This window comes from Mesorhizobium maamorense (genome assembly GCF_044998965.1).
GTDB lineage: Bacteria > Pseudomonadota > Alphaproteobacteria > Rhizobiales > Rhizobiaceae > Mesorhizobium.
This window is the reverse complement of the sequence record NZ_CP173356.1, coordinates 2,270,113-2,723,220: the sequence shown is the minus strand read 5'-3', so window position 1 is coordinate 2,723,220 and position 453,108 is coordinate 2,270,113. Positions and strand designations below refer to the sequence as shown.

At 63.3% G+C, this 453,108-nt stretch carries 398 protein-coding genes, 5 tRNA genes, 24 pseudogenes and 2 riboswitches (1 of these 429 only partly in view); of the genes and pseudogenes, 251 read left to right on the top strand and 176 right to left on the bottom strand.

Going from position 1 to position 453,108, the window contains the following annotated elements; genetic code table 11:
- From nuoF to ACIU1A_RS13790, 18 genes are all read left to right on the top strand, one after another.
- Positions 1-1,205, top strand: partial view of an NADH-quinone oxidoreductase subunit NuoF gene (nuoF, locus tag ACIU1A_RS13875; protein WP_140521143.1) — the 3' portion only. 100 nt of this gene lie to the left of the window's left edge; 1,205 of the gene's 1,305 nt are visible here — the last part of the coding sequence; its start codon lies beyond the left edge, outside the window; the stop codon is at positions 1,203-1,205.
- 76 nt (positions 1,206-1,281) lie between these two features.
- Positions 1,282-1,977 carry an NADH-ubiquinone dehydrogenase gene (locus ACIU1A_RS13870; RefSeq protein WP_140495581.1) on the top strand — a complete coding sequence of 232 codons (696 nt, stop codon included), beginning with the start codon at positions 1,282-1,284 and terminating at the stop codon, positions 1,975-1,977.
- Between the two features lie 73 nt (positions 1,978-2,050).
- Positions 2,051-4,132: an NADH-quinone oxidoreductase subunit NuoG gene (nuoG, locus tag ACIU1A_RS13865; RefSeq protein ID WP_404927533.1), complete on the top strand. Its 2,082-nt coding sequence runs from the start codon at positions 2,051-2,053 to the stop codon at positions 4,130-4,132.
- 2 nt (positions 4,133-4,134) lie between these two features.
- Positions 4,135-5,178, top strand: a complete 1,044-nt coding sequence (gene nuoH, locus ACIU1A_RS13860) for an NADH-quinone oxidoreductase subunit NuoH (RefSeq protein WP_140495583.1) — start codon at positions 4,135-4,137, stop codon at positions 5,176-5,178.
- Entirely contained in the window at positions 5,178-5,669 is a 492-nt protein-coding gene (nuoI, locus tag ACIU1A_RS13855; protein WP_140495584.1) for an NADH-quinone oxidoreductase subunit NuoI, read from the top strand. Before nuoH ends, nuoI begins: the two co-directional genes overlap by 1 nt.
- A 224-nt stretch (positions 5,670-5,893) precedes the next feature.
- Positions 5,894-6,514 carry an NADH-quinone oxidoreductase subunit J gene (locus tag ACIU1A_RS13850; RefSeq protein WP_140495585.1) on the top strand — a complete coding sequence of 207 codons (621 nt, stop codon included), beginning with the start codon at positions 5,894-5,896 and terminating at the stop codon, positions 6,512-6,514.
- 1 nt (position 6,515) lies between these two features.
- A complete protein-coding gene (nuoK, locus tag ACIU1A_RS13845) occupies positions 6,516-6,824 on the top strand; it encodes an NADH-quinone oxidoreductase subunit NuoK (protein WP_019858930.1) in 309 nt (102 codons plus the stop codon).
- Positions 6,825-6,834: 10 nt separating this feature from the next.
- Entirely contained in the window at positions 6,835-8,808 is a 1,974-nt protein-coding gene (nuoL, locus tag ACIU1A_RS13840) for an NADH-quinone oxidoreductase subunit L (protein WP_404927532.1), read from the top strand.
- Positions 8,808-10,313, top strand: a complete 1,506-nt coding sequence (locus ACIU1A_RS13835) for an NADH-quinone oxidoreductase subunit M (protein ID WP_140521140.1) — start codon at positions 8,808-8,810, stop codon at positions 10,311-10,313. The genes nuoL and ACIU1A_RS13835 overlap by 1 nt, the downstream gene beginning before the upstream one ends.
- Positions 10,314-10,332: 19 nt before the next feature.
- Positions 10,333-11,769, top strand: a complete 1,437-nt coding sequence (nuoN, locus tag ACIU1A_RS13830) for an NADH-quinone oxidoreductase subunit NuoN (RefSeq protein WP_140495588.1) — start codon at positions 10,333-10,335, stop codon at positions 11,767-11,769.
- Positions 11,770-11,773: 4 nt separating this feature from the next.
- On the top strand, positions 11,774-12,595 hold the full coding sequence (locus tag ACIU1A_RS13825) for a biotin--[acetyl-CoA-carboxylase] ligase (RefSeq protein WP_140516406.1): 822 nt from the start codon (positions 11,774-11,776) through the stop codon (positions 12,593-12,595).
- 94 nt (positions 12,596-12,689) lie between these two features.
- Positions 12,690-14,360, top strand: coding sequence for a ribonuclease J (locus ACIU1A_RS13820; protein WP_404927531.1), 1,671 nt, complete (start codon positions 12,690-12,692; stop codon positions 14,358-14,360).
- A 102-nt stretch (positions 14,361-14,462) separates the two neighbouring features.
- A complete protein-coding gene (gene mce / locus ACIU1A_RS13815) occupies positions 14,463-14,867 on the top strand; it encodes a methylmalonyl-CoA epimerase (protein WP_140555002.1) in 405 nt (134 codons plus the stop codon).
- A complete protein-coding gene (locus ACIU1A_RS13810) occupies positions 14,864-15,148 on the top strand; it encodes a DUF1467 family protein (protein ID WP_140495592.1) in 285 nt (94 codons plus the stop codon). The genes mce and ACIU1A_RS13810 overlap by 4 nt, the downstream gene beginning before the upstream one ends.
- A gap of 631 nt (positions 15,149-15,779) precedes the next feature.
- Positions 15,780-17,108: a proline--tRNA ligase gene (gene proS / locus ACIU1A_RS13805; protein WP_404927530.1), complete on the top strand. Its 1,329-nt coding sequence runs from the start codon at positions 15,780-15,782 to the stop codon at positions 17,106-17,108.
- Positions 17,105-18,391 (top strand): lipoprotein-releasing ABC transporter permease subunit, encoded by a 1,287-nt coding sequence (locus ACIU1A_RS13800; protein WP_404927529.1) that lies wholly within the window; start codon positions 17,105-17,107, stop codon positions 18,389-18,391. The genes proS and ACIU1A_RS13800 overlap by 4 nt, the downstream gene beginning before the upstream one ends.
- Positions 18,391-19,071: an ABC transporter ATP-binding protein gene (locus ACIU1A_RS13795; protein WP_140495870.1), complete on the top strand. Its 681-nt coding sequence runs from the start codon at positions 18,391-18,393 to the stop codon at positions 19,069-19,071. Before ACIU1A_RS13800 ends, ACIU1A_RS13795 begins: the two co-directional genes overlap by 1 nt.
- A gap of 718 nt (positions 19,072-19,789) precedes the next feature.
- Positions 19,790-21,037, top strand: coding sequence for a site-2 protease family protein (locus tag ACIU1A_RS13790; RefSeq protein WP_404927528.1), 1,248 nt, complete (start codon positions 19,790-19,792; stop codon positions 21,035-21,037).
- A gap of 16 nt (positions 21,038-21,053) precedes the next feature.
- On the opposite strand, the gene lipB is transcribed toward ACIU1A_RS13790, so the two are convergent.
- Positions 21,054-21,797, bottom strand: a complete 744-nt coding sequence (gene lipB / locus ACIU1A_RS13785) for a lipoyl(octanoyl) transferase LipB (protein ID WP_404927527.1) — start codon at positions 21,795-21,797, stop codon at positions 21,054-21,056.
- A 180-nt stretch (positions 21,798-21,977) separates the two neighbouring features.
- On the opposite strand from lipB, the gene ACIU1A_RS13780 reads away from it, so the two are divergent.
- The 3 genes from ACIU1A_RS13780 (at position 21,978) to ACIU1A_RS13770 (ending at position 24,188) form a co-directional block, all read left to right on the top strand.
- Positions 21,978-22,062, top strand: a tRNA-Leu gene (locus ACIU1A_RS13780).
- A 195-nt stretch (positions 22,063-22,257) separates the two neighbouring features.
- Positions 22,258-23,676, top strand: coding sequence for a magnesium transporter (mgtE, locus tag ACIU1A_RS13775; protein WP_140495597.1), 1,419 nt, complete (start codon positions 22,258-22,260; stop codon positions 23,674-23,676).
- 125 nt (positions 23,677-23,801) lie between these two features.
- Complete coding sequence (locus ACIU1A_RS13770) at positions 23,802-24,188, top strand: MerR family DNA-binding transcriptional regulator (RefSeq protein ID WP_006203215.1); 387 nt, start codon at positions 23,802-23,804, stop codon at positions 24,186-24,188.
- Positions 24,189-24,487: 299 nt separating this feature from the next.
- Here ACIU1A_RS13770 and ACIU1A_RS13765 read toward each other — a convergent pair whose 3' ends face one another.
- Positions 24,488-24,964, bottom strand: a complete 477-nt coding sequence (locus ACIU1A_RS13765; protein WP_404927526.1) for a methyltransferase family protein — start codon at positions 24,962-24,964, stop codon at positions 24,488-24,490.
- The gene (locus ACIU1A_RS13760) at positions 24,961-25,965 is read right to left on the bottom strand and encodes a DUF1624 domain-containing protein (protein ID WP_140623218.1); all 1,005 of its coding nucleotides are present in this window, start codon (positions 25,963-25,965) and stop codon (positions 24,961-24,963) included. Before ACIU1A_RS13760 ends, ACIU1A_RS13765 begins: the two co-directional genes overlap by 4 nt.
- 232 nt (positions 25,966-26,197) lie before the next feature.
- Between ACIU1A_RS13760 and ACIU1A_RS13755 the strand changes: the two genes are divergently transcribed.
- Complete coding sequence (locus ACIU1A_RS13755) at positions 26,198-27,397, top strand: MFS transporter (protein WP_404927525.1); 1,200 nt, start codon at positions 26,198-26,200, stop codon at positions 27,395-27,397.
- 3 nt (positions 27,398-27,400) lie between these two features.
- Here ACIU1A_RS13755 and ACIU1A_RS13750 read toward each other — a convergent pair whose 3' ends face one another.
- Positions 27,401-28,570 carry an aromatic ring-hydroxylating dioxygenase subunit alpha gene (locus ACIU1A_RS13750; RefSeq protein WP_404927524.1) on the bottom strand — a complete coding sequence of 390 codons (1,170 nt, stop codon included), beginning with the start codon at positions 28,568-28,570 and terminating at the stop codon, positions 27,401-27,403.
- Positions 28,571-28,703: 133 nt separating this feature from the next.
- Positions 28,704-28,900, top strand: a riboswitch (cobalamin riboswitch).
- Between the two features lie 35 nt (positions 28,901-28,935).
- Here ACIU1A_RS13750 and ACIU1A_RS13745 point away from each other — a divergent pair.
- Genes ACIU1A_RS13745 through cobO form a run of 4 tightly spaced genes read left to right on the top strand, consistent with a single transcriptional unit; the run spans position 28,936 to position 31,052 of the window.
- Positions 28,936-29,115 (top strand): CbtB domain-containing protein, encoded by a 180-nt coding sequence (locus ACIU1A_RS13745; protein WP_140495602.1) that lies wholly within the window; start codon positions 28,936-28,938, stop codon positions 29,113-29,115.
- Between the two features lie 15 nt (positions 29,116-29,130).
- Complete coding sequence (locus ACIU1A_RS13740) at positions 29,131-29,928, top strand: CbtA family protein (RefSeq protein ID WP_140879893.1); 798 nt, start codon at positions 29,131-29,133, stop codon at positions 29,926-29,928.
- Positions 29,921-30,436: a bifunctional adenosylcobinamide kinase/adenosylcobinamide-phosphate guanylyltransferase gene (cobU, locus tag ACIU1A_RS13735; RefSeq protein ID WP_140623223.1), complete on the top strand. Its 516-nt coding sequence runs from the start codon at positions 29,921-29,923 to the stop codon at positions 30,434-30,436. The genes ACIU1A_RS13740 and cobU overlap by 8 nt, the downstream gene beginning before the upstream one ends.
- Before the next feature lies 1 nt (position 30,437).
- Positions 30,438-31,052 (top strand): cob(I)yrinic acid a,c-diamide adenosyltransferase, encoded by a 615-nt coding sequence (gene cobO, locus ACIU1A_RS13730; RefSeq protein ID WP_404927523.1) that lies wholly within the window; start codon positions 30,438-30,440, stop codon positions 31,050-31,052.
- A gap of 328 nt (positions 31,053-31,380) precedes the next feature.
- On the opposite strand, the gene cbiB is transcribed toward cobO, so the two are convergent.
- On the bottom strand, positions 31,381-32,349 hold the full coding sequence (gene cbiB, locus ACIU1A_RS13725) for an adenosylcobinamide-phosphate synthase CbiB (protein ID WP_140555013.1): 969 nt from the start codon (positions 32,347-32,349) through the stop codon (positions 31,381-31,383).
- Between cbiB and cobD the strand changes: the two genes are divergently transcribed.
- Both cobD and ACIU1A_RS13715 read left to right on the top strand, forming a co-directional pair.
- Positions 32,348-33,394, top strand: coding sequence for a threonine-phosphate decarboxylase CobD (gene cobD / locus ACIU1A_RS13720; RefSeq protein WP_404927522.1), 1,047 nt, complete (start codon positions 32,348-32,350; stop codon positions 33,392-33,394). The two genes, cbiB and cobD, sit on opposite strands and share 2 nt — an antisense overlap.
- A complete protein-coding gene (locus ACIU1A_RS13715) occupies positions 33,391-33,900 on the top strand; it encodes a tyrosine phosphatase family protein (RefSeq protein ID WP_140817418.1) in 510 nt (169 codons plus the stop codon). Before cobD ends, ACIU1A_RS13715 begins: the two co-directional genes overlap by 4 nt.
- Positions 33,901-33,902: 2 nt before the next feature.
- Here ACIU1A_RS13715 and ACIU1A_RS13710 read toward each other — a convergent pair whose 3' ends face one another.
- Positions 33,903-34,706, bottom strand: coding sequence for a creatininase family protein (locus tag ACIU1A_RS13710; RefSeq protein ID WP_404927521.1), 804 nt, complete (start codon positions 34,704-34,706; stop codon positions 33,903-33,905).
- A 54-nt stretch (positions 34,707-34,760) separates the two neighbouring features.
- Positions 34,761-35,144, bottom strand: coding sequence for a RidA family protein (locus ACIU1A_RS13705; protein ID WP_140555017.1), 384 nt, complete (start codon positions 35,142-35,144; stop codon positions 34,761-34,763).
- Positions 35,145-35,413: 269 nt separating this feature from the next.
- Here ACIU1A_RS13705 and ACIU1A_RS13700 point away from each other — a divergent pair, with 269 nt between their 5' ends.
- The 7 genes from ACIU1A_RS13700 to ACIU1A_RS13670 all read left to right on the top strand — a co-directional run bounded on the left by ACIU1A_RS13700 (position 35,414) and on the right by ACIU1A_RS13670 (position 42,256).
- Complete coding sequence (locus ACIU1A_RS13700) at positions 35,414-36,418, top strand: ABC transporter substrate-binding protein (RefSeq protein WP_140639073.1); 1,005 nt, start codon at positions 35,414-35,416, stop codon at positions 36,416-36,418.
- A gap of 11 nt (positions 36,419-36,429) precedes the next feature.
- Positions 36,430-37,260 carry an ABC transporter ATP-binding protein gene (locus ACIU1A_RS13695; RefSeq protein WP_404927520.1) on the top strand — a complete coding sequence of 277 codons (831 nt, stop codon included), beginning with the start codon at positions 36,430-36,432 and terminating at the stop codon, positions 37,258-37,260.
- The gene (locus ACIU1A_RS13690) at positions 37,247-38,095 is read left to right on the top strand and encodes an ABC transporter permease (protein ID WP_404927519.1); all 849 of its coding nucleotides are present in this window, start codon (positions 37,247-37,249) and stop codon (positions 38,093-38,095) included. The genes ACIU1A_RS13695 and ACIU1A_RS13690 overlap by 14 nt, the downstream gene beginning before the upstream one ends.
- Positions 38,096-38,099: 4 nt before the next feature.
- Positions 38,100-39,401 (top strand): cytosine deaminase, encoded by a 1,302-nt coding sequence (locus ACIU1A_RS13685; protein ID WP_404927518.1) that lies wholly within the window; start codon positions 38,100-38,102, stop codon positions 39,399-39,401.
- Positions 39,401-40,804 carry an FAD-binding oxidoreductase gene (locus ACIU1A_RS13680; protein ID WP_404927517.1) on the top strand — a complete coding sequence of 468 codons (1,404 nt, stop codon included), beginning with the start codon at positions 39,401-39,403 and terminating at the stop codon, positions 40,802-40,804. Before ACIU1A_RS13685 ends, ACIU1A_RS13680 begins: the two co-directional genes overlap by 1 nt.
- 283 nt (positions 40,805-41,087) lie before the next feature.
- The gene (locus ACIU1A_RS13675) at positions 41,088-41,669 is read left to right on the top strand and encodes an NAD(P)H-dependent oxidoreductase (protein WP_404927516.1); all 582 of its coding nucleotides are present in this window, start codon (positions 41,088-41,090) and stop codon (positions 41,667-41,669) included.
- A complete protein-coding gene (locus ACIU1A_RS13670) occupies positions 41,669-42,256 on the top strand; it encodes an NAD(P)H-dependent oxidoreductase (RefSeq protein ID WP_404927515.1) in 588 nt (195 codons plus the stop codon). The genes ACIU1A_RS13675 and ACIU1A_RS13670 overlap by 1 nt, the downstream gene beginning before the upstream one ends.
- A gap of 46 nt (positions 42,257-42,302) precedes the next feature.
- Here ACIU1A_RS13670 and ACIU1A_RS13665 read toward each other — a convergent pair whose 3' ends face one another.
- The 4 genes from ACIU1A_RS13665 to ACIU1A_RS13650 are packed head-to-tail and all read right to left on the bottom strand — an operon-like array spanning position 42,303 to position 48,966.
- Complete coding sequence (locus ACIU1A_RS13665; protein ID WP_404927514.1) at positions 42,303-44,762, bottom strand: FAD-dependent oxidoreductase; 2,460 nt, start codon at positions 44,760-44,762, stop codon at positions 42,303-42,305.
- Positions 44,759-45,940, bottom strand: a complete 1,182-nt coding sequence (locus ACIU1A_RS13660; RefSeq protein ID WP_140495619.1) for a pyridoxal phosphate-dependent aminotransferase — start codon at positions 45,938-45,940, stop codon at positions 44,759-44,761. Before ACIU1A_RS13660 ends, ACIU1A_RS13665 begins: the two co-directional genes overlap by 4 nt.
- A complete protein-coding gene (locus ACIU1A_RS13655; RefSeq protein ID WP_404927513.1) occupies positions 45,940-48,393 on the bottom strand; it encodes an FAD-dependent oxidoreductase in 2,454 nt (817 codons plus the stop codon). The genes ACIU1A_RS13660 and ACIU1A_RS13655 overlap by 1 nt, the downstream gene beginning before the upstream one ends.
- Before the next feature lie 30 nt (positions 48,394-48,423).
- The gene (locus ACIU1A_RS13650) at positions 48,424-48,966 is read right to left on the bottom strand and encodes a helix-turn-helix domain-containing protein (protein ID WP_404927512.1); all 543 of its coding nucleotides are present in this window, start codon (positions 48,964-48,966) and stop codon (positions 48,424-48,426) included.
- A gap of 223 nt (positions 48,967-49,189) precedes the next feature.
- Between ACIU1A_RS13650 and ACIU1A_RS13645 the strand changes: the two genes are divergently transcribed.
- Entirely contained in the window at positions 49,190-49,894 is a 705-nt protein-coding gene (locus tag ACIU1A_RS13645; RefSeq protein WP_140516370.1) for a nitroreductase, read from the top strand.
- 24 nt (positions 49,895-49,918) lie between these two features.
- Here the strand turns inward: ACIU1A_RS13645 and ACIU1A_RS13640 are convergent, their stop codons facing one another.
- From ACIU1A_RS13640 to ACIU1A_RS13620, 5 genes are all read right to left on the bottom strand, one after another.
- Positions 49,919-51,361, bottom strand: coding sequence for an MFS transporter (locus ACIU1A_RS13640; protein ID WP_404927511.1), 1,443 nt, complete (start codon positions 51,359-51,361; stop codon positions 49,919-49,921).
- A gap of 160 nt (positions 51,362-51,521) precedes the next feature.
- On the bottom strand, positions 51,522-52,109 hold the full coding sequence (soxG, locus tag ACIU1A_RS13635) for a sarcosine oxidase subunit gamma family protein (protein WP_404927510.1): 588 nt from the start codon (positions 52,107-52,109) through the stop codon (positions 51,522-51,524).
- Positions 52,102-55,095 (bottom strand): sarcosine oxidase subunit alpha, encoded by a 2,994-nt coding sequence (locus ACIU1A_RS13630; RefSeq protein ID WP_404927509.1) that lies wholly within the window; start codon positions 55,093-55,095, stop codon positions 52,102-52,104. The genes soxG and ACIU1A_RS13630 overlap by 8 nt, the downstream gene beginning before the upstream one ends.
- A complete protein-coding gene (locus tag ACIU1A_RS13625; RefSeq protein ID WP_140495626.1) occupies positions 55,092-55,388 on the bottom strand; it encodes a sarcosine oxidase subunit delta in 297 nt (98 codons plus the stop codon). The genes ACIU1A_RS13630 and ACIU1A_RS13625 overlap by 4 nt, the downstream gene beginning before the upstream one ends.
- Before the next feature lie 54 nt (positions 55,389-55,442).
- Positions 55,443-56,702, bottom strand: coding sequence for a sarcosine oxidase subunit beta (locus ACIU1A_RS13620; protein ID WP_404927508.1), 1,260 nt, complete (start codon positions 56,700-56,702; stop codon positions 55,443-55,445).
- A 452-nt stretch (positions 56,703-57,154) separates the two neighbouring features.
- Between ACIU1A_RS13620 and ACIU1A_RS13615 the strand changes: the two genes are divergently transcribed.
- The 15 genes and pseudogenes from ACIU1A_RS13615 to ACIU1A_RS13545 all read left to right on the top strand — a co-directional run bounded on the left by ACIU1A_RS13615 (position 57,155) and on the right by ACIU1A_RS13545 (position 75,084).
- Complete coding sequence (locus tag ACIU1A_RS13615; protein WP_404927507.1) at positions 57,155-59,644, top strand: mechanosensitive ion channel domain-containing protein; 2,490 nt, start codon at positions 57,155-57,157, stop codon at positions 59,642-59,644.
- A 154-nt stretch (positions 59,645-59,798) separates the two neighbouring features.
- Entirely contained in the window at positions 59,799-60,062 is a 264-nt protein-coding gene (locus ACIU1A_RS13610) for a hypothetical protein (protein WP_140521120.1), read from the top strand.
- Positions 60,063-60,268: 206 nt separating this feature from the next.
- Positions 60,269-61,702 (top strand): UbiA family prenyltransferase, encoded by a 1,434-nt coding sequence (locus tag ACIU1A_RS13605; RefSeq protein ID WP_140728959.1) that lies wholly within the window; start codon positions 60,269-60,271, stop codon positions 61,700-61,702.
- A gap of 2 nt (positions 61,703-61,704) precedes the next feature.
- Positions 61,705-63,057, top strand: a complete 1,353-nt coding sequence (locus ACIU1A_RS13600; RefSeq protein ID WP_404927506.1) for an FAD-dependent oxidoreductase — start codon at positions 61,705-61,707, stop codon at positions 63,055-63,057.
- A 123-nt stretch (positions 63,058-63,180) separates the two neighbouring features.
- On the top strand, positions 63,181-63,630 hold the full coding sequence (locus ACIU1A_RS13595; protein ID WP_140760762.1) for an EamA family transporter: 450 nt from the start codon (positions 63,181-63,183) through the stop codon (positions 63,628-63,630).
- On the top strand, positions 63,627-64,634 hold the full coding sequence (locus ACIU1A_RS13590; protein WP_404927505.1) for an NAD-dependent epimerase/dehydratase family protein: 1,008 nt from the start codon (positions 63,627-63,629) through the stop codon (positions 64,632-64,634). The genes ACIU1A_RS13595 and ACIU1A_RS13590 overlap by 4 nt, the downstream gene beginning before the upstream one ends.
- Positions 64,635-64,738: 104 nt before the next feature.
- Positions 64,739-66,168, top strand: a pseudogene (locus ACIU1A_RS13585) (aspartate aminotransferase family protein).
- Between the two features lie 11 nt (positions 66,169-66,179).
- The gene (locus ACIU1A_RS13580; RefSeq protein WP_404927504.1) at positions 66,180-67,412 is read left to right on the top strand and encodes a hypothetical protein; all 1,233 of its coding nucleotides are present in this window, start codon (positions 66,180-66,182) and stop codon (positions 67,410-67,412) included.
- Complete coding sequence (locus ACIU1A_RS13575; protein ID WP_404927503.1) at positions 67,409-68,167, top strand: FkbM family methyltransferase; 759 nt, start codon at positions 67,409-67,411, stop codon at positions 68,165-68,167. The genes ACIU1A_RS13580 and ACIU1A_RS13575 overlap by 4 nt, the downstream gene beginning before the upstream one ends.
- Positions 68,168-68,315: 148 nt before the next feature.
- Complete coding sequence (locus ACIU1A_RS13570) at positions 68,316-70,877, top strand: FAD-dependent oxidoreductase (protein WP_140521113.1); 2,562 nt, start codon at positions 68,316-68,318, stop codon at positions 70,875-70,877.
- A gap of 100 nt (positions 70,878-70,977) precedes the next feature.
- Positions 70,978-71,823: a DUF1194 domain-containing protein gene (locus ACIU1A_RS13565; protein WP_404927502.1), complete on the top strand. Its 846-nt coding sequence runs from the start codon at positions 70,978-70,980 to the stop codon at positions 71,821-71,823.
- A 210-nt stretch (positions 71,824-72,033) separates the two neighbouring features.
- The gene (locus tag ACIU1A_RS13560; protein ID WP_140495638.1) at positions 72,034-72,378 is read left to right on the top strand and encodes a peptidase inhibitor family I36 protein; all 345 of its coding nucleotides are present in this window, start codon (positions 72,034-72,036) and stop codon (positions 72,376-72,378) included.
- Positions 72,379-72,518: 140 nt separating this feature from the next.
- Complete coding sequence (locus ACIU1A_RS13555) at positions 72,519-73,463, top strand: ABC transporter substrate-binding protein (protein WP_404927501.1); 945 nt, start codon at positions 72,519-72,521, stop codon at positions 73,461-73,463.
- Positions 73,464-73,525: 62 nt separating this feature from the next.
- Entirely contained in the window at positions 73,526-74,302 is a 777-nt protein-coding gene (locus tag ACIU1A_RS13550; RefSeq protein ID WP_140495640.1) for an ABC transporter permease, read from the top strand.
- Positions 74,299-75,084, top strand: coding sequence for an ABC transporter ATP-binding protein (locus ACIU1A_RS13545; protein ID WP_404927500.1), 786 nt, complete (start codon positions 74,299-74,301; stop codon positions 75,082-75,084). The genes ACIU1A_RS13550 and ACIU1A_RS13545 overlap by 4 nt, the downstream gene beginning before the upstream one ends.
- Positions 75,085-75,093: 9 nt before the next feature.
- Here ACIU1A_RS13545 and ACIU1A_RS13540 read toward each other — a convergent pair whose 3' ends face one another.
- From ACIU1A_RS13540 to ACIU1A_RS13530, 3 genes are all read right to left on the bottom strand, one after another.
- Positions 75,094-76,032, bottom strand: a complete 939-nt coding sequence (locus tag ACIU1A_RS13540; protein ID WP_263482988.1) for a GlxA family transcriptional regulator — start codon at positions 76,030-76,032, stop codon at positions 75,094-75,096.
- A 334-nt stretch (positions 76,033-76,366) separates the two neighbouring features.
- Positions 76,367-76,501: a hypothetical protein gene (locus ACIU1A_RS13535; RefSeq protein ID WP_127853696.1), complete on the bottom strand. Its 135-nt coding sequence runs from the start codon at positions 76,499-76,501 to the stop codon at positions 76,367-76,369.
- A 358-nt stretch (positions 76,502-76,859) separates the two neighbouring features.
- On the bottom strand, positions 76,860-77,045 hold the full coding sequence (locus ACIU1A_RS13530; protein ID WP_140495643.1) for a hypothetical protein: 186 nt from the start codon (positions 77,043-77,045) through the stop codon (positions 76,860-76,862).
- A gap of 217 nt (positions 77,046-77,262) precedes the next feature.
- Here ACIU1A_RS13530 and ACIU1A_RS13525 point away from each other — a divergent pair, with 217 nt between their 5' ends.
- Positions 77,263-78,162 carry a LysR substrate-binding domain-containing protein gene (locus ACIU1A_RS13525; protein ID WP_140495644.1) on the top strand — a complete coding sequence of 300 codons (900 nt, stop codon included), beginning with the start codon at positions 77,263-77,265 and terminating at the stop codon, positions 78,160-78,162.
- Here the strand turns inward: ACIU1A_RS13525 and ACIU1A_RS13520 are convergent, their stop codons facing one another.
- From ACIU1A_RS13520 to ACIU1A_RS13470, 11 genes and pseudogenes are all read right to left on the bottom strand, one after another.
- Positions 78,163-79,143 (bottom strand): alpha/beta hydrolase, encoded by a 981-nt coding sequence (locus ACIU1A_RS13520; protein ID WP_404927499.1) that lies wholly within the window; start codon positions 79,141-79,143, stop codon positions 78,163-78,165.
- 246 nt (positions 79,144-79,389) lie between these two features.
- Positions 79,390-79,575 carry a hypothetical protein gene (locus ACIU1A_RS13515; RefSeq protein WP_140559670.1) on the bottom strand — a complete coding sequence of 62 codons (186 nt, stop codon included), beginning with the start codon at positions 79,573-79,575 and terminating at the stop codon, positions 79,390-79,392.
- Between the two features lie 222 nt (positions 79,576-79,797).
- Complete coding sequence (locus tag ACIU1A_RS13510; RefSeq protein WP_404927498.1) at positions 79,798-81,927, bottom strand: ASKHA domain-containing protein; 2,130 nt, start codon at positions 81,925-81,927, stop codon at positions 79,798-79,800.
- Positions 81,878-82,852, bottom strand: a complete 975-nt coding sequence (locus tag ACIU1A_RS13505; RefSeq protein ID WP_140495648.1) for a methyltetrahydrofolate cobalamin methyltransferase — start codon at positions 82,850-82,852, stop codon at positions 81,878-81,880. Before ACIU1A_RS13505 ends, ACIU1A_RS13510 begins: the two co-directional genes overlap by 50 nt.
- An 81-nt stretch (positions 82,853-82,933) precedes the next feature.
- Positions 82,934-84,025 carry a methylenetetrahydrofolate reductase gene (locus tag ACIU1A_RS13500; protein WP_140495649.1) on the bottom strand — a complete coding sequence of 364 codons (1,092 nt, stop codon included), beginning with the start codon at positions 84,023-84,025 and terminating at the stop codon, positions 82,934-82,936.
- On the bottom strand, positions 84,022-84,645 hold the full coding sequence (locus ACIU1A_RS13495) for a methylenetetrahydrofolate reductase C-terminal domain-containing protein (RefSeq protein ID WP_140555039.1): 624 nt from the start codon (positions 84,643-84,645) through the stop codon (positions 84,022-84,024). Before ACIU1A_RS13495 ends, ACIU1A_RS13500 begins: the two co-directional genes overlap by 4 nt.
- Positions 84,638-84,940 (bottom strand): virulence factor, encoded by a 303-nt coding sequence (locus ACIU1A_RS13490; protein ID WP_140516337.1) that lies wholly within the window; start codon positions 84,938-84,940, stop codon positions 84,638-84,640. Before ACIU1A_RS13490 ends, ACIU1A_RS13495 begins: the two co-directional genes overlap by 8 nt.
- 202 nt (positions 84,941-85,142) lie before the next feature.
- On the bottom strand, positions 85,143-85,925 hold the full coding sequence (locus ACIU1A_RS13485; RefSeq protein WP_404927497.1) for a formyl transferase: 783 nt from the start codon (positions 85,923-85,925) through the stop codon (positions 85,143-85,145).
- A gap of 93 nt (positions 85,926-86,018) precedes the next feature.
- Positions 86,019-86,594: a DUF4893 domain-containing protein gene (locus ACIU1A_RS13480; protein ID WP_140664535.1), complete on the bottom strand. Its 576-nt coding sequence runs from the start codon at positions 86,592-86,594 to the stop codon at positions 86,019-86,021.
- Between the two features lie 265 nt (positions 86,595-86,859).
- Positions 86,860-87,477: pseudogene (locus ACIU1A_RS13475) on the bottom strand (DUF1638 domain-containing protein); the annotation flags it as partial.
- Between the two features lie 285 nt (positions 87,478-87,762).
- A complete protein-coding gene (locus ACIU1A_RS13470; protein WP_140495658.1) occupies positions 87,763-88,461 on the bottom strand; it encodes a B12-binding domain-containing protein in 699 nt (232 codons plus the stop codon).
- A gap of 289 nt (positions 88,462-88,750) precedes the next feature.
- Between ACIU1A_RS13470 and ACIU1A_RS13465 the strand changes: the two genes are divergently transcribed.
- From ACIU1A_RS13465 to ACIU1A_RS13440, 6 genes and pseudogenes are all read left to right on the top strand, one after another.
- Positions 88,751-90,325, top strand: a complete 1,575-nt coding sequence (locus tag ACIU1A_RS13465; RefSeq protein ID WP_404927496.1) for a trimethylamine methyltransferase family protein — start codon at positions 88,751-88,753, stop codon at positions 90,323-90,325.
- A gap of 89 nt (positions 90,326-90,414) precedes the next feature.
- Positions 90,415-91,104, top strand: a complete 690-nt coding sequence (locus ACIU1A_RS13460) for a hypothetical protein (protein ID WP_404927495.1) — start codon at positions 90,415-90,417, stop codon at positions 91,102-91,104.
- A 105-nt stretch (positions 91,105-91,209) separates the two neighbouring features.
- On the top strand, positions 91,210-91,947 hold the full coding sequence (locus ACIU1A_RS13455; protein WP_404927494.1) for a dienelactone hydrolase family protein: 738 nt from the start codon (positions 91,210-91,212) through the stop codon (positions 91,945-91,947).
- 147 nt (positions 91,948-92,094) lie between these two features.
- A complete protein-coding gene (locus ACIU1A_RS13450) occupies positions 92,095-92,655 on the top strand; it encodes an RNA polymerase sigma factor (protein ID WP_140495662.1) in 561 nt (186 codons plus the stop codon).
- Positions 92,656-92,657: 2 nt separating this feature from the next.
- Positions 92,658-94,773 (top strand): annotated as a pseudogene (locus ACIU1A_RS13445) (vWA domain-containing protein).
- 206 nt (positions 94,774-94,979) lie between these two features.
- The gene (locus ACIU1A_RS13440) at positions 94,980-95,243 is read left to right on the top strand and encodes a hypothetical protein (protein WP_404927493.1); all 264 of its coding nucleotides are present in this window, start codon (positions 94,980-94,982) and stop codon (positions 95,241-95,243) included.
- A 16-nt stretch (positions 95,244-95,259) separates the two neighbouring features.
- On the opposite strand, the gene bmt is transcribed toward ACIU1A_RS13440, so the two are convergent.
- Together bmt and ACIU1A_RS13430 are read right to left on the bottom strand one after the other, a co-directional pair.
- The gene (gene bmt, locus ACIU1A_RS13435) at positions 95,260-96,282 is read right to left on the bottom strand and encodes a betaine--homocysteine S-methyltransferase (protein WP_181167334.1); all 1,023 of its coding nucleotides are present in this window, start codon (positions 96,280-96,282) and stop codon (positions 95,260-95,262) included.
- Positions 96,283-96,397: 115 nt separating this feature from the next.
- Entirely contained in the window at positions 96,398-97,255 is an 858-nt protein-coding gene (locus tag ACIU1A_RS13430) for a helix-turn-helix domain-containing protein (RefSeq protein WP_140495665.1), read from the bottom strand.
- Positions 97,256-97,484: 229 nt separating this feature from the next.
- On the opposite strand from ACIU1A_RS13430, the gene ACIU1A_RS13425 reads away from it, so the two are divergent.
- Positions 97,485-98,492 carry a fatty acid desaturase gene (locus ACIU1A_RS13425; protein ID WP_140631096.1) on the top strand — a complete coding sequence of 336 codons (1,008 nt, stop codon included), beginning with the start codon at positions 97,485-97,487 and terminating at the stop codon, positions 98,490-98,492.
- A gap of 91 nt (positions 98,493-98,583) precedes the next feature.
- Positions 98,584-99,414, top strand: coding sequence for a phosphate/phosphite/phosphonate ABC transporter substrate-binding protein (locus ACIU1A_RS13420; RefSeq protein ID WP_404927492.1), 831 nt, complete (start codon positions 98,584-98,586; stop codon positions 99,412-99,414).
- On the opposite strand, the gene ACIU1A_RS13415 is transcribed toward ACIU1A_RS13420, so the two are convergent.
- The 4 genes from ACIU1A_RS13415 to ACIU1A_RS13400 all read right to left on the bottom strand — a co-directional run bounded on the left by ACIU1A_RS13415 (position 99,379) and on the right by ACIU1A_RS13400 (position 105,546).
- Complete coding sequence (locus tag ACIU1A_RS13415; protein WP_404927491.1) at positions 99,379-100,686, bottom strand: M24 family metallopeptidase; 1,308 nt, start codon at positions 100,684-100,686, stop codon at positions 99,379-99,381. The genes ACIU1A_RS13420 and ACIU1A_RS13415 overlap by 36 nt on opposite strands.
- A 56-nt stretch (positions 100,687-100,742) precedes the next feature.
- Positions 100,743-103,325, bottom strand: coding sequence for an FAD-dependent oxidoreductase (locus ACIU1A_RS13410; protein ID WP_404927490.1), 2,583 nt, complete (start codon positions 103,323-103,325; stop codon positions 100,743-100,745).
- Positions 103,322-103,807 carry an endonuclease domain-containing protein gene (locus ACIU1A_RS13405; RefSeq protein ID WP_404927489.1) on the bottom strand — a complete coding sequence of 162 codons (486 nt, stop codon included), beginning with the start codon at positions 103,805-103,807 and terminating at the stop codon, positions 103,322-103,324. Before ACIU1A_RS13405 ends, ACIU1A_RS13410 begins: the two co-directional genes overlap by 4 nt.
- Positions 103,808-103,968: 161 nt before the next feature.
- Entirely contained in the window at positions 103,969-105,546 is a 1,578-nt protein-coding gene (locus ACIU1A_RS13400) for a trimethylamine methyltransferase family protein (protein ID WP_404927488.1), read from the bottom strand.
- A 216-nt stretch (positions 105,547-105,762) separates the two neighbouring features.
- Between ACIU1A_RS13400 and ACIU1A_RS13395 the strand changes: the two genes are divergently transcribed.
- From ACIU1A_RS13395 to ACIU1A_RS13365, 7 genes are all read left to right on the top strand, one after another.
- Positions 105,763-107,652 (top strand): phospholipase D-like domain-containing protein, encoded by a 1,890-nt coding sequence (locus ACIU1A_RS13395; RefSeq protein ID WP_404927487.1) that lies wholly within the window; start codon positions 105,763-105,765, stop codon positions 107,650-107,652.
- A gap of 165 nt (positions 107,653-107,817) precedes the next feature.
- On the top strand, positions 107,818-108,993 hold the full coding sequence (locus tag ACIU1A_RS13390; RefSeq protein ID WP_140495673.1) for an MFS transporter: 1,176 nt from the start codon (positions 107,818-107,820) through the stop codon (positions 108,991-108,993).
- A gap of 94 nt (positions 108,994-109,087) precedes the next feature.
- A complete protein-coding gene (locus tag ACIU1A_RS13385) occupies positions 109,088-110,248 on the top strand; it encodes an MFS transporter (RefSeq protein ID WP_404927486.1) in 1,161 nt (386 codons plus the stop codon).
- A gap of 104 nt (positions 110,249-110,352) precedes the next feature.
- On the top strand, positions 110,353-112,413 hold the full coding sequence (locus tag ACIU1A_RS13380; RefSeq protein ID WP_404927485.1) for a prolyl oligopeptidase family protein: 2,061 nt from the start codon (positions 110,353-110,355) through the stop codon (positions 112,411-112,413).
- Between the two features lie 67 nt (positions 112,414-112,480).
- Positions 112,481-112,621, top strand: a complete 141-nt coding sequence (locus ACIU1A_RS13375) for a capsid protein (RefSeq protein WP_140495676.1) — start codon at positions 112,481-112,483, stop codon at positions 112,619-112,621.
- Between the two features lie 49 nt (positions 112,622-112,670).
- A complete protein-coding gene (locus tag ACIU1A_RS13370) occupies positions 112,671-114,050 on the top strand; it encodes an aspartate aminotransferase family protein (protein ID WP_140555060.1) in 1,380 nt (459 codons plus the stop codon).
- 122 nt (positions 114,051-114,172) lie between these two features.
- On the top strand, positions 114,173-114,991 hold the full coding sequence (locus ACIU1A_RS13365) for a cytochrome c oxidase assembly factor Coa1 family protein (protein ID WP_404927484.1): 819 nt from the start codon (positions 114,173-114,175) through the stop codon (positions 114,989-114,991).
- A gap of 98 nt (positions 114,992-115,089) precedes the next feature.
- Here the strand turns inward: ACIU1A_RS13365 and mmsB are convergent, their stop codons facing one another.
- Complete coding sequence (mmsB, locus tag ACIU1A_RS13360; protein ID WP_140564136.1) at positions 115,090-115,974, bottom strand: 3-hydroxyisobutyrate dehydrogenase; 885 nt, start codon at positions 115,972-115,974, stop codon at positions 115,090-115,092.
- 26 nt (positions 115,975-116,000) lie between these two features.
- Positions 116,001-117,167: an isobutyryl-CoA dehydrogenase gene (locus tag ACIU1A_RS13355; protein ID WP_404927483.1), complete on the bottom strand. Its 1,167-nt coding sequence runs from the start codon at positions 117,165-117,167 to the stop codon at positions 116,001-116,003.
- A 144-nt stretch (positions 117,168-117,311) separates the two neighbouring features.
- On the opposite strand from ACIU1A_RS13355, the gene ACIU1A_RS13350 reads away from it, so the two are divergent.
- Together ACIU1A_RS13350 and ACIU1A_RS13345 are read left to right on the top strand one after the other, a co-directional pair.
- On the top strand, positions 117,312-117,926 hold the full coding sequence (locus ACIU1A_RS13350; RefSeq protein ID WP_140517255.1) for a dimethylsulfonioproprionate lyase family protein: 615 nt from the start codon (positions 117,312-117,314) through the stop codon (positions 117,924-117,926).
- 3 nt (positions 117,927-117,929) lie between these two features.
- Positions 117,930-119,406: pseudogene (locus tag ACIU1A_RS13345) on the top strand (cobyric acid synthase).
- Here ACIU1A_RS13345 and ACIU1A_RS13340 read toward each other — a convergent pair.
- The 4 genes from ACIU1A_RS13340 to ACIU1A_RS13325 all read right to left on the bottom strand — a co-directional run bounded on the left by ACIU1A_RS13340 (position 119,407) and on the right by ACIU1A_RS13325 (position 121,849).
- Positions 119,407-119,829 carry a VOC family protein gene (locus ACIU1A_RS13340; RefSeq protein ID WP_404927482.1) on the bottom strand — a complete coding sequence of 141 codons (423 nt, stop codon included), beginning with the start codon at positions 119,827-119,829 and terminating at the stop codon, positions 119,407-119,409.
- A gap of 85 nt (positions 119,830-119,914) precedes the next feature.
- Entirely contained in the window at positions 119,915-120,754 is an 840-nt protein-coding gene (locus tag ACIU1A_RS13335) for a helix-turn-helix domain-containing protein (RefSeq protein ID WP_404927481.1), read from the bottom strand.
- Between the two features lie 82 nt (positions 120,755-120,836).
- A complete protein-coding gene (locus ACIU1A_RS13330) occupies positions 120,837-121,007 on the bottom strand; it encodes a hypothetical protein (RefSeq protein ID WP_404927480.1) in 171 nt (56 codons plus the stop codon).
- Positions 121,008-121,063: 56 nt separating this feature from the next.
- The gene (locus ACIU1A_RS13325; protein ID WP_140555067.1) at positions 121,064-121,849 is read right to left on the bottom strand and encodes a TSUP family transporter; all 786 of its coding nucleotides are present in this window, start codon (positions 121,847-121,849) and stop codon (positions 121,064-121,066) included.
- A gap of 185 nt (positions 121,850-122,034) precedes the next feature.
- Between ACIU1A_RS13325 and ACIU1A_RS13320 the strand changes: the two genes are divergently transcribed.
- Positions 122,035-122,466, top strand: a complete 432-nt coding sequence (locus ACIU1A_RS13320) for a TerB family tellurite resistance protein (protein ID WP_140495687.1) — start codon at positions 122,035-122,037, stop codon at positions 122,464-122,466.
- Between the two features lie 95 nt (positions 122,467-122,561).
- Here ACIU1A_RS13320 and ACIU1A_RS13315 read toward each other — a convergent pair whose 3' ends face one another.
- The 5 genes from ACIU1A_RS13315 to ACIU1A_RS13295 form a co-directional block, all read right to left on the bottom strand.
- Positions 122,562-124,184: an ABC transporter ATP-binding protein gene (locus tag ACIU1A_RS13315; protein WP_140495688.1), complete on the bottom strand. Its 1,623-nt coding sequence runs from the start codon at positions 124,182-124,184 to the stop codon at positions 122,562-122,564.
- Positions 124,181-125,050, bottom strand: a complete 870-nt coding sequence (locus ACIU1A_RS13310) for an ABC transporter permease (protein ID WP_404927479.1) — start codon at positions 125,048-125,050, stop codon at positions 124,181-124,183. Before ACIU1A_RS13310 ends, ACIU1A_RS13315 begins: the two co-directional genes overlap by 4 nt.
- Positions 125,047-125,994 (bottom strand): ABC transporter permease, encoded by a 948-nt coding sequence (locus ACIU1A_RS13305; protein ID WP_140762737.1) that lies wholly within the window; start codon positions 125,992-125,994, stop codon positions 125,047-125,049. The genes ACIU1A_RS13310 and ACIU1A_RS13305 overlap by 4 nt, the downstream gene beginning before the upstream one ends.
- Before the next feature lie 300 nt (positions 125,995-126,294).
- Positions 126,295-127,773 (bottom strand): ABC transporter substrate-binding protein, encoded by a 1,479-nt coding sequence (locus tag ACIU1A_RS13300; protein WP_404927478.1) that lies wholly within the window; start codon positions 127,771-127,773, stop codon positions 126,295-126,297.
- Between the two features lie 158 nt (positions 127,774-127,931).
- Positions 127,932-129,206, bottom strand: a complete 1,275-nt coding sequence (locus tag ACIU1A_RS13295; RefSeq protein ID WP_224671508.1) for an acetylornithine deacetylase/succinyl-diaminopimelate desuccinylase family protein — start codon at positions 129,204-129,206, stop codon at positions 127,932-127,934.
- 217 nt (positions 129,207-129,423) lie between these two features.
- Here ACIU1A_RS13295 and ACIU1A_RS13290 point away from each other — a divergent pair, with 217 nt between their 5' ends.
- Positions 129,424-129,852, top strand: a complete 429-nt coding sequence (locus tag ACIU1A_RS13290; protein ID WP_140879922.1) for a L,D-transpeptidase — start codon at positions 129,424-129,426, stop codon at positions 129,850-129,852.
- A gap of 44 nt (positions 129,853-129,896) precedes the next feature.
- Here ACIU1A_RS13290 and ACIU1A_RS13285 read toward each other — a convergent pair whose 3' ends face one another.
- The 6 genes from ACIU1A_RS13285 to ACIU1A_RS13260 form a co-directional block, all read right to left on the bottom strand.
- A complete protein-coding gene (locus tag ACIU1A_RS13285) occupies positions 129,897-130,838 on the bottom strand; it encodes a lipid A biosynthesis lauroyl acyltransferase (RefSeq protein WP_181165334.1) in 942 nt (313 codons plus the stop codon).
- A gap of 39 nt (positions 130,839-130,877) precedes the next feature.
- Positions 130,878-131,906 (bottom strand): zinc-binding dehydrogenase, encoded by a 1,029-nt coding sequence (locus tag ACIU1A_RS13280; RefSeq protein ID WP_140521074.1) that lies wholly within the window; start codon positions 131,904-131,906, stop codon positions 130,878-130,880.
- Positions 131,907-131,943: 37 nt separating this feature from the next.
- Complete coding sequence (locus ACIU1A_RS13275; protein WP_140495696.1) at positions 131,944-133,215, bottom strand: beta-ketoacyl-ACP synthase; 1,272 nt, start codon at positions 133,213-133,215, stop codon at positions 131,944-131,946.
- Between the two features lie 41 nt (positions 133,216-133,256).
- Positions 133,257-134,444, bottom strand: coding sequence for a beta-ketoacyl-ACP synthase (locus ACIU1A_RS13270; protein WP_140555078.1), 1,188 nt, complete (start codon positions 134,442-134,444; stop codon positions 133,257-133,259).
- A gap of 17 nt (positions 134,445-134,461) precedes the next feature.
- The gene (locus ACIU1A_RS13265) at positions 134,462-134,743 is read right to left on the bottom strand and encodes an acyl carrier protein (protein WP_010909964.1); all 282 of its coding nucleotides are present in this window, start codon (positions 134,741-134,743) and stop codon (positions 134,462-134,464) included.
- A gap of 303 nt (positions 134,744-135,046) precedes the next feature.
- Entirely contained in the window at positions 135,047-135,595 is a 549-nt protein-coding gene (locus ACIU1A_RS13260; protein ID WP_140517227.1) for a histidine phosphatase family protein, read from the bottom strand.
- 263 nt (positions 135,596-135,858) lie between these two features.
- Here ACIU1A_RS13260 and ACIU1A_RS13255 point away from each other — a divergent pair, with 263 nt between their 5' ends.
- The 3 genes from ACIU1A_RS13255 (at position 135,859) to ACIU1A_RS13245 (ending at position 139,602) form a co-directional block, all read left to right on the top strand.
- Positions 135,859-136,809 carry an AEC family transporter gene (locus ACIU1A_RS13255; protein WP_404927477.1) on the top strand — a complete coding sequence of 317 codons (951 nt, stop codon included), beginning with the start codon at positions 135,859-135,861 and terminating at the stop codon, positions 136,807-136,809.
- 228 nt (positions 136,810-137,037) lie between these two features.
- Positions 137,038-138,495, top strand: a complete 1,458-nt coding sequence (locus ACIU1A_RS13250; protein ID WP_140517224.1) for an NAD-dependent succinate-semialdehyde dehydrogenase — start codon at positions 137,038-137,040, stop codon at positions 138,493-138,495.
- 84 nt (positions 138,496-138,579) lie between these two features.
- Positions 138,580-139,602 carry an aldose epimerase family protein gene (locus ACIU1A_RS13245; protein WP_404927476.1) on the top strand — a complete coding sequence of 341 codons (1,023 nt, stop codon included), beginning with the start codon at positions 138,580-138,582 and terminating at the stop codon, positions 139,600-139,602.
- A gap of 3 nt (positions 139,603-139,605) precedes the next feature.
- Here ACIU1A_RS13245 and ACIU1A_RS13240 read toward each other — a convergent pair whose 3' ends face one another.
- Positions 139,606-140,526, bottom strand: a complete 921-nt coding sequence (locus tag ACIU1A_RS13240; RefSeq protein ID WP_404927475.1) for a sugar kinase — start codon at positions 140,524-140,526, stop codon at positions 139,606-139,608.
- A 152-nt stretch (positions 140,527-140,678) separates the two neighbouring features.
- Between ACIU1A_RS13240 and ACIU1A_RS13235 the strand changes: the two genes are divergently transcribed.
- The gene (locus ACIU1A_RS13235) at positions 140,679-141,128 is read left to right on the top strand and encodes a FixH family protein (RefSeq protein WP_140495703.1); all 450 of its coding nucleotides are present in this window, start codon (positions 140,679-140,681) and stop codon (positions 141,126-141,128) included.
- 7 nt (positions 141,129-141,135) lie between these two features.
- Positions 141,136-142,335 carry a cytochrome-c peroxidase gene (locus ACIU1A_RS13230; protein WP_404927474.1) on the top strand — a complete coding sequence of 400 codons (1,200 nt, stop codon included), beginning with the start codon at positions 141,136-141,138 and terminating at the stop codon, positions 142,333-142,335.
- Between the two features lies 1 nt (position 142,336).
- Here ACIU1A_RS13230 and ACIU1A_RS13225 read toward each other — a convergent pair whose 3' ends face one another.
- A complete protein-coding gene (locus ACIU1A_RS13225; RefSeq protein ID WP_404927473.1) occupies positions 142,337-142,789 on the bottom strand; it encodes an Lrp/AsnC family transcriptional regulator in 453 nt (150 codons plus the stop codon).
- A 163-nt stretch (positions 142,790-142,952) separates the two neighbouring features.
- Between ACIU1A_RS13225 and putA the strand changes: the two genes are divergently transcribed.
- Positions 142,953-146,564: a bifunctional proline dehydrogenase/L-glutamate gamma-semialdehyde dehydrogenase PutA gene (gene putA, locus ACIU1A_RS13220; RefSeq protein WP_404927472.1), complete on the top strand. Its 3,612-nt coding sequence runs from the start codon at positions 142,953-142,955 to the stop codon at positions 146,562-146,564.
- 28 nt (positions 146,565-146,592) lie between these two features.
- Here putA and ACIU1A_RS13215 read toward each other — a convergent pair whose 3' ends face one another.
- From ACIU1A_RS13215 to ACIU1A_RS13205, 3 genes are all read right to left on the bottom strand, one after another.
- Positions 146,593-146,907, bottom strand: a complete 315-nt coding sequence (locus tag ACIU1A_RS13215) for an antibiotic biosynthesis monooxygenase (RefSeq protein WP_023763446.1) — start codon at positions 146,905-146,907, stop codon at positions 146,593-146,595.
- Positions 146,908-146,978: 71 nt separating this feature from the next.
- Positions 146,979-147,422, bottom strand: a complete 444-nt coding sequence (locus ACIU1A_RS13210) for a hypothetical protein (protein WP_140495707.1) — start codon at positions 147,420-147,422, stop codon at positions 146,979-146,981.
- A 2-nt stretch (positions 147,423-147,424) separates the two neighbouring features.
- Positions 147,425-149,614 carry a TonB-dependent hemoglobin/transferrin/lactoferrin family receptor gene (locus tag ACIU1A_RS13205; RefSeq protein ID WP_404927471.1) on the bottom strand — a complete coding sequence of 730 codons (2,190 nt, stop codon included), beginning with the start codon at positions 149,612-149,614 and terminating at the stop codon, positions 147,425-147,427.
- Between the two features lie 202 nt (positions 149,615-149,816).
- Between ACIU1A_RS13205 and hemP the strand changes: the two genes are divergently transcribed.
- The 5 genes and pseudogenes from hemP to ACIU1A_RS13180 all read left to right on the top strand — a co-directional run bounded on the left by hemP (position 149,817) and on the right by ACIU1A_RS13180 (position 153,925).
- A complete protein-coding gene (gene hemP, locus ACIU1A_RS13200) occupies positions 149,817-150,023 on the top strand; it encodes a hemin uptake protein HemP (protein WP_404927470.1) in 207 nt (68 codons plus the stop codon).
- Positions 150,024-150,041: 18 nt separating this feature from the next.
- A complete protein-coding gene (locus tag ACIU1A_RS13195) occupies positions 150,042-151,103 on the top strand; it encodes a hemin-degrading factor (RefSeq protein ID WP_404927469.1) in 1,062 nt (353 codons plus the stop codon).
- A 10-nt stretch (positions 151,104-151,113) separates the two neighbouring features.
- A pseudogene (locus ACIU1A_RS13190) lies at positions 151,114-152,021 on the top strand (hemin ABC transporter substrate-binding protein).
- A gap of 5 nt (positions 152,022-152,026) precedes the next feature.
- Complete coding sequence (locus ACIU1A_RS13185) at positions 152,027-153,127, top strand: FecCD family ABC transporter permease (RefSeq protein ID WP_404927468.1); 1,101 nt, start codon at positions 152,027-152,029, stop codon at positions 153,125-153,127.
- A gap of 9 nt (positions 153,128-153,136) precedes the next feature.
- Positions 153,137-153,925: a heme ABC transporter ATP-binding protein gene (locus ACIU1A_RS13180; RefSeq protein WP_404927913.1), complete on the top strand. Its 789-nt coding sequence runs from the start codon at positions 153,137-153,139 to the stop codon at positions 153,923-153,925.
- 60 nt (positions 153,926-153,985) lie between these two features.
- On the opposite strand, the gene rirA is transcribed toward ACIU1A_RS13180, so the two are convergent.
- The gene (gene rirA, locus ACIU1A_RS13175) at positions 153,986-154,447 is read right to left on the bottom strand and encodes an iron-responsive transcriptional regulator RirA (RefSeq protein ID WP_140495713.1); all 462 of its coding nucleotides are present in this window, start codon (positions 154,445-154,447) and stop codon (positions 153,986-153,988) included.
- Between the two features lie 399 nt (positions 154,448-154,846).
- On the opposite strand from rirA, the gene ACIU1A_RS13170 reads away from it, so the two are divergent.
- The 3 genes from ACIU1A_RS13170 to ACIU1A_RS13160 all read left to right on the top strand — a co-directional run bounded on the left by ACIU1A_RS13170 (position 154,847) and on the right by ACIU1A_RS13160 (position 157,387).
- Positions 154,847-156,142 (top strand): DUF445 domain-containing protein, encoded by a 1,296-nt coding sequence (locus ACIU1A_RS13170; protein WP_404927467.1) that lies wholly within the window; start codon positions 154,847-154,849, stop codon positions 156,140-156,142.
- Between the two features lie 70 nt (positions 156,143-156,212).
- Positions 156,213-156,641, top strand: a complete 429-nt coding sequence (locus ACIU1A_RS13165) for a phasin family protein (RefSeq protein ID WP_140495715.1) — start codon at positions 156,213-156,215, stop codon at positions 156,639-156,641.
- 248 nt (positions 156,642-156,889) lie between these two features.
- The gene (locus ACIU1A_RS13160; RefSeq protein ID WP_140495716.1) at positions 156,890-157,387 is read left to right on the top strand and encodes a MaoC family dehydratase; all 498 of its coding nucleotides are present in this window, start codon (positions 156,890-156,892) and stop codon (positions 157,385-157,387) included.
- 34 nt (positions 157,388-157,421) lie between these two features.
- Here the strand turns inward: ACIU1A_RS13160 and cml are convergent, their stop codons facing one another.
- Positions 157,422-158,624 (bottom strand): CmlA/FloR family chloramphenicol efflux MFS transporter, encoded by a 1,203-nt coding sequence (gene cml, locus ACIU1A_RS13155; RefSeq protein WP_404927466.1) that lies wholly within the window; start codon positions 158,622-158,624, stop codon positions 157,422-157,424.
- A gap of 238 nt (positions 158,625-158,862) precedes the next feature.
- Positions 158,863-160,322 (bottom strand): annotated as a pseudogene (locus tag ACIU1A_RS13150) (MFS transporter).
- A 136-nt stretch (positions 160,323-160,458) separates the two neighbouring features.
- Between ACIU1A_RS13150 and ACIU1A_RS13145 the strand changes: the two are divergent.
- Complete coding sequence (locus tag ACIU1A_RS13145; protein ID WP_404927465.1) at positions 160,459-161,340, top strand: LysR family transcriptional regulator; 882 nt, start codon at positions 160,459-160,461, stop codon at positions 161,338-161,340.
- Positions 161,341-161,371: 31 nt separating this feature from the next.
- Here the strand turns inward: ACIU1A_RS13145 and ACIU1A_RS13140 are convergent, their stop codons facing one another.
- Positions 161,372-162,772, bottom strand: a complete 1,401-nt coding sequence (locus ACIU1A_RS13140) for a PLP-dependent aminotransferase family protein (RefSeq protein WP_404927464.1) — start codon at positions 162,770-162,772, stop codon at positions 161,372-161,374.
- 108 nt (positions 162,773-162,880) lie between these two features.
- On the opposite strand from ACIU1A_RS13140, the gene ACIU1A_RS13135 reads away from it, so the two are divergent.
- Positions 162,881-163,780: a DMT family transporter gene (locus ACIU1A_RS13135; RefSeq protein ID WP_404927463.1), complete on the top strand. Its 900-nt coding sequence runs from the start codon at positions 162,881-162,883 to the stop codon at positions 163,778-163,780.
- Here the strand turns inward: ACIU1A_RS13135 and ACIU1A_RS13130 are convergent.
- From ACIU1A_RS13130 to ACIU1A_RS13120, 3 genes are all read right to left on the bottom strand, one after another.
- Positions 163,777-164,817 (bottom strand): zinc-dependent alcohol dehydrogenase family protein, encoded by a 1,041-nt coding sequence (locus tag ACIU1A_RS13130; RefSeq protein ID WP_140495721.1) that lies wholly within the window; start codon positions 164,815-164,817, stop codon positions 163,777-163,779. The genes ACIU1A_RS13135 and ACIU1A_RS13130 overlap by 4 nt on opposite strands.
- 135 nt (positions 164,818-164,952) lie before the next feature.
- Positions 164,953-165,603: a maleylacetoacetate isomerase gene (gene maiA, locus ACIU1A_RS13125; RefSeq protein ID WP_140495722.1), complete on the bottom strand. Its 651-nt coding sequence runs from the start codon at positions 165,601-165,603 to the stop codon at positions 164,953-164,955.
- 4 nt (positions 165,604-165,607) lie between these two features.
- The gene (locus tag ACIU1A_RS13120) at positions 165,608-166,306 is read right to left on the bottom strand and encodes a fumarylacetoacetate hydrolase family protein (protein ID WP_404927462.1); all 699 of its coding nucleotides are present in this window, start codon (positions 166,304-166,306) and stop codon (positions 165,608-165,610) included.
- A 224-nt stretch (positions 166,307-166,530) separates the two neighbouring features.
- Between ACIU1A_RS13120 and ACIU1A_RS13115 the strand changes: the two genes are divergently transcribed.
- Entirely contained in the window at positions 166,531-167,214 is a 684-nt protein-coding gene (locus ACIU1A_RS13115; protein WP_140495724.1) for a response regulator transcription factor, read from the top strand.
- Between the two features lie 9 nt (positions 167,215-167,223).
- Here ACIU1A_RS13115 and ACIU1A_RS13110 read toward each other — a convergent pair whose 3' ends face one another.
- Together ACIU1A_RS13110 and ACIU1A_RS13105 are read right to left on the bottom strand one after the other, a co-directional pair.
- Entirely contained in the window at positions 167,224-168,564 is a 1,341-nt protein-coding gene (locus ACIU1A_RS13110; protein ID WP_140495725.1) for a hybrid sensor histidine kinase/response regulator, read from the bottom strand.
- A gap of 8 nt (positions 168,565-168,572) precedes the next feature.
- A complete protein-coding gene (locus tag ACIU1A_RS13105; protein ID WP_140685886.1) occupies positions 168,573-169,709 on the bottom strand; it encodes an FIST signal transduction protein in 1,137 nt (378 codons plus the stop codon).
- 304 nt (positions 169,710-170,013) lie between these two features.
- On the opposite strand from ACIU1A_RS13105, the gene ACIU1A_RS13100 reads away from it, so the two are divergent.
- The 5 genes from ACIU1A_RS13100 (at position 170,014) to ACIU1A_RS13080 (ending at position 176,725) form a co-directional block, all read left to right on the top strand.
- Entirely contained in the window at positions 170,014-170,502 is a 489-nt protein-coding gene (locus ACIU1A_RS13100; RefSeq protein WP_404927461.1) for a (2Fe-2S)-binding protein, read from the top strand.
- An 84-nt stretch (positions 170,503-170,586) separates the two neighbouring features.
- Positions 170,587-172,938 (top strand): xanthine dehydrogenase family protein molybdopterin-binding subunit, encoded by a 2,352-nt coding sequence (locus tag ACIU1A_RS13095; RefSeq protein ID WP_404927460.1) that lies wholly within the window; start codon positions 170,587-170,589, stop codon positions 172,936-172,938.
- A gap of 155 nt (positions 172,939-173,093) precedes the next feature.
- Complete coding sequence (locus ACIU1A_RS13090; RefSeq protein WP_404927459.1) at positions 173,094-173,891, top strand: FAD binding domain-containing protein; 798 nt, start codon at positions 173,094-173,096, stop codon at positions 173,889-173,891.
- 192 nt (positions 173,892-174,083) lie between these two features.
- Positions 174,084-175,106 carry an acyltransferase family protein gene (locus ACIU1A_RS13085; protein ID WP_404927458.1) on the top strand — a complete coding sequence of 341 codons (1,023 nt, stop codon included), beginning with the start codon at positions 174,084-174,086 and terminating at the stop codon, positions 175,104-175,106.
- Positions 175,107-175,345: 239 nt separating this feature from the next.
- The gene (locus ACIU1A_RS13080; RefSeq protein WP_140495731.1) at positions 175,346-176,725 is read left to right on the top strand and encodes an OFA family MFS transporter; all 1,380 of its coding nucleotides are present in this window, start codon (positions 175,346-175,348) and stop codon (positions 176,723-176,725) included.
- Positions 176,726-176,880: 155 nt separating this feature from the next.
- Here the strand turns inward: ACIU1A_RS13080 and ACIU1A_RS13075 are convergent.
- Together ACIU1A_RS13075 and ACIU1A_RS13070 are read right to left on the bottom strand one after the other, a co-directional pair.
- Positions 176,881-177,377, bottom strand: a pseudogene (locus ACIU1A_RS13075) (GNAT family N-acetyltransferase).
- Positions 177,374-178,132 (bottom strand): copper homeostasis protein CutC, encoded by a 759-nt coding sequence (locus ACIU1A_RS13070; RefSeq protein ID WP_404927457.1) that lies wholly within the window; start codon positions 178,130-178,132, stop codon positions 177,374-177,376. Before ACIU1A_RS13070 ends, ACIU1A_RS13075 begins: the two are co-directional and overlap by 4 nt.
- Before the next feature lie 199 nt (positions 178,133-178,331).
- On the opposite strand from ACIU1A_RS13070, the gene ACIU1A_RS13065 reads away from it, so the two are divergent.
- Both ACIU1A_RS13065 and ACIU1A_RS13060 read left to right on the top strand, forming a co-directional pair.
- Positions 178,332-178,760 (top strand): SRPBCC domain-containing protein, encoded by a 429-nt coding sequence (locus ACIU1A_RS13065; RefSeq protein ID WP_140495735.1) that lies wholly within the window; start codon positions 178,332-178,334, stop codon positions 178,758-178,760.
- A gap of 122 nt (positions 178,761-178,882) precedes the next feature.
- Positions 178,883-179,338 carry a carboxymuconolactone decarboxylase family protein gene (locus tag ACIU1A_RS13060; RefSeq protein ID WP_140631160.1) on the top strand — a complete coding sequence of 152 codons (456 nt, stop codon included), beginning with the start codon at positions 178,883-178,885 and terminating at the stop codon, positions 179,336-179,338.
- Between the two features lie 69 nt (positions 179,339-179,407).
- On the opposite strand, the gene ACIU1A_RS13055 is transcribed toward ACIU1A_RS13060, so the two are convergent.
- The 4 genes from ACIU1A_RS13055 to ACIU1A_RS13040 all read right to left on the bottom strand — a co-directional run bounded on the left by ACIU1A_RS13055 (position 179,408) and on the right by ACIU1A_RS13040 (position 182,180).
- Complete coding sequence (locus ACIU1A_RS13055) at positions 179,408-179,854, bottom strand: hypothetical protein (RefSeq protein WP_140521047.1); 447 nt, start codon at positions 179,852-179,854, stop codon at positions 179,408-179,410.
- 229 nt (positions 179,855-180,083) lie between these two features.
- Positions 180,084-180,515, bottom strand: a complete 432-nt coding sequence (locus ACIU1A_RS13050) for a cupin domain-containing protein (protein ID WP_140495738.1) — start codon at positions 180,513-180,515, stop codon at positions 180,084-180,086.
- A 107-nt stretch (positions 180,516-180,622) separates the two neighbouring features.
- Positions 180,623-180,973: a RidA family protein gene (locus ACIU1A_RS13045; RefSeq protein WP_404927455.1), complete on the bottom strand. Its 351-nt coding sequence runs from the start codon at positions 180,971-180,973 to the stop codon at positions 180,623-180,625.
- Between the two features lie 70 nt (positions 180,974-181,043).
- A complete protein-coding gene (locus ACIU1A_RS13040; protein WP_404927454.1) occupies positions 181,044-182,180 on the bottom strand; it encodes an NAD(P)/FAD-dependent oxidoreductase in 1,137 nt (378 codons plus the stop codon).
- A 404-nt stretch (positions 182,181-182,584) separates the two neighbouring features.
- Between ACIU1A_RS13040 and ACIU1A_RS13035 the strand changes: the two genes are divergently transcribed.
- Together ACIU1A_RS13035 and ACIU1A_RS13030 are read left to right on the top strand one after the other, a co-directional pair.
- Positions 182,585-183,604, top strand: a complete 1,020-nt coding sequence (locus tag ACIU1A_RS13035; protein ID WP_404927453.1) for an ornithine cyclodeaminase family protein — start codon at positions 182,585-182,587, stop codon at positions 183,602-183,604.
- On the top strand, positions 183,546-184,751 hold the full coding sequence (locus ACIU1A_RS13030; protein ID WP_404927452.1) for an aminotransferase class V-fold PLP-dependent enzyme: 1,206 nt from the start codon (positions 183,546-183,548) through the stop codon (positions 184,749-184,751). The genes ACIU1A_RS13035 and ACIU1A_RS13030 overlap by 59 nt, the downstream gene beginning before the upstream one ends.
- Positions 184,752-184,757: 6 nt before the next feature.
- On the opposite strand, the gene ACIU1A_RS13025 is transcribed toward ACIU1A_RS13030, so the two are convergent.
- Positions 184,758-185,762 (bottom strand): LysR substrate-binding domain-containing protein, encoded by a 1,005-nt coding sequence (locus tag ACIU1A_RS13025; protein WP_140495740.1) that lies wholly within the window; start codon positions 185,760-185,762, stop codon positions 184,758-184,760.
- 153 nt (positions 185,763-185,915) lie between these two features.
- Positions 185,916-187,118: an amidase gene (locus ACIU1A_RS13020; protein ID WP_404927912.1), complete on the bottom strand. Its 1,203-nt coding sequence runs from the start codon at positions 187,116-187,118 to the stop codon at positions 185,916-185,918.
- 642 nt (positions 187,119-187,760) lie between these two features.
- On the opposite strand from ACIU1A_RS13020, the gene ACIU1A_RS13015 reads away from it, so the two are divergent.
- The 3 genes from ACIU1A_RS13015 (at position 187,761) to ACIU1A_RS13005 (ending at position 190,031) form a co-directional block, all read left to right on the top strand.
- The gene (locus tag ACIU1A_RS13015; protein WP_140495742.1) at positions 187,761-188,546 is read left to right on the top strand and encodes a transporter substrate-binding domain-containing protein; all 786 of its coding nucleotides are present in this window, start codon (positions 187,761-187,763) and stop codon (positions 188,544-188,546) included.
- Between the two features lie 74 nt (positions 188,547-188,620).
- The gene (locus tag ACIU1A_RS13010; RefSeq protein ID WP_140495743.1) at positions 188,621-189,343 is read left to right on the top strand and encodes an ABC transporter permease; all 723 of its coding nucleotides are present in this window, start codon (positions 188,621-188,623) and stop codon (positions 189,341-189,343) included.
- A 1-nt stretch (position 189,344) separates the two neighbouring features.
- Complete coding sequence (locus ACIU1A_RS13005) at positions 189,345-190,031, top strand: ABC transporter permease (protein ID WP_404927451.1); 687 nt, start codon at positions 189,345-189,347, stop codon at positions 190,029-190,031.
- 449 nt (positions 190,032-190,480) lie between these two features.
- On the opposite strand, the gene ACIU1A_RS13000 is transcribed toward ACIU1A_RS13005, so the two are convergent.
- A tRNA-Asn gene (locus ACIU1A_RS13000) sits at positions 190,481-190,555 on the bottom strand.
- A 221-nt stretch (positions 190,556-190,776) separates the two neighbouring features.
- Here ACIU1A_RS13000 and ACIU1A_RS12995 point away from each other — a divergent pair.
- Positions 190,777-191,037: a hypothetical protein gene (locus ACIU1A_RS12995; RefSeq protein WP_140495745.1), complete on the top strand. Its 261-nt coding sequence runs from the start codon at positions 190,777-190,779 to the stop codon at positions 191,035-191,037.
- A gap of 55 nt (positions 191,038-191,092) precedes the next feature.
- Here the strand turns inward: ACIU1A_RS12995 and ACIU1A_RS12990 are convergent, their stop codons facing one another.
- Positions 191,093-191,344, bottom strand: a complete 252-nt coding sequence (locus ACIU1A_RS12990; RefSeq protein WP_140495746.1) for a hypothetical protein — start codon at positions 191,342-191,344, stop codon at positions 191,093-191,095.
- A gap of 221 nt (positions 191,345-191,565) precedes the next feature.
- Between ACIU1A_RS12990 and ACIU1A_RS12985 the strand changes: the two genes are divergently transcribed.
- The 4 genes and pseudogenes from ACIU1A_RS12985 (at position 191,566) to ACIU1A_RS12970 (ending at position 195,047) form a co-directional block, all read left to right on the top strand.
- A tRNA-Cys gene (locus ACIU1A_RS12985) sits at positions 191,566-191,639 on the top strand.
- A 90-nt stretch (positions 191,640-191,729) separates the two neighbouring features.
- Positions 191,730-192,397 (top strand): annotated as a pseudogene (locus ACIU1A_RS12980) (protein-L-isoaspartate O-methyltransferase family protein).
- A 175-nt stretch (positions 192,398-192,572) separates the two neighbouring features.
- Positions 192,573-193,957 (top strand): annotated as a pseudogene (locus tag ACIU1A_RS12975) (TolC family outer membrane protein).
- A 259-nt stretch (positions 193,958-194,216) separates the two neighbouring features.
- On the top strand, positions 194,217-195,047 hold the full coding sequence (locus ACIU1A_RS12970; protein ID WP_404927450.1) for a DUF2497 domain-containing protein: 831 nt from the start codon (positions 194,217-194,219) through the stop codon (positions 195,045-195,047).
- A gap of 26 nt (positions 195,048-195,073) precedes the next feature.
- Here the strand turns inward: ACIU1A_RS12970 and ACIU1A_RS12965 are convergent, their stop codons facing one another.
- Both ACIU1A_RS12965 and ACIU1A_RS12960 read right to left on the bottom strand, forming a co-directional pair.
- Positions 195,074-195,268 carry a hypothetical protein gene (locus ACIU1A_RS12965; protein WP_404927449.1) on the bottom strand — a complete coding sequence of 65 codons (195 nt, stop codon included), beginning with the start codon at positions 195,266-195,268 and terminating at the stop codon, positions 195,074-195,076.
- Positions 195,265-196,784: pseudogene (locus tag ACIU1A_RS12960) on the bottom strand (FAD-dependent oxidoreductase). Before ACIU1A_RS12960 ends, ACIU1A_RS12965 begins: the two are co-directional and overlap by 4 nt.
- A gap of 43 nt (positions 196,785-196,827) precedes the next feature.
- Between ACIU1A_RS12960 and ACIU1A_RS12955 the strand changes: the two are divergent.
- From ACIU1A_RS12955 to ACIU1A_RS12930, 6 genes and pseudogenes are all read left to right on the top strand, one after another.
- Positions 196,828-197,325 (top strand): MarR family winged helix-turn-helix transcriptional regulator, encoded by a 498-nt coding sequence (locus ACIU1A_RS12955; protein ID WP_140495751.1) that lies wholly within the window; start codon positions 196,828-196,830, stop codon positions 197,323-197,325.
- 259 nt (positions 197,326-197,584) lie between these two features.
- Positions 197,585-198,292: pseudogene (locus tag ACIU1A_RS12950) on the top strand (class I tRNA ligase family protein); the annotation flags it as partial.
- Positions 198,271-200,367 carry a valine--tRNA ligase gene (locus ACIU1A_RS12945; protein ID WP_404927911.1) on the top strand — a complete coding sequence of 699 codons (2,097 nt, stop codon included), beginning with the start codon at positions 198,271-198,273 and terminating at the stop codon, positions 200,365-200,367. The pseudogene ACIU1A_RS12950 and the gene ACIU1A_RS12945, both read left to right, overlap by 22 nt.
- A 359-nt stretch (positions 200,368-200,726) precedes the next feature.
- On the top strand, positions 200,727-201,956 hold the full coding sequence (locus ACIU1A_RS12940) for an OmpP1/FadL family transporter (protein WP_140495753.1): 1,230 nt from the start codon (positions 200,727-200,729) through the stop codon (positions 201,954-201,956).
- Positions 201,957-202,252: 296 nt separating this feature from the next.
- Positions 202,253-203,977, top strand: a complete 1,725-nt coding sequence (gene ilvD, locus ACIU1A_RS12935) for a dihydroxy-acid dehydratase (RefSeq protein ID WP_140638959.1) — start codon at positions 202,253-202,255, stop codon at positions 203,975-203,977.
- A complete protein-coding gene (locus tag ACIU1A_RS12930; protein ID WP_140517142.1) occupies positions 203,964-204,791 on the top strand; it encodes a tetratricopeptide repeat protein in 828 nt (275 codons plus the stop codon). The genes ilvD and ACIU1A_RS12930 overlap by 14 nt, the downstream gene beginning before the upstream one ends.
- Positions 204,792-204,827: 36 nt before the next feature.
- Here ACIU1A_RS12930 and ACIU1A_RS12925 read toward each other — a convergent pair whose 3' ends face one another.
- Together ACIU1A_RS12925 and ACIU1A_RS12920 are read right to left on the bottom strand one after the other, a co-directional pair.
- Positions 204,828-205,145: a hypothetical protein gene (locus ACIU1A_RS12925; protein ID WP_140564102.1), complete on the bottom strand. Its 318-nt coding sequence runs from the start codon at positions 205,143-205,145 to the stop codon at positions 204,828-204,830.
- A gap of 64 nt (positions 205,146-205,209) precedes the next feature.
- Positions 205,210-205,743 carry an exodeoxyribonuclease III gene (locus tag ACIU1A_RS12920; RefSeq protein ID WP_404927448.1) on the bottom strand — a complete coding sequence of 178 codons (534 nt, stop codon included), beginning with the start codon at positions 205,741-205,743 and terminating at the stop codon, positions 205,210-205,212.
- Here ACIU1A_RS12920 and ACIU1A_RS12915 point away from each other — a divergent pair.
- Positions 205,742-205,954 (top strand): hypothetical protein, encoded by a 213-nt coding sequence (locus ACIU1A_RS12915; protein WP_404927447.1) that lies wholly within the window; start codon positions 205,742-205,744, stop codon positions 205,952-205,954. The genes ACIU1A_RS12920 and ACIU1A_RS12915 overlap by 2 nt on opposite strands.
- A 59-nt stretch (positions 205,955-206,013) precedes the next feature.
- Here the strand turns inward: ACIU1A_RS12915 and ACIU1A_RS12910 are convergent, their stop codons facing one another.
- Both ACIU1A_RS12910 and erpA read right to left on the bottom strand, forming a co-directional pair.
- Positions 206,014-206,406 (bottom strand): VOC family protein, encoded by a 393-nt coding sequence (locus ACIU1A_RS12910; protein ID WP_404927446.1) that lies wholly within the window; start codon positions 206,404-206,406, stop codon positions 206,014-206,016.
- Positions 206,407-206,413: 7 nt separating this feature from the next.
- Positions 206,414-206,761: an iron-sulfur cluster insertion protein ErpA gene (gene erpA, locus ACIU1A_RS12905; RefSeq protein ID WP_404927445.1), complete on the bottom strand. Its 348-nt coding sequence runs from the start codon at positions 206,759-206,761 to the stop codon at positions 206,414-206,416.
- Positions 206,762-206,888: 127 nt separating this feature from the next.
- Between erpA and ACIU1A_RS12900 the strand changes: the two genes are divergently transcribed.
- From ACIU1A_RS12900 to ACIU1A_RS12835, 14 genes and pseudogenes are all read left to right on the top strand, one after another.
- On the top strand, positions 206,889-208,103 hold the full coding sequence (locus tag ACIU1A_RS12900) for a deoxyguanosinetriphosphate triphosphohydrolase (RefSeq protein WP_404927444.1): 1,215 nt from the start codon (positions 206,889-206,891) through the stop codon (positions 208,101-208,103).
- 62 nt (positions 208,104-208,165) lie between these two features.
- Entirely contained in the window at positions 208,166-209,923 is a 1,758-nt protein-coding gene (gene argS, locus ACIU1A_RS12895; RefSeq protein ID WP_404927443.1) for an arginine--tRNA ligase, read from the top strand.
- 103 nt (positions 209,924-210,026) lie between these two features.
- Positions 210,027-213,395 (top strand): SPOR domain-containing protein, encoded by a 3,369-nt coding sequence (locus ACIU1A_RS12890; protein ID WP_404927442.1) that lies wholly within the window; start codon positions 210,027-210,029, stop codon positions 213,393-213,395.
- A 125-nt stretch (positions 213,396-213,520) separates the two neighbouring features.
- Positions 213,521-214,540, top strand: a complete 1,020-nt coding sequence (nagZ, locus tag ACIU1A_RS12885; RefSeq protein WP_404927441.1) for a beta-N-acetylhexosaminidase — start codon at positions 213,521-213,523, stop codon at positions 214,538-214,540.
- Positions 214,541-214,600: 60 nt separating this feature from the next.
- Positions 214,601-215,405, top strand: a pseudogene (locus ACIU1A_RS12880) (segregation and condensation protein A).
- Positions 215,402-216,181, top strand: a complete 780-nt coding sequence (gene scpB, locus ACIU1A_RS12875) for an SMC-Scp complex subunit ScpB (protein ID WP_404927440.1) — start codon at positions 215,402-215,404, stop codon at positions 216,179-216,181. The pseudogene ACIU1A_RS12880 and the gene scpB overlap by 4 nt, the downstream one beginning before the upstream one ends.
- Before the next feature lie 179 nt (positions 216,182-216,360).
- Positions 216,361-216,582 (top strand): twin-arginine translocase TatA/TatE family subunit, encoded by a 222-nt coding sequence (locus ACIU1A_RS12870; RefSeq protein ID WP_015317533.1) that lies wholly within the window; start codon positions 216,361-216,363, stop codon positions 216,580-216,582.
- An 85-nt stretch (positions 216,583-216,667) separates the two neighbouring features.
- Positions 216,668-217,402: a Sec-independent protein translocase protein TatB gene (gene tatB, locus ACIU1A_RS12865; protein WP_404927439.1), complete on the top strand. Its 735-nt coding sequence runs from the start codon at positions 216,668-216,670 to the stop codon at positions 217,400-217,402.
- Positions 217,399-218,262, top strand: coding sequence for a twin-arginine translocase subunit TatC (gene tatC, locus ACIU1A_RS12860; RefSeq protein WP_140495766.1), 864 nt, complete (start codon positions 217,399-217,401; stop codon positions 218,260-218,262). The genes tatB and tatC overlap by 4 nt, the downstream gene beginning before the upstream one ends.
- Before the next feature lie 375 nt (positions 218,263-218,637).
- Entirely contained in the window at positions 218,638-219,942 is a 1,305-nt protein-coding gene (gene serS, locus ACIU1A_RS12855; RefSeq protein WP_140517124.1) for a serine--tRNA ligase, read from the top strand.
- Positions 219,942-220,700, top strand: coding sequence for a 5'/3'-nucleotidase SurE (gene surE, locus ACIU1A_RS12850; RefSeq protein ID WP_404927438.1), 759 nt, complete (start codon positions 219,942-219,944; stop codon positions 220,698-220,700). The genes serS and surE overlap by 1 nt, the downstream gene beginning before the upstream one ends.
- A complete protein-coding gene (locus tag ACIU1A_RS12845; RefSeq protein ID WP_140495769.1) occupies positions 220,697-221,350 on the top strand; it encodes a protein-L-isoaspartate(D-aspartate) O-methyltransferase in 654 nt (217 codons plus the stop codon). Before surE ends, ACIU1A_RS12845 begins: the two co-directional genes overlap by 4 nt.
- A 177-nt stretch (positions 221,351-221,527) precedes the next feature.
- On the top strand, positions 221,528-223,057 hold the full coding sequence (locus tag ACIU1A_RS12840) for a peptidoglycan DD-metalloendopeptidase family protein (RefSeq protein ID WP_404927437.1): 1,530 nt from the start codon (positions 221,528-221,530) through the stop codon (positions 223,055-223,057).
- Positions 223,058-223,295: 238 nt separating this feature from the next.
- On the top strand, positions 223,296-223,601 hold the full coding sequence (locus ACIU1A_RS12835) for a hypothetical protein (protein ID WP_140495771.1): 306 nt from the start codon (positions 223,296-223,298) through the stop codon (positions 223,599-223,601).
- Positions 223,602-223,684: 83 nt separating this feature from the next.
- Here the strand turns inward: ACIU1A_RS12835 and ACIU1A_RS12830 are convergent, their stop codons facing one another.
- Complete coding sequence (locus ACIU1A_RS12830) at positions 223,685-224,560, bottom strand: ATP-binding protein (RefSeq protein WP_404927436.1); 876 nt, start codon at positions 224,558-224,560, stop codon at positions 223,685-223,687.
- A 287-nt stretch (positions 224,561-224,847) separates the two neighbouring features.
- Between ACIU1A_RS12830 and yajC the strand changes: the two genes are divergently transcribed.
- The 7 genes from yajC to ACIU1A_RS12795 all read left to right on the top strand — a co-directional run bounded on the left by yajC (position 224,848) and on the right by ACIU1A_RS12795 (position 231,669).
- Complete coding sequence (gene yajC, locus ACIU1A_RS12825; protein ID WP_140495773.1) at positions 224,848-225,186, top strand: preprotein translocase subunit YajC; 339 nt, start codon at positions 224,848-224,850, stop codon at positions 225,184-225,186.
- A gap of 52 nt (positions 225,187-225,238) precedes the next feature.
- On the top strand, positions 225,239-226,309 hold the full coding sequence (locus tag ACIU1A_RS12820) for a SecDF P1 head subdomain-containing protein (RefSeq protein ID WP_140623387.1): 1,071 nt from the start codon (positions 225,239-225,241) through the stop codon (positions 226,307-226,309).
- An 89-nt stretch (positions 226,310-226,398) separates the two neighbouring features.
- Positions 226,399-228,951, top strand: coding sequence for a protein translocase subunit SecDF (gene secDF / locus ACIU1A_RS12815; RefSeq protein ID WP_140495775.1), 2,553 nt, complete (start codon positions 226,399-226,401; stop codon positions 228,949-228,951).
- Between the two features lie 29 nt (positions 228,952-228,980).
- Entirely contained in the window at positions 228,981-229,370 is a 390-nt protein-coding gene (locus tag ACIU1A_RS12810; protein ID WP_140495776.1) for an Mth938-like domain-containing protein, read from the top strand.
- Between the two features lie 25 nt (positions 229,371-229,395).
- Entirely contained in the window at positions 229,396-230,211 is an 816-nt protein-coding gene (locus tag ACIU1A_RS12805) for a phytoene/squalene synthase family protein (RefSeq protein ID WP_404927435.1), read from the top strand.
- An 82-nt stretch (positions 230,212-230,293) separates the two neighbouring features.
- Positions 230,294-230,719, top strand: a complete 426-nt coding sequence (locus ACIU1A_RS12800; RefSeq protein WP_404927434.1) for a hypothetical protein — start codon at positions 230,294-230,296, stop codon at positions 230,717-230,719.
- Positions 230,719-231,669 (top strand): sterol desaturase family protein, encoded by a 951-nt coding sequence (locus tag ACIU1A_RS12795; protein WP_404927433.1) that lies wholly within the window; start codon positions 230,719-230,721, stop codon positions 231,667-231,669. The genes ACIU1A_RS12800 and ACIU1A_RS12795 overlap by 1 nt, the downstream gene beginning before the upstream one ends.
- Before the next feature lie 17 nt (positions 231,670-231,686).
- Here the strand turns inward: ACIU1A_RS12795 and ACIU1A_RS12790 are convergent, their stop codons facing one another.
- From ACIU1A_RS12790 to ACIU1A_RS12770, 5 genes are all read right to left on the bottom strand, one after another.
- A complete protein-coding gene (locus ACIU1A_RS12790) occupies positions 231,687-232,016 on the bottom strand; it encodes a type II toxin-antitoxin system RelE/ParE family toxin (protein WP_404927432.1) in 330 nt (109 codons plus the stop codon).
- The gene (locus ACIU1A_RS12785; protein ID WP_404927431.1) at positions 232,000-232,290 is read right to left on the bottom strand and encodes a type II toxin-antitoxin system ParD family antitoxin; all 291 of its coding nucleotides are present in this window, start codon (positions 232,288-232,290) and stop codon (positions 232,000-232,002) included. Before ACIU1A_RS12785 ends, ACIU1A_RS12790 begins: the two co-directional genes overlap by 17 nt.
- Before the next feature lie 66 nt (positions 232,291-232,356).
- Positions 232,357-233,766: a methylenetetrahydrofolate--tRNA-(uracil(54)-C(5))-methyltransferase (FADH(2)-oxidizing) TrmFO gene (trmFO, locus tag ACIU1A_RS12780; protein WP_404927430.1), complete on the bottom strand. Its 1,410-nt coding sequence runs from the start codon at positions 233,764-233,766 to the stop codon at positions 232,357-232,359.
- Between the two features lie 564 nt (positions 233,767-234,330).
- A complete protein-coding gene (locus tag ACIU1A_RS12775) occupies positions 234,331-234,471 on the bottom strand; it encodes a DUF1127 domain-containing protein (protein ID WP_013531314.1) in 141 nt (46 codons plus the stop codon).
- A gap of 48 nt (positions 234,472-234,519) precedes the next feature.
- Entirely contained in the window at positions 234,520-234,660 is a 141-nt protein-coding gene (locus ACIU1A_RS12770) for a DUF1127 domain-containing protein (protein ID WP_013531315.1), read from the bottom strand.
- A gap of 236 nt (positions 234,661-234,896) precedes the next feature.
- Between ACIU1A_RS12770 and ACIU1A_RS12765 the strand changes: the two genes are divergently transcribed.
- From ACIU1A_RS12765 to ACIU1A_RS12755, 3 genes are all read left to right on the top strand, one after another.
- The gene (locus tag ACIU1A_RS12765) at positions 234,897-236,015 is read left to right on the top strand and encodes a DUF2157 domain-containing protein (protein WP_140555293.1); all 1,119 of its coding nucleotides are present in this window, start codon (positions 234,897-234,899) and stop codon (positions 236,013-236,015) included.
- The gene (locus ACIU1A_RS12760; RefSeq protein WP_404927429.1) at positions 236,012-236,596 is read left to right on the top strand and encodes a GDYXXLXY domain-containing protein; all 585 of its coding nucleotides are present in this window, start codon (positions 236,012-236,014) and stop codon (positions 236,594-236,596) included. Before ACIU1A_RS12765 ends, ACIU1A_RS12760 begins: the two co-directional genes overlap by 4 nt.
- 195 nt (positions 236,597-236,791) lie before the next feature.
- A complete protein-coding gene (locus ACIU1A_RS12755; RefSeq protein WP_140495784.1) occupies positions 236,792-237,010 on the top strand; it encodes a hypothetical protein in 219 nt (72 codons plus the stop codon).
- A gap of 63 nt (positions 237,011-237,073) precedes the next feature.
- Here ACIU1A_RS12755 and ACIU1A_RS12750 read toward each other — a convergent pair.
- Positions 237,074-237,158, bottom strand: a tRNA-Leu gene (locus tag ACIU1A_RS12750).
- 475 nt (positions 237,159-237,633) lie between these two features.
- Here ACIU1A_RS12750 and tig point away from each other — a divergent pair.
- The 5 genes from tig to ACIU1A_RS12725 all read left to right on the top strand — a co-directional run bounded on the left by tig (position 237,634) and on the right by ACIU1A_RS12725 (position 242,586).
- The gene (gene tig / locus ACIU1A_RS12745) at positions 237,634-239,109 is read left to right on the top strand and encodes a trigger factor (RefSeq protein WP_140495785.1); all 1,476 of its coding nucleotides are present in this window, start codon (positions 237,634-237,636) and stop codon (positions 239,107-239,109) included.
- A 163-nt stretch (positions 239,110-239,272) separates the two neighbouring features.
- Entirely contained in the window at positions 239,273-239,791 is a 519-nt protein-coding gene (locus ACIU1A_RS12740; protein ID WP_140495786.1) for a hypothetical protein, read from the top strand.
- Between the two features lie 192 nt (positions 239,792-239,983).
- Positions 239,984-240,364, top strand: coding sequence for a cytochrome c family protein (locus ACIU1A_RS12735; protein ID WP_140495787.1), 381 nt, complete (start codon positions 239,984-239,986; stop codon positions 240,362-240,364).
- A gap of 152 nt (positions 240,365-240,516) precedes the next feature.
- Complete coding sequence (locus ACIU1A_RS12730) at positions 240,517-241,452, top strand: heme o synthase (RefSeq protein ID WP_140896042.1); 936 nt, start codon at positions 240,517-240,519, stop codon at positions 241,450-241,452.
- 312 nt (positions 241,453-241,764) lie between these two features.
- Positions 241,765-242,586 carry a DUF2189 domain-containing protein gene (locus ACIU1A_RS12725; RefSeq protein ID WP_140517100.1) on the top strand — a complete coding sequence of 274 codons (822 nt, stop codon included), beginning with the start codon at positions 241,765-241,767 and terminating at the stop codon, positions 242,584-242,586.
- Between the two features lie 59 nt (positions 242,587-242,645).
- Here the strand turns inward: ACIU1A_RS12725 and ACIU1A_RS12720 are convergent, their stop codons facing one another.
- The 7 genes and pseudogenes from ACIU1A_RS12720 to ACIU1A_RS12690 form a co-directional block, all read right to left on the bottom strand.
- Positions 242,646-243,119 carry an aminoacyl-tRNA deacylase gene (locus tag ACIU1A_RS12720; protein WP_140495790.1) on the bottom strand — a complete coding sequence of 158 codons (474 nt, stop codon included), beginning with the start codon at positions 243,117-243,119 and terminating at the stop codon, positions 242,646-242,648.
- A 189-nt stretch (positions 243,120-243,308) separates the two neighbouring features.
- Positions 243,309-243,706: pseudogene (locus ACIU1A_RS12715) on the bottom strand (cytochrome C oxidase subunit IV family protein).
- Positions 243,707-243,715: 9 nt separating this feature from the next.
- The gene (locus tag ACIU1A_RS12710) at positions 243,716-244,435 is read right to left on the bottom strand and encodes a heme-copper oxidase subunit III family protein (protein ID WP_140495792.1); all 720 of its coding nucleotides are present in this window, start codon (positions 244,433-244,435) and stop codon (positions 243,716-243,718) included.
- 13 nt (positions 244,436-244,448) lie between these two features.
- Positions 244,449-245,153 (bottom strand): cytochrome c oxidase subunit 3, encoded by a 705-nt coding sequence (locus tag ACIU1A_RS12705; RefSeq protein ID WP_140495793.1) that lies wholly within the window; start codon positions 245,151-245,153, stop codon positions 244,449-244,451.
- The gene (gene ctaD, locus ACIU1A_RS12700) at positions 245,150-246,919 is read right to left on the bottom strand and encodes a cytochrome c oxidase subunit I (RefSeq protein WP_140495794.1); all 1,770 of its coding nucleotides are present in this window, start codon (positions 246,917-246,919) and stop codon (positions 245,150-245,152) included. The genes ACIU1A_RS12705 and ctaD overlap by 4 nt, the downstream gene beginning before the upstream one ends.
- A gap of 21 nt (positions 246,920-246,940) precedes the next feature.
- Complete coding sequence (gene coxB / locus ACIU1A_RS12695; RefSeq protein ID WP_140521021.1) at positions 246,941-247,825, bottom strand: cytochrome c oxidase subunit II; 885 nt, start codon at positions 247,823-247,825, stop codon at positions 246,941-246,943.
- 284 nt (positions 247,826-248,109) lie between these two features.
- Complete coding sequence (locus ACIU1A_RS12690; protein ID WP_140495796.1) at positions 248,110-248,790, bottom strand: GntR family transcriptional regulator; 681 nt, start codon at positions 248,788-248,790, stop codon at positions 248,110-248,112.
- A 216-nt stretch (positions 248,791-249,006) separates the two neighbouring features.
- On the opposite strand from ACIU1A_RS12690, the gene ACIU1A_RS12685 reads away from it, so the two are divergent.
- From ACIU1A_RS12685 to ACIU1A_RS12655, 7 genes are all read left to right on the top strand, one after another.
- The gene (locus tag ACIU1A_RS12685) at positions 249,007-250,134 is read left to right on the top strand and encodes a sugar ABC transporter substrate-binding protein (RefSeq protein WP_140728907.1); all 1,128 of its coding nucleotides are present in this window, start codon (positions 249,007-249,009) and stop codon (positions 250,132-250,134) included.
- 75 nt (positions 250,135-250,209) lie between these two features.
- A complete protein-coding gene (locus tag ACIU1A_RS12680) occupies positions 250,210-251,751 on the top strand; it encodes a sugar ABC transporter ATP-binding protein (protein ID WP_404927910.1) in 1,542 nt (513 codons plus the stop codon).
- Entirely contained in the window at positions 251,748-253,814 is a 2,067-nt protein-coding gene (locus ACIU1A_RS12675) for an ABC transporter permease (protein WP_404927428.1), read from the top strand. The genes ACIU1A_RS12680 and ACIU1A_RS12675 overlap by 4 nt, the downstream gene beginning before the upstream one ends.
- A 13-nt stretch (positions 253,815-253,827) precedes the next feature.
- Positions 253,828-254,634 carry an SDR family oxidoreductase gene (locus tag ACIU1A_RS12670; RefSeq protein ID WP_140495799.1) on the top strand — a complete coding sequence of 269 codons (807 nt, stop codon included), beginning with the start codon at positions 253,828-253,830 and terminating at the stop codon, positions 254,632-254,634.
- 10 nt (positions 254,635-254,644) lie between these two features.
- Entirely contained in the window at positions 254,645-255,592 is a 948-nt protein-coding gene (locus tag ACIU1A_RS12665) for a 3-hydroxyacyl-CoA dehydrogenase (protein ID WP_140561497.1), read from the top strand.
- Positions 255,589-256,551, top strand: coding sequence for a 3-keto-5-aminohexanoate cleavage protein (locus tag ACIU1A_RS12660; protein WP_140517090.1), 963 nt, complete (start codon positions 255,589-255,591; stop codon positions 256,549-256,551). The genes ACIU1A_RS12665 and ACIU1A_RS12660 overlap by 4 nt, the downstream gene beginning before the upstream one ends.
- A gap of 37 nt (positions 256,552-256,588) precedes the next feature.
- On the top strand, positions 256,589-257,467 hold the full coding sequence (locus ACIU1A_RS12655; RefSeq protein WP_140517088.1) for an SMP-30/gluconolactonase/LRE family protein: 879 nt from the start codon (positions 256,589-256,591) through the stop codon (positions 257,465-257,467).
- A gap of 196 nt (positions 257,468-257,663) precedes the next feature.
- Here the strand turns inward: ACIU1A_RS12655 and ACIU1A_RS12650 are convergent, their stop codons facing one another.
- From ACIU1A_RS12650 to map, 9 genes are all read right to left on the bottom strand, one after another.
- Positions 257,664-258,980: a M20 family metallopeptidase gene (locus tag ACIU1A_RS12650; protein ID WP_404927427.1), complete on the bottom strand. Its 1,317-nt coding sequence runs from the start codon at positions 258,978-258,980 to the stop codon at positions 257,664-257,666.
- Between the two features lie 2 nt (positions 258,981-258,982).
- Positions 258,983-259,939 carry an ABC transporter permease gene (locus ACIU1A_RS12645; RefSeq protein ID WP_404927426.1) on the bottom strand — a complete coding sequence of 319 codons (957 nt, stop codon included), beginning with the start codon at positions 259,937-259,939 and terminating at the stop codon, positions 258,983-258,985.
- On the bottom strand, positions 259,936-260,883 hold the full coding sequence (locus tag ACIU1A_RS12640) for an ABC transporter permease (RefSeq protein WP_404927425.1): 948 nt from the start codon (positions 260,881-260,883) through the stop codon (positions 259,936-259,938). Before ACIU1A_RS12640 ends, ACIU1A_RS12645 begins: the two co-directional genes overlap by 4 nt.
- A 47-nt stretch (positions 260,884-260,930) precedes the next feature.
- Positions 260,931-261,917, bottom strand: coding sequence for an autoinducer 2 ABC transporter substrate-binding protein (locus ACIU1A_RS12635; RefSeq protein ID WP_140495805.1), 987 nt, complete (start codon positions 261,915-261,917; stop codon positions 260,931-260,933).
- 31 nt (positions 261,918-261,948) lie between these two features.
- Positions 261,949-262,719 (bottom strand): ATP-binding cassette domain-containing protein, encoded by a 771-nt coding sequence (locus ACIU1A_RS12630; RefSeq protein ID WP_140495806.1) that lies wholly within the window; start codon positions 262,717-262,719, stop codon positions 261,949-261,951.
- Positions 262,720-262,746: 27 nt separating this feature from the next.
- On the bottom strand, positions 262,747-263,523 hold the full coding sequence (locus tag ACIU1A_RS12625; protein ID WP_140495807.1) for a glutamine amidotransferase: 777 nt from the start codon (positions 263,521-263,523) through the stop codon (positions 262,747-262,749).
- A 36-nt stretch (positions 263,524-263,559) separates the two neighbouring features.
- Positions 263,560-264,741 carry a carbohydrate kinase family protein gene (locus ACIU1A_RS12620; protein WP_140521013.1) on the bottom strand — a complete coding sequence of 394 codons (1,182 nt, stop codon included), beginning with the start codon at positions 264,739-264,741 and terminating at the stop codon, positions 263,560-263,562.
- Between the two features lie 231 nt (positions 264,742-264,972).
- On the bottom strand, positions 264,973-265,698 hold the full coding sequence (gene radC / locus ACIU1A_RS12615; protein WP_404927909.1) for a DNA repair protein RadC: 726 nt from the start codon (positions 265,696-265,698) through the stop codon (positions 264,973-264,975).
- Positions 265,699-265,810: 112 nt separating this feature from the next.
- Complete coding sequence (gene map / locus ACIU1A_RS12610; RefSeq protein WP_404927424.1) at positions 265,811-266,638, bottom strand: type I methionyl aminopeptidase; 828 nt, start codon at positions 266,636-266,638, stop codon at positions 265,811-265,813.
- Between the two features lie 209 nt (positions 266,639-266,847).
- Between map and ACIU1A_RS12605 the strand changes: the two genes are divergently transcribed.
- The 4 genes from ACIU1A_RS12605 to ACIU1A_RS12590 all read left to right on the top strand — a co-directional run bounded on the left by ACIU1A_RS12605 (position 266,848) and on the right by ACIU1A_RS12590 (position 268,468).
- Entirely contained in the window at positions 266,848-267,246 is a 399-nt protein-coding gene (locus ACIU1A_RS12605) for a hypothetical protein (RefSeq protein ID WP_404927423.1), read from the top strand.
- Between the two features lie 108 nt (positions 267,247-267,354).
- The gene (locus ACIU1A_RS12600) at positions 267,355-267,591 is read left to right on the top strand and encodes a hypothetical protein (RefSeq protein ID WP_404927422.1); all 237 of its coding nucleotides are present in this window, start codon (positions 267,355-267,357) and stop codon (positions 267,589-267,591) included.
- A gap of 178 nt (positions 267,592-267,769) precedes the next feature.
- A complete protein-coding gene (locus ACIU1A_RS12595) occupies positions 267,770-268,066 on the top strand; it encodes a DUF982 domain-containing protein (protein ID WP_140517077.1) in 297 nt (98 codons plus the stop codon).
- 42 nt (positions 268,067-268,108) lie between these two features.
- Entirely contained in the window at positions 268,109-268,468 is a 360-nt protein-coding gene (locus ACIU1A_RS12590; protein WP_224618903.1) for a DUF6074 family protein, read from the top strand.
- Between the two features lie 40 nt (positions 268,469-268,508).
- On the opposite strand, the gene ACIU1A_RS12585 is transcribed toward ACIU1A_RS12590, so the two are convergent.
- The 6 genes from ACIU1A_RS12585 to phaC all read right to left on the bottom strand — a co-directional run bounded on the left by ACIU1A_RS12585 (position 268,509) and on the right by phaC (position 276,447).
- On the bottom strand, positions 268,509-269,651 hold the full coding sequence (locus ACIU1A_RS12585; RefSeq protein ID WP_404927421.1) for a hypothetical protein: 1,143 nt from the start codon (positions 269,649-269,651) through the stop codon (positions 268,509-268,511).
- A gap of 166 nt (positions 269,652-269,817) precedes the next feature.
- Positions 269,818-269,892, bottom strand: a tRNA-Glu gene (locus ACIU1A_RS12580).
- 98 nt (positions 269,893-269,990) lie between these two features.
- Positions 269,991-270,131, bottom strand: coding sequence for a hypothetical protein (locus ACIU1A_RS12575; protein ID WP_181175196.1), 141 nt, complete (start codon positions 270,129-270,131; stop codon positions 269,991-269,993).
- Complete coding sequence (locus ACIU1A_RS12570; RefSeq protein ID WP_404927420.1) at positions 270,121-272,853, bottom strand: formylglycine-generating enzyme family protein; 2,733 nt, start codon at positions 272,851-272,853, stop codon at positions 270,121-270,123. The genes ACIU1A_RS12575 and ACIU1A_RS12570 overlap by 11 nt, the downstream gene beginning before the upstream one ends.
- A 294-nt stretch (positions 272,854-273,147) precedes the next feature.
- Positions 273,148-274,395 carry a YcbK family protein gene (locus tag ACIU1A_RS12565; protein ID WP_140495817.1) on the bottom strand — a complete coding sequence of 416 codons (1,248 nt, stop codon included), beginning with the start codon at positions 274,393-274,395 and terminating at the stop codon, positions 273,148-273,150.
- Positions 274,396-274,611: 216 nt separating this feature from the next.
- Positions 274,612-276,447 carry a class I poly(R)-hydroxyalkanoic acid synthase gene (phaC, locus tag ACIU1A_RS12560; protein WP_404927419.1) on the bottom strand — a complete coding sequence of 612 codons (1,836 nt, stop codon included), beginning with the start codon at positions 276,445-276,447 and terminating at the stop codon, positions 274,612-274,614.
- A gap of 98 nt (positions 276,448-276,545) precedes the next feature.
- On the opposite strand from phaC, the gene ACIU1A_RS12555 reads away from it, so the two are divergent.
- The 7 genes and pseudogenes from ACIU1A_RS12555 (at position 276,546) to recJ (ending at position 283,319) form a co-directional block, all read left to right on the top strand.
- Entirely contained in the window at positions 276,546-276,938 is a 393-nt protein-coding gene (locus ACIU1A_RS12555; RefSeq protein WP_140495819.1) for a hypothetical protein, read from the top strand.
- Between the two features lie 74 nt (positions 276,939-277,012).
- Positions 277,013-278,230: an LL-diaminopimelate aminotransferase gene (locus tag ACIU1A_RS12550; protein ID WP_140495820.1), complete on the top strand. Its 1,218-nt coding sequence runs from the start codon at positions 277,013-277,015 to the stop codon at positions 278,228-278,230.
- A 48-nt stretch (positions 278,231-278,278) separates the two neighbouring features.
- Positions 278,279-279,592, top strand: coding sequence for a homoserine dehydrogenase (locus ACIU1A_RS12545; protein ID WP_140561487.1), 1,314 nt, complete (start codon positions 278,279-278,281; stop codon positions 279,590-279,592).
- 128 nt (positions 279,593-279,720) lie between these two features.
- Positions 279,721-280,077: a hypothetical protein gene (locus ACIU1A_RS12540; protein ID WP_140517065.1), complete on the top strand. Its 357-nt coding sequence runs from the start codon at positions 279,721-279,723 to the stop codon at positions 280,075-280,077.
- Between the two features lie 65 nt (positions 280,078-280,142).
- Positions 280,143-280,310 carry a Thivi_2564 family membrane protein gene (locus tag ACIU1A_RS12535; RefSeq protein ID WP_140495823.1) on the top strand — a complete coding sequence of 56 codons (168 nt, stop codon included), beginning with the start codon at positions 280,143-280,145 and terminating at the stop codon, positions 280,308-280,310.
- Positions 280,311-280,489: 179 nt separating this feature from the next.
- Positions 280,490-281,473, top strand: coding sequence for a class II fructose-bisphosphatase (glpX, locus tag ACIU1A_RS12530; protein WP_140495884.1), 984 nt, complete (start codon positions 280,490-280,492; stop codon positions 281,471-281,473).
- A gap of 60 nt (positions 281,474-281,533) precedes the next feature.
- A pseudogene (gene recJ, locus ACIU1A_RS12525) lies at positions 281,534-283,319 on the top strand (single-stranded-DNA-specific exonuclease RecJ).
- A gap of 11 nt (positions 283,320-283,330) precedes the next feature.
- On the opposite strand, the gene ACIU1A_RS12520 reads toward recJ, so the two are convergent.
- From ACIU1A_RS12520 to folE, 3 genes are all read right to left on the bottom strand, one after another.
- Complete coding sequence (locus ACIU1A_RS12520) at positions 283,331-284,302, bottom strand: patatin family protein (RefSeq protein WP_140517059.1); 972 nt, start codon at positions 284,300-284,302, stop codon at positions 283,331-283,333.
- 97 nt (positions 284,303-284,399) lie between these two features.
- The gene (gene hisI / locus ACIU1A_RS12515; RefSeq protein ID WP_404927908.1) at positions 284,400-284,858 is read right to left on the bottom strand and encodes a phosphoribosyl-AMP cyclohydrolase; all 459 of its coding nucleotides are present in this window, start codon (positions 284,856-284,858) and stop codon (positions 284,400-284,402) included.
- A gap of 92 nt (positions 284,859-284,950) precedes the next feature.
- Complete coding sequence (gene folE, locus ACIU1A_RS12510; protein WP_404927418.1) at positions 284,951-285,586, bottom strand: GTP cyclohydrolase I FolE; 636 nt, start codon at positions 285,584-285,586, stop codon at positions 284,951-284,953.
- A 242-nt stretch (positions 285,587-285,828) separates the two neighbouring features.
- Here folE and ACIU1A_RS12505 point away from each other — a divergent pair, with 242 nt between their 5' ends.
- Complete coding sequence (locus ACIU1A_RS12505) at positions 285,829-286,275, top strand: iron-sulfur cluster assembly scaffold protein (RefSeq protein WP_140495827.1); 447 nt, start codon at positions 285,829-285,831, stop codon at positions 286,273-286,275.
- A gap of 16 nt (positions 286,276-286,291) precedes the next feature.
- Here the strand turns inward: ACIU1A_RS12505 and ACIU1A_RS12500 are convergent, their stop codons facing one another.
- Positions 286,292-287,197: a LysR substrate-binding domain-containing protein gene (locus ACIU1A_RS12500; RefSeq protein WP_404927417.1), complete on the bottom strand. Its 906-nt coding sequence runs from the start codon at positions 287,195-287,197 to the stop codon at positions 286,292-286,294.
- Positions 287,198-287,288: 91 nt separating this feature from the next.
- Here ACIU1A_RS12500 and ACIU1A_RS12495 point away from each other — a divergent pair, with 91 nt between their 5' ends.
- From ACIU1A_RS12495 to ACIU1A_RS12475, 5 genes are all read left to right on the top strand, one after another.
- Complete coding sequence (locus ACIU1A_RS12495) at positions 287,289-287,447, top strand: hypothetical protein (RefSeq protein WP_140521002.1); 159 nt, start codon at positions 287,289-287,291, stop codon at positions 287,445-287,447.
- A gap of 76 nt (positions 287,448-287,523) precedes the next feature.
- Positions 287,524-287,898, top strand: a complete 375-nt coding sequence (gene yidD, locus ACIU1A_RS12490; protein ID WP_404927416.1) for a membrane protein insertion efficiency factor YidD — start codon at positions 287,524-287,526, stop codon at positions 287,896-287,898.
- A 142-nt stretch (positions 287,899-288,040) separates the two neighbouring features.
- Entirely contained in the window at positions 288,041-288,859 is an 819-nt protein-coding gene (gene blaOXA, locus ACIU1A_RS12485) for a class D beta-lactamase (protein WP_140564055.1), read from the top strand.
- A 147-nt stretch (positions 288,860-289,006) separates the two neighbouring features.
- Entirely contained in the window at positions 289,007-290,983 is a 1,977-nt protein-coding gene (gene thrS, locus ACIU1A_RS12480) for a threonine--tRNA ligase (protein ID WP_140520999.1), read from the top strand.
- 118 nt (positions 290,984-291,101) lie between these two features.
- Positions 291,102-292,040: a lysophospholipid acyltransferase family protein gene (locus ACIU1A_RS12475; protein ID WP_404927415.1), complete on the top strand. Its 939-nt coding sequence runs from the start codon at positions 291,102-291,104 to the stop codon at positions 292,038-292,040.
- 52 nt (positions 292,041-292,092) lie between these two features.
- Here ACIU1A_RS12475 and ACIU1A_RS12470 read toward each other — a convergent pair whose 3' ends face one another.
- Positions 292,093-293,055, bottom strand: a complete 963-nt coding sequence (locus tag ACIU1A_RS12470; protein ID WP_404927414.1) for a hypothetical protein — start codon at positions 293,053-293,055, stop codon at positions 292,093-292,095.
- Positions 293,056-293,209: 154 nt separating this feature from the next.
- On the opposite strand from ACIU1A_RS12470, the gene ACIU1A_RS12465 reads away from it, so the two are divergent.
- The 3 genes and pseudogenes from ACIU1A_RS12465 to ACIU1A_RS12455 all read left to right on the top strand — a co-directional run bounded on the left by ACIU1A_RS12465 (position 293,210) and on the right by ACIU1A_RS12455 (position 295,281).
- On the top strand, positions 293,210-293,794 hold the full coding sequence (locus ACIU1A_RS12465) for a nitroreductase (RefSeq protein ID WP_140495834.1): 585 nt from the start codon (positions 293,210-293,212) through the stop codon (positions 293,792-293,794).
- On the top strand, positions 293,795-294,403 hold the full coding sequence (locus tag ACIU1A_RS12460; RefSeq protein ID WP_140880529.1) for a flavin reductase family protein: 609 nt from the start codon (positions 293,795-293,797) through the stop codon (positions 294,401-294,403). It abuts the gene before it with no gap.
- A gap of 202 nt (positions 294,404-294,605) precedes the next feature.
- Positions 294,606-295,281, top strand: a pseudogene (locus tag ACIU1A_RS12455) (methyltransferase family protein).
- Here ACIU1A_RS12455 and ACIU1A_RS12450 read toward each other — a convergent pair.
- On the bottom strand, positions 295,254-296,165 hold the full coding sequence (locus ACIU1A_RS12450; protein WP_404927413.1) for an HpcH/HpaI aldolase/citrate lyase family protein: 912 nt from the start codon (positions 296,163-296,165) through the stop codon (positions 295,254-295,256). The pseudogene ACIU1A_RS12455 and the gene ACIU1A_RS12450 overlap by 28 nt on opposite strands.
- Positions 296,165-296,617, bottom strand: coding sequence for a MaoC family dehydratase (locus ACIU1A_RS12445; protein ID WP_140517043.1), 453 nt, complete (start codon positions 296,615-296,617; stop codon positions 296,165-296,167). The genes ACIU1A_RS12450 and ACIU1A_RS12445 overlap by 1 nt, the downstream gene beginning before the upstream one ends.
- A 151-nt stretch (positions 296,618-296,768) precedes the next feature.
- Here ACIU1A_RS12445 and ACIU1A_RS12440 point away from each other — a divergent pair, with 151 nt between their 5' ends.
- Positions 296,769-297,893, top strand: a complete 1,125-nt coding sequence (locus ACIU1A_RS12440) for a DUF2336 domain-containing protein (RefSeq protein ID WP_140517041.1) — start codon at positions 296,769-296,771, stop codon at positions 297,891-297,893.
- A 1-nt stretch (position 297,894) separates the two neighbouring features.
- Here the strand turns inward: ACIU1A_RS12440 and ACIU1A_RS12435 are convergent, their stop codons facing one another.
- Both ACIU1A_RS12435 and parE read right to left on the bottom strand, forming a co-directional pair.
- The gene (locus tag ACIU1A_RS12435; protein WP_404927412.1) at positions 297,895-299,961 is read right to left on the bottom strand and encodes an FUSC family protein; all 2,067 of its coding nucleotides are present in this window, start codon (positions 299,959-299,961) and stop codon (positions 297,895-297,897) included.
- Positions 299,962-299,999: 38 nt separating this feature from the next.
- Positions 300,000-302,060, bottom strand: a complete 2,061-nt coding sequence (gene parE / locus ACIU1A_RS12430) for a DNA topoisomerase IV subunit B (protein WP_404927411.1) — start codon at positions 302,058-302,060, stop codon at positions 300,000-300,002.
- A 235-nt stretch (positions 302,061-302,295) separates the two neighbouring features.
- Here parE and cpaB point away from each other — a divergent pair, with 235 nt between their 5' ends.
- From cpaB to ACIU1A_RS12380, 10 genes are all read left to right on the top strand, one after another.
- Entirely contained in the window at positions 302,296-303,222 is a 927-nt protein-coding gene (gene cpaB, locus ACIU1A_RS12425) for a Flp pilus assembly protein CpaB (protein WP_404927410.1), read from the top strand.
- 122 nt (positions 303,223-303,344) lie between these two features.
- Positions 303,345-304,724 (top strand): type II and III secretion system protein family protein, encoded by a 1,380-nt coding sequence (locus ACIU1A_RS12420; protein WP_404927907.1) that lies wholly within the window; start codon positions 303,345-303,347, stop codon positions 304,722-304,724.
- Positions 304,725-304,728: 4 nt separating this feature from the next.
- Positions 304,729-304,998 (top strand): hypothetical protein, encoded by a 270-nt coding sequence (locus ACIU1A_RS12415; protein WP_140517033.1) that lies wholly within the window; start codon positions 304,729-304,731, stop codon positions 304,996-304,998.
- Positions 304,999-305,022: 24 nt separating this feature from the next.
- Complete coding sequence (locus ACIU1A_RS12410) at positions 305,023-306,237, top strand: CpaE family protein (protein ID WP_140517031.1); 1,215 nt, start codon at positions 305,023-305,025, stop codon at positions 306,235-306,237.
- On the top strand, positions 306,234-307,655 hold the full coding sequence (locus ACIU1A_RS12405; protein WP_140495847.1) for a CpaF family protein: 1,422 nt from the start codon (positions 306,234-306,236) through the stop codon (positions 307,653-307,655). Before ACIU1A_RS12410 ends, ACIU1A_RS12405 begins: the two co-directional genes overlap by 4 nt.
- 4 nt (positions 307,656-307,659) lie before the next feature.
- On the top strand, positions 307,660-308,625 hold the full coding sequence (locus tag ACIU1A_RS12400; protein WP_404927409.1) for a type II secretion system F family protein: 966 nt from the start codon (positions 307,660-307,662) through the stop codon (positions 308,623-308,625).
- A gap of 1 nt (position 308,626) precedes the next feature.
- A complete protein-coding gene (locus ACIU1A_RS12395) occupies positions 308,627-309,589 on the top strand; it encodes a type II secretion system F family protein (protein WP_140648880.1) in 963 nt (320 codons plus the stop codon).
- Positions 309,590-309,640: 51 nt separating this feature from the next.
- The gene (locus tag ACIU1A_RS12390; protein WP_404927408.1) at positions 309,641-310,486 is read left to right on the top strand and encodes a hypothetical protein; all 846 of its coding nucleotides are present in this window, start codon (positions 309,641-309,643) and stop codon (positions 310,484-310,486) included.
- Positions 310,487-310,647: 161 nt separating this feature from the next.
- Positions 310,648-311,118: a tetratricopeptide repeat protein gene (locus ACIU1A_RS12385; RefSeq protein ID WP_404927407.1), complete on the top strand. Its 471-nt coding sequence runs from the start codon at positions 310,648-310,650 to the stop codon at positions 311,116-311,118.
- Between the two features lie 175 nt (positions 311,119-311,293).
- Complete coding sequence (locus ACIU1A_RS12380; protein WP_404927406.1) at positions 311,294-312,469, top strand: GGDEF domain-containing protein; 1,176 nt, start codon at positions 311,294-311,296, stop codon at positions 312,467-312,469.
- Between the two features lie 9 nt (positions 312,470-312,478).
- Here the strand turns inward: ACIU1A_RS12380 and gcvP are convergent, their stop codons facing one another.
- The 9 genes from gcvP to ACIU1A_RS12335 form a co-directional block, all read right to left on the bottom strand.
- Entirely contained in the window at positions 312,479-315,289 is a 2,811-nt protein-coding gene (gene gcvP / locus ACIU1A_RS12375; RefSeq protein ID WP_404927405.1) for an aminomethyl-transferring glycine dehydrogenase, read from the bottom strand.
- 17 nt (positions 315,290-315,306) lie between these two features.
- Positions 315,307-315,675, bottom strand: a complete 369-nt coding sequence (gene gcvH / locus ACIU1A_RS12370; RefSeq protein WP_140495853.1) for a glycine cleavage system protein GcvH — start codon at positions 315,673-315,675, stop codon at positions 315,307-315,309.
- 7 nt (positions 315,676-315,682) lie between these two features.
- Positions 315,683-316,780 carry a glycine cleavage system aminomethyltransferase GcvT gene (gene gcvT, locus ACIU1A_RS12365; RefSeq protein ID WP_140738554.1) on the bottom strand — a complete coding sequence of 366 codons (1,098 nt, stop codon included), beginning with the start codon at positions 316,778-316,780 and terminating at the stop codon, positions 315,683-315,685.
- Between the two features lie 148 nt (positions 316,781-316,928).
- A riboswitch (glycine riboswitch) is annotated at positions 316,929-317,015 on the bottom strand.
- A 221-nt stretch (positions 317,016-317,236) separates the two neighbouring features.
- Positions 317,237-318,028 (bottom strand): molybdopterin-binding protein, encoded by a 792-nt coding sequence (locus tag ACIU1A_RS12360; RefSeq protein WP_140685944.1) that lies wholly within the window; start codon positions 318,026-318,028, stop codon positions 317,237-317,239.
- 1 nt (position 318,029) lies between these two features.
- On the bottom strand, positions 318,030-318,914 hold the full coding sequence (locus ACIU1A_RS12355) for a cytochrome b/b6 domain-containing protein (protein WP_224705260.1): 885 nt from the start codon (positions 318,912-318,914) through the stop codon (positions 318,030-318,032).
- 116 nt (positions 318,915-319,030) lie between these two features.
- Complete coding sequence (locus ACIU1A_RS12350; RefSeq protein WP_404927404.1) at positions 319,031-319,708, bottom strand: DUF1345 domain-containing protein; 678 nt, start codon at positions 319,706-319,708, stop codon at positions 319,031-319,033.
- Positions 319,709-319,732: 24 nt separating this feature from the next.
- Positions 319,733-320,200 (bottom strand): YaiI/YqxD family protein, encoded by a 468-nt coding sequence (locus tag ACIU1A_RS12345; protein ID WP_140495857.1) that lies wholly within the window; start codon positions 320,198-320,200, stop codon positions 319,733-319,735.
- A gap of 64 nt (positions 320,201-320,264) precedes the next feature.
- Positions 320,265-320,834 (bottom strand): S-(hydroxymethyl)glutathione synthase, encoded by a 570-nt coding sequence (gene gfa, locus ACIU1A_RS12340; RefSeq protein WP_404927403.1) that lies wholly within the window; start codon positions 320,832-320,834, stop codon positions 320,265-320,267.
- A 65-nt stretch (positions 320,835-320,899) separates the two neighbouring features.
- On the bottom strand, positions 320,900-322,027 hold the full coding sequence (locus tag ACIU1A_RS12335) for an S-(hydroxymethyl)glutathione dehydrogenase/class III alcohol dehydrogenase (RefSeq protein WP_404927402.1): 1,128 nt from the start codon (positions 322,025-322,027) through the stop codon (positions 320,900-320,902).
- A gap of 201 nt (positions 322,028-322,228) precedes the next feature.
- On the opposite strand from ACIU1A_RS12335, the gene ACIU1A_RS12330 reads away from it, so the two are divergent.
- From ACIU1A_RS12330 to ACIU1A_RS12320, 3 genes are all read left to right on the top strand, one after another.
- Positions 322,229-324,241 (top strand): acetyl-CoA carboxylase biotin carboxylase subunit, encoded by a 2,013-nt coding sequence (locus ACIU1A_RS12330; RefSeq protein ID WP_404927401.1) that lies wholly within the window; start codon positions 322,229-322,231, stop codon positions 324,239-324,241.
- Between the two features lie 109 nt (positions 324,242-324,350).
- Positions 324,351-326,675, top strand: a complete 2,325-nt coding sequence (gene dnaE / locus ACIU1A_RS12325; protein WP_404927400.1) for a DNA polymerase III subunit alpha — start codon at positions 324,351-324,353, stop codon at positions 326,673-326,675.
- On the top strand, positions 326,564-328,747 hold the full coding sequence (locus tag ACIU1A_RS12320; RefSeq protein WP_404927399.1) for an ion channel: 2,184 nt from the start codon (positions 326,564-326,566) through the stop codon (positions 328,745-328,747). The genes dnaE and ACIU1A_RS12320 overlap by 112 nt, the downstream gene beginning before the upstream one ends.
- Before the next feature lie 17 nt (positions 328,748-328,764).
- Here ACIU1A_RS12320 and ACIU1A_RS12315 read toward each other — a convergent pair whose 3' ends face one another.
- Complete coding sequence (locus tag ACIU1A_RS12315) at positions 328,765-329,646, bottom strand: DMT family transporter (protein WP_404927398.1); 882 nt, start codon at positions 329,644-329,646, stop codon at positions 328,765-328,767.
- 179 nt (positions 329,647-329,825) lie between these two features.
- Between ACIU1A_RS12315 and ACIU1A_RS12310 the strand changes: the two genes are divergently transcribed.
- Positions 329,826-330,332 (top strand): hypothetical protein, encoded by a 507-nt coding sequence (locus ACIU1A_RS12310; protein WP_140501529.1) that lies wholly within the window; start codon positions 329,826-329,828, stop codon positions 330,330-330,332.
- Positions 330,333-330,355: 23 nt separating this feature from the next.
- Here the strand turns inward: ACIU1A_RS12310 and ACIU1A_RS12305 are convergent, their stop codons facing one another.
- Positions 330,356-331,684 (bottom strand): DNA polymerase IV, encoded by a 1,329-nt coding sequence (locus tag ACIU1A_RS12305; RefSeq protein WP_140818793.1) that lies wholly within the window; start codon positions 331,682-331,684, stop codon positions 330,356-330,358.
- Positions 331,685-331,749: 65 nt separating this feature from the next.
- Between ACIU1A_RS12305 and ACIU1A_RS12300 the strand changes: the two genes are divergently transcribed.
- Entirely contained in the window at positions 331,750-332,337 is a 588-nt protein-coding gene (locus tag ACIU1A_RS12300) for a GNAT family N-acetyltransferase (protein ID WP_404927397.1), read from the top strand.
- A 94-nt stretch (positions 332,338-332,431) separates the two neighbouring features.
- Complete coding sequence (locus ACIU1A_RS12295; protein ID WP_404927906.1) at positions 332,432-333,934, top strand: hypothetical protein; 1,503 nt, start codon at positions 332,432-332,434, stop codon at positions 333,932-333,934.
- A 146-nt stretch (positions 333,935-334,080) separates the two neighbouring features.
- Here ACIU1A_RS12295 and ACIU1A_RS12290 read toward each other — a convergent pair whose 3' ends face one another.
- Positions 334,081-334,380, bottom strand: a complete 300-nt coding sequence (locus ACIU1A_RS12290; protein WP_140501536.1) for a DUF3572 domain-containing protein — start codon at positions 334,378-334,380, stop codon at positions 334,081-334,083.
- A 236-nt stretch (positions 334,381-334,616) separates the two neighbouring features.
- Between ACIU1A_RS12290 and ACIU1A_RS12285 the strand changes: the two genes are divergently transcribed.
- The 10 genes and pseudogenes from ACIU1A_RS12285 to ACIU1A_RS12240 all read left to right on the top strand — a co-directional run bounded on the left by ACIU1A_RS12285 (position 334,617) and on the right by ACIU1A_RS12240 (position 346,532).
- On the top strand, positions 334,617-334,988 hold the full coding sequence (locus ACIU1A_RS12285) for a response regulator (protein ID WP_140501538.1): 372 nt from the start codon (positions 334,617-334,619) through the stop codon (positions 334,986-334,988).
- A gap of 33 nt (positions 334,989-335,021) precedes the next feature.
- Positions 335,022-336,396 (top strand): annotated as a pseudogene (locus ACIU1A_RS12280) (PleD family two-component system response regulator).
- A 528-nt stretch (positions 336,397-336,924) separates the two neighbouring features.
- Entirely contained in the window at positions 336,925-338,418 is a 1,494-nt protein-coding gene (locus ACIU1A_RS12275) for an FAD-dependent monooxygenase (protein WP_404927396.1), read from the top strand.
- Between the two features lie 150 nt (positions 338,419-338,568).
- Positions 338,569-339,303, top strand: a complete 735-nt coding sequence (locus tag ACIU1A_RS12270) for a FadR/GntR family transcriptional regulator (protein WP_140501544.1) — start codon at positions 338,569-338,571, stop codon at positions 339,301-339,303.
- Positions 339,300-340,487: a PLP-dependent transferase gene (locus ACIU1A_RS12265; protein ID WP_140672723.1), complete on the top strand. Its 1,188-nt coding sequence runs from the start codon at positions 339,300-339,302 to the stop codon at positions 340,485-340,487. The genes ACIU1A_RS12270 and ACIU1A_RS12265 overlap by 4 nt, the downstream gene beginning before the upstream one ends.
- 29 nt (positions 340,488-340,516) lie before the next feature.
- On the top strand, positions 340,517-341,794 hold the full coding sequence (locus ACIU1A_RS12260; RefSeq protein WP_140672724.1) for a sugar ABC transporter substrate-binding protein: 1,278 nt from the start codon (positions 340,517-340,519) through the stop codon (positions 341,792-341,794).
- 181 nt (positions 341,795-341,975) lie between these two features.
- Positions 341,976-342,899: a carbohydrate ABC transporter permease gene (locus ACIU1A_RS12255; protein WP_140623452.1), complete on the top strand. Its 924-nt coding sequence runs from the start codon at positions 341,976-341,978 to the stop codon at positions 342,897-342,899.
- Positions 342,899-343,747, top strand: coding sequence for a carbohydrate ABC transporter permease (locus ACIU1A_RS12250; protein ID WP_140501552.1), 849 nt, complete (start codon positions 342,899-342,901; stop codon positions 343,745-343,747). Before ACIU1A_RS12255 ends, ACIU1A_RS12250 begins: the two co-directional genes overlap by 1 nt.
- Before the next feature lie 3 nt (positions 343,748-343,750).
- On the top strand, positions 343,751-344,818 hold the full coding sequence (locus tag ACIU1A_RS12245; protein ID WP_404927395.1) for an ABC transporter ATP-binding protein: 1,068 nt from the start codon (positions 343,751-343,753) through the stop codon (positions 344,816-344,818).
- A gap of 574 nt (positions 344,819-345,392) precedes the next feature.
- Positions 345,393-346,532: a hypothetical protein gene (locus ACIU1A_RS12240; protein ID WP_404927394.1), complete on the top strand. Its 1,140-nt coding sequence runs from the start codon at positions 345,393-345,395 to the stop codon at positions 346,530-346,532.
- Between the two features lie 289 nt (positions 346,533-346,821).
- Here the strand turns inward: ACIU1A_RS12240 and rpmG are convergent, their stop codons facing one another.
- Positions 346,822-346,989, bottom strand: a complete 168-nt coding sequence (rpmG, locus tag ACIU1A_RS12235) for a 50S ribosomal protein L33 (protein WP_006201775.1) — start codon at positions 346,987-346,989, stop codon at positions 346,822-346,824.
- Positions 346,990-347,221: 232 nt separating this feature from the next.
- Between rpmG and ACIU1A_RS12230 the strand changes: the two genes are divergently transcribed.
- A complete protein-coding gene (locus ACIU1A_RS12230; protein WP_404926836.1) occupies positions 347,222-348,376 on the top strand; it encodes an ISNCY family transposase in 1,155 nt (384 codons plus the stop codon).
- A gap of 120 nt (positions 348,377-348,496) precedes the next feature.
- Here the strand turns inward: ACIU1A_RS12230 and ACIU1A_RS12225 are convergent, their stop codons facing one another.
- The 7 genes and pseudogenes from ACIU1A_RS12225 to ACIU1A_RS12195 form a co-directional block, all read right to left on the bottom strand.
- Positions 348,497-348,955 carry a hypothetical protein gene (locus ACIU1A_RS12225; protein WP_404927393.1) on the bottom strand — a complete coding sequence of 153 codons (459 nt, stop codon included), beginning with the start codon at positions 348,953-348,955 and terminating at the stop codon, positions 348,497-348,499.
- Positions 348,956-349,105: 150 nt separating this feature from the next.
- Positions 349,106-350,280, bottom strand: a pseudogene (locus tag ACIU1A_RS12220) (MFS transporter).
- A 23-nt stretch (positions 350,281-350,303) separates the two neighbouring features.
- Complete coding sequence (locus ACIU1A_RS12215; RefSeq protein WP_140501564.1) at positions 350,304-351,044, bottom strand: NUDIX domain-containing protein; 741 nt, start codon at positions 351,042-351,044, stop codon at positions 350,304-350,306.
- Positions 351,045-351,117: 73 nt separating this feature from the next.
- Positions 351,118-351,564 (bottom strand): DUF983 domain-containing protein, encoded by a 447-nt coding sequence (locus tag ACIU1A_RS12210; RefSeq protein ID WP_404927905.1) that lies wholly within the window; start codon positions 351,562-351,564, stop codon positions 351,118-351,120.
- On the bottom strand, positions 351,564-353,882 hold the full coding sequence (gene rnr / locus ACIU1A_RS12205; protein WP_404927392.1) for a ribonuclease R: 2,319 nt from the start codon (positions 353,880-353,882) through the stop codon (positions 351,564-351,566). The genes ACIU1A_RS12210 and rnr overlap by 1 nt, the downstream gene beginning before the upstream one ends.
- Positions 353,883-353,888: 6 nt before the next feature.
- Positions 353,889-356,510 (bottom strand): type I DNA topoisomerase, encoded by a 2,622-nt coding sequence (gene topA / locus ACIU1A_RS12200; RefSeq protein ID WP_404927391.1) that lies wholly within the window; start codon positions 356,508-356,510, stop codon positions 353,889-353,891.
- A 346-nt stretch (positions 356,511-356,856) separates the two neighbouring features.
- Entirely contained in the window at positions 356,857-357,234 is a 378-nt protein-coding gene (locus ACIU1A_RS12195) for a hypothetical protein (protein WP_140525400.1), read from the bottom strand.
- Between the two features lie 167 nt (positions 357,235-357,401).
- Here ACIU1A_RS12195 and ACIU1A_RS12190 point away from each other — a divergent pair, with 167 nt between their 5' ends.
- From ACIU1A_RS12190 to ACIU1A_RS12175, 4 genes and pseudogenes are all read left to right on the top strand, one after another.
- Positions 357,402-358,148, top strand: coding sequence for a cytochrome c biogenesis CcdA family protein (locus ACIU1A_RS12190; RefSeq protein WP_404927390.1), 747 nt, complete (start codon positions 357,402-357,404; stop codon positions 358,146-358,148).
- Between the two features lie 137 nt (positions 358,149-358,285).
- Positions 358,286-359,644, top strand: coding sequence for a bifunctional UDP-N-acetylglucosamine diphosphorylase/glucosamine-1-phosphate N-acetyltransferase GlmU (gene glmU / locus ACIU1A_RS12185; protein ID WP_404927389.1), 1,359 nt, complete (start codon positions 358,286-358,288; stop codon positions 359,642-359,644).
- Positions 359,645-359,818: 174 nt separating this feature from the next.
- The gene (gene glmS, locus ACIU1A_RS12180; RefSeq protein WP_404927388.1) at positions 359,819-361,642 is read left to right on the top strand and encodes a glutamine--fructose-6-phosphate transaminase (isomerizing); all 1,824 of its coding nucleotides are present in this window, start codon (positions 359,819-359,821) and stop codon (positions 361,640-361,642) included.
- 93 nt (positions 361,643-361,735) lie between these two features.
- Positions 361,736-362,487: pseudogene (locus ACIU1A_RS12175) on the top strand (DUF502 domain-containing protein).
- On the opposite strand, the pseudogene recG reads toward ACIU1A_RS12175, so the two are convergent.
- Positions 362,439-364,545: pseudogene (gene recG / locus ACIU1A_RS12170) on the bottom strand (ATP-dependent DNA helicase RecG). The pseudogenes ACIU1A_RS12175 and recG overlap by 49 nt on opposite strands.
- 92 nt (positions 364,546-364,637) lie before the next feature.
- Here recG and ACIU1A_RS12165 point away from each other — a divergent pair.
- From ACIU1A_RS12165 to ACIU1A_RS12155, 3 genes are all read left to right on the top strand, one after another.
- On the top strand, positions 364,638-364,925 hold the full coding sequence (locus ACIU1A_RS12165) for a succinate dehydrogenase assembly factor 2 (protein ID WP_140498959.1): 288 nt from the start codon (positions 364,638-364,640) through the stop codon (positions 364,923-364,925).
- An 11-nt stretch (positions 364,926-364,936) separates the two neighbouring features.
- A complete protein-coding gene (gene mfd, locus ACIU1A_RS12160; RefSeq protein WP_404927387.1) occupies positions 364,937-368,434 on the top strand; it encodes a transcription-repair coupling factor in 3,498 nt (1,165 codons plus the stop codon).
- A gap of 136 nt (positions 368,435-368,570) precedes the next feature.
- Entirely contained in the window at positions 368,571-369,944 is a 1,374-nt protein-coding gene (locus tag ACIU1A_RS12155) for a class II 3-deoxy-7-phosphoheptulonate synthase (protein ID WP_404927386.1), read from the top strand.
- Between the two features lie 46 nt (positions 369,945-369,990).
- On the opposite strand, the gene ACIU1A_RS12150 is transcribed toward ACIU1A_RS12155, so the two are convergent.
- A complete protein-coding gene (locus ACIU1A_RS12150) occupies positions 369,991-371,061 on the bottom strand; it encodes a GGDEF domain-containing protein (protein ID WP_140584333.1) in 1,071 nt (356 codons plus the stop codon).
- A 326-nt stretch (positions 371,062-371,387) separates the two neighbouring features.
- Between ACIU1A_RS12150 and ACIU1A_RS12145 the strand changes: the two genes are divergently transcribed.
- Together ACIU1A_RS12145 and ACIU1A_RS12140 are read left to right on the top strand one after the other, a co-directional pair.
- The gene (locus tag ACIU1A_RS12145; RefSeq protein ID WP_140515267.1) at positions 371,388-371,807 is read left to right on the top strand and encodes a GFA family protein; all 420 of its coding nucleotides are present in this window, start codon (positions 371,388-371,390) and stop codon (positions 371,805-371,807) included.
- A 77-nt stretch (positions 371,808-371,884) separates the two neighbouring features.
- The gene (locus ACIU1A_RS12140; protein WP_404927385.1) at positions 371,885-372,244 is read left to right on the top strand and encodes a diacylglycerol kinase; all 360 of its coding nucleotides are present in this window, start codon (positions 371,885-371,887) and stop codon (positions 372,242-372,244) included.
- Between the two features lie 22 nt (positions 372,245-372,266).
- Here the strand turns inward: ACIU1A_RS12140 and ACIU1A_RS12135 are convergent, their stop codons facing one another.
- Together ACIU1A_RS12135 and ACIU1A_RS12130 are read right to left on the bottom strand one after the other, a co-directional pair.
- Positions 372,267-372,854: a DedA family protein gene (locus ACIU1A_RS12135; RefSeq protein WP_140498949.1), complete on the bottom strand. Its 588-nt coding sequence runs from the start codon at positions 372,852-372,854 to the stop codon at positions 372,267-372,269.
- Positions 372,851-373,411, bottom strand: a complete 561-nt coding sequence (locus tag ACIU1A_RS12130; protein ID WP_404927384.1) for a DUF1003 domain-containing protein — start codon at positions 373,409-373,411, stop codon at positions 372,851-372,853. Before ACIU1A_RS12130 ends, ACIU1A_RS12135 begins: the two co-directional genes overlap by 4 nt.
- 89 nt (positions 373,412-373,500) lie before the next feature.
- Here ACIU1A_RS12130 and ACIU1A_RS12125 point away from each other — a divergent pair.
- The 5 genes and pseudogenes from ACIU1A_RS12125 to gltX all read left to right on the top strand — a co-directional run bounded on the left by ACIU1A_RS12125 (position 373,501) and on the right by gltX (position 380,173).
- Positions 373,501-374,216 (top strand): annotated as a pseudogene (locus ACIU1A_RS12125) (DNA-3-methyladenine glycosylase I).
- A gap of 62 nt (positions 374,217-374,278) precedes the next feature.
- Positions 374,279-375,955, top strand: a complete 1,677-nt coding sequence (locus ACIU1A_RS12120) for an NAD+ synthase (RefSeq protein WP_404927383.1) — start codon at positions 374,279-374,281, stop codon at positions 375,953-375,955.
- Positions 375,956-376,004: 49 nt separating this feature from the next.
- Positions 376,005-376,418 carry a GNAT family N-acetyltransferase gene (locus tag ACIU1A_RS12115; RefSeq protein ID WP_404927382.1) on the top strand — a complete coding sequence of 138 codons (414 nt, stop codon included), beginning with the start codon at positions 376,005-376,007 and terminating at the stop codon, positions 376,416-376,418.
- A 376-nt stretch (positions 376,419-376,794) separates the two neighbouring features.
- The gene (locus ACIU1A_RS12110) at positions 376,795-378,600 is read left to right on the top strand and encodes an ABC transporter ATP-binding protein (RefSeq protein WP_404927381.1); all 1,806 of its coding nucleotides are present in this window, start codon (positions 376,795-376,797) and stop codon (positions 378,598-378,600) included.
- Positions 378,601-378,799: 199 nt separating this feature from the next.
- A complete protein-coding gene (gltX, locus tag ACIU1A_RS12105) occupies positions 378,800-380,173 on the top strand; it encodes a glutamate--tRNA ligase (RefSeq protein ID WP_404927380.1) in 1,374 nt (457 codons plus the stop codon).
- On the opposite strand, the gene ACIU1A_RS12100 is transcribed toward gltX, so the two are convergent.
- The 3 genes from ACIU1A_RS12100 to ACIU1A_RS12090 form a co-directional block, all read right to left on the bottom strand.
- Positions 380,091-381,287, bottom strand: coding sequence for a DUF2865 domain-containing protein (locus ACIU1A_RS12100; protein WP_404927379.1), 1,197 nt, complete (start codon positions 381,285-381,287; stop codon positions 380,091-380,093). The two genes, gltX and ACIU1A_RS12100, sit on opposite strands and share 83 nt — an antisense overlap.
- 77 nt (positions 381,288-381,364) lie before the next feature.
- The gene (locus ACIU1A_RS12095) at positions 381,365-383,689 is read right to left on the bottom strand and encodes an NADP-dependent malic enzyme (RefSeq protein WP_404927378.1); all 2,325 of its coding nucleotides are present in this window, start codon (positions 383,687-383,689) and stop codon (positions 381,365-381,367) included.
- Positions 383,690-383,851: 162 nt separating this feature from the next.
- Positions 383,852-384,631, bottom strand: a complete 780-nt coding sequence (locus ACIU1A_RS12090) for an SDR family oxidoreductase (RefSeq protein ID WP_140560907.1) — start codon at positions 384,629-384,631, stop codon at positions 383,852-383,854.
- Between the two features lie 150 nt (positions 384,632-384,781).
- On the opposite strand from ACIU1A_RS12090, the gene ACIU1A_RS12085 reads away from it, so the two are divergent.
- Both ACIU1A_RS12085 and ACIU1A_RS12080 read left to right on the top strand, forming a co-directional pair.
- Positions 384,782-385,564 (top strand): UDP-2,3-diacylglucosamine diphosphatase, encoded by a 783-nt coding sequence (locus tag ACIU1A_RS12085; protein WP_181168637.1) that lies wholly within the window; start codon positions 384,782-384,784, stop codon positions 385,562-385,564.
- 129 nt (positions 385,565-385,693) lie between these two features.
- Positions 385,694-386,908 carry an MFS transporter gene (locus tag ACIU1A_RS12080; protein WP_404927377.1) on the top strand — a complete coding sequence of 405 codons (1,215 nt, stop codon included), beginning with the start codon at positions 385,694-385,696 and terminating at the stop codon, positions 386,906-386,908.
- Here the strand turns inward: ACIU1A_RS12080 and dgcA are convergent.
- Complete coding sequence (gene dgcA, locus ACIU1A_RS12075; RefSeq protein WP_404927376.1) at positions 386,879-387,862, bottom strand: N-acetyl-D-Glu racemase DgcA; 984 nt, start codon at positions 387,860-387,862, stop codon at positions 386,879-386,881. The two genes, ACIU1A_RS12080 and dgcA, sit on opposite strands and share 30 nt — an antisense overlap.
- A 77-nt stretch (positions 387,863-387,939) precedes the next feature.
- On the opposite strand from dgcA, the gene ACIU1A_RS12070 reads away from it, so the two are divergent.
- The 4 genes from ACIU1A_RS12070 (at position 387,940) to ACIU1A_RS12055 (ending at position 392,029) form a co-directional block, all read left to right on the top strand.
- Positions 387,940-389,127: an MlaE family lipid ABC transporter permease subunit gene (locus ACIU1A_RS12070; protein WP_404927375.1), complete on the top strand. Its 1,188-nt coding sequence runs from the start codon at positions 387,940-387,942 to the stop codon at positions 389,125-389,127.
- Between the two features lies 1 nt (position 389,128).
- Complete coding sequence (locus ACIU1A_RS12065; RefSeq protein ID WP_140498922.1) at positions 389,129-389,947, top strand: ABC transporter ATP-binding protein; 819 nt, start codon at positions 389,129-389,131, stop codon at positions 389,945-389,947.
- Between the two features lie 14 nt (positions 389,948-389,961).
- Complete coding sequence (locus ACIU1A_RS12060) at positions 389,962-391,335, top strand: MlaD family protein (RefSeq protein ID WP_140498920.1); 1,374 nt, start codon at positions 389,962-389,964, stop codon at positions 391,333-391,335.
- Between the two features lie 94 nt (positions 391,336-391,429).
- Positions 391,430-392,029: an ABC-type transport auxiliary lipoprotein family protein gene (locus ACIU1A_RS12055; protein WP_224518948.1), complete on the top strand. Its 600-nt coding sequence runs from the start codon at positions 391,430-391,432 to the stop codon at positions 392,027-392,029.
- Between the two features lie 27 nt (positions 392,030-392,056).
- Here ACIU1A_RS12055 and ACIU1A_RS12050 read toward each other — a convergent pair whose 3' ends face one another.
- Positions 392,057-392,671 carry a 3'-5' exonuclease gene (locus ACIU1A_RS12050; protein ID WP_404927374.1) on the bottom strand — a complete coding sequence of 205 codons (615 nt, stop codon included), beginning with the start codon at positions 392,669-392,671 and terminating at the stop codon, positions 392,057-392,059.
- 97 nt (positions 392,672-392,768) lie between these two features.
- Complete coding sequence (locus ACIU1A_RS12045) at positions 392,769-398,921, bottom strand: kinesin (protein ID WP_404927373.1); 6,153 nt, start codon at positions 398,919-398,921, stop codon at positions 392,769-392,771.
- 272 nt (positions 398,922-399,193) lie between these two features.
- Between ACIU1A_RS12045 and ACIU1A_RS12040 the strand changes: the two genes are divergently transcribed.
- From ACIU1A_RS12040 to ACIU1A_RS12030, 3 genes are all read left to right on the top strand, one after another.
- Positions 399,194-399,562: an Hpt domain-containing protein gene (locus tag ACIU1A_RS12040; RefSeq protein WP_140525377.1), complete on the top strand. Its 369-nt coding sequence runs from the start codon at positions 399,194-399,196 to the stop codon at positions 399,560-399,562.
- Between the two features lie 98 nt (positions 399,563-399,660).
- Complete coding sequence (locus tag ACIU1A_RS12035) at positions 399,661-399,981, top strand: 2Fe-2S iron-sulfur cluster-binding protein (protein ID WP_137931040.1); 321 nt, start codon at positions 399,661-399,663, stop codon at positions 399,979-399,981.
- A gap of 328 nt (positions 399,982-400,309) precedes the next feature.
- Positions 400,310-401,344 carry an NAD(P)/FAD-dependent oxidoreductase gene (locus tag ACIU1A_RS12030; RefSeq protein WP_140625072.1) on the top strand — a complete coding sequence of 345 codons (1,035 nt, stop codon included), beginning with the start codon at positions 400,310-400,312 and terminating at the stop codon, positions 401,342-401,344.
- Positions 401,345-401,355: 11 nt separating this feature from the next.
- Here the strand turns inward: ACIU1A_RS12030 and ACIU1A_RS12025 are convergent, their stop codons facing one another.
- Complete coding sequence (locus ACIU1A_RS12025) at positions 401,356-402,831, bottom strand: MDR family MFS transporter (protein WP_404927372.1); 1,476 nt, start codon at positions 402,829-402,831, stop codon at positions 401,356-401,358.
- 239 nt (positions 402,832-403,070) lie between these two features.
- On the bottom strand, positions 403,071-403,688 hold the full coding sequence (locus ACIU1A_RS12020; protein ID WP_404927371.1) for a DUF922 domain-containing Zn-dependent protease: 618 nt from the start codon (positions 403,686-403,688) through the stop codon (positions 403,071-403,073).
- A gap of 135 nt (positions 403,689-403,823) precedes the next feature.
- Between ACIU1A_RS12020 and folP the strand changes: the two genes are divergently transcribed.
- From folP to folK, 3 genes are read left to right on the top strand one after another with little or no spacing between them, the layout of a single operon-like run.
- The gene (gene folP / locus ACIU1A_RS12015) at positions 403,824-404,675 is read left to right on the top strand and encodes a dihydropteroate synthase (protein ID WP_404927370.1); all 852 of its coding nucleotides are present in this window, start codon (positions 403,824-403,826) and stop codon (positions 404,673-404,675) included.
- A 3-nt stretch (positions 404,676-404,678) separates the two neighbouring features.
- Positions 404,679-405,038 (top strand): dihydroneopterin aldolase, encoded by a 360-nt coding sequence (folB, locus tag ACIU1A_RS12010; protein WP_140498905.1) that lies wholly within the window; start codon positions 404,679-404,681, stop codon positions 405,036-405,038.
- Positions 405,022-405,549: a 2-amino-4-hydroxy-6-hydroxymethyldihydropteridine diphosphokinase gene (gene folK, locus ACIU1A_RS12005; RefSeq protein WP_140560912.1), complete on the top strand. Its 528-nt coding sequence runs from the start codon at positions 405,022-405,024 to the stop codon at positions 405,547-405,549. Before folB ends, folK begins: the two co-directional genes overlap by 17 nt.
- Here folK and ACIU1A_RS12000 read toward each other — a convergent pair.
- Both ACIU1A_RS12000 and ACIU1A_RS11995 read right to left on the bottom strand, forming a co-directional pair.
- Positions 405,541-406,086, bottom strand: coding sequence for a DUF924 family protein (locus ACIU1A_RS12000; RefSeq protein ID WP_404927369.1), 546 nt, complete (start codon positions 406,084-406,086; stop codon positions 405,541-405,543). The two genes, folK and ACIU1A_RS12000, sit on opposite strands and share 9 nt — an antisense overlap.
- A gap of 12 nt (positions 406,087-406,098) precedes the next feature.
- Complete coding sequence (locus ACIU1A_RS11995; RefSeq protein ID WP_404927368.1) at positions 406,099-407,934, bottom strand: monovalent cation:proton antiporter-2 (CPA2) family protein; 1,836 nt, start codon at positions 407,932-407,934, stop codon at positions 406,099-406,101.
- A 263-nt stretch (positions 407,935-408,197) separates the two neighbouring features.
- Here ACIU1A_RS11995 and ACIU1A_RS11990 point away from each other — a divergent pair, with 263 nt between their 5' ends.
- On the top strand, positions 408,198-408,464 hold the full coding sequence (locus ACIU1A_RS11990) for a hypothetical protein (protein WP_140547541.1): 267 nt from the start codon (positions 408,198-408,200) through the stop codon (positions 408,462-408,464).
- A gap of 88 nt (positions 408,465-408,552) precedes the next feature.
- On the opposite strand, the gene ACIU1A_RS11985 is transcribed toward ACIU1A_RS11990, so the two are convergent.
- The 4 genes and pseudogenes from ACIU1A_RS11985 to ACIU1A_RS11970 all read right to left on the bottom strand — a co-directional run bounded on the left by ACIU1A_RS11985 (position 408,553) and on the right by ACIU1A_RS11970 (position 412,358).
- The gene (locus ACIU1A_RS11985) at positions 408,553-409,104 is read right to left on the bottom strand and encodes a hypothetical protein (protein WP_140498896.1); all 552 of its coding nucleotides are present in this window, start codon (positions 409,102-409,104) and stop codon (positions 408,553-408,555) included.
- Positions 409,105-409,194: 90 nt separating this feature from the next.
- A complete protein-coding gene (locus tag ACIU1A_RS11980) occupies positions 409,195-410,316 on the bottom strand; it encodes a YcjF family protein (protein ID WP_404927367.1) in 1,122 nt (373 codons plus the stop codon).
- Positions 410,313-411,792, bottom strand: a pseudogene (locus ACIU1A_RS11975) (YcjX family protein). The gene ACIU1A_RS11980 and the pseudogene ACIU1A_RS11975 overlap by 4 nt, the downstream one beginning before the upstream one ends.
- A 62-nt stretch (positions 411,793-411,854) precedes the next feature.
- Positions 411,855-412,358: a histidine phosphatase family protein gene (locus ACIU1A_RS11970; protein ID WP_140498890.1), complete on the bottom strand. Its 504-nt coding sequence runs from the start codon at positions 412,356-412,358 to the stop codon at positions 411,855-411,857.
- 271 nt (positions 412,359-412,629) lie between these two features.
- Here ACIU1A_RS11970 and dksA point away from each other — a divergent pair, with 271 nt between their 5' ends.
- The gene (dksA, locus tag ACIU1A_RS11965; RefSeq protein ID WP_140498888.1) at positions 412,630-413,046 is read left to right on the top strand and encodes an RNA polymerase-binding protein DksA; all 417 of its coding nucleotides are present in this window, start codon (positions 412,630-412,632) and stop codon (positions 413,044-413,046) included.
- A gap of 73 nt (positions 413,047-413,119) precedes the next feature.
- On the opposite strand, the gene ACIU1A_RS11960 is transcribed toward dksA, so the two are convergent.
- Positions 413,120-413,920 (bottom strand): hypothetical protein, encoded by an 801-nt coding sequence (locus ACIU1A_RS11960; protein WP_404927366.1) that lies wholly within the window; start codon positions 413,918-413,920, stop codon positions 413,120-413,122.
- A 244-nt stretch (positions 413,921-414,164) separates the two neighbouring features.
- On the opposite strand from ACIU1A_RS11960, the gene cckA reads away from it, so the two are divergent.
- On the top strand, positions 414,165-416,741 hold the full coding sequence (cckA, locus tag ACIU1A_RS11955) for a cell cycle histidine kinase CckA (protein ID WP_404927365.1): 2,577 nt from the start codon (positions 414,165-414,167) through the stop codon (positions 416,739-416,741).
- A gap of 55 nt (positions 416,742-416,796) precedes the next feature.
- On the opposite strand, the gene ACIU1A_RS11950 is transcribed toward cckA, so the two are convergent.
- Complete coding sequence (locus ACIU1A_RS11950) at positions 416,797-417,423, bottom strand: TetR/AcrR family transcriptional regulator (RefSeq protein ID WP_404927364.1); 627 nt, start codon at positions 417,421-417,423, stop codon at positions 416,797-416,799.
- A gap of 49 nt (positions 417,424-417,472) precedes the next feature.
- Between ACIU1A_RS11950 and ACIU1A_RS11945 the strand changes: the two are divergent.
- The 3 genes and pseudogenes from ACIU1A_RS11945 (at position 417,473) to ACIU1A_RS11935 (ending at position 419,484) form a co-directional block, all read left to right on the top strand.
- Positions 417,473-418,316, top strand: a pseudogene (locus tag ACIU1A_RS11945) (oxidoreductase).
- A 126-nt stretch (positions 418,317-418,442) separates the two neighbouring features.
- Positions 418,443-418,601, top strand: a pseudogene (locus tag ACIU1A_RS11940) (transposase); the annotation flags it as partial.
- Positions 418,602-418,761: 160 nt separating this feature from the next.
- On the top strand, positions 418,762-419,484 hold the full coding sequence (locus ACIU1A_RS11935) for a DeoD-type purine-nucleoside phosphorylase (RefSeq protein WP_140525366.1): 723 nt from the start codon (positions 418,762-418,764) through the stop codon (positions 419,482-419,484).
- Between the two features lie 71 nt (positions 419,485-419,555).
- Here ACIU1A_RS11935 and ACIU1A_RS11930 read toward each other — a convergent pair whose 3' ends face one another.
- Positions 419,556-419,861: a ribbon-helix-helix domain-containing protein gene (locus ACIU1A_RS11930; RefSeq protein WP_140498878.1), complete on the bottom strand. Its 306-nt coding sequence runs from the start codon at positions 419,859-419,861 to the stop codon at positions 419,556-419,558.
- A gap of 246 nt (positions 419,862-420,107) precedes the next feature.
- On the opposite strand from ACIU1A_RS11930, the gene ACIU1A_RS11925 reads away from it, so the two are divergent.
- From ACIU1A_RS11925 to ACIU1A_RS11915, 3 genes and pseudogenes are all read left to right on the top strand, one after another.
- A complete protein-coding gene (locus ACIU1A_RS11925; RefSeq protein WP_140498876.1) occupies positions 420,108-420,503 on the top strand; it encodes a VOC family protein in 396 nt (131 codons plus the stop codon).
- A gap of 72 nt (positions 420,504-420,575) precedes the next feature.
- A complete protein-coding gene (locus ACIU1A_RS11920; protein ID WP_140818815.1) occupies positions 420,576-421,106 on the top strand; it encodes a gluconate 2-dehydrogenase subunit 3 family protein in 531 nt (176 codons plus the stop codon).
- 48 nt (positions 421,107-421,154) lie between these two features.
- Positions 421,155-422,725: pseudogene (locus tag ACIU1A_RS11915) on the top strand (GMC family oxidoreductase).
- Between the two features lie 66 nt (positions 422,726-422,791).
- Here the strand turns inward: ACIU1A_RS11915 and ACIU1A_RS11910 are convergent.
- Entirely contained in the window at positions 422,792-423,190 is a 399-nt protein-coding gene (locus tag ACIU1A_RS11910; RefSeq protein ID WP_404927363.1) for a hypothetical protein, read from the bottom strand.
- Between the two features lie 314 nt (positions 423,191-423,504).
- Between ACIU1A_RS11910 and urtA the strand changes: the two genes are divergently transcribed.
- From urtA to ACIU1A_RS11880, 6 genes are all read left to right on the top strand, one after another.
- Positions 423,505-424,815, top strand: a complete 1,311-nt coding sequence (gene urtA, locus ACIU1A_RS11905) for an urea ABC transporter substrate-binding protein (protein ID WP_404927362.1) — start codon at positions 423,505-423,507, stop codon at positions 424,813-424,815.
- 106 nt (positions 424,816-424,921) lie between these two features.
- Positions 424,922-426,538 (top strand): urea ABC transporter permease subunit UrtB, encoded by a 1,617-nt coding sequence (urtB, locus tag ACIU1A_RS11900; protein WP_404927361.1) that lies wholly within the window; start codon positions 424,922-424,924, stop codon positions 426,536-426,538.
- Positions 426,535-427,764, top strand: a complete 1,230-nt coding sequence (gene urtC, locus ACIU1A_RS11895) for an urea ABC transporter permease subunit UrtC (RefSeq protein WP_404927360.1) — start codon at positions 426,535-426,537, stop codon at positions 427,762-427,764. Before urtB ends, urtC begins: the two co-directional genes overlap by 4 nt.
- A gap of 6 nt (positions 427,765-427,770) precedes the next feature.
- Positions 427,771-428,517 carry an urea ABC transporter ATP-binding protein UrtD gene (gene urtD / locus ACIU1A_RS11890; protein ID WP_404927359.1) on the top strand — a complete coding sequence of 249 codons (747 nt, stop codon included), beginning with the start codon at positions 427,771-427,773 and terminating at the stop codon, positions 428,515-428,517.
- A 69-nt stretch (positions 428,518-428,586) separates the two neighbouring features.
- Positions 428,587-429,282 carry an urea ABC transporter ATP-binding subunit UrtE gene (urtE, locus tag ACIU1A_RS11885; RefSeq protein WP_140557767.1) on the top strand — a complete coding sequence of 232 codons (696 nt, stop codon included), beginning with the start codon at positions 428,587-428,589 and terminating at the stop codon, positions 429,280-429,282.
- A 230-nt stretch (positions 429,283-429,512) separates the two neighbouring features.
- The gene (locus ACIU1A_RS11880) at positions 429,513-429,689 is read left to right on the top strand and encodes a hypothetical protein (protein WP_140498860.1); all 177 of its coding nucleotides are present in this window, start codon (positions 429,513-429,515) and stop codon (positions 429,687-429,689) included.
- Positions 429,690-429,740: 51 nt separating this feature from the next.
- Here ACIU1A_RS11880 and ACIU1A_RS11875 read toward each other — a convergent pair whose 3' ends face one another.
- The 9 genes from ACIU1A_RS11875 to ACIU1A_RS11835 form a co-directional block, all read right to left on the bottom strand.
- Complete coding sequence (locus tag ACIU1A_RS11875) at positions 429,741-430,892, bottom strand: GGDEF domain-containing protein (protein ID WP_140664316.1); 1,152 nt, start codon at positions 430,890-430,892, stop codon at positions 429,741-429,743.
- A gap of 508 nt (positions 430,893-431,400) precedes the next feature.
- Positions 431,401-432,213, bottom strand: a complete 813-nt coding sequence (locus tag ACIU1A_RS11870; protein WP_140515303.1) for a DUF72 domain-containing protein — start codon at positions 432,211-432,213, stop codon at positions 431,401-431,403.
- A 42-nt stretch (positions 432,214-432,255) separates the two neighbouring features.
- The gene (locus ACIU1A_RS11865; protein ID WP_404927358.1) at positions 432,256-432,726 is read right to left on the bottom strand and encodes a GNAT family N-acetyltransferase; all 471 of its coding nucleotides are present in this window, start codon (positions 432,724-432,726) and stop codon (positions 432,256-432,258) included.
- Between the two features lie 28 nt (positions 432,727-432,754).
- Positions 432,755-435,676 (bottom strand): excinuclease ABC subunit UvrA, encoded by a 2,922-nt coding sequence (gene uvrA, locus ACIU1A_RS11860; protein WP_140498850.1) that lies wholly within the window; start codon positions 435,674-435,676, stop codon positions 432,755-432,757.
- Between the two features lie 708 nt (positions 435,677-436,384).
- Positions 436,385-436,666 carry a hypothetical protein gene (locus ACIU1A_RS11855; protein ID WP_140560963.1) on the bottom strand — a complete coding sequence of 94 codons (282 nt, stop codon included), beginning with the start codon at positions 436,664-436,666 and terminating at the stop codon, positions 436,385-436,387.
- Between the two features lie 96 nt (positions 436,667-436,762).
- Positions 436,763-437,368, bottom strand: a complete 606-nt coding sequence (locus ACIU1A_RS11850; RefSeq protein ID WP_140498846.1) for an ATP-dependent Clp protease proteolytic subunit — start codon at positions 437,366-437,368, stop codon at positions 436,763-436,765.
- Between the two features lie 31 nt (positions 437,369-437,399).
- On the bottom strand, positions 437,400-437,903 hold the full coding sequence (locus ACIU1A_RS11845) for an SRPBCC domain-containing protein (protein WP_140515306.1): 504 nt from the start codon (positions 437,901-437,903) through the stop codon (positions 437,400-437,402).
- On the bottom strand, positions 437,900-438,214 hold the full coding sequence (locus ACIU1A_RS11840) for a helix-turn-helix transcriptional regulator (RefSeq protein ID WP_140656346.1): 315 nt from the start codon (positions 438,212-438,214) through the stop codon (positions 437,900-437,902). Before ACIU1A_RS11840 ends, ACIU1A_RS11845 begins: the two co-directional genes overlap by 4 nt.
- A gap of 44 nt (positions 438,215-438,258) precedes the next feature.
- Entirely contained in the window at positions 438,259-438,648 is a 390-nt protein-coding gene (locus ACIU1A_RS11835) for a cupin domain-containing protein (protein WP_404927357.1), read from the bottom strand.
- Positions 438,649-438,860: 212 nt separating this feature from the next.
- Here ACIU1A_RS11835 and ACIU1A_RS11830 point away from each other — a divergent pair, with 212 nt between their 5' ends.
- From ACIU1A_RS11830 to ACIU1A_RS11820, 3 genes are read left to right on the top strand one after another with little or no spacing between them, the layout of a single operon-like run.
- Positions 438,861-439,373, top strand: coding sequence for a single-stranded DNA-binding protein (locus tag ACIU1A_RS11830; RefSeq protein WP_140498840.1), 513 nt, complete (start codon positions 438,861-438,863; stop codon positions 439,371-439,373).
- A gap of 40 nt (positions 439,374-439,413) precedes the next feature.
- Positions 439,414-439,827: a DUF2306 domain-containing protein gene (locus tag ACIU1A_RS11825; protein WP_404927356.1), complete on the top strand. Its 414-nt coding sequence runs from the start codon at positions 439,414-439,416 to the stop codon at positions 439,825-439,827.
- A 22-nt stretch (positions 439,828-439,849) separates the two neighbouring features.
- The gene (locus ACIU1A_RS11820) at positions 439,850-440,275 is read left to right on the top strand and encodes an OsmC family protein (protein WP_404927355.1); all 426 of its coding nucleotides are present in this window, start codon (positions 439,850-439,852) and stop codon (positions 440,273-440,275) included.
- A 5-nt stretch (positions 440,276-440,280) separates the two neighbouring features.
- On the opposite strand, the gene ACIU1A_RS11815 is transcribed toward ACIU1A_RS11820, so the two are convergent.
- Both ACIU1A_RS11815 and ACIU1A_RS11810 read right to left on the bottom strand, forming a co-directional pair.
- Complete coding sequence (locus tag ACIU1A_RS11815) at positions 440,281-440,910, bottom strand: MarC family protein (RefSeq protein ID WP_404927354.1); 630 nt, start codon at positions 440,908-440,910, stop codon at positions 440,281-440,283.
- Positions 440,911-441,082: 172 nt separating this feature from the next.
- Entirely contained in the window at positions 441,083-441,619 is a 537-nt protein-coding gene (locus ACIU1A_RS11810) for a hypothetical protein (protein WP_404927353.1), read from the bottom strand.
- An 87-nt stretch (positions 441,620-441,706) separates the two neighbouring features.
- Between ACIU1A_RS11810 and ACIU1A_RS11805 the strand changes: the two genes are divergently transcribed.
- Together ACIU1A_RS11805 and gyrA are read left to right on the top strand one after the other, a co-directional pair.
- Positions 441,707-442,537, top strand: coding sequence for a helix-turn-helix transcriptional regulator (locus ACIU1A_RS11805; RefSeq protein ID WP_404927904.1), 831 nt, complete (start codon positions 441,707-441,709; stop codon positions 442,535-442,537).
- 183 nt (positions 442,538-442,720) lie between these two features.
- A complete protein-coding gene (gyrA, locus tag ACIU1A_RS11800; RefSeq protein WP_140729210.1) occupies positions 442,721-445,519 on the top strand; it encodes a DNA gyrase subunit A in 2,799 nt (932 codons plus the stop codon).
- Positions 445,520-445,586: 67 nt separating this feature from the next.
- Here the strand turns inward: gyrA and ACIU1A_RS11795 are convergent, their stop codons facing one another.
- Positions 445,587-445,739, bottom strand: a complete 153-nt coding sequence (locus tag ACIU1A_RS11795; RefSeq protein ID WP_140498827.1) for a hypothetical protein — start codon at positions 445,737-445,739, stop codon at positions 445,587-445,589.
- 194 nt (positions 445,740-445,933) lie between these two features.
- On the opposite strand from ACIU1A_RS11795, the gene coaD reads away from it, so the two are divergent.
- The 7 genes from coaD to tgt all read left to right on the top strand — a co-directional run bounded on the left by coaD (position 445,934) and on the right by tgt (position 450,511).
- The gene (gene coaD, locus ACIU1A_RS11790; RefSeq protein WP_404927352.1) at positions 445,934-446,434 is read left to right on the top strand and encodes a pantetheine-phosphate adenylyltransferase; all 501 of its coding nucleotides are present in this window, start codon (positions 445,934-445,936) and stop codon (positions 446,432-446,434) included.
- A gap of 110 nt (positions 446,435-446,544) precedes the next feature.
- Positions 446,545-447,039: a peptidylprolyl isomerase gene (locus tag ACIU1A_RS11785; RefSeq protein WP_224518951.1), complete on the top strand. Its 495-nt coding sequence runs from the start codon at positions 446,545-446,547 to the stop codon at positions 447,037-447,039.
- A gap of 27 nt (positions 447,040-447,066) precedes the next feature.
- Positions 447,067-447,579, top strand: coding sequence for a peptidylprolyl isomerase (locus tag ACIU1A_RS11780; RefSeq protein ID WP_140525351.1), 513 nt, complete (start codon positions 447,067-447,069; stop codon positions 447,577-447,579).
- 12 nt (positions 447,580-447,591) lie between these two features.
- Positions 447,592-448,041, top strand: coding sequence for a DMT family transporter (locus tag ACIU1A_RS11775; RefSeq protein ID WP_140515312.1), 450 nt, complete (start codon positions 447,592-447,594; stop codon positions 448,039-448,041).
- Positions 448,041-449,129, top strand: coding sequence for a tRNA preQ1(34) S-adenosylmethionine ribosyltransferase-isomerase QueA (gene queA / locus ACIU1A_RS11770; protein WP_404927351.1), 1,089 nt, complete (start codon positions 448,041-448,043; stop codon positions 449,127-449,129). The genes ACIU1A_RS11775 and queA overlap by 1 nt, the downstream gene beginning before the upstream one ends.
- Complete coding sequence (locus tag ACIU1A_RS11765; RefSeq protein ID WP_404927350.1) at positions 449,119-449,388, top strand: hypothetical protein; 270 nt, start codon at positions 449,119-449,121, stop codon at positions 449,386-449,388. Before queA ends, ACIU1A_RS11765 begins: the two co-directional genes overlap by 11 nt.
- A complete protein-coding gene (gene tgt / locus ACIU1A_RS11760; protein ID WP_404927349.1) occupies positions 449,381-450,511 on the top strand; it encodes a tRNA guanosine(34) transglycosylase Tgt in 1,131 nt (376 codons plus the stop codon). The genes ACIU1A_RS11765 and tgt overlap by 8 nt, the downstream gene beginning before the upstream one ends.
- 4 nt (positions 450,512-450,515) lie before the next feature.
- Here tgt and ACIU1A_RS11755 read toward each other — a convergent pair whose 3' ends face one another.
- Positions 450,516-450,935, bottom strand: a complete 420-nt coding sequence (locus ACIU1A_RS11755; RefSeq protein ID WP_404927348.1) for a DUF4864 domain-containing protein — start codon at positions 450,933-450,935, stop codon at positions 450,516-450,518.
- Positions 450,936-451,199: 264 nt separating this feature from the next.
- Between ACIU1A_RS11755 and ACIU1A_RS11750 the strand changes: the two genes are divergently transcribed.
- Positions 451,200-451,436, top strand: coding sequence for an Lrp/AsnC family transcriptional regulator (locus ACIU1A_RS11750; RefSeq protein ID WP_010909609.1), 237 nt, complete (start codon positions 451,200-451,202; stop codon positions 451,434-451,436).
- Positions 451,437-451,606: 170 nt separating this feature from the next.
- Positions 451,607-453,019: a circularly permuted type 2 ATP-grasp protein gene (locus ACIU1A_RS11745; RefSeq protein ID WP_181165357.1), complete on the top strand. Its 1,413-nt coding sequence runs from the start codon at positions 451,607-451,609 to the stop codon at positions 453,017-453,019.
- Positions 453,020-453,108 lie beyond the last annotated feature (89 nt).

Sequence of the window (453,108 nt, the reverse complement as noted above, 5' to 3'; positions counted from 1 at the left end):
GCATCGTCGCCAAGGGGCGCGAGTGGATCGTCAACGAGATGAAGGCGTCGGGCCTGCGCGGCCGCGGCGGCGCCGGTTTCCCGACCGGCTTGAAATGGTCGTTCATGCCCAAGCAGAGTGACGGCCGGCCGAGCTATCTCGTCATCAATGCCGACGAATCCGAGCCCGGTACCTGCAAGGACCGCGACATTCTGCGCAACGATCCGCACACGCTGGTCGAAGGCGCCTTGCTCGCCGGCTTCGCCATGGGCGCGGTCGCGGCCTACATCTATGTGCGCGGCGAGTTCATCCGCGAGCGCGAGGCGCTGCAGCGTGCCATCGACGAGGCCTATGAGGCCAAGCTGATCGGCAAGGGCAACACTTCAGGCTACGATTTCGACGTCTATATGCACCATGGCGCCGGGGCTTATATCTGCGGCGAGGAGACGGCGCTGCTCGAAAGCCTCGAGGGAAAGAAGGGCCAGCCCAGGCTGAAGCCACCATTTCCGGCCAATGTCGGCCTTTATGGCTGCCCGACCACCGTCAACAACGTCGAATCGATCGCGGTGGCGCCGACGATCCTGCGCCGGGGCGCGGCCTGGTTCTCATCCTTCGGCCGGCCCAACAACGTCGGCACCAAGCTGTTCTGCGTCTCCGGCCACGTCAACAATCCGTGCACCGTCGAAGAGGCGATGTCGATCCCGTTCCGCGAGCTGATCGAGACGCATTGCGGCGGCATCCGTGGCGGCTGGGACAATCTTCTGGCGGTCATTCCTGGCGGCGCCTCGGTGCCGCTGGTGCCGGCCGAGCAGATCATCGATACGCCGATGGATTTCGACGCGCTGCGCGACCTCAAATCCGGCCTCGGCACGGCGGCCGTCATCGTCATGGACAAGTCGACCGATGTCGTAAAAGCCATCGCGCGGCTGTCCTACTTCTACAAGCATGAGAGCTGCGGCCAATGCACGCCGTGCCGTGAAGGCACCGGCTGGATGTGGCGGGTGATGGAACGGCTTGTGCGCGGCGAGGCGCAGAAGCGCGAGATCGACATGCTGCTCGACGTGACCAAGCAGGTCGAAGGCCACACGATCTGCGCGCTGGGCGACGCGGCCGCTTGGCCGATCCAGGGCCTGATGCGGCACTTCCGCGGCGAGGTGGAGCGGCGCATCGACGAGTTTTCGCGCAACGCGCACCGGGCCGAGCCGGTGTTGGTGGCGGCGGAATAGAGAAGCATTGAATGGGCGATAGCCCGGAGCGAGAAGAACGGGGCGGGGCGAACGAAGAAACGACCAGGAGAATTCTATGGCGCCGTATTCGACACCCCACCCGTTGATGCCCAATTTGGACCAGATCGAGAAGATGAACCAGGACCTGACCAGGATGATGCCGAAGGAGATGGCCGGCGCCGTCAACCTTCTGGCGCACCCTGTCGCGGGCGCGGCGGCGATGTCGGCTCTGGGACTTGGGCTCGCCAACCACGCTTTCGGCGTCTGGTTGGGCGCGCTGTCGGGCGCAGCCGAGGCGTCGCAACGCCTCATGCAGCCGCTCATCGAGGATTTCGAGGCGCGCGTCGAACAATTCGAGGATGCGAGCCTTTCATCCACCAGAGCGCGGGCGACGGCCAAGACCCTGATTGCGGAGGCGCAGTCCTTCGCGCAGGAAGTCACCGACATTGCCGCCAGGGAGGCCGCCACCACGGTGCCGGCGGCACAGGCGGGGCGGTCAGCGGACGAGCTTTCGGATGTGCTGCTGCCCGAGGATTTCCGGCAGCCCAAGGCTATCGAGAGGCCGGCGAAGCCTTCGGATCTCAAGAAGATATCGGGCATCGGCCCGAAGCTGGAGACGGTGCTCAACGGGCTCGGCATATGGACGTTCCGCCAGATCGCCGACTGGTCGCCCGAAGAGATCGCCTGGGTCGACGACTACCTGTCGTTCAACGGCCGTATCGTGCGCGACGACTGGATTGCCCAGGCGGCTGTGCTGGCCGCGAAGAAGTGAGTGAAATGCCGGGCGCCGCGTCTGTCGCGCCCGGGAAATGAGATTGCGGGAAATCCGCAGAGGTTTGAGGCGAATGGCAAAGCTCAAGGTCGACGGGAAAGAAATCACTGTACCCGACCATTACACGCTGCTGCAGGCGGCAGAGGACGCGGGCGCGGAAGTGCCGCGCTTCTGCTTCCACGAGCGGTTGTCGATCGCCGGCAATTGTCGCATGTGCCTGATCGAGGTGAAGGGCGGGCCGCCCAAGCCGCAAGCGTCCTGCGCCATGGGCGTGCGCGACCTGCGTCCCGGTCCGAACGGAGAAGCGCCGGAAATCTTCACCAACACGCCGATGGTCAAGAAGGCCAGGGAAGGCGTGATGGAATTCCTGCTGATCAACCATCCGCTGGATTGCCCGATCTGCGACCAGGGCGGCGAATGCGACCTGCAGGACCAGGCGATGGCCTTCGGCGTTGATTCCTCGCGCTATCACGAGAACAAGCGCGCGGTCGAAGACAAGTATATCGGCCCGCTGGTCAAGACGGTGATGAACCGCTGCATCCACTGCACGCGCTGCGTTCGCTTCACCACCGAGGTTGCCGGCATTTCCGAACTCGGCCTGATCGGCCGCGGCGAGGATGCCGAGATCACCACCTATCTCGAGCAGGCGATGACCTCGGAGCTGCAGGGCAATGTCATCGACCTGTGCCCCGTCGGCGCGCTGACCTCCAAGCCTTTCGCCTTCCAGGCACGGCCGTGGGAACTGACCAAGACCGAATCCATCGACGTCATGGATGCCGTCGGCTCGGCGATCCGCGTCGACAGCCGCGGCCGCGAGGTGATGCGCATCCTGCCGCGCGTCAACGAGGCGGTGAACGAGGAATGGATCTCCGACAAGACCCGGTTCATCTGGGACGGCCTGCGCACGCAGCGCCTCGACCGGCCCTATGTGCGCAAGGACGGTAAGCTGGCCCCGGCGAGCTGGGCCGAGGCCTTCGCGGCAATCAAGGACGCCGTGTCGAAGACTACGCCCGAGAAGATCGGCGCCATAGCGGGCGATCTTGCCGCGGTTGAGGAAATCTACGCGCTGAAGCTCCTGATGGCCGCACTCGGTTCGAGGAACATGGATTGCCGCCAGGACGGCGCCGCGCTCGACCCGTCGCTTGGCCGGGCAAGCTACATTTTCAACCCCACCATCGAAGGCATCGAACAGGCGGACGCGGTGCTGATCATCGGCGCCAATCCGCGCTTCGAAGCCTCGGTGCTCAACGCCCGCATCCGCAAGCGCTGGCGGGTCGGCAATCTGCCGGTCGGCGTCATCGGCGATGTCGGGGATACACGCTATGACTACGAACTGCTGGGCGCAGGACCGGAATCGCTCAAGGATCTGGCCGACGGCGATGGCAAGTTCTTCCAGGTGCTGAAGAAGGCCACGCATCCGCTCATCATCGTCGGCCAGGGCGCGCTGGCACGCCCCGATGGCGCGGCGGTGCTCGGCCAGGCAGCGAAGCTCGCCATGGCCGTGAACGCCGCGCGCGCGGACTGGAACGGCTTTGCCGTGCTGCACAATGCGGCTGGACGCGTCGGCGGCCTCGACCTTGGCTTCGTGCCGAGCGAGGGCGGCAGGAACGTCGCCGGCATGCTGGGCGAGACGGACGTGCTGTTCTTGCTGGGCGCCGACGAGATCGACATGGCAAAGACCGGCGGCGCTTTCGTGGTCTATGTCGGTACCCATGGCGACGCCGGCGCGCACCGCGCCAACGTCATCCTGCCGGGCGCTGCCTATACCGAGAAGTCGGGCACCTATGTCAACACGGAAGGGCGCGTGCAGCAGACCAACCGCGCCGGCTTCGCGCCGGGCGACGCGCGCGAGGATTGGGCCATCGTCAGGGCATTGTCGGATGTACTGGGCAAGAAGTTGCCGTTCGATTCGCTGCCGCAGCTGCGCGCTAAACTCTACGGCGAATACCCGCATCTTGCCCGCATCGACCAGGTTGCTGCGGGCAATGCCGAGGATATCGCCAATGTGGCGAAGCTTGGCGGACGGCTGAACAAGGGCACGTTCACGTCGCCGGTGCAGGACTTCTACCTGACCAACCCGATTGCGCGGGCCTCTGCCGTGATGGCGGAATGCTCGGCGCTTGCCAAGAGCGGCTTCAAGCAGGCGGCGGAATAAGCATGGACACCTTCTTCTCCTTTTACGTGCTGCCGGCGCTGATCATCGTGTTGAAGTCGGTCGTACTGATCGTCGTGCTTCTCATCGCCGTCGCCTACCTGCTCTATGCAGACCGCAAGATCTGGGCGGCGGTGCAACTGCGCCGCGGCCCGAACGTCGTCGGCCCCTGGGGGACGCTGCAGGCTTTCGCCGATCTGTTGAAGTTCGTCTTCAAGGAGCCGGTGATCCCGTCCGGCGCCAACAAGGGCGTGTTCCTTTTGGCGCCGTTGGTATCGGCGGTTCTGGCGATCTCGGCCTGGGCGGTCATTCCGGTCAGCCAGGGCTGGGCCGTCGCCAACGTCAATGTCGGTATCCTCTATGTCTTCGCCATCTCCTCGCTCGAGGTTTATGGCGTGATCATGGGCGGCTGGGCGTCCAATTCGAAATATCCGTTCCTCGGGGCGCTGCGTTCGGCCGCACAAATGGTGTCCTACGAGGTCTCGATCGGCTTCGTCATCGTCACCGTGCTGCTTTGCGTCGGCTCGCTCAACCTGTCCGACATCGTGCTGTCGCAGCAGGATGGGCTGGGCACCAGGCTCGGCCTGCCCAACACCTTCCTCGACTGGCACTGGCTGTCGCTGTTGCCGATGTTCGTCATCTTCTTCATCTCGGCGCTAGCCGAGACGAATCGCCCGCCTTTCGACCTCGTCGAAGCCGAATCGGAACTGGTCGCCGGCCACATGGTCGAATATTCGTCGACGCCGTTCCTGCTGTTCTTCCTCGGCGAATACGTCGCCGTCGTGCTGATGTGCGCGTTGGCCACCATCCTGTTCCTCGGCGGCTGGCTGCCGCCGTTCGACTTCGCGCCCTTCACCTGGGTGCCGGGGGTGATCTGGTTCGTGCTCAAGATCTGCCTGATGTTCTTCATGTTCTCCATGGTGAAAGCGTTCGTGCCGCGTTACCGCTACGACCAACTCATGCGGCTTGGCTGGAAGGTGTTCCTGCCGATCTCGCTGTTCATGGTGGTGCTGACCGCCGCCTTCCTCAAGATCACGGGGTTTGCGTGATGTCCGCTCTGTCCCAGGCCGCCAAATCGCTGCTGCTGAAGGATTTCGTCAGCGCCTTCTTCTTGTCGATGCGCCAGTTCTTCGCGCCGAAGGAGACGATCAATTATCCGCACGAGAAAGGGCCGGTGAGCCCGCGCTTCCGCGGCGAGCATGCCTTGCGCCGTTATCCCAATGGCGAGGAACGCTGCATAGCCTGCAAATTGTGCGAGGCGATCTGCCCGGCGCAGGCCATCACCATCGAGGCCGGCCCGCGCCGCAACGACGGCACGCGCCGCACGGTGCGCTACGACATCGACATGGTGAAATGCATCTATTGCGGCTTCTGCCAGGAAGCCTGCCCGGTCGACGCCATCGTCGAGGGGCCGAATTTCGAATTCGCGACCGAGACGCGCGAGGAACTCTACTACGACAAGGATAGGCTGCTGGCGAATGGCGACCGGTGGGAGCGCGAACTGGCGCGCAACATCTCGCTGGACGCACCGTACCGCTGATATCGCATGGACAGGGGCGAGGGCCCTGTCCGGGGATGACCCGAAGCATTTCAGGCAAGGTCATCCCTCAGGACTTCAGAGTTGCCCATGTTTCTTTGCGCCGGGTCTTTCAACCCGGTTGGAACATGGGCTAGGACAACGCGGCTTCGCACCGGAGGCGGAACGAAGCCACAGACAACAAACAGGACGAACGTCCTGTTTGGACAGGAACCCGGGGAACCCCAATGCTGAGTGGACTAGAGGCGGCCTTTTTCTACCTCTTCGCCTTTGTCGCCGTGGCGTCGGCGTTCATGGTCATTTCGTCGCGCAACCCCGTGCATTCGGTGCTGTTCCTGATCCTGACCTTCTTCAACGCCGCCGGCCTGTTCATGCTGACGGGCGCCGAGTTCCTGGCGATGATCCTGCTCGTCGTCTATGTCGGCGCTGTCATGGTGCTGTTCCTGTTCGTCGTCATGATGCTCGACGTCGACTTCGCCGAGATGAAGGAGGGCGCCCTGCAATATGCGCCGATCGGCGCGCTGGTCGGACTGATCCTGGCGGCGGAACTGATCGTGGTGCTCGGCGGCTATACATTCGCGCCGCAGCTCGCCTCGACGGTATCGAAGCCGATTCCCGATCTCGCGGCACGCTCGAATACGGCAGCGCTCGGCGACATCCTCTATACGGACTACCTCTACTACTTCCAGATCTCGGGCCTCGTGCTGCTGGTGGCCATGATCGGCGCCATCGTTTTGACGCTGCGCCACAAGGAAGGGGTCAAGCGGCAGTCGATCGCAGCCCAGGTCGCCCGCACGGCGGCGACGGGCATGGAAATCCGCAAGGTCAAGTCGGGCGAAGGAGTCTGAGATGGTCGTCGGCATCGCACATTATCTGACCGTATCGGCGATCCTTTTCACGCTCGGCGTGTTCGGCATCTTCCTGAACCGTAAGAACGTGATCGTCATCCTGATGTCGGTCGAGTTGATCCTGCTTGCGGTCAACATCAATTTCGTCGCCTTTTCGGCGGCTCTCGGCGACCTCGTCGGCCAGGTGTTCGCGCTGTTCGTGCTGACGGTCGCAGCGGCGGAGGCCGCCATCGGACTTGCCATTCTCGTCGTCTTCTTCCGCAACCGCGGCTCGATCGCGGTCGAAGACGTGAACATGATGAAGGGTTGACGGAACCACCATGTACCAGGCCATCGTCTTCCTTCCGCTGCTCGGCTTCCTGATCGTCGGCCTGTTCGGCACGTCGCTCGGCGCCAAGGCGTCCGAATACATCACCTCCGGCTTCCTGGTGATCGCGGCGGTGCTGTCGTGGGTTGCTTTCTTCACCGTCGGCTTCGGCCATGGCGAGGTGTTCACCGTGCCGGTGCTGCGCTGGATCCAGTCCGGCGGACTGGAGGCGTCCTGGGCGCTCAGGATCGACACTCTGACGGTGGTCATGCTGGTGGTGGTCAACACCGTGTCGGCGCTGGTCCATATCTACTCGATCGGCTACATGCACCACGATCCGAACCGGCCGCGTTTCTTCGCCTATCTGTCGCTGTTCACCTTCGCCATGCTGATGCTGGTGACGGCCGACAACCTCGTGCAGATGTTCTTCGGTTGGGAAGGGGTGGGCCTGGCGTCCTACCTGCTGATCGGCTTCTGGTACAAGAAGCCCTCGGCCAACGCCGCGGCCATCAAGGCCTTCGTCGTCAACCGCGTCGGCGATTTCGGCTTCGCGCTCGGCATCTTCGGCGTGTTCGTGCTGTTCGGCTCGGTCAATCTCGGCACCATCTTCGCCAATGCGGCGACGTTCATCCCGGCTGAAGGCGCCCCGCAAGGTGCTGCGGTGCTGACCTTCCTCGGCCATGCGCTGGACAAGCAGGCGGCGATGACGATCGTCTGCCTGCTGCTGTTCATGGGCGCCATGGGCAAGTCGGCGCAGGTGCCGCTGCACACCTGGCTGCCGGACGCCATGGAAGGTCCGACGCCGGTCTCGGCGCTCATCCATGCCGCCACCATGGTGACGGCCGGCGTGTTCATGCTGGCGCGGCTGTCGCCGCTGTTCGAGCTGTCGCATTCGGCGCTGACGGTGGTGACCTTCATCGGCGCCTTCACCGCTTTCTTCGCGGCGACCGTCGGCCTCGTCCAGAACGACATCAAGCGCGTCATCGCCTATTCGACCTGCTCGCAACTTGGCTACATGTTCGTGGCGCTTGGCGTGGGCGCCTATGGCGCGGCGATCTTCCACCTGTTCACGCATGCCTTCTTCAAGGCGCTGCTGTTCCTCGGCTCGGGCTCGGTCATCCATGCGGTTTCCGACGAGCAGGACATGCGCAAGATGGGCGGCCTGAGGACGCTGATCCCGACGACCTACTGGATGATGGTAATCGGCACCCTGGCGCTGACCGGCGTCGGCATTCCGGTCACCGTTATCGGCACCGCCGGGTTCTTCTCCAAGGATGCCATCATCGAGACGGCCTTTGCCGGGCATAATTCCGTGGCGGGCCTCGCCTTCCTGCTGCTGGTGATCGCCGCCGGCTTCACCTCCTTCTATTCCTGGCGGCTGATCTTCATGACCTTCCACGGCAGGCCGCGGGCGAGCCATGAGGTGATGCACCATGTCCATGAATCGCCGCCGGTGATGCTGGTGCCGCTGTTCGTGCTGGCGGCGGGCGCGCTGTTTGCCGGCATCATCTTCCACGGTGCCTTCATTGGCGAAGGCTATGCCGAATTCTGGAAGGCGTCGCTGTTCACACTGCCGGACAATCACATCCTGCACGACATTCACGAACTGCCGCTATGGGTCGAGCTGTCGCCGTTCATCGCCATGCTGATCGGCCTGGCGCTGGCGTGGAAGTTCTACATCCGCTCGCCGGAAATGCCGGTCAATCTGGCCGCCCAGCATCGCGGGCTCTATGCCTTCCTGCTCAACAAATGGTATTTCGACGAGCTCTATGACTTCCTCTTTGTGCGGCCGGCCAAACGCCTCGGTTCCTTCCTGTGGAAGACCGGCGACGGCACCGTCATCGATGGTCTCGGGCCTGACGGCATTTCGGCACGCGTCGTCGATGTCACCAACCGCGTCGTCAAGTTGCAGACCGGCTATCTCTATCACTATGCCTTCGCCATGCTGATCGGCGTTGCCGCATTCGTCACCTGGATGATGCTCTGATGACCGCCTGGCCAATTCTCTCGCTGGTCACCTTCCTGCCGCTGGTTGGTGTGCTGCTCATCCTGTTCATCAACGACGACAGCGAAAACGCACGCCGCAACATCCGCGCCATCGCGCTGCTGACGACGACGTTCACCTTCATCATCTCGCTGTTCATCTGGACCGGCTTCGACAATTCGCAAGCCGGCTTCCAGTTCGTCGAGAAGGTCGCCTGGCTCGATTCCGGCATCTCCTACCATATGGGCGTGGACGGCATTTCGATGCTGTTCGTCATCCTGACGACATTCCTGATGCCGCTCTGCATCCTGGCGTCGTGGGAAGCGATCGAAAAGCGCGTCAAGGCCTACATGATCGCCTTCCTGCTGCTCGAGACGCTGATGATCGGCGTGTTCTGCGCGCTCGACATCGTGCTGTTCTACGTCTTCTTCGAAGCCGGCCTGATCCCGATGTTCATCATCATTGGCGTCTGGGGCGGCAAGCGGCGCGTCTATGCCTCGTTCAAGTTCTTCCTCTACACGCTCGCCGGCTCGGTGCTGATGCTGCTCGCCATCATGGCGATGTTCTACCAGTCCGGCACGACCGATATCCCGACGCTGTTGACGCACAATTTCCCCGCCAACATGCAGACATGGCTGTGGCTCGCCTTCTTCGCTTCGTTCGCGGTGAAGATGCCGATGTGGCCGGTGCATACCTGGCTGCCGGATGCGCATGTCGAGGCGCCGACAGCCGGTTCGGTGATCCTGGCCGCCATTCTGCTGAAGATGGGCGGATACGGCTTCCTGCGGTTCTCCTTGCCGATGTTCCCGCTGGCGTCCGAGATGTTCGCGCCGCTGGTCTTCGCACTTTCGGTCGTCGCCATCATCTACACCTCGCTGGTGGCGCTGATGCAGGAGGATATGAAGAAGCTGATCGCCTATTCGTCGGTCGCCCATATGGGCTTCGTGACCATGGGCATCTTCGCCATGAACCAGGAAGGCGTGCAGGGCGCGATCTTCCAGATGCTCAGCCACGGCCTGGTCTCGGGCGCGCTGTTCCTGTGCGTCGGCGTCATCTATGACCGCATGCACACGCGTGAGATCGCCGCCTATGGCGGCCTGGTCAACAACATGCCGAAATACGCCACCGTGTTCCTGATCTTCACCATGGCCAATGTCGGCCTGCCGGGCACGTCAGGCTTCGTCGGCGAGTTCCTGACCATGCTCGGCGTGTTCCGGGTCAATACCTGGGTGGCGTTCTTCGCTGCCACCGGCGTCATCCTGTCGGCCGCCTACGCGCTTTGGCTCTACCGCCGGGTGATCTTCGGCGCGCTGACCAAGGACAGCCTCAAGGGCCTGCTCGACCTGTCGACACGCGAGAAGGCGATCATCTATCCGCTGGTTGTGCTGGTCATCTTCTTCGGCGTCTATCCCGCTCCCGTCTTCGACGCGACGGCCCAGTCGGTCAAGTCGCTCGTCACCAATGTCACCGCATCCATCGGCGCCGCGCAGACCGCGGCGGCGAACTGACCCAGGGGTTTTGCGAACCATGACGCCGGACCTTCTCTCCAGCCTGTCGCTCTCGACGCCCGAGCTGATCCTTGCCATCGGCGCGCTCGCGCTGCTGATGGTCGGGGCCTATTCGCGCGCCAACACCGCCAACACCGTAACCGGCCTTGCCGTCGCCGTGCTGGTGATATCGGGCGCCTGGCTGATCTTTTCCACCGGGCAGGGCAGTGCCTACGGCAATGCCTTCATCCAGGATTCCTTTGCCCGCTTCATGAAGCTGCTGGCGCTGGTGGGCTCGGCGGTGACGCTGATCATGTCGATGCGCTTCGCCAGGGCGGAGCGGTTCGACAAGTTCGAATATCCGGTGCTGATCCTTCTGTGCACGCTCGGCATGATGCTGATGATCTCCGCCAACGGCATGATCGGGCTCTATCTCGGCCTCGAGCTTCAGTCGCTGGCGATCTATGTCTTGTGCGCGATCAACCGCGAGAACCTGCGCTCGACCGAGGCGGGCCTGAAGTACTTCGTCCTCGGCGCGCTGTCGTCGGGCATGCTGCTCTATGGCATCAGCCTGGTCTATGGTTATACCGGCAACACCGGGTTCCAGGAGATCGCGACGGCGCTGGGCGGCGGAGAGCGCCAGCTTGGCCTCGTCTTCGGCCTGGTCTTCGTGCTGGCCGGCCTCGCCTTCAAGATCTCGGCGGTGCCGTTCCACATGTGGACGCCCGACGTCTATGAGGGTGCGCCGACACCGGTGACGGCTTTCCTGGCGGCGGCACCCAAAATGGCGGCTATGGCGCTGATCGTGCGCGTCACCATGGGCGCGTTCAAGCCGATCGCTTCCGACTGGCAGCAGATCATCGTCTTCATCTCCATCGCCTCGATGGCGCTCGGCTCTTTCGCGGCGATCGGCCAGACCAACATCAAGCGCCTGATGGCCTACTCCTCGATCGGCCACATGGGCTACGCGCTGGTTGGCCTTGCCGCCAACAGCCAGGCCGGCGTGCGCGGCGTCGCGATCTACATGCTGATCTATCTGGTGATGACGCTCGGCACCTTCGCCTTCATTCTCGCCATGCGGCGCAAGGAAGGCAATGTCGAGCAGATCAGCGACCTGGCAGGCCTGTCCTCGACCAACCCGATCATGGCGACGATCCTGACCATCCTGATGTTCTCGCTGGCCGGCATCCCGCCGCTCGCCGGCTTCTGGGGGAAGTGGTACGTCTTTCTCGCCGCCATCAATGCCAACCTCTACGCGCTGGCGATCATCGGCGTGCTGGCCTCGGTAGTGGGCGCCTATTATTACCTGCGCATCATCAAGATCATGTGGTTCGACGAACCGGTCGGCGGCTTCGTGCCGATGGCCAGTGAATTGCGCCTCGTACTCGGTGTCTCCGGCGCTTTCGTGCTGTTCTATGTGCTGATCGGCGGTCCGATCGGCACCTATGCCGAAGCCGCCGCCAAGACATTCTTCTGACGGGATGGCATTTCGGCTGGCTCCAACCTCGGCGTCGGAAGGATTCCGGCTGGAGGCGCATGACAGCGTCGGCTCCACCAATGCGCTGGCGCTGGATCACGCCCGGGCCGGCGACCCCGGCAGATTGTGGGTCGTTTCCAAGAAACAGGAAAGCGGGCGCGGGCGGCGCGGCCGCGTCTGGGCGACACCCGAGGGAAATCTGGCGGCGACGCTGCTCGTCCTCACCGGGGGCGAGCTTCGACTCGCCGCGACGCTCGGTTTCGTCGCCGGCCTGGCGCTGGCCGATGCGCTCGATGCCGTGGTGCCGGCGGGCCGGATCGCCATCGGCCTCGACGGCGGCAATGAAGGCAAGAACCGTTTCGAGCTGAAATGGCCGAACGACGTGCTCGCCTCCGGCGCCAAGCTTGCCGGCATTCTGCTGGAATCGGCCATGCTGGACGGCGGCCGTTTCGCGGTGGCGGTCGGCATCGGCGTCAATGTTGTGGCATACCCTGAGGATTTGCCGTATCCCGCGACGTCGCTTCACGCATTGGGTGCGGCATGCGATGCCGAAACGCTGTTCCTGGCTCTGTCGGATGCCTGGAGCGAGAATGCCCGCCTGTGGGACGACGGGCGCGGACTTGCCGCCGTCAGGCGGCGCTGGCTGGCACGCGCGGCAGGGCTTGGCGGCGAGGTTGCTGTCAGAATTGACGGTAATGTGGTGCGCGGGGTGTTCGAGACCATTGACGAGGACTGCCGTTTCGTGATCCGCGACGATGAGGGCTCGGTTTTGACGATCGCCGCCGGCGATGTGCATTTCGGCGCGGTCGCATCCGCCCGGGTATAGTTTTGTTTTTGCGCAATTCCAGACGGAAAACCGTTACAGACTTTTCCCGGAATTGCTTCAATGGCTTGGCCTGAGGGCCAGGAAGGAAAAAATCATGGCGAAAGCGGAAAACGCCGAACTCGTCTTCGTGCCGCTGGGCGGCGTCGGCGAGATCGGTATGAACTTCGCTCTCTACGGCTATGGTCCGCCGAGCGCGCGCGAATGGATCGTCATCGACGTCGGCGTCACCTTTCCCGACGCGGCGCATCCGGGCGTCGACCTGATCCTGCCCGACACGCGCTTCATCGAAGAGAACATCGCCAATTTGCGCGGTATCGTGATCACCCACGCGCATGAGGACCACTATGGCGCGCTGCTGGATATCTGGCCGAGGCTCAAGGCGCCGGTGTGGATGACGCCGTTCAGCGCCGGGCTGCTGGAAGCCAAGCGCCAGGGCGAGCAGGGCGCGCCGAAGATCCCGCTGACCATCTACCGCGCGGGCGAAAAATTCACCGTCGGTCCGTTCGAAATCGAGGCGATCCCGGTCGCGCATTCGATTCCCGAACCGATGTCGCTGGCCATCACCTCGCCGGCAGGCACCGTCATCCACACCGGCGACTGGAAGATCGACCCGGCGCCGACGATCGGACCCAAGACCGACGAAGCACGGTTCCGCGCCTATGGCGACAAGGGCGTTCTGGCGCTGGTCTGCGATTCGACCAATGCTATGCGCGAAGGCGAATCGCCATCGGAAGTCGCGGTCGGCGAGGGGCTGAAAGGGGTTATCCAGGCCGCCAAGGGCCGCGTCGCCGTTACCACCTTCTCGTCCAATGTCGGCCGTATCGTTTCCATCGCCAAGGCGGCGCGCGATGCCGGCCGTCAGTGCCTGGTGCTCGGCCGTTCGCTGAAGCGCGTCATCGATGTCGCCGGCGAACTCGGCTACATGGACGGTCTGCCGGAGTTCATAGCCGAGGAGGATTTCGGCTTCATTCCGCGCGAAAACCTGGTCGTCATCTGCACCGGCAGCCAGGGCGAGCCGCTGGCGGCGTTGGCCAAGCTGTCGCGCGACGAGATGAAGTCGGTGTCGCTGACGACCGGCGACACGGTGGTGTTTTCCTCGCGCACCATTCCCGGCAACGAGAAGGCGATCCTCGAAATCAAGAACCGCCTCGTCGATCTCGGCATCAAGATCATCGAGGACGGCGATGCGCTGGTGCATGTCTCCGGCCACCCGCGGCGCAGCGAATTGCGCAAGATGTATGAATGGGTACGGCCGCAGATCGGCGTTCCAGTGCATGGCGAGGCCGCGCATCTGGTGGCCCAGGGCTCGCTGATGTCGACGTCGGGCATCGGCCAGGTGGCGCAGGTGCGCGACGGCGACATGCTGCGGCTTGCTCCCGGGCCTGCCACGATCATCGACCAGGTGCCGTTCGGCCGCATCTACAAGGACGGCAGGTTGATCGGCACCGACCAGGCGATGGGCATTCGCGACCGTCGCAAACTGTCCTTTGCCGGCCATGTCGCGGTCAATGTGGTGCTGGACGAGAAGTATGAGCTCGCCGGCGATCCCGATCTCGTCGCAATCGGCGTCGCCGAGGCCGACGCCAGGGGCGACACGCTGGAGGACCTGATGATCGATGCGGCAATCGGCGCGGTGGACTCCATCCCCCGTCAGCGCCGAAAAGATCTCGATCTGGTGCAGGAGGCGGTACGCCGTGCCGTACGTGGCGCCGCCAACGAAGCCTGGGGCAAGAAACCGCTGGTGACTGTATTCGTCACGCGGTGACGAATAGGGGAATAGGGGAATAAGGCAGTAGGGGAGTAGGGGAGAATGAGCCGTTGCTTTTCTTCTGTCTTGTTTCCCTACTCCCCTAAAGCGGAGCGCTCTATGCTTGGACGCCTGAACCATGTCGCGCTTGCGGTGCCGGATCTGGCTGCGGCTGTCGCTTGTTATCGCGACACGCTAGGCGCCGAAGTGAGCGAACCACAGGCGCTGCCCGGGCATGGCGTCACCGTGGTGTTCGTCAATGTCGGCAACACCAAAATCGAGTTGCTGGAGCCGCTCGGCGAGGGCTCGCCGATCGCGGCTTTCCTCGAGAAGAACCCGTCGGGCGGCATGCACCATCTCTGCTACGAGGTCGACGATATCCTTACCGCGCGGGACCGGCTCCAGGCAGCTGGCGCCCGGGTTTTGGGCGACGGCAAGCCGAAGACCGGCGCGCATGGCAAACCTGTGCTGTTCCTGCATCCGAAGGATTTCTTCGGCACGCTGATCGAACTGGAGCAATCATGAGCTGGGTTTCGTTCACCGCACTGTTTTTCGCGACCTGGTGGGTGGTGCTGTTTGCCGTTCTGCCGTTCAGCGTCAGGACGCAGGATGACGACCGTGACGTGACGCTGGGCACGGTGCCGAGCGCGCCGCGCGGACCACATATGCTGCGTGCGGTGATCCGCACCACCGTCGCCACGGCGGTGCTCATGGGCATTTTCTACGGCCTTACGCACGGGCTGGGATATAGCCTCAACGACATCCCGCACATCGTGCCGGAATTCGGCCAGGCCACGGCAAAATAGCAGCATTCAAACCGGCTCTTGCGCTTCGGGCGAGGTCACGCCGCCATTCGGCGCCGGCTCATCTGTTCAGGCTTCAAAAATCATGACGCGGGGTAAGGTGGTTTGGCAACGCATTGCGCTAAGCAGGTGAATGCACAAAAAAAATGCAAGGCACAAGGCCTTGCAATTTAAACGCGTCCGATCTGTTTCCGGTTTCCGGCGGCAGCGAGTAACCGCGCCTAGATCGCATCCTCCCAAGACTTTGACCGCGTAGGAGAACAGATTTTTCTCTGCTCTCTCGGTTATCAGGGCACATTAGCCCAACGGAAATGAAAATGTCACGAAGAATTTTGCCTTGAAACGGGCATTCTCGTGCTGCACTGCACAATAGTACGGCAGGCTTTGCTTGGGAAACGACCAGCCGGGCGTTTTATGCAACCGTGGCTCCTTCGATCGTCCAGCATTCGCGGCGGGCGCGAGGGGTGCTCAAGACGTTTTCATTCCGCGCGCCACGCCGTTCGAAAGCTGAATTTCCGATTTCCGGGTCGATGCGTCCGGGTTCCCATTGCGCCATGAAATGGCTATGAAGCCGGGGCAAGCAAGCCTGCGTCGCACCGATTCTGGCGCGGCCTCCTCATTCACGGACCAGTCCATGCGTTTGTCGCGCTATTTCCTGCCCATCCTCAAAGAGAATCCGCGCGAGGCGGAGATCGTCTCGCATCGGCTGATGCTGCGCGCCGGCATGATCCGCCAGCAGGGGCAGGGCAGTTTTTCCTGGCTGCCGCTGGGCAAACGGGTCTTGGACAAGGTCTGCCAGATCATCCGCGAGGAACAGAACCGCGCCGGCGCGCTGGAAATCCTGATGCCGACCATCCAGTCGGCCGACCTTTGGCGCGAAAGCGGCCGCTATAACGACTACGGCAAGGAGATGTTGCGCATCAAGGACCGCCAGGACCGCGACATGCTTTACGGCCCGACCAACGAGGAAATGGTCACCGAGATCTTCCGCGCCTATGTAAAGTCCTACAAGGACTTGCCGCTCAACCTCTACCACATCCAGTGGAAGTTCCGCGACGAGGTGCGGCCGCGCTTCGGCGTCATGCGCAGCCGGGAATTCCTGATGAAGGATGCCTACTCCTTCGATCTCGACTTCGAAGGCGCGAGAGCCGCCTACAACAGGATGTTCGTGTCCTATCTCCGGACCTTCACCCGCATGGGCCTACAGGCGATCCCGATGCGGGCCGACACCGGTCCGATCGGCGGCGATCTCAGCCATGAATTCATCATCCTGGCCGACACCGGCGAGAGCCAGGTGTTCTGCCATCGCGATTATCTGTCGCTCGGCGTGCCCGGAGCCAACACCGATTTCTCCAACGACGCCGAGATATCAGGCATCGTCAAGACCTGGACGACGCCTTACGCCGCGACCGACGAAATGCATGACGAAGCGGCCTGGGCTGAGGTTCCCGACAGCGACAAGGTTTCGGCGCGCGGCATCGAAGTCGGCCATATCTTCCATTTCGGCGAGAAATACTCCAAGCCGATGGGCGCCAAGGTGACCGGGCCCGACGGCAAGGATCATTTCGCTTCCGGCGGTTCCTACGGCATCGGCCCGTCGCGGCTGGTTGCGGCGATCATCGAAGCCAGCCATGACGAGAACGGCATCATCTGGCCGGAAGCGGTGGCGCCGTTCGACATCGGCCTGATCAACATGAAAGCCGGCGATGCCGATTGCGACCCCGTCTGCGATGAGCTCAACGCAGCTTTCACCGCCGCCGGCAAGGATGTGCTCTATGACGACACCGACCAGCGGCCGGGCGGCAAGTTCGCCACCGCCGACCTGATCGGCTTGCCCTGGCAGGTGATCGTCGGACCGCGCGGCGTGGCCGCCGGCGAGGTCGAGATCAAGAACCGCAAGACCGGCGAGCGCGTGACGCTGCCGATCGCCGATGCGAAAAAACGCTTCGGTGCCGCCGCATGAGCGAGGCGGCGGCAGCGAGACCGGCAGGCGCCGGACCGTTTTCCATCTTCGAACGCACGGTGGCGTGGCGCTATCTGCGCTCGCGACGCAAGGAGACGGTGATCTCGGTCATCGCCTCGATCTCCTTCCTCGGCATCATGCTGGGGGTGGCGACGCTGATCGTGGTGATGGCCGTCATGAACGGGTTCAGGGCCGAGCTGCTCACCCGCATTCTCGGCGTAAACGGCCATCTGATCGTGCAGCCGCTGGATTCGCCGCTTGAGGACTATGCGCAGGTCGCCGGCCGCATCAACGGCGTGGCCGGCGTCAAATACGCCATTCCGCTGATCGACGGCCAGGTGCTGGCGCAAGGCAATGTCGGCGGCGGCTCCGGCGCGCTGGTGCGCGGTATCAGTGGCGAGGACCTGGGCAAGATCGCCATCGTCGCCAGCAACGTCAAGCAAGGCTCGATCGCCGATTTCGACACGGGCGAGGGTGTCGCCATAGGCAAGCGCATGGCGGAGAATCTCGGCCTGGCGCTCGGCGACACGATCACGCTGATCTCGCCGGACGGCGACGTGACGCCGCTCGGCACGACGCCGCGCATGAAGGGCTACAAGATCGCGGCGATCTTCGAAGTCGGCATGTCGGAATATGACGCCTCCATCGTCTACATGCCTTTTTCGGAGGCGCAGCTCTATTTCAACATGGATGGGCGAGCCCAGACGATCGAGATCTATGTCGACAATCCCGATGATGTCGACGCGCTGAAACCGAAGGTGGAAGAAGCCGCGCAGCGACCCATAGACCTCGTCGACTGGCGGCAGCGTAACGAGACCTTCTTTTCCGCCCTGCAGGTGGAGCGCAACGTCATGTTCATGATCCTGACGCTGATCGTGCTGGTGGCGGCGCTCAACATCATCTCCGGGTTGGTCATGCTGGTGAAGGACAAGGGGCACGACATCGCCATCCTGCGCACCATGGGCGCCTCGCGCGGCGCCATCCTGCGCATATTCCTGATGACGGGCGCGGCGATCGGCGTCACCGGCACCATCGCCGGCGTGCTGCTCGGCGTGATCATCTGCCTCAACATCGAATCGATCCGCGAGTTCTTCTCCTGGATGACCGGCAAGGTGCTGTTCAATCCGGAGCTCTATTTCCTCAGCCAGTTGCCGGCGAAGATGGATCCGCGCGAGACGACCTATGTCGTCATCATGGCGCTCGGCCTGTCCTTCCTGGCGACGTTGTTTCCGGCATGGCGGGCGGCCCGCCTCGATCCGGTCGAAGCGCTGAGGTACGAATGATGGCGCAGGCCATTATCGAGTTGAAGAGCGTCGAGCGGCACTATGTCCAGGGGCCGCGCAAGCTCACCATTCTGAACGGTGCGGACTTCTCGCTGAAGCGCGGCGAGATGGTGGCGCTGGTGGCGCCGTCCGGCACCGGCAAATCGACGCTGCTGCATACGGCAGGGCTCTTGGAACGGCCCGACGCCGGCGACGTGATTCTCTCCGGCCGGGCCTGCGGCCGGCTATCCGATGACGAGCGCACCTCGATCCGCCGCAACGATGTCGGCTTCGTCTACCAGTTCCACCATCTGCTGCCGGAGTTTTCGGCGCTGGAAAACATCATGATGCCGCAGCTCATCAAAGGTCTGCCGCGCAAGGAGGCGGCCGAGCGCGCGGCGCAGCTGCTCGACTATATGCAGATCGGCAAGCGCGCATCGCACCGGCCGTCCGAACTGTCGGGCGGCGAGCAGCAGCGCGTGGCAATCGCACGCGCGGTCGCCAATGCGCCGCTGGTGCTGCTGGCGGACGAGCCGACCGGCAATCTCGACCCGGTCACTGCCTCCTATGTGTTCGAGGCGCTGGAGGCATTGGTGCGGCAATCCGGCCTCGCAGCGCTGATCGCCACCCACAATCACCAGCTGGCAGCGCGCATGGACCGGCGCGTCACCCTGGCCGAGGGCAAGGTGGTGCCGCTGTAGAACGTTGATGTCCGCTGCGAGATTGGTTTCAACCTTAACAACGTCCAGCGAGATTTCCGCGGGTTTAGTTTGCCTTCGGGGATACTGATCCCTCCGGGGATCAGAACCGCCAGTGAGCCTTCAGTGCGATCAGGGCGGAAGAGATCGCGGTCATCACCAGGATGAGCAGCCAGGTTACAAAGTTGCGCGAGAGGCGCCACCGGCGGCCTTGCCTCATGCGCTTTCGCCAGCGATCAGCTTGATTGGCGCCTTGGTGTTGCCTCACGTCCATCACTCGGCAGTCGCAGCTTACCCACTATTGTCTCGACTGAGATTGAGGGCAGCAGGCGCTCATCCCATACGCTAACTGACGATAGCGTCGCCGACATCTTCCTGACCTGTTGATAGGTCCCGCGCCGTCAACCTTTTCTTAACCCTGCCGGTTTGATCGCTCGAAAATTCCGGCTGCGGACGGATTCCGCTCGTTGACTTTGAAACAAAATTAGAACAAATTGCGAACATATCAACAACAGGAGAGAGTTATGACCGATCTGGTTCAGGATGTCATCTCGCTGGTTTGCATGAGCACCTTCCTCATTTCCATGGCGATCTGGATCGGAGCCATGTGAGGTGACCGTCTCTGCCGTCGCTGTTCCGGCGGACGAAAGTCCGCTTTGCCGTTAAGCCTTTCTTGCCGCCCATGGCGCTAGGGTGTCGCTCCTGAAAGCAGGAGCGCCGCGTGTCGCCCATCGTCGCCGCCTTTCTCGTGGCCAGCAATCTAGGGCTGATTTTTCTCCTGATGAGCGTGCCGCTTGGTTTGCGCACAATCAGGCTCAGCCGCACGGTCGCGGCCGACCGGCAGCGTCTGTGGCAGGCGCTGTGGCCGCTCGGGAGCAATGCCGGCTGGTCCGGCGAAATCCTCTCGGCAGAGATGCTGGGCGAGGGAGTGGTCCGCACCAGAATGTCCTGGGAGGGCCGGGACGGCCTGCCGATCGAACGCAAGGCCCTGCTCGAGAATGTCGTGCATGGCAGGTGCTTTTCGATGCGCGTCATCGAGGACACGGCACTCGATCCGTCTTTCTGGGCGCATTATCGGGAAACCGCGCAGTTGGTCTCGATTGGCGAGGCCACCCGGGTGACGCTCACCCAGACCGACCGTTACCGCGGCGTGGCCTTCCTGGCGTTCCGCTATTTCGCCATGCGCCGCGAACTCGCCAAGCTGGATGGCTGGGCCAGGACAGGGCGGTATCGCAAGGGCGGCTGGTTCGAACATCCGCTGAGCCAGCTCGGCTTCGCCGCTCTCTCGGCATTCATCCTGTGGCCGTTCTTCGGGCTTCACCGCGGCGGGCTTGCTCTGGCCGCGATCCTGACTTCCGTTGTCGCCCTGCACGAGCTCGGCCACATAGCGGCATTCCGCCTGATGGGCCATCGCAGGGCGCGCATGATCTTCATCCCGCTGCTCGGCGGCCTCGCCATTGGCGGCCGGCCCTATGACAGCCGTTTCGAAGTTGCGTTCGTGGCGCTGATGGGCGCCGGGTTCTCTGCTTTCCTGGTGCCGTTGGCGATGATGGGCAGCACGTTTGCAAGCGCGGAAGGGTACTGGCTTGCCGCGACATTGCTGGCGACACTGGCGGGCTGTGCTGCCCTGTTCAACATCGCCAATCTGGTGCCGGTGTGGAAATTCGATGGCGGCCAGGTGCTGCGCCAGATCTGCCCGGGGCCGGTCGCGCTGGCGCAGGCCTCCTTCTTCCTGCTCTCGGCGTTCCTGGCGCTTGGCTGGCGGGCCGGCTTTTCCATCGGCTTTCTGCTCGCGGCCGGCGCGGTCTTTGCAATCCTCAGCCTTCTGACAGCGGGCAGCGGGGTGAGGCCGCGCCACGAACTGAAGCCGATCCGCACGGCCGACCGTTTCGTCATCGCCGGCGCGCTGCTGGCGGTGTTCGTCATCCACGGTTATGGAGTGCTCTGGGCGTCGGCACGGCTGATCTGAGCTGTCCGGGAAGCGTTCAGCCGGCCTCGCGGGCTGTTTCCACGGGCAAGGCCGTGGCTGGGCCGAAGACATCCTCGAACGCTGATTTCAGCGCCAGGTCGAGATCGGCCATCGTCACCGGCAGCCCGAGATCGACGAGGCTGGTGACGCCGTGGTCCTGCACGCCGCACGGCACGATACCGCTGAAATGGCCGAGGTTCGGCTCGACATTGATGGCGATGCCGTGAAAACTCACCCAGCGCCTGAGCCGAATGCCTATTGCCGCGATCTTGTCCTCGGCGGCAGAGCCGTCCGGCAGGGCAGGGCGATCGGGCCGTACCACCCAGACGCCGACGCGATCCTCACGGCGCTCGCCATTGACGTTGAAGGCGGCGAGCGTGCCGATGATCCATTGTTCGAGGGCGGCGACGAAGGCGCGCACATCCTCCCGGCGGCGTTTCAGGTCGAGCATGACGTAGGCGACGCGCTGGCCCGGCCCATGATAGGTGTATTCGCCGCCGCGGCCGGCCGAAAACACCGGGAACCGGTTGGCGTCGATCAGGTCCTCGCTGCGCGCACTCGTGCCGGCGGTATAGAGCGGCGGATGCTCGACCAGCCAGACCATCTCGCCGGCGGCCCCGCTGCGGATCGCTTCGGCGCGCGCCTCCATGAAGGCAAGCGCCTCGGGGTAGGCGGTGAGGCCGGGCTCGATCGCCCATTCGACGGGCGCCGAACCGGGCAAAGGCAGGAACGACGTGGCGATCTGGCTGCGTTCTGGCATGGGATGTCTCTTGTTGTACTTCATATGGCGATATCGGGCCGAAACGTCCAGTTCGCGGTGCATTTTGGCGCTTTGATCCGTTATGGCAATTCCCAGCGATTAAATGCTCGGGGCACACTTGTTTCGCCGGAAACGATTTGCTACACGCCGCGAGCCGGTCGGTTCCGGCTCCTACCACGTGCGGTCGTGGCGGAATTGGTAGACGCGCAGCGTTGAGGTCGCTGTGGGGCAACCCGTGGAAGTTCGAGTCTTCTCGACCGCACCATTCTCTCTCCCCAGAATCTGATTTGTAGCGGCACCTCCAGCCCTACGGACACCGCGCATTTCGTTTGATATTCCCGCGCGTTACGCCAGTTTCTTTTTGAGCGTCGGATTTTCCCGAAACCGGTTTCCACTTTCGGGTCCGATGTTCTAGACCTGAGATGCACCTTTTCCAGGATTGCAATGGCGGGAGGCGCTGGTGGAAGGCCAGGACGAACGGACGACCGGCGCTGGGGTCGCTGACGAACACCGCGCCGACATCTACGGTGAGGACGGCGCTGTCCTTTCGTCCTTTCTCGCCCAGATCGGCGCGGCGATCGCCGACCGCGATACGCTCACGCTCAAGCGTGAGGTCGACGACCTGCACCAGTCGGAAATGGGCGACCTGATCGAGGCGCTGCATCCCGACCAGCGGCGCGCCCTTGTCGAGCTTTTGGGGGCCGACTTCGATTTTTCCGCGCTGACCGAGGTCGACGAGGCGATCCGCATGGACATCGTCGACAATCTGCCCAACGCGCAGATTGCCCAGGCGGTGCAGGAACTCGATTCCGACGACGCGGTCTACATCCTCGAGGATCTCGAACCGGAGGACCAGGACGAGATCCTGTCGCAGCTGCCGTTTACCGAGCGCATCAGGCTACGTCGCTCGCTCGACTACCCCGAGGAGACCGCCGGGCGGCGCATGCAGACGGAGTTCGTCGCGGTGCCGCCGTTCTGGACGGTCGGCCAGACCATCGACTACATGCGCGAGGACAAGAACCTTCCCGACCGCTTCAGCCAGATCTTCGTCATCGACCCGAGCTTCAAGCTGCTTGGCGCCATAGACCTCGACCAGATCCTGCGCACCAAGCGCTCGGTCAAGGTCGAGGAGGTCATGCATGAGACGCGGCACGCCATTCCGGCCACGATGGACCAGGAAGAGGCAGCGCGGGAGTTCGAGCAATATGACCTTCTGTCGGCCGCCGTCGTCGACGAGAACGAGCGGTTGGTCGGCGTGCTGACCATCGACGACGTCGTCGACGTCATCCAGCAGGAAGCCGAGGAAGATCTCCTGCGCATGGGCGGCGTCGGCGACGAAGAGCTTTCCGACAGCATCTTTTCGACCTCGCGTTCGCGTGTTCCATGGCTGCTTGTCAATCTCCTGACCGCCTTCCTCGCGGCATCGGTGATCGGTCTGTTCGACCACACGATCGAGCGCATCGTGGCGCTCGCCGTGCTGATGCCGATCGTGGCCGGGATGGGCGGCAATGCCGGTTCGCAGACCATGACCGTCACCGTGCGGGCGCTGGCGACAAGGGATCTCGACATCTACAATGCCGGCCGCATCATTCGCCGCGAGATAGGCGTGGGCTTCATCAACGGCATCGTTTTCGCCATATTGATCGGCATCGTAGCCGCCGTCTGGTTCCGCGATGCCAATCTGGGCGGCATCATCGCCGCGGCCATGATCATCAACATGTTCGTTGCGGCCCTTGCCGGCATCCTGATCCCGCTGCTGCTCGACCGCTTCAAGGTCGATCCTGCGGTTGCCTCGGCGGTCTTTGTCACCACGGTCACCGACGTCGTTGGTTTCTTCGCCTTTCTCGGCCTTGCCACGTGGTGGTTCGGCGTCCATTGATCAGGCTCAATTGACTTTTACGTAAATGCCGTGCGAGGCTCGGCGACAGGCAGACTGCGGCCTATTCCGGCAGGTCTGCCGCGGACGGAGAGCAGCAATCGCCAATCTCCGGCTATGGGGCGAGAATGCGGGAATATTATTCGATCACCGAGCTGACGCGCGAATTCGACGTGTCGACGCGGACATTGCGCTTCTACGAGGACGAGGGGCTGGTGCAGCCGGTGCGGCGGGGCCGCACGCGGCTGTTTCGTCCATCCGACCGACACCTGATCCGGCAGATCATGCGCGGAAAACGGCTCGGCTTCTCGATCAACGAGATCCGCGAAATCATCCAGATGTACAAGGAACCGCCCGGCGAGGTCGGCCAGCTCAAGCTGATGATCAAGCGCATCGAGGAAAAGCGCGAGGATCTGAGGCAAAAGCGCCGCGACCTCGAGGAGACATTGGCAGAGCTGGACCAGGCAGAGGAATCCTGCGTCGAGCGGCTGGTCGAGCTGGGGGTTAATACGTAGCGGCCTTCCAGGCAGGACAATCGCTTTAGAGTCGGCGCCGCCCCTCATCGCCCTGCCGGGCACTTCTCCCCGTATAGTGACGGGGAGAAGGGGGCTGACCGTGATCTCGGTCTCTTTCCTGCAACGCTGGTGGCTGGCGAAACCGCTGATGACAGCGCCCCTCTCCCCGTCACTATACGGGGAGAGGATGCCGGCAGGCAGGTGAGGGGCGGCGCCGACATCGACAAATTGTTGGTCTCCGCCACAAATCGGAAACCGTTGTCTTCCCGATATGGCTCTGGCAGCCGGCGTTCAGATGCTCAAATCCAGCGCCGCACTCTTTTTGCGTAGTCGCGGTATTTCTTGCCGAACTTTGCCGCCAGCATCTTTTCTTCCTTTTCCACCGCGACCTTCTGCGTGACGTAGGCGGCGATGAAGGCGAGCGGCAGGAACCAGACGATCCCGGAGATGAAGGCAACGCCGATCAACAGCAGCGTGTTGGCCAGATACATCGGGTTGCGGCTGACGCCGAATGGGCCCGAGGTGACGAGATGGTCCGGCACGGCGTTGGGGTTGAGCGTGGTCTTGGCCCGCGTCATGGTGCGGATGGCGGTGAACCACAGTGCGGCGACGCCGAACAGCGCCACCCAGCCGGCCGCGTAGAGGAGGTCGCCCAGGAGGTCGCCGATCCAGGGCAGGGGAAAAAGCAAGCCGAGCGCGATGCTGATGGCGATGGCGGCGATGTAGATCAGCGGCGGCCACGGTATCAGCCCAGGTTTGGGCACGGTCTCGGTCATTCGACACCTTCCTCCGTCATCTTGCTGTCGGTCCGGGCCGTGCAGGTACCGGCGAGGTCCGCCAGATGCGCTCTCCATTCGGCGGTCTGGTCGTTCTTATAGAGCCGATCAAGCGTTGCCTCGCCCTCCAGCGTGTCCAGCATGCACCCACAATAGCTCGAACAGAACTTGCTGTCGCGCTGCTGCTCGCACGAGATCTGACAGGTCTTGAGAAAGTTCACCTGCGGGGTTTCGACCTTGGCCGGCATTACTTGCGAGAACAACCAGACACTGCCGATCAGCAGCGGCTGATGGATCAGGTAGAAGGCCAGGCTGTGCCGACCGATGAAGACCAGCGGGTTGGACCAGCGCCCGGGCGCCACATCCGCCAGGCGCGCCAAGACGCCGAAGCGGGAGGCAAGCTTGGTCGCTCCGAGGCCCACAAGCACCGCACCGAACCACGGGAACAGCGGGACATAGTCGTTGGAGTGTGGGTTGACCGCGGAAAGACCGACCCACCACAGCCAGGGGTGATCGAACGATTCCAGCCGAAAATAGAAGGGAATGGCGATGACCGCCGCGGCGATCGGCAGTGTGAGCAGCGCCGGCAGGCGCAGGAATGCCAGCCCGAGCAGGCTCGCCAGCGCGATCTGGTGCAGGATGCCGAAGAAGATCCACCCGTCCGGCGTGGCGATACGGGTGGCGACCGAAATGGCGATCGCCGCTCCGGCGACCATGGCGAAGCGTCTCCAGAAGCCGTTCCAGCGGATCTCTTTGCCATGGGCGAGATACAGGCTGACGCCGACCAGGAACAGGAAGGTCGAGGCGATGCAGCGAGCATAGAACTTCCACCAGCCGAAGGCGGTCAGGCCGGGATCGGTGTAGCCGAAGAATTCCAGGTCCCAGGTGAAATGGTAGCTCGCCATGGCGATCAGCGCGATGCCGCGCAGCATGTCGATGGCGACGATGCGCTTGGTCTTCGGCAACTCCGCGGCGGGCATGGTCGGCGTCTGGATGCTCATGGTCTCGCGATCTGATTCAGCCCCGCACGAGGACTATCACGGTTACGCCGGACAAAAGAAGGCCGTGAGCTTCGATACAGACAGTCAGCCGGCGCTGCATCAGGCACCCCTTTAGGCCAGCACCGGAAAGCCTTTGACCGGCTTCGTTTTTATCCGGGGCACGTCGGTTTCCTGTTACCGGTCGCGAACTGATGGCCGCAGATTTGGCTGCTGATTCTGCTTTGGGGAAGCAATGTCCACGCATGTGCGCCATCCGATCTGGCTACCGGCCCTCAAGGCCGCGGATGCCCGCACCTTCGCCTCGCTCTACGCGGTCGAATCCTTCGCTCGCGCCACGGTGTCGAGCGTCATCCCGATCCAGGCCTACGAGATCCTCCACAACGAGCAGATCGTCTCGATCCTCTACACCATAGTGGCGATGCTCGGCCTGTCGGTGACCCTGTTCATGCCGATGCTGATCCAGCGCTTCGCACGGCGCTGGGTCTACACGGCGGGCGCCTGCCTGCTGGCGATCGGCTCGTTGTTCTTCATCACGCATACGCTCGCCGGGCAATTGGCCGGCATGCTGTGCCGTGTCATGGGCGCCAGCGCGCTGTCGATCACGCTCAACCTCTACATCATGGACCACATCCGCAAGACCGATTTCATGCAGGCCGAATCGCTGCGCATGGCGTGGTCGATGTTTGCCTGGACGGGTGGGCCGACGCTCGGCATCTTTCTCTACACACGCTTCGGCATCTATGCCGCGCATGGCGCGGTCGCCGTATTCGCCTTGGCCCTGCTGGCGTTGTTCTGGACCTACCGGCTCGGCGACAATCCCTCGATCCGGCCGGGCAAGACGCGCCCGGTCAACCCGCTAGCCAATATCGGCCGCTTCGTCGCGCAGCCGAGGCTGAGGCTGGCCTGGCTGATCGCCTTCGGCCGCTCCTGCTTCTGGACGACATTTTTCGTCTATGGCCCGCTGTTCATGGTCATCACCGGTGAGGGCGAACTTGCCGGCGGCATTCTGGTTTCGGCAGGCAACGCGCTTTTGTTCATGGCGATTTTCTGGGGCAAGGCCGGCAAGCGCTTCGGCGGCCGCAGGACCATGACTTTTGCCTATTTCGCCATGTCGGTGGTGCTGCTGGCGGCGGGTGCCGTCGGCGAAAGCGCGCCGCTCGTCACCGGCGCCTTCCTGCTGTGCGGCGCCTTCTTCACCATCGCGCTCGACGCGCTGGGCTCGACCGCCTTCATGCGCTCGGTCCGCTCTTATGAGCGGGCGCAGATGGCTGCGGTCTACCGCACTTATCTCGACTTTTCCGAACTGACGCCGCCGCTGGTCTACTCGGTGGTGCTGGCCTTTTTCGGACTGGGCTCGGTTTTCGTCACGCTCGGCCTGCTTGCGGCGGTCTGCGGTTATGTCACCTGGCGGTATCTGCCGAAGTCGCTGTGAAGCTTACGGCACAAGCGCAGCATGTCGTTCGCGTACCCAATCGTGGAAGCGGTGGAGGTCGTACTCCTCCGGCATCAGCACGCCGGCCTTATGGCGCATGGAGCGCAGCCCTTTCTGGTTGACCTCGCAGATCGCGGCATCCTCCTCCAGCACCTGGGTGCCGAATCCGACGATGTTGTCGATGTCGGTGGCGGCGAGCGCGTCGGGCGCGAACAGCCATTCGGCGGTCAATTCGGTCTGCTCGGGGCCAAGCGGCACCAGCCGTACGGACCTGACATAGTCGACGTGGCCGACGATGAACATCGAGGGCAGGCTGGTGGCGTAGGTCTGGCCGGCGGCGTGCTCGGCCGGCGTCAGGCCCGAAAAGACCGGCCCATGCGCCTGGCCGTCACGTGACCATGTTTCGGCACCCGCCCGCAGCCCGCCGGAAAATTCCGGCGCGTCATCGTCGGCATGGCGGGTCCATTCGGGGTCGTCATGCCGGCCCATCAGGCCGCGACCATAGATCGGCACCAGCCGCGACAGGTCCTTGTGGACGCCGGGGCAATGCAGGCATTCGTTGAAGTTTTCCCAGAAGATCTTCCAGTTGCAGTTCATCACCTTGCGCAGCACATGGCCCGATACCAGCGATTCCAGCGGCCAGTTGCCGAGATCGCCGGAGGCCGGGTCGAAGGATGAGTGCGCCGAGCCGGCGGCATCTTCCGCGAGATTGACGAAGACGAAGCCGCGCCAGACCGACAGCGCGACGCGATAGAGCGGATGGTCCGCCTTGTCGAAACCTTCGGGCAGCGTTTTCGATGGCACGCGCACGAGATCGCCGCGCAGCGAATAGGACCATGCGTGGTAGGGGCAGGTGATCAGCCGCGCCTTCAGCCGCCCCTCGCGTTCCTGGCAAAGCTGCGAGCCGCGATGCCGGCAGGTGTTGTGGAAGGCGCGCAGTTCGCCGGTGTCGTCGCGCAGCACGACGATCTCCTGGGTGCCGACGCGGAAGGTGCGAAAAGCCAGCGGTTGGGCGAGATCAGCTTCACGGCAGACGAGCAGGCAGTTCCTGTACCAGATGGCGTCAAGGTCGCGCTGGTAGGCCGCCGCATCCCAATAGGCCGACGACGGCAATGTCGGCTCGGCCCGGGTGAGGCCGTTATAGGGGGCGTGCTGGCTCTGGACGGGCTGCATGGCTGGCCTCCTGTGAGATGGCAGCCGACACCCGGCTACGGAAATTGTCAATTGCAGCGGAGCAAGCGGCCGGACGGCGCTAAAGCGCTTGTCGCCGTCGGAATTTGGTTTGCCGGATGCGGCGATTTTCCCTATAGTCACCTTCGTCGTCGGTTCCGATTGGAGCCAAGAGGGAATGCGGTGCGGGCAGATTTGTTGCCCAATGCCGTGGCTGCCCCCGCAACTGTGTGCGGTAGTCCTCTCCATATGCCACTGAAGATTTTCTTCGGGAAGGTGGGGAAGGGCGCTGATCCGCGAGCCAGGAGACCTGCCGGCGACAGGAAACTGACTTCGATGCCCTCGGGTGGAGGGTGAAAGGACAAGACATGAATACCGCTTCCGTCTCCCTCGGCGCCTCCATCTCCTCGCAGTCGCGCCTCCTGCAGCTCGCGCTCGCGGCGCTGCTCGGCGTTTTCGTCGTAGGCTTTGTCGGTTTCTCGCATATCGACGCGGTCCACAATGCCGCGCACGACTATCGCCACTCGATGGCGTTTCCCTGCCACTGATAGGGATTTGACATCATGAACCTGTTTCGCAACGTCGTGTTCATCGCGGCGATCGCAGGGCTCGTGGCCGGTGTCGTTCTCGCCTGCATGCAGGCCTATGCCACCGTGCCGTTGATCCTGAAGGCGGAAGTCTACGAACAGGCCGGCGGCGGCCACCACCACGACCATACCGCACCGGCCCCGACCGACAACAACGCCATGAACTCTGCCGCCCCGGCGGGCAATGCCATGAGCTCCGCCGCGCCGGCAGCCGCTGAAGCTGTTCCGGCTGGAGAGGAAGGCTGGGCGCCGGCCGACGGCTTCGAGCGCTTCGCCTTCAGCGTGCTTGCCAACATCGTCACCGGCATCGGCTTCGCGCTGGTCCTGGTCGCGGTTTCGGAATTCGCCGGCGGCATCGGCAACTGGCGCCAGGGCGTGTTCTGGGGACTGGCCGGCTTTGCCGTGTTCACGCTGGCGCCGGGCCTCGGCCTGCCGCCGGAACTGCCGGCCATGCCTGCCGCCGAGCTTCTGCCACGCCAGATCTGGTGGACGGCGACGGTGGCGGCGACGGCGATCGGCCTTGCCCTGATCGCCTTCCGCAAATCACTGCCGCTGGCGATTCTGGGCGTGGTGTTGATCGTCGCGCCGCATATTGTCGGCGCGCCGCAGCCGGACAGTTTCGAGACGCCGATTCCGGAAGGCCTGCATCATCAGTTCGTGGTGGCGGTGACCGTAACCAACCTGGTGTTCTGGCTCGTGCTCGGCGCTGCCGCCGGCGTGGTGCGTGGACGCTTCACCGGCAGCGCGACGAGCCTGCGCGACAGCTTTGCCTGATCGCGGAAGACTGACCTTCATCATCGGCGGTGCGCGCTCCGGCAAGAGCGCGCACGCCGAAACGCTGATGACGGCCTTGCCTTCGCCATGGACCTACATCGCCACGGCGCAAGCCTATGACGACGAGATGCAGCAGCGCATCGCGTTGCACCGGTCGCGGCGCGGCGAGGGCTGGACGACCATCGATGCACCGCTTGGCCTTGTCGGTGCACTCGAGGCCCTACCGGAGGACCAGCCGGTCCTTGTCGACTGCCTGACGCTCTGGCTGACCAATCACATGCTGGCCGATCATGATGTAGAGGCCGAATGTCGGCGGCTGGCTGACATGCTGTCGCGGCCGCGCGGACCCTGGTTCGTGGTATCCAACGAGGTCGGGCAAGGCATCGTGCCCGACAATGCGCTGGGGCGCCGGTTCCGCGACGCCGCCGGCCGGCTCAACCAGCAGGTCGCGGCGATTGCCGAGACCGTGCTTTTGATGGTGGCGGGGCTGCCGCTCAAGGTGAAGTGACATGACCGACATCGACGAAAAGGACGAAGAGCGCCACCGCGCCAAGATGGCCAAGCGCAAGGCGGTCCAAGACGCCGAGGTGGCGAGCAAGACGGTCGAAAAGGGGCTGCTGATCGTCAACACCGGCCCGGGCAAAGGCAAGACCACGGCTGCCTTTGGCCTGGCGCTGCGGATGCTCGGCTACGGCAAGCGCGTCGGCGTCGTCCAGTTCATCAAGGGCAAATGGCATACGGGTGAGAAGGAGGCCTTCGCCGCCTTCGGCGACCGCGTCGTCTGGCACGCGATGGGCGAGGGGTTCACCTGGGAGACGCAGGATCTGAAGCGCGACATCGCGGCGGCCGAGGCCGCCTGGGCCAAGGCGCTGGAGCTGATGGCCGATCCGTCGATCAGTCTCGTCGTGCTCGACGAGCTCAACATCGCGCTGCGCTACGAGTATCTCGATCTGGACAAGGTGATTGCCGCGCTGAAAGCGCGCCGCGAGGGCCTGCATGTCGTCGTCACCGGTCGCAACGCCAAGCCGGCGCTGGTCGAGGCGGCCGATCTGGTGACCGAGATGGGGCTGACCAAGCACCACTTCGCGGCGGGCGTGAAGGCGCAACAAGGGATCGAGTTTTGAGAGCTTTTGTCCCCTTTTGTGGATGAGCATTCAAGTCTGGTCGCCAAACGCTCCCAGCGGGGCTCACTTCCTTTCCCTCCGGAGGGGGAAAGGTGGCGCTGCGAAGCAGCGACGGATTGGGGGAAGGCGGTGATCGAACGCGCGGTCCGCAGACAGGCAGGCGCAACCCGGCGGGTGCGAGAAACGCGACTGCCGAGCTCGTCGACCCCCACTCCGTCTCGGCTTCGCCGAGCCACCTCTCCCCGATCGACGGGGAGAGGAAAGGCGCGAACCTGTTGCAGCCCGGCTCCCTTCCTCCCCTTCGGGAGAGAACTCACGGGGGGTGAGATCATGCCAGAATGACGATCGCCGAAACCACGCCGAACAGCGCGATCAACAGGCAGTCGGCGACGCGGTAGAGTTTCAGCGCCCGCCTTATGTCGATGCTGTCGGCTTCGCGCCGGCCGCCTTCGCCCATGAACGCGTCGTCGACCGTTACGCCGCCATAGCTGCGCGGCCCGGCGAGCGCCAGGCCAAGTGCGCCGGCCATCGCCGCCTCCGGCCAGCCGGCATTGGGCGAGCGGTGCTTTTTCGCGTCGCGCCGCACCGCCTGCCATGCGGCTTTCGCGTCGGCGCCTTTCACCAGGAAAGCCGCCAACGTGATGAGCAACGCCGTCAGCCTCGACGCCGGCAGGTTGATCCAATCGTCGAAGCGTGCGGCTGCCCTGCCGAACGCTTCGTGGCGCGGCGTGCGATGGCCGATCATCGAATCGGCGGTGTTGGCGGCCTTGTAGGCGGCGCCGCCGGCGAGGCCGCCGACGCCCGTCCAGAAGGCGGGGGCAACGATGCCGTCGGAAAAATTCTCGGCCAGGCTCTCGATCGCCGCGCGGCAGACGCCGGCCCTGTCGAGGGTTTCGGGATCGCGGCCGACGATGCGCGAGACGGCGGCGCGGCCCATGTCGAGGCCGCCCGAGTCGAGCGCATCGGCGACGGCCTCGACATGCTCATAAAGGCTCCGCTGCGACAGGAACGATGTTGCCAGAAGGGCGGTGATGAACAGTCCCAGGGGAATGAACCAGAGCAGGATCTGCACGCACAGGCCAATTAGCGCCGGCACCAGCACGATGACCAGAAGCGCCTGGACACCACGTTGGCGACGCAGTGCGTCGGGATCAGTGGCGCGGTTGAGCCTGCGATCGAGAAAGGATATCAGCCTGCCAAACCACGTCACGGGATGGCCGATGGCGCGAAACAGCCAGTCGGGGTAGCCCAGCGCGGATTCGATGGCCAATGACAGGAAAGCGATCAGGACTGACATGAAGCTTCTTGAAGGAGCGGTGGACCATGGTGGAAGTCTCGGCCGGGCAAGGGCGCTTTTCCCCAACGCCCCCCAGCCTTTCGTCGACCTCTCGACCGGAATCAATCCGCACTCCTACCCGCTTTTCGAGCTGCCCGCCACCTCGCTGTCGCGATTGCCGGAAGCGGGGCGGGCGCGTGAGCTGACGGCGATCGCGGCCAGTAGCTATGGTGCGCCCTCGCCAGCCAATGTCGTCGCTGCGCCCGGTACGCAGATCCTGCTGCCACGCGTGGCTTCGCTCATCGCACCGGGCAGGGCGCTCGTGCTGGGGCCGACTTATGCCGAACATGCCCGCGCGGCGGCAATCACGGGGCACGAGGTGACCGAAGTCAGCGATTTCGCTGATCTGGCGGATGCCGACCTGGCCATCGTGGTCAATCCGAACAACCCGGATGGGCGCATCGTCGAGCGCGACCGGCTGCTGGCGCTGGCCGCCGGTTTGCGCGCCAAGGGCGGGCTGCTGGTCGTCGACGAGGCGTTCATGGATGTCGGCCCGCGCGAACACAGCCTTGCCGGCTATGTCGGCCAGGGCGGCATCGTCGTGCTGCGCTCTTTCGGCAAGTTTTTCGGGCTGGCCGGCCTGCGGCTTGGATTTGCGCTTGCCGATGCGCCGACGGCCCAGCGGCTGGAAACGCAATTCGGACCTTGGGCTGTCGCCGGCCCGGCGCTGGAATATGGCATTCGCGCACTTGCCGATATCGGCTGGCAGGACGCGATGCGCGCGTCGCTGGCGGAGGCATCGGCTCGGCTCGACGGACTGTTCGGTCGTTTCGGCGTGCCTGTCGCGGGCGGCACCACATTGTTCCGCTATTTCAGCCTGCCGGATGCCGCCGGCTTGTTTTCTGTGCTTGGGGAACGCGGCATCCTGCTTCGCCATTTCACCGACCGCCCGCATGTCCTGCGGGCCGGCCTGCCGGGGAACGGGGAGGAGTGGCTGCGGCTTGAATCCGCCCTTGCCGAATGGGCGGCCCGGCGCGAGGATGGAGCGGAAGGTATCAAACCATGATCCATGTCTGCTCGCTGGCAAAGGTCGAGGAAACGGTGGCGAGGACCGGCGCCGAGCGGCTGCTGTCGCTGTTGGCCGCCGGCACCGATGTGCTCCGCCCGGCCTCGATCATGAGGGAAAATCATCTGCACCTGGTCATGCACGACATCGCGGTGGCGCAGGATGGCATGACCATGCCGGGCGAGGAGCATGTGCGCAACCTGCTCGATTTCGCGCGCCGCTGGGACCGGGCGAGGCCGATGGTCGTGCATTGCTATGCCGGCATCAGCCGCTCGACGGCCTCCGCCTATATCATCGCTGCCGCGCTGGCGCCGAAACGCGACGAGGCCGAGCTGGCCCGGACGTTGCGGACGCTGTCGCCTTCGGCGACGCCAAATCCGCGGCTGATCGCGGTGGCCGACGCGCTGCTTGGTCGAGGCGGCCGCATGATCGCGGCAATCGAAGCGATCGGGCGCGGCGCCGATGCCTTTGAAGGCACACCGTTCGAACTGAAGATCGATATGTAGGGCTACTTCAGCCAATCGGCGAGCTTCGCCTTGCGTACATCCCTAAGCAGGCTGACAAAACCATCAGCCTGATGTTCCGCTGTCAGCCGACCTTTTTCAGCCGTGGCAATGCTGGCGTCGCCGACCACGCCGTTCGGATTGAGATCGCTGGCGATCCAGGCGAAGGCGTGGGTGCCGGTGTGGCGCAGGAGCGAAAATTCCTGCTCCGCGTTGGCGACGTTGGAGACGAAATTGTCGGCCTTGGTCATGTCGACGAGATCCGGCCGGAAATGCAGCATCAGCGAGGTCTCGACGTCGCCGCCATGGATGCCGTGGCGGTCCTCGAGTTCGGTGTACATGCGGGCCGGGCGGCCGAAGCGTTGCCAACTGGTCTTCACCGCCAGCATCTTTTCGCGCACCCGCAATTCGCGCGTGACGATGCCCATGATCTCCTCGTTGCCGCCATGCGAATTGACGACGACCAGCTTGCGCACGCCTGCCCGCGCAATCGACACGCCAAGCTCGGTCCAGGCGTCCGCCAGCGTCGTTGCCGGCAAAGTAAGCGTGCCCGGCGCGTGAAGATGCTCGTTCGATTTGCCCACCGCCTGGACAGGAAGGATGCGGATGTCGAGATCGTCGGGCAGGCGGGCGATCACCGTGTCGAGCATGCCGTTCATGATCGAGGTGTCGGTCGAGACAGGCAGATGCGGTCCATGCTGCTCGATCGCCGCCACCGGCAGTACGGCGATCGTCGCTTCGGGATCGATCGAGGCATATTCGGTGGTCCGATAGTCACCCCACCACACGCGTCTTTTTGCTACCGTCATGTCATGCCTCTTCGATGAACGGTGAGACCTACCGCGAGATAGGCGGCGTGTCGATCACCCGGCCGCGATGGCCTCGACCTCGACCTTGAATTCAGGCCGGGCAAATCCGCTGACGATCATCAGGGTCGAGGCCGGCGCGGGGTTCGAAAAAAGCCGGTCGCGGACATCCATATAGGGTCTCAGATGCGCGCGGTCGGTGACATAGGCGTTGATGCGAACGATATTGCCGAGCCCCAGCCCCGCCTCGCCGAGGATCGCGGCGATGTTCTTGAAGCAAAGCTCGGCCTGGGCGCCGGCGTCTTCGGGGATCTGGTCGTCCGCCGTGATCGCGACCTGGCCTGAACACAACACCAGCCGCTTGCCCGGGGGCACTTCGACGCCGTGACTGTAGCGGGCAAAAGGCGGCTTGATCGACTTCGGGGTGAGGAACTTGAACATGGCAATCTCCTGGATACCGCCAGCCTAAGACTGGATTCATCACAGCTTCAAGATGGCGGTGCATGTCGCCGGTGCGATTGTGGACAGGCGTTTAAAAAATAGGCACGATGCCTCCGGTGCAGCACGACCTTTCCGGCGTTCGCAGATGGCTGTGGTGCAGGCGGGCGGGTCCCGGCGCGAGACGCCGGTGGCATGTGTCTTGCTTCTTGAATCTCTGGTGTCGAGCCTGGCGCGTGGCGCGCTGGAGCAAACAAAGGGTGGTGGTGTCGATGTACGGAAAACTGAAGATGTCGGTAGCGGCGGTGGCCGTGCTTGCAGCGAGCACGCTTGGTGCCGCGGCAAATGAAAAAGTCACCTTCGGCACCAACTGGCTGGCCGAGCCGGAACATGGCGGCTACTACCAGGCCGTGGCCGACGGCACCTATGCCGCCTGCGGCCTCGACGTCACCATCATGCAGGGTGGCCCGCAGGTCAGCGGCCGGCCGATGCTCCTGGCCGGCAAGATCGATTTCTACATGGGCGGCAACCTGCTGTCGGCCTTCGACGCCGTCCAGCAAGGCATTCCGATGCGCGTGGTGGCGGCGGACTTCCAGAAGGATCCGCAGGTCATCATGTCCCATCCCGGCGAGGGGCTGGACAAATGGGAGGACCTGAAGAACGCCGAGCAGTACATTCTGGGCGACGAGGGCGCGCAGACCTTCTTCCAGTGGATGATCATCGAACTCGGCTTCGACGCGGCCAAGCGCGTGCCCTACACCTACAACACTGCTCCCTTCCTCGCCAACAAGAAGTCGATCCAGCAAGGCTATGTTACCTCCGAGCCGTTTGCGGTCAAAAAGGAAGGCGGCTTCGTGCCCAACCAGTTCCTGCTCGCCGACTATGGCTGGGACACCTATTCGACGACGGTCGAGGTGATGCAGGACACGATCGACAAGAAGCCGGAGGTGGTCCAGTGCTTCGTCGATGGCTCGGCCAAGGGCTGGTACAAATATCTCTACGGCGACAACAAGGCCGCCAACGACATGATCAAGAAAGACAATCCTGACATGACGGATGAGCAGATCGCTTTCTCGATCGAGCAGATGAAGAAGTTCGGCCTTGCCGATTCCGGCGACACCGAGAAGCTCGGCATCGGCGCCATGAACGAGGCGCGGATCAAGAGTTTTTACGACAAGATGGTCAAGGCCAAGGTCACGCCCGCCGGCATCGACATCACGAAAGCCTACACGCTGGCCTTCGTCAACAAGGGCGTCGGGCTCGAGCTGAAGAAATAGGCCGTCCCAGCATGATGCGGGAACAGGTAGCGCAGGCGCCGGCGAACGGGTCCGACACGGCTCCGGCATTGTTGGCGCTGCGGGGCGTCGGCAAGGTCTTTTCCAATGGCGTGACGGCGCTCGCCGACGTCGACCTGACGATCCGGGAAGGGGATTTCCTCAGCCTGCTCGGGCCGTCCGGCTGCGGCAAGTCGACGGCGCTGCGGCTGATCGCTGGCCTGTCAACGCCGACCTCCGGCATGCTCGACTGGCGTGCGGGCGGTTCGCTCGACCGCTCGAACATCGGCTTCGTGTTCCAGGAGCCGACATTGCTGCCCTGGGCCAGCGTTTTCGACAATGTCTGGCTGCCGCTTAGGCTGAAGGGCGTCAGCCGCGCCAAGGCGGCACCGGTGGTGACCGAGATGCTGGCAAGGGTTCATCTCACCGGTTTCGAGAACGCGGTGCCGCGCGAACTGTCGGGCGGCATGAAGATGCGCGTCTCGATCGCACGGGCCCTGGTGACCAAACCGCGCGTGCTTTTGATGGATGAGCCGTTCGCGGCCCTCGACGAAATCACCCGCTTCAAGCTCAACAACGATCTGCTGGAGTTGTGGCAGGACGAGCGCTTCACCGTCGTCTTCGTCACGCATAGTGTCTTCGAAAGCGTGTTTTTGTCCAACAGGGTTGTCGTGATGGCGGCGCGGCCAGGCAGGATCTTCGACGAGCTTGCCATCGATGCGGCCTATCCGCGCGACGAGGCCTTTCGCACCTCACCCGATTATGCGGCGCTGTGCCGGCAGACGTCCGACGTGCTGGCCAAGGCCATCAACTCAATTGCAGGCTCGCATCATGACGGCCATTGACGGTGCATTGAAACTCGACCCCGAGGAAGCACGCCGCGCGCGCCAGGAGCGGCTCGAGCGGATCGGCCGCTGGGTTCTGCCGCTGGCGATCATGATCCTGGCGATCTGGCTGTGGGACCGTATCTGCGTGTGGAATGGAATTCCGCAATACATCCTGCCGCGTCCCGGTGTGGTGCTGGCAACGCTCTACAACGACGCCGGCCTGCTGTTCTCCGCACTGCTGGTCACCTTGCGCATCACCTTCCTCAGTCTGCTCCTTGCCGTCATCGGCGGCGTCGGGCTGGCGGTGCTGTTCGCGCAGTCGAAATGGGTGGAGATGTCGTTTTTTCCCTTCGCCATCGTGCTGCAGGTGACGCCGATCGTGGCCATCTTCCCGCTGATCAACATCTATGTCGACAACCAGACGACCAAGCTTCTGCTCTGCGCCTGGATTGTCGCCTTCTTTCCGATCCTCTCCAACACCACCCTCGGCCTGAACTCGGTCGACCGCAATCTGCGCGACCTGTTCAAGCTCAACGGCGCAACGCGCTGGCAGCAATTGCGCTATCTCAGGCTGCCGGCGGCGATGCCGTATTTTCTCGGCGGGCTGAAGATCGCCGGCGGCCTGTCGCTGATCGGCGCGGTGGTGGCCGAGTTCGTCGCCGGCGCCACCGGCCAGTCTTCGGGCCTCGCCTCGCGCATCATCGAGGCCGGCTACCGGCTGAACGCGCCCAGGCTGTTCGCGGCGCTGTTCCTGATCTCGCTGACCGGCATCCTGATCTTCCTCGTGCTGTCGCTGATTTCGCATCTCATCTTACGGCGCTGGCACGAGAGCGCGCTGAAGCAGGAGCGGTAGCGCCTTGATTCCGAACACAGGTTCATACCGGCTCGCCAACGCACGCGTTCATCGGTCCGTCACGCCTGGCCTTGCCGCGCCCTTCGACGGCGACGGTTTCGCACTTGCCGACATCGCGGTGGGCGACGGCAAGATTTCCAGCATTGCTGTTCCTGGCAGATCGAACGCACCTGCCGATGCGATCGACCTCGGCGGGCGGATTCTGCTGCCGTGCTTCATCGATTGCCACACCCATATCGACAAGGGCCATATTTGGCCGCGAAAACCCAATCCTGACGGCACTTTCATCGGGGCGCTGAATGCCACAGGTGCCGACCGCACGGACCGCTGGAGTGCCGAGGACGTGGCGCGGCGCATGGATTTCTCGCTGCGCTGCGCCTACGCGCATGGCACCAAAGCACTGCGCACGCATCTGGACAGTGTCCCGCCGCAGGAGGAAATCTCCTGGCCGGTGTTCGAGACGATGCGCGAGAGGTGGCGCGGCCGCATCGAGTTGCAGGGCGCCTGCCTGATTGGCGTCGAGGGCGTGCGCGACAAGAATTGGTTCGACAGGCTGGCCAAAAGGGTGGCCGCCGCCAAGGGCGTGCTTGGCGTCGTCACCTACATGGTGCCGGATCTGGAAGAACTGCTCGACCATGTCTTCTCCCAAGCCGTCGAGCATGGCCTCGATCTCGATTTCCATGCCGACGAGACCGACGACGTCGCGGCGATCTCGCTGAAGAAGATCGCCGAGGCGTCGCTATGGAGCGGCTTCGAGGGCAAGATCCTCGTCGGCCACTGCTGTTCGCTGGCGCGCCAGCCGGACCTCGACGTGCTGGACACTCTGGACAAGGTGGCGAAAGCCGGGCTGGCGATCGTCTCGCTGCCGATGTGCAATCTCTATCTGCAGGATCGGCGGCGCGATCAGACTACGCCGCGCTGGCGCGGGGTGACGATGCTGCACGAGATGAAGGCGAGGGGCATTCCGGTCGCGGTCGCTTCCGACAACACGCGCGATCCCTTCTATGCCTATGGCGATCTCGACATGCTGGAGGTCTACCGCATGGCGACGCGCATCCTGCATTTCGATCATCCGGTCGCCGATTGGCCGCAGGCCGTCACGGCAACGCCGGCTCACGTGATGCGGCTCGATGGTTTCGGCACGCTTGCCGCCGGCGGCGATGCCGATTTCATTGTCTTCAGGGGCCGCAGCTGGACGGAATTGCTGTCGCGGCCCGAATCGGATCGCATCGTCGTGCGCGCCGGGCGCGCGATCGACCGGCAATTGCCCGACTATGCCGAACTCGACGAGCTGATGGTGGACTGATGGATATCGCCGCGCTGAAACGCGATCTCGACGGGATAAAACTCGACGACAATCCGGCCATCGTCCAGCAGAAAAGCCGCGATTTCTACTGGTACAGCCCGGTGCTGAAGCAGCAGCTCGATCACGTCACCGGCGACCTTGTCGTGACGCCCAAGAACGAGGCCGAGCTGATCCGCGTGCTCGCCGCCTGCCACCGGCATGGCGTGCCTGTGACGCCGCGCGGCAGCGGCACAGGCAATTACGGACAGGCGATGCCGCTCTCGGGCGGCGTCGTGCTCAATCTCGCCGAGATGAACGAGATCAAGTCGATCGCGCCGGGGCGTGTGGTGACCGGGCCGGGCGCTGTGCTGGCCGACATCGACAAGGCAACGCGGGCGCATTCCGGCCAGGAACTGCGGCTCTCACCCTCCACCTACAACACCGCCTCGATCGGCGGCTTCATCGCGGGCGGTTCGGGCGGCGTCGGTTCGATCAATTTCGGCGGCTTGCGTGATTTCGGCAATGTGCTGCGCCTGCGCGTGGTAACCATGGAGGCCGAGCCGAGGGCGCTCGAACTCACCGGCGAGGATCTGCACAAGGTGACCCACGCCTACGGCACCAACGGCATCATCATGGAAGTCGAAATGCCGCTGACCGCGGCCTATGAGTGGATCGACATCATTGTCGGCTTCGACGCCTTCATGAATGCGGCGCGCTACGGCAACGCGCTGGCCTGCCAGGACGGCATCCTGACCAAGCTGATCACGCCGATCGCGGCACCGGTGCCGCAGCTCTATTTCAAACGGCACCAGAAATTCCTGAAGGATGGGCAGAGCATCTGCGTCGTCATGGTGGCGCGGCATGGGCTGGACGCCTTTCTCGCTTTCACGCGGCGGGCTGGAGGCGAGGTGGTCTTCAATGCCGCGACGGCGACGCCGGAGGAGAAAAAGGGCCTGCCGCCGGCCTATGAGCTGGCCTGGAACCACACGACGCTCAGGGCGCTGCGGGTCGACCCCGACATCACCTATTTGCAGTCGCTCTATCCCTTTCCCAACCAGCTGGCGCTGGTCGAGAAAATGGACGCGATGTTTCCAGGCGAAGTATTCTCGCATCTGGAGTTCGTGCGGCTGGATGGCAACATCACCTGCTTCGGCCTGCCGCTGGTCAAGTTCACCACCGAGGCGCGGCTCGACGAGATCATCCGCTTGCATGAGGAGAATGGCTGCCCGATCTTCAACCCGCATCGTTACACGCTGGAAGAGGGCGGCATGAAGCAGACCGATGCGGTGCAACTCGCCTTCAAGCGCGAGACCGATCCGCAAGGACTGCTCAATCCCGGCAAGATGATCGCCTGGGAAAATCCGGATTATGACTACCGTTCGGGACGAACTTTTCTGTTCAAGGGGCTGCAGAGGACGGGATGAGGAGAGGTTCGCGCTTGAACACCCCCTCTGGCCTGCCGGCCCGGGCCCTTCGCTGTCGCTTCGGGCGTTCGTCGCTCGGAAAGCCAAGAAATTGGCTTCCCGTCCGCTGCGCGGACCACTCCTCACCCCCCGCATGGGGGGAGATCGGCAGCTTAAGCGCTGCCGCCAACCTGCTGCGCTGACAATTGGCGAAAGCAAGGAGATAGTCCGATCTCCCCCTTGCGGGGGAGATGCCCGGCAGGGCAGAGGGGGTGCCTCGCGCTGACCCAGGCAATGCCTCGCCATGAACATCCTCGTCCTCCACGCCCATCCGGTCGAAACCAGCTTCAATGCCGGCCTGCACCGGACGATCGTCGAGCGACTGACGGCTGCCGGTCATGCGATTGACGACTGCGACCTCTATGCCGAGGACTTCGACCCGCGGCTCTCTCGCCAGGAACGGCTGGACTATCACAATCCGCGCGGCTCCGCCGACCCTGCGGCGCCGTATGTCGAACGTCTGTTGTGCGCCGATGCGCTGGTGCTTTCCTATCCGGTCTGGAATTACGGCTTTCCGGCAATTCTGAAAGGGTTCTTCGACCGCGTCTTCCTGCCCGGCGTGTCGTTCAAGCTGGTCGACGGCAAGGCGCAGCCGTCGCTGCACAACATCAGGAAGATCGCGGCGGTCACCACCTATGGCGGCAGCCGGTTCCGCGCCATGCTGATGGGTGACCCGCCGCGCAAACTGATCAAGCGCATGCTGCGCACCACGGTCAAGCCGGGCGCTTCGGTTTCCTATCTGGCGCATTATTCGATGAACATTTCGACCGACGAGACGCGCAAGGCGTTCTTGGCCAAGGTCACGGCCAGCATGGACAGATTCTGATGCGCGCGCTGGTGGTTTATTGCCATCCGGTGCCGGAGAGTTTTTGCGCCGCTATCCGCGACACCGCCGTGGAGGTGCTGACGCGAAAGGGCTGGGAGGTGCGGCTGCTCGACCTCTACGCCGAGAAGTTCGATCCGGTGATGAGCTGCGAGGAACGGCGTTTCTACAACAACCAGGCGCCGCAGGACCTTGCGCTGAAGCCGCATTTCGAGCTGCTCAACTGGGCCGAGGCGATCCTCTTCGTCTATCCGACCTGGTGGTACGGGCTGCCGGCGATGCTGAAGGGTTGGCTCGACCGGGTGTGGGCGACGGACGTCGCCTTCAAGCTGCCGGCCGGCAAGGGGCGGATCAAGTCGCTGATGCGGCATGTGAGTAAGGTCGGCGTCATCACCACCTGCGGCGCGCCGACATGGTGGAGCGTCGTCGTCGGCCAGCCCGGGCGCAAGACCTTGCTGCGCGGCATGCGCGCGCTGTGCGCCACGCGCTGCCGGACCTTCTTCCTGGCGCACTATCTGATGGACGCCTCGACGCCGAAGACGAGAGCAGCGTTTCTGGCGAAAGTGCGGGCTAAGCTGGAGCGGTTTTGAGGGGGCGAACTGCCCTTCTCCCCTTGTGGGAGAAGGGAAAACCGCGCTACATCTTCACCCGTTCCGATTTCGGATCATACATCGGCTTCAGCGATGCCTCTGCCGCAAACCGCTCGCCGGCGATCTCGATCTCATAGGACGAGGCCAGCACATCCGCCTCGGTCTCGCCCTGGCAGGGCACATAGCCCAGCCCGATCGCGCCGCCGAGATGGTGGCCGTAATTGCCTGAGGTGATCGGACCGACGATCTTGCCGTCGCGCAGGATCGCCTCATTGTGGAAGAGAAGCGGCTGCGGGTCCTTCAGCCGGAACTGGACCAGCCGGCGGCTCAATCCGGCTTCCTTCTTCTTCAACACCGCGTCGCGGCCGATGAAATCGCCCTTGGCCGTCTTCACCGCGAAGCCGAGGCCGGCTTCCAGCACATCGTCCTCGTCGGTGATGTCGTGACCGAAATGGCGGAAAGCCTTTTCGATGCGGCAGGAATCGAGCGTATGCAGCCCGCACAGCTTCAGGCCGACATCGGCGCCGGCCGTGTCGATGGCCTCAAAGATATGGGCCGCCTGGTCGGTCGAGACATAGAGCTCCCAGCCGAGTTCGCCGACATAGGTGACGCGGTGCGCCCGGGCGAGCCCCATGCCGATCTCGATCTCCTGGAACGTGCCGAACGGATTGTTCTCGTTGGAGAAATCGTTCGGGCTGACCTTCTGGATCAGCTTTCGCGCATCCGGGCCCATCAGGCAGAGTACGCTTTCGGCAGCGGTTACATCGGTGATGACGACGAACTCATCTGTCAGGTGCTTGCGCAGCCAGGCGAGGTCGCGCCGCAGCGTGGCGCCGGGCACGACGAGGAAATAGGCGGTGTCCGACAGGCGCGACACCGTGAGATCGCTCTCGATACCGCCGCGCCGGTTGAGCATCTGGGTGTAGACGATCTTGCCCGGCGCCACGTCCAGGTCATTGGCGCAGAGTTTTTGCAGGAAGGCGCAGGCGTCGCGGCCTTCGACGCGGATCTTGCCGAACGAGGTCATGTCGAACAGGCCGACTTTGTTGCGGACGGCCAGGTGCTCCTCGCGCTGGTTGTCGAACCAGTTCTGCCGCTTCCAGGAGTAGCGGTATTCGCGCTCCTGTTCCTCACGGGCGAACCAGTTGGCGCGCTCCCAGCCGGCGACCTCGCCGAACACGGCGCCGCGCGCCTTCAGATGCTCGTGCAGGGGTGAACGGCGCACGCCGCGCGACGTCGCCATCTGGCGATAGGGGAAATGGTCGGCATAGAGCAGGCCGAGCGTTTCGGAGACGCGCTCCTTGAGGTAACGGCGGTTCTTCTGGAAAGGCTGGGCGCGGCGGATGTCGACTTCCCACAGGTCGAACGGTGCCTCGCCGTCGTTGATCCACTGTGCCAGCGCCATGCCGGCGCCGCCTGACGAGACGATCCCGATCGAATTGTAGCCGGTCGCCATCCAGTAGCCACGCAGTTCCGGCGCCTCGCCGAGATAGTAGCGGTCGTCGGGCGTGAAACTCTCGGGGCCGTTGAAGAAGGTGTGGATGCCGGCGGTCGCCAGCATCGGCATGCGGTTGACGCCCATTTCGAGGATGGGCTCGAAATGGTCCATGTCCTCGGGCAATTGGTCGAAGCAAAAGTCCTCGCGGATGCCGTCCATGCCCCAGGGCTTGGCGACCGGCTCGAAGGCGCCGAGCATCATCTTGCCGGCGTCTTCCTTGTAATAGGCGCACTCGTCGGGCACGCGCAGCACCGGCAGGCGGCTCAGCCCCGGGATCGGCTCGGTGACCAGGTAAAAATGCTCGCAGGCGTGCAGCGGGATGGTGACGCCGTTCTGGGCGCCCAGTTCGCGCGCCCACATGCCGGCGCAGTTGACGACGATGTCGGCCTCGATCGTGCCTTGCTCCTCGCCCTGCGCCCAGGACACGCCGGTGACGCGGCCGTCCCTGGTGTGGACCTTGGTGACCTTCACATTCTCCACGATGGTGGCGCCGCGTTGGCGCGCGCCCTTCGCCAGCGCCATGGCGATGTTGGCGGGGTCGCACTGGCCATCGAGCGGCAGATGCACGGCGCCGACGACGTCGGACACGTTGAGATGCGGATACATCTCCTTGACTTCCCTGGGCGAAATCTCGCGCACATCGACATCGAAGGCGCGGGCGAGTGACGCCTGACGGTAGATCTCGTGCTTGCGCTCCTCGGTCAGCGCGACGGTGATCGAGCCGACTTGGCGCATGCCGGTGCCGACCTCAGTCTCGGCTTCCAGCTTGACGTAGAGGTCGGCCGAATATTTCGCCAGCCGCGTCATGTTCTGCGAGCCGCGCAACTGGCCGATCAGGCCGGCGGCATGCCATGTGGTGCCCGAGGTCAGCTGCTTGCGCTCCAGAAGGACGATGTCGGTCCAGCCGAGCTTGGCCAGGTGATAGGCGACCGAGCAGCCGGAAACGCCGCCGCCGATGATGACGGCTCTTGCCTTGGCGGGAATGGTTCTGGGGGAAGGGATATTCATGCGGCCTCGCGGCGGTAGCTGGAGACAAAGCGGCGCAGCCGGAGCGCTGCTTCCCGCAAGACGGGTTCCGGCTGGCACAGGCTGACGCGGATATGGCCGGCCGCGGCCTCGCCGAAACTGGAGCCGGGCATGACGCCGACCTTCTCCTTGTCGAGGAAGGCGAAGGCGAATTTCTCGTCGTCGGATTCGACGGCCGATATGTCGAGCATGACATACATGCCGCCTTCGGAGCCGCGCACGCCGACATCGTTCATGCCGCGCACGGCGTCGAGCAGGACGGCGCGTCGCGCCGCATAGCGTTCGGCGATTTCCTTCACGCCATAACCCTTCTCCAGCGCCTCGGTGCAAGCTATCGAGATGAAGGCCGGGAGGCCGTAGGTCGTCACCAGATTGAGGTTGGTCAGCAGCGAGATCATCTCGCTCGGGCCGGTCAGCCAGCCCATGCGCCAGCCGGTCATGCCGTGGCTCTTGGACATGGAATTGATGACCAGCGTGCGCTCGGCCATGCCGGGCAGGGAACGCGGCGAGATGTGCTCGCCGCCGCCGAGCGTCCAGTAGACTTCGTCGGACAGCAGCCACAAATCGTGCTCGCGGCAGACCTCGGCCAGCTGTTCCAACCGTTCGCGCGAATAGACGGCTCCGGTCGGGTTGTTCGGCGTGTTGATCAGGATGGCGCGCGTATTCGGCCGAAGTGCCGCCCGGATCATGTCGGCGCGGGGCTGGAAACCGTCCTCGGCCGGCGTCTCGACAACCGTGAAGGTCGCGCCCGCGGCGCTGAAGGTGTTGGGGTAGGTCGCGTAGTATGGCGCGACCACGATGGCGTGGTCGCCCGGGTCGAGCACGGCCTGCACGGCGGCGTAGAGCGCCGCCTGGCCGCCCGGCGTGGCGATGACCTGGTCCGGCGTCGTCCCGACGCCCGTGCAGGCGACCGAGGCCGCCGCCATCGCCTTGCGCAGGCGCGGCAGGCCGGGCAACGGGGTATAGTGGTGATTGCTGCCGCGAACCGCGGTCACGCAAGCCTCGATCGTTTCGGAAGGTGTGTCGAAATCGTGATCGCCGACCGACAGCATGATGATGTCCTCGCCGGCTTCCTTGCGGGCCCATGCGGCGAAGTGGACTTCCCAGCCATCCTTGCCCGACGGCACGATGCCTGAAATGCGCGATGATGGTTTTGGCATCAGGCTCTCAACCTTTCGTTCTTCGGATCCCACAAGGGCTCATCGTTCTGCACGACCGCCTTGAAACGGTCGCCGAAGATCTCGATCTCCACGGCGGTGCCGGGCTCCGCCAGATCGGCACGCAGCATGCCGAGCGCGATCGACTTGCCGACGCGATGGCCCCAGCCGCCCGACGTCGTCTCGCCGACGATCTGGCCGTCATGCCACAGCGTCGACATGTAGGGGGCGTCGCAATCGCCGAGGTTTTCGACCACCAGCGTGACGAAGCGCTTCTTGACGCCCTGCTGCTTCTCGTTCTGGAGCGCCGCCTTGCCGCGGAACTCGGGCTTGTCCCATTTGACGAACCGCTCGAGCCCGCCTTGCAGGATCGAGTAGTCGGTCGAGAGGTCGCCCTTCCAGGTGCGATAGCCCTTTTCAAGCCGCAACGAATCCAGCGCGTACATGCCGAATGGTTTCAGGCCGTGCGGCTGTCCCGCCGCGCAGATGGTGTCGAAAACGGCGGCGGTGTCGTCGACCCTGGTGTGGATTTCCCAGCCGAGTTCGCCGGCGAAGGAGACGCGGACCAGCTTCGCCCAGCGCCCGGCGATCTTGGTTTCCTGATGCGTGAGCCACGGCAAGGTCAGGTCGGCCTCACAGACGGCGGCGAGGATTTCCCGCGACTTGGGTCCGGCCAGGATTTGGGTGGAGAATTCCTCGGTCCGGTCGATCAGCTTGAAAGTCGCATCCACGGGCATGTGCGATTTCAGCCATTCGAAATCATGCCATTGCGCCACCGCCGCGGTGATCAGCGTCATGGACTCCTCGCCGTGGCGCACCACCGACATTTCGGTGACGATGCGGCCCTTGTCGTCGGAGAAATAGACGAGACCGATGCGGCCGGGCTTCGGCACGAGGCCGGTCACTTGCCGGCTAAGCCATTCGGCGGCGCCCGGACCTTCGAGGTTGAAGCGCGAAAAACCCGGCAGGTCGAGGATGCCGGCGGCGTCGCGGACGGCCAGGCATTCCTCGCGCACGCGGTGCTGCCACGGCCCGTCGCGACGGAAGGTGAGCGTTGCTTCCTCCGAGACGTCGTCGCCATCCTGCGCATACCAGGTGGCGCGCTCCCAGCCATTATAGGCGTCGAAGCGCGCGCCGAACGCCTTCATGCGATCATGGATCGGCGACAATTTCCTGTCGCGTCCCGCCGGCCAGGCATGGCGCGGAAACTGGATGGCGTATTCGTTGCCGTAGATCTCCATGCCTTTGGCAACGCAGTAATCCGGAGCCGAAGCGAAGGACGTGAAGCGGCGCGGGTCGCAAGACCACATGTCCCATTCGGTCTGGCCTTGCGTGACCCATTCGGCCAACACCTTGCCTGCACCGCCGCCTTGCGCGATGCCGAAGGTGAAGACGCAGGCCTCGAACGCATTGGGGACGCCCGGCATCGGCCCGATCAGCGGATTGCCGTCCGGCGCATAGGGGATCGGGCCGTTGATGACCTTGGACAGGCCGGCGGTGCCCAGGATCGGCACGCGGGCGACGGCGTCGGCCAGATAATGTTCCAGCCGGTCGAGATCGTCGGGGAAAAGCTGGAAGGAAAAATCCTCCGGCATCGGATCGTTGTGACCCGCCCAATGCGCGCGGCAATTGCGCTCATAGGGGCCGAGATTCATGCCGTTCTTTTCCTGGCGCAGATAGTAGGAAGTGTCGACGTCACGCAGCAGCGGCAGCTTCCTGCCCTGTTCCTTCGACCATGCGGCGAGTTCGGGGATCTCCTCGAACAATATGTACTGATGGCTCATCACCATCATCGGCACCTCGCGGCCGAACATTTTTCCAACTTCGGCGGCACGGTAGCCGGCGGCGTTGACGACGATCTCGCAGCGGATCTCGCCTTGCGGCGTCACGACCACCCATTCGTCCCTTTCGCGGCGCACGCCTGTCACCGGGCAGAAGCGTATGATCCGGGCACCCATGTCGCGCGCGCCCTTGGCCAGCGCCTGGGTCAGCTGCGCCGGGTCTATGTCGCCGTCGCTCGGGTCGTAGAGGGCGCCTTCCAGCTCATGCGTCTCGATGAAGGGATAGCGGCGCTTGATCTCGTCCGTGCCGACGATATCGATGTCCATGCCCTGGTAGCGGCCCATGCCCTTGGCGCGCTGGAACTCCTGCATGCGCTCTTGCGTGTGGGCAAGCCGCAGGGAGCCGGTGACATGGTAGTTCATGGGATAGTCGACGGCCTCGGCCAGCCCGCGATAGAGCTCGGTCGAATAGCGCTGCATGTTCATCAGCGACCAGGACGAGGAGAAGGTCGGCACGTTACCGGCGGCATGCCAGGTCGAGCCGGAGGTGAGTTCATTCTTTTCCAGGAGAACGCAGTCGGTCCAGCCCGCCTTGGCGAGATGGTAGAGCGAGGAGGCGCCGGCGACACCGCCTCCGATGATCACCACGCGTGCCGTGCTCGGCAAACCGGCCATGTTCTTCTCCAACCCTTGGTCCAATTTCATTCAATAAACTGGCGGCGAAACCACCCAGATGACGACCGCCGGCTCCATTCCCGGATTGCGCCAGCGGAATGGCTTGCCCTCCAAGCGAAAGGAATCGCCTTCGCCGAGCCGATGCCATGTCCCCGATATTTCGATGTCGAACGTCCCCGACACGACATATCCAGCCTCTTCGGTTGGCCGGCGCGCCTCGCTCTTGAGCTCGGCGCCCGGCGCGAAGACGGAACGCAGCATCTCGAAGCTACCGCCGAGATCGGGCGACAGAAGCTCCTCCATGAGGCCGGATTTGCTTGTGCCAAGGGTGCGGCGGCTGCCGGCCCGCACGACCGCGCCGCGCTCGCTTTCGACAGGCACGTCGTGGCCGAAGAACAGGCTGACCGGCACGCCGAACAGTTCGCCGAAAGCCCGGAGATCACTGAGCGACGGTGTCGACAGGCCGCGTTCGACCTGGCTGACCCAGCCGACCGACCGGCCGAGTTTCAGGGCGATCTCGGCGAGCGTCAACCCTCGCGCCTTGCGCAGGGCCCTGATGTCGCTGGCCAGCAATCGCTCGTAATTTCCCTGCAATGCTTTCGCTGTAGTTGGAGGCAAATCGCGCTCTCGTGAAAAAATCCCATCAAATTTCATGAGATGCCGGAGCGGTGAAAAAATCAAGCGGATTTTCACGGGTGCACAAGATTTGCTTGCGCGATTTTGGCGGTTCATGCAAAGGCTCGGCCGCGAGCGGCGAGTGGGGACGTCCGATCGGGACACAGGGTAAGGACGGCCCATGCTTGGAAAGAAGGCTCGAATCACGGTTGATGCCGAGATCGTCGACGACGCGATCGTATCGCGCCGGTCGGTGCGCGCTTTTCTGCCCGACATGGTCGACGACAACACGATCCGCGACATACTGGCGGTCGCGGCGCGCGCCCCTTCCGGCACCAATATGCAGCCATGGCGGGTCTATGTCACCAAGGGTGACACCAAGCAGCGGATATCGGATGCCATCCTGAATTCCGGCATCCGTGCTGAAAAGGCCGATTGGGACGAATATCGCTATTATCCCACGCAGTTCTTCGAACCCTACCTGACCCGCCGCCGCGCCAACGGTTTCGGGCTCTACGGCGCGCTCGGCATCGGTCGCCGCGAGGTCGACAAGATGCGTGCCCAGCACGACCGCAACTTCGTCTTCTTCGACGCGCCGGTCGGCATGATCTTCACCATCGACCGCCGCCTCAACCAGGGCTCCTGGATCGACTACGGCATGTTCCTGCAGAACATCATGGTTGCCGCGCGGGGCAGGGGCTTGCACACCTGTCCGCAGGCGGCGTTCGCGCCCTATCACCGGCAGATCAGGCCGGTGCTCGGCATTCCCGACGAGGAGATCGTCGTCTGCGGCATGGCGCTCGGTTATGAAGATACGTCGAAGCCCGAAAACGCCTTCCGAACCGACCGCGTGCCGCTGGAGGAATGGGTGACGTTCAGCGAGTAGGCCGCTGCTGCGCTGCGACATCCGCTATTCCGTGTTCATCTGGGCGCCATGGCCGCTGACATGGGCGCCATCCTGCGGCGTCAGCTTGAGATAGGCTGATAGCGCGCACAGCGTGATGACACCCTCGATCACGAACAGTATCCGGAAGTCATTGGCGACGGCCAGGCCGCCGCCGGCCAGAAACGATAGTGCCGCGGCGGCCAGGCCGACGCTGATCGCCACCGCCAGTTGCCACAAAATGTAATAGAGCGCGCTGAAGCGGGCGAGCTGATCGGGCGCGATGTCGGAATAGGCAAGGTTGCCGGTCGACGCCCATTGCGCGGAACGGAAGACGCCGAAGATGAAGATGTAGGCAAGCACGATCCACACCGGTGTGGTCGCCTGCATCAGGGCAAAGCCCGCAACCATGGCCGCGACGACGGGCGTGTTGAAAACCAGCACGCGGCGGAAACCGAAGCGGTTGAGCAGGCGAGGCATGAAGACACGCATGACCACCGACCCGACCGCGGCGACGAAGGTCAGTGATCCCGCCTGTACCGCGCTCATGCCGAAGCCGAGCTGGAACATCAGCGGCAGCAGGAAGACGACGGAGCTGAGGCCGATCGTGTCCAGACCGCCGCCGGTGAGGAAGGAGATACGGAAGGTGCGGATGCGCAGGAGCTTGAGGTCGAGCAGGGGATTGCGCACGCGCAGGCAATAGAACGAGGCGACCGTCAGGATGACCAGCGCCAGGACAAGCTCGGCCGCGATCACGCCGGCGGCCGCATCTTTCGCCGCCAGCGAATCCATGCCGAAGACAAGCAGGACCATGCCGCTGCCGACCAGCAGGAAGCCCGGGAAATCGAACGGCGTGCGCACGGGTTTGGTCACCGTCGGAAACAGCGAGGCGGCAAGAACAGCCGCCGCCAGCGCGAAGGGCACGTTGATGAAGAAGATCCAGCGCCAGGAAATGTAAGTGGTCAGCGCGCCGCCGACGAGCGGACCGACCAGCGGGCCGGATTGGCCCGCCAGCGAGATATACATGTTGATCTTCAGCGTCCGGCTTCGAGGGAAGGTCGACAGGATGACGACCTGGCCGAGCGTGCCCATCAGCGCGCCGCCGAAGCCCTGCAGCGCGCGGGCGCCGACCAGCATCCAGATGTTGTCGGACAGGCCGCACAGCGCCGACGAGGCGGCGAATACCAGCAGCGCAAAGCAGTAGACGTTGCGCAGGCCGAAGCGGTCGGCAGCCCAACCGCCGAGCGGCATCGAGATGATCAGGCTGGCGACATAGACCGTGATCAGCAGGCCAAGCTGGCTCGGTGGACGGCCAAGGCTTTCGCTGATGCCGGGCAGCGCCGTCACCACGACATTCTGGTCGAGACTGGTCATGAACACGCCGCAGGCGACCGTCAGCGGCAGCAGGAGCAGGGCTCTGGCTGGCACATCGGCGCGATCGGTGGCGCCGGCGGATATTTCTGCGGTCATGGAGATATTCGAACCAAACGGATGCGCGGATTCTGGAGACGGGTTTTGTTACCCTTCGGACCGGCTTGACGGCCATATCATGCCAGTATGGCGGCCGCCGGCGCATTGCTGTAGCGTCAGAGCCGGCCGGCCTTGATGCCAGAATTCGTCGACCCCGAGCCTACTGTACCTCGTAGCCGACTTCCTCGCTGGCGTGACACAGCGCCTTCCAGAAGGAGCGCGCGAAAGAACGGAAGACGTAGATGTCGAACTGGTCGCCGCCGGTGCGCTGGACCTGGGCGAAGATGTCGTGATGGGTGGTCGAGCGGCCGGCGCCGAGCGGGAAGGCCGGCAGCGCGAAATCGATGGCGAAGAACTTTGCCAGCACCCATTCGGCCTTCGGACCGGCGATGCGGATCGCGGTGCGGCCATGCGAAAGATCGGTCACCGTGCCAATGGCGGGGGTCACCACGCCCGCGAAAGCCGCGGCCAGCCCCTCGGCTTCGTCGGCTACGGTGAACTTTCCCGGTGCGAAACCGAATGCCGATTTGGCGCCATTGGTGGCGCCACCGCCGGCACCGTCGGGCAACGTAAGCCCGGTGACGGCGCGGATGACTGATATCAGTTTCTTCTCTTCGCCCGGCCATGCGGCGAGCTGCACGATCGAGCCCGGTCTCGTCTCGGTCAGGATGACTTCGACACCATGTTCGAAATTGCCGTGCGAGCCGACATGGAATTCCGGCTCCAGCGGTGAAAGACGCTCAACCATACATGCGGCTCCCGTCCGGATCGTAGAAGTGGTTGGAAACGATCTCGACCGGTCCGAACCGGTTGCGCAGCGGATCGGAGACATGGGCGCGCGAGCCGTGCCTGGCCTTGCCGCCTTTGACCAGCGCCAGCGCGATGTGCTTGCCGAGCGCCGGCGAATAGCAGCAGGCCGTGATGTGGCCGATCGAGCCGTGCGGATTGGACTCGTCAAGCTCCTCGACGATATGCGCGCCGCCGTTGAGCGGCCTGTTGTCGAGCGAGACCAGCCCGACAAGTTCCAGCCGGTCGGGGGAGATGAGGCCCTCGCGGTCCATCATCGCCGAGCCGATAAACGGCTTCTTCTTCGACAGCATCCAGTCGAGATGCAGATCGCGCGCCGTGGTGCGGCCGTCGATCTCAGCGCCCGTCACATGGCCTTTCTCGATGCGCATCGTGCCCAGTGCTTCCAGTCCGTAGGTTACCAGTCCGAACGGCTTGCCGGCCTCGATAAGCGCTTCCCAGACATGCGTGCCATGGTCGGCGCCGCAATAGACCTCGAACGCCATTTCGCCGGAAAAGGACAGCCGGCAGATCATCACCGGCACACCAGCGATCTGGCCATGCACGATGCCCATGAACGGCAGCGCCGCATTGTCGACAGCGGTGCCGACGACGCAGCCGGCCAGGATCTGCCTGGCTTTCGGCCCGCCGATCGCGGCACCCGCCCACTGGTCGGTCACGGAGGTGACATGAACCTTGAGCTCCGGCCAGACCACATCGAGGAAATATTCCAGATGCTGCATAACCTTGCCGGCATTGGCCGTGGTGGTGGTCATCAGGAAATCCTGTTCGCCGAGCCGCCATGTGGTACCGTCGTCGAAGGCCAGCCCGTCCTCGCGCAGCATCAGCCCGTAGCGCGCCTTGCCAACGGCCAGCGTGGAAAACATGTTGGTGTAGACACGGTCGAGGAATTCGGCCGCGTCCGGACCTTGCACCGCGATCTTGCCCAGCGTCGAGACATCGACGATGCCGGCGCTTTCGCGCGTCGCCCTGGCCTCGCGCACATAGGCCTGCTCGACCGTTTCGCCGGCAAGGCCGTAGATCATCGGCCGGTACCACAGGCCGGCGGAATACATGGTTGCGCCATTGGCGACATGCCAGTCATGCATCGGCGTCAGCCGTTCGGGCTTGAGGTCGCCGAAGCGCTCCGCCGCCAGCGATCCGATCGAAACCGGCGCAAAAGGCGGCCGGAAGCGCGTCGTGCCGACTTCCGGGATCGGCTTGCCCAGCGCCTCGGCCATGATGGCAAGGCCGGGGACGTTGGAATTCTTGCCCTGGTCAGTCGCCATGCCGAGCGTGGTGTAGCGTTTCAGATGCTCGACCGAGACGAAGCCTTCGCGGTGCGCCAGCCGCACGTCCTCCGACGTCACGTCGTGCTGGAAGTCGACGAAGCTCTTGCCGCTGGCCCTGATCTCGAACACCGGCGCCGGATCGGGATCGCAAGCTACGGCTTCGACCGAGGGCAGTGCGGCCGGCGTGGCTTGCGCGCCTGCCGCGGCAAGGCCTGCGGCGCGGCCCTCGGTTACCGCTTCGGCGGTGGAAAAGCTGCCGGTGAAGGCGCCGGCGCCAATCCAGTTCTGCGTCGGCTTCGGCGGCAGGAAGGCTTGTCGGGCGGCATTCCACTGCGCCTTGCCGCCGGCCTGGCTGGCCAGATGGATGGTTGGCGACCAGCCGCCCGACATCAAGAGGCAGTCGGCATGGATGCTGCGGGCGTCGCCGGTGAGCGTGCCGTTGGTCATGTCGAAGCGCTGCAGCTTGACGCCGGAGAGCGCCTTGCCGCCCTCAGTGGCGATCACGGCATGGCCGGGAAAGATCTCGGCTTCGGTCTCCTCGGCCAGCTTGCGCATTTCGCCCGAAAGCTCGGGACGGACATCGACAATCGCGGCAATCCTTGCGCCGGCCTTCTTCAGCGCCAGGGCGCAGCGATAGGCGCTGTCATTGTTGGTGAACAGCGCGACCGTCTGCCCCGCCAGCACGCCGAATTCGTTGGCGTAGCGCTCCGCGGCATGCGCCAGCATCACGCCCGGGCGGTCATTGCCCGGGAATACAAGCGGCCGTTCGAAAGCGCCGGTGGCCAGCACAACCGACCGTGCGCGGATCGCCCAGTAGCGATGGCGCGGTTCGCCCTTGCCGTGTGTCTCCTTGTGATCGGTGACCCGTTCAAGGGCGGCAAGCGTATTGCTGTCGTAGTAGCCCCAGACCGTGGTGCGCGGCAGAAGCCGGACATTGTCGTAACCCTCGAGCTGGGCCACGGTTCGCCTGGCCCAGTCGGCCGCCGGCAGGTCATCGATCGTCTCGTTCGACCAGTTGGCAGAGCCGCCGAAACGCGGATCGAGTTCGGCAAGCATGACGCGCGCGCCCTGATCAGCAGCGGCCTTGGCGGCCGTCAGCCCGGCAGGGCCGGAGCCGACCACCAGCACGTCGCAAAAGGCGTTCATGCGCTCATAGCGCGCCGGGTCGGCGGCGGAACCGGCACGGCCGAGGCCGGCCGCGCGGCGGATGAAATGCTCGCAGAACATCCAGAAGCGCGTGCCCTTCAGCGGCCCGATCACCGGACCCATGAAGGTCTTGTAGTAGAAGCCGGCCGACAGGAGCTTGCCGCCGAGCTGGTTGACGGCGCTGACGTCCCAGGCCAGCGACGGAAAACGGTTCTGGCTGACGGCGACCAGCCCGTCATGAATCTCGACCATGGTCGCCGCGATGTTGGGCTCGCGGACCTCGCCCTTCAGCACCGTCACCAGCGCGTTCGGCTCTTCCACGCCTGCTGTCAGGAGGCCGCGCGGGCGGTGGTATTTGAACGAGCGCCCGTAAAGCGTGACGCCGTTGGCCAGCAGTGCCGAAGCCAGCGTATCGCCGGCATGGCCGGTGTAGGACGCGCCATCAAAGGTGAAGCGGATGGTCTTCAGCCGGTCGATGCGGCCGCCGGTTTCGGTGCGGCGCGGGCTCACGATCTGCCCTCCGCCTTGCGACGCGCGACCGGGCCGTGATCGACGCGTGCGAAGGCGACGCTGGAAATCTCATGCGTCAGCGTGTTGCGCACGACCCTGAGATGCGCGCGGCAGGCGCCGGAATGCTGCCAGATCTCGTTGTGGTCTCCGGCCGGGTTCAGCCGGTCATAGACATAGGCGTTCCAGGCTTCGAAGTTCTGCGAGGCGGGGTCGGGACGCTCGCGGTTGCCGTCACCCTGGTAGGTGAACTCGATGACGTCGCGCGGGCCGCAATAGGGACAAGTGATCAACATCGGATATTCCTGGTGCAGCCTTGCTCGGTGAAGCCTTGCTTGGAGAGATATTGTTCAGTGCAGTCTGGGATTGGCGCCCTGGCCTTTGTCGTCGATCACCAGGCCGCGATGGAAGCGGTCGAGCGTGAAGGGGGCGTTGAGGTCATGCGGCTCGTCCTTGGCGATGGTCCAGGCAAAGCACCAGCCGGAGGCGGGCGTCGCCTTGAAGCCGCCATAGCACCAGCCGCAGTTGAGATACATGCCGGGCTGGGGCCCGGTGGTGATGATGGGCGAGCCGTCCATCGACATGTCGCAGACGCCACCCCAGGAGCGCAGCATGCGCACGCGGGCAAGCCCCGGGAACAGCGCCAGCATCTCGCTCATCACCTCGTCGACGATGGGCAGGTTGCCGCGCTGGGCGTAGCTGTTGTAGCCGTCGATGTCGCCGCCATAGACGAGGCCGCCCTTGTCCGACTGCGACATGTAGAAATGGCCCATGCCGAACGTGACGACCGTATCGATGAAGGGCTTCAGCGATTCGGTGACGAAGGCCTGCAGCACATGGCTTTCGATCGGCATCGTCTCGATGCCGGCAAGCTGCATCACCCGGCCGGTGCTGCCGGCCACCGCGACCGCCACCTTCTTGGCGCGGATGTCACCGCGTGATGTGGTGACGCCGGTGATGCGGTCGCCGTCGCGCAGGAAGCCGGTGACCTCGCAATTCTCGATGATGTCGACGCCGCGCCGGTCGGCGCCGCGCGCATAGCCCCAGGCCACGGCGTCGTGGCGGGCGGTGCCGGCGCGCCGCTGCATCAGGCCGCCGACCACGGGGAAGCGTGCATCACTGGAAATATCGAGCGCGGGGATCAGGCGCTTGATTTGCGCCGGCGTCATCAGTTCGGCGTCGACGCCGAGATGGCGCATGGCGTTGCCGCGCCGTGCATAGTCGTCGAACTGGGCCGGCGTGTGCGCCAGGTTCAGGCAGCCGCGCTGCGAGAACATGACGTTGTAGTTGAGATCGTGCGACAGGTTCTCCCACAGCTTCATCGAATGCTCGTAGAAGCGGGTGTTGGCGGGCAGCAGATAGTTGGAGCGCACGGCGGTGGTGTTGCGGCCGACATTGCCGGAGCCGAGCCAGCCTTTTTCCAGCACCGCGACATTGGTGATGCCGTGTTCCTTGGCGAGATAATAGGCGGTCGACAACCCGTGCCCGCCGCCACCGATGATGATGACGTCGTAGGATGCCTTCGGGTCCGGCTTGCGCCAGGCCGGCTTCCAGTCCTTGTTTCCCTTGAGCGCGTTCGCGAGCAGCGAAAGGGCCGAGTACTCTGCCATGGATATGATGTCCGTTTCGGGCGATGCGGCAGACTATAGAGCAGGCCGCACGCGCAAAGCCAATATTGCGCCATCGCCTTTCGACTGGCCGACGCTCCGGCCACCGCCAGATCAGCGCAGGTGCGGTCGGATCAGGCGACGAGTCCGGGTGACGGGGTCCTTCGCCGGCGCGCTGTTGATGGAGCATTGAACGAAAAAACCCGCCTGTGCGGCGGGTCGTTGGCGCAACTCAGCACCATGACTGAATATCTACCATAGCTGCCTTCACCCAGTCAAGAAAAAATTCCTATCATAAAGCTGCCGGCACAACGGGACTGGCGGTCGTCAGGTCTTTGTTGCCCCGAGTTCGGAGCCCTGGCGGTCGGATGCGACGGCTTGCCCCATGATATGGCCGTCTTTATCAAGGACAGGCAAATTCAATTGCCATTGCCGCCTTGAGTCGCCAACAAATCATGTTTTTCAAATTGCTTCGTCTCGTCTTGATGTTCGCGCTTGTCGTTTCGGCGCCGCTTTCGTTCGATGCGTCGGCGCAAGGGCTTGGCCAGGCGCCTGCCGGACTGGTCGCCGACCAGCAGAAAATCCTTCAGGACCTGACGACCAAGACCGATAATTTCGACAAGAAGATCCAGCAGGACGGCGACGACGACGCCACTCTCGTCGATATCCGCCTGCAACTCGAGGAACTGTCGCGGCAATCGCTGAACAGCGCGCTGGCCTTCCGCACCCGCCTTAGCGAGATCAACAGCCGGCTCGAGCAGCTTGGCCCGGCACCCGCCGCAGGCCAGCCGCCGGAACCCGACATCGTCAGCACCGAGCGCCAGGCGCTGGTCTCCGAAAAGGCCGAGATCAACGCGGTCATCGCGCAGGCGCAGACGCTGTCGATCCGCATCAGCGGGATGATCGACAAGATCGGCAACATGCGCAGCGCGCTTTTCCGCAATCTCCTGACCAAGCGCTATGTGCTGTCGGATGCGCTGAGCCCACAGGTCTTTTCCGACGCCCGCGACGAGTTCGGCAATTTCTACAAGGCGGTCTCGTCCTGGCTGAGCTTCGCCTTCAGGTTCAAGTTCCAGGCCATTCTGGCGGCAACCTTCGTGGCGCTCGGGCTGGCCCTGGTGCTTCTGGTCGGCGGCAGGCGGTTGTTTGGACGGGTGTTCGAAGCCGATCCGTCCAATGAGGACCCGTCCTATCTCAGCCGCCTGTCGGTGGCCTTCTGGTCGACATTGCTGCCGACGCTGGCGGTCGGCGCCTTTCTTGGGTCGACGATTTTCTTTTTCAACTATTACAACGTTTTGCGCGGCGACATTGGCCTTTTCCTCAACGCGCTGGCGACGGTCATCGGGGTGGTGTTCTGCGTCAATCGGCTGGCCAATGCGGCGCTCGAGCCGAGGCTGCCGAACTGGCGCCTGATCCCGGTCGAATCCGGCCCGGCGCGTTGGCTGGTGCGCCTGACCACCGCCATGGCCGTGGTCATCAGCGTCAACACCTTCCTGTCCGTCATCAACGACAAGATGGGATCGCCGCTGTCGCTGACGATCGCGCGCAGTTTCGTGGCCACCATCGTCGTCGGCATCATCCTGATCCTGATGGCGATGCTGCGGCCGTTCAAGGCCCGTGACGGCAGCTGGCGGCCTTGGCCGGCATGGCTGCGCTACCTGGCGCTGGCTCTGGGGCTCTTCACCATCATAGCCGCCTTGCTTGGCTATATCGGCCTTGCGCTGTTCGTGTCGCTGCAGGTGGTGGTCACCGGCACGGCGCTCGTCACCGCTTATATCGGCTTCCTGTCGGCACAGGCGATCGGCGACGAGGGCGCCTTCGCCAATACGTCGGTCGGGCGCTGGCTGTCGGCCAATTCCAGCTACGAGGACACCGCGCTCGACCAGCTCGGCCTTGTCGTCAGCGTGGCCATCAACGTGATGATCGTGCTGGTCTTCCTGCCGCTGATCCTGTTGATGTGGGGCTTCCAACTGGGCGACATCCAGGCCTGGGCCTACAAACTGGCGACCGGGATTAATATCGGTTCGGTGACGATTTCGGTCACCGGCATCCTGTCGGGCATCGTCGTCTTCATCATCGGCTATTTCCTGACGCGCTGGTTCCAGGGCTGGCTCGACGGTTCGGTGATGGCGCGCGGCAAGGTCGACACGGGCGTGCGCAACTCGATCCGGCTGGCCGTCGGCTATGCCGGCGTGGCACTCGCGGCACTGATCGGCATCTCGGCGGCGGGCATCGATCTGTCCAGCCTGGCGCTGGTCGCCGGCGCGCTTTCCCTCGGCATCGGCTTTGGCCTGCAGAACGTGGTGTCGAACTTCGTCTCGGGCCTGATCCTGCTGGCCGAGCGGCCGTTCAAGGTCGGCGACTGGATCGTCGCCGGCGACATCAGCGGCACCGTCAAGAAGATCAGCGTGCGCGCCACCGAGATCGAGACCTTCCAGCGGCAGTCGGTGATCCTGCCCAATTCGAACCTGATCAACAACGCCGTCGGCAACTGGACGCACCGCAACAAGCTCGGCCGCATCGACATCAAGGTCGGCGTCGCCTATGGCAGCGACGTCAAGCAGGTGCACGCCGTTCTGCTCGAGATCGCCCGCGGTCATCCGCTGGTGCTGAAGAACCCCGAACCCTTCGTCCTGTTTTCCAATTTCGGGCCTGCCGCGCTGGAATTCGAGATCCGCCTGTTCCTGGCCGATGTGATGAACGGCAATATCGTGCAGAACGACATCCGCTTCACCGTGCTGGAAACATTCAGCGACCAGCATATCGAGATACCCTCGACGCCACGCGCCGTCGTCGAGCCCAAGCATGCGAAGGCCTGGCCGACCGACGACGACAAGATCGAGGCCGATTTCGCCGAGCAGGAACGAGCAAAGGCGGAGGCCGCGGCCGGGGCCAAACGTCTCTCCAAATCAGGACGCAAGGCGAAGAAACCTGATCCGGATTAGATCGGCGATCGGAAGGTTTCAGGCCGTCGAAACCAATTGCGGCATGAATGCGGCATTCAGTTGCGGTTCAGCTTCCATCTCATATAAGCTCCCATGCAAAGGCGAGGATGCCTTGCGAAATGCAACAGAGGCGGTGGGAACACCGATATTGCACATGTGGAAGTCTCTCGTCGCTGCCGTCGCCTTGCTCGCCGTGAGCGGCTCGGCCCATTCCGCCAGCGCGGTCAACAAGGACGCCGAGACCCGCACGCTGATCGTGACGGAAGGCGGCAGCAAGACCGACCTGGCGTTGGCGGCCGGCGAAACCGTGGAATTCTGCCCGAATGGCTGCTTCGTCACCTTGCCCAATGGCGACCTCGAAGCCCTGACCGGCTCGGAAACGGTCGAGATCTCGGGCGGCGTCGCCCGCATCAAGTAATTTTTGCCGACATGTCTTGAGAGGCCGGACATTTGTCCGGCCTTTTATTGTTTTCGGTAGCGGTTGTTTAACAATGACGCGGGAAATGCCGCGGTGACAGCCGCCCACAACCGGGCGTTTTAACGTTCGTTACGCCATCTCCCCGCTATACGTCTTGTGAAGACGCCGACAAACGGCGCGGCGGGTTTGAGGCAGGGCAGGACGACATGGACGCGCGGTCGGACGGAAACGCAATACCGCTTGCGGTCGATCTCGACGGCACGCTGATCGCGACCGACCTGCTATGGGAAGGACTGTTCATCCTTCTCAAGAAGAACCCGCTCTACATTTTCCTCGTGCCTTTCTGGGCCGCGGCCGGACCGGCCCGGCTGAAGCAGGCCATCGCGCAGCGCGTCGACATCGATCCCGCGTCGCTGCCTTACCGAGCTCCATTGCTCGACCGCATCCGGGCCGAGCATGCCGAAGGCCGCAAGATCGTGCTGGCGACAGGCACGCCGCGCAAATTCGCCGACGCCATCGCTCGCCATCTCGGTGTCTTCGACAGGGTGCTGGCGACGGACGGGGTCGACAATCTGACTTCCGGCAAGAAGCGTGCCTCGCTTATCGCGGCCTATGGCGATGGCGGCTTCGACTATGCCGGCAACAGCCGCCATGATCTCAAGGTTTTCGATGCGGCACGCAGCGCGATCGTGGTGGCGCCGGACCGCCACGCCGCGCGCTGGCAGGCGGCGCATGGCGCCGAAACCATGTCGGCGCCGAAACCGACATTGCGGACCATCGTCAAAATGCTGCGCGTGCATCAGTGGCTGAAGAATTCGCTGATCGCGGTGCCGATGGTGCTGTCGCACGAATATTTCAACGCTGGCATGATCTGGGAGTGCGTGCTGGCGTTCATCTCGTTCAGCGCGGTGGCGTCGGCCATCTATATCCTCAACGACTTCTTCGACCTGGCGCTCGATCGCAAGCATGCCACCAAGCGTAACAGGCCATTCGCCAGCGGCGCGCTCTCCATCCCGTTCGGGATCGGCGCGATCGCGGTGCTGCTGGCGATCGGCATCGGCACAGGGCTGTTTCTGTCGCCCGAATTCCTCGCCGTGCTCGGCGGCTACATGGCTGTCACCACGGCTTATTCGCTGTCATTCAAGCGCATGCTGCTGGTCGACGTGCTGACGCTGGCCGGCCTCTACACGATCCGCGTTCTGGCGGGCGCGGCCGCGACCGGCGTCGAGGTCTCGTTCTGGCTGCTCGCCTTCTCGATCTTCTTCTTCCTGTCGCTGGCGCTGGTGAAGCGCTTCGTCGAATTGCGCACCACGGCCATTCCACCCGGCGAGCGCATTGCCGGGCGCGGATATCGCACCGAGGACCAGGAGATCGTCGCCCAGGCCGGCATGGCTTCGGCCTTCTCCTCGGCACTGGTGCTGGCGCTCTACATGGATAGTGTTGCGGTGCGTGAGCTCTACCCGCATCCCTGGCTGATCTGGCCGCTGCCGCCGATCGTGCTTTATCTCACCATGCGGGTCTGGATCCTGGCGCGTCGCGATGAGATGCATGACGATCCGGTCGTGTTCATCATCCGCGACTGGCGCAGCCAGATCGTGGTGCTGATCGGCGCCGTGCTGCTGGTGATTGGGGGCTGGTAGACATGGCCGGCGAGCGCTTCGACAGCTTCGGGCGCGCGACGCCGCCCGCGCCCCACGCCATCGGCGTCGATGATGCTATCGTGCTGCTGAAGGGCGGCCAGGCCAGACAAGCCTCTCTGCTTGCCTATGGCAATGGCCGATCCTACGGCGATTCCTGCCAGAACGAGGCCGGCGCGGTCGTCGACATGCGGCCGCTGAACCGCATCAGCTCCTTCAACGCCGAGACCGGCCTTCTCGAAGCGGATACGGGCGTGCTTCTGTCCGACATCATTGCCCACGCCGCGCCCTACGGTTTCTTCCCGGCAGTCGTTCCGGGCACGCAGTTCGTCACGCTCGGCGGCGCCATTGCCAATGACGTCCACGGCAAGAACCATCACCGGCGCGGCACGTTCGGCTGCCATGTCGAAAGTTTCACGCTGTTGCGGTCCGATGGAAGGACCTACCGCTGCTCCGCGAGGGACAATCCGCGGTTGTTCCGGGCGACGATCGGCGGCATGGGGCTGACAGGCCTGATCCTGTCGGCCTCGATCCGATTGATGCGGGTGCATTCCCTCGACATCATCGAGAAGGTGACGCCGTTTCGCGACCTGGGCGAGTTCTTCGACCTGGCCGAGGCGGCGGACCAGGCCAATGAATATGCGGTCGCCTGGATCGATCAGCTCGCCGGCGGCCGGGGCAGCGGGCGCGGCCTGCTGTTCACGGGCAACCACGCCGAGCATGGCTCGCATACCGCCGCGCGCGCCGGCGGCAATTTCGCGGTGCCGTTCCAGCCGCCGTTCAATGTGCTCAGCCGGCCGTTCCTGAGCGCCTTCAATGCAGCCTACCGATGGAAGAAGGGCCGCTCTGCCACGCCGCGCCAGATCGGTTACCAGGGCTTCTTCTTCCCGCTGGACGGTGTGCGCGATTGGAACAGGTTTTACGGTCCGAACGGGCTGTTCCAGCACCAGAGCGTTGTGCCGGAAGAAGCCGCGCGTGAAGCGGTGCCGGCGCTGCTCGCGGCTGCCAGGCGGGCGGGGCAGGGCTCGTTCCTCACTGTTCTGAAACGCTTCGGCGGCGTCCGCTCCCCGGCGCTGCTCTCCTTCCCGCGGCCTGGCTACACGCTGACGCTGGATTTCCCCAACAGGGGAGCCGCGACCCTGGCATTGCTGGATGAACTCGACCGCATCGCCATCGGAGCCGGCGGAGCGGTCAACCCCTACAAGGATGCGCGCATGAGTGCCGCAACCTTCGCCGCGTCCTTTCCGGAGTGGTCACGGCTGGAGGCGCAGCGCGACCCGGCCTTCATGTCCGGCTTCTGGGCGCGCACAGCCAAAGACATCGACCTGCGAAAACGGGGTGCCGAGGCCGCCGAATAGATAAAATTGAAATGGATCGTGGTTAGCGATCGGTTAACGGGAAGATTTACTCAAAATTTCCTTGTGAGTTCACGAAATCTTTTCGGGTTTGTAATAGAAGGCGTCACGGGTGGGTGAGCGGACATGAAATATATCGTCTTCATTCTCTTTACAGTCATGACCAATGCGGCCGCGCAGCTGATGCTGAAGCAAGGCATGATGTCGCTTGGGCCGATCTCGTTCGAAGGCGCCAACCCGCTTATCAAGCTTTTGCAGATCGTCTTCAGCCCCTGGGTGTTCCTCGGCCTGTGCACCTTCGTCATTTCCATGGCCTCGCATCTCTACGTGCTGTCCAAGGTCGAGCTTTCCTTTGCCTATCCGTTCCTTAGCCTCGCCTATGTCGCCGTCGCGGTCTTCGCCTATTTCGTCTTCCGCGAGGACCTCAACGGCTGGCGCATCGCGGGTATCGCCTGCATCTGCGTGGGCACGGTGCTGATCGCCCAAAGCGGCCGAGACCTGGGTGACCGGGGACATGACGAACAGACCGTTTCCATCACTCCCGACAAGATCGGCACCAGCGAGATCGTTCGATGAGACATGTGATTTTCGGCGGCGACGGCTTTGTCGGCCGCCACCTTGCCCCGAAGCTCGTGGCGGATGGCGAGGAGGTTGTCGTCGCCGACATCGTCAAGAGCGACCTGGCGCATTATCGCAACGCCGGCTTCGTCCATTGCAACGTGACCGATCCAGCATCGGTGGCGGCGGTTGGGCTAAAGGCCGACGACATGGTCTATAATCTGTCGGCAAAGATGCTGTCGCCGATCCAGGTGCGCGCCAAGCGGCACGATTTCTTCTTTCCGGTCAATTTCCATGGCACCGAGCATATCATGCAGGCGATGGACAAGGCCGGCGCGCCCCGGCTCGTGCATTACACGACCGACATGATCTACGGCCATACAGTCACCTTCCCGATGACCGAGGAACATCCGGTCGCGCCGCTCGGCGAATATGGCTGGTCGAAGCAGAAGACCGAGGAACTGGCCGCCGAATGGCGCAAGCGCGGCATGTCGATCTCGCTGTTTCGTCCGCGCCTGATCATCGGTCCCGGCCGCCTCGGCATCCTTGAAAAACTGTTCAAGCTGATCGACTGGAACCTTCCGGTGCCGATGATCGGCTCGGGCCGGAATCCATACCAGTTCATTTCTGTTTTCGATTGTGCGGAAGCTGCCCGCGCGGCCTGGAAAGCCGGCGTACCGAACGAGGCCTATAATCTGGGTTCGCTCAACCCGCCGCCGGTCAGGAAATTGCTCGGCGACCTGATCAGGCATGCCGGTTCGAAATCGATCCTGATCCCGACACCGGGCTGGGCGGTGAAGCGCACGCTGGACCTGCTCGACCTGATGAACCTGCCGATCATGGATCCGGAGCAATATCTGATCGCCGACGAGGAGTGCGTGCTCGACGTCTCCAAAGCGGGACGCCAGCTCGGCTGGGTGCCGCAACATCGCGACGAGGACATGCTGATCGCCGCCTACAGCGAATACCGCGCCAGGAAGGCCGGCCACGCCGTCGCCACCAAACATGTGCCCGCCGAATAGCAGCCCGCCAACAGTTTCATCTGCGCACGATCCCCGATCCTGCGCGCGGACAGGAGATTGAAATGACCGTCATGGCCAAGCCCGATCAGGCGAGCGCGCGCACCATGGTCAGCGCGCCGGCGCTGTCGCCAGCCACCATCGCCAAGCCTGACCTGATCAGCGTCGAGCAGGCCAAGGCGATGGACGTCGCTGCGATGACCGACCTGTTCAAGGCGCATCTCAACCCGGGCCAGCTGCATTTCATGAAGCTGCTCGGCTTCCACAAGATCAAGATCGAGCGCGCCGAGGGCATGTTCTACATCGACCAGAACGGCCGCAAGATCCTGGATTTCTTCGGCGGCTTCGGTTCGCTGGCCTTCGGCCACAACCATCCGCGCATCCTCGAAGCGCGCAAGAAATTCCAGGAGGAGAAGCGCCAGGAGATCGCCATCGCCTTCATGTCGCAATATGCGGCCGCGTTGGCCCACAACATCGCCAAATGTTCGCCCGGCGATCTCGACATGGTGTTTCTGGGCTCGTCCGGCTCGGAAGCGATGGAAGCGGCGGTAAAACTCGCCGAGCGTGCCGCCGGCCCGAAGCGGCCGAAAATCGTCTATGCCGAGAATTCCTTCCACGGCAAGACCAAGGGTGTGCTGGCGATCACCGACGGCCAGCTCTACCGCGCCGATTTCAAGGTGGCGGACAATGCGGTCCGGATTCCGTTCGCCGACATCGAAGCGGTCGAGCGCGCATTCCGCGCCGATCCCGAGATCGGCGTCATCGTGCTGGAAACCATCCAGGGTGGCGGCGGCATCATCCAGGCACCCGCGGAATATTGGCGGAAGCTGCGCGCATTGTGCGATCAATACGGTGTGCTGTGGGTGGCCGATGAAGTGCAGTGCGGCTATGGCCGCTCCGGCCGCTTCTATGCTTTCGAACATTATGGCGTCGTTCCCGACGTGACGGCGCTCGCCAAGTCGCTCGGCGGCGGCAAGGCGGCGGTCGGCGCGATGGTCGCCAGGCGCGAGATCTATATGAAGGCCTACGGCACGCCGAAGACGGCGATGATCCATGCCATGGCGACTTTCGGCGGCATGGGCGAGGCCTGCGTCACCTCGATCGAAGCGCTCAACGTTCTCTATGACGAGGGCCTGATCGACAATGCCGCCGCTACCGGCGAGTACCTTTGCAGCGCCTCCAGGCACTGAAGGACAAATACCCCAAGATCATCAAGGACGTCCGCGGTAAGGGGCTCATGATCGGGCTCGAGTTCCATGATTTCTCGCAGACATTGCCGACCGTGTTGCGGCCGGTGGTCAGCGTGCTTGACGACAAGCTGAAGGGCTCGCTGTCGGGCTTCATCGGCGCGCTGCTGCTGCGTGACTATGACGTGTTGGTCGCCTTCACCGAGTACAACCGCAACGTCATCCGGCTCGAGCCGCCGCTGATTTGCCAGCGCGAGCATGTCGACCGGTTCGTCGACGCTTTCGACAGCCTTTTGTCGCGCGGCATTGTGGGAATCGTGAAGGATTTCGTCAAAAGCCAGGTTCGTTGAGCCCCACGACGATGCTGACCAAGTCGCCCACTCCGCAAAACCCGCTCGACCGGCTCACAGCGGCCGGCCTGGCGTGGGGCGAGGGGACCTATGCGCGGCTGGCGGCACCCATCGGCGCGGCGGCTTTCGCGCTCTACATCCTTTTGACGGCGCTGACGGCCTGGGTGATGCCCGATTCTAATTGGGACATGCTTCCCTATCTCGCCATATCAGAGGAAGGCACATACCCCGATGCGCAGGCGCTGCATGACTATGCCTACAACACCGTCAAGGCCGGGGTCTCGGCAGGTGACTACAAGACGCTGACCGATGATGGCGGCGGCTTCCGCAGCCACATGGCGGAGAATGCCGCCGACTTCCATTCGCTGCTCGGCATGTACCGGATCAAGTTCCTCTACGCCGAGATCCTGTCGACGCTGAGTGCGGCGATGTCGCCGGTGTCCGCTATGCGCCTGGTGCAGGTGGCTTCGGTGCTGCTGTTCGGCGCGATCACGCTGCTCTGGCTGCGCTCGGAAAAGGCCTTGGCGCTGGCGCCGGTGATCGGCGCGGTGCTGATCATGGCCGATTTCGGCGATGCGGCGCGCGCCTCGACGCCGGATCTGCTGACTTCGGCGCTGCTGCTCGGCGGGCTTTACGCCTATGTCAGGGGCCGCGAGGCGGCGACGGCGATCCTGCTCTTCCTCGCCTTCATGGTGCGGCCGGACAATATTGTCTTTCTTGCCGTTTTCGCCGTTCTGCTCATCGCCTTCCGGCAGCAGGCATGGGGTGCGCTGGCCGGTTTTGCGGCGTCTTTCGTCGCCTATTTCGCTATCTCGCACTGGGCACATCATCCTGGCTGGTGGCCGCATCTGTGGTTCTCCAGCGTCGAGCAGCACTACAACATGGACGGGTTCGAGCCGCCGTTCTCGGTTCTTGCCTATCTCAAGGCATTTGCCGCATCGCTGTTGCGCGCCATCAACCTGAACAGCTGGGTTGGCGTCTCGGTGCTGGCGCTGGCCGGCTGGTACGCGGTCGGCCGTGCCGGCTTCCGGCTCGACCGACGCGCCGGCATTCTGTTCGCGGCGCTCGTGCTCGGCGCGCTGGCGAAATTCACCGTCTTCCCGATCCACGACACGCGCATTTATTTCCCGCATCTGGTCCCGCCATTCCTGCTGCTGGCCACCCCTTTCATGGCGCTGTGGGCGACAGTCGCCCGTGACCAGCACCGCACCGTCTTGCATGCCATTCCCGGAGACGCGCCATGAGTTCGCTGTCCAGCCTGACGCGCATCGCGCTGTCGCTTGGCCTTCCGGCCGGTTTGCTCGACCGGGGGCCGTCGCTGCGCGGCACGAAATTCCTGGCCGGGGCGGCACTGAAAGCGCGCTTCGGCGGGACAAGGCGGCCTTTCCAGATGGTCAATGTCGGTGCCTGCGACGGCGCGCTGTTCGACGACGTCACGCCGTGGCTGCATCGCATACCCGTCGCCCGTGCCCTGCTGGTCGAGCCGATCCCCTATAACCAGAAGCGCCTGCGCGCCAATTATCCCGATACCAGCCGCTTCATCATCGAGCCGGTTGCCGTCACGAAAATAAGGGGGACGATCACCGTCCACACCTTCGATGCCGCCGCGCTCGAGGCCGGCACGCTGCCGATCGAGTTCATCGGCTGCTCCTCGGTCACCGACACCAACCTGATGTCGGGCAAGAATGCCTGGGGCGAGGATGACGTGAATTTCAACAAGTTCGCGCCGTATCTCAGGGACATCGAAGTGCCATCCGAGACGTTGCAGACATTGCTCGACCGCAACGGCATAACCCATATCGACGCCTTCCTCGTCGATTGCGAGGGCGCAGACTGGATGGTCTTCGAGCAACTCGATCTCCAACGCTACCGTCCGGGCATGATCAAGGTCGAGGTCGGCGCACTGCCCGCTCAGGAGATCGGCCAGGTCGTGGTCAAGCTCAAGACCGCCGGCTACCAGGTCGGTTTCCAGGCCGAGGACATCTGGGCCTTCGCCTGACGGCAGCGATTTTCCTGATCCAAATCGGGTCGCGACGCATCCGCGGCGTGTCGCAAACAGGCGGTAGCGCGCTCATCGTCGTCTGCATATTGTGCGCCGATCAGACGGGCGCCGACGCCGCCCGCAACAGCACTTGGAGTCGCGGGCAATGGCAGAGTTTCCGAACAAGGCGAAGGTCGTCATCATCGGCCTGGGTGGCATTGTCGGCGCGTCGATCGCCCATCACCTGATCGAACGCGGCTGGGACGACATTGTCGGTATCGACAAATCAGGCATCCCGACCGACATCGGCTCGACGGCGCACGCTTCCGACTTCTGCTACACCACCAGCCACGATTTCCTGTCCTGCTGGACGACACTCTACTCCATCGATTTCTACGAGAAGATGGGCCACTACGCACGCATCGGCGGCCTCGAAGTCGCGCGCGTCGGCGATGACAGCCGCATGGACGAAATCAAGCGCAAGATCGCCTCGGCCAAGGCTTTTGGCACGCGCGCCCGGCTGATCGAACCGGCCGAGATCAAGGAGAAATTCCCGCTCATCGAAGAGGCAATGGTGCAGGGCGGCCTGTGGGATCCCGACGCCGGCCTGGTCATCCCGCGCTCGCAGACGGTCGCCGGCAAGCTCGTCGACCAGGCGGAAGCCTCGGGCAAGCTCAAATCCTTCGCCAACACGCCGGCCCGGTCGCTCGTTGTCAAGGACGGCCGCATCAGCGCCGTGGTGACTGACCGCGGCACCATCGAGGCCGACTACGTCATCGTCTGCGCCGGCATCTGGGGCCGGCTGATCGCCGAGATGGTGGGTGAGGACCTGCCCGTCATGCCGATCGACCATCCGCTCACCTTCTTCGGCCCCTACAACGAGTTCGCCGGCACGGGCAAGGAGATCGGCTGGCCGCTGCTGCGCGACCAGGGCAATTCCGCCTATATGCGCGACACCGGTGATCCCAAGACCGCCGAGGGCGGGCAGATCGAGTGGGGTTACTACGAAGAGACCAATCCACGCCTTTGCCATCCGCGCGACCTGCTCGAGAAGGACCAGGCCCGGCTTTCGCCTTCGCAGCGCGACCTCGACATGGAGCAGATCCTGGCGCCGCTGGAGCGCGCCATGGAACTGACGCCGATCCTGGGCGAACTCGGCTACAACGAAAGCCATTCCTTCAACGGCCTGCTGCAGGTGACGGCGGATGGCGGTCCGTCGATGGGCGAGAGCCAGAAGGTGAGGGGGCTGTGGTATGCCGTCGCCATCTGGGTCAAGGACGGCCCCGGCATGGGCAAGCTCATCGCCGACTGGATGACGGACGGCCGCACCTCGATCGACCATCACGCGATCGACTATGCGCGCTTCTATCCGCACCAGACCAAGGAGCAGTTCATCTGGGATCGCTGCACCGAGACGGCGATGAAGGTCTACAATCCTGCCGTGCATCCGCGCGAGCCCTTCTCCAAGGGCCGCAATATCAGGCGCTCGCCGTTCTGGGAGCGCGAGAAGGAACTCGGCGGCTATTTCATGGAGCTGGGCGGCTGGGAGCGCGCGCACGGCTATGCCGCCAACGAGCATCTTCTGGAGAAATACGCCAACCGGGTGCCGGTGCGCGAGAACGAATGGGACAACCGTCATTTCTGGCGCGTGTCCAATGCCGAGCATCTGGCGATGAGCGAAGACTGCGGCATCGTCAACCTGTCGCACTTTTCGATGTATGACATCGAGGGACCCGACCACGTCGCGCTGCTGGAGTGGCTGTGCGCGGCCAAGATCGGCGGCGACAACAATATCGGCAAGGGCATCTACACCCACTTCCTCGACGAGGAAGGCATGGTGCGCGCCGACTTCACGGTCATCCGCATGGCCGACCGCTGCCGTTTGATCGATGGCGCGGACGCCGGCCCGCGCGACTTCCAGTACATGCGCCGCACCGCGCAGGATAAAGGTTTCGATGTCACCATCACCGATGTGACGGAAAAATACGTCACCATCGGCATCTGGGGCCCGAACGCGCGAGCAACCCTGCAAAAGGTGGTCGAGAATCCCGAGGGCCTTGCGCTGGAGAATTTCCCGTTCGCCGCGATCAAGCCGATCCGGATCGCCGGCAAGGACGTCACCGCCTTCCGCATCTCCTATGTCGGCGAACAGGGATGGGAACTGCACATGCGCTACGAGGACGGCCTGGCCGTCTGGGATGCGCTGCGCTCGACCGGCGTCATGCCGTTCGGCGTCGAGACCTATGCCAATACGCGGCGCATGGAAAAGAGCCTGCGTTTGCAGAATGCCGATCTGCTCACCGAGTACAACCTGCTCGAGGCCGATCTTGCCCGCCCGAAAGTCAAGGAGAACGACTTCTGCGGCAAGGCCAAGCACCTGGAATACCGCGCCCGCGAGCACCAGCCGGCGATGCTGTGCACGCTGGTGATGACCGAAAACACCGATTCCAAGGGTGTGGCGCGTTATCCGGTGGGCACGATGCCGGTGCTGGACCCCGAGACCGGCGAGACGCTGGTCGACGAACTCGGCCGCCGTTCCTTCACCACGTCGGTCGCCTACGGCCCGACCATCGGCAAGAACATCGCGCTCGCCTATCTGCCATGGGCCTATGCCCAAGAGGGCCGCAAGCTGAAGGTGGAGTATTTCGGCGAGACCTATCCGGTCGAGGTCGCCGGGGTCGGCTACAAGCCGCTCTACGATCCGGAGAATTTGAAGCCGAGAAGCTAGGCAACCTCCCAGCAGGGCTCGTGAGCAAATTTTGATAAGCCCGGCGGCTATGGTCGGGCTTTTCTCTTTTTCGGCTGGCGATTCTGGCTTACCCTGCGGCATGTCTGCTTTTGCTCGCGCAAGACATCTGCTTTCAGGCGCCGCCGCCCTGGCGCTGATGCTGTGGCTGGCCCCGGTGTCGCTCGCGGACGAACCCGTCGACGTCGAACTGGTGCTGGCGGTCGACGTCTCGCTGTCCATGTCGGCGGACGAGCTCGAGATCCAGCGTCGCGGCTACGCTGCTGCATTGACGCACGATCATGTGCTGCAAGCCATCGCCGCCGGCGCTTATGGCAGGATCGCCGTTACTTATGTCGAATGGGCTGGCACCAACTGGCAGCACGTCGTCGTGCCGTGGACGGTGATCTCCTCTCGCGCCGACGCCGAGCAGGTGGTGGCGCGGCTGTCCGCCCAGCCTCCCAACAGCGCGCGGCGCACGTCTATCTCCGGCGCGCTGGAATTCGGCGCGGACCTTTTCGCAGAAAGTGGCTTTCAAGGGACGAAGCGGGTCATCGATATTTCCGGCGACGGCCCCAACAACCAGGGCGCGCCGGTCGATATCATCCGCGACGAGGTGGTCAAGCAAGGCATCGTCATAAACGGCTTGCCGCTGATGACCCGCGGCGGTTTCACCAGCGCCTACGATGTCAACGATCTCGACCGCTATTACAGCGACTGCGTCATCGGCGGTCCCGGAGCCTTCATGGTTCCGGTCAACGACTGGACGCAGTTTCCCGAAGCTATCCGCCGCAAGCTTGTGCTTGAGCTCGCCGGCCCGGCCTCGCCGCGGTCGGTTGAGCAGGCCAATCGTCCGGCGGTGGTGCTGGCGCAGGCCGAACAAACCAGCGATTGCCTGGTCGGCGAAAAGATGTGGCGCAACCGCAATTGGATGCTCGATAGCCGCTGAGAAATTCCAGAAAAAGCGCATAGCGCTTTGCCGGTACGCGCGTAACGCTTTCCCTTTGGAATTGATTGAAAAAAATAGTTAAAGCGGTTCGGCGTTTCCGTGAAATGCCGAACTGTTCCAGGCTTGCCAGTCCGGCAGAAGCAGTGGCAAACTGACCTTGGCGCGCCATCCGGCGGGCGGGGTGACGCGGTCAAACCGAGGAAACACCAGATGAGACGTCTAGCTATCCTGACTGCGGTCGCGTCCATGCTTTACGCCGACGGCGCCAGCGCCCAATACGACGATCAGGCCGCCTGCATCATGTTCGAAAATGGCAATTTTCGCGGACGGTCGATCGCGCTCGGGGCCGACGATTCGGTCAATTTTCGCGGCCGCGAGTTCTGGAACGACCGCGTGTCGTCGGTGATCGTTCGCCGAGGCTGCACTCTCGTTGCCTATGAGGATTCGCGCAGGGGAGGCCGATCGATCGAGATCAGGCGCAGGGTCCGCGATTTCGGCGGTAGCGACTGGAACGACCGAATCTCGTCCGCGGAGTGCTACTGCGACCAGTATTGACGACAAGGTCCTCGGCCTTGCCGTTTTGTGGCGGCAAGGCGAACCTTCGTCGCCGAGGATATGGGCAAACACGGCCCTGTTCATTGACAGCCGGGCGGCGTCCGTGAACATTCCCCCAGAGAAAACAAAGGGGAACTGACATGAACAGGACCATTATCCTTACGCTGGCGCTTGCCGCCGGCTTGTCCGCGCCGGCGATGGCCGCCACATCGGTCACTATCGGCATCAGCGGCTGGACCGGCTTCGCGCCGCTAACGCTCGCCAAACAGGCGGGGCTCTTCGAGAAGCACGGCCTCGACGTGATCTTGAAGAAAGTGCCGCAGGCCAGCCGGCCGCTCGCCATCGCCAGCGGCGACCTGCAATGCGCCGCCACCACGGTCGAGACGTGGCAGGTGTGGAACGCCAGCGGCGTGACCACCAAGCAGATCTTCCAGCTAGACAAATCCTACGGCGCCGACGGCATCGTGGTGCGCAACGACATCAAGACCGTCGCCGACCTCAAGGGCAAGACTGTCGCGTCCTCGGCGCCGGGCACCTCGCCCTATTTCCTGCTGGCCTGGGTGCTGAACAAGAACGGCATGTCGACAAAGGATGTCACGGTCGTCAATCTCGAGCCGGACGCGGCGGCGCAGGCGTTCCTTGCCGGCCAGAACGACGCGGCCGTCACCTATGAGCCGTTCATCTCGGCCGTGCGCGACAAGGCCGACCAGGGCCACATATTGGCGACCACGCTCGACTACCCGATGGTGCTCGACACGGTCGGCTGCACGCCCGAATTCCTCAAAGCCAATCCGGACGCCGCCAAGGCGCTTGCCGACAGCTATTTCGACGCGCTCGACCTGATCAAGAAGGACCCGCAGAAATCCTACGGCATCATGGGCGCGGACGTGAAACAGTCGGCCAAGGAGTTCGAGGATTCGGCGAAGTACCTGAAATGGGCCGACCGGGCGGAGAACAAGCAGTTCTTCACCAAGGAGTTCCAGGATTTCTCCAAGACCGCCGGCGAGCTTCTGCTGCAGATGGGGCTGATCAAGGAAGCGCCTGACGTCTCCACGCTGGCCGATACCAGCGCCGTGGCGAACTGAGCGGCCGCTGTCTTGCGGCGGCGCCCCGGGCCGCCGTTTCGCTTCCACAAGGACCGTTGTAAATGCCGCGCCCCCTGCATCCGATCTCGCCGGGCACGCGAACCGTGCTCGGCATTTCCTTCTTCGTGCTGTTCGTCGTTTTCTGGGCGTGGATCACGCTTGGCGGCCACGTCAACCGTATCTTTCTCGCCGATCCGCTGTCGATGCTGCGGGATGGCTGGCGGCTGCTGGTCGAGGACCGGTTCTGGCTCGACATACTGATCACCATCTGGCGCGTCTTCGGCGGCTTCGTGCTGGCATCGGCCGTCGCCGTGCCGCTGGGCATAGCGATGGGCGCGTGGAAACCTGTCGAGGCGTTCCTGGAGCCGTTCGTCTCCTTCGCCCGCTACCTGCCGGCCTCGGCCTTCATTCCGCTGCTCATCCTTTGGGCCGGCATAGGCGAACTGGAGAAGCTGCTGGTCATCTTCGTCGGCTCCGTGTTCCAGATCATCCTGATCATCGCGGTAAAGGTCGGCTCAACGCGCCGCGATCTCGTCGAGGCGGCCTACACGCTCGGCTCCACGGACAACGGCATCGTCAAGCGTGTAATCATGCCCGCCAATGCGCCCGAGATCGCCGAGACGCTGCGGCTGGTGCTCGGCTGGGCTTGGACCTATGTCATCGTCGCTGAACTGATCGGCTCGTCGTCGGGCATCGGCTACATGATCATCAACAGCCAGTCGCGACTGGCAACCGGCCAGATCATCTTCGGCATCATCGTCATCGGGCTGATCGGGCTGTTGTCCGATCTTGCCTTCAAGGCGCTTAATCGCTGGCTCTTCCCATGGAGCCTGGCATGAGCAAGCTTCTCATCGAGGGCGTCTCGCGCACGTTCGCCGGCGTGCGCGGCGGCTCACCGGTCCAGGCGCTGATGCCTGTCGACCTGGCGGTCGCGGCCAATGATTTCATCACCATCCTGGGACCTTCGGGATGCGGGAAGTCGACGCTCTTGCGCATCGTCGCCGGGCTGGAGGCGCCGAGCGAAGGGCGCGTGCTGCTCGACGGCAAAGCGGTGACCCGGCCGGGACCGGATCGCGGCATGGTCTTCCAGTCCTATACGCTGTTCCCATGGCTGACGGTCGCCGAAAACATAGCCTTCGGCCTGCGCGAACGCGGCATGGCAGAGCGGGAGAGGGGCGAAATCGTCGCCTCCTATATCGACCTCGTCGGGCTGAAGGGCTTCGAGAACCACTGGCCGAAGCAACTTTCCGGCGGCATGCAGCAGCGCACGGCGATCGCCAGGGCGCTGGCCAATGACCCCGCGATTCTTTTGCTGGACGAGCCGTTCGGCGCGCTCGACAACCAGACGCGCGGGCTGATGCAGGAACTGCTGCTCGGCATCTGGGAACGGCGCAAGAAAACGGTGCTGTTCGTCACCCACGACATCGAGGAGGCGATCTTCATGGCGTCGCGCGTGGTGGTGATGACGGCCAGGCCCGGCCGGATCAAGTCGGACGTCACCATCGACCTGCCGCACCCGCGCCACTACACGCTGAAGACCAGTCCGGAATTCTCCGTGTTGAAGGCGCGGCTGACCGAGGACATCCGCGTCGAGGCGATGCGGTCGGCAGAGGTGCTCTGAGGCGCGCCGCTATGCCGCCAGCAGCTGCTTGCGATCGACGCGTTCCTGCTGCGGCGAGCGGGCGTAGAGCTCGCGGTAGCATTTCGAAAAATGCGAGGCCGAGACGAAGCCGCAGGCGACCGCCACCTCGACCACCGGCATCGAGGACTGGATCAAGAGATGCCTTGCACGGTCGAGGCGGATTTCGAGATAATAACGGGCCGGCGAGCGTCCCATCTCGGTGCGGAACAGCCGCTCGATCTGGCGGCGCGACAGGTCGACATGGTCGGCGATCTCGATCAGCGACAGCGGCTCCGACAGATTGCCTTCCATCAGTTCGATGATGGTCAGCACTTTCGAGTTCTGTACGCCGAGCCGGGCGCGCAGCGGCAGGCGCTGGCGGTCGGTGGGGCTGCGCACACGGTCGGTCAGCACCTGTTCGCAGACGCGGTTGACGAGATTCTCGTCGAAATCGTCGCCGATCAGCTTCAGCATCATGTCGAGCGCGGCGGTGCCGCCGGCGCAGGTGTAGATGTTCTGGTCGATCTCGAACAGGTCGGCAAAGACATTGGCCTTCGGGAATGCCTCGGAGAAGCCCGGCAGGTTCTCCCAATGGATGGCGCAGCGCTTGTTGGACAACAGGCCGGCAGCGGCCAGAACATGCGCGCCGGTGCACAGGCCGCCAACGGAGACGCCGCGATTGTATTCCTCGCGCAGCCAGGCAAAGGCGGACTTGTTCTGGTAGCGCTCGACATTGGTGCCGCTGCAGACGATGGCCATGTTGGGGCGATCCGGCCCTCCCATCTTCCTGCGCTCCTCCTCCAGCGAGGTGTTGACCGCGCATTCGACACCGTTCGAAGCGCGCACCGGCTTGCCGTCGATGCTGGCGAGGCGCCATCGATAGGCCTCGTAGCCGAGCATGCGATTGGCCGAGCGCAGCGGGTCGAGCGCCGTCGCAAACGCGATCATGGTGAAGTCGGGAATGAGAAAAAATACAAACGATCGCTTGATCGGATGCTTAACGGCGTTCACGGGAACCTCACGCAGCCATGGCGCGAACAGAATGTCGCGAATAGCATAGCGACAACAGGAAAAACCATCCTTGTCAATCGGCTAAGGAGCTTTAGCAAGATTTAATTTGCGACATGGGTCGCAAATGAGCAATCGTGTTGCGATGCCGCGCAGCCGCGGCGCCGTCCATGATGGAAGCGCCGTCGGGGTGTGCAAACAAACGCCGCCTCGGCGGAACCGGGCGGCGTCATCTATTCAGGCAGCGCGAGGGAGCGGTGCCTGCGGGATCGGTTCAGGCGACGAAACCGAGGCGTGCGGCAGCCATGGCGCCGGTCTGGCCGGGCATGGTGTTGGCGAGGCGCTGGCGCTCGAGGGCCGTGGTCAGGTTCATTTCGCGGCGAGGGAAAAGGCGGGCAAAAAGCTTCATGTTCATCTCCAATCGGTTGCTCAGACGGGTCGCCTTCGCTTGATGGAGTGGGGCAGCTCGTTTGCTGGCGTGGATATAGGCTTGTGTAAGTAAAAACTAAATCGCAAAAGCGAAGCACTTGATATGAAAAGCGACACGCAAGGCGGGAGCCTTTGTAGGCACTCCCGGATTTCTCGTTAGCTTACAAAGCGTTAGCTCAAAACCCAGCCGCTATGCGGCTTGTTCATATGCGCCATGCAGCGGCAGCATGGCTCCGAAATTCATGTGAACGCAAATAAAACGGCAAAACAGGTCGGTAAAACAAGAAGACCTGCCGGGCGGTTTGCGCGGCAGGCCTTCAATGCATGGTACACACGGTTTACTTTGCTCCAGCCCAGGATCCGACGCCGGCGCGTATGCCGGCCTTCGTGTCGGCCGCTTCAGGCCAGCCAATATCCTTCTGCAGCTCGATCGGCAGGGAGCGGATGGCGCGTTCGGTCTGGTAGCGGGCGCGGGCCGCGCTGAATTCGGTCGCAAGCCGACCGATGGATGACAGGATAGACATTTCGATCTCCTCATGTCGGGGCGGAAGTGCCCGGCAATGCCTTACGTCAGGTCTGTATCAGCTTCATTGCATGTCGAAGGCAGGTCTGTGTCGTGATCGTTTCGCGGCTGCCTTGGCAGCATCCTGCTTCGATGGAGTTGACTATGCGCCCGAACTGATGTTCAATCAAACGAAATGGAATGATAGTTTGCATCAGAAAAATTGAAGGTCGATCGTCATGAACGCCCCACTCAATCATCCGCTGCCGCTGCTGGACCTCGACGTGCTGCGCACTTTCGTGGCGATCGCCGAAACCGGCAGCTTCACCACCGCGGCCAATGCCGTCTTCCGTACGCCCTCGGCGGTCTCCATGCAGATCAAGAAGCTGGAAGATATTCTGGGCCGCTCGGTGTTCGCGCGCGATGCGCGCTCGGTGACGCTGACCACCGACGGGGAAATGCTGCTGGGCTATGCCCGTCGTCTGCTGTCGATCAATCGCGAGGCGGTGTCCAAGTTCATCATTCCCGACATTGTCGGCGTGGTGCGGCTGGGTTCGCCGGACGATTATGGCGAGCGCGTGCTGCCGCATGTGCTGAAGCGTTTTGCGCAGTCGCATCCATCGATCGCCGTCGACGTCACCATCGACCAGAGCAGCAATCTGCGCCGGCGCATGGATGACCGGGCGCTCGACATCACGCTGCTCACCAATTCCTACAAGACCAGTGCGCTCGGCGCCGAGGTGCTGTTGACGGAGCCGATCGTCTGGGCCGGCGCCAAGGGCGGCTGCGCGCATCTGCGCGAACCCTTGCCGGTGTCGCTGTGGGAAGAGGGCTGCGCCTGGCGGGCAGGGGCGCTCGAAGCGCTGAGCCGCGAGGGCCGCAACTACCGCATCGCGTATATGAGCGCGCATACGGCCGGCCAGCGCGCCGCCATCATGTCAGATCTCGCCGTGGCGCCGTTGCCGAAGTCTTTCCTCGGCAACGACATGGTCGAGCTCTGCCCCAAGGACGGCATGCCCGATATCGGCACCTACAACCTCGCCATGGTGGTAGCGCCGGACGCCAGCGCGCCGGTCAAGGCGGTGGCCGACCACATCCGGGCGACGTTCGAAGTCTTCCGGGAAACCGGCAAGTTCTGATCAACCGGGGTGCTCTGACTGGAGGCTCTGCCCCGAAGCCTCGGTGGACGGCGCTTCGAAGCTTGCTCCGGCGCCTTCAACAAGGGGCGAGGGGTTCTCGGTCAGAAACGCCACGATCCGTTCGCGCGCGCGGCGCGATTCCGGCATATCGATCAGCGGCCAGACGTGGAACATGCCTTCCTCGTGCACGAGCTCTACCTCGACGCCGGCGGCCCGTGCTTTTTGTGCGAAGATCAGATTGTCGGGCGTGAGGAGATCGCGAGAGCCCGCCAGGAGCAATGTCCTGGGCAGCACCGAGAGGTCGCCATAGACGGGGCTGATATGCCAGTCCGTCGGATCTATTCCGGCACTGTAGAGCCGGATAGCCTCCCGTCCGCCCGCGATGCCCAGCCAGGGATCGTTCCGCTCCGCCTCGAACACCTCGGGGTTTGCAAGCGAAACGTCGAGCCCGGGTGAGATCAGCACATGGCGCGACGGCAAGGGCATGCCCTCTTCGGCCGCCATCATGGTGAGCACCACGGCCATGTTGCCGCCGGCGGAATCGCCCATGAAGATTATGTCTTCCGCCTCCGTCTCGCCGAGCATCCGGCGATAGACGTCGCCGACCATGCCGAACATGGCGTGGAAGTCATGCTCGGGCGCGATGGGATAGATGGGCACAGTAAAGGCACAGCCCAGCCGGTCGGCCATGTCGGCGATCAGGTGCCAATGATAGGGCGTGATTTCAAAGACATAGGCGCCGCCGTGCAGATAGAGAACCCGCTTGCGCTCGCCGGCCCTGGGGGCGATCTCGTAGACGGGAAAGCCGTCGACGGTGCGTGTCTCGATGTTGAAGCGCTGCTGCACTGACACCGGAGGGTGATGGTCCTCTGTCCGGCGCGCCGCAGCGATCCAGCGCTGCAGGTTTTCCGGGCTGGAAAACGCCTTCTTGCGACTGTGCCTGAGCACGAAGGATACGACGTGGCTTTTCAAACTGGGCATGCGGATACACGAACTTCGGCGGCAGCCGACTAAGAGAAGTCCCCTTCATATTTGAAGATCGTGCCCTGGTCGAAGATGTCAAGATTTACGCTGTGTGCACACGTCGCTGTGATCGGCCCCGCATTTCTCGCGGGAGGGATCAGCGCTGCGGCAGAAGGGCTGCGCGCAGGCGGTTGCTGGTGACGGCCGGAGCCCCGCGCGGGCTCCGGCGCGTGCCGAGCAGTTTGCACTTTTCGGCGAAGGTCATCAGCGCGTAAAGCCCAAAAGCAGGGCGGAAAGGGCCGCCTGCGGGTCGCTGGGCGGCGAGGCCGGCCAGCCGATGTCTTTCTGGACATGCGCCGGCAGGCTGTTCAGGGCGCGGACGGCCTTGTTCCTGGCATGGGCCTGCCTGATGGTCGCACCGTAGCGGCCGAGATTTTCGAACATCGACATTTTCATCTCCCTTGAAGAACGGCGGCGGCCGAGGATTATCTTCGGCCGCCGTTCGATGCCGGGTAAATGCGCCTGCCATGTATCGGTCGGATTTCACGAAAACGGTGATTTGGTTTCCGGACAGGCCGATCCGGAAACATTTGCATACAAATGAAATTACAGGGCGGTGCCGGTGGAAGGTGGGCGTCAGACGACGCCCATTATTCTTCTCGCACGCCCATGCTATTCCCGGCCACGCCGCGCGGCGCGGCCTTCGCGCGAACGCCGGCGCGGGGTGGCGTCGCCGGCGATGCCGTCCTCGCTCACTGTCTTGCGCGGCGGCAGCTTCACCGCCGCCGACAGTTTCGGGAACGGATCGACCTTGTTCGGCAGCGCCATCGCATAGACGAAGTGCTCCTGGAATTTGGGCTCCAGTGCGGTCTCGATCTTCTCGATCTGGCTCACCGTCTCCTCGATCTCGCGACGATAGCCGCGATTGAGCAGCGCCATGCGTGCACCCGCGCCGGCGGCGTTGCCGACGGCCGAGACCTTGTCGAGGTCGCAATCGGGGATCAGGCCCAGCACCATGGCGTATTTCGGATCGATGAAGGAGCCGAACGCGCCGGCGAAGTGGATGCGGTCGACATGCTCGGTGTTCTGCTTTTCCATCAACAGTTTGGTGCCGGCATAAAGTGCTGCCTTGGCGAGCTGGATGGCGCGCACGTCGGTCTGGGTGATGGTGATCTTCGGCTCGCCTTCCTTCAGCACGTAGGAGAAGGTGCGGCCGTTGGCGACGATACGCGGCGAGCGCATGCTGAGCGATCCGTCGACGACGCCGTCTTCCGAAATGATGCCGGCCAGATACATCTCCGCAACGATCTCGATGATGCCGGAGCCGCAAATGCCGGTGACGCCGGTCGCCTGCACGCTGTCGAGGAAACCCGGCTCGTCGGACCACAGTTCAGAGCCGATGACGCGGTATTTCGGCTCGAGCGTGTCGGGATCGATGCGCACGCGCTCGATGGCGCCGGGCGCGGCGCGCTGGCCGCCGGAGATTTCGGCGCCTTCGAAGGCCGGGCCCGTGGGCGAGGAAGCAGCCACGACCCGCGCACGATTGCCGAGCACGATCTCGGCATTGGTGCCGACGTCGACGATCAGCATCATCTCGTCCTGGCGATGCGGGCCTTCCGACAGCGTCACCGCCGCCGCGTCGGCGCCGACATGGCCGGCGATGCAGGGCAGCATGTAGAGGCGTGCGCCCGGATTGAGCTTGAGACCGATATCCGAGGCCTTGATGCGCACCGCGCCGGAGACGGCGAGCGCGAAGGGCGCGCCGCCGAGCTCGGTCGGATCGATGCCGAGGAACAGATGGTGCATGATCGGATTGCCGACGAAGACGGAATCCAGGATGTCGTTGCGCTGGACACTGCCTTCCGCGCAGACCTTGTCGACAAGGCCCGAGATCGCCTCGCGCACGGCGACCGTCATGCCCTCACGGCCATCCGGGTTCATCATCACATAGGAGACGCGGCTCATCAGATCCTCGCCGAAGCGGATCTGCGGGTTCGAGGTGCCGGAGGAAGCGGCGACGCGGCCCGACAGCAGCGACACCAGATGCATGGCGATGGTGGTCGAGCCGATATCGCAGGCCAGCCCATAGGCCTCGTTCTTGAGGCCGGGCCACAAAGCGATGACGCGCGCGATGTCGCTGTCGGCATCCTTGTGGATGGCGGCGGTCGCGGTCCAGTTGCCCTTGCGCAAGATGCCCTGCACCTGCGGCAGCAAATAGAAATCGAATTCGAGGTTCTTGAAGTTCCAGTCCTTCATCAGCGCGATCTTGAGCCGGTCGAGGTCGCCTGACGGATTGTGCATGTCGGGTTCTTCGATCTCGACATAGCACATGCGGATCGCCGTATCGCGGGCGATTACCCTGGTGTCGGCATCCTTGCGGATGGTCTGTGCGTTGATGACCGTGTCCTGCGGCACGTCGATGACAAGGTCGCCGAGGATCTGCGCCGAGCAGGAGAGGCGGCGCCGTTCCGGCAGGCCGCGCACGCGCTCATAGCGCTCTTCCTTGGGGCCCTTGGGCGAGATGTGGTCGTTGGAGGAGACGATCTTGTGCTTGGCGAAATTGCCTTCCTGCACCTCGATCTGGCAGCGCCCGCAAGTGGCGCGCCCGCCGCACACGCTCTCGACATAGACGCCGAGCTGGCGCGCGGCGTCGAGCACCGGCGTGCCGACCGGAAACCGCCCGCGTTTGCCCGACGGCATGAACAGCACGAGCGGATCGGTGATGTTGGTATGCGAATTCACGATTGCGCGCTTATCCCCTTGCCATGCGGGCTTCACGACCGCCACGACGGCGACCGCCATTGCCGCCGCCTTCGCCTGGTGCATTGACCGCCGTCGGAGCGGCGACCGCTTGGCCGCCTTCGGCCGGCTTGTAATCCTTATAGGTGCGAATCCAGTTGGTGCAATTCTCGTCGGTGCCGTTCAGAACGTTGGCGCCGCGCACGGCTTCCATTTCCTGCGGACGCACCGGGTTCATGATGGCCGATGTCATGCCGGCGCCGATCACCATCGGGATGAAGGCGGCGTTGATGCCGTGGCGGTGCGGCAGGCCGAAGGAGATGTTGGACAGGCCGCAGGTGGTGTTGACCTTCAGTTCCTCGCGCAGGCGCCGCAGCAGGGCGAACACCTGGCGGCCGGCGTCGCCGAGCGCGCCGATCGGCATGACCAGCGGGTCGACGACGACGTCATGCGCCGGAATGCCGAAATCGGCGCAGCGCTGCACGATCTTCTTGGCGACGGCGAAGCGCACATCCGGATCCATCGAAATGCCGGTCTCGTCATTGGAGATGGCGACGACCGGCACGTTGTATTTCTTGATCAGCGGCAGGATGGCTTCGAGTTTTTCCTCCTCGCCGGTGACGGAGTTGACCAGCGGACGGCCCTTGGCAACCTTGAGCGCCGCCTCGATCGCGGCGGTGACCGAGGAGTCGATCGACAGCGGCAGGTCGACCAGGCCCTGGACGATCTCCAGCGTCTGCACCAGCAGCGCCGGTTCGGTCGCGTTGGGGTCGACGGCGGTGACGCCGGCATTGACGTCGAGCATGGTGGCGCCGCAAGCGGCCTGTTCCAGCGCGTCCTTGATGACGGTTTCGAAATTGCCGGCGATCATCTCGGCGGCGAGCTTCTTGCGGCCGGTCGGGTTGATGCGCTCGCCAATCACGCAGAAGGGCTGGTCGAAGCCGATGATGATTTCTCGTGTCGCCGAGGCAACGATGGTCCGGGTCATGAAATCTCTCCGTCGTGATATAAAGAGTTCTTTATATCGTTATCTCTTGTCGATCAAGCGAATGGTGGTTCTCCGCGCAAGTCAATGCGCGGTCTTCACCATGTCCACCTGGGTTTCGGTAACATCGTCGTGCAGGATATGGTCGAGCCGGTCGGCGACCATCTGGTCGTCGCGGCGGATTTCGCGCTTCCACGGCTGGCGGCCCTTCAGCACGCCCGATTCATCGACGATCTCGGCGACATACTCCTCCTGGCGGTAGGCCATCACATGGACGCCTGAAACGCCTGGGATTTCCTTCACCTCGTTGATGATGTCGATGCAGAGCTGCTTGCCTTCCTTCTTCTGGTCCTGGGCGCCTTCCAGCCGCTTGATGACGGTATCCGGAATATGGATTCCCGGCACGTTGGAGCGGATCCATTTGGCGGTCTTGGCCGAGGCGAGCGGTCCGACACCGCACAGGACGAACACCTTCTCCGTGTGGCCCAGATCGCGTGCCTTTTGCATGAAGGCCTTGAACATCGGCACGTCGAAACAATACTGCGTTTGAACGAACTGAGCGCCCGCTGCGATCTTCTTGCCGAGATGGATCGGGCGGAAGTCGAAGGGCGGTGCGAACGGATTGACGGCCGCGCCGAGGAACAACTGCGGCGGCGTGGTAAGCTTGCGGCCGGACAGGAACTTGCCGTTGTCGCGCATGATGCGGATGGTTTCGAGCAGCGACATGGAATCGAGGTCGAACACCGGCTTGGCGCCGGGCTGGTCGCCGGCCTGCACGCCGTCGCCGGTCAGGCACAGCATGTTGGCGACGCCCATGGCAGCCCCGCCCAGCACGTCGCCCTGGATGGCAATGCGGTTCTTGTCCCGGCAGGCGATCTGCATGATCGGTGCGTAGCCCATACGGGTCAGGAGCGCGCAGATGCCGACCGACGACATATGGCAATTGGCGCCCGACGCATCGACGGCGTTGATGGCATCGACCCAGCCGTCGAAGATCTTCGCCCTGTTGTAGACGTCTTCGGGATCGGCGCTGTCGGGCGGGTTGAGCTCGGTGGTGACCGCGAATTCACCGCGTCGCAGGACGCGTTCGAGCCGGCCGCGCGAGGTGTGGCCGGGCAAGGGGTCGAGCGGCAGATGGATGCCGGCCGGGTTCTCGTCACGCTGGCGGGCGATCATGCGGCCGCTCCGGTCTTCGCATCGGCCGCGGCTTCACGGGCGGCTGCCGCCTGAGCGGTGACGCGCAGCCAGGCGGACGTTTCGCGCAGCGACTGGTCGACCGGCTTCTGCACCGCAAGAATCCTGTCGCCGTGCTCCATGTTGCGCGCCCCTTCCCAGGCCTTGACCCAGACGCAAGGCATGTCGGGCTCGACCTCGCAATTGCCGTTGGCGCGCACGCCGCCACAAGGGCCGTTGCGCAGCTGCTTGGGGCAGTTCATCGGGCACGACATGCCGGTCGAGGACAGGATGCACTGACCGCACATGCGGCAGTCGAACATGAAGCCCTTGACGCGCTTTTCGACAAACTTCACCGGGGCCTCGACACGGCTGTAGCCGATGCCTTTCCACAAGGGATGCAGCAGGAGGAACGTGTCGGCGAAGCGGGCATAGAACCATTCGAGCAGGCGCGAGTGCCGGACCGACCATAATCTCACCGCGAAAGAACGCTGCACGCGGCGCTGTGGCGACACGTCGGCCGGCTTGTAGTCGGATTTCGGTGCCGCCTTCTTGACCAGGGTCGCCTGGGTGACCGGCTGGAGGGCCGCCGGGCTCTCCTTGGCGGGAATGGTTTCAGACATTTTCTTTGCCGCCCGCCTTGACCAGAGCGACCAGCCGCTCGCGGTCATATTTCGCGTCGATGTCCTGGAATGCCTTCTCGACCTCGGCTTCGAGGTCGTCGCCGACCGGAACCGGATCGGCCTTGCGCCATTCGGCCAGATAGTCGTCGGTGCCGCCGGCGCCGGTGCGCATGGCGCACATGTCGATCGCCTCGGTGAAGCGCAACGGCAGTTCGCGCTTGGCGTTCTGGCGGCCTTTCCTGACGATGACCTGGGCAGGGATGTCGCGCCAGTAGACGACGATCAGATCGGCCATGAATTCTCACTCCTCGATCTGCGAGCATTGCCGCATGCGCAATTGGGCCGCTTGTTATGGGACGACGTGCGGGCATTCAAAAGCGACGCATTTGGATGTCGTAAAATGAAAGGCGCGTTTATTCGTTCCGGCTTGCGTGTCGGCAGGCTCGAGACGCTGGGATAGCCCTGCCTTCGGCACGCGGGGCCGGACGCGGAATGCGCTACCAGATGCCGGTTCTGAACCCTGTCCAGAGATAATACCAGATCGTCGGATGGTACCACTGCTTCGATGGCAGGCCCGGATCGAACGTCGTCAGTTTTCCGGCGAGCGCATCGCTGACCGCCTCGACGCAGATGTCGCGCGAAAACGCCGTCTGGCGCAGCGCATAGCTTGAGATCGTGTCGCCTGGTTTCGGCTGACCGTAGGCCTGTTTCAGCACGCCGCCCGTATCCACGCCGGCATCGACCAGATGCACCGTGGTGCCGAAATTCGCGGAATCGCCCGATGCCAACGCCCAGTAGCCGCCGTTCATGCCGCGATATTTCGGCGTGATACCTGCATGATAGTTGAGCACCGGGCAAGGCATCCTGGCCAACATGTCCTTCGACAGGAGTCGGCAGCCGTTAAGCAGGACGATGCCTGGCTGGATTCTCTGGATCGCCGCGAGACACTCCGGCCCATTGGCCGAGGCAACATGGATGATCTCCTGGCCCGGCCGCGGCTCGGTATCGAGCTTCTCCTGCGCAATCAACCGGGCGGCATGGCTGGCGTAGAGCCGCTTGCCCAGCCTGCTCAGCACCATCGTGCCGAACTGGCCGATGGCCTGCAGCCAGCCCTGGCGACGGGCACGGCCAAGCAGCAATCGCTTTTTGGATTCAGGGACTTCCAGGATCACGATGACTGGGCCGACACGATCGGCAATGGCGTTGACCATTGCCCATACGTGCTGGCCGCCTCCGGTGACAACCACGATCGGTCTCGGATTGGTTTCCGGTACTGCCATTGATCTTGCCACCCCCGGGACCAACTGCCACGGCCGGAGCTTAGACGAGGCGGGTTAATCCTTGGTATGCCGGAGTCGTCAGGAAGGCTCCGCTCAGCGCTTGAACTCCATGATGTCGAGCTTCGATTCGTAATAGGGAGCGGGGAACTCGATGCGCCATTCCCCGGCGCTATTGCGGAAGGCGTAGCCGACCTGGTCGGTCCGGGGGCCGCTGCCATAGGGTTTTGCCTGATCGTTGTTGACGGAACCGGAGCCGAGATAGATCGCACGCTTTTCGCCGTCGTCGAAGAAGCGGCCCTTGGTGCGCTGCGAGCCGGTGAGCTTTTCCAGCCGCCAGCCGGAGCCGTCGTCGGTCACCCTGCATTTGAACCAGCCATAGATAACGAGCGGGCTCAGCCCGCCCACCTTGATGGTGCGGCATTGCCACTTGCCGGTGAGGTCCTTGTCGGAGAAGGCAACCAGCGGCTTGGCAAGCAAGGCGTCGAGCTGCCTGACCTCGCCAGGATTGCCCGCCTTCGCCTCGGCAAGAGCCGCCTTGCGCGTCTCGCCATATTTGTCCAGCCGCGCCTTGTCGGCGGCGGTGATCAGCTTCTGCACCTCGCCGTCGGCAAGCGCGGGCAAGGTGCAGCAGAGAAGGCCGGCAACGGCAAGCATCGGGCGAAGGGTCATCGGCATTCCTCGTCGGTGTCCGGCAGCCGACCACTGGACGGCGCCTTTGCATGGCTTGCGCGCAATTTACCCATTCGCGGCAGGCTGTCATCCGTGCTTAACAACGAAACCACGCCGCGATCCAAATTAAGGCAATTGGCCTGGGAACAGATCAAGGCCATTCTCCAGTAGAAGGCGGCGATCCGTCCTGTCTTCGCCTTCGGAAAGGGCGATAATCGCCAATCGCCGCGCAAGAAGGCCGCAGCCCGGCCAGCGTCGAGACGTCAGCCGCGGCCTTGGCCAGCCCGGCCGTCAGATCGCCATAGCCTGTCGCGCGCCGCTCATAGACGAGGCCAAGCAGTTTCGCGGCCTTTTCCGCGACCTTGTCGAGCTCCGGATCGTCGGTCTGGGCCAGGTAGATCAGCTTCTCGTAATTGCCGAAATAGTCCTTGATCAGCTCCGGATGCCTGTCGAGACCGAGCGGCTTCATGAAGAAGGCATCGAATTGGCGGCAGAGGAAATCGGTCATGTAGAAGGACATCATGTCGTCGTCGGCGACCTTCGCATAGGCATCCATGCCCTGGTAGAAGGCGAAGCAATGCGGACCGGCCATGCGTTCGACGCCATGCTTCTCGCAGACCCGATCGAGCAGGCCGCCGGTGCCGCAATCGGCGTAACCGACGAAGATGTTGCTGTAGCCTTCCGCCTTGGCCTTTTCGATGGCCTTGTCCATCGCCGGCGCGATGCGGTCCGGATAAAAATGAAACTCGGCCGGAAGGCATGTCAATTCGAGGTGATGGAGCCCGAGCTGTTCCTTGACGGCCAACACCTCGCGCGCAATCATCCCGCAGGCGATGATGAGCAGCTTGTCCGCTTGATTCTGCTTGGGTCTGGGCATCTTCATGAAACCAGCCGAGCCGGCTTTCGTTGCTGTGGGGCGATCTACCGAGAGAGGGATAAACCGTCGATGAAACTGTTACGCATTGCGCCAATCGCAATCCTGGCTTGTGCCCTGGCCCTTTCGGCCTGTGCCAACACCGTTCGCGGCGTCGGCAGGGATATCAAGTCTACCGCGAAAGCCGTTGACGATACCGTCAAGAAACCCTGACCGCCGCTCCCGACATCTGGGAACAAAAAAGCCGCGCTGCAAGGCGCGGCTTCGTCTGTTGAGCGTCCGCCTTGCCTTGTATCAGGCGGAAGCGCGCACATTGTGCTTGCGCTTCATGTAGTCCTTGGCGGTCTCGACCGCCACAGCGGCGTCGCGGCAATAGGCGTCGGCGCCGACCGCCTTGCCGAATTCCTCGTTCAGCGGCGCGCCGCCGACCAGGACCACGTAGTCGTCGCGGATGCCCTTTTCCTTCATCGTGTCGATGACGACCTTCATGTAGGGCATGGTCGTGGTCAGCAGCGCCGACATGCCGATAATGTCCGGCTGGTGCTGCTCGATGGCATCGAGATATTTCTCGACCGCATTGTTGATGCCAAGATCGATGACGTCGAAGCCGGCGCCTTCCATCATCATGCCGACGAGGTTCTTGCCGATGTCGTGGATGTCGCCCTTGACGGTGCCGATCACCATCTTGCCCTGCTTGGGCGCGCCGGTGGCGGCGAGCAGCGGGCGCAGGATGAACATGCCGGCCTTCATCGCATTGGCCGACAGCAACACTTCGGGGACGAACAGGATGCCGTCGCGAAAATCCTCGCCGACGATGCGCATGCCTTCGACCAGCGCTTCCGTGAGCACCTTGTAGGGTGCCCAGCCGCGCTCGAGCAGGATGCGCGTGCCTTCCTCGATCTCTTCCTTCAGACCGTCATAGAGATCGTCGTGCATCTGCTGCACCAACTCGTCGTCGGAAAGCTCGGAGAGGATAATCTCGTCGTCGGACATTGTTTCTCAGGCTCCTTGCTGCCGGGAACGACCATGGCAGCTTAAAATCAACGCGCCAATACCTAACCCGCAAGGGGCGGGTATCCATAGCTGATTTGCGACTTCCCGCAAAAGGAAAGCGACTGAAAAATCTATCGGTTTTCTTGTCGATTTTGCGACAGGCGTTGGCGCGGACGGGCCGTTTCGAATAGGGTGCATGGCTACGATCCGCCGGAAGCCGCGTTAGGCGGCCACAACGGTTCCGGGCCGGGCGCTAATCAAGCCGGTCCAAATTCAGGGAAGAACGATCATGAGCGAACACGCGGCAGTGGACCAGGAAGCGTCAAACGCGCGACGTGGACGCGGCGCCAGCGGTGGGGCGGCGGCAAGGCGGGCGGCACGTTCGGGCGGCGGTCCCGGCACCCAGCTCACCTACATCAAGCGCAAGATCAACGTCTATGAAGTGCTCGACGAGGAAGGCCTGGCGCTGATCGAGAAGAACACCGACACGGTGCTCGAAGAAATCGGCATCATCTTCCGCGACGATGCGGAGGCGTTGCAGCTGTGGAAAGAGGCGGGCGCCGACGTCAAGGGCGAGCGCGTGCATTTCCCGAAGGGGCTCTGCCGTTCGCTCTTGAAGACCGCGCCCTCCATCTACACCCAGCATGCCCGCAATTCCGAACGCTCGGTGCAGATCGGCGGCAATGCTACCGTCTTCGCCCCGGTCTACGGACCGCCCTTCGTGCGCGACCTCGACGGCGTCCGCCGTTACGCGACGATCGAGGATTTCCAGAATTTCGTGAAGCTCGCCTACATGGCGCCTTCGATCCACCATTCGGGCGGCACCGTGTGCGAGCCGGTCGACGTACCGGTCAACAAGCGCCATCTCGACATGATCTACGCGCACATCAAATATTCCGACAAGCCGTTCATGGGTTCGGTCACCGCGCCGGAACGTGCTGAGGACACGGTCGCCATGGCCAAGCTGGTGTTCGGCGACGACTTCGTCGAAAACAACACGGTCCTGACCAGCCTGATCAACGCCAACTCGCCGATGGTCTTCGACGAGACCATGCTTGGCGCGCTGAAGGTCTATGCGCGCCACAACCAGGCCTGCATCGTCACGCCGTTCATCCTCGCCGGCGCGATGAGCCCGGTGACGGTGGCCGGCACGCTGACCCAGGTGCTTGCCGAGGTGCTTGCCGGCGCTTCGTTCACGCAGCTGATCCGGCCGGGCGCGCCGGTGCTGTTCGGCACGTTCGCCTCGTCGATCTCGATGCAGTCGGGCGCGCCGACCTTCGGCACGCCGGAGCCGTCGCTGGTATCCTACGGCGCCGCACAGCTCGCACGGCGCCTCGGCCTGCCGTTCCGCACCGGCGGTTCGCTCTGCGCCTCGAAAATCCCCGACGCGCAGGCAGCTTATGAAAGCGCCAACACGCTGAACTCGACCATTCTGGCCGGCACCAATTTCGTCCTCCATTCGGCCGGCTGGCTCGAGGGCGGGCTGGCGTCCTGCTACGAAAAATTCATGATGGACATCGACCAGCTCGGCATGACGCAAAAATTCTCCGAAGGCGTCGACCTGTCGGAAAACGGCCAGGCGATGGACGCCATCCGCCAGGTCGGGCCGGGCAGCCACTATCTCGGCTGCGACCACACGCAGGCGAATTTCCAGACTGCCTTCTATCGCTCCAACATCGCCGACAACAATTCCTACGAGCAGTGGCTGGCCGAAGGCGAGAAGACCGCGCCGCAACGCGCCAACGAACTCGCCCGCCGCTGGCTGGAATCTTATGAGGCGCCGCATCTCGATCCGGCGATCGATGAAGCGCTGAAGAACTTCATCGCCAAGAAGAAGGGGTCGATGCCCGACGCCTTCACGTGAAAGGAGCCCGAGTCAGGCGGGGCTAAAGTCGCCAACATCATCCACAAGGAAGTCTGGCGGAGCGCTTTCTCCGATCCGGTCAAGAAGGGATGATTCTTTCGCGCAGCAGGATGGAGGAGATTGCGGCCGCGCTTGGCGCCGACGGCCTCATCCTACGTGGCGGCTTCACCTTTGAGGATGGCGAGGCGGCGCCTTGTGGCCGCTCCGGTGCACCGGCCAGGTCGGCGCTTCTGGTGGGGCAGGCGGGGGCGGCACCCTGGCCGCATTTCCTGCGCTGGCGCGACTGTCAATCACAGGCCATCGCCAATCCGCTCGACACCTGGTCCCGGCAGGTCATTGGCGCGGTCGCGGGAGAATTCGGCGCACGCGCCGTGTCGCCGTCCGACAAGCCCTATCTGCCGTTCCAGCGATGGGCGATGCGGGCCGAGGGCCTGAAGCCGTCACCGCTCGGCATCCTCATGCATCCGCGATATGGGCTTTGGCATGCCTATCGCGGCGCGCTGCTGTTCGAGGACGAGATCGCGCTTCCGGAGGCTCGCGAGGCGATTCATCTCTGCGACGCCTGTGTCGACAAACCGTGCCTGAAATCCTGTCCGGTAGATGCCTATTCCGCGGAGAGGTTCGCCCATCAAGCCTGCCTGGCGCATGTGCGCGGGCCGAGTGGCGGGCCCTGTTGTGACGGCGGCTGCCTTGACCGCAACGCCTGTCCCTATGGCACAGCCTATCGCTACCCCTCAGAGGTGCAGGCCTTCCACATGGCAGCGTTCGCGGGCCGGTAAGCTCGTCGCGCTGCCGCACGAAATGTTGACTGCCAAAATCAGGCAACAGCTTGCCCTGTCGGCGTGCCCGGATATGTATCGCCCAGCAACCGAACGGAGCTGGCGATGCCGAAACAGGACCTTCAGATCAAGACCAGGGACGGCACGGCGAGGGCGGGGCTGTTCCGCCCGGTCAACGCTTCTCCGCCCAAGGCCGGCATCATCCTCTATATGGATGCCTTCGGCCCGCGCCCTGCGCTCGACGGCATGGCCGAGCGGCTGGCGGAGGAGGGCTACGCGGTTCTGGTGCCCGATCTCTTCTATCGCAACGCGCCCTACGGTCCTTTCGATGCCAAGACCGCCTTCGTCGAGGAGAGAACCAAGGTGCCGCTAATGGCGCTGATCAGCGGCACGACGCAGGAGATGACGATTGCCGACAGCGGCGCCTTCCTCGACGCACTCGCTGCCGAAGGCGTCACCGGGCCGATCGGCGTTGTCGGCTATTGCATGGGCGGCGCGCGGGCGCTGAACGCAGCCGCCTCCTATCCGGATCGCATCAGGGCGGCGGCCAGTTTCCATGGCGGCAATCTCGCCAGCGACGCGGCCGACAGTCCGCACCGCAAGGCGGGGTCGGTCAAGGCACGCGTCCATGTCGGCATGGCCGGCGTCGACAGGAGTTTTCCGCCCGAACAATCAGCGCGGCTGGCCGAGGCGTTCAGGGCGGCGGAAGTCGATTACGTGCTGGAGAATTATGTCGGCATGGCGCATGGCTGGTGCGTGCCGGACCACAGCGTCTACAACGAAGATGGCGCCGAGCGGCATTGGAACCGGTTGATCACCCTGTTTTCCGAGACGCTCGGGTAAAGCCAATCTTCGAGAGGTCGGCGCCGCCCCTCATCCGCCCTTCGGGCACCTTCTCCCCGTAGAACGGGGAGAAGGAAGAGGTACCAGTAAAAAAATCTTTCCCTCACCCCAAGGATTGGCCATTAGCCTTCGTCCAACAGGCAAATGATGGCGATGATGCTGGATGAGAGCGAAGCCTCCGACGCCGAACTGATCGGGCGGGCGAAGGGCGGAGACAGGGGAGCTTTCGGCGCGTTGCTCGAAAGGCACTATGACTTCGTCTATCGCGCCGCCTACCGCTGGTGCGGTCGGAAGGCGGACGCCGAAGACATCGCCCAGGAAGTCTGCGTCCGGCTCGGCAAGGCGATCCGCGACTATCGCGGCGGCAGCGCCTTCACCACGTGGCTCTATGCCATGACGCTGAACGCCGCGCGCGACATGATGCGCAAGAGCGCCCGCGAGACGGTCAAGACCGAAGCCTATGGCGTCCATGCGCTGATTTCGGGCGAGGATCCTGCCGAGAACGAGGATCCTGCCGAGGCGATGTGGGTCGCGGTGCGGCAACTGCCCGACAAGCAGCGCGACGCCGTGCTGCTGGTCTATGGCGAGGGCTTGAGCCACGCCGCCGCCGCCGAGGCGATGGCGATCTCGGAGACGACGGTTTCCTGGCACATCCATGAAGCGAAGAAACGGCTGAAGACGCTCATGCGTTCAGCCGGGGAAGTGTGACCATGGTCGACGAGAACGAACTCAAGAGGCTGCGCGACATAGTGATCCCGGCTCCCGGCGAGAGCGCGAAGGCGCGCGCCTTCGAGGCCGCCTTGCGCGCCTATGATGAGGAAAATATTTCTACCGTCAGCCAAGGATCGGTCGGCGGCCTTCGTCTCACAGAGCGAGCACGAAAGCTCTGGAGCGAAATCATGCAAAAGAAACTCATTGCCACGCCGGCTATTGCCGGGCTCGTCGCCCTGCCGATCGCCGGATACGCCACTTTCCATATGCTGAGGGAACAGCCGTCCACTTTCGGCGGCGACGAAAAGATCACCGAGACGCTGGCCGAAAAGCCCGCCACGGTGAAGCCGCTGGCCAAACAGGCGACCGGCGATCAGGCGATCGACAAACCGCTCGCAACGAGCGCGCCTGGAGGAAGACAAGAAGACCGACGCGGAAAGCCGCGACGAAACGGAGGCCTTGGCGGCGCCGAGCAAATCCGAATCGGCCGTTGCTGGAGGCCTGGCGCCGCAGAATGCGCAGGAACAGGTTGCGCCGGCGGAACCTGCGCCACCTGCGCCAACGGGCGAGTTCGCCCTGGATAGCACTGCCGCGCCCAGCACGTCGCGAGCCGCACGCATGTCCAAAATGATAGCACCGCAGCAGCCCGCCATGGCGCCGGCGGACCAGATCGCACCACAGGAGGAAAACCGCGATCGCGTCCAGGATTTTAAGACCAATCCGGTACATTCGGCACTCGAGGACCCGGTCTCGACCTTTTCCATCGACGTCGACACCGCCTCCTATTCCTTCGTGCGCCGTTCGCTGAAGGAGGGCTTCCTGCCGCAGGCCGACACGGTGCGCGTCGAGGAGATGATCAACTATTTCCCCTATGACTGGAAGGGGCCGGACTCTGCGTCGACGCCGTTCAGTTCGACCGTCAGCGTCATGCCGACGCCGTGGAACGCGCACACCAAGCTGATGCATGTCGCCATCAAGGGTTTCGACGTCAAGCCGGCCGAGCAGCCCAAGGCCAATCTGGTGTTCCTCATCGACGTCTCGGGCTCGATGGACGAACCGGATAAATTGCCGCTGCTCAAGTCGGCATTCCGGCTGCTGGTCAGCAAGCTGAAGGCCGACGACACCATCTCGATCGTCACCTATGCCGGCGATGCCGGCACGGTGCTGATGCCGACAAAGGTTGCCGAGAAGGACAAGATCCTCAACGCCATCGACAATTTGCAGCCGGGTGGCTCGACGGCCGGCGAGGCCGGCATCAAGGAGGCCTACAAGTTGGCCGAGCAGTCCTTCATCAAGGACGGGGTCAACCGCGTGATGCTCGCCACCGACGGCGACTTCAATGTCGGCCAGAGCGACGACGACGATCTCAAGCGCCTGATCGAACAAGAGCGCAAGAGCGGCGTCTTCTTGTCGGTGTTCGGCTTCGGCCGCGGCAATCTCAACGACCAGATGATGCAGACCATCGCCCAGAACGGCAATGGCACCGCCGCCTATATCGACACGCTGGCCGAGGCGGAAAAGGTGCTGGTCGAGGATGCCTCCTCGACGCTGTTCCCCATCGCCAAGGACGTGAAGATCCAGGTCGAGTTCAATCCGCAGAAGGTCTCGGAGTACAGGCTGATCGGCTATGAGACTCGCGCCTTGAACCGCGAGGATTTCAACAATGACCGCGTCGATGCCGGCGAGATCGGTTCGGGCCATTCGGTCACCGCGATCTACGAGATCACGCCCAAGGGCAGCGGCGGCGAACAGATCGAACCGCTTCGCTATGGCCAGGCCGCGGTGAACAATGGTGGCGTCGCCAATGCGGACGAATACGCCTTCGTCAAGATACGCTACAAGCTGCCCAACGAGGACCTCTCGAAGCTGATCACCACGCCGGTGACGTCGGCCAACGAGGTTGCGTCTTTCGACCAGGCCACCACCGACCAGCGTTTCTCCGTCGCGGTCGCGGCCTTCGGCCAGAAACTGCGCGACGAGGATGCGACGGCGAAGTTCGGCTATGACAGGATCATGGAGATCGCCACTGCCGCCCGGGGGGCCGACCCGTTTGGGTACAGGTCCGAGTTCCTCTCGCTTGTGCGCCTTGCCTCGGCGCTGGGCGGCAATCGGTAGTGATGACGGCCGGTTTCTTTCAGATGAGATCGTTCTGACGTGAGAAACCGAACCACGGGCGGGTGAGGCAGGCCGGCGAGGGGACATTCCCTGCCGGCCTTTTCTTGCGGAATTTGCGATCCGTTAAATTGCGCGGCATTTCCGGTACCGGATCGCAATTTCCTCTTGTTACGCCGGATAGGTGTGTGGGGCTGAGGGAGCCGGAATTGCAGATCAGGACTACCGCCAACTCGACACCGCCGGCACGGGACGCTTCGGCGGCCGCCCAATCAGCCGAATCCAGGCGCATCGGCGACGATGTCGCGCAGGCGCGCCACACCGCCATGTCGGCTCTGACCAACGACCGTTTTCGCATTATGCTGGAGCAGATCACCGATCCGGTTTCATCCGGAGCGCTGATGATGATGCGCGGCGACAATGTCGTCGATCTCAAATCGGCGCAGTCGAGCTACGCCGACAACAGCGAATAATTAGAAAGCGGTGGCTTCAGGCCCGGCTGCGACGACGCTCGCGGCGGGCCTCGCTGGTCTCGGCGCTGTTCGCCGTGGCCACCTTGTTGCGCATCGGACCGATGCGCTCGACGATCGTCTCGACGGTCGGACGATCCGCCTTGGTGTGGGCGTCGAGCGCCTTGCGCATGGCGGCCAGGTGCTGGAACGAGGTGCCGCAGCAGCCGCCGATGATTTTCGCGCCGCCGTCGACGGCAAGGCGCACATAGTCGGCCATCAATTCGGGCGTGCCGGAATAGTGGATTTCGGTGCCGCGGAATTCGGGAATGCCGCAATTGCCCTTGACGATCACGGTTGCCTCCGGTTTCGCCTGCGTCATGTCGAGCAGCGAGGCGAGGATGTCGGAAGCGCCGACGCCGCAATTGGCGCCGACGCCGAGAGGGGCTTGCGACAAGCCGTCGGCGACGCCGTGTATGTCCTTCGGCAGCAGGCCCATCATGGTGCGGCCGGCCGTGTCGAAAGACCCGGTATAGGTATAGGGCAGGCCGACGCGGATCGCCGCTTGGGCGGCGGCACGGATCTCGTCGGGCGCCGACATGGTCTCGATCCAGGCGACTTCGGCGCCGCCCTCCTTGAGGCCTTCGATCTGCTCGGCGAAGGCGTCTACCGCCTCGTCATAGGTCATGGCGCCAAGCGGCACCAGCAACTCACCGGTCGGGCCAACGGAGCCGGCAACGATCACCTTGCGGCCGGCCTTGTCGGCAACCGCGCGGGCGATCTCGGCGGCGCGCTTGTTCAGGGCGTGCACGCGGTCCTGCGCATGATGCAGCTTCAGCCGGTGACGGGTGCCGCCGAACGAATTGGTCAGGATGATGTCGGCGCCGGCGTCGACGAAATTCTGGTGCAGGCGGGTGATGGTGTCGGGCGCGGTCTCGTTCAGCAACTCAGGCGCCTCGCCAGCCTCCAGACCCATTGCGAACAAATTGGTGCCCGTGGCGCCGTCAGCCAAAAGCACGCCTTTTTGCGCCAGCAGCGCGTCGATCGGGTTGGTCGTCGTCATCGGATTGGCTTTCATGTTCTGAATTCGGATAAGGATATAAAGAAGTCTTTATGTCCAGTCAATGAAATAGCGACGGCGGAGTCGCAGTTGAAGGGCGCGGTTACGGGTGCCGCTGTCATGCGGAACCTGATGGAAACGACAGGCCAGCCAGATTGCGCGCGAAGCTTGCTGCCTCATGCGGGTTGACGTCGGCGGCCCGGATCAGATTGTCGAAATGCCGGGTCAAGGCCTGGACCGGCTGGGTGGCGTTCAGCACGACGTACATGTCGCCGACATAGATGGCGGCGCGGTAAGGTCCGAAAATGGTGAGCGGGATCGAATAGCGCATGCGGCCGTCGTAGAGAAACAGCCGGAAAGTCGGATAGAGATCGTCAAGCAGCGTCGCCATATGGGCGAGTTGCTGCCGACGGTCGGCCTCCGGAAAGCGGTCCCAGACGCCGAGGCCGCGTGCAAAAATCTCCAGCGTGTGACGCGGCATGCAGACTTCCATGTCGGTTTCCGGGCGCCGGTTGTATTCGATGCGGTATTGGGTCTCGCTGGCCTGTGCGAGCCTGCTCCTGTTGGTGATGTTTGCCTCATAGTCGACCAGCGCGTGGGTCCGCAGAAGATCGGGGATGCCGGCCGGCACATAGCGGATCTTGGTGCCCGCGGCCTCGGCGAACCATCTGGCCAGAAGCGTGCGGTCGAAACCGTCGGGGGCTTCCTCGATCTCCAGGCTTTCGCGGATTTCACCGGTGACGCCCTCGTCCTGGCTGAGGCCGAGCAGCCAATCCAGCGACACTTTGAACTCGGCCGCGATGTTGAGCAGCGTTTCGGCCCGCGGCAAGCGCGTCGACGCGCCCGACATCAGCTGCGACAGCGCCGACCGATCGATGCCGACGGCGGTGGCGAAGGCGGACTGGTTGAGGTCGGACCTTGTCAGGAGCAACTTGAGACGCTCCCGAAAGATTGCTGACAGATCTCGTTTGTCCATCTTCCAAGTCTCCGAATCATGAGGAAAAATTTTCGCCGAGACGTCCTGACGAGGCGCTCCAGGCGTAAATGAATCCCTAGGTCTGTTTACAATCTGTAACATGTGCGGTTGAAAATGCGCAATCGCAACATTTTGTACACTTTGTCTCGTTGAGTGGAATCGTTTCTCCTGACACTATGCTGTCAGGAGCCACTGGGGTTCCGGCGACTGAGGGGCAGTGGTCGATAGCATGACTGGCAAGAGCATCAGGCGACGCAATACACCGGCCATCGAGTGGCCAACCGTAGCCCTCGCTTTCTTCTGTTACGGAGCATGGCTCGCCACCGGCCTTCTGCTCTGGCCGTCCTATCCGATCTTCGCGCTCGCTCTCCTCGGTTTCATCCTGGCACTTCAGTCGTCGATCATGCACGAAGTGCTGCACGGCCATCCGACGCGCAATGCCCTGATCAACGAGGCTTTCGTCTTCCTGCCGATCGGTCTGGTCTGGCCGTTCCGCCGCTTCAAGACGCTTCATCTGCGCCATCATGCCGACGAGCGCCTGACCGATCCGCTCGACGATCCGGAAAGCTACTACCAGGCGCTTTGGCAGCATGACGACCTGCCGCGAGCAATGAAATTCCTGCTCAGGATCAACAACACCATGGCCGGCCGGTTCTTTCTCGGTCCCTGGCTGTCCTGCATCGGCTTCTTCATCGACGACGCCAAACATATGATGGCCGGCGACAAGGCCATCCGCAAAGCCTGGCTGCTGCATGCGATCGGCCTCGCCGTCGTGGCGCCGATCGTGCAGTTCGGCTTTGGCATTCCGCTTTGGCTCTATATTCTCCCGGTGTGGCTCGGCCAGTCGCTGATCGCGATCCGCACCTTTGCCGAGCACCAATGGTCCGAGCATCCCGAAGGCCGCACGGTGATCATCGAGCGCTCGCCGCTGTCGTTCCTGTTCCTCAACAACAATTTGCACTTCGTCCACCACAAGACCCCAACGGTGGCCTGGTACAGACTGCCTCAGCTGTTTCGCGAGCGTCGCGAGGAATGGCTGCGGATGAACAATGGCTATGCCTATCCCAACTATTTCGCGCTGATCAGGTCCTATGCTTTCAAGGCCAAGGAGCCGATCGTGCATCCGGTGTTGCGGCGCCAGCCGGAGCCGGGCAGGGCGTTCAAGCCGCGCGTCAGGGCGCGCAGCATCAGCGGGCTCGGCACCGCGCCAGTCCCGGCCGAGCCGCCCAAGGAATGAAGCCCGCGACACGACGGATGGTGTCGGCTAACTCAAATCCGACGCCGCGTTTTTGCGAACCTCTCTCCAGATTTAATGGTCAGATCCCGGCATGAGCGAATTCGTTGCAGCGCTGCCGATGTATGACTGGCCGGAAGTGCGCCGCGAGGTCGACGACCAATGGGCACTGCTGCGCGATGCCTTCCGTCAAGGGGGGATAATCGATGCGCCGGAGACCGTCATTCGCCGCACCGGCGATCTGCCGCCGGTGCCGGGTGGCATTCATAGTGGCACCGGCGTTCTGATCGCGTCCGACCCCGCGACATTGCCGCCGGACGCGCTCGATTTTCACCAGCTCTGGCTGCATCCCGCACTGCTGTTCGCGCAGACTTGCTGGGGGCCGATGGAGCTTGGCCTGGCCGGCCATGTGCAGGTTGTCGGCCAGCCGAGCTATGACGTCTACGAAGGCGGCCAGGGCGAGCTTTATTCGAGCGCGCTGGTGATGCGGGCGGACGGCACGGCGTCGGTGCCTGCGCCTAGCAATGGCAGGCCCGTCATCCCGCTCGATCTGATCCGGGGCAAGCGCTTCACCTTCAACAGCCTCGATTCCATGTCCGGTATCATCGCGCCGACGCGCGACCTGGAGGCGTTGGGCGAAAGCCTTGATGTGTTTTCCTCGCGCAGCGAAAGCGGCGGACATCGCGCTTCGATCGTCGCCGTGGCCGAGGGCAGGGCCGATGTCGCGGCGATCGACTGCGAGAGCTGGGCGCTGGCGCAGCGCTTCGAGGGGGCCGCCCGGCAAGTGAAGGTCGTCGGCTGGACGGGCCTGCGCAAGGGCCTGCCCTTCATCACCGCGAAAACGACGCCGGAAAAAACGGTTGCCGCGATGCGCGAGGCCCTTGCCGGCTTAGCCGAGCAGCCTCGCATCCAGCGGATAGGTTGAAAGCTTTTCGTTGCCGGTGCCGGTGACCAGGATCTGTTCTTCGATCTTGACACCCTCGCGCCCGCCGAGCCTGCCGATATAGCTCTCCACGCACAGCACCATGCCTGGCTCGATCACGCCGTCGGGCGTGTCCGATGTCCAGTCGTCGGCATGCGGCAAGGTGGGGTATTCGTCGGCCAGCCCGACGCCATGGTAGAGCACACCATAGCGGGTCGGGAAACAGTCGCCGGGCGGCACCGCCGAGCGGTCGACAAGGTCGCGGAAGGCGGTGCCCGGCTGTATCAATTCGGTGTTGTGCGCGATCTGGTCGGCGGCGATGCGGAAAAGATCGCGCTGTTCGTCGGTTGGCTTCACATCCCCGCACAGCCAGGTGCGCGACAGGTCGGCGCAGAAGCCGTAGGGGCCGATCAGGTCGGTGTCGAAGGCGACGAGATCGCCCGCCTCGATGAGGCGCGAGGAGCATTCCTGGAACCAGGGGTTGGTGCGCGGGCCGGATGCCAACAGCCGCGTCTCGATCCATTCGCCGCCGCGGGCAATGTTGCCGCGGTGCAGTTCGGCCCATAATTCATTCTCAGTGATGCCGGGCTTCAGCGCCTTTTCCATCTCGCCCATTGCCGCCTCGCAGGCGAGGATGGCGCGGCGCATGGCAAGGATCTCGTCCGGGGATTTGACCAGCCGGGCGTTCTCCATCACCGCTTCGCCATTGCCGATGGAAATGCCGAGGCGCGCAAGTTCCTCGACGCCTTCCGGGTTGATGTGGTCGACCGCGATGCGGCTGTTGCCGCCGCCATGTTCCCGCACCAGATCGGCGATTCCGGCCGCCCAGCGGCGGACTTTCTGCTCGGTGAGTTCGCCGCTGTAGAGATACATCCACGAGACGGCGGGGCGAACCTCGTCGACGACGCCGGAATGGTCCGACAGATGTTCGCAGGAGAAATAGTCGAACAGCACCACCGGCCCGTCGGTGGCAACGAAACAATGCCGTGTCGGGTTGTGCGCCACCCAAAGCTGCATGTTCGTGGAATCGATCGCATAGCGGATGTTGACGGGATCGTAGAGCAGCGCGCCGGCGTAGCCCCGGCGCTTCAGCTCGGCGCGGATGCGCGCCAGCCGGTATTGGCGCATTTCGGCCCGGTCGGGGGCGGCAATGCCTGCCGCCGCCCATTCCGCTTCGGCTGTCGCGCCGTAGCCCAGCACATGCTGGTTGAGATCAGCCGCCTTCCGGCGGGAGGCGTCGCGCAGCGCCTCGATCGAGCCTGATACAAACGGCATGATCTTGCGGTGGCGGCCGAAGCTCCCCTTGGCGCCGCGCTGTCCATGGCGAAACCTCAGCTCCGCATCTTCTCGCCGCTCGGGTCGAACGGCGCCTCGACATTGATGCGGGCCGGACGGCGATGGCCGAGGATTTCGATCTCGAACAGGCCGGCACTTTCATCCTCGGCCAGCGCCGCCGGCACGTAGCCCTGCGCCATCGACTTCTGGATATAGTGGGCATAGCCGCCGGAGGTAACCCAACCGACCACGCGCCAGTCGCCGTCGACGATGCCGCGCACAGCGGACGCGCCTTGCGCCGCCTTGGAGCCCCGAACTTCCTTGCCGGCTGCATCGAAACGCGGCGCGCCAAAGCCATGCGGCTTTTCCACCGTGCCATAGTCCTTGCCGACCTTGGCCCAGATCGGCTCGTCACCCATCACATCGGCGTCGGCCGCCTCGACAATGAAGGACACGCGGCGCAGCTTCGGTCCTTCAGCCCGTTCCCTGGCGGCCGCGTCGCGGCCGATGAAGTCGTTCTTCTCCAGCTTGATGAAGCGGTCCATCGAGCCTTCGAACGGTCCGTAGATCGGCCGCAATTCGCGGAACCAGGTCGGGAAGTTCTTTTCCAGGCGCATCGAGAGCAGGGCGCGCATGCCGAAATCGACCAGCCCGAATTCTTCGCCTGCGTCCTTGATCGCCTTGTAAACCAGGCGCTGATAGGCTGGCGCCATCCAGATCTCGTAGCCGAGGTCGCCGGTATAGGTAATGCGGTTGACCATGCAGGGGGCGCCGCCGACCGCCATTTCGCGGAAATCCATGAAGCGGAAGGCCTTGGTCGAGATGTCGACATCGACCAGCTTCTGCAGGAGGTCCCGCGACTTCGGTCCGGCAATCGACAGGCCGACAAGCGTCTGGTCGAAGCGGTGGATGCGTACCTCTGACGCGCTTGGACCATCCTTCGGCAGGTGCTTTTCGAACCAGCGCATGTGATATTTCTGCGCGGCCGACGAGCCCCAGATCATGAAGCGGTCTTCCGCGGCCTTGGCGATGGTGAAGTCGCCGATCAGCTTGCCGAATTCGTTGATCATCGGGGTCAGCACGATGCGGCCCGCCTTCGGCATGCGGTTGGTCATCAGCCGGTTGAGGAAATCCTCCGCCCCCGGTCCGGAGACCTCGTATTTGGCGAAGTTGGCGATTTCGGTGACGCCGACGCGCTCGCGCGTGCCGCGCACTTCCTCGCCGATAGGGCCAAAATCGTTGGAGCGGTGGAAGGAGACGATATCCTTGGGCTCCTTGCCCTTCGGCGCGAACCATAGCGGGGTCTCAAGGCCCCAGGAGTCGCCCATGACGGCGTTGTTGGCGAGCATGGTGTCATAAAGCGGCGTCGTCTGCGCCGGGCGTGCTGCCGGCAGTTCCTCATTGGGGAAGCGGATCGAGAAGCGGCGCGAATAGTTCTCGCGCACCTTGGCGTTGGTGTAGCGCAGGCTCGCCCATTCGCCGAAGCGGGCGACGTCCATGCCCCATACGTCGAAGCCGGGATCGCCATGCACCATCCAGTTGGACAGCGCCAGGCCGACACCGCCGCCCTGGCTGAAGCCGGCCATGACGGCGCAGGCGCACCAGAAGTTGGTCAGGCCCTGCACCGGGCCGACCAGCGGATTGCCATCCAATGCGAAAGTGAACGGACCGTTGATGATCTGCTTGATGCCGGCCTTCTCGATGCCGGGGAAATGCTTGAAGCCGACCTCCAGCGACGGCGCGATGCGGTCGAGGTCGGGCTGCAACAGCTCGTGGCCGAAATCCCAGGGCGTGTTGACCGGCGACCACGGCTTGCACGCCTTTTCGTAAGTGCCGAGCAGGATGCCGTTGCGCTCCTGGCGGGTGTAGATCTCGCCCTTGAAATCCATCACGCCGATCATCTCGCGGCCGGTCGATTTGTTGAATTCCTCGACCTCCGGCATGGGCTCGGTCAAGAGATACATATGCTCCATGGCGAGCACCGGCAGCTCGAGGCCGACCATGCGGCCGATCTCGCGCGCCCACAGGCCCCCGCAGTTGACGACATGCTCGGCGTGAACCGTGCCTTGTTCGGTGATGACGTTCCAGGTGCCGTCGACCTGCTGCGTCAGTTCGACGACGCGGTTGCGCAGCACGATCTCGGCGCCGAGTTTCTTCGCCGCTTTCGAGTACGCAATCGTCGTGCCGGACGGATCCAGATGGCCTTCGACCGGATCCCACATGGCGCCGACGAAATTCGTCTCGTCCATCAGCGGGAACATCGCCTTGGCCTCGGATGGCGTGATCAGCTCGGTATCCATGCCGAGATAGCGGCCCTTGGCATGGGCAAGCCGCAGGAAGTCCATGCGCTCGGGCGAGTCGGCCATCATCACGCCGCCGGTCAGGTGCAGCGAACAGGACTGGCCGGAAAGCTCCTCGATCTCCTTGTAGAGCTGCACGGTATAGGCCTGCAGCTTGGCGACGTTGGGGTCGCCGTTGAGCGTATGGAAGCCGCCCGCCGCGTGCCAGGACGAGCCGGAAGTGAGCTCCGAACGCTCGATCAGCATGATGTCGGTCCAGCCGGCCTTGGCCAGGTGATAGAGCACCGAGCAGCCGACGACGCCGCCGCCGATGACAACCGCTTTTACATGGGATTTCATGAAGATAGGTCCGTTTTTGAAGAGATTGAATCGGGTGAATGCGGTGTGAAAACAAGGCGGAGGTCGGATGCAGCGATGTTTTCGGTCAGCCTGCCGTCGAGCGCGGCAAGGACGGTTTCACAGACGGGAGTACGATGTTTCAGGACGTCATGGCTCGAGAGGCGCAGGATCGAATAGCCTTGGGCGCGCATGAAATCGTCGCGGCGGCGGTCATAGGGACTGTCGGCGTGCTGTGAGCCGTCGATTTCAACGACCAGCCATTTTTCGCGGCAACAGAAGTCGGCGTAGTATGGTCCGATAGAGAACTGGCGTGTGAACTTGTAGCGACCAAGTCTGCGGGCTTTTAGTTCGAGCCAAAGCAGTGCTTCGGCCTGATTGTTGCCTTGCCTGAGTTTCCTGGCTCTCTGGGTTGTAACTGACTTTCGGCGACTGCGGGTTTTACGAGCGGCTTCCGCCACTCCGTCGCTGCTTCGCAGCGCCACCTCTCCCCTCCGGAGGGAGAGGAAGGGAGCCAGCCCGGCCAAGCTCACGCCCTTCCTCTCCCCCGTCGATCGGGGAGAGGTGTCGAGCGCAGCTCGACGGAGTGGGGGTCGACCGTTCATCGAATCCATACGCGTGATCAGTTCATCGAGAACGCAGACGATCAAAAATCGGTCGGCGCGCCGCCTTCGGCGCGGCGCTTCTGGACGAAGGCGTTGAGCTCTTCGCGGATCGCCGGGTCCATGTAAGGCTCCTCATAGGAGGCCAGCCGCTCCTTCCACACCTTGTTGGCCTTTTCGAGCGCCGTCGGCGAGCCGGCTTCGGCCCAGGTCTCGAAATTGCGCCAGTCGGACAGGATCGGCGAGTAGAAGGCGGTCTTGTAGCGATCCTGCGTGTGCTGTGTGCCGAAGAAGTGGCCACCGGGGCCGACCGACTGGATGGCGTCGAAGCCAAGCGCCTGTTCGGACAGGTCGAGCGGGGTCAAGAATTCCGCCACCATCTGCAACAGGTCGATGTCGAGGATGGTCTTCTCGTAGGAGCAGCGCAGGCCGCCTTCGAGCCAGCCGGCGGCGTGCATCATCAAATTGCCGCCGCCCTGGATGGCGCCCCACAGCGAGAACACGCTTTCATAGGCGGCCTGTGCGTCGACCGTGTTGGCGGCGCAGGTGTTGGAGGTGCGGTAGGGGATGTTGTAGCGGCGGGCGAGCTGGCCGCCGACGAGCTGCGCCTTCATGTATTCGGGCGTGCCGAAGGCGGGCGCACCCGACTTCATGTCGACATTGGAGGTGAAGCCGCCATAACCGACCGGCGCGCCTTTCCTGACCATCTGGGCAAACGCGATGCCGGACAACGCCTCGGCGTTCTGCTGCACCAGCGCGCCGGCAATGGTCACCGGCGCCATGGCGCCCGACAGGGTGAACGGCGTGACGATGACGACCTGGCCCTTGCTCGACATCTGGATGATGCCTTCCATCATCGGCACGTCGAGTTTCAGCGGCGAATTGGTGTTGATGATGGTGAAAACGGACGGTTCTTCGAGCAACTGCTCGTGGCTGATGCCGCGCGCGATACGGGTGATCTCGATGCCGTCGACATTTCGTTCCTTGCCGAGCGAATAGATGTGGAACACCTTGTCGGTCAGCGTGGCGAGATCGCGGATGCATTCGAGGTGGCGGACGGAAGGATGGATATCGATCGGCTCGACCGGATAGCCGCCCGTGCAGTTCAGTATGTTGTGCATCTGCGCCAGGCGCAGGAAATTGCGATAGTCCTGCTGGTTGCCGGGCCGGCGGCCACGATCGATGTCCGAGCAATTGGGCGCCGAGGCCATCATCGAGATGATCAGGTTGTCGCTGCCGAAGCGCACATTGTGCGCGGGGTTGCGGGCATAGATAGTGAATTCAGGTGGGCAGTGCGACACCAGATCGAGGATCATGTCGCTGTCGAAGCGCACGCGCTCGCTGCCTTCGCGCACGTCGGCGCCATGTTCCTTCATAATGCGGCGGGCTTCGTCATGCAGGACGTCGACACCGATCTCCTTCAGCACCCGCAGCGAGGCCAGGTGGATCGATTCCAGCTCGTCGTCGGAAACCAGCTTGGTCGGCTGGAGCGGGATTTTCAGCTGGCGGAACGGCGGCTGCTCGAACGCGGCCGAGCCGCCTGCGCGTTTTCCGGCGCGGCCGCCGCGGCGGGCACGATCGGTTGCCAATGCCGGTTCGGCGGGTTGAAGGGCGGCGGTCATGAGGGGCCTCGTACGATGCGAAAGTGGGCGGCATAATGGACCGGCGGCTGTCCGGCCATTGCGGAGGCGGCGACCACTAGAGCGAGGGAAGCGACATGCCGGAACGGCAGCTGCGTGGTCCCGAGGCAGGCCGGCGGATGTGGGGGCGCCATTCGTTGCAGTATCGTCTTTTGCTTCTGGTAAACTTGTGCGTCGAATATCTCCGGAGGGAGAGCCATGCCTGACGTCGTCAAAGTGCGTGCCGCCACCAACAACGAAGTCGCGTTCCTCTCCTGGGACCTCGACGCGATGATCCCGGGCTGCCTGGGCTTCGAGATCGTCCGCCTCTATGCCGACACCGGCGAGGAGCGTTGCCTGGCTTCCTGGGTGCCCTTCAAGGGACAGCGAAACAAGGATTGGATCCCCCAGGATACCGGCGTCTGGCCGGTGCAGAAGACATTCTGGCGCGATCTCACTGTCCGGCGGCGCCGCGACAGCCTCGATGTCAGGCCAGACGGCGAAATGATCGCGTACCGGGTGCGTCCGGTCGGCGATATGAAGGCGGGGCTCGATCCCGTGCCGGTGCGCCCGGAAAAGACCTATACCGGCCCAGCGCGGCCGCTGGGCTATCTCGGCCGGGGCGCGGTCAGCCCGCCGATCTTCCTCGGCCAGATGTTCGGCAAGGCGCGCGTCGCCTTCACCAATGGCGTATTGTCGACGCAATGGATGTCGCGCGCGCTGGCCGAGGCCGGCATCAAGGTCGGGCAGCGCGACAAGATCAGGGCTGTGCTGCAGGATCCGACCAGCAAGATACGCGCCTACCTGCATGGCGACGTGCCTGATGTGCTGATCAGCCTGCTGAAGCGGGCCAAGGCCGAAGGCGGCACGGTCAGGCTTGCGCTCTACGAGCTTGGCGACGACGAACTGTGCGACGCAATCATTGCCGCCAAGGATGTCGTGGAGGTCATTCTTTCCAACTCGGGCAGGGATGACCAGACGAAGGCCTGGGACGCTGGCAACGCGCCTTACAGGAAGCGGCTGCACGACGCGGGCGTCGCGGTGACGGATCGCCTGTTCAACAACAACCATATCGGCCACAACAAGTTCGCCGTCTATCGCGATGCCCAGGGCAAGCCGCAATCGGTGATGACGGGCAGCACCAACTGGACCTCGACGGGCATTTGCGGGCAATCCAACAACGCCTTCATCCGCGACGAGCCGGCGATGGCCGAGATATTCGACGCCTACTGGCAGCGCATGAAGGCCGACCTGTTCCCGCCGCCGGCCACGGAAAGCGCCGCCGGCCATGTCGCGCAGACGCAAGGCGTGCCGTTTCGCAGGGAAAACCACAGGCCAAACCCGCTCAACGGCGCCACGGCGGCGCTGGACGGCATGACGGTGTGGTTCTCGCCCAATGATCCCGAGCGCAACAAGAAGGACATCTCGGTGCGGCCGGTCGATCTCGAGGACCTCTTCGCCCGCATCAAGGCAGCCAAGCGCGCCGTGCTGTTCCTGGTGTTCAATCCTTCGCGGCTCGGCGACAATTCGATCGTCGACCAGGCGGTGGCGGCGGCAAGGGCCGATCCGAAGCTGATCGTGCAAGGGGCAATCAGCGATGAGACCGCCATGCCCAACTATGTCGCGCCGACCAAGGATCCGGTCACCCATAAATCAAACAGGGACGGCAAGTCGCCCTTCGTCTATCCGGAGAAGGTCTGGGAGGCGCCGAACGTTTCCATCGTGCGGGCGGCGAACCTGACCGGCGCCACGATCGCCCGCGATTTCCAGGCGGAGGTGCTGACCGTCGGCCATGCCATCGTGCACGACAAGATCGTCATCATCGATCCGATGGAGGACAACGCGACGGTCGTCACCGGCAGCCACAACCTCGGCTACAAGGCTTCCTACGAGAATGACGAGAACATGGTGATCGTCGAAGGCGACAAGACCTTCGCCGCGGCCTATGCCGTGCATATGCTCGACGTGTTCGACCACTACAAGTTCCGCGCCTGGCGCAGGACCATCGGCAAAGGCCCTTCGGATGACGATGGGCTCTCCATCGACGACAAGTGGCTGAAGCCTTACGCGCAAGGCAGGAAAGGCGCGATCGCACGGTATTTTCCATAGTGCTGCCGGCAGGTGCTGACGGCTTTTGGCGCAAGCCTTCCGGTGCACAGCGCCGGCCGTTGGCGCAAGCGGATTTCGCTGTCCGGCCCTTCCTTTCCCGTGATCGAACCGGTAGCTGATGGCTTGCCGATCCGCAGGTCGGCGATTCACTCATGGAACGGCAGCATGGTCGCGACCGGCTCGAGCCAATGCGAAGCGGCAACGCAGTGGGCAGCGCTCGCCGGCGTCACCGCAGCGCTGGCGATGTTCGGCGCCGCGCAAGGGCTGAGCTCGCCGCTGTTCACGCTGCTGATGCAGAAGCAAGGCATGTCGCCGGGCCTGATCGGCCTGTCGGCGGCGATGATGCCGGTTGGCTTGATCCTGTCTGCCTCGTTCGTGCCCGCCGCCGTGCGGCTGGTCGGCGCCCGCACGCTCGCCGTCGGCTGCTCGCTGATCGGTGCGCTGTGCTTCCTGGGCATCGGCTATCTGCAGGATTGGGTGGCGTGGTTCGTCCTCCGTTTCATCATCGGCGTGGTCATCAACCCGCTCTATATCCTCGGGGAGGTGTGGGCGCTGTCGCTGGCGCCGCCGGCGCGACGCGGCCGGGTGATGGGCGTGTTCAACACGCTGATGGGGGCCGGCTACGCGGCCGGGCCTTTCACACTGACCCTGCTCGGCACGTCGGGCTGGGCTCCCTTCAGCGTCGGCATTGGCGGGTTCGTGCTCTGCGCCGTCATTCTGCGCCTTGTCTCCTCAAAGCTCACCGGTTTCGAGGATGACGGCCAGCCAGCCGGCAGCTTTATCGGTTTTGCCCGGCTGGCGCCGGCGCTGCTGCTGGCGGTGCTGGTCTCGGCAGCGGTCCAGCAAAGCACCTATGCGCTGGTTCCGGTCTTCGGCGCCGGCTATGGCTTGCCGGAAGCCGTGCTCGCCGCTCTGGTGATGGCGTTATCCCTGGGCAATATCCTGCTGCAGATCCCGCTCGGCCTGCTCGCCGAACGCTTCGGCGGCCGCCCCATGATCCTGGCCTGTGCGGTGGCGACCACCGTTTGCGCGCTTCTGCTGCCGCTGCTGATCACGACGCCGCTGATCTGGGCGGTGCTGCTGGTGATGGGAGCGGTCGGCTATGGCGTCTACACGATGGCGTTGGTGGAACTCGGCAGCCGCTTCAAGGGCTCGCTGCTGGTCACCGGCAACGCCGCTTTCGCCTTGTTGTGGGGCGTTGGCGGCATTGTCGGTCCGCCCAGCGCCGGTCTGCTGATGCAGGCGATCGGGCCTTTGGGATTGCCGGCGGTGATCGTCGGCCTGGACGCGCTGCTGGTCGCCTTCGTGCTCTACAGATCGGCCAGCCGCAGAGGCTCCTGACAGGGTTTGGCCGGAACAAGCGTGGGTTCGGGCTTTGGGGCTTACGGCTGTCGGGTCGAAACGCTAAGCCTGCAGCCGAGAGGCGATGTGGATCATGGACCGGGTGGAACCGAAGCGCGACGATACGATGCAGTGGGCAGCGATCACCGGTGTGATCGCGACCGTGTCGGTGTTCGCCATCGCGCAGGGACTGTCCTATCCGCTCTTGAGCTTCATCCTGCAGCGGCAGGGCGTTTCGCCTGTCATGATCGGCCTGTCGGCGGCGATGACGCCGATTGGCTTCATCGTCTCGTCGCCGCTCATCCCGTCACTGGCGCGGCGGTTCGGGGCAGGGCGCACGGCGCTGACCTGCGCGGCGCTTTCGGCGGTCGTGCTGGCGCTGATCGGCTGGACACAGAACGTCTATCTCTGGTTTCCGCTGCGGTTCCTGATCGGCGCGGTGACCAATCCGCTCTATGTCTTAAGCGAAATCTGGGTGATCGCGCTGGCGCCGCCGGCCCGGCGCGGCCGCATCATGGGCGTCTATTCCACGATCATCTCGGCCGGCTTCGCCGCCGGGCCGCTTTGCCTGCTGGCCGTCGGTACGGAGGGCTGGCCGCCATTCCTGGTCGGCATTTCCGCTTTCATCTTCTGCGGCGGCTGCCTGGCCCTGGTGGTCGGGCGCCTGCCTAAGGTCGACGAAGCCGGGCATCGGCTTTCGGTGATGGGCTTCATGCCGCTCGCCTGGCTGCTTTTGTCGGCAGTAATCGTGGCTGCCGGCTTCGAGCAGGCGGTGCTGGCGCTGCTGCCCGTCTACGGCACGCATTATGGCATCGCCGAGAACCGCATGTCGGCGCTGTTGTCGACGATGATCGCCGGCAACATCGCCATGCAGGTGCCGCTCGGCCTGCTGGCCGAGCGGCTGACGGCGCGCCTGGTGCGGTTCATCTGCCTGGTGCTGACGCTGCTCGGCTGTCTGCTGCTGCCGCTATTGATCGAAACGCCGCTGGTCTGGCCGATGATCTTCGTCTGGGGCGCGGTGTCCTACGGCATTTATACGATGGCGATCATCGAACTCGGCGAGCGTTTCAGCGGCTCGGCGCTAATTGCCGGCAATGCCGCTTTCTCCCTGATGTGGGGCGTCGGCGGCGTCCTCGTTCCGCCGCTTGCGGGCGGCGTGATGAACGGGATCGGCGCGAGCGGCCTGCCGGTGACGCTCGGCGCGATCTGCCTGGCGCTGGCGGCTGCGACCGTCATCCGGCGGCGGATCGTGTGACGGCCTGAAGCGATCTGCCGCGATGACGCGGCTTCAACACCTTGAATCCGGCGCCCTTTGACGCGATGTAGGCAGGGCCGCCCCCCGACTTCCCGGAGACCCGCATGACCATTTCGACGACAAAGCCTGGCTTGGCGACCGATGATCCCTTTCTTTGGCTGGAGGAAAGGACGAGCAAGGAGGCGCTCGACTGGGTACATCGCCAGAACGAAGTCACGGTGGCGCAATTGCAGGGCGATCCGTCCTACCAGGCGTCGTTCGAAACCGCGCTCGATCTGATGACCGCCGAGGACAACATAGCCGTCGGCTCCGCGCTCAACGGCTACGTCTATAATTTCTGGCAGGACAAGACCAATGTGTTGGGCCTGTGGCGCCGCACGACGGTGGCTTCCTACAAGACCGACAGACCGGACTGGGAAACCATCATCGACTTCGACCAGCTCGCGGCGAAGGAGGGAGTGAAGTGGGTGTTCGGCGGCGCCAGCCGGCTCTACCCCGATTTCAACCGCTGCCTGGTTTCGATGTCGCCTGATGGCGGTGACGCCAGCGAGATGCGCGAATTCGACATCGCCGCCAAATCGTTCGTCGAGGACGGTTTTCGCGCGCCCGCTTCCAAGTCCGGCTTCGGCTGGCTCGACAAGGATACGGTGATCGTCTCGGCAGCCTTCGAAGAGGCCGACAAGACCGAATCCGGCTACCCGCGCGTCGTCAAATTGTGGACGCGCGGCACGGACCTTGAAGACGCGACGCCGATCTTCGAAGCGCAGAAGGAAGACCTCGCCGTCGGCGCCGGCCTGGAGTTCGATGGCGAGAAGCGGCATTTGTTTCTAACGCGGACGCTCAACTTCTTTGCATCGCACAGTTTCCTGCGTCTCCCGTCAGGTGAAAACAGACGCATTCCGTTGCCCGACGACGTTACCGACACGGCGCTTTTCAAGGACCAGATGGTGTTTGGCGTGCGTACGCCTTGGACGGCGCCGGATGGCACGTCCTGCCGGCCGGACGGGCTCTATTCGTTCGATTTCGCGCATTGGATCGAGACCGGCAGTTTCGGCGTCATCGAGACCTTGCTCGCGCCGGCGCATCGCGTGTCCATCGCCACTCTTGCCAGGACGCAGGACCGCCTGTTCATCAGCCTGATGGACAATGTGCGCGGCAAGGTTGTGGCCTGCGAACGCAGGGACGGCGCCTTGTCGCTGAAACCGGTCGCGTTGCCGGAAAACGGCACGGTAGGCATCAGCCATGCCGAACATTTCGGCGCCAGCGTCTCCTTCTCTTTCACCGATTTCCTGACGCCGAGTTCGATCATCTGGTCCGACGACAATGGCGAGACGCTCGCCACCGTGAAGTCGCAGCCGTCGCGGTTCGATGCTTCGCAGCTCGTCTCGGAACAGTTCGAGGCGCGCTCGAAGGACGGCACGATGATTCCCTATTTCATCGTCAGGCGGCGTGACCAGAAGGGCCCGGTGCCGACGCTGCTCTACGGCTATGGCGGCTTCGAAGTGCCTTTGCTGCCCGGCTATGCCGGCGTGCGCGGCAGGCTGTGGCTGGAGAAGGGCAATGCCTATGTGCAGGCCTGCATTCGCGGCGGCGGCGAGTTCGGGCCGGCCTGGCACCAGGCAGCGCTGAAGGGAAACCGGCAGAACGCCTTTGACGATTTCGCCGCGGTCGCGCAGGACGTCGTCAGGCGCGGCATTGCGACAGCCGCCTCGCTCGGCATCCAGGGCGGCTCGAATGGCGGCTTGCTGACGGGCGTCTCGTTGACGCAGCATCCTGAGCTGTTCGGCGCCGTCATCATCGAGGTGCCGCTGCTCGACATGCTGCGCTACACCGAATTGCCGCCCGGCGCGTCGTGGATGGCCGAATATGGCGATCCGTCCAAGCCGGAAGATGCGACCTGGCTGGCCGCCTACTCGCCTTACCAGCATGTCGAGGCCGGTGCCTATCCGCCGGTGCTGCTCACCACCTCGACCGCCGATGACCGGGTGCATCCCGGCCATGCGCGCAAGATGGCCGCCCGCCTGCAGGAGGCCGGCCACGCCGGCACGCTCTTCTTCGAAGAGACCGAGGGCGGCCATGGCGGCCGCGGCGACCGCCGGCCGCAGGCGGCACAGGCCGCGATGAAGTACGTTTTCCTGCAGAGGACGCTGGGCGGGAAGGGCTGAACCGAAAGCCTTCGGACTGGAGCGAAGGGTGGTTCACCTCGAACCTTCTTTGCTCTAAGGTGCCTTCATGGCTCCCGTGGTGACATTGGCCGGCCTTTTCGGGGTTCGGGCATTTGGGGGCGCGGTGACGCCGTCGCTGCGCACGTTGCGCGCCGAGCTTTTGCGGCTTTGCGCCCGCATAGGCTATTCGCCACCCGCTATCCTCTGAAGAATCCGCCCCGGCGCAGCCGGATTGGTTCCAGAGGAAGATCAGATCCATGACCTATCAGAATTATTCGCTGAAGCAGCTTCAGCAGATCGACGCCGCGCATCATCTGCATCCGTTCACCGACCATAGGGAATTGCGCGAGGCCGGATCGCGCATCATCACCCACGCCAACGGTCCCTTCATCTATGATTCCGAAGGGACGGAACTGCTCGACGGCATGGCGGGGCTGTGGTGCGTCAATATCGGCTATGGCCGCGACGAGCTCGCCGAGGCAGCCTATGCGCAGATGAAGGAGCTGCCTTACTACAATTCCTTCTTCAAATGCTCGACGCCGACGCCTGTGCTTCTGTCGAAGAAGCTGGCGGAGATCGCGCCGAAGAATGTCAACCAGGTGTTCTATGGCTCGTCCGGCTCGGAAGCCAACGACACAGCGCTCAGGCTCGTGCGCCACTATTGGGTGCTCGAAGGCAAGCCGCAGAAGAACCGCGTCATCTCGCGCAAGATGGCCTATCACGGCTCGACCATCGCCGGCACGTCGCTCGGCGGCATGGACGCCATGCACAAGCAGCTCAACGGAGAGGTGCCCAACATCGTCCATGTGATGACGCCGTACGCCTATGAGCTGTCGCTGCCGGGCGAGAGCGATCATGATTTCGGCCTGCGCGCGGCAAAGGCGGTCGAGGACGCCATCCTCGAAGCCGGCGCCGACAAGGTCGCCGCCTTCATTGGCGAGCCGGTGATGGGAGCTGGCGGCGTGAAGATACCGCCGGCAAGCTATTGGCCCGAGGTACAGCGCATCTGCCGCAAATACGATGTGCTGCTGATGCTGGACGAGGTCATCACCGGCTATGGCCGCACGGGCGAATGGTTTGCCGCGCAGACGCTTGGCATCGAGGCCGACACCATCACCACCGCCAAGGCGCTGACGTCGGGCTACCAGCCGCTGTCGGCGCTGCTGGTCGGCGATCGCATTGCCTCGACGCTGATCGAGAAGGGCGGCGAGTTCAATCACGGTTATACCTATTCCGGCCACCCCGTGGCTTGCGCCGTGGCGCTGAAGAACCTGGAGATCATGGAGCGGGAGGGTCTGGTCGACCGCGTCAGGAGCGACACCGGGCCCTATTTCGCCAAGGCGCTGCAAGAGCGCATCGCCGGGCACGAGCTGGTCGGCGAGGTGCGTTCGATCGGGCTGATGGGTGCGATCGAGATCGTCAAGGACAAGGCGACCAAGGAGCGGTTCCTGCCGGCTGGAAGTGCCGCGGTGACCGTGCGCGACCATGCGATCGCCAACGGCATGATGCTGCGCGCCACCGGCGACACAATGATCCTGTCACCGCCGCTGATCTGGACCCGCGACACGATCGATATGGCCTGCGAGCGTATCGGCAAGGCGCTCGACCTGGCGCAAGCGGATCTGCGCAAACGGTAAAAGAAATGGCCGGGCGTTCGTGATCGAGACGCCCGGCCGCTGGCCCCAGACAGACTGAGGGTTCCGGTCGCCGGCGCTATCGGTTACAACCCGCCAAGGCAGTTTTGCCGACGGGGAACGCGATGGCCGGACAACCGCTCAACCAGCCCGCCGAAATCCCGGCTGAGCTCGATCGCTGGAATTGGGGCGCCTTCTTCCTCAACTGGATCTGGGGCATCGGCAACTCCACCTTCATCGCCCTGCTGGCGCTGATCCCGATCGTCAACATCGTCATGATCTTCGTGCTCGGCGCGCGCGGCAGCCGCTGGGCATGGCGGAACCGGGTGTGGCGCGATGCCGAGCAGTTCCGCAGAACGCAGCGCAACTGGGCGATCGCCGGTCTTGCCGTCTGGGTGCTTAGTATCGGGGGCTGCGCGACGATGGTCGGCGGCATCCCTTTCATGATCAAAGGCAGTGACGCCTATCACATGACCATGGAGGTCGTTCGCGCCGATACCCGGGTGAAAGCCGCTATCGGCGACGACGTGACCGCCAATTTCTGGGTCGGCGGCCATCTCAACGTCAACGCAGATGGGACCGGTGACGCGCAGTTCAGCATTCCCATCCACGGCGCCAAGGGAAAGGGCACGGTGTTTTCGCATCTTGTTCGCAATGCAGGCACGTGGAGCACGCGCCTGCTCGTGGTCCGGGTCGAGGGCGCCGATGCGCCGATCGTGCTGACCAATGAAGATCACGTGCCGATCCCCGAACGCGGCAATCGGAATATGAGGGATGTCGGATCCTGGAACGCAAAAACCGCGCCCCACCGGGAACGCGGCTTTGCCAGATACGCTTGGCGTTTCGCTACGCAAACACTTGGCGAAACTTACGGGCTCCGGTACGCGAGACCTGATCCGGAGCGCCGGGCGGACGCGATATCCGCCTCGCAGTCCGTTCTATAGGGACATCGTTACCGCGGAGTTATCGAGAGCTTAAGCAAACCTAAATTTTGCGGTTCTCCGGCGGGGCGTACGAAAGAAAGACGAGCTTTATCAATCGCTTATTGATTGACGCCGCGCAGAAAATTTATGATCCCGGAAAAATCGGCGCCGGCGTTCCCTTGCGCGTTGAACAGGCCGTAGAGCTGTGTCGCTTCGGCGCCAAGCGGTGTCACCGCGCCCGCGGCTTGTGCGGCTTCCTGCGACAGCTTCAAATCCTTCAGCATGAGTGCGGCGGCGAAGCCGGGCTTGTAGTCGCGGTTGGCGGGCGAGGTCGGCACCGGGCCGGGCACCGGGCAATAGGTGGTCAGCGACCAGCACTGGCCTGAAGAGGTTGAGGCAACGTCGAACAGGGCCTGGTGCGCCAGGCCGAGCTTTTCGGCCAGCACGAAGGCCTCGGCGACGCCGATCATCGAAATGCCGAGAATCATGTTGTTGCAGATCTTGGCCGCCTGGCCGGCGCCGTCGCCGCCGCAATGGACGATGCGCCCGGCCATGGGCTTCAGGATCGGCTCGGCGGCGGCGAAGGCGTCGTCCGAGCCGCCGGCCATGAAAGTCAGCGTGCCGGCGGCGGCACCGCCGGTGCCGCCCGAGACCGGCGCATCAACCGACAGCAGGCCGTGCTTTGCGGCGATGGCATGCGCCTTGCGCGCCGATTCGACGTCGATGGTCGAGGAATCGATGAAAAGCGCGCCCTTCTTTGCCTTGGACGCGATCTCTTCGTAGACCGACAGGACATGCTTGCCGGCGGGCAGCATGGTAATGACAACATCCGCATCTTTCACTGCGGTCAAGGCATTGGCCATGATCGTAACGCCATGTTCTTTGGCGACGGTGAGGTTTTCGGACATTAGGTCGTAGCCGTGCACGGCATACCCCGCTTTGACCAGGTTCGCCGCCATTGGATTGCCCATATTCCCAAGGCCGATGAAGGCGATTGTGGTCATTGTGTCACTCCCGGAGTTTGCTGGCTTCAGCGACCGATCAACGCGCGGGCGATGATGACGCGCATGATCTCGTTGGTGCCTTCGAGGATCTGATGCACACGCAGGTCGCGCACCAGTTTCTCGATGCCGTAATCGTGCAGGTAACCGTAGCCGCCGAGCAGCTGCAGCGCATCGTTGGCGACGTTGAAACCGGTGTCGGTGACGAAGCGCTTGGCCATTGCCGACCATTTCGAGGCATCCGGTGCCTTGCGGTCGAGCTTGGAAGCGGCGGCATAAAGAAAGATGCGCGCCGCCTGCAACTCGGTTTCCATATCGGCCAGCCGGAACTGCAGCGCCTGGAACTGGTTGATCCTGGAGCCGAATGCCTTGCGCTCGGCCGTGTAGGACAGCGCCTTGTCGAGCGCCGACTGGGCCCCGCCAACCGAACAGGCGGCAATGTTCAGCCGGCCGCCATCGAGCCCGGCCATGGCGATGCCGAAGCCGGCGCCTTCGCCTGACAAAAGGTTTTCGGCCGGCACCTTGCAATCCTCGAAAATGACCTGGCGGGTCGACTGCATATGCCAGCCCATCTTGTGCTCATTGGCGCCGAAGGAGAGTCCCGGCGCATCTTTCGGCACGACGATGGTGGAAATGCCTTTCGGTCCCTCGGCGCCGGTGCGCACCATGACGGCATAGATATCGCTGTCGCCGGCGCCGGAGATGAACTGCTTGGCGCCGTTCAGCACGTAGTCGCCGCCGCTCTTCACCGCCCGCGTCTTCAGGGCAGCGGCGTCCGAGCCGGAACCCGGCTCGGTCAGGCAATAGCTCGCCAGCCATTCCATGGAGGTGAGCTTCGGCAGGAAGCGCTGGCGCTGGCGGTCGTCGCCGAAACGGTCGATCATCGAGGCCACCATATTGTGGATCGAGATGAAGGAGGAAAAGGCAGGGTCGGCGTGGGACAGCGCTTCGAAGATCAGCACGGCGTCGAGCCGGCCAAGGGCGGAGCCGCCGACATCGTCCCTGACATAGATGCCGCCGAGGCCCAGCGGGCCGGTCTCGCGGATCACGTCGGCGGGGAAATGCTTGTTGCGGTCCCAGTCTAGCGCGTTCGGCGCGACGCGATCGGCGGCGAAGGCCTGAGCCATCTCCTGGATGGCACGCTGGTCCTCGTTGAGTTCGAACTGACTGGTGCTCGCATCGACCGCGGCGTCCATGGCGTGCTCCCTATATGCTGGCCAGCTGGCTCGCTGGCCTGTCGTTTTTGGCTTTGCGCGCGCACCAATCTAGACCAATGATGCCGCCGCGCAACCCGAGCCGCCGCGGAGCGGCTGTGCGTCAATGCATGTCCGGAGCAAGATGTGACGACAAAATTCGATGAGCTGCTAGAGCGGTTCCACGCCTATCTCGCTTCCGTGGATGACTTCCTGGTGCAGGATGCGGTGGCGCGCATAGGGTGGGATATGCCCGCCCGCGAGCTTGAACCGCACCCACTCGGCTGCCTGCGCCATCTCGATCGCGCCGCCGAATTGACGCCGGCGCGGACCAAGCAGCTGGTGCAATTTCTGGCGCAGGAGCGCGGCGAATTGCGCTGGGGCCAGACCTACGGCGAGTCGGATTTCGGCAAGGCGTTCATCGACAATTATGGCTGGCTCGAAGTATTCGGCACCCGCGGCCACTTCGCCAACGACGAGGTCGCCGCCGGCGTGCTGATCCTTGGGCCTGATATCGTCTATCCCGACCACCATCATGTCGCCGAGGAGATCTATATCCCGCTGACCGGCGGCACCGAGTGGCGCATGGGCGAGGACAGCTTTCACAAGCGAGAGGCCGGCGAGGTCATCCACCACGCTTCTAAGGTCAATCACGCCATGCGCACCGGCAAGGAGCCGTTGCTGGCGCTCTATATCTGGCGCGGCGGGCCGCTGGCGCAGAAATCCACGATCACCGGGACCGCGACGCAGGGCAGGGGCTGAGCCATGGCTAAAGCCATTATGCTGCAAGGCACGGGTTCGGATGTCGGCAAGACCGTGCTGGTCGCCGGGCTGTGCCGCGCCGCGAAAAAGCGTGGGCTGAAGGTGCGTCCGTTCAAGCCGCAGAACATGTCGAACAATGCCGCTGTCGCCGATATTCCCGGCGACAACAGGGCTGGCGGCGGCGAGATCGGCCGCGCGCAATGGCTGCAGGCGATCGCCTGCGGCGTGCCGCCATCGGTTCACATGAACCCCGTGCTGCTCAAGCCGCAGACCGATGTCGGTGCGCAGGTCATCGTGCAAGGCAAGGTGTTCGGCGAGGCGCGGGCGCGCGACTACCAGGCGCTGAAGGGCCGGCTGATGGACGCGGTGCTGGACTCCTGGGGCAAGGTCGGCGAGGGCGCCGATCTCGTCATCGTCGAGGGCGCGGGCTCACCGGCCGAGATCAATCTCAGAAGCCGCGACATCGCCAATATGGGCTTTGCGACGCGTGCCGATGTGCCTGTCGTGCTGGTCGGCGACATCGACCGCGGCGGCGTCATCGCCTCGGTCGCGGGCACGCATCTGATCCTGCCGGAGGAAGACCGGCGCATGATCGTCGGCTACCTCATCAACAAGTTCCGCGGCGACGTCTCGCTGTTCGACGACGGCATCAAGGCGATCGAAGGGTTCACCGGCTGGCGCTGCTTCGGCGTGGTGCCGTGGCTGAAGGCGGCAGCGCGGCTGCCCTCGGAGGATCTCGGTGGTGCTGGAACGGCTTGCCTCCGGGGAGGCGCGCGCGCTGAAGGTGGCGGTGCCGATGCTTGGCCGCATCGCCAATTTCGACGATCTCGACCCGCTCAAGGCCGAGCCGCAGGTGGAAGTGGTGTTCGTGCCGCCCGGAAAGCCGTTGCCGCAGGATGCGGGACTGGTGGTCATTCCCGGCTCGAAGTCGACGATCGGGGATCTGCTGAAATTTCGCGAAAATGGCTGGGACCGTGATCTTCTCGCCCATCGCAGGCGCGGCGGCCATGTCGTCGGCATTTGCGGCGGCTTCCAGATGCTTGGTCGCATCGTGCGCGATCCCGACGGCATCGAGGGCAGCGTCACCGAAGCGGAAGGGCTTGGCCTGCTCGACATCGAAACGGTGATGGAACCGGAAAAGACGGTGCGCAACGTCAGCGCCCGCTCGGTGTCGTTCGACCTGCCGCTCGAAGGCTACGAGATCCATCTCGGCCGCACCACCGGCCCGGACATGCTGCGGCCGGCCGCAATCATCAATGGCGCCGAGGACGGTGCGGTCTCGGCGGATGGCAAGGTGGTCGGAACCTATATGCACGGGCTGTTTGGCGCCGACGCCTTTCGAGGGAGGTTCCTCGAAAGCCTCGGCGTCAAGGGCGGCGGCATCGACTATCGCGCCGAGGTCGAGAGGGCTCTCGACGAGGTCGCGGCCCAGTTGGAGAGCCAACTCGACTGCGACGCGATCTTTTCGCTGGCGCGGTAGCTAGTTGGCCATTTCGCCTGCCTTCGGCCAATAGGTGCCGAAGGACCAGACATTGCCCTCCGGGTCGCGGCAGATGAACTCGCGACTGCCATAGTCGCGGTCAGTCAATTCCTGGAGGATTGTGGCGCCTGCCTTCTTCGCTTTGGCGTAGGCGGCGTCTGCGTCGTCGACGGCGATGTAGATTGACTTGCCGCCGCCTGTGCCGGGTTCGCCAACCATTTTGCCGTAGTCGTCGTCGCGCGCGCTGCCGAGCATGATCATCGAGGAGCCGAAGACCAGTTCGGCATGGTGCACGACATCGCCTTCGCCGTAGCGGGCACGGATGCTGAAGCCGAAGGCTTCGCACAGCCAGTCAATCATTTTTGCGGCGTTCCTGTAACGCAAGGCGGGGTAGAGGCGGGGGGCTTCAGGTGATGCGGGCATGGTAACCTCCTTCATTCAGGCTGGTCGATGAACCCAGTCTGAGCGACAGCCGTTCCGGCGTCTTGAAGAAATGTTACCCGAGGCTTTAGGCCTGTGCCGGAACCGAGAGCGCTGTCGGTGTCTCGCCGGCAAGGACGCGGAACTCACGCACCAGATGCGCCTGGTCGGCATAGCCGCAATCGGCCGCGATGTCGGCCCAATCGCCAGCTTGCTGCCTCGACAGGCCAAGCGCGCGGTTGAAGCGGACGATGCGCGACAGCGTTTTCGGGCCGATGCCGGTCGCGTCCGCGAATTTCCCCGCCAGATGCTTGCGGCTCCAGCCCAGCCTGTCGGCCAGTGACGAGACGCGCACGCGGCCGCCGGAGGCGAGGATCCTGTCATAGGCCCAGGCAACCCCGGCCCGCGTTTCCGGCGCATCGGCCAGCCGGGCGGCCACGAACATCTCGACAAGGGCAAAACGTTTGCTCCAGTCCGCCGCGTTGCCAAGCCGCTCGCGCAAGGCGACGCCTTCGATGCCGAGCACATCGTCCAGGCTGATCATGCGGTCGGTCAACCCGCTCATCGGCCGGCCAAAGAATCGGCGTGCGCCAAGCGGGGTGAAATTGACCTGGACGCAGCAGGCGCCGCCGAAGGATTCGATCATCACGGGTCCGGCATAGAGGCCGGCGGCGAAACTGGCGAAGCGATCATTGTCGCCGGGCGGCTTGCCAAGGCCGATGGCGAAAGGTTCGGCGAAGCTGATGACCAGAGGCACGGTAAGGGAGGCATATTCGACATTGCGGTAATGGCCGGGCGCCGTTTCGCGATAACCGCAAATGTCTGACACAATGCCCGCGAGGGCAGGGCTGGGAAGGCGCCGCCGCATCTCGAACCGCCCGGGGACTGACCGGTCCTGTTCCTCCTGACATGGCATCTCGATTGGCATCGACAGGACTCTAGCAGAGCCCGGACCCGAATCAAAAGCGCCCGGCTGGGCCGGGCGCTCCGAATTGCCTGAGATTTGAATGTCAGGCGCCGCGCATCAGGCAGCCGCCGGCAAGCACGAGGTAAGCAATGAGCACGATCCACACCGATGCGAGTGGGATGAACGAAAGAAGGCCGAGGGCGGGGAGAATGCCGATGAGGGCGATGACAAGGGAGATGATGAAAACAATCTCGGTAGGTGCGCTGAGCTTCATGTGCGGGTCCTCTCCTCGACATGATTCAAACAGCGGCATTCCATCAGGCGCGCGGGTCACACACCAATCAGGACGCGCAGGGGGTTCGCCGGGTCGGCCAGGAGCTTCGCCGCCAGAGCGACGCAGACGATGACAAGCAGCGGCTTGATCAGCCTGGCGCCGATGCGCATGGCCAGGCTGGCGCCGAGGCGGGCGCCGAGGAACTGGGCGACGCCCATCATCAGGCCGATCTTCCAGGAGATGACACCGACCGCGGCGAAGACGACGAAGCCGCCGATGTTGGAGGCGAAGTTGAGCAGCTTGGTGTGGGCCGTCGCCTTGAGTACGCCGTAGCCGGCCAGCGCGACGAAGGCCAGCATGTAGAAGGAGCCGGCACCCGGCCCGAACAGGCCGTCGTAAAAGCCGATGGCCGGCACCAGCGTTATCCCGAACAGGAAGGGCGTCATACGTTCGGCGCGATCAACGTCGGTCATGTTGGGCTTCAGGGCGAAATAGAGCGCGATGGCAATCAGCACCAGCGGCAGAAGCGCCCGCAGCAGATCGCCGGGCACGATCGTTGCCAGCAAGGCGCCGACGGCACCGCCGGCAAGCGCCAGCAGCGCAGAAGGCAGTTGCCGGCGAAGGTCGACATGGCCTTTCGCGGCATAGTGGATGGTCGCAGATCCCGAGCCGAACATGCCCTGCAGCTTGTTGGTTCCCAGCGCCTCGACCGGCGAGAAGCCGGCCAGCAGCAGTGCGGGAATAGTGATCAGCCCACCGCCGCCGGCAATCGAGTCGACAAAGCCCGCGGCAAAACCGGCGAAGGCGAGCATGGCGACGGATTCTAAGGTGAGGTCGATCATCAGGGAGAAATCAAGCCAGAGATGCTCCGGCTTCGATCACGAACACCCCGTTTGCGCAAGACCGATTTCACGCTACTTCTATCCAAGCGCGTCGCGCCTGGATTTCGCGTTGTGCTGTCATTATCCCAAAACCGCTGCGCTTTTTTGGGCTACATGGATTAGAGGAATCGGCAAAGGGGCTCCCGATGGCATTCGAACTGCTCGACCAGATACGCTCGATCTTCGATGGCGACCCCGGGGTGCGCAAGGTGGCGGACGACCCCGTGTTGTCGGCGGAACTTCTGATGCTGTTCCGCATGATCCTGGCTGACGGAACGGTCAGCGAGAGCGAGATGGTTGCCTTCCGGCGCATCTGCAAGGATGCCTTCGGCATTCCGGAAACCAGCATCGACGCCGTCATCGAATATCTCAACGAATTCGGCTACGAAACCAATGGCTCACAGGCCATCGCGCTGTTCCGCGACCTCGATGTCGAGCGGCGCAAGCAACTGGCGCAGCATATGGCCGAGATCGCCAAGGCGGACGCGCAATTGGCCGAGACCGAGGTGCGCCTGCTGCGCCGCACGCTCGACCTGCTCGACATCAGCCCGGTCGACGTGGTGAAATCTGAGCAGTAGGTTGATGGGATCCCAGCCGGGCCGGCTGTCTACGGCAGCCTCCGGCATTTGCGGCCTTTCACTCACACGGCGGATTCGCTTCGCGAACCGATCGCTCACCCCTGCTCCTGCATACGGCGTGCAATTGCCCTGTGCAGGTCCGGCGCTGCGGCGACAAGCGTCTTGGCCGCCTCGGATTGCGGGTGATCCAGCACCTCGCTCGTCCGGCCACGCTCGACGATCTGGCCGTCATGCATGACCAGCACTTCGTCCGTTATGGCGCGGGCGACGGTGAGGTCGTGGGTGATGAAGAGATAGGCGATGCCGAGTTTCTGGTTGAGCTCGGCGAACAGGTCGAGGATCTGAGCGCGGATCGAAACATCGAGCGCCGAAACCGGCTCGTCGGCGACGACCAGTTTTGGGCGGGTGATGATGGCGCGGGCGATCGACAGGCGCTGGCGCTGGCCGCCGGAAAATTCGTGCGGATACTTTTCCATGTCGTGCTGGTCGAGGCCGACCTCGTGCAGCGCCTGCGCCACCATCTCGCGGCGCTCGGCGCGCCCCGGTTTCCTGTCCAGCACGTGCAGCGGCTCGGCGACCAGTTTCTCGACCGTCTGGCGCGGATCGAACGAGCCATAGGGGTCCTGGAATACCACCTGCATGTCGCGCCGCGCCGGCTTCAGGTCCGCCTCGCTCTTGCCGGTGAGGGGCTCGCCGCGAAAGCGGATGGTTCCCGAACTCGGCCGGTCCAGCGCCAGGATCATGCGCGCCAAGGTAGACTTGCCGCAGCCGGAGCGGCCGACCAGCGCCACCGACTGGCCCGGCGCCATGGACAGCGACACGCCGTTGACGGCGCGGATGTCAGGCGCGCGCCGGAACAGCGAGGTGCGCCGGCCGGGATAATCGCGCGTCACGCCCTCAACCTCGAGCAACGGCCGGGCTGCCGAGGGGCCATGCGGCCGGGCGCGAGCCGGCACGTGCATCGAGGCCAGCGCCAGCTGACGGGTATAGGGGTGGAGCTGTTCAGAGAGCGTGCGGGCCGTATCGCCGGCTTCCATGACTTCGCCCCGACGAAGGATGGTAATGCGGTCCGCCATCTCGGTGACCACGGCGAGGTCATGCGAGATCAGGAGCAGGCCCATGCCGCTCTCCGCGACAAGGTCGCGCAAGAGGGTGAGGATTTGCGCTTGGAGCACAACATCGAGCGCCGTGGTCGGCTCGTCGGCGATCAGCAGCTTCGGCTTCAGCGCGCAGGCCATGGCAATGACGACGCGCTGGCGCTGGCCGCCGGACAGTTCGTGCGGATAGCGCGACAGCGGGAATTTTGCCGACGGCAAGCCAACCCGGTCGAGCATTTTTCGCGCCCGCTCTTCCGCCTCGGCGCGGCTCGCCTTGGCATGCCAGCGTATACCTTCGGCGACCTGCTCGCCGATGGTCTTGAGCGGGTTCAGCGCGGTCATCGGCTCCTGGAACACCATGCCGATATCGTCGCCGCGCAGGGCGCACATCTGATCCTCGCTTGCCGCGAGGATGTCGATGCCGTCGAAGGTGATGCGCCCGCTGGCACGCGCGGCATATGGCAAGAGCCGCATGACGCTCAGAGCCGTCATCGATTTGCCGGAGCCGGATTCGCCGACCAGCCCCATTACCTCGCCGGGCGCGATGGAGAACTCGATGCTCCGGAGGATCGGCGTGTCGCCGATCGCCAGCGACAGATTGTCGATTTCCAGCAGGCTCATCGTTGCCGCCGCGATTTCGGATCGAGGATGTCGGCGATGCCGTCGCCCAAAAGGTTCAGCCCAAGCACGGTGATCACGATCGCCATGCCGGGAAAGATCGCCATCCAGGGCGCCACCACCATGCGGGTCTGGGCGTCGAACAGCATGCGGCCCCAGCTCGGCATTGGCGGTTGGGCGCCAAGGCCCAGATAGGAAAGCCCGGCCTCGGCCAATATGCCGAGCGCGAACTGGATGGTGCCTTGTACCAGGAGCAAGGTGGCGGTGTTGGGCAGCACATGTTCGATAGTGATCAGCGCCTTGCCCTTGCCGGCGGCGCGGGCGGCGAGGATGAATTCGCGCGGCCAGATCGCCAAGGCGCCGGCGCGGGCGACGCGAGCAAAGACAGGGATGTTGAAGATGCCGATGGCGATGATGGCATTAACGGCGCCGGGGCCGAAGATGGCGGTGATCATGATGGCCGACAAAAGCGCAGGGAAGGCGAAGACCAGATCGTTAATGCGCATCAGCGCCTCGTCGATGAGGCCGCCGCGCGCCGCCGCAAAAGCACCGAGCGGCACGCCGACGCCCATGCCGATGCCCACCGCGACCAGCGCCACGGCGATCGAATTGCGGGCGCCGACCATGATCATCGACAGGATGTCACGGCCGAAATGGTCGGTGCCGAACCAGTGCATCCAGGACGGCGCCAGGGTCTTGTCGGATATGACCAGCCGGGTCACGTCGTAGGGCGTCCAGACATAGGAGAGGATCGCCACCGCCGCCACGAACAATGTGACGGCGAAGCCGGCAAGAAACGAGCGGTTACCGAACGCCTTGACGAGGATGCCGCCCAGCGTCTCTTCGGGGATGTCGGGATGCAACATCATTGCCGGCTTCTGAGCCGCGGATCGACGACGGCATAAGAGAGGTCGACGACGAGGTTGACGGCGATGACCGCGGCGACCAGCAGCATGACGACGCTTTCCACGACGATCAGGTCACGCTGGGTGATCGCCTGGAACACCAGCCGGCCGAGGCCGGGCAGGTAGAAGACGTTCTCGATGATGATGGTGCCGGCGAGCAGGAAGGCGAATTGCAGGCCAAGAATGGTCAGCACCGGGATCATGGCGTTGCGCAGCGCGTGCCGCCACAAGACCACGCGGTAAGGCAGGCCCTTGGCGCGGGCGGTGCGGATATAGTCCTCGTTCAGCACCTCGATCAGCGCCGAACGGGTAACGCGTGCCAGGATCGCGGCCTGCGGCAGCGCGAGCGCCACAGCCGGCAGCAGCAGCGATTTCAGCGCCGGCCAGGCACCAGCCCCCCAGCCAGGAAAGCCGCCGGCCGGAACCAGCCGCAACCAGACGGCGAAGAGATAGATCAGCATCAGCGCGAACCAGAAATTGGGAATGGCGACGCCGAGCTGCGCGGCGCCCATCGCCGCTGTGTCACCCATCCGCCCGCGATGGTTCGCTGAAAACAGGCCGACCGGGATGGCGATGAGGGTGGATAGGGCGAGCGCAATCAGCGCCAGCGGCAGTGAGACGACGAGACGCTCGCGCACGAGATCGATGACCGGCACCGAATAGGTGTAGGAGCGGCCGAAATCCAGGCTGAGCAGGCCGCCGGCCCAGTGCAGGTAGCGCCAGGGCAAGGGCGCGTCGAGGCCCATCTGGTTGCGCAGCAGCTCGACCTGGTCGGCGCTGGCATTCATGCCCAGCATCAGCCGCGCCGGGTCGCCGGGCAGGATCTCCAGCACCGCGAAGACGACCATGGAGGCCAGCGCCAACGTGGCGGCGGCGATCGCGAGACGCCTGAGGAGGTAGGCGGTCATCGCTTGATCGGCCAACAGTCGAAATCGGCGCCGCCCCTCATCGCCCTGCCGGGCCCTTCTCCCCGTATAGTGACGGGGAGAAGGACGCCTTCGCAAAGGATTTCGCCAATCTTCAGCGTTGCAGAAAGGGTGCCGAGGTTGCGGCCAGCCCCCTTCTCCCCGTCACTATACGGGGAGAAGGGCCCGGCAGGGCGATGAGGGGCGGCGCAAACCTGAAGCGATCGTCCTGCGGCTCGGGTCAGGCAGCTTGGCAGGGCAGAGGGGGTGCGGAGCGCAAGCGTCGCCTCTTGGCCAACGGCTTCACTCGTTCCACTTCACCTTGGTGAGATCATTGGCCTGGATCGGCGCGTTTTCCCACAGGCCCTGCAGCTTGGCGTCCCAGACGCCGACCTTGGGCAGTTCGTAGAGGAAGCCGACCACGGCGTCGTCGGCCAAGATCTTCTGTGCCTGCCCCAGCAATTCCTTGCGCTTGGCTTCGTCGGAGGTGACGTCCAGATCGGCGATCACCTTGTCGAAGGCCGGATTGTCGTAGTTGAAGTAATAATCCTTACGCGCATAGATACCGATGTCGTTGGGCTCGGTATGGGAGACGATGGTCAGGTCGTAGTCCTTCTGGGTGAACACCTGGTCCAGCCACTGCGCCCATTCGACCGGAATGATCTCGAGGTTGATGCCGACGTCACGGAGCTGCGAGGCAATGATCTCGCCGCCGAGCCTGGCATAGGTGGGCGGCGGAAGCTTCAGCGTCGCCTTGAAACCGTTCTCCAGGCCTGCTTCCTTCAAGAGTTCCTTGGCCTTGGCGACATCGTGCGGATAGCGGCCGGTGAGGTCGACGTAGTCCTTGTTGGCCGGCGACATATGCGAGCCGATCGGCAGGCCGAGGCCGGCCGAGGCACCGTCGATGATCGCCTTGCGATCGAGCGCGTAGGAGATCGCCTGCCTGACCAGCAATTTGTCGAAGGGCGGCTTCTTGTTGTTGATCGACAGGATGGTTTCGCCTTCGGTCGAACCGATCACCACCTTGAAACGCGGATCGTCCTTGACCTGCGCGAGACTGTCGGGATCGAAGAATGGGAACGCCTGGATATCGCCGGAAAGCAATGCCGGTACGCTAGCAGCGGCATCGGGCACGATGCGGAACTCGACCTTGTCGAGGTAAGCCGGCGTGCCCCAATAGCTGTCGGATTTCACCAGTTTGATCGAGGATCCCTTGGCCCAGCTCTGGAATTTGAACGGGCCGGTCCCGACCGGCTTTTCCTTGTTGGCGTCAGCGGATTTCGGCGAGACGATGACAGCATCGCCCCAGCCCATATTGTAGAGGAAGGATCCCTGCGGGTTCTTCAACGTCACCTTGACCGTTGCCGGGTCGACCACGTCGACCGTATCGATGGCTGCGAACAGGGCTTTTTGCGCATTGACCGAATTGTCGGCGCGGGCGCGGTCGAGCGAGAATTTCACGTCGTCGGCGCTGAAGCCGGCGCCATCGTGGAATTTCACGCCGGTGTGCAGCTTGAAGGTGTAGGTCTTGCCGTCGTCGGAGATGGTCCAGCTTTCAGCCAAATCCGGCAGGACCTCGCCATTTGGCCCGATGCGGGTCAAGCCTTCGAACACGTTGGCGTAGAGAACCTCGTCGATTGCCGCGGCCGCGCCGGCGGTCGGATCGAGATGTGGCGGTTCGAGCGGGATGCCAATGACCAGATCGGTTCGCGCCGCCAGCGCGGGAGTGCCGACGGCCAGCGCCAGGACGGCGGCGGCCAGGATGGTTTTCCACAATTTCATGGTGCTACTCCCCGTGTGGTCAAACATGCGCTCAAACCGGGCGAATAGAAGCGTGATTTCGCACGGGAGTAAATTGCGTTTCGTGCCGCGCGGCGGCGTAGCGGGGAATGTTTTTCTCCGGACGGCCGCATCGATCGTTGGCTCTTGCCCGTGCGGCGCTATCGGGCGCCGCGCAGCAGCATGTTGAGCCCGAACGCCATCACCTTGGCCGATTCCACCATATCCGAGATCCCGACCCATTCGTCCGGCCGGTGGGCGAGATCGAGAATGCCCGGGCCATAGGCGATGCAATCATAGACATGGCCGATGCGGGCAATGTGCTTCTGGTCGTAGGTGCCCGGTGAAATGACGTAGTCGGGCTCGCGATCGAAGATCGCGTGGATGCCTTGCGCGATTGCCTTGACGACGGGAGCGTCGCGTTCGGTCATCAGCGGCAGCACCTCCATCAGGTCACGGATCTCGTAGTCGAACTTTTGCCGATCACGCTTCAGCCGCTCGAGAATGCCGGTCACCTCGCCCTTGACCGTGGCGAGATCCTCTTCGAGCAGGAAGCGGCGGTCGATGGTCAGCCGGCAGGAATCGGGCACGTTGGGCGAGGGCAGGCCGGGCCGGAAATCCTCGGTCTGGCCGCCATGGATGGAGTTGATGTTCATGGTGGAACGCTTCGCCCCTTCGGGCACGACCGGCATGCGCGTCATCTTGCGGTCAAGCGCGGGGAACAATTCGTCCTCGAATGCCTGCAGCACGGCGCCCATATGGCGCACCGCATTGTCGCCGAGGAACGGCATCGAGCCATGCGCGATCTCGCCCTTGGTCTCGATCTCGGCCCACCAGACGCCGCGATGGCCAAGGCAGATGCGGTCCTTGTTCAGCGGTTCGGGAATGATGACGTGGTCGACCCTGGGTTTCGAGAAATAGCCGAGCCTCGCCAGATGCGCGACACCGCCGAAGCCGCCGGATTCCTCGTCGACCGTGCCTGATATCTCGATAGCGCCGGGAAAATCGGGAAATACCTCCATGAAGGCTTCGGCCGCGATGATCGAGGAAGCCAGGCCGCCCTTCATGTCGCAGGCGCCGCGGCCGTAGACCTTGCCGTCCCTGACGATGCCGGCGAAGGGATCGACGGTCCAGCCGTCGCCGGCCTCGACGACATCGATATGCGAGTTGAAATGGACGCAGGCGCCAGGCGAGCGCCCATCGAAGCGAGCGACGACGTTGACGCGCGGGTAGCGGTCGGTGTCGCCGGGCGTGCCCTCGGCACGGATGAACTCGGTCTGAAAGCCGCTCTTCTTCAGCCGCGCGCCAAGAAATTCGGCGCATGGCCGGTACGCTTCGCCGGGCGGGTTGATGGTGGGAAAGCGGATCAGCTCGGCGGTCAGCGCGACGAGATCGTCACGCCGGTCATCGATCGCTTGGAAGAGTCGCTCGTTCATGGCCCGAGTTGAGCAGCGATCGGCGTCGTTTTGCAAGTCCGCTGGCAATTAGGCCGTTGCGGCGTGTCGTTACGGCAACTCTTGCGGGAATTCGTTCAAATTCGCTGCTTTGGATTGGCGAATTGGTCAAGGGTATATGTTATCCCGTTCACCTGTCATTAAAGAGATGAAAAACGACGTGAAGGCAGGCAAGGGGCAATCAAAGGGGTTTGATCGCATGAAAAAGACAGTTCTCATGGCAGCAGCACTTGTCACGATGCTGTGGGGTGCTTCGGTGCAGAGCTGGGCAGCCAGCCTCATTGCAAATATAGACGTGTCATCGCAGACGATGACGGTCAGGTACGGCCAGGAGGTTTACCGGTGGAGCGTGTCCACGGCTCGGTCCGGCTACTTCACACCGCGCGGCTCCTACCGGCCGCAGCGAACGGCCCGGATGTGGTATTCGCGCAAATACGACATGTCGCCGATGCCTTATTCCGTGTTCTTCCACGGCGGCTATGCCATCCACGGAACGGGCGCGGTGAGGCAGCTCGGCCGACCGGCGTCGCATGGCTGCGTGCGGCTGCATACGGCCAATGCGGCGGCTTTCTACTCGATGGTGCGAGAAGTCGGCTTCGGCAACACGCGCATCGTCGTGAGGAACTGACTGCTAAGCCGGCTTGTGGCGGAGGCGCATCGGACGGATTCAGGCTAGGCGCTTCGGGTCTTTGCCTTGCGTCGCTTGCGGCTGATGTCCCATCTCTTGTGGAACCACATCCACTGGCCGGGATCCTCGCGCACCCAGCGCTCGACCACGTCGTTGAGAAGCTGGGTGGTGGCGCGCACGTCGACACTGCCATCGGCGGTGCGGGGCAATGTCAGCTTCTCTTCTATCTCGAGCCTGAAGCGGTTGCCCGGCAGCCTGACGCAGCGCGCCGGGTAGACGTCGCAATCATAATGACGGGCAAGTGTGCCGAGCACGCGATTGCTCTGGCAGGGGCGGCCGAAGAATGTCGTTTCCAGGCCGCCCGTGAACTTCTGGTCGACGAGGACCCCGATATTGCCGCCGTTTTCCAATACCGAGGCGAGCGCGAACGAAGCGCCCGCCATCGAGGGCAGCAACGATCCCATGGTCGCGCGGCGCGTCGAGAGGATGTAGTCAGCCAGGTAAGGATTGTTGGGCGGGCGAAACAGCGCGGTGATATTCATGCCGAAAGTAGCCGCCGCCACCGGCAGCAATTCAAAATTGCCGAGATGTCCGGTGAAGACGATGTGCGGCTTCTTTTCGGCCGCGATCTCGACGAAATGGTCTACTCCCCTGACCTCGACACGGCCGGGACTGGTGGCGGCTGGATCGTAGTCGAACAAGGCGTCGAGAAAGATGTATTCGGCGGCGAGACGCGCCATGTTGCCCCACATGTCGGAGGCGATGGCCTGGATCTCGGCTTCGCTCTTGTGCGGATAGGCCTTGCGCAGATTCTCGACGGCCACATTATGGCGTCCGACCCATGGACCGATGCGGCGGGCGACGCGGTCGGCGAAATTCAGCGCGCTGTCGGGGGGCAGCAGGCGCAGCACCGAGATGATGATCATCGCAATGCGCGCGACCAGCCAGTGCTCGAACCGGCGCAATTGCCGGCCGTAGCGGAACATCAGGTCGCGGCGAAGCTTCTTCAACACAGAAGTCAGGGCCTAGACGACGCGTAGGATGATCTTGCCAAAGACGTCGCGGCCTTCCATGCGCTTCAGCGCGGCGTCGATGTCGTCGAAGCCGACTTCGGTATCGATGACGGGTGCGACCTGTCCCGCCGCCATCTTCTGCATGGCGTTGGCCATGTTCTCCATGCGGCAGCCGAAGGAGCCGAGCAGCTTCAACTGCTGCTGGAAGAGCTGCATCAGATTGACCTGCGCCGACACGCCGGACGTCGAGCCGCAGGTGACGAGCCGGCCACCGCGCTTCAGGCACAGCATCGAGCCGGCAAAAGTGTCGGCGCCGACATGTTCGAAGACGACGTCGACGCCCTTCTTCTTGGTCAGCTTGCGCACGACGCCCTCGAACCGGTCGTCACGGTAGTTGATGACATGATCGGCGCCGAGCGCCTTGGCCTTGTCTATCTTGTCGTTCGAGCCGACCGTGGTGATGACCGTGCAGCCCATCCGCTTCGCCAGCTGGATGGCGGCCGAGCCGATGCCGGATCCGCCGGCGTGGACAAGGATCGTCTCGCCGGGCTCGAGCCTGGCATTGTCGAACAGCATGTGTTCGACGGTGCCGAAAGTGACGGGGGCGACAGCCGCGCCGATCTCGCTCACGCCTGGAGGGACGGGGACCAGCAGGCGCGCCGGCAGGTTGATCTTCTCCTGCGCGAAGCCGTCGAGGTGGAAGCCATGAACGCCCGAGACGTGTTCGCAAAGATTGTCGCGGCCTTCGCGGCAGGCACGGCAAAGGCCGCAGGTGCGCGCGCCGTAGATCGAGACCAACTGTCCCGGCAGCAGGCCGGAAACGCCGGGACCGACGGTCTCGACCTCGCCGGAGGCTTCCGCGCCGACGACCAGCGGCAGCTTGCGCTTGGCGAAAGCCATGCCGCGCCAGCCCCAGACGTCAATGTGGTTCAGCGCCACTGCCTTGATGCGCAGCGTCACCTCGCCGAGCGCGGGCGGCGGCGGGGGCGGCAGGTCCACCGTTTCAAGACGGCGGTCCTCGATAAGTTGCAGTGCGCGCATGGAGCCTGTCGGTTCTGTTCTAGCGGAAGTGGCTCGCTTAGACCGGTTCCCGCGCCATGACAAGGCAAGTGTTCTGGCCGCCAAAGCCGAAGGAGTTCGAAAGCACGGTGCCAACCTGCGCATTGCGCTTCTTGTTGGGCACGACATCGAGCACGATCGCCGGATCGGGATTGTCGTAGTTGATGGTCGGCGGAATGACGCCTTCGCGCATGGTCATGAGAGAAAACGCCGCTTCCACCGCGCCGGCGGCGGACAGCGTATGGCCGATCATGGACTTGTTGGACGAGATCGGCATCGAGCCGATCCGCTCGCCGAACACAGTCGACAGCGACAGGTGCTCCATCTTGTCATTTTCCGGCGTCGAGGTGCCATGCGCGTTGACATAGTCGATCTCGTCCTCGCCCAGGCCGGCATCGGCGAGGGCGGCGCGCACCGCCGCGATGGCCGGCGAACCATCCGGCTTGGAGCGGGTGCGGTGGAAATCGTCCGCCTTTTCGCCGCAGCCGCGCAGAATGCCCAGAACGCTTGCTCCACGGGCGAGCGCTGCCTCCAGCGATTCCAGCACCAGAGCGCCGGAACCTTCGGCCAGCACGAAGCCGTCGCGGTCCTTGGAGAAGGGCTTAGAAGCCTTTTCCGGGATGTCGTTGTGGGTCGAAAGCGCCGACAGCAGCGAAAAACGGATCAGCGCCTCGGCGGTCGCCGAGCCGTCCGCGCCGATCGACAGCGCCCGGTCGCATTCGCCTCTGCGGATTGCCTCGACCCCAAGCTGGATGGCCGTTGCACCGGAGGCGCAAGCGGTCGACAGCGTGATCGGCAGGCCGCGCGTGCCGAAACGGTCGGCGAGCCGGTCGGCGATCGACCCGAACTGCGTGGTCTCGAATGTATCGAGCTCCTTCAAGCCGCGCGCTACCCGAAGCAGCCTTTCGGCACCGGCGTCGTGCTTGTCGGAATTATAGAGCGCGAACCGCTCATGCCAGTCAAGTTCGACCGGCGGCGAGGCCAGAAACAGCGGTCCGCCGAAGTCGCTGGAATTGAGGCCGGCTTCGGCAACAGCTTCCTGCGCGGCGGTCTCCGCCAGTTCGTAGGTGAGGGGACTGGCGCCCTTCGAGCTCGACGCAAGGAAATCGACCATGCCGGAAATGCGGGTGTTGAGGTGGTCGACAGGGAAGCGGGTGATCGGGTGGATGCCCGATCTGCCCGAGGTCAGCGCCGTCCAGTTGTCTGATTTGCCGGCTCCAAGGGAAGTAACCACGCCGATGCCTGTGACGGCAACGATCGGCCTGCCCATGTGATCTCTGAGATTGGCCATCCGGAAGCCCTAACCTTTATCGTTGTATGTGGCTGGCCGCTCTATGCGGCGTTGACCAGCGCCATGCCCTCGAATTGGTGGTAGCCGATCGCCGTTGCAAGGACGCTTCTTGGAATGCCTTCGAACGGTTTCTCGGCAGCGGCATCGAAAACGGGATAAGCGGCCTTGCGGTCGACGGCGAGCGCCGCCAGCGCCACGGCGAAGGGAAACTGCGCTTCCTTCATGTGGCCGGTCAGCGTCGCGAAGCCGCGCACCGCGATCGCGGGATTGCTGTCGAACGCCGACTTCTCGGCGGCGGTAGCCGCGTGAGCGCCTGAGGCGCCAGACAGGGAAAGCAAGCCGCCATTCGGCACGGCGGTCTTCTTGAGCAGCGCCGCGATCTCGGAATCGAGCTCGCCCTGCCGCCGCCTGGCACGGCCGGAGACGACCGGGCCGAGCTCGGCATAGATCCTGCGCCCCCGGCTTGCCGCGTGTTCGCGCTGCTCCAGCACCAGGAAAGCGCCGCCGGATCCCGATACCACGCCGCCACCTTCGGCGCCTTGCCGCTGCCAGACGGGCTTCCAGGCGCCGCGATGCAGGTAGCCGGCAAGCTCATAGCCGAGCAACATATCGGAATGTTCGGTCTGGAAGGCGCCGCCCACCAGTATATGCGTCGACTGGCCGGAACGAATGCGCGCGGCAGCCGTCTCGACGGCGGCTACGCCGGCGCCTTCCTCGCCCATGAAGGTCCTGGACGATCCCGTCACCTTGTGGACGATGGAGATGTTGCCGGCGAGCAGATTGGAAAGCTGTGCCAGGAACAGGGTGGGGCGCAGTTCGGTGGTGAGCTTCTCGTTGAGCAGCACGTCACGGTCGTTGCGGCTTTCCGAGGCGGCCAGGATGGCGGCATCGACCGCTTCGTCGCGCTCGCCGCCGCCGGCGGCCACGACCATGTCCATGGTCGTGCAGAGCTCGTCATTGCCCTTGATGCCGGCATCGTCCAGCGCAAGACCCGCGGCATAGGTGCCGAGCCTCTGCCAGGTTTCCATCTGGCGCTGGTCGCCGCGCTTGGCGATCTGCAGGTTCCAGTCGATCTCCGGCAGCGGATGGACGGTGTAGGGCGCGAAACGCTCGGCTTCGAGCACCGGCTTCTGACCCGGCTGAGTGAGCTTGCGCCAGTGTTCATCGGGGCCTTCTCCCAACGAGGAGACAAGGCCAATGCCGGTGATGACGACGTCGCGGGGGCTCATGGATGATCGGGTACGGATCAGGCGGTCTTGGCGGCGACCAGTGCGTCGATCTTGGCGCACAGGTTCTTCATGACAAAGTAATCGTCCGTCGAAGCCTTGCCGTCATTGACTTCCTGGGTCCACTTTTCCAGCGGCACCTTGATGCCGAATTCCTTGTCGATGGCGAAGACGATGTCGAGGAAATCGAGGCTGTCGATGCCGAGATCGTCGATCGTGTGGCTCTCGGGCGTGATGGTGTCGATGTCGATCTCGCTGGTGTCGGCAATGATCTTGGCGACTTTGTCGAACGTGGTGGACAAGGGCTTTTCCTTCGGTTGCGGGCGGAATCTGTCCGCATCTTGTTTGGGCGCTGTCTAATCGGTTTTTCCCGGCAGGAAAAGGCCTGATACGCCGGGTGCAGATGGGTAGCGTGCCCAAGAAACGCAAGACGGGCCGCCGGTCAACCCGGCGGCCCGTACATGGCTGGCGGCCGCGGATGATGTTGGCCTCATTGTCGCGGCCCTAGCGCGGCATCTTTTTTGGGTGGTATTTTGGCAACATTACCTCTGTCGCAAGTCCTCATCGACGCGGGGCTGCTCGCGGATGCGCCGGTCGGCCCCGATTTAGAACGTAACCCGGCCGAGCACACGCAGACCGTCGCCCTGCGGCTCGACGACAACGGCTTCGCCCTCGCGCGGCGAGACGCCGGTCAACGCAGCGATATTTTCCAGATGAGTGACCATGACCAGGTTGTCAGAGCCGGAATAGGCGCGGATTTCCTTCATGATCGCGGCGATCTGGGCCGCCTTTTGCGCCGCGTCGCCCTTCAGCAGGTCGAGCGGCGCGAAAGGCTCCGGCTCGGTCTCGAAGGCGATGCGCGCGGTGTCGAGGCAGCGGCAATAGCGGCTGGACAGCACGCGCTCGATCGGCGCGGCGCGGGCGGCAAGCAAGGCGCCGATCTTGCTCGACTGCTGCTTGCCGCGTGCGGACAGATTGACCTGGGTGGCGCAGCTGTCGATATCAAAATTGGCGGGATCGGTGGTGCCGGTGACCATGGCATGGCGCAAAAGCACGACATGGCCGCCATCGCGCAGCAGCGCCCAGCCGGCATCCGTCGCATGCGCTGCAGCCGGAACGCCAAACAGGAACAACGCCAAGGCAAATCGGATCATCGTAATCCTTCCAGAAGCCGGGCACCGGCCACCCGCATATAGGGATCGGAAAGCAGGTACAAAGACAAGCGAAAGGCCTGCGGTCTCCGCGGTCTCACTTCTCCTTCGTCATCCGCTGCTTCACCAGATCGGTCTTCCGGTCGTGAGCGGGATGGGAAAAGTCCAGCCGCCTTCGGCGATGCCCCGCTTGGCAGAACAAATTCGGGGTCGAAGAAATTCGGGCGCGATTGCACCGCGACCTTGGCTCGCCTATCCCTGGAAAAATGTCTCCGCTTACCGAAACCGTCCTTTTCGTCTTCAGCCTCGTCGCGCTCGGCTATCTCGCCGGGTTCACCGGTTATATGAAGCCGGCGAGCGGCGAGGGGATATCCGATTTCGCGGTCAGCGTTGCGATGCCGCTGCTGTTGTTCCAGACGATGGTGAATGCCGATTTCCACGGTGTGGCACCGTGGTCCCTATGGGGGGCCTATTTCGCGGCGGTGGCAATCACCTGGGCCGCCGGCCATGTCGTTACCACGCGGATATTCGGACGCGACGCACGCGCGGGTGTCGTCGGCGGCGTGTCGTCGGCCTATTCCAATGTTGTCCTGCTCGGCGCGCCGTTCATTCTCGGCATATTCGGGCGGGATGGATTCGAGGTGCTGTCGCTCCTGGTTTCCGTGCATCTGCCTGTCATGATGATGGCTTCGATCGTGCTGATCGAGATGTTCGGCCGCGGCGGCGGCGAGCATGTGCATCCCGTGCGCGTCGTCCGCAATTTCCTGAGGCGGCTGTTCATCAATCCGCTGATCATCGGCATTCTTTTGGGTCTCGCATGGCGCTTCAGCGGCATCCCGCTGCCCGAACTGGTCATGCGGCTGGTGGACGCGCTGGCCGGCACCGCCGGGCCGGTGGCGCTGTTCGCCATGGGGCTCAGCCTGCGCCGCTTCGGCATATCAGGCAATGTCCGCCCGGCGCTGGCGCTATCAACGCTGAAGCTGTTCCTGATGCCGGCGCTGGTTCTGATCTTCGTCTGGTTGCTCGGCCTGCCGCCCTTGACCGCCAAGGTAGCGGTCGTGGTGGCGGCGCTGCCATCCGGCATCAATTCCTATCTCATCGCCGTGCAGTTCAACACCGGCCAGGCGCTGGCGTCGAACCAGATGACCATCGCGACCGCGAGCGCGGTCGTCACCACGGCTTGCTGGCTCGCGGTGAGCGTGCACGTCTTCGGCTGACATGAATAAGACCGGGGTCTGAGCCGCTCGGCGTGAATCCGGTTTGACGCGATGTCTCAGCGGTGAAATCAAACCTCGGCTCTCGCCTTGCACTGGCATAACCCCTATATGCCATCTTGCGATTGCTTGCGGGGCTTTCCCTAGGTTAAGAGCAATGGCCCCAGCGCACGGTGCGCTAATCGAAGACATCCAGATAGCGGCCCGTGAGCGCCGAACGGAGGCTAGACCATGCTTCAGAAAACCAGCCATTTCATGCGCCAGGCCAATCTCATCAACGGCGAATGGGTGCAGGCCGACAGCGGCCAGACGGTCGACGTCACCAATCCGGCAACCGGCCTCAAGATCGGCACCGTGCCGAAAGCGGGCAAGGTCGAGACCCGCCGCGCCATCGAAGCCGCCGACGAAGCGTTCAAGACCTGGCGTAAGACCACCGCGCTCGAGCGCTCGAAGCTGCTGCGCAAGCTGCACGATGCCATGATGGACAATCAGGACGTTCTGGCGGAGCTCCTGACCATTGAACAGGGCAAGTCGCTGTTCGAATCGAAGGGCGAGATCGGCTCGGCCGCCTCCTACATCCTGTGGTTCGCCGAGGAGGGCCGCCGCACCTATGGTGATGTCGTGCCGTCGCCGTGGGCGGACCGCCGCATCCTGGTGACCAAGGAACCGGTCGGCGTCATCGCCGCCATCACGCCGTGGAATTTCCCGTCCTCGATGCTGGCCCGCAAGCTCGGCCCGGCACTCGCCGCGGGTTGCACCGCCGTGGTCAAGCCCGCCTCGCAGACGCCTTACTCCGGTCTCGCCTGGGGCGCGCTGGCCGAGGAAGTCGGCTTCCCCAAGGGCGTGATCAACATCCTGACCGGTGCGGCCGGCGAAATTGGCGATGAGATCTGCGCCAATCCGCTGGTCAAGAAGATCACTTTTACCGGCTCGACCGAGGTCGGCAAGATCCTGATCCAGAAGTCGTCCGTCACCGTGAAGAAGGTGTCGATGGAGCTCGGCGGCAATGCGCCGTTCATCGTCTTCGACGACGCCGACATCGACCGCGCCGTCGCCGGTGCGATCACGGCCAAGTATCGCAATTCGGGCCAGACCTGCGTCTGTACGAACCGCTTCCTTGTCCAGGCCGGCGTCTATGACCGGTTCGTCGAGAAGCTGGCTGCCGCCAGCGACAAGCTGAAGGTCGGCTCCGGCCTGGAGGAAGGCGTGCAGCAGGGGCCGCTGATCGACGAGAAGGCGGTCGAGAAGGTCGAGGAACTGATCGCCGATGCGACTTCGAAGGGCGGCAAGGTCGTCGCCGGCGGCAAGCGCCATGCGCTCGGCGGCTCGTTCTTCCAGCCGACCGTCATCGCCGATGCGACGCCCAAGATGCGCTTCATGAAGGAAGAGATATTCGGGCCGGTGGCGCCCGTCTTCAGGTTCGAGACCGAGGAAGAAGCGATTGCGCTTGCCAATGACACCGAATTCGGCCTCGCCTGCTATTTCTACACCGGCGATCTCGGCCGCGCCTTCCGCGTCATGGAAGGGCTGAAATATGGCATGGTCGGCGTCAACGAAGGCCTGATCACCACGCCGGAAGCACCGTTCGGCGGCGTCAAGGAGTCCGGGCTCGGCAAGGAAGGCGGACATCAGGGTATCGAGGATTACCTCGACACCAAATATGTCTGCATCGGCGGCCTCGGCCTCTGATAGACTGTCGCCGGGACAGGCAGCCTGTGATCTGCCTGCCCCGGCTACGAAACGGGCCGTCTGGATCAACTGACGTTTGCGGGCATGGCAATGAAGGACGGCGAGGTTTTCGGCACCACCCAGGCGGGCGACCCGATCTGCCGCTTCACCATCAGAGGCGGCGGACTTAGCGCCAATATCCTTGGGCTCGGCGCGATCATCCAGGACCTGCGCCTAGCCGGCCACGATGCGCCTATCGTGCTCGGCTATGATAATCTATCATCCTATGAAACCGACACGGCTTTCTTCGGCGCGGTCGTCGGCCGCTATGCCAACCGCATCCGCGACGGCCGTTTCACCATCGCCGGCAAGCGCTACCAGACCGAGCGCAATTTTCTCGACAAGCACACGCTGCATGGAGGCTCGCAAGGCTTTTTCCATCGGCCGTGGACGGTTTCGCTGCACGGGCGGGACTTCGTCACGCTGACGCTGCACGATCCCGACGGCACGATGGGCTTTCCCGGCGCACTCGACGTCACCTGCACCTACCGGCTGAAGATCCCCGGCACGCTCAGCGTCGAGATATCAGCCACATGCGAGGAGCCGACGCTGTGCAATCTCACGCAGCATTCCTACTTCAATCTCGATGATGGCGGGACGGGCGACATCCTCGATCACCGGATGATGCTCAATGCCGGCGCCTATCTGCCGGTGGATGGCGAAATGATTCCGACGGGCACGGTGAAGCCTGTCGACGGCACGCCCTTCGATTTCCGCCAGGCGCGGCCGCTGCGCATGGAGATCGAAGGCGAGCAGCTTGCCTACGACCAGAATTTCTGCCTCGCCTCGGCGCGTGGGCCGCTCAAGCAGGCGGCGTGGGTGCAAGGAGCGAACTCCGGCGTCGAGATGGAACTGTGGACCACGGAGCCCGGCGTCCAGCTCTATACCGGCCAGTATGTGACGCCGCGCACGGGGCTGGAAGGGCGAAACCACAAAGCTTTCTGTGGTTTTTGCCTGGAGCCGCAAATATGGCCGGACGCACCGAACCGGCCGTATTTCCCGCAGGCGACACTGTGGCCGGGTGCGATCTACCATCACGTGACGGAATATCGGTTCCGGCTGCCCTGACCCTCAATCCGTTTCGAATGCCGCACGCAACGTCTCGAATGGCGCCAATGCGCCGCGAACCTGCACCACGCTGGCCGCGACACGGTGCGCGCGCTTTGTAGCCTCCGCAGGGGTGTGTCCGGCGAGACGCGCGGCGAGATAGCCGCCGTTGAAGGAATCGCCCGCGCCCGTGGTGTCGACGGGCGTGGCCACATGGATCGCCTGAACGTCCCGCAGCGTCCCGTTCTCGACGATCAGCGCCGGCTGTTCACCGTTCTTGACCACGACTTCGCCGACCAGTTGCCCGAGCCGCCTAGCCGTTGCCTGTGGCGCTTCATCGCCGAACAGCATCTGCTCGTCCGGGAAAGTCGGCAATGCGATGTCGGTGACGGCGAGCGCCTCCAGGATCGCGGCTTGCGCCTCCTCGCGATCGCGCCACAGTCGGGGCCGGTAGTTGGGATCGAAGGCGATCAGCGACCCCGCGGATCGTGCCTCGGCCACGGCCGACAGCAACGTGGTGCGCGCAGCGGAGTCCAGAATTCCCAAAGTGATTCCGGAAAAGTAGACGAGCGCCTGCTTTTCAAGGCTTTTTGCCAACGCAGCCGGATTGGAGGCAAGCTGCCTGGCAGCCGCATCGCCGCGCCAATAGGTGAAGGAGCGTTCCGCGCCGGTCAGCGTGATGGCATAGAGGCCGGGCCGCGCCCCCGGGATAACAGGGCTTTCGCCAATGCCGATGCCATTGTCCGCGAAGAAGCCGATCTGGTCTTGCGAGAAAGGATCGTCTCCGAAAGCCGAGACGTAGGTCGCTGGCCTTCCACTCAGCGCATGCAGGGCCCACAGCGTGTTGAACGTATCGCCGGCAAATCCCATGCGCCAGTTCGAACCCGTTTGGCCCGAAAGCTCGATCATGCATTCGCCGATCGAGGCGACACCTTTGCCGATCATGATCCATTCCCCTGTTACGATGCTGCTGTAGCTTTTTGGAGAGTAGAGCGCCATGCTTGGCAAGGGCGGTTTTTTCCGTCACCTGCGATTCCAACAGGTTTGGCGGGATGCGATCGGTGCGGCAAAACGTTATCCCCTGAAGAGGAACCGGCTTGGCTTCGATATGGCGTTATCTTTTGGCGGGTCTTGGTCTGGCAGCCTTGCTGGCTGGCATCCTGGCAGTGGTCTATCTGACCGCACCGCGAACCGCGCAGGTTGCCGGCCCGGATATCTCCCGAACCAAAAAGACCGAGAACGGATTGTTCATGGCGAGCTTCGCGCCGGAACGCGGCGTCGTCCGTCAAGGCGAACTGGAAGCCTGGCTGTTGACGTTGAAGACGATAGCCGGGACGCCGGTGGAAGGGGCCGCGATCGCGGTATCGGGAGGCATGCCGCAGCACCGCCACGGCCTGCCGACCAGCCCGCAAGCGACGGACTATCTCGGCGACGGGCGCTATCGCATCGAAGGCGTGAAATTCACCATGAGCGGCTGGTGGCAGCTGCATTTTGCCATCTCCGCGACGGCTGGGTCGGATACGGTCGTCTTCAACGTCGTGCTGTGAGCCGCAGATGAGGCGTCTTGCGCGCTTTTTCGTCTTGATGGCGATGGCCGTCCTTGCCGGCTGCGGCAAGCCGGATTTTTCCGATGCCGAGAAGAAGACCATCGCCTCGCTGGCGCTGTCGAGGCTGCCGGCCCTGAAACCCGACACCACCAACCGGTTCGCCGATGTCCCGGCCGCCGCTGCCCTTGGCTCGACGCTGTTCTTCGACGCCAGCATGAGCCGCGACGGCACGGTGTCCTGCTCGACCTGCCACAAGATCGACCGGCAGTTTCAGGACGGCCTGCCGCAGGCGGTTGGCGTCGGCCGCACGAACCGGCGTACCATGCCGCTCGCCGGCATCGCGCGCGATCCCTGGTTTTTCTGGGACGGACGGCGCGACAGCCTGTGGGCGCAGGCGCTCACGCCGCTGGAGAACCCGCTGGAGCAGGCGGGAAACCGTGCCGCCTATGCGCATTACATCAAGGCGCGCTTCGGCGACCGCTACGAGCGCATCTTCGGCCCGCTGCCCGATCTGTCCGACATACCAGCCAATGCCAGTCCGCTCGGCAGCGATGCCGAGAAGGCTGCATGGCGCGCCATGAGCGACCAGCAGCGTGACGCGATAAACCGGGTGTTCGCCAACATCGGCAAGGCAATCGCTGCCTTCGAACGCTCGATCGAGCCGCCGCAGACCCGCTTCGACCGGTTCGCGCTGGACCTGGCGACCGGCGCCGAGCCGAAAGGCGACGCCGCCTTCTCCCGGGAGGAAATCCTCGGCCTGAAACTGTTCATCGGCAAGGCCAAATGCGTGACCTGCCACAACGGGCCGCGCTTCACCGACAATGGGTTCCACAACACCGGCGTGCCGCCGGTCAAGGGCCTGCCGCCGGATCGCGGCCGCGTCGATGCGGTAGGCCAAGTTCAGGCCGACCCGTTCAACTGTTTCGGCGCCTACCGTGATGGCGATGTCGACGCCTGCGGCGAATTGCGGTTCATGGTCAAGGATACGCCGGAATTGGTGCGCGCCTACAAGACGCCTTCGCTGCGCGGCGCGGCCACGCGGCCGCCCTACATGCACGCCGGTCAGTTCGCGTCGCTCGACGAAGTGGTGGCGCATTACGCGAAGGCAGCCCCCAGCATTGAGGGTACATCCGAAATTCATCCGCTTGAGCTGTCGGACCGCGAGCTCGCGGCGCTGGTGGCGTTTTTGAATACCTTGGCGGAATGAACTATCGATCCTTCACAGTCTCCATCGCCACGAAGGTCGAGGTCTGGGCGACATGGGGCAAGGCGGAGATGCGTTCGCCGAGCACGCGGCGGTAGGCGGCGATGTCCCGGGTCCGCACCTTCAAAAGGTAGTCGAAGCTCGACGCCATCATGTGGCACTGCTCGATCTCGGGCACGGCCTGTACGGCACGGTTGAAGGCATCGAGTGCGGCCGAACGGGTGTCGGACAGTTTCACCTGGACGAAGGCGACATGGCCTTCGCCCATGCGCTCGCGGTCGATAATCGCCTGGTAGCCCCTGATATAGCCGTCCTTCTCCAGCCGCTTCACCCGCGCCTGCACCGGCGTCTTGGACAGGCCGACCTTGGCGGCGAGCTCCGACATGGAAAGCCTGCCGTTGCTTGCCAGCGCCGACAGGATGTTCCTGTCGATGCGGTCCAATTGGTCTTCTGTCATCGAAAATTCAGCCTGTTTCGGTGATTTATAGTAGTATGATAGATCGATCGTACTGCAATGTCGATTTCTTCAGACCGCCTGAAAATCGGCACTTGTGCTAGCTTGCGCCATTCGGTCCGGCAGCCGCCGGCCCGCTCCCTTGTGCTTGCCCGTAGGACTCGCCATGCCAGCGCTCGACGCCATCCGCCAGCAAATCCGCGCCAACTATCTGCCCGACGAGGATCAGGCCGTGAAGCGGCTGGCCGAGGCGAGCGGCCTCTCGGCGGAGGATCGCCGGGCGATTTCGGCTCGTGCCGCCGATCTGGTGCGGGCGGTGCGCGGCTCGTCCGATCCACGGCTGATGGAGGTTTTCCTCTCCGCCTATGGCCTTTCCACCAAGGAGGGCGTGGCGCTGATGTGCCTGGCCGAAGCACTGCTGCGCGTGCCCGATACCGAGACGATGGACGACCTGATCGCCGACAAGATCGCGCCGCACGACTGGTCGGCGCATTCGGGCGGCTCGAGCTCCATCTTCGTCAATGCATCGACGTGGGCGCTGATGCTGACCGGCCGCGTGCTCGATGAAGGCGAGGGCGGCATCGAAGGCACGCTGCGCGCCATGGTGCGCCGGCTCGGCGAGCCCGTCATCCGCAAGGCGGTGGCGGCGGCGATGCGCGAGATGGGCGAGCAGTTCGTGCTCGGCCGCACCATCGCCGAAGCGGTGAAGCGCGGCCGGCCGATGACGCAGAAGGGTTATCTCTATTCCTTCGACATGCTGGGCGAGGCAGCCCGCACCGAGGCCGATGCGCTGCGTTACCACAAGGCCTACGCCGACGCCATCTCGTCACTCGATGCCGGTTCAAACGGGCCTGATATCCGCCACAACCACGGCATCTCGGTGAAGCTCTCGGCGCTGCATCCGCGCTACGAGGAAGCGCAGAAGGAAGAGATGCTGCCTGTCATGGCCGAGCGGCTCCTTTCGCTGGCGCTCGCGGCGCGCCATTCGCGCATGGGCCTCAATATCGATGCCGAGGAGGCCGATCGCCTCGACCTCTCGCTCGACGTCATCGAGCGCGTGCTTGCCGAGCCGGAGCTTGCAGGCTGGAACGGCTTTGGCGTCGTCGTCCAGGCCTATGGTCCGCGCGCTGCCTTCGTCATCGACTGGCTCTATGCGCTTGCCACGAAATACGATCGCACCATCATGGTGCGGCTGGTCAAGGGTGCCTATTGGGATACCGAGATCAAGCGGGCGCAGACGCTGGGGCTCGCCGGCTACCCCGTCTTCACCCGCAAGGTCAACACCGACGTTTCTTATCTCGCTTGCGCGAGAAAGCTTTTGTCGATGACCGATCGCATCTATCCGCAATTCGCCACCCACAATGCCCACACTGTCGCCGCCATCCTGTCGATGACGAAGAACCGTGAGAGCTTCGAGTTCCAGCGCCTGCACGGGATGGGCGAGGCGTTGCACGAGACGGTGCGTAAGGCCGAAGGCACGCGCTGCCGCATCTACGCGCCTGTCGGCGCGCATTCCGACCTGCTCGCCTATCTGGTGCGCCGGCTGCTGGAGAACGGCGCCAATTCATCTTTCGTCCACCAACTCACCGACGAGGATGTCGAGCCCGAAGACATCGCGCGCGACCCGCTAGAAGCGGTCGAGAGCCAAGGCCCCGCCGCCAATCCCGCGATCCCCCGGCCTGCCGTCATCTTCGGTGCAAGCCGCCGCAACTCGAAAGGGTTCGACATCACCGATCCGGTGACGTTGGCAGCGATCGACAAGGAGAGGACAGCCTTCGCGGGCCCTAACCGCTGGCACGCCAAGCCGATCACGCGCGCGGCCGGCTATGGCGAGCAACGCCCGGTCGTCAATCCCGCCAGGCCTTCGGAAGTGGTGGGCATGGTCAGCGAAGCCACCGCCAAGCAGGCGGCAACCGCCGTGCGCATCGCCGTCGAAGCGCAGCCAGCCTGGGCAAAGCGTCCGGTTGCCGAGCGCGTGGCCATCCTCAATCGCGCCGCCGATCTCTACGAGGCCAATGCCGTCGAATTCTTCGCGCTGGCCACCCGCGAGGCCGGCAAATCGCTGGCCGACGGCGTCGCCGAAGTGCGCGAAGCGGTGGATTTCCTGCGCTATTACGCGGCCGAGGCGGCCAATGCCGAAGTGGGCACCGAGGCGCGCGGCGTCATTGTCTGCATCTCGCCGTGGAATTTCCCCCTCGCCATCTTCACGGGCCAGATCGCCGCGGCGCTCGTCACCGGCAATTCGGTAATTGCAAAGCCCGCCGAACAGACGCCGCTGATCGCTTTCCGAGCCGTCGAAATGCTGCGCGAGGCCGGCGTGCCGGAAGACGTCATCCAGCTTCTGCCGGGCGATGGCCCCTCGGTCGGCGGGCCACTGACATCAGATCCGCGCATTGCCGGCCTCTGCTTCACCGGCTCGACCGAGGTCGCCAAGCTGATCGAGAAGCAACTGGCCGAGACAGCCGCGCCCGATGCCATGCTGATCGCCGAGACGGGCGGGCTGAATGCCATGATCGTCGATTCCACCGCGCTGCCCGAGCAGGCGGTGCGCGATATCCTCGCCTCCGCCTTCCAGAGTGCGGGCCAGCGCTGTTCGGCGCTGCGCATCCTCTATGTGCAGAAGGATGTCGAGAAGAAGATGCTGGAGATGCTGAAGGGCGCCATGGAGGCGCTCAAGGTCGGCGATCCCTGGGCCATCTCGACGGATGTCGGTCCCGTCATCGACGACGAGGCGCAGGGTTCGATCCGCGATTACTGCACGACGATGGGTTTGCAGGGACGGCTGATCGCCAAGCTCGAAGCACCCAGGGATGGCCGCTTCGTCGCGCCGCATGTGTTTCGGGTCAAGGGTATCGAGGAGATGGAGCGCGAAGTGTTCGGGCCGGTGCTCCATGTCGCCAGTTTCGACGCCGATGAGATTGACGCGGTGATCGCCGCCATCAACCGCAAGGGCTACGGCCTGACGTTCGGTCTGCACACCCGCATCGAGGGTCGCGTGCAGCATTTCGTCGACGGCATCCATGCCGGCAACATCTATGTCAACCGCAACCAGATCGGCGCGGTCGTCGGCTCGCAGCCGTTCGGCGGCGAGGGGCTGTCCGGCACCGGGCCCAAAGCCGGCGGACCGCATTATCTCCGGCGCTTTCGCAAGGGACCGGAGGCAGGCGCGCCTGTTGGCGACGGCCACAAGGTGACGGCGACCGAACTCGCCGACAATCTGCCCGATCCCGCGCTTGGCGGCTGGTCGACGCGGCCGGACCGCATCGCCATCCTGCGCAAGCATTTGCGCGGCAAAGGTGCTGCGGCGATCGGAGCAGCCGCCGGTATCGAATTCGGCCAGGTCGACCTGCCCGGGCCGACCGGCGAGGCCAATACACTGTCATTGGCGCCGCGCGGCCGGGTGCTGTGCTTGGGACCGGACGGCGACACGCTGCTTGCGCAGACGATCCAGGCGCTCGCCGCCGGCAACGCGGTGCTGGCGGTGGCGCCAGGCGCGCCGGCGGCGCTTTCGGCGCTGACCGGCAAGGGCCTGCCGCTGGCGGCGATCGACGGCCGCCCCGATCCGGTTGAGGCGCGTTCGTTACGCGTCGACGTCGTCGCGTTCTCGGGGACGCCGGAGGCGGCGCGCATCGTGCGCAAGGTGATCGCCGAACGCTCAGGGCCGATCGTGCCGCTGGTCAGCGAAGTGCTCAACCCCGCGGCCTATGCGCATGAGCGGGCCGTCTGCGTCGACACGACCGCGGCGGGCGGCAATGCCAGCCTGCTTGCTGCCGCTTAAGGACGCCTTTCCGGCGGGCGAGGTCGTTTCAGGCGCCCTCGACGACCGAAAAACCCTCGAACTGGGGATGGCCGAGATAGTGGACCTTCGTCGTGCCGACATTCCTGTGGGCCGCGCGAAAATTCTCCGACTTGGTCCAGGCGACGAAATCGTCGTGGCTTGCCCAGACCGTGTGTGAGGCAAACAGCGTATAGCCTTCGGTCTCGTTGACTGGGCCGCGCAGCAGATGGAACTCCCGGAAGCCCTTCATTTCCGCAAGGCTGGAATCACGGTTTTTCCACACGGCCTCGAAATCGGCTTCCGAGCCGTTCTGCACCTTGAAGCGGTTCATGGCGATGTACATGGAGTTCCTTTCGATTTCCTGGACTTAGACGGGTGGTGCCGCAGGATGCCGCGTGCGGCCCCACGCCGTGCTCAGACCCCGAAGGCGATGCCGGTCTTGGCATCTGTCTTGAGTTTTCGCATGCAGGTGTTCGGCTCGACGCCGGTGCCGACGCATTCGGTCGCGCTGTTGATCAGCACGCGGCTGACCTTGGCGCAGTTGGTGCCAGCGAGATCGAAGCGCGTCACCTTGGTCTTGCCGGCCGGCAGGTCCTTGAAGTCGAGCACGGTCAGGCGGTCGACGACGCCGGCGTCGTTGAACAGCGCGATCTCGAACGCCGCCCTGGAAAGGTCGGCGCCGAGATTGTTGGTGACCACGAAGGTCAGGCGGCAGCCCTTTTCAGACGGTTGCGCGCCATTGAGTTCGAGGGAGAGAGCAGGCGCCGGCGCGGACTCTTGTGCCCACGCCGGAACCGCTGCAAGCGACATCGCCAGCGCCGAGGTCAGCAGACGAAGGGATGCCGTCAAGTTCGTCATCATCATCCTCCAAATCGCATCGTTGCCGCCAGCTTCAGCGTTATGCCCGGTTCATAGACCGTGACCGTGGTGCTGCCGTTCAACGGATTGGCGTATTTGACATCGAACAGATTGTCGGCGCGGAAATCAACCTTCAGATTGTCGGTCGCCTGGTAGCTGGCGAAAGCGTTGACCAGCGTATAGTCCTCGGCGATCGGGTTACCCTTGGGCTTGCCATTGTACTGCACCTCGCCGCCGACAGTGAGTTTGTCCTCGAGGAAGCGCAGGCCGAGCTGCACGGTGACCTGCGCGGACGGTATCGTGGCAAGGTCCGCCCGATCGCCTTCGTAGGATATGGTGTGACCATTGATGATGGCGGCGGAAAGTCCGGCGTAGCCCCATGCTGCATCATAAACGCCTTCGATCTCGAGGCCGTTGATCTTTGCCTTGGCGAAGTTCTGGTACTGGAAGCAGATCGGAATGCCCGGCCCGAAGGGGCAGCCGCTGGTCGGATCGAAGGCCGACAGCGTAACGCCGTCAATATAATCGTCGACGTCGTTGTTGAAATAGGCTGCCTTCAGCCGAAACGCGTCGCCGGATTCCAGAATGTCGTTCTGCTTGTAATTGACACCGAATTCGACGGTCTTGCCGGTTTCGGGCTTTAAATTGGGATTGGGCAGGAACGGGAAGCTGACACCCGCCGGATGGTTGCCGCTGATCAGGGTTTCGGTCAGCGAAGGCGACCGGTAGCCCTCCGCGTAGGTGCCGTAGAATTGCAGGCCGGCAAGGCCGGCGCTTTCGAAAGGCGAGACGCCGACGGTGACGCGCGGCGACAGGCGGTCGCCCGACGTTTCGTGCGTGTCGTCCTCGAGGCTGTAATTGTCATAGCGCAGCCCGGCAATGACTTCGAGCCAATCCCAGCTGAGCTTGTCCTGGACGTAGGCGCCAGAAACGTTGCGCTTGCCGGAAGGCGTGTAGAAGCTGTCGCCGCCTGCCGTGCCGCCAGTCTCGACGTCGTCATTCACCCAGTCGCCGCCATAGGTCAGTTCATGCGCGAGGCCGCCTGTCTCGAATCGCGACGTGTTCCAGATGTCGATGGCGGCTGTGCCGACATCGAAGGTCGACGTCGAACCTGCCGGCAACATCACGGGAAGGCCGGTGACGGGATCGAAGCGGCGCTGCGGAACAAGGCCGGTCAGGTCGAGATTGGTCTTGTTGTAGGAGGTGTTGACGTGGAGGTCGAGCCAGCTCCTGTCTTCGTCCGTGACATTGTAGCGAGCCGTGAAGGTGTTCGATTTCAGGTCGACGTCATTGACCGGCATGCCGCCGCTGATCTCGTTCCAGCCGTCGCTCGAACCGACCCAGCCGAGCTTCAGTTCGCTATTGTCGCTCGGGCGGATCGTGGTCTTTAGCAATCCGCTCAGCACGTCGAAGCCGGTGCCCTTGACGGTGTCGCCGTCGCCATCCTTGTAGTCGTCATAATTGCGGTAGACGATATTGCCCAGCGCATCCAAATTGTCGTTAAAGCGATAGGCGCCGGATGCGCTGGTGGTCCAGCCCTTGCCGTTGCTCTCGTAGCGTCCGGTGACGGAACCAGCCCATGTCTCGTCCGGCTTGAGGATGTCCTGGGCGTCCTTGGTGTCGAAGAAGACCACGCCGCCTATCGCGCCCGAACCATAGGTGTTGGCGACCGGACCACGGATGACGTCGACGGATTTGATAAGCTCGGGGTCGACGTAGAAGGTCGATTGGGTGCCATGGTCGGAACGCTGGAAGTTCTGCCGCGCGCCGTCGACGATGATCGCGACGCGGCCGAAATCCTGCAGGCCGCGGATATTGACGCTGGTGCTGACGCGCCTGGCATCGGCCTGCGCCGCGACGCCGGGCACGCCGAACAGCATTTCGTTCGGCGTCGTCGCCATGCGGCGGTCGAGCTGTTTCTGGTCGACATGGCTGGCCGAGGCCAGCGATTGGATGGCCGTTTCTCCGGTGCGGCTAATGACCAGAACCTTGTCGAGCAGTGTTGCGCCCGCTGGCGCCGGCTTTTCCTGCTCAGCCTGCTTCGATTGATCGGCCTGCTCTCCCGCCGCCTGTGCTGATTGCTGAGCGTTGGCAGGTGGCACGAACAAGGCAATCGCCGCCACGCCCGCCAGCAAAGCCGCTGCACCGTTCGGCCCCGACCAGCCGCGCCGTTCCCAAATCGCTAACCCCATGTGCCCCAACTCCAAAGTTTCCAGGTTCGATGCGGGCTGGCCTGGGGCTGGCTGGCATTTGTGATCGTATTCGCGTCTTAAATCTTGACTAATTTTATCCGGTATTGCACTGACTAGTAAACATGATTATTCAAGTCAAGAATGAATCGGATTACGCAAAACGCCTAGCCAGACGCCCGGCACAGGAAAGGGACCGATCCACATGAACACGCACAATCCCAACGACTTCCGCTATCGCATCCGCCGTTCCGACGATGCCTCCGCCCACTTCGACGGCGTTCCGCTGGCGGTGCGGACGCTGTCGAGCAACACGCTGTTCCAAGGTGAGCACGAGATCGGCATCGAGCATCACGGCGCGCTCTACCGGCTCAAGATCACCCGTCAGGGCAAGCTCATCCTCAACAAGTAAGCGTAAGGCAGCAGGACAATGGACCAGCGCGTAAAACCCACCCCGCACCAAATCCGGCGGGCGCGGACGGATAATCCGAAAACGCGCGAGCGCGATCTGGCCGCACAGCTTGGCATTTCGGAGGCTGAGTTGGTGGCCGCGCATTGCGGCGACGGTGTCGTTCGCGTCGAGCCACGCGTCAACGATCTTCTGACCGGCCTCGAAGCCGTCGGCGAGGTGATGGCGCTCACCCGCAACGAAAGCGCCGTGCATGAAAAGATCGGCGCCTACGACAAGGTCGTCACCGGCAATCACAATGCCATGGTGCTGGGCGAGAACATCGACCTGCGAATTTTCCCGAAAATATGGGCGCACGGCTTTGCCGTGGAAAAACGCGACGGCGACGACATCCGCCGCAGCCTGCAATTCTTCGACGCGGCGGGCGAGGCGGTGCACAAGGTGCGTCTGCGGCCGGGGTCAAACCTCTATGCCTATCAGAGACTGGTCGCTTCGCTGGAATCGTCGAACCAGGAGCCACTGGTCGCCATTTCGGGGCCAGCCGCCGAGAACGAAGGCGAGGCGGTGACAACGACCGCGAATCTCGACGATCTGCGCGATCGCTGGAGCCGGCTGACCGACGTGCATCAGTTCTTCGGCATGCTGAAGACGTTGAAGCTCAGCCGCCGCCAGGCGGTCCGCATGGTGGGCCAGGACTATGCATGGCTGCTCGACAATGATGCGGTGAGAGCCATGTTCAATCATGCCGCCGCGGGCGAGATGCCGATTATGTGCTTTGTGGGAAACCGCGGCTGTATCCAAATCCATTCAGGTCCGGTCAAGTCGATCAAGCCAATGGGGCCATGGATCAATGTGCTGGACGAGACCTTCCATCTGCACCTGCGCACCGACCACATTCATGAGGTCTGGGCCGTGCGCAAGCCGACCAGGGACGACCATGTCACGTCGCTGGAGGTCTACGACGCCGGCGGCAACATGATCATCCAGTTCTTCGGCAAGCGCCATGAAGGAGAGGGTGAGCGCGACGACTGGCGCTTCCTGGCCGAAAACCTGCCGCGCATTCCAAGCCCGACCGCAGCCTGAGGAAACGATGATGGGTCTTCTCACCGGATTGACGGCTGCGCGCGGATCGATGCTTGGCCCCATGCTCGGCTTTTCCCTTGCTTTCGGCGCGCTACAGCCGGCCGACGCCGGCGACGGTGTCTCCGTCTTCGCCGATCCCACAAGGATCGCGTCCATCGGCGGCTCGATCACCGAGATCGTCTATGCGCTCGGCGAGGAAAAGCATCTTGTGGCGCGCGATTCCACCAGCCGCTATCCGAAAGCCGCTCTCGACCTGCCGGATGTCGGCTACATGCGCCAGCTGTCACCGGAGGGTGTGCTGTCGGTCAACCCTTCGGGCATGCTGGCGCTGCACGGTAGCGGCCCCAAGGAGGCGCTCGATGTGCTGAAGAAGACGAGCATCCCCTTCATCGAAGTGCCTGACCGGTACGACCGTGAAGGCATCCTCGAAAAGGTCCGCGTGATCGGCAAGGCGCTCGGCGCCGACGCCAAGGCCGAAGCGCTGGCCAGGGAGATCGATGCCAAGCTGCAGGCGGCGGAAAAGCAGACGGCCTCGATCGAGGAGCGCAAGCGCGTTCTGTTCGTGCTGTCGATGCAGGGCGGCAAGATCATGGCGGCCGGCAGCGATACCGCTGCCAACGGCATCATCAAGCTGGCCGGCGGCGTCAACGCGATCGAAGGCTTCTCGGGCTACAAGCAACTGTCCGACGAGGCTGTCGTCACCGCCAGGCCGGACGCGATCCTGATGATGAGCAATGCCGGGCCGCCGGTATCGGACGATGAACTGTTCGGCAATGTGTCGATCGCCTCGACGCCGGCCGGAACCGCGCGCAAGCTGATCCGCATCGACGGCGGCTATCTGCTCGGCTTCGACCACGCACGGCCGACGCCGTCCACGACCTCGCCGCCGCGCTCTATGGCACGCAGATTACGGACTGAGCGGCATGGTCGACCAGTCGATCGCCAGGCCGGCGGAGAGGAAGATGGCCAGCGCCGGTGACCGTTCCGGGCGCGCCCGTCTGGTCATCGCGCTCGCCTGCGTCATGCTTGCGGCAGCGGTATTGCTGTCGCTGACCTCCGGCGCCTCGGATGCCTCCGCCGTCAAGGTCGTCGGCGACTGGCTGTTCGGCGCAGCGCCTGGCGACGTGGCGATGAGCGCGCGAGATCGCCTCATCGTCTATGACATAAGGCTGCCGCGCGTCGTGCTCGGCGTGCTGATCGGGGCCGCCCTCGCGGTGTCCGGCGCGGTCATGCAGGGGCTGTTCCGCAATCCGCTTGCCGACCCCGGCCTTATCGGTGTTTCGGCGGGCTCCAGCCTCGGCGCGGCGGCCGTCATCGTGCTCGGCACGACCGTGCTGTCGCCGGTGACCGCCTCGTTCGGCGCGCTGACCCTTCCTCTGGCGGCCTTCGGCGGTGGTTTGTCGGTGACGTTGCTGCTCTACAAGGTCGCGACGCGGCAGGGCCGCACATCCGTCGCCACCATGCTGCTTGCCGGCCTGGCGCTGGCCGCACTTGCCATGGCGCTGACCGGTATCCTGATCTTCATGGCCGACGACCGGCAACTGCGCGACCTGACCTTCTGGCAACTCGGCTCGCTGGCCGGTGCGACATGGCAGAAGATCGGCTCTGTCGGCCCGGTCATCGTGCTTTCGCTGGCGGCGATGCCGTTCCTGGCTCGCGGCCTTAATGCGCTGGCGCTGGGCGAGGCGACCGCCGGCCATCTCGGCATCCCGGTGCAGCGGCTTAAGTACACGGCCATCGTCGGCGTCTCGGCGGCGGTCGGCGCCTCCGTCGCCGTCAGCGGCGGCATCGGTTTCATCGGCATCGTGGTGCCGCATCTGCTGCGCCTGCTGATCGGCCCCGACAATCGCTATCTGCTGCCGGGCTCGGCGCTGCTCGGCGCCTCGCTGCTGCTTTTGGCGGACGCGGTCGCGCGCACCATCGTGGCGCCCGCCGAACTGCCGATCGGCATCGTCACGGCGATCGCCGGAGCGCCGTTCTTCCTCTGGATCCTGCTGCGCAAGCGCGGCGTCATCGACCTGTAGGGGTGTTTCATTATCGAAGCGCGCGATGTTTCGGTGGCGATCGGCAGGAAAGGCATTGTCGCCGGCGTCGATTTCGAGGTCAGGCCGGGTGAGATTTCGGCCATTGTCGGCCCCAATGGGTCGGGCAAGACGACCTTCCTCAAGGCGCTGTCGGGGGAACTCGCGCATACCGGCCGGATTGCCATCAACGGCCGCGAGCTCTCGACGATAACGCCAGTCGAGGCGGCGACGCTGCGCGCGGTGCTGCCGCAGGCGACGACCTTGTCGTTTCCCTTTACTGTGCGCGAGATTGTCAGGCTCGGCCTTGTCGGAGGCCGCTCAGGTGTGCTGCCGGGCGAGGACGAACGCCTGCCGGAACGGGCGCTGGCGCGTGTCGACCTCGACGGTTTCGCCGGCCGCTTCTATCAGGAGCTTTCCGGCGGCGAGCAGCAGCGCGTTCAACTCGCCCGCGTGCTGTGCCAGGTCTGGGCGCCGGTGCTCGACGGCAAGCCGCGCTATCTGTTCCTGGACGAGCCGGTGTCCAGCCTCGACATCAAGCACCAGCTGATCATCATGAACATTGCCCGCGACTTCGCCAGAACGGGCGGCGGCGTGGTTGCCATCCTGCACGACCTCAACCTGACGGCGATGTATGCCGACCGGATTTTCGTCATGCACCGCGGCCGGCTTGCCGCCGCCGGTTCGCCGCAGGATGTGCTGAGCGACGATCTGATCGAAAGGGTATTCGGTTGCCGCTTAAGGGTTGGAGTCCTGCCAGCCGGCAATATGCCGTTCGTGCTGCCTCAATCAGCGGCCTAGATTCTGGCAGCGGCCTAGATTCTGGACGTTCGCCGCAGGTCCAGCCTGCGGTAAACCGGATCAGGCCGCCGGTGCGCGGCGCTCCAGCAGGTCAATGCCGAGCAGGTTGCGCACGTTCGGACGCGCCGCCACGAGATCGGCGATCGTATAGCGGGCAAGGACCGCGAAGAAGGCGTTGAGCGCCTCGCGCAACGCGGAATTCAGCGCGCAACTGTCGACCAGAGGGCATTCCGCGGCGTCGTTCTCGAAGCACTCGGCCATGGCGAAGCTTTCCTCCGTCACGCGCACGACGTCGAACAGGTTGATCGATTCCGCGGCACGGCCAAGCCTGACGCCGCCATTGCGGCCACGCACCGTCTCGACAAGGCCATTCTCGACCAGTGGCTGGAGGATCTTGAACAGGAAAAGCTCCGACACCGAATAGGCGGCGGCGATCTCGGGGATGCGGCTCAGCCGATCGGTATTGGCCGCGCAATACATCAGGATGCGCATGGCGTAATTGGTCTGGCGGGTAAGTCGCATCTTGTCCTCACAAAGCGCCGGCGAGCTGCGATCACGCCAGATTTTGAACTTTGCTGGTGCGGCTTTGCTCCGAGCTTTCGGATCTCGCCACACTGGCCTCGGCGGAATATGGCCTATACCTTGGAATAATTCCAGACTAGCTTCGCCTAATAGCTGAATATTCCCGTCAACTTTGTGTGCGCAAGGCGGCAAGACGCGGGCCGAATCGGCTGTCACGCGCATTTTCTCGGGCGAAACACCAGAGCGGTCCAGTGATTGGCAGAATGGCCGACCGCCCTAACTCTTTGTTTTCACGCAATTCCCTGGGGAAAGCGCCAGGCGCTTTTCCAGAGAACAGCGTTACACACCTTTCCTGGAATGCTCTAAATAGATCAGAGATCGACGAGGAGCGGCTCTGACATGTCACAATCAGCCACGGCCCTGGCTTCCGGCGGATACGATGCCGACGCGCATGCCAAGCTTACAATGCTGCGGCGGACCAAATTCGTCGCCACGGCGGCACTTGCGCTTTGCGTCGCCGTGTTCGCCCTGGCCAAGTCCTTCGAGAGCACCTATCCCTGGCTCGGCTTCGTCGCCGCCTTTGCCGAGGCGGCCACCATTGGCGGCCTGGCCGACTGGTATGCGGTGGTCGCGCTGTTCAAGCGGCCTCTCGGTCTGCCGATCCCGCACACCGCGATCATCCCCGAGAACCAGAACCGTATCGCCGATAATCTCGGCCGTTTCATCGAAGCCAATTTCCTTGCCCCCGAGCCGGTGCGCGAAAAGTTGGCCGAGGTCGATTTCTCGGCACTCGTCGCCGACTGGCTGGCCGATTCCGAACGTGCCGCGGGCCTGTCGCGTTTCGTCGTGCGGTTGGTTCCGCAGACGCTTGCCGCCGTCGAGCAATCGGGGCTGCGCGGCTTCGTCACCAGCCGGATGCTGGAGCAGATCGAAAAAGTGCCGCTATCGCCGTTGGCGGCCGAATTGCTCTCGGCCCTGACCGACGATCGCCGTCACCAGAGGCTGTTCGATGAATTCATCAAGGTGATCGGCCGATTCCTCAACGATGAACAGGCGCTGACGACCATGCGCGAAAAGATCCGCGAGGAACTGCCGTCGCTGTTCAACCTGTTCAGGGCCGACGCCTATCTCCTGAAGAAGATCGTTGCCTCGGCCGGTTCGCTGCTCGACGAGATGAGAGCCGATCCCGACCACCCGATGCGCACCGAATTCGACCGTTTCGCGCAAGCCTTCGTCGAGCGGTTGAGAACGTCGAAGCAGTATGCAAGGCGCGCCGAGAAGCTGAAGCGCGATTTCCTCGCCAGGCCGGAAGTCAAGGCGCTGGCCGGCGACATGTGGGAAAGCCTCAGGCTGTTCATCGAGCAGGATGCCAAGGCGCCGCGATCGATCATCCGCGCGCATCTTGCCAACATGTTCGTCGAGGTCGGCCGGCATCTGGCCGGAGACGCCAAGATCAGGGCCGACATGAACCAGGGATTCGTGGTGGCGCTGTCCTCTTTCGTCGAGAGCCAGAAGAGCGGCGTATCGAAATTCATCGCCGACCAGGTCAAGCGCTGGGACCTGGCGCAGCTGACGCGGCTGATCGAGATGAATATCGGCCGGGACCTGCAATATATCCGCTTCAACGGCATGATCATCGGCGGTCTGGCCGGCATCGTGCTTTACACCGCGGAGCGGCTGTTTCTCGTCAATTGACGGGCGCACGCCATGCCCTATTCTCATGGGCGGGGCATCAGCAGTCGCGGCAACAGGGGAGCAGATGAGCATGGCCAAACAACCGGATTCCGATTCCTTCACGGACATGTTCGGCCGGTTCGGCCGCGATCTGAAACTGCCCAATGTCGATGTCGAGGCAATCCTCGCGCACCACCGCAAGAACCTTGAAGCGCTGGAGAAATCGGCGCGGGCAAGTGCCGCCGGCGCGTCGTCGCTGTTCTCCAGGCAACGCGAGATGCTGCAGGACACACTGCGCGAAATTGCCGACATGACGCAAGGCTACAGAGCGCCCGGCACGCCGCAGGACCTGATGGCCAAGCAGACTGAGTTCGCCAGGAAATCCTTCGAGACCACGCTGAAGAATGCCAGCGAAGTGGCCGAACTGGTCAGGAAATCCGGCACCGAATCGGTCGACATCCTGCGCATGCGCATCAAGGAGGCGATGGAGGAAATCCGCGCCGGCTACGAGAAGAAGTAGCTTGCGTGACAAAGACCGGTTGCCTGCCAACCCTGCGCCAGGCGTAGGTTTGTTCGGATGCTCTTTCATCGGCCGCCATGCTTTTACACCATGGGTACCCTCAAATGCCAAGGCCGGGCGAACACGGCTTGACGTAGGACCATGCCAGGATTCGCGTCGGTCCCGGCGGAACGGAATCATGCAGGGCGAATTGACAGAGGCCGCCGGTTCGTGGTCCGGAAGCGTTGGAAGCCATCGGGAAAACAGGAATGACCGAAATACGGCCTAAGACGCCGCCGACCTACGAGCAGTTGAGGACGATGTCCGGGCAGGAGCTTGGCGTCTCGGAATGGACGACAGTCGACCAGAACCGTATCAACCAGTTCGCCGAATGCACCGGCGACCATCAATGGATCCATGTCGACCCCGAACGGGCGCGGCGGCAAAGCCCGTTCCGCACGACGATCGCACATGGCTATCTGACGCTGTCGATCATCGGCGCGCTGGCGCTCGGCATGGGAATCGTGCCCGAGAACACGCAGGCCGCCTTCAACTACGGCTTCGACAAGGTGCGGTTCCTGGCGCCGGTCAAGGTGGGCGCACGCATCCGGTTGCGCACCACGCTGCTGTCCATGGAGGACAGGGGGCCGGGCCAATACCTGATGAAGGCCGCCAACACCGTCGAGATCGAGGGCGAGGAAAAGCCGGCGTTGACGGCCGAAACGCTGGTCATGCTTTATGAGCGCCGCAAGCGGGCAGGGGCCTGAGCGGCATTCGCCCAAGCCCCTGAATTGATCTTCGTCAGGCATTCTCCGCCCGCCGGCTCGGCAAAAGGCTGAGCGCGCACAGCGTCATTGCCGCAAAAACAGCGGCATAGAAGACCAACGGCCATGCGGTGTCGCCACCCAGCAGGAGGACGAAGAACGTGCCGGCGATGCCGACGATCAGGCTCTGGGCGCAGAAATAGAGCGCCACGGCGGTTCCCGCGACATCGGAGAACGCCTCGAGTGCGCCATTGGCCGTGACCGAGGCGGCAAAAACTATGCCCACCGCCATCACCCACATCGGCAGGATGAAAGTCGCGAAGGAGGGCGCGGCGGACAACTGCCCGATGGCCAGCATTGCGGCGCCGAAAAGCAACATCGCCATGCCGCGCGCCAGGCTGCCCGCAATGCCCCAGCGGCCGATGAAGGTTTTGGCGAAGCGGGTGGTTGCGATCATCACCAATGCCGCGGTGGCAAAGGCGAAGCTGAAGCCGATCTGCGAGAAGCCGGCGCCATCGATCAGAACCCGGGGCGCCGTCGAAAAGAACACGAAGAACGTGCCCATCGCCGCAGCGAATCCGAGCGTGTAGGTCCAGAAGGCGAAGCTGCCCAGGATCGACCGGAATGCGGCGTGCGGCCGGTTACCATTCGACGGCTTCGTCTCATGCCATCGCAGCCACGCCTGGAGCGTAGCCAGCATGGCCAGAACGGCGAGCGTGATGAAGATCGCGCGCCAGCCGAAGCTGTCGGCGATCAAGGCGCCAGCGATCGGCCCCAATGCCGGCACGAAGGCCAGCATCGAGCTGAACAGGCCGTAGATCACCGTGCCTTCGGGCCGCTGCGCGTAAACGTCACGGACCGTGGCAAAGGTCGCGACCAGAACAGCCGATGCGCCGATGGCTTGCAAGACGCGCAGGGCAACAAAGGCTGTCGCCGACGACGTGTCGGCCAGCAGAAACGAAGCACTTGCAAACAGCAGCCCGCCACCGATCACTACTGGACGCCGGCCGATCCGGTCGGAAATCGGCCCGAACACGACCTGGCCGAAGCCAAGCGTGACCATATAGAGGCTGAGCGTCAGCTGGACAACATCAGGGGTTGTGCCAAGAGCTGCCGGCATTGCCGGAACCACCGGCAGATAGATGTCCATGGCTAGCGAGGCAAGAATGTCGAAAGGCGCCATCAGCAGCAGCGCCGACGACAAGGAGTAGGCCCATATCGGGCGTTTTGGATAAGACATGATCGAGGATCCGCACAAATGGTGAGATTTGGCGGCGACCTGCCGGTGATTCAGGATGGAAAAATGACGGGGCAGATGGCCGCAACAACGAGATGTTGTCGCGGCTTACTCGTCTGCTGACTTGCTGGCTCCCATACCGCTGCCCCGAATGATCTTGCAGCCGTCCATTCGGCTGTGTGTCGTTCACCTATCAGGCGAGGACCGGCCGGGCAACCTCCAGGCCATGCAGCGCAGCAAGTCAGGGAATTTCGGGCGCAGCACGACCGGCGGCGCGAGCCGAAACCAGCGCCAACACCAGCGCCGCCACCGCCAGTGCCGTTGCCGTCTGGAAGGTCACCTGCATTCCACCGGCCGCCGCCGCTGACGTCAGCATGCCTTGGCCGATGGCTTCGCGTCCTCCGGCCGATGCGGCGGCGAATATGGCGCCCATGACGGAGGCGCCCGTAATGAGGCCAAGGTTGCGCGACAGATTGAGCAGGCCGGAGATGACGCCGCGTTGACCGGCGCCGACGCTGCTCATGACGGCGGCGTTGTTCGCTGTCTGGAACAGGGCATAACCGAAGCAGGTCACGGTGATGGGGACGACATAGCTGACGATGCCGAGTGTCGTTATCGCCAGGGACAGGAGGAACGTGCCCGTGGCAAGGCCGAGCAGGCCCGCGACCATCATCCTTTTGGCTCCGAAGCGATCGGCAAGGCGTCCGGCAAGCAACGCCGACAGCGCCGAAACCAGCGGGCCTGTCGAGAGCACCAGTCCGGCGTTTGCCGCGTCCAGTCCGAGCCCGCGCGAGAGATAGAACGGCGCGACCACCAAGGTCGCCATCATCACCGTGGCGACGATCAGGTTCATAGCAAGGCTGGTGCTCAGTGAGAGATCGCGGAAGGCGGAAAGCTCGACCGATGGGTTTTTCGCCATCCTTTGCGCCGTGGCGAACAGGAAGATGCCGATGCCAGCCGCGACCAGCAGGCCGATATTGATGAGCCCGAAACTGCCTCTACCCAGTGTCATCGCCAGCGCGTAGGCCGCCAATGTCAGGGCCAACAGGCCCGTGCCCAAACCATCGAAGCCGGCTTGGCCGGTCCACGCCGTCCGGTTGCCGGCAGGCAAAGCACGCCAGGCCATTGCAAAGGTCAGGATGCCGAGCGGCACGTTGACCAGGAAGATCGAACGCCAGCCGAGAGCGGCGATCAGCAGGCCGCCTATGGAAGGGCCGAGCGTGGTGCCGATGGCCGACATGGCGCCGAGCAGGCCCATGGCGCTGCCGGTCCTGGCCTTGCTCACCGTCTCGGGACAACGGCCAATGTCAGCGCCATCATCAGCGCCGCGCCAAGCCCTTGCACCGCCCGCGCCGCGATCAGCAGCCACAAAGCCGGCGAGAGGCCGCAGAGCACCGAGGCCGATGTGAACAGCGCGATGCCGAAAAGCAGCAGCGGCCGCCGCCCGAGCATGTCGGCGAGGCGCCCGGCACTGACGATCAGGATGGTGATGGCGAGCAGATAGGCAATCACGACCCATTGCACCTGTTGGAACGAGGCATCGAATGCCTGCATCAGCGAGGGAAGGCCGACGCTGGCGATGCTGGTGCCGAGCGACGACAGCAGCGTGGCCAGCGACAGGCTCGCCAGCGCCCATCCAGCCGATGGGATTTTCTGTGCGACCGATGCGTGCTCGTTGCGATGTTGCTCAGTGACTGCCACGGCGATCTCCCTTTGTCGGCTTCAGGTAGAAGCTTCGAAGATCTAATCGTTTGCATGATGTGGCGGAACGCGCAGCATTTGCATTCTATTCGTGCGTTGCACGCCACATCAGCGGATTTCGTGCTAGGATCGAACCATGTCGCCGCCCGATCTCAACCTGCTCGTCGCCCTCGATGTCCTGCTGGACGAAGGCAGCGTGGCGCGTGCGGCGACGCGATTACGGCTCAGCCCCTCGGCGATGAGCCGCACGCTGGCGCGGTTGCGCGCGGCGACGGGAGATCCGCTGCTGGTGCGGGCCGGTCGCGGCCTTGTTCCAACGCCACGCGCGCAGGAACTGCGCCAGCAGGTCGGCCGTGTGGTTCAGGATGCTGAAACGCTGCTGCGCCCGGCGAGGCTGCTTGATCTGCCGGGCCTGGAGAGGACCTTCACGCTGCGCACCAATGAAAGCTTCGTCGAGGAGTTCGGGCCGCGCCTGATCGCCCGCATCCAGGCCGATGCGCCGGGCGTGCGGCTGCGTTTCGCGCCGAAGTCGGACAAGGACATGGCGTCACTGCGCGAAGCGGCGATCGACCTGGAAGTAGGTGTGGCCGGCGAGACCGGGCCGGAGGTGCGCATCCAGGCGCTTTTTCGCGACCGTTTCGTCTGCGCGGTGCGCAGCGGCCATCCGCTGGGCCAGGGCGCGATGACGCCGGAACGCTATGCGGCCGGCCGCCACATCAATGTTTCGCGGCGGGGCCGCGAAAGGGGGCCGATCGACGAGGCCTTGAGCCGGCTCGGATTGCAACGAATGGTCGTGTGCATGGCTTCCGGTTTTTCGGCCGCGCTCGCGATGGCGCGCGCCTCGGAGCTGATCGCCAGCGTGCCCGAGCGGCATACGCAAGGCGCGCGCGCCGGCATGCAGACTTTTTCCCTGCCGGTCGACATTCCGGCGGTCACCATTTCCATGCTCTGGCATCCGCGGCTCGATGCCGATCCGGCGCAGCGCTGGCTGCGGAGTTGTGTGCGCGACATTGCGTGAAGTCCTGATCGCGCAAGCCGCGCCGCAGCCGTCAGCGCGGCATGGCTGCCTCCAGCACCTTGAAAATCCGCTCGTCTTCGCATTGCGCAACGTTGAAGCGCAGGAATCGGCTGGCTGATCGCGACAGGCTGAACGCGTTCCCGGGCGCCAGCACGACATTGGCCGCAAGCGCGCGGCGGGCAGTCTCGGCTGCGTCCACTGCATCCGGCAGGCTGCACCAGAGGAACAGACCGGCAGGCTGCTCGATCCAGGGCGTGATCCCGATCGCCTTCAGCCGAGCGCTTGTCTCGATCATGGCACGTGAGAGCCGGGCGCGCAGCAGGTCCATATGCTTGCGATAGCTGCCATCCCTGAGCAGGGTCAGCACCAATTCGGCCGCGAGCCGCCCGCCGCCGAAAGTGGTGGCGATCTTGAGGTCGGCCAGCCCTTCCATCCAGTCACGGGGCGCGGCGATGAACCCGCAGCGTATCGAGGCCGAAAGCGTCTTGGAGAAACTGCCGATATGGACGACACGTTCGAGACCGTCGAAAGCCGCAAGCCTCGGGGCAGGAGTGTGTTCGAAATCGGCGAAGATGTCGTCCTCGACGATGGTCAGGTCCGATTGATCGGCGAGCTTGAGCAGCCGGTGCGCGGTGACCGGCGACAGGATCGCGCCGGTCGGGTTGTGGATGGCGGAGTTGGTGATGTAGAGGCGCGGCCGATGCTCGGCCAGCGCCTGCGCGAACAAGTCGATATCCGGTCCCGATGGCGTATAGGGGACGCTGACGACCTTGGCCTGATGGGCACGCAACAGTGCGTGGAAATTGAAATAGCAGGGATCGTCGACCAGCACTGTATCGCCGGGTTCGAGCAGGAACCGGCACAGGAGGTCGATGGCCTGCGTGCCCGATTCCGTCAGCATGATCTGTTCGGGGGAAGCCTCGATGCCATGCGTGGCCATGCGCCGCGCCAGCAATTGGCGCAGCGGCGGCAGCCCGAGCGGCGTGCCGTAGTCGGCAAGGGCCACATCATCGGCGCGCGCCACGGTGCGCAGCGCGCGGCGCAGCGCTGCCTGCGGCATCCACGAGGCGGGCAGCCAGCCGCAGCCGGGCTTCAGCATCTCATCGCCCGCTTCCAGCGACTGCCGCGAAACCCAGAGCGGATCGACGGCGCGGTCGAGCCGTGGGCCGATCTCGGCGAGCGACAGCGGCGCCAGCGATCCGGCGGCATAAAAGCCGGAGCCTGGCCGGGAACGGATCGCGCCTTCCGCCGCCAGGCGTTCATAGGCCTCGACCACTGTCGATTTGGAAACCTGCATGGATTTCGCGAAGGCGCGGATAGAGGGCAATCGGGCGCCGGGCGTGAGGCTGCGCGCGGCAATTCGCTGGCGGATCGTGGCCATGACGCCTTCGACAAGGGTTCCGCTGTTGTCGAATCTCGCTGATTCGTCCATCTGTACCTTCCGGCAAACCATGACAGTTTTGTTGAATTGTACTGCATTGTCTCTGGTAGCGCCATGAGTATGGGCCCGATAGAGGGCGCAACGGATGGAGTGCCTGCAATGGACAAGACGACGAGCGGCTGGATGAGCGGATTCATCGGCGTGTTGATTTTCAGCGGCTCCTTGCCGGCAACGCGCGTGGCGGTGATGGATCTCGATCCGACGTTCCTGACGTCAGCGCGCGCGGTGATAGCAGCTTTGCTCGGCCTCGCGCTGCTGCTCGTGTTCCGCGAGAAGCGCCCGGAGCGTCATGACCTGATGTCGCTTGTCATCGTCGCGTTGGGTGTGGTGGTCGGCTTTCCCTTGCTGACAGCCTTGGCGCTGAAGCATGTCACCTCTGCTCATTCCATCATCTTCGTCGGCTTGCTGCCGCTGGCGACCGCGATCTTCGGCGTGCTGCGCGGGGGCGAGAGGCCGAGACCGGCCTTCTGGCTGTTCTCATGCCTCGGCAGCGCGTTGGTGGGTGGGTTTGCCCTTGCGCAAGGCATGACGGCCTCACCCGTTGGCGACGCACTGATGCTTGCCGCCATCATCGTGTGCGGCCTGGGCTACGCAGAAGGCGCCGCGCTGTCGCGCAGGCTGGGCGGCTGGCAAGTGATCTGCTGGGCGCTGGTGCTGTCACTGCCGGTCATGCTGGTGCTGACCGTGGTCACCCTGCCACCGTCCTTCGCCACGGTCGGGACCAATGCATGGATCGGGCTTGCCTATGTCTCGCTGTTCAGCATGCTGATCGGCTTCGTGTTCTGGTATCGCGGCCTCGCGCAAGGCGGCATCGCCGCCGTGGGGCAGTTGCAACTGCTGCAGCCCTTCTTTGGCCTCGCCCTGGCGGCGTCCCTGCTGCATGAACAGGTCAGCCCCCTGATGGTCGTCATCACGCTCGGCGTGGTGCTGTGCGTATTCGGCGCCAAAAAGTTTGCCAGGCGGGATTTGCCACGGCCCGCAACCGGCGCCGCTGGCTAAAACTTCGTCACCACACCGATGCCGATGCCTTCGAAGCCGCCCATCGCCATCAGGGCGGCGGGCGCTTCCTCAAGGCTGATCTTCTTTCCGACCAGAAGCTCGGGTTTCAGCTTGCCGGTGCGGATCATCTCCATCATCGCGGGGTAGCGGTAGGCCTGCATGCCGTGGCTGCCGAGGATTTCGAGTTCGAACGCGATCACCTTGTCCATCGGCACCTGCGGGCGGGCGTGATCGCCCAGCATCAGGCCGACCTGCACATGGCGCCCGCGCCGGCGCAGATTGGCGATCGAATTGAACGAGGTCGTGGGATGACCGAGTGCATCCATGGACATATGCACGCCGCCATTGGTGATCTGCTTGACCGCCTTGACGACGTTCGGGGTCGTCGCCGCGTTGATGGTCGCCACCGCGCCGATCTTCCTGGCAAAGTCCAGCTTCTCTTCGGTGAGGTCGATGGCGATGACATTGGCGCCCATGGCGCTGGCGATCATGATCGCGGACAGGCCGACGCCGCCGCAGCCATGCACCGCCACCCATTCGCCCGGCGTCACCCGGCCCTGGTCGACGATGGCGCGGAACGAGGTGACGAAGCGGCAGCCGAGGCTGGCGGCAGTGGCGAATTCCATTTCGTCGGGCAGGCGCACGAGGTTGGTGTCGGCGTGCTCGATGGCGACATATTCGGCGAACGAGCCCCAGGCGTTGAAGCCCGGCTGGGACTGGTGCTCGCAGACCTGGTGATTGCCGGACGTGCATTCGAAGCAGTGGCCGCAGCCGACGGCGAACGGGACGGTGACGCGCTCGCCAGCCTTCCAGCGGGTCACCTGCTTGCCGGCGGCTACCACGACGCCGGCCAGTTCGTGACCGGGGACATGCGGCAAGCGGATATCGGCGTCATGGCCCATCCAGCCGTGCCAATCGCTGCGACACAGGCCTGTCGCCTCGACCTTGATGACGACGCCGTCCGGCGCCGGCTTCGGATCGGGAACGGTCTGGATCGTCGGCGCCTCGCCGAATTTTTCGAAGACGACGGCTTTCATCGGCAACTCCACCTTGCGCGCACTTCGGGAAACGATAGCCGATTCCCTGACCGGTCAAGCGGAAATCGATTCCGCCAGACAAGTCGGCCGTTTGGGCAGACGCCGATGGCGACGCTGCGCGTCGCCGAATGAAGGTTACTCGGCATCGATCTGGTTTTGCGGCGCGGCGTTCTGGAAGGCCGGCAGGGCCATGCAAGCGGCGTTGATGCGCGAGATCGTCGGGTAGGGCGCCATATCGACGCCGAAACGGGCATTGCTGGTGACTTGTGCCGCCAGGCAGATATCGGCCAGCCCCGGCGTGTCGCCGTGGCAGAAGGTGCCGGTCTCGGGCGAAGCCATCAACAGGTCTTCGAGTGGCTTGAAACCCTCTTTGACCCAGTGCCGGAACCAGTTGGCGACATCCTCGTCGCCGGCGCCGAACAGGGTTCGCAGCGCGGTCAGGATACGCAAATTATTCACCGGATGGATATCGCAGGCAATCATCTGCGCCAGCATCCTGACGCGGGCGCGCCCAACTGCGTCCTTCGGCAGCAGAGGCGGTTCGGGCGTCGTCTCGTCGAGAAATTCGATGATCGCCAGCGATTGCGTCAGCAGGGTGCCGTCGCCCAGGATCAGCGCCGGCACCAGGCCCTGCGGGTTGACCGCGAGATAGGCCGGTTCGAGATGCTCGCCATGGCGCAGGTGATGCGGCACGTAGTCATAGGTCAGCCCCTTCATCTCCAGCGCAATCCGCACCCTGTAGGAGGTGGAGGAGCGGTAGTAGTTGTGAAGGACGATGTCGCTCATGCATTCACCGATTTGGCTGGCCGATGGTCACTTCGATCGTGCCGATGCCGTCGACGCCGCCGGTCATCGTCTCCCCAGGGTTGACCTTGCCGACGCCGGCCGGCGTGCCGGTGAAGATGAGGTCGCCTGGCTGCAATTCCATGCCTTCGCTGCAGATCGAGACGATGTCGGAGATCGGCCAGATCAACTCGGCGAGATCGGCATCCTGCCGGACCTTGCCGTCGACAGCCAGCCAGATACGGCCCTGGTTCGGATGGCCGGATTTTTGCGCGGGAACCAGAGGACCGCACGGCGCGGAGCGGTCGAAAGCCTTCGACCAGTCCCATGGCCGCGCCGCTTTCTTGGCTTCGTCCTGGAGATCGCGGCGGGTGAGGTCGATGCCGACGGCATAGCCCCAGACACAATCCAGCGCCTGGGCGCGCGGGATGCGGAAGCCCGACTTGCCGATCGCGACCACCAGTTCGATCTCATGGTGCAGGTTGGTCGTCAGCGGCGGGTAGGGGATCGTAGCGCCGGAGTCTGCCACCGCATCGGCGGGCTTGGTGAAGAAGAAGGGTGGATCGCGCTCGTCATTGCCGAACTCCCTGATATGCGCGGCGTAGTTGCGCCCGACGCAGAAGATGCGGCGCACCGCAAATCGCTCGTTCGAGCCGGCCACTGCGACCGAGGGCGTTGGCGGAGCGGGGAGGACAAAGGCGGTCATGGTCTGTCTCTGCAGTTGGATGTCGGGCCGCGGGCACCTTCGGCCGAATTGAGAGGCCGGGCAAGGCGTCGCTTTTCATAAAGCATTGGCCGGCCGGCCGTATAAGGAATCCGGAGTTTCCATCACTTTCGCGGCGATGCATCGTCCGCTGGGATAGACTATTTGCCAATAAGTCAGCCATGGTCGCGGGATTATGCTGCGGCCGGCAAACCGAAACGAGCCACATGACAGCAGCCACTGACAGCGCCCGGTTCCTGATCATCGACGATCATCCGCTGTTTCGCGAGGCGCTGCACAGCGCCGTGCAGATGGCCTACCCGGAGGTCGACACGGTGGAGGCGCGCTCGATCGCCGAGGCACTCGACCTGCTGGCCGGGACAAAGCCGTTCGACCTTGCCCTGCTCGATCTCAGCATGCCCGGGGTGCACGGCTTCGAGGGGTTGCTGCAGCTTCGGACCCGCTATCCGCGCCTGCCCGTGGTCATAGTATCCGGTTACGAGGAGCCCAAGATCATCTCCGAGGCGCTGTCCTACGGTGCTGCCGGCTTCATCCCGAAATCGGCGCGCAAGAGCGATCTGGCCAACGCCATACGCTCGGTGATGGAAGGTGCCATCTATGTTCCGGAAACTTATGAGGGCCGCCCGCCCGACGCCGACAGCACCGACCGCGCCGACATGGTGCAGCGCCTTTCGACATTGACGCCGCAGCAGTTGCGCGTGTTGCAGATGCTACGCCAGGGCCTGCTCAACAAGCAGATCGCCTATGAGCTGCAAGTGGGCGAGACCACGGTCAAGGCGCACGTTTCGGAGATCCTGCGCAAGCTCAACGTCTACAGCCGCACGCAAGCGGTGATCGAGGTTTCGAAGCTGGACAATGCGGAGCTGTTTCGGGACCAGGCGGGGTTTTGAGGGGCAGGTCTAAGCCAGCAGATGTGCCAGCAGCGCCCTTAGTTGCGCGGGCTTGAGCGGCTTGCGCATCAACTCGATGCCGCCGGCCCGCGCCGCCTTGGCGACGGCTTCGGAACTGTCGGCGGTGACGATCAGCGCCGGCACCGCGCGGCCGAGATAGCGGCGGACCTTCGATATGGTGGCGGTGCCGAGATCGCCGCCGTCGAGATGCTGGTCGGCTATGACGATGTCGGGCACCCAGTCCGTGTCGCCGAGCATGTCGAGCGCGTCGTCGGTCGAGGTCGCGGCGCGCACCAGGCATTGCCAGCGTTCGAGCAACGAGGTCATCGCCTGCAGCACCTCGACATCGTTCTCGACCAGCAGAACCTTGGTGCCGAACAAGCCGTAGCCGCGCGGCCGCTCCAGGCTTGCAGCGCTGGCGACGGCGTCCGCCGTGGCACCGATGCCGACGGGGACATCGATGTGAAAAATCGTGCCGCGACCGACCTTCGAGGAAAACGTCACGGGATGGCCGAGCGCGCCGGCGATGCGCCGCACGATGGCCAGCCCAAGGCCGAGACCGCCGCCGGCGAGTTCGGCATTGGCAGGCATGATGCCGCGATGAAATTCCTCGAACACCGCCTCGCGCTGGTCGTCGGGAATGCCGCAGCCGGTGTCGGCGACATCGATGCGGATGGCATCGCCGCGGTGCCTGGTGCCGACAAGGACACCGCCCGAGCGGGTGTAGCCCAGCGCATTGGAGAGGATGTTCTGCAGGATGCGGCGCAGCAGCGTGCGATCGGAGCGAACCACGGCGTTGACGGCGCGGAATTTCAGCGACAGGCCCTTCAGTTCGGCCACAGGCTGGAAATCCGACCGCAGCGACGAGAACAGCGCCTCCAGGCTGACGTCGCCAATGTCGGGCTGGACCACACCCGCATCGAGCTTGGAGATGTCGAGCAGCGTGCGCAGCAGGTCCTCCATCGTCTCCAGCGAGCGCTCGACCTGCCGTACCAGTTTCCGGCCCTCGTCGCTGGTCTGCACTTCGGCAAGGGCGGAGACGGACAGATGCGCCGCATTCAACGGCTGCAGCACGTCGTGGCTGGCCGCCGCGAGAAAGCGGGTCTTGGACAGGTTCGCCTGCTCGGCATTTTCTTTGGCGGCGCTGAGGTCGATGTTCGATTGTTCCAGCCGCCGCAAGGTCGAGTGCAGTTCCTCGGTGCGGGCGCGTACCCTGCTTTCCAGTGAGATCGCGGTCTGGAACAGCGAGAAGGCGTTGCCTTGCTGGTCCATCGAGCGCTCGACGCGGCTGACCAGCGCAGCGTTGATCTTCTTCAGCCTGTCGGGATCGTCTATGTCCTTGAGGGGCACGGCAGCGCTCACTCGGCGGCCGGGCGCTCGCCGAAGGCGATGCCGGTGAAGGTCTGGTTGAGATGCATCGACCGGTATTGTTCGCCATAGGTGCCGAAGCCGATGACGTTGTTGACCCGGTAGAGTTCGGAAATCTCGCGAAAGACCTGGCGGTTGCGCGCATCCAGCCGGCGCAGGACACAGTCGAAGCCGATGATCATGTCGATGCCGCCAAGCCTCGCCTCGACGTCGAGCAGAGCCGCGCGGGTCGATTCCACCATGTCCTTGGGTTGGGCGATCGACAGCACGACACCATCGTCGATGGCGCAGAAGAACGACAGCGAGCCGTCCGCATGCATCTTCTGGATGGAGCGGCAGTAATATTCACCGCCTACCTTCACCACCACCGGATGCGAGGCGAAGCTCAGCGGTGTCAGCGTCTGCGCGACGATGCCGACCGAAGCGGCATATTCCTCGGCCGCATTGGTGGCATTGAACTCGCGCACGATGCGGTGATCGGGATCGGACGCGGTGACCACCAGCTTTTCGTCGGTGGGAACGAAATTGTCGGTCTTGAAGACATGGAAAGGGATTTCCGTGGCAACCAGCACGATGATGGCGCTGTCGGAGGTGACCTTGCCGTTGGAGATCAGGCTCGTCGTCTCGAATTTCAGGTCGTCACCGGCGGAACCGCCGAGCAGTGGTATGTCATCGAGGCCCCAATGGATGGCCGAACTCACCGCTTCCTCGGCATAGGACAGTCCGTCGATGAAACAGAGCGCGAAGGTGTTCCTGGTCCGCTCGCCGCCGATGCGCCCATGCAGCGTACGTCGCAGATCCTCGACATCACCAGTGACCCTGTCCAAGCCCGATGACGAAAGGTTGTCGACCGTGGTGCTGACCGCGGTGAATGAACCCGAAGGGAGCAGCATGGCGAGGATATGGCCTTCCTCGAGGCCCTGCGGCGTGATTTCGCCGGCGGTCGAGCAGCCGGCGTAGTGTAGCGCCGGCGCATGGGCCGCGATTGCGCGCGAAAGGGCGCCGGCCTCGACAAGGCGCTGGGAAAAAAACAACAGGGCGAAGCCGGCCTCGATGGCGGCCGCCTCCGCCGCCACCGCGCGTGCGAAGACGTCCGGGTCGGGCTCGTCCGTGGTCAGCGCCGACAAACCGCATGCGTAGCGCGTCCGTGAAACGGTCAGCGACGTTCTCCCGCATTTCCTCCGACGCTGCCTGTGCGCGGCTGTTGATGTGCTTCTTGCGCCAACGTCGAAAGCCATTGTTGCCGCCAATCGGCATTTTGGCAATGGGGCGAGGGGAATGCGTGTTTCGCCCTGCCATGGCCGAAAGTACAATGATCCGGCTTTTGCGCCGCGCTGTTTTTTACGGCTTGTGCGGTGTACGAATAACGCATGGCCGAAGCCAACACCGCGTCGGCAGCGTGATGACCAAGGTGATACCCAGGGAGGATTCATGTCGGACGTTTCGTTGATGGTGAACGGAAAACAGGTCCGCGGTGCGGCCGAGGACCGGACGCTGCTGGTTCACTTCTTGCGGGAGAATCTCGGCCTCACCGGCACCCATGTCGGTTGCGACACCTCGCAATGCGGCGCCTGCGTCGTCCATGTCGACGGCAAGGCGGTGAAGTCCTGTACGATGCTCGCGGTGCAGGCGTCCGGATCGAGCGTGGTGACGATCGAGGGACTTGCCAACGGTGCCGACCTGCATCCCGTGCAGACGGCGTTCAAGGAGCATCACGGACTGCAATGCGGCTTCTGCACGCCGGGCATGATCATGACGGCGACCGACATGATCAAGCGCCACCCCGAAGGCCTCGACGAAGCGACGGTGCGCGCAGAGCTCGAGGGCAACATCTGCCGCTGCACCGGCTACCACAACATCGTCAAGGCGATCCTCGCCGCATCGGAGAGGATGAGCGGCAAGGTCAGGCAAGCGGCGTGAGAAAAGTAGTGAGTAGTCGGTACGAACCGGCGCCGATCTCCACCACTCACTACTTCCTACTCACTATTTCGGGAGGAATTTCTGATGGGCATTGAAGGTGTTGGCGCTCGCGTGGCGCGCAAGGAAGACAAGCGGTTCATCACCGGCGCCGGTCGCTATGTCGACGACATGGTGGTACCCGGCATGAAGCAGGCGGCCTTCGTGCGCAGCCCGCACGCGCATGCCCAGATCGTGAAGATCGACGTCGACAAGGCTCAAGCCATGCCGGGCGTCATCGGCGTGCTGACCGGCAAGGAGCTGAAGGCCGATGGCATCGGCAATCTCATCTGCGGCTGGATGATACATTCCAAGGACGGCTCCCCGATGAAGATGGGAGCCTGGTCGCCGCTGGCGGTCGACAAGGTTCGCTATGTCGGCGATGCGGTCGTCGTCGTGGTCGCCGACACCAAGGGCCAGGCGCGCGACGCCGCCGAAGCGGTCGAGATCACCTACAATGAACTCGAGGCGGTGGTGGATGCGACGAAGGCGCTCGAAAAGGGCGCTCCGCAACTCCATCCGGAAGCCGAAAACAACCTGATCTTCGACTGGGAGATCGGCGACGCCAAGGCGACCGACGCGGCGATCACCGCGGCTTCCCACGTCACCCGCATGAAAATCGTCAACAACCGGCTGGTGCCCAACGCCATGGAGCCGCGGGCAGCGCTGGGCCACTATGACAGAGCGGAAGACCACTATACCTGCTGGACGACCTCGCAGAACCCGCATGTCGCGCGGCTGGTGATGAGCGCCTTCTACAACATTGCGCCGGAAAACAAATTGCGCGTCATCGCGCCCGATGTCGGCGGCGGTTTCGGCTCCAAGATTTACATCTATCCAGAAGAAATCGTCTGCCTGTGGGCGTCCAAGAAAACCGGCGTGCCGGTGAAATGGGTAGCCGACCGCACCGAAAGTTTCCTTTCCGACGCGCATGGCCGCGACCATGTCTCGACAGTGGAAATGGCCTTCGACAAGAACAACAGGATCACCGGCCTCAAGGTCGACACGTTAGCCAATCTCGGCGCCTACATGTCGTTGTTCTCGTCCTGCGTGCCGACCTATCTCTACGCGACGCTGCTGTCGGGTCAGTACAATATCCCGGCGATCCACGCCAATGTCCGAACGGTCTATACCAACACGGCACCCGTCGATGCCTATCGCGGGGCAGGGCGGCCGGAAGCCACCTATCTCATCGAGCGCACGATGGAGACCGCGGCGCGGGAACTCGGCGTGTCGCCGGCGGAGCTTCGGCGAACCAACTTCATCACCACGTTTCCGCACCAGACGCCGGTCATCATGAACTATGACGCCGGTGACTATGGCGCCTCGCTCGACGCGGCCATGGAGGCCGCCGACTATGCCGGCTTTGCCGGGCGCAAGGCGGAGGCCGCCAGGAACGGCAAGCTGCGCGGCATCGGCATGAGCTGCTACATCGAAGCATGCGGCCTGGCGCCGTCGGCCGCGGTGGGCTCGCTCGGCGCCGGCGTCGGCCTTTGGGAATCGGCCGAGGTGCGCGTCAATGCCGCCGGCACCATCGAGGTGCTGACCGGCTCGCACAGCCATGGCCAGGGCCATGAGACGACCTTCGCGCAACTGGTCAACGAACGGTTTGGGGTGCCGATCGACAGCGTCTCGATCGTCCATGGCGACACTGACAAGGTGCAGATGGGTATGGGTACCTACGGCTCGCGCTCGGGCGCGGTCGGAATGTCGGCGATTGCCAAGGCGCTGGACAAGGTCGAGGCCAAGGCCAAGAAGATCGCGGCGCACCTGCTCGAGGCCGACGAGGGCGACATCGTCATCGAGAACGGCGCGCTGAAGGTCGCCGGCACCGACAAAAGCGTGCCGTGGTTCCAGATGGCGCTGGCGGCCTATACCGCTCATAATTTGCCCGGTGGCATGGAGCCGGGATTGAAGGAGACGGCGTTTTACGACCCGTCCAATTTCACCTTTCCGGCCGGCTGCTACATCTGCGAGGTCGAGATCGATCCGGAGACCGGAACGACCGAGATTATCCAGTTCGTCGCGGCCGACGATTTCGGCAACATCATCAACCCGATGATCGTCGAGGGCCAGGTGCATGGCGGCATCGCGCAGGGCATCGGCCAGGCACTGCTCGAAGGCGCCCACTATGATGCCGACGGCCAGCTTCTGACAGCGAGCTACATGGACTACACCATGCCGCGTGCGGATGACCTGCCTTCGTTCAAGGTCTCGACCTCGAACACGCCGTGTCCGGGCAATCCGCTCGGCATCAAGGGCTGCGGCGAGGCCGGCGCTATCGGCTCGCCGCCGGCGGTGATCAACGCCATCACCGACGCCATAGGAATCGCGGATATCGCCATGCCGGCTTCGCCGTCTACGGTGTGGGCCGCGATCCGTGCGACGGCGAAGCACTGAAAAAAGGAGAGTGAGTAGTGAATAGTGAGTAGTGAACAAAAACGCGGTTGCCGCGGCAATTGATCACCCGCTATTCACCACATTACCGACCAATGCCTACTCACTAATCACTACTGACTACTGACTATCCACTCTTCACCAGGGAGAGCCTCCAAATGTACGCAGTCAATTACCACCGCGCCGCCTCAGTCGCCGATGCCGCGAAGCTCGTCACGGGCGGCGACGCCAAGTTGCTGTCGGGCGGCATGACCCTGATCCCGGCCATGAAGACGCGGCTGGCGGCCCCTTCCGATGTCGTCGACCTGTCGCGGATCAAGGAGTTGCAAGGGGTGACAGTGTCCGGCAGGACGGTCACGATCGGCGCCGCCACCACGCATTTCGATGTTGCCAGCGACGACAAGTTAAAACACGCCTGCCCGGCGCTCGCGCATCTGGCATCGCTGATCGGCGATCCGGCAGTACGCTATAGGGCCACGATCGGCGGCTCGATCGCCAACAACGACCCGGCGGCCGATTATCCAGCGGCCATGCTGGCGCTAAATGCCACCATCATTACCAACACGCGCCAGATCGCGGCCGACAAGTTCTTCGTGGGCCTGTTCGAGACGGCGCTGGAGGACGGCGAAATCCTCACGGCCGTCACCTTCACCGCGCCGGCAAAGGCAGCCTATAAAAAATTCCGCAATCCGGCCTCCCGCTACGCCATTGTCGGCGTGTTCGTGGCCAAGGGTGAGGACGGCGTCAGAGTGGCCGTGACCGGGGCCGGCGACGATGGCGTCTTCCGCTCGAAGGAGATCGAGGCCGCGCTCGCGAAGGACTTCGTGGCTTCGGCGCTCGACGGCGTCAAGGTGCCGGCGACCAAGCTGATGAGCGATATCCACGCTTCCGCCGACTACCGTGCCAATCTGGTCGCGGTCATGGCCAAGCACGCGGTGGCCGCCGCCAACGCCTGATTCCTTCCTGCTCCTGTCAGGCAGGAGAGGGACTTCTCGCCCCTTTTCCGCAGACGGGCGCATTTTGGCAATCTCGCACTTGCACAAAGCGATATTGCACTGCACTATGCCGGCGATCAAACGCGAGCCGGGTTCGGAGTGTTCATCACGACCTGCGACCCTATTCGCATGTTTCAATGCGAAGGGAGCGGCATGACCGACATCTCCGCGACGCATATTGTGCCGCCAAGATCCGTCGCCGACAGATCCGCCAGGACAAGGCTGGCCTATCTCGACGGCTGGCGCGGACTTTCGATCGCGCTGGTGCTTATCGGCCATTTCTTTCCCGTTGCAGGGATCAATCTCGGCGTACTGGGCGTCGAATTCTTCTTCGTGCTCAGCGGCCGGCTGATGGCCGAGATCCTGTTCGTCGAGCGCTACCCGCTGAAGAAATTCTTCAAGCGCCGCTTCTCCCGCATCTATCCAGCGCTGCTGGTGTTCGTGATCGTTTCGATGATTGCGCTGTCGGGCACGTTCGTCGCCTTCAAATGGAAGGCGGCGCTGACGGCGCTGACATTCACCTACAACTATGCCGGAATTCTCGTGAACCGCGCCGGCGCGCTCGACCACATCTGGTCGCTCTGTGTCGAAGAGCATGCCTACATCATCCTGGCAGCGATCAGCGCACTTGTCGCAAGCCGTAGCCGCGTCATCCCGCTGCTCCTGGTGCTGGCGGTGCTGGCCATGGCAAACGGTGCGGTTTCGTACTGGTTCCTGCACATGGACTACGAGACCACATACTGGCGCACCGACGTGCATATTGCGTCGATCCTGCTGTCGGCCGCCATCTGCCTGCTGAAGACCGACGGCAAGCTGCCGGCCCTGTTGAAGGGCCCTTATGTGGCGGTGGCGGCGGCCATCTCGGCGGTGCTTCTGTTCATGGACCCGGTACCAACCCCGATCCACTATCTGGTCGCCGTGCCGCTCCTGGCGCTTGCCGTCAACGCTCTCGATTTCAGCACGAGATTGTTTTCTGGACTGCTGTCGTCCTGGCCTATGGCGACGTTGGGTCTATGGTCCTATTCGCTCTATCTGTGGCAGCAGCCATTCTACAAATTCGTCTATGAGCGAGGCAGCGACCCATGGCTGATGCTGGCTGGGGTCTTTGCCTGCGCGCTCTGCAGCTATTATGTCATCGAGCGGCCGTCGCGTGAGTGGCTGAACCGCAACTGGTGAGTGACGCCGCAGTGTCCCTCCCTTGCGTTGCCTAGCGGCCAAGGTCAGCCTCGCTCGATGCCGCCTGTTCGGCAGCTTGTTTGGTAAGTTCGTCCTAATATAGCCAGGGGTGACCTGGCGATCTGCTTGCCGGATAGCCCAATGTCCTTAGACATTGGTATTATGGCAGCTATTCCTTGTTGTCCCGCCCCGTGCTCCGCCTAGTTTATTCGAATCGGAGCATTGCATGGGAGGATGGAATGGCAACGACCAGGGAAAACGCTGGCGGCTGGCTCGACCGCTCGCGCACGATCGCCGAGCCCGGTTTCAGCAGATGGATGGTGCCGCCGGCGGCGTTGTGCATTCATCTTTGCATCGGTCAGGCCTACGCGTTCAGCGTCTTTAACCTGCCGATGTCGAAACTGATCGGTATCACCGATTCGGCGCCCGACGACTGGAAGCTGACCGGACTCGGCTGGATTTTTTCGATCGCGATCCTGTTTCTTGGCCTCGCGGCAGCCTTCGGGGGCGGTTGGCTGGATCGCGTCGGCCCGCGCAAGGCGATGGTCGCGGCCGCCTGCTGTTTCGGCGGCGGTTTCATCGTGTCGGCGCTCGGCGTCACCTTGCATCAACTGTGGATCATCTATCTCGGCTACGGCGTCCTGGGCGGCATCGGCCTCGGGCTCGGCTACATCTCGCCGGTCAAGACGCTGATCACCTGGTTTCCCGACCGGCCGGGCATGGCGACCGGCATGGCGATCATGGGGTTTGGCGGCGGAGCCTTCATCGCTTCGCCGCTTTCGGTCTATCTGCTGAAGCTGTTTTCGACCCCGCAGCATATCGGTGTCGCCGAAACCTTCATCGTGCTGGGCATTGTCTACTTCATCTTCATGCTGATCGGCGCTGTCATCGTCAGGGTGCCGCCCGATGGCTGGCGTCCGGCCGGCTGGACGCCGCCGACGACACAAAACACGATGGTGACAACCGCCAACGTCCATCTCGACGACGCGTTGAAGACACCGCAGTTCTGGCTGTTGTGGGGCGTGCTGTGCCTCAACGTGACGGCCGGCATCGGCGTCCTCGGCCAAGCCTCCGCCATGAGCCAGGAGATGTTCCCGGGACGCATCACGCCGGCCGCCGCCGCCGGCTTCGTCGGCCTGCTATCGATCTTCAACATGCTCGGCCGCTTCTTCTGGGCGTCGACCAGCGACTATATCGGCCGCAAGACGACCTACGCGGTCTTCTTCGTGCTGGGCGTGATCCTTTATGCAGTGGTGCCGTGGACGGGCCAGTCGGGCAACGTGTTCCTGTTCGTGCTGTTCTATGGCGTCATCTTGAGCATGTATGGCGGCGGCTTTTCCACCATTCCGGCCTATCTGCGCGATGTCTTCGGCGTGCGGTATGTCGGTGCCATCCATGGCCGCCTGCTGACGGCGTGGTCAGTGGCGGGCGTGCTGGGGCCGGTCCTGGTCAACTACATCAGGCAGTACCAGATCGATGCAGGAGTAGCGAAGGCCGATGCCTACACGGTCACCATGTACATCATGGCCGGCCTGCTCGTCGTCGGTTTCCTGCTCAACCTGATGATGCGGCCGGTGGATGCACGGTTCCACATGAAGGCCGAACCGGCTGCAGCGTAAGGAGAGTGATCATGGCGCAAGACAACAGCAATTCTGTCAAATTGGTCCTTGCCTGGCTGCTGGTCGGCATCCCGCTGTTGTGGGGGTTCTGGACGACGCTGGTCAGTGCAGCGGCGTTGTTCCAGTAGTGGCAGAGACCTGGAAAGGAGCAGCGCTCAGGCGATGATCCGCCTGACGTAGTAGCGCACCGCCTTCTTGCCGCCATGGATCACCGCGTCGCCGACCTCGGTGAAGCCGAGCGCTGCATGGAAGGCGTCCAAGAAGCCGGGTTGGGCGGGTCGGCATTGACCTCGCATGTGACCAGTGCATGGCCGGCGCGCGTGGCGTGCTCGAACAGGTCTTGGTAGAGCAGGCGGGCATGGCCGCGGCCACGAGCTTGCGCCGCCACCACGACGCGATCGACATAGACGAAGCGCTCGTAGCGTTCGCGAAACCAGAGAAAATTCGGACTGTCGTACCGAGCCCCTTGATCGAAGGTCATGATGAAGGCTTCGAGCGCGCCGATGCGGCGCGCATAGAACGCCTCGCCAAGCAGGAAAGACAGGCGCTCGGGCTCAAGCCACGACAATTCGGCGGCATGCTCGTTGTTGAGCGCGAGTATGGCCGCTTCGTCGCTTTGCCTGACACGGCTGATCGGGGAGAGGGCGGTCATGCCTTGGCCGCCGCGATCGTCGCTGCCACAAGCGGCGTATCGGTGAGCGTATTGCGATACTCGCGGTCGAGATCGGAGCCACCCATGCCGACCTTGGGATTGCGGTAGCGCATGGCGCTGGGCACGTCCTTAAGGACGGCGAAATGCATTTCGGACAGTCCGGTCCTTTGCCGCACCTCGGCAATGTTGCCGAGATCGAGCCCGCCGCAGCCGAGAATGACGATGCGGTCGCCCCCCTGTCGCACCAGGTCCGCCAGCAGCGACAGGCCCTCCATCGCCGTGTCGCGTTGGCCGCTGGTCAGCACGCGGCCGACCTTGCAACGGATCAGCGCTTCCAAAGCCTCGGCCGGGTCGCGCGTCATGTCGAAAGCGCGGTGACACGTGACGTTAAGGCCGCCGGCGGCCTCCGTCAGTTCGCTCATGCGGCGCTCGTCGATGGTGCCTTCGGCGGTGAGGCAGCCGAACACCACGCCGGGCACGCCGAGGTCGCGCAGGGCGGCTACGTCGGCCAGCATCGAACGGTACTCGGTTTCGCTGTAGAGAAAATCGCCGCCACGCGGCCGCACCATGGCATGGAACGGCACAATCGCCTGGTCGAGCGCGGCGCGCACGGTTCCCAAGCTCGGCGTGATGCCGCCTTCGACGAGGCTGGCGCACAGTTCGACCCTGTCGGCGCCGCCGGCCTGTGCGGCCAGAAGGCCATCAATGCCCTCGACACAGATTTCGATCAGCGGCGGGCGGGCTTCTTCAGTCAAGGTGTGATCCTGTCCATGATGTTGTGAGAAGCCCGTAGCACCCGCGCGGCGGGCGCGAAAGCAGGAACGGCACGGCGCATTGGACCAGGGGGCATTTCCCTGCTTGACAGTCTTATAACTACATGGTTATGAGTTAACCCATAGCCATCGAGTTATTGATCGCGAGCGGTGGCTCGACGACGACTAAGAGGAGCACGGCATGACCCAGACCAAATCGATCGTCGTTGAACGGCTGATTCCGCATTCGGCGGAGAAGATATGGCGTGCGCTGACAGTGCCCGAACTCGTCGCAGAATGGCTCATGCAGAATGACTTCGCGCCGCAAGAGGGGCATCGCTTCACGTTCCGCGCTTCACCGGTACCGGGCTGGTCCGGGGTGACGAACTGCGTCGTGCTGAAAGTCGAGGCGCCACGCCTGCTTGCCTATAGCTGGGGCGACGGAAGCGAATCCGACAGCGGACTGAAAACCGTGGTGACCTGGTCGCTCACGCCTGAGGGCGCGGCGACCCGGGTGCGGATGGAGCACTCGGGGTTCCGGCCGGCCGACGAGCGTGGATATGTCGGCATGGGAAGCGGCTGGCCGCGTATTCTTGAGCGACTTGAGCAGGTGGCTGCGAAGCAAGGCTGAGCGCCGACTCTCCTCGACCAACCGGTCGCCATGGCCGGCGAACCACAACAAGTCTCCCGGATGCGCCGCTCCCGGGCATGGCAAACCGCGCCCTGACCAAACTTTTCAAACGGAGAAACACCATGGAAGCCAGGCTCAAGAACCCCGTGATGCTCATCCCCGGCGCCCTGCAGGCGCTGCTGGCGCTGGACAAGTCGACCGAGGCGGCCGATTTGCCCTATGTGACGCGCAAGCTCGTCCATCTGCGCGCCAGCCAGATCAATGGCTGCTCGGTCTGCGTCGACATGCATGCGCGCGAACTCAAGAAGGCCGGCGAGAAGGACGAACGCATCTTTGCCTTGTCGGCCTGGCGGGAGACGCCGTACTTCACCGATGCCGAACGCGCCGCGCTTGCCCTTGCCGAGGCCGGCACAAGGCTGGCCGACAGAACGGATGCCGTGACGGACGAGGTATGGAACGAGGCCGCCCGGCACTATGACGAAAAGGCGCTTGCCGGGCTCGTCATCCAGATCGCCGTGATCAACGCCTTCAATCGGCTGAACGCCACGACACGCCAAATGGTCGGCGCCTGGGGCTAAGGCCGCGCGAAGGCGAGCCGTGCCACGGTGCAATGGCGGCTGGACTCGCGGTGCACCAAACCTGCTTGCCTAGCCCGGCCGGGTCGCGGCCGGCGGCAATTCGAACAGTTTGGCGCCATTTTCCTCGCCGCGTTCGACATAGCCGATGGTGCGAAACCATTTTGCGATTTCCGGTCCCGTGAGCCAGCTGCGGGAGTGAATAGGGAGATTGCCGGCGAGCGCCTGGATCTGCCTGATATGCCGCCTGCAGAAACGCACGGTCGCGGCCCTGAAAAAGCCCTCGCGCGCCGCGAACAGCGTGTCCGCGGCGTCGCCATGCTCGTGCCAGGCGACGATCGCTACGGTCCCGTCGTTGTCGACAAGGGCATGGGCGCGGCCCTCCTTCAGGTTCATCATCAGATTGTCGTAGGCGACCTTGCTGTCCTTGCCGGCGGCGATGTATTCGTCGGACATCCGCTTGGACAAATGGCGAAACACGTCTTCCAGATCGCCGACCGTCGCTGTTCGTGCTCTCATTTCTGCTCCTTGAGCCCCGGCAGGGAGTTTGCTCCAGGAAAAGGCATTCACCAAGCAAAGGGATTTCGCGAAAAATCCAACGGGGGGAATCCGGTTCCGCCGGTAAGGCGGGCAACCGGCATAGCATCGTCAGCCCGGTCGTGCGGAACCGGATGTGAAGAGCTGGGCCAACACTTAACGCGGCGCGCTCCCGTGGCGAGACAGTTCGAGGAGCCGGAGCAGCGGTGGCTTACTGGCGCAAAACCGTGTTCTTGGTGCCTTCCTCGACCTGGTCGATCACCAGCAGCTTGACCGGGCCTTCACCGATATTGGTGGCCTGATGCCACTGCCCGATCATCTCGATGATGAAATCGCCAGTCTTGTAGGTGTTGCTGTTGCCGGTCTCGACATTGGTGACCTTCAACGTGCCGGCCTCGACATAGGCGTAGCGCGGGAACGGATGCTTGTGCACCGGCAAGGTCGCGCCCGGCGCTATGTCGTAGGTCGACACCAGCACCTGCACGTTCTTCTGCGGCAGCGTGATCGGCTGGCCGGAAGCGGTGGTCGTGCGCGAGGCGAGGGGTGTCACGACGACGGGTGTGCCGCTGCTGTCCAGCGCATGAGCGCCGGTCGCGAACGCCGCAGCCGCCAGCAGCAATGCCGATGCCAGGACTTTTCGCATGATTCCTCCCCAAACCGCCGCATCTATCGCGCCGCGAAGGCCGGTGCGCAAGCATGTCCCTGACGAATCTGATTGGACTCGCTGGCCTGGACGTGGCGTGCGACGTGTCAAATCGCTGCGGTAAGCTGGATCTCGACACGGATCTCGGGCAAGGCGAAGCTCGCCCCGACCGTGGCGCGTGCCGGGGGCTCCACGCCGTCGAGCCATGTGACCCAAGCCTTGTTCATCGCGTCGAAGTCTTCGACATCCCTCGACCAGATCTGCGCGAACAGCAGCTTCGATCTATCCGAACCGACGCTCGCCAGAAGGCGATCCGCCTTTTCCAATATCTCCTTCGTCTGGTCAGACGTGCCGGTTTTCTTGTCATCGGCCGTCAAGCCCGAGAGATAGGCCGTGCCGTTGTGAACGACGATACGGCTAAGCCGTTCGTTCTTGTCGAATCGTTCGATGTTCCCCATGGCGGAGGCCCCTGGTTGCGTTGGTCAAAAGCAGGCCGCCGTACGCAATCCAGCGGTCTGCTGAGCGGGATCAGACGTGCGCGACAGCGGAGCGCTGGGCGTGGGCCTGGAAGAAGCGTTGCGGGCGAAACGTTTCCATTTCGTCATGGATTTTGCCGCGCACGACTTCGTCGGCGACCACCTTGCCCAATTGTGGGCCGATGGTGACACCACTGTGCGTTACGGCCATGTAGTGGCCGACGATGTCCGGCATGGCGCCGGCGCAGGTGTAGCCATCCTCAGGGAACGGCCGGACCGTCGTGCGAATGGCTTCCACACCTGCGTCGCGGAGCGAAGGCAGGACCTTGGTCGCGGCTTCCAGGAGCGTCGCCGCCTCGTCCCCGGCAGGGCTGAGCGCCTCCGGCTTCTCCAGGGTCATGTCCACCGAGACCTTATGGATCATGATGCGGCCCGCTCCGTCGGGACGGATATCCAGATCGTCGGCATGCAGCTGGCTGCGGAGCGTCAGGGCCACCGGCGGGGTGAAGGCGAGCACGCCTATGGTCGAGGAAAGTGGAATACCCTGGGCATCGCCGAGCCTCTCACTAGACCAGCCGCCGGTGCAACTCACGACGGCATCCGCAGGGTGTCGGTCTCCGTTCGCCGTCCGAACTGCCCGTACGCGCCCGCTTTCGGTCTCGATCTCAGTCACGCGTGAACCGAGTTTGACCTGTGCTCCCCAGCGCTCCTTCGCCGCCCGCAAAAGCCAGGCCGAGTAGAGCACCGGATCGACCCAGCCTTCTTCCGGATAGTAGGAGATTGGACAATCGCCGAAAGCGGAGACATCGATATCGGGTTCCATCTCGGCGACGCGCTTCTTGTCGATCCACTCGACGCCGTAGCCCCATTCCTTCATCTGCCTGAAGTTCTCGAAATAATCGTCCATCGACTCCGGCTCTGTTCGCCAATCGAAACTGCCGGTCTGGGTGAGCCAGGGAGCGATGCCGAAGTCGCGCTTGAGTTCAAGATGGGCGCGCATTCCCGAGACGTTCAGATCGAAATACGGCCGGGGCTGCTTGGTGGTCGCATTTGTCCAGGCAAAGCTTACCGCCGACGTACCGCCTGCTATCCGTCCGGCTTCCAGCACGACGACGTTTGCTCCCGCCTTGGCGCATTCATAGGCGGCGGAACTGCCGACGATACCGGAACCGATGACCACGACACGCATAAAGATGACCTCCAAAAATTCCCGAGCTAATGACGTCATCCGATACGAGTAATCTCTGAAAGACGAATCGATGCAATGCCGCTATATCGTTGAGAGATGTTGCTGGAGTGTTTGACAGTACTGCTGACGCCGCTCTTCTTAATTCGATCGGCGCCTGCGATGTGTTTGCAACCCCGCACAACATCCTCAGTTGCCTGAAAACATTGCAATGGGTGCCAACTGCGGTCAATTGAACTGGTCGCTGCCGTTCATGGCCAAAAGTTATGAACCAGTGTCCAGCCATCTGCGGCTGCCCAGGTCGGCCATTAGCCCGCACGGGCAACTTCTCGTGCGAAGTTATCAAATTCGGGCGCAACCGTTTGCGAGAGCAATGCTACGCTTATCGGCGCATCAGGGATCGCGGAATGGAAGAGGACTGCACGGTGAGTGGCGAGCCGGAATTCCTCCTGATCGACAAGAATGCGATCCGGGACATTTTGAGCCTCTCCCTGGCTCTTGACACGACCGAGGCCGCACTGCGCAAAACATCGAGCGGCATGGCGCGCCAGCAGATCAGGCGCACACTTGAGCTGCCGGGTGCGGCCGGGAGTTGTCTGTCGCTTATGTATGCTGCGCTGGATGACCGGCCGCTGTTCGGGGCGAAGGTGCTTTCCGTGTTTCCTGACAATTTCGCGCATGGGTTCGCGTCTCATCGCGGCGGTGTCTTCCTGTTCGACAAGGATCATGGACGGCCTGTAGCCTTGATCGACGGGGGAGAGCTTACGGCTTGGCGGACCGCGGCGGCCAGTGCTGTCGCGACGAGGGCACTTTCGCGCGAAGACAGCACCACGCTGACACTGTTCGGATATGGCGAGCAAGCGCGCCGGCATGTCGCGGCTATTGCGGACGTCCGGCCGATCCATGCGATCCATGTTTGGGGTCGCGACTTTGCAAAGGCGCAGCACTTCGCCGAGGAGCAGTCAGCCGCCGGATTCCAGGCGAAGGCACATCGCGACCCTGGCGAGGCCGTTCGCGAGGCCGACATCATCTGCACCACGACATCTTCCGAAAAGCCGGTGCTGTGCGGCGAATGGGTTCCGCCTGGTGTCCATATCAATGCGGTCGGGGCGAGCGTCGCTTCATGCCGCGAGCTCGACCTCGACTGTGTGCGCAGAGCGCAGATCTGGGTCGACTACCTGCCTATGGCGCTGACGGCCGCGGGAGAACTGATCGAGGCGATTGAAACCGGCGTGATCGGCGTCGATCATATCCGTGGCGAGGTCGGCGACGTGCTGGCAGGTGCGAAACCCGGCCGCACTGGCGACGATCAGATCACGCTTTTCCGGTCTCTCGGCGTTCCGGCGCAAGACATCGAGCTTGCCAATCTTGTCTATATCTCCGCCCGCAACGCCGGACTCGGCACCTCAATTGATTTCAGGTTGTGATGCCATGCTGAGCTGCCAACGAGATCTCTTCTCCATTCCCCGCGAGACAGCTTATCTGGATGTCGCATACATGTCTCCGATCCCGACCGCCGCCGTCGCGGCCGGCGAGGCCGGCGTCAGGGTGAAAGCCGAACCCTGGAAAATGACCATCGCCTCCTATTACGACGAGGTGGAAGAGGCTCGGCAGCTCGCCGCATCAATGGTGGGCGCCGATGCCGATGAGATCGCCATTGTGGCCGCCACCAGCTATGGCATGGCTATCGCAGCCGCCAACGTTTTGGTTGCGGCAGGTTCGGCCATCCTTCTGATGGAGAACGAACACACCTCGCACAGATATGTCTGGTATGACCTCGCGCAACGCGCCGGCGCCTGCGTTGATATCGTCCCGCAACCAGCCGACGGCGACTGGACCAGCGCGATCGTATCGGCAATCCAAGACTCGAGCCGTCCCATCGCGGTCGTTGCGGGGACGCTGGTGCATTGGTTCGAGGGCGTGGCGATCGACCTGGAGGCGGTGGCCGCCGCCACACGGGCAGCGGGCGCCAGTCTTGTCGTTGACGGAACCCAGTGGGTTGGCGCGATACCCTTCGATGTCCGGCGCGTCCGACCGGACTTTCTCGTCTTTGCCACCTACAAGTTCCTTCTGGGGCCATATCGCCTCGCATTCCTTTACGCCGACCGGCGTTGGCACACAGAGGGGCGCACTCTGGAGCATCATTCATGGAACCGGATGGGCGGGGACAAATCGGACTTCTACAAGGTGGCCGTGGCCGAGTTTCTTCCCGGCGCGCGGCGGTTCGACATGGGGGAACGCTCCGATTTCGCGGTCCTGCCCATCGCAATCGCCGCAATGAAGCTCATCCGCGGTTGGACCGTCGGGCGCGTGTTTGAGCGCCTGCATCACCTTAATGAGCTTGTCTGGGCGCAGGCGGAAAGCAGAGGGCTGCCGGTCGCGCGTCCGCGACACCCAACGCCCCATATCGCGATCCTCGACATAGGGGGCCGTCTCGCGCCGAATGCGGCACAAGAGCTGAAGCGGGCTGACGTGCACGTCACGCTGCGCGGCACGAAGATGCGCGTGTCGCCGCATGTCTACAATGACGAAGCCGATATCGGCCGCCTGTTCGAATGCCTGCCGCTCCGCTAGAGGCTTTCAGCGGTGAATGAAAACAGTTCTGTCGGCCTGGCGGCGAGGACCCAGGGCGGTGATTCCTGCCTCTACGCCGTTCATAAAGCTTCGCGTCGTCTGGATAAGATGCTCGGTGAAGGCGTCCGCCGCCGTCGATGCAATGACACCCCAAGGCCGGTAGACGCTGAGGTTCAGATCGAGACGTGGCCGGAAATCCCTGATCTCGATCGGCAGGTCGCGTGCCAGCCACGCCGAAAGCCTGTCGACGACGCTCACGCCCGCCCCGGACGCGACAAGGGCGATGCACGCACTGGACAGACTGGCCTCTATCTTCAACAGACGTCCCACTCCGCGTTCTTCGCACAAGGCATCGAGCTGCTGCCGCATCGGATCAGCGGAGCCCATCGAGATGAAGTCGAGACCGTCGAGATCTTCTGCCTGCACCACGTCGAGCTCGGCCAGACGGTGACCCGCCGGCATGACGCAAACCGGTGGGGTCGCTGTCAGCGCTCGCCTGACGATTGAAGAATTCTCGTCCGATGCCGTTACGCCTATTCCGATGTCGAGCTGATTGCGGCTCGCCCGCTGCACCACCGTGGCGGAGCTGCGGATATCCAGGGAAATCGACACGGATGGATGCTGTTTTGAGAAGCTCGTGATGATGGACGGCAGCAGCGTGGACCCGAAGGCCGGGAGCGCGCAGATATTCAACCTGCCACTTCGTAGCTCGCGTATCTCCCTCGCGGCGCGCGAGATGCCGCGCGCGGACTCGAAAACGCGCTTCACCTCGGCATAGAGCATGTGCGCTTCAGGAGTGGGGATCAGCCGCTGCCGGCTTTTCCTGAACAGCTGGAAATCCGCCTTCTCGCTGAGTTGCTGGAGCATCTTGCTGACAGCCGGCTGCGTGATGTCAAGTGCGTCGGCCGCCTTGGTGGTTGTTCCATGCAGCATGACCGAAGCGAAGACCTCGATCTCGCGAGGCGTAAACTCTGCCTCCTTCGTGACGGTGTCCTTTTCGCCAAATTTCATGCCCGCTTACCTTGCCAGGCAGCTGGATCGCTGTGCCGAAACAGCGAGCTGCGAACGCCAAGATTAATGGGAAGGGTCGGATGTTCCAAGAGGCGCGCGAAGGAAGTTTATTCCTGGAGGTTATGAACTTTCAGCGATTTGGCGGAACTGATTTCAGTTGCTTGTCAACATTTCGGCGAGATCGAGCAAACCGGCGTCCTGACCCGGACCTGCGGCCAGTTGCACCGACACCGGAAGCCCGTCAGGAACCGGCAAAGGAATAGCCAACGCCGGCATGCCAAGCATATTTGCCCAGCGGCGGAAGCGGCCGCCGGCCAGTCCCCACGGCACCATTTCCCCATTCACCTCGGTAAGTTCGTCGGAAAGCCGCGGCGCCGATCCAGGCGCCGTAGGAATGGCAAAAGCGTCCAGGCCCGCGATTTTCTCCAGAAACCGGCCTCGCACGCCGTTACGGATTTCGATGGCGCTATCATAGGCGCCGGCATGGATGCGAATGCCGCCCTGCAGGAATGAGTGAACCGCGTCGCCGACCATGTCCGGCTTCTGCTCGATTGCATTGCGGTAGATTCGCGCGAACTCGCATTGGAGGATTGTCAGTCCCGCGGCAACGAACGCCTCCCTGTCGTCGAAGGTGATCTCGACCCTGCGCACTTCAGGACGATCGAGCATGGTAGCCAACGCGATATCGACTGACGTGTCGACGTGAGCGCCAAGCAGTTCGGGGCAGATGCCGATCGTGATGTCCGTTGTCGTTTTGCTGCCCCCGCTTGCCGACGGGGCGAGCCGTTTTCCGGCAAGCGCCTCGGTCATCAGGCGAACGTCCCTGACCGAGCGTGCAAGAACGCCGATGCAGTCCAGCGAAGGCGCTATGCTCATGACGCCCTGCACGGCGATCAGATCATTCGTCGGCTTGTAACCGAACAAGCCGGTTGCAGCAGCCGGGGATCGGTTTGACCCGCCGCTGTCCGTGCCAACCGCTGCCAGGCAAAAACCGGCCGCGACCGCTGCGGCCGACCCGCTGCTCGTGCCACCTGTCCCACGGTCCGGATCAAGCGGGTTGGCGACCTTGCCGTGCCAAGGATTGTCATGGCCGCCGACGCACAGTTCGTGCAGGTTCGTCTTGCCGATGATGATGGCGCCGGCCGCCTGAAGATTGGCAATGCATGTTGCCGTTTCCGTCGCGACGTGATCCCGAAACAACCGGGAGCCAGCCGTTGTCGGCCAATCCTTGACGTCGATAACGTCTTTGACCGCGATCGGCACGCCATGCAGCGGGCCGCGCCTGTGACCGGATCTGATTTCGCGTGTGGCCTGAAGCGCGGCGTCCAGGGCATCAGCTTCGGCCACGAAAATCATCGCCTTGATATGTTCATTCAGTTCCTGGATGCGATCGAGGCAACCCTCCATGATTTCCACGGGCGACAGGCCGGCAGCGATCTTTTCGCTCATCTCCTCGATGGACCGGCAAGGGCTGCTATTCATATGACGACCTTAGAGCGAACGCACCGGACCGACCGCATTGCGGCCGGCCATCCCGGAACCAGCCGACGATGCCACATCAGAAATTTGGTGGACAGTCGCGAGCTTATTCCCGTGGGCGCGGGACTATCGCTGAAAACTCATAGGCGCGATCAATGGCGGCGTCGTGAACCGTTCAATTCAGCCCTGTCCTCGCACGCGCCGATCAATGAGCGCCGATCGTTTGCCGGTCGCCGGACTGCGTCACTCGAAGGGGCTATCGTCATAACTATTGGTGATGAACCGCACGGCAGGGGGCATTAGATCGAGATCATTTGAACTGTTAGCGTTTTCAAACACCGCCCTAAAAGAAGGTCGACCGAGCCGAATGGCCAAGTTCGCATCGCCGACATCCGAACCAGTCCACGATGCTCGATGCTGCCGGCTGGCCACGGGCCGACGTCGAAAGATCGGCAGATGCCCGGCTACCAGCATCATCATTGCGGAAGATACAAATCCACATAAAAAAGGGGAACAATCATGAAAAAGCTTGCACTCGCCTTGTCACTGATCGTGGCGGTATTTGGCGCCGCCAATTCATCGTCGGCGGCCGACGATGTCATCCGTTTCGGTGTCGCCGCGGAGCCATACCCGCCTTTCTCCGTCAAGGATGCCAGCGGCACCTGGCAGGGCTGGGAAATCGACCTGATGAATGCCGTTTGCAAAGAGATGAAGGCGAAATGTGAGATCGTCGATATCGCCTGGGACGGCATCATTCCCGCGCTGTTGGCCAAGAAGTTCGACGTCATCTGGAGCTCGATGTCGATCACGGACAAGCGCAAGGAGGTGATCGATTTCACCGACAAGTACTACTATTCGCCCAACGTGCTTGTCGGCGCCAAGGCGGATACGCGGCAGTTCGACGTGACCAAGCCGGAGACATTCAAGGGGATTGCGGTCGCGGCACAGAGTGCCAGCCTGCAGGCGACCTACATGCAGGATAAGTTCAACGGCATTGCCGAAGTGAAGATCTATCCAACACTCGATGACGAAATCGCGGACATCCAGGCCGGACGCGTGGATCTCATGGCTGCGGCAGGCATCCAGATCCAGGATTTCTTGAAGAAGCCGGAGGGCCAAGCTTATGAAATCAAGGTGACGCTGCCGCATGAGAAAATGTTTGGATACGGCGACGGCGGCGGCCTGCGCAAGGAAGACACCGCTCTGAGGGACCGCCTCAATGCAGCACTCAAGGCGGTGCGCGCCAGCGGCGAGTACGAGACGATCACCAAGCGCTATTTCGATTTCAACATCTACGGCGATTGATCATCTGGTTCAGGCCCCGGGGACGGCCGGCCCGGGGCGGCCGTCGCCATCTTCATTGAACTGGAACGCGCTGTATGAACTCGACCGTGTCTTGGGCAACCCTGCTCAGCTTCGGGGACAAGGGCTGGGGCGACGAATTGCTTCTTGGCGCGTGCCTGAGCCTTGGAATTTCGATCAGCGCCTATCTCGTGGGCCTGACCCTCGGCCTCATGGGTGCGGTGGCCAAGATCTCGAAGAACCGCGTGGCGGTCTCCGCAGCCGTTGCCTATACGACAATCATCCGGTCCGTACCGGACATTCTCATCATATTCCTCGTCTACTATACCGCGACGGACGCGTTGCGCTGGGCCGTGAGCCTGGCGGGACTGACTTCCGAATTCCAGGTCAATGGGTTTGTCGCCGCGACCCTGTCGCTTGGGATCGTTCAAGGCGGCTACAGCACGGAGGTCCTGCGCGGCGCGATCGTGGCCATCCCGCGAGGTCAGGTCGAGGCAGCCCATGCACTCGGTCTGACACGGCGCCAGACCTTCTTCCTGGTCACCGTGCCGCAAATGGTCCCCTTGGCCTTGCCGGGGCTTGGCAATTTGTGGCTGGTCGTCTTGAAGGAAAGCTCACTGGTCAGCCTGATCGGTTTTACCGAGCTCGTTCTCGCCGGCAAGATGGCTGCCGGCGCGACGCGCGATTACTTCATGTTCTATTGCGCGATCGCGTTCGTGTTCCTCGCCATGTCGGGCATATCGGCGATGCTTTTCCATGCCCTCGAAACAGCCACCGTCCGTGGCGGGAGGCGGGGCTAGCGTGACTGAGTTTGGAGCCTACCTCGCCAATCAGCTTCTGGCCGGCGCCCAGGTCACCATAATCCTGTTCCTCGGCTGTGCGGTGGTCGGCAATTTGCTTGCTATCCCGGTTGCACTGGCCCGGTTATCCAACAGGAAATGGCTGCGATATCCTGCGGTTGCGTTTATCCTCGCGTTCCGGGGGACCCCGCTCCTGGTCCAGCTTTACCTCTGCTACTTCGGTATCGGCCAAATTCTCTCGGGGATCCCCTCGATCCGCTACAGCCCGCTCTGGCCCATTTTGCGAGGCGCGGACTTCTATGCGTTTTTTACCCTTTCCCTGAACACCGCGGCCTACTGTGGCGAGATTTGGAGAGGGGCGATACAGGCCATTCCAGAAGGGCAGCGTGAGGCCGGCCAATCGCTTGGCCTGTCGAAAACACGGATCATGATTTCCGTCCTTCTCCCGCAGGCTTTCAGGTTGGCTTTGCCGGCGATCGGCGGCCAGAACATCCTGCTTTTGAAGGGGACCGCACTGGCGTCGACGATCACGGTCTTCGAACTGATGAGCGCTGCGAACCTCGTTCGCGCGCAGACATTTCGGGTCTACGAGCCTCTGTTCGCCGCCGCGCTAGGATATTTCCTGCTGGCGGCATTGATCACTATCGGCTTTGGTTTCTTCGAGAGACGGCTTGCTCGACAACATTGAGCGGAACGGATCGGTGTATCGAGCCGCTGCGTGCAAGGCGACGTGACCTTCAGGCACGCCGAATTCGACATAGAATCGCGCCGCTTCGATGACCTCGCCAAATCCCGTTTTGCAAGCAGCGGCTATTTCGTCGCGGAACTGATCCCACTCTGTCGGGGCCGTTCGCGCGCTTGACCGCGTCGGACAAAAAACTTCTCGGCCCCTACATGAACCCCAGGGTATTTCTTGAGGGCCTCCTGGTCAGTGGCGCCAAGCGGGCACGAGGTGTTCTCGCGTGCCCAAAATAACCCGAAGTTCTCCAGGGATTTTGCGCCTGTAGCGCCATCCGGCTTTGCCGCGTTTCTGAATGTGGTTCACGCCGATCGTCATAGCCCAGTGTACCCCGCAGTGTACCTCTGGGAGGCGGAAACCCTTGCAGTGCTTGGGTTTAAAGACATTTCTGGATTAAGTGGCTCCCCGGGCCGGATTCGAACCAGCGACCAACCGGTTAACAGCCGGTTGCTCTACCACTGAGCTACCGGGGAACAGAGGCTCTCATGCGAGTGGCGCAGCCTATAGCAAACCCTTTTCGGCTTTGCAAAGAACCATTTCGCATTTTTCCGAGACTTTTTCGCTCAGGCGTTTCTCGCAATCGGCGGCGTTCGTCCTCATATTAGCCGTCTTGCGAGGGGCGCGGAACCGAATGCGCGGTCGCGGCTTTCGTCAAGTGACATCCTCAAACCACCAGACGGACCAGCCATTCGAGATGACGGCAGCAGAAGAAAACCAGGCACCGGCGCGAAAGATATCGGTCTTCGGGCGCAAGTTCACCATGCCGCGTTCGCGCGGCCTCAGGATTGCAATCGGCGTGCTTTTGACGATTGGCGGCATTCTGGGGTTCTTGCCGATTCTCGGTTTCTGGATGGTGCCGCTCGGACTTTTGGTGCTCTCCTACGAATTCGCCATGGTGCGCCGCCATCGGCGCCGGTTCGTCGTCTGGTGGGAACGGCGGCGCCGGCCGGATTGATCGGCCACGCCGGGGACCTTGCCCGGCTTCGTCGCGGCGGCCTTTGGGGCCCGAATCAAATCGCAGCGCTATCCTGCGTTCCAGTGCTCGCCTCCTCCGGGGCGTCCTGCTGGCCTGCTCTCAGATCCTCGCTGATTTCCTTCAGGACGGCGGAAGCCGAGGCAAGGCGCGCGCGGTCGCGCGGTGAAAGCCGGCCGGTGCCTTCTATCTTGAGGCAATCCATGGCGTAGCGCACCAGCTCCTCGCACCCCAGCAGCGGTGAGCTGTCCGCGTTGTTGGTCGACTCGTCCGGTTTGGCCAGCTGCATGGCGCAGTCCTCCTCGGCCTCAACGCAGCCCGGTGCGCGGAGTTTCTCCCGATCATCCGCCATGCTTAACGGCTTGCTAACGCAGCTCGAACCGCCCTGTCTCGCATTTAGGGCGGGGTGCGGGGACTGGCGCAGGCGAAACCGTCGCGAATGCATTGTCGCCGCTTGACGGCTTTTTCGCCGCAACCTATTGGAACCGGGTGGAACGCCGGGAGTAACGAGGCCTCGTGGCGGAGTGGTTACGCAGAGGACTGCAAATCCTTGCACCCCGGTTCGATTCCGGGCGAGGCCTCCAATCTCCGGGCTCCCGCGCGTCAGCGCAGGGAGCTCGCCGTTCCCGTCTAAATGAACCGCGATGTGGCGCGGCAAGCGGATTGGTTGGGACATGAGCGCTGATTTCTCCGAGCTTCGCGTCAAGATGGTCGATGGCCAGATCCGCACCACCGACGTGACCAGCACGCCGCTGCTCGACGCCATGCTTTCCGTGCCCCGCGAGCTTTTCGTCGACGAACGCCAGCGCAATCTCGCCTACATCGACGAAGACATCCGCATCGCGGACGGCCCCGGCGGCGCGCGATATCTGATGGAGCCTTCGCCGCTGGCCAAGCTGATGCAACTGGCCGAGATCAGTCAGGCTGATTCGGTCCTCGATGTCGGCTGCGGCACCGGCTATGCCTCGGCCATCCTGTCGCGACTGGCGGGCTCCGTGGTGGCGCTTGAAAGTGATTCGGCGCTGGCCGAAACCGCAAAGTCGGTGCTCTCATCGCTGGGCTGCGGCAATGTGACCGTGGTCCAGGGCCCGCTGCCGCAGGGATATGCGGCCAAGGCGCCCTACGATGTCGTCTTCGTCGGCGGCAGCGTCGGCAAAGTGCCGGCGGCGCTGCTCGACCAGCTCGCCGAAGGCGGCCGCCTCGTCGCGGTCGAAGGGCAGGGCAATTCTGGCGTGGCGCGGCTTTTTTTCAAAGCAGGGGGGTTGTAACCGGTAGACGGGCATTTAATGCGGCAATTAAGCCACTACCCGGGTTCGAACGTGAGCATGCTTTCGAATTCTGAATGATTTGGCCTTGCAGCAGAGGCTTTGTCATGGTCGCTTGCATTTGAACAATCGTTGCTGATCCCAATGGGGGCACTTTGGGCCGAGCGACAGGGAACATTCTGACACGCCGCTCCGGTTCTCTAAGGAGAAGCTGGTGCGGCGTGGTTCCCATGGAAAACGAATGAGGGTTTAATGGTGCCGTCTCTACGCAAGTCACTTTTCACCGCCGTCCTCGTTTCGGCGACCGCGCTTTCCCCGCTGGCCGCCTCGGCCGAAACCATCTCCGGCGCGCTTGCAAAGGCCTATCAATACAATTCCTCGCTGAATGCCTCCCGAGCCGGCGTACGCGTCACCGACGAGAGCGTGGCCATAGCCAAGTCCGGCTGGCGCCCGACCATCACCGGGACGGCCGACACGAATTATGTGAATACCCGTGCCAGCGGCGCCAACGTCAAGACGGGGTCGGCCAGTGTGGCCATCGTCATAAACCAGAGCCTGTTCGACGGCTTCCAGACGAGAAACAATGTGGCGGCAGCCGAATCGCGGGTCAAGGCATCCGTCGAAAGCCTGCGCAACACCGAGGAGAACACGTTGTTGAGCGCGGCCACGGCCTATATGGACGTGATTCGCGACCGGCAGATCGCGGTGCTGACGGAGCAGAATCTGCAGTTCCTGACCGAGCAGGCGCGCGCCGCGCGCTCGCGGTTCGAGGTCGGCGAAGGCACGCGCACCGACGTTGCGCAGGCCGATGCGTCGCGCGCTTCCGCCGTGGCGTCGCTCAGCGCCGCCCGCGCGCAGGCGCTGGCAAGTGCGGCGAGCTATCACCAGATCGTCGGTGACGAGCCGGGCAAGCTCAGGCCTGCCTCGCCATTGGCCAGGCTGCTGCCGCCGAGCCTCGATCTCGGCGATTGCCATCGCCTCGGCCGAGCATCCGGCGATCCTCGCCACCCAGCATCTGGTCGATGCGGCCGCGTTTTCGGTGAAATCGTCCGAGGGCGCATTGCTGCCGCAGCTTTCCGCATCGGCCGGCATTTCGGAGGATTATCTGCATCGCAATCCCGACCTCCAGGGGAGCAACGGCGGTTCGACCTCGGCCAACATCGGTGCGACACTGACGATCCCGATCTATTCGGGCGGCCGCACCTCGGCGGTCGTGCGACAGAACAAGGAATCGCTTGGCGAGGCCCGCATCCAGGTCGACGTCAGCCGCGACCAGGTGCGCCAGGCCGTCGCCTCGGCGTGGTCGCAATACACCGCCGCGCAGCAGAGCGTCGCCGCCAACAGGCAGGTGATCGACGCCGCTCAACTGGCGCTGAACGGTGTCATCGAGGAACGCAATGTCGGCCAGCGCACCACGCTGGATGTGCTCAACGCGCAGGCCACCGTCATCACCGCCAAGATCAACCAGGCAAATTCCGAGCACGACGTTGTGGTGGCGAGTTATGCCATCCTGTCGGCGATCGGCCGCCTCTCGGCCGAGCGCCTTGCGCCTGCAGGCGACGAAGTACAGGCCTGAAGAGCACTACAATGCCGTCAAGGACAAGTGGATCGGCCTGCGCACGCCGGATGGCCGCTAAACTCCACAGATTCGAGTAGTTCTCTCGAAGCGACCCGGCGTTCGATCGAAACGCCGGGTCGCTTCATTGGTTGCGCAACTGCGCCGGCAACCCGTCACATGCTTTCCGACGAATTGCGCTAATCTGTTGAAATCCCACATGTCCCCAGAATGGGGATTCTCGTACGGCGCTCCGTCGGTTACGCTGTCGCCATGATTCAGAATCCGGCGTTTACCGGAGCGGAAGTCTGTAACAGGTCACAAGGGCGGCGGATGTGACGATGGCAACGGCAAGCAGCGCACAGCGCGAACCTTCCATGGAAGAGATACTGGCTTCCATCAGGAGGATCATCGAGGACAGCGACAGCGGCCGCAAGCAGCCGGACGATGCCGATGACTTGCGGCAGGATCTGAAGCCGGCGGCGGGCGCTGCTCCCGACGTCGATGCGTTCCGCGCCGAATTGCATGCCGCTCCCGAGGTCAGGAAGCCGGTCACGCTGGCGGAGGTGCAGGCACAGACATCGGCGGCCGAACCAACGGTCGCGCGCATGGAAGCGCCGGAGCGAACCGATCCCGTGGCACCAAGGGCGTCGATGACGCTTGCCGAGGTGAGCGCCCGGATCGCCGCCGAGCCGCTGCCCGCCGAAAGGACCGACAGGCCCGCGACGCCCGAGGCCGGCGCGGCAAGCGATGCCATCGTCGCCGATTGGCGCCGCGAGATCGCAGCGGTCGGCGAGCAGGCGAAGGCGATACCAGGCATTCGCAAGCCGGTTGTCCAGCCCGAAGCGCCGGTGGACGAGCCGATGCCGGAGCCGGCGTTCGAGCGGACCCCTTCGATCGCCGCCCCGGCGAGCGCCGACGAGGCGCGCAAGGCGGAGGATGAAACGCCTGCGGCCCGTCCGGCAATCCTTTCCGAGCATACGGGCCGGCAGGTCGCCGCGGCCTTTGGCGAACTCTCCGACGCCTTTGCCAGCCGCAGCAAGAAGACATTCGACGAGATGGCCGAGGAGATGCTGCGGCCGATGCTGCAGGACTGGCTGGACAACAACCTGCCAACGCTGGTCGAGCGCCTGGTGCGCGAGGAGATCGAGCGCGTGGCGCGCGGCGCGTAATGATTTTCCCGGGTCGCCTTAGGTGGCTAGTTGGACACCGCTGCGCCTTCACCCTGGCGCAGGCACGGTAATCTCAGGATCGGCACGTCGAAGGAGGCGGTGGCCGCAATAATAGCTCCGATGATGGCGATTGCCACGACCACGCCGCTCCACGCTTCATATAGGCCCGACCCAAGCATAGAGCCGCCAACCTCATTGTTCGAACATATCTCGGCAGTCATTTCGGGTCTTCTCCGGGTTGGACTAGGCCCATGCGGGCCAAATAGGTTTCGAGTTTCGCGGTTCGGTCTGCACCAAGAATCGCCATCACACCGATATATCCGTCCGGCCGGATCAGCACACATTCGCCCGGTGCCAGTGCATAAGCATCGCGAAGGTGTCCCAGGCATCGATGACATCGCCTTGCGGGCCGATGTGGTGGACATGCAGCCCCTTGAGTGGCCCAACCGTCTCTCTCCCGGCTTGATGAACAAGCAGTGTCCAATGCGGCCCTTGCAGCAATTGGAACAGTCGCCATGGTTGCCCCGCCGCGCCCCTGATTTGGGCATCCGGCGCGCGGTCCCCCGCACGCGGGCCGCTGCTGCGTTCGGCCATTTCCCTGGAGAGCGGCGATTCCGGATAGGCGATATTGAGCTGGCGCACCTCGCGGCCGCGGTGCATTCCACCCTGTTTCTGGGCGTCGAGCAGCCGGGTCGAAAGGCCGAGAACCGATTCTGCGACCGGACGTCGTTCCTGCTCATAGGTGTCGAGCAGGCAATCATCCGCGCCGTCGAGGACGGCGGCAAGTTTCCAGCCCAGATTATAGGCATCCTGCACGCTGGTGTTCAGGCCCTGGCCGCCGGTTGGCGGATGGATATGAGCTGCATCGCCAACGAGGAATACCCGATCGACCCCGTAGCGATCGGCAAGCCGGGCGTTCATCAGGTAGGCCGACGCCCAGGCGACCGAATCCACTCGCACGTCGCCGCGGCCGGTCCGCTCATTAATCAAGCGCCCCAGCTGTTCTGCTGAGAGGTCCACTTCGCCGTCCAGCGGAATGGGTGCCTGAATCTGGAAGAGATCGGTTCCGGCGAGCGGGCAAATCGCGACCATTCGCTCCACGTCACCGTCGTTGAACTGGTGCCACGCATCGCGGTCCAGCCCGGTCAACAGCACATCCGCCACGACCGTACGCACGCCCAGCGTCTTGCCGGGGAAATTCAAGCCGAGCGCGCTGCGTACGAAGCTGCGCCCGCCGTCCGCCCCGACTAGATAGCGTGCGCGAACGGTTTGCTCGCCGTTCGGCCCCGCAAGACGTGCCACGACACCGTTCTCACCTTGCTCGAACCCAACCAACTCACATCCGTACTCGACCCTATGGCCTAGTTCTGCCAGCCGCTCTCGCATGATCCGCTCGGTGAGGAATTGCGGAATCATTAGCGCGATGGCGTAAGGCTCTGCCGGCGTCGGATCGGGGCGTTCGCCGGTGTCCTTTTCGATATAGCTGCCGTCATCGCCATACACGCGCATCGGCGGATAGACGCCGCCTGCGGCAACGACCCTGTCGAGAATGCCAAGATCTTCGAAAATCTCCTGTGTCCTCGGCTGGATGCCCTTGCCGCGCGAGCCACGGAAGGGTTCGCTCATCTTCTCAATGAGCTGGAAGGATATACCGCGCCGTGCAAGCTCGATCCCAAGCGTCAGGCCAGCCGCTCCCGCGCCGCAGATGAGCACATCTGCCGCAAAACCGTTTGTCATGTCGATCTCCTTGTGTGTAAAATGCACATAATGGAGAGTCGGAGTGGCGTCAATGAAAAACGTGAAAAATACACATATTGGGAGTCATCAGATTCGTGAACTCCACGGAGCGCTGATCGAGATTGCCAGCCTTATGAACCGGCCTCAGCGCGATGAGCAGATGGTAAAGGAGGCCGGAATTGCGCTCGACCGCGCACTGTTTCCTCTGCTGGTCGGGATAGAGCGGCTTGGGCCGATCGGGATAGTGGACCTCGCCGACCGGGCTGGCCGCGATTACACCACTGTCAGCCGTCAGGTGGCGAAGCTCGAAAGCCTTGGCCTGGCCGTGCGCCGGCAGAGCGAGACAGACCGCCGCGTGAATGAGGCTGTCGTCACGCCAAAGGGCAAGGCGATGACCGACAAGATCGACGCAGCACGAGAGAGAAACGCTCGCGCCGTTTTCGAAAGCTGGGACGCACACGACATCGACGAACTCGTGCGGCTTATGCGCAAGTTCGCCGAAGCTTTGAAAGAAAAACCAGAGGACTCCAGCGCGTCCTGAGACGTCGCACTATTCCTCGTTTCGTACGACGCGAGCTGGCATTTGGGATTGGGCGGCGTAGGCGTGCAATGCCTCTCCGGCTGGAGCCGGTGACAGTGCCGACGCCACCAGGGATTGTCGCATACGGGACAGACACTATCCGAACGGTGATCCTCTTTCTGTTGTGCCGGTTGCCGAGGCGGCCCCTACGGTTGACTCGGTCAAAGCCTTCCGATTTACACCGGACCAGCAAAAATCCGAGAGCGCGGACCATTTTCCCATGCTTGAAAAGACCTACGACGCCAAAACCGTCGAACCGAAGATTGCCAAGGTGTGGGAAGAGGCCGACGCGTTTCGCGCCGGCGCCGGCGCCGAGGAGGGGGCTGAGGCCTTCACCATCGTCATCCCGCCGCCCAACGTCACCGGCTCGCTGCATATGGGCCACGCGCTCAACAACACGTTGCAGGATATTCTCGTTCGCTTCGAGCGCATGCGCGGCAAGAACGTGCTGTGGCAGCCGGGCATGGACCATGCCGGCATCGCCACGCAGATGGTGGTCGAGCGGCAGTTGATGGAAAAGCAGATCCATCGCCGCGACCTCACCCGTGAACAGTTCATCGAGAAAGTGTGGGAGTGGAAAGCCGAATCCGGGGGCGCGATCCTCAACCAGCTGAAGCGGCTCGGCGCCTCGGCCGACTGGTCGCGCGAACGCTTCACCATGGACGAAGGCCTGTCCAAGGCCGTGCTCGAAGTGTTCGTCACGCTCTACAAGGAAGGCCTGATCTACAAGGACAAGCGCCTTGTGAACTGGGATCCCAAGCTGCTCACCGCGATCTCCGATCTCGAGGTCGAGCAGCAGGAGGTCAACGGCAATCTCTGGCACTTCCGCTATCCCGTCGAAGGCGTGGCCTTCGATCCGAAAACCCGAAGACCTTCATCATCGTGGCGACGACGCGCCCCGAGACGATGCTGGGCGATACGGCCGTCGCCGTGCATCCGGACGACGAGCGCTTCCGGCACCTGGTCGGCAAGAATGTCGTCCTGCCGATCGTCGGCCGCAAGATTCCCGTGGTGGCGGATGAGTATTCCGACCCCGAGAAGGGCTCTGGCGCGGTCAAGATAACGCCGGCGCATGACTTCAACGACTTCGAGGTAGGCAAGCGCCACAAGCTGCCGGCGATCAATATCCTCACCGTCGAGGCGGCGGTAAACCTCAGGGACAACGAGGATTTCCTCGCCGGGCTCGAGGTGACGCCGGAGCGCCAAGCCGTCTGGGATGAACTCAACGGCCTTGACCGCTTTGTCGCGCGCAAGAGGATCGTCGAATTGATGGAAGAAGGCGGCTTCCTCGACAAGGTCGAGCCGCATCGCCACGCCGTGCCGCATGGTGATCGCGGCGGCGTGCCGATCGAGCCGTTCCTGACCGAGCAGTGGTATGCAAACGCCGCCGAACTGGCCAAGCCGGCGATCGCCTCGGTGCGCGAGGGGCGTACCAAGATCATACCCGCGAATTGGGAAAAGACGTACTTCCAGTGGATGGAGAACATTGAACCCTGGTGCATCTCGCGCCAGCTTTGGTGGGGCCACCAGATTCCGGCATGGTATGGGCCGGACGGGCGCGTCTTCGTCGAGAAGACGGAGGAAGAGGCGCTGAGTGCCGCGATCGAATATTATCTGGCGCTCGAAGGACCCTGGAAGGCCTGGGTCGAGGACAAGCTCGAGAATTTCCAGCCGGGCGAAATCCTGACCCGTGACGAGGACGTGCTCGATACCTGGTTTTCCTCGGCGCTGTGGCCGTTCTCGACGCTGGGCTGGCCGGATGAGACGCCGGAGCTGAAAACCTACTACCAGACCGACGTGCTGGTGACCGGCTTCGACCTGATCTTCTTCTGGGTCGCGCGCATGATGATGATGGGCCTGCACTTCATGGACGAGGAGCCGTTCCACACCGTCTACATGCACGCGCTGGTGCGCGACAAGAACGGGCAGAAGATGTCGAAGTCGAAAGGCAATGTCGTCGACCCGCTCGACCTCATCGACGAATATGGCGCCGACGCGCTGCGCTTCACGCTGACGGTGATGGCGGCGCAGGGGCGTGACGTGAAGCTCGACCCGGCGCGCATTGCCGGCTACCGCAATTTCGGCACCAAGCTTTGGAACGCGACGCGCTTCGCCGAGATGAACGAAGTCGCGCGCAACGACGATTTCTGGCTGAACGACGCCAAGCTGGCGGTCAACCGCTGGATCCTGACCGAGCTGACGCGCGCCGCGCGAGAGGTCACGGACGGCATCACCTCATATCGCTTCAACGAGGCGGCGGGGGCGGCCTACCGCTTCGTCTGGAACCTGTTCTGCGACTGGTATCTGGAGCTGCTGAAGCCGGTGTTCATGGGCACGGACGAGGCGGCCAAGGCCGAAAGCCGCGCCTGCGTCGCCTTCGTGCTCGACGAAATCTACAAGCTCCTGCATCCGATGATGCCGTTCATGACCGAGGAACTTTGGGCGCAGACCGCGGGCGAGGGCAAGGAGCGCGCTTCGCTGCTTTGCCATGCCGCGTGGCCGTCGCCGGATTTCGAGGACGCTGAAGCGGCCGCCGACATCAACTGGCTGGTTGATCTCGTCTCCGGCATTCGTTCCGTGCGTTCGGAAATGAACGTGCCGCCGGCAGCCATCGCGCCGCTGATGGTGATCGGAGCCAACACGCTTACCCGCGAACGGCTGGGGCGCCACGCCGCCGCGATCAAGCGGCTGGCGCGCGTCGGCGACATCTCGCAGGTTGACGCCGCACCCAAGGGCTCGGCGCAGATCGTGCTCAACGAGGCAACGGTCTGCCTGCCGCTCGGCAGCCTGATCGATCTCGCCGCCGAGGCCGCGCGCTTGCAGAAAGAACTGGCCAAGGTGACCGAGGAGATCGCACGCCTGCACAAGAAGCTGTCGAACGAAAGATTCGTCGCCAGCGCGCCGGCCGAGATCGTGGAAGCCGAGCGTGAAAAGCTGGCCGAATACCGCGAGGCGCAGGGCAAGCTTTCGGTGGCGCTGGCCAGGGTTCGCGAAGCGGGTTGAGGGCAGATTCGGGAGACTTTAGGGCCCTCTAAAATGGGGTGGCTTTTTGCCTCGAAACCGGCATTCCGTAGCGTTAATGTTGACGTAAACGGAAGTTTTCGCCCCATTGTTGCCATAATGTAACAATGGGGCATTCGACTGCTCAAAACTGATTATTTTTGGCCTTGTTGGCCGATTTTCTCCCGTTTTTCTGAGTGAGACACGCCCGGCGAACCGTTTTTCTGCCTCGCTGCGCTGGTCTGCATTTTGTCCGGAATGCGTCCGGTGGACATGTACATGTACGCCCCAAGAATTCGTTGTTGCACCGTTAACCCGAATTGGTTCTAGCTGGATGCACTGACTATTCGGGGAGGACATCCATGAACAATCTGCGTTTGAAAGCACTGCTGGGGGCAGGGTGCTTTTCGCTGGCTTTGCTGGGGACGGCAATGAGCTCGGCACATGCCGGCGGCCTGGAACGTGGCGGCTACGATATCGACCTGCTGTTTGATCCGGCGCCGTTCGCGACGGACGCGGAAGCGACCTATGTGATGCCGGACCGTAAGTACGAGAATGCGCGTGGTCCCGGCGGAGCCAATCTCGGCCTTGGTACCTCGGCCGACGGAGCCGAGGGCTATTGGGTACCGCGCATAGGAATGAAGGCCCAGGTTGTGCAGGGCGTCGACTGCATGGTCGATTATTCGCAGCCTTGGGGCGCGCATACCGCACCAGGTATGTGGAACGGAGCGCTTTCTAACGTCGAGACTGATATCAAGAGCAACAATTACGCCGGCACCTGTTCCTACAAGTTTGATGCTGGCAAGGGCCAGCTCCGCTTTATCGGCGGGTTGTTCTATCAGGACATTTCAGGCTTCAAGGAAAGCTTGGTCGGTTTTACTCCCCTCGGACAACCGCTGCTTGGTCGTGTCGATCTGGAGGCTAACGGTTGGGGCTGGCGCGCCGGCGTTGCCTACGAAATCCCTGATATCGCGCTCCGCGCCAGCTTGGTCTACAATTCGAAGGTCAAGCTAGACAACATTTCGGGCACACTCACCTTACCAGCTATTCTTGGAGGTTCTCGGCCGATCTATGGCGCAGAGGAGTCGATGCCGGATTCGCTGGAACTGAAACTGCAGTCCGGTATTGCGCCTGACTGGCTGGCCTTCGGCTCAATCAAGTGGGTCAACTGGAGCGTGCTGCAGAGCGTTCCGATCTGTCCAACAATTGCGCCTGGGGCGGCTTGCTTCACGAACGGCCCGGGTCAGGTGACGTCGCTCGACCTGATGTATCGTGACGGCTGGACCGTTTCAGGTGGTATCGGCCACAAGTTCAATGATCAATGGAGTGCCGCCGGTCAATTGACCTGGGATCGTGGCACCTCGCATGGCTATGGTGCGCAGACCGATACGTGGACCCTGGGCGGCGGCGTCGCCTATACGCCGCAGCCCAACATCGAAGTGCGGCTCGCTGGAGCGGTCGGCGTTTTGACCAGCGGCCACTCGGGGACATTGGCTGGGGAGAACGGCTATGTTGCAGGCGAGGATGCCAGCTATGATTTCGGGAATGATCTGATCACGGCGATCTCTGGTGGTGTGAAGATCAAGTTCTAAGTCTCTGTAAAATCAAATGAAAGGCCGGGCAATGCCCGGCCTTTTTCGTTCCGGGGCTGTGGCCGAGCCTGTCGGCCCCAGGGCTGCGGTGCAGATAAACCGCACCATGTCGTTGTGATGTTTTGGCAACACTTTCTGAACAACCCCTGCACTAGAAGTCAGGCCGACGAAATTGCCCATTTCCCGCCATAAACCCGGCGCACCTCGATCTTGTCTCGGGACACGCGCCAAAAGGCTCGGCGATGGGAGCAGGCCGCACCGCCCTCTTGCGAGGAAGATGTGGGGCAAGGAAGAGTATGGACGCCAAAGTCATCTCCAAGGCTAAGCTCCCCAGCCGCTATGTGACCGTCGGTCCGGCGCGTGCGCCGCATCGCTCCTATCTCTATGCCATGGGCCTGTCGGCGGCCGAGATCGCACAGCCGCTGGTCGGCGTCGCCTCCTGCTGGAACGAAGCGGCGCCCTGCAACATTTCGCTGATGCGCCAGGCGCAAGTGGTCAAGAAGGGCGTCGCGGCCGCCAACGGCACGCCGCGCGAATTCTGCACCATCACCGTCACCGACGGCATCGCCATGGGCCACCAGGGCATGAAGTCGTCGCTGGTGTCGCGGGAGGTCATCGCCGATTCGGTCGAGCTCACCATGCGCGGGCATTGCTACGACGCGCTGGTCGGGCTCGCCGGCTGCGACAAGTCGCTGCCCGGCATGATGATGGCCATGGTGCGGCTCAACGTGCCGTCGATCTTCATCTATGGCGGCTCGATCCTGCCCGGCAGCTACCGCGGCCGCCAGATCACCGTGCAGGATGTGTTCGAAGCGGTCGGCCAGCACTCGGTCGGCACGATCGGCGATGCCGAACTGCTTGAAATCGAGCAGGCCGCCTGTCCCTCGGCCGGCTCCTGCGGCGCCCAGTTCACCGCCAACACGATGGCGACCGTGGCCGAGGCGATCGGTCTGGCACTGCCCTATTCCTGCGGCGCGCCGGCGCCTTATGAAATGCGCGATCGTTTCAACTTCGCCTCCGGCGAAAAGATCATGGAACTGATCGCCAGGAACATCCGGCCGCGCGACATCGTCACGCTGAAAGCACTGGAGAACGCGGCGACGGTGGTTTCGGCCACCGGCGGCTCGACCAATGCGGCGCTGCATTTGCCGGCCATAGCGCATGAGGCCGGCATCAAGTTCGACCTGTTCGATGTCGCCCGGATTTTCGAGAAGACGCCATACATCGCCGACCTCAAGCCCGGCGGCAAATATGTCGCCAAGGACATGTTCGAGGCCGGCGGCATTCCGCTGTTGATGAAGACGCTGCTCGACCACGGCTACCTGCATGGCGACTGCCTGACGGTCACCGGCCGCACTTTGGCCGAAAATATGGAGCATGTTGCCTGGAATGAACACCAGGATGTGGTCCGCCCCGCCGACAGACCCATTACCCAAACCGGCGGTGTCGTGGGCTTGAAGGGAAACCTTGCCCCCGAAGGCGCGATCGTGAAGGTCGCGGGCATGACGGAGTTGAAGTTCTCCGGCCCGGCGCGCTGCTTCGATTCGGAAGAGGAATGTTTCGAAGCGGTGACGCATCGCAACTACCGGGAAGGCGAAGTTCTCGTCATCCGCTACGAAGGGCCGCGCGGCGGACCTGGCATGCGCGAGATGCTGTCGACGACGGCGGCACTCTACGGCCAGGGCATGGGTGGCAAGGTGGCGCTGATCACAGACGGCCGCTTCTCGGGCGCGACGCGCGGCTTCTGCATCGGCCATGTCGGGCCCGAGGCCGCCGTTGGCGGTCCGATTGGCCTCATCCGGGACGGCGATGTGATCTCCATCGATGCCGTGAACGGCACGATCGATGTGGCGTTGTCCGATAGGGAACTGGCTGCGAGGGCAAAGAGTTGGAAGGCGCGCACAACCGACTATCAGTCCGGCGCGATATGGAAATACGCACAGACGGTAGGGTCCGCCCGCGACGGCGCGGTCACCCATCCGGGCGGTGCGAAAGAAACACACTGCTATGCGGACATCTGAGTTGTTGAGGTCGTCTGTCCTTCCGGCACTGGTCGCGTTAGCGATCTTTGGCGCCGTCGGCCAGGCCATGGCCTTCGACGACAAGGTGTTCGACGACAAGACCGGCGTGAAGCCGCAGTCGAGCCCCTGGGCGGTGTTCCAGTTCGGCTTCTCCGCCTACAAGAACGGCCACAAGGAACAGGCCGCGGAGGCCTATAAATACGCCGCCGAGAACGGCCAGATCGGCGCCACCTGGAAGCTTGCCCGCATGTATGCCGAGGGTGATGGCGTGGCGCGTGACGATTACGAGGCGTTCAAGTTCTTTTCGGAGATCGTCGATCAGGACGTCGAGCCCGGCTCACCGGAAGAAAGCTACGTTTCCGACGCGCTGGTGGCGCTGGGCGACTATTTGCGCAAGGGCATTCCCGGCAGCCCGGTGACCGAGAACGAAGTGGCGGCCCAGGAATATTACATGCGCGCCGCCGCCAACTACCGCAACCCGAATGCCCAGTTCGAGATGGGGCAGATGTTCCTGAAGGGCGAGGGCGGCGTGAAGGCCAGCGTCAAGCAGGCCGGGCGCTGGTTCCAGCTCGCCGCCGAAAAAGGCCATGCCGGCGCGCAGGCGACGCTCGGCCATCTGTTGTTCCAGAGCGGCAAGATCGTGCGCGGCCTGGCGATGATGACGGCAGCACTCGAACGTGCGGCGCCCGCCGACCAGCCCTGGATCCGCGGCATGCAGGAGGAGGCCTTTGCCGCCGCCGGCGAAGCCGACCGCCGCACAGCGATCTCGCTCGCTGACGACATCCTGACCAAGGGCAACAGCGCCGATCAGTAAGGATGATCTCCCCACGAGGAGATCGCTAATCAGACATTAATTCTCGGTCGGCTCCGCCGGCACCATGCTGGGAGCCGGCGCCGAGATCGGCGTCATCCGCCGGTGCGGCGCCAGCGTGTCTTGCGGGCAGCTGTCCCCGACTTTCGTCCATGAGGTGTTGTTGAGCACCATCTCGCAGCGGGCGAGGTGGCTCTTGTCGGCGATCGTCAGACAGGCGACCTGGCCGACCGGGTAGGATTTTCCATTGGCAAGACATTCCTCGGCGGCGAAAGCCGCCGCAGGGACGGCGATAGCGAATGCCAGGCCGATCGGACAAAGGACAAGTCGTATGGTCATGGGAACCCCAGCCGCCATGATGATCTTCCATCATGCGCCTGATTGTGGCGATACGAGGTCCAGCGCGGGCCCGGGGTCTCCCTCAGGCCGGCAGCAAATCGAGATCGATGGCCACCGGCACGTGGTCGGACGGTTTTTCCCAGGCGCGCACATGCTTTTCGATCGAGGCCGATGAAAACCGGTTGGCGGCCTCGGGCGACAGCAGCAGGTGGTCGATGCGGATGCCGTTGTTCTTCTGCCAGGCGCCGGCCTGGTAGTCCCAGAAGGTGAAGGTGTCGCCCGCATCGGTGACCGAACGCACTGCTTCGGTGAAGCCGAGATTCTTCAGCCTGCGGAACGCCTGCCGCGTCTGCGGCTGGAACAGCGCATCATTCAGCCAGTTCTCCGGGAACTTCGCGTCGACAGGTTCGGGAATGACGTTGTAGTCACCGGCCAGCACCAGGGCTTCCTCCAACCTCAGCCGCTCCTCGGCCCAGCGCTCCAGCCGTGCCATCCAGGACAGCTTGTAGGAGAATTTCCTCCTCGTCATCGATCGGATTGCCGTTCGGCAGATAGAGCGAGGCGACGCGCAATGCGCCCTTGTCGGTCGAGAACACGCCTTCGATGAAGCGCGCATGCTCGTCGGCGTCGTCGCCGGGCAGACCTCTGATGACCTCGTCGAAGCGCAATTTCGACAGCAGGGCGACGCCGTTGAAACCCTTCTGGCCGTGGGTTTCCACATTGTAGCCAAGCGCCTCGATCTCGGCGCGCGGGAACTGCTCGTCGACCGTCTTGATCTCCTTGCAGGCAGACGATGTCGGGGGCGCTTTCGGTCAGCCAATGGGTGAGATTGCCGATGCGGGCGCGAATGCCGTTGATGTTCCAGGTGACGATCTTCATGGCGGCCTCAATGTTCTTCCGGGGCAAGACGTTCGACCAGGCCGATCGTATTGCCTGCGGGATCCTTTAGAAAGGCCATCCACTCGCTTTCCCCCGCCGGACCGAACTGGCCCTCGGTGTCGCGATGAACAAGCGTTGGAGCCGCGGTGAAGGGAACGCCCGCAGCTTTCGCGCCGGCGTGGAAATCCTCGAGACCTGATATGTCGAGATAGACGGTTCCGGCCGGAATGCCGTCGGTGAACAGCAGCCGCACGCTGCCGGCCATGATGAAGGCGATGCCCGGCGGATCGTAACGCACATGCACGCTCATCCCGAGCACGTCGCACCAGAAGGCCAGGGTCGCGTCGAGGTCTCGCCCGGCCGAGAGCGCGACCTGACGAACCGCGCCAATGGCAGGCATGTTGTTCCTAAAAGGAGAAGCTTGTGCCGCAGCCGCAGGAGGCGACCGCATTCGGGTTGCGGATCTGGAACGACTGGCCCATCAGGTCGTCGACGAAATCAATCACCGACCCGCCCATATAGACCAGCGACAGATCATCGATCAGAACCGTGGCGCCGTCCTTCTCGATGGCGACATCGTCGTCGTTGCGCGCGTCGACCAGATCGAACTTGTAGGAAAAGCCGGAGCAGCCGCCGCCTTCGACGGAAACGCGCAACGCCGTCTTGCCGGCCTCGTCCGACACAATCTTGGCGATCCGCCTTGCGGCGGCATCGGTCATCTCGACTTTCATGGCGGTCTTGGCATCCGCGCCCATGGGCGTCACCTTGCTTTCCGTTTCACATGATAGGTATGAAGCGCGAAGGGCCAAGTCAACCGGCCATAATCTGGCGGCCATAGTCTAGCGGCCAAAGTCAGGCGGCCAAAGTCAGGCGGCATCGACCATGACTAACGAGTTGGGCGACATCGGATTCGGCTATAGGCCCCGCGCGGCCTATGCCAGCGATCCGGCGCGCTCGCGCGGGCGCCTGTTCGAAGAGGTCGAAAGCCCGACCCGTACGCCGTTCCAGCGCGACCGCGACCGCATCATCCATTCCACCGCGTTCCGCCGGCTGAAACACAAGACGCAGGTCTTCATCGCCCATGAAGGCGATCATTACCGTACCCGGCTGACCCATTCGATCGAGGTGGCGCAGATCGCACGCGCCCTGGCGCGGGCGCTGCGCGGTGACGAGGATCTGGCTGAAGCGGTGGCGCTGGTGCATGATTTCGGCCACACGCCCTTCGGCCACACCGGCGAGGACGCCCTCAACGAGAAGATGGCTGATTGGGGCGGCTTCGACCACAACGCGCAATCGCTTCGCATCGTGACAAGGCTGGAAGCGCGTTACGCCGAGTTCGACGGGCTGAACCTGACCTGGGAAACGCTGGAAGGCCTGGTCAAGCACAATGGTCCGCTGACCGATGCCAACGGCAAGGGCCTGAAGGGTCCGGTGCCGCAGGCGATCCGCGACTATTCGGAACTGCACGACCTCGAGCTCGACCGGTTCGCCGGCATCGAGGCGCAGTGTGCTGCGATCGCCGACGACATCGCCTACAACACGCACGACATCGACGACGGCCTGAGGGCGGGGCTGCTGACGCTGGACATGCTGAAGGCCGTCTCGCTGCCGGGCACCATCCTGGAGGCGGTGCGCGCGCGCTATCCCAATCTCGACGAGGTGCGCACCGGCCACGAGCTGATGCGGCGCCAGATCACCGCCATGGTCGAGGACGTGATCAGGTCGACCACCGCCAATCTGGAACGCACCGGGCCGCGGAGCGCCGATGCGGTGAGGGCGGCGGGCGAGACGATGGTGACCTTTTCCGCCGAAATGGCCGTCGCCGAGAAAGAGCTGAAGGCCTTTCTCTACAAGCACCTCTACCGGCACAAGGAAGTCATGCGCGTGCGCGCCGATGCGGAGCGGATCGTCAGGGACCTGTTCGACGTCTATTTCGCCGACCCGCGCGCCATGCCGGACGGCTGGCGCGAGGGGCTCGACCGGGCCGAGGATCGCATCAAGGCGCGCAGCGTGGCCGACTTCCTAGCGGGGATGACCGACACCTACGCGCTGAAGGAACACCGGCGTTTGTTTGACCATACGCCGGATTTGAGCTAGGGCGGGCTCGATTTTGCCGGCCAACAAGCCGGATTCCCTGCAAAGCCGCCAGAGTCATACCCATGAACATCTTCGCCGACTTCACCGCGCGAATCATAAAAGCCGTCGAAGCGCTTGATCTGAAAGACAGTGACGGTGTTTCGCCCGATCTGTCGCGCATCGCCGTCGAGCCGCCGCGCGATGCCAGCCATGGCGATCTCGCGACCAATGCGGCGATGGTGCTGGCCAAGCCCACCGGCCAGAACCCGCGGGCGCTGGCTGAGCGCCTGGCGCTCGCGCTGCGGGACGACAAGGATGTCGCGGCCGCGGAGGTCGCGGGCCCGGGCTTCGTCAATTTGCGGCTCAGGGACGGTTTTTGGCAGGCACATCTCACGACGCTTCTGGGCGAGGGCCGCAACTACGGCCGCTCCAGCATCGGCGGCGGCAGGAAGGCCAATGTCGAATATGTATCGGCCAACCCGACGGGACCAATGCATGTCGGCCATTGCCGTGGCGCCGTGGTTGGCGATGCGCTTGCCAATCTGATGGCCTTTGCCGGTTACGACGTGATCAAGGAATATGTCATCAACGACGCCGGCTCGCAGATCGACGTCCTCGGGCGCTCGGCGATGCTGCGTTATCGCGAAGCGCTTGGCGACGAGGTCGGCGAGATCCCGGCCGGGCTCTATCCAGGCGACTATCTGGTCCCGGTCGGGCAGGCGCTGGCCAAGGAATTCGGCCGGTCCTTGCTGCAGATGCCGGACGAAGAGGCGCTCGCCATCGTCAAGGACCGCACCATCGACGCGATGATGGCGATGATCCGCGAGGATCTGGCGCTGCTCAACGTGCATCATGACGTGTTCTTCTCCGAGCGCACGCTGCACGCCGACAATGCCAGGAAGATCCGCTCGGCGATAAACGACCTGACGCTGAAGGGCCATATCTACAAAGGCAAGCTGCCGCCGCCCAAGGGCGAGAGGCCGGACGACTGGGAAGATCGCGAACAGACCCTGTTCCGTTCGACGGCGGTCGGCGACGACATGGACCGGGCGCTGGTCAAGTCGGATGGTTCGTTCACCTATTTCGCCGCCGACGTCGCCTATCTCAAGGACAAGGTCGATCGCGGCTTCGTCGAACTGATCTACGTGCTCGGCGCCGATCATGGCGGCTATGTCAAGCGGCTGGAAGCGCTGGCGCGGGCGATCGCCGGCGACGAGGTGAAGCTCACGGTTCTTCTGTGCAACCTGGTAAAGCTGTTTCGCGATGGCGAGCCGGTGCGCATGTCCAAGCGGTCCGGCGATTTCGTGACGCTGCGCGAAGTGGTGGAGGAAGTCGGCCGCGACCCCATCCGCTTCATGATGCTCTATCGCAAGAACGATGCGCCGCTCGATTTCGACTTCGCCAAGGTGACCGAGCAGTCCAAGGACAATCCGGTATTCTATGTGCAGTACGCTTCGGCGCGCTGCCATTCGGTATTCCGGCAGGCGAGCGAGCAGTTGGGAGAGGCCAATTTCGATCGCAACAGTCTGGCGGCTGCCGTGGCGTTGCTGACCGACGAAGGCGAGATCGGCCTGATCAGGAAACTCGCTGAATATCCACGGTTGATCGAGTCGGCGGCACTTGCGCTCGAACCGCATCGGCTGGCATTCTACCTCTACGATCTGGCCTCAAGCTTCCACGGGCACTGGAACCGCGGCACCGATAATCCGGACTTACGTTTTGTTAAGGTTAACGACCGACAATTGACGCATGCCAGACTAGGGCTGGTGCAGGCTGTTTCGGATGTCTTGACGTCCGGCCTGACGCTGATCGGCGCCGCGGCGCCCACCGAAATGCGTTAGGTTTGACTAAAAAACCTGTCACCTTTTGCCCACATTGCGCTGGTAAGGGCCAACCCTGCGCGACGTCCATGGCGTCCGAATGAGTGCGAGTTCGGGAACAATAATGGCAGACAGAACCCAGCTGAGAATAGCCGACAACAACGACATCGCCAACGATGATCCGTTCGCGGAACTGACCAGGATCATGGGGTTCGACCCGCGCCAGCCGGTCAAGCCACAGGCGCCCGCCCAACCGAAAGCCGCCGCTGATCAGCAGGCGCAGGAGGTCGATTTCGACATCGATCTCGAAAAGGAGTTGATGGGCGACTTCGACTTTGCCGAAGGCAACGCCGCGACGGTCGCCGATGTTGATGAGCCGGCGTTCGACGCCGCCGCTACCGACGGCATGGATGACGAACTCGCCATGGCGTTCGACGACATGCAGCTCGACGATGAGCATGGTGCCGACGACGCTGTTGCCGAGGCCGCGCCAACCGTCGATACCGCTTTCGATACGGATTTCGACGATGCGGTAGCCAGCTCTCTCGATGGCGTTTCGCCGCTCGATGACGATCTGCCCATGGCGGACGAGCTTGCGGCATCGCTCGATCAGGACTTCCGGCTTGATGACGCGACCGATGCGGCCGAGCCCGCCTTGGCCGCCGAAGTGGCGGAGCCTGTCGCGGAGCCTACCGTCGACCATGAATTCGACGATGGCTTTGCCCTTTCGCTCGAAGACGAACTGATGCTCGATGGTCACGTGGCGGAGCAGCAGCCTGAAGCGGCCGCGGCTCCGGTCGAGCCTCCCGTCGAGGCGGCGCTGAACGCGAACCATGCGGTTTCCGAAGAGGATTTTGGCGATCGCTTTGAGGACGCCACGGCTTTCGACGACGGGCTGGCGGATATCGATTTCGATCTGGCTGCCGATCACTCGGTCGCGACCGATGCGCCCGTGGCTGCGGAGACGGATGCGCTTGACGCGCATGACGTGACCGCCGAGACGGCAGATGCGCACGAAATGGAGGACGTGTTCGCCGAGGCGACGGATGCGGAAGGCGAGGCGGCAGACCTGGCCGCCGATGAGCCGCTGGACAATGCTTTCGAGCAGGATTTCAACGACGCGCTTGCCGAAGCGACGGACGAGCCGGCCGCTGAGCCTGTGGCTGCCCCCGTTCATCCGGCCGCCCCGGCTATGGCCGAACCGGTGCATGCCGCCGCCGACGAGCGTAGCCTTGAAGACGAGTTGAACGCGCTGTTGGGCGCCATGAGCGCACGCTCGGCGCCGGTGGCCGAGGAGGAGGTAGCGGTTCAGCAGCCTGTCGCCGCGACCGCGAAACCCGACGAAGAACCGGCGGCCGGTGACCTCGACTGGAACCTGGACGAACCTGCGGCGACGCAGCAGCATCAGGCGGTCTCGACCGCTGACGTCGATCTTGACGATCTCATGCTCGATGAGCTTCAGGACCAGGACCTCGGCGCGCATGCCACTGTCTCTGAAGACGATGATTTCGAAGCGGAACTCGCCGCAAGCATCGACCTGGCCGAAGGAATCGACCGGGATGAAGACCTCGCCGCGGATTCCGCCGCGCCGGAAACTTTCCGCGACGATCCCCTCGATTGGCTGACGACGCAGTCCACTCCGCCCGAGCCGGCCCGCTCGTGGAGCCGGGTTACGCCGGTCCCGCAGCCGCAACAGGCGAGTTTTACCGCCCAGCCGATGGCTTCGGCGGCCCCCATGGCGGCGCCGGCTGCCGCGATCCCGACCTATCGTGCGGCTGAGCCTGCCGCTTATGCGGCGCCGGCCGCCGCGCAGCGCGAGCAGTCCGCGTTCGATGACGAGATGCCTGACGTCGAGACCGTCGATGTGCCGGAGCGCGTCGTGGCGCTTCAGGATGATCTCGACATTCCGGAATTGCACTTCGAAGAGGACGAGCCGGCCGCGCCCGGCTACGACGATCTCGACGCCGAATTCTCCAATCTGCTGACCGAGATGAATACAGTGGATGTCGCTGCGGCTCCCGCAAACGCCAGCGCGCCCTATGCCGACGGCTCCTACAATCCCGGCTTCAAGTCGGGATACGATGCCTTTGAACAGGGCTATGAGGCTCTCAAGCCGGGCTATGAGACGCTCAAGCCAGGCTATGAGGGGCTCAAGCCGGGCTATCAGCCCGAGGCGCGCACCTACGCGGCACGGCCAGCGGAAATGTCTGCCCGCGCGACAGCGCCGGCGGGTTATGCCGACGCCACCAATGGCTTCGACGTCGACGACTTGCCCGGCAGCCAGCCGGTTTCACAGGCCGACGATTTTGCCGTCGACGAGCTCGACTACGATCCCGAGCTGGACGAGGCGATGTCGGTTCCTGGTCTCGCCGAACGCGAGGCCGGCGGGTCGCCGCGCAGGCGCGGCCTGCTCATCGCCGCCATTGTCGGTGCAGTCGTTGTCACCGGAGGCCTCGGCGCCTTCGCGCTGTCTCCGGGCGGCCAGGGCGGCAGTGACGCCCCGGTCCTGGTCAAGGCGGACAATGCACCGATCAAGGTCAAGCCGGAAAACCCGGGCGGCGCCGTGGTGCCGAACCAGGACAACAAGGTCTATGACGCGGTCGCCAAGGGCGCCAAGCCCGCCGAGCCGGTCCAGCAGAAGCTCGTCACCAATGTCGAGGAACCGGTCGATGTGGCGGCGAAAGATCCGGCTCGCGCCGTCGATCTCTCGCCCGACCAGACCGCAGCCGACGCGACCGACGGCGACGGCGGCGATGCTCCAACCGCCGTTGCGGCGCCAGCCGATAACGCCGCGCCCGCAGCCAAGTCCGAGGACCGCATCGCGCAGGTCCTCCAGGATGCCGACAAGGGAACGAATCCCGACGTCGTCGCCGTGGCGCCGCGCAAGGTCAGGACCATGGTGGTCAAATCGGACGGGTCGCTGGTGCCGCGTGAGGATCCGGCGCCCGCCGCACCGAAAGTGGCTGCCGTGGAGCCGGTCGATCCGGCGCCGCAACATGTCGCGCCGTCGGCTCAGGCTGATGCTGACCAGACCGGCACGGTGGCGCCGGACGCCGCGCAGGCGGACGATGAGCCAGCCCTAAAACCGGTGGCCGAGCCCAAGGCGGAAGCCAAGGCCCAGTCGGCCAACACGCCGGCCAAGGTTCCGGTCGCGCCGCAGCGCCCGTCCGACCAGCCGGTCGACGTGGTCGGCGAGGTCAAGCCCGATCAGGTTGCCTCCATCAGTCCGGCGGCGCCCTCGACCGGCGGCGGTTCGTGGTCGATGCAGATCGCCTCGCAGCCGACGGTCGAAAGCGCGCAGTCGACCTATCAGGATCTGCAGCGCCGCTACGGTGGCGTGCTTTCCGGCCGCACCGCCAACATCGTCAAGGCGGAGATCGCCGGCAAGGGGACTTTCTACCGCGTCCGCGTGCCTGCGCAGTCGCGCAACGATGCCATCAATCTGTGCACCAGCTACAAGGCTGCCGGCGGCAACTGCTTCGTGTCGAGGTAGTCATTCACCTCCCGTGTCGGAGGAGAGCAGTTTGAAAACCGGCGCGGCCTCAACGCCGCGCCGTTTTCTTTTTGCACTTTTCGACGTGATTCCCTTTGGCCGCGGAAGATTCTGAACTCGTCGGCATGACCGAATCAAAATCCATGATCCTCGGCTGTGCCGGGAAATCGCTCACCCGCGAAGAAATCAGTTTCTATCGCAATGAATGCCCGTGGGCCTTCATCCTGTTTGCCCGCAACATCAGCGAGACCGAGCAGATCCGCGATCTGGTCGCCGAGATGCGCGACTGCATCGGACGCCCGGACGCGCTGGTGTTCATCGACCAGGAAGGCGGCAGGGTGCAGCGGCTGCGGCCGCCGCTGGCGCCGAACTATCCAGCCGGCGGCGCGCTCGGTGCGCTGTGGCGCGACGACCATGACGCCGGAGGCCGCGCCGCCTGGCTGATGGCGCGGCTGCACGCTTTCGACCTTCTGCGCTACGGCATCACGGCGGATTGCCTGCCGGTGCTCGACGTGCCGATCGAAGGGGCGAGCGACGTCATCGGCGCGCGCGCCTATGGCAAGGAGCCGCGCCCGGTCATCGAGCTCGGCCGCGCCGCGGCGGAAGGCCTGATGTCTGGCGGCGTGCTGCCGGTCATGAAGCATATTCCCGGCCATGGCCGGGCTTTCGCGGACACGCATTTCGAACTGCCTGTCGTCGACGCTTCGATGAGCGAGCTGCAGCGGCACGATTTTGCGCCGTTCAGGGAACTCAACCACCTGCCGATGGCCATGACCGCGCATGTCGTCTACAGCGCGATCGACCCGAAAAACCCGGCAACCACCTCCGGCAAGGTCATCGACGAGATCATTCGCCGCGAGATCGGCTTCGATGGGCTGCTGATGAGCGACGACACCTCGATGAAGGCACTTTCTGGGGATTTCCCGACAAAGGCGGCCTCGATCCTTGCGGCCGGCTGCGATCTGGTCCTTCACTGCAACGGCGTTTTCGAGGAGATGGCGGGCATCGCATCGCGAACCAAAGGGCTTGAGGGCAAGTCGCTTGAGCGCGCAAACCGGGCAATGACCTATATAGAAAAACGCGACGCGGCTGAAGAAACCGAGATACGCGCCGAATTCGCCACCTATTTCGATGCGGTGGCCTGACAGAGGGAAGAACGGGACGTGGCGGAAGCATTGGAAAGCAAGGCCGGGAAGGCCGCACCGATGGACCGCCTGTGGGCCGAAAGCGATGATACCCGGCTGACCGGCGATCCGTCGCTGGTCGTCGACGTCGCAGGATCTCGAAGGCCCGCTCGATCTTCTGCTGCATCTTGCCCGCAACCAGAAGGTCGATCTCGCGCGCATCTCCATCCTGGCGCTCGCCGAGCAGTATTTGGCCTTCGTCGAGACGGCGAGGGCGCTGAGACTTGAGCTCGCCGCGGATTATCTGGTGATGGCGGCGTGGCTCGCCTTCCTCAAATCGAAGCTTTTGATCCCGAAGCAGCCGGGCGAGGAAGGCGAAAGCGGCGAGGAACTGGCGGCGGTGCTGCAATTCCGGCTCAAGCGGCTGGAAGCCATGCGCGATGCATCGGCGCGGCTGGTCAACCGGAACCGGCTCGGCCGCGACGTGTTCGCGCGCGGCATGCCGGAAATGGTCATCATCGAGAGGCGCAATGCCTATTCGGCGTCGCTCTACGATCTGCTCACCGCCTATGCCCAGCAGCGGCAGAAGCAGGCAATCACCAATGTCACGATCGCCAGGCGCGGCGTCTGGTCGCTCAAGGACGCCCGCGACATCCTGACAAGGCTGATCGGATCGCTGCGGGACTGGACGGCGCTCGATAGTTTTCTCATCCAATATCTGTCCAGCCCGGAAGAGCGGCGCACCGCGATCGCCAGCTCGTTCGCGGCGACACTGGAACTCGTGCGCGAGGGCAAGATGGATGTGCGGCAGGACGAGGTGTTCGCGCCGATCTATCTGCGCGATCACCGCGCACCGGCAATCAAGGCAGTCGAGGTGGCATCATGAGCGAACGCGCCAACGCTTCGGTTGTCCCGTTCAAGGTGGACAACGAACCGGAGGAGGGCGAGGTCGACCAGGCTTCGGTTCAGAATCCGGCCCAGAATCCGGCGCAGAATCCCGCCGAGCGGCTGCATATGGCGGAGGCGGTACGCATGGCCGAGGCGATCGTTTTCGCCAGTGCCGAGCCGGTCAGCGAAAAGCAGTTGGCCGCGCGCCTTCCCGATGGCATCAACATCGCGCTCGCGATGGCCGAGCTGCAGCAGATCTATGCGCGGCGCGGCGTCAACCTGGTGCGGGTCGGCGATGCCTGGGCGTTTCGCACGGCCGGCGATCTCGCCTTCCTGATGAGCCGTGACACCGTGCAACAGCGCAAGCTGTCGCGCGCGGCGCTCGAAGTGCTGGCGATCATCGCCTACCACCAGCCGGTGACGCGCGCCGAGATCGAGGACATCAGAGGCGTCGAAACTTCGAAGGGCACGCTGGATACACTCTTGGAGACGGAATGGGTGCGCATGCGCGGCCGGCGCAAAACGCCCGGCCGTCCCGTGACCTATGGCACCACCGAAACCTTCCTCGACCATTTCGCGCTCGAGGAGATCCGCGATCTCCCCGGCATGGAGGAGTTGAAGGGCGCCGGCCTGCTTTCGGGCCGCATGCCGTCGAATTTCTCCATTCCGCTGCCGCCGGCCGACCCGGATGCGCTGACCGAGGACGAGGATCCGCTGACCGATATCGATCTCGAGGAACTCGGCCTGCTGACGCCGCGCGTCACGGAAGATTGACCGCAAGCCTCTGTTCCTGGAGGCTTTCCCGGGCTAGATGCGCCGATAGGTAGCGGACCGCATCGCCGAAAATGCGTGACATCCGACACCCTTTCATAAACTCTGTCGCGGTTGTGTTTGAATCCCAACGCGAAAACGCATAGATCATCGCCAGGGAAACCATTCGAGAGAGAGTTGCTATGGGTTCATTTTCGATTTGGCACTGGATGATCGTGCTGGTCATCGTGCTTCTGGTGTTCGGCCGCGGCAAGATACCCGAGCTGATGGGCGACATGGCCAAGGGCATCAAGAGCTTCAAGAAGGGCATGGCGGACGACGACGTTGCCGACGACAAGCGTACCGTCGAACATCGCGCCGACGAAACCGTTTCGGCAGCGAAGGAAAAGGCCAGCAAGAGCTGAGCCAAGGGTTGTTGCTTTGTGCGTGTCGTTGTCCCAGAACCGCTTCGCACTTTTGGGCGGCATGCATTAGTCGGAACGGATAGCCATGTTTGAAGTCGGCTGGACCGAAATGCTGGTGATCGCGATCGTTATGATCGTGGTCGTCGGGCCGAAGGATTTGCCCAACATGCTGCGCACCTTCGGCCGCACGACGGCGAAGCTGCGTGCCATGGCGGCCGATTTCCAGAAGCAGTTCAACGAGGCGCTGAAGGAAGCGGAGCTCGACGACGTCAAGAAATCGGTCGACGAGCTAAGGGGGCTCAGCCCGGTTGCCGAGATCAGGAAACAGCTCAATCCGTTCGAGCAGGCGGCCGCCGATGTACGTTCCGGCGTCGACGCGGCGATGAAGCCGAAGCTGGCCGTCGATACGGCAGCGCCCGCCGGCTCGGTGCCGCAGGCGGCCGAACCGTTGAAGAACGGCGCGACCACCATGCCGGGGCCCACTGAACCCGATACCGCGCCGGCGGCGGCGATCTTCCCAGTCATGACCGATGAATCGGTGGTGGCGTCCTCAGCGCCGACAGAGCTGGCGCCAAAGACACCTGCGGCAGGGAAAGCGGCCAAGCCCGCCAAGGCTTCGGCGAACGGCGCGAAAGCTTCCACGCCTGCGAAAGCGGCGACCGCCAAACCCGCGCCAGCACCCAAAGCGCCGGCGAAGCCCGTGGCGGCGTCAAAGGCTGCCAAACCGGCAGCAGCCAAGGCGGCGACGACCAAGGCCGAGGCGAAACCGGCTCCAGCGAAGAAGCCAGTGGCCAAAAAGACGGCGGGAGCCGCCAAGTGAGCGTTTCGGACAAGGAAAAGGACGAGATCGAGAAATCCTCGGCGCCGCTGATGGAGCATCTCATCGAGTTGCGCCGCCGGCTGATCTGGTCGCTCGGCGGCTTCTTCGCCGCGTTCCTGGTCTGCTTCTTCTTCGCCAAGAAGCTGTTCAACCTACTTGTCGTGCCATTCAAATGGGCGACGCAATGGGCGGGGCTCGACCCGCACAAGGTCGAGCTGATCTATACCGCGCCGCAGGAATTCTTCTTCACGCAGGTCAAGCTCGCCATGTTCGGCGGCATGGTGATCGCCTTTCCGCTGATCGCCACGCAGATCTACAAGTTCATCGCGCCCGGCCTCTACAAGAACGAACGCAACGCCTTCCTGCCGTTCCTGATCGCGTCGCCAATCCTGTTCCTGATGGGCGCCTCGCTGGTCTATTTCTTCTTCACGCCGATGGTGATGTGGTTTTTCCTCGCCATGCAGCAGTCGGGCACCAACGACCAGGTGCAGATCTCGCTGCTGCCGAAGGTGTCGGAATATCTCAGCCTGATCATGACGCTGATCTTCTCCTTCGGCCTGGTATTCCAACTGCCGGTGGTGACCAGCCTGATGACGCGCGTCGGCATGCTGTCATCCAAGGCGCTGGCCGAGAAGCGCAAATGGGCGATCGTCATCGCCTTCGTCGTCGCGGCGGTGCTGACGCCGCCCGACCCGATGAGCCAGATCGGCCTCGCCATCCCGACCATCCTGCTCTACGAGGTCGCCATCTGGTCGGCGCGGATGATTGAACGCAGCCAGGAGCGCGAGCGCCTGGCGCGGGAGAAGCAGCAATCCGAGGAAGAGGTGGCGGAAAAGCCGGCAGACGCATCCTCCACATAGGGCAGGCGCGTCGCCCCTGCGGGCTGCCGGCCTCGGAATCGGTGCGCGGCCCGGTGCCGATAGGAATTTTTTCTTGACTTGGTGCCCGCCGCTATGGTACATATTCGGTTATGGTGCTGATTTGCGCCAACGACCCGCCGCCGAGGCGGGTTTTTTATTTCTGGACTGTCGCGCTATCCCTCACCACTCGAAAGCGGGCTCGCGGCCCCTGCCGTCAGCAAGCCCGATCTTGCATCGATCAGAGATGCGGTTTACCCCCTGGCCTGAAACGCATCGCGAAAACCCACGATGCGTTTCGGGCTTTATTCTTGGGCATATCGTAGCGCAAACCGCCGCGCGCTTTGGGCGGCAAGCTACCGCAGGAGCTTTCAGACCATGCTTGACATCAAATGGATTCGCGACAACCCGAAGGCCCTTGTCGAGGCGCTGGTCAAGCGCTCGTGGTCGGTCGAGGAAGCGCAGTCCACCGTCGATGACCTGATCGCCAGGGACGAGGCGCGGCGCGAACATGTCACCGAGCTGCAGACCAAGCAGGAACGCCGCAACGCCGCCTCGAAAGAGATCGGCAATGCCATGCGTTCGGGCGATGCCGCCCTTGCCGAAAAACTGAAAGCCGAAGTCGGCGAGATAAAAACCTTCATCCAGAACGGCGAGGCGCGCGAGCGCGAGCTCGACAAGGCGCTGAACGACGCGCTGGCGGTGCTGCCCAATGTGCCGCTCGACGATGTGCCGGTCGGCAAGGACGAGCACGACAACGTGGTCAAGCATATCATCGGCAAGGTGCCGACCCGCCCGAACTGGGTGAAGGAGCATTTCGAGATCGGCGAAGCGCTCGGCATGATGGATTTCGAGCGTGCGGCAAAGCTGTCGGGCTCGCGCTTCACCGTGCTGAAGAGCGGGCTGGCACGGATGGAACGCGCGATCGGCCAGTTCATGCTCGACCTGCACACGACCGAGCATGGCTATGAGGAAGTCATCCCGCCGCTGATGGTCAAGGACGATGTTCTTTTCGGCACCAACCAGCTGCCGAAGTTCGAGGAGGATCTGTTCTTCACGCCGCATGGAGATGGCAGGCTTGGCCTGATCCCCACCGCCGAAGTGCCGCTCACCAACCTCGTGCGCGAGGAGATCACCGCCCATGAGAAACTGCCGCTGCGCTACACCGCGCTGACGCCGTGCTTCCGCTCGGAGGCCGGCTCGGCAGGGCGCGACACGCGCGGCATGCTGCGCCAGCACCAGTTCTACAAGGTCGAGCTGGTGTCGATCACCGATCAGGAGTCCTCGCTCGCCGAACATGAGCGGATGACCGAGTGTGCCGAGGAGGTGCTGAAGCGGCTCGAATTGCCGTTCCGCACCATGGTGCTGTGCACCGGCGACATGGGTTTTGGCGCGCGAAAAACCTATGACATCGAGGTGTGGCTGCCCGGCCAGAACGCCTATCGCGAGATCTCGTCCTGCTCTGTCTGCGGCGATTTCCAGGCCAGGCGCATGGACGCCCGCTACAAGGACAAGGACGGCAAGGGCAACCGCTTCGTCCATACGCTGAACGGCTCAGGCACGGCTGTCGGGCGCGCACTTATCGCCGTCATCGAAAACTACCAGAACGAGGATGGCAGCGTAACCATTCCTGAAGTGCTGCGGCCTTATATGGGCGGGCTGGAAAAGATCGAATCGAAATAATGCGTATTCTCCTGACCAATGACGACGGCATTCATGCCGAGGGCCTGGCGTCGCTCGAGCGCGTCGCGCGCACATTGTCCGACGATGTCTGGGTGGTGGCGCCGGAGCAGGACCAGTCCGGCTATGCGCACTCGCTGTCGATCTCGGAGCCGCTGCGGCTGAGGAAAATCGGCGAGAAGCACTTTGCCGTGCGCGGCACGCCGACCGACTGCGTCATCATGGGCGTGAAGAAGATTCTGCCCGGCGCGCCCGACCTGATCCTGTCGGGCATCAATTCCGGCGCCAACATCGCTGACGACGTCACCTATTCGGGAACCGTCGCCGGCGCGATGGAGGGCGCGTTGCTCGGCATACGCTCGATCGCGCTCAGCCAGGGCTACAGCACTATCGGCGAGGACCGCGTCGTTCCCTACGAGACCACCGAGGCGCTGGCGCCGGCGCTGCTCAAGAAACTCGTCGCGACGCCGCTGCCGGACGGCGTGCTGCTCAACGTCAATTTTCCGAACTGCCTGCCTGAAGAGATCGCCGGCACGGTGGTCACCTCGCAGGGCAAGCTCGTACACAGCCTGTGGGTCGAGGAACGCCGCGACGGGCGCGGGCTGCCGTACTACTGGCTGCGCTTCGGCCGCGAACCCGTCGAGGGCAAGCAGGGCACCGACCTTTTTGCGCTGCGCAATCGCCTGGTGTCGGTGACGCCGTTGCAGCTCGACCTCACAGCGCATGAGATTCGTGACCAGCTGAGCAAGGCCCTTGCATGAACCTGCCGATCGATGACCGAGAAGGATTTGCCGCCTTCCTGCTGCGCCTGCGCGGCAGGGGGACCGTGCCGAAGGCGCTGATCGCGGCCTTCGAGGCGACACCGCGGCGCGGCTTCCTGGCCGCCCAATTCCATTCCATCGCCTGGTCGGACCGCATGCTGCCGATCGAATGCGGCGAAGCGATCGAGGGCGCGGACATGCAGGCGGCGGTGATCGCCGCACTCGCCATCGAAGTCGGGAATCGCGTGCTCGAGATCGGTACCGGCTCCGGTTATACGGCAGCGGTGATGTCGCGCCTGTCAGGCCGGGTTGTCACCATCGACCGATACAAGACGCTGGTCGAACAGGCGCGGCAGCGCTTCGAGGCGCTCGGCATCGGCAACGTCATCGCGCGCCAGGTGGATGGTTCCTCCGGTTTGGCCGCAGAAGGCCCGTTCGACCGGATCGTCGCCTGGGCCGCCTTCGACAGCCTGCCGCGTTTCCTGCTCGACCAGTTGTCGAGCGGCGGCATCGTGATCGCGCCGATCGGACCGGAGGAGGGCGAGCAGGTGCTGGCCAAGCTCACCAAGGTCGGCAGCCGTTTCGAGCGCGAGGATATCGGCCTCGTGCGCCTGCAGCCGGTATTGCGCAGCCTGGCGGCCGTTATCTAGGGATTGTCCATGTCAGCCGGCCTGCAACGGCGGCTGCGCGTGCCTCTATATGGGCAGTCTGGGCGGCCTCAAATATTTTAAGAAATTTTGCGTCTGATTCTAAGGGGTTAACCGACCAGTAACATTAACGCGCTTTAATCCTGTCCAGTTGGTGCAGAGTTTGTGCGGGTTAGTGCGATGCAACTCAGTGTTTTGAAGGCAAACAGTCGCAATTTGGCGCGGGGCTGCGCTGTTCTCATGATCGCGGGTGCCGCGGCTGGGTGCAGCTCGCAAGTGTCGCGGTTCAACGGCGTCGACGACGTCTTCACCTCCTCGACAAACAATCAGCGCGCCATCATCAACAAGCAGGATGCCGTGCAGCAGCCCTATCCGGGGGATGTCGCGGCCGCGCCGCTCGATGGCAGCCACACGCAGTCGGTCAGCCGCTCCAGCCTCGAGCCGGTGTCGACGCGGCCGCTGCCGCCACCGGTCGCCCAGGCGCAGCCCGCTCCCGCGCTGGCACCCGCCGCCAATCCGGTGCGTGTTGCATCGGCGCCCGCTCTGGTGCGCCCGGCACCGCATGTCGACCGGACGGCGACCGGCACGGTTGCTCCCGCGGCCAAGCCCTTCAAGGATGCCCAGCCCGACGCCAAGGCAGCCGGCACGGCGCATGCCACCGAAATCGTCGTCAGGGACGGTGAAACGATCTCCGGGCTGGCGCAGCACTACAAGGTGCCGGCCGACGTGATCATGAAGGTCAACGGGCTGAGCGCGACCAAGGGGCTGAAGACCGGCCAGAAGATCATCATTCCGGCCTACGCCTATTCCAGCAAGGCCGAGCCCAGGGTTGCCGACGCCAAGCCAGCCAACGGCAAGCGCGACTTGCCGGCCACCGCGCCGGAAAAGGTCGCCGTGCTGCCGCAGCAGCCGAAGCTCAAGGAGGGCAAGTCAGCCGCGCAGGTCGATGCTTCGGCCGCGGCGAACAAGCCCAAGGACAACAAGCCCGCGCCGCAAATTGCCGCCGCCGCGCCCAAGGCCGGCGCCGGTACCTATACGGTGCAGTCGGGCGATACGCTTTCCTCGATCGCCAGAAAGACTGGCGTCGGGGTTGTCGCCATCAAGCAGGCGAACGGCATGCAGGACGGCTTGCTGAAGATCGGCCAGACGCTGAAGGTGCCGGCCGGCGGAACGGCCACGGTGGCCGCCGCAAAGCCTGCGGCGGTAGACCCGGTGACGACAGCCACGACGCAGCCGACGGCCAAGACGACGCCGTCGCAAACGCTGGCTTCCTACACGCCGCCGAAGAAAGACGCCAAGGTCATCCAGCAGGCCGAGGATGACGACGCTGTGGCGCCGGACGCCACCGGCATAGGCAAGATGCGCTGGCCGGTGCGCGGCCGCGTCATTTCCGGCTTCGGTTCCGGCAAGGACGGCGTCGACATCGCCGTGCCGGCGGGCACGCCGGTCAAGGCGGCCGAGAACGGCGTCGTCATCTATGCTGGCGATGGCCTCAAGGAATTCGGCAATACGGTGCTGGTGCGGCACGAGAATGGCCTGGTCACCGTCTACGGTCACGCCAGCTCGATCGAGGTCCAGCGCGGCCAGAAGGTCAAGCGCGGCCAGGAGATCGCGCTGTCGGGTATGAGCGGCACGACGGACTCGCCGAAGCTGCACTTCGAAGTGCGCAAGAACTCGGCCCCGGTCGATCCCTCCGGCTATCTCGAATAGTCGGGGCTATTTCGAATAGAATAAAAAAAGCGATTTGCGGGCCGCCTGACCTCCAGTCCGGCCCGCCGGCTCAGCCCGCCCCGCAAGGAGCGGGCTTTTTCAGTTGGTCGCGGGATGCACGTCGCTATCTCAATGTATGTCGTCGTTCCAAAACCAGGGCCGCCGTCAGAAAAGCGGTTATCTGCATTTTAACTAATGTAGAGGAAAGTCATTCTCGACGCTCTGCAAGGAGAGTGGAATGATTGAATCTGTCGAAGAGGATGAACTGCCGTCCGCCAGCCCAACGCATCGCTGGCAATCGCATGTGCGAGCAACTGCTTTAATTGTTGCACCGGTCATTTCGATCGCAAGTGCCGTTCTGGCCGGTTATTTCTCCTATGCGGTAATCAATACCAAACCGCCCACAGACATGTCCAAGCTGGCCATTTCCATCCTGAAATCAGGTGATGCTTCACCAGAAATGCAGGCCTGGGCGACTGACGCACTAGGGATACAAACCGATATTCCGATGGTCCTGGGAAGCATAAAGCCTGTGCGGGAATGAACACGATATAGACAACCCGGCGTCCACGGACGGGGTCGGCCACGAAGTTTGTGACCGGCTCCTGCCCACCCGTTGTACCCCGCCTAGTCTCTCAACGGCTTGCCGAGCCGGCCAGCCAGGTCCTGCGTGAACTGCCAGGCGACGCGGCCCGAGCGGCTGCCGCGTGTCGTCGCCCATTCCAGCGCCTCGGCGCGCAACTGCCCGGGGTCGATGTCGAGGCCATGATGGCTGGCGTAGCCGTTGACCATTTCGAGATATTCGTCCTGCGAACATTTGTGGAAGCCGAGCCACAAGCCGAAGCGATCGGAGAGCGAAACCTTCTCCTCGACCGCCTCGGACGGATTGATGGCGGTGGAGCGCTCATTATCGATCATGTCTCGCGGCAGAAGATGGCGGCGGTTCGACGTGGCGTAGAAAATGACATTGGCCGGGCGGCCTTCGACGCCGCCTTCGAGTGCTGCCTTCAACGATTTGTAGGAGGTATCGTCATGGTCGAAGGAGAGGTCGTCGCAAAACAGGATGAAGCGGTAAGGCGCGGCCTTCAGCAGCGTCATCAGCTTCGGCAGCGTATCGATGTCCTCCCGATGGATCTCTATCAGCTTGAGCGGGCGGTCGAGTTTCGGCGAGGCGTTGATTGCGGCATGCGCGGCCTTGACCAGCGACGATTTGCCCATGCCGCGCGCGCCCCACAAAAGCACGTTGTTGGCGGCATAGCCGGAGGAGAAGCGTTCTGTGTTGTCGACGAGGATGTCGCGCACACGGTCGACGCCGCGGATCAGGCCGATGTCGACGCGGTTCACCTTGCGCACCGGCTCCAGGTAACCCGGATCCGCCTGCCAGACGAAGCAATCGGCTCCGCCAAGGTCGGTTTCGGGCACAGGCGGCGGGGCGAGGCGGCTGACCGCCTCGATCAGGCGGTCGAGTTTCTGGTTCAATGCGTCGATGCTGGTATCGGTCATCTCAGGTCTTTTGCTCTGGTTCCGCGAGGGAAGGTGTGGCCGGGTTCGATCCCGACGGTTTCGAAACTCGCTGCAACCGTTTGTTACAGCGCGATCTTTTGCGAAAACCCGCTCGCGCTTTTCGCGGTCATGCTCTAACACGGGCGAACAGGCCGGAAAAGCAGCCGATTTGCCCGGCCACGCAGTTGCATTGGCAACTTTACCGACTATATTCCGGCCAAATTTCGCGGGGCTGCCAAATCCACTGAACCGTTTGGCGGCTGTTTTCAAAATTCAGGAGTACCTCGATGTTCGTGACACCGGCATATGCCCAAGGCATTGGGGCTTCTCCCGACATGTTCATCAGCATTTTGCCGTTCGTCCTGATCTTCGTGATCATGTATTTTCTCATCATCCGGCCGCAGCGCACGCAGCTGAAGAAGCGCGGCGAGATGCTGGCGGCCGTGCGCCGCGGCGACACGGTCGTCACCGGCGGCGGCTTCGTCGGCAAGGTAACCAAGGTGATCGACGACCATGAGCTCGAGATCGACCTCGGTGGCGGCACGAAGGTGACGGCGTTGCGCTCGACGATCGCCGACGTGCGCGTCAAGGGTGAGCCGGTGGCGAACCAGAACGCCAAGAAATAACCAAATTCCAGGCGGAGCGATCCGCGGACGGGGCCCTGACAAGCGACGGCATATGTCTCATTTTTGGCGCCTGAAGATGATGCTGACGTGGCTTGCCGTAGCCACGATGACCGTCTTCGACGCGTCCAACCTTTTCGCCGCCAGTCCGCATGCCATGCGGCCCGAGCGGCCTGCCGACAGTCCGGCAGTCGTTCGAGCAGGGCAAGACGGTTCGCATCTCCTGCTCCATCTGGTGGTGGCGGATGTGATCGACGGCCGGCTGAAGATTGCGCGTGGCGATGTCCGGGCGCTTCTGATGGAGGCCAGGATCGGCTACACGGGGCTTGCTGTGTCGGGCAGGACCTTGCAGGTGCGCATCACGAATCCGGCTCAGCTTGAGGCGGCAAAGACAGCGCTCAAGACGGTAACGGATGTTGCCCCGGACAGCCGCGTTCAGGAAATGACGCTGGATTCCGGCAAAGCCGGCTTGCTCAAATTCACGCTGACGGATGCGGGTTTGAAGTATCAGACCTCTAACGCGATTTCTCAGTCGATTAAGGTCATCAAAAATCGTCTCCAAGATCTGCGTGTTGCCGGCACGGTGGCCCAACCAGCGGACCAAGACGGCATACTTGTTCAGACGTCAGACATCGCCGATCGGCAAACGCTGGAAAAAATTCTCACCCGGCCTGGTCGCCTGAGCTTCCATTTGGTTGACCTTTCGATGCCGGTGAACGATGCGATCAGCGGTTCCCCGCCTGTTGGCTCGCTGGTGGTGTATACGCAGGACGATCCGCCGGTTCCTTACCTGGTCGAGAATCGGGTCATCCTCTCGGATAAGGACGTGCTCGACGCCCGCCCAACTTACAGTGGGCAGCAAAATGACGAACCGGTTGTCGTGTTCCGGTTTGGCGCCAAAGGCGCGGCACGGTTCAAACAGGTTACAACGCAAAATGTGGGCAAGCCATTGGCTGTGATCCTGGATGACCACGTGATTTCAGCACCTGTCATTCGCGAGCCCATCGATGGTGGTTACGGTCAAGTCTCGGGCAATTTCACTGTCCGGGAAGCCAACACCATCGCCATGCTGTTGCGAACCGGCCCATTGCCGGCAAGATTGACAATCGCTGAAGAAGCACGATAGGGCCGGCCGTGCTCAGAATGAGAAACGGGCCCGCGAACCGAACTGATGGCGGAATGCTGCCGCTTGTACGCCTGAACGGATAAGAACTGATGCTTTATTTCTCGCGCTTCAAGATGATCCTGATCTGGCTGGCCGTGGCCGCCACAGTGGTCCTCGCCGCGCCCAATCTCATTCCCGCAAGCACGCTGGCGCAGCTTCCGAGCTGGGTGCCCAAGCGGCAGATGACGCTCGGCCTCGACCTGCAGGGCGGCTCGCACATCCTGCTCCAGATGGATCAGAACGATCTGGTCAAGGCGCAGCTGGAGACGACGCGTGACGAGATCAGGACGCTGCTGCGCGAGGCCAAGATCGGCTATACCGGCCTGGCGGGCACGGGCAGGACCGTACAGGTCCGCATACAGGACCCGAACCAGCTCGATGCGGCCAAGACGGCACTGAAGCCGCTGACCGATCCGGTCGCCGCAAGCCTGTTCACCGGCGGGTCCGTCCAGGAGATGGCGCTGGATGATTCCGAGCCCGGCCTGCTCAAATTCACCGTCACCGACGCCGGCATAAAATATCGCACGTCGGCTGCGTTGGCACAGTCGATCGAAGTCGTCGAACGCCGCGTCAACGAACTCGGCACCACCGAACCGATCGTGCAGCGGCAGGGCGACGACCGTATTCTGGTGCAGGTGCCCGGTTTGCAGGACCCGCAAAGGCTGAAGGAAATCATCGGCCAGACCGCCAAGCTGACCTTCCAGATGGTGGACCAGTCTATGCCGGTGCAGGATGCGCTGAAGGGCCGTCCGCCGGCCGGTTCATCGATCCTCTATTCGCAGGACGATCCGCCGGTTCCCTACCTGATCGAAAATCGCGTCATCGTTTCCGGCGAAGACCTCTCCAAAGCGACCGCAACCTACAACTCGCAGACCAACGAGCCGGTGGTTTCCTTCACCTTCAACTCGCGCGGCGCGACACGGTTCGGGCAGGCGACATCGCAGAATGTCGGCAAGCTGTTCGCCATCATCCTCGACAACCAGGTGATTTCGGCGCCGCAGATCCGCGAGCCGATCCTGGGCGGCAGCGGCCAGATCTCAGGCAATTTCACGGCCGAGAGCGCCAATGACCTCGCGGTCCTGCTGCGCGCAGGCGCGCTGCCGGCAAAGCTGACCGTGATCGAGGAGCGCACGGTGGGTCCGGGCCTCGGCCAGGATTCGATCCATGCCGGCAAGGTCGCCGGCATCATCGGCTCTATCCTTGTCGTCGCCTTCATGTTCGTCGCCTACGGCTTCCTCGGCTTCCTCGCCAACATCGCGCTGGCGGTGCACGTGGCGATGATCGTCGGACTGCTATCGCTGCTTGGCGCGACACTGACCTTGCCAGGCATTGCCGGTATCGTGCTGACCATCGGCATGGCCGTCGATTCCAACGTGCTGATTTATGAGCGCATCCGCGAGGAGCGGCGCGCCGGACGCTCGGTGATCCAGGCGATCGACACCGGCTTCTCGAAGGCGCTGGCGACGATCGTCGATTCCAACGTCACCTCGCTGATCGCGACCGTGGTGCTGTTCTATCTCGGAACGGGGCCGGTGAAGGGCTTTGCCATCACCTACGCCATCGGCATCCTGACCACGGTGTTCACCGCCTTCACCTTTACCCGGCTGCTGGTGTCCATCTGGCTGCGCCGCGCGCGCCCGAAGGAATTGCCGCGGGCGCCGGTAACCTTCATTCCGCCCGGCACGAAGATCCCGTTCATGGGCATCCGCCGCTGGACCTTCGCGCTGTCGAGCCTGCTGTCGGTCCTGTCGGTGGTGCTGTTCATGACCGTCGACATCAATTACGGCATCGATTTCAAGGGCGGATCGCTGATCGAGGTGAAGTCCAAGAGCGGCAATGCCGATCTTGCCGACATCAGAGCCAGGCTCTCGGAACTGAATATCGGCGAAGTGCAGGTGCAGCAGTTCGGCGAGCCGAATGACGTGCTGATCCGTGTCGGCACGCAGGACGGCGGCGAGAATGCCGAGCAGACCGTCATCGACAAGGTTCGTGGCGAGTTGCAGGACAATTACGATTTCCGCCGCGTCGAGGTGGTGGGACCGACCGTGTCAGGAGAACTGGCCAAGCAAGGCACGATCGCCATGCTGGTCGCGCTGGTGGGTATCCTGATCTATGTCTGGTTCCGCTTCGAATGGCAGTTCGCGGTCGGCGCCATCGTGGCGACGGTCCATGACGTGGTCATGACCATAGGCTTCTTCGTTATAACCGGGCTGGAGTTCAACCAATCGTCGCTGGCGGCGATCCTGACCATCATCGGCTACTCGCTGAACGACACGATCGTGGTCTATGACCGCGTTCGCGAGGATCTCAGGAAATACAAGAAGATGCCACTGCCGCAGCTCCTCAACAACGCCATCAACGAGACGCTGTCGCGAACGACGCTGACCTCGGTGACGACGATCCTGGCGCTCCTGGCACTGGTGCTGTTCGGCGGCGAGGTGATCCGCTCGTTCACGATGGCAATGCTGTTCGGCGTCATCTTCGGCACCTATTCGTCGATCTTCATCGCCGCGCCGCTGCTGATCCTATTCAAGCTGCGGCCGCAGGCCACGAGCTCGGACGAGGAAAAGCCGGTCGGCGGCGGCAAGGCGGTCGCGACCTGACGCGCGACCCGAAGGGCGGATCGGCAGGGATGGCCAAAGGCATCGTCATCCGCGAGGCGCATTTCCCCGGCCGCGCCCCTATCGAGGCGTATGGCAATGGCGGCTTCCGCTTCGCCGACATGTCGCATCGCGGTTCGCTTCTGTGCCTGCCGTCGGGTATCCATGGCTGGGAGCCGGCGGACCCATCTGCGCTGACGGTGGCGGATTTCGAACGGCTGCTGGCCCAGGCCGAGAAGATCGAAATCCTGCTGGTCGGCACCGGCAAGGATTTACGACCCTTGCCGGCGGGGCTTCGCGCCGCCTTGAAGACCGCGGGCATAGCCGCCGACCCGATGGCGACCGGTGCAGCGGTGCGGACATATAATGTCCTGCTCGCAGAGGATCGCGCGGTAGCCGCCGCGCTGATCGCCGTCGACTGACGTGGACCAAAAGGGCGAAATCGTCATGGGCGCCGTGCGTGCTGCCGACCATGACCGCTATCTCAGCGCGCTCTACGCGCCGACCGACAAGCGCGATGCGCTGTTTTCGCTCTACGCCTTCAACGCCGAAATCGCGGGCATTCGCGATCGCATCCGCGAGGCCTTGCCGGGCGAGGTGCGGTTGCAATGGTGGCGCGATGTCATCGCAGCCGAAGGGTCCGAGACGGGCCATCCGATCGCGGATGTGCTGAAGGCCACGATTTCCAGGTACGGCCTGCCGAAACAGGCATTCGAGAATATGCTCGAGGCCCGGATCTTCGACCTCTATGACGACCCGATGCCGTCGCGAACCGATCTCGAAGGCTATTGCGGCGAAACGGCAGCCGCGCTTATTCAACTGGCGGCAATGGTGCTGGATCCAGGAGTGGCGCCACGTTTCGCCGAACTGGCCGGTAGGGCCGGTTGCGCGCAGGCGATTACGGGGCTGTTGCTCCTGCTGCCGCTGCATCGCAGGCGCGGACAGTGTTTTGTTCCGGCCGATATCCTGGCCGCGGCGGGTTCGTCTCCGGAGGAATTCGTCACCGACGATGGTGGACCAGGTGCGCAGCGCGCCGTCGCCGCCATGATCGCGCTGGCGCGGGAGCATCTCTCGGCCTTCGAGAAAGGCGCATCGGATTTGCCGGCTTCGCTGCGCCCGGCCTTTCTGCCACTGGTCCTGTCACGAGCCTACCTGACGAAAATGGAACGCGGTCCGCCGCTCAACGGCACGGTGCGACTCTCGACCATGCGCCGCCACTGGCTCATGCTGCGTCGCGCCATGGTGGGCTGGCCAGCAGTTTGACGTAAACGTCAATTGTGTTAAGGGATCGCTCAACCGGGAACTGTTGCCAAGACAACAGGCCGGCTGGAGGAGATGCCTGTCCATGAGCCTGGTCGTGATCGTCGTATTTGGCATCGCGCTGTCGGTCGCCGCCGTTCATTTCTCCGGCGGCAGCCGCAAGGCCAGGCTGGCCGATGCGGAGCAGGCGCGAGAGCGTTTTGCCGAGGATTTTCCGGATGAACCGGCGGCCGCCATCCACCTCACATCCGATGGCCGAACCGCGTTCCTGGAACTCGGGCGAGGGCGCCTTGGCATCGTCCATGCCATCGGAGATCGTTTCCTGACGCGTATCGTCACGCCGCGCGATGTATTGGCGCGGAGTGACGATGGTGCCGGGACGATTGCGCTGCGCCTTGCCGATTTCACCTGGAAAGGCGGTCACTTCACCTTCGCTAACGCTGCCGACGCGCACGCTGTGCTAAGAGTTCTTCAGCCGCAGCATCCTAGTTCGACCAAGGAGGCCGCGTGATGGGCGATTACAATTTCCCGCAGGTTACCCAGCTCGCCATCCCGTTCTTCGTTGCCGCCATCCTGATCGAGCTGTGGCTGGTGCGCACCGGCCGGGCCAAGGGCTCGTTCGAGACGCGCGACACGCTGACCAGCCTGATGATGGGCACCGGCAATGTCGTCGCCGGGCTGCTGCTCGGCGTCGTCTCCTACTGGGCGCTGCTGTGGCTCTGGCAGTTCCGTTTCTTCAACCTCGGCTTGTCGATCTGGGTGTTCCTGGCGGCCTTCCTGCTCGATGATTTGCGCTACTACATCCACCACCGCATCGCGCATCGGGTGCGCTGGGTGTGGGCCGAGCACGTCAACCACCATTCCAGCCAGCACTACAATCTGTCGACGGCACTCAGGCAGAGCTGGACGGGCCTGTTCACCTTCATGTTCGTGCTGCAGGCGCCGCTGGTGCTGCTCGGCTTCCATCCGGCGGTGATTGCCTTCACCTTCGGCTTCAACCTTATCTGGCAGTTCTGGATCCACACCGAGACGATCGGCAAGATGTGGGGCTGGTTCGAATTCGTCTTCAACACGCCCTCGCACCACCGCGTCCACCACGCCACCAATCCGCGCTACCTTGACGCCAACTACGCCGGCACGTTGATCATCTGGGACCGCATGTTCGGCACCTTCGTCGAGGAGTTGGAAGAGGACCGCCCGCGCTACGGCATCGTGAAAAATCTTGGCACCTTCAATCCGCTGAAAGTGGCTTTCCACGAATGGATCGGCATGTTCAGGGATGCCTTCGCACCTGATCTGACCCTGAGCGACCGCCTGAACTACCTGATCAAGCCGCCCGGCTGGAGCCATGACGGCTCGCGCGAAACCTCCGAGAGCCTGAAAGCAGCCTATGTCAGGCGAAATCCGGGTGAGGCCGGGAAGCCCGGGCTGCGACCGGCGCGTGCCGAGCCGGCCGAGTAGTTATTTCGTGGGCCAATCTAGGAAGGGCCCGATCCGCCATCTCGCATCAATGTCTCGTAGTCGCGGCCGCCGTAAAAGATGTTGACGATGCGAATGATGTCGCTCTCGATTAGATTGGCTATGACGGCGGAGTGCTCGAACGGAACGGTTCGCAGTCCCGGCACGATGTCGTCGCGCAGGCGACCGCCACGAGGTGCGTTGCCGATGTTTTGACAACGGTCTTCAATTCGAAGCACGAATCTCAGCGCCGCGTTGGGGCTTCCGCCCGACTCAACTATGTATCTGAAAATGTTGGTAAGATCGTCTCTGGCACTTTCGCGATACTCGACCTCAAGCCGCCGAATCATCAATGCGGCTCGAATATTGCTCAGCGAATTTCTTAAGCTGCTCGCGAACCTCTTTTCCGGAAAGGTTCGGCCTCGTGTCGTCAATCGAAGATTTTACCCGCGCCCGGATCGAAGCCATGCGCTCGGCATGCTCTTCCTCTTCGCGCTGGAAAGCGCGGAGCGCAGCGCGAATGACTTCGCTCGCCGAACCGAAGGAACCGTCCTCGACTTTTTCGCGGATCATGCGCGCCATGGCGGGCGTGACGGTGACGGACAGTTTCTCGGCTGGTTCCATGCAATGATCCCGTGATCGAGCGAGTAGGATACTATCCTACTTTCCGCGGCAGGCCAATCGGGAAGGCTATTCCGCCGCTTGAGCTTGCGCCGGCAGCCCCAGCCATTGCCGGCAATCACCCAGCGCACGCGACGTGACCGCGTGCCTTTTGGCGACCGTCTTGTCCTTGCCGCGCAGGCGCTTGCCTTCGATCTTCACCGCCTCGACAGGCGGGAACAGGCCGAAATTGACGTTCATCGGCTGGAAAGAGCGCTTTCCCGGCTCGTCGTCTGAAACAATGTGTCCGCCGGTGATGTGGTTGAGCAGCGCTCCGAACGCCGTGGTGGGTGGCGGCAGCGACGGCGCGTGGCCGAGCCGCTCGGCAGCGGCGAAGCGGCCGGCGAGCAGGCCGATGGCGGCGCTTTCAACATAGCCTTCGCAACCGGTGATCTGGCCGGCGAAACGCAGGCCCGGGCGCGACTTCAGCTGCAGCGAGGCGTCGAGCAAGGTCGGCGAGTTGATGTAGGTGTTGCGATGCAGGCCGCCGAGGCGGGCGAATTCGGCGTTCTCCAGACCAGGAATCGTGCGGAAAATGCGCACCTGCTCGGCATGCTTCAATTTGGTCTGAAAGCCGACCATGTTGTAGAGTGTGCCCAGCGCATTGTCCTGCCGCAGTTGCACGACGGCGTAGGCCTTGACGGTTGGATTGTGCGCATTGGTCAGGCCCATCGGCTTCATCGGCCCGTAGCGCAGCGTCTCGACGCCACGCTCGGCCATGATCTCGATCGGCAGGCAGCCGTCGAAATAGGGCGTGCCTTCCCATTGCTTGAATTCTGTTTTCTGGCCCTCCACCAGTGCCTGCACGAAGGCAAGATACTGGTCCTTGTCCAAGGGACAGTTGATGTAGTCCTTGCCGGTGCCGCCGGGCCCGACCTTGTCGTAGCGGGACTGGAACCAGCAGGTGTCCATGCCGATCGTGTCGAAATGGATGATCGGCGCGATCGCATCGAAGAAGGCGAGCGCATCGGCGCCCGTCGCTTCGGCAATCGACTGTGCGAGCGAGGGTGCGGTCAGCGGGCCGGTGGCGATGATGGCCTGATCCCATTGGACCGGCGGCAAGCCGGGTACTTCCTCGCGCTGGATGGAGATCAGCGGATGGGCCTCGATCCTGGCCGTCACCGCGTCGGAAAATCCGTCGCGGTCCACGGCCAGCGCCCCGCCGGCCGGCACCTGGTTGGCGTCGCCGGCGCTCATGATCAGCGAGCCGGCCAGCCGCATTTCGGCATGCAAAAGACCGACGGCGTTGTTCTCGGCGTCGTCGGAGCGGAAGGAATTGGAGCAGACGAGTTCGGCCAGACCGTCGGTCTTGTGCGCCTCGGTACCGCGAACGGGCCGCATTTCGTGCAGCACGACGGGAACGCCGGCCTGGGCAACCTGCCATGCGGATTCGGATCCGGCGAGGCCACCGCCGATGATGTGGATGGGGTTTTTGCTCATGAGCGCCGGAATAATCGCTTGGCGGGACGATTGCAATTGCCGCGCCTGGAACATGGCCGCGGCCGCGAAGGTTGCCCTGAAAACAACAACACCCGCCGGGGGAGGAGGTCCGGCGGGTGTCGTTTTGGGGGTCGACCCTCGGGAGGAGGTGAAGGCCGACCGTATTCGTCATCGCCGGGGAGGAGGTCGGCTTTGACGAAATTCCTTTCGCCGTTTGAAAAGGGGCGAAGCCTCTGGAGCAAAATTCGTTTTGCTCCGGGGAAACAACGCCCGCCGCGGGAGGAGGTGCGGCGGGCGCCGTTTGGGTGGCCAACCTTCGGGAGGAGGTGAAGGTCGGGCCTATCCGTCATCGCCGGGGAGGAGTCGGCTTTGACGAAATTCTTTTCGCCATTTTGAAGAGGGGCGAAGCTTCTGGAGCAAAACTCGTTTTGCTCCGAGAAACAACGCCCGCCGCGGGAGGAGGTGCGGCGGGCGCCGTTTTGGTGATCAACCCTTGGGAGGAGGTAAGGGGTGACCGTATTCGTCAGGGTCGGGGAGGAGGTCGACCCTGGCGAAATTCCGTTGTTAGATCGCCTGGCGGGCGATGATCTTGATTTCGTCGCGGACGATGCCGAGATCGTGCAGCTGGCGGTTGGAAAGGCGACCCAGCTCGGTAACCGTCTCGCGATAAACGCGCCAGTTACGATAGTTGCGGATCAGGTTCATTGTCATGCTCTTCTCGAAACTGGTTCGGACCATTCGCGGTCCGAAGGATTAGACCGCCTTGCGAGCGACGTAAGGAATGTCGCTGCGGCTGATGCCGAGGTCGGTCAGTTCACGGTTGCTCAGGCGGCTCAGCTCGGAAACTGTGTCCCGGTAGCGGCGCCAGTTGCGGTAGTTGCGGATCAGGTTCATGGTATTTCTCGTTTCGTCTTTTCTTGCGGATCATTCCGTTTGTGTACAAACCATAAATAGGCGGGCCCATATCGATTTAAAAGCGCTATGGCTGCATGGCAGCAATGCAAATTGTGCAATGCAACATTAACAAGCCTTCACGGACCTGACACAAAGAAGCCAGAATCAGAAAGTGCCGTGACGTCAACGGTTTGGCAGCTCCAGCTGAAAAACCGACCAAGCAGCAGGGGGGAAGCATGGCGGGCTACGCGACACGGGTCAGGTCGGACATTGCGCGATGGCTTGAGGCCGGACTGATCGACGCCCCGACGGCCGATGCATTGCGGCGCGACGTCGAGATCAACGCGCGCCAGTCGTTGAGCTTCGGTTCGATCCTGGCGATGATGGCGGCGCTGCTGTTCGGCGCGGCCATCCTGATCTTCGTCGCCGCCAACTGGGAAGCCATCCCGCGGCTGGCGCGCGTTGCCGCGCTCTTTGCCGTCATCCTTGGCGGCTATGTCGGCGGTGCAGTGCTGAAAACCCGCGACCACGCGGCGATCGGCGAGGCGTTGTGGATCGTGGCGGCGGCGGCTTTCGGCGGTTCGATCGCGCTGATCGGCCAGATGTACCATCTGTCGGGCGACGAGGCCTCGGCCTTGATCACCTGGGGCGCCGGCACCGCATTGGCGGCGGTGGCGCTGCGGTCCAACCCGCTGACCGTCGCCGCGGTCGGCATCGCCGACGCCTGGCTGTTCCTGAAAGGGTTCGACTATTTCAATCGCAGCGAATTTCCGCATCTCTTCCTCGTCATGGCGGCTGTGCTGTTTGCCGTCTCGTTCTGGACCCGCAGCCAGGCGGCGCGGCACCTGATCATCCTGTCGCTGCTCTTCTATCTTGTGCTGGTCGCCGTGGATCACGAGACGCTGCCTGTGGCGATCCCGCTGGTCATCGTATCGGTATTGTTGTTCGTGGCTTCCCTCTTCGCGCCGGAACCGGTAGACCGGATCGTGCAGCTTGGCGGCCGCTTGCCGCTGCATGCTCTGCTTGGCTTCCTCACCGGACTGGCCATCATCCAGTTCGAACTGGCCGGCGAAAGCAGCTACGACAGAGGCTTCGCCATTGCTTCGGTCGTCGCGCTGGCCGGCATTGTCGCCGCCATTGTGCTCGCGGGGCGCGAGAGCCGTGGCCTGCGCTGGCTTGCCTATCTCGGCTTCGCCTTCGAACTCGCCATGATCTATGTCGTGACCTTGCAGTCGATGCTCGACACCGCCGGCTTCTTCCTTGCCGCGGCGGTGCTGCTTGGCATCCTGGCGATCGTCATCATCCGCGTGGAGAAACGCATGAAGGATCCGGCCACCGGAGGAGCCACGGCATGATGACCGGAAAGAGGCTCGTCATCTCGGCGCTGGTGCTGGCGCTCGTCCAGATCGGCTTCCTGGGTTGGATCATCGCCGGCCGGGCGGCGATCCTGCGCAGCGGCAAGGAAGTGCTGCTGAAGATCGAGCCTGTCGATCCGCGCGACCTGCTGCGCGGCGACTATATCATCCTCGGCTACGACATCTCGCGCATACCGGTGAAGATGATCGCCAACATCCCGGCCGGAAAACTTTCCAGCGACGACACCTCGATCGTCGTCCGTCTGAAGAAGAACGCCGACGGCTACTGGACGCCGAGCGCCGCGTGGTTCGGCGCGGCGCCGACACCGACCGGTGCCGACGAGGCCGATATTCGCGGTCATGTCGCCGGAGGCTGGGATCTTCGCGGCGAGGGACTGACGATCGCGCCGGATTACGGCATCGAACGGTTCTACCTGCCGGAAGGCGAGGGGATGGCAATCCAGAACGACATGCGGGTACGCCCGTTCGGGATCCGTCTTGCACTGGCCAGCGACGGCACCGCCCAGATCAAGGCGCTGGTGGACGGCGACAAGACGCTGTTTCAGGAGCCTCTATATTAAGGTGTGCAGGGGTGGGCTGCCATCCATTGCTTGAACGGGGAGGGCGGTGCGGCCTCGAAGGCTCAAGCCTTGGAAGCTTACGTCTAATCGACCTCAGGGGCGTCCTTTACGGCGCTAGCGTCTCGCCACTGGATTGTGTTGCGTGGTAGGTATATTCTCGACGCTGGCGGTGGCATTCAGAAAGATGGAAAGCCCATGGCGACCGGGTACTTGGATCACCAGTTGGAGTGTCCTTTTTGCGGCACGATAAGGCTGCGGATTCCTGCCGATGCCGAACCTTCGACGGGCATCCGGTGCGACGACTGCGGTCAGTATCTTGGCACATGGGACGAATTGCAGGATGATTTCCAGCGCCAAGGCGGTAACGATGGCATCTTCCGCCTCGACAAGGGACGTATCAAGAAGCTCGCCTAGGCAGTGTCCTGATTTCCTGCCAGCGCCTGTGCGCTAGTGGACTATCCGATGCCATGCCGGCAGTGGTGCGCGTGAAGGGACTCGAACCCCCAAGCCTTGCGGCGGCAGGACCTAAACCTGCTGTGTCTACCAGTTCCACCACACGCGCCTCGGGCGGGCTGTAGCAGAGCCTCGGCGGCCTTGTCGAGGTCTTGGGAGTGAGGTGGAATACCGCATCGTCCTTTGAATATCGCGGCAGCCGCCAGCCGCGACCTGAGGGTCTGGCAATTCCTTCACGCCCGCACGGTCTGGCGATCCCATTAGCCATTATTCTGTCAATGTCAGGGCCGAAATGATGGTTATTCGCCTAAACGCGAAGATGGTTGAAAATTGGCCTCGCCTGTGACAAAAGGCGTGTCGAATGTGACGGGACGCGACGATCCGCTTCTGCAAAATGTGATAAGAAGTAGGAAAAACAAAGACTTATTCACATTTTGGAACGCAGTTTGGAAGAGTTTGAGCCGTATTTCAGGTCAAATCGCCAGGTTCCGTACCAAAAGCCATTCCCGGCAAGATTATACCGGCAGGCTGTGAACGGCAGAGAGCCGTTTGGCAGCCTCATTGGTGAAAACAAAGGTTTTACGATGCAGGTCACCGAAACACTCAATTCCGGTCTCAAGCGCGAGATCAAGATCACCGTGCCGGCTGGTGACATGGAAGCCAAGCTGATGGCGCGGCTGACGGACGCCAGGAACAAGGTTCGCATCAACGGCTTCCGTCCCGGCAAGGTGCCGGTGCAGCACCTGCGCAAGGTCTATGGCAAGTCGTTCATGGCCGAAGTGGTCAACGAGATCCTCAACGATTCGACCCGGTCGATCATTTCGGGCCGCGGCGAAAAAGCCGCCATGCAGCCCGAAGTCATCATGACCGAGGACGAGAAGGAAGCCGAGAAGATCCTGGCCGGCGGCGCCGACTTCGAATTCCGCCTTAACTACGAGATCATCCCGCCCATCGAGATCAAGGATTTTTCCGACATCAAGGTAACGCGCCAGGTGTTCGACGTCCCTGACGCGGAGATTGACGAGCAGGTCAAGCGCGTCGCCGAATCGGCGCGCAGCTACGAGCCGAAGACCGGCAAGGCGGCCGAAGGCGACCGCGTCACGATCGACTATGTCGGCAAGATCGACGGCGAGGCCTTTGCCGGCGGCGCCGGCACGGATCAGCCGCTGGTGCTTGGCTCCAAGGAATTCATTCCGGGCTTCGAGGATCAGCTCATCGGCGCCAAAGCCGGCGATGAAAAGCAGGTCACCGTGACCTTCCCGGAAAACTACCAGGCGGCGCATCTGGCCGGCAAGGAAGCGACTTTCGACGTCACGGTCAAAGAAGTGTCCAAGCCGGGCGAACTCGAAATCAACGATGAGACCGCCAAGAACCTCGGCCTGGAATCGCTGGAGCGCCTGCGCGATGTGGTGCGTGGCCAGATCGAGAGCCAGTTCGGCTCGATGACGCGCCAGAAGGTCAAGCGCCAACTGCTCGACCAGCTTGACGCGGCCTATTCGTTCGAGGCGCCTTCGAGGCTTGTCGAGGCCGAGTTCAACAACATCTGGGCGCAGGTCAACCGCGATCTGGAAGCGGCCGGCCGCACCTTCGCCGATGAAGAGACGACCGAGGAAGAAGCGCGCGCCGAATATATGCGGCTCGCCGAGCGCCGCGTGCGCCTTGGCCTCGTGCTGGCCGAGATCGGCGAGAAGGCCGGGGTCACCGTGTCGGACGAGGAATTGCAGCGCGGTCTGTTCGAGCAGGTTCGTCGCTTCCCGGCCAACCAGCAGCAGGAAGCCTTCGAGTTCTACCGCAACAATCCCGAGGCGCTGAATGCGCTGCGCGCGCCGATGTTCGAGGAGAAGGTGGTCGATCACCTGCTCGGGCAGATCTCGGTCACCGACGTCAAGGTCAGCAAGGAAGAGCTGATGGCCGACGACGAGGAAGCCGAGACCGCGACCAAGGCGAAGCCGGCGAAGAAGGCCGCGTCGAAGAAGACTGAAGACAAGAAGAGCGACGACGCGGAAGAGCCGAAGAAGAAGGCAGCGCCGAAGAAAAAGGCCGCCAAGGACGCCGAGTAAATCCCGAGTTGATGGAACTGACGAAGGCCGCCCCTCGAGGCGGCCTTTTTCGTTGCGAAACTGCAACAGCCAATCCGTTTCGCGGACGGTGACCATTGTCGATACCAAGCATTGATCACTATCTGCGCTCCTGCTGCAAACCACAGGGTTGTTGGAGGGGCGGTTGAGCCTATTCTTCGAAACGCGACGCGTCGTCGCCTTGGCGATCGTCCTGGCCTTTGCCTGCGATTTCGCCCAGGCCGATGCCGGCACCTGGCGCATCGGCACGGACGATGACGGCCTTGTCACGGCTTCGGTCCATGCCACCAACAAGCTGATCACCGGCGGTGGCGCCCTGAGCTATAGCCCGATCCTGACCATCGCCTGCCGCCCGGACAGCCAACCGCGCTGGACCGAATGGTTGCAATTGAACGACACCGTCTCGGCCAATCGCAAGATCACCATGTCGGTCACCGTCGACGGCGACAACAAGTTCGACGAGAGCTGGTTGGTCGGCCCGCGCGGCCGCATGCTGGTGCGCGATGGCGCCGACGGCATAAAGCGCCTTACCGCCGCGAACCGGCTCCAGCTTTCGTGGCGCTTCGGGCTGCTGTCGGGGCGGGGCCACGCCGATTTCGATCTGACCGGATTTGATGAAGCGGTCAGCCAGCTCGCCGGCAGCTGCAACACTGCTATGCCTTGATCCGCTGCGGACAACCTAAACCTTTGTAGGTCGACCTCTTCTACCTGCCGGCCAGATTCCGTGGTATATAGAGGCCGCAATTTCATATGGGAGAAGTGGACAATCTGTTCTGCCGTACAAGGCGCTTCGCTGGCGATGCTGGCTTATACCAGATCGTCTCAGGCGCATTTGACGATCAGGGAGGAAAAAGTCATGCGCTTAGCCGCATTTTTCGCCGTCGTGTTTGTTGCAACCTTCGTCGCCAATCCATCGCAGGCTCAGGATACTGCGGCTGGCGAGAAGGTCTTCACCAAATGCAAGGCCTGCCACATTGCGGACGAGGACAAGAACAAGATCGGTCCATCGCTGCACGGCGTCATCGGCCGCACTGCCGGTACGCATCCCGGTTTCAAATATTCCGACGCCATGATTGCGGCCGGCAAATCCGGCGTCAAATGGGACGAACCAACACTGATGACCTATCTTCACGATCCCAAGGCTATGGTCAAAGGCACCAAGATGGCGTTTCCCGGCCTCAAGAACGATGCAGACGTGACCAACGTCATCGCCTATTTGAAAACGTTCTCCAAGTGACTTTCTCCTCCGCCATGCGTCTATCCTCTCGTTCGCCGTGATCTCGTCCGAACCCGAAGGGGCCGCGTAAGCAAAAACCGGGTTTCAATTTCGCTCACGCGTGCCTTCGGTTCGGGATCATGGCCTAGGTTTCTTGCTTCCATCGGTCTGAGATGTCGACTAGGGAAAGCCGCCTCAAGGATATCGTCATCCGCCTTCCGGAAGCGACGGCGGGTGATTTCTTCGCGCTTTTAAAACCGCGGGTCATGGCGCTTGCCGTATTCACTGCTTTCGTGGGCCTAATGACGGCGCCTGGCCCGACGAATCCGGTCATCGCGGTGATCGCCATCAGTGCGATTGCGATGGGAGCAGGCGCGGCCGGGGCGCTCAACATGTGGTACGACGCGGACATAGATGCGTTGATGTCTCGCACGTCCAAGCGGCCAATCCCGTCGGGCCGCGTCGCGCCAGGCGAAGCCCTCGGCTTCGGTCTGGTGCTTTCCGCACTTTCGGTGACGGTGCTCGGCGTGCTGGTGGGGTGGCTTGCCGCATCGCTGCTGGCATTCACCATCTTCTTCTACGTCGTCATCTATACGATCTGGCTGAAACGCTCGACACCGCAGAACATCGTCATAGGTGGCGCGGCAGGCGCTCTTCCTCCGGTGATCGGGTGGGCTGCTGCCACCGGCGCCATCGGCATTGAAAGCATCATTCTGTTCCTGATCATTTTCCTCTGGACACCACCGCATTTCTGGGCGCTAGCCCTGTTCAAGGTCGGAGAGTACGCCGCGGCGGGCATCCCCATGATGCCGAACGTGGCTGGCCAACCCTCGACCAGAAAGCAAATCTTGGCCTATTCGCTGGTTCTGGCGCCAATCGGCGTGCTTCCCTGGGCCTTTGGATTCGCGAGCGGATATTACGGGATTGTCTCGACCGTCTTGGGTGCGGGATTCGTCTGGCGCGCCTGCAAGGTGCTCACCATCCCCGACAAGGAGATGAAGCAAGCAAAGGCGTTGTTTTCTTATTCGATTTTCTACCTGTTCGCTATCTTTGCAACGTTACTTGCCGACACTACTGTAATGCGTACGATCGCATCAGCCGGCCGTTGACGCCGGCGCAAAACATTACGTCGGCAGTGCGCAAAAACCCAGCAGCAGCAGAACAACGACGCCAAGGCCGAGTATGAGAACTGTCCTTCCGTCCATGACCCTTCACCTTCGACTTGAGGAGAATATCGAAGAAAGGCGTCCAGAGCTAGCCAGGCGACCGGGCCTTCTTACCCAACCTTCTTACAAAGCGCGACAAGTCGCTCGCATGAGAGTATATTGATCCTGGTGCAGGTCGCGGTTTGCGTGGCCAGTCATGCAGAACGGCAGCACCGTGAAACCGCGGCCTTACCAGACCTGTCTGGAGGAATGGTCATGGCAAGCTTTCACGTCATAGCAGGCGCCAGCGAGACGCTGGAGCACACCAGAATTCGCAAGATCGGTGTCACCGACCTTTTCGATGCGCTCAGGCGCGGCGTCGACGATTTCATGGTCAAACCGTCGCACATCATTTTTCTCTGCCTGATCTACCCGCTTGCGGGGGTCGTGCTTGCAGTCTGGACATCAGGCAATAACACGCTCCCATTGTTGTTTCCGCTCGTGTCCGGATTTGCGCTAATTGGTCCATTCGCCGCAATCGGCCTCTATGAGATCAGCCGGCGACGGGAAGCCGGGCTAGACGCCTCATGGAGGGCCGCCTTCGAGGTCAGGAATTCTCCGGCGCTGCCAGCCATCGCCGCGGTTGCGATCATGCTGCTTGCAATCTTCATCGCCTGGCTTTTGACTGCGCAGGCGTTTTACCAACACCTGTTCGGCCCCGCCCCACCGCAATCCTTCTCCAGCTTCATCAATGACATATTCGCCACAGGACGCGGCTGGACGCTCATCATCCTGGGGCACGCCATCGGCTTCGTCTTCGCTGCGATCGTGCTGTGCACGACGGTCGTCGCCTTCCCGTTGTTGCTCGAGCGAGATGTCGGCGCCTATGAAGCCATCCACACCTCGGTGCGCGTGGTGCTGGCGAACCCGATCGTGATGGCGGTATGGGGCCTGATTGTCGCCGTCGCCCTGATCATCGGCACGCTGCCAGTATTCGCGGGGTTGGCGGTCGTGCTGCCGATCCTCGGTCACGCTACCTGGCATGTCTACCGCAAGGTCGTGGAACCGCCGCCGACGGCCGGACCGGCGCCTCGATGAACTCCCTGCCGCGCCGGCAAGGACCGGTGCGTGCAGGTTGATCAGAGCCCTTTCCGGCTTCAGTAAGCCGGATGGCTGAAGCGGGCCTGGTGGGCGCCCATAGTCAGGTTACGGAAATCCTTGCCGCTGACACGCACCAGCGTCCTGTGATCGCCGCCTTCGAAATAGATATCGGCGGCACCGCCAAGGCTTTCGTCAAGGACTACCGGCACATCGTAGGCCGCGCCGATCGGCGGAATGGCGCCGGTATCGCAATCGCCAAAGAGCGAAACCGCTTCATCTTCGGTGGCGAGTCCAAGATTCTTGTCCATGACCTTCTGCAACGCGCCGAGCTCGATCCTATGTGTGCTGGGGACCACGGCCAGCGCATAACCCAGATCGTGGTGAACGAGCACCGATTTGGCCATTATGCTGCCGGGCACGTGCGCGGCTATGGCGGCCTGCCTGCTTGTGGCCGTGCGATGATGCGCGACAGTATCGTAGGAAATCCCTTTCCGGTCGATATAGTCCTTCAGTTTGTTTGCGATTGTCATTTTGGGCGTCCCTTGCTGAGTTCGCGACGCAGGTCAAAACGCGGCAATCATTTCGCTTCCGTCGTTTCGGTATGAATAAAGATGGCCCAACCGTCGATTGTTTCAAGGCGAGGGTGGCGGCAACGGACCGCCCGCAGCATCGTCGGAATCCTGATCGGCCATCGACAAGGTCTGAACTCCGATTTGGCGTCAGGGCCCAGCCCCGAAAAACGCCATCCGGGTGAGAAGCGTGTAATCCGCTTCAAAGACCATCATCGCCACGAATACCAACACCAGCACGGGCGGCAGGATGATTGCGTATGTCAGCGCCAGCCGTTCCCAGGCCATGTGCATGAAAATGGCGACGATGAGCCCTGCCTTGAGGATCATGAAGATCAGGATCAGCGACCATCTGAGATAGCCGTGCAGACCGAAATAATCGATCAGATAGGAGCAGGTGCTGAGAATGAACAGCCATGCCCAGACCACCAGATAAAGCTTGATCGGGTGCTCCTGATGAACTTCTGCCGGGGGGCGCCGGTCGTCGCCGCGTCATGAGTAGCGTGCAGCGTGTGTTGCCCGAGGCCGTTTGCGGTTGCTTCAGCCATATCTGCCTCTCACCAAAGATAGAAGAACGCGAAAATGAAGACCCAGACCAGGTCGACGAAATGCCAGTAGAGTCCCATGATCTCGACGTTCTCGTAGCGGCCCCTGCGGCTGGTAAAGAAGCCGGGCCGCCCAAAGTCAAAATCTCCACGCCACACCTTTCGCGCCACGATGATCAGGAAGATCACCCCGATTGTCACATGCGTGCCGTGGAAGCCGGTGATCATGAAAAAGGTTGACCCGAACTGGGCAGCGCCCCAGGGATTGCCCCAGGGCCGCACGCCTTCGGTGATCAGCTTGGTCCATTCGAAGGCTTGCATACCGACAAAGGTCGCACCGAGTGCTGCGGTCAGAAGCATCAGGATTGCCGTTTTGCGGCGGTCGCGGCGATAGCCGAAATTGACCGCCATGGCCATGGTTCCGCTGCTTGAGATCAGCACGAAAGTCATGATGGCAATAAGGATCAGCGGAATATCCGAGCCGCCGATACGAAGCGCAAAGACCTCGCTGGGATTGGGCCACGGCACGCGTGTCGAAATGCGCGCGGTCATATAGGAGAGCAGAAAGCAGCCGAAGATGAAGGTGTCGCTGAGCAGGAAGATCCACATCATGGCCTTGCCCCATGACACGTTCTTGAACGCCCGCTGATCCGAGGACCAGTCGGCGGCGATGCCTTGCCAGCCTGCGGGCCGCGGCTCTGTCTGAGCGATATGCGTGAGTGTCTCTGCCATCCGCCCGTTCCTCCTACGTCAGTAACCCCCGGCAAATATCGATGAAAGTCGCGGCCCAGCCGGCCAGAAGCGCGAAGATGGCAAGCCAGACGAAAAGCAGGAAATGCCAATACATGGCGCACAGCTCGACGCTGAGGCGAAGCCGCGCCGGCCTTGCCCCGTTCCAAGCGCCGACGGTTGTTCTGCCCAGGCCCACCAGTCCGCCCAGTATGTGCAGGCCATGCATTCCGGTAAGCAGGTAGAAGAAACTGTTGGCCGGATTGGAAGCCAGAAAGTAGCCATCGGCAGACAGCTCGCGCCAGGCCATAAACTGTCCAATCAGGAAGGAGAGCGCCGTAAACCCGGCGGTGGCAAGGCCGAGCTTAACCATGTCCATTTGACCCTTACGCGCCGCGAGCGAGGCGCATTGCAGCGCAATGCTGCTGAGGACCAGCATGCCGGTGTTGAACCAGAGCAGCCGCGGCAGCGGCAGCGCCTGCCAGTCCGACAGCGCCATGCGCATGAAGTAGGCGCTGGTGATCAGCGCGAACAGACAGCCGACGACCGCCAGGAAGACGCCGAGGCCGATCTTGGCGGTCGGTAGCGCCGATCCTTCCATACCAACAAAATCCCCGGCCATACCTTGCTCGAGCCATGGCTTGGTCATCAGCCGCTGGTGGGAAAGCCACCATCCGGCAAAACCGGCGATCACGAGCATGAAGACCAGAATGACGCTCATGCCGGCTCCTTGGAGGGACCGAAGGAGCCCGGTACGTTTTGCGGGATAAAGTCCTCCTTGGCGCCCGGTACGCTGTAGTCATAGGCCCAGCGATAGACGATCGGTAGGTCTTTGCCGAAATTGCCATGGGCCGGTGGTGTTTGCGGCGTCTGCCATTCGAGGGTCGTGGCCCGCCACGGGTTGCCGCCGGCCTCGCGGCCATGACGGATGCTCCAGATCAGATTGAACAGGAACACAATCTGGGCAAAGCCGACGATGAACGCCATGATGCTGATGAACGAGTTCAGATGGTGGGCCGATTCTGTCATCACCGTCATATCGGTCAGTTCATTGTAACGCCTGGGCACGCCCATCAGTCCGAGGTAGTGCATGGGAAAGAAAATCAGGTAGGCGCCGAGGAAGGTGACCCAGAAATGGAACCGGCCCAGCGCCTCGTTCAGCATCCGGCCGGTGACCTTCGGATACCAGTGGTAGATCGCACCGAAGATCACGATGATCGGCGCGACCCCCATGACCATATGGAAATGGGCAACGACGAACATCGTGTCCGACAGCGGGACGTCGACCACGACATTGCCAAGGAACAGCCCGGTCAACCCGCCATTGACGAAGGTGACGATGAAAGCCAGGGCAAATAGCATCGGTATGGTGAGGTGGATGTCGCCGCGCCACAATGTCAGCACCCAATTGTAGACCTTGATGGCGGTCGGAACCGCGATGATCAATGTCGTGGTGGCGAAGAAGAAACCGAAATAGGGATGCATGCCGCTGACATACATGTGGTGCGCCCAGACGACGAAGCTCAGCGCACCGATGCCGACGATGGCCCAGACCATCATGCGATAGCCAAAGATGTTCTTGCGCGCATGGGTGCTGATCAGGTCCGACACGATGCCGAAGGCCGGAAGGGCCACGATGTAGACTTCGGGATGGCCGAAGAACCAGAACAGATGCTGAAACAGGATCGGGCTGCCGCCATTATGCTGTAATTGCTCGCCCATTTCGACGATCGCCGGCATGAAGAAGCTGGTGCCGAGCGTCCGATCAAGCAGCATCATCACACAGGCGACGAATAGCGCCGGGAAGGCGAGCAGAGCCATGACGGTCGCGGTAAAGATGCCCCAGACAGTCAGCGGCAGACGCATCAGCGTCATGCCGCGCGTGCGGCCCTGCAACACCGTCACGACATAGTTCAGCCCGCCCATGGTGAAGCCGATGATGAACAGGATCAGTGAGACGAGCATCAGGATGATGCCCCAGTCCTGGCCCCCCGGTGTGCCGGTCATGATTGCCTGCGGCGGGTACAGCGTCCAGCCGGCCCCCGTCGGTCCGCCAGGCGCAAAGAAGCTCGACACCAAAACCAGCACGGCAAGCAGGTAGATCCAGTAGCTCAGCATGTTGACATAGGGAAAGACCATGTCGCGAGCCCCCACCATCAATGGGATCAGGTAGTTGCCGAAACCGCCGAGGAAGAGCGCCGTGAGCAGATAGATCACCATGATCATGCCGTGCATGGTGATGAACTGGTAGTAGGCTTCAGGCGTGATGAAGTCGAAGGTGCCGGGAAAGCCGAGTTGCAGCCGCATCAGCCAGGACAGCACCAGGGCGACCAGGCCTATTCCCGTTGCCGTCGCCGAATACTGGATGGCAATGACCTTGGCGTCCTGCGAGAAGACGTATTTCGTCCACCAACTGTGCGGATGATACAGTTCGACTTCCGCGACTTCGGCCGGCGGGATGGCATCTGCAGGGGTAATATCGACCATAGGAACACCTCCGTGTCCTTTTTAGCGAGACCCGACGGTTTCGAGCTTTGCTGCAATCCTCGAACTTGACACCGTCGTTGGACCCGGCGCCTGGCTTGCCGAGCCCGTCTGCTGGGGCGCCGACAATTGCGCAAACGTCTGTTGCTGGCCAAGCCACGCCAGATAATCCTCCTGCGTATCGACCATCACCACACCGTGCATCATCGGATGTCCTTGGCCGCAGAGTTCAGCGCACAGGACCTGGAAGGTTCCGGTTTTCGTTGGGGTGAACCAGAAATAGGTGACCGAGCCCGGGATCATGTCCATTTTCGCGCGGAATTCCGGCACATAGAAATCATGCAGCACGTCGATCGAGCGAAGTAACATCTTGACCGGCTTGCCAACCGGCAGATGCAGATCGGCCGCTTCGACCACGACATCGTCCTGGCCATTGGAATCGCTGGTGATCACGCCCAAAGGATTGTCAGCGGTGACGCCGCGGGTGTCGGATGTGCCGAGCTTGCCGTCCTTGCCGGGCAGGCGGAAACTCCATTGCCATTGCTGGCCGACAACTTCGACCACGGTTGCGTCGCTCGGAACGTTGACGAACCGGTTCCAGACGAACAGGCCGGGAACCAGCAAAGCCGTGACGCCGACCGCGGTGACAACCGTCAGCCAGGATTCGAGCCGCCTGTTCTCCGGTTCATACGCCGCCTGATTGCCTTCCCGATGACGGAAGCGGAAGACGCAATAGGCCATGAACAAAACCACGGCGGCAAAGACGACGCCGGTGATCCAGAAAGTTATGATGATGGTGTTGTCGATATAGTCCCAGTTCGAGGCAATCGGCGTCCACCACCATGGGCTCAGGAGGTGGAACAGCACCGAGCCCACAACTATCAAAACGAGTACAAGCGCGAAGGCCATGTCCCGTTCCTCCCGGCATTCCAGGGGCGCGAAGCCGTCTCCGGAAATGCCAAGTGCATCATAGCTTGATTTGGGGTCGCAATTCTAGAGCCGACTGTCTTGACGGGAAAAATCCCGCCTTGCCTGCGCCAACCCTTCGAGAGGAGCCGTCCATCACACACGGGGACGCGTTCGTCCGGCTGATGCGCCTGCGCCGGATCGTTTGGGCGAAGTCGACGGTGGGGTGTGCCAAGCCACGTCGGCAGGCCGAATTCGATCTTCGCGCCGACGAAGTTTCGTTTGTGCTATTTCAGCAGGCCGACCAGAACGTCGAAGGCGGCGTCGATGTCGGCGCGGACCGCGGCCTTGACCGCTTCCGCGTCCCGGTCGCGCAACGCAGCGAACATCTCCTGATGGTGCGCATTGGCGGTCGAATAGTTTCCGGAATCGTGCAGCATGTTGAAATAAGGACTGATCTGCAACCACAAGTTCTCGATGATGTTGAGAATGTTCTCGGAGCCGGCCGCCCGGTAGATGGAGAAATGAAAGGCGTAGTTGGCGCGCAGATAGGACTTGACGTCTCCCGCCGCATTGGCCTGTTCGAGCGCGTCCAGATGCTGGCGCAGCCGGGCGATAGCTTGGTCGTCCATACGCTCGGCCGCCCATGCGGCGGCGATCGCTTCGATCTCGAAGCGGACGTTTCTCAGATCGACGAGGCGTGTGCGGCTGAGTGCGGGAATGCCGATCGAGCGGCCTGAAACCACCATCAGCGCGTTGGCGGCGGTCAGCCGCCGCAGGGCCTCCCTGACCGGCATCGGACTGACGCCGAAAGCATCGGCAAGGCTTTGCACCGTTACCATCTCGCCCGGCACGATGCTGCCGTCGAGGATCAATTCGGTGACATGGCGATAGACCCTGTCCTGCAAGGTCTCCTTGGACAGGGGCGCGATCTCGACACCCGGCTTTCTGAACGCCGCTCCAGCCATCTCCCCTCAACCTTCCCGCGCAAGCTGCGCCATAACCCGTATCCGGAATGCAGGCTTCCGGCTGCGGCGTCAAGCACCCCCGCCGTCGCCTTGTCATGAGCATATTTCATCATTGATCTTTGATCAAATGGTGATACGGTTGCGATATCGGATGGCAAGGTCACGTCTCGTGCCCTTGGGAGGCATCCGATCGTTCGGATCGGGAGGAGTTTCATAATGGGTATCGGATTGAAAGCCCGGCGGCTTGCGCTGCTGGCCGGCATGGCTGCCTGTGCTTTTGGCATCTCCGCGGCCGAGGCCGCTGAAAAACACAAGATTTTTCTCAGCATGAGCTTCATCGGCAATGACTGGCAGGCCGAGGCGGCGAACATGGTCAAGGCGATGGCCTCGCACAAGAGCCTGGTCGACAAGGTCGACCTGCAGGTCCAGGTGGCCGGGCCGAATGCGCAGCGCCAGATCCAGCAGATCAACGCCATGGTGCAGGCGGGAGCGGAGGCGATCGTGATCTATCCGATCTCGCCGACGGCGCTGAACCAGGTCGTCAAGAACGCTTGCGAAAAGGGGGTCAAGGTCTTCGCCTACGACGCCGAGATCACCGAGCCCTGCGCTTACAATGTCCATATCGACCAGGAGGAGGCTGGCAGGGTGACAGCCGAATGGCTGGCCAAGAAGCTCAACGGCAAGGGCAACATCATCGCCGTGACCGGCGTTCCCGGCACCTCGGTCGACGAGCTGCGCACCAAGGCCGCCAAGGCAGTGTTCGCCAAATATCCGGACATCAAGATTGTCGGCGAAGCGGTCGGCATGTGGAGCCAGGCGGTGGCACGCACCGAACTCTCCAAGATTCTCGCCACGCGCAACTGGGACGACATTAACGGGCTGTGGATGCAGGTAGGCTGCTTCACCGCCAATTCGATGCAGCTCGAGGCGGGCAGGAAGGCCAGCCAGCTTCTGCCTTGCGCCGGTGAAGGCTCCAATGGCGGCCGCATCCAGATGCTGCCGGAAGGGACGGAGGTCGAGGGTGCTGCTTCTCCCTATGCACCGCTCGGCGCGCCGCGCATTTCGTATGCCTCGCCGCCTTATTCCGGCGCGCTCGCCTTGAAGCTCGCCATCGAGGCGATCGAGGGCAAGGATGTGCCGAAAGCGACAATCCTGCCGCTGCCGATCGTCACCAACGAGACGAGCAAGCTTTGCAACGAGGGCACCTGGGCCGAAATGAAGGCCGGATGCAACACCTTCAAACCGTCGCTGGTTTCCAACCCCGGCTGGTTCGCGTCGATCTTCTCCGACCAGACGCCCGAGATCGGCCTCAACGCGGCGCTCGTCGGCCAGCCCGAGGAGTAGGCTTCAGCAATCCGTGCGCGTGGGGCACTGTGGGCTCCACGCGCCCGCAAGCATGGCATGCCGGAACCGGGAATGATGACTTCAACAACGCATGTGCCGGCTATTGCCGTCAACGGCATACGCAAGGCGTTTGGCGCGACGGTCGCGCTTGACGACGTCTCCTTCGCGATCTCGCCTGGCAGCGTGCACGCCTTGCTGGGTGAGAACGGCGCCGGCAAGTCGACGCTGGTCAAGCTCCTATCGGGACTGGTGCGGCCCGATCAGGGCCAGATCAGCATCCTTGGCGCGCCGGCCGCGCTCGGTTCGCCGCGCGCCGCGCATGAACGCGGGGTGCAGACGGCGTTCCAGGAGATGACGCTGGTCCGCGACCTCAGCGTTCTCGACAATATGCTGCTGCCCTATGCGCCATCCGGCCCGACCGGATTGATCAGGCGGTCGGCCGCGCGCAAGACAGTCGGCCGGCACATTGCCGATCTCGGTTTTTCGGTCGATCTCGACGCCGAGGTGGCGACGCTCGATCTCGCGGTCCGCCAGAAGATCGAGATCGCGCGCGCCGTCTACCGCAAGCCGCGCATCCTGTTGCTGGACGAGCCGACCTCGACGCTTTCGGGCGGCGACGTCGAATGGCTGGGAACAATCATCGCGCGGCTCAAGGCCGCCGGAACGACGGTCGTGTTCATCACCCACCGCATGCGTGAGGTGCGGGCCTTCTGCGATACCTTGACCATCCTTCGGAATGGCCGCCACATCATCACCGCACCGGTGGCCGACATCTCGGATGAGGATGTGATCGAGAAGATCATCGGCCGCGCCCTCGCGCAGACCTTTCCGCCAAAGCCTGAGGGCGCGGCCGTCTTCGGTCCGCCGGTGCTCGGCGTGCGCGACCTCAAGGCGGGCAGAAAACTCGACGGCGCCAGTTTCGATTTGCGCAGGGGCGAAATCCTCGGCATCGCCGGACTTCAGGGCATGGGCCAGCTAGACCTGTTCCTCGCCTGCTTCGGCATGGCCGAGATCGAATGCGGCCACGTCATGGTCGACGGCCGCAAAGTGTGGCTCGGCTCGCCGGCCGATGCGCTGAGGCCCAACATGGCGATCGGGCTGGTGCCGGAGGATCGCAAGACCGAAGGTCTGTTCCTGAAATTGTCGGGCCGGCAGAATGCATCCCTGCCGGTGGTCGGCCGCTTCACCCGGCTCGGCTTGATCCGCGAGGAGGAGGAAGCACGCGCGGTGCAGGCGGCCTTCTCGACGGTCGAGGTGGACAACCGAGCGCTGTGGACAAGGGCAGGCGCTTTTTCCGGCGGCAACCAGCAGAAGATCGCCATCGCCAAGTGGCTGGTCGCCGAAAGCCGCATCCTGCTGCTCTTCGACCCGACCCGCGGCATAGATGTGGGCACCAAGCATGAGCTCTACGTGATGATGCGCAACTACGTGGCGGCGGGCGGCTCGATCCTGCTGCATTCGACCGAAATTCCCGAACTAGTCCATCAATGCGACCGCGTGCTCGTTCTCTATGACGGACGGCTGGTGGCCGAGCTCGCCGGCGACGAGATCACCGAGAGCGCGATCATGCGTCCGGCGCTGGGACATGGCGGCAATATGCTGGAGGCAGCACAGTGAGCGCGGTCGGTTCGTTAACAACCGGACAGGCCGGACCCTTGGTGCGCCTCCTGGCGCGGCATCGCGGCGCCATCATCGCGGCGATTGTCTTTGCAGTGCTGCTCGTCGTCGTCGACCTGATCAGCGCCGGGCGGCTTACCTATTTCGACATCTCGTTCCTGTCGAGCGGCGGCGCCACCTCGGCGCTGGCGGCGATGGGCCAGACCATCGTCATCCTGTCCGGCGGCTTCGACCTGTCGGCGGGCGCCGTGGTTTCGCTGGTCAATGTGGTGCTGGCCACGTCGATGGATCCGATGGCGACCGGAACGAGCGTCTGGCTGTGGACGATGGCCGGCATTGGCGTCGGCATGCTCGTCGGGGCGTTCAACGGCTTCTTCATCGCGGTGCTGCGCATGCAGCCCATCGTCGTCACGCTGTCGACCATGTTCATCTTGCAAGGCATCACGCTGCTGGTCATGGACAAGCCCGGCGGCTTCGTCTCGCCCGATCTCGGTGCTTTCTATCTCGGCGATGCGATCCCGGGCTGGTTGCCCATGCCGCTGGTCGTCATCGGCATGGTACTGCTGGCATGGTTCTGGCTGAAAGGCACGCGGTTCGGCACGGCGCTTTACGCGGTCGGCAGCGATCCAGACGCCGCGTCCGCGGTCGGCGTGCGCGTCGCTCTCGTGCGCTTCCTCGTCTATGTCATCGCCGGTGGCTGCTACGGGCTTGCCGGTGTGTTCATCAGCGCCCAGACCGGCAGCGGCGATCCGCTCGTCGGCAATCCGCTGCTGTTGTCGATGTTCGCTGCCGTCGTGGTCGGCGGCACGCGGCTCGGCGGCGGGCAGGGTGGTCCGTTCGGCACCGTCTTCGGCGCCTATATCCTGATGATGGTCGTCAACGTCCTGCTCGTCCTCAACGTTTCGGCCTATTATTCGACCATCGCCGAGGGCACCATCCTCATCCTTGCCGTTCTCGCGGGCTCGCTGTCGCATGGCTCCGTGCTTGCCTACCAGGTCCGCGCCTTGCGCGCGCGGTTCGCCGCATGGCGCGCCGGCATGCTGCCGTCGCAACTCGACCCCACCGACCGCAGGCTGCGCATCGCCCACAAGCCCGCCATTCCAGGACAGGCGCCCGGCTTTCGCGTGCGCAATGCCAAGGCGCTGCGCTACGCGCTGCCGGCCTATGTCTGCCTGGCCGTCGTCATGATCGTCACCCAGATCTGGCTCGGCCGGGCCATCTTCAATCCCACCTACTGGAACTCGCTGTTCGTGCTGTCGAGTTTCCTTGCCGTGCTTGCGCTCGGGCAGGGCAGCGTCATCCTCACAGGCGGGCTCGACTTGTCGGTGCCGTGGACGATCGGCCTGTCGGGCATCCTCCTTGCCGGCATGGTCAACGGATCGGACGCGGCACTCGCCTATGCGCTGCCGGTGGTGCTCGCCATCGCCTGTCTTATCGGACTGGCGAACGGCATCGGCATCGTTTTCCTCGGCATCTCGCCGATCGTCATGACGCTCGCCACCAACGGCATCTTGCAAGGTTTCGCGCTTCTCTATTCGCAAGGCACGCCGGCCGGCTTCTCCTCGCCCATGCTGCGCTGGTTCATGACCGGCAAGCTATGGGTGGTGACGCCGGTCGTGCCGTTCATGGTCGTCTTCGTGGCCCTTGCGGTGCTGCTGCTCGGCCGCACCGCCTTCGGCCGGAAGGTCTACGGCATTGGCAACAGCCCGCGCGCGGCCCAGCTTTCGGGCATCGCCGTCGGACGGACGCTGATCTTCGTCTATATGCTGTCGGCATTGTGCGCGGCCATCGTCGGCGTCATGCTGACCGGCTTTTCCGGCCAGGCCAGCCTCGGCATGGGCGACGACTATCTCCTGCCGTCCATCGCCGTTGTCGTGGTCGGGGGCGCGCTGATCACCGGCGGGCGCGGCCACTATCTCGGCATGCTCGGCGGCGTGCTGCTTTTGACGGCGCTGCAGATGCTTCTGGCCGGCACGACGCTGCCCTACGCCACACGGGCGATCCTGTTCGGGCTGGTGGTGCTCGGCGCCGTCATGGCGCTGCGCGAAAGACGCATACAATGAAGGGAATGGAATCATGAGCACGAGCGCACCCAAATCGCCCGACGAATTCCTGGCGGGGCTCAAAGGGCAACGTGTCCTGGTCACGGCGGGCGCCGGCGGCATTGGCTTCGCCATTGCCGAAACGCTGTCGCGGCTCGGTGCGCGCATCGTCGTCTGCGATGTGTCCGACGAAGCCCTGGCGGCCGCCCCCAAGAAGATGGCGCTCGTCGCAGCGGTCAAGGCCGACGTGTCGCGCGACGACGATGTCGACCGGCTGTTCGAGGCGGTGGAGGAGAAACTCGGCGGCCTCGACGCACTGATCAACAATGCCGGCATCGCCGGGCCGACCGGCGGCGTCGACGAAATCGATCCGGCCGACTGGAGGCGCTGTCTCGACATCGGCCTGACCGGCCAGTTCCTGTGCGCGCGGCGCGCCGTGCCGCTCATCAAGGGGGCCGGCGGCGGTTCGATCGTCTCGATGTCGTCGGCGGCCGGCCGCCACGGCTATGCGTTCCGCACGCCCTATTCGGCGGCCAAATTCGGCGTCATCGGCTTCACGCAGAGCCTTGCCAAGGAGCTTGGGCCGCACGGGATCAGGGTCAACGCCATCCTGCCGGGCATCATAGAGGGGCCGCGCATCGAGAGCGTTATCTCGGCACGCGCCAAACAGGTCGGCATCAGCCATCAGGAGATGACCGAACGCTATTTGCAGAACATCTCGTTGCGCCGCATGACCAGCCCGTACGACGTGGCTTCGATGGTCGCATTCCTGCTGTCCGACGCGGGCATCAACATTTCAGGCCAGTCGCTCGGCGTCGACGGCAACGTCGAAACGCTTTGAGGAGCAAGCCATGGCCAGGGTTGCAATTGTCGGAAGCGGGTTCATCGGACGGGCATGGGCGATCAGCTTCGCGCGCGCCGGCCATGATGTGCGCATGTGGGACCAGTCGCCGGTCGCGGCAGGCGGCGCGCGCGACTACATAGAAGGCGTGCTCGGCGATCTCGCTTCGAATGATCTGCTGCGCGGACAGACCGCGCACGCGGTGCTCGAGCGCATCGTCGTCATGGGAGACTTGGACGCGGCTCTGGCCGGCGCCGTGCATATCCAGGAGAACACACCGGAAAATCTCGAAGTGAAGCGCGAGGTGTTTTCGCGGATCGATTCCCTCTCTGATCCGCAGGCGGTGATCGCCAGCTCCACCTCGGCGCTGCTGCCGTCGAAATTCACCGATCATCTCCCGGGGCGGCACCGCTGCCTGGTCGTGCATCCGATCAACCCGCCCTACCTCATTCCGGCGGCGGAGGTGGTGCCGGCGCCGTGGACGTCCGCCGAGACGCTCGAAAGGACGCGCGCCTTCCTCCTCGATGCCGGCCACGCGCCGCTGGTGATGAAGCGCGAGCTCGACGGCTTCATCATGAACCGGCTGCAAGGGGCGCTGCTCGAGGAAGCTTTCCGGCTTGTCGCCGACGGCTATGCCAGCGTCGAGGACGTCGATATCGGCATCCGTGATGGCTTGGCGCTGCGCTGGTCGTTCATGGGGCCCTTCGAGACCATCGATCTCAACGCGCCGGGCGGCGTGCGCGACTATGCCGAGCGCTACCAGGGCATCTATTCCAATATTTTCCCGCAGATGCTGCGTCGCGTCGACTGGGCGGGCGAGGTGATGGAAACCGTCGAGTCCGAGCGCAGCAGGCGCTTGCCCAGGGAGAAACTGGGCGATCGGCAGGTATGGCGGGATCGCCGGCTGATGGCGCTGGCGGCGCACAAGAAGAAATCGGATCAGGAGTTCGGACAATGAAAGAAACCAGCCGCAAGCCCGGCGCCACGGCGGCCAGGGGCAAGGTCATCATCACCTGCGCGGTGACGGGGGCGATCCACACGCCGACCATGTCGCCCTATTTGCCGATCACGCCGGACCAGATCGCCTCGGAGGCGATCGCCGCCGCGGAAGCCGGCGCCGCGATCCTGCATCTGCATGCCCGCGATCCGGAGACCGGCAAGCCCGACCAGACGCCGGAGGCCTTTGCCCGTTTCCTGCCGCGCGTCAAGCAAGGCACCAACGCCGCCATCAACATCACCACCGGCGGCAGCCCCTACATGAAGGTCGAGGAGCGGGTGCGCCCGGCCGCCCAGTTCAAGCCGGAGGTAGCCTCGCTCAATATGGGCTCGATCAATTTCGGGCTCTATCACCTCGCCGACAAATACGAGACCTTCAAGTTCGACTGGGAAAAGCCGCATCTGGAAGCGACGCGCGACCTCGTCTTCCGCAACTCGTTCAAGGACATCGAGTACATTCTCGCGACTTGCTACGACAACGGCACGCGGTTCGAGTTCGAGTGCTATGACATTGCGCATCTCTACAATCTCTCCCACTTCGCCGACCGTGGGCTGGTGAAACCGCCCTTCTTCGTGCAGTCGGTGTTCGGCCTGCTGGGCGGCATCGGCACGCATCCGGAGGATGTCGCGCATATGAAGCGCACGGCGGACCGGCTGTTCGGGGACCAGTTCCGGTGGTCGGTGCTCGGCGCCGGCGCCAGCCAGTTGCGTATCGCCGCGCAATCGGCGGCCCTCGGCGGCAATATTCGCGTCGGGCTGGAGGACAGCCTGTGGGCCGGCAGGGGCAAGCTTGCCAAGTCGAATGCCGAGCAGGTCGTGCTGGCGCGCAAGATCATTGAGGGGCTCGGCATGGAGGTGGCGACGCCGGACGAAGCGCGCGAGATCCTGTCGCTGAAGGGCGGCGACAAGGTCGCTTTCTGACGCAGCCAATCGCCGCGCGAGCAAAGAGGAGGACGGCATGAAGATCGAAGTCGTGGTGGACGTGAAGACCACGCTTGGCGAGGGACCGCTCTGGGACGTCGAGCAGGAGCGTCTCTACTGGATCGACAGTTTCGACGGGCGCGTCTTCCGCGCGACCGCCGACGGGCGCGAGATCCGCTCCTGGGACGTGCCGATGAAGATAGGCTCGATGGCGCTGCGCAAGGATGGCGGCGGCGCTGTCGTCTCGTTGCAGCGCGGTTTCCATCTGCTCGATTTCGCCACCGGCGAGGTGACGCCGATCCATGATCCGGAGCCGGACAAGCCAATGAACCGTCTCAACGACGGCAAGGTCGACCGGCGCGGCCGCTTCTTCGCCGGCTCGATGGACACGATGGAAGAGGGGCCGTCCGGCGGCCTTTACAGGCTCGATCCGGATTTCTCCGTCACCAGGATCGATTCCGGCATCATCTGCTCCAACGGTCCATGCTGGAGCCCCGACGACCGCACCTTCTATTTCGCCGACACCTGGACCGGCGAGATCTGGGCCTATGATTACGACATCGAGACCGGTACGGCCAGCAACCGCCGCACCTTCGTTCGCGTCGATACCAGCCGCGGTGGTGCCGCCGACGGCTCGACCGTCGATGCCGAAGGCTGTCTGTGGAATGCGCTGGTCTATGACGGCCGCCTGGTGCGCTACGCGCCGGACGGCAGCATAGACCGTATCATCGACATGCCGGTGAAGAAGATCACCAGCGCCATGTTCGGCGGACCGAAGCTCGACACGCTCTACGTCACCTCGATGGCCAAGCCGCCGCTGCCGCGTTTTCCCGGCGATGGCGTGCTGCGCGGCAGCCTGTTCGCCATCACCGGCCTTGGCGTGACCGGAGTTCCCGAGCCGAGGTTTGGTGGCTGACGGGCGGCCTCTTAGAGCAGTTCACCGTTTCATGGAAACGGCGAACCGCTCTATCTCTTTGTTTTTGCGCAATTCCATAGGGAAAGCGCTACGCGCTTTTCCCGGGAAAACCGTACACACTTTTTCCTGGAATTGCTCTCGCCGCTCCTCCCGGACGTCTTCCGCAAACTTCCTGCCGCTCGCAGTCAGCTAAAAACTATCGGCACCATTTCTCCACCGCTAAGGCGATGGCCTTCGTGCAGTCGACGAGATCGCGCACCGAAACGCGCTCGTTCGGCTGATGCGCCTGCGCCGGATCGCCAGGACCGAAGTTGACGGTCGGGGTGTTGCCCAGGCCGGTCGGCAGGCCGATGTCGCTGTGTGCGCCGAAGCCGCTCAGGGCCGGCGACAGGTCGGCTGCTTTGACGGCCTCCTGGAACAGGCCGACAAAAGGGTTGTCCGACGGGATCTCGGCGCAATCGGCATCGAGGATCCATTCGACACGGGCAGGGTGCTTTCGCAGATAAGGATCCGCCTGGCAGACATTGGCGATGTGCTCTTCGATTTCGCGTTTGACATTGCCGCCCAGCCTGAACTCGTCATGCTCGCTCGGCAGATACTGTGCGTCGATGATGATCTCGCCGCGTCCTGCCATGGAGGATGGATGTTCGCCGGCATTGATCTGGGTGACGATGATCTGGTTGGGCAGGTCCATCAGCGGGTGGTTCTTCCTGGGATCGAACATCCAGCGCCGGTTGAGGATGTCGATGCCGTCGAGGATCTGCCGGCAAAGCTGGACGGCGTCGACCGGGCCGCTCGAATACCAGGCGTTCGGCGTCAGTTCGGCATGGCCGCCTATGCCGTCGATGATGATCTTGCCCCACAGAATGCCGTGACAAAGCGGTGCGATCCTGTTCGCCGTCGGTTCCGTCATGATGCCGGCGTCGGCGCGAAAGCCGCGATCAACCATGGCGAGCGACCCCATGCCGCCGATTTCCTCGTCGACGACGGTGGTGAAGACGACGTCGCCGGAGAGGGAAACGTCGAGTTCCTTCAGGATTTCGACCGCCATCAGCATGCAGGCGACGCCGCCCTTCATGTCGACCGTGCCGCGACCGTGCAGGAATCCATCCTTCAGGACAGGCTGGAAGGGATCGGTGGTCCAGTGCCCGGCGGCACCCGGCGGCACGACGTCGATATGGCCGGTCAGCATGATGGACCGCCCGCCGCCGGTACCTTTCAGAACGCCGCCGAGATTAGGCCGGCCCTCGAACGTCCTGCCCTTGTTGGCGCCGGCACGTCCCTTGTATTTTTCGTAGAGTGCCGGGCCGTCCGGATCCCAGAGATCGGTCGAGAAGCCGAGCGCCTCAAGGCGCTTTTGCAGGTAGAGCTGGCAATCGCGCTCGCCCGGGCCGGCCTCCTTCGGATTCGATTTCACGATCGAGGGGAAGGCGACGAGATCGCTCAGCGTCTTGACGATGCGCTCGGCGGCTGCCTCGATGCGCGCGGCGATGGTCTCTTCCATGGAAGGCATTGTTATCTCCAACGTTGGGAAAGTCGGTCGGCGAGAAGGACGAAAACCAGAAGGGCGCCGACAATCCCCACCTGCCAGAGCGTGTTGATGTTCAATTGCAAAAGGCCGGTCTTCAACGTGACCAGCAGCAGGACGGCCGCGAACACGCCGCCGACGCCACCGCGCCCGCCAGTGATGACGATGCCTCCCAGCATGGCCGCGGTCAGCGATTCCAGTTCGAGGTTCTGGCCGATATTGGGCCTGCCGCTGCCGAGCCAGGCGAGAGAGACGAGGCCGGCCGCACCGGCAAGCGCGCCGCTCAGCACATAAAGGATGAAGCGCACGCGATCGACCGGGATGCCGACCAGTTTGGCCGAACGTTCATTGAAGCCCATGGCGTAGATCCAGCGTCCCCAAGCCGTTGAGAGCAGCACGAGACCGGCAAGCGCGAAGCAGGGGACGGCGAGCGTAAGGAAAGGCACGGGGATGCCCATGATCGCACCGCGCCCCCAAACGAGCAGCCAGGCAGGCACGCCGGACTGGGCCGCGCCGCCGGTGACCGCAAGCGCCAGGCCGGAATACACGAAAAATGTTCCCAGCGTCGCGATGAAGGGGAGAAGGGCGAGCCCGTTCACCAGCCATCCGTTCAAGGCACCGAGCACAGCGCCAGCCAGGATGCAGACGACCGGCAACAGAAGGGGCGGCAACCCCAGCTTCAGGGAAAGCATGGCAACGATCGCCGAGAGCGAAACGGCGCCGCCAACGGACAGGTCGATGCCCGCACCCCCGGCCAGGACGACCAGCGCCTGTCCAAGGCCGACCAGGGCCAGGATCGTCGAAAATTGCAAAATTGTGGTGACGGTGCCGAGATTGAAGACCGAAGGCTTGAGCGCCAGCAGGCCGACAATAACGAGCAGCCAGAGACCGCACAGCAGAGCCAAAGTGAGGGCGGGGCCCCGCAGGTTTCGGATCCTGTTCATGCGCGGGCTCGCAGGAATTGGGCAAGCGGCAGCCGGTTGGAGACGGCTTCGAAGCCGAGCACGCCGATGATGAGAACACCGGTAACCACAGGCTGCCAAAGCGAGGGAACGCCGATCAAGAGCAATCCATTCTGGAGAATTCTCAGAAGCAGTACACCGAAGACCGTGCCTATCAAGCTGCATCTGCCGCCCAATATGCTCGTGCCGCCGAGAATGACCGCGGCGATCGCATCGAGCGCCAGCGTGCTGCCGATCGTCATCTCCACATTGCGGTAGGTGGCGACGTAAAACGTGGCGGCAATGCCAGTCAGGACGCCACTGATGACGAAGGTCATGAAGCGTGCCTTGACCACGGGGATTCCGGACAGCCGGGCCTTTTCCTCGGAATTGCCGATCGCCAGCAGGTGCGGCCCGTAGGGGGTTCGCCGCAACGCCAGCCAGACGACCAGATAGGCGATGGCAATGACGATGGCTGGGACTGGAATGCCGAGTACGGTGGTTGCCAGAAGATTGGTGAGGCTCGAGGGCAGGCCGGAGAGCCACTGCCCGCCGAGAAGGACAAAGACGGCGGTGCGGTAGACGCCAAGCAGGCCGAGCGTTCCCACGATTGCCGGAATGCGACCGAGGACGACGACGGTGGCCGTCACGCAGCCGAGCAGCGCACCGACCGCAGGGCCAGCGATGAGCGCCAGCAGCGGATTGCCCTCGGCGCCGAGCACACGGCCGATCGCTATTGCCGCCAGACCCATGACGATGCCGATCGAGACGTCGATGCCGCCCATGGCCAGCAGCAAGGTCATGCCAAGGCCGATCAGCAGCAGTTCGACGCTGTTGCGCAGGACGGTCGCCGCATTGCCTGGCGTCGCGTAGTGGGGCGATGCGACAGAAAAGATGACGATCGCCAGGAGACAGGCGGCAAGCAAGGACCACTCCCGCCCGTTCATGGCCAAAACGCCGTTTCCAAACTGTCGCACCGTGTTCATCCCAAGGCTCAGAAGTTGAACTTGTCGACATTGTCCTTCGTGAAGACCGCCGGCGGCCCGAGCAGCAGGATGCCCTTGGCGGCATCATAGGTGGCGGGCTTTTCGAGGCCGGCGATCTTGTTTTCCGCTTCGAAGCTCTTGCCGTCGATCAACTGCTTGCCGGCCCAGACCGTGAGATAGCCCAGCTGTTCGGGATCCCACAGCACGGTGAAGCCGAAGGCGCCGCTCTTCAGGTAGGATCGCGCCGTGTTCGGGCTGCAATAGCCCGTGCCTATGACGGAGCCGATCTTGCCGGCGGTTTCGATGGCCTGGGCGACGCCCGGACAGGTCGAGGATGCGACGGCGATGATGGCCTTGATGTCGGGATTGGCGGCCATGAGATCGCCTGATATCTGCGCGGCGCGCTCGGCCGTGCCGCCAGCGAATTGCGGAGCGAGCAGTTTCAGCTTCGGATATTTGGCGGTGGCCTCTTTCTGCATGAAGCCGATCCAGGCGTTGAGATTGGACGCCGTCGCCTCGCCGGAGACGATGCCGATCGTGGCGTCCTCGCCGACACGCTTCACCAACTCATCGATGATCGTCGTGCCGAGCCCTTCGTCGGTCGCCTGCGCCACATAGACGGCACGGCCGCTGTCGGGTGCATCGCTGTCGCTGGTGAAAAGCTTGATGCCCTTGGCCTTGGCGCTCTCGACGACGGGCGCGATGCTGGACGCATCCAGCACGCTGACCGAGATCGCCTGGACACCCTGGTCGATCAGGTTCTGCACGATCTGCAACTGATCGACCGGGTTGGTGTCGACGGGGCCGGAATAGATGAAATCGACGCCCAGGTCCTTCGCGGCGCGATTGCCGCCGGCTTCCATGGCATTGAAATAGGGTATGCCGATCAATTGCGGGACGAAGGCGACCTTGGGCTTGTCGGCGGCATGCGCCGCCGTGGCGACCACGAGTGACAGCACGGAAACGGCGAGCGCTTTTTTGAGTTGAGAAAGCATTGGTTTATCCTCTCTGGAATGGACGTGCATTTCAGTTTGATTTTTCAAGCGCCCGCACGTCGGGATGAGCGCCTGTTATGAGCGAAACGACTTCCTCGTGATTGGTCTCGGCCGCCAGCCGTTCGGCCACCTTGCGGCCGCGCCGGAACACCACGATGCGGTCGGCAACCTCGAACACTTCGGAAATGTTGTGGCTGATGAGGACGACGGCACAACCGCGCGCGGCAAGCCGCCGCGTCAGTGCCAGGACCTTGCGGGTTTCGGCGACGGCAAGGGCCGCCGTCGGCTCGTCCATGATGACCAGCCTGGCATTCAGATTGAGGGCCCGGCAGATGGCCACGGCCTGGCGCTGACCGCCGGACAGGCTGCCGACGGGTGCTTCCGGATCGGAAATATGCGCGTCGAGCTCTTTCAGCAGGCCGTCGACGCGCTGGCGCATTTCCTTGCGCTTCAGGAAGGGAATACCCAAAATGGAGCGTTTCAATTCGCGGCCGAGAAAGACGTTTTCGGCAATCGACAGGTTTTCCGAGAGCGCCAGTTCCTGAAAGATCGTCGCGATCCCCGACGACGCCGCATCCTTGGGCGAGGAGAAAGCCACCGGATTGCCCTCGATGAGAAGCTTTCCATCGCTGGGCGGATGGGCGCCCGCCAGGATCTTGATGAAGGTGGATTTGCCGGCGCCGTTGTCGCCGAGAAGCGCCAGCACCTCGCCGGAGCGGATTTCCAGGTCGACATCGGCAAGCGCAGTCAGAGCGCCGAAGCGCTTTGCGATATTTCTGGCGACAAGAAACGGTTCTGTCATGGCGGTTCCCCGGCGGTTGCTGGTCGGCTAGACGGCCTTGCTGACCCAGCGCAGCACGTTGGTCCAAAGACGCGCATAGCCCGGCCATTCCACGAAGCTGTTGGGCAGCCAATGCGGGCCGATATCCGACGTCCAGGCCAGCGTGCGGCCCTGGCCATGGCGGCCGGTGACCAGCAGCGGATGACCGCCGTGATCCTGCGGCAACCGTGCGAGGATTTCGACGTCATCGCGATCGCGAGCGACGACCTCGTTGGCGCCGAGCAGCAGCGGCCATTCGCCTTCGATGCCGGCAAAGATCGGGTGATCCTTGGGACCGGTGATTTCAGGCCGGAACCCTTCGGGAATCTCGAGCCGGTCGTCATAGGGGAGGCAGGTTACCGGCAGCGCCTCCTCGACGGCCGTGCGGTGCCAGCGCGCCTTGCCGTCGATGCCCTGGAAAGAGAAATAGCCGCCGATCATGACCATGCCACCACCGGCCTGCGTCCAGTCGCGCAGAAGCTTGAGCCGGTTGGGCACTGTCTTGCCGTGCAGCCAGACATCGGGGTGAAGCAGCAGCGAGTTCGCGCCGATGTCGGAGAGGATGATGGCCTTGTATTGCGACAGGCCCTCCGTGGTGAAAGGCAGCTTTTCGACGGCTTCATGGGCCGGCATGTAGTCGAGGTCGAATTCGCTGCTCTTCAAGGCATCGACCAGCGGCGTCGCGCCCAGGTGAAAGGTGACGCTGCCGAACTGATCGAACCCCTTGTAGTGGGTCGCCGAACTCATCCAGCTCTCGCCGACCAGAAGCACTCTTGTTTTCGCCATGACCAATACTCTCCTGGGTTCCCGTAAGTTGTTGGTTCAGCTTGCCAACATGGCGTTGTTCGCCAAAGCGGCAGCCTTCAAAGTCGCGAAATCCGCGATGTAGCCCTGTGCGCCTTCGACCGTGGTCGTCAGGCTCGCGCCGATCGCCGCATGGCGGGCGGCGTCGTCCAGCGACGCACCATGCAGCCAGAGGCTTAGGAATATGCCGGCGAAGCTGTCGCCGGCGCCCGTCGCATCGACGCGGTCGACAGGGAGTGCCGGCACCTCGATCTGCGGTCCGCCATTCGCCGGAAAGACGACCGCGCCAAACTCGCCGAGAGTGAGCACGACCGTTCCGCGCGGCTTGATGCGCGCCAGCATCAGCCGCACCTCTTCGATCATCGTCGCCATCCTGGAGCGAAAGTCGAAAATCTCCCGCATCATCACATCGTTGATGAAGGTCAGGTCGATGTGCCGGACCATCTGCGTGAAGGTTTCAGGCGTGCGTGCGCTCTTGGGCAGGCCGGCCGAATGCAGGCTCACCCTCCAGCCGGCCTGATGAAAGCGCGCGATGGAAGCGGTCATCGTTTCGTAGTGGAAGCCTTCGATGTGAAGACAGGCCGGGCGCGGCTCGGGCTGGATGTCCAGATTGGCGGTCAGATCGATCTCGCCGAGTTCGAACGGTTCACTGATGATCGTGCGGCTACCATTGCGCTCGATGATCACGATGGCTTGCGAAAGGCGGTTGTTGGGCGTGTTGCGGATCGGCAATGCGTGGACGCCCAGTTTGGAAAGCGCGCCGAGCGCCCAGTCACTCTCCGGGTCTTCACCGACCGCCGTCGCCAGTTCCACGTCGAGAGCGTAGGGCGCCCCAACACCGGCGGCGGCAACCGCGAGATTGGCCGCGGGCCCGCCCAGCGCCTTCTCGATATGGCTGGCTGTGATGCGGTCGTCGCGATGCGGCAGGACGTCGACGCGGCAGAGAAAGTCGACACTGACCCGGCCCGCGACCAGGAGCCTCGGCAGATGATCGAGATTCTTCGGCCTATGGGGCGCGCGGCCCGGCAGCGAGCGCGCAAACGAACTCGGCCGGTACATCAGCGTGGCGATCGCCTTTTCGATGCGTTCGCGCGTGGCCTCCTTCAGGCCGGCGGTCCCATTGATGAAGTTCGACACCGTTCCGATGGAGACACCGGCCGCGCGTGCGACATCCGCTATGGTTGGGCGCTTGCGTTGCAATGGCAGGTTCCAATTGAAGCGTTTCAAACGGTATCAACGGAAAAGCCGCCCCTCAACGGAATTATGTCCTAAAAGGTCGGGAATCTGCGAGGGAATTTGGAAACCTATGGCGATATGGCCTCAATTTCTGGCCATTCGTTCCAGAATTGAACGATTTTCAAATTCTTGAGCCGAAAGACCGGGCCGGCGAATTGCCTGCTTTCATTCGGATAGCTTCGCCGAGCCGATGATCTAGATCAGCAGCAAGCCCTTCATGCTGGAATAGCCCTTGCGACCGATGATGATGTGGTCATGCACGGAAATGCCCAGCCGCTTGGCCGCGTCGATGATCTCCTTGGTCATCTCGATATCGGCACGCGATGGCGTCGGATCGCCCGACGGGTGGTTGTGCACCAGGATGATTGCCGTCGCCGACAGTTCGAGAGCGCGCTTGACCACCTCACGCGGATAGACGGGCGTATGGTCAACAGTGCCGGTCTGCTGCACCTCGTCGGCAATCAGCGTGTTCTTCTTGTCGAGGAACAGGATGCGGAACTGCTCGCGCGCCTCGAAGGCCATGGCTGACCGGCAATAGTCGAGAAGCTGCTGCCAAGAGGAGAGGATTTCGCGGCCATGGACCTCGCTGCGCGCCATGCGCTGGGCCGTCGCCGCAATGACCTTCAGGTCGAGCGCTACCACCGGGCCCACGCCCTTGACCTCCTGGAGGAGGCCGACGGGCGCGCCAAGCACCTCGGCCAGGGTACCGAAGCGGGAGAGCAGCGCCTTGGCGACCGGCTTGGTGTCGGCGCGCGGGATCAGGCGGAAGAGCAGGAGTTCCAGAAGCTCATAGTCGGGCAGGGCGTCCGAACCTGCCGAGGCGAAGCGTTCGCGCAAACGGTCGCGATGGCCGAGATAATGCGGCTTCTCCTCGATCCTGCTGGCCTTCGCAGGAGGCCGGGCTGTCCCAGGAGAGTGCATGGTCGCGGAAAGCTGCGCAGGCTTTTCTGCAAAGAAACTGCGCTCGTCGTCGTCACCTGACATCTCGTCTGCCCCCCAGCTCCCCGACCGCGAGCGCCGGGAGAACGAAACATTAGGCTGGCAGGCCGGGGCGGTCGAGCTTTTTGGGGGAGAGCGTGAAGATCTCGCAGCCGGTGTCGGTCACGCCGATCGTGTGTTCGTATTGCGCCGACAGCGAGCGGTCGCGTGTCACCGCGGTCCAGCCGTCCGACAGGACTTTCACATGCGGCCGGCCGAGGTTGATCATCGGCTCGACGGTGAAGATCATGCCGGGCCGCATCTCGACGCCCTCATTGGCGCTGCCATAATGCAGGATATTGGGCGCGTCGTGAAACAACTGGCCGACGCCGTGGCCGCAGAAGTCGCGCACCACCGAGCAGCGCTCGCCCTCGGCATAGCTCTGGATGGCCGCGCCAATGGCGCCGGTGCGGGCGCCAGGCCTGATCGCGGCAATGCCGCGCATCAGGCATTCGTGGGTGACTTCGAGCAGGCGTTCCGCCGCGCGTTTTATGCTGCCGACGGGGTACATGCGCGAGGAATCGCCGTGCCAGCCGTCGAGGATGTAGGTGACGTCGATGTTGACGATGTCGCCATCCTTCAGCGGCTTGTTGTCGGGGATGCCATGGCAGACGACATGATTGATCGAGGTGCAAGAAGACTTGGTGTAGCCGCGGTAGTTGAGCGTCGCCGGCAGCGCGCCATGATCCATGCCGAACTCGAAAACGAAACGATCTATGGTGTCGGTGGTGACGCCGGGCGCAACCATCGGCGCCAGTTCGTCGAGGCAGCGCGCCGTGAGGTCGCATGCCTTGCGCATGCCGGCAAAACCTTCCTCGCCATAGAGGCGGATCTGGCCGGTGTTTCTGAGCGGTGCCGTGGCGGCGTCGAGATAAGTGACCATTGGTGTCCGTCTTGCCGGTGTGGCTCTGCAAGGGAGCCGGCGTGAAAATCTCCCCAGATTTGGCACTTGAGGGCAAAAGGTTCAAGGAAGAACTGCCCGGACACGGCCAAGCGGCAGGGATATTCGGCGCGCCCCGGTGCCTTTGACGCCCTTGTTCCTTCCCTTTCAGTCGACCGTGCGGTAGGGCGAGGGAGGTTTTTGGAGATTTCATGAGCGTCGAGCACGCCAGATTGCCTGAAGCGCCGTTGAAGGCGGCCTGCTCATTGCTGATGAGCCTTGTGCTGCTGGCGATGCTGTCGCTTGGCCGGGCGGAGGTGCCCGTCTTTGCCGGAGCAGCCTCCGGTGTCGCCAGCGCCGGCGTGGAGCGGTCTGGCGAAGCGGCGGCGCTGCTGCGCATCACCGGCAAGGCGCAGGCGCTGGAGGTTCGTTCCGGCCGGCCGGCCCTGGTTAAGTTCGCCGGCGGCCATCCGGCCCTGCCGGCTCGGGACACCGTCTTTTCCTGGTTTGTTTCGGGTCCGCCGGCAGAGGTCGTCGCCGCCGACGGGGACGCCCGCACACCGTGGGCGACTGCCAATCAGCCGCGCGCGCCGCCATCGGTTCCGGCCTGAGCGGTTTCAACCGCTCCTTCACTCAAACCACTTCCTGTTCGCGCCTCGATCCGCACGGCGGCTTCGGTCGCGCAGCGGTGCGTAGCGCGTCATTTCCGGATTGTTTCCATGCAACGTATCAAGACACTCAAGAGCCTTTCGCGCGCGGCCTACGCCGCCATTTTCCTTTCCGTCCAGGCGCTCATCTGTATCGGAACCGTCTACTGGGCGCTGACGGAGACGCTCGGCCTTTCGGCGACAGGGGCACTTGTCCTTGGCGGGATTTTCGCTGTGCCGTCTGCTCTCGTGCTGCTTACGGCGGTGCGCATGGCCTTCGATGCGGAGACCGATCCCGCCAACCAGTAGCCGGACCGCCAAGGCGCCCGCGTTCGACAAGGCCGGGCGCCTTGGCGCTTGCTTGCGGCGGCTGCGGCAAAACGTCCATGACCGCGGAGACGCCACATTCCTGCGGTAGCGACCGGCCAGAGCGACTTTTTACGACGGATGGCGTTGCCGCTGGTGACGACAGTTCGGGAGATGGCGGATGGACAGACTGCAATTCGAGGTGCCGGTGCGTATCGCGCCCGGACCCGGCCTGCCTGTCGAGGAGATCTACAGCGTCGAACAGGCCCTTGATTTTCTCCAGGCCTGGCCGCTGCGCCGGCAAGGCCCGATTTACCAGAAGGCCTTCAACGCCTGCTTCGGCGCCACCGTGGACGTGGTCAAGACCGAGGATGCCTGCCGGGCGTTCATGGCGTTCTGCCGGGTGACCGGGCTGATGGCCCGGGACATGATGGCGCCGCGCAAGCGCGGTGGCCAGGCGAGAGGGCTGCAAGCCTGAGGTGCGCTGCGCTCTTCGTTCTCCTGGCCGAACGGCGCATCGATGCCGATGCCATTAAGCTTCCGTTTCCACTTTCGCGGCTACGCCATGCTTGTTCGGCAATGGTTGATTCGTTGCGTCAGTCTCGTGGTTCGGAAGATGTCCCCAGAAAAAATCCGTGCATTCCCGATCGACCGTCAGGCATTCCTGGTTCGGGAGGTGGCTGCCAGGCTCGACAGTTTGCATGGCGACAGCGCCACCTCGTTCTGGAGGGCCAAGGCGACGGAGTTGTTCGATCTCGTCGTCAGGTCAGGCAGGGACAGGGCGGCGGCCAGCGACGAGGTGCGCAGGTTCTTCTTCGCCGTGCAAAAAGAGATATCGGCCGGCGCGGCCACTGAGCCGATGCCAATTCTTTCCGCCTGAAGTGCTCCGCAAGGCGTCCCACAGCCGGTCCATGCCACCGCTAGCGGAACAGATATTTTGAAACTTCGGGGTTGCCGCGTCGCCACATGACGTTGTCAAGGAAGTAGTGGTGCACGTTGATGAAGATCAGCACTATGAAGAAGAACAGCGACGAACCCAGGACTTCCTTGTCGTAAGGGATCAAGGCAGTCAGTGCCGCCGGGATCAGCCAGAAACCGAGACCGCCGAGGACCCCGCCGGCGACGACGAACCCCAGGACTCGCGTCCTGTAGATCGGACCAAGAACGGACAGGATTCTGGAGTCCGGAACCTTTTGTGCATCGGGACCGTCACGCTCGACATTGCTTTGATAGCGCCAGACCACGGCCAGGTACTGCAGCGAATGGAGAGCCGGCACCACGAGCAGCCACAGCGGGTTTATTCTCACGACCAGGATCCAAAGATATAGGGACGCGATATAAGCGACGACGCCGTTATACGGCAGGCTGCCGCCATTTTTACTCCAGCGATTGATCAGCATCACGACGGTGGCGGCCGTGGAAGCGGCCGCGGCCGACAGCGCAATCGTGTTGAGCCACGCAGGCGTGGCAAACGTATAATATTCCAAGCCGTAATATTTTGCTTGGCTGACCGCCGTGTTCGTCTGAAGCCATGCGAACAGCCATACGGCATAGCTGTTGACCAGCAAGATTTTCTTGTCCGGATTGGTGAAGAACCTGCGCTTCAACACGGCGTCCACCATCAACATGCCGTAGCCTTGCTTGACGTAGTGCCAGCCCACGAAAAAGAACATCGCGTTGGCTGCGTTTCCGAGCAGCCGGGCGTTCGCCGTTATCGAGCCGTAAGCAAAAAACCCGACCATGAGCAGGGGAACGACAATGCCGGCGAAAATGTAGCGGATCTGGAGGCCCCTGTCGTATCCGTCGCCGCGCACCTTGCTTCCAAAATTGCGATAGAAAAGTTGGTAAGAGTGGGCGAAATGCGGATAGTTTATCAAGTAGGCCAGGAAAAACATCGCCGCAGCAACAAGGCTGTCGTATTTGGTAGGCACGAAGAACAGGGCCGGCAAAATCAGGAATGCGCTGCCGCCAAGCATGAGGAAGTCGGCCAGCGGGCCAAAGAGATATCTTTGTGGCGGCGTCGCCGCAGGAGCTCGAGCATCCGCCGAAAGGTGAACTGCCATATTAGCATCCCCTGGGAAAGCCGATTTAACCATCGAGCCTTGCCCTCGACAAGGTCGAGGCGGCGGAATGGTCAACACGTAAAATGACGTTCCGGAAGGGCGTGTTACCCTGTCCGGCGCAATAGCTCTTGACGCCGAAAGGAGCGGAGGGGACATCGAGTGAAGCTGGTACGCCCAAGGGGAATCGAACCCCTGTTACCGCCGTGAAAGGGCGGTGTCCTGACCGCTAGACGATGGGCGCGCTCAGATGAAAGCGGCTTATACTGGCGTTGTGCGCAACCGGCAACCCGTCAGGTGCCGGCTTGGACAACTTTTTTCCTGCCTGCCGAAGCGAGTGATTCACGCAGCGCCAGCGGCAATTTTTCTGGCGGCCGTCACCAGCCGCTGCGTGGATTTCCGGGCACTTTTCAGACGATTGCGGAAGCGGCCCGATGCAAATGCATGTCGCTCAACAGTGACATCGGTTTGTTCACCAGACATCGTGTTTCGTAAAGCGCTTGTATTTGCCGCCATTCACCGGGGATCCGTTTCTGGTTATGTATACCGTCTCCGCGCGATCATAGACGAAGAGCTTCTTGCCCTGCGGGGAATAGGCAACCGTCTGTTCGACCAAAGGTCCATCTCGTTCAACAACGAACTTGATAACGAAACGCCCGTTCGCATTCAGGTGCGACACCGCCAGTCGGCCCTCGGCATCGTACGCGTTCTCCCAGACAAGCTGGTCTCCGCTTTTGAGTTTCGCCTCTTCGTGTGCCAGATGGCCGTGGTCGTATTTTCCGAAATTTGTCACCGTGTCGCACGTGTCGACAATGCATGTAGACCTGCGGGACAGGGTATTCCCGAACTCGTCATATTCGTACTTCGTTGTCTCGAATTTCAGGTCACCGTCATACTTGTCGTGCACCGGATAAAGGCCCGTTTTCGGATCGTAGTGATAGTCATACCAAAACCTCGCATAGTACCAGTATGCTCGGGCAAGGGCTCCGCTGTCATCGAACCATTCACGTGCATGCCATAGTGATGCGCCGCTTTTCACCTCCGTAATGTTCAGATCGACGAAGTCATCGCGATAGCTGAAGAGGCCGACCTTTTCGGCTACGCCATCTGCATTCAGGACCTCGATTCTTGCGGGCCGCATCTTTGCATTGCGCGCAATCACGCTGGTATCGAGCACATTTCCGTCCGGACCTTTCGCGACTTGCCGCGCCACATGGTTCGACTGACCGTCGTATTCCACGGCCGTCAGACCGGTCTTCTTGCCGAACTCGTAGCGGGTAAAGATCGAGGGCCTCCCAGCCGCATCGCATTCCACGTCGTACCAGGAGGCAGCGTCACCCTTTGCCTCGAGCATTTGTCGATCCACCTTCGGGCCGAGCAGAGGATCGTACAGGAACGTGACCAATTGCACGAAGACATATGAGCCGCCGCAATTCTCTGTGGTCGAAGGTGCGGTGTCCGTCCCTATCTGGCCGCCGGTGACGCGCGACGTCGCCGCATGTTGGGCCTTTCGCCAAATCCAGCCCTGGTTTTCATAGTGGATCACGACATCGCAGCTGTCGCTGGACATGAATTTGGCGTTCGGAGGGGGACCACAATGCGGGTCGCCCGCATAGATTGTCGCTGAAATCGAACTCAGCTTTTTGTCCTCGCCGATGTCGAAGGTGTCGTCGTACAGATGCTCGTGGAAGATTTCCTTCCAACCGCCGTTCCCTTCGACCATGACCACCACATCGCACCCGCGATTGCTGCAATTCGCGCCCGGGTAATGGCCGGAGCATAAGGTTTCATTCTCGATGAGAAGGGCTGGCGTGCCGTCGACAAGCGAAATCGGTCGGACGCCCGACATCTTGTTGGCAGGGATGCCGCTCGCATCATAGTCCTTGCAGCTGTTGCGGATATCCTCGACGTAGGTTTTGACCGCGGCGGGCAGGTGGTCATATTGCGGACCACTGTCTGTTGTGGTCGGTGATGCAGCGGCCGCAACCTTCACTTCTGCCGGTTTTTCGGGCGCAGCAGCTCGCGCGATCTTGTCCCAGCTCTTATCGTCGAGCGACAAGGCCACACGGAAACCCATGACGTTGAAGCGTTCATCGGATCCTTCATCCCGGTTCCACATGCCGTCATCGGTATCGTCGGTGTATCCGAACAGCAACCGCTCTGAGCCACGCATGGAGAACTGCGTCAACTCATAGTCGCCGCTGCGCGCCGCGAAGAGAACGCAGTCCGGCTCCGTCCAAGGCGAACCGTCAGCGGGCGCCCGTTGGTAGCTCTTGTGAAAGCAGTCCTCGACGGCTTCCTGGGCGTTACCGCCCATGTCGTAAAGACCCCATGAGTTGGGCTTGTAGGAACCGACCTCGGCGGTCCAGTCAGGATGTATTTTCTCCGAACAGGAGGCAGCCATGCCTGCCTGATAGCCGGACTTGCGGTCTGCGAAGTTCGCGTAATCGCATGTCTGCTTGAAGTCATCGCCCCAATAATTGAACGAATCCGTTCCCGCCCGATAAGCGTATTCCCACTCCGCTTCTGTCGGCAGCCGGTAGTGTTTGTTCGCCTTCATGGAGAGCCAGTCGAGATAGTCTTTCATGTCGTTGCGGGAAACGCATACGGCCGGTTGCCGTCCTGTCACAGGTAATCCCGGCTGCGCGTAGGAGCCGTCGCTGATATAGATGGCGTATGGCGCGGATTCAGTCTTGTCGCCGCCGGGGACGGGTGTGCCGCTATATTTGAATTTGTTCGGGCCGCTTTCGATCGTACGTATACCGCACTTGCCGCCGACCCCAGCACCGGTTTCCTTCACATAGGCGTCAAACTCATCAACGGTGATCTCGAAGCGACCGATGGCGAACGGATAGCCGATCGTTACCTCATGTTGAGGCGTCGCCCATTGCACATATCTGAGCCGCTTCATCTCCTTCTGGCTTGCGCCCATCATGAAGCTGCCCGGAGGCAGCGGGACCATTTCAGGGCAATGTTCGCAATCGCGAAATGGCGTTCCGGCCCGGGCGTCCGATGAAGCGGCAGCAGCCTGGGCGTCGAGCTCATAGCAGTTATCGACAGGCGCGAGGCCGCTCTGACCGGCCGTGTCTTTGTCTGGAAATCCGATTTCCGTGCAGCGTTGCTGAGCGAAGGATGGCGATATCGAACCCATGTCCGCCACCAACGCAAGCACAAGCACAGCAATCGCCGCGACGACCTTGTGCATTCCAATCCCCGAGCATGATTAACAAATCCTGAGTGGAAAGCTCCCCCTCAAGGATATCACTGTCAACCTGAAGAAAAGAGGTAAGCGGGAAGGTGGGAAACCCGGCTTCTTGCTGCTGGGATCAAAAACTACCGCGCCATAATTAAGCTAAGTCTCAAGAAGGAGATGACTAAGCCTTAAGAACAGATTGCATGTGCCCGTGCCAAACCCAGAACTCACCTCGCTCTTTGCGAAGGAGAGCAATCGCGGAGGTTTGGACCACGGTGTTAGCGCGTCCAGCCGAACCGGCCCTAGTCAGCCTTCGCCACCGCTGCGCCGGCGGCAGCGCCAGTTCCAGTCGCGCTCGGGGCCGACGTCGACGTGGACCGATTCGGTGTGGCAGTAGGTGCCGACGCCGCCGCGGCCGGGCATCGTCCTGACGTAGCTCGCCAGCTCCCATTTCGAGACGCCCGGCACCTGGATGTCGGCGGCGGCGCAATACATGTGCAGCGAATTCTTGGCGCCGTTGGCACGGCGGTTGCGGGCGGGGTCGCGATAGCCGGAGGTGACGACCATCTTGCGGCCGTAGTGGCCTTCGATCGTTTTGAGCACGCGCACCAGCGAGGGCTTGAGGCACGCCACGTCGACACTCTCGTTCTGCTTCAAGAGCCCGTTGGGCGCCAGGCGCGCCATGCCGGCGGCGGAAGCTACCTGGTAGAGGCCGCCCGAACCTTCATCCTCGTTGAGGTCGACGTCGCTTTCGTCGTCGAGGCCGGATTTGCGCTTGATCTCGAACAGCGCCGTCTGGCGGACGCCCGGCAGGGCATCGCTGCCGGTGATGTGACCTGAGTCGTCGCCGAGCGAAGCCAGCTGCACCGGTTTCGCCGTGGAATCGGCCGAGGCCAGTGTAATGATCGGCTTTGCCGCCGCCGGGGCGGGCTTGGCCTGCACAGCCGGCTGTTCGCCTGCGCGCGTGTTGACCAGTGGAGCGGGCTTCGCCGAAGCCGGCGTGGCGCCAAACATCGAGGCCAGGAAACCCCTTTTCTTCGGCGCCTCCGCTTGCTGCGCCTCGCCAGCGGTCACATAGACCGGATTGTTCATCGCCGGTGTGGCGGCCTGCTTCGGCGCCGTCACGGCCGCGTCGGCGGCGGCGATCTTCTGCGCCGCCGCATCGGTCTGCTGCGCCGTCTGCGGCTGCTGCTCCAGCGATTGCGGCGTGTTTCCGGCAATCGTTTCAGCTTCAGCCGGCGCGGTGAGCGGGAAGGCCGCCTGCGGCTTGGTAATCGGCACGTAGGCGACCGTCTCGGGCAGCGCTGTGTCGCCTTCCGCCATCACGGTGGTCTGCGTGGTCGCCGTCTGCGACGACGAATCGCCGGCCACGATCGGCTTGTTTGTCGAGGCTGCGTTGATGTCCGACGCGGAGGCATTGTAGCCGGGCATGCCAACCGACATTGTGGGGTCGCCGGCCGAGGTGCAGGAGGCCAGGAGCACGGAGCAGAGCGCCGCCGCAATGGTGCGGCGTTCTCCCTTCGCGAGGCTCCACCCTGCTGATTTCAAAGTCAAATTCCCCCTCGATATCCGATCGGTATATCCTTGGCGCGGCGTCCGAACGGCTGCGTCGAGGTGCCCCTTGTCTCCGATCCGGAAACGAGACCTGTGTCAAATCAGCAAGCCTGGAAGTATTTTTGCGGCAATTGCCGAATTTAGGCGGCAAGATGGTTGACGACACCATTTCGCCCGCTTTTACGGGTCCGTCAACTCACCAGACATTACAGTCGGTTACACACGCACCTTGACATAGGTGCCGGGGGCATCACCAAAAGTTTTCATATGCTTGCCTGCTTTGCGGGCAGGCACGCGATTGTTGTCCTTAGCCTCTATCCAGCTCTGCCAGTGCGGCCACCAGGAGCCAGGATGGTCGGTGGCCCTTGCGATCCACTCGCCGAAGTCGCCCTCCGGCTTGCCGCCGGTCCAGTACTGGTACTTGCCCGATGCGGGCGGGTTGACGACACCGGCGATATGACCGGAGCCCGCCATCACGTATTCGACCTCGCCACCGAAATATTTCGAGCCGAGGAAGACGGACAGCGCGGGAGCGATGTGGTCTTCCCTAGAGGCGAGGTTGTAGACGGGAATCTTGATGTCGGCGAGCGAAACGGTGCGTCCGGCAAGTTCCATCCTGCCGCGCGAGAGGTTGTTCTCGAGATAGCAGTTGCGCAAATAGAAGGAGTGGTTGGCCGCCGCCATGCGTGTCGAATCGGCATTCCAGTAAAGCAGGTCGAATGGCAGGGGATCCTTGCCGCGCATGTAGTTGTTGACGACATAGGGCCAGATCAGGTCGCCCGAGCGCAGCATGTTGAAGGCGGTCGCCATCTTGGTGCCGTCGAGATAGCCCTTTTCGTTCATCGCCTTTTCCACCGCCGCGACCTGTTCCTCGTCGACGAACACCTTGAGGTCGCCGGCATAGGTGAAATCGACCTGGGTGGTGAAGAAGGTCGCCGATTTGATGCGATCGTCACCCTCCTGCGCCAGCAGGGCAAGTGCCGCTGCCAGCAACGTGCCGCCGACGCAGTAGCCGATAGCGTTGACCTCTTTCTCGCCTGTGGCCTTCTCGATAGTGTCGAGGCCGTATTGCAGCCCCTCTCTTGTATAAGCCTCCCAGTTCTTCATGCCGTGGCGTTCATCAGGGTTGATCCAGGAGATGACGAACACGGTGTGGCCCTGTTCGATCGCCCAGCGGATGAAGGATTTCTGCGGGTTGAGGTCGAGTATGTAGAACTTGTTGATCCAGGGCGGGCAGATCAGCAGCGGCCGTTTCAGCACCGTCTCGGTGGCGGGATCGTATTGAATGATCTCGGCGACGTCGCTGCGGCCGACCACCTTGCCGGGGGTGGTGGCGATGTTGCGGCCGATCTCGAAGGGCGAGTAGTCGGCCTGACGCAGCTTCAGGTCGCCCTTGCCGGCGGCGATGTCCTCGGCCAGCATCTTCATGCCGCGCACAAGATTTTCGCCGTTCGAGGCGATGGTTTCGCGAAACAGTTCCGGATTGGTCAGGATGAAATTCGACGGCGAGATGGCGTTGGACACCTGCTTGACGTAGAAGCTCGCCTTGTGGCGGGTGTGGTCATCCAGGCCTTCGGCGTGCTCGACAAGATCAGCCGCCCAGCGCGAGGTGACGAGATAGGCCTGTTTCAAGAAATCGAAGAAGGCGTTGCGGCCCCATTCCGGATCCTGGAAACGCTTGTCGCCGCGCTCCGGCTTGACCGCGTCCTCGGTTCGCTCGGCATCGGGGCTGACGCGCTGGATGGCGTTCGCCCAAACCGTCATATAGCCGGCGAACAGCCGCGTCTGCGCTTCGAGCGCGCGTTGTGGGTCGGCAAGCCAGTATTCGCTGAGCTTGGAGAAGGTCTTCACCATGTCGACGATCGGTTCGGCGACATGGTCGCGCACTTCGCCCTTCTCGCGCGGCTCGGCCCAGGCGGAAGCCGCCTTGCCGGCCTGCTCGATCATGCGCGCCATGTTCAGGGCGAAGCGTTCCGGGTCCTTCACCAGATATTGCTCGACCGTCGAAGGTCCGCCATCTTCCGCTTTGCCCGAATCGGGTGTTTTGGACATGGTGCGCGGGGTTCCTCCCGAAGCGTTTTCTTGACATATTACCATGGGACATCCGACTGGGTCCAACCTCGCTCTACCCCGGCTGCCAAGGAAACAATATGACGATTAACATTGGCGAGACTGTTTTTTTCGGCGCCGGTCGTTTTTGCCGCATCGGTGCGGCAATTGCCCTGCTGTGCCTTGGGGCCTGCTCGAGCACCAATACCAGCGGCCCGGTGCCCATCGCCACATCAGCGGGACCGAAGGATACCGGCACCTTTCCGAACCTGAACATCCCGCCGAAAGTAGCGGCCAAACAGTTCACCGATGCCGAGAGGAATGCCAGGCTCGCGGAATTGAAGGGGGACGAAAGCGCGCAGGCAGCCAATGGCGGCGCCCCCAACGTCACCAATCAGGCGGCGCTGACGGACCTGGCCAGCAAGCATGGCGCGCAGACGCTGAAGCAGATCGAAGGCAAATGCGACCCCACCCTCGACCCTACCTGCAAATAAGTATATAGCGCGCGCCCAAGGCACTTGCCGACACGGCGCGCCTTGCCAAACGCCAAGTGATGTCTGGAACTGCCATGGAAGAGTTTCACAAGGTCCGCCGGCTTCCGCCCTATGTCTTCGAGCAGGTCAACCGGCTCAAGGCCAGCGCCCGCTCGCGCGGCGCCGACATCATCGACCTCGGCATGGGCAATCCGGACCTGCCGACGCCCAAGGCAATCGTCGACAAGTTGTGCGAAGTGGTGCGCGATCCGCGCACCCATCGCTATTCCTCCTCGCGCGGCATTCCGGGCCTGCGCCGCGCCCAGGCCGCTTACTATCAGCGCCGCTTCGGCGTGAAGCTTGATCCCGATACGCAAGTGGTGGCAACGCTGGGTTCGAAAGAGGGCTTCGCCAACATGGCGCAGGCGATCACCGCCCCTGGCGACGTGATCCTGTGCCCGAATCCAACCTACCCGATCCATGCTTTCGGCTTCATCATGTCGGGCGGCGTCATCCGGTCGCTGCAGGTGGAACCCGATGACGGTTTCATCCCGGCGGTCGAGCGCGGCATCCGCCATTCGATTCCGAAGCCGCTGGCGCTGATCCTCAACTACCCGTCGAACCCGACGGCGCTGGTCGCCTCGCTCGATTTTTACAAGGACGTGGTGGCGTTCGCGAAGAAGAACGACATCATCATCCTGTCGGACCTTGCCTATTCGGAGATCTATTTCGACGGCAATCCGCCGCCTTCGGTGCTGCAGGTGCCGGGCGCGATCGACGTTTGCGTCGAGTTCACCTCCATGTCGAAGACCTTCTCCATGCCCGGCTGGCGCATGGGCTTTGCGGTCGGCAACGAGCGGCTTATCTCGGCGCTGACCCGGGTGAAATCCTATCTCGATTACGGTGCGTTCACCCCGATCCAGGTGGCGGCCGCACACGCCCTCAACGGCGATGGCGCCGACATCGCCGAAGTGCGCGACATCTACCACAAGCGGCGCGACGTGATGGTGGATGCCTTCGGCCGCGCGGGCTGGACCATTCCGGCTCCGGCTGCGTCCATGTTCGCCTGGGCGCCGATTCCCGAGCCGTTCCGCCATCTCGGCTCGCTCGAATTCTCCAAGCTGCTCATCGAACATGCCGACGTTGCGGTGGCGCCAGGCGTCGGCTTCGGCGAACACGGCGATGATTTCGTGCGTGTCGCGCTGGTCGAGAACGAGCACCGGATCCGGCAGGCGGCGCGCAACATCAAGCGCTTCCTGGCGACCAGTGCCAAGCAACCCAACAATGTCGTGCCGCTTTCCGCCCATCGGTAAGCTTTCCGCACACAATTTCGTTTGATCTTTCGGGGGACATCGCCGGCCATGGCTGAAGCTCTGCGTGTTGGAATTGCCGGCCTCGGCACGGTCGGCGCCTCGGTGGCGCGCGTGCTGCGCGACAAGGCGGCGGAGCTGACACGGCAGTGTGGGCGCGACATCGTCGTGTCGGCGGTTTCGGCGCGTGATCCCAAGCGCGACCGCGGCGTCGATCTCAATGCCGCGAAATGGTTCGACGATCCGGTCAAGATGGCGCAGGCCGCCGAGATCGACGTTTTCGTCGAGCTGATCGGCGGCGACGAGGGGCCGGCGTTCGCGGCGGTCAGGGCGGCGCTCGAAGCCGGCCGCCATGTCGTTACCGCGAACAAGGCGCTGCTGGCCAAACATGGCGTCGCGCTCGCCGAGATCGCCGAGAAGAAGGGCGTGCTGCTCAACTACGAGGCCGCGGTGGCGGGCGGCATTCCCGTTATCAAGACGATGCGCGAGGCGATGGCCGGCAACTCGGTCACCCGTGTCTTCGGTATTCTCAACGGTACCTGCAACTATATCCTGACCCGGATGGAGGCCGAAGGCATCTCGTTCGACGCCTGCCTCAAGGACGCGCAGCGGCTGGGCTATGCCGAGGCCGACCCGACCTTCGACATCGAAGGCCATGACACCGCGCACAAGCTGTCGATCCTGACCAGCCTGGCCTTCGGCACCAAGATCGCCGCCAACGACATCTACATGGAAGGCATCTCGAACATCACCCAGGCCGATATCCGTGCGGCCGGCGATCTCGGCTACCGGATCAAGCTGCTTGGCGTTGCCCAGCGCACCGAGAGCGGCATCGAGCAGCGCGTGCATCCGACCATGGTGCCGACGGCCTCGGTGATCGCGCAGGTCCACGGCGTCATCAATGCGGTGGCGATCGAGACCGACATCCTCGGCGAACTGCTGCTCTCCGGCCCCGGCGCCGGCGGCAATGCCACCGCCTCGGCCGTCATCGGCGACATCGCCGATATCGCAAAGAGCCGTCCCGGCTTCCAGCACGGCCCGGTCTTCGGCAGGCCGGCGAGGGAATTGAAGCCTTACAAGAAGGCGCAGATGCGCAGCCATGCCGGCGGCTATTTCATCCGGCTGACCGTGCATGACCGCATTGGCGTGTTCGCGGCCATCGCCAAGCGCATGGCTGACAACGATATCTCGCTGGAATCGATCGTCCAGCACGCGATCAGCGGCGAAGCGGCGGCGCAAAAGACGGTGATCCTCGTCACCCACGAGACCACCGAAGCTGCGGTGCGCAAGGCCGTGGACGGTATCACCAAGGATGGTCACCTGACCGACAAGCCGCAGGTCATCCGGATCGAACGGGCAGGATAGATATTTCCTTCCGTCGCCTACCACGGGATTGCTGCGACGATACTGTTGCGGCCGATGCCGCTGCTTGGCTCGCCGGAACCAATCCCGGCCAGCGCCGTTCTCCCGAGGTGCAAACCGAGGGAATGCCAATGGCCGAAACATCGAAATCCGACACCCCCCAGATCGACGACATCCAAAAGACGCTCGAAAAGCAGATCGCCGATCTGCGCAAGGAGATCACCAGGATCAACAAGAGCCTTTCGGAGCGAGGTGCGGAACTGGTTGACGAGGCCTCGGCTCAGGCATCCGATGTCTACGACAGCGCGGCGAGCCGTGCGTCGCGAACGGCTCAGCAGTTGCGCAGCCAGGCGCAGGCGGTCTCGGAGGTCGCGCGGGAAAATCCGGGCACGACGACGGCTGTGGTCGGCGTCATCGGGCTGCTGGGTTTTCTGGCCGGCCTCGCCGTTGGCCAATCGATGAATGACACCCAGCGCCGCTGGTATTGATCCGGTAACGACCGAACCGGGTTTGCCGGCTTACCTGTCCATCGAGCAATTTCCAGGGGAGCACCATGGCTTCTTCCGTCCTGATCGGTATTCTGATCACGTTCCTCGTGATCATTCTGGTGCTTTATCTCATTCAGCGATTGCCGCTGGATGCCAGGATGCGGCAGATCGCGCAGATCATCGTCATCATCATCGGCATCGTTTCGCTATTGAAATATCTGGCCGTGTTTTAGATCTCGATACCTACTTTGAAAGCGGCCCAAGTTCGCCGGAATCGTGCTATCCATAGTTTAATCGATTGATATTGCAGGCTTTTCGAGAAAACCTTCGAGAGGTCTTGCCGTTGTCATGCTCGTTTGACACAAGAGGCGCGCCTCCGGCGGGAGGTGGCATGCGAACGAGGACCGACCTGATGAACGTGGCCCACAACATTATCGCCGGACTTGACCGGATACTCACCATGGAACTGGTGCGCGTCACCGAACGCGCCGCCGTCGCGGCCGCCAGGCTGCGCGGACGCGGTGACGAAAAGGCCGCCGACCAGGTCGCGGTGGACGCCATGCGCCAGGAGCTCAATCGCCTCGCGATCAAGGGCACGGTGGTGATCGGCGAAGGCGAGCGGGACGAGGCGCCGATGCTCTATATCGGAGAGGAGGTCGGCACCGGCAAAGGCCCGGCGGTCGACATTGCGCTCGACCCGCTTGAAGGCACCACGATCTGCGCCAAGAACCTGCCCAACGCGCTGGCCGTCATCGCCATCGCCGAGAAGGGCAGCCTGCTGTTCGCGCCCGATGTCTACATGGACAAGATCGCCATCGGCCCGGGCTATGCCGAGGGCGTCATCGACATCGATGCGTCGCCGGCCGAAAACATAGCCAGCCTGGCAAAGGCCAAGGGCGTCGCGGTGTCCGACGTCACCGCTTGCATCCTCGATCGTCCGCGCCACGGCAAGCTGATAGACGCCGTGCGCGCCACCGGGGCGGCAATCCGGCTGATCGGCGATGGCGACGTCGCCGGTGTCATCCACACCACCGATCCCGAGGAGACCGGCATAGACATCTATCTCGGCATTGGTGGCGCGCCGGAGGGGGTGCTGGCCGCTGCGGCGCTGCGCTGCACGGGTGGCCAGATGCAGGGCCGCTTGATCCTCGACACGCCCGAAAAGGTCGCCCGCGCCGGCAAGATGGGTATTGCCGACCCGAAGCGGGTCTACCGGGCCGAGGACATGGCGCGCGGCGATGTGTTGTTCGCGGCCACCGGCGTCACCGACGGCAACATGCTGGCAGGCGTCAAGTTCGGCCGCAACTACATCACAACGCATACAATCGTGCTGCGCTCCTCATCGCGCACCGTGCGCGAGATCAAGGCCCGGCATCAGGACCTGGAAAAGTTTTGATGCATTCCTGACTGGCGGTCGCATATTGTGGGCAATGACCATCCGCAAACGCCGTTTCGCATGACGGGCGAAAGACGCTCTTTTCTCGATGTCCGACAGTCGGCCACCGGTGTTTCCTGGGAACATCGGCTGACCGAGCGGCAGGACATGGTCGCGCTTGCCATCGCACAGGGGCACGGCGTGCCCGATATCGTCGCGCGCGTGCTTGCCGGACGTGGCGTGACGGCGGAACAGGCGGAGCGCTTTCTCGACCCGACGATCCGCGACCTGCTGCCGGACCCGGCTTCGCTGACCGACATGGACAAGGCAGCCATTCGAATAGCCGCCGCGGTGATGGCCCGGGAGAAGGTGGCGATCTTCGGCGACTACGATGTCGATGGCGCCGCCTCGTCGGCCTTGCTCAAACGCTTCCTCGCGCATTTCTCGATATCGTCGGAAATCTACATTCCCGATCGAGATCTTCGAGGGTTACGGTCCCAATCCCGAAGCCATGCGCGAGCTCGTCTCGCGCGGCGCGACGCTGATCGTCACCGTCGATTGCGGCACCAACAGCGCGGCTTCCATTAACGCGGCCAATGCCGCCGGTGCCGATGTCGTGGTGCTCGACCATCACCAGGTCGGCGGCGCCTTGCCGGCGGCACACGCGGTGGTCAACCCGAACCGGGACGACGACCTTTCCGGACAGGGCCATCTCTGCGCCGCCGGCGTGGTTTTTCTCGCGCTGGTGCAGACGACCAAGGTCCTGCGCGGCCGGCTGGCCGACGCCACGCCGCCGGACCTGCTCTCGCTGCTCGATCTCGTGGCGCTGGCCACGGTCTGCGATGTGGTGCCGCTCACCGGCGTCAACCGTGCCTTCGTCGTCAAGGGCTTGCAAGTGGCGCGCCAGCAGAAGAACGAGGGAATGTCTGCGCTGGCGCGGGTCTCACGCGTCGGCGAGCCGCTCAGCACCTTTCATCTGGCCTACCTGATCGGACCGCGCATCAACGCCGGCGGGCGCATCGGCGACGCCGCCCTCGGCAGCCGGCTGCTTGCGACCGACGATCCGGTCGAGGCCCGCACCATCGCCGAGATGCTCGATCGGCTCAACCAGGAGCGGCAGCTGATGGAACAGGAGATGCTGGCCGCGGCGCGTGCCGAGGCCGATGCCGAGCTTGCCGGCGGCAGCGGGCCGGCCATCGTCGTTACCGCTAGCACCAACTGGCATCCCGGCATCGTCGGCCTGCTTGCCTCCCGGCTCAAGGACCATGCCCGACGGCCGGCCTTCGCCATCGCCTTCAACGCCACCGGCACCGGCACCGGTTCAGGTCGCTCGGTGTCGGGCTTCGATCTCGGCCGGCTGGTGCGCGAAGCCGCAGATGCCGGGCTGATCGTCAAGGGCGGCGGCCATGGCATGGCAGCCGGCATTACCGTCGAGCGCACGCGGCTCGGCGAGCTCAGGGCATTTTTCGAGGAGCGCGCAGCAGCCGACGTGTTCCGATTGCAAGACGAGGAAAGCCTGGCGATCGACGGCGCGCTTGCCGCCGAGGGTGCGACACCGGCCTTGCTGGATGCGTTGGAAAAGGCCGGCCCGTTCGGTGCAGGGCATGTCGCGCCTGTTTTCGCGCTGCCTCGCCATCGGCTGGCCGACGCCCGGCTGGTCGGCACCAACCACATCCGCGCCGACCTCCAGTCGGGCAGTGGCGGTCGCATCCAGGCGATCGCCTTTCGTGCCGTCGACACCGTGCTCGGCGACTTCCTGTTCAAGAACCGCGGTAAGACGATCCACGTCGCCGGCTCATTGTCGGGCAATTACTGGAACGGCAATCGCAGCGTGCAGTTCCGCATCGTCGACGCGGCACGCGCCTGATGCGTGTTTGATCAGGCGAGAACCGTCTGCAGCCGGGTCAGTTCGCCGATCTGTGCCATCGTTGCCCGATAGCCGATCTGGATCGCCTCGTCGGCGCGGTGGAATTCGGTCAGACCGATATGACTGAGCTTGGGCTGCAGCGACATGTCGGGTGGATCGCCGGCGAGCCTGGCGCGCGAGATTCGATCCTGGATGATGTTGAAGGCCTCGACCATGACGCCGGTGATGCCAAGCCGCGTCTGATGCGCCCGGTGCTCCGGGTCGAATTGGCCACTGCGCGGTGCATCGTTCTCGACGACTAGTTCGCCGGCGCTATGCTTGATGACGGCGGCACGGCCGAACAGGTCGTAATGAAGGTTGACCGCGACAACCAGCGGCTGCTCATAGGCGCGGCAGACCGACACCGGCACCGGATTGACCAAAGCTCCGTCGACCAACACGCGGCCATTGCAAGTCACCGGCTCGAACACGCCGGGCAAGGCATAGGAAGCGCGCATGGCTGTTATCAGCGAGCCGTTCGACAGCCAGATCTCATGGCCGGTGCGGATTTCGGAAGCGACCGCGACGAACGGTTTGGACAAGTCCTCAAAGCGAATGCCGGCCACATGCTCACGCAGGCGCGCATCCAGCTTCATGCCGCCGAACAGACCGCTGCCGCGCAGGTTGAGATCGAGCAGGCCGAAGATGCGCCGCCTGGTGAGGCTGCGGGCGAACTCTTCCAGTTCGTCCAGTTTTCCAGCAAGATAACAGCCGCCGACCAGCGCGCCGATCGAGGTGCCGGCAATCATCGAAACCTCGATGCCGGCTTCATCGAGCGCGCGCAGCACGCCGATATGCGCCCAGCCTCTTGCGCAGCCGCCGCCCAGGGCAAGCGAAATGCCAGTTTTCTTTGGTGATGTTGTTTCGGACGCGCCGCCGGACGAAGCGGGACCATTCGCCTCTCGTACGTCCGCTCTGTTACGCAATGACGCCCACTCGAGCATCATGATCTCCCTTGTCCCACGGCTAATATATAGGCGGGCCGTATCGAAATGGTGAATCTATGTGGTTGGCTGCGGGAAGAAGGTTCAAGCTGGTCATTCACGGGAGCTTCCGATACGTTTTTTCCGCATCGAACAAGGGCTCACTGCCATCGTCGGCAAGCATCGCCTTGCCGTCGATCAGCCCCACCGTCCGATAGAAGCAGGAACGCCGGCCCGTGTGACAAGTTGCGTCGTGGCCTAGCACATTGACGCGCAACCATATGGCGTCCTGGTCACAATCCGTGAGCACCTCGACGACATGCTGGAGATTGCCTGACGTTTCGCCCTTCTTCCACAGCGCATTGCGCGAACGCGACCAGTAGTGGGCGATACCTGTTTCAAGCGTCAACGCCAGAGCCTGCGCATTCATGTGCGCGACCATCAAAAGCATGCCGTCCGCCGCATCGGTGACGACGACGGTGACCAAGCCGGCGGCATCGAAGCGCGGTGAAAACACCGCGCCTTCTTCCAGCGCTTTCTTGTCTGAGGGAGCCTTCGAAAATTCCAGTGCCGACATCGCCGGGCTATCTTCCTGTTTGACCATGATCTTATCCGAAAACCGGTACCCACCTTTCGGAATCATGGTCCGGCGATGCCGGGCGAGAGGGCTTAGACCCCACCGCCGCGCACCATGGTGACGAAACGAACCTGTTCTTCGGGAGTATCCTTGAACACGCCGGTGAAGGTCGAGGTCAGCGTGGTGGAGCCCTGCTTGCGGATGCCGCGCATGGCCATGCACATGTGCTCGGCCTCGATCATCACGGCAACGCCGCGCGGATTGAGCACATCCTGAATGACGCCGGCGATCTGCGCGGTCATGGCTTCCTGGGTCTGCAGGCGATGGGCGAAGATATCGACCACGCGCGCGATCTTGGACAGGCCGACGACCTTGCTATCCGGCAGATAGCCGACATGGGCCTTGCCGATGATCGGCACCATGTGATGTTCGCAATGCGAATGGAACTGGATGTCCTTGACGATGACAAGGTCGTCGTAACCAGCCACTTCCTCGAAGGTGCGGCCAAGCTCTTCGGCCGGGCACATGTCATAGCCGCCGAACATTTCCCGATAGGCCTTGGCCACCCGCTTGGGCGTGTCGACCAGGCCTTCGCGATCGGGGTTGTCGCCGGTCCAGCGCAAAAGCGTGCGTACCGCAGCCTCGACCTCGGCCTCGCTCGGCCGGTCGGTGACGGGCTTTTCCATGTAGGCCGACTGGGGCATGAACTTCTTGATAACGGCATCCATAAAGGCGTCTCCCGTAGTCCCTCTCTCAGGAGGAACGAGTTGAACGGACCACGACCTTTCGGCGTCGGAAACTCGCCCGGTTTCCAGCCCCGTAAGCGGCGTGAGCAAACTGCGGCAAAGACGTGGGCTTTTCGTCGCCTTGTCGATACCGGACTGCCACCATTATATATGGTCATGACGAGCGAAAGAAAGACGCGTCAGCGGCAAACGCTGTTCGCTTGGCGGCGACGGACTGGAAAATAATGATCAACGACGTCTACAATGCGAAAATTCTCGGTTTTGCCGGAAATATCACACGGATCGGCCGGCTCGATCATCCCGACGCCAGCGCGAGGGCACATTCCAAATTGTGCGGCTCTACCGTTACCGTCGATCTCAATATGGCAGACGGCGTGGTTACCGATTTCGCACATGACGTGAAGGCCTGCGCGCTCGGCCAGGCCTCGTCCTCCATCATGGCGCAGCATGTGGTTGGCGCTACGGCCGACGAATTGCGCGCGGTGCGCGAGACCATGCTGAAAATGCTGAAAGAGAACGGAGCGCCGCCGGAAGGCCGCTTCGCCGATCTCAAATATCTGGAACCCGTGCGCGACTACAAGGCGCGCCATGCCTCGACCATGTTGACCTTCGACGCGGTGGTCGACGCGATCGGTCAGATCGAGAAGAAGCGCGCCGAAGAAGCCGCCTGATAGCCCATTTGGCGGCCTATTGGAGCCGTCTGCTTTCGGCGAATTCGCTTCTCACCCAGTCGGCGAACGCGGCGGCTGGCTCGGGGAGATCGCGCAGGCTTCTGGCCACCAGCCAATAGGCGCCGGACGCGACGTCGATGTCGAACGGCTTGACCAACGTGCCGGAGGCGAGCTCTTCGCCGATCTGCAGGAGATCGCCCAGCGCCACGCCGTGTCCGAGCAGGGCGGCCTGCTTCGAAAGCGATGCATCCGCCAGCATGGGACCGCGCGCGGGCACGGCGTCGGCAGGCACACCAGCCGCCTCAAACCAGCGCGCCCAACCCTGTCGGTTTTCCTCATGCAACAGCGTATAGCGGCCAAGGTCGGCCGGCTTGTCGAGGGGAGGTCCCGCGGCAAGCAGCGCCGGCGACAGAACCGGTGAATCGACCGTCGAGGCAAGCCGCTCGGCCTCGCTGCGCGGCCACGAGGCTGCATGCGCACTGAAGCGTAACGCAAGTTCAGGCTGGTCGCCGCGAAACTCAATCAGCCTTGGATCGACTTCGAGCGCGACGTCGATGTCGGGCCGCAATTGGCGAAAACGGTTGAGCCGCGGCACCAGCCATACCGATGCCAGAGACGGCTCGACGCTGACACGAACCACTGTCTGCGCGGGAGCCGCCGCCAACTCTGAAAGCAGGGCGTCGATGGCGTCGAAACTCCTGACCAGCTGACTGAGCAGCCGGCGGCCCGCATCGGTCAGTTCGACGCGGCGATGGTGACGTTCGAACAGGGGCCGGCGCAGAAAGATCTCGAGCTCGCGGATCTGCCGGCTGATCGCTGCCTGCGAGACGAAAAGCTCCTCGGCCGCCCTGCTGAAACTCAGGTGCCGCCCGGCTGCTTCAAAGCTCCTCAAGGCCGTCAGCGGCAGTCGCCCACGCTTCATTCGCATAACCCAGGATTATCCGAAGTGGAAATTATACTCGTTTGAAGGCGAAGGCCAGCGGCGGTCTACTCGTCGCCAAGGAGATACGGCCATGATCCAGTTGCTGGAGATTTTTGGCGATGTGATGCGGATTGCAACGTTTCAGTGGCGTGACGAAAAAACCTGTCGAAAGCACCACGAAGAGCAGCCTAGCCCCTGCCGGTGGGCACCGCCGGCTGATCGGCAGCCACTTCGCCGCTTCCGCCCGTGAAAGCTCAGCAAGCAGGGGCGGGATTGCGTTCTCCCGATGAAGCCCACATCTATCGTCTGGAAAGACGGAGATCGCAGTGGGCGACCAGCATGGGCATGCACATACAACCGGGCCGCCGCGGCGCGGCCGCAACTGGTCCGGCCCGTGGCGCAAGACCCCCGGCCGGGTGTTGGGCACGTCGCTGGTGCGCCTCTATCAACTGACGCTGTCCAGCTTCATCGGCAATTCCTGCCGTCATCTGCCGACCTGCTCGGAATATGCGCATGAGGCGATCGCCCGCCATGGTCTTTGGGCCGGCGGCTGGATGGGATTTTTCAGGGTTCTGCGCTGCGGACCATTCGGCACCCATGGCGTCGACCTTGTTCCGGAGGTTCTGGCGGATCGGTATGTCTGGTTCACGCCGTGGCGATATTGGCGGATCGGCAGCAACCGCGACGAGGCGCGAAGCTGACTGCCGGTCAGTTCTTCAAGGCAACCGTTTACGATCTGGTAGGGTTAACGGCAGCCTGCACAACAACTGCGAATTTGAGACAAAATCGAGACAAGAGACCTCGCTAAGCCGCTCGCCGAACCCCCTCTGGAGCGAGCATCCAATGCGCAATGTCGACCGTCTTCCCTTCATCCTTGCCGGAGTCCTGTTCCTGCTTGCCTGGCTTCTGGGATTTCCGATGCGCGCGCAATCGGCGCCGCTCGGGGATGTGCAGTGCACGTTGATCGCCGATGCACAGAGCGGCAAGACGCTTTACCAGAACGGCGTCTGCGATCAGCGGTTCAGCCCGGCCTCGACGTTCAAGGTGCCGCTGTCGCTGATCGGTTACGATGCCGGCATACTCAGCGACGAACACACGCCGAGCTGGGGCTACAAGCCTGAATTCAAGGCGGTCAAGCGGGACCACAAGACCGTCGATCCGACGATCTGGGAGCGGGACTCGGTGCTGTGGTATTCGCGCGAGATCACCCGCCGGCTTGGACCGGAGAGCTTTGCCGGCTACGTCTCGAAGTTCGGCTATGGCAATGCGGACGTTTCCGGCGATCCCGGCAAGAATGACGGCCTGACCCACTCGTGGGTGAACTCCTCGCTCAAGATCACGCCGGTCGAACAGATAGACTTCCTGCGTAAGCTCCTCGCCGGCAAGATGCCGGTCTCGGCCAAGGCTCACGACATGACGAAAGCCGTCATGCCCAGCTTCAAGGCCGGCGACTGGACCGTCCAGGGCAAGACGGGCAGCACCAGGGTCGGCGAGGGCGGCAAGGACAGGCGTTCACTCGGCTGGTTCGTCGGCTGGGCGCAGAAAGACGGCCGCCAGATCGTGTTTGCCCGGCTCGTCGTCGATACGAAGCGGAGCGACATGCCGAAGGGGCTCGCGACGCGCGCGGCCTTCCTGAAGGACCTGCCAATGCTGATTAAATAGCCGAGGCTTTACGGCGGCGGCATCTGCCCATAAAAGACTGCCGCCGCCGGACGCCTCCGGCTACCTGGCAGGTCGCAGCCTCGAACAGCTGACGACCTGCATTTCACCACCCGCGCTCGTTTGCGGGACTGGATAGGAGAATACCTGATGCTGAATGCCGTTTCCCTGACATTTCCCGATGGCTCCGTGCGCGACTACGATGCGGCGATGACCGGTGCAGGCCTTGCCGAATCGATCTCCAAGTCGCTGGCCAAGAAGGCCGTGGCCTATGCCATCGACGGTACCGTGCGCGATCTCTCCGATCCGCTCGGCAAGTCCGGCAAGATCGAGATCATCACCCGCGACGATCCGCGCGCGCTGGAACTCATCCGCCATGACGCGGCACACGTGCTGGCGGAGGCCGTGCAGGAGATATGGCCGGGAACGCAGGTGACCATCGGGCCGGTAATCGAGAACGGATTCTACTACGACTTCGCCCGCAACGAGCCGTTCACTCCGGACGACTTCCCGGTGATCGAGAAGAAGATGCGCGAGATCATTGCGCGCAACAAGCCGTTCACGAAGGAAGTCTGGTCGCGCGACAAGGCCAAAAAGGTCTTTGCCGACAAGGGCGAGCGCTACAAGCTGGAACTGATCGACGCCATTCCTGACGATCAGGATCTCAAGATCTACGCGCAAGGAGACTGGTTCGACCTTTGCCGCGGTCCGCACATGGCCTCGACCGGGCAGATCGGCAATGCCTTCAAGCTGATGAAGGTGGCGGGCGCCTATTGGCGCGGAGATTCGAACAACCCGATGCTGACGCGCATCTACGGCACGGCGTGGGCTGATCAGGCGCAGCTCGACGCCTACCAGACAATGCTGGAGGAAGCCGAAAAGCGCGACCACAGGAAGCTCGGCCGCGAGATGGATTTGTTCCATTTCCAGGAAGAGGGGCCCGGTGTCGTCTTCTGGCATGCCAAGGGCTGGAAGATGTTCCAGAACCTGGTCAACTACATGCGCCGCCGCCTCGACGAGCAGGGCTACCAGGAGGTCAACGCACCGCAGGTGCTCGACAAGAGCCTGTGGGAGACGTCGGGCCATTGGGGCTGGTACCGCGACGCCATGTTCAAGGTCACGGTTGCCGGCGACGACACCGATGACGACCGCGTGTTCGCGCTGAAGCCGATGAACTGTCCTGGCCATGTGCAGATATTCAAGCACGGGTTGAAATCCTATCGCGACCTGCCGGTAAAGCTTGCGGAATTCGGCAATGTGCATCGCTATGAGCCGTCGGGCGCGCTACACGGGCTGATGCGCGTGCGCGGTTTCACGCAGGATGACGCGCATATTTTCTGCACCGAGGAGCAACTGGCGTCGGAGTGCCTGCGTATCAACGATCTGATTCTGTCGACCTATGCCGATTTCGGCTTCGACGAAATCAGCGTGAAGCTGTCGACCCGGCCGGACAAGCGCGTCGGCACCGACGAAGCCTGGGATCACGCCGAAGCGATCATGAGCGGCGTGCTGGAGACGATCAGGACGCGATCGGGCAACCGCATCAAGACCTCGATCAATCCTGGCGAGGGCGCCTTCTACGGGCCGAAGTTCGAATATGTGCTGAAGGATGCCATCGGCCGCGAATGGCAATGCGGCACCACGCAGGTCGACTTCAACCTGCCGGAGCGTTTCGGTGCCTTCTACATCGGCTCGGATTCCGAGAAGAAACAGCCTGTCATGGTGCACCGTGCCATCTGCGGCTCGATGGAGCGCTTCCTCGGCATCCTGATCGAGAACTATTCCGGCCATTTCCCGCTGTGGTTCGCGCCGCTGCAGGTAGTGGTGGCGACGATCACTTCGGACGCCGACGGCTATGCGAACGAAGTGGTGGCGAAGCTGAAAGCCGCGGGCTTGTCCGCCGAGGCGGATCTGCGCAACGAGAAGATCAACTATAAGGTCCGTGAGCACAGCCTTGCCAAGGTTCCGGTCATCCTCGTCTGCGGCAAGCGCGAGGCGGAAGAGCAGACGGTCAACATGCGCCGCCTCGGATCGCGCGATCAGGAGTCGCTGGGTCTCGCCCAAGCGGTCGCGCAGCTGACCGAAGAAGCGATCACGCCCGATCGCCGACGCAAACCTGCGGCCTGATCCGGTAGTATTTCAAGCGGAATGGCGGTGGAGCAGTCCACCGCCATTTCCATATCGCACCGTCTTCACATCCCTCCATTTTCACATCCCTGTCACGGCAGTCTTGTAACAAGCCCTCATGCTCAAGCTGAAATTGCGTGAAAAACCGTTTCCCGAGCTTTCCTATGCTAATCCCCGACAGCCAGCGCTGACGCGGTGGGTCATCCATTCCATCGAAGGCCTGTCCGGACGCGACCGTTTTGCAGCGCTTTATGATTTTTGGCGCCGCCAGGTGGTCCCGTCCGGCGAGCGCGTGTTCAGCCGCATGCTCGAATTGATCGATGTGCGGGTGCGAACCCCCGACCAATGGCCCCCGCAGACCCTGCCTGACACGCCGCTGGTGATCGTCGCCAATCATCCCTTTGGCATCGGCGACGGGATTGCCGTGCTGTCGCTGGCCGAGCAGCTCGGGCGGCCGTTCCGGGTCATGATCCACAAGGATCTGCTCAAGATCAGCGAGATGGAGCCCTATTCGCTGCCGATCGACTTTTCCGAAACCAAGGACGCGTTGAAGAACAACATGGCGGTGCGTCACGAGGCGGTGCGGCTCTTGAAGGAAGGTGTCACTATCGTGGTGTTTCCGGCCGGCGGCGTCGCCACTGCGCCAAAAGGCTTTGGCCGGGCACGGGACCTGCCATGGAAGATGTTTCCGGCCCGCTTGGTACAGGATGCCAAGGCTTCCGTAGTGCCGATGCATTTCTCCGGCCAGAACGGCAGGCTGTTCCATCTGGTCAGCGGTCCCATGAACATGGCCGAGCGTGATGGACGCGTGGCGAAGTTCGTCGGCAAGGCATCGCTGACGCTGCGCATTTCGCTGCTTATCCACGAGTTCGCCCGGCTTTCCGGCAAGTCGATCGACGTGCGTGTCGGCGATGTGCTGAGTTGGAATGAACTGGAGCCCGTGCGCGACCGCAAGGCGCTGCTCGAGCGCCTCTATAGAGGCGTCTTCGATCTGGCGCCGCCGGTTCCTCGCCGCCGGATTCCATTCCTGCCGGCACGAGCCAAGCTGGCGGCGTAGGTCCATTTCGTGGAGATCCGAAGGGAAGCGGCTCGAGGCTTTGCGGAATTGACTAATCCGCGCCTTCTTCCGGATCCATCGCGGCTGCTTCCGTCGCGAGAACCTCGATTTCCTGGTTCTGTCCGGCCACGACAGTGAAATCCTTCTGGTAGATCCGGTCGCGGTTCTTGGCGATGATCGTGTAGTCGCCTTCGGCCAGCACCATGGAGGCGAAGGCGCCGACGGTTTCCTTGATCGGATCGCCGGATTCGTTGAGCAGCGACCACGACGTGTCGGCGATCGCTTCGCCGCCCGCTTCACGCACGAGCTTCAAGGTAATCTCGGCGGCGTGATGCTCGACGGTGGCTTCGGTCAGCTTGCCGGCCTCGACGCGGATGTCGGAGCGGATGACGGCATTGACCGCGCCATAGGTCGAGACCACGTGGTAGATGCCGGCATTGAGACGCACGACGCTGTTGGGCTCGACGTCGGGAATGATCAGCGCGCGATCGCCATTGGGTTCGGCATTGCCCTCATAGATCGAGAAGCGCAGCTTCTTTGGCGGGATGCGCGCCCCTCCCGAAAGGACGGCGTCGAGCTTCAGGCCGCCGGCATCGAGCACCAGGCTCTCGCGCTTGGCGTCCTTGCCGACGGTGATGCGCTTGGTGGCGCCGGCCCGGCCGTAGGAAGCGTGAACCAGATAGCTGCCGGGTTCGAGCTGGAAGACCGCCGTGCCGCCATGGGCGGAAGCCACCATCGGCAACTTGCCGTTGACGGTCTCCGGCTTGAAGACGCGCCAGACGATGCCGCGGGTGATGTCGCCTCCCTTGTCGGTCAACTGCGCGGACAAGGTGATGGCGCCGCCGCCGCCCAGCGCCAGCGATGTCTCGCCTTTCGGCGTCGCATAGCTCGAAATTCCGGGAAGCTTCAGGTCGCTGACGCCATCCACATTCTGCGCCACGGCAAAGGAAACCGGCGCCATGAGCAGCAGGGTGCAGACCCAGATCAGGAAAAGACGCAAAGTCCCCTCAAACATGCCTTGCGTTGAAGCCCATGGCGGTGGCAATTTCAAGGCTTAAGAGTCTGACCGATACGACTCTCCAGCCTGGCGCGCCCGCGTCGATGCCCGAGCCGCCCCGCATTCCCATGGCGCGCTTCAGCTCAAAATCGAACTTAGGAGACTTGCGCCCATGGCGTCCCCGATCATCGACTTCCTGCTGACCCGCAATTCAGCGCCGATACCGGACTTGAAGGAGCCCGCGCCCGGCGACGCCGAGATCGCCACGATGATCGCCGCGGCCACGCGCGTGCCCGATCATGGTCGGCTCGAGCCCTGGCGCTTCATTCTTTATCGCGGTGATGCCCGCATCGAAATCGGCAGGAAGCTGGCGGCCCTTGCCGAACAGCGGGAGGGACCTTTACCGGATGGCCGCCGCAACCAGGAGCTGGCGCGCTTCTCGCGCGCGCCGCTGGTCATCGGCGTCGTGTCGGTGCCGAAGGAAAATCCAAAAATCCCGCAATGGGAGATGTTCCTGTCCGGCGGCATGGCGGCGATGAACCTGATGATTGCTGCCAACGCACTGGGCTATGGCACCAACATGATCAGCAACTGGTATTCAGACGTGCCGGAAGGCAGGGCGATCCTGGGGCTGGCGCCGCAAGAGCGCGTCATCGGCTTCGTCCATATCGGCTCCTATGGCGGCCCGGCGCCGGAGCGGCCGCGCCCCGATCCGGCAAAGCTTTATGCGGACTATGCCGGGCCCTGGGCGGGCTAAGTGTTCTACGAGCCGTCAAAGGGGCACGGACTGCCGCACGATCCGTCGAAGGCGATCGTGGCGCCGCGCCCGATCGGCTGGATCTCGACCCTGAACGGGGCCGGCGAGATCAACCTCGCGCCCTATTCCTTCTTCAATGCCGTTTCGACAAGGCCCTTCATCGTCTGGTTTTCCTCCGAGGGCGAGAAGGACAGCGCCTCCTTCGCCCAGGAGACCGGCGAGTTCGTCGCCAATCTGGTCGGCCGCGATCTGGCCGAGAAGATGAACCGGACGTCGGTCGACGCGCCGCGCGGCGTCAACGAGTTCGTCTATGCCGATCTCGCCATGGCGCCGTCGCGTCTTGTCGCGCCGCCGCGCGTGGCGGCCGCACCCGCCGCACTCGAATGCAAGGTGACCGAAGTGTTCCGGCCAAAGGCCCTGGACGGAACGCCGACCAGCGCCGTCGTCGTGGCCGGCGAAGTGATCGGCGTGCATATTGACGATGCCTATCTGAAAGACGGCCTGTTCGATATCAGCAAGGCCGGCAATGTCGCTCGCCTCGGCTACATGGATTATGCCAGCGTCAACGAAGTGTTTTCGATGCGCCGGCCGCGTTGGGGCAAGGATTAGCCCGCAAGGGGCGCCCAGTCACTGTGCTTTCCTGACGGCGAGCCGTCATCACGACGCGCCCTGAGCTTGATGACGCGGCATGACGAAACCTTCTGCACACCAGGACCGTTTCGTCCAGGCGCGGATGGGCGATAGTCCGCTGAGGGTCGGCGGCAGTCTGTTGCGGGTAAATGCCGACGGCAAATATCATGGAAGGTTGATCATGGTCTCGAGATTGATCCTCCAGACGTTCGTGTGGTTCGGCGCCATGGGCGCGCTGCTTTTCCTGACAGCGGGTACGCTGACCTTGGCCGGGAGCCTGGGTATATCTGGCGGTGATGACCGGGCTGAGCCTGACCCTTGGCGTGACGCTGGCCCGGCGCGATCCCGGGCTGATGAACGAACGGCTGAGCTCTCCCATCCAGAAGGACCAGACCGCGGCCGACAAGGTTCTGTTGAGCATACTCCTGCTCGGCATATTTGCCTGGCTGGCCTTCATGGGTTTCGACTACCGCTTCGGCTGGTCCGTCGTTCCGGTCTGGGTACAGGTGATCGGTGCGCTGGTTCTGCTGGTCGGACTATGGATCAGCTATCTGACGATGCTGGAGAATAGCTTCGCGGCGCCCGTCGTGAAGATCCAGGCGGAGCGCGGACAGCAAGTGATCACAACGGGTCCCTATAGCTATGTGCGCCATCCCATGTATGCCGGCGCCATCCTCTTCTTTGCCGGCACGGCTCTCCTGCTCGGCTCCTGGTGGGGGCTGGCACTGGTCGTCGTGTTCATCGTTCTCTTGGCCATCCGCACATTCATCGAGGAAAAAACGCTTCGCACCGGCCTGCGCGGCTATGACGACTATGCGGCCCATGTCCGCTACCGCCTGATCCCGTTGGTCTGGTAGCGGTCAGGCGGGATTCCGGCTGCCCGGGCGCGTGCCAGAAGCCGCTCGGCCAGCCGCAGATGCGGCCGGTCATACATCTTGCCGTCGATGCCGACGACGCCGGGATTTCCCGCCGCCTGGAATGCCGCGACAATTGCCGCCGATTGTTGCACCGCTTCCACCGAGGGCGTGAAGGCGGCGTTTATGACCGGCACCTGATCAGGGTGGATCGCCATCTTGCCGGTGAAGCCGTCACGTTCGGCCTCCCTGCATTCGGCCTCGAAGGCCGCCATATCGCGGAAATTCGGGAAGACGGTGTCGATCGCCGCGACTTCCGCCGCGCCGGCGGCGAGAATGGTCATGGCGCGAGCGAAGCGGAATATTTCGGTGTAACGGCCATGCTGGTCGCGGGTGGTGCGCGCGCCGATCGCCGCCGACAGGTCTTCCGCGCCCCAGGTCAGCCCGGCAAGCCGCGCGCTTGCCCCGGCGTAGCTCGCCGCCGCCAGCACGGCCGCCGGTGTTTCGGTAATGATCGGCAGAATTTTTGTCGCGCCGTCGGCCAGGCCGTTCTCCGCTTCGCGCAGCCTGAGCTTTGCCGAGAGGTGCTGGACATCCTGGCCGCCAGCCGATTTGGGCAGTATGACGCCGTCGGGCGTTGCCGGAATGAGCGCCGCAAGGTCGTCGTCCGTCAGTCCGGTCGACAGGTCGTTGACCCTGACGTAGATCGCCGATCGTGTTTGCGCCCGGTGGTTGACGACGAAGCGCGCCGCGATCTTTCGCGCCGATGCCTTGTTGTGGGGCGCCACTGAATCCTCGAGATCGACAATGACCACATCGGCGCCGGCGCGAAAGCCCTTCTCCAGCTTCCTCTCGGAATCGCCGGGAACGAACAGCAGCGAACGCATCAGGCTATCTTCTTCAGCATCATGGCGTGTCTCGTGCATTTGGCGACGAGGTCGCCGTTCTGGTTATAGGCCCGATGTTCGAACTCGACGATGCCGCGATCGGGCTTCGACCTGGATTCGCGCACCGAGACGACAGTGGTCTCGACGCGGATGGTGTCGCCATGGAAGACCGGATGCGGAAACACCGTTTCCTTCATGCCGAGATTGGCGACAGTCGTACCGACGGTGATGTCGTTGACCGAAATGCCGATCATCAGGCCGAGCGTGAACAGCGAGTTGACCAGCGGCTTGCCCCATTCGCTCCTGGCGGCGAAATCGAAGTCGATATGCAGCGGCTGCGGGTTCAGCGTCATCACCGAGAACATCATGTTGTCGCTCTCGGTGACGGTCTTGCGCAGCGTGTGCTGGAAGACATGGCCGACGACGAACTCCTCGAGATAAAGCCCAGCCATTTCATTCTCCTCCGCTGCTGGACGGTTGATAGGCGCTGCATCCAGCGCTCGCAAGCCAGTTAACGAACATGGTGAACGTTTCATAAACCAATTCGGCCTAACGTCCGGCACGGGGTCGGAAACCTTCCGGCAAGGGGCGTAAGCAGGCGGTATGGTTGTTGTCTCGCATTTCCTGAAATGGATCTACACGGCCAGGGTATCGGAGCGCGCCGCGGCGGCAAGCGCGCTCGCCCGCGCCTATGTCGACGCGGAATTGCCGTTCGAGGATCGCTGCGCCGCCGAGGCGGCGCTGACCTTGCTGCTCGACGATGCATCGTCGAAGGTACGGCTGGCGATGGCCGAGGCGCTGTCCATGAGCCATCACGCACCGCCCCAGATCATCAGCGCGCTTGCTTCCGACCAGCCGGAAGTCGCCGGCGTCGTGCTGACGCGATCGCCACTGCTTACCGACGCAGACCTGATCAATCGCGTGGCTTCAGGTCCGAAGGCGACGCAAAAACTGATCGCCGATCGGCCATTGGTCTCGATGGCGCTGTCGGCGGCTATCGCAGAGATCGGCGAGGCGGAGGCCTGCGCCGTGCTTTTGGCCAACAGCGGCGCCGATATCGCTTCGTTGAGTTTCCGCCGCATGGCCGAGCGCCACGGCCATCTGCCGCTGGTGCGCGAGGCGCTTATATCGGATGCACGCCTGCCTGCCGACTGCCGGCATATGCTGCTCGTCAAGCTCGGTGAGATGCTCAAGACCTCGCCGCTGGTCATGGCCTTGATGGGAGCCGCCCGGGCCGACCGCGTCATGCGCGACGCCTGCGTCAAGGCCTGCGTGACGCTGATCGAGGGCACGCGCCAGGAAGAACATGCAGCACTGATCGAGCATCTCAGGCTACGCGGCGATCTCACCGCGAGCTTCCTCATTCGCACCATCGCGCATGGTAAGGTCGACTTCTTCGGCTCGGCGCTGGTCGCGCTCAGCCAGCAGTCCGCCCAAAGAGTGAGGGCGCTACTGGCCGGCGGACACGACGTGGCCTTGCAGGCGCTGTTCCGCAGTGCCGGCCTGGCTGCCGCCACGCACGCGGTCATCTTGCGCGCGCTGAAAATCTGGCGAGAGGTCGCCAACGGCAAGCGCGTCGCCGGCGTGCAGGAAGTCAGCTGGCTGATGCTGAAGGAATTGGGCGGACAGTCCGCGGAAGGCGATCTCGCCGCGCTGATCAAGTCGATCCATCTCGCTGCGTTGCGTGAAAATGCGCGCGGCCATGCGCTGGCGATCGCAGCCGCTTAACTTAGCCTTTATCCCTGGCAAAAAAATCCGGAAAATCCTCCATCGCCGCCGCGATAATCCGTAGTGACGCCGCGATCTGGAGCATTTCACCAGTGGCGTTTCGCTGGGCGATGCCGGCGGCATACTGCCGGGCGACGGCAATGGTGGATGTCTGCGGATCGCCCGGGGCGCGGAAGAGCAGTTCGCGTGCCAGTCCACGCAGGAAGTTGGCGATCGAAAGCGTCGTCTCGGCCGGAACGGCGTGCGCCTGCTGTGCGCCACGCAGCCGCAGGATCTCCAGACCGACGGTGACGGCGGCGACACTGCCGCCCAGAACCGCTTCACCCTTCCTGCCGCTGGTCTGCACCAGCGGCATCAATTGGTTGATGCGGTCATAGGCGAGGCTCTCGAAGGCCGAACGCCTCGGCACGCGCTCGTGCAGGCAAAGCCGCGCCAGATCCTCGCGCATGGCCCGCACGATGCGGTGCGCCGCGAGCCATGGGTCGGCGGGCAGCACGATGATGAAGACGCCGATTGCCAAAAGGATGCCGACCAGGATCGAGGCCGAGCCGGCGAAGAACGGGCCCGGGTCGTAGGTCATCGCCTGGTGCGGGCTGAGGAAAGCAAGAAAATTGATGGCGAAGGCCGTCGCCACGCCGACATAGCGGGGATTGGCCATGGCGAGCGCCGCCGGCACCAGGATCGGTACGACGAACAGCATGAACCAGCCGAAACCAGGAAAAACGGGAAGCGCGATCTGGCCGACGAGAAAGGCAAAGGGCAGAGCCAACAGCGTTCCCTGGAAGAACCCCCAGGCTACCCGCACCGGATCGGGGCGGGCGGCAAACAAGCTCGACACGACGGCAACCAGAATGACCGTGCCGGCGGCTTCCGACCATCTCGTCGTCAGCCAGAAAGCGGCGACCAGCAGCGTTGCAAGTGCCGCGCGGACCGCGTTGCGGCTCGCCCCGTGATAGTCGCGATGTACAACCAGCGCCGGGGGGCTGCGTTCGCGTGAAGGCCGCGTGACGGGCGCACGCAAGGCGTCGAGACCGCGCAGCGTCTGCTTCAGCGCTTCGGCGAAATCGGCGGCGATGGTGAGCCGGGTGACGGTGCCGACTCTGTCGCCGTCCTGGTCGGCCAAGGCGTCGGGCATCTGCGTCGCTTTGGCGCCGATCGCGTCGAGCCGTGCCAGCCAGGGCGCCGTGTCGTCGAGCGCGCCCGGCGTCGCCGCCATTTCAGTGACGAGGGCTTGCAACTCCGAGCGCACCGGAATGAGCGCCGCGTTCTTCGGTGCGGCGTGTGAATGCAGCGCGCGGGCCGCGGACAGCGCTGAAAGCAGTTGTCCGATGGTGCGCCGGACCGGATGGGCGCGCGGCGCGAAGCTCGGGGCCTCCAGCCTGGCGTAGGCGCGCATCTCGGCGAGCGTCTGGGTGTCGGCGACCAGCTTCCGGTGCAGGCCGGAAAGCATTGCCGTGTCGCCGCCGGAAAAGGCGCCGCCGGCATAGGTGGCAAGGTCGAGAATGCTGCGCTTAAGCCGCGAGATGATGGCCTCGCTGGCTAATTTGGGCAGGATCAGCCGACTGGTCAGGCCGGCGCAGACAATGCCGAGTACGATCTCGGCACAGCGCGCGACCGCGAGGTCGACGACGAGATGCGGCTGGCCAAAGGCCGGCAAGCCGATGATCATCGCGGTATAGCCGGCCAGCGCCGCCCCGTAGGCTTCCGGGTTACGCAGCAGCGACGAGACGAAGGTGCAGAGGCCGATCCATAGGGCAAGCACCGTCACCAGCACCCAGGGATTCGTGCCGAAGACAGTGGTGATGGCAATTGCGGCAACACCGCCCGCCAGCGTGCCGAGCAACCGATAAAAGCCTTTCGCCAACACCATGCCGGCGACCGGCTGGGCAACGATGAACACCGTCATCATCGCCCATTGCGGGTGATCGAGCTTGAGGGCGTAGGCGGCCATAAGCGCGATCAGGCCGGCCGAGACCGTGCGCAAGGCGAAGATCCAGTCCGACCGGGTCGGCTGTGTCAGCCCGGCAAGACCCGCTTCGAAATAGCCTTTCAGCCGTTGCCAGCTCACACGCGCGTCTCCGCAAGCCTTGATCGACCGGCCTGCGCTCAGATATCCAGCACTTCCGTTTCCGCGAATTCGGCGCGTTCCTGGATGAACCGGAAACGAGCCTCCGGCTTGGTGCCCATCAGCGCATCGACCGCGTCCTTGGTGGCGGCCTCGGCATCGATCACATCGATGCGGAGCAGCGTACGCTTCCTCGGATCCATGGTTGTCTCCTTGAGCTGCGCGGCCATCATTTCGCCCAGGCCCTTGAAGCGACCGATCTCGACCTTGCCGCGCCCGGTGAACTCGGTGCGCAGCAATTCGTCCTTGTGCGCGTCGTCACGCGCATAGGCGACCTTGCCGCCCTGCCGGATCGAATAGAGCGGCGGCACCGCCAGGTAGAGATGTCCGCCGCGAACCAGGTTCGGCATCTCCTGGTAGAAGAAGGTGATCAGCAGCGAGGCGATGTGAGCGCCGTCGACGTCGGCGTCGGTCATGATGATGACGCGGTCGTAGCGAAGATCCTCGTCGCGGTATTTCGACCGCGTGCCGCAACCAAGCGCCTGGATCAGATCGGAAATCTGCTGGTTGGCGGCCAGCTTGTCGTTGCCGGCGCTGGCGACGTTGAGAATCTTGCCGCGCAGCGGCAGCACCGCCTGGCTGGCGCGGTCACGAGCCTGCTTGGCCGAGCCGCCGGCCGAATCGCCTTCGACGATGAAGAGTTCGGCGCCGGCGGCCGCATTCTGCGTGCAGTCGGCAAGCTTGCCCGGCAGGCGCAGCTTGCGCACCGCGCTCTTGCGCGACACTTCCTTTTCCTGGCGGCGTCGTACCCGCTCGTCGGCGCGCGCGATAACCCATTCGAGCAGCTTCGAGGCTTCCTGCGGATTGTCGGCCAGCCAGTGGTCGAACGGGTCGCGGATCGCCGTCTCGACGATGCGGATCGCCTCGATCGTCGCCAGCCTGTCCTTGGTCTGGCCGACGAATTCAGGCTCGCGGATGAACACCGACAGCATGCCCGCCGCCGAGATCATGACGTCTTCCGACGTGACGATCGAGGCGCGCTTGTTGCCGACGAGGTCGGCATAGGCGCGCAGGCCGCGCGTCAAGACGTTGCGGAAGCCGGCCTCGTGGGTGCCGCCTTCGCCGGTCGGGATGGTGTTGCAGTAGGAGTTGATGAAGCCGTCGCCGCCGAACCAGGTCACTGCCCATTCCAGCGAGCCATGGCCGCCTTGCCTGTCGCTCTTGCCGGCGAAGATTTCGCGCGTCACCTGGAATTCGTCGCCGAGCGACGCTTTCAGATAGTCCTTGAGGCCGCCGGGAAAATGGAATTCGGCCTTGGCCGGAGTGGTGTCCTTTTCCTTGATCAGCGAAGGATCGCAGGTCCAGCGGATTTCGACGCCGCCGAACAGATAGGCCTTCGAGCGCGTCATGCGGTAGAGCCGCGCCGGCTCGAACGCGGCGCCCTTGCCGAAGATCTGCTCGTCGGGATGGAAGCGGGTCCTGGTGCCGCGCCGGTTGTGAACTTCGCCAAGGTGCTCGAGGCCGCTGACCGGGATGCCGCGCGAGAAGCGCTGCCGGTAAAGTTGCCGTCCGCGCGCGACTTCGACTTCGAGATGATCCGACAGTGCGTTGACCACGGAGACGCCGACGCCGTGCAGGCCACCCGAGGTTTCATAGACCTTGCTATCGAACTTACCGCCCGAATGCAGCGTCGTCATGATCACTTCGAGCGCCGGCTTCTTGAACTTCGGATGCGGATCGACGGGAATGCCGCGGCCATTGTCGGTGACGGTGAGAAAGCCGTCAGCCGAAAGCTCGACATCGATGAATGTGGCATGACCGGCAACCGCCTCGTCCATCGAGTTGTCGATGACCTCGGCGAACAGATGGTGCATGGCCTTGTCGTCGGTGCCGCCAATATACATGCCCGGACGGCGCCGCACCGGCTCCAGGCCTTCGAGCACCTCGATATCGGCGGCGCTGTAACCCTCTGAGCCGTCACGAGACGCGGCCGCCGGACGCTTGGCTGCCGCCTGCACCAGCGGATCGGGCGGACGCGCCGGTGTGCGAACCGGTTGCGGCTGCTTCTCCAGATTGCCGAAAAGATCGTTGTTGTCGTCCATGCCTGCCATAGAGCCCAAGCTGCGAATCACCCGCCGATACTGCCACGCTTTTCAGCGCCAAGCGACGGAGGTTCCTGTTACGTTCGGGGATTAACCCCCTCTTATCCTAAAACCATTCGATAACCAAGCCGGCGGAAATCGGGCGGATGGCCAGCGAGAAGATTCCTGATTCTTTAACAATGCCGCCTAGCGTGAGCCAACATAACAAGAAACTACGGGCATCAGGGGTTTGGGCGTGAGGGGCAAGGCCATAACGATGATCGGCATCGCCGCCGTTTTCGGCGCGATTTCGATCTTTGCCGCCGATTTCTGGGTCAAGCGCCAGGCCAGGGCCGACGCCGAGGAGAAAACCGCGTCGATCACCGCTCCGGCCGCACCCAGGGTTGAATTCAAGACAATCGTGGTGGCGAATGCACCGTTGCGGTACGGCATGGATCTCGACCGCACGAAACTCAACGAAATCCCCTGGCCGCAGGATTCGCTGCCGCAGGGCGCCTTCGCCACCATCAATGGACTGCTCGGGGACGGCAGCCGCGTGGTGCTGTCGCCGATCGAAGTTAATGAACCGGTGCTGCTTACCAAGCTGTCCGGCCCGAATGGCCGCGCCACGCTCTCCAACATGCTGACGCCCGGCATGCGGGCCGTCACGATCCGCACCGACGAGATCGCGGGCGTCGGCGGCTTCGTCACGCCGGGCGACCGGGTCGATGTCGTGCTGACGCGCGATGCCGGTGAAATCCAGGAAGTGGCCAAGAATGCGCAAGGCGCCGCCGGCTCGACCATCACCTCCGAGATCGTCGTTGCCGGCGCGAAGGTGCTGAGCGTCGGGCAGGGCGCCGACGAGCGCCAAACGACGCCGCAGGTGGCCAATTCCATAACCATCGAGGTGACCACCGAAGGCGCGCAGAAAGTGGCGCTGGCCCGCACCGTCGGCACGCTGTCGCTGTCGCTTCGCTCCGCCAGCGAGGGCGGCGAGGGCAAGGACGGTGTCACCACCATCTCCTCCTTTGGCGGATCGGTGGCGGGCAAGGCGCAGGCCGCGGCCGGCTCGCTGTTCGACGCCATGGCAAAGGAGCCTGAGAAGCCGAAATTCAAGACGGTCATCGTGACGCGTGGAACGACGGCCGAGGAATATCAGGTTCCTGCGCGAGACCAGAAATAGGAATATCAGGTTCCTGAGTGGGACCAGAGCAGGACCGGTGGGGACCGGACGGGACGGGAACAATGTTCAGGCAACTTCAATATCGAATGGCATGCCGGTTGCACGTCGCGCGGGCCGTGGCGATGGCGGTGACGATGGCGGCGGCCTGCATCTTCGCCGGCCCGGCCAGGGCGGATAACGACATCGTCTATGTCTCGGCGACCAAGAACGCCTCGATCAAGGTCGCCAAGGGCAAGCCAAAGACGATCATGACGAGCGCGGCCTTCTATCAGATCGTCATCGGCGATCCGGAGATCGCCAACGTCAACCCGCTGACCGACAAATCCTTCTATGTGCTGGGCAACAATCTCGGCACCACTGGCATCGCCCTGTTCGACGAGAACAAGCAGCTCGTCGGCACCGTAGACATCGAAGTGACGCTCGATACCGACCAGTTGGCCGACACCATCCGCGCCAGCGTGCCGGACGCCAAGATCAAGGTCGGCTCCGCCAATGGCCGCGTCGTGCTGTCGGGCGAGGCGGATGACGCGGTCGCCGCCGAAAAGGCAAACAAGATCGCTACCCGCTTCTCCGGCAATGAGGAGGTGATCAATTCGGTCAACATCTCGTCCTCACAGCAGGTCCAGCTCAATGTTCGCTTCGTCGAGATCAACCGCCAGGCGGGGCAGGATCTCGGCGCCAAATACAGTGCCAATTTCGCTTATGGCATGGGCGGACGCGACGTTACGATTGCTCCCGGCACCATTGAGCCGGCGGGGACCGGCGAGATCATCGGCAAGCTGCTGTCGAACGGCGTTTCCATCGACATCGCCATCAAGGCACTGGAAGAGCGCGGCCTGGCTCGTCGGCTGGCCGAGCCGAACCTGATCGCCCGGTCCGGCGAGACGGCGAGCTTCCTGGCCGGCGGCGAGTTTCCGATCCCGGTTTCCGAAGACAATGGCAAGATTTCCGTCAGCTACAAGAAGTACGGCGTCAGCCTGGATTTCACGCCCACCGTTCTGAAGGACGGGCTGGTCAGCCTCGACATCGCGCCGGAAGTCTCCTCGATCGACGCGTCGGCTTCCTACAATATCGGCAGCATCTCGGTGCCCGGCTTCATCGTGCGCCGCGCCAGGACGTCGGTCGACCTGAAGAACGGCCAGAGCTTCATGATCGCGGGGCTGCTGCAGTCGCAGAACGACATCACCACCTCGCGCATACCGGGCCTCGGCAAGATGCCGGTGCTCGGGGCCCTGTTCTCGTCGAAATCCTACCAGCGGCGCGAGACGGACCTGGTGATCATCGTCACGCCTTACCTTGTCAAGCCGGTGGATCCGTCGAAGAAAATGGCCGAGCCGACCGATGGCACGCAGCCTGCCAGCAATGTCGACTATTTCCTCAACAACACCGAGGAGGTGAGGGCGTCGGACACCAATCGCGCGCTGGCGCTGGCTGACGGCAGCGCCGCGCGTGCCGCTCCCGCCACCAAAGTCGGGCATTTCCTCGACCTGCCGAAGGACTGAAGCCATGCGGATGGTCTTGAGCTCGAGCGTCGCCTTGCTGCTTGCCGGCTTCACCGCCGGCTGCACGAGCGACGACTATGTGCGCAGCGAAGGCGTGACCAGCGGCGCCGGGGAGGCCCAGGCCGCCAACACCGTCATGCAGATGGTCGATCCCTGGAAATACGGCGTCCAGAACACCAGGCTTCTCGTGCCTGCCCAGCGCGGCAGCACGGAACCCGCCACCGCCGAGCAGGCGGCCAGCGCCAAGGCATCGCAAGCCAGCGCCGACAATTGATCCGAGATCACAGGCTGACAATAAATGGCAAACGGCATCAAGATCAGGAAAATCCTGCTCATATCGACGGACAGAACCTTCGCGCAGGACACCCGGACGGCGTTTGCCGCCTCGGAGATCATCCAGCTCTCGACGGTGGACAAGAATATCACCGAACTTCGCGGCGAGGTCCAGGAGGCCGATCTCGGGGCGATCATCGTCGATATGGACGCAGCGAAGCTTGAGGAGATCGATGCGCTGCAACGCGTCATGCGCCGGCTGGAAGGCAAGGCGCCGGTCGTGGTCGTCACCCAGGAGTTCAACGCCGCCGCCGCGCGCATCCTCGTGCAGCTCAAGGTCGCGGATTTCCTGGTCAAGCCGATCACCACGGCCGATCTCGTGCGTTCGGTGGTGCGTGCGCTGCAAGGGCCGGGGCGCGAGGAAAACACCGAGTCGCAGATCTATACCTTCATGCCCGCGGCAGGCGGCGTCGGCACCACGACGCTGGCTTTGCAGACCGCGTTCCAGCTGCATCATTCAGTGACGCGCGGCGCCTCGACCTGCGTGGTGGACCTCAATTTCCAGCAGGGCGCCTGCGCCGAATATCTCGACCTGGAGCCGCGTTTCGACATCACCGAAATCGAGAACCAGCCGGAGCGTCTCGACAGGCAATTGCTCGACGTGATGCTGTCGAAGCATGCCAGCGGACTTTGTGTTCTGGCCGCACCGACGCAGCCGGCGGAGATGCGATCGTTCAAGACCGATGTCGTGGTGCGGATGCTGGACCTCGTCTCGGCCTATTTCGACAATGTCGTCATCGACATGCCGCGCACCTGGTTTCCGTGGACGGAGACGGTGCTGCTCGGCTCCAACAAGCTCTACATCGTCGCCGAAATGACGGTACCGTGCCTGCGCCACACGCAACGCCTGATCCAGGCGGTCTACGAGACCGCCGGCAAGGAAGTGAAGCCGAACGTCATCGTCAACCGTTTCGAGCAGAAGATGTTTGACAGCGGCATCAAGCAGGCGGACGTCCAGGAAATCCTCGGCGAGCATTTCGTCGGCGGCATCGCCAACAATTACCGGCTGGTGCGCGAGGCCGTCGATCGCGGCGTGCCGCTGCACGAGATCGATGCCAATGCCAACGTCGTCAACGACCTGAAGAGGATCATCCTTCCGGAGGAAGTGGCGGCGGCGCCGGGCAAATCGAAATCGCTGTTCGGCTTCGGCAAGAGCCTTTTGAAGAGGAAGGCCGGATGAGCAGCCGCTTTTCCACCTTGCAGAACCGCGATGCGCGTCCGCAGCGCTCCGCCGAGCCGACGGCGGTTGCGCACCACGCGGTCGTCATCCCGACGAGCCGGAAGGTCTTGCCGGCGAAAATCGAAGCCGTGCCGGGCAAGAGCGCCAACAAGGTGCTCGATGCGCGCGTGCGTATCCACCGGTTGCTGCTCGAGGAGATCAATCTTGTCGCGCTGGAGCGGCTGCCCAGGGACGAGATGCGCCGGCAGGTGCATGATTTCGTGTCGGAAAAGACGCGCGAAGAGCGGATGGCGATCAACACCGTCGAACTCGATGCCCTGGTCGACGACATCGTCGACGAGATGGTCGGGCTCGGCCCGCTCGAGCCGCTGCTCAAGGACCCCGATATCAACGATATCCTGATCAACGGCCATCAGAACTGCTTCGTCGAAAAGAAGGGCAAGCTGCAGCAGGTCCACATCCCGTTCAAGGATGAGGCGCATCTGCTTAGAATCATAAACAAAATCGTTGCCGCGGTCGGCCGCCGCGTCGATGAATCGCAGCCGATGGTCGACGCCCGCATGCTGGACGGCTCGCGTTTCAACGCCGCCATCCGCCCGGTCGCGGTCGACGGGCCGCTGGTGTCGATCCGCAAATTTTCCAAGAACAAGCTCGGCCTGCACCGGCTGGTCGAATTCGGCGCCATCACCCAGAACATGGCCGAAGTGCTTGCTGCGGCAGTACATGCCCGCAAGACGACGATCATTTCGGGCGGCACCGGCACCGGCAAGACGACCATGCTCAACGCGCTGTCGGCCTTCATTCCCGAGGACGAGCGGCTGATCACCATCGAGGACGCGGCGGAGCTTCAGTTGCAGCAGCCGCATGTCGCGCGCATGGAAACCCGGCCGGCCAACATCGAAGGCCATGGCGAGCTCAAGCAGCGCGACCTCGTCAAGAACGCGCTGCGCATGCGGCCCGATCGCGTCATCCTCGGCGAGTGCCGCGGCGAGGAGGCCTTCGACATGCTGCAGGCCATGAACACCGGCCATGAAGGGTCGATGGCCACCATTCACGCCAATACGCCGCGCGATGCCATTTCGCGGCTCGAGCAGATGCTGGGCATGACCGGCATGCCGATGACGGTGCAGTCGATCCGCAGCCAGATCGCCAGCGCCATCGACATCATCGTCCAGTTGACCCGGCTCTCCGACGGCAAGCGCAAGGTGACGAGCGTCGCCGAGGTGACGGGCATGGAAGGCGACGTCATCCAGATGCAGGAGATCTTCCGCTTCGTGCGTACCGGCATGGACGCCGATGGCACAATCCTCGGCCATTTCGAAGCGACCGGGATCCGGCCGCGCTTCCTCGAGGACCTGCGCGCCATGGGCATCGAGTTTCCCGGGCGCTATTTCGAACCCGGCCGGCCGCAGGAGTAACCAGGTGTTGGACGGATTCAGCGCGATCTATGTCGTCTATGCCGGGGCTGCATTGACCGGCATCATGATCGCCGAGGCCGTTTACCTGCTCTATGCCGGCCGCAGCGACAGGCGCACCGCCATCAACCGGCGCATGAAGCTGCAGGAAAACAGGATCAGCCAGGAACAGGTGCTGATCCAATTGCGCAAGGAGCGCGGTCTCGATGCGGGCACGTCGCTGTTCTCGCCTGACCGTTTTCGCGCCCTGCGCGCCCAGTCGGGCATGATCATGCCGCTGTCGAAGTTCCTGATGATCACTTCGGGGATGGCGCTGGCTGCGGCCCTTGCCGCCATCTGGTATGGCTTGCCGCTGCTGATGGGCGCCATTCTGTTTGTCGTGGTGCTGCCGGTGCTGCCGGTGATGGCGATGCGCTCCATGCGCAAGCGCAGGCTGAAGCGGTTCGGCATGCAGTTGCCGGAAGCGCTGGAACTGATCACACGCGGCCTCAAGGCCGGCCATCCGGTGCCGGTGGCCATCGCCATGGTGTCGCGCGAAATGCCCGACCCGATCGGCACCGAGTTCGGCGTGATTGCCGATGAGGTGACCTTTGGTTCGGATCTGGTTTCGGCGCTGAATTCGCTGTTCGACAGGGTCGGCCATGAGGATCTGCCGCTGTTCGTCACCGCCGTGTCGATCCAGACGAGTTCTGGCGGCAATCTGCGCGAAATCCTCGACGGACTGTCGACGACGATCCGCGAACGCGGCAAGCTGCGCCGCAAGGTGCGCGCCATTTCAACCGAAGGCCGTCTGTCGGCCTATATCCTGACGGCCGTGCCGGCGCTGCTGTTCACGACCATCATGGCATTCATGCCTGGGTATTACAGCGACGTCTGGGGCGTGCCTAAGACGTGGTACATGGTTGGTGGCTCGGTCACCTGGCTGATGCTGGGCAATCTGATCATGTTCAAAATGTCGAACTTCAAATTCTGACATGCAGAAGGTCGTCGAATTCCTCGCCTCGCTCGCGCCGACCTCGCTGATGCCGGTGGCTGTCCTGCTGCTGGCCGTGGGCGCTGCCGCTTTTGCTTGGCCGATGGTGGTGGCAAAGGGCGATCGCAACGAAGTCAGGCGCAGACTCAAGGTCGACGAGGGTCCAGTGGCCGCCAGGCCGGAACCGGCCCAGAAGAAGAATACCGGTGTCGTTCGCGAGAAGGCGGTGAAGAAGGCGCAGGAATTCTACGCCAAGAGCGATCCTGAAAATGTCGCCCGCCTGCGCTTGAAACTCATCCAGGCGGGCTACATGGAGCCGCGCGCCGTCGGCATGTTCTTCCTCATCCGTTTTACGGCGATGGTGGGCATCGCGCTCGCCGTCTTCGTGCTCAACCGCTGGATGGCCAGTCCTGACGCCACGGTGACCAGCCGCTGGGCCTTCGTCGTGTTGTCGGGCGTGGCCGGCTATTTCCTGCCAGGGCTGGTGCTGACCCAGAAGATACGGGAAAAGATGCGCGAATACCGCAACGGTTTCCCCGATTTCATGGACCTGATGATCGTCTGTTCGGATGCCGGCATGAGCATGGAAGCGGGCGTCGAGCGCGTCTCGAAGGAACTCGCAAAGACCTATCCGTCGCTCAGCCAGAACCTGCAGCTCGTGTCGCTGGAGCTGCGGGCCGGGCGCGGCCTCGACGATGCACTGAAGGCGCTCGCCGACCGCCTGAGCCTGGACGAGGTGCGCTCCTTCGCCACGCTGCTGCAACAGTCCAAGGAGCTTGGCACCAGCCTGTCGGGGGCGCTGCGCGTCTTTTCCGACGAGATGCGCCACAAGCGTATGTCGCTGGCCGAGGAAAAGGCGCATGCCTTGCCGGCCAAGATGTCGGTGCCGGTTGTGGTTTGCATCCTGCCGGTGGTGCTGATGATCGCGGTCATTCCGATCATCGTCAAAATGACAGGCCACTAGGATTTGCTGATATTCAGGGAGGCCGGCCTGAGCGATCCGCAAAGTCCGCAAATGAGTGAGAAGTCCATGCGAATGCTGTCGCGCGCCCTCGTCCTCGGCCTTGCCGCGGCCAGTCTGTCGCCTGCCTGGGCTGAGGCCGATGATTGCGGCGATGCCGCCGCCCTGGTGCAGCAGGCCTATCCCAAGGCCCGCAAGAGCGCTGACGGTGCCTCGTTCACGCTCGAACCCCACACCAGCATCGCCCTGACGTCCGCATTTGGCGACCCGCCGGGGCTGGTCTGCAAGATCTGGCCCGCCCATGAGGCCCTGCTGTTGGTCGCGGTGCCGCTGATGGACAGTTCGCAACCCAGCGACTACGCGCATGCCGGCGATATCGAGCTTCTGGTCATCGACAGGAAGAGCCGGCAGGTGCGTCAGCGTCTGCTGCAGCCCGGGCTGATGAATGATGATGCCATCGCCATCCGCAAGGTCGAACTCGATACCGGCCGGTATGCGCTGGCGCCCGATGTCTCCGCCTTCGGCCTGCGCATCGAAATGGCGAACAATTCGCTGCCTAACCCTTTCAGTGAAACCGACCTGCGGCTCTATGCCATCGACAACGATGCCCTGCGGATGGTTCTCGATGGCCTGGTCGTGGCCGGCAATGGCGGCGAGGGCGATACCAATTGCGCCGGATCCTTCCATACCAGTCAGGTGAGCCTGGCGATGAGCCCGGCCAAACATCATGGCTATCACGACATCACGGTGGTCGAACGGACGGACACCGACAATCCGTTGCCCGACAACAATGGCGAGTGCCAGTCCCACCCCGGCAAGTCCGTGAGCCAAACCTACCGGCTGCGCTATGACGGCAGCCGGTATACGGTTCCGGCGGGGCTCAAGGCCCTGGAACCGTGAGAACGCCGCTGGCCGTGATTGAGGCATTGCGGCCTGGTGGTTAATAGGTGGTGTACCCAAGGCCTAATTTTGGCGGCGTTTCGGCACCTAAGTTTAATTGCTTCGGTATAGTGTGTTTCCTGAAGAACGACCCGGCAAAAACCGGGCGATGGGGCAGGGGCATGCGTCACAGTAATTTAACGGCAATGGCCGCGATGGCGGCCGTCTTGATGATGTCTGGTTGTACGACGAGTGGCGTCGACACCACCAAAACCACCGCCATTCAACCGGCCGCGAAGAACGTCGGCACATCCGATCTGGCGGAAGGCAAGGCGCAATTTCGCGACGCGAATTACGGTCTTGCCGAACAGCATTTCCGCAAGGCCGTCGAGTTGAAGGCCGACAATGCGGAAGCCTGGATGGGCCTCGCCGCTTCCTATGACGAACTCGGCCGCTTCGACTTCGCCGATCGTGCCTACGATCAGTTGCTCAAGGTCGCCGGGCGCAAGCCGCAGATCGTCAACAATATGGGCTATTCGCAATTGCTGCGCGGCAACAGGAAAAAGGCAAGGGCGCTGCTGCTCGAAGCCAAGGCCGGCATGGCCGACCCCACGGTCGTCGATGCCAATCTTGCCCTCCTGAACAAGGGCTGACGGCTGTCTGGTGGCCATGATCGTCGCGAGGACGATTTTGGGACACTCGGCGTCGACGCTTTGTAAACCCTATCCGAAGGTCTCAGCCGGAAGATCCGTTGAAAATCATGTCTGATGGCTGTCGTTGACCTAGAATGCAGCGGTAACGCCGACGCTCAGGGAACCCCCGCCCAATATGCTGGATTTCAGTTCGCTCCTGCTCGCAGCCGCGCTGTCGGGCATCTGCCTCAGCATCACCATGTTCGCGATCTGGTTCGCCGCGCCCCGGGCCAGCTTCGTGCTGACGGTGGGATGCGGCATTCTCGTGCTCGTTGTGCATGTCATCCTGTTCTGGCGATACACGAAGGAGCCTGATCCGCTGCTTTGCCAGATCGCGCTGGCGCTGCTCAGCCTCGGTTTCCTGGTCATCTGCCTGTCGGCCATGCAGTATCTCGGCGTGCCGGATTACCGGCGTGCCATTTTGCCGACATTGGCCGCCATGACGGTCTGCGTGGCGGTGACTTCCCTCGGTCTCGACGGGGTAGGTTTCATCGTTACCTATGTAACGGTGACTGTGCTGCTCTCGGCGATCGGAACCATGTTCTGGCTCAACGGCAGTCATGATCGCAAAATCCTGCTGGTGGTTTCGTTCCTGGGCGGCACCTGTGCGGTGTCGTTTGCACTTTGCGCGGTCGTCCTGGTGGCCAAGGGGCAATGGACGCTCGGGGCAGCCCCCGATAACTGGGCCGAACGCCTGAATTCGGTCGTGGCCGTGGCCTGCATGACCGGTCTCGGCGCATTGACGCTTTCCCTGCATCACCTGCAGGCGCAGATCGAGCTGAAGGCCGAGACGATGACCGATCCGTTGACCGGGCTGATGAACCGCCGGGGATTGATGTCGCTCCATGGCGAACGGGCCTTCGGTCCGTTCATGGCTGTCGTCATGTTCGACCTCGATCATTTCAAGAAGACGAACGACATCTATGGTCACCCGGTGGGGGATCAGGTTCTGTGCCGCTTCGCCGCAGTCATCAGAAAATATGCCAGAACTGGCGTCGACGCCTTTCGTCTCGGCGGCGAGGAATTCGCGATCGTCATGTCCCGGGTGACCGACGAGAGGGCTTACGAGCTCGCAAGCAAGATCGGCGTCGCCTTCGGCACCGAGATCGTTGCGACCTCCCACGGTCCCTTGCGCAGCACTGTCAGCGGAGGCATCGGCTTTGGCGGCGCCAACGGCAACAGCCTCGGCGAGGTGCTGGCCGAGGCGGACGCAGCGCTCTATGCCGCCAAGCGCGCGGGCCGCAATTGCGTCGTCAGCCACAAAAGGATGGGCAAGGCCGAGCCGATCAAGCCGGCCTTGCGCTCAGCATAGTTTGCGAGACTATTCGGCCGCGCCCAAATAGTCCGACAGCGGCGGGCAGGAACAGACCAGGTTGCGGTCGCCGGCGACATTGTCGATGCGCGATACCGGCGGCCAGTATTTCGCCGCCATGTCGGCGTCTCCGGCGGGGTAGGCCGCTTCCAGGCGCGAATAGGGATGGCTCCACTGGCCGGCCAGCGCCTCCGCGGCGGTGTGCGGCGCATTGACCAGCGGATTGTCAGCCAGGGGCCACTCGCCCCTCGCAACCTTGGCCGCTTCGCCCGCGATGGCGATCATCGCCTCGCAGAAGCGGTCGAGCTCGCGCTTGGGCTCGGATTCGGTCGGCTCCACCATCAGCGTGCCGGCGACCGGGAAGGACATGGTCGGCGCATGGAAACCGTAGTCGATCAACCGTTTGGCGATGTCCTCGACACTGATGCCGGCGCTCTCCTTGAGCACGCGGGTGTCGAGGATGCACTCATGGGCAACGCGGTCGCTCCTGCCCTTGTAAAGGAGCGGGAAGTGTGGGGCGAGCCGCGTCGCGACGTAGTTGGCCGAAACGATCGCCGTCTCGGTCGCCTGCTTCAGGCCGGAAGCGCCCATCATGCGGATGTACATCCAGGTGATGGGCAGGATGGAGGCGCTGCCGAAAGGGGCTGCGGCCACGGCATGCGCGGAGCCTTCGGTGACATGGCCCGGCAGATAGGGCTTCAGATGCGCCCTGACGCCGATCGGGCCGACACCCGGGCCGCCGCCGCCATGGGGGATGCAGAAGGTCTTGTGCAGGTTCATGTGGCAGACGTCGGCGCCGATGTCGCCCGGGCGGGCGAGGCCGACCAGAGCGTTGAGGTTGGCGCCGTCGAAATAGACCTGGCCGCCATGCTCATGGATGAGGGCGCAGAGATGTCGCGCGCCCTCTTCATAGACGCCATGCGTCGAGGGATAGGTGAACATCAGCGCCGCGAGATTCCTGGAATGCTCGTTGGCCTTGGCCCTCATGTCGTCCATGTCGATATTGCCGTCCTCCAGGCAGCGAACGACGACCACGCTCATGCCGGCCATCGCCGCGCTCGCCGGATTGGTGCCGTGCGCGGAGGACGGGATCAGACAGACCGTGCGATGGCCCTCGCCGCGCGAGCGGTGATAGGCGCGGATGGCCAGCAATCCGGCATATTCGCCCTGGCTGCCGGCGTTGGGCTGGAGGCTTACCGCATCGAAGCCGGTAATCTCCGAAAGCCAGCCTTCCAGATCGTCGATCATGGCGCGGTAGCCTGCCGAGTGCGCGGCCGGCGCGAAGGGATGCATGTTGGCGATTTCAGGCCAACTCACAGGCATCATCTCGGCCGCGGCATTGAGCTTCATGGTGCAGGACCCCAGCGGGATCATCGCGCGGTCGAGGGCCAGGTCCTTGTCGGCCAGCCGGCGCAGGAAGCGCATCATCTCGGTTTCCGACTTGTTCTCGTGGAAGACGGGCTGGGTGAGAAACTCCTTGCCGCGCGGCTTGCCGGGCGTGGTGGCGGCGGCCTCCGCGCTTGGCTTGGCCCCAAACAAGGCGGCAATGGCTTCCAGGTCGGTTTCGTCAGAGGTCTCGTCGAAGGCGATGCCGACACGGTCGGCATCGATGACGCGCAGAAGCCGGCCGCCCTTTTCGGCGGCGGCGGCAATCTGCGCGGCCTTTCCCTTCGTCTCCACCGTCACCGTGTCGAAGCGGCTCGTGCCGATCACCGGCAAGCCTGCCGCCTTGAGCCCGGCTGCCAGGCGGCTGGCCAGCGCGTGGATGCGCCCGGCGATTGCCTGAAGGCCGGCGGGGCCGTGCCAGATGGCGTAGGCTGTCGCCATGTTGGCAAGCAGCGCCTGGGCGGTGCAGATGTTGGACGTCGCCTTGTCGCGGCGGATGTGCTGCTCGCGCGTCTGTAGGGCAAGCCTGTAGCCTGGACGGCCCTTGCTGTCGGTCGACTGGCCGACCAGGCGGCCGGGCATCAATCGGGTCAACTTGTCGGCAACGGCGCAGTAGGCGGCATGCGGGCCTCCAAAGCCCATCGGCACGCCAAAGCGCTGCATCGGACCGACGGCAATGTCGGCGCCGAGCCTTGCCGGCGTGTCGGTCAGTGTCAGGCCGAGCGGGTCGGCGATGAAGACGACCAGAGCGCCGGCCGCGCGCGCCTTTTCGATGGCCGCCTTGTGATCACCATAGACGCCGAAAGTGTCCGGCCAGGAGACGAGCAGGGCGGCTGTGTTGTCGTCGATCGTCTCGCCGTCGATCTCGATGCCGAGCGGCTCGGCGCGGGTGCGCGCCACATCCAGCGTCTGCGGGTGCGGCGTGCCGGCGAGAGCCACCTTGGTGCGCTTGTCGCGGTGATGGCGCAATGCGATGCCGATCGCTTCGGCGACCGCTGTCGCTTCGTCGAGCAACGAAGCCGATGCCACAGGCAGGCCGGTCAGTTCCGCAACCAACGTCTGGAAATTGAACAGCATTTCCAGGCGGCCCTGGCTGATCTCCGCCTGGTAGGGCGTATAGGCCGTGTACCAGGCCGGGTTCTCGAACAGGTTGCGCTGGATGACCGGCGGCACGTGCACGCCGTGATATCCGGCGCCGATGAAGCTCTTCAGAACCGTATTCCGGGCCATGGTCGCCGACAATTCGGCCAGCGCTTCGGCTTCGCTGGCCGGCGCGGGCAGGGACAGCGGCTGGTCGAGGCGGATCGATCTCGGCACGGCCTGGCTGATCAGCGTCTCGACCGAGGGCACGCCGATGACGGCCAGCATGGCTCTCACGTCGGTAATGCCGGGTCCGATATGGCGGGCCGAGAAGGGGTAGGGTGCTGCGGTCATGTCAATGCGTCCTGATTTCAGCCGATATGGGCTTTGTAGGCGGCCTCATCCATGAGGCTGGCGAGCTGGCTTTCGTCGGCAAGCTTCATTTTCCACAGCCATCCGGCGCCGGTCGCCGCCGAATTGACCAGCGACGGATCGGACGACAGCGTTGCGTTGGCCTCGGTGATCTCGCCGTCGACCGGCGCGTAGACGTCGGAGGCCGCCTTGACGGATTCGACCACGACCGCGGTGTCGCCCTTGGCGAGCTTCTTGCCTGTTTCGGGCAGTTCGACGAAGACGAGGTCGCCCAGCTGCTCCTGCGCGTAGTCGGTGATGCCGACGGTGGCGATGCCGCCCTCGACGCTGAGCCACTCGTGATCGGCGGTGAAATAGGTCTTTGCCATCTGAAAATTATCCTTTGCGGTAGCGATGCGGGAGGAAAGGCAGGGAAGAAACGTCGACGGGAATCTTCGTTCCGCGCACGTCGGCGAAAATCCGAGTTCCGGGTTTCGCCAAGGGCGTCGGGACATAACCCATGGCGACGGGATGGCCGGCAGACGGGCCGAAACCGCCCGAGGTTACGTGGCCGGCGGGATTGCCGTCGGCGTCAAAGAGCGTGGCGCCGGCGCGCACTGGCTGGCGGGCATCCGGCCTCAGGCCGACGCGCTTCTGAGCGGAGCCGCGCTCGACGGCGGCGCGCAGCGCGTCGGCGCCGATAAACGTGCCGTTGGCGCGGATGTCCTTCGGGATGGCCCACATCAGCGCCGCGCTTGCCGGATCGGTTTGCGCGGTGATGTCCTGGCCGTGCAGGCAGAGGCCGGCTTCCAGCCGCAGGCTGTCACGGGCGGCAAGGCCGATCCACAGCACGCGCTCGTCTTCGAGCAGCTTCGCCACGAGACCGCGCGCGTCTGCCTCAGGCAGGCCGATCTCAAACCCGTCCTCGCCGGTGTAGCCGGACCGGCTCATGAACCAGTTCTTTCGCGGTTCGATGCCATGCATGAACAGCAGCGACCCGGTCTCGATACCGGCGCGGGAAAGCGCCGCCCAGGCCTCGGGACCCTGGATGGCGAGGAAGACCCGGTCGAGCGGTTCGACCTTGACATCGAAGCCGGTCGCAAGCTCGCGCAAATGCTTCTCGTCGGCGATCGCGTTGCCGGCATTGGCGACGACCATGAAGTTGGTATCGCCCAGCCGGGTGACGATCAGATCGTCCAGGATGCCGGCGGCCTCGTTCAGGAAAAACGTCAGCTTCGACTGGGAGATTTCGAGCGCGCCCGCATCGAGCGGACAGGCACGGTCGAGCAGGGGAACCGCGCCCGGCCCGCTGACCCTGAACAGTTTCATGTGCGAGATGTCGAACAGGCCCGCATGTTCGCGGGTGTGAAGATGCTCCTTCATGACGCCGGCCGGGTAGGTCAGCGGCATCGACCAGCCGGCAAAGGCGCCAAAGCGCGCACCGGCAGCTGCGTGGACGTCTTCGAGAGGAAGGTGTTTGGTGTCGCCCGTCATGTGTTCTCCAGAGTCGCACGCAATCGGTCGCGAATGGCGACCAGTCCGTGCCCCTCTGTCTGAAGCCTGAGAGACTCGCGCCCCGTAACTCTGTCGGCAGCGCTTACACCTTCGGCGCGGGGGCAGGCCCCGACTTTCCAGAGTGTCTTTCCCGTCTACGGTTCTTTTGCCTGAGAGATTTCGGGCGATTTCCCCTTCGGCGACAGCTCTCGCTGCTCTCTCCCGCAAACAGGTAGGGCTCGCAAAAGCCCTCGACTCGTTATCCATAGCCCGTCAACGACAGATTGTCACCTGCCGGCGACGTGTTGCCGACAGTCTTCGCCAACCAGGCTGTTTGCTGGGCAAGACACGGCCGATATCACTGGGATTGCGAGGCTGTGCGGGCCGGCCCAGCTCTTGACGACGAGGCAAGGCCGCTTAGGCAATGCTGGCTCGGTAGCAGCGTGCCGATTGCGATCAGATCCCGCCATACCAGTCGTAGCCGTTGTCTTCCCAATAACCGCCACGTCCCGCTCCTACGGCGGCGAAGCCGTCGACCAGCTCGATCTTGTAGAGATATTTCGGCATCTTGTAGCCGAGCTGGCGCTCGACCCGGACACGCAGCGGCGCGCCGTTCTCGACCGGCAGCGGCTTGCCGTTGACGCCGTAGGCCAGGATCGTTTGCGGGTGGCGGGCGTCGATGAGGTCGATGCTGCCGTAATATTTGATGTCGCCCGAAAGGCTGCGGTCGATCGTGTCCAGGCAATGGAACATGACGTAGCGCGCCTCGGGTTTGACCACCGCCTGGTCGAGCACCAGCGACAGCGGTGTGCCGGTCCATTTGGCGATACAGCTCCAGCCTTCGACACAATCATGGCGGGTGATCTGCGTTCGGCTCGGCATGTTCATGAGCTGCTCGCGGGTCAGCGACAGCGGCTTTTCGACCAGACCCGAAACCTCCAGTCGCCAGTCGGCGAAGTTGTTGGCGAGCAGGGCCTTGTAGGTATCGTCGTCGGGCGACGTCACGCCGTTGGGGCGCATCGGCTGACGGATGTCGGCTTCAGTGAACTCCGGCGCCAGCGAATCGCGGCCCGCGAGCAGACGTTGCGCGTGGTGTGTGAGATCGTTGGCGTTTTCGAGGAAGCTGCGCAGGCCGTCGCCCACGCCGAGCTGGCTGTCGAAGGCATCGCAGCCTGAAAGCGTGATACCGGAAAGGCCAAGGCTGGCCGCGGTCAGGAATTTCCTGCGGTTGATCTCGAATTTTGCCATGTCAGGCGCTCCTTTCGGAGGATTTTGCGTCATGATGCGCCGGCGGGTCGGTCCGATACCATCCGGTGACGATCGAGCGCAGTTCGTTGATCGGGCCGGCGGCGACGATCATCAGAATATGGATGATGAAGAAGCCCACGAGCAGCACCATGACGGTGAAATGGATGGTGCGCGCCGTCTGCCGGCCGCCGAGCAGGTCGTTGAGGAACGGCAGCACCGAATTCATGCTTGGCGACATTGCGAGCCCGGTGAGGATCATCAGCGGCAACAGCACGAACAGCACGCCGCCATAGGCCATTTTCTGCAGCGTGTTGTATTCGCGCGTGTGGTGGAACTTCAGCCTGGCGTGATTGACGATATCTTGCGGCAGGCGCCTGAGATCGTCCAGGCGAGGGGCGAGGTCACGTCTGATGTGGCCGTTGACCAGGCTGGCGACCAGCCACACAAGCAGCGTCGTCGTCAGCACCCAGGCGAAGAAGAAATGCACGACGCGTGCCGTGCCGAGGTCGTAGTATGATGGGATCGTCGCCCAGGACGGGAAGGCGCGGGGCGTCTCTTGTCCTGCCGGCCCAGACCAGCCGAGCACGCCGGTGGTGTCGAAGCGGTATCCGAGGATTTCGGTATAGCCGCGCGGCCCGGCATTCGTGTTCTCGGCGCCGATAGCGAAGACGGTGTTGTTGTAGTCGAAGCCGGACTGCTTGCCGAGATAGAGCTGCGGACGGGCGTTGAAGATCTGGAGGCCGGAAAGCAGCATGAAGAACAGCGAGATGGCCCACAGCCAGTGCGTCAGCCGCGTCCAGGCCGATTGCCGGTAGATCAATGTCGTGGCCTTCGTAGCGTCACTGTCCGCGCTGGCGGCGGGTTGGTTCATGGCAACCGATTCCATCTGGTCTCGCTTCCTGGCCGTTCCATCCGGCGCGGCCGCTGTCTGCATCATTCTCCTCCTGATACGTCGCCAGCCAAGCCGATGTTTCATCGATCACGAAAATATCAGATCGAAGCTCAAGGGCCGCCCAGGCTGACGGCGAGATTGACGGCGGCGGCGACGATGACCGTGTTGAAGAAGAACGACAGGATCGAATGAACAAGCACGACGCGGCGCATGTGGGTTGTCAAGATGTTGGTGTCGGCGGTCTGCGCCGTCATGCCGATGACCGTCGAGAAGTACAGAAAATCCCAGCCTTCCGGCCGTTTGTCGCCGGGGAACAGCAAGCCGCCGACCGGGATTTTCTTCTTGGTTCCGGCATCGACCAGGTCGCCGTCCATCCAGTACACATGCGCATAGTGCAATGCCGCCATGGCGTGGATGGTGAACCAGCCGAGGGGAATCGATAGCAGCGCGAAGCCGAGCTCCATCGCGTTCGAACTGCCTTTCTGGTTGATCAACTGGAACAGTGCTGTGATGGCAACGCCGACGACGACCAGCGTGACGGCGAAGATGACCAGCACAGGCTGGTCGGTGTCACGCGCATTCTTGCTGAGATAGATGCCGGTGAATTTGGGCATCTGCGCGACAACCAGCGTGACATAGGCGGCAAAAAAGGCGTTGGCGCCGAACGAATAAGCGAGCGGCGCGTGAAGCAGCAACGCCAGCAGAAGCGCAAAGACGCCGACACAAGCCGACACCGCGAACAGCATGTGCCGGTGCATGGGCGTCCTGGACGGGATTTCGGCGGCCATGATGGTTCCGATGGCGCTGGGCTTCTACTGCGGTGTGGCGGATTTTAGAGCGCGCCGCAAGATGCGGTCGAGTTCGCCGAGAAACCGCGAGCGGTCTTGCGGTGCGAAGCTGGCATTGTAGCCCTTGCTTTCACCGGTCTCGCGCAGATGCTGCTTCAAGTCGCGCATCGCCACCGCCATGCCGATCGTTTCCGGCGTGAAGGGACGTCCGGTCGGCCCCAATACATGGGCCCCGAGCGCCACCGTGCGTGCGGCCAGTGGAATGTCCGCGGTCACCACGATGTCGTTGGGTTTTGCATTTTCCACGATCCAGTCGTCGGCGGCGTCGGCACCCTTGGACACGACGACATTGCGGATCATTGGGTCGCGGGAGGGGCGCAGGCCGCCATTGGAAACATAGGTGACGACGACGCCGTGGCGCTCGGCAACTTTTTCGACTTCGGCTTTGACCGGGCAAGCGTCTGCGTCGACGAGGATGGCGGGTGCGGGCATTGTCTCTCCAAATGAGCATGGGGCCGGCAACCCGTCCGGCCCCATGCCTCAAATCTCATGGTCGTCAGGCCGGAAGCGCTCCCGACCTCTTGGCGGTCCAGGTGGCGATATAGTCCATCAGGCCGGGGTTGAGGCAGTCATAAGGTTCGAGGCCGATCGATTTCAGTTGGCCGCGAATGCCGTCCATGCGGCTCGGGTCGACACCGGATTCGATGATCGAAGAAACAAAGGCGGTAAAGCCCGGCGGCGACCAGCCATCCTCCTCGAAGCGCTCGGGATGGATGAAGGACAAGCCCTTGAACGGATGGTCGCGCTCGACGGGTCCATGCATGTGGACGCCGCAGCCGGTGCAGGCATGGCGCTGGATCAACGCGCTCGGGTCCACCACCTTCAGCTTGTCGCCGTTCTCGGCGACGGTGACGTCGCCGGTGCCGGCTACGGCCACCACCGAGAACACCGCCCCTTCGGGCTTCCAGCATTTGGTGCAGCCGCAGGCGTGGTTGTGGGCGATCTGGCCCTTGACCTTCACCTTGACCGGATTGCTGGTACAGGCGCAGACCAGCGTGCCGCCGATAAAGCTCGCACTCTCCCTGGGCAGACCATTGTCGATTTTCGGATGCAGTTTTTCCGCCATGCTTTTCTCCTCCCATTTTTGACCACAGAGGTCGCGGGCCCGTTGCCTGCGGCGTGTGGCCGCCCTCAGTAAACCACGACACTCCTGATCGACTTGCCCTCGTGCATGAGGTCGAAACCCTTGTTGATGTCCTCGAGCTTCAGCGTGTGGGTGATCATCGGGTCGATCTCGATCTTGCCGTCCATGTACCAGTCGACGATCCTGGGCACGTCGGTGCGGCCGCGCGCGCCGCCGAAGGCGGTGCCCATCCAGGTCCGCCCGGTGACCAGCTGGAAGGGCCGCGTCGAGATCTCCTGGCCGGCGCCGGCCACGCCGATGACCACCGACTTGCCCCAGCCGCGATGCGAAGCCTCCAGCGCCTGGCGCATCACCTTGGTGTTGCCGGTGCAGTCGAACGTGTAGTCGGCGCCGCCGATCTGGTCGGCGCCGCGCTTGGTCATGTTGACGAGATGGGGAACGATGTCGCCGTCGATCTCCTTCGGATTGACGAAATGCGTCATGCCGAAGCGCTCGCCCCAGGCTCGTCTGTCGTTGTTGAGATCGACGCCGATGATCATGTCGGCGCCGGCAAGTTTTAGGCCCTGGATGACGTTCAGCCCGATGCCGCCGAGGCCGAAGACCACCGCGGTCGCGCCTTGCTCGACCTTGGCGGTGTTGATGACCGCGCCCACGCCGGTGGTCACCCCGCAGCCGATGTAGCAGATCTTGTCGAAGGGCGCGTCGGGATTGACTTTGGCAACGGCGATCTCCGGCAGCACGGTGAAGTTGGAGAAGGTCGAGCAGCCCATATAGTGAAACAGTTTTTCGCCCCCGATCGAGAAGCGCGAGGTGCCGTCCGGCATCAGCCCTTGCCCCTGCGTGGCGCGGATGGCGGTGCACAGATTGGTCTTGCGCGACAAACACGACGGGCACTGGCGGCATTCGGGCGTATAGAGCGGGATCACATGGTCGCCCTTTTTGACCGAGGTGACGCCCTTGCCGATATCGACCACCACGCCGGCGCCCTCATGGCCGAGGATCGCCGGGAACAGGCCCTCGGGATCGGCACCCGACAGCGTGAACTCGTCGGTGTGGCAGATGCCGGTCGCCTTGATCTCGACCAGCACCTCGCCCTCGCGCGGGCCGTCGAGGTCGACCTCCATGATCTCAAGCGGCTTTCCGGCAGCAACGGCAACAGCGGCGCGGGTTTTCATCTGGCAATCCTCCAACGCGATTTTGCGCTCAGGCTTTCAGGTTTTGCCCTGCTCATCAACCGCCAGATGAGACGAAATATCGGCTTTCTTGACGCAGGTAGCATACCCTTGACCGCAAGCGTTCGCGCCACGCACACGGTACTTGAGAGATGGCGACATAATCCATAGAACTGGACCGTCCGCCGGAGGGAATTTGCCCGCATGTTCACCAAAATCCTGATCGCCAACCGTGGCGAGATCGCCTGCCGCGTCATCAAGACCGCGAGCAGGATGGGCATCGCCACGGTCGCTGTCTATTCAGACGCCGATCGCGATGCCGTGCATGTCGAGATGGCCGACGAGGCGGTGCATATCGGACCGTCGCCAGCCGCGCAGAGCTATCTCGTGCCCGAGAAAATCATCGCGGCGTGCAAGGCGACCGGCGCTCAGGCCGTGCATCCCGGCTATGGCTTCCTGTCCGAGCGCGCGTCCTTCTGCGAGGCGCTGGAGAAGGAGGGCATCGTCTTCATCGGGCCGAAGCCGAAGGCCATCAGGGCGATGGGCGACAAGATCGAATCGAAGAAATTCGCCAACGCCGCCAATGTTTCGACGGTTCCCGGCTGGCTCGGCGTCATCGAGAACGCCGACCACGCGGAGAAGATCGCCGGAGAGATCGGCTATCCCGTGATGATCAAGGCCTCGGCCGGTGGCGGCGGCAAGGGCATGCGCATCGCCTGGAACCAGGCCGAGGTGCGCGACGGCTTCGACCGGGCGCGCTCGGAGGCCAACAGCTCGTTCGGCGACGACCGCGTGTTCATCGAGAAGTTCATCGTCGATCCACGCCACATCGAGATCCAGGTGCTGGCCGACGCGCATGGCAACGCACTCTATCTCGGCGAGCGCGAATGCTCGATCCAGCGCCGCAACCAGAAGGTGGCCGAGGAGGCGCCATCGCCTTTCCTCGATGCCAGGACGCGCAAGGCCATGGGCGAGCAGTCGGTGGCGCTGGCCAGGGCCGTCGACTACCAGAGCGCCGGCACGGTGGAATTCATCGTCGACGCTGAGAAAAACTTCTATTTCCTTGAAATGAATACACGATTGCAGGTCGAGCATCCGGTGACGGAGCTTGTCACCGGTGTCGATCTGGTCGAGCAGATGATCCGTGTGGCCGCCGGCGAGAAGCTCGCCTTGAAGCAAAGCGACGTGAAACTGAATGGCTGGGCGGTGGAGAGCCGGCTCTATGCCGAGGATCCGTATCGCAACTTCCTGCCGTCGATCGGCCGCCTGACGCGCTATCGACCGCCACAGGAAGGGCAAGTCGGCGACGTCGTCATCCGCAACGACACCGGCGTCACCGAGGGATCGGAGATTTCGATGTTCTACGACCCGATGATTGCCAAGCTGTGCACCTGGGCGCCGACCCGGCTGGAGGCAATCGACGCGATGTCCGAAGCGCTGGACAGTTTTGTCGTCGACGGCATCGAGCACAACATCCCTTTTCTGGCGGCGCTCATGCAGCATCCGCGCTGGCGGGAAGGGCGGATTTCGACCGGATTCATCGCGGAGGAATATCCCGACGGCTTTGCGCCGATCCTGCCCGATCATGACGACAAGGCCGTGTTGGCGGCGGTCGCCACCGTGGTCGAATTGCTGCGCCGCGAGCGGCTCGACCGGCTGGGCGGGCGCTTGGCGCCGCATTCGGGGGCACTCAAGCGTGACTGGGTGGTGAAGATCGGCAAGGACTATCTGTCCGCTTCCATCCTGGAGGGCATGATCTCCATTCCGATGGAAGTCGACTTGTCCATCGAGGGCGGCAAGCCGCTGACGGTTTCGTCGGCCTGGCGGCCGGGCGAACTGGTCTGGCGCGGCAGCGTCGGCGGGCACGAAATGGTGGCGCAACTGCGCCCGGCGCCAAACGGCCTTCGCATCGCCTGGAAAGGGCTTTCGGTGACGGCGCGCGCCATGCTGCCGCGCATTGCCGCCCTAGAAAGGCTGATGCCGGAAAAGCTGGCGCCCGACACCTCCAACCTGCTGCTTTGCCCCATGCCCGGCCTGGTCGTGTCGATCACCGTCGCCGAAGGCCAGGAGGTCAAAGCCGGCGAGACTCTGGCCGTCGTCGAGGCGATGAAGATGGAGAACGTGCTGCGCGCCGAGCGCGATCTCGTGGTGGCGAAACTCAACGTCAAGCCGGGCGACAGCCTGGCCGTCGACGCGGTGATCATGGAATTCGCCTGAAGCGGAGGCGGAAGCCTGTGGCCGATGTTCGTTTGTGCTGGACTGGCATAGCCCGGTGCCGGACAATACATCTTGATCGACTCAAGTCCTTCGGAAAACGCGAAAAAACATGGCGGATGACAGACTTCCACGCGACCCCTTGCTGCGCGAAGCGGCCGTGAAGGCGGCGGCGCCCGAAGCGCCGGCGCGTCCTTTCGTGCATCTTCGCGTGCATTCGGCCTATTCGCTGCTGGAAGGCGCGCTCCAGCTTGGCAAGATCATCGGCCATGCGGTCAAGGATGAGTGCCCGGCTATCGCGGTCACCGACACCAACAATCTGTTCGGCGCGCTCGAATTCGCGCAGAAGGCGGTGAAGGACGGCATCCAGCCGATCATCGGCTGCCAGATCGCGCTCGCCTTTTCCGGCGAGAATGTCGACGGCCAGCGCGACCGCCGGCGGCAGGGGCCCGAGATGCGGTCAGTCGTGCTTATCGCGGCGACCGAGGCCGGCTATTCCAATCTGGTCAGGCTGGTGAGCCGCGTCTATCTGGAGACGCCGCCCGGCGAGGCGGTGCATCTGACCAGCGAGATGTTGGAGGGCCAGGCCGACGGGCTGATCTGCCTCAGCGGCGGTCCCCGCGGCCCTATCGGCGCGGCTCTGAAGGAGGATCGACGCGATCTCGCGGAGACCCGGCTGTCGACCCTGAAAGCCCTGTTCGGCGATCGGCTCTATGTCGAACTGGAACGAGTTTCCGGTTACGACCGGCTGATAGAACATTCCACGATCGATCTCGCCTATGCCCACGAATTACCGCTCGTCGCCACCAACGAGGCGTTCTTCTCCTCGCGCGACGATTATGACGCGCATGATGCGCTGATCGCCATAGCGGAGGGCTCGGTCGTCGCCGTGGACAATCGCCGCCGGCTTTCACCGGATAACTTCCTGCGTAGCCAGGCTGAGATGGCAGCGTTGTTCGCCGATCTGCCGGAAGCGATCGACAACACGGTCGAGATCGCGTTGCGCTGCTCCTACTATCCGAAAACCCGCAGCCCGATCCTGCCGCGCTTTACCGGCGGCGACGCGTCGGACAAGGACGCAGCCGAGAAGGCCGAGGCCGCCGAACTTGCCCGCCAGGCGCGTGAAGGGCTGGAGGCCCGGCTTGCCGCGCACGGACCGACGCCGGGCTATACGGTCGAGCAATACCGCGAGAGGCTCGAGTTCGAGCTCGGCATCATCGAGAAGATGAAATTCCCAGGCTACTTCCTGATCGTTGCCGACTTCATCAAATGGGCCAAGTCGCAAGGCATTCCAGTCGGGCCGGGGCGCGGCTCGGGTGCGGGCTCGCTGGTCGCCTATTCCACCACCATCACCGACATCGATCCGCTGCGTTTCTCGCTGCTGTTCGAGCGCTTCCTCAATCCGGACCGCGTGTCGATGCCCGATTTCGACATCGACTTCTGCCAGGACCGCCGCGAAGAGGTGATCCGCTATGTCCAGCAGAAATATGGACGCGACCAGGTCGGCCAGATCATCACCTTTGGAACGCTGCAAGCCCGCGCCGTGCTGCGCGACGTCGGTCGCGTGCTGCAAATGCCTTACGGCCAGGTCGACAAGCTGTCCAAGATGGTGCCGCAGAACCCGGCCAATCCGGTAAAACTGGCGGACGCCATCGCCAACGAGCCGCGTTTTGCCGAGGAGGCCGAAAAGGAGCCGATCGTCCAGACGCTGCTCGACATGGCACAGAAGCTGGAAGGGCTTTATCGCCATGCGTCGACGCACGCCGCCGGCATCGTCATCGGCGACCGGCCGCTGTCGGAGCTGGTGCCGATGTACCGCGATCCTCGTTCGGACATGCCGGTCACCCAGTTCAACATGAAATATGTCGAGCAGGCCGGGCTGGTGAAGTTCGACTTTCTCGGCCTGAAGACGCTGACGGTGCTGGAGACGGCGGTGAAGCTGATACGCCGCCGCGGCATCGACATCGATCTTGCGACGATACCGCTCGACGACCCCGAGACCTACGCCATGCTGTCGCGCGGCGAAGTGGTCGGCGTGTTCCAGGTGGAAAGTGCCGGCATGCGCAAGGCGCTGATCGGCATGCGGCCCGACTGCATCGAGGACATCATCGCGCTGGTGGCGCTGTACCGGCCGGGGCCGATGGAGAACATCCCGACCTACAACGCCAGGAAGCACGGCGAGGAGGAGATGGCGTCGATCCATCCCAAGATCGACCATCTGGTGAAGGAGACGCAAGGCGTCATCGTCTACCAGGAACAGGTGATGCAGATCGCGCAGGAATTGTCCGGCTATTCGCTGGGCGAAGCCGATCTTTGCGCCGCGCCATGGGCAAGAAGATCCGCGCCGAGATGGACAAGCAGCGTGAGCGCTTCGTCTCGGGCGCGGTCGAGCGCGGCGTGGCCAAGCCGCAGGCCGACTTCATCTTCGACCTGCTAGCCAAGTTCGCCGACTACGGTTTCAACAAATCGCACGCGGCCGCATACGCCGTCGTCTCGTACCAGACCGCCTATCTCAAGGCGCATTATCCGGTCGAGTTCCTGGCGGCGTCGATGACGCTCGACATGGGAAACACCGACAAGCTCGCGGATTTCCGCCAGGATGCGCTGCGCCTCGGCATCGAGGTGGTGGCACCGTCGGTGATATCAAGCTTTCGTCCCTTCGAGGTCGGCGAGAACCGCATCTACTATTCGATGGCCGCGCTCAAGGGAGTCGGCGACGCGGCGGTGGAGCATATCGTCGCCATGCGCGGCGAGAAGCCGTTCAAGAGCCTGGCCGATTTCTGCGAGAGGGTCGATCCGAAAATCGTCGGCAAGCGCGTCTTCGAAAGCCTGATCATGGCCGGAGCGCTAGACTGTTTCGGCCATGACCGCGCCGCGATGATGGCTGGCGTCGAGCGGATGATGGGGCTGGCGTCACTGGCGCAGCAGAACGCCGTCTCAGGCCAGGCCGACATTTTCGGCGCGTCTCTAGGGGCACAGTCGCAGGCGCTCAACTTGCCCGTGACCGAACCGTGGCTCGCCGCCGACCGCCTGCACCGCGAATTCCAGGTGGTCGGTTTCTATCTCTCCGCCCATCCGCTGGACGAGTACAAGGCGGCGCTGCAGAAGATGCGGGTGCAGAACTGGGCGGAGTTTTCGGCCGCGGTCAAGCGCGGTGCCACCGCAGGGCGCCTCGCCGGCACCGTGACCACCAAGCAGGAGCGCAAGACGCGGACCGGCAACAAGATGGGCGTGGTGCAGTTCTCGGACACGTCCGGCCAGTATGAGGCGGTGCTGTTTTCCGAAGGATTGGCGCAGTATCGCGACATGCTGGAGCCGGGCCGCTCCGTGGTCATCACCGTGGCGGCGGAGGACAGGCCGGAGGGCGTCAACCTGCGCATCCAGACAGTGCAGTCGCTTGAGGACGAGGCCAGCCGCATCCAGAAGGCACTGCGCATCTTCGTCAGAAACGATGCGCCTGCCTCGATCATTCAATCGCAGCTTACCCAGCGTGGTGAAAGTCAGGTGAGCATCATCGTTATCAAGGAAGAAGCGCAGGGCGAGGTGGAGATTGCCCTGCAGGGGGCTACCGCGTCTCGCCGCAAATCGCCTCGGCGATGCGCGCCGTGCCAGGCGTGGTCGAAGTGGAGCTGGTGTGATCGCCCCTTCCGGGGACTGGTGGCAATCCGCCGGGCGGCGTCCGCCGCTCAAGTCACCGCAATTGCCATGAAGACGAAAGACAGCGACGGATTGCAGGACCGTTCCACAATGGCGTGGCTGCGCGACACGCTGCGCAAGCTCTACCACGGCCGCACGCCGGCGGCTTTTCGGTTTCAGCTGGTTGCGGTCATCATCGACCTGGCCATCATTGCCTTCTTCATCGCCACGCCCGTCATCCAGCAGTCGGCCTCATTCCTGTGGCTCGACTATGCGGTGGCGGCTCTGGTCGCCGCCGACCTGGTTGCCAGGCTGCTTGCCTCGAACGACATGCTGCGGCTGATGAAGCAGCCGACCTCCTGGGTGGACATTTTCATCCTTTTGACGCTGCTGATGCCGACGGCGCTCGCCAATCTCGGCTTTCTGCGCATTCTGCGGCTGTGGTCGCTGTCGCGCAGCGGTTCGCTCTGGCGGCATTTCGAGATGCAGGGCCTGCGGCCCTGGCGCGAAGCGAGCCACGCGGTGATCAATCTCTTGACGTTCCTCTTCGTGATCACCGGTTTCGTCTACACTTTCTTCTTCCGCAGCGGAGCGGGGCTGGAAAGCTACATCGACGCGCTTTACTTCACCGTCGCGACGGTGACCACGACCGGGTTCGGCGACATCGTGCTGCCGGGAATGGCGGGGAAACTGACGGCGATCGTGACCATGATCATCGGCATATCGCTGTTCGTCAGGCTGGCGCAGGCGATCTTCCGACCGGCCAAGGTGTTCTTTCCCTGTCCGCAATGCGGCCTGCAACGGCACGAGCCGGACGCCGTTCACTGCAAGGCCTGCGGCCACCTCCTCAACATACCCGACAGCGGTGATTGAGGGGCGATTGAGGCGCGCTATGATGCCGCCGCTTGCGCCGGCTTTGGCTGCCGGCGCTGCAGGTTGAGCATATTGCCCATCAGGATCAGCAATGCCCCGCCTGCGGTGAAGGCGTCGATCTGCTCCTGGTAGAGCAGCCAGCCGATCAATGCCGACAGCGGCACGCGCAGGAAATCCATCGGCGAAATGACGGTGGCATCGGCGTAGCTCAGCGCCCAGGCCATGCAGAAATGCGACGACATGCCGGTGAAGGCGATCAGCAGAATCCACGGCCACAGCTCGAGCGACGGGTTGCGCCATTCGTAGAGCGCCGGGACCAGGCCGAGCACCGACTGGATGATCAACATCCAGAAGATGATTCGCACAACGCTGTCGGTCCGCGTCAGCGACTTGACCAGGACCAGCGAGATGCCGAAGCACATTGCCGCGCCCAGCACGACCAGATGTCCCGGATCGACCGAGCCGACGCCTGGGCGCACGATGATCACGACACCGATCAGCCCGAGCGCCACGGCGCCGAGCTTCGGCCGGGTGAGCCTTTCGCCGAGAAAGGTGACCGCAAGGATCGCCGTCCAGATCGGCGTCGTGAATTCGATCGAGATCAGCACCGCCAAAGGGATCAGCGTCAGGGCGTAGAGCCACGCCGCCTGGCCGGTATAGTGAACCACGTTGCGCGTGACATGGGCGAGGGGGCGCCCAGTGCGCATGGCGGCAAAGCCGCCATTTTGCATGACCAGCGGCAGCAGGATGAAAAAGCCGATCATCGAGCGCAGCTCCAGCACCTGGAAAACGTTGAGCTCGGCCGTGGTGGCGCGGCCCGCGACCGACATCGCCAGGAACGAGGCGATCGACAGCGCCATCCAGAACGCGGCCTTGGGGATGGAAGGGGTGGGTGCCATTTCCGCTATGTCGCAGGCCGTGGCTTTTGCCGCAACCGCTAGCAGCCGCATTCTTCTGGGCCAGCCGGATGTTGCAAAACAGTCATGTTGAAGGCGGAACCTGGCACGGCAGGGGGCGTTGAGTTCCGAATATCGGAAGTGCTTCGCAGGTGCCTTTCAATGTCGATAGGAGAATTTCGATGAGATCATTTGCGCAATTTGCGCTTGCTGGCTGCCTGTTGGTCACGGCAGGCGCGGCACATGCCGACGAGTCCAGATTTCTCCAGTCGTTCAAGGGCAATTTCACCGGCAAGGGCATTGTCAAGGTGACTACCGACGCGCCGACGGTGAATGTGTCCTGCACGTTCAGGTCAAACGCGACGTCGACCTCATTGTCGCTCGATGGCAATTGCCGAGGGCTTATCGTGGTGACGCGCGCCATCAGCGCGGACCTGAGGACTGCCGGAGCGAAATATAGCGGCACTTATGTCGGGTCTCGTACCGGGCCTGCGCAATTGAACGGCACCCGTTCGGGCAACGCGATCAATCTCGGCATCCGCTGGGCCAAGGAGGTCAATGGTGACCGAAAGGCGCAGATGAAGGTCGAGAAACGAGGCGAGAACGGCATGCGGCTGACGGTGATCGACACTGATCCGAAAACCGGCAAGAGCATGGTGACAAGCAGGATCGATCTGCAGCGCACCTAAATCTCGACAGCTGATATCCATTATCAGTCTTCCAGCGGCTCTGGCGGGTGGGTGTCGCGGCCTTTGCCGAACGTATAGCCGGTTTCCACCGCCTTGCGGCCGAACTTGTCGCGCAGCGCGTCGATGGCGCCTTCGGCCATGGCCCGCTTGCGCGACTGGATATCGACCAGATCGGGCGGATCGGCCTTGTCATCGGCGGAAAGATCGCTGACGCCGATGCCGAGCAGCCGGTATTTGGTGCCGTCGGTTTCCTTGCGCAGCAGCTCGACCCCGGTCGAAAAGATACGGTCGGCGAGCCGGGTCGGGTCGCCGAGCTGGCGGTTGCGGGTGCGGATCTTGAAATCCTGCGTCTTCAGCTTGAGCACCACCGTGCGCCCGGCGATGCCGGATTTCTTCAGCCGCGCCGAGACCTTTTCCGAAAGGCCCCGCAGCACCGAGACCAGCTCGTCCAGCGAAGCGATATCGGTGTCGAAAGTGGTTTCGGCCGATACGCTCTTGGCGTCCTGGTCGGGATCGACGCGGCGGACGTCCTCGCCGCGCGAGAGCCGGTAAAGCCGGTCGCCCATCACGCCATAGCGGCGCATGAGGTCGCCACGGTCCATCTTCTGGAGCTGGCCGATGGTGCGGATGCCGTCCTGTTCGAGCGTGGCGTTGAATGCCTTGCCGACCCCCCAGATCATGCTCACCGGCTGTGCGGCGAGGAAACCCACGGCTTCCGCTTCGCCGATGACCGAGAAGCCGCGCGGTTTGCGGAAATCCGACGCCACCTTAGCCAGGAACTTGCAGTAGGACAGACCTGACGAAACGGTGATGCCGATCTCCTTCTCGACGGCCAGCGCGAAACGGGCCAGCACCACCGCCGGCGGCAGGCCGTGCAGCCGTTCGGTTCCGGCAAGGTCGAGAAACGCCTCGTCGATCGAGAGCGGCTCGACCAGCGGCGTCAGCGCCTGCATCATGGCGCGCACCTCGCGCCCGACGACCACGTATTTTTCCATATTGGGCGGGATAACCACCGCTTCGGGGCAAGCCTCGAGCGCCTTGAACATGGGCATGGCGGAACGCACACCCCTTATCCGGGCGATGTAGCAGGCGGTGGAGACGACGCCGCGCTTGCCGCCGCCGATGATCAGCGGCTTGTCCTTCAGCGCCGGGTTGTCGCGTTTTTCGATTGCCGCATAGAAAGCGTCGCAGTCGATATGGGCCAGATGCAGCCGGTACAGCTCGGGATGACGGGCAAGCCTGGGGCTGCCGCATCGCTCGCAGCGCCTGGCGTCGCCGCGCTGAAAGGCCAGGCAGTCGCGGCAGAAACCGTGATCAGGATTATTGACAGGAGCCGCCATCGCTGCGAACATAAAGAGAACAAACACAATGGTACGACAGTGCAAGGCTAGCGACAAGCTTGGCCTGGGGAGAACGCATGAGCACGACCATAGTGCCGCTGGCGCCTGAGCTCTGGCCTGAATTCGAAGATCTCTTCGGCAAGCAGGGCGCCTGCTACGGCTGCTGGTGCACGCATTTCCGGCTGGCGCCGGCGGCTCGTCGCGAAAGCAGCCGCGAACGCAACAAAGACCACATCAGGGCGCGCATCGAAGCAGGCCCGCCACCGGGCATGCTGGCGTTCGAGGACGGCAAGGCAGTCGGCTGGATGCAGATCGGGCCGCGCGCCGACGTGCCCGAGTGGAACAACCGGGGCCGGGGCTCGGCTCCGGTCGATCCCGCGGACGCATCGGATCCGAGCGTCTGGGCAATTTCCTGTTTCTTCATCCGCGCCAAGGCACGGGGCCGGGGCATCAGCCATCGCCTGGTCGAAGGCGGCATCGAGTTCGCCCGCAGGAACGGCGCGCGAATGGTGGAAGCCTGCCCGATAGACCTGTCGAAGGATTCACGCTCCATCGGGCTGTTCGTGGGCTCGTCGCGCGTGTTCGAGAAGGCCGGGTTCGAGCGGCTCCTGGAACGCAAGGCGGGCCGGCCGTTGATGCGGCTGGTGCTGGAGCCGAGCGCCTGAACTTCGCCGTCTTGCAGTTGTGACGGTCTTTCCCTACCAGAAGTAGGAGACAATTTTGCCTTTTCGACCAAACGGAGAATTCTACGTGAACCGGATGTTGCCAATCGCCTTTACCGCGCTTCTGCTCAGCGCGCCCGCTTTCGGCCAGAGCGTCGACAGCCAGGGTGCGAAGCAGCTATCCGAGAACCTGTCCCGCTATGTCGGCAAACAGGCCCTCGACAAGGGCATCCTGAAGGTCTCGGTCGAAGGCGGCGCCTACAAGATCATGTTCGATTTCAAGGCGCTCGCCGGCACCTTGCCCGACCAGAAGCTGTTGAAATTCGACTTTGCGCCCTACGCCCTGCTGGTCAAGCCGCGCAGCGACGGGACCTGGGATGTCTCGATGGATCTTTCGCACAGCGCCTCCTTCGAGTTCAACGGGCCGCAGGGGCTGCAGAGCACGCAATTTTCTATCAAGGACGGCAAGGGTTCCGGTGTCTACGACCCCAATCTGGCGGCCTTTACCAGCGGCACCAGTTCGATGGCGGGCATGACGATGGTGTCGCAAGATGCCAAGCAGCACATGGAAGTCAGCGCCGACGGCGGCACCGCGACCATGGCCGCCACCAAGGCTGCCAATGGCGGGATCGATTTCGCGTTGTCGCAAAAAGTGTCGAACTTTGTCGAGACGATCAAATTCGACGATCCCGAAAGCGGACTGAAATTCCCGGTCACCGTCAAATCACCGGAACTGTCGGTGGATGCCAAAGGCAAAGGCGTGCAGACCAAGCCGCTGCTCGATCTCGTGGCATTTGCCGTCGCCAATGAGAACGAAGCCTCGCCGAAAGCCAACCAGGCGCAGCTCAAATCGCTTCTGCTCGCCGCGCTTCCGGTGTGGGAGCGCATCGACGGGACATACGGGTTCAAGGATTTCGCGGTCGAGAGCCCGGTCGGCACGTTCGGCGCGGCGCAGCTCAGCACCGCCTTCGGAATGGATGGCGTCGCCCAGAGCGGTACGATCGGCTACGGGATCAAGGCGTCGGGGTTGACCGTGCCGCAGCAGCTTCTGCCGAGCTGGAGCATGGCGCTGCTGCCGACCGATATCGACCTGAACTTCGGCGGCGCCAACATCGATCTCGACAGCATGGCGAAGAAGGCAATCGAAGCCTTTGATCTTAACAAGAACCCGCCGCTGTCGGCCGAATTCGGAGAGCAGCTCAAAACCGATTTCATGGCCAAGACGCCGAAGGTGGTCATTGGCCATAGCACCATCAAGAACAAGGATACCGAAATCGCCTTGGAAGGCGAAATGACGTTTCCTGGCGAGAAGCCGGAAGCCAATGTGACGGTGGACGTCGCCGGCTTCGACAAGATCGTCGAAGGCCTGCAGGAAGCGGCGAAATCGGAACCGGAGGTGGCGCAGTACGTGCCTGTGGCCCTGATGGTGAAAGGGTTCGGCAAGACCTTGACGGACGGCCGCATGGAATGGGTCGTCAACGCTAAGCCGGACGGTTCGGTCATTGTCAATGGCGTCATGCTGAAGCCGGCCGATCCTGCCGAGGACGACAGCATTGACGATGGCGGCGACGAGACGGACCAGGCGGATCCGACACCGTAGCCACTCGGCTCACCAAAGCGCGTCGCCTTCGAACGGATTGGCGCGACGCGCCTCAAGCCTTCGTTTTATGCTTGTCGCTCAAACCGGGCGACAAGAGTCAGACTTCGCTCGACCTGGCGATCGGGGCGCCGCCTTGGGATCGTCACTCATATCGAATGCTCGTGGTTATCGTCGCCCAGCGGCAGCGCGCGCAACGCCTTGCCGACGGAGGCCGGTGGCGTGCCGGTTTCCTCGGCAAAACGCAGCAATGTGGGTTCGTGGGCGAGAACGAACTGCAGCACACCGGCCAGAAATCCCGGCTCGCCGGCAGCTTTGCGGATCGAATGCGCCTCGATGCCGGTGATGGCCAGGAAGCGAGGCAGCAGTTCGGGATCAGAGGCGACGAAGGCCAGAGCCTTCACGGCAATGGTTTCGGCCTCTTCGCGCATTGACGCTGCGTTTGCCATCATTACCTTTCAGGGTATGCGGAATGTGAGTCTCTTCCGCAGTAATGGCAAGCGTCGCTTGCGGCAAGTCGTTACCTCTTCAGTGCGGGACCCGAGGTGGAAACGGAGCAGCTTTTCTCGCCGCAGGTTTCCGTTTCGTCAATCATATTGCCGTAGAGTCGAGTAGGGTTTGGTGCGTCCCGGAAGGGCGCATAACGGCCGCCTTCGAGCGGAACAGCGGCCGGGACGGGATATCGATGCCTAAGAAGGTCATGATCGTCGAGGACAATGAGCTCAACATGAAGCTCTTTCGGGACCTCATCGAAGCAAGCGGTTACGAGACAGTTCGCACCCGCAACGGTCTGGAAGCGCTCGATCTGGCGCGTCAGCACCGGCCGGATCTCATTTTGATGGACATCCAGTTGCCTGAAGTGTCTGGGCTGGAGGTGACGAAATGGCTGAAGGAAGACGACGACCTGCACGTCATCCCGGTCATTGCCGTCACCGCCTTCGCGATGAAGGGCGACGAGGAGCGCATCCGCCAGGGCGGCTGCGAGGCTTATATCTCCAAGCCGATCTCGGTGCCGCGCTTCATCGAAACCATCAAGTCTTACCTGGGTGATTCCTGATGCACCTTGCCGCCAAAGCCGGAGCCTTGTGAAATGACCGCTCGGATTCTCGTCGTCGACGACATCCCTGCCAATGTCAGGCTGCTGGAGGTCCGGCTGCTGGCCGAATATTTCGAGGTGTTGACCGCCACCAACGGCCTGGATGCAATCGAGACCTGCGAGAACGGCAAGGTCGACGTCGTGCTGCTCGACGTCATGATGCCGGACATGGATGGCTTCGAGGTCTGCCGGCGCCTGAAGGGCGATCCGGCGACGTCGCATATTCCAGTGGTAATGATCACCGCACTCGACCAGGTTTCCGACAGGGTGCGCGGGCTTGAGGTCGGCGCCGACGATTTCCTGACCAAACCCGTCAACGACCTGCAACTGATGACGCGCGTCAAGAGTCTCGTCAGGCTGAAGTCGCTGACCGACGAGTTGCGGCTGCGCGCCTCGACCACGCGCAACATCGGCATCGAAGAGTTGCTCAGCCGCAATTTCGCCTCCGAGGACACGACGCCGAAAGTGCTTCTGATCGATGAGCGCAAATCGTCGATCGAGCGCGTCCAGAAGATGCTGCGCGACTGTGCTGACCTGGATGTCGCCAGCGATCCGCATGCCGGCTTCTTCCAGGCGGCGGAGACGCCCTATGAATGCGTGATGATCTCGACGAGCTTCGCCGATTTCGATCCGCTTCGGCTCTGCTCGCAACTGCGCTCGCTCGATCGCACACGCTTCCTGCCGATCATCCTGCTGGCGGAGGAGGGCGAGGAGGAGCGCATCATCCGTGGTCTCGAACTCGGCATCAACGACTATCTGATGCGGCCTATCGACCAGCAGGAACTGACGGCGCGGTTGCGCACCCAGGTGCGCCGCAAGCGCTACAACGACCAATTGCGCGCCAGCGTGACGCAGACGATCGAAATGGCGGTGACCGACGGGCTGACCGGGCTGCACAACCGCCGCTATCTCGACAGCCATCTCCAGACGCTGTTCGACCGCGCCGTGGCGCGGCGTCGGCCGCTGTCGGTGATGATCACCGACCTCGATCGCTTCAAGTCGATTAACGACACGCACGGCCATGACGGTGGCGACGAGGTGCTGCGGGAATTCGCGCGGCGGCTGCGCAAGAACGTGCGCGGCATCGATCTGGCCTGCCGGTTCGGCGGTGAGGAGTTCGTAGTGGTCATGCCTGACACCGATGGAGCGATCGCCGAAAAAGGTGGCCGAACGCATCCGCGCCGAAATCGCCCAGATGCCGTTCGTCATCGGGCCTGACGGCAAGGCCATCGAGGTCACCGTCAGCGTCGGCGTGTCGTCGGTGCTGAAGGGGGTGGATACGGTGGCGGCGCTGATGAAACGCGCCGATCTGGCGCTCTATGAAGCCAAGAGCGGTGGCCGCAACCGCGTCGTCGCCAAGGCTGCCTGACGGACCGGGTAAGAGTATCCGTCAATCCGGCAAGGTTACCCATTTACCTTAATCCAAGCGATTCACGAGGCTTGGTTAAGAAACTGTTGATTTTCATAAGCTCTTGCGCAAATGTGCGGCCACAGACAGAGCGACGCCGGCACGAGGACAGACAGCCGGGTCGATCAAAAAATACCCCATGATGCTCAGGTCCGCCGCATCTCCTGGGTCCGTGGGGTCGGCCGGCCGGCGCTGGCACATAGTGGCCTCCTCGTACCGCTGCCAAACGCCGACCGGCCCCCTTTCAAAATAGCATCAGGATTCTGCGCCAAGCTCCGGATATCAGGAGCTTTTTGCGCACAGGATATCGACAGCATTTGGACTGTAAAAGGCGAGCCACGATGTGGAGAGCTGCGGCGCACGCTCTCTTGCTATCCGGCGGAGGGCGTTGCTCCTCACTTCATACATATGGCGCCCAAGGGGCTTGCTTCAAGCCCGGGTTCCTCCCGTAAAACCGCGGCCCTAGCCAATAGGAGCGGAGTGACGGGAATGCGTGCACCGACAGATGGATCGCGTCGAAATCATGCGGTGATTGTCGCCGGGGGCGGCCCGACAGGATTGATGCTGGCAGGCGAACTCGCATTGGCGGGCATCGACGTCGCCATTGTCGAGCGGCGCCCGACCCAGCAGCTGATTGGTTTGCGCGCGGGTGGCCTGCACGCACGCACAATCGAGGTGCTCGACCAGCGCGGGATCGCCGACCGGTTCCTCTGCCAGGGGCGATGCTTCCCGACCGTCGGCTTCCACATGATCCGTTTGGACATCAGCGACTTTCCCATCCGGCACAACTATCTGCTGGCGCTGCGGCAAAACCACATCGAGCGGATATTGGCCGACTGGATCAGCGAATTGGGGGTGCCGATCCATCGCGGACAGGAAGTCACGGATTTCATGCAGGACGACAGTGGCGTGGATGTGGGGCTTTCCGATGGCCGACGGATGAAGGCGCAGTACCTCGTCGGATGCGACGGTGGACGCAGCACGATCCGCAAGGCGGCGGGCATCGAATTCGCTGGATGGGATCCGACGATGAGCTGGATGATCGCCGAGGTCGAGATGTCGGAAGAACCGCCATTGGGCTTTCGCAGCGACGCCCACGGAACCCATGCGATAGGCAAGATCGAGGACGGCGACCGGTTGGGCATCGTGCTGACCGAGAAACGACTGATCATCGGTGGTGAACCGACATTGGACGATCTCCGCGAGGCGCTCACCGTTATCTATGGCACCGATTTCGGCGTCCACAGTCCGACCTGGCTCTCTCGTTTCACCGATATGACGCGCCAGGCTGCCGCTTACCGCGACAGACGTGTCCTGCTGGCCGGCGACGCTGCGCATATCCATCCCCCAATGGGCGGACAGGGCCTCAACATCGGCGTGCAGGACGCGGTCAACCTGGGATGGAAGCTGGCCCAGGTCGTCAAACGGGCATCACCGGACAGCCTGCTCGACAGCTACCATGCCGAGCGCCATCCGGTCGCCGCCCGCGTGTTGCGCAACACGATGGCGCAGGTCGCGCTTCGCCGCATGGATGACCGCACCAAAGCCCTGGGCGACACCATCGCCGAACTGCTCGCCATGGATGAACCACGCAAACGAATCGCCGCAGAGATGTCCGGCCTGGGTGTCCACTACGACCTCGGGGAGGGGCACGCGCTGCTTGGGTGGCGAATACCCGACCTCGATCTGCTCACCGCCAGCGGGCCGGTGCGGCTGTTTACCTTGCTGCACCATGCCCGGCCGGTGCTGATCAACCTCGGCACGCCCGGCAGACTTGACATCAAGCCGTGGGCGGATCGGGTCCAGCAGGTCGACGCCGTGTACGACGGCGATTGGGAGCTGCCAGTTCTCGGGGCCGTCGCCGGGCCCGACGCGGTGCTGATCCGCCCCGACGGGTACGTGGCATGGGTTGGTTCCGGAAGCCAACAGGGACTGGCCGATGCGCTGACCACCTGGTTCGGGCCGCGCGTTGATGTGGCGTAGCAGGGTCGAGGCCGGCCTGGCGCATCGCCCGCAAACGCGTGCTTGTCATGCGTTGCGAGCTTTTACGGTGCTAGGTCTCCTGACATCCCGTTGACAGGAGGTACCATCTGTGCAGAAATTGGTTGGACCATTGGACCACTTGGAACGCGCGTGGATCAAAACAGCCTGCCACCTATTCAGACGACGGCGCGTGACGACGCCGTGCTGAAGGCGTTGGTAGGCTTTGTTCGTGCCGAGGCCCTCCAGCCGGGCGAGCGGCTGCCAACGGAACGCATCCTGGCCGAGCGGCTGAAGGTCAGCCGCAACACGGTGCGCGAGGCGCTGACGCGCTGGGAAGGGCTCGGGCTGGTCGAGCGCCGGCAAGGCAGCGGCACCTATCTCAAGGCAGCCGTTTCGCCGGACATGTTGCATCTGCCGCTGACGCTTGCGGGCGGCAACGACTTCACCAGCCTGATGCAGACGCTTGAAATCCGTCGCGCGCTGGAGGCGGAAGCCGCCGCCCTTTGCGCCGAACGCGCGAGCCAGACCGATATCGCCGAAATCGAGCGCAAGCTCGACATCATGGAGCAGGCGTTCCGCACGCGCGAGGGCATGTCTTCGGAAGAGGACTGGGAGTTCCACCAGGCGATCTACAGGGTTTCCGGCAACCCGCTGTTCGAACAGATCATCGCCGCCATGCACGAATTGTTCCACCGCTTCTGGGAGCATCCGCTGGGCGTGCGCGATTTCGGCCACGCCAGTTTTCCCTATCATCGGACCATTTACGAGCGCATCGCCGCGCGCGACCCGCACGGCGCCCGCGCCGAGGCGCTCAAGCTGATCGCCACCGTCGAGGACGATCTGAAGCGCGGCGCCGCCAAACTCAAACTTTCGAGCCAGACATGAACGAGCATCCCTCAGGTTTCGATCACGACTATCTTGCCGAGGCGGCGACGCTTCTGGCGCATGACGAACCTTTCCCCGGTGGGGCGGTGGTGCCGCCGATCTACCAGACATCGCTGTTCACCTTCGCCAACTATGCCGAGATGGCGGATACTTTTGCCGGCAAACGGAAGCAGCCGATCTATTCGCGCGGCGACAATCCGACGGTGATGGAGTTCGAGGCACGCGTCGCCGCGCTCGAGGGCGCCGAGGCCGCGCGCGGCTTTTCCAGCGGCATGGCGGCGATCAGCGCCACGGTGCTCGCCTTCGTCGGCGCCGGCGAGCGCATCGTTGCGGTGCGCAATTGCTATGGTGATGCCTATCGGCTGTTCGAGCGGCTTTTGCCGCGGCTCAACATCAGGGTCGACTATGTCGACGGCTCCGATCCGGATGCGGTGGCGGCGGCCCTTCCGGGCGCCAGGCTGCTCTATCTGGAGAGCCCGACCTCGATGATGTTCGAGTTGCAGGACTTGGCTCACCTGACCCGGCTGGCGAAGGAGCAGGGCATCGTCACCACGATCGACAATTCCTGGGCGACACCGGTGTTCCAGAAGCCGATCACGCATGGCGTCGATCTGGTGCTGCATTCGGCTTCGAAATATCTCGGCGGCCATAGCGATACGGTCGCCGGCGTGGTGGCAGGCTCGGCCGCCCACATCAAGCACATCAACGAGCAGACCTATTCCTATCTCGGCGGCAAGCTTTCGCCCTTCGAGGCCTGGCTCTTGCTGCGCGGGCTGCGCACGCTGCCGCTGCGCCTGCCGCATCACATGAAGAGCGGGCTTACCATCGCCGAGCGGCTGAAGGCGCATGGCAATGTCGAGCGCGTGAACCACCCCGCCTATTCGAACCATCCGGGCAAGGCGACGCTTGCTGGTTACGCGGGGTTGTTCTCCTTCGAGGTCACCGAGGATATCGACATCCCCGTCTTCGTCGATGCGTTAAAATATTTCCGCATCGGCGTGAGCTGGGGCGGCCATGAGAGCCTGGTCGTGCCGGCCAAGGCGTCGCTGGAGCAGACGCCGGGACTGAATTCGATGGCGCGCTTCGGCGTCAGCCCCCGAACAATCCGCTTCAATGTCGGATTGGAAAGTGTCGAGGACCTGTGGGCCGACGTGGCGCAGGCCTTCGAAAAAGCCAGAAAATAACAAGCCGCTTCAAAATGGGAGTCTTGAAGATGAAAAAACTGACCGTCATGCTTGCCACAGCCGCGGGATTGGCGATTTCCGCCGGAAACGCGCTGGCCGATTCGACCCTGAAAATGGTCGAAGTCATCACCAGCCCGCCGCGCACGGAGTTCCTGAAGAAGCAGATCGCCGAATTCGAAAAGGCCAATCCCGGCATCAAGGTCGAGCTGATCTCGCTGCCCTGGGGGCAGGCTTTCGAAAAGTTCCTGACCATGGTGCAGGCCGGCGATACGCCCGACGTGGTCGAGATGCCGGAACGTTGGATGGGCCTCTACGCCAACAACGCCCAGCTCGAGGATCTCGGCCCGTACATGGCCAAGTGGGACGACGCCAAGACGCTCGGGGAGCGCGCCAAGCAGTTCGGCTCGACCGTCAACAACACCCAGTTCATGATCCCTTACGGCTACTATGTGAACGCGCTGTTCTGGAACAAGAAGCTGTTCAGGGAAGCCGGCCTCGACGGCCCGCCGGCCACGCTCGACGAGTTCGTCGCCGATTCCAAGAAGATCTCGGCGTTGCCCGGCAAATACGGCTACTGCCTGCGTGGCGGACCCGGCGCCTTCAACGGCATGCACATGTTCATGAACATCGCCGCCGGCAAGGGCGGCTACTTCAACGAAGACGGCACCTCGACCATAAACGAGGAGGGCTCGGTCAAGGGCCTGCAGATGCTGGCAGACATGTACAAGCAGGGCCTGGCGCCCAAGGACGCGGTGAGCTGGGGTTTCAACGAAACCGTCACCGGCTTCTATTCCGGCACCTGCGCCATGCTCAACCAGGATCCGGATGCGCTGCTGGGTATAGCCGACAAGATGAGCGCAGACGACTTCGCCGTGGCGCCGCTGCCGGTCGGGCCGAGCGGCAAGTCCTATCCGACGCTCGGCTATGCCGGCTGGGCAATGTTCGCCAATTCGCAGCACAAGGACGACGCCTGGAAGCTGATGGCGACGCTGCTCTCGCCCAAGGACAATCTGGAATGGGCCAAGGAAGTCGGCGTCGTCCCGATCCACAACGGCGCCGACCAGGATCCGCATTTCAAGACCGAGCAGTTCAAGGGTTGGTTCACGGAGCTCAGCGACAGCGCCAAATATGAAATGGTGACGCCCCCGACGCATCTGGAGAACCTCGGCAATTTCGTCGACCAGGTGGCGATCAAGAACTTCCAGGAAGTATTGCTTGGCCAAAAGGCGGCCAAGGAGGTTGCCGACCAATGGGCCGCCTTCCTGACCAAGGAACAGCAGGACTGGATGGCGAAGAACAAGAAGTAGTTTTTTCTTCCTTCTCCCCGTTCACGGGGAGAAGGTGGCCCGATAGGGCCGGATGAGGGGCGGCGCTACGTTCTGTCAGCCTGGCGCTGCCCCTCATCTGCCTGCCGGCATCTTCTCCCCGTAAGCGGGGGAGAAGGACGCTCATTGTCCATCTCGATCCTCCTGGAGTCGCCCACAGCCAATGACTTATGCCGTGTCCGAAATACGACCCGCCGGGAGGCCGCGCCGCAAGCGGCTGACGCACGCTGCCACCGAACCCTGGTTTTATCTCAGCCCGGCGATCATCCTGCTGGTCGTGGTGCTTTTGGTGCCGCTGGTCATCGGCATCAGCTATTCGTTCCGTAAGTTTTCAGCCTTCAAGTCGGAGTATGTCGGGCTCGGCCAGTACCAGGCGATGCTGTCGGATGCCGTGCTCGGCCAGGCGCTGGTCAATACGTTGTGGTGGACGCTCTCCAGCCTGTTCTTCCAGTTCTTCCTCGGCCTTGGCCTGGCGCTGCTGCTCGACAAGCCGTTTCGGGGCCGCAAGGTGGTGCAGGCGCTGGTGTTCCTGCCCTGGGCGGTGCCGTCCTTCCTGTCGGGCCTGACATGGGCATGGCTGTTCAATCCGATCATCGGGCCGCTGCCGCACTGGCTGTTCGCGCTGGGGCTGAAGGCCGAGCCGACCAACGTTCTCTCCGATCCCTCGACCGCCATGTGGGGGCCGATCGTCGCCAATGTCTGGTTCGGCATCCCGTTCTTTGCCATCACGTTGCTGGCGGCACTGAAATCCATTCCCTCGGAACTGCATGAGGCGGCAGCGATCGACGGCGCCTCGCCCTGGCAACGCTTCACCAAGGTGACGCTGCCGTTCCTGGCGCCGACCATCGCCATCACGGTGATGCTGCGTACCATCTGGATCGCCACTTTCGCCGACCTGATCTTCGTCATGACCGAGGGCGGGCCGGCCGGGTCGACCAACACGGTGCCGGTCTACATCTATGTCAGTGCCTTCAAGTCGCTGGACAAGGGCTACGCATCGGCGGTTGCCGTGCTGCTGCTCGTCCTGCTCATTGCCTATGCGATTGCGCTGATCGCCATCCGCCGCTCCCTGGTGAGGCACGTCTGATGATTGCGGGACGCTCATCTTCGCAGCGCTTCTTCGGCGGCGTCGGGCTCTATGCGGCCATCGCGGCCTATGTGATCTTCGCCCTGTTCCCGATCTTCTGGACGCTGAAGATATCGGTTACACCGGAACGGCTTCTCTATTCCGAAGGCATCACCTTCTGGCCGTCGCAGATGACGTTGCAGAACTTCGTCACCGTGCTCGAGGCGACCGACTTTCCGCGCTATTTCCTCAACAGCGTCATCGTCTCGGTTTCGACGGCTGCACTGGTGACTGTCATCGCGACGCTTGCCGGCTATGCCATGTCGCGCTTCACCTTTCGCGGCAAGGCGGCACTGGCGCTGATGCTGCTTTTGACCCAGACTTTCCCGCTAGTCATGGTCATTCCACCGATCTATCGCGTGATGGGCCAGATCGGCCTGATCAACAGCCTGACCGGGCTGATCATCATCTACACCGCCTTCAACACCGCCTTTGCAACCTTCCTGATGCAGTCCTTCTTCGACGGCATACCGAAGGACCTGGAGGAGGCGGCGATGATCGACGGCTGCACACGCGCGCAGGCGATGCGCCGGGTGATCGTGCCGCTGACGCTACCCGGCATGGGCGCCACGCTCGGCTTTGTCTTCACCGCTGCCTGGAGCGAACTCCTGTTCGCGCTGATGCTGATCTCCAGCGATGACAAGAAGACCTTCGCCGTCGGCCTGCTCACCTTCATCGGCAAGTTCGCCGTCGACTGGGGGCAGATGATGGCGGCGTCGATCCTGGCGCTGATCCCGGTCTGCATCTTCTTCGGCTTCCTGCAACGCTATCTCGTCACCGGTCTCACCGCCGGCGCCGTGAAGGGATAATCGATGGCTTCCGTTACGCTGGCAAAAGTCCGCAAAGACTATGGTGGCGTGCGTGTGCTGCACGCGGTCGACCTCGACATCGCCGACGGCGAGTTCGTCGTCCTCGTCGGTCCGTCCGGCTGCGGGAAATCGACGCTTCTGCGCATGATCGCCGGTCTGGAGGAGGTTTCCGATGGCGAGATCCGTATCGGCGAGCGGTTAGTCAACGACGTCGCGCCGAAGGACCGCGACATCGCCATGGTATTCCAGTCCTACGCGCTTTATCCGCATATGGACGTGTCGAAGAACATGGGCTTCAGCCTGATGCTGAAGAAGGCAGAAAAGCAGGCGATCGACGCGCGGGTCGACGGCGCCGCCAGGCGGCTTGGGCTGGACAATTTTCTGCAACGCCTGCCGCGCCAGCTTTCCGGCGGCCAGCGCCAGCGCGTCGCCATGGGCCGGGCCATCGTGCGCGATCCCAAGGTCTTTCTTTTCGACGAGCCGCTTTCGAACCTCGACGCCAAGCTGCGCGTGCACATGCGCGCCGAGATCAAGGCGCTTCACCAGCAACTGAAGACCACATCGGTCTATGTCACGCATGACCAGATCGAAGCCATGACCATGGCCGATCGCATCGTCGTGATGTATGACGGCGTCGTCCAGCAGGTCGGCGCGCCGCTCGACCTCTATGACCGGCCGGCCAACATGTTCGTCGCCGGATTCATTGGCTCGCCCGGCATGAATTTCCTGCCGGCGAGTGTTGAGAAGGGCGGCAAGGCGGATGCAGTGCTGTCCGATGGCCAGAAACTGCGATTGCCGGATGGCCTGCCACTCAGGGAAGGCGATGCGGTTACCGTCGGTTTGCGGCCGGAGCATATAAGGCTGGCGGATGACGGCCCGCTGCAAGGCGAAGTGGTGGTGGTCGAGCCGCTCGGCCTCTCGACGCAGTTCTACGTCAAGCTGGCCGGCCAGCAGCTTTGCGTGTTCGCCATGGGCCGCGCCGGCGTGAAGCCTGGCGAGACGGTGCGGCTATCGGCCGATCCGGCGGCGCTGCATGTTTTCGACCCGAAAAGCGCCGACCGGGTAGGGTAGGGGCGCGGCCGCCGAGCGGCCACTCTGTTGCCCGCTGGGCATATTCTAGCCATACGGCCTTTTGGCGAGTCGAAACTTGCTTCACCCGGGCCAACCGCTTTGCGGAGCCACATTAATAGAAACCTCCTCCTGCCGCCATCATGTGGCGTCCTTTCATCAATCAGTTTGGTTCTTGAATCGCCGCAACGCAGCGGGGGGGGGAGATTTATAATGCCTGCGAATAACAACTCCGCCGACGCTCGTATCACTGAACCATGCCGGAGAATGACCAGCCTAGGCCGGTGAACCGGTATGTCAGAAGACGGCTTCCGTCTGCCATCACGCTCGGAGACCGGAGAATTGCTTTCATACGCAGCGAAATCACGGAACAGATTCAGTCGCGAATTGACGCGTAGCGGACAGCGAGGGCAGCAGTATCAAGCCACGCTCTATCCCAGGGCGGCCGGCAAAGCAGCCTAAATCTCTTTGAACTCCACCGTCCGCGGCGGGATATGAGCTAGGCTCAGCCGTTTGGTATTCTTGATTTCTGGTCAACTGCCGCCCTACTTTGGGCCATCATCAGGGACCTAGACGAATGATCTCGGTTTGCGGATACATCGGGGCGGTGATCGGTTGGAAGGCGCTCGAAAATGCCGGCGACATCCTAGATAAGATCGGCGAGACGCTGTTTGGCGGACGTTATAAAGCGATCTACGAGGACGTCGCATCCAAGCTGCGCGCTCATACAGGCGCGGTTCCAGCAAACCACGATTTGGAGCACGCCATTCGACTCAGTGAACTCACCTCTTCACTCGTGATGGTGCGCATGTATGTCGATACGCAAGAGGCCGACCAGTTGCGGCTTGGCGGACGGCCGCCGGAGCGTCGCGCGAGGATTCAGTTCGCTAGTGCCGCGCGCCGCTATCTGCATAAGCAGATTGGATTGGGCGGGCCATTCAAGCTAGAATCCAACAAGGACGTTGTCGATGAAATAGAGACAAACTTGGACGGCGCGCTATCGGCTCGCGACTTTGCAGCGGTCCAGGCGAGTCTGGATGCAGCGTGCAAGCGCGTTCTGCGCGATCTCATCGCTGGAACGGAGCAGGGAAAGGACCAACTGGCCGTTCCTGCCGATTTCGCGTCATTTTTTCGTGGAAAGGCGACGGATGATGAGCCGGGCTGGGCTCTTATTTTCCTTGCCTTCATGCGGGAGGCATTGAAGCAAAATCACAAAGCGGAGGTCGCCTTCATCGCGTCTCGCCTTGGGTATTTGCGCAATTCGCTACCGAAACTCGAAGCCAAATTTGACCAATTTTTGCAGATAGCGAATTCGATAAAGAACGACACATCTGATATTAAAGATGATATATCTAAAATCCTAGCAATAGTTCAGAAACGTGAGTCTTACGTAATTGGTGGAATCCAATTTGAATTTCCTATTAAAATTGAAATAGCCATAAATGATCGTGGAGAGCTTATCATTTTCCACAATCGGCCATTTAACAATGATTTATCTAAACTAGAATTCAATATGGAAGAAAGTCGACTCTCTCTAGTAATGATTAAAGGATTCTCTTGTAATATACCAATACGATCTGAGTTATCTGTGTTTATGAGAAAGTCTACTCAGGCTCTAATGGTGCTTGTGAACGAGGGAGGTGGAAATCTAGTCGAGGGTGACTATGTGCCATTGCATGTCATGAAAAGGTACTTGGAACCATTTTCTTCTGGCTAGGGCAAAGCTGCATAGAGACAAATTCTCTGGATCCCTGCTGAGGCGCCGTGGCTTTTGTCGTAGAGATTTATGCGGTGACGACGCGCACGCCTTTCGCGGTTTATGGGAGCCGCTCGACAAGGCCCCTGCCTCGCGCGGGCTTTGTGACTATAGCAGCCCTATCGGTAGCGCGATCCATTACGTTGGCCGTTATGCTGGGTTTGACTACCATCCAATGAAATCAATGCTTTAGGAACAAAAAAACGCCGCCCGATGGGCGGCGTTTCGGCATTCTCTTGGAAAAACCAGATTACTTGATCTTGGTTTCCTTGAACTCGACGTGCTTCTTGGCGACCGGGTCGTATTTGCGGAACGACAGCTTGTCCGTCTTGGTGCGGCTGTTTTTGCTGGTCACGTAGAAGAAACCGGTGTCGGCGGTCGACAGAAGCTTGATCTTGATGTTTGCGGCTTTGGCCATGGTATCAGTCCGTTTGTTCGTGGGGTTTTGGCCGCTGGAGCACGGGCAAACACCCGGACGCGGGAAACTTGCCGCGACACATAAAGAACGCGCCCGGAAAGTCAAGCCCGACGCGCCTTGCTGTCGTAAGCACATGAGTTGTCCGGATTAGGTAGCACGTGAGTTGTCCGGTTTTATCGCCAGCGGATGGAGGCTGGGGATGAAGCGGACGGCATGGCTACAGGAACGGAGAATGCAAAAGTTTCGGGACGTATTGAGCCGCTGGAATGGTGGCGATCTTTCGATGATGGAGGCAGGGGAGTTGCTTGGCATGTCGGAGCGGCAATTCCGACGCTACCGCGACCGGTACGAAGAGGCTGGGGAAGCAGGGTTGCTGGATCGGCGCTTGGGCAAGCTTTCGACGCGTCGGGTGCCGGCGGAAGCGATTGAGGAGATGCTGGAGCTTTACCGTCATCGCTACCTCGGCTGGAATGTGAAGCATTTCCACGAGCACCTGCTGCGCGATCACCATTTCAGCTGGGTCTACACCTTCATCAAGACGCAGCTCCACGCGGCGGGCCTTGTGGAACGGGCCAAGCGGCGCGGTGCTCACCGGCGCAAGCGGGAGAGGAAGCCTTGCGAGGGGATGATGCTGCATCAGGATGGCAGCCGTCATCGATGGCTGGCGGGTGAGCCGATGCTGGACCTGATCGTGACGATGGACGATGCGACGAGCACGATCTATTCGGCCTTCCTGATCGAGGAGGAAGGCACGGCGTCGAGCTTTCAGGGCCTTCTGGAGACATTCGTCGCCAAGGGATTGCCATCGAGCCTCTACAGCGATCGCGGCAGCCACTATTTCGTGACGCTGAAGGCCGGCGAGGCGGTCGACAAAAGCCGGCTGACCCAGGTCGGCCGGGCACTCGAGCGGCTGGGTATCGAACATATTCCAGCCTATTCCCCTGAAGCGCGAGGCCGCTCGGAGCGGATGTTCTCCACCTTGCAGGATCGGCTACCGAGAGAGCTGGCGCTGGCCGGAATTGCCGACATCGAGGCCGCCAACCGGTTCATCGCACAGACCTACCTACCAGCTCACAATGCCCGCTTCGCCAGGCCGGCCGCGGTCGAGGACAGCGCCTTTGTCGCCGCAGACCCGCAACAACTGGCCCAGATCCTGTGCATCGAGGAGGAGCGCGTCGTTGCCCGCGACAACACGGTCGCCTTCGCGCGGCTGCGATTGCAGCTGCCGCAGAGCCCGATCCGGCATCACTTCGTCAAAGCCACCGTCAAGGTCAGGCACTACCCGGATGGAACCCTCGCGATCTTTCACGGGCCGCGCCGCATTGCTCGCTACAGCTCTGACGGCGCCGCAATCGAAGACACTTGCCCCATCAGGCAAGCCGCGTGAACCGCTTCGACGCCAAAACAGAAGCGGACAGATCATGTGCTACCAAACCGGACAACTTGATTAGCTACCGACAGCCCGACGCGCCTTGCGGCCGTCACGGAAGCCAATGCCTGTCGGCATTCACACGTGTTCCGCCTCCAGAACGATGGTTTTCTTCCAATCTCCCGTGGTGTTCCACCAGCGATTCGGATTGGCGCGGTCGTCCAGTCCCTTGGAACGGCTGGCAAGGACCGGCTGAATGCGGATCACCGGTTCCTGGTAGCTGTGCGCCTGAAAGATCGCTTCTACGACGCGCGCCGCCAATTCCTGGTCATCGGGCAGTTCGAACGAAACCTCGACCGTGCCGGGGCGGCGCCGCAATTCGGTCTCGGCGCCGGCGGCTGCGCCGTCAAGTGGTCGGTAGCGTTCGATGCCATGTGCCGACTGGTAGGCGTTGCGGTCATAATTACCCATGGCCAGCGGCCCCAGCGCCACCACCGCGTCCATGATGCGGTCGACATCCGCGGCCGGCGCCTGGAAAGTGACAAGCAGGAGCAGCGTCATCCGCAATGATGTGGTTTCAAAGCCGCTGTCGATCATCGGAGTCTCCTCAACTTCAAGTGTTTTGAGGTCTCCGTATAAACCGTGGCTGCTGACACGGTTCTGTCAGCAGCCAGTCATCCGGGGGTAGCCAGTTATGGGGCCAGCCGGCAGTGGGCGATCGTGAATCCGGTTTGCGCCGGTGGCGGCTTACAAAATCTTGCGGACCAGCCTGACACTGGCAAGGACCATGTAGGCGGCGAAGAACAGGCCGAGCGACCAGCCGAAACCAGAGGGACCGAACGCATCCATGCCGATGCCTATCGCCTGTGGGCCGAGCACCATGCCGACGCCGTAGCACAGCACGAAGGCGGCATTGGCCGAAGCCAGCTCATGGCCGGAAAGCTGCGAGCCGAGATGGGCGAGGCCGATCGTGTACATGGCCGCGACCACGCCGCCCCAGACGAACAGAAGGCCCGCCATCAGGTGCCAGTTGCCGGCCAGATGCGGCATGAAGATCGTACCGGCGAGTCCGACAGTGGCGCACGCCAGAAGCAGATAGCGGCGGTCCGAGACGCGATCGCTGATCATGCCGATCGGGATCTGCAAGAGCACGTTGCCGAGGCCGATCATGGTGAGCAGCAAGGCGGCGTCGGCTTCGGAATAGCCGATGCGGTTGCCATAGACCGGAAACAGGGCGAAACCGCCCGTTTCGACGGCTCCAAACACCAGTACGGCGGCGGTGGCGGTCGGCACCAGCCAGATATAACGCAGGAAATTGCTGGTCTCGCCGTCAGATACGATCGTCGGGCTCTCGTTACGCGCCGCCAGCACCGGGATCGCGGCCAGCGCCACCAATGCGATGATGACCCGAAAGGCCTGAAGCCGGAACTGCCGAGATGGGCGAACAGCCACGGCCCCGCGGCAAAGCCGAGCGACAGCACGGTGGCGTAGATGCCGAGCACAAGACCTCGCCGATGCGGCGGCGCCGAGGTGCTGATCCAGAATTCCGACAGGATGAACAGCACCGTCAGCGCGATGTGCAGCACGACGCGCAGCGGAAACCACATCCAGAAATCGGGTGCGAAGTGGAAGCCGACGAAGGCCAGCGCACCGGCGGCAATCATGGCGATCATCGTCCAGGCAACGCCGAAGCGCATGGCGAGCGGCGTGGCCAACGGGGCGCCGGCGATCGAGGCCAGGCCGGCGACGGCTGTGTTGAGGCCGATCATCGAGGCCGAATGGCCGCGCGTTTCCAGAATAACGCTGAGCAGGGGCATGCCCAGGCCGATGGCAATGCCGACGACGCTGATCGACGAGATCGCCGCCACCATCGGCAGCCAGTGTACGCGCTCGTCGCCCTTTGGTTGGGTATCGACCGTCATGTTATGTCTGAATACTCGATGTTCTACAGAATTTCGCGGGTGAAGCGGTTGCGGACAAGCCGGTAGAAGGGCACGGGACCGCCCGGACGCAACAGCGGATCGTGGGCGAGGCGGCTTTCCAACTCGTCCAGGATCATCCGGGTGATGTCGGGAATATCGGCTTCCCTGGCCTTGGCAAGCGGCAGCCAGACCAGTTCCTCGAGCTCGTTGGTCGGACCGCCGCCCGTCAGTTCGACGGCGACATCATCGCGCCAGGCGCAGAAGAAGCGGGTGTCGAAGCGGCGCACCCGGTTGGGCGGCGTGATGGCGCGCGCAATGAAGCGCAGCATGTCCAGGGCAGGTTGCACCCCATGTTCGGCAAAGCCTTGCCAATCAGACCTTGTCGTGGCGAAGGCGCCTTTTCGACCAATCAGCAGCCCGGCTTCCTCATAGGTCTCGCGGATGGCCGACAAGGCGATGGCGCGGGCACGCGCCTCGCTCGTGCGGCCGGGACCGGCGATGAGCTTTGCTTCCTGCTCGGGATGCAGCGCGGTGGCGGTGGGGATGCGGCTGTCCGCCGGGTCGGTACGGCCGCCGGGAAAAACGAACTTGCCTGGCATGAAGGCGTGACCGGCATGACGGCGACCCATCAGGACCCGCAAGTCGTTGGCCTTGCCGTCGAGCAGGATCAGGGTCGCGGCATCACGTGGACGAATCGCCCGGCCGCCATGCGTGGCCAGACCCTTGTCGATCCTGTCGACGTCCGCCTTGGTCATTCCTTCCATGCGCAGGACCCTGCGGAAACGTCTTGCATGCGAAAGTAGCCTTGACGGTTGGCATGTTGCGCCAGCCAGCACCTCAGGCACCGGGATGGGGTTCAGCCACGTCGTGTTCGCCAGCAAAACCGTGCATATAGAATGCCCATTGCAATCCGATGACGGCACCTTTCACCGGCTGCAGCAGTGCAACCGACAGCAGGATCGTCAAGGGTACCCAGATGGCGATGTGCTGCCAGGTGGAAAGGGTCGACGTCGCCTCCACGCCCATGAAGGCGCCGAGCACGATGTGGCCGACGATGACGATGACCAGATAGGCGGGCAGATCGTCGGCGCGGTGATGGTGTATCTCCTCGCCGCAGACGCTGCATGTCTCGACGGTCTTGGTGAAGCCGCGAAACAGCTTGCCTTCGCCGCAATGCGGGCAGCGGCCGAGCATGCCGCGCTTCATCGCCGTCCACAGCGGACGCGCGATCCGGCCCGAGTGATGTTCACCGCCGAAAACCTGTTCTTCCGTGCCTCTTGCCATCATCGTCTCCTGCCACGCGAGCCTGGGCGCGATTGTGACGCACGGGCGCGGCCTTTTGCCTTGTGAAACGACCTGACGGAGCCAGGCAGGGGCTTCGGGTCGGTCAACATCTCAAAGCGCATCGCGCCGGCCATCGGCGTCACTTCGACGAGACGGACCTCGACACGGTCCGCCAGCTGATAACCCTTGCCCGAGCGTTCTCCGTAGAGCGAGCGGGCCGTTTCGTCATATATATAGTAATCGCCGCCCAGAGTTGACACAGGGATGAAACCATCCGCGCCATACTGCGGCAATTGGACAAATAGTCCCGATTTGGTGACACCCGAAATGCGGGCGTCGAAACGGTCGTCGATGCGCTCGGCGAGATAAGCGGCGATCAGCCGGTCGACCGTGTCGCGTTCGGCCGCCATTGCACGGCGTTCTGTGCCGGAAATCAGCACCGAAACATCCTCGAGCCGCGCTTCCTCCTCCTGCGTCAGGCCCCCTGGGCCGAGGCCGAGTGCGGCGATAAGCCCGCGGTGCACGATGAGGTCAGCGTAACGGCGGATCGGCGAGGTGAAATGCGCGTAACGGTTCAGGTTGAGGCCGAAATGGCCGATGTTCTTGGGTGAATATTCGGCCTGGCTCTGCGAGCGCAGCACCACCTCGTTGACCAGACCTTCATTGTCGGCGCCGCGCACGCGCTCGAGAATGCCGTTGAACTGGGCGGGCCGCATCTGCGCACCGCGCGCCAGCGACAGGCCCAGGGTCTGCAGAAATTCGCGCAGCGATTCCTGCTTGGCCAGCGAGGGCGCGTCGTGGGTGCGGTACACCAGCGCCTGCTTCTTCGCCTCGAGTGTCTCGGCGGCGGCGACATTGGCCTGGATCATGAATTCTTCGATGAGCTTATGGGCATCGAGCCGTTCCGGCACGACGACGCGATCGACAGTGCCGTCGGGCTTCAGCAGGATCTTGCGCTCGGGCAGATCGAGTTCGAGCGGCTGGCGGCCATCGCGTCCGCGCTTGAGGATCGCATAGGCATCCCATAGCGGCTTCAGCACCGCGTCGAGGATCGGCCCGGTCTTGTCGTCCGGCACGCCGTCGATCGCCGCCTGTGCCTGCGGGTAGGCGAGCTTGGCCGCCGATTTCATCATGACGCGATGGAAGGAATGCCTGACCTTGCGCCCGTCCGCCGAGAAGGTCATGCGCACTGCCAGTGCCGGGCGATCCTGGCCCTCGCGCAGCGAGCAGAGATCGTTGGAGATGCGCTCGGGCAGCATCGGCACGACGCGGTCGGGGAAATAGACCGAGTTGCCGCGCTTCAGCGCTTCGCGGTCGAGTGCCGTGCCGTAGCGGACGTAAGCAGCCACGTCGGCGATGGCGACCGTGATGACCACGCCGCCGGGGTTCTTCTCATCGAGATCGGGCGTAGCAAACACCGCGTCGTCGTGGTCCTTGGCGTCGGCCGGGTCGATGGTGACCAGCGGCAGTTCGCGCCAGTCCTCGCGGTTGGCCATCGTCGCAGGCTTGACGGCTTCGGCTTCGGCGATGACGTCGGCCGGGAAGACATGCGGAATGTCATGTGCGTGGATGGCGATCATCGAGACCGCCTTTTCGCTGGTCAGCGAGCCCAGCACGTTGAGCACTTTTGCTCTCGGCAAGCCATAGCGCGAGGCCCGGGCGGGCTCGACCTCGACGAGATCGCCGTTCTTGGCTCCGTTCTGGAATTCCTTGTCGACGATCAGTTCGGGTTGCCGGCGCTCCACCGGCTCGATGCGGAAGCTGCCGTCCTGAAGCACCCGAAAGACGCCGAGAACGGCATCCGTGCGCTTCTCGAATATCTTCATCACCCGCCCTGTGTAGGCCGGGCCGCCCAAGGCGACATTCGTGTCGTCGGCGGGAAAGGTCTTGGCCAGCACGCGATCGCCAATGCCAGGCGCCGGTCCGCCGCCACTGCGCGACAGGCGGATGGAAACGATGGGGGGCGGTCCATTGGCGGTGTGTTCGGTGGGACGCGCCAGCAGCACGCCGTCGGCGTCGCGGTCGAAAATGTCGAGCACCGTGACATGGGGCAGGGCGCCAACGCGGGCCAGGCGCTTGCGCTCCTTGGTCAGGACGCCTTCGTCCTGCAGGTCGCGCAGGAGATCCTTCAGCCAGATGCGGTCCGGGCCGCGCAGCGCGAACGCCTTCGCGATGTCGCGTTTTCCAGCGCGATCCGGATTTTCGGCGATGTAGCGCAGGATTTCGTCACGCGAGGGCCTGTAATCGCCCTTGACCTTGGCCGTTGTGTCGGCGGTGCGCGGGTCGCCGTGGGTTGTTGCGGAGATCCTGCGCGCCACGCCGTTCTATCCCTTTTTCTTGGCGGCAGGCTTCTTGGCCGCCGTCTTCTTGGTAGCGGGGGCCTTGGCCGCCGCCGCTTTGCGGAAAGGCTTCTTGCCGCCGCCGCCCTTGGCTTCCTTCTCGGCGATCAGCGCCAGCGCATCCTCCATCGTCACCGATTGCGGATCCTTGCCCTTGGGCAGCGTGGCATTGACCTTGCCGAAATTGACATAAGGCCCGTATTTGCCGTCGCGCACGACGATCTTGCCGCCGCCGTCGGGATGATCGCCAAGCTCCTTGAGGGCTGCCGCAGTGCCGCCATTACGGCCGCCCTTGCCCTTCAACTGCTTCTCGGCGATCACCGAAACAGCGCGGTTGAGCCCGATCGAGAATACATCCTCGATGCTGTCGAGATTGGCGTAGGTGCCGTCATGCAGCACGAAAGGCCCGTAGCGGCCAAGCCCGGCCGAGATCATCTTGCCGGTTTCCGGATGCTTGCCGACATCGCGCGGCAGGGAAAGCAGAGCAAGCGCCTTCTCATGGTCGATCGAATCGGGCGTCCAGCCCTTGGGCAAGCTGGAACGCTTGGCTTCCTTGCCGTCGCCACGCTGGATATAGGGACCGAAGCGGCCGCTACGCAGCGTGATCTCCTCAGCCGTGTAGGGATCCTTGCCGAGCACCTTGGTGCCGTCTTCGCCGCCGCCATTCTCGCCATTGGGATTGGCCGCGTCGCCGAGCTGGCGGGTGAAGGAACATTCGGGATAGTTCGAGCAGCCGACGAAGGCGCCGAACTTGCCGAGCTTGAGCGACAAATTGCCGGTGCCGCATTTCGGGCAGATGCGCGGATTGGAGCCGTCCTCCCGGGCAGGGAAGACCAGAGGCGCCAGCTCCTCGTTCAGCGCATCGAGCACGTCGGTGACGCGCAGTTCCTTGATGTCGGCGACGGCGCCGGAAAAATCCTTCCAGAAATCGCGCAGAACGTCCTTCCAGGCGAGCTTGCCGTCGGATATCTCGTCGAGCTTTTCCTCGAGCGATGCGGTGAAATCGTATTCGACGTAGCGCTCGAAGAAGCTTTCCAGGAAGGCCGACAGCAGCCGGCCCTTTGCCTGCGGCACAAGCCGGCGCTTGTCGATGGTGACATAGTCGCGGTCCTCGAGCGTCTTTAGGATCGCCGTGTAGGTCGACGGCCGGCCGATGCCGAGCTCCTCCAGCTTCTTGATCAGCGAAGCTTCGGAATAACGCGGCGGCGGTTCGGTCGTGTGCTGGGTGGCGTTGATCGCCTGGCGGGCAAGCTGCTCGCCGGCGCGGATTTCGGGCAGGCGGCGGTTTTCCTCGTCCTCGGAATCATCGTCCTTCTGATCGGTATAGGCGGCGATGAAACCGTCGAAGCGCACGACCGAACCGACGGCACGCAACTCGGCCGTGCGAGCGCCGTTGACCGCCTCGATCTCGACCGTGGTGCGTTCGATCTCCGCCGGCTGCATCTGGCTGGCGATGGCGCGCTTCCAGATCAATTCATAGAGCCGCATCTGGTCGGCATCGAGATATTGCCTAACCGATGCCGGCGTGCGCATGAAGTCGGTCGGGCGGATCGCTTCGTGCGCTTCCTGGGCGTTCTTGGCCTTGGTCGTGTACAGGCGCGGCTTTTCCGGCAGGTATTTCGGGCCGAATTCCTTGGCGATGGCATCGCGTGCGGCCGAGATCGCCTCGGGCGCCATCTGCACGCCGTCGGTTCGCATATAGGTGATCAGGCCGGTGGTTTCGCCGCCGATCTCCATTCCTTCATAGAGGCGCTGCGCCACCTGCATCGTGCGGTTGGCCGAAAAGCCGAGGCCCGATGAGGCGGCCTGCTGCAATGTCGAGGTGGTGAAGGGCGGGCCCGGATTGCGCTTGGTGGGTTTTGCCTCGACGGACAGCGCCTTGAAGGCCGCGCCCTCGAGCATGGCCTTGATGTCGTCGGCCTGCGCCTTGTTGGCGATGTCGAGCTTCTGCAACTTCTTGCGCTCGAAAGCGGTCAGGCGCGCCTCGAAGTTCTCGTTGCGCGGCGTGCCGAGGATGGCAGCGATCTGCCAGTATTCCTCGCGGATGAAGCGTTCGATCTCGGATTCGCGGTCGCAGACCAGCCGCAAGGCGACCGACTGCACGCGGCCGGCGGAACGGGCTCCGGGGAGCTTGCGCCACAGTACCGGCGAAAGAGTGAAGCCGACGAGATAGTCGAGCGCCCGGCGGGCGAGATAGGCGTCGACCAGCGGCGCATCGATCTGGCGCGGATTGGCCATCGCCTCTAGCACCGAGCTCTTGGTGATGGCGTTGAAGACGACGCGGCTGACCGGCTTGTCCTTCAGCGCGCGCTTCTGCCGCAAGACTTCCAGAACGTGCCAGGAAATGGCCTCGCCCTCGCGGTCCGGGTCGGTGGCGAGGATCAGGCCGTCGGCGTCCTTGACCGCCTTGGCGATGTCGGCGAGGCGCTTGCCGGATGCCGTGTCGACCGCCCAGGACATGGCGAAATCCTCGTCCGGTCGCACCGAGCCGTCCTTGGCCGGCAAATCACGGACATGGCCGAACGAGGCCAGAACCTTGTAGTTCTTGCCGAGGTATTTGTTGATTGTCTTCGCCTTGGCCGGCGATTCGACGACGACGACGTCCATGAGGGCTCATATCAGCTGTGATGCGGCAGAAGAATTCCGCTGCGCGCGACGAAATCTCGGTTCTGTTCGTCGCTCACATGGCCGCGCTTTTGCATCCGGTCAAGGGGAAGCGGCCAAATTGCAAGAGTGCCGGCAGCAATACACTCTAAGAGTGTATGGAGAAGATCACATTGTTGAGGGCTAACTAAGACAAATGGCTGGAGCGGTGAGGAGCGGCTCAAATTGGCGCCGATGAGGTCGCCGGCGACCCTGTGGACCGAGTCAAATGCCGCGCCAGCGCGTCTGATGCGGACTGCCAGGCGTTGAAGGCACGCCCGGCAGCAACGTCGAAGTTAAGGTGGCAGCCTTAGTCGGCCTTTACGATATGCCAGACGCCGCCGACGCCATCACCCGACACGTCGCCGGCCTTCTTGTCCTTGATGAATGTGTAGACGGGCTTGCCGTCATAGGCCCACATCTTGGTGCCGTCGGTGCGGTCGACGACGGTCCATTCATCGTCCGCCTTGGCGCCGGCCTCGGCCTTCAGCGGCGGCCAGTTTGTGGCGCATTTGTCATAGCAGTTGGTCTTGCCTTTCTCGTCCTTGTCATAGGTGTAGAGCGTCATGCCGTTGGCATCGGTGTAGATCTTGGTGCCGCCGACCTCGGCCTCCTTCCAGGCCTCTGCTGCGAAAGACGCGGCGGTGCTGAGCAAAAGCGCGGCCAACCCTAGTGTCACGGTTTTCATCGAAATCTCCCTGCTGATCCGAGGATGCGCGGCAATCGCGGCCTCGCTCGATCAACGCGCAGGCACCGATGTTTATTCCCGGCTCCCAGCAGGCATGCCAACACAATGGTGATTGGCAGAGGGGCCCGGGCCTCGCTATATCGGCGCCGTAAAGTCGGAGTTCTGGAATGGCACTGGATATAGGCTATGTGAGTGCGGTCGGGGCAGGGGCGATCTCGTTCCTGTCGCCTTGCGTGCTGCCGCTGGTGCCGCCCTATCTCTGCTACATGGCCGGCGTGTCGGTCGACGATTTTCGCGGCAATGCCGGAGCGGCAGCCAAAGCCGGCGCCCGCACCGCGCTGCTTTATTCCTCGATTGCATTCGTGCTCGGCTTCTCGACCGTGTTCGTCGCGCTGGGCGCCGGCGCCTCGACGATCGGCCGCCTTCTGCGCGTCTGGCAGGAGCCGCTGGCAATGGGCGCCGGCGTGCTGATCATCCTGATGGGGCTGAATTTCCTCGGTGTCCTGCGCATTCCGCTTTTGTCGCGCGAAGCGCGTTTCCAGTCGCAGGGCAAACCGGCAAGCGCGGTTGCGGCCTATGTCATGGGGCTGGCCTTCGCCTTCGGCTGGACGCCGTGCATCGGCCCGGTGCTGGGGCCGATCCTGACGCTGGCCGGCGGCCGCGAGACCGTGGGCGAAGGCGCATTGCTGCTCGCCGCCTATTCGCTCGGCCTGGGCATTCCGTTCCTGATCGCGGCACTGTTTTCCGGCGCCTTCATGCGTTTCCTCGGCAAATTCCGCGTCCATCTCGGCCGCGTGGAGAAGGCGATCGGCGCATTGCTGGTCGTCGCCGGCGTGTTTTTCCTCACCGGCGGCGTGCAAACCGTATCCTATTGGCTGCTGGAGAATTTTCCGGTGCTGGGTCGCCTGGGGTAAGTAAAGCAACAGGCGGTGCGCCTACTGATTAAAAGTCATTGCTCAGGCATCTCACCGGAATTTAACCGCATTGGTGCAGCATGGCGCCGCTGCTAGCATGATTTGATTCCCAACACTTTTCCTATGGTTGTCCTTCCATGAGCCAGAGATCCTGCCTGTCCGTCATCCTCGCCGCCGGCGAAGGCACGCGCATGAAGAGCGCGCTGCCCAAGGTGCTGCACCAGATCGCCGGGCTGCCGATGGTCGCCCATGTGGTCAAGGCGGCCGAGGCAGCGGGCGCCGGAGACCTGGCGCTGGTGATCGGCCACGGCGCCGAGGAGATGCGCAAGGCGGCGCAGAAATTCGCGCCGAAGGCAGAGGCTTTCGTGCAGGAAAAGCGACTCGGCACCGCGCATGCGGTGCTTGCCGCGCGCGCTGCGATATCAAAAGGTTACGACGATCTCCTCGTCATGTTCGGCGATACGCCGCTGATCGATCCGGGCGCGCTCACGGCGGCGCGCCTGAAGCTGGCGCAAGGTGCTGCCGTCGTGGTCATCGGCTTCTGCACGGCGAACCCCACCGGCTATGGCCGCCTGATCGAAAAAGGTGGCAAGCTCGTCGCCATCCGCGAGGAAAAGGACTGCTCCGACGAGGAGAAGAAGATCACCTTCTGCAATGGCGGGCTGATGGCGATTGCCGGCAGCCAGGCGATGAAACTGCTCGACGCCGTCGGCAACAGGAACGCCAAGGGCGAATACTATCTCACCGATATCGTCGAGCTTGCCAGCAACCAGGGCCTCGATGTCGTCGCCACCGAAGCCAGCTTCGAGAATGCGCTCGGCATCAACAACCGCGCCGAGCTGGCGCAGGCCGAAGGCATCTGGCAGGCACGCCGCCGGCAGGAAGCGATGCTTTCGGGCGTGACGCTGATCGCACCAGAAACGGTGTATTTCTCGCACGACACCGAGATCGGCGCCGATACTATTGTCGAGCCGAACGTCTGGTTCGGGCCGGGTGTGAAGATTGCAGGCGGCGCCAGGATTCACGCCTTCAGCCATATCGAAGGCGCCATCGTCGCCGCTCATTGCGATGTCGGCCCCTTCGCGCGGCTGCGGCCGGGCGCCGATCTCAAACAGAAAGCCAAGGTCGGCAATTTCTGCGAGGTCAAGCAGGCCGTCATCGAGGAGGGCGCCAAGGTCAACCATTTGACCTATATCGGCGACGCGCGGGTGGGCGCCGGGGCCAACATCGGCGCCGGCACGATCACCTGCAATTATGACGGCTATCTGAAGCACTTCACCGATATCGGCGAGGGCGCCTTTGTCGGATCGAATTCCTCGCTTGTCGCGCCGGTCACCATTGGCAAGGGCGGCTATATCGCCTCGGGCAGCGTCATCACCGAAAGCGTGCCCGACGATGCGCTGGCCTTCGGGCGTGCCCGCCAGAAGACGATCCCCGGCAAAGGCAAGGAATTGCGCGAGCGCTTCGCGTCGGCCGCGGTTGCCAAAAAGAGGTAAAACCGGTCTTCAAAAACTGAACGATTGCAGTAACTGGATTGCAAGTGCGCTGTGTCATGATGCATGCGTACGAGACTGTTCCCATTACACGGAACGAAACGCAAAGTAACTTTCGCGAGAGCCCGGCAATCCGTAGATAGCGCCGGGTTCTGCCGGGGATTGGGGACTGTCTGCATGTGCGGTATCGTTGGAATTGTCGGCCATTCGCAGGTTGCGCCGCTCATCGTCGATGCGCTGAAGCGGCTTGAATATCGAGGCTACGATTCGGCCGGCGTCGCCACCATAGAGAAGGGGGCGCTTGGCCGCCGCCGCGCCGAAGGCAAGCTGGTCAATCTCGAACGCCGGCTGAAGGACGAGCCGCTCGACGGCACGATCGGCATCGGTCACACCCGCTGGGCCACGCATGGCGTGCCGAACGAGACCAACGCGCACCCGCATTTCTCCAATGGCGTCGCCATCGTCCACAACGGCATCATCGAGAATTTCGCCGAGCTGCGCGACGAACTGATCCGCGACGGCTATTCCTTCTCGTCGCAGACCGACACCGAGGTCGTCGCGCATCTGGTGGCGCGGGAAGTCGCGAAAGGCTTGAAGCCGGTCGATGCCGCGCACAAGGCGCTCAAGCGGCTGGAAGGCGCTTTTGCGCTGGCGATCATGTTCACGGGCGACGAGGACCTCATCGTTGGCGCTCGCAACGGCCCACCGCTGGCGGTCGGCCATGGCGACGGCGAGATGTTCCTGGGCTCCGACGCCATCGCGCTTGCCCCGTTCACCAATTCGATCACCTATCTGGAAGACGGCGACTGGGCGGTGGTGCGCCGCAGCGGTGTCGCCATCTTCGACATTGACGGCGAAAAGGTCGACCGCAAGCGCCAGCAGTCGCTCTCGACCAGCTTCATGGTCGACAAGGGCAATCGCCGCCACTTCATGGAGAAGGAAATCCATGAGCAGCCGGAGGTGATCTCGCACACGCTGGCGCATTATGTCGATTTTATTTCCGGCGTCTCCAAGCCGCTCGACCTGCCGTTCGACTTTGCTACGATTAACCGGCTGGCGATTTCGGCCTGCGGTACCGCCTATCTCGCCGGACTGATCAGCAAATACTGGTTCGAGCGCTACGCTCGGCTCCCGGTCGACATCGATGTCGCCTCCGAATTTCGCTACCGCGAAATGCCGCTGTCGAAGAACGACGCCGCCTTCTTCATCTCGCAATCGGGCGAGACCGCCGACACGCTGGCCTCGCTGCGCTATTGCCGCAAGGCCGGCATGAAGATCGGCGCCGTCGTCAACGTGCGGGAATCGACCATGGCGCGCGAATCCGACGTCATCTTGCCGACGCTGGCCGGGCCGGAGATCGGTGTCGCCTCGACCAAGGCCTTCACCTGCCAGTTGTCGGTGCTGGCCTCGCTAGCCGTCCGGGCGGGCGTGGCGCGCGGCACGATTTCGCGGGACGAGGAAAAGTCGCTGGTGCGGGCGCTTTCCGAGGCGCCGCGCTATGCCAACCAGGTGCTCAAACTCGAAGAGCAGATCGAACGGATCGCGCGGGACCTGTCGCGCTACAAGGACGTGCTCTATCTCGGACGCGACACCAATTTCCCGCTCGCCATGGAAGGCGCGCTGAAGCTCAAGGAGATCTCCTACATCCACGCCGAGGGCTATGCCGCGGGCGAGTTGAAGCACGGGCCGATCGCGCTTATCGACGAGAACATGCCGGTCATCGTCATCGCGCCGCATGACCGCATCTTCGAGAAGACTGTGTCCAACATGCAGGAGGTGGCGGCGCGCGGCGGCAAGATCATCCTGATCACCGACGCCAAGGGCGCCGCGCAGGCGAGCGTGAAGACGATGGAGACGATCATCCTTCCGGACGTGCCGGAAATCATCTCGCCGATCATCTACGCGCTGCCGATCCAGATGCTGGCCTATTTCGCCGCCGTTTTCATGGGCACCGACGTCGACCAGCCGCGCAATCTGGCGAAATCGGTGACGGTGGAGTAGGCGTTTTTTAAACAGGTGCTTTAAAAACTTCGCAGTTCCAAAGCGCCTTCCGGTTCACTAATGTTTGCGCTGCAACTCGCGCCCCGGTGAACCATGTCAGATGCTCTCAAGACCTCCGGCATGACCCGGCTGAGGAACTATTTCCTCACAGGCTTCGTCGTCTGCGCGCCGCTGGCGATCACCGCCTATATCGCGTGGTCCTTCATCGGTTGGGTGGACTCCTGGGTCAAACCCTATATTCCGGCACGCTACAGTCCCGATACCTATCTGCCGTTCCCGGTTCCGGGGTTCGGGCTGATCGTGGCGCTTGTCCTGATCACGCTGATCGGGTTCATGACCGCCAATATCGTCGGCCGCGCCATCGTCAATTTCGGCGAGCGCCTGCTTGGCCGAATGCCGCTGGTGCGGGGCATCTATCGCTCGCTGAAGCAGATTTTCGAAACCGTGCTGTCGAACAAAGGTGACATGTTCCGCCAGGTCGGCTTGGTCGAATATCCGCGCAAGGGGTGTGGTCGCTGGTGTTCGTGGCCAGCGAGAAGGAAACCGAGATCAACCAGAAGCTTGACCAGGAAGGCGATCCGCTGACCGCTGTCTTCATGCCTTGTACGCCCAATCCGACGACGGGCTTCCTGATGTATGTGCCGAAGTCGGACATCGTGCTGCTCGACATGACGATCGAGGATGGCGCCAAGCTGATCGTCTCGGCCGGGCTGGTGGCGCCGGAGGTGAAAACGAAGCTGGTGATGCTGAATGGCGAGCCGATCACGGGCACCCTGGCCAATCCGCCGCTCGGGCCTTATCCCGCCCGCAGGAGCCGCACCGCCTCGTCGCGGCCGAACAAGTAGAGCAGCAGGCGCAGCGCTTCGCCGCGCTCGGTCTGCAGGTCCGGATCACGCGACAGGATCAGTCTTGCGTCATCGCGGGCCGCTTCGAGCAGGTCCGCATGCGCCTCGATGCGCGCGACCTGGAAGCCCGGCGTGCCGGACTGACGGGTGCCAAGCAATTCGCCTTCGCCGCGCAGCTTCAGGTCCTCCTCGGCGATCACGAAGCCATCCTCGGTCTCGCGCATCACCGACAGGCGCCGCTTGGCCGTTTCGCCGAGCGGATCCTTGTAGAGCAATACACAGGACGAAGGCTTGTCGCCGCGCCCGACGCGGCCGCGCAACTGGTGCAGCTGGGCGAGGCCGAAACGTTCGGCGTGTTCGACGACCATGATGGTCGCGTCCGGCACGTCGACGCCGACCTCGATGACGGTTGTGGCAATCAGGATACGTGTCTCGCCCTGCTTGAAGGCGCGCATCGCTTCGTCCTTCTCGGCGCCCTTCATGCGGCCGTGGACGAGGCCGATCCGGTCGCCGAACAGCGGCTTCAGGGAAGCAAAGCGGTCCTCGGCCGACATCAGCTTTATCTCTTCGGATTCTTCCACAAGCGGGCATATCCAGTAGATTTTCTGGCCGCCGGCCACCGCTTCCACCATGCGATCGACGAGTTCGTCCAGCCGCTCAAGCGGCAGCGTGACGGTGCGGATCGGCTGCCGGCCGGCCGGCTTTTCCGTCAGCATGGACGTCCATGTCGCCGAAGGCGGTCAGCACCAGCGTGCGCGGAATGGGGGTTGCTGTCATCACCAGCATGTCTGGCGCGTCGCCCTTGGCGGTGATGGCAAGCCGCTGGTGAACGCCGAAGCGATGCTGCTCGTCCACGACGGCAAGGACGAGGTCGTGGAACGCCACCGTTTCCTGGAACAGCGCGTGGGTGCCGATGACGATGTCGATCTCGCCGCTGGCCAGTCCCGCCAGCGTTTCGGTGCGTTCGCGGCCCTTTTCGCGACCGGTGAGGATGGCCGTGCGCATGCCTGCCCGTTCCGCCAAAGGGGCGATCGTCGCCACGTGCTGGCGCGCCAGGATCTCTGTCGGCGCCATTAGGGCAGCCTGGCCGCCAGCCTCGACGGCACGCGCCATGGCCAGGAGCGCAACGACCGTCTTGCCGGAGCCGACGTCGCCTTGCAGGAGGCGCAGCATGCGCTCGGGGTCGGCGAGGTCTGCATTGATTTCGGCGAGCGCGAATTCCTGGGACGCGGTCAATGTGTAGGGCAGGGCCGCGCGCAGCTTGTCGACGATCCGGCTGTCGCCGGTGAGCGGCCGGCCGGACAGCCTGCGGACCCTCGACCGGACCAGGGCGAGCGACACCTGGCCCGCCAGCAACTCGTCATAGGCGAGGCGCCGCCATGCGGCGCCTTCGATGGCGACATCGATCGGGTCCGCGGGATGATGGATGCGGGCCAGCGCGTCACCGAAAGACGGGAAACTCTGGCGGCGCATGAAAGCACCATCCTGCCACTCAGGCAGTTCCGGCAGACGGCCGAGCGCCTGGCCGATGGCGCGGCGCAGCACCTTGGCGGACAGCCCCGCCGTGAGCGGATAGACCGGCTCGACCAGCGGCAGGTTTTCGGCGTCGCCGGCCAAGGCGATATGATCCGGGTGGACCATGGTCGGGCGCCCGTTGAACCATTCCATGCGTCCGGAGACCACGACATGCTCGCCCACAGGCATCGATTTTTCCAGATAGGCAGCATGGGCGTGGAAGAAGGTCAGCGCCACTTCGCCGGTATCGTCATGGGCGTAGACCCGGTAAGGCACCGACCTGTTGCCGCGCGGCGGCGGCTGGTGGCGGTCGATGCGCAGGTCGAGCGTGACGATGGCGCCTTCGGCCGAGCCGGCAATGCCCGGCCGGTTGCGGCGGTCGATGACGGTATGCGGCAGCACGAACAGAAGATCGCCGGCGCGCGCCGCTCGGTCGCCGAGATCGGCCGCGACGACTTTTTCGATCAGCGCGCCGACCTTCGGCCCGACACCGGCGAGCGACGTGATCGGGACGAAAAGCGGGTCAAGGATGGAAGGACGCATGATGTCAGCTTATGTCGCGACGGCTGCAGCGCAAGGCTGACAGCCCCTTCTATCCACGCTATATGCGCCGCAGCAAGCGAGGATGCGGCACAATGACGGGAACGAAACGATCAAGCGAGGGGCTCGACGCCCGCCGCCGCAAGCTCTTGTTCCGCTCCTGGCACCGCGGCATGCGCGAGATGGACCTTATCCTCGGCACCTTCGCCGATGCTGAGATCGGCGCCTTGACCGGCGATGAAATCGACCAATATGAAAAGCTCCTCGATATTCCCGACACCGAGTTCCTGCCCTTGATCACCGGCGAACGTCCTGTTCCCGCCGAAATTGATTGTGCGGTCCTGCAAAAAATCATGGCTTCACGCCGGACAATGACCTTTTGAAGAACGCTTCCATGAGCCTCATTCCCACCATCGGCTTGCCGAAAGGCCGTGCCGGCCAGTTCATCGTCGACGGCGTCGCCGACGGCTATGAAGCCTTCGCGCTGGTGCAGGCGGCGCGCGAGATCGCGCCCGACAAGCCGGTGCTGTTCGTGGCGCGCGACGGGCAGCGCCTGCCGGCAATCACAGAGGCGCTGGCCTTTGCCGCTCCCGGCCTGCCCGTGCTGGAACTGCCCGCCTGGGACTGCCTGCCCTATGACCGCGTCTCGCCCGGCTCGGATGCGGCCGCCCGGCGGCTCGACGCGCTCGCCGCCATGATCGCGCTGGCGAGGAAGCCGCATCGCGCCGTCATTCTCACCACCGCCAATGCGCTGCTCCAGCGCATTCCGCCCGCGGATCTCATCGAGGCGCAGACCTTCCACGCCAAACCTGGCAACCATATCGATATGAACGCGCTGGTGTCGCGGCTGGAGACATCGGGCTTCGAGCGGGTGCCGACGGTGCGCGGCATCGGCGAGTTCGCCGTGCGCGGCGGCATCCTCGACCTTTTCGCACCCGGCTGGGCCGAGGCGCTGAGGCTGGATTTCTTCGGCGATACGCTGGAATCGATCCGCGTCTTCGACGTGGCCACGCAGCGCACCACCGGGCAGCGCAAGTCCATGGCGCTGCAGGCGATGAGCGAGGTGGCGCTGACGCCCGAGACGATCAGCCGCTTCCGCCGCGCCTATATCGAAGCCTTCGGCGCGCCGTCGCGCGACGATGGACTTTACGCCGCCGTCAGCGAAGGCCGGCGCTTCGCGGGCATGGAACATTGGCTGCCGTTCTTCTACGAGCGGCTGGAGACCGTGTTCGACTACCTGCCGGACACGCCTGTCGTTTTCGACCATCTTGCGCATGAAGCGCTTGCCGAACGCCACACGCTGATCCTCGATCACTACGAGGCGCGCAAAAAGCAGGCCGAAGGTGCGCTGAAGGACGCGGTGCCCTACAAGCCGGTGGCGCCGGACCTGCTTTACCTCTCGCCGGAAAATCTCGTCGCTTCTCTCGGACCGCGCGAAGCGATCGACTTCACCGCCTTCGACGCACCGGATGCGGGAGCAAGAAAGGTCTTCCACGCCGGCTCGCGCCATGGCCGCAGCTTCGCGGAAGAGCGCGCCGACCCCAACGTCAATGTCTTCGACGTGGCGGTGAAGCACATCGCCGACGAACGCGCGGCACGCCGCCGCGTCATTGTCGCCGGCTGGACCGAGGGCTCGCTCGACCGGCTCGGCCAAATTCTCGCCGAACATCGTCTGGGCAATCTTGCGCCGGTGGCGACCTTGGCGGAGGCGGAGAAACTCGAGCCGGGGCAGGCGGCGTTGGCCGTGCTGCCGCTGGAATCCGGTTTCGAGACCGAAAGACTGGTCGTCGTCGCCGAACAGGACATTTTGGGCGACCGGCTGATCCGGCGCTCCAAGCGCAAGAAGCGCGCGTCCGACTTCATTGCCGAAGCCTCGGCCCTGTCGGCTGGCGACATCGTCGTCCATGCCGACCACGGCATTGGCCGCTTCATCGGCCTGCGCACAATCGAAGCCGTCGGGGCGCCGCATGATTGCCTGGAAATCCACTATGCCGGCGACGACCGGCTGTTCCTGCCGGTGGAAAACATCGAGCTCCTGTCGCGCTACGGCTCCGATACAGCCGAGGCGACACTCGACAAACTCGGCGGTGGCGCCTGGCAATCGCGCAAGGCGCGGCTGAAGAAACGCCTGCTCGACATGGCCGGGCAGTTGATCCGCATCGCCGCCGAACGGCAGATGCGCGCTGCACCCCCGCTGGTGCCGGCGGAAGGCCTCTATGGCGAGTTCGCCGCGCGCTTCCCCTATGAGGAGACCGATGACCAGCAGACGGCGATCGATTCCGTCAGGGACGATCTGGCGGCCGGCAAGCCGATGGACCGGCTGATCTGCGGCGATGTCGGTTTCGGCAAGACTGAGGTGGCGCTGCGCGCCGCCTTCATCGCGGCGATGGAAGGGTTCCAGGTGGCGGTGGTCGTGCCGACAACCCTGTTGTCCCGCCAGCATTTCAAGACCTTCTCGCAGCGCTTTTCCGGCCTGCCGATCCGCGTCGCCCAGGCATCGCGGCTGGTCGGCGCAAAGGATCTGGCAGAGACCAAGAAGGGCATTGCCGAAGGGACGGTGGATATCGTGGTCGGCACCCACGCGCTGCTCGGCAGCGCGATCTCGTTCAAGAATCTCGGCCTCCTGATCATCGATGAAGAGCAGCATTTTGGCGTCAAGCACAAGGAACGGCTGAAGGACCTGAAGACCGACGTCCACGTGCTGACGCTGTCGGCGACGCCTATCCCGCGCACGCTGCAACTGGCATTGACCGGCGTGCGCGAACTGTCGCTGATCGCCACGCCGCCGGTCGACCGCATGGCGGTGCGCACCTTCATCTCGCCCTTCGATCCGCTGGTCATTCGCGAGACGTTGTTGCGCGAGCGTTATCGCGGCGGCCATTCCTTCTATGTCGTGCCGCGCATCAGCGATCTGGCGGAAATCCATGATTTCCTGAACCAATCCGTGCCTGAACTGAAGGTGGCGGTGGCCCATGGCCAGATGCCGCCGGGCGAGCTCGACGACATCATGAACGCCTTCTACGACGGCCAGTACGACGTTCTCCTGTCGACCACCATCGTCGAATCCGGCCTCGACATCCCGACCGCCAACACGCTGATCGTCCATCGCGCCGACATGTTCGGCCTGTCGCAACTCTATCAGTTGCGCGGCCGTGTCGGGCGCTCGAAAGTGCGCGCCTACGCACTGTTCACGCTGCCGGCCAACCGCAAGCTGACCGACACCGCCGAACGCCGGCTGAAAGTGCTGCAGTCGCTCGACACGCTGGGCGCCGGCTTCCAGCTCGCCAGCCACGACCTCGACATCAGAGGCGCAGGCAATCTGCTCGGCGAAAAGCAGTCCGGCCACATCAAGGAAGTCGGCTTCGAGCTCTACCAGCAGATGCTGGAGGAGGCGGTCGCGGAGGTGAAGGATTCCGGCGAGGTGCTGGATGGCGGCTGGTCGCCGCAGATCGCCGTCGGCACGGCGGTGATGATCCCGGAGAGCTATGTGCCGGACCTGCAGCTCAGGCTGGCGCTCTATCGGCGCCTCGGCGACCTCGAGAGCACCGAGGAAATCGATGCTTTCGGCGCCGAGCTGATCGACCGTTTCGGCCCGCTGCCGGAGGAGGTGAAGCATCTGCTCAAGATCGTCTTCATCAAGGCCCTCTGCCGCAAGGCCAATGTCGAGAAGCTCGATGCCGGGCCGAAGGGCGTGGTCATCCATTTCCGCAAGCGCGAGTTTTCCAACCCGGTCGGACTGGTCAAATTTATCGGCGAGCAAGGCTCGCTGGCAAAGATCCGGCCGGACCAAAGTGTCGTCTTCACCCGCGACTGGCCAACGGCGGAAAAGCGTTTGGCAGGCTCGGCTGTCGTCATGACGCAACTGGCGCGGCTGGTGGAGAAGGCGGCGTAGCCAGCCCGGCCCATTCGCCAGCGCTGAAATTCCGGTCTAGAATAGGAAATCGGCTTCGTGTATGGAGCCGCCACCCCACATGGGGGCTGGAAATGGCGGGCGAGGGTGCTTGCCGGAAAGAGCGTTGGGTGCAGCGATGACGAAATGGTCGCCGAATTCGTGGAGGGCAAAGCCGATCAAGCAGGTCCCTGCTTATCCGGACCTTGCCGCGCTGAAGAACACGGAGGCCCAGCTCGCCACCTTTCCGCCGCTGGTTTTTGCTGGTGAAGCGCGCAAGCTGAAGAAGCAACTGGCCAGCGTCGCTGCCGGCGAGGCATTCCTGCTCCAGGGCGGCGATTGCGCCGAAAGCTTTGCCGAACATGGCGCGGACAACATCCGCGACTTCTTCCGCGTGTTCCTGCAAATGTCGGTGGTGCTGACCTTCGCCGGTGCGCAGCCGGTGGTGAAGATCGGCCGCGTTGCGGGCCAGTTCGCCAAGCCACGCTCGTCCGACAACGAGACCAAGGGCGAGGTGACGCTGCCGAGCTATCGCGGCGACATCATCAATGGCATCGAATTCGACCTCAAGTCGCGCATTCCCGATCCTGCCCGCCAGGAAATGGCGTACCGTCAGTCGGCGGCAACGCTCAATCTTTTGCGCGCCTTCGCGCAGGGCGGCTACGCCAGCCTGGAGAATGTGCATCGCTGGATGCTCGGCTTCGTCTCCGACAGCCCGCAGGCCGAAAAATACGAGTCGCTTGCCAACCGCATCACCGAGACGATGGATTTCATGCGCGCGGTCGGCATCACCTCCGAAACCAATTTCGCGCTGCGCGAGACTGATTTCTATACCAGCCATGAGGCGCTGCTGCTCGGCTATGAGGAAGCGCTGACGCGTGTCGATCTGACCTCCGGCGACTGGTACGCGACGTCTGGCCACATGATCTGGATCGGCGACCGCACCCGCCAGCCCGACCATGCGCATGTCGAATATTGCCGCGGCATCAAGAACCCGCTCGGCCTGAAATGCGGCCCGTCGCTGACGCCGGACGGCTTGCTGGAACTGATCGACCTGCTCAACCCCGAGAACGAGCCAGGCAGGCTGACGCTGATCGCGCGCTTCGGTTCCGACAAGGTCGCCGAGCATCTGCCGAAGCTGGTGCGGGCGGTGCAGAAGGAAGGCCGCAGCGTCGTCTGGTCGTCAGACCCGATGCATGGCAACACGATCGAGGCGGCCGGCTACAAGACGCGGCCGTTCGACCGCATCCTGAAGGAGGTGCAGACCTTCTTCGAGGTGCACCGCGCCGAAGGCACGCATCCGGGCGGCATCCATGTCGAGATGACCGGCAAGAACGTGACTGAATGCACTGGCGGTGCCCGCGCCATCACCGCCGAGGAATTGCAGGACCGCTATCACACCCATTGCGACCCGCGCCTCAATGCCGACCAGGCCATCGAACTGGCGTTCCTGGTGTCGGACCTGCTCAAGAAAAGCCACCCGGTGCAACACAAGCAGGTCGCCAACGGCTGAACCTCGTCCAAAGCAGTTCACAGGAAAAGCGCTTCCTGCCGAAAAATCAGTCTTGCTTGTAGAGCAGCCAGCTCTTGCCGGCGCGGCCCGCCATTGCCGAATGCCTGGTCACGCGGTTACGGCCGCTGACCTTTGAGCGGTAAAGCGCCCGGTCTGCCTTGCTGTAGAGGTCTTCAGGGCCTTCGGCTTCGGATGCCATGCAAATTCCCATCGAGACGGTGACGGTGCCGTAATTCATGCCGGTCTGGCTGCTGGTGAAAGGCGACTGCTCGATCAGCGCGCGAATGCGTTCGGCGATTTCGTAGGTGGCGTCCTCGCTTGCGCCCTCGACGATCAGCGCGAATTCCTCGCCGCCGGTGCGGGCGACGAACATGTCGGCGCGAATGCTGGTCTGGAATATATCGGCGATGATCTGGAGGATCTTGTCGCCGACGGGATGGCCGTACCTGTCGTTGATGTCCTTGAACCGATCGATGTCGGCGAGGATCAATGCATTGAACAGGATGCCTTTGTTGCTGTTGTAGATCCTGGTGATTTCCTTGTCGAAGGCGCGACGGTTCCAGATTTGCGTCAGGGGGTCGGTGTCGGCCAGGCGCTTGTATTCCTCGAGCTTCGACTTGACGCTTTCCAGTTCCGCGGTCTTGTCGCTGAGCGTCGAGGCAACTTGCCGGCCATGATCGATCGTCGAATTGGTGGCGACCGCCATGGCGTTGACGATCTTCTGCAGAACATCCGGCGACAGCAGGCTGTTTCTGCCGAGTCCGCTCGACGTTTCGTTGAGGATCCTGCCGTATTTCTCGATGTGGCTGCGCTCGCTCCTCAGCAGCGAAGCGATGTCCTCAAGTTCATTGGCGATGACTTCCCTGGCGTGCTCGACGATGCCGGAGCCATGGTTCTGGGCAAAGAAGGCGCGTCCGATCCGGTCGAGGTCGTCCTGTGTCGGTCGGCCGCTCAGCGACACGACGGCAAGGCTGAGCTCGCGATTGGATCCGCTCAAGGCCTCGTAGAAGATCTCGTAATTGCGTGGCAGGCCGAGCACGCCGAGCTGGCGCATTGTGGCGAGGACGGTGCTCGCAATATCGGTGCTTCGTTCGCTCTGGGCGGCTGCCGGCTGCATGTTCTGTTCACTCTTCCCCGGGAACACGCTGCGGCATTCGCAGGCATCCAATGTCGCCGACCTGGGGAACGCTGGCCATTCCAGTCCATCTTGCGAAGAAGGCGCGTCCCCACTCACGACTTTCGCTTGCGAGGATCATAGATGCAGCAGCGCTAAAGTTTCCTTAATCCGCTGAATCCGGCCTGTTTTTCGCTGATTCCGGCTGGACAGGCCTTCATCTGTGAACAAACAATTCCCGAGCGTGCCAAATGCATGTCGCATTTTCTTGCGCGCAGCCATCGAAAAGCTGGGATCCTGTCAGCAGCGATTTCTTTTGGGATGGTGCGATGAGTGAAAATCATACGGGATCGTGTCTATGCGGAGCGGTTCGCTTCAGGACGCGAGGGCCGTTGCGCGGCGTCATCTATTGCCATTGCTCGCAATGTCGCAAGCAGAGTGGACATTTCTATGCCGCAACCAATGTCCCGGACGCCAATATCGATATCGACGGCGCCGACAACATCACCTGGTATGAGGCGTCCGCCTTCGCCGGGCGCGGTTTTTGCAAGACATGCGGATCGCTGCTTTTCTGGAAACCGCGGGACAACGCCTATGTTTCGGTTCTGGCGGGATCGTTCGATGAACCGACAGGCCTCGAGGGCCAATGCCACATATTCGTGGGTGACAAGGGCGATTATTATTCGATCGACGACGCGCTGCCTCAATTCGAGAAGTCGACCCCATCGGTGAAGGTCGCCGACGAATGAATTTTGGGCGAGCCAGCTTATTCCATTGATCGGGCCATTGCTTTATCCCGTGCCGGTGATTCGCAAAGGGGTTTGGCATGCAGCGGCTGATCGACGCTTATTTCAACTCGCTGCGGGCGTTCCGCAAGCTGGCCGTAACTGAAAAAGCTTTCCAGCAGGAGCTGGCGCTGCTCGCCCTTGCCCTTCCGATCGGCTGGTTCGTTTCGGTGTCGTGGCGCGGCTACGCGCTGCTGATCGGCGCGGTGCTGCTCCTGATCATGGTCGAGGTGCTGAACACCGGCATCGAAGCGGCCTGCGATGCCTTTAGCCGCGAATTCAATGTCGACATCCAGCTGGCCAAGGACTGCGGTTCGCTGGCGGTACTGATCTCCGTGGCGATCGTCGCCGGCGTCTGGGGCATCGCGATCATCGAGCGTATCGTCGGGCTGCCGATCTGAGCTTTCGACCGCCGGCCGGCGGTCAGTTTTCCCTGGCGCGTTCCTTTCGGGCGAAATGGCGGGCGATGAGCCAGGCGAGTACGGCCACGGCCAGGCCGATAGCCAGGCCCACCAATATCCGCTCATGGCGAAGCAGCGCCTGGCCGATGAAATGCTCGGCGCCCAACCCGAAGACATAGCCGATGGTGCTGAACAGCACCGCCCAGACCGCCGAGGAAATGGCGTTCAAGACGATGAAGCGGGGTGCTGCGATGTTCGACAGGCCGGCCGCGATGCCACCGACCAGGCGCATGCCATAGACGTAGCGGTTCGACAGCACGAAGATGTTGGGATGGGTGTTGAGCAGACGATAGGCGCGGCGGAAGCCGGGCCGCTTGCGCAACCCGACGACATAGCGATGGTCCGCGAAACTTCTCCCCAGGATGAAGAAGCAGGTGTCGCCGGCGAAGGCCCCAAGCGCTGCCACGACGACAGTCTGCCAGAGGACGAAGATATGCTGATGGGCGAAGAAGCCGCCGAGTATGGCGGCACTCTCGCCCTCCGCGACACAGCCCAGAAAAACGGCGATCAGCCCGTATTGTTCGATGAAATGATGGATCGCGTCGCTCATGACGGCGATTGCTGCGACAGCCTCTCTTCGATCCGCTTGACCAGTTCGGTCAGCCGCACGATCTCGTCGCGCATGCCGATGATCTGGCCGTGGCGCATTTCGTCCAGCTTTTCATGCAGCGCCATGATCTCGATCTCGGCCTTCAGATTGACCTCGTAGTCGTGGGCGGCATCGATGCGGTCGCGCTCGGTCTGGCGGTTCTGCGCCATCATGATCACCGGCGCCTGCAGCGCCGCGACCATGGACAGGACGAGATTGAGGAAGATGAACGGGTAGGGGTCGAAGGCGTCGCGCGCCAGAAGCCAGGCATTGGCTGATGTCCAGACGATCAGGAAGGCAATGAAGCCAAGGATGAACGACCAGGAACCGCCGATGCGGGCGATGCTATCGGCAAGGCGGTCGCCAAAGGTCTGGTGGAAGGCGACGGCCTTGTTGGTGTCCCTCGAGATCGTGGTGCGCTCGAGCGTCGACTGCAGCACCCGGTTCTCCAGGGCACTGAGACCGTCCGGCTTTCGTCTCAGCCAGCGGTTCGCCAGATCGTCGATCGTCTTGTTCATGGCCGTCTCCAAGGGCTTGGCTGGCGATAGAGGTAGAGGCTGCCGGCCCGCGCGGGAAGTGCTAGATTTGATGGGAACCGGAGGGACTTATGGTCGACTTCAAGAAAATTCGCGCTCGCGCCGCAAAGCGCAAGGGCGGCGAGGAGGAACTGGTCTCGCTGCTCGGGCCGATTCCCGACAACGCCGCCGTGGCCGACATCGGCGATGACCGTATCCTGTCGACGATGGCCGAGCGCGTCTTCGCCGCCGGTTTCGTCCGGCGCGTCATCGAGCAGAAATGGCCCGGATTCGAAGAGGCGTTCCTGCGCTTCGAGCCGAAGCGGTTGCTGTTCCAGCCAGACGATTTCTGGCACGAATTGGCGTCCGACCAGCGCATCGTGCGCAATCCACAGAAGATCAAATCCGTTCGCGACAACGCCGCCTTCGTCGAGCGCGTGTCAAAAGAGCATGGCGGCTTCGGCACATTCCTCGCCGAGTGGCCCGCCGACGACCAGGTCGGGCTGATGGCCTATCTCGGCAAGCATGGGAGCCGGCTCGGCGGCAATACCGGCCAGTATTTCCTGCGCTGGCTGGGTTGGACGCCTTCGTCATTTCGGCCGACATGGCGGCCGCCCTTCGCGATGCCGGGCTCGATATCGCCGAAAGCCCGACGTCGAAGAAGGATCTCGACAAGATCCAGGCCCAGGTCAACCGTTGGGTTGCGGATACCGGCCTGCCGCGCCGGCACATTTCGCGCATCCTGGCGATGTCGATCGGGGAGAACCATTCGCCGCAGGCGCTGCGCGACTATATGGGCAACGACTGATGTCGAAATTGGCCCAAGCAAACGCCATTGCGGGGCGAATTTTGCCGCGCTAAGTCAGCAGCATGACCAAGAAGCCCGACATACTGCGCATCGCCGTTGCCCAGCTCAATCCGACAGTCGGCGACGTCGCCGGCAATCTCGCCAAGGCCCGCGAGGCGAGGGCGGATGCCGCGCGTCAAGGCGCCGATCTCGTGCTCTACACCGAGCTTTTCCTCGCCGGCTATCCGCCTGAGGATCTGGTGCTGAAGCCCGCCTTCCTGAAGGCCTGCGAGCGGGCCGCGCAGGAGATTGCCGCCGACACCGCCGATGGCGGTCCCGGCGTCATCATCGGCACGCCGCTGAAGCGCAAAACCGGCACCCACAACTCGATCGTCTTCGCCGATGGCGGCAAGATCATCGCCGAGCGCTATAAGCTCGATCTGCCGAATTATGGCGAGTTCGACGAGAAGCGCGTCTTCCAGGCCGGACCGGAGATCCAGGGGCCCGTCAATTTCCGCGGCGTGCGTCTGGGAATCCCGATCTGCGAGGACATCTGGGGCGACATCGGCGTCTGCGAGACGCTGGCCGAGAGCGGCGCGGAAATCCTGCTGGTGCCGAACGGCTCGCCCTACTACCGCGCCAAGATCGATGTGCGCCACCAGGTCGTCATCCGCCAGGTTATCGAATGCGGGCTGCCGATGATCTATGCAAACCAGCTCGGCGGCCAGGACGAGCTGATCTTCGACGGCGCGTCGTTTGCCATAGGTGCCGACAAGCGGCTTGCTTTCCAGATGAGCCAGTTCGAGGAGGCGGTCGACATCACCACCTGGAGGAGACAGGGCGAAAACTGGGTCTGTTCGGAAGGACCGATGTCGAAGATCCCCGAACGGGAGGAGGCCGACTACCGCGCCTGCATGCTGGGCTTGCGCGACTACGTCAACAAGAACGGTTTCAAGAACGTCGTGCTCGGCCTGTCGGGCGGCATCGATTCGGCCATCTGCGCGGCCCTTGCCGTCGATGCGCTGGGCGAGGAGCGGCTGCGCGCGGTAATGATGCCTTACCGCTATACGTCGAAGGATCTGCTCAAGGATGCTGAAGACTGTGCCCGCGCACTCGGCTGCCGCTATGACATCGTGCCGATCTTCGAGCCGGTCGAAGGTTTCCTTCATGCGCTGACGCAGCTTTTCGAAGGCACCAAGGAAGGCATCACCGAGGAGAACTTGCAGAGCCGCGCGCGCGGCACCATCCTGATGGCGATTTCCAACAAATTCGGCTCGATGGTGGTTACGACAGGCAACAAGAGCGAGATGTCGGTCGGCTATGCAACGCTCTATGGCGACATGAATGGGGGCTTCAATCCGATCAAGGACCTGTACAAGATGCAGGTCTATGCACTGTCGCGCTGGCGCAACAGCCACGTGCCGCCGGGCGCGCTCGGACCGTCGGGCGAGGTGATCCCGAAGAACATCATCGACAAGGCGCCGTCGGCGGAACTGCGCGAGAACCAGACCGATCAGGATCTGCTGCCGCCCTATCCGGTGCTGGACGACATCCTCGAATGCCTGGTCGAGAACGAGATGGGCGTCGACGACATCGTCGCGCGCGGCCATGACCGGGCGACGGTGACGCGCATCGAGCACCTGCTCTACGTCGCCGAATACAAACGCCGGCAGGCGGCGCCCGGCGTGAAGATCACCAGGAAGAATTTCGGCCGCGACCGCCGTTATCCCATCACCAACCGGTTTAGGGACCGCGGCTAGACACCGTTTCCGGCCGAAATTCGCGTCATGCCGCAGGCGAGGGGTAGCGATGCCTGACTGTGAGATCAGCTTCGATCTGTCACGGATCGACTTCAGGGCGACATCCGACCTGTTGATGGCAAGCTATTGGGGCGGCGGGCGCAGCGACGAAACGCACCGCCGCGCCTTTGCCAATTCGCTCTGCGCCGCGGCTTATATCGACGGCAGCCAGGTGGGATTCGGCAGGGCGATCACCGACCGCACGGTGTTTGCCTATCTGGCCGATATCATCGTCTGGCCGCAGCATCGCGGGCAGGGCATCGGCTCGCGGCTGGTACGGGCGCTGATCGATCATCCCGAGCTCGGTAGCGTTTCGCACTGGAGCCTGTCGACCAACGACGCGCATGGGGTTTATGAAAGAGTGGGATTCAAGGCATCGACGGATGGCCGGTACATGCGCCTCGATCGTAAGCCGATCCCCTGAAAAAAGCGCCATTGCCGTTGTTGCAAATTTATCCCAGTGCTTGGACCAGATGCCGTTTTTGGTGACCGCCAGCCTTGGCGATGCGATGCGGCATCTCTATAAGGGCCTCTCCGCGATTCCTTTAGGGAGGACCGAATGCCAGGATTTGACATCGTTATGCGAGGCCGCGAAGCCTAGGTCCCGACCGGCGCGCCGCAGGGTTTTCACCCTCGGAACGAAGCCGGATCGAGAACAGGGCTTTGCCGATGCCGGTCGCCGCCTTCGGGCAAGCGGCCATTCATAACCGAACCTCCGCATTCCCGGGCATTGAGCCCCTTGCGCGGTTTTTTCACTTTCGACCTTACCGGGATCGGGCTTTTTGCGCCCGAATGACATCATGGCTCGTTTTCAGATCGATTTGCGCGCGAGCGCCTTTCGCAGCGTTCTTGGCTTTACTTTCACCCATTGGCGGCGCCAGCCCTGGCGGCTTTCGCTGATCATGGCTGGTTTCCTGCTGTCGACGTTGGCCGATGTGCTGACGCCGCTCTATTCCGGCCGGCTGGTCGATGCCGTCGCCAGCAGCGCCGGCGCCGACGAGATCGCCTGGAATGCGGCGATGACCGCGTTTTCCATGCTGATGGCGTTGGCGTTGGCAGGTGTCGTCCTGCGCAATCTGGCCTTCATGGGTATCGTCGAACTGACGCTGAAGATGATGGCCGACATCGCCGCCGACGCCTTCCATCGTGTCCAGCGCTTTTCCACCGACTGGCATGCCAACAGCTTCGCCGGTTCGACCGTGCGCAAGGTGACGCGCGGCATGTGGGCGTTGGACCTGCTCAATGACACGATCCTGATCGCGCTGCTGCCGTCCGTCGTCATGCTGGTCGGTTCGACGCTGCTGCTGGGCTGGTTCTGGCCGCTGATGGGAGCGGTTGTCGCCGCCGGCTCGGTGCTGTTCATCGCCGTCACGGCGATGCTGTCGCTGGGCTATGTCGCGCCGGCGGCCAGGCTCGCCAACACCTGGGACACACGCCTTGGCGGCTCGCTGGCCGACGCGGTGAGCTGCAACGCCGTGGTCAAGGGGTTTGGCGCCGAGGAGCGCGAGGAGAACCGGCTTGCCAAGGTCGTCGCCAAATGGCGTGCCCGCACGCGGCGGACCTGGGTGCGCGGCACCATCAACGGCACCACGCAAGGGGTGCTGCTGCTGGTGATGAGAGCGGCGGTCATCGGCCTGGCGCTGATGCTGTGGTCGTGGGGGCAGGCAACGGCCGGCGACGTCGCCTTCGTGCTGACTTCTTTCTTCGTCCTGCAAGGCTATCTCAGGGATATCGGAACGCATATCCGAAACCTGCAGCGCTCGATCAACGACATGGAGGAACTGGTCGATTTCCAGTCCGAACCGCTCGGCATCGAGGATCGGCCCGGCGCCGGACCGATCCGCATCACGCAAGGGGGCATCGCCTTCGACGACGTCACCTTCCATTATGGCAGTCACCGTTCGCCGCTCTATCGCGATTTCTCGGTCGATATCGCGCCGGGCGAGCGGGTCGGGCTGGTCGGCCATTCCGGGTCGGGCAAGACGACTTTCGTCAAGCTGATCCAGAGGCTCTATGACGTGAACGCCGGCCGGATCCTGATCGACGACCAGGACATTTCGGAGGTGGCGCAGGCGTCGCTGCGCGCGCAGATCGCCATCGTGCAGCAGGAGCCGATCCTGTTCCACCGCTCTCTGGCCGAAAACATCGCCTATGCCCGACCCGGCGCCACGCAGGCCGAGATCGAGCACGCGGCAAAGCTGGCGAGCGCGCACGACTTCATCGTCAACCTGCCGAAGGGCTACGGCACGCTCGTCGGCGAGCGCGGCGTGAAGCTGTCGGGCGGCGAGCGCCAGCGCGTGGCGATCGCACGCGCGTTCCTCGCCGATGCGCGCATCCTGATCCTGGACGAGGCGACGTCGAGCCTCGATTCAGAATCGGAGGTGCTGATCCAGCAGGCGATGGAGCGGCTGATGGTCGGCCGCACCACGCTGGTCATCGCGCACCGGCTTTCGACGGTGCGGGCGCTCGACAGGCTGTTGGTCTTCGATCGCGGCAAGATCGCCGAGGAAGGCTCGCATGACGCGCTGATCCGGCTGCCGGGCGGCATCTACCGCCGCCTGTTCGAGCGCCAGGCGCTCGAATTGACCAAGGGACTTGTCACCTGATCGGGGATGGCCTCCGGCTCTGGCCCGGAGGCCATCCCATCAGGCGCCGGCGGCCTGACGGGCGGGCGGCGCGGGACATGCGATTGCTGGCGGAGCCGCGTCCGCCAAGTCTTTTCATTGCTTGCGCCATGTTCTATGTCTGCGGCACGGCACGGGGGCGCGTCTTGTCAATCACAAAAGCATCCGGTACGCCCCGCTCATGACAGTTACCGTTCGTTTCGCCCCTTCGCCGACAGGCCGCATCCATATCGGCAATGCGCGCACCGCCCTGTTCAACTGGCTGTTCGCCATGAACCATAAGGGGCGCTTCATCCAGCGCTTCGACGACACCGATGTCGCGCGCTCGAAGCAGGAATTTTCCGACGCCATCCTTTACGACCTGCATTGGCTTGGCATCTTTCCCGACACCACCGAATACCAGTCGCGTCGCTTCGAGATCTATGACGCGGCGGTCGAGCGGCTGAAGGCGGCGGGCGTTCTCTATGCCTGCTATGAAACGCCGGAGGAGCTCGACCTCAGGCGCAAGGTGCGCCGTACGCGCGGCCTGCCGCCGGTCTATGGCCGCGAGGCGCTGACGCTGACGTCGGAACAGATCGCCGAATATCAGGCCGATGGCCGCCGGCCGCACTGGCGCTTCCTGCTGCCCAATTTCACCGGCGATCCGCAGCAGCCGGAGCGCACCGAAATCCATTGGAATGACCTGGTGCGCGGGCAGGAAACCGTCGATCTCGCTTCGCTGTCGGACCCGGTGCTGGTGCGCGAGGACGGCACATATCTCTATACGCTGCCATCCGTTGTCGACGATATCGAGATGGGCGTCAGCCATGTCATCCGCGGCGACGACCACGTCACCAACACCGGCGTGCAGATCGCGCTGTTCCGGGCGCTGGGCGTCGAGCCGCCGGAATTCGGCCACCACAATCTGCTGACCACCGTTTCGGGCGAGGGGCTGTCGAAGCGCACCGGCGCACTCTCCATCGAAAGCCTGCGCGAGGACGGCATCGAGCCGATGGCGGTCGCATCGCTGGCCGTGCTGGTCGGCACGTCGGAGAATGTCGCCGCCGCGCATGACCTGGCCGAACTCGCCAGCCGTTTCGACCCAGCTGCGACCTCGAAGTCGGCGGCAAAGTTCGATCCGGACGAGCTTTTCGTGCTCAACCGGACGCTGCTGCACCAAATGCCGTTCTCCGAAGCGCAGAATCGGCTGGTGGTGCTCGGCATATCGGGCGAGCAGGCGGAACCGTTCTGGCTGGCTGTGCGCGGTAATCTCGACAGGCTGGCCGATGCTGTCGGCTGGTGGCGCATCCTGCGCGAAGGGCCGCAGGAGAAGCCGGAATTTTCCGACGCCGATCGAGATTTTCTTCACCAGGCCATCGATCTGCTGCCCGAGGAGCCTTGGAACGGGACCGTCTGGAAGGACTGGACGGCCAAGATCAGGGAAGCGACCGGCCGCAAGGGCAAGACGCTGTTCATGCCGCTGAGGCTTGCCCTTACCGGACTGACTTCGGGACCGGAGCTTGCAGATCTATTGCCGCTGATGGGTCGGGAAGGAACGTTGGCCCGACGACCCTGACCTTCCGCTGTTCCGGCGGCAGCGTCGAGACCGGCGATGTGACCGGTTTGACCGCAAGCCGCTTGATGGCGTCGCGGTCCAGCCCGCCTGCGGCGTTTGCCAGCGTCTCGGGATCGGCACCTGGATCGGGTTTGGAGGCAGGCACCAGAATGAACGGGGCGCCCTCCGTTTGCGGCCGCGACTGTTGCTGGCTTGGCGGATTGCCGCCGATGATCTGGAAGTTCTGCGCGGCGTTGCAGCCGCAGGCCGGCGGCCGCGACAGGTTGGGCTGCTTGTAAAGATAGGCCGTCGGCAGTTCGCTGTAGGGTCGGCCGGTGACCGACGATGTCATGTCGGCTGAATCGTCGCCCATGCCGCGCGAATAGAAGACCTGGATCTCGGTGCCGGGACAGCTCGATTTGCAGTTCTTCTGGTCGCGCTCGAAATCGCCGACCGAGGCGGCATTCGACATCGGGAAGAAGTAGCCGTCGCAGGTGCGCACGCAGGTGGTACGGAACTCGCCGCCGACGCCCGGAAAATCCGGTATGCCGGACCGGCCCGGCACGCGGCGGATATTGCGCTCCTCGTCGGGATCGTCAGATTGGTCGAGCGTATCGAGCCGGCGTGTGTCGCCGCCGAACAGCTGGTCGAACAGATTGCCGTTGCCTTGTTCCCGTTTCGCTTCGCGCAAGAGTTCGCGGCGGGGCGCCACCGCGTCCTCGCGGCAGCCATTGGTGTCGAGCGCGGCCAGGATGCGTGCGCGATCGCGCCGCGAACCGCCGCCGGCGAGGCGGGCGCGCTTGGCCTGCAAGCTATCGAGATTGGCGTTCATGCGCTCGATGGTGGCGTTGAACCCAGCGCATTGGCTGACATTGCGGCTGAATAGAGAGAAGCCGCAGCCGGCGCTGCTGGACTGGCCGCGCGCCTTTGAAATCTGCTCGCGTTGCCGGTTGATCGCGGCGTCATATTTCCGGATCAGGGCCGGACCGCCACTGCCGCGCGAGGTCGCGGCAAGATCGGTCTCGAGCTGGCGGCAGACACGCGAGGCGGCCTGCGGCTCGGAGACGGCGGCGCCCGAAAGCAGCAGGCCAAGCAGCACGGCGAGATGCGCCTGCTTCCACCCTTTGCCCATCATCCGCCGAAACCCTGCTTGGTTGTTCGCCGCACGCTACGTGCTCGTGGTTAAACCGCAGTTTACCCCCGAATTGGTGTTCAGCCCAGATCGACGACAGCTTGCGCCTTGTGGGCCGCCTCGACCACCGCCAGCGCTGTCATGTTGACGACGCCGCGCGAAGTCACCGAGGGCGTCAGGATATGCGCCGGCTTGTCGGTGCCGAGCAGGATCGGGCCGACATGCAGGGCATCCATCATGGTCCTGAGCGCTGTCAGCGTGATGTTGGCGGAGTCGAGGTTGGGGAACACCAGGAGATTGGCTTCGCCCTTCAGACGCGAATGCGGATAGACGCGCTGGCGCAGATGTTCCGACAGCGCGGAATCGGCATGCATCTCGCCGTCGCATTGCAGCTCGGGCGCGATGCGCGCCAGGATCGCCGCCGCCTGCCGCATCTTGAGCGCACTCGGCGAATCGCGCGAGCCGAAATCCGAATGCGACAGCAGGGCCGCCTTGGGCTCGATGCCGAAGCGCTGGATCTCCTCGGCCGCCAGCACGGTCATTTCGGCGATCTCGTCGGCGGTGGGGTCGACAGAAACATGGGTGTCGGTCAGGAAGATGATGCCGCGTTGCGAGATCAGCATGGACAGCGTCGACAGATCCCGGTCCTTGATGCCGGTTCGTGGCCCGATGATCAGCGTGACGTTGCGCAGGTGCCGCTCGAAACGCCCTTCGAGGCCGCAGACCATGGCGTCGGCGTCGCCGCGCTTCAATGCGAGGGCCGCGATAACGGTGTTGTCGGTGCGCACCATGGTGCGCGCGGCCTCCGTCGTCACGCCGCGCCGGCCGGCCAGCTCGATTAGGAGCTCGACGTAATGGCGGTAGCGCGGATCGTCCTCCGGGTTGATCAGGCCGAAGTCGACGCCCGGCTTGATGCGCAGTCCGTAGCGCTTCAATCGCACCTCGATGACGTGCGGACGGCCGATCAGGATCGGCTCGGCGATGCCTTCCTCCAAAACCACCTGCGCGGCGCGCAGCACGCGCTCGTCCTCGCCGTCGGCGTAGATGACGCGCTTGGCACTCGACGCCTTGGCCGAGGAGAACACCGGCTTCATCACCAGGCCGGAGCGGAAGACGAAGCGGTTGAGCTTGTCGATATAGGCGGAGAAGTCGCTGATCGGCCTTGTCGCGACACCGGTGTCGCAGGCCGCCTTGGCGACGGCCGGGGCGATGCGCAGGATGAGGCGCGGATCGAAGGGCGAGGGGATCAGGAATTCGGGTCCGAACACCGGCGTCTCGCCGGAATAGGCGCGCGCGGCGACATCCGAAGGTTCTTCGCGGGCAAGGGCGGCGATGGCCCGCACCGCCGCCATCTTCATCTCCTCATTGATGGCGCTGGCGCCACAGTCCAGCGCGCCGCGGAAGATGTAAGGAAAACACAGTACGTTGTTGACCTGATTGGGAAAATCGGACCGACCCGTGCAGATCATCGCGTCGGGGCGCGCCGCCCGCGCCACTTCCGGCATGATTTCCGGATTGGGATTGGCCAGCGCCAGGATCAAAGGCTTCGGCGCCATGTGCTGGAGCAATTCCGGCTTCAGCACGCCGGCGGCCGAAAGCCCGAGGAACACGTCGGCGCCCGATATGACGTCGGCCAGCGTGCGTGCCTCCGTGTCCTTCACATAAGGATCTTTCCAGCGGTCCATCTCGTCGGTGCGGCCCTTGTAGGCAACGCCGAACCGGTCGGTGACCCAGATGTTCTCGACCTTGGCGCCGAGCGAGACCAGCAGGTTGAGGCAGGCCAATGCCGCCGCACCCGCGCCCGAAGTGACGATCTTGATGTCGGCAATGGTTTTGCCGGCGAATTCCAGGCCGTTAAGCACTGCGGCGGCGACGATGATGGCGGTGCCGTGCTGGTCGTCATGGAAAACCGGTATGCCCATCCGAGCCTTCAGTCGCTCTTCGACCTCGAAGCATTCCGGCGCCTTGATGTCCTCGAGGTTGATGCCGCCGAAGGTCGGTTCCAGCGCCGCCACGGTTTCGACCATGCGCTCGATCTCGGGCGCGTCGATCTCGATGTCGAAGACGTCGATGCCGGCGAATTTCTTGAACAGGACCGCCTTGCCTTCCATGACCGGCTTCGAGGCGAGCGGCCCGATATTGCCCAGGCCGAGCACGGCCGAGCCATTGGAGACGACGCCGACCAGATTGGCGCGCGCCGTGTAGTCGGCGGCGGTCGCCGGATCGTCGCGGATTTCGAGGCAAGGGGCGGCCACGCCGGGCGAATAGGCGAGCGCCAGGTCGCGCTGGTTGCCGAGCGGCTTGGTGGCCTGGATTTCGAGCTTGCCCGGCGTCGGGTGCTTGTGGAAGTAGAGCGCGGCTTCGTCGAGGTCCGAACGTGCCGTTTTCTTGCTCTCGCCGTTCATTCCGGGGCCTCCCTGCGATCCTGCGTGCCGCCTTCTTAGCATGCAGCCGAGGTTTTTCGCGACGCCAAATGACGCAATCGCCATTCACATCGACGAAGCCGGGATAAGCGATCTATTTCAATGGCTTGAGCGGAATTTCTTCGGCGCCGGTGCTACCGGGTCTCAGAAGGCGCTGACATAGAGGCCGCCGTCCACCGGTATGTTCTGGCCGGTCAGGTAGCCGGCATGGACCGAGCACAGGAAGGCACAGATCTGGCCGAACTCTTCCGGCGTGCCGAGCCGCTTGGCCGGCACGTCGGCACTGATGCGCGCCTTGCGGGCGGCTGCCGCGGCCGGGTCTTCAACGCTGCCGGCCTCGTGCGGACCGCGCAGTCGGTCGGTATCCAGCTTGCCGGGCAGCAGGCTGTTGATGGTCACGTTGCGGTCGACCACCGTGCGCGCCACGCCGGCAAGAAAGGAGGTCAGGCCGGCGCGCGCGCCGGACGACAGATCAAGGCCGGGGATGGGGACATAGACCGATAGCGAAGTGATGTTGACGATGCGGCCGAAACCGCGCACGGCCATGCCGTCGATCACCGCCTGCACCAGCTCGATCGGCGTCACCATGTTCTGGGTCACGCCTTCGAGCATCTTGGCACGATCGAGCTCGCGGAAATCGCGCAGCGGCGGGCCGCCATTGTTGTTGACCAGTATGTCGGGTTCGGGGCAAGCGGCGAGAAGCGCCTTCTGCACCTCGGGCTTCGATACATCGCCGACGACTTCCGTGACGGTCACGCCGTAACGCTCGCGCAGCTCCGCAGCGGTTTTGGCCACCAGTTCGGCGTTGCGCCCGTTGACGACGACGTCGCAACCAGCCTCGGCCAGCGCCATGGCGCAGCCTTTTCCGAGCCCCTTGCTCGAAGCGCAGACGATGGCCTTCTTTCCGCGGATGCCGAGATCCATGACGATTTCTCCTGTGATTCGCCGGCAGGCTAGCTCTTGGGCTGGACCAATCGCAACCGTCATACGGTTGTTGCATGAATCGGGGCATAGGCTCGCGAAAGCAATGGTGAATTCGCGATGTCCGGCCAAGAGCCCCGCACGTTCCGCAGCATGTTCATCTCCGACGTCCATCTCGGGTCGAAGGCGGCAAAGGCCGATTTCCTGATCGATTTCCTTAGACATCACGATGCCGACATCATTTATCTCGTCGGCGATATCGTCGATGGGTGGCGCCTGAGACGCAGCTGGCACTGGCCGCAGAGCCACAATGACGTCGTGCAGAAATTGCTGCGCAAGGCGCGCAAGGGCGCCACCATCACCTACATCGCCGGCAACCACGACGAATTCGCCCGCCAGTTCCAGGGCGTGCATTTCGGCGGCATCGTCGTAGCCGACCGCGCCATTCACGAAACCGCCGACGGCAGGCGGCTGCTCGTTATTCATGGCGACCAGTTCGACACGGTCGTGCACAATCAGCGCTGGCTCGCCTATCTCGGCGACCACGCCTACGACGCCGCCATGCAGGTCAACCGTGTGATCACCCGGCTGCGCCAGCTGCTCGGCCTGCCTTACTGGTCGTTTTCGTCCTGGGCCAAGGTCAAGGTCAAGAAGGCGGTGAACTTCATCGGCTCGTTCCAGATGGTACTCAGCGACGAGGCGCGGCGCTCCCATGTCGACGGCGTCATATGCGGCCATATCCATCATGCCGCGATCGAAAACTATGGCGATGTCCAGTACATCAACACCGGCGACTGGGTGGAAAGCTGCACGGCGGTGGTCGAACATTTCGACGGCCGGATGGAAATCCTGACCTGGGCGCATGTCTTGCCCGACGCGCCGGACGAACCCTTCATCCCGATGCTGATCGAGGACCGGGTGGTGCAGGCCGCCTGACTGCGGGTGCCAGGCACAGATTCCGGTGTTAATCGATTAGGCCAATCGGTTTCGTCCGGTTTTTCCTCATGTTAAGGGTCAATCCACACTGCTCGCCGTTCGTGGACGGCAGCGTTATTGGATCGATTCATGCCGCTGCCGCCGCTTTCACCCGAACAGCTCGTCAAGCCTCGCCATTTCGAACTGCGCATGAGCCTGATCTTCGCGACATTGTTCGTGTCGCAGGGCACGCATCTGCCTTACTTCCCGCTGTGGCTGCAGGCGAAAGGTTTTCACGCCGAGCAGATCGCCGTCATCTTGGCGGCTCCGATGTTCCTGCGCGTCGTGACGACGCCGCTGCTCACCGCGCTCGCGGACCGGGCGAGGGACCGCGCCGACGTCTATATCGCGCTCGTCGCGGCATCGATGATCATTTCCGCCGGCTATTTTCTGCCGGCCTCCTACGCCGTAGTGCTTGCGGTGTCGCTGGCGCTGACGATCGTATGGACACCGCATTCGCCGATGGCCGATTCGCTCGCGCTTTCGGGCGTGCGCCGCTTCGGCTCCAACTACACTAGCATGCGCAAGTGGGGTTCGATCTCGTATCTCTGCGCCAACGTGGCCGGTGGTTTCATCCTGACCGCGGCAGGGGCGCAAGCCGTCCCGGCGATCATTTTCGCGGCACTGGGTGCCGCGCTCTTTGCCGCGCTGCTTGCGCCGCGTCTTGGCCGGCCGCGCCTTGCCTCACCGCTTTCGGCCGCGGAGATCCAGCACTCGGCACCAAGTCTCTTCAATGCCTATTTCGTCTATTTCACCCTGGGTGTCGGCATCCTCACCGCCAGCCACGCCTTCCTTTACGGCTTCGTGTCGATCTACTGGAAGTCGATCGGCATCGGCGACACCGTCGTCGGGCTTCTGTGGGCGTGGGGCGTGGTGGCCGAAGTCTGCATGTTCGTGTTTTTCAACCGCATATTCGCCTCCGTGTCGGTCGTCAGGGTGATGGTGATTGCCGGCATCGGCGCGGTCGTGCGCTGGATCGCCTTTCCGCTGATCTGGCCGCTTGGCCTCGGCGTCGCCGGGTTTTTCGGCGTCCAGACCCTGCATTCGGTGTCGGTGGCCATGGTGCTGATCGGCCTGCAGAAAATGATCGGCGAAACGGTCTCGGAAGAGCGCACCGGTGCCGCACAGGGCATCGCCTATTTCTTCAACGGCTTCTTCATGGCCGCCGTGACGCTCGCCTCCGGCCCTCTCTACGACCGTTTCGGGGTCGACGGCTTCCTGGCCATGATCCCGATCGCGATCATCGGCCTGGTGCTGATCGGGCTCGCGGCGCGCTCAGCCCCAAAGCGCCGGATCGGGCGGTGAAACCAGCGATCCCTCATAGGCGAGGCCGGGCACACGATCCCGCGCAAGCAGCAGCGGTCCGTCGAGGTCGACGAAGTCGGCGTCCTGGGCGAGCAGCACCGCCGGCGCCATCGCCAGCGACGTGCCGACCATGCAGCCGACCATGACGCCGAAACCCAGTTCGCGGGCGCGGTCGCGCAGCACGAGCGCCGCCGTCAGCCCGCCCGACTTGTCGAGCTTGATGTTGACGGCATCGTAGAGACCGGTAAGCGCGGCCAGATCCCCCGCCTCATGCACGCTCTCGTCCGCGCAGATCGGCACCGGATGGGCGATATGGCGCAGGATGCCGTCATGGCCCGCCGGCAGCGGCTGTTCGATAAGCGCGATGCCTTGCTCGGCGGCAAAGGCGAGGTTCGCGGCGATGGTGTCGTCGTTCCAGCCCTCGTTGGCGTCGAGGATGATGCGGCTGTCGGGCGCGGCCTGCCGGACGGCGCGGATGCGCGCAATGTCGTTGTCGCCGCCGATCTTGACTTTGAGCAGCGGGCGCGCCGCGTTGGCACGGGCCTGCGCCGCCATCGCCTCGGGTTCGCCCAGCGACAGCGTGTAGGCCGTCTCGAGCTGATGCAAAGGAGCCGGCCAGACTACGTCCGCCACCGCCTTGCCGCTGATCTTGGCTTCCAGGTCCCACAAGGCGCAATCGATGGCGTTGCGCGCCGCGCCTGCCGGCATGGCGCCGAGCAGGGCTGTCCGGTCCATGCCAGCAGAGATTTGCCCGCGCATGGCCTCTATCGCGGCGCGAACCCCATCCATGGTCTCGCCATAGCGTTTGTACGGCACGCATTCGCCACGGCCCGTGTAATCGCCTTCGCTGATCGTGCAGGTGATCACTTCGGCTTCGGTCTTCGAACCACGCGAAATGGTGAAGGTGCCGGCGATCGGAAAACGCTCGGCCTCGACCGAAATGACACGCGCCATAATTTTCTGCTCCGGCTGTGCGAGAAGGGTCGTCGGCAAATCGACAAGGCCGGACCCGTCAGGCTAAACAGGACGCCATGTTGACCATCGGCAAGCGCGACGCAAGCGGCAAGACCGCCTCGGAGGCTGACCACGAACCGCGCGTGTCGATCGGTGAGGAAGCAGGCGTTCTCGGCTGCGCCTTCTCGGGAATCTGGACGACGCGCACCGTGGCCGCGATCGACGCAGAGATGCGCAAAATCGAGAAACGGAGCGGTTTCAAGACCTTGGCGCTCGATCTTTCGCATATCGAGAAGATCGACACCGCCGGCGCGTGGCTGATCGACCGCCTGGTCAGCGCTTTCGAGAAGAAAGGTGTCGAGGTCAGGCTGCAGGGCCAGAGCGACGTCGCCTCGATCCTGCTCGGCGCGGTCGGCGATGCGGTGCGGCGCGAGCCCGAATCGGGGCCGGTCGGGCCGCCCAACATCGTCATTCGCGCGCTGGAGGCGGTTGGCCGCCGCGTCTACGAAATGCGCGACGATTTTCTCGCCTCGATGAACATACTGGGCGCCACGATCCGTGGCGCGCAGATGAAGCTCGGCCGCGGCCATGCCGTCAATCCGGCGGCGATCTTCAACCAGATCGACCGCATGGGCGTCGGAGCCATTCCGGTGGTGGTGCTGATGTCGGCGATCGTCGGCGCCATCGTTGCCCAGCAGGGCGCCTACCAGCTCAGCTATTTCGGCGCCGACATCTTCGTCGTCGACCTCGTCGGCGTGCTGATCCTGCGCGAACTCGGCGTGCTGATGACGGCAATCATGATCGCCGGCCGCTCGGGCAGCGCCATCACCGCCGAAATTGGCTCGATGAAGATGCGCGAGGAAGTGGATGCGCTGAAGGTCATCGGGCTCAACCCCATCGGCGTGCTGGTCTTTCCGCGCCTGGTTGCGCTGGTGATCGCCCTGCCTTGCCTGACCATCATCGCCAATTTTGCCGCACTCGGTGGCGGTATTCTCGCGGCTTGGCTCTATTCCGACATCGCACCCGCCGCCTTCATCGACCGGCTGCGCGTCGCCATCGACCTCAGCACCATTTTCGCCGGCCTGATCAAGGCGCCGTTCATGGCCATGATCATCGGCACCATCGCCTCGGTCGAGGGCATGAAGGTCGGCGGTAGCGCCGAATCGCTTGGTCAGCACGTGACCGCCTCGGTGGTGAAATCGATCTTCGTCGTCATCATCCTCGACGGGCTTTTCGCCATGTTCTATGCAGCGATCGAGTTCTGAAATGGCGATGGGAAACGGCATCGAGACCAGGGCCAAGGAGGGCGCGGATGACAGCGAGGTCGTGCTTTCGGCGCATGACATCACCGTTTCCTTCGGCGACAACCTGATCCTCGACAAACTGTCGCTCGATATCTGGCGCGGCGAGATCCTCGGTTTCGTCGGCGCTTCGGGCGCCGGCAAATCAGTTCTGCTGCGCACCATCCTTGGTTTGACGCGCAAGCAGTCCGGCACGATCAAGCTGTTCGGCGTGGATATCGAAAAGGCCGACGATGCCGAACGGCTGCGCATCGACATGCGCCTTGGGGTGCTGTTCCAGCACGGCGCGCTGTTCTCGGCGCTGACGGTGCTGGAAAACGTCCAGGTGCCGATGCGCGAATATCTCGACCTGCCGCGCAAGCTGATGGACGAACTGGCGATGCTCAAGGTCGAACTGGTCGGGCTGCCGCCGGACGCGGCGCAGAAATTCCCGTCCGAGCTGTCGGGCGGCATGATCAAGCGCGCGGCACTCGCTCGCGCGCTGGCGCTCGATCCCGACATCGTCTTCCTCGACGAGCCGACCTCGGGCCTCGATCCGATCAGCGCGGCGGAATTCGACGAGTTGGTGGTCAAGCTGCGCGATACGATGGACCTGACCGTCTACATGGTGACCCACGATCTCGACACGCTTTTCACCGCCTGCGACCGCGTCGCCGTGCTCGGCAAGAAGAAAGTGCTGGTCGAAGGCACCATCGACGACATGCTGAAGAGTGAAGAACCGTGGGTAAAATCGTATTTCCGCGGAAAACGAGCCCGGCAACTTGATCTTGCCGCGCGCGCATAGCCATAAGTGAAGCAATGGAAACCAGAGCCAACTACGTTATTGTCGGCATCTTCACGCTGGTGGCGATCCTCGCGGCGTTCGGCTTCGTCTATTGGACGGCGGCGATCGGCGACAAAGGCGAGACCACATTGTTGCGCGTGCGCATCCCTGGCTCGGCTTCCGGACTTGGCCGCGGCAGCTTCGTGCTGTTCAACGGCGTCAAGGTCGGCGACGTCAGGCGCGTCTATATCGATGTCGACAATCCGACGGTCGCCATCGCCGACACCGAGATCGACCGCATGACGCCGATCACCAAATCGACGCAGGCCGATATCGGCCTGGCGGGCCTGACCGGACAAGCCAATATCGAACTCAAGGGCGCCGACCCCAAGGAAGTAAAACTTCTCGACCAGGCCGAGAAGGAAGGCAAGGTCGCCGAGATCGTGGCCAACCCGTCGGCGGTGACCAATCTTTTGCAGACGGCGCAGAACATCTTCACGCGCGCCGACACGGTACTGACGCAGCTGGAGGGGTTCACCAAGGATGTGCGCGGGCCGCTGACGCAGACCGTGCAGAATGTGCAGACGTTCTCCGACGCGCTGGCCAGGAATTCCGACGGCGTCGACAAGTTCCTGTCCGCGGTCAGCGCGCTGTCCGATGAGCTGAAGGGCGTCTCGGGCAAGCTCGACGGCACGCTGAAGGCGGCCGAAGGGCTGCTCAATGCCGTCGACAAGGACAAGATCAAGAGCATCGTCGCCAATGTCGATACGGTGACCGGCAACCTCAAGGAAACGTCCAAACAGCTCGATGGCGTGATCAGGAATGTCGATACGGCCGTGGGATCGGTCAATGATTTCGCCAAGCAGACGCAAGGTACGCTGGCCAAGGTCGACGGCGTGCTCGACGGCATCGATCCGGCGCAAGTGCGCACGGCTCTGGCCAACATCCAGAAGGCAAGCGAAAGCGCCGACAAGGCGGCCTCGGACATCGCCAAGGTGACCGGCAAATTCGCGAACAGGGCGGACGACATAGACGAGACGATCAAGGATGCGAGGCAGCTCGCGCAGCGGCTCAACGACGCCTCGGTGCGCGTCGACGGCATCCTGGCCAAAGTCGACAAGCTGCTCGGTTCGGGGCAGGCGGACGGCGTGATGGCGGACGCCAGGGACACGCTGAGGTCGTTCAAGCAGGTTGCCGATACGCTGAATTCGCGGCTTGGCGTCATCACCGACAATATAGCCCGGTTCTCCGGCCAGGGCCTTTCGAATGTCGAAGCGCTGGTTCAGGACAGCCGCCGTTCGATCAGCCGCATCGAGGAGGCGGTTACCGACCTCAGCCGCAATCCGCAGCGCATCCTGTCGGGCGGCGAGGGCGAGGTTCGGCAGTACGATGGCAGGGCGCGGCGTTGACTTCGGTCTCGGCTCGCCGCAGAAACAGTGTCTGCATCCGCGGGTTGTTGTTACAATCCAGGGATAGTGAGGCCGGGGACAGCAGGGATCGCGCGTGAAGTCGACGATTGTGTTCAGATCGGGCGTGGCCTTGCTTGCCTTGACCCTTGCCGGTTGTGCCGCGCTGCCGGGCGGCGGGCCTGCGCCGCTTGACACATTCGAACTGTCGGCGCCGTCGGTCGAGGCGCATGGCCACAGCCGCCGCCAGATCCTGATCGCCCAGCCGTCCGCGCTCAAGGCGCTGGACAGCCAGAACATCGTCATAAAACCGTCCCCACGCTCGATCCAGTACCTCAAGGGCGCGCAATGGGCGGACCGGCTGCCGCTGATCGTGCAGGCACGGCTGGCGGAGACGTTCCAGCGCTCTGGCAGCTTCGCCGGCGTGGGCAAGCCGGGCGAGGGGCTGGCGATCGATTACCAGGTCATCGTCGAGATCCGTTCGTTCGAAGTCCGTGTCGACGGCGGCGATCATGCCGAGGTCGACCTGTTCGTGCGCATCCTCAACGACCGCAATGGCGAGGTGCGTGCGTCCAAGAGCTTTACGGCGACCGCGCCCGTCTCGGGCAGCGGCAACCAAGGCTATGTCGGCGCGCTCGATGCTGCCTTCGGCGACGCGGCCAAACAGATCGTGCGCTGGACCGATTCGGCGATCTGAGCGGCGATCTCAGGTGGCGCCATCAGGCTACAAGTGGTCGAAGGCGTCCGGCCGCAGCTTTCCAGTCTTCATCAGGTGCTGCAGGGTGTAGGTTACGGACAGCGCGTCATCGAGCGCGTCGTGTCCCTGCAATGGCGGGTGTTCAACGCCATAATAGTCGGCAAGCTTGTTGCTCGGCGTCCTTGCCAGGTCCTCGATCGGCATCCCGGCCGAGATCAGCAGCTTTACGGCATTGTCAAAACGGGCGGCCGGGATGGAAGCGGGGATGCCTGCGATATAGCAGCTGATGGCTATCATGTTCAGTTCGTCCTTGCCCCAGGACCAAAATCGCGCCCCATTGGAGAAACGATCGACGTCAACAAGGGCTTCTCCTAGCGCGACCCCCTCGATCTCCAGCTTTTCTTCTGTGATGCCAGTCAGTTCGGTGAAGAAAGGGTCGAGCGCGTATCTCCTGCCAAACCGGTCGATCGATCTGACATAGGCCTTGTGCGTGCCCAGGACGGGAAAGTCGTCTTCGAGCCCAAGCCTGACCGCGCCGATCTGCGCGATGACCGGGTCGGGATCGTGGGCCGCGCACCAGAATCTGCGTTGCGAGCCCTCAAGGCAAAGAAACTCGCAGTCGAATATGATCGCCGTCTTCACAAGTCAGAGATCCAGTTCCGGATGCGACGTCCACCCTTCCAAGCCAAAAGGCGGGAGACAAGTCCCCCGCCTTTTTTCATTGGCTGTCTGCCGCTGCCTAGTGCAGGCGGCCGCTGGCGTGGGCCAGCATGGTGTAGACCTTGCCTGTATCCGAGGTCAGGTAGGTCTGCGCCATGATGTTGTCGCGGTCGTTGCGCGACACGTCCTTCAGCAGCTTCTCGAAATCATCGCAATAGCGGTCGACGGCGGCGCGGAACTCTGCCTCCGTCTGGTACTTGCGACGGATCTCGTCGAACGTCTGCTGCCCCTTCAGCGTATAGAGCCGCCGCGTGAACACGTCACGCTCGCCGCGCCGGTACCGGTTCCACAGTTCGATCGACGCATCGTGATCGATGGCCCGTGCGATGTCGACGGACAGCGAGTTCAGCGATTCCACGACGTGAAGCGGCGAACGCTGGGCAGGGGCGGCGCGCGGTGCTTCGGCGGGTGTTGCAGGCTTGGCTTCGTCCTCGCGTGACGCCCCGCTCAGGAGATCGCGCACCCAGCCGCCCTGTTGCGTGCGGGCGCCGGCGTCGGAACGCTGGCGCGGCGCCGTGTCGGCGGGGCGCTCCAGGTCAAGCGTGCCGCGTAGCGCCGTGCCGCCCGACGGCGCCTGCGGCGCGCGAAGTTCCGGCTGTGGCGCGGGAGCGCGGCGCGGCGGCTCTGCCGCGCGGGGCGCTGCCGGGGCTTGCGGCGCCGGGCGCAAATTGCGAGATTCCGAGGGCTCTCCACCACTGCGGCCGGACTTCGCAACGATGTCCGAAAGCTCCTTCAGGGCGTTGATCTGCTCGGAAACCGCGCGGCGGATGGCCGATGTCGATTCCTTGGCCTCTTCCGGCATCTCGATGACGCCTTTCTTGAGCTCGGCGCGGGTGAGGTCGAGCTCGCTCTTGATGGCGCCGGCGGTGCGGCGCATCTCCTCGGTCGCGTCGGAGAAGCGCTTGGTTGCCGAATCGACGACGTCGGTGATGGCGTTGCGGATCTTGTCGGCCGATTCCAGCGTCCTGCCTTCCGCATTTTGCAGCGTCTGGCCGACCAGATTCTCGAACGAGCGCATGACCCTTTCGAGATCCTCCGACTTCTTGACCAGGCCGACAGCGAGATCCTCGAGCGAAGACTGCCTTTCTAGCGTGTGTTCGAGGTTGCTCTGGGCCGAGCTCAGGAGGTCCGAAGCACCGGCGAGCAGGCGGCTGTGTTCATCGAACTTGGTGGCGATCGACGCGACCTCGCGCAAGGTCGACGACGACAGTTCCGTCAGCCTTGTCGTGTTCGAATCGACCAGCCTTGCCGAGCTGGCGAAGGTCTGCGCCGCTTTCTCGGTGGTTGCCGCGAAGCTTTGCGTGCTGCCGGTCAGGCGTTCGTCGACCTGGCCGAGATTGGCCGCGGCCTGTTCGATCAGCTGACCGAGCTGCGCGCTCGACGTGGTCATTCGGCCGATCAGGTCGGCGACACTGTCGGATAGCGACGAGCGGGCACCTTCGACCGCCGAAAGGGTCTCGGCGGTGCGGCTGGCGAGCGCGTTGACGAGGGCTGCGTTTTCGCTGCGCAGCTTCTCGGCGGCACGTTCGGTGACCTCTTCCATGCTCTTTTGCAGTTCCGAGCCGCCCTGGGCGAAACGCTCGACCAGCGGCCGCGCGGTCTCGTCGAGGATCTTCGACATCTCCGCCGACCGTGCCGCGAGCATGGTGTTGAGCTCGCGGGTGTTGGCGCCGATCGTCTTGGCTGCGTCGTTGGTGCTCTGGCCGATATGCTGGCCGACCGCGGTGAAGGTCTCCGCGATCACGTTGGCACGCGACACGAGTTGCGCCTCGGCGCTCGACACCTGCTCGCTGAGCTTCTGGCCCATCGTCTCGGCGGTATGGGCTAGCCGGTTCTCGACGCTGGCGATCTGCTCTTCGACGCGGGCGGCAGCCGTTGCCGCGGTCGATGCGAGCCGCTCGTCGGCGCCGGCGAGCGCCTGCTCGATTTCACGGGCATGCGCGGCCAGTTCCTGGCCGGTCTGGCGCGCACGGTCGGCGACCCTCTGCTCCGTGCTGGTGAAGGCGCCAACGATGCTCTGCGCATGTTCGCCGATGGTCGAGGTGCTGGCGGCGATGCGGGAAACCAGTCGGTTGTCCGCATCATCGAAGATGCGGGCGATTTCGGAGGCGCGGCCTGACAGCGCTTCCGAACCTTCGGCGATGCGCGAGACCAGGTGCTGGTCGGCGGCGTCGAAGATGCGGCCGAGATCCGCTGCACGCGCGGCAAGAGCTTCGGCCGATTCGCCGATGCGCATGCCGAGCCGCTGATCGGCGCCTTCGAAATTGCGCAGGATATCGCCGGCGCGGGCGGCCAGCGACTGTGCCGTTTCGACGGCCCGGGCAACCAGCTTCTGGTCGGCCGCGTCGAAGGTGCCGGCAATCTCGCTCACCCGAGCCGCCAACTGGTCGGCGGTCTCCTGGGCGCGGGCGGCCAGCTTCTGGTCGGCCGCGTCGAACGTGCCGGCGATTTCGCTTGCACGGGCGGCAAGCTGATCGGCGGTTTCATGGGCTCGCGCCAGCAAGGAACTGGACGCATCGTCCGCGCGGGCAAGCAAGGCGCTCGACGTGTCTTCCGCACGGGCGTGGAGACGGCGATCCGCCTCCTCGAAGGTGCGGGCGATGTCTTCGGCCCGAGCCAGCAGGGCGGCCGAGGTCTGCTCGGCGCGCTCGGCGATCTTGCGATCCGCATCGGAGAAGGCCTGGCCCGCCTGCTCATGCAGGACGCTGGTGACTTCCAGGACCTTCTCGCGCAAGGCGCCGGCCACGAAGACGGCGCTCTTCTCGAGCACGTTGCGCACATTGTCGACGCCTGTCGACAGCGCACGCTCCATGGTGCCCGCACGCTCCTCGATGATGCCGGTCTGGCGACTGAACGCCTGCTCGATCTTGTCCACGTCGGCGGCGATCGCAGCGGAGATGTCGGTGCTCCTGGCCGCGATCTGGTCGATGTGACCCGACAGTGAACGATCGATATCCTTGCGGGTCTCGGCGAGCCTGCCGAGATCGTCTTCCAGCGCGCGGCTCAGCACGTCGCGGCCTTCGGCCAGCTTGCCGACATGTCCGGCGATGATGCCGTCGAGATCGCCACGGCTCTCCGACAGCCTCTGCAAATCGGCCTCCAGCGCGCGCTTGAGGATGTCGCGGCCTTCGGCCAGCTTCTCGACCTGGCCGGCGACAAGGCCGTCGATGCTCGAGCGGCTTTCGGCCAGCTTGGCGAGATCGTCCTCGAGTGCCTTCGACAGCACCGAACGCTCCTGGACAAGCCGCTCGGAGTGGCTATTGACCAGTCCGTTGACGTTTTCCAGATCGTCTTCGAGTGCCTTCGACAGCGCCGAACGATCCTGGACAAGCCTTTCGGAGTGGCTGTTGACGAGAGTGTTGACGTTTTCGAGGTCGGCTTCGAGCGCCCGGGCGAATTGTCCCCGATCTTCGACCAGTTTCTGGGACTGGTCGGCGACGGTGTTCTTGATCGTATTGAGATCGGCTTCCAGCGCACGGCGCAGGATGTCGCGGCCTTCGGCCAGCTTCTCGACCTGGCCGGCCACCAGCCCGTCGATGCTCGAGCGGCTCTCGGCCAGCTTGGCGAGGTCCTCCTCAAGCGCTTTCGACAAGGTCGAACGGTCCTGGACCAGCTTGTTCATGTGGTCGGCAATGACGCTGTTCACGTTCTGCAAGTCCGCCTCGAGAACCCGCGACAGCTGCCCGCGGTCCTCGGCCAGCCTCTCGGACTGGCTCGATATGACGCCCTTGATCGCGTTGAGGTCGGATTCCAGCGCCCGCCTGAGAATATCGCGGCCTTCGGCCAGTTTCTCGACCTGACCGGCGACCAGGCCGTCGATGCTCGAGCGGCTCTCGGCGAGCTTGGCAAGGTCGGCTTCAAGGGTCTGCGACAGCAGGCTGCGATCCTCGGCCAGGCGGCCCGAATGGTCCTCGATCAGCCCGCGTATGCTGGACAGATCGTCCTCCAGCGAACGGCCGAGCTGCGAGCGGTCTTCCGCCAGTTTCGCCGAATGCGCCTCGATGAGGTCCTTGATGCCGGCGATGTCGTTCTCCAGCGCCCTGGCGAGTACCGCGCGGCCCTCGGCGATCTTCTCGACCTGACCGGCGACAAGGCCATCAATATCGGCGCGCGTGTCCACGAGCTTGCCGAGGTCGGTTTCGAGCGCGCGCGAGAGAATGTTGCGGCCCTCTGCCAGCTTGCCAACATGTCCAGCAACCATTTCGTCAATGATTGTACGGGCTTGCACCAGCTTTCCGGAGTCTTCGTTGAGAGCCTGGGAGAGCCGGTTGCGGCCTTCTTCCAGCCTTTCGAGGTGGCTGCCGAGCGAAGCGTCGATGGCAGCGCGCGATTCGTTGACCTTGCGCAGATCTTCTTCGAGAGCGCGCGCGATCAGGCTGCGGCCTTCGGCCAGCTTCTGCACCTGGTCGGTTACCGCAGCATCGATGCCGGCACGGCTCTCGGCGAACTTGGCCAGATCGGCCTGCATCGCGGCCGCCATGCGCTCGCGGCTCTCGGAAAGGCTGCGGCTGTGATTTTCGACCGCTTCCTCTATGCCCACGCGGGCATCGGCAAGCCGCTGGATATCGGCATCGAACGAGCGCGAGACGACGTGGCGCGCCGCTTCCATGCGTCCGGCGAAATCGCTGGCGCGCGCTTCGAGCATGGACGAGGTCGACGTGACGATATCGGCCATGTCGGCGCCGATCTGGGTCTTGCCTTGGTCGATCATCGCCGTCAGCGTGTCCTTGCTCTCGGCGAAGGTGTGGGCGATTTCGCGCGCGCGTTCGACCAGCGTTTCGTTGATCTGCCGGGCACGGGCTTCGAGTGCTGCGTTGAGCTTCTGCGTGCCGGTGTCGAGAGCCTCGGCGCGGGTCTGGAACTCGCTGATCAGCGCCTGGCCGCGCTCGGCGAGCGTGCGCTCGATGCCGTTGAGGCTGGCCTCGAATTCCGAATTGAGTGTGCGCGCGGCGCCGCCAAGCAGCGACACCATGCCGTTGGTGCGATCGTCGAGCAGGTCGGTCAACGACCGGGTCAGGCCGTCTGTCGTGTCCGTCAGCTTGGCGATGCGCGTGTCGAGCAGGCTGGCGAAGGCCTCGCCGGAAGTCGAAAGCTTGTCGGTTATGGTGTCGAGCCGGCCTTCCACCGAATCGAAGATCGACAGCGAGCTTTCGTTGATGCGGTCGATAAGCGTGTCGCCGGAATTGGTAATGGTCATCGACAGTTTGGTCGATGCATTGAGAATGCTGTCGCGGATGAGGTCGCTGGCAGCGCCGATTTCGTCCTTGAGCGTGTCGTGCGCGCCGGCGATCGAGGCGCGAACCCGCTCCGCATGGCTGACGACCGCCTCGCGCTCGCTGCCGAGGCCGTCGACGAGCGAGCGGATGCGGGTTTCGTTTTCCGAATAGGAGCGCTCGATCTGGTTGACCTCGCTGTGGACCAGCGTTTCCAGCTCGACGGCGCGGGCCAGCGTGCGTTCGATGCCTTCGCCCATGGCGGCGACCTCGCGGCGGACGGCCTGGCCGATCATCATGACGCGATCCTGGGCCATGTTTTCCGGCTCGGTGAGGCGGAAGGCCACTTCCGTCATCGACTGGGCGGCGATGCGCATGTCCTGCGCGCGGCGAATCATGGCGGCGAAGGCCCAGAACAGGATGACCGGCACGATGGCCGCGACAGCAAGGCCGATCAGCTCGGGACGGGCAAAGAACTGGTCGAGCGTGCGGATCCTCCAGATGCTCGGCCCGAAGAGAAGGTTGGCCAATCCGCCCGCGCCGGCGATCCAGGCCAGCGAAACGAAGGCGATAACCCAGTAGATCGTGTTCGAGGCGCGCCGGTTGAGGCTGTGCAGAAGCGTCTTGTAGTCCTTCTGGCGATCGTCATTGGCCGGCGACAAGCCGGCGGGCTGACCGCCATTGCGTGTTTCGACGGGGCGCAGTTCGGCGGGTCTGGTCTTTGGTGCGGGGTTCGCGGCCTGGGCTTGGTTGGCGACGGGTGCCTGCGTCTGATTGCGTCCCTCGCGCGCCAACTCGTCGGCGGCCTGGGATATCTGCGCTTCCAGATCTTCCATCGAGGCCGCGATATCGAGGTCCCCGCTGCCGGTGTCGCCGCTGAGGTCGAGATCGAGTGCCTTCTCGAGTTCCCTGGCCACATCGTTGTCCAGAGATCTGGTCGTCGTTGTTTTCTTCGCCATGCCTTCGCTACCCTGTACTAGCTGCCGCGGGCTTATGATTCTGGTTGTCGCACCCACGTGCAGGAGGCTGAAAATGGACCCCTCGTATCGTAATGACACAGGGGGGTAAAGAAAACATGCATTCCGCGGGATACGTAAAACTTTAAATATAAGGTTAACGGAAGCGTGATTCCGGCGCCGCTTTCGCAACATTTTTCCCGGCCATTCATTAACCCGTTGTCCATTGGATTCGCCTAGTTTTTCATGCGGCCGAAGAAGCGGAGTTCGAGTTCATGCGTGGCGAAAGCGGCATTGCCTTCTCAATGCCTGGGGGCGATGTATCGGGAACGAGGCGGTCCCGACCGGTCGATTTGGCACACCTTGCGCGGCAGACGATGGGCGACCGCGGCCTCGAACAGGAGGTGCTGGCGCTCTTTGTACAACAGGCGCTGTCGGTGCGCGACAGGATAGTCGATGCGGACATCAAGGACCGGCTGCTCCTGGCGCACGGCCTGAAGGGTTCGGCGCGTGGTGTCGGGGCCTTTGCCATTGCCGATTGCGCCACCGAGATAGAACGGCAGCCGGAAGACAGCCAGACGCTCACGCGGCTCGGCAAACTGATCGACGAAGTGCGCGATTTCATCGCCGCCATCAACCGCTAGGCCGGTTTGCGGAAAAACGTCACCGAGCGGCGCTTTCTCGCCGCAGTTGACTTGTGTGCCCGAGTGATTATCTCGGCGGAAACTCCCTCAGGTGACAAATGACCAAACTGACCTTCATTGCCCATGACGGCACACATTTCGACGTGGATGCCGAGAACGGCTCGACGGTCATGGAAAACGCCATCCGCAATGCTGTGCCGGGTATCGAAGCGGAGTGCGGCGGCGCCTGCGCCTGTGCAACCTGCCACGTCTATGTCGACGAGGCCTGGACGGCGGAAGTGGGCGAGCCGGAGGCAATGGAAGAGGACATGCTGGACTTCGCCTACGACGTCCAGCCGAATTCACGGCTATCGTGCCAGATCAAGGTGCGCGACGCGCTCGACGGACTGGTGGTTCGGGTGCCCGAGCGCCAAGGCTAAAAGCCGATTTTGCCCGAGGCAATGAATCCGGGCAGGGGGTTTCCTTAGGCCGGCTGTTGATAGCGCCTTAATGGAAATCCGCCTGTGCGGCGGGCCTCTGGCGCAACTCAGCACCATAGCTAAATATCTACCATAGTTGCGGGCATCCAGTCAAGAAAAAATTCCTATCGTGAGAAGCTGCCTGCCATGAAAAGGTGGCGGGGCAGCCGGACTGGCGGTCGTCCAGCCTTTCTTAATTCAGTTCGCAGCTCTGATTTTTGCCGCCACCGCTTGGCAGCAAGCCGGTGGTCATGCAGTCTCATGCCAATCCAGCAGCGAGGCGCGCATCATGACCGGCATCACCAGGACAGACGTACTCATTGTCGGGGCAGGGCCGGTCGGGCTGTTCGCCGTGTTTGAGCTCGGCCTGTTCGACATGAAGTGCCACCTGATCGACATTCTCGACCGGCCCGGCGGCCAATGCGCGGAACTCTATCCGGAGAAGCCGATCTATGACATTCCCGGCTGGCCTTCGATCTCGGCGCAAGGCCTGGTCGACAAGCTGCTCGAGCAGATCGCGCCGTTCAAGCCCGATTTCACCTACAATCGCATGGTCTCCAGCCTGGAGAGGCTGGAGGACGGCGGCTTTCGCGTCACCACGGACGAGAATGAGGTGTTCGAGGCCAAGGTGGTGGTGATCGCCGCCGGCGGCGGCTCCTTCCAGCCAAAACGCCCGCCCATCCCGGGCATCGAACCCTATGAGGGCAAGAGCGTCTTCTATTCGGTGCGCCGGATGGAAGATTTTCGCGGCCACGACCTCGTTATCGTTGGCGGCGGCGATTCAGCGCTGGACTGGACGCTCAATTTGCAGCCGGTGGCAAAAAGCGTGACGCTGGTCCACCGGCGCCCGGAGTTCCGCGCCGCGCCCGACAGCGTCAACAAGATGTACGCCATGCAGGAGATGAAGCAGTTGGACTTCCAGGTCGGGCAAGTGACCGGCTTGACCGGCGCCGAGGGCCAACTGACATCCGCCCTGATCAAGGGGCAGGACGGCGACATCGAAGTCCCTTGCACGCGGATGCTGCCCTTCTTCGGCCTGACCATGAAGCTCGGACCGATCGCACAATGGGGGATCAATCTTCACGAGAACCTGATTCCGGTCGACACCGAGAAGTTCCAGACATCGGTTCCGGGCATCTTCGCGGTCGGCGATATCAACTGGTATCCCGGCAAGCTGAAGCTCATCCTGTCGGGCTTTCACGAGGTCGCGCTGATGGCACAGGCGGCGAAGCGCATCGTCAGCCCGGGCGAACGCATCGTCTTCCAATACACGACCTCGTCGACCAGCCTGCAGAAGAAGCTCGGCGTGGTGGAGGCCTCTTGAGGCGTGCCGCTTCAGTCCGCCAGCACGGGGGCTTCGGGACGGCCCCGCAACGGTTTCTCCGGCATCAGGCTGAGCGTTAGCAGCGCCATGATCAACATCACCACGGCGGCGACGAAGATCAGCCCGAAGGCGGCAGCTTCGGCGCCGGCGCCGGTCGCCTGCGCGCCTTCGCCCGCCAGCGGCAGCCCGTTGCCCAGGGCGACCGCACCGAGGATAGCAACGCCGAGCGCACTGCCCAGCGAGCGCAGGAACGTCAGAACGCCGGTGGCGACGCCAAGGTGCCTGGGGTCGACTGCGTTCTGGACAGACACCGTGGCCACCGGAAAGGTGGTTCCGCTGCCGAGCCCGACGCATGTCGTCAGGATCTCGACAACCAGCAGCGAGGCGTGCCCCGCCACCAGGCTTAGGGCGCCGAGGCATAGAACGGCGAAGGCCAATCCGAAGATGGCGATCCGCTTGTAATGGACGAAACGCGGAATGGTGCGCCCGCTGAATGTCGCGCCGGCCACCGTGCCAAGCATCAGCCCCAGGAGGGCGGTGCCGGATTCGCTCGCCGACAGGCCGATGACCGACTGGAGATAGACCGGCAGGTAGACAGACAGGCCGATATTGGCCGCCTGCAGAAGGAACATGGAGAGCGTGCCGGCAAGGACGATCGGGTTGCTCAGCACCTCGAGCGAAATCAGCGGCTCGGTTGCGCGCAGCAGCCGCAGCGCAAAGGCGCCCCACAGGACCAGGGAACTGGCGACCAGCCCGAGGATCTCCGTCGACAGCCAGGGATATTCGCTGCCACCCCAGTTCAGCGCCAGAAGCAGCAGGGCCGTGGCGGCGACGAGAAGCAGCGCGCCGAGCCCGTCTATGCGGTGCCGTCTTGCCGCGACCGGCAGCTTGCGCAGCGGCTTGTTTATGATGGCCATGGCCAGGATGCCGAGCGGGATGTTGATCCAGAAGATCAGCGACCAATGGAGATGTTCGGCGAACGTGCCGCCGAGCAACGGCCCGGCGATGCTGGCGACTGCCCAGGTGCCCGAGATCCAGGCCGCATAGCGTGCCCGCTCGCGTGGCGGCACGAGGTCGCCGATGACGGTCTGCGCCAGGGCGAAAAGCCCGCCGCCGCCGGCGCCCTGGATCGCGCGGCCGATCACCAGCACGAACATGTTGGGCGCCATCGCACTGACCAGCGAGCCGGCGAGGAAGATGAGGATCGCGCCATAGACGGTCGGCCGGCGGCCGTAGACGTCGGAGATCTTTCCGTAGAGCGGCGCCATGGCGGTTGCGGTCAGGAGATATCCGGTCACGATCCAGGGCAGGTACTCGGCGTGGCCGAGCGCTCGCGCGATGGTCGGCATGGCCGGCGCCACAATGGTCTGGTCAAGTGCTGCCAGCAGCATCGACAGGAGAACGCCGCCGATGATGGCGTTCTTTTCGCTTTCCGTCAGCGGCGCGCTCGCGGCCGCCACGGCCTGCTTGTCGACAGCCTGGTCCATAATCTTTCGTCCATATGCTTGCGCGCGCCGTCCGGTGCGTCGGCTGGGCTAGCCGGGTTGCATCCGCGGCGCGATCGGTCGTGATGCTCGTGTTTGAAGGTCGTGCCCTTGCCAACCCCTGATATGTCGTCCCGTATAGGCCGATTTCGACCGTTGCCCGAAAATTTTTCGAAGCTGGCACTACGCTTCGGCCCGGTTGGCTCGCACCGCCGCCTTTTAGGCGACATGCATCAGGACGTTCAGGTCGGCGGCAACCGGCCGTTGCCGATACGCTCGACGCGATAGCGCAGGAGCCGCAGGATGCGGCTTTCGAAATTGACACTTTCGACGCGGTCGAACTGCACCTGGGCGCGGTCGTGTCTGGCGAGAATCGCGGCGGTGATCTGGGCGGCCTTGGCCTTCGCCGCATCGCAGTCCTTCTGCGGGTAGGCGGCTTTCAGCGCGTCTTCCAGTTCGCGGGCGTGATTCTTGGCGATTTCGACATGGCGTTCCTCATGGCGCTTGATGTCGGCCGACAGCGTGTCCCAGAACAGCCGCACATCCGCGTCGGCCTTGCGTGGGCGGCGCCATTCGGGAAGGATAATCTTGACCTTGACGGTCACGGCGGCGTCGGCGATCCGGCAGGAGCCGGACTGCCCGGCATAGCTGATGCGCGTGGTGAAGGCCATCTGTGTGGCGCCGGGATGCCGAGAGCCGGTGCTCTTCACCTGCGGACCACGTTTGGAAAGCTGCGCCTCGATGTCTTCTAGCGTCCTGCCGCCAACGGCGAAGTAGCTATATGTCTTGACGAGATTGGCCGCGCCCGCCGGAACGGCGGTGGCGGCAAGCAGCAATGCGCAAAGCAGGGTTCGTTTCATCTGGTTGCCTCTCGCCCTACCTTGCTTTACGGCCATTGCCGGCGCAACGGAATTGATCTGGTGCGGATCACACATGGTTGATGAGCCACACGGTTGATGAGCCCCACGGTTGATGAGCCCCATGGTTGATGAGCAATGACGGCGAGGCGATGGCAGTTGGCGCACGGACGTCATCTCGACCTTGGCGACAAGGCCGTGGTGGTCGGCATTCTCAATGTCACGCCCGACAGTTTTTCCGACGGCGGTCTGTTCGATGCCGCCGAGACCGCGCTGGTCCAGGCGCGCCGCATGCTGGGCGAAGGCGCCCTGGTCGTCGATGTCGGCGGTGAATCGACCAGGCCGGGCGCGTCCGCAATCACGGCAGGCGAGGAGCAGGCGCGGATCCTGCCGGTGATCGAGGCGCTGGCGGGTTCCGGCGAGGCGCTGATTTCGGTCGACACCTATCGTGCGGAGACCGCGCGGCTTGCTGTCGCGGCCGGGGCGCATATCATCAACGACGTCTGGGGCTTGCAGCGGGAGCCGGACATTGCGCGTGTCGCCGCCGAAACCGGCGCGGGGCTCATCATCATGCATACCGGGCGGGATCGCCGGAAACTGCCCGACGTCATCGCCGACCAGTTCGCGTTCCTCGAAAAATCACTGGAAATCGCCCGCCGACACGGCATCGCCGACGATCATATCGTTCTCGATGCCGGCTTCGGCTTCGCCAAGGAGACGGCCGAGGATAACCTCGACCTGATGGCGCGGTTTTCCGAGCTCAACGCCCTCGGATTTCCGCTGATGGCCGGAACCTCGCGAAAACGCTTCATCGGCACCGTCACGGGCCGCGATGCCGCCGAAAGAGGGGCTGGGACTGCGGCGACGAGCGTCATACTGAGATTGAAGGGCGCCGACCTGTTTCGCGTCCACGATGTCGCAATCAACGTGGACGCGCTGGCCGTGGCGGATGCTATGCTGGCGCGCGAAACCGCAGTTTCGGAACGCTGAACCATGTATGTCATCCGCCTGAAGAACTGCGCCTTCTTTGCCCGGCACGGCGTGCTGGACGAGGAGGAGGCGCTCGGCCAGCGCTTCTATGTCGACGCCTCGCTCACCGTGGAGCCCGGGCGCGCGCTGGTCGACGATGCCATTGGGGAAACCGTCAACTACGGCGTTGCCTTCACGGTGATCGAGGAGATCATCACCGGACACAGGCGCTTCCTGATCGAGGCGCTGGCCCTGGAAGTCGCAAAGGCCCTGACGGAACGCTTCCCTCAGATCAGGAAAGCCGAAATCACGGTCCGCAAGCCGAATGCGCCGGTGCCCGGCGTGCTCGATTACGTCGAGGTGACCGTTGTCTGGCCGCAGTAACACCGTCTATCTCAGCCTTGGCGGCAATCTCGGCGATCCGGCGAGTTCGATGGCGGCGGCGCTGCGCCTGCTCGACGCCGATGCCGCCACTCGCGTGGCCGCGGTGTCCTCGCTCTACCGCACGCCGCCCTGGGGCAAGCTCGACCAGCCCGACTTCCTGAACGCCGCCGCGGAACTCTCGACACGGCTCTCGCCGCGGGCATTGCTCGACCTGTGCCTCGATGCAGAGCGCAAGCTGAAGCGCGTGCGCGAGGAGCGCTGGGGGCCGCGCCTGATCGATATCGACATCCTGGTTTTCGGCGACCGCGTCATCCACGAAACCGGCTTGGAAGTGCCGCATCCGCGCATGCTTGAACGTGCCTTCGTGCTGGCGCCGCTGGCCGAGATCGCGCCCGATCTTGCGGTAAGCGGGCGAAGCGTCTCGGAGCGGCTGGCCGCCGTCGATGCGGCCGGTATCGAACGCCTGCCGTCGGGCCGCGACTGGTGGCTGGATAGACCAGGGTCAGCCTGAGAACCCGCCATCGTCCAGAAAGGCTTTTTCCTCCGGCGTGGTTTCGCGGCCGAGCATCTTGTTGCGGTGCGGAAAACGGCCGAAGCGCCGGATGATGTCGAGGTGTTCTTCGGCGTATTTGAGGTAGTCCGGCGCATTGGCCGCGGTGAGCTCGACCGACCGTTCCTGGTCGGCGAGCAATTCCGAATGTTCGAACGGCAGATACAGGAACACCCGCAATTCCGGTTCGAGCGCCAGGTCCTGGCCTGACGTTACGGCTTTTTGGGCAAAATGCTTCGCCAGCGGGTCCGTGGCGTACATGTGGCCGGTGCCGCGAAAGCAGTTGCGCGGAAACTGGTCGAGCAGGATCATCAACGCCAGCGAGCCTTCGGCATGCTCCGACCAGCCGTCGCATTCGCGCCGTGCGGCCGCGTAATGCAGCTCAAGGAAGCGGTTGCGGAAATCGCCGTCGAAAACATCGCTTTTCTCGAACCATGCGTCCGCTCCGGCATCACGCCAGAATCTGGTGACCGACAGGGCTCCGCTGTCCAAATCCATGCTTTTCTCCTATCAATCCGCCGGCTCGGACTTGTGCAGAACGCCGGCCGTTTCCTCGTTGAGCGCCTGGCCGGGGCGGCGCGGCGTGGAGAGCGGCGTCGGGATCGGCGTGCCGATATTGCCCTTCAGGAAGCGCTGTCCGGAGCGGATGCCTTCGGCGAGTTGCGTCTCGAAGCGGGCGGTGTCGCGGCGGCGGACGTCTTCGACCACCTCGGCGACGTCTTCCGGGTCGACGCCCAGGGCCTCCAGCGTCGAACCGCCAAAAACCAGCGCCGATTCGAATGTTTCACGCAGCTGATAGTCGACGCCTGTGCGGATGAGCTGTAGCGCGGTGCCTCGGTCGAAGGCGCGCGCCAGCACGGTGAGCAAGGGAAACTCGGCTTTGACGAGCTCGGCGATGCGTACGGCGGCATCGGGTTTGTCGACGCAGATGAGCACGGCGCGTGCGCGCCCGGCACCGGCAGCGTGCAGGATGTCCAGCCGCGTGCCGTCGCCGTAATAGACCTTGAAGCCGAAATCGGCCGCCGCCTGGATCATCTCGACATCGTTGTCGATGATCGACACGTCGATGCCGCGCAGCAGCAATGGCTGGCTGGCGATCTGGCCGAAACGGCCGAATCCGATGATCAGCACGCTGCCGGTCAGCCCTTCGGCGACGTCGACGCCATCCAGCGACAGCTCGTCGCGCGGCGTCAGATACCGCAACGCGACGATCGCCAGCGGCGTCAGCACCATGGAGATGATGACGATGGCCGTCAGCGTCGCGTTGGCCTGGCCGTCGATGATGCCGACCGAAGCGGCAGCCGAATAGAGGACGAAGGCGAATTCGCCGCCTTGCGCCATGAAGACGGCGCGTTCCAGGGCCTCGCGATGGCCCGACTTCAGGATGCGGGCGACGACGTAGATGCCGAGCGCCTTCATGACCATGTAGGCAACGACATAGACGGCGATCAGCCGCCAGTTCTGAACCACCACATGCAGGTCGAGCGACATACCCACGGCGAGAAAGAACAGGCCGAGCAGGATGCCGCGAAACGGTTCGATGTCGGCTTCGAGCTGGTGGCGAAAGGTCGATTCGGATAGCAGCACGCCAGCCAGGAACGCGCCCATCGCCATCGACAGGCCGCTGAGCTGCATGGCAAGGGCGGATCCGAGAACGACCAGAAGGGCAGCCGCCGTCATCACCTCGCGGGCGCGGGCATCCGCCAGGATACGGAAGAAAGGGTTGAGCAGAAAACGTCCGGCCAGCACTAGGCCAATGATCGCGGCAAGGCCGATGCCGACCTCGGCCAGCCGCTCCGACAGGCTGGTGTCGGTGCCGCCTGGCGCCAGGAACGCGATCAGGGCCAGCAGCGGCACGATCGCCAGATCCTCCAGCAGCAGGATGGAGACGATGCGCTGGCCCTTGGGCGAGGCGATTTCGCCGCGCTCTTCCAGAAGCTGCATGACGATCGCCGTCGAGGTCAGCACGAAGCCGGCTCCGGCGACGAAGGATTGCGCGATGGAAAAGCCTCCGGCTATTCCCACACCGGTCAGCAAGACCGCGCAGATCCCGACCTGAAGCGCGCCCAGGCCGAAGATCTCGCGGCGCAAGCCCCAGAGCCGCGACGGCTGCATCTCCAGCCCGATAATGAACAGGAACATGACGACGCCGAGCTCGGCGACGTGGAGGATGGCTCCCGATTCGGAAAACACACCGATGCCGAACGGGCCGATCACCACGCCCGCGGCCAGATAGCCGAGAATCGAACCCAGGCCCATACGTTTGAAGATCGGAACGGCGACAACACCCGCGGCGAGCAGCGCCACCACCTGAACAAGCTCGCTGCCCGCTGCCTCTGCCGCCATTCCCGCCATTCCGCTCGTTTGAGGACCGCAGCCTGTGCGGTCGGGTCAAGACGCCTCGGATCAGGCGCCAGCGCCCCAAGGATAGGGGCTTCGGCGGGCATGTAACAGCCCGAATCCTGCGGCGGGCAATGTTGCAGGCATGTTACACAAGTTGAGCGCGAGGCCGCGTTGCGTCTGGCTGCAATCGGAGGTTAAGCACGCTCGGCTTCGGCCAGTGGAGGGTGTGGCGATCAAGTCGCGCCCTTTTTGAGGAGATGACTGACATGAAGAAGTTTTTGCTCGTTGCCGTCGGCCTGGCGGTGCTCGCCGGCTCGGCTTGCTCCAAGGCGCCTGAGTGCACGGCCGAGGTCGCCACCAAGAAGGCGCAGGACATGGCCGCCGCGCTGCAGGAGGCGGTTACCAAGGATCCGTCCAAGGCGGCCGATCTGACGGCCAAGGTGCAAGAGGTGACGACCAAATATCAGGGCACCACGACCCTGGCCGACGCCTGCAAGGCCTATGACGAGGTGACGGCGGCGATCAAGGGCTGATCGTTCCTATCGACGTCTTCAAAAGGAGGCGGTGGCGATGGGCCGCCGTCTCTTTTTTTGTGTTTGGTTACAGGCGGTTGATACGCGCTCAGTTCGGCGCGATGGAGCCGACTTCGATCGCGTCGACCCGCTTCAGGCTCATGCCGATCACCGGCACCAGCTGGTCCGCGACGCGCACTGCAACCGTCACCGTCATCGAATTGTCGTCGGGGATGCGTGCCTGCATGACGCCGCGCAGCTGGTTGCGGTTGATGGTGAACACCACCTTGCGGGCATCGACCACATTGCCGCCGATGATATCGAGGCCGGCACCGGCCGCGCCGCCCATGAAGGAGCCCTTGTAATCGCGCCCCTTGCGCTCGATCTTGGCCGACATCGGCTGGGTGAACATGCCCACACGGCAGCCGCCGTCGAGCGTCATGCCCATCTTGCCGTCGGGCGTCGAGCCGGTGAAGCTGCAATTGAACTTCGTGCCCTTGTATTTGCCGGCAACGATCTCGCCCGGGCCCACCCACTTGCCTTCGGCGGACCGGAAGAACTGCTTGTCCGGCTCCGCCGCGGACGCCTGTGCGGCAATGCCGGCGACAGTGGTGATCGCAACCGCCAGGGGCAACAGGCTGGACAGAATTACGCTTTTCATCGACGACACCCGGCAACAAAGAGGCTGTTTTGGAACCAGTGCGACCATGAACAAGATTGGTTAATGCTTCGTCACTGCCAAGGTCGTCGTTCACTTGCCAGGCGGGGTGTTCTCGCTTTCCTTCCTGCTTGCGAACGATGTCAGCGCGGAGAGGAAATCACCCAGTCCCGGCCGTTTTGCCGCACTGAAGGGCAGGGGGCGCGCCGTCTCCATCGCGGCGATGCCGATGCGCGCCGTCATCATGCCGTTGACGACGCCTTCGCCGAGCTTGGCGGAGAGGCGCGCAGCCAGGCCGTGGCCGACGATCTGCTGGACGAAACTGTCGCCGACGGCGATCGAACCGGTGACCGCCAGATGCGCCAGCACGCTGCGCGCCAGGCGAAAGAAACCCAGTGTTCCCGGCCGCCCGCCATAGAGTTCCGAAAGGCGCCGGATGAGGCGCCCCGCCTCGAACACGACATAGGCTACGTCGACGAGCGCACGCGGACTGACGGCCGTCACCAGCGACACGCGTTTGGCGGCTTCCAGGATCATAATCTTGGCCCTGGCGTCGAGAGGGCCAAGGATCTCCGCTTCGGCGAGACGCACCAGATTGGCGCCATCGATGATCTCGTCGCGCAGTTCGGCCAGCGCGCGCCTGCCCGCAGCCGTTTCGGGTTTGGCCGCGACGAAGGCCGACAGCTCGTCGACCACCGATCGCGCCGCCTTGGGATCGTCGCGTGCAATCGCGTCGAGCGCACGCTTCTGCAGCTTTTCGACCTCGGCAAGCCGGGCGATCGCCAGGAACTCGCGAATCAGGATCACCACCAGCGCCAGCACGGCGACGGCAGCCATGCCGGCGGCCAGCCAACCCAGCCACTCGGCGCGCGCGAACAGATCGCGAATGAGCTGATCGGTCCACAGGCCGATGGCCAGCGAAACCAGCACCCCGAACGCGCCGAAGAAGATGGAGCCAAGCAATGAACGTTTCCTGCGAGCGACTGCCGGCGGCGGTTCGGCAGCGACGATGTCCGGCTCGTCGAACACGTCGATCTCCGACGGGATGACCAGCGCGACATCGCTCTTCACCGCGCGGGGCTTGCGCTGTGTGTCGGTCTGGACACGGCGCGCCTCCGGCGCCCCGGCCTGGGCACGGCGCGCCTGCGCCGCGTCCTGGTGCGATGTGGCCTCCGGTTCGATGCGGAATGCCGCCGGCTTGCGGGGCGCGGTCATGCCAGATAGTCTCCGATCAGGAACTGCAAGGCACGGTCGAGCCGGATATGCGGCAGTGACAGCATGACGCCCTCGGCCGTGCGCTCGAGTTTTGGCGGGCGAAAACGCACGAAGCGGATCGCCGGGTCGGTATTGTCCTGCCTGTGCGCTCCCCCGGGAGCTTCGAAGACAGCATCAATTTTCTCCGGTAAATCACCGGGAAATAATGGCCGTTTCAGCTTTCCCGTCAAAGGTGTCGCCATTGATTGTCTCGCCCGCGAGCGGTGTGCCGATGATGACCGGCAATGTCTCGCGGCCCTGTTTGACGGTGCCTTCCCGTGTTGCGCGCACCGCCGCCGTGGCAACGACGTCGACGCCGGCGCCGGTGAAATTCGCCCGCGCCACGGCGCGGTCTGCCAGCCGCCGCACGATCGCCTGCAAGCGGTCATGGCTGTCGTGATGCAGGTGGTCGGCCTTGGTAGCGGCGATCAGGATACGATCGATGCGCCGCGAGAAAAGATCGGTGAGGAAGCTGCCGCGTCCAGGACGGAAACAGGCGAGGATCTCGGTCACCGCGCGCTCCAGGTCGGCCATGGCTCCGGGGCCGGCGTTCAGCGCCTGCATGGCGTCGATCAGCACGATCTGGCGGTCGAGCCGGGTGATGTGTTCGCGGAAGAAGGGTTTAACGACATGGGTCTTGTAGGCCTCGTAGCGCCTTTCCATCATCGCGTGCAGCGAGCCGCTGCGCGGGCGCTTGTCGCCCAGGCTGGCCAGAGGCGCGAAGGTCAATGCGGGCGAGCCTTCGAGATCGCCAGGCATCAAGAAACGGCCCGGCGGCAAAGTCGAAAGCGCCCGCTCGTCGAGCTTGCAGGCTTTGAGATAGGCGGCGAAATCCTCGGCCAGGCGGCGCGCCGTCATCTCCTCGGCATCGGCATTCGGGTCGATCTCGGCCGATAGCGCCCGCCAGGCGCGCGACAGATCCTCGCGCACCGGCAACGCAGCCATTTCAAGGGCTTCGCGCGAAAAATCGGCGAAGGACTTGCCGAGCAGCGGCAGGTCGAGCAGCCATTCGCCGGGATAGTCGACGATGTCGACCGACAGTTTTCCGGAGGAAAACATCCTGTTCCAGCCGGAGGCCGATTCATATTCGATGGTCAGCCGCAATTCGGAGATGGCGCGTGTCGAATCGGGCCAGACGCGGTCGTTCACCAAGGCGGCGATATGGTCCTCGTACTGGAATCGCGGCACCGCGTCGTCGGGCTGCTCTTCGAGGAAAGCGCGCGCGATGCGCCCGGATTTCTGCGCCTCGAACAGCGGCAGGCGCCCGCCGTGAATAAGGTTGTGGACCAGCGCCGAGATGAAAACCGTCTTGCCCGCCCTGGAAAGGCCCGTGACGCCCAGCCGCAGCGACGGCGAAAATAGCCCGCTGGCGCGGCCCGAAAGCGTGTCGAGCGCAATTCTCGCCTCGTCGGTGAAAGTGGTCAGCGATGACGCCAAAATTGTCTCTCGATGCTGCGACAGGTCCGATATAGGCGTTGCCGTGCTGGTTTGAAATGGCGTCAGAGGTCAGCCGGCGTCAGGAATGCCTCGAGATAGCCGGCACCCTGGGCGGCCCCGGCAAGATCGCCGCTGAAGCGCACGACCGCCAGGCCCGAGGTCGGGAAACCATGATTGAGCATGGCGCGGGCGCTTTCCTCGCCATCGCCGGACACCGCCATGGCGAGATCCTCCGTCATCGGATTGTGGCCGACGAGCAGCATCGAACCCACCCCACCATTGTCCCGGATGAGGCTGAGGTACGCGGCCGCGTCCTCGCTGTAGAGCGCGTCCACGAACAGAACCCGGCCGGTGTCGGCCCGACCGGCCACGCCTTCCAGCGTCTCCTTCGCGCGCCGGGCTGTGGAGCAAAGCGTCAGATCGGGCACATAGGAGCGCGACCGCATGGCGATGCCCATCGCCTCCGCATCAGCGCGGCCGGACGCATCGAGCGGGCGATCGAAATCACGCATGCCGGGCAGCGCCCATCCGGCTTTGGCGTGCCTCAACAGATAAAGCCTGCTCACCCAACCTCCACCGTGCCAACAGCCCGTACCGTGCCGTGATTAGCCATAAGAACGGCGTGGCGCACAATGGCAGTCGTTTTTCGGACATGACGAATCATCAGCCGGCGGCCGCCAGTTCGAAGGATCCGGTACCTAAGACCAGCCCGAATCACCTCAATCGCGCTCATCGAGGCAGATTAACAATTGCGTGAATCGGTAATCGATTGCGCTTGTGCAGGCGTTTGACCGCGAATATATAGGCGCCAAATTTGGGGCTGTTTGGGTGAGTCGAATGAACGATGCCGTTACCGCCGATTACGTACCCTCCGAAGACGAGCCGTTCATGAACGAGCGGCAGAAATCCTACTTCCGCTCAAAGCTCGTCACCTGGAAGAATGACATATTGCGCGAAGCGCGCGAAACCCTCGAAATCCTACAGCAGGAAAACGCCAATCATCCCGATCTAGCCGACCGCGCCTCTTCGGAAACCGACCGCGCCATCGAACTCAGGGCGCGCGACCGCCAGCGGAAACTCATCGCAAAGATCGATTCGGCCTTGCAGCGCATCGAGGAAGGCACTTACGGCTATTGCGAGGAGACCGGCGAACCGATCGCGCTGAAGCGGCTGGATGCCCGCCCGATTGCAACCTTGTCGATCGAAGCGCAGGAGCGCCACGAGCGCCGCGAGAAGGTCTATCGCGACGATTAGCCTGCGGTCTGCATTCAAGAAGATTTCAGCGATATCGCTCTCGAAATGGCCGGTTTTCCGGCCATTTCTTTTTTCAGAACCCGGGCGATGCGCGCAAAACTCCGATCGGTTTTTCGGACCGGGCGCAAGCGCTGCTCATCTTTTTCTGGCTGGAGAGTTCGCCCAGAAGCCTGGTCATCTCGTCGTCGAGCGACGGCGGTGCTTTTGCCACCGGCTTATTCGCCGGACTGCTCGAGCGGGGCTGGTCGAGCGAAACCTCGAGTTCCTTCATCAGCGTTTCATCGATGCTTTCCTGCCCCGGCGGTGGTGAAGCCGGCGGCGGGGCATGCCGGACGGCATTGACGTTTGCGGAGCCGTAGGAAGGCAGAGGCGTGACATTGGTCGGCTGATAACCCTGCGCCCCCGGCTTCGGCACCGGCTCCGGAGCGCGCTGGCGGGCGGGCGGCGCTGCGCTCACCGGCTGCGGAGCAGGTGCCTGTCTCGCCGGCGCCGGGGTGGGCTGAGGCGGACGCGGCTTTGCCACCGCGACAGGCTGCTGCGAACCGCCATCTCCGGTCAGCGCGGGACGGCGTGGCGCAGAAAGGCGGATGTCACGCTCGACGACGACATCGGTCGGGCCGCCGATCAAAAGCAGATGCTCGATGTCGTCGCGGCGCACCAGCACCAGGCGGCGATGGCTGTCGACGGCGGTGGCGTCCATGACCGCAAGCCGCGTCTTGCGGTTCCGGCCGCCCGCGACAAAGGTGCCGAAGGTCAGGTTGCGAACGAGTTTGACGATGATGAGGACGATGACCAGCAGGACCAGCGCCGCGAAGGTCCACAGCAGTGCCGCTACATAGCCGGGGCCCGCTACGCTATCCAGCCATTGCAGCATTGGTTCCCCCTGATCGGTTTGGAAGTGACGCGACACTAGACCGTTGCGGCGGGCTACCGCAAGTTGCCTTTCACGCTTCATGAACAGCTTGAAACACTGGAGGGCCGGCCGACATCATTTTTATCTGACATTTGCCGCCCGGGCCTTTTCGGGACCAGGAGAATATGATTCAACCCGACAGGGGCGGGCGTCGGCACACATTGCGGCGAGTATCGGAACACCGGACTTCAAGAGCAGGGGGCACATGGCCAAGGAAACGCGCGGCGATTTCTATCCGGTACCGATCGTCGATCAGAACACGCGGCCGGGCGCCGTTACCCGGCTCGTCATCTTCATTGCCGTCCTGACGGGGGCCGCGATCGTTTTCGGCCTGTTCCGCGAGCGGCTCGGCGACCCTTTCCTGCTGGGCATGCTCGGCGTGCTGGCGATGATCGGCGTCGGCTTCCTATTCGCCACGGCAATTGGCTTCGTGCAGATCACGCCACGCTCGACGGGTGACGAACTGTCGAAAGCATTCGTCGATCTGATGTCGCAGGGCCTTCTGGTCACGGACACCAAGGGCCGCGTGGTCTACGCCAACCGCGCCTATGCCGACATGACCGGAGCCTCTTCCGCGGCCGACCTGAAGACGGTCGAGGGGCTGCTTTCGGATGTTCCGGAAGCTTCGGTCACCATCTACCGACTGGCCTCCGGCCTGCGTGACGGCCAGCCGGGCGACGGCGAGTTCCGGCTCGCGCAGTCGATCAAGCCTGGCGCTGAGCCAGGCGCGCGCTGGTATCGCGCCCGCGCTCGCACCTTCAGCGTGCCGGGCCAGCGGCCGCCGATGCTCGCCTGGCAACTTGCCGACATTTCGCAGGAACGCGCCGAGCAGGAGCGTTTCTTCCTGGACCTGCAGAAGGCGATCGATCATCTCGACCACGCGCCCGCCGGCTTCTTTTCCGCCGACCAGGAAGGCCGCGTCACCTATATCAACGCCACGCTCGCCGAATGGCTGGGCATCGACCTTGCCAGCTTCACGCCCGGCGCCGTCTCCCTGCCGGAGATCGTCGCCGGCGACGGCATGGCGCTGGTGCGCTCGGTCAAGGCCGACCCCGGTACGACGCGCAACGCGGTCATCGATCTCGACCTCACGACAATGACGGGCGAGGCGCTGCCGGTGCGCTTCATGCATCGCGTTTCAGCCAGCCGCGAAGGCCTCAACGGTCCGACGCGCACGATCGTGCTCAACCGCACGCAAGGCGAGGACGCCTCGGCGGACCTGCGCGCTTCGGAAGTGCGGTTCACCCGCTTCTTCAACTCGACGCCGATGGCGATCGCCGGCGTCGACGCCAGCGGGCGCATCCTGCGCACCAATGCGCCGTTCCTTTCGCTGTTTTCATCGGTCGTCGACCGGGACGCCGTCGATCGCCGCATGCGGCTCGACACCGTCATCCACGAACGTGACCGCCCGGCCTTTGCCGCGGCCTTCGAAAAGGCAAGGCAGCGGCAGGCCGATATCGAGCCGATCGACACGCTTCTGCCCGGCAATGAGGAGCGCCACATCCGTTTTTACGTCAATGCGGTCGCCGACGGCACAGGCGGCGAGGGGGCCGAGGAGTCGGCCATCGTCTACGCCGTCGAGACGACGGAGCAGAAGGCGCTCGAAGGGCAGATGGCGCAAAGCCAGAAGATGCAGGCGGTCGGCCAGCTTGCCGGCGGCATCGCGCACGACTTCAACAATGTGCTGACCGCCATCATCATGGCGTCGGATCTGCTTCTGACCAACCATCGGCCGTCGGATCCATCCTTCCCCGACATCATGAACATCAAGCAGAATGCCAACCGGGCAGCCTCGCTGGTGCGGCAGTTGCTGGCCTTTTCGCGCAAGCAGACGCTGCGGCCGGAAGTGCTGAACCTCACCGACGTGCTCGCCGATCTCAGGATGTTGCTCGCCCGTCTGGTCGGCAACGACATCAAGCTGAAGATCGACCACGGTCGCGATCTTTGGCCGGTCAAGGTCGATATCGGCCAGTTCGAGCAGGTGGTGGTCAACCTGGCGGTCAACGCGCGCGATGCAATGCCGGCGGGCGGCGACCTCACGGTGCGCACCCGCAATGTGACCGCCGAGGAGTGCAAGACCTTCCCCTATCGCGAACTCACCCCAGCGGACTATGTGGTGGCCGAGGTCGAGGACACCGGCAGCGGCATCGCGCCCGACGTGCTGAAGAAGATATTCGAACCGTTCTTCACCACCAAGGAGGTCGGCAAGGGCACCGGCCTTGGCCTGTCCATGGTCTACGGCATCATCAAGCAGACCGGCGGCTTTATCTTCTGCGATTCCGAGGTCGGCAAGGGTTCGATCTTCCGCATCTTCCTGCCGCGCCACATCGCCGAGGCAAAGAAGGCAGGCGAACCCGGGGAAGCACCGGCAGCGGTACCTGCCAAGTCGGCCGAGACAGGCAAGGATTTGTCCGGGTCGGCCACGGTGCTGCTGGTCGAGGACGAGGATGCGGTGCGCATGGGCGGCATGCGGGCACTGACCTCGCGCGGCTATACCGTGCACGAGGCGTCCTCCGGGGTCGAGGCGCTGGAAGTGTTCGAAGCGCTCGGCGGCAAGGTCGACATCGTGGTTTCGGATGTGGTGATGCCGGAGATGGACGGGCCGACGCTGCTCGGCGAACTGCGCAAGCGCCAGCCGGACATCAAGTTCGTCTTCGTGTCCGGCTATGCCGAGGATGCATTCGCCAGGAACCTGCCGGCGGACGCGCATTTCGGATTCCTGCCGAAACCGTTTTCGCTCAAGCAGTTGGCAACGATCGTCAAGGACATGCTGGAGTCTTAGGCCGTGAACCCATAAATCGGGAAATGGCCGAGATTGGTGGTTCCCGGAGGGCAGCTTAGGAGGCGGAATCGCCGAATAGCGGCCGTTCAGCAAATCCGAGCAGCAAGGTTTTTGCGATCTCTCGCGCCTTCGAGGCAAGCGCCTCATCCGGCAGTTCGCCGGCGGTCCAGAATGACAGGACCCCACGAAAGGCAAATGCGAGCTGCTCCGGCAAACTGCGCAGCGCCTCCTGCCTGCCGGCCGCGATCAAGCCTTCGCCCGCTCCAAGGGCCAGCGACCACAAGGTTGTGGAGTGCGCTAGGACCTTTCCGGGGGACGGGCCGGCCGTGCCGATCCATCCCATCACGGCCCGGTTTATCTCCGGCTCCTCCAACATCACCTCGACCGCGGTATCGATGGCCAACAGCACGCGGCCTGCGGCATCGGCAGGCGGTGACATCCCGGCAAAGCGCTGGGCCATCGTATCGATCCGCCGCCGCGAAAGGGCATGCATGATCGCGGCCTTGCTCCCGAACTGATTGAACGGCGTCGCGAAACTGACTCCGGCCTCGGTGGCGAGGTCGCGCATCGAGAAATCGGCCTTACCCTGTCGGAGCAGTCGCTCCGCCGCATCGATCACACGCCGGCGAAGCGGCTCACCCCGCGTGGCGGTCGGAGCAACCTTGGTCTTGTTTAGTGTCATGCTGTTATCTATATCATGATATAGTTTCAATCATAGCCCGGAGTGAACCATGACTTCCACCCCTAAGACATTCCTCATCACCGGTGTCAGCTCCGGGCTGGGGCGAGCATTTGCAAGAGGCGCGCTTGAAGCGGGCCATCGGGTGATCGGCACCGTGCGGCGGGAAGCCGACGCCGAGATCTTCGCCGCGCTCGCGCCCGATCGCGCCCACCCGCTCTTGCTGGACGTGACCGATTTCGAGACGGTCCCGGCGGCTGTCACCGCGGCGGAACGGCAGGCGGGTCCAATCGACGTGCTGGTGAACAACGCCGGCTACGGCCATGAGGGCGTGCTGGAGGAGTCCTCCCTGGACGATCTCCAGCGGCCAGTTCGCCGCCAACGTCTTCGGGCCCGTCGCGATGATCAAGGCGGTGCTGCCGGGCATGCGCGAGCGGCGTCGCGGCCATATCATCAACGTCACGTCCATGGGCGGCTTCATCACCATGCCCGGGATCACCTTCTATTGCGGAAGCAAATTCGCGCTCGAAGGCATTTCCGAAGCGCTCGGCAAGGAAGTAGCAGGCTTTGGAATTCGGGTGACGGCGCTCGCTCCCGGCCAATTCCGCACGGATTGGGCCGGACGCTCGATGGATCGCACGCCGCGCAGCATTGCCGACTATGACGCGGTCATGGACCCGATCCGCGCCGCGCGACAGGCCAAGAGCGGCAACCAACCGGGCGATCCGGCCAAGGCCGCGCAGGCGTTGCTCGTGCTGGTCGATGCCGCGAACCCGCCGGTACGGCTGTTCCTGGGCGACGACGCGCTGGGGCTGGTCGACCAGAAGCTCGACGCGATGCGGAGCGAAATCAGCGCGTGGGAGGAGCTTTCGCGATCAACCAGCTTCGCATCATGAGCGCTTGGAGTGCGTCGGCTGATGAAGACGCGCCGCGCGTCTTCATCAGCCTGCAATTGGGGCGGCCTGTGACCGCCGGCCGAACATCCCGCCGAAGAGCAACCAAGTGAAGCCTTGCTTCAGCGGCTCTATCGCGAGCGCAACCTGATCGAGCGGTTCTTCTCTGAGCTGAAGCACTTCTGGCGTGTCGCCACCCGCTACGACAAGCTCGCCGCCAACTTCCTCGCCATGGTCCAGCTCGCCTCAATGCGGCTGTGGCTCCGCGCTTGTGAGTCTACGTCCTAGAACAGTTCAGCTTTGATGGAGTCGCCGGCCGCTTTAACTCTTTGTTTTCGTGATATTGTCGTCCTGAAACGAAGTTTCCGTGTATTAGCGTTCCCGAATGCCCTCTTGCGCAATACTGCGACAAGGCCATGATTGTGGATGAAACGGCAGGGACGAGCTGTTGACGCCACACATCGAAGCCAGCGAGGGTGACTACGCCGACATTGTGCTGTTGCCGGGCGACCCCCAGCGCGCCGAATGGATGGCCATGACATTCCTGGAGGCCCCACGCTGCATCAACCGCCGGCGCGGTGCCCTTGGCTTCACTGGCCTGTTTCGTGGTCAGCCGGTCAGCATCCAGGCGACCGGCATCGGCGTATCCTCCTTCCTGATCTATGCGCATGAGCTGCTGGACGGCTACGGTGTGCGGACTTTGATCCGTACCGGCACCTGCGGCGGGCTGACCGCTGAGGTAAAACTACGCAGCCTCGTCATCTCGCAATCGGTGCGGCCCGAAAGCGCCCGAAGCGGTCAGGTTTTCGGCCTCTATGACGCTGCAGCCGGGCCGGACCCGGCGCTGTTTGCTCGCGCATTGGCGAAGGCGGCCGAACTCGGCATCGACCATCGTGCCGGGCTGACGGCATGCAGCGACGTCTTCCACCATCCGCAGGGACGCGCCCGTTTTGCCGATGCGCAGGCAGCCGGCGCACTAGCCGTGGACATGGAGACCAGTGCGCTCTATCGCATTTCCAGGCATTTCGGGGCCCGTGCGCTATCGATCTGCACGGTGGTCGACGATATCGACAGCGGCGAACAGACCCAATATGCAGAGCGCCAGGATCTTTTTACCGACATGACGCGGCTGGCGCTGGAAATCGCCGCCGCCGATCGGCCCGGTGCGTGATAGGCCCGCCGAGCCGCCCCAGTTCCTGATGCATTCCGAACACAAAGCCGGGGGGCACTTTTCTGGATTCTTCAGGCGGCTTCCCATTTCGGCGGCATCTGGTCTTCCATACCCGGCCGGTGGCTGCGCAGATAGAGCGCGCAGGTGGTGCGCAGCATGGAGGCGAAGTTGGGAATCTCGCCATTGATCTCGATGGCCTCGTCATAGAGTTTCGAGATGAATTTCGGCGTCGTCAGGTCCTGGCTTTCGGCGATTTCGTCGAGCAGTGCCCAAAACGTCGCCTCAAGCTGGATGCTGGTCGAATATCCGTCGATGCGGATCGACCGGTTGATCTGACGATAACCTTCGGGGTCCTGGGCCGCAAATACCCTGCACATCCGACAACCTCCCACGTTCGTTGATTTTTGGCGTTGATTTTGGGTGGACAGATGCTTTTGCCGCCAGAGGCGACGCGGCCTTTGTCCCCGACAGCATTCTCCGGCAAAATCGGCTGAACAGCAATCGGACTTTCGTCCTTGCGATTGTCAGGCGAGTCGATCTTCGAAGCGTGGTAACCGGCTGCCACCATCTTTTGCCGTCGCCGCGCATAATCACCTTCGAAGCATCGAGTGGCGAGGACTGATTTGGCGAAGGCAATCCACACCATGATCCGGGTTCTCGACGAGACCCGCTCCGTCGATTTCTACAGAAATGCCTTCGGCCTCGATGTCGCCGAAAGGCTGGATTTCGACACGTTCACGCTCATCTACCTCAGCAATGCCGAGACGCAATTCGAAGTCGAACTGACCGTGAACAAGGGTCGGCAGGAGCCTTATGCGCTTGGCGATGGCTACGGCCATCTCGCGGTTTCGGTCGTCGATCTCGACGGCGAGCACGATCGGCTCGGCGCGCTCGGCCTCAACCCGAAGAAGATCGTCGAATTCAACCGTGACGGTTCGCTGATCGCACGCTTCTTCTTCATCGAGGATCCGGACGGCTATAGGATCGAGGTTCTGCAACGAGGAGGCAGGTTCCAATAGAGATCGCGGCCGCGCGTGCGCGGCGCCAGCCAAGGCATCCCATGGATGCAACCAGCAAGCAGGGAGGAAAATATGGTCACGATCTATGAAAGCAGGCCCGGGCTTTCGCGGCGCGAGCTTCTGAAGCGCGGCGGCGTCGGAGCCTTGCTCGTCATTTCCGGCAGCGCGGTCATCAGCCCGGAACATGCCTGGGGCCTCGAAACGTCGGCGCTGAAGCCGGAGACGATGGCGACGCTGATCCAGATGGCGCGGGACGTCTACCCGCACGATCAGCTTCCCGACAAATATTACGCCGTCGCGGTCAAGAGCCATGACGAGCAGGCCGGCAAGGATGCCGCACATAGGGATCTCATCGAGAACGGCATCGCCGATCTCGACAAGAGGTCCGGCAAGGGCGGCTACCGGAACCTTGGTTGGGAGGATCAGCGTGTCGCAGTGCTGAAGCAGGTCGAAGCCACGCCTTTCTTCCAGGCGGTGCGCGGGGGCCTCGTCGTCAGCCTCTACAACCAGAAGGAGGTCTGGCCGGTCTTTGGCTATGAGGGCGAATCCTATTCCAAGGGCGGCTATATCGCGCGCGGCTTCGACGACATCGAGTGGCTCTGAGCCGGCTCCTCTCGCCACCCAGCAAAATCGAAATCATGGGAGGAAACCATGGCAGCAGCATTTGATCTGAAAAACGACAATTTGGTCGTCATCATCGGCTCGGGGGCCGGCGGCGGCACGCTCGGCAATGAACTCGCCCAGAAGGGCATCGACGTCGTCATCCTGGAGGCCGGCGCACGCCACGAATTCGACGACTTCATCAATGACGAGTGGGACTCCTTTGCCCAACTCGCCTGGAAAGACAAGCGCACGACTTCGGGCGACTGGCGCGTAGCCAGGGATTTTCCGAACCTGCCGGCCTGGATCGTGAAATCGGTCGGCGGCTCGACCACGCACTGGGCCGGCGCTTCGCTGCGCTTCCAGGAGCATGAGTTCAAGACCGCCTCGACCTACGGCAAGGTAGAGGGCGCGAACCTGCTCGATTGGCCGGTGACGCTGGCCGAGATGGAGCCTTATTACGCCAAGGCCGAAGCCAAGATGGGCGTCACCGGCACCAATGACTGGCCGAGGCTGCCGGGCAACAATAATTTCAAGCTGTTGAAGGCTGGCGCCGACAAGCTCGGCTACAAGGAATGCCACACCGGCAACATGGCGATCAATTCGGTCGAGCGTGACGACCGGATGTCCTGCCAGCAGACCGGCTTCTGCTTCCAGGGCTGCAAATGGGGCGCCAAATGGTCGACGCTCTACACCGAGATCCCGAAAGGCGAAGCGACAGGCCATCTCGAGGTGAGGCCGAACGCCATGGCCGTCAAGATCAACCATGACGCCTCGGGAAAGGTGACCGGCGTCGTCTATGCCGACAAGGACGGCAAGCTGCAGGAGCAGAAGGCCCGCATCGTCGCCGTCGCCGGCAATTCGATTGAAAGCCCGCGCCTGCTGCTCAATTCGGCTTCGAGCAAGTTCCCTGACGGGCTCGCCAATTCATCGGGGCAGGTGGGCAAGAACTACATGCGCCACACCACCGGCTCGGTCTATGCCATCTTCGACAAACCGGTGCACATGTATCGCGGCACCACGATGGCCGGCATCATCCGCGACGAGGCGCGGCATGATCCATCGCGCGGTTTCGTCGGCGGCTACGAATTCGAGACGCTTTCGCTCGGCCTGCCGTTCATGGCGCCTTCCTCGATCCCGGTGCTTGGGGCCGCTCCTTCACCACCGCGCTCGACCATTACGACCACATGGCAGGGCTGTGGATCGTCGGCGAGGACATGCCGCGCGAAGAAAACCGCATCACGCTGCATGCCGACGAAAAGGACGAGCACGGCATGCCGATCGCCGATGTGCATTTCGACGATCATCCCAACGATACGGCGATGCGCGATCATGCCTACAAACAGGCCACGGCGCTCTACGATGCGGTTGGAGCGACGCGTACTTTCCCGACGCCGCCTTATCCTTCCACCCATAATCTCGGCACAAACCGGATGAGCGAGAAGGCGGCCGACGGTGTCGTCAACAAGCACGGCCAGACGCACGACATCAAGAACCTGTTCGTTTCCGACGGCAGCCAGTTCACGACAGGCGCGGCCGAGAACCCGACGCTGACGATCGTCTCGCTGGCGATCCGGCAGGCCGATTACATCGCCAGCCAAATGTCAGCGAGAAGCATCTAGTTCCACCTCCCGACTGCCTGCTGGCGCGGAGCCCCGACCGGGGTTCCGCGCCATTTTTCTCGACTTTCAGCCCTTGGTGCAGGTCGAGGCGGTGAAGGCGCCGTCGGGCTGTCTCATGATGATGTCGAATGAGGGCGGGCCCTGGCCATCCAGAGTCGCCTGAGTGAGGGACAACGAGTTGCCGCCGGCGGTGTAGCCGCCGAGTGGTCCCAGCCAGGAGATTACCCCATTTGCGTCCATCTGGTAATTGTAGCCCTGCTGGGCGGTCCCGAAGGTGACTGGGCCGGTATAGACATCTCCCTTGATGGTGATGTCGCCGAGGTTGAGGAACATGCCGAGCAGGTAGACCTCGCAATGATAAATGCCGTCGGGCATCTTGCCGTCGCTGAAGTCGGCTCGCGCCGCCCCGGTCGCCGCCGCCAGAAACAATAGGCCGGTAGAGATGCGTGAAATTCCGGATGCCATGACGTCGCTCGGTTGAGAGGCGAACTTGCCCCATTTGTGTGCCGTACCGCAATATTTGTCGCGTGCAGCCCGCGTCCGGAGATCAAAATCTAGGCATTTGGAGAAATTGGACGAAAATTAGGCAAAAACCGTGTGCGCTGCGCAAATTTCTCTCAACCAATTTTTAACCGGGCGCTCACGATTTCTCTAAGTACGATACATCAAGCCGCTGATAACATTGAGCATTAACTCCTCCCGCGAGACCGCCTCGGCGGTTGGCATGGGTGTTGCTTCGTAGTGTTGCGTTGCAATCAATCAGCTTGGGAGTGTCAGGCATGAGGGGTAATTTCTCGACAATAACAAAAATGTTTTCGGCGGGCGTGATCGCTGCCGGCCTGTCGATGTCGGCGCCCGCGAAGGCGGCCGACGACACGATCAAGGTCGGCATCCTCCATTCGCTGTCCGGCACGATGGCGATTTCGGAGACGACGCTGAAGGATGCCATGCTGATGCTCATCGACGAGCAGAATGCCAAGGGCGGCCTGCTCGGCAAGAAGCTCGAAGCGGTCGTCGTCGATCCGGCGTCCAACTGGCCGCTCTTCGCCGAGAAAGCGCGCGAGCTGATCTCCAAGGACAAGGTCGCGGCGGTGTTCGGCTGCTGGACCTCGGTGTCGCGCAAATCGGTGCTGCCGGTGTTCTCGGAACTCGACAACATCCTGTTCTATCCCGTCCAGTATGAGGGCGAGGAGAGCGAGCGCAACGTGTTCTATACGGGCGCGGCGCCGAACCAGCAGGCCATTCCGGCCGTCGACTATCTGATGAGCGAGGATGGCGGCTCGGTGAAGCGATGGGTGCTGGAAGGCACCGACTATGTCTATCCCCGCACCACCAACAAGATCCTCGAGGCCTATCTAAAGGCCAAGGGCGTCGCGGCGGAAGACATCATGGTCAACTACACGCCGTTCGGTTTCTCGGACTGGCAGACCGAAGTCTCGGCAATCAAGAAGTTCGGTTCGGCCGGCAAGAAGACCGCCGTCGTCTCCACCGTCAACGGCGACGCCAACGTGCCGTTCTACAAGGAACTGGGCAACCAGGGCATCAAGGCCGAGGACATCCCGGTCATGGCCTTCTCGGTCGGCGAGGAGGAGCTTGCCGGTCTCGACACGGCGCCGCTGGTCGGCCATCTCGCCGCCTGGAACTACTTCGAGAGCGTCGACACGCCCGAGAACAAGAAGTTCATCGCCGACTGGCACAAGTTCATCAAGAACGACAAGCGCACCACCAACGACCCGATGGAGGCCCACTATATCGGCTTCAACATGTGGGTGAAGGCGGTCGAGAAGGCCGGCACCACCGATCCGGACAAGGTGATTGACGCCATGGTCGGTGTCTCGGTGCCGAACCTGACCGGCGGCTATTCGACGATGATGCCGAACCATCACATCACCAAGCCGGTGCTGATCGGTGAAATCCAGGCCGACGGCCAGTTCGAGACGGTTTCGCGCACGCCGGGTCTGGTGATGGGCGACGAGTGGTCGGATTACCTGCCCGACTCCAAGGACTTGATCTCCGATTGGCGGGCGCCTCTGTCCTGCGGCAACTTCAATGTCGCCACCGGCAAATGCGGCGGCAAGGGCACAAACTGATCCTCCCGGGCTGGACCTTCAGGTCCATGCCCATGACCGCGAGCGTCCGGACGGTTCCTTCGCCGTCCGGACGTCCAACTCAACCCTGAAGAGTCGCCTGACGCCGATGAACCTTTTCCGCGCACTTGGCCTGACACTGCTGTTCTTGCTGGCGACGCTGTCGTCATCGGGCGCCGGCGAAGCCGATCTGCGTGGCATCATCGCCAAGTTCGCCGCCGCCAAGGGTTTTTCGGAGACGGGAGCTGTCGTTCACGACCTGGCGGCGACCGGCGATCCGGCAGTGGAGCGGCCGCTTGCGGCGCTCGCCGATGGCAATCTCTACATCCACAAGATCGATTCCCTGGTCTTCGTCGGCAAGGAAGGCGGCGAACGGGTCCAGCTTTTCGACCCGCTGAGCGGTGAACCATCCGGTGAAGCGGCCAGGGACGACATCATCAAGATCAAGGTCAACAACACACTGCGCCGCACCATCCGCGATGCGCTGGGCACGCTGACGCTTGGCGCCAAGGATCCGGCCGTGCGGCTCGCCGCCGCCGACACCATGTTCAAGACGCCCGATTCCGCAAACATCGAGCCGCTCGACGCTGCGATCGCCAATGAGACGGTCGCCAGTGTCAAGACCTTGCTGGAACAGGCTCGTGCCGCGTCGATCCTGAGCTCGGATCGGCCGGATGCCGACAAGCTCGCGGCAATCGCCCTGATCGGCGCGCGCGGCGACCGCGATGCGGTATCGCTGCTCACCTCGGCAGAGGCCAATGCGTCGGGCGCAGTGAAGGAAGCGGCGACAGCGGCAATCGCCAACATCAATTCGACGCTGGCCCTGTGGGACGCCGGACAGAACATCTGGTACGGCATTTCGCTGGGCTCGGTGCTGCTGCTGGCGGCGATCGGGCTTGCCATCACCTTCGGCGTCATGGGCGTCATCAACATGGCGCATGGCGAGATGGTGATGCTCGGCGCGTACACGACCTTCGTCGTCCAGCAGGTGATCCGTACATCCTTTCCCGGCCTGTTCGACTGGTCGCTGGTGATCGCGCTGCCGCTCGCCTTCCTGGTCGCGGGGCTTGTCGGCCTTGCCATCGAGCGCGGCGTTATCCGCTTCCTCTACGGGCGGCCGCTGGAGACGCTGCTGGCGACATGGGGCGTTTCGCTGATCCTGCAGCAGGCAGTGCGCTCGATCTTCGGGCCAACCAACCAGGAGGTCGGCAATCCCTCCTGGATGTCGGGTTCGTTCGATGTCGGCCAGCTTGCCATCACCTGGAACCGGCTCTGGATCCTGGTCTTCGCGCTTAGCGTCTTTGCCGTGCTGCTCTATGTGATGAAGCGCACCCCCTGGGGCCTACAGATGCGCGCCGTCACCGCCAACCGCCGCATGGCCGCCTCTATGGGCATCAGGACGCCATGGGTCGACGCGCTGACCTTCGCGCTCGGCTCCGGCATTGCCGGCATTGCCGGCGTGGCGCTCAGCCAGATCGACAATGTCTCGCCCAATCTCGGCCGCGGCTACATCATCGACAGTTTCATGGTCGTCGTCTTCGGCGGCGTCGGCAATCTGTGGGGCACGCTGGTCGGCGCCTTTTCGCTGGGCATCGTCAACAAGTTCCTGGAACCCTATGCCGGCGCCGTGCTCGGCAAGATCGTCGTGCTGGTGCTGATCATCCTGTTCATCCAGAAGCGCCCGCGCGGCCTGTTCGCGCTCAAGGGCAGGGCGGTGGAAGCATGATGTCGGGACGCTTCTTCGCTGCGGGCGCGGACCGCCGCATCGCCATCACCATTTTCATCCTGCTCGCGGCCGCGATCGTCGGCCCTCTGCTCAATCTTGCTGTGTCACCGACGAGCGCCTTCTACGTCCCGCCCTATATCGTGGCGCTGACCGGCAAATATCTCTGCTACGCGCTGCTTGCCTTGGCGCTCGATCTTGTCTGGGGCTATTGCGGCATCCTTTCGCTCGGCCACGGCGCCTTCTTCGCGCTCGGCGGCTACGCGATGGGCATGTATCTGATGCGCCAGATCGGCTCGCGCGGCGTCTATGGCAACCCGATCCTGCCTGATTTCATGGTATTCCTGAACTACAAGGAGCTGCCCTGGTTCTGGACCGGCTTCGACCATTTCTGGTTCGCCGGCCTCATGGTGCTCGCGGTGCCCGGCCTGCTCGCCTTCGTCTTCGGCTGGTTCGCCTTCCGCAGCCGCGTCACAGGCGTCTATCTCTCCATCATCACACAGGCGATGACCTATGCGCTGCTGCTCGCCTTCTTCCGCAACGACATGGGCTTCGGCGGCAACAACGGCCTGACCGATTTCAAGGACATTCTGGGCTTCAACGTCCAGGCCGACGCGACCCGCTCGGCGCTGTTCGCGGCAAGCGCGGTGACGCTGGCGCTCGGCGTCTTCGTCACCTGGGCAATCGTCGGCTCCAAATACGGCAAGCTGCTGATGGCGGTGCGCGATGCCGAAAGCCGCACCCGCTTCCTCGGCTGGCGGGCTGAGAATGTGAAGTTGTTCGCCTTCACGGTTTCAGCTGTCATGGCCGGCGTCGCGGGCGCGCTTTACGTGCCGCAGGTCGGCATCATCAATCCGGGCGAATTCGAACCTTCCAATTCGATCGAGGTGGTGATCTGGGCGGCGGTCGGCGGGCGCGGCACCATCATCGGGCCGATCATCGGTGCGCTGCTGGTCAACGCCGGAAAATCCTGGTTCACCGGCGTGCTGCCTGAACTGTGGCTGTTCGCACTCGGCGGCCTGTTCGTCGCCGTGACGCTGCTCTTGCCGAAAGGCATCATCGGCATGTGGGATAGCTGGCGCGGCAACGCCAAGGCGCTGCGCGCGGCATCGTTGGCCGAGGAGGCCGGCGCCGATGGTGAGATCACCCCGTCCAAAGTCGTGCAGGCGGCGGCCAGAACACCCGGCGAATGGTCCTCGTCCAGCCTCGAACCACAGCCGGCGGAGTAACGAGCGATGTCGAGGTCGAACACCATTCTCTATCTCGACGGCGTCTCGGTTTCCTTCGACGGGTTTCGCGCCATCAACAATCTGTCGCTGGTGCTCGACAAGGGCGAGATGCGCGCCATCATCGGCCCCAACGGCGCCGGCAAGACCACGATGATGGACATCGTGACCGGCAAGACACGGCCCGACGAGGGCGAGGTGTTCTTCGACGGCCAGGTGGATCTCACCAGGCATGACGAGGCCGAGATCGCCATGATGGGCATCGGCCGCAAATTCCAGAAGCCGACGGTTTTCGAAAGCCACACGATCGAGGAAAATTTGATACTGGCGCTGAAGGGGCCGCGCTCGATCTTCCCGGCGCTGTTCCATCGACGCTCGCCCGCCGAGACGCGGCGGATCGATGACATCCTCGGGACCATCCGGCTCGGCGACAAACGCCACGAGCTCGCCGCCAGTCTCAGCCATGGGCAGAAGCAGTGGCTGGAGATCGGCATGCTCCTGGCGCAGGACCCGAAGCTGCTTCTGGTCGACGAGCCGGTCGCCGGCATGACCGACGCCGAAACCGAGGAAACCGCGCGCCTGCTCAAGGAGATCGCCCGCGACCATTCGGTGATCGTCGTCGAGCACGACATGCATTTCGTGCGCGAGCTCGGCGTCAAGGTCACCTGCCTGCATGAGGGCTCGGTGCTTTCAGAAGGCACGCTCGATTTCGTATCTGCCGATGAACGCGTCGTCGAAGTCTATCTGGGGAGATGAGCATGGTTTGGCGGGTGCAATTCCATCGCTTCGATCTTGCCTTCCTTCGGTTCTGGAGAAGGCGCTGACATGCTCGAAGTTTCCGATGCCACGCTCCACTACGGCGCCGCCCAGGCGCTGCGCGGCGTGTCGCTGAAGGCGGGCGCCGGCAAGATCACTTGCGTGCTCGGCCGCAATGGCGTCGGCAAGACCAGTTTGATGAGATCGATCGTCGGCCACCACAGGCTGACGAGCGGAAGCGTTGCCTTCGAGGGGAAGGCGCTCGACCGGAGCGCGGCGTATGACCGCGCCCGGTCGGGCATCGCATTCGTGCCGCAGGGCAGGGAGATCTTTCCGCTGCTCAGCGTGCGGGAAAACCTTGAATCGGGATTCTCGCCCCTGAAACGGGCCGACCGCAACGTGCCGGCGCATGTCTTCGAATTGTTTCCGGTGCTCAAGCAGATGCTTGGCCGCCGCGGCGGCGATCTCTCCGGCGGCCAGCAGCAGCAGCTCGCCATCGGCAGGGCGCTGGTGATGCGGCCCAAGCTTCTGGTGCTCGATGAGCCGACGGAAGGTATCCAGCCGTCCGTTATCAAGGACATCGGCCGCGCCATCCGCTATTTGCGCGACCAGGCCGGCATTGCGGTTCTTCTCGTGGAGCAATATCTCGACTTCTGCCGCGAACTCGCCGACGAGGTCAACATCATGGACCGCGGCCAGATCGTCCATACTGGTCCTGCGGAAGATCTCGACCGGGCGGATGTCAGGAAGTTCCTGACGGTGTAAATCCATCTCCTGATGAAAGATTGCTCAATCTTTCTTCAACACCCGCTGGCACGCTCAATACTACATGCTAGTCTTCTGATGGCTTTGTGAGTCGGCCGCTTCCGTATCAGTCTGGTTTGTCGCAGATCGAGGTGGGCGACGGGCAAGTTCCGCGCAAGCATGCGTTCCTAGCATCCTCCCTGCGATCTCTGTCGTTCAACGCGTTTGGGCATACAGGCCAAGGGGCAGCCATGGAACGTTACGTCGAGGACTACCAGAAGCGGCGGCTCACAGAGCGCGTCGACATCATCACAGCCATCAACATTCTGAAGTCCCAGGGCTATGACCACGACGAGCTGATCGAGGAGATCACCAAGGTCTTCTATGTCGACCTCGATGCCTTCAATGAAATTGTCATGGCGGCGTAAAAGCCGCATTCGGCCATTCAACAATGATGGGCACGGCATTGATGCGCTTGGTCAGCTAGCGCGCCGGAATGGAGAGGCGGTGACGCGGTTGCGGCCGCCGCGCTTGGCGGCATAGAGCGCCTTGTCGGCGGCGCTGAGCACCTTGTCGAAGCTCAGGCCCTCTTTGGTGCCGAAAGCAAAGCCGGCGCTGACGGTGCACGTCAGGGGACCGTTCTCGGTGTCGATGCGGCGCGCGGCGAACGAGGTCCGTATCGTCTCGGCCGTGTTTTCCACTGTTTCGGGCAAAGTCCGCTTTAGCACCACCGCGAACTCCTCGCCGCCCATGCGCGCGGCGACATCGGTCGGGCGAAGGTTGCCGGCAAGCTCCTTGGCGAACACTTTCAGCACCTCATCGCCCGTCGCGTGGCCGAACTCGTCATTGATGGCCTTGAAGCTATCGAGGTCGAACACGACCACGGCGGTAAAGGCGCCGACGGGAGAATCGCCAAAGAGGTCGAACAGCGCGCGGCGGTTGAGCAGGCCGGTCAGCTGATCCGTCAGCGCGTTGCGGCGGTGATGCCCCGCCAGACGCCCCTGGTTGAGGGCCAGCGACAAGGCGCCGATGCCGGTCATGCTGGCGATGACGACGATGAGGCTGAGATCCTCGGCCCAGTTCCTTGGCGCATGGCTCATGATCAGCTTGCCGTCCCATGCCAAAACCGTCGCGCAGAGCAGGAAGGACATGGCGGTCGCTGAATAGAGTGCGGCGGCGCCGATGGTAAGCGCTGGGGCCTCGGCGCGGCCCTTCCAGTATTCGGCGGCGGTTGCGAACAGGAGCAGGGCCGCGAACAGGTTCTCGAACATGAAGCCGAGCCCGTCATAGCCGAGAGCCATGGGCGGCAGCGCCACCGCCAGCGAAATGCCGCTGCCGATTAAAATCCTGGAGACCGGCGAGCCGCCGCTTCTGAATTGGTAGGCGGCGCCCAGCATCATGGAGAAGCCGACCAGCAGCAAGGTGAAGGTGGCGATGCCGAGGCCGCGCCTGGGCGCGTCGATATAGGCGTCATAGGTGAAGACCTCGCCCACCACCAGCAAGGCGCTGAGCGCCCAGGTGAGCAGGAACTTGTCGGTGCGGGCGGTGAGCCATGTGCCGAACAGCGTCAGGCTCAGGCAGGCAGCGGAGAAACCGACCGCCAGCAGAAGTGAGTTGTAGTCGAGCGACATGCCCCTCGTTCCTTGCCCGCGACGACCCTGCAGCCTGACGTTGCTGGAGTCATGACGCAAGGAAGTGTCGATAAGGTTACGATCGCGGCGAAAAAGCCAAGCTTGCACGGCGTTAGAGGACTACCGCCGACAGGAGCAGAACCGCACCGACCGCCATCATCAGCAGACCCGGCCAATTCTGTGACACGCCTAGGAAACCGAGGCCGCGCCGGCGTGGCTCAAGCGTCGGGGCCTGCCTTGCGAGATTTGGCATCCGTCGATCCGAAGCTGCAGGTGCCGGATCGCTGAGCCGTCCACGCCTGAGAGCTGCGCCCGCCATATACACAACGCCGGCGACGATGAGAAACGCACCGATAAGGATGACAGCCATCCTTCCTCGCTTTTCTGCTGGTTTTCCCGCGCGGGAACCCGCCACCAAGGCAAAACGACGATGACGCCTTGAGGTTCCGACAGAGGCTGTTGACGCCGGCAATTCATGCAAATGGAAATAGCCGCAGAGGCTTGCCGCTTAGCTGGTTTCTGTCACTCGCTTCATCAGCGCCATGGCGCCGAAGGGCGCGCGCACCTTGCCCTCGGTGATGAAGTAGACGAACACGTCGCGCGGTTGCACCGGCGCGTCGGTAGCAGGGTCGGCGCGCCGCAAATCGGCCGGCTGCTTGCCTTCCGCCCAGACCTTGGCCCGCGCCGCCCATTCATCGAGGCCTTTTGGCGTGTAGCAGTCGGGATTGTCATCCGAGCCGGTCTGCAGCCGCGCATAGATGAAATCGCCGGTGATATCGGCGATATCAGGATATTTTGCGTGATCGGCATAGACGATGGCCGCCTTGTATTTGCGCGCGAGCGCCGGGAATTCCGGCACGATGAAACTGTCGTTGCGAACTTCAAGCGCGTGGCGCAACGCGACACCGTCTTGGCTTTCCGGCAACAACTTCAGAAAAGCCTCGAAATCATCGGGATCGAATTTCTTTGTCGGCGCGAACTGCCAAAGGATCGGCCCAAGCTTATCGCCGAGCGCGGCGACGCCGGAGCCAAGGAAACGCATCATCGATTCACCGGCTTCGCCCAGCACGCGGCGGTTGGTGACGAAGCGGTTGCCCTTCAGCGAGTAGACGAAACCGTCGGGGGCCTCATTGGCCCATTTGACGAAGGTCGGTTCCTTGAAGCTGGAATAGTAGGTGCCGTTGACCTCGATGCTCGGTACCTGCCGGCTGGCGTATTGCAACTGCTTGGCCTTGGGGAGTTTTTCCGGGTAGAAGGACGTGTCCCACGGCTCGAAGGTCCAGCCGCCCATGCCGGCGCGGATTGTTCCCGATTTGCTCATTGTCGTCCTCCCGTTTCAGAAATCTGGCCGCGTTCAGAAAAATCAGGCCGCCGTGACCTCGTCGACCGGCTTGGCCATGTCGACGAGCACCCATCCTGGCCGGTAGGGATTGGGCCGACGACTCATTTCGCGATAGCCGTAGGCCAAATAGAGCGCGATGTTGCGCTCCATTTTCGCATTGGTGTAGAGCCGCACCTCCGGCACGCCCCACAGGCGCGCCTGCTGATCCGCATGTTTCAGCAGCGCGATGCCAAAGCCCTTGCCCTGGAAGGCGGGCGGCACCGCGACGGAGAAGATCATCGCGTGGTCGTCATGCCGCTCCAGGACGATCAGCCCGGCCAGGTCATCGCCGCTCTCCAGCAGCCAGGCCTCGCCGCGTTCGATGCGCGGCGCATAGTCTTCGGTGACCGGGATCGGCGGCGCGCCCAACAGCGCGGTGGAGGGCGCGTAGGCATCCGTGGTCAGAGTCATGACGGCGGTGACATCCGGGGCGAGGGCTTTCCTGATCTTCATTTCGAGGATTCCCAACGCCAGCCCGCTATCACTCCGCCGCTTCGCGCTTGCCTCCGGGGCGTCGCTCCAGCAATTCCTTGAGGAATTGGCCGGTGTAGCTGCGTTTTTCGCGCACGATCGCTTCCGGCGTGCCGGAGGCGACCAGCTCGCCGCCGCCATCGCCACCCTCGGGGCCGAGGTCGAGCACCCAGTCGGCGGTCTTGATCACTTCGAGATTGTGCTCGATCACCACCACCGTGTTGCCCTGGTCGACCAGTTCGTGCAGCACTTCCAGCAGCTTGGCGACATCGTGAAAGTGCAGGCCAGTGGTCGGCTCGTCCAGGATATAGAGCGTCTTGCCGGTCGCCTTGCGCGACAGCTCCTTGGCGAGTTTTATCCGCTGCGCCTCGCCGCCCGACAACGTGGTTGCCTGCTGGCCGATATGGATGTAGCCGAGGCCGACCTGCTTCAGCGTGTCGAGCTTGTCGCGCACACCGGGCACCGCGGCGAAGAAATCAACGCCTTCCTCGACTGTCATGTCGAGCACGTCGGCGATCGACTTGCCCTTGAACAGCACGTCGAGCGTCTCTCTGTTATAGCGCTTGCCGTGGCAGACGTCGCAGGTGACGTAGACGTCGGGCAAGAAGTGCATCTCGATCTTGATGACGCCGTCGCCCTGGCAGGCCTCGCAGCGGCCGCCCTTGACGTTGAAGGAGAAGCGGCCCGGTTGGTAGCCGCGCGCCTTGGCTTCCGGCAGGCCCGCGAACCAGTCGCGGATCGGCGTGAAGGCGCCGGTATAGGTGGCGGGGTTGGAGCGCGGGGTCCGTCCGATCGGCGACTGGTCGATGTCGATGACCTTGTCGAGGAACTCCAGGCCCTCGATGCGGTCGTGCTCGGCCGGATGCTCGCGCGAGCCCATGATGCGGCGCGAGGCCGCCTTGAAAAGCGTTTCGATCAGGAAGGTCGATTTGCCGCCGCCCGATACGCCGGTGACGGCGGTGAAGGTGCCCAGCGGAATTTCGGCGGTGACGTTCTTCAGATTGTTGCCGCGCGCGCCGACGACTTTCAGGCGGCGGTTCTTCTTCGCCTCGCGGCGAACCGCTGGTGTCGCCACTTCGAGCTCGCCCGAAAGGTATTTGCCGGTGATCGAATTCGGGTTGGCCATCACCTGCTGCGGCGTGCCCTGGGCAATGATTTCGCCGCCATGGATGCCGGCGGCCGGACCGATGTCGACGACGTAGTCGGCATGCAGGATGGCGTCCTCGTCATGCTCGACCACGATGACCGTGTTGCCGATGTCGCGCAGGTGCTTGAGCGTGTCGAGCAGGCGCGCATTATCGCGCTGGTGCAGGCCGATCGACGGTTCGTCCAGCACGTAGAGCACGCCGGTGAGGCCGGAGCCGATCTGCGATGCCAGCCGGATGCGCTGGCTCTCGCCGCCCGACAGCGTGCCGGAATTGCGCGACAAAGTGAGATAATCGAGGCCGACGTCGTTGAGGAAGCGCAGCCGCTCGCGGATTTCCTTGAGCACGCGCACGGCGATCTCGTTCTGCTTGTCGTTGAGCTGCGCCGGCAGGTCGGTGAACCACTGGTCGGCCTTGCGGATCGACTGTTCGGTCACTTCGCCGATGTGCTTGCCGGCGATCTTCACCGCCAGCGCTTCCGGCTTCAGCCTGTAGCCACGACAGGCCGGGCAGGGGGTGGCCGACATGAAGCGCTCGATCTCCTCGCGCATCCAGGCGGATTCGGTCTCTTTCCAGCGCCGCTCGAGGTTGGGGATGACGCCCTCGAAGGTCTTGGTCGTCTTGTAGGAGCGCAGGCCGTCATCATACTGGAAGGTGATCTCGCGCTCGCCGGTGCCGCGCAGGATGGCTTCCTGGGCTTCCCTGCTCAAATCCTTGAACTTGTCGCCGAGTTTGAAGCCGTAAGCCTTGCCGAGCGCCTCCAGCGTCTGCACGTAGTAGGGCGAAGTCGATTTCGCCCATGGGCTGACGGCGCCATCGCGCAGCGAGACGTTCTCGTCGGGAACGACCAGATTGGGATCGATGGCGCGCTGGCTGCCCAGCCCGTCGCAGGTCGGGCAGGCGCCGAACGGGTTGTTGAACGAGAACAGCCTGGGCTCGATCTCGGGAATGGTGAAACCGGAGACCGGACAGGCGAATTTTTCCGAGAACAGGATGCGCTCATGCGTCTCGTTCTTCGACTTGTTGACCGAATCCTCGCCCGTCTGACTGGCATCGAGCGGCTTATCGGCGAACTCCGCCACCGCCAGCCCCTCCGCGAGCTTCAGCGCGGTCTCCATGGAATCGGCAAGGCGCGTTGCGAGGTCGCCACGCACGACGATGCGGTCCACGACCACGTCGATGTCGTGCTTGTATTTCTTGTCGAGTGGCGGCACATCAGCGATCTCATAGAAGACGCCGTCGACCTTGACGCGCTGAAATCCCTTTTTCTGCAGCTCGAGCAATTCCTTGCGGTACTCGCCTTTGCGGCCGCGCACGATCGGCGCCAGGATGAACAGGCGCGTGCCTTCCTCGACCGCCAGCACGCGATCGACCATCTGCGACACCGTCTGGCTCTCGATCGGCAGTCCGGTGGCGGGCGAATAGGGTACGCCGACACGCGCGAATAGAAGCCGCATGTAGTCGTATATCTCGGTGACGGTGCCGACCGTCGAGCGCGGGTTCTTCGAAGTGGTCTTCTGCTCGATGGAGATGGCCGGCGAAAGGCCGTCGATCTGGTCGACATCCGGCTTCTGCATCATTTCGAGGAATTGCCGCGCATAGGCCGACAGGCTCTCGACATAGCGGCGCTGGCCTTCGGCATAGATGGTGTCGAAGGCAAGCGACGATTTGCCGGAGCCCGACAGGCCCGTCATGACGATCAGGCTGTCACGCGGCAGGTCGAGATCGACATTCTTCAGATTGTGTTCGCGCGCCCCGCGAATGGAAAGATATTTATGGTCGGCCATTGCCGGTCGCCGCCTCAGATCTGGAATTTGTGGGATCGGCGGGTTTTCCCCGGCCGTCCCCTATGTAGGTATTTTTGCCGCCGCGTCGAGAGACGCCACAATTCTCGACCAAGTCGTTTAACCGTCTTTCGCACGAACGGGCAAGCGGAAAGAACAAAGACCGAACGCGCTCCTGACAAAAGCGGTGGAGCAGGCGGCGTGGTTCCCATCAGGGGATATGTCGCTCGATCACATTTTTTCCGATCGGACATCGAGCGGTTGACGTCCCCGGCTGAGGGGAGCAGACTCCACACGTCAATGAAGCCGGCTGTCTTTCGATGGCCTCGTCGCCCAAAGGCGGCCTGCGAGACGCCGCGGGCTATTGCGATCAGTGCTTCTGACGACGATTGTCGCAATGGACACAGGAGTGGAGCATGACGCCACCGGACAGTCCCTTGAGGCTCCAGCAGTGACTGGAGCCGCGGCAGGCATGAATGCCAGGGAGACGCGAGCGCCTTCCGACGTGACGCTGCCGGATGCACCAAAATCAGAGACTACTGGTCGGATCGTCGGCTGAACGCCGCGAAGCATCCGAAATCGAAAGCCGGTAAAACATTCCCGGCGAAAGATTGGATTATAGATCCAGAAAAGCCCCGTCCGTTTGCTAAAAGCACGGCGGGGCTGCTCTTTTGGGGGAACGCGGAGGTAATGACGGCCCCGACATGTCAGCTACCGCGGCGGTTTGATCCCGCCGGCGCCGACATCGACCGTGATGCTGCCGGAAATCCTGACATCGGTATCGCCGATCTTGAACCGGCCGTTGCCGTTGGCGGGGAAGGCGTCATCGGGTTCGGGCTGCGGGGCCGGCTTGGCGATGCGATAATCGCCGGCCACACCGGGCAGGCTGCCTTTCTGGCTGTCGTTGGCAAAGGCGCCGCCGGCCAGCATGAGCGCACCGGCGAAAATAGTGACGGCAAGACGCCAAGGTTGGAATAAGCGGCTGTCGATCATCGGCCGGTTATAGCGCCGCCCCGCCGAGGTGGCCAGACCGGCGGTCATCAAATCGCCGGACGGCGGGGCCGTCGCAATTCATCGTGCTTGTGCCGGTCACGCCGCCTTTTTGCGGGTGTCGTAGACATGATCGACGAGACCCCATGCCTTCGCTTCCTCGGCGGTCATGAAATAGTCCCGGTCGAGCGTGCGCTCGACCTCTTCATAGGTGCGGCCGCAATGGCGCGCATAGAGCTCGGTCATCTGCCGCTTGGTGCGCAGAATGCCTTCGGCGTGACGCTGGATGTCCGATGCCTGACCCTGGAAGCCGCCCAGCGGCTGGTGCAGGACGAGGCTGGCGTTGGGCAGCGCGATGCGCCGTCCCGGCGTGCCAGCCATCAGCAGGAACGAAGCCATCGAGGCGGCAAAGCCCATGCACACCGTCGACACCGGACAGCTGACATATTGCATCGTGTCGTAGATGGCGAAGCCGCTGGTCACCACGCCGCCAGGCGAGTTGATGTAAAGCGAGATCTCCTTGTCGGGATTATCCGATTCCAGCGACAGAAGCTGGGCGCAGACCAGCGCCGACATGCCGTCGTTGATCTCGCCGTTGATAAAGACGATGCGCTCGCGCAGCAGCCGCGAGAAAATGTCGAAGGCGCGCTCGCCGCGGCTCGACTGCTCGATCACCATCGGCACCAGATTGGCAAAACCGGTCATCGTCTCTCTCCGTTTTTCATGTGTCGGCCACTCAAGCGGCGCGCTGCAGAAGGCAAAATGAATTGGCTGCGGGGCGGCGGCCGGAGGCACGCGCAGCGAATGAAAGCCGGCAGCCGGCGCCTGCCATGGTCACCATGGGCCTGGCGGCGGATGTCGCCGCACGGGCAAAGCCTTCATGTATAATATGCAGATGCGTGCCGCCCGAAACGGTGCGGGCGAGCGTGAAGGTGACGATGCTGTCGAGCGGGTTCCGTTCCTCGTCGGGCCGCGGCTGTTCCCGCCAGGAATAGCGAAGCCTTTTTCCGGGCTCGGCATCGAGGATCTCGCATTCGATCGGCGCATCCGGCCCGGCAAAGGCGAAATTGCTGCCGATCTCAGGATTGATGTCGTTGGGCATCATCCAGGCCGCAAGCAATTCGGGCACGGTCAGCGCCCGCCATACCTTTTCCGGCGGCTCGGGGAGATCGCACTCGAACTCGATCGCGTCGGGGGCGGTCCGTGCAGGGCTTTCGTCGGTCACTGGTGCGTGCGTCATTGGTCCATGTCCTTGAGAACCGTCCTCAGTTTTTCGATGCGCTCGGGCCAGAACGTCCGGTAGCGTTCGATCCAGCCAAGCAGCGGGTCGAGCCCTTGCGGATCGGCGCGGTAATAGGCGTTGCGGCCCGCCCGCCGCTCGACCACCAGGCCTGCGCTGCGCAGCACCGCCAGGTGCTGCGACACAGCTGGCTGCGATACCGTCATGCCGGTGCGCAGCTGCGACACCGTCATCTCGCTGGTGGCGAGGCGTTCATAGACGGCGCGTCGGGTGGGGTCGGCCAGCGCCCGGAAAATTTCCGCTTCGATCATGACGAAAGCATAAGTCGATACTTATCGGTTTGGCAAGCGATGTTTTACAAGATTATCGGAAGCCAGCGCCTCACCATTCCGACAGGGCCATCGAACGTCGCCTCGAAGATCGGCGACGCAAGCACGGCATGAATGTGAAGCGTTTCAGTGCCGGCGTTCTTGAATCCGTGTTTCCTGTTCGCTGGGACAACGAGAGACTGGCCCGATGTCAGGACGGTGCGCTCATCGTCGATCCACATCTCGGCTCTACCGGCAATAACGGTCAGCACCTCCTCGACGGGATGCCAATGTGTTGGAGCACCGACCGTGGGCTCGACCCATTGCTCGAATATGCAAAGTTGCGATGCACCATTGCTAGCCGACACATGCATACGCGTTTCCACACCTGCTCGCCATTGCTCGTGCTGCTGGTCCTCATGTGCGACGGGCTTCATTTCGATGGCCCCCGACCCATTCCCAATTCGTGGAAATTTCAGACCGGAACACTACATCTTGATGACACACATTGACAGAACGCCATTTGGGTCATAGAACGAAAAGAGAACAAAAACCTTGTGGGAAAAGGCAGCCACAGCAAGCGACGGGTGTGCGCAACCTGTAAGGTGCTGCGACAAAATTTTGTTTCGGACGAGCGCGGAGAAGTATCATGGCGGGTAGCGTCAATAAGGTCATTCTGGTCGGCAATCTCGGAGCGGACCCGGAAATCCGCCGCCTGAACTCGGGCGAGCCTGTCGTCAACATCCGCATCGCAACATCGGAAAGCTGGCGCGACAAGAATTCCGGCGAGCGCAAGGAAAAGACCGAGTGGCATAATGTCGTCATCTTCAATGAGGGCATCGCCAAGGTTGCCGAGCAGTATCTGAAGAAGGGCATGAAGGTTTATGTCGAGGGCCAGTTGCAGACACGCAAATGGCAAGACCAGACCGGTGCCGACAAATACACGACGGAAGTCGTGCTGCAGAGATTCCGCGGCGAGCTGCAGATGCTCGACGCGCGCGGCCAGGGCGAGGGCGGCCAGGTCGGCGGTTATTCCGGCGGCGGCAGCCGTGGTTCCGATTTCGGCCAGTCCGGCCCGAACGAAGGCTTCAATCGTGGCGGCGGCGCTCCCAAGGGCGGCGGCGGTTCGTCGCGCGAGCTGGACGACGAAATTCCGTTCTGAGCATCGACACGGCGTGACGGGCATTTGAGGAGAGGGCGCGATGTCGCTAGGACCGCTGCTATCCGCACGTCCCCCGATCCCATGGCATGCGTTCGCGGCCTTTGCCGCGCTGGCGATAGGCGGCGCGCAGCTGGCGCTGCCGAAAGGCACGCTGCGCCACCGCGCTATGGGCTATCTCTGGGCGGCGCTGATGCTGGCCGTCGCCATCTCGAGTTTCTGGATCCGGCAGATACGGCTCCTTGGCCCTTTCGGCCCGATCCATCTCTTGTCGATCCTGGTGCTGGTCACGGTGCCGCTGGCGGTCTGGCATGCACGTAATCATCGGGTCGCCAAGCACCGGAAGGCGATGATTGCGCTGTATGTCTTTGCGTTGGTCGGCGCCGGCATCTTCACGCTGTTGCCGGGCAGGGTCATGCACGATGTCGTCTTCGGCGTCGCGCAAGCCGGACCGTGATCCCGAGTGGAAGGAATATCAGTTGAAAGCACGCATCAAATGGGTCGAGGAACGCACTTTCGTCGGCGAGTCCGGCACGGGTCACAAGGTCGTGCTGGGAACCGCGTTCGGCCCTGAAGGGAGAACGCCGGGGCCGAGCCCGATGGAGCTGGTGCTGATCGGCACCGGCGGCTGCTCGGCCTATGATGTCGTCCATATCCTCGAAAAGGGGCGCGAAGCGGTCGAAGACTGTATTGTTGAACTCGACGCCGACCGGGCCGAAACGGACCCCCGGGTATTCACCCGCATCCATATGCACTTCGTGGTCAAGGGCAGGGCGCTGTCGTCCGACAAGGTGAAGCGGGCGATCGATCTCTCGATCGAAAAATACTGTTCGGCTTCGGCCATGATGGCCAAGACTGCCACCATTACCCACGATTTCGAAATTATCGACACGACGGAAAAATAAGCGGCCTACGAGGCCATCAGCGCCTTGATGCCGTCCGCCACGAACTGCACGGCAAGCGCCGCCAGGATGACGCCGAGCAGGCGGGTCAGGATCGAGCGGCCGGTCTGGCCAAAGATGCGGTCGATGCGCTCCGAGAGCACGAACACCAGATAGGTGATGGCGAGGCAGACGAAGATGATGCCGACCAGTGCCGCCTGGGCGCCAAAACCCTGAAACGAGCCGGAAAGCAGCACGGTCGCCGAGATCGCGCCGGGGCCGGCGATCAGCGGGATCGCCAGCGGGAAGGCGGCGATGTTGTGGATCATGTCCTTGGTGATGGCCACGTCGCCGATCTTCTCTTTGCGGTCCTGCCGGCGCTCGAACACCATTTCGAAAGCGATGAAGAACAAGAGGAACCCGCCGGCGACGCGGAAGGCCGGCAGCGTGATGCCGAACACCGACAGGATCGAGGCGCCGGCTACGGCGAACAGCGCCATCACAAGGAAGCCGATGACCGAGGCGCGGACCGAGACCTGCTGGCGCTCCTCGCGGTTCATGCCGCGCGTTATCGCCAAAAAGAGCGGCGCCAGCCCGGGCGGGTCGATGGTCACCAGAATGGTGACGAAGGCGTTGAACAGGCTGTCGAAACTCGGCATTTCTCACCCTCCCGCCGGGCCGAGCCCGCATCCCGACATTGGTAGAGCAAAGCAGGGACGGAGGAAACCGGCCGGGGAGAGGCGGCTCGCGAACTCTGCGAAGGCTGGCTGGGCCGAGGGGGACGCGAAAGAACGCTAGGGAATGCCTGAGTTTGCGTCGCGGCTTGCTTGATCAGGTACGGTCAGAGCGCCGCGCCAGGAATTCCACTTCGAGCCGCCATGTCGCGCCATTGTCGTGCGAGCGCTCGCCGAGCCAGCGGAAGGAATTTTCCGTGATCCGTGAAAAGCTCCAACGTACGGAGGAACCGGTGCCGTCGGCGCCCACTTGGACAATCGTTTCGCCCTCGGCGCGGCCGAGTTGCCGGCTGTAGTATTGGTTTCGGGGATCGCTCCAAAAGATATGCCAGGCGTTTGCGCCGGGATCGTAGACGCGCAAAGTCGTGCCATAAAAGGTCCATTTGCCGAGAGAAGGCGAGGGGTCGGCATCGCGCGCGGGCAGGATCCAGACGTCCTGGATCGCGCGGCCTTCCAGCACCCAGCCGAAATGCACCTCGCCGCGTCCGGTCAGCACGGTGCCGTCCTCGAGATGACGGCTGGCATCGAAAGTCCAGGCGCCGACGAAGCGGCCGTAGAGATCCAAATTCTCGGCAAAGCCGGGGGCGGGCCCGTCGCTGTGCAGGGCTTCGGTAAAAGTGGGCTGGTTGGTCATGGCTGGTGCCTTCATGCTGTCAGGAGACCGCAAGCGATAGGCCGGGGCAGGGTTCTGCGCTTGGGAAAAATTGCTATCTTTCAGGCTATGACGACGAGCGACAGGATCATTGCCTCGGGGCCAGGCTGGCAGGTGTCGGACGTGGTGTGCACGGCCGGCGCCGGCGACCGGCCGTTCGAGGAGGAGCACCGGACGTTCTGCGTCGCCGCGGTGACCAGCGGCACCTTCCGCTATCGCGCCAGCCAGGGCACCGCGATGCTCGCGCCAGGTGCGGTGCTGCTTGGCAATCCCGGCACATGCTACGAATGCGGCCACGAGCACGGCGCCGGCGACCGCTGCCTCTCCTTCCATTTTGCTCCGGCTTATATGGAACGGATCGTTGAGAACGTACCAGGCGCCAGAATGCTGGCCTTCGAGGCGCCAAGGTTGCCGCCACTGCCGATGCTGATGCCGCTGCTGGCCGAAGCGGAGGCCGCGCGCGATATGGCCGAAACCGCTGCTTTCGAGGAACTCGGCTTGCGCATTGCCGGCGCGGCTGTCGCCGCAAGCTCAGGGCACACCAAGATGACGCGGACACCCAGCCGCCGCGACCAGAAACGGGTCGCGGCGGCGGTTCGGCGTATCGAGATCGATGCCGATCAGCCACTTTCGCTGGCCGTGCTGGCGCGGGAGACGGCGACCAGTCCGTATCATTTCCTGCGCACATTCCGGCAGATTGCCGGAATGACCCCTTACCGGTTTCTGCTGAGGACCAGGCTGCACCGGGCGGCGGTGCGGCTCCGCATTTCCGACGAGGCCATCTCGACGGTCGCCTTCGAGGCCGGCTTCGGGGACCTTTCGACCTTCAATCGCCGCTTCCGGCGCGAAATGGGCGAGACGCCCGGCGGCTATCGCGCCCGCCGCGCGGGCCGCCGCTAACACGAGATGGCGGGCCTTTGCGTCGACGGCTCCGAAAAGCACATCGGCCATATCGTCGCAATCACCGGTATCCTTTTGAAATCACCGCCAAAATCGACACTGGAAAAGTGCCGTCGACATTGGAGTTTCGGCCGCTCTTCCTATATATACGGCAAGTGATTCCTGTTTAGATTGTGATCCGATTTGACCGACCAAAAAACACCGCGCGGCGCCGACGGCGGCCCCACCGGCATCGAGCCGATTTCGATCATCGAGGAGATGCAGCGCTCTTATCTCGATTACGCCATGAGCGTGATCGTCAGCCGCGCGCTGCCCGACGTGCGCGACGGCCTGAAGCCGGTGCATCGCCGCATTCTCTTCGCCGCGCATGAGAGCGGCTATCACTGGAACCGCAAATATGTGAAGTCGGCGCGCCCGGTCGCCGACGTGATGGGTAAATACCATCCGCATGGCGATGCCTCTATCTATGACGCCCTGGTGCGCATGGCGCAGGACTGGTCGCTGCGCGTGCCGCTCATCGACGGGCAAGGCAATTTCGGCTCGATCGACGGCGATCCGCCGGCGGCCATGCGCTACACCGAGTCGCGGCTGACCAAGGTCGCGCATGAACTGCTGGAGGATATCGACAAGGATACGGTCGATTTCCAGGACACTTACGATGCTTCCGGCAGCGAGCCGAAGGTTCTGCCGGCGCGCTTTCCCAATCTGCTGGTCAATGGCTCGGGCGGCATCGCCGTCGGCATGGCCACCAACATCCCGCCGCACAATCTGGGCGAAGTCTGCAACGCCGCGATCGCGATCATCGACAATCCGGCCATTGACCTGCCGGCGCTGATGGAAATCATTCCGGGGCCGGATTTCCCGACCGGCGGCATCGTGCTCGGCCGCTCCGGCATCTATAGCGCCTATTCGACCGGCCGCGGCTCCATCGTCATGCGCGGGAAGGTCAACATCGAGGCCCGCGGCAATGACCGCGAATCGATCATCATCACCGAGGTTCCCTACCAGGTGAACAAATCGTCGATGATCGAGAAGATGGCCGAACTGGTGCGCGACAAGCGCATCGAGGGCATTTCCGACATTCGCGACGAGAGCGACCGCCAGGGCTATCGGGTCGTCGTCGAGCTGAAGCGCGACGCCGTGGCCGACGTCATCCTCAACCAGCTCTATCGCTTCACGCCGCTGCAAACCTCTTTCGGCGCCAACATGGTGGCGCTGAATGGCGGCAAGCCCGAACTGCTGACGCTGACCGATATGCTGAGGGCATTCGTGTCCTTCCGCGAGGAGGTGGTTACCCGGCGCACGAAGTTCCTGCTGCGCAAGGCGCGCGACCGGGCCCACGTGCTGGTCGGCCTCGCAATCGCCGTCGCCAACATCGATGAAGTGATAAAGCTGATCCGCACCGCGCCGGACCCGCAGACGGCGCGCGAGCAGTTGATGGAGCGGCGCTGGCCGTCCGGCGACGTCGAATCTCTGATCCTCCTGATCGACGACCCGCGCCACCGCATCAACGAGGACGGCACCTACAATCTGTCCGAGGAACAGGCGCGCGCGATCCTGGAGTTGCGCCTGCAGCGCCTGACGGCTCTCGGCCGCGACGAAATCGCCGACGAGTTGAACACGATCGGCGCCGAGATCGTCGACTATCTCGATATCCTGTCGTCCCGCGCCCGTGTCCAGCAGATCGTCAAAGACGAGCTCGCGGCCGTGCGCGACGAATTCGGCACGCCGCGCCGCACCGAGCTGAGCGAAGGCGGCGCGGATATGGAAGACGAGGACCTGATTCAGCGCGAGGACATGGTCGTGACGGTGAGCCATTCCGGCTACATCAAGCGCGTGCCATTGTCGCTCTACCGGGCGCAACGCCGCGGCGGCAAGGGCCGCTCGGGCATGTCGACCAAGGAAGAGGATTTCGTCACCCGCCTGTTCGTGGCCAACACGCACACGCCGGTGCTGTTCTTCTCCTCGCGCGGCATCGTCTACAAGGAGAAGGTCTGGCGACTGCCGATCGGCAATCCGCAGTCGCGCGGCAAGGCGCTGATCAACATGCTGCCGCTGGAGCAGGGCGAGCGCATCACCACAATCATGCCGTTGCCGGAAGATGAGACGAGCTGGGGCGAGCTCGACGTGATGTTCGCCACCACGCGCGGCACGGTGCGCCGCAACAAGCTCTCCGACTTCGTCCAGGTCAACCGTAACGGCAAGATCGCCATGAAGCTGGAGGAAGAGGGCGACGAGATCCTCGGCGTCGAGACATGCACCGACAATGACGACGTGCTTCTGACCGCCAGCTCCGGCCAGTGCATCCGCTTTTCCGTCGGCGATGTGCGCGTCTTCCAGAGCCGCAACTCGGTCGGCGTGCGCGGCATTGCCATGGCCGAAACCGATCGCGTCATTTCGATGGCCGTCATCGAGCATGTCGATGCGCCGCCGGCCGAACGCGCCGCCTATCTGAAGCGCGTGGTGGCCGAACGGCGCCTGGCCGCCGGCATCCCGGCAGGCGAGGAGGAAGAGATCGCCTTGACCAACGAAGAGGTAGGCGAGGAGGCGGAGCTGTCGGACGAGCGCTACGAGTTCCTCAAGGCGCATGAGCAGTTCGTGCTGACGGTGACGGAATACGGCTATGGCAAGCGCTCATCGTCCTATGATTTCCGTCTGACCGGACGCGGCGGCAAGGGCATTCGGGCCACCGACGTGTCGAAGACGGCCGAGATCGGCAGGCTGGTGGCGACCTTCCCGGTCGGCAATGACGACCAGATCATGCTGGTGTCCGACGGCGGTACCGTCATCCGAGTGCCGGTCAATGGCATCCGCTTCGCCAGCCGCGCCACCAAGGGCGTGACCATTTTCAACACGGCGGAAGGCGAGAAGGTGGTTTCGGTCGAGCGGATTTCCGAGCCGCAATCGGACGAGGAAGAAATCGTCGAGGTTGGTGCCGAGATCGATCCGGCGGCGGATGCCGGCCCGGATGATACGCAATAAGTCTGGATTGGCCAGACATGGCAACGCCGGCCAATCGGCCGGCGCGTCGCAACAAATTCAGGCTAACTCAATAGTGACGGTGAGGCTTGCGGGGGCCGAACCCTTCGAAGCGTTTGGCGTTGGTCTTGATGCGGACGCGCTGGGCCTCCTGATGCAGCCCGAATACAGTGGCGATCAGCATGGCGACGGTCATTGCAGTGGCGAGCATGTAGATCAGCATGTGCGTGTTCTCCTGCGCTCTACAACGCTTACATGGGACTTTGGTTTCATCTTCTTAAAGGGGCAAGGTAGTGAACGCTGCGTGAAGCGTTCGTGATCGGCGCATTCATCTGTCGTTCATCCCTGCAAAAAGGTTCAAGGGGATCGCATCAATGAGATTTGCCTTCCGTCCGCGCGCCCGTTAGAAGCACCGGCATGACCGAGCGCATCGCCCTTTATGCCGGCTCCTTCGACCCGTTGACCAACGGCCATCTCGACGTGCTGAAGGCGTCGCTGGCCGTGGCGGACATCGTCTATGCGGCGATCGGTATCCATCCCGGCAAGAAGCCGCTGTTTTCCTTCGAGGAACGGGTCGAACTGATCGAGGCCGCGACCAAGGCCGAATTCGGCCGCGACGGCACACGCATCAAGGTGGTCGCCTTCGACGGGCTGGTCATCGATGCGGCCAGGAAACAGGGGGCCTCAATCATGATCCGCGGCCTGCGCGACGGCACCGATCTCGACTACGAGATGCAGATGGCCGGCATGAACGAAACGATGGCGCCTGAGCTGCAAACGGTTTTTCTGCCCGCCAGCCCCTCGGTCAGAACCATTACCGCCACACTTGTCCGCCAGATTGCCTCGATGGCCGGCGACATCCGCCCTTTCGTGCCGGCCGCGGTCGCCGGTGCGCTCACCGCTAAATTCGCAAAATAGGTTTCTCGGAGAAGACCATGCAGCTGAAAAAGCTCGCCTCGTTCCTCGTCGTGCTTGCCGGTCTCGTGACCGCATCGGCCTCGGCCTATGCCGCCGACCCGGAAAACACCATGATCATAACGTTGAAGGACGGCGACGTGACCATCGCGCTGCGTCCCGATCTCGCGCCCAAGCATGTCGCGCAGATCAAGAAGCTGGTGCGTGAGCATGCCTATGACAACGTCGCCTTCCACCGCGTCATCGACGGCTTCATGGCGCAGACAGGCGACGTCAAATTCGGCAACATGAACAAGGGCTTCAACGCCCAGGCTGTCGGCACCGGCGGCTCCGACCTGCCGGACCTGCCGGCGGAATTCTCGCAGACCGAGCACTACAAGCGCGGCGTGGTCGGCATGGCACGCTCGCAGGATCCGAACTCCGCAAATTCGCAATTCTTTATCATGTTTGCGCCGGCGCCGCCGCTCGACGGCCAGTACACGATCGTGGGTAATGTCGTCAGCGGCATGGAACTGGTGGACCACATCAAGAAGGGCGACGAGGCCGACAACGGCACGGTCACGGATCCCGACCGGATGATCAAGGTGCGCATCGCCGCCGACAAATAGTTCTGTTTTTTGAAAAGGATATCAGACATGGCCGACATCAAGGATCGCGAAAACGCGCTCATCATGGAAACGACCAAGGGCAAGGTCGTCATCGAAATGCTTCCCGACCTGGCGCCCGGCCATGTCGCCCGCATCAAGGAACTGGCCCGCGAAGGTGCCTATGACGGCGTGGTCTTCCACCGCGTCATCGAGGGCTTCATGGCGCAGACCGGCGACGTCAAGTTCGGCAATTCGAGCAAGCCCTCTTTCGCGCCTTCTCGCGCTGGCATGGGCGGTTCCGACAAGCCGGATCTCAAGGCCGAATTCTCCAATGCCAACCACGGCCGCGGCACCTGCTCGATGGCGCGCTCGCAGAATCCGAACTCGGCCAATTCGCAGTTCTTCATCTGCTTCGACGATGCAGCCTTCCTCAATCGCCAGTACACGGTCTGGGGCCAGGTCATCGAAGGCATGGACAATGTCGACAAGATCAAGCGCGGCGAGCCCGTGCAGGATCCCGACAAGATCGTGTCGCTGAAGGTCGCGGCCGACGTCAAGTAAGGCGACAGGACAATGATGGGCGTCGTCTGGTCGCTTCTCGGCATCTTGTCCGGCGCCTTCATTGCCATTCAGGCGCCGATCAATTCGCAGTTGGCGCGCGGCCTGGGGCTCCCGGTCGCGGCTGCCGCGTTTTCGTTCCTGTCGGGCGCCATCGTGCTCGGCATCATTGCCGTCGCGGTGGTGAGGCTGCAAGGCATCTCGCTCGACTGGAAGGCGCCCGCGCCGTGGCTGTTCATCGCCGGCGGCATGCTGGGCGGCTTCTACGTCACACTGTCCACCATCCTGACGCCACGCATCGGCGCCGCCGCGCTGATGGCGTTCCTGGTGGCGGGCCAGTTGCTGGCGGGCATGCTGATCGACCGCGTCGGATTCCTCGGCGTCGCGGTTCGCGAAATCTCGCTCGGCCGCGTGGCCGGCGCGGTGCTGCTTCTGGCCGGGGCGTTGCTTATCAGGCTCTTCTGATGCGTGTCGATCTGTTCGATTTCGACCTTCCGGAAGAGCGTATCGCGCTTCGCCCGGCAGAGCCGCGAGACAGCGCAAAGATGCTGGTGGTCAGGCCGGGCGAGGGGTTTTCGGACCGGGCGGTCCGCGAGCTGCCTTCCCTGCTCCAGGCTGGCGACGTGCTGGTCTTCAACGACACCAAGGTCATCCCGGCGCAACTCAAAGGTATCAGGCGGCGCGGCGAGGCGGCGGCGCAGGTCGAAGCCACATTGCACATGCGGATGGCGCCGGACCGTTGGCTGGCTTTCATGCGGCCGGGCAAGCGCGTTGCCGTCGGCGACCGCATCCATTTCGGCCATGACGGCAATTCATGCTTCCTCGGCCAGCTTGACGCCACGGTGATCGAAAAGGGCGAGGCGGGCGAGGCGCTGCTCGGCTTCGACCTGTCGGGCCCTTTCCTCGACGAGGCGCTGCATGCGGTCGGCCACATCCCACTGCCGCCCTATATCGCCTCGAAGCGCGACGACGACGAGCGCGACCGGGCCGACTACCAGACCATCTATGCCCGGGAGGAAGGCGCCGTCGCAGCACCCACGGCGGGCCTACATTTCACGCCGGAGCTGTTTGCCGCGCTCGACGCCAAGAGCATCGAGCGCCGCTTCGTCACGCTCCATGTCGGCGCCGGCACGTTCCTGCCGGTGAAGGCGGACGACACCGCCGACCACAAGATGCATGCGGAGATCGGCTCGGTCAGCGAGGCAACTGCCGACGCATTGAATGCGGCAAAGGCGAGGGGCGGGCGCGTCATTGCCGTCGGTACGACCTCGCTGCGCCTGCTGGAAAGCGCCGCGCGAGAGGATGGCGTGCTGGCTGCATGGTCCGGCCCGACCGACATCTTCATCACGCCCGGCTACCGTTTTCGCACCGCCGACATGCTGATGACCAATTTCCATCTGCCGCGTTCGACGTTGTTCATGCTGGTTTCGGCCTTCAGCTGCCTCGAGACGATGCGCGCCGCCTATGCGCATGCCATTGAGCACGATTACAGATTCTACTCCTACGGAGATGCAAGCCTGCTGTATCGAGCGGAGATGAGCGATGGACGATGACCTCGACAGGCTGGACCGCGACAGTTTGATCGCCGAAGTCAAAAAATTGCGCGCCGGCATTCGCCAGCATCGCGATGCATCGGGGCATGATCTTTGCTGGCATCATCCCGATTTGTGGGACCTGCTGCCCGAGAAGATCGATCCGGCAATCGCCGTGCCGCCCTGGCCAAAATTCATGCGCGGCTGCATCCAGTATCGCCAGTCGCTGGACGAACAGGCTCCGGGCACACCGGCACACGACAAGGAATTCAATGGCTGAGACGTTCACCTTCAAGGTGCTGGCGACCGAAGGCAAGGCGCGGCGCGGCTTGATCAGCATGCCGCGCGGCGAAATCCGCACGCCCGCCTTCATGCCGGTCGGCACCGGCGGCACGGTCAAGACGATGTACATGGATCAGGTGCGCGGCGTCGGCGCCGATATCATCCTGGGCAATACCTACCATCTGATGCTGCGGCCCGGCGCCGAACGCGTGGCGAAGCTTGGCGGCCTGCACGAATTCGCCCGCTGGCCGCATCCAATCCTGACCGACAGCGGTGGCTTCCAGGTGATGTCGCTGTCGAAGCTTCGGAAATTAACCGAGAAGGGCGTCACCTTCCGCTCCCATATCGATGGCGCACCCTATGAAATGTCGCCGGAGCGTTCGATCGAGATCCAGGGCCTGCTCGATTCAGACATCCAGATGCAACTCGACGAATGCACGGCGCTGCCGGCTGCGCTCAAGGAAATCGAGCGCGCCATGGAATTGTCGCTGCGCTGGGCCGAGCGCTGCAAGACGGCGTTCGGCGACCAGCCCGGGAAGGCGATGTTCGGCATCGTGCAAGGCGGCGACAATGCGGATTTGCGCGTGCGTTCTGCGCAAGCGCTGAGCGCGATGGATCTGAAAGGCTATGCGGTTGGCGGTCTTGCCGTCGGTGAACCGCAGGCGGTCATGCTCGACATGCTCGACATCACCTGCCCGGAACTGCCTGATGACAAACCCCGCTATCTCATGGGGGTCGGCACGCCGGACGACATCTTGAAATCGGTGGCGCGCGGCATCGACATGTTCGACTGCGTGATGCCGACGCGGGCCGGCCGGCATGGGCTTGCCTATACAAGGCGCGGCAAGGTCAATCTGCGCAACGCCCGCCATGCCGACGATCCGCGACCCCTCGATGAGGAAAGCGACTGCCCGGCGGCACGCGATTATTCCCGCGCCTATCTGCACCATCTCGTGCGCTCGCAAGAGGCACTCGGTGCGATGCTTCTGACCTGGAACAATCTGTCCTATTATCAGAAGCTGATGCAGGACATACGCGCGGCGATAGAGACCGGCACTTTCGAGGCACGCGCTGCCGAAATTACCGAGGGCTGGGCGAGGGGCGATATCCCGGCGCTGTAACGGTTCAGGTGCTCAGCGAATTCGACGCGCGCAGGCTGCAGCCGGTGATTTGGAACTTGCCGTCGGGCTGTCGCTCCAACGTGTAGACAGCTTCATAGTCCTTGCCGTCAGGGCCGACGATCAGCACCTGCTGGATGATCGAGGTCGGACCCGTCTCCTCGACCTTGCCGAACGAGTAGCTCCGTGGGTTGCGCACCGGCGCGTAGCCGTTGGTCACCATGTTCATGAAGGTGTCGACGGTCGGGAAGATCCGCTTCACGTTCGGTGCGGCGAAGCTGTAGGCGGTGACGCCGTCGTCGGCGAGGAACGCTTTCAGCTGGCCGTCAATGGCCGCTTGCGCCGCCTTGATCTCAGCCTCGCCGGCAAACGCCGACAAGGGCAGGAGGAGAGGAAGGAATGCGAATGCGAAAAGCGTGCGGCGCATAGCCTGTTTCCCTTGTCTTTCGAGAACTTGCCTTTCGAAAAATCCTGCCCGTGCAGGCATCCTAACATACGATTGGTGGCGCTTCAGGGTTTCACCGGCGGCGAATATTCAGTGTTGTCGCGCGACGAAGTCCAGGCAGCCTTGGCGGAATTGCGGGAGGCGTGGCCAACGCTCGAACGGGCTAAGTACCGTTCCAGCGCTTGAAAGCCCGCCTCCAGTCTGCCAGAAGGGCCGCTTGGATTGGACGTTTAGCAGGGCGGAGCCATGAAGGCGTTTTTCGTGCAGATCAAATGCGAACTGGGCAAGTCGTATGAGGTTGCCAGCGCGCTCGCCGATGCCGAGATCGCCTCGGAAATCTACTCCACTGCCGGCAATTACGATCTGCTCGCCAAGTTCTATGTCGACGACGAGGAGGATGTCGGCCACTTCGTCAACGAGAAGGTGCAGATTCTCCCCGGCATCAAGGACACGTTCACCGTCGTCACTTTTCGCGCCTTCTAGCGTCGGAACCCGTTGCCCGGGCATGAGGCAAAGCCTGACCAAGCTCATATTTCAGCTGCCTCAATTTTAGGCAGGGGCGACATACTGATCGTCCGCATCCCTCAAATCACCGATTGCGCTTGATTTTCTCCGGCGGCGCCAGTGAAATGGCGTCACAGGGGAGTATGCGATTGGCAGCGTTCGATGAAATGCTTCCGGAGGTCTCCGGACTTAGAAGACCGTATTCGGCTTACGATCGCTGGCTGAAAGAGCAGGACCCGGCCAGGCTTACCGAGAAAATGCAGGACGCCGAACGCGTCTTCCGCAAGACCGGCATCACCTTCGCCGTCTATGGCGAGCAGGAAGCCTCCGAGCGGCTTATCCCCTTCGACATCGTTCCGCGCATCATTTCTGGCAATGAGTGGCGCCGCCTCACGCAAGGCATCGAGCAGCGCGTGCAGGCGCTGAACGCCTTTCTCGACGATATCTACCACCGCCAGGAAATCCTGCGGGCCGGACGCGTTCCCCGTGACCTGATCGCCAGGAACGAAGCCTTCCTGCCCGAGATGATCGGGGTCAGGCCGCCCGCCGGCGTCTACACCCACATCATCGGCGTCGACATCGTGCGCATCAGCGAAAACGAGTTCTACGTGCTGGAGGACAATGCGCGCACCCCATCGGGCGTTTCCTACATGCTGGAAAACCGCGAGACGATGATGCAGCTCTTCCCCGAGCTGTTCCAACAGATCAAGGTGCGGCCGGTGGAGAACTATCCGCAGCTTTTGCGCCAGTCGCTGGCGGCGGTGCGGCCGCAGAACGCCAAGGGCACGCCGACCATCGCCGTGCTGACGCCCGGCAGCTACAACTCCGCCTATTTCGAACATGCCTTCCTGGCCGATCAGATGGGGGTGCAACTGGTCGAGGGGCAGGATTTGCGCGTGGTGGACGGTCATGTCGCGATGCGCACGACCGAAGGCTACAAGCAGATCGACGTGCTCTATCGCCGGGTGGACGATGCCTTCCTCGATCCGCTGACTTTCCGGCCGGACTCCGCGCTCGGCGTGCCTGGCATCATGGATGTCTACCGGGCCGGCAACATCACGATCGCCAATGCGCCGGGAACCGGTATCGCCGACGACAAGGCGATCTATTCCTACATGCCCGAGATCGTCGAATTCTACACCGGCCGCAAGGCGATCCTCGGCAATATTCCGACCTGGCGCTGTTCGGAGCCGGACAGCCTGAAATATGTACTCGAACACATCGATGAGCTGGTGATCAAGGAAGTGCACGGTTCAGGCGGCTATGGCATGCTGGTCGGACCGGCGGCGACCAAGAACGAATGCCAGGATTTCGCCAAGAAGCTGCAGGCCAAGCCGTCCAATTACATCGCCCAGCCGACGTTGGCGCTCTCGACCTGTCCGATCCTGACCGAAAAGGGCCTGTCGCCGCGCCATGTCGATCTGAGACCCTATGTGCTGGTCTCCGACCGCATCCAGATCGTGCCGGGCGGGCTAACGCGCGTCGCGCTTAAGGAGGGCTCTCTGGTGGTCAATTCCTCGCAAGGCGGCGGCACGAAGGATACCTGGGTGCTGGATGATTGAGATGAGTAGTCAGTAGGCAGTAGGCAGTAGGCAGTAGGCAGTAGGCAGTAGGCAGTAGTTGGTATCAGAGGGGACAGAACAATGCCGTA

Bases quoted from the DNA above. Each gene is read 5' to 3' on its own strand.
- ACIU1A_RS13325 (WP_140555067.1), bottom strand. From the start codon at position 121,849: ATGATCGACCTCACCTTAGAATCCGTCGCCATGCTCGCCTTCGCCGGT.
- ACIU1A_RS13010 (WP_140495743.1), top strand. From the start codon at position 188,621: ATGAACTCGACCGTGTCTTGGGCAACCCTGCTCAGCTTCGGGGACAAG.
- ACIU1A_RS13160 (WP_140495716.1), top strand. From the start codon at position 156,890: ATGACCGAAATACGGCCTAAGACGCCGCCGACCTACGAGCAGTTGAGG.
- ACIU1A_RS13340 (WP_404927482.1), bottom strand. From the start codon at position 119,829: ATGCCCGCATCACCTGAAGCCCCCCGCCTCTACCCCGCCTTGCGTTAC.
- ACIU1A_RS12265 (WP_140672723.1), top strand. From the start codon at position 339,300: ATGAACGAGCATCCCTCAGGTTTCGATCACGACTATCTTGCCGAGGCG.
- ACIU1A_RS13335 (WP_404927481.1), bottom strand. From the start codon at position 120,754: ATGCCAATCGAGATGCCATGTCAGGAGGAACAGGACCGGTCAGTCCCC.
- ACIU1A_RS13065 (WP_140495735.1), top strand. From the start codon at position 178,332: ATGACCCAGACCAAATCGATCGTCGTTGAACGGCTGATTCCGCATTCG.
- ACIU1A_RS12420 (WP_404927907.1), top strand. From the start codon at position 303,345: ATGGCGGTGACGATGGCGGCGGCCTGCATCTTCGCCGGCCCGGCCAGG.
- rpmG (WP_006201775.1), bottom strand. From the start codon at position 346,989: ATGGCCAAAGCCGCAAACATCAAGATCAAGCTTCTGTCGACCGCCGAC.
- ACIU1A_RS12115 (WP_404927382.1), top strand. From the start codon at position 376,005: ATGCCTGACTGTGAGATCAGCTTCGATCTGTCACGGATCGACTTCAGG.
- ACIU1A_RS12255 (WP_140623452.1), top strand. From the start codon at position 341,976: ATGACTTATGCCGTGTCCGAAATACGACCCGCCGGGAGGCCGCGCCGC.
- ACIU1A_RS13770 (WP_006203215.1), top strand. From the start codon at position 23,802: ATGCGGGAATATTATTCGATCACCGAGCTGACGCGCGAATTCGACGTG.
- ACIU1A_RS13215 (WP_023763446.1), bottom strand. From the start codon at position 146,907: ATGTACATCGCCATGAACCGCTTCAAGGTGCAGAACGGCTCGGAAGCC.
- ACIU1A_RS12835 (WP_140495771.1), top strand. From the start codon at position 223,296: ATGATTGAATCTGTCGAAGAGGATGAACTGCCGTCCGCCAGCCCAACG.
- tig (WP_140495785.1), top strand. From the start codon at position 237,634: ATGCAGGTCACCGAAACACTCAATTCCGGTCTCAAGCGCGAGATCAAG.
- ACIU1A_RS13275 (WP_140495696.1), bottom strand. From the start codon at position 133,215: ATGGCCAATCTCAGAGATCACATGGGCAGGCCGATCGTTGCCGTCACA.
- ACIU1A_RS13515 (WP_140559670.1), bottom strand. From the start codon at position 79,575: ATGTCGATGTTCGAAAATCTCGGCCGCTACGGTGCGACCATCAGGCAG.
- ACIU1A_RS11810 (WP_404927353.1), bottom strand. From the start codon at position 441,619: ATGACCAACCAGCCCACTTTTACCGAAGCCCTGCACAGCGACGGGCCC.
- ACIU1A_RS13640 (WP_404927511.1), bottom strand. From the start codon at position 51,361: ATGACCGCAGAAATATCCGCCGGCGCCACCGATCGCGCCGATGTGCCA.
- ACIU1A_RS12730 (WP_140896042.1), top strand. From the start codon at position 240,517: ATGTCGACTAGGGAAAGCCGCCTCAAGGATATCGTCATCCGCCTTCCG.
- ACIU1A_RS13315 (WP_140495688.1), bottom strand. From the start codon at position 124,184: ATGAGCCTGCTGGAAATCGACAATCTGTCGCTGGCGATCGGCGACACG.
- ACIU1A_RS12520 (WP_140517059.1), bottom strand. From the start codon at position 284,302: ATGCTCGAGTGGGCGTCATTGCGTAACAGAGCGGACGTACGAGAGGCG.
- hemP (WP_404927470.1), top strand. From the start codon at position 149,817: ATGAACACGCACAATCCCAACGACTTCCGCTATCGCATCCGCCGTTCC.
- argS (WP_404927443.1), top strand. From the start codon at position 208,166: ATGAACATCTTCGCCGACTTCACCGCGCGAATCATAAAAGCCGTCGAA.
- ACIU1A_RS12405 (WP_140495847.1), top strand. From the start codon at position 306,234: ATGAGCAGCCGCTTTTCCACCTTGCAGAACCGCGATGCGCGTCCGCAG.
- ACIU1A_RS12630 (WP_140495806.1), bottom strand. From the start codon at position 262,719: ATGACAGAACCGTTTCTTGTCGCCAGAAATATCGCAAAGCGCTTCGGC.
- ACIU1A_RS12350 (WP_404927404.1), bottom strand. From the start codon at position 319,708: ATGGCCGCCGAAATCCCGTCCAGGACGCCCATGCACCGGCACATGCTG.
- ACIU1A_RS12285 (WP_140501538.1), top strand. From the start codon at position 334,617: ATGCCTAAGAAGGTCATGATCGTCGAGGACAATGAGCTCAACATGAAG.
- ACIU1A_RS13660 (WP_140495619.1), bottom strand. From the start codon at position 45,940: ATGCCAAAACCATCATCGCGCATTTCAGGCATCGTGCCGTCGGGCAAG.
- ACIU1A_RS12830 (WP_404927436.1), bottom strand. From the start codon at position 224,560: ATGACCGATACCAGCATCGACGCATTGAACCAGAAACTCGACCGCCTG.
- ACIU1A_RS13260 (WP_140517227.1), bottom strand. From the start codon at position 135,595: ATGATCCGATTTGCCTTGGCGTTGTTCCTGTTTGGCGTTCCGGCTGCA.
- ACIU1A_RS13535 (WP_127853696.1), bottom strand. From the start codon at position 76,501: ATGAAGCTTTTTGCCCGCCTTTTCCCTCGCCGCGAAATGAACCTGACC.
- ACIU1A_RS11795 (WP_140498827.1), bottom strand. From the start codon at position 445,739: ATGCTGATCTACATGCTCGCCACTGCAATGACCGTCGCCATGCTGATC.
- ACIU1A_RS13280 (WP_140521074.1), bottom strand. From the start codon at position 131,906: ATGCGCGCACTGCAACTTATCGAGGACCGCCGTCTTGAAACGGTGGAC.
- ACIU1A_RS12890 (WP_404927442.1), top strand. From the start codon at position 210,027: ATGGCAGACAGAACCCAGCTGAGAATAGCCGACAACAACGACATCGCC.
- ACIU1A_RS12660 (WP_140517090.1), top strand. From the start codon at position 255,589: ATGAAAGAAACCAGCCGCAAGCCCGGCGCCACGGCGGCCAGGGGCAAG.
- ACIU1A_RS12545 (WP_140561487.1), top strand. From the start codon at position 278,279: ATGGCTGAAGCTCTGCGTGTTGGAATTGCCGGCCTCGGCACGGTCGGC.
- folE (WP_404927418.1), bottom strand. From the start codon at position 285,586: ATGGATGCCGTTATCAAGAAGTTCATGCCCCAGTCGGCCTACATGGAA.
- ACIU1A_RS12650 (WP_404927427.1), bottom strand. From the start codon at position 258,980: ATGCCTTCCATGGAAGAGACCATCGCCGCGCGCATCGAGGCAGCCGCC.
- ACIU1A_RS12030 (WP_140625072.1), top strand. From the start codon at position 400,310: ATGACCGGCATCACCAGGACAGACGTACTCATTGTCGGGGCAGGGCCG.
- ACIU1A_RS13255 (WP_404927477.1), top strand. From the start codon at position 135,859: ATGTCTCCGCTTACCGAAACCGTCCTTTTCGTCTTCAGCCTCGTCGCG.
- ACIU1A_RS12360 (WP_140685944.1), bottom strand. From the start codon at position 318,028: ATGGCAAAATTCGAGATCAACCGCAGGAAATTCCTGACCGCGGCCAGC.
- uvrA (WP_140498850.1), bottom strand. From the start codon at position 435,676: ATGGCCGACCATAAATATCTTTCCATTCGCGGGGCGCGCGAACACAAT.
- ACIU1A_RS13695 (WP_404927520.1), top strand. From the start codon at position 36,430: ATGATGCGGGAACAGGTAGCGCAGGCGCCGGCGAACGGGTCCGACACG.
- coaD (WP_404927352.1), top strand. From the start codon at position 445,934: ATGACCGAGCGCATCGCCCTTTATGCCGGCTCCTTCGACCCGTTGACC.
- ACIU1A_RS12035 (WP_137931040.1), top strand. From the start codon at position 399,661: ATGACCAAACTGACCTTCATTGCCCATGACGGCACACATTTCGACGTG.
- ACIU1A_RS12720 (WP_140495790.1), bottom strand. From the start codon at position 243,119: ATGACAATCGCAAACAAACTGAAGGACTATATCGACCGGAAAGGGATT.
- cobD (WP_404927522.1), top strand. From the start codon at position 32,348: ATGAAGCTTCTTGAAGGAGCGGTGGACCATGGTGGAAGTCTCGGCCGG.
- nuoH (WP_140495583.1), top strand. From the start codon at position 4,135: ATGGACACCTTCTTCTCCTTTTACGTGCTGCCGGCGCTGATCATCGTG.
- ACIU1A_RS13850 (WP_140495585.1), top strand. From the start codon at position 5,894: ATGCTGAGTGGACTAGAGGCGGCCTTTTTCTACCTCTTCGCCTTTGTC.
- ACIU1A_RS13680 (WP_404927517.1), top strand. From the start codon at position 39,401: ATGGATATCGCCGCGCTGAAACGCGATCTCGACGGGATAAAACTCGAC.
- ACIU1A_RS12290 (WP_140501536.1), bottom strand. From the start codon at position 334,380: ATGGCAAACGCAGCGTCAATGCGCGAAGAGGCCGAAACCATTGCCGTG.
- ACIU1A_RS13615 (WP_404927507.1), top strand. From the start codon at position 57,155: ATGTTTTTCAAATTGCTTCGTCTCGTCTTGATGTTCGCGCTTGTCGTT.
- ACIU1A_RS13040 (WP_404927454.1), bottom strand. From the start codon at position 182,180: ATGCGTGTCGTGGTCATCGGTTCCGGTATCGTCGGCAGTTCCGCCGCC.
- phaC (WP_404927419.1), bottom strand. From the start codon at position 276,447: ATGTCCAAAACACCCGATTCGGGCAAAGCGGAAGATGGCGGACCTTCG.
- ACIU1A_RS12575 (WP_181175196.1), bottom strand. From the start codon at position 270,131: ATGTCTGGTGAACAAACCGATGTCACTGTTGAGCGACATGCATTTGCA.
- erpA (WP_404927445.1), bottom strand. From the start codon at position 206,761: ATGGGCGCGGATGCCAAGACCGCCATGAAAGTCGAGATGACCGATGCC.
- ACIU1A_RS13385 (WP_404927486.1), top strand. From the start codon at position 109,088: ATGGACCGGGTGGAACCGAAGCGCGACGATACGATGCAGTGGGCAGCG.
- ACIU1A_RS12000 (WP_404927369.1), bottom strand. From the start codon at position 406,086: ATGGATTTGGACAGCGGAGCCCTGTCGGTCACCAGATTCTGGCGTGAT.
- ACIU1A_RS12495 (WP_140521002.1), top strand. From the start codon at position 287,289: ATGATCCAGTTGCTGGAGATTTTTGGCGATGTGATGCGGATTGCAACG.
- ACIU1A_RS12755 (WP_140495784.1), top strand. From the start codon at position 236,792: ATGGCGACCGGGTACTTGGATCACCAGTTGGAGTGTCCTTTTTGCGGC.
- ACIU1A_RS12670 (WP_140495799.1), top strand. From the start codon at position 253,828: ATGAGCACGAGCGCACCCAAATCGCCCGACGAATTCCTGGCGGGGCTC.
- map (WP_404927424.1), bottom strand. From the start codon at position 266,638: ATGGTCACTTATCTCGACGCCGCCACGGCACCGCTCAGAAACACCGGC.
- ACIU1A_RS13380 (WP_404927485.1), top strand. From the start codon at position 110,353: ATGACCATTTCGACGACAAAGCCTGGCTTGGCGACCGATGATCCCTTT.
- ACIU1A_RS12785 (WP_404927431.1), bottom strand. From the start codon at position 232,290: ATGGAACCAGCCGAGAAACTGTCCGTCACCGTCACGCCCGCCATGGCG.
- ACIU1A_RS12725 (WP_140517100.1), top strand. From the start codon at position 241,765: ATGGCAAGCTTTCACGTCATAGCAGGCGCCAGCGAGACGCTGGAGCAC.
- ACIU1A_RS12915 (WP_404927447.1), top strand. From the start codon at position 205,742: ATGCTCGTCGGCGTCGTCGCCGGGCAGACCTCTGATGACCTCGTCGAA.
- ACIU1A_RS12705 (WP_140495793.1), bottom strand. From the start codon at position 245,153: ATGAGCGTCATTCTGGTCTTCATGCTCGTGATCGCCGGTTTTGCCGGA.
- ACIU1A_RS12635 (WP_140495805.1), bottom strand. From the start codon at position 261,917: ATGCTTTCTCAACTCAAAAAAGCGCTCGCCGTTTCCGTGCTGTCACTC.
- ACIU1A_RS11830 (WP_140498840.1), top strand. From the start codon at position 438,861: ATGGCGGGTAGCGTCAATAAGGTCATTCTGGTCGGCAATCTCGGAGCG.
- nuoN (WP_140495588.1), top strand. From the start codon at position 10,333: ATGACGCCGGACCTTCTCTCCAGCCTGTCGCTCTCGACGCCCGAGCTG.
- ACIU1A_RS13690 (WP_404927519.1), top strand. From the start codon at position 37,247: ATGACGGCCATTGACGGTGCATTGAAACTCGACCCCGAGGAAGCACGC.
- ACIU1A_RS13490 (WP_140516337.1), bottom strand. From the start codon at position 84,940: ATGGCCGATCTGATCGTCGTCTACTGGCGCGACATCCCTGCCCAGGTC.
- ACIU1A_RS12605 (WP_404927423.1), top strand. From the start codon at position 266,848: ATGAGCGTCGAGCACGCCAGATTGCCTGAAGCGCCGTTGAAGGCGGCC.
- ACIU1A_RS13460 (WP_404927495.1), top strand. From the start codon at position 90,415: ATGATTCTTTCGCGCAGCAGGATGGAGGAGATTGCGGCCGCGCTTGGC.
- ACIU1A_RS13165 (WP_140495715.1), top strand. From the start codon at position 156,213: ATGGCCAAACAACCGGATTCCGATTCCTTCACGGACATGTTCGGCCGG.
- nuoL (WP_404927532.1), top strand. From the start codon at position 6,835: ATGTACCAGGCCATCGTCTTCCTTCCGCTGCTCGGCTTCCTGATCGTC.
- nuoG (WP_404927533.1), top strand. From the start codon at position 2,051: ATGGCAAAGCTCAAGGTCGACGGGAAAGAAATCACTGTACCCGACCAT.
- ACIU1A_RS12410 (WP_140517031.1), top strand. From the start codon at position 305,023: ATGGCAAACGGCATCAAGATCAGGAAAATCCTGCTCATATCGACGGAC.
- ACIU1A_RS11815 (WP_404927354.1), bottom strand. From the start codon at position 440,910: ATGCCGAGTTTCGACAGCCTGTTCAACGCCTTCGTCACCATTCTGGTG.
- ACIU1A_RS12770 (WP_013531315.1), bottom strand. From the start codon at position 234,660: ATGAACCTGATCCGCAACTACCGCAACTGGCGCCGCTACCGGGACACA.
- ACIU1A_RS11835 (WP_404927357.1), bottom strand. From the start codon at position 438,648: ATGAAGCCCGTCGCACATGAGGACCAGCAGCACGAGCAATGGCGAGCA.
- ilvD (WP_140638959.1), top strand. From the start codon at position 202,253: ATGGACGCCAAAGTCATCTCCAAGGCTAAGCTCCCCAGCCGCTATGTG.
- ACIU1A_RS13620 (WP_404927508.1), bottom strand. From the start codon at position 56,702: ATGGCAGAGTACTCGGCCCTTTCGCTGCTCGCGAACGCGCTCAAGGGA.
- ACIU1A_RS13610 (WP_140521120.1), top strand. From the start codon at position 59,799: ATGTGGAAGTCTCTCGTCGCTGCCGTCGCCTTGCTCGCCGTGAGCGGC.
- ACIU1A_RS12450 (WP_404927413.1), bottom strand. From the start codon at position 296,165: ATGCGTTCGCTGCTGTTCGTTCCCGGCGATTCCGAGAGGAAGCTGGAG.
- glmU (WP_404927389.1), top strand. From the start codon at position 358,286: ATGAGCCAGAGATCCTGCCTGTCCGTCATCCTCGCCGCCGGCGAAGGC.
- ACIU1A_RS13425 (WP_140631096.1), top strand. From the start codon at position 97,485: ATGACTGGCAAGAGCATCAGGCGACGCAATACACCGGCCATCGAGTGG.
- ACIU1A_RS13400 (WP_404927488.1), bottom strand. From the start codon at position 105,546: ATGACCGCCGCCCTTCAACCCGCCGAACCGGCATTGGCAACCGATCGT.
- mmsB (WP_140564136.1), bottom strand. From the start codon at position 115,974: ATGACCACAATCGCCTTCATCGGCCTTGGGAATATGGGCAATCCAATG.
- ACIU1A_RS11855 (WP_140560963.1), bottom strand. From the start codon at position 436,666: ATGATCGACAGCCGCTTATTCCAACCTTGGCGTCTTGCCGTCACTATT.
- ACIU1A_RS11865 (WP_404927358.1), bottom strand. From the start codon at position 432,726: ATGAAGATCAGGAAAGCCCTCGCCCCGGATGTCACCGCCGTCATGACT.
- rirA (WP_140495713.1), bottom strand. From the start codon at position 154,447: ATGCGACTTACCCGCCAGACCAATTACGCCATGCGCATCCTGATGTAT.
- ACIU1A_RS12845 (WP_140495769.1), top strand. From the start codon at position 220,697: ATGAACCTGCCGATCGATGACCGAGAAGGATTTGCCGCCTTCCTGCTG.
- ACIU1A_RS11920 (WP_140818815.1), top strand. From the start codon at position 420,576: ATGGTCACGATCTATGAAAGCAGGCCCGGGCTTTCGCGGCGCGAGCTT.
- ACIU1A_RS13555 (WP_404927501.1), top strand. From the start codon at position 72,519: ATGAACAGGACCATTATCCTTACGCTGGCGCTTGCCGCCGGCTTGTCC.
- ACIU1A_RS13595 (WP_140760762.1), top strand. From the start codon at position 63,181: ATGAAATATATCGTCTTCATTCTCTTTACAGTCATGACCAATGCGGCC.
- ACIU1A_RS13590 (WP_404927505.1), top strand. From the start codon at position 63,627: ATGAGACATGTGATTTTCGGCGGCGACGGCTTTGTCGGCCGCCACCTT.
- scpB (WP_404927440.1), top strand. From the start codon at position 215,402: ATGAGCGAACGCGCCAACGCTTCGGTTGTCCCGTTCAAGGTGGACAAC.
- ACIU1A_RS13135 (WP_404927463.1), top strand. From the start codon at position 162,881: ATGGACAAGACGACGAGCGGCTGGATGAGCGGATTCATCGGCGTGTTG.
- ACIU1A_RS13450 (WP_140495662.1), top strand. From the start codon at position 92,095: ATGGCGATGATGCTGGATGAGAGCGAAGCCTCCGACGCCGAACTGATC.
- ACIU1A_RS12690 (WP_140495796.1), bottom strand. From the start codon at position 248,790: ATGGCTGGAGCGGCGTTCAGAAAGCCGGGTGTCGAGATCGCGCCCCTG.
- ACIU1A_RS13455 (WP_404927494.1), top strand. From the start codon at position 91,210: ATGCCGAAACAGGACCTTCAGATCAAGACCAGGGACGGCACGGCGAGG.
- ACIU1A_RS12295 (WP_404927906.1), top strand. From the start codon at position 332,432: ATGTTGCCAATCGCCTTTACCGCGCTTCTGCTCAGCGCGCCCGCTTTC.
- dnaE (WP_404927400.1), top strand. From the start codon at position 324,351: ATGGCGGATGACAGACTTCCACGCGACCCCTTGCTGCGCGAAGCGGCC.
- ACIU1A_RS13080 (WP_140495731.1), top strand. From the start codon at position 175,346: ATGGCAACGACCAGGGAAAACGCTGGCGGCTGGCTCGACCGCTCGCGC.
- ACIU1A_RS13430 (WP_140495665.1), bottom strand. From the start codon at position 97,255: ATGGACAAACGAGATCTGTCAGCAATCTTTCGGGAGCGTCTCAAGTTG.
- ACIU1A_RS12445 (WP_140517043.1), bottom strand. From the start codon at position 296,617: ATGGCTGGGCTTTATCTCGAGGAGTTCGTCGTCGGCCATGTCTTCCAG.
- ACIU1A_RS12320 (WP_404927399.1), top strand. From the start codon at position 326,564: ATGGGCAAGAAGATCCGCGCCGAGATGGACAAGCAGCGTGAGCGCTTC.
- ACIU1A_RS13740 (WP_140879893.1), top strand. From the start codon at position 29,131: ATGAACCTGTTTCGCAACGTCGTGTTCATCGCGGCGATCGCAGGGCTC.
- ACIU1A_RS11845 (WP_140515306.1), bottom strand. From the start codon at position 437,903: ATGACGCACGCACCAGTGACCGACGAAAGCCCTGCACGGACCGCCCCC.
- ACIU1A_RS13015 (WP_140495742.1), top strand. From the start codon at position 187,761: ATGAAAAAGCTTGCACTCGCCTTGTCACTGATCGTGGCGGTATTTGGC.
- ACIU1A_RS13170 (WP_404927467.1), top strand. From the start codon at position 154,847: ATGTCACAATCAGCCACGGCCCTGGCTTCCGGCGGATACGATGCCGAC.
- ACIU1A_RS12505 (WP_140495827.1), top strand. From the start codon at position 285,829: ATGATCAACGACGTCTACAATGCGAAAATTCTCGGTTTTGCCGGAAAT.
- ACIU1A_RS12330 (WP_404927401.1), top strand. From the start codon at position 322,229: ATGTTCACCAAAATCCTGATCGCCAACCGTGGCGAGATCGCCTGCCGC.
- ACIU1A_RS13670 (WP_404927515.1), top strand. From the start codon at position 41,669: ATGCGCGCGCTGGTGGTTTATTGCCATCCGGTGCCGGAGAGTTTTTGC.
- ACIU1A_RS12045 (WP_404927373.1), bottom strand. From the start codon at position 398,921: ATGGCGAAGAAAACAACGACGACCAGATCTCTGGACAACGATGTGGCC.
- maiA (WP_140495722.1), bottom strand. From the start codon at position 165,603: ATGAGCGACATCGTCCTTCACAACTACTACCGCTCCTCCACCTCCTAC.
- ACIU1A_RS12765 (WP_140555293.1), top strand. From the start codon at position 234,897: ATGGCGGGCTACGCGACACGGGTCAGGTCGGACATTGCGCGATGGCTT.
- ctaD (WP_140495794.1), bottom strand. From the start codon at position 246,919: ATGGTCGATATTACCCCTGCAGATGCCATCCCGCCGGCCGAAGTCGCG.
- ACIU1A_RS13270 (WP_140555078.1), bottom strand. From the start codon at position 134,444: ATGAGCCCCCGCGACGTCGTCATCACCGGCATTGGCCTTGTCTCCTCG.
- ACIU1A_RS13545 (WP_404927500.1), top strand. From the start codon at position 74,299: ATGAGCAAGCTTCTCATCGAGGGCGTCTCGCGCACGTTCGCCGGCGTG.
- blaOXA (WP_140564055.1), top strand. From the start codon at position 288,041: ATGCGCAATGTCGACCGTCTTCCCTTCATCCTTGCCGGAGTCCTGTTC.
- proS (WP_404927530.1), top strand. From the start codon at position 15,780: ATGCGTTTGTCGCGCTATTTCCTGCCCATCCTCAAAGAGAATCCGCGC.
- ACIU1A_RS13020 (WP_404927912.1), bottom strand. From the start codon at position 187,118: ATGATTTTCGTGGCCGAAGCTGATGCCCTGGACGCCGCGCTTCAGGCC.
- ACIU1A_RS12930 (WP_140517142.1), top strand. From the start codon at position 203,964: ATGCGGACATCTGAGTTGTTGAGGTCGTCTGTCCTTCCGGCACTGGTC.
- ACIU1A_RS12065 (WP_140498922.1), top strand. From the start codon at position 389,129: ATGGCGATGGGAAACGGCATCGAGACCAGGGCCAAGGAGGGCGCGGAT.
- ACIU1A_RS13225 (WP_404927473.1), bottom strand. From the start codon at position 142,789: ATGACAGAAGACCAATTGGACCGCATCGACAGGAACATCCTGTCGGCG.
- ACIU1A_RS12345 (WP_140495857.1), bottom strand. From the start codon at position 320,200: ATGCCCGCACCCGCCATCCTCGTCGACGCAGACGCTTGCCCGGTCAAA.
- ACIU1A_RS12145 (WP_140515267.1), top strand. From the start codon at position 371,388: ATGAGTGAAAATCATACGGGATCGTGTCTATGCGGAGCGGTTCGCTTC.
- ACIU1A_RS13765 (WP_404927526.1), bottom strand. From the start codon at position 24,964: ATGACCGAGACCGTGCCCAAACCTGGGCTGATACCGTGGCCGCCGCTG.
- ACIU1A_RS13705 (WP_140555017.1), bottom strand. From the start codon at position 35,144: ATGTTCAAGTTCCTCACCCCGAAGTCGATCAAGCCGCCTTTTGCCCGC.
- ACIU1A_RS12625 (WP_140495807.1), bottom strand. From the start codon at position 263,523: ATGGCGAAAACAAGAGTGCTTCTGGTCGGCGAGAGCTGGATGAGTTCG.
- ACIU1A_RS12210 (WP_404927905.1), bottom strand. From the start codon at position 351,564: ATGGCAAGAGGCACGGAAGAACAGGTTTTCGGCGGTGAACATCACTCG.
- ACIU1A_RS11910 (WP_404927363.1), bottom strand. From the start codon at position 423,190: ATGGCATCCGGAATTTCACGCATCTCTACCGGCCTATTGTTTCTGGCG.
- ACIU1A_RS11870 (WP_140515303.1), bottom strand. From the start codon at position 432,213: ATGAGCAAATCGGGAACAATCCGCGCCGGCATGGGCGGCTGGACCTTC.
- ACIU1A_RS13120 (WP_404927462.1), bottom strand. From the start codon at position 166,306: ATGACCGCCTTTGTCCTCCCCGCTCCGCCAACGCCCTCGGTCGCAGTG.
- ACIU1A_RS13395 (WP_404927487.1), top strand. From the start codon at position 105,763: ATGCCTGACGTCGTCAAAGTGCGTGCCGCCACCAACAACGAAGTCGCG.
- ACIU1A_RS12355 (WP_224705260.1), bottom strand. From the start codon at position 318,914: ATGGAATCGGTTGCCATGAACCAACCCGCCGCCAGCGCGGACAGTGAC.
- cbiB (WP_140555013.1), bottom strand. From the start codon at position 32,349: ATGTCAGTCCTGATCGCTTTCCTGTCATTGGCCATCGAATCCGCGCTG.
- ACIU1A_RS12805 (WP_404927435.1), top strand. From the start codon at position 229,396: ATGGGCGCCGTGCGTGCTGCCGACCATGACCGCTATCTCAGCGCGCTC.
- ACIU1A_RS13145 (WP_404927465.1), top strand. From the start codon at position 160,459: ATGTCGCCGCCCGATCTCAACCTGCTCGTCGCCCTCGATGTCCTGCTG.
- ACIU1A_RS12440 (WP_140517041.1), top strand. From the start codon at position 296,769: ATGGTTGTTGTCTCGCATTTCCTGAAATGGATCTACACGGCCAGGGTA.
- dgcA (WP_404927376.1), bottom strand. From the start codon at position 387,862: ATGGCGCGTGTCATTTCGGTCGAGGCCGAGCGTTTTCCGATCGCCGGC.
- ACIU1A_RS13185 (WP_404927468.1), top strand. From the start codon at position 152,027: ATGGTCGACCAGTCGATCGCCAGGCCGGCGGAGAGGAAGATGGCCAGC.
- ACIU1A_RS13210 (WP_140495707.1), bottom strand. From the start codon at position 147,422: ATGACGAACTTGACGGCATCCCTTCGTCTGCTGACCTCGGCGCTGGCG.
- ACIU1A_RS13495 (WP_140555039.1), bottom strand. From the start codon at position 84,645: ATGTCTGAAACCATTCCCGCCAAGGAGAGCCCGGCGGCCCTCCAGCCG.
- ACIU1A_RS12040 (WP_140525377.1), top strand. From the start codon at position 399,194: ATGCGTGGCGAAAGCGGCATTGCCTTCTCAATGCCTGGGGGCGATGTA.
- ACIU1A_RS11875 (WP_140664316.1), bottom strand. From the start codon at position 430,892: ATGTCGCTCGACTACAACTCACTTCTGCTGGCGGTCGGTTTCTCCGCT.
- ACIU1A_RS12685 (WP_140728907.1), top strand. From the start codon at position 249,007: ATGGGTATCGGATTGAAAGCCCGGCGGCTTGCGCTGCTGGCCGGCATG.
- queA (WP_404927351.1), top strand. From the start codon at position 448,041: ATGCGTGTCGATCTGTTCGATTTCGACCTTCCGGAAGAGCGTATCGCG.
- ACIU1A_RS12550 (WP_140495820.1), top strand. From the start codon at position 277,013: ATGGAAGAGTTTCACAAGGTCCGCCGGCTTCCGCCCTATGTCTTCGAG.
- ACIU1A_RS12110 (WP_404927381.1), top strand. From the start codon at position 376,795: ATGGCTCGTTTTCAGATCGATTTGCGCGCGAGCGCCTTTCGCAGCGTT.
- ACIU1A_RS13025 (WP_140495740.1), bottom strand. From the start codon at position 185,762: ATGAAATTTGGCGAAAAGGACACCGTCACGAAGGAGGCAGAGTTTACG.
- ACIU1A_RS13745 (WP_140495602.1), top strand. From the start codon at position 28,936: ATGAATACCGCTTCCGTCTCCCTCGGCGCCTCCATCTCCTCGCAGTCG.
- ACIU1A_RS13195 (WP_404927469.1), top strand. From the start codon at position 150,042: ATGGACCAGCGCGTAAAACCCACCCCGCACCAAATCCGGCGGGCGCGG.
- ACIU1A_RS13750 (WP_404927524.1), bottom strand. From the start codon at position 28,570: ATGCAGCCCGTCCAGAGCCAGCACGCCCCCTATAACGGCCTCACCCGG.
- urtE (WP_140557767.1), top strand. From the start codon at position 428,587: ATGCTCGAAGTTTCCGATGCCACGCTCCACTACGGCGCCGCCCAGGCG.
- ACIU1A_RS12540 (WP_140517065.1), top strand. From the start codon at position 279,721: ATGGCCGAAACATCGAAATCCGACACCCCCCAGATCGACGACATCCAA.
- ACIU1A_RS12100 (WP_404927379.1), bottom strand. From the start codon at position 381,287: ATGATGGGCAAAGGGTGGAAGCAGGCGCATCTCGCCGTGCTGCTTGGC.
- thrS (WP_140520999.1), top strand. From the start codon at position 289,007: ATGCTGAATGCCGTTTCCCTGACATTTCCCGATGGCTCCGTGCGCGAC.
- coxB (WP_140521021.1), bottom strand. From the start codon at position 247,825: ATGGCCTTCGCGCTTGTACTCGTTTTGATAGTTGTGGGCTCGGTGCTG.
- ACIU1A_RS13675 (WP_404927516.1), top strand. From the start codon at position 41,088: ATGAACATCCTCGTCCTCCACGCCCATCCGGTCGAAACCAGCTTCAAT.
- ACIU1A_RS12085 (WP_181168637.1), top strand. From the start codon at position 384,782: ATGTTCATCTCCGACGTCCATCTCGGGTCGAAGGCGGCAAAGGCCGAT.
- ACIU1A_RS12810 (WP_140495776.1), top strand. From the start codon at position 228,981: ATGGCCAAAGGCATCGTCATCCGCGAGGCGCATTTCCCCGGCCGCGCC.
- ACIU1A_RS13510 (WP_404927498.1), bottom strand. From the start codon at position 81,927: ATGGCGGTCGCCGTCGTGGCGGTCGTGAAGCCCGCATGGCAAGGGGAT.
- gcvT (WP_140738554.1), bottom strand. From the start codon at position 316,780: ATGACGGGCGACACCAAACACCTTCCTCTCGAAGACGTCCACGCAGCT.
- ACIU1A_RS12475 (WP_404927415.1), top strand. From the start codon at position 291,102: ATGCTCAAGCTGAAATTGCGTGAAAAACCGTTTCCCGAGCTTTCCTAT.
- ACIU1A_RS12965 (WP_404927449.1), bottom strand. From the start codon at position 195,268: ATGACTGCCGAGATATGTTCGAACAATGAGGTTGGCGGCTCTATGCTT.
- ACIU1A_RS13665 (WP_404927514.1), bottom strand. From the start codon at position 44,762: ATGAATATCCCTTCCCCCAGAACCATTCCCGCCAAGGCAAGAGCCGTC.
- ACIU1A_RS12120 (WP_404927383.1), top strand. From the start codon at position 374,279: ATGACCAAGAAGCCCGACATACTGCGCATCGCCGTTGCCCAGCTCAAT.
- ACIU1A_RS11880 (WP_140498860.1), top strand. From the start codon at position 429,513: ATGGAACGTTACGTCGAGGACTACCAGAAGCGGCGGCTCACAGAGCGC.
- ACIU1A_RS12945 (WP_404927911.1), top strand. From the start codon at position 198,271: ATGCTGGGCGATACGGCCGTCGCCGTGCATCCGGACGACGAGCGCTTC.
- ACIU1A_RS11980 (WP_404927367.1), bottom strand. From the start codon at position 410,316: ATGACCGCGCCCCGCAAGCCGGCGGCATTCCGCATCGAACCGGAGGCC.
- folB (WP_140498905.1), top strand. From the start codon at position 404,679: ATGTATGTCATCCGCCTGAAGAACTGCGCCTTCTTTGCCCGGCACGGC.
- ACIU1A_RS13465 (WP_404927496.1), top strand. From the start codon at position 88,751: ATGAGCGAACACGCGGCAGTGGACCAGGAAGCGTCAAACGCGCGACGT.
- parE (WP_404927411.1), bottom strand. From the start codon at position 302,060: ATGGACGACAACAACGATCTTTTCGGCAATCTGGAGAAGCAGCCGCAA.
- ACIU1A_RS12315 (WP_404927398.1), bottom strand. From the start codon at position 329,646: ATGGCACCCACCCCTTCCATCCCCAAGGCCGCGTTCTGGATGGCGCTG.
- ACIU1A_RS12655 (WP_140517088.1), top strand. From the start codon at position 256,589: ATGAAGATCGAAGTCGTGGTGGACGTGAAGACCACGCTTGGCGAGGGA.
- ACIU1A_RS13285 (WP_181165334.1), bottom strand. From the start codon at position 130,838: ATGTTCCGCTACGGCCGGCAATTGCGCCGGTTCGAGCACTGGCTGGTC.
- ACIU1A_RS13245 (WP_404927476.1), top strand. From the start codon at position 138,580: ATGGCAATGAAGGACGGCGAGGTTTTCGGCACCACCCAGGCGGGCGAC.
- ACIU1A_RS13045 (WP_404927455.1), bottom strand. From the start codon at position 180,973: ATGGGGAACATCGAACGATTCGACAAGAACGAACGGCTTAGCCGTATC.
- ACIU1A_RS12535 (WP_140495823.1), top strand. From the start codon at position 280,143: ATGGCTTCTTCCGTCCTGATCGGTATTCTGATCACGTTCCTCGTGATC.
- ACIU1A_RS12680 (WP_404927910.1), top strand. From the start codon at position 250,210: ATGACTTCAACAACGCATGTGCCGGCTATTGCCGTCAACGGCATACGC.
- ACIU1A_RS13500 (WP_140495649.1), bottom strand. From the start codon at position 84,025: ATGATCGCCCGCCAGCGTGACGAGAACCCGGCCGGCATCCATCTGCCG.
- ACIU1A_RS13575 (WP_404927503.1), top strand. From the start codon at position 67,409: ATGAGTTCGCTGTCCAGCCTGACGCGCATCGCGCTGTCGCTTGGCCTT.
- ACIU1A_RS12910 (WP_404927446.1), bottom strand. From the start codon at position 206,406: ATGCCTGCCATTGGCGCGGTTCGTCAGGTCGCGCTCTCGGCCGGGCGA.
- ACIU1A_RS13560 (WP_140495638.1), top strand. From the start codon at position 72,034: ATGAGACGTCTAGCTATCCTGACTGCGGTCGCGTCCATGCTTTACGCC.
- ACIU1A_RS12165 (WP_140498959.1), top strand. From the start codon at position 364,638: ATGACGGGAACGAAACGATCAAGCGAGGGGCTCGACGCCCGCCGCCGC.
- ACIU1A_RS13710 (WP_404927521.1), bottom strand. From the start codon at position 34,706: ATGACGGTAGCAAAAAGACGCGTGTGGTGGGGTGACTATCGGACCACC.
- ACIU1A_RS12665 (WP_140561497.1), top strand. From the start codon at position 254,645: ATGGCCAGGGTTGCAATTGTCGGAAGCGGGTTCATCGGACGGGCATGG.
- ACIU1A_RS12710 (WP_140495792.1), bottom strand. From the start codon at position 244,435: ATGGCAGAGACACTCACGCATATCGCTCAGACAGAGCCGCGGCCCGCA.
- nagZ (WP_404927441.1), top strand. From the start codon at position 213,521: ATGACCGAATCAAAATCCATGATCCTCGGCTGTGCCGGGAAATCGCTC.
- ACIU1A_RS13370 (WP_140555060.1), top strand. From the start codon at position 112,671: ATGACCTATCAGAATTATTCGCTGAAGCAGCTTCAGCAGATCGACGCC.
- urtD (WP_404927359.1), top strand. From the start codon at position 427,771: ATGTCGAGGTCGAACACCATTCTCTATCTCGACGGCGTCTCGGTTTCC.
- dksA (WP_140498888.1), top strand. From the start codon at position 412,630: ATGAACGATGCCGTTACCGCCGATTACGTACCCTCCGAAGACGAGCCG.
- ACIU1A_RS11990 (WP_140547541.1), top strand. From the start codon at position 408,198: ATGAAGAAGTTTTTGCTCGTTGCCGTCGGCCTGGCGGTGCTCGCCGGC.
- mce (WP_140555002.1), top strand. From the start codon at position 14,463: ATGCTTGGACGCCTGAACCATGTCGCGCTTGCGGTGCCGGATCTGGCT.
- ACIU1A_RS12415 (WP_140517033.1), top strand. From the start codon at position 304,729: ATGCGGATGGTCTTGAGCTCGAGCGTCGCCTTGCTGCTTGCCGGCTTC.
- ACIU1A_RS12500 (WP_404927417.1), bottom strand. From the start codon at position 287,197: ATGAAGCGTGGGCGACTGCCGCTGACGGCCTTGAGGAGCTTTGAAGCA.
- ACIU1A_RS12070 (WP_404927375.1), top strand. From the start codon at position 387,940: ATGTTGACCATCGGCAAGCGCGACGCAAGCGGCAAGACCGCCTCGGAG.
- nuoI (WP_140495584.1), top strand. From the start codon at position 5,178: ATGTCCGCTCTGTCCCAGGCCGCCAAATCGCTGCTGCTGAAGGATTTC.
- bmt (WP_181167334.1), bottom strand. From the start codon at position 96,282: ATGACGACGACCAACCCGATCGACGCGCTGCTGGCGCAAAAAGGCGTG.
- ACIU1A_RS13035 (WP_404927453.1), top strand. From the start codon at position 182,585: ATGGAAGAGGACTGCACGGTGAGTGGCGAGCCGGAATTCCTCCTGATC.
- ACIU1A_RS11950 (WP_404927364.1), bottom strand. From the start codon at position 417,423: ATGACACTAAACAAGACCAAGGTTGCTCCGACCGCCACGCGGGGTGAG.
- ACIU1A_RS12025 (WP_404927372.1), bottom strand. From the start codon at position 402,831: ATGGACCAGGCTGTCGACAAGCAGGCCGTGGCGGCCGCGAGCGCGCCG.
- tatB (WP_404927439.1), top strand. From the start codon at position 216,668: ATGTTTGAAGTCGGCTGGACCGAAATGCTGGTGATCGCGATCGTTATG.
- ACIU1A_RS13530 (WP_140495643.1), bottom strand. From the start codon at position 77,045: ATGTCTATCCTGTCATCCATCGGTCGGCTTGCGACCGAATTCAGCGCG.
- ACIU1A_RS12135 (WP_140498949.1), bottom strand. From the start codon at position 372,854: ATGAGCGACGCGATCCATCATTTCATCGAACAATACGGGCTGATCGCC.
- ACIU1A_RS13835 (WP_140521140.1), top strand. From the start codon at position 8,808: ATGACCGCCTGGCCAATTCTCTCGCTGGTCACCTTCCTGCCGCTGGTT.
- cckA (WP_404927365.1), top strand. From the start codon at position 414,165: ATGGCCAAGGAAACGCGCGGCGATTTCTATCCGGTACCGATCGTCGAT.
- ACIU1A_RS12735 (WP_140495787.1), top strand. From the start codon at position 239,984: ATGCGCTTAGCCGCATTTTTCGCCGTCGTGTTTGTTGCAACCTTCGTC.
- surE (WP_404927438.1), top strand. From the start codon at position 219,942: ATGCGTATTCTCCTGACCAATGACGACGGCATTCATGCCGAGGGCCTG.
- ACIU1A_RS11825 (WP_404927356.1), top strand. From the start codon at position 439,414: ATGTCGCTAGGACCGCTGCTATCCGCACGTCCCCCGATCCCATGGCAT.
- ACIU1A_RS13050 (WP_140495738.1), bottom strand. From the start codon at position 180,515: ATGCGAAAAGTCCTGGCATCGGCATTGCTGCTGGCGGCTGCGGCGTTC.
- ACIU1A_RS13060 (WP_140631160.1), top strand. From the start codon at position 178,883: ATGGAAGCCAGGCTCAAGAACCCCGTGATGCTCATCCCCGGCGCCCTG.
- ACIU1A_RS12245 (WP_404927395.1), top strand. From the start codon at position 343,751: ATGGCTTCCGTTACGCTGGCAAAAGTCCGCAAAGACTATGGTGGCGTG.
- ACIU1A_RS13755 (WP_404927525.1), top strand. From the start codon at position 26,198: ATGTCCACGCATGTGCGCCATCCGATCTGGCTACCGGCCCTCAAGGCC.
- ACIU1A_RS13570 (WP_140521113.1), top strand. From the start codon at position 68,316: ATGGCAGAGTTTCCGAACAAGGCGAAGGTCGTCATCATCGGCCTGGGT.
- putA (WP_404927472.1), top strand. From the start codon at position 142,953: ATGCCAGCGCTCGACGCCATCCGCCAGCAAATCCGCGCCAACTATCTG.
- ACIU1A_RS12555 (WP_140495819.1), top strand. From the start codon at position 276,546: ATGACGATTAACATTGGCGAGACTGTTTTTTTCGGCGCCGGTCGTTTT.
- ACIU1A_RS13470 (WP_140495658.1), bottom strand. From the start codon at position 88,461: ATGTCCGACGACGAGATTATCCTCTCCGAGCTTTCCGACGACGAGTTG.
- ACIU1A_RS13580 (WP_404927504.1), top strand. From the start codon at position 66,180: ATGCTGACCAAGTCGCCCACTCCGCAAAACCCGCTCGACCGGCTCACA.
- ACIU1A_RS12080 (WP_404927377.1), top strand. From the start codon at position 385,694: ATGCCGCTGCCGCCGCTTTCACCCGAACAGCTCGTCAAGCCTCGCCAT.
- ACIU1A_RS13485 (WP_404927497.1), bottom strand. From the start codon at position 85,925: ATGGCAGTACCGGAAACCAATCCGAGACCGATCGTGGTTGTCACCGGA.
- ACIU1A_RS13330 (WP_404927480.1), bottom strand. From the start codon at position 121,007: ATGAAGCTCAGCGCACCTACCGAGATTGTTTTCATCATCTCCCTTGTC.
- gcvH (WP_140495853.1), bottom strand. From the start codon at position 315,675: ATGGCAAAGACCTATTTCACCGCCGATCACGAGTGGCTCAGCGTCGAG.
- ACIU1A_RS11755 (WP_404927348.1), bottom strand. From the start codon at position 450,935: ATGCGCCGCACGCTTTTCGCATTCGCATTCCTTCCTCTCCTCCTGCCC.
- ACIU1A_RS13420 (WP_404927492.1), top strand. From the start codon at position 98,584: ATGAGCGAATTCGTTGCAGCGCTGCCGATGTATGACTGGCCGGAAGTG.
- ACIU1A_RS13870 (WP_140495581.1), top strand. From the start codon at position 1,282: ATGGCGCCGTATTCGACACCCCACCCGTTGATGCCCAATTTGGACCAG.
- gcvP (WP_404927405.1), bottom strand. From the start codon at position 315,289: ATGACCGCAGCACCCTACCCCTTCTCGGCCCGCCATATCGGACCCGGC.
- hisI (WP_404927908.1), bottom strand. From the start codon at position 284,858: ATGTCGGCACTGGAATTTTCGAAGGCTCCCTCAGACAAGAAAGCGCTG.
- ACIU1A_RS12465 (WP_140495834.1), top strand. From the start codon at position 293,210: ATGGCGTCCCCGATCATCGACTTCCTGCTGACCCGCAATTCAGCGCCG.
- mfd (WP_404927387.1), top strand. From the start codon at position 364,937: ATGAGCCTCATTCCCACCATCGGCTTGCCGAAAGGCCGTGCCGGCCAG.
- soxG (WP_404927510.1), bottom strand. From the start codon at position 52,109: ATGGTTGAGCGTCTTTCACCGCTGGAGCCGGAATTCCATGTCGGCTCG.
- ACIU1A_RS11775 (WP_140515312.1), top strand. From the start codon at position 447,592: ATGATGGGCGTCGTCTGGTCGCTTCTCGGCATCTTGTCCGGCGCCTTC.
- folP (WP_404927370.1), top strand. From the start codon at position 403,824: ATGACGGCGAGGCGATGGCAGTTGGCGCACGGACGTCATCTCGACCTT.
- ACIU1A_RS12095 (WP_404927378.1), bottom strand. From the start codon at position 383,689: ATGAACGGCGAGAGCAAGAAAACGGCACGTTCGGACCTCGACGAAGCC.
- ACIU1A_RS11805 (WP_404927904.1), top strand. From the start codon at position 441,707: ATGACGACGAGCGACAGGATCATTGCCTCGGGGCCAGGCTGGCAGGTG.
- ACIU1A_RS13250 (WP_140517224.1), top strand. From the start codon at position 137,038: ATGCTTCAGAAAACCAGCCATTTCATGCGCCAGGCCAATCTCATCAAC.
- ACIU1A_RS12760 (WP_404927429.1), top strand. From the start codon at position 236,012: ATGATGACCGGAAAGAGGCTCGTCATCTCGGCGCTGGTGCTGGCGCTC.
- ACIU1A_RS12060 (WP_140498920.1), top strand. From the start codon at position 389,962: ATGGAAACCAGAGCCAACTACGTTATTGTCGGCATCTTCACGCTGGTG.
- ACIU1A_RS12590 (WP_224618903.1), top strand. From the start codon at position 268,109: ATGCCGATGCCATTAAGCTTCCGTTTCCACTTTCGCGGCTACGCCATG.
- ACIU1A_RS13715 (WP_140817418.1), top strand. From the start codon at position 33,391: ATGATCCATGTCTGCTCGCTGGCAAAGGTCGAGGAAACGGTGGCGAGG.
- ACIU1A_RS13390 (WP_140495673.1), top strand. From the start codon at position 107,818: ATGGTCGCGACCGGCTCGAGCCAATGCGAAGCGGCAACGCAGTGGGCA.
- urtC (WP_404927360.1), top strand. From the start codon at position 426,535: ATGATGTCGGGACGCTTCTTCGCTGCGGGCGCGGACCGCCGCATCGCC.
- ACIU1A_RS13795 (WP_140495870.1), top strand. From the start codon at position 18,391: ATGGCGCAGGCCATTATCGAGTTGAAGAGCGTCGAGCGGCACTATGTC.
- ACIU1A_RS13410 (WP_404927490.1), bottom strand. From the start codon at position 103,325: ATGAAATCCCATGTAAAAGCGGTTGTCATCGGCGGCGGCGTCGTCGGC.
- ACIU1A_RS12310 (WP_140501529.1), top strand. From the start codon at position 329,826: ATGAGATCATTTGCGCAATTTGCGCTTGCTGGCTGCCTGTTGGTCACG.
- ACIU1A_RS13100 (WP_404927461.1), top strand. From the start codon at position 170,014: ATGTCGGACGTTTCGTTGATGGTGAACGGAAAACAGGTCCGCGGTGCG.
- ACIU1A_RS13310 (WP_404927479.1), bottom strand. From the start codon at position 125,050: ATGATGTTGCATCCCGACATCCCCGAAGAGACGCTGGGCGGCATCCTC.
- tgt (WP_404927349.1), top strand. From the start codon at position 449,381: ATGGCTGAGACGTTCACCTTCAAGGTGCTGGCGACCGAAGGCAAGGCG.
- ACIU1A_RS13505 (WP_140495648.1), bottom strand. From the start codon at position 82,852: ATGACCCGGACCATCGTTGCCTCGGCGACACGAGAAATCATCATCGGC.
- ACIU1A_RS13295 (WP_224671508.1), bottom strand. From the start codon at position 129,206: ATGAACGAGCGACTCTTCCAAGCGATCGATGACCGGCGTGACGATCTC.
- ACIU1A_RS13055 (WP_140521047.1), bottom strand. From the start codon at position 179,854: ATGAGAGCACGAACAGCGACGGTCGGCGATCTGGAAGACGTGTTTCGC.
- nuoK (WP_019858930.1), top strand. From the start codon at position 6,516: ATGGTCGTCGGCATCGCACATTATCTGACCGTATCGGCGATCCTTTTC.
- gltX (WP_404927380.1), top strand. From the start codon at position 378,800: ATGACAGTTACCGTTCGTTTCGCCCCTTCGCCGACAGGCCGCATCCAT.
- ACIU1A_RS13525 (WP_140495644.1), top strand. From the start codon at position 77,263: ATGAACGCCCCACTCAATCATCCGCTGCCGCTGCTGGACCTCGACGTG.
- glmS (WP_404927388.1), top strand. From the start codon at position 359,819: ATGTGCGGTATCGTTGGAATTGTCGGCCATTCGCAGGTTGCGCCGCTC.
- urtB (WP_404927361.1), top strand. From the start codon at position 424,922: ATGAACCTTTTCCGCGCACTTGGCCTGACACTGCTGTTCTTGCTGGCG.
- ACIU1A_RS13825 (WP_140516406.1), top strand. From the start codon at position 11,774: ATGGCATTTCGGCTGGCTCCAACCTCGGCGTCGGAAGGATTCCGGCTG.
- ACIU1A_RS13480 (WP_140664535.1), bottom strand. From the start codon at position 86,594: ATGACCCTTCGCCCGATGCTTGCCGTTGCCGGCCTTCTCTGCTGCACC.
- secDF (WP_140495775.1), top strand. From the start codon at position 226,399: ATGCTTTATTTCTCGCGCTTCAAGATGATCCTGATCTGGCTGGCCGTG.
- radC (WP_404927909.1), bottom strand. From the start codon at position 265,698: ATGCACTCTCCTGGGACAGCCCGGCCTCCTGCGAAGGCCAGCAGGATC.
- ACIU1A_RS13700 (WP_140639073.1), top strand. From the start codon at position 35,414: ATGTACGGAAAACTGAAGATGTCGGTAGCGGCGGTGGCCGTGCTTGCA.
- ACIU1A_RS12130 (WP_404927384.1), bottom strand. From the start codon at position 373,411: ATGAACAAGACGATCGACGATCTGGCGAACCGCTGGCTGAGACGAAAG.
- ACIU1A_RS13550 (WP_140495640.1), top strand. From the start codon at position 73,526: ATGCCGCGCCCCCTGCATCCGATCTCGCCGGGCACGCGAACCGTGCTC.
- ACIU1A_RS11840 (WP_140656346.1), bottom strand. From the start codon at position 438,214: ATGATCGAAGCGGAAATTTTCCGGGCGCTGGCCGACCCCACCCGACGC.
- ACIU1A_RS12395 (WP_140648880.1), top strand. From the start codon at position 308,627: ATGCAGAAGGTCGTCGAATTCCTCGCCTCGCTCGCGCCGACCTCGCTG.
- ACIU1A_RS13115 (WP_140495724.1), top strand. From the start codon at position 166,531: ATGACAGCAGCCACTGACAGCGCCCGGTTCCTGATCATCGACGATCAT.
- ACIU1A_RS12990 (WP_140495746.1), bottom strand. From the start codon at position 191,344: ATGCAGCTGGCCAAACCGGACGAGTCGACCAACAACGCGGACAGCTCA.
- ACIU1A_RS13230 (WP_404927474.1), top strand. From the start codon at position 141,136: ATGAGGCGTCTTGCGCGCTTTTTCGTCTTGATGGCGATGGCCGTCCTT.
- ACIU1A_RS12900 (WP_404927444.1), top strand. From the start codon at position 206,889: ATGACTAACGAGTTGGGCGACATCGGATTCGGCTATAGGCCCCGCGCG.
- ACIU1A_RS11780 (WP_140525351.1), top strand. From the start codon at position 447,067: ATGGCCGACATCAAGGATCGCGAAAACGCGCTCATCATGGAAACGACC.
- cml (WP_404927466.1), bottom strand. From the start codon at position 158,624: ATGTCTTATCCAAAACGCCCGATATGGGCCTACTCCTTGTCGTCGGCG.
- ACIU1A_RS13540 (WP_263482988.1), bottom strand. From the start codon at position 76,032: ATGATCGCGTTTGCGACGGCGCTCGACCCGCTGCGCTCGGCCAATCGC.
- ACIU1A_RS11750 (WP_010909609.1), top strand. From the start codon at position 451,200: ATGAAGGCGTTTTTCGTGCAGATCAAATGCGAACTGGGCAAGTCGTAT.
- ACIU1A_RS13300 (WP_404927478.1), bottom strand. From the start codon at position 127,773: ATGAAATTGTGGAAAACCATCCTGGCCGCCGCCGTCCTGGCGCTGGCC.
- ACIU1A_RS12920 (WP_404927448.1), bottom strand. From the start codon at position 205,743: ATGCGCGCTTCATCGAAGGCGTGTTCTCGACCGACAAGGGCGCATTGC.
- ACIU1A_RS12995 (WP_140495745.1), top strand. From the start codon at position 190,777: ATGACGGCAGCAGAAGAAAACCAGGCACCGGCGCGAAAGATATCGGTC.
- ACIU1A_RS13645 (WP_140516370.1), top strand. From the start codon at position 49,190: ATGCTTGGAAAGAAGGCTCGAATCACGGTTGATGCCGAGATCGTCGAC.
- ACIU1A_RS12195 (WP_140525400.1), bottom strand. From the start codon at position 357,234: ATGAAAACCGTGACACTAGGGTTGGCCGCGCTTTTGCTCAGCACCGCC.
- ACIU1A_RS13365 (WP_404927484.1), top strand. From the start codon at position 114,173: ATGGCCGGACAACCGCTCAACCAGCCCGCCGAAATCCCGGCTGAGCTC.
- ACIU1A_RS12090 (WP_140560907.1), bottom strand. From the start codon at position 384,631: ATGGATCTCGGCATCCGCGGAAAGAAGGCCATCGTCTGCGCTTCGAGC.
- trmFO (WP_404927430.1), bottom strand. From the start codon at position 233,766: ATGAGCAAAAACCCCATCCACATCATCGGCGGTGGCCTCGCCGGATCC.
- ACIU1A_RS12275 (WP_404927396.1), top strand. From the start codon at position 336,925: ATGCGTGCACCGACAGATGGATCGCGTCGAAATCATGCGGTGATTGTC.
- ACIU1A_RS11850 (WP_140498846.1), bottom strand. From the start codon at position 437,368: ATGACCGGTTTTGCCAATCTGGTGCCGATGGTGATCGAGCAGTCGAGC.
- ACIU1A_RS13240 (WP_404927475.1), bottom strand. From the start codon at position 140,526: ATGATCGGCAAAGGTGTCGCCTCGATCGGCGAATGCATGATCGAGCTT.
- ACIU1A_RS11985 (WP_140498896.1), bottom strand. From the start codon at position 409,104: ATGAAAAGCGTAATTCTGTCCAGCCTGTTGCCCCTGGCGGTTGCGATC.
- topA (WP_404927391.1), bottom strand. From the start codon at position 356,510: ATGGACGTCGTCGTCGTCGAATCGCCGGCCAAGGCGAAGACAATCAAC.
- ACIU1A_RS13820 (WP_404927531.1), top strand. From the start codon at position 12,690: ATGGCGAAAGCGGAAAACGCCGAACTCGTCTTCGTGCCGCTGGGCGGC.
- ACIU1A_RS13375 (WP_140495676.1), top strand. From the start codon at position 112,481: ATGGCTCCCGTGGTGACATTGGCCGGCCTTTTCGGGGTTCGGGCATTT.
- ACIU1A_RS12215 (WP_140501564.1), bottom strand. From the start codon at position 351,044: ATGGAAGGAATGACCAAGGCGGACGTCGACAGGATCGACAAGGGTCTG.
- ACIU1A_RS13800 (WP_404927529.1), top strand. From the start codon at position 17,105: ATGAGCGAGGCGGCGGCAGCGAGACCGGCAGGCGCCGGACCGTTTTCC.
- ACIU1A_RS12240 (WP_404927394.1), top strand. From the start codon at position 345,393: ATGATCTCGGTTTGCGGATACATCGGGGCGGTGATCGGTTGGAAGGCG.
- ACIU1A_RS12820 (WP_140623387.1), top strand. From the start codon at position 225,239: ATGTCTCATTTTTGGCGCCTGAAGATGATGCTGACGTGGCTTGCCGTA.
- ACIU1A_RS12940 (WP_140495753.1), top strand. From the start codon at position 200,727: ATGAACAATCTGCGTTTGAAAGCACTGCTGGGGGCAGGGTGCTTTTCG.
- ACIU1A_RS12155 (WP_404927386.1), top strand. From the start codon at position 368,571: ATGACGAAATGGTCGCCGAATTCGTGGAGGGCAAAGCCGATCAAGCAG.
- ACIU1A_RS12970 (WP_404927450.1), top strand. From the start codon at position 194,217: ATGGCAACGGCAAGCAGCGCACAGCGCGAACCTTCCATGGAAGAGATA.
- ACIU1A_RS12645 (WP_404927426.1), bottom strand. From the start codon at position 259,939: ATGAACAGGATCCGAAACCTGCGGGGCCCCGCCCTCACTTTGGCTCTG.
- urtA (WP_404927362.1), top strand. From the start codon at position 423,505: ATGAGGGGTAATTTCTCGACAATAACAAAAATGTTTTCGGCGGGCGTG.
- gfa (WP_404927403.1), bottom strand. From the start codon at position 320,834: ATGGCGGAAAAACTGCATCCGAAAATCGACAATGGTCTGCCCAGGGAG.
- ACIU1A_RS12870 (WP_015317533.1), top strand. From the start codon at position 216,361: ATGGGTTCATTTTCGATTTGGCACTGGATGATCGTGCTGGTCATCGTG.
- glpX (WP_140495884.1), top strand. From the start codon at position 280,490: ATGAACGTGGCCCACAACATTATCGCCGGACTTGACCGGATACTCACC.
- ACIU1A_RS12640 (WP_404927425.1), bottom strand. From the start codon at position 260,883: ATGAACGGGCGGGAGTGGTCCTTGCTTGCCGCCTGTCTCCTGGCGATC.
- serS (WP_140517124.1), top strand. From the start codon at position 218,638: ATGCTTGACATCAAATGGATTCGCGACAACCCGAAGGCCCTTGTCGAG.
- ACIU1A_RS12385 (WP_404927407.1), top strand. From the start codon at position 310,648: ATGCGTCACAGTAATTTAACGGCAATGGCCGCGATGGCGGCCGTCTTG.
- ACIU1A_RS11930 (WP_140498878.1), bottom strand. From the start codon at position 419,861: ATGTGCAGGGTATTTGCGGCCCAGGACCCCGAAGGTTATCGTCAGATC.
- ACIU1A_RS13600 (WP_404927506.1), top strand. From the start codon at position 61,705: ATGGCCGGCGAGCGCTTCGACAGCTTCGGGCGCGCGACGCCGCCCGCG.
- ACIU1A_RS12570 (WP_404927420.1), bottom strand. From the start codon at position 272,853: ATGCACAAGGTCGTCGCGGCGATTGCTGTGCTTGTGCTTGCGTTGGTG.
- ACIU1A_RS13130 (WP_140495721.1), bottom strand. From the start codon at position 164,817: ATGAAAGCCGTCGTCTTCGAAAAATTCGGCGAGGCGCCGACGATCCAG.
- ACIU1A_RS12300 (WP_404927397.1), top strand. From the start codon at position 331,750: ATGAGCACGACCATAGTGCCGCTGGCGCCTGAGCTCTGGCCTGAATTC.
- ACIU1A_RS12925 (WP_140564102.1), bottom strand. From the start codon at position 205,145: ATGGCGGCTGGGGTTCCCATGACCATACGACTTGTCCTTTGTCCGATC.
- ACIU1A_RS12335 (WP_404927402.1), bottom strand. From the start codon at position 322,027: ATGAAAACCCGCGCCGCTGTTGCCGTTGCTGCCGGAAAGCCGCTTGAG.
- ACIU1A_RS13305 (WP_140762737.1), bottom strand. From the start codon at position 125,994: ATGACCGCCTACCTCCTCAGGCGTCTCGCGATCGCCGCCGCCACGTTG.
- lipB (WP_404927527.1), bottom strand. From the start codon at position 21,797: ATGCCAGAACGCAGCCAGATCGCCACGTCGTTCCTGCCTTTGCCCGGT.
- ACIU1A_RS12020 (WP_404927371.1), bottom strand. From the start codon at position 403,688: ATGAAACGAACCCTGCTTTGCGCATTGCTGCTTGCCGCCACCGCCGTT.
- ACIU1A_RS12225 (WP_404927393.1), bottom strand. From the start codon at position 348,955: ATGATCGACAGCGGCTTTGAAACCACATCATTGCGGATGACGCTGCTC.
- ACIU1A_RS12775 (WP_013531314.1), bottom strand. From the start codon at position 234,471: ATGAACCTGATCCGCAACTATCGTAACTGGCGCGTTTATCGCGAGACG.
- ACIU1A_RS12380 (WP_404927406.1), top strand. From the start codon at position 311,294: ATGCTGGATTTCAGTTCGCTCCTGCTCGCAGCCGCGCTGTCGGGCATC.
- ACIU1A_RS12305 (WP_140818793.1), bottom strand. From the start codon at position 331,684: ATGTTCGCAGCGATGGCGGCTCCTGTCAATAATCCTGATCACGGTTTC.
- ACIU1A_RS11765 (WP_404927350.1), top strand. From the start codon at position 449,119: ATGGACGATGACCTCGACAGGCTGGACCGCGACAGTTTGATCGCCGAA.
- ACIU1A_RS11960 (WP_404927366.1), bottom strand. From the start codon at position 413,920: ATGCTGCAATGGCTGGATAGCGTAGCGGGCCCCGGCTATGTAGCGGCA.
- ACIU1A_RS13290 (WP_140879922.1), top strand. From the start codon at position 129,424: ATGAAAAAGACAGTTCTCATGGCAGCAGCACTTGTCACGATGCTGTGG.
- ACIU1A_RS12585 (WP_404927421.1), bottom strand. From the start codon at position 269,651: ATGGCAGTTCACCTTTCGGCGGATGCTCGAGCTCCTGCGGCGACGCCG.
- ACIU1A_RS13625 (WP_140495626.1), bottom strand. From the start codon at position 55,388: ATGTTGATCACTTGTCCCTATTGCGGCCCGCGCGACGTCATCGAGTTC.
- ACIU1A_RS12260 (WP_140672724.1), top strand. From the start codon at position 340,517: ATGAAAAAACTGACCGTCATGCTTGCCACAGCCGCGGGATTGGCGATT.
- ACIU1A_RS12790 (WP_404927432.1), bottom strand. From the start codon at position 232,016: ATGATTCGGCGGCTTGAGGTCGAGTATCGCGAAAGTGCCAGAGACGAT.
- ACIU1A_RS12140 (WP_404927385.1), top strand. From the start codon at position 371,885: ATGCAGCGGCTGATCGACGCTTATTTCAACTCGCTGCGGGCGTTCCGC.
- ACIU1A_RS13355 (WP_404927483.1), bottom strand. From the start codon at position 117,167: ATGGACGCCGCGGTCGATGCGAGCACCAGTCAGTTCGAACTCAACGAG.
- ACIU1A_RS12230 (WP_404926836.1), top strand. From the start codon at position 347,222: ATGCAAAAGTTTCGGGACGTATTGAGCCGCTGGAATGGTGGCGATCTT.
- ACIU1A_RS11995 (WP_404927368.1), bottom strand. From the start codon at position 407,934: ATGGCGGCAGAGGCAGCGGGCAGCGAGCTTGTTCAGGTGGTGGCGCTG.
- ACIU1A_RS13085 (WP_404927458.1), top strand. From the start codon at position 174,084: ATGACCGACATCTCCGCGACGCATATTGTGCCGCCAAGATCCGTCGCC.
- ACIU1A_RS12150 (WP_140584333.1), bottom strand. From the start codon at position 371,061: ATGCAGCCGGCAGCCGCCCAGAGCGAACGAAGCACCGATATTGCGAGC.
- ACIU1A_RS12470 (WP_404927414.1), bottom strand. From the start codon at position 293,055: ATGTTTGAGGGGACTTTGCGTCTTTTCCTGATCTGGGTCTGCACCCTG.
- ACIU1A_RS13760 (WP_140623218.1), bottom strand. From the start codon at position 25,965: ATGAGCATCCAGACGCCGACCATGCCCGCCGCGGAGTTGCCGAAGACC.
- ACIU1A_RS13320 (WP_140495687.1), top strand. From the start codon at position 122,035: ATGGCATTCGAACTGCTCGACCAGATACGCTCGATCTTCGATGGCGAC.
- ACIU1A_RS12795 (WP_404927433.1), top strand. From the start codon at position 230,719: ATGGGCGATTACAATTTCCCGCAGGTTACCCAGCTCGCCATCCCGTTC.
- ACIU1A_RS13415 (WP_404927491.1), bottom strand. From the start codon at position 100,686: ATGCCGTTTGTATCAGGCTCGATCGAGGCGCTGCGCGACGCCTCCCGC.
- ACIU1A_RS13655 (WP_404927513.1), bottom strand. From the start codon at position 48,393: ATGGCCGGTTTGCCGAGCACGGCACGCGTGGTGATCATCGGAGGCGGT.
- ACIU1A_RS13090 (WP_404927459.1), top strand. From the start codon at position 173,094: ATGTACGCAGTCAATTACCACCGCGCCGCCTCAGTCGCCGATGCCGCG.
- ACIU1A_RS12600 (WP_404927422.1), top strand. From the start codon at position 267,355: ATGCAACGTATCAAGACACTCAAGAGCCTTTCGCGCGCGGCCTACGCC.
- ACIU1A_RS13565 (WP_404927502.1), top strand. From the start codon at position 70,978: ATGTCTGCTTTTGCTCGCGCAAGACATCTGCTTTCAGGCGCCGCCGCC.
- ACIU1A_RS12250 (WP_140501552.1), top strand. From the start codon at position 342,899: ATGATTGCGGGACGCTCATCTTCGCAGCGCTTCTTCGGCGGCGTCGGG.
- ACIU1A_RS13205 (WP_404927471.1), bottom strand. From the start codon at position 149,614: ATGGGGTTAGCGATTTGGGAACGGCGCGGCTGGTCGGGGCCGAACGGT.
- ACIU1A_RS13810 (WP_140495592.1), top strand. From the start codon at position 14,864: ATGAGCTGGGTTTCGTTCACCGCACTGTTTTTCGCGACCTGGTGGGTG.
- ACIU1A_RS12800 (WP_404927434.1), top strand. From the start codon at position 230,294: ATGAGCCTGGTCGTGATCGTCGTATTTGGCATCGCGCTGTCGGTCGCC.
- ACIU1A_RS12190 (WP_404927390.1), top strand. From the start codon at position 357,402: ATGGCACTGGATATAGGCTATGTGAGTGCGGTCGGGGCAGGGGCGATC.
- ACIU1A_RS13520 (WP_404927499.1), bottom strand. From the start codon at position 79,143: ATGCCCAGTTTGAAAAGCCACGTCGTATCCTTCGTGCTCAGGCACAGT.
- yajC (WP_140495773.1), top strand. From the start codon at position 224,848: ATGTTCGTGACACCGGCATATGCCCAAGGCATTGGGGCTTCTCCCGAC.
- cobO (WP_404927523.1), top strand. From the start codon at position 30,438: ATGACCGACATCGACGAAAAGGACGAAGAGCGCCACCGCGCCAAGATG.
- ACIU1A_RS12840 (WP_404927437.1), top strand. From the start codon at position 221,528: ATGCAACTCAGTGTTTTGAAGGCAAACAGTCGCAATTTGGCGCGGGGC.
- ACIU1A_RS13605 (WP_140728959.1), top strand. From the start codon at position 60,269: ATGGACGCGCGGTCGGACGGAAACGCAATACCGCTTGCGGTCGATCTC.
- ACIU1A_RS13095 (WP_404927460.1), top strand. From the start codon at position 170,587: ATGGGCATTGAAGGTGTTGGCGCTCGCGTGGCGCGCAAGGAAGACAAG.
- ACIU1A_RS12595 (WP_140517077.1), top strand. From the start codon at position 267,770: ATGGACAGACTGCAATTCGAGGTGCCGGTGCGTATCGCGCCCGGACCC.
- ACIU1A_RS11785 (WP_224518951.1), top strand. From the start codon at position 446,545: ATGATCATAACGTTGAAGGACGGCGACGTGACCATCGCGCTGCGTCCC.
- ACIU1A_RS12390 (WP_404927408.1), top strand. From the start codon at position 309,641: ATGAGTGAGAAGTCCATGCGAATGCTGTCGCGCGCCCTCGTCCTCGGC.
- ACIU1A_RS13140 (WP_404927464.1), bottom strand. From the start codon at position 162,772: ATGGACGAATCAGCGAGATTCGACAACAGCGGAACCCTTGTCGAAGGC.